Annotated in this window: 374 protein-coding genes, 8 pseudogenes and 5 riboswitches (1 of these 387 running past the window's edge); of the genes and pseudogenes, 173 read left to right on the top strand and 209 right to left on the bottom strand. The window is 75.3% G+C overall.

The window, feature by feature from the left end:
* From ACIP60_RS07580 to ACIP60_RS07565, 4 genes are all read left to right on the top strand, one after another.
* Positions 1–424, top strand: partial view of an ABC transporter ATP-binding protein gene (locus ACIP60_RS07580; protein WP_400681094.1) — the 3' portion only. 284 nt of this gene lie to the left of the window's left edge; only the last 424 of its 708 coding nucleotides appear in the window; the start codon falls outside the window, past its left edge; it ends in the stop codon at positions 422–424.
* A gap of 32 nt (positions 425–456) precedes the next feature.
* Entirely contained in the window at positions 457–1659 is a 1203-nt protein-coding gene (locus tag ACIP60_RS07575) for an ABC transporter permease (protein ID WP_400681577.1), read from the top strand.
* A gap of 179 nt (positions 1660–1838) precedes the next feature.
* A complete protein-coding gene (locus ACIP60_RS07570; RefSeq protein ID WP_400681092.1) occupies positions 1839–6143 on the top strand; it encodes a hypothetical protein in 4305 nt (1434 codons plus the stop codon).
* 240 nt (positions 6144–6383) lie between these two features.
* Positions 6384–6938 (top strand): hypothetical protein, encoded by a 555-nt coding sequence (locus ACIP60_RS07565; protein ID WP_400681090.1) that lies wholly within the window; start codon positions 6384–6386, stop codon positions 6936–6938.
* A gap of 235 nt (positions 6939–7173) precedes the next feature.
* Here ACIP60_RS07565 and ACIP60_RS07560 read toward each other — a convergent pair whose 3' ends face one another.
* The 5 genes from ACIP60_RS07560 to ACIP60_RS07540 all read right to left on the bottom strand — a co-directional run bounded on the left by ACIP60_RS07560 (position 7174) and on the right by ACIP60_RS07540 (position 12390).
* Positions 7174–7521 (bottom strand): PRC-barrel domain containing protein, encoded by a 348-nt coding sequence (locus ACIP60_RS07560; protein WP_400681087.1) that lies wholly within the window; start codon positions 7519–7521, stop codon positions 7174–7176.
* A gap of 216 nt (positions 7522–7737) precedes the next feature.
* Entirely contained in the window at positions 7738–8994 is a 1257-nt protein-coding gene (locus ACIP60_RS07555) for a cytochrome P450 (RefSeq protein WP_400681575.1), read from the bottom strand.
* 591 nt (positions 8995–9585) lie between these two features.
* Positions 9586–10125 carry a GNAT family N-acetyltransferase gene (locus ACIP60_RS07550; protein WP_400681086.1) on the bottom strand — a complete coding sequence of 180 codons (540 nt, stop codon included), beginning with the start codon at positions 10123–10125 and terminating at the stop codon, positions 9586–9588.
* Positions 10126–10328: 203 nt separating this feature from the next.
* Positions 10329–11762 (bottom strand): MFS transporter, encoded by a 1434-nt coding sequence (locus ACIP60_RS07545; RefSeq protein WP_400681083.1) that lies wholly within the window; start codon positions 11760–11762, stop codon positions 10329–10331.
* Between the two features lie 127 nt (positions 11763–11889).
* On the bottom strand, positions 11890–12390 hold the full coding sequence (locus ACIP60_RS07540) for a MarR family transcriptional regulator (protein WP_400681081.1): 501 nt from the start codon (positions 12388–12390) through the stop codon (positions 11890–11892).
* Positions 12391–12659: 269 nt separating this feature from the next.
* Between ACIP60_RS07540 and ACIP60_RS07535 the strand changes: the two genes are divergently transcribed.
* Positions 12660–13415: an alpha/beta hydrolase gene (locus tag ACIP60_RS07535; RefSeq protein WP_400681079.1), complete on the top strand. Its 756-nt coding sequence runs from the start codon at positions 12660–12662 to the stop codon at positions 13413–13415.
* A gap of 48 nt (positions 13416–13463) precedes the next feature.
* Here ACIP60_RS07535 and ACIP60_RS07530 read toward each other — a convergent pair whose 3' ends face one another.
* The 5 genes from ACIP60_RS07530 to ACIP60_RS07510 form a co-directional block, all read right to left on the bottom strand.
* Entirely contained in the window at positions 13464–14078 is a 615-nt protein-coding gene (locus ACIP60_RS07530) for a hypothetical protein (RefSeq protein ID WP_400681076.1), read from the bottom strand.
* Positions 14079–14266: 188 nt separating this feature from the next.
* On the bottom strand, positions 14267–15031 hold the full coding sequence (locus ACIP60_RS07525) for a hypothetical protein (protein WP_400681073.1): 765 nt from the start codon (positions 15029–15031) through the stop codon (positions 14267–14269).
* Between the two features lie 153 nt (positions 15032–15184).
* Positions 15185–16084, bottom strand: a complete 900-nt coding sequence (locus ACIP60_RS07520) for a hypothetical protein (RefSeq protein ID WP_400681071.1) — start codon at positions 16082–16084, stop codon at positions 15185–15187.
* 259 nt (positions 16085–16343) lie between these two features.
* Positions 16344–17750, bottom strand: a complete 1407-nt coding sequence (locus ACIP60_RS07515; RefSeq protein WP_400681069.1) for a family 2B encapsulin nanocompartment shell protein — start codon at positions 17748–17750, stop codon at positions 16344–16346.
* 517 nt (positions 17751–18267) lie between these two features.
* Positions 18268–19212: an esterase/lipase family protein gene (locus ACIP60_RS07510; RefSeq protein ID WP_400681067.1), complete on the bottom strand. Its 945-nt coding sequence runs from the start codon at positions 19210–19212 to the stop codon at positions 18268–18270.
* Between the two features lie 457 nt (positions 19213–19669).
* On the opposite strand from ACIP60_RS07510, the gene ACIP60_RS07505 reads away from it, so the two are divergent.
* Entirely contained in the window at positions 19670–20839 is a 1170-nt protein-coding gene (locus ACIP60_RS07505; RefSeq protein WP_400681064.1) for a helix-turn-helix domain-containing protein, read from the top strand.
* Between the two features lie 132 nt (positions 20840–20971).
* Here ACIP60_RS07505 and ACIP60_RS07500 read toward each other — a convergent pair whose 3' ends face one another.
* Positions 20972–21451: a helix-turn-helix domain-containing protein gene (locus ACIP60_RS07500; protein WP_100834517.1), complete on the bottom strand. Its 480-nt coding sequence runs from the start codon at positions 21449–21451 to the stop codon at positions 20972–20974.
* Positions 21452–21584: 133 nt separating this feature from the next.
* On the opposite strand from ACIP60_RS07500, the gene ACIP60_RS07495 reads away from it, so the two are divergent.
* Positions 21585–23057, top strand: coding sequence for an MFS transporter (locus tag ACIP60_RS07495; protein WP_400681062.1), 1473 nt, complete (start codon positions 21585–21587; stop codon positions 23055–23057).
* Between the two features lie 148 nt (positions 23058–23205).
* The gene (locus ACIP60_RS07490) at positions 23206–24585 is read left to right on the top strand and encodes a serine hydrolase domain-containing protein (RefSeq protein ID WP_400681060.1); all 1380 of its coding nucleotides are present in this window, start codon (positions 23206–23208) and stop codon (positions 24583–24585) included.
* 55 nt (positions 24586–24640) lie between these two features.
* Here the strand turns inward: ACIP60_RS07490 and ACIP60_RS07485 are convergent, their stop codons facing one another.
* Positions 24641–25834, bottom strand: coding sequence for an FAD-dependent oxidoreductase (locus ACIP60_RS07485; RefSeq protein WP_400681057.1), 1194 nt, complete (start codon positions 25832–25834; stop codon positions 24641–24643).
* A gap of 161 nt (positions 25835–25995) precedes the next feature.
* On the opposite strand from ACIP60_RS07485, the gene ACIP60_RS07480 reads away from it, so the two are divergent.
* Positions 25996–26781 carry a TetR/AcrR family transcriptional regulator gene (locus ACIP60_RS07480; RefSeq protein ID WP_400681055.1) on the top strand — a complete coding sequence of 262 codons (786 nt, stop codon included), beginning with the start codon at positions 25996–25998 and terminating at the stop codon, positions 26779–26781.
* Between the two features lie 221 nt (positions 26782–27002).
* Here the strand turns inward: ACIP60_RS07480 and ACIP60_RS07475 are convergent, their stop codons facing one another.
* The 3 genes from ACIP60_RS07475 to ACIP60_RS07465 are packed head-to-tail and all read right to left on the bottom strand — an operon-like array spanning position 27003 to position 30587.
* A complete protein-coding gene (locus ACIP60_RS07475) occupies positions 27003–27482 on the bottom strand; it encodes a MarR family winged helix-turn-helix transcriptional regulator (RefSeq protein ID WP_400681052.1) in 480 nt (159 codons plus the stop codon).
* A 1-nt stretch (position 27483) separates the two neighbouring features.
* Complete coding sequence (locus ACIP60_RS07470) at positions 27484–29244, bottom strand: MFS transporter (RefSeq protein WP_400681050.1); 1761 nt, start codon at positions 29242–29244, stop codon at positions 27484–27486.
* A 53-nt stretch (positions 29245–29297) separates the two neighbouring features.
* Positions 29298–30587: a cytochrome P450 gene (locus ACIP60_RS07465; RefSeq protein WP_400681047.1), complete on the bottom strand. Its 1290-nt coding sequence runs from the start codon at positions 30585–30587 to the stop codon at positions 29298–29300.
* Between the two features lie 407 nt (positions 30588–30994).
* On the opposite strand from ACIP60_RS07465, the gene ACIP60_RS07460 reads away from it, so the two are divergent.
* The 4 genes from ACIP60_RS07460 (at position 30995) to ACIP60_RS07445 (ending at position 39224) form a co-directional block, all read left to right on the top strand.
* Complete coding sequence (locus ACIP60_RS07460; protein ID WP_400681045.1) at positions 30995–34267, top strand: FtsX-like permease family protein; 3273 nt, start codon at positions 30995–30997, stop codon at positions 34265–34267.
* A gap of 178 nt (positions 34268–34445) precedes the next feature.
* On the top strand, positions 34446–37184 hold the full coding sequence (locus ACIP60_RS07455; RefSeq protein WP_400681043.1) for a hypothetical protein: 2739 nt from the start codon (positions 34446–34448) through the stop codon (positions 37182–37184).
* A 43-nt stretch (positions 37185–37227) separates the two neighbouring features.
* Positions 37228–38178 (top strand): ABC transporter ATP-binding protein, encoded by a 951-nt coding sequence (locus ACIP60_RS07450; RefSeq protein ID WP_400681040.1) that lies wholly within the window; start codon positions 37228–37230, stop codon positions 38176–38178.
* A gap of 59 nt (positions 38179–38237) precedes the next feature.
* Entirely contained in the window at positions 38238–39224 is a 987-nt protein-coding gene (locus ACIP60_RS07445) for a sigma-70 family RNA polymerase sigma factor (protein ID WP_400681572.1), read from the top strand.
* Positions 39225–39321: 97 nt separating this feature from the next.
* Here the strand turns inward: ACIP60_RS07445 and ACIP60_RS07440 are convergent, their stop codons facing one another.
* Positions 39322–40302, bottom strand: a complete 981-nt coding sequence (locus tag ACIP60_RS07440) for a helix-turn-helix domain-containing protein (protein WP_400681038.1) — start codon at positions 40300–40302, stop codon at positions 39322–39324.
* A 27-nt stretch (positions 40303–40329) separates the two neighbouring features.
* Between ACIP60_RS07440 and ACIP60_RS07435 the strand changes: the two genes are divergently transcribed.
* The 3 genes from ACIP60_RS07435 (at position 40330) to ACIP60_RS07425 (ending at position 43227) form a co-directional block, all read left to right on the top strand.
* Complete coding sequence (locus ACIP60_RS07435; protein WP_400681036.1) at positions 40330–40755, top strand: cupin domain-containing protein; 426 nt, start codon at positions 40330–40332, stop codon at positions 40753–40755.
* Between the two features lie 273 nt (positions 40756–41028).
* Entirely contained in the window at positions 41029–42633 is a 1605-nt protein-coding gene (locus ACIP60_RS07430) for an aldehyde dehydrogenase family protein (RefSeq protein ID WP_400681035.1), read from the top strand.
* Between the two features lie 30 nt (positions 42634–42663).
* Positions 42664–43227, top strand: a complete 564-nt coding sequence (locus tag ACIP60_RS07425) for an EF-hand domain-containing protein (RefSeq protein ID WP_400681033.1) — start codon at positions 42664–42666, stop codon at positions 43225–43227.
* A 111-nt stretch (positions 43228–43338) separates the two neighbouring features.
* On the opposite strand, the gene efeU is transcribed toward ACIP60_RS07425, so the two are convergent.
* From efeU to ACIP60_RS07405, 4 genes are all read right to left on the bottom strand, one after another.
* The gene (gene efeU, locus ACIP60_RS07420) at positions 43339–44184 is read right to left on the bottom strand and encodes an iron uptake transporter permease EfeU (RefSeq protein WP_400681031.1); all 846 of its coding nucleotides are present in this window, start codon (positions 44182–44184) and stop codon (positions 43339–43341) included.
* 35 nt (positions 44185–44219) lie between these two features.
* Entirely contained in the window at positions 44220–45512 is a 1293-nt protein-coding gene (gene efeB, locus ACIP60_RS07415; RefSeq protein ID WP_400681029.1) for an iron uptake transporter deferrochelatase/peroxidase subunit, read from the bottom strand.
* Between the two features lie 149 nt (positions 45513–45661).
* The gene (efeO, locus tag ACIP60_RS07410; protein WP_400681027.1) at positions 45662–46825 is read right to left on the bottom strand and encodes an iron uptake system protein EfeO; all 1164 of its coding nucleotides are present in this window, start codon (positions 46823–46825) and stop codon (positions 45662–45664) included.
* Positions 46826–47151: 326 nt separating this feature from the next.
* Positions 47152–48306, bottom strand: a complete 1155-nt coding sequence (locus tag ACIP60_RS07405; protein WP_400681024.1) for an acyl-CoA dehydrogenase family protein — start codon at positions 48304–48306, stop codon at positions 47152–47154.
* A 97-nt stretch (positions 48307–48403) separates the two neighbouring features.
* On the opposite strand from ACIP60_RS07405, the gene ACIP60_RS07400 reads away from it, so the two are divergent.
* The 5 genes from ACIP60_RS07400 to ACIP60_RS07380 all read left to right on the top strand — a co-directional run bounded on the left by ACIP60_RS07400 (position 48404) and on the right by ACIP60_RS07380 (position 52584).
* Entirely contained in the window at positions 48404–49132 is a 729-nt protein-coding gene (locus tag ACIP60_RS07400) for a TetR family transcriptional regulator (protein ID WP_400681021.1), read from the top strand.
* Positions 49133–49331: 199 nt separating this feature from the next.
* On the top strand, positions 49332–49757 hold the full coding sequence (locus ACIP60_RS07395) for a Zn-ribbon domain-containing OB-fold protein (RefSeq protein ID WP_400681020.1): 426 nt from the start codon (positions 49332–49334) through the stop codon (positions 49755–49757).
* A 230-nt stretch (positions 49758–49987) separates the two neighbouring features.
* Positions 49988–51403 carry a hypothetical protein gene (locus tag ACIP60_RS07390; protein WP_400681018.1) on the top strand — a complete coding sequence of 472 codons (1416 nt, stop codon included), beginning with the start codon at positions 49988–49990 and terminating at the stop codon, positions 51401–51403.
* A 179-nt stretch (positions 51404–51582) separates the two neighbouring features.
* Positions 51583–51969 (top strand): tetratricopeptide repeat protein, encoded by a 387-nt coding sequence (locus ACIP60_RS07385; RefSeq protein WP_400681015.1) that lies wholly within the window; start codon positions 51583–51585, stop codon positions 51967–51969.
* A gap of 186 nt (positions 51970–52155) precedes the next feature.
* Positions 52156–52584, top strand: a complete 429-nt coding sequence (locus ACIP60_RS07380; protein ID WP_400681014.1) for an SRPBCC family protein — start codon at positions 52156–52158, stop codon at positions 52582–52584.
* A gap of 51 nt (positions 52585–52635) precedes the next feature.
* On the opposite strand, the gene ACIP60_RS07375 is transcribed toward ACIP60_RS07380, so the two are convergent.
* Entirely contained in the window at positions 52636–54648 is a 2013-nt protein-coding gene (locus tag ACIP60_RS07375; protein ID WP_400681012.1) for a SpoIIE family protein phosphatase, read from the bottom strand.
* Between the two features lie 615 nt (positions 54649–55263).
* Here ACIP60_RS07375 and ACIP60_RS07370 point away from each other — a divergent pair.
* Positions 55264–55623, top strand: a complete 360-nt coding sequence (locus ACIP60_RS07370; protein WP_400681011.1) for a 5-carboxymethyl-2-hydroxymuconate Delta-isomerase — start codon at positions 55264–55266, stop codon at positions 55621–55623.
* 35 nt (positions 55624–55658) lie between these two features.
* On the opposite strand, the gene ACIP60_RS07365 is transcribed toward ACIP60_RS07370, so the two are convergent.
* The 5 genes and pseudogenes from ACIP60_RS07365 to ACIP60_RS07345 form a co-directional block, all read right to left on the bottom strand.
* Positions 55659–56015, bottom strand: coding sequence for a VOC family protein (locus ACIP60_RS07365; RefSeq protein ID WP_100838228.1), 357 nt, complete (start codon positions 56013–56015; stop codon positions 55659–55661).
* Positions 56016–56645: pseudogene (locus tag ACIP60_RS07360) on the bottom strand (TetR/AcrR family transcriptional regulator); the annotation flags it as partial.
* 415 nt (positions 56646–57060) lie between these two features.
* Positions 57061–58818 carry a hypothetical protein gene (locus ACIP60_RS07355; protein ID WP_400681010.1) on the bottom strand — a complete coding sequence of 586 codons (1758 nt, stop codon included), beginning with the start codon at positions 58816–58818 and terminating at the stop codon, positions 57061–57063.
* A 44-nt stretch (positions 58819–58862) separates the two neighbouring features.
* Complete coding sequence (locus ACIP60_RS07350; protein ID WP_400681009.1) at positions 58863–59606, bottom strand: ABC transporter ATP-binding protein; 744 nt, start codon at positions 59604–59606, stop codon at positions 58863–58865.
* Between the two features lie 152 nt (positions 59607–59758).
* On the bottom strand, positions 59759–60607 hold the full coding sequence (locus ACIP60_RS07345) for an alpha/beta fold hydrolase (protein WP_400681007.1): 849 nt from the start codon (positions 60605–60607) through the stop codon (positions 59759–59761).
* Positions 60608–60755: 148 nt separating this feature from the next.
* Between ACIP60_RS07345 and ACIP60_RS07340 the strand changes: the two genes are divergently transcribed.
* Positions 60756–61235 carry a MarR family winged helix-turn-helix transcriptional regulator gene (locus ACIP60_RS07340; RefSeq protein ID WP_400681005.1) on the top strand — a complete coding sequence of 160 codons (480 nt, stop codon included), beginning with the start codon at positions 60756–60758 and terminating at the stop codon, positions 61233–61235.
* A 79-nt stretch (positions 61236–61314) separates the two neighbouring features.
* Here ACIP60_RS07340 and ACIP60_RS07335 read toward each other — a convergent pair whose 3' ends face one another.
* Both ACIP60_RS07335 and ACIP60_RS07330 read right to left on the bottom strand, forming a co-directional pair.
* Positions 61315–62544 carry a glycoside hydrolase family 6 protein gene (locus tag ACIP60_RS07335; RefSeq protein WP_400681002.1) on the bottom strand — a complete coding sequence of 410 codons (1230 nt, stop codon included), beginning with the start codon at positions 62542–62544 and terminating at the stop codon, positions 61315–61317.
* A 179-nt stretch (positions 62545–62723) separates the two neighbouring features.
* The gene (locus ACIP60_RS07330; protein WP_400681000.1) at positions 62724–63527 is read right to left on the bottom strand and encodes an AraC family transcriptional regulator; all 804 of its coding nucleotides are present in this window, start codon (positions 63525–63527) and stop codon (positions 62724–62726) included.
* 49 nt (positions 63528–63576) lie between these two features.
* On the opposite strand from ACIP60_RS07330, the gene ACIP60_RS07325 reads away from it, so the two are divergent.
* Complete coding sequence (locus ACIP60_RS07325; RefSeq protein WP_400680998.1) at positions 63577–64047, top strand: DUF2000 family protein; 471 nt, start codon at positions 63577–63579, stop codon at positions 64045–64047.
* Positions 64048–64104: 57 nt separating this feature from the next.
* Here the strand turns inward: ACIP60_RS07325 and ACIP60_RS07320 are convergent, their stop codons facing one another.
* Positions 64105–65385, bottom strand: a complete 1281-nt coding sequence (locus ACIP60_RS07320) for a metallophosphoesterase (RefSeq protein WP_400680995.1) — start codon at positions 65383–65385, stop codon at positions 64105–64107.
* A 539-nt stretch (positions 65386–65924) separates the two neighbouring features.
* On the opposite strand from ACIP60_RS07320, the gene ACIP60_RS07315 reads away from it, so the two are divergent.
* The 3 genes from ACIP60_RS07315 (at position 65925) to ACIP60_RS07305 (ending at position 69184) form a co-directional block, all read left to right on the top strand.
* Positions 65925–66842 (top strand): lytic transglycosylase domain-containing protein, encoded by a 918-nt coding sequence (locus ACIP60_RS07315; RefSeq protein WP_400680992.1) that lies wholly within the window; start codon positions 65925–65927, stop codon positions 66840–66842.
* 236 nt (positions 66843–67078) lie between these two features.
* On the top strand, positions 67079–68074 hold the full coding sequence (locus tag ACIP60_RS07310) for a glycosyltransferase family 2 protein (RefSeq protein WP_400680990.1): 996 nt from the start codon (positions 67079–67081) through the stop codon (positions 68072–68074).
* A gap of 291 nt (positions 68075–68365) precedes the next feature.
* On the top strand, positions 68366–69184 hold the full coding sequence (locus tag ACIP60_RS07305; RefSeq protein ID WP_400680988.1) for a hypothetical protein: 819 nt from the start codon (positions 68366–68368) through the stop codon (positions 69182–69184).
* 103 nt (positions 69185–69287) lie between these two features.
* Here the strand turns inward: ACIP60_RS07305 and ACIP60_RS07300 are convergent, their stop codons facing one another.
* The 3 genes from ACIP60_RS07300 to ACIP60_RS07290 all read right to left on the bottom strand — a co-directional run bounded on the left by ACIP60_RS07300 (position 69288) and on the right by ACIP60_RS07290 (position 72416).
* Positions 69288–70457: an acyl-CoA dehydrogenase family protein gene (locus tag ACIP60_RS07300; RefSeq protein WP_100834550.1), complete on the bottom strand. Its 1170-nt coding sequence runs from the start codon at positions 70455–70457 to the stop codon at positions 69288–69290.
* Positions 70458–70667: 210 nt separating this feature from the next.
* A complete protein-coding gene (locus tag ACIP60_RS07295; protein WP_400680986.1) occupies positions 70668–71837 on the bottom strand; it encodes an AI-2E family transporter in 1170 nt (389 codons plus the stop codon).
* A gap of 405 nt (positions 71838–72242) precedes the next feature.
* Positions 72243–72416: a CsbD family protein gene (locus ACIP60_RS07290; RefSeq protein ID WP_100834551.1), complete on the bottom strand. Its 174-nt coding sequence runs from the start codon at positions 72414–72416 to the stop codon at positions 72243–72245.
* Between the two features lie 130 nt (positions 72417–72546).
* Here ACIP60_RS07290 and ACIP60_RS07285 point away from each other — a divergent pair, with 130 nt between their 5' ends.
* Positions 72547–72717, top strand: a complete 171-nt coding sequence (locus tag ACIP60_RS07285; RefSeq protein WP_100838233.1) for a hydrophobic protein — start codon at positions 72547–72549, stop codon at positions 72715–72717.
* A 146-nt stretch (positions 72718–72863) separates the two neighbouring features.
* Here the strand turns inward: ACIP60_RS07285 and ACIP60_RS07280 are convergent, their stop codons facing one another.
* From ACIP60_RS07280 to ACIP60_RS07270, 3 genes are all read right to left on the bottom strand, one after another.
* Positions 72864–73661, bottom strand: a complete 798-nt coding sequence (locus ACIP60_RS07280) for a maleylpyruvate isomerase family mycothiol-dependent enzyme (protein WP_400680984.1) — start codon at positions 73659–73661, stop codon at positions 72864–72866.
* 129 nt (positions 73662–73790) lie between these two features.
* Positions 73791–74879, bottom strand: a complete 1089-nt coding sequence (gene arsB / locus ACIP60_RS07275) for an ACR3 family arsenite efflux transporter (protein ID WP_400680982.1) — start codon at positions 74877–74879, stop codon at positions 73791–73793.
* A complete protein-coding gene (locus ACIP60_RS07270) occupies positions 74879–75184 on the bottom strand; it encodes an ArsR/SmtB family transcription factor (RefSeq protein ID WP_400680980.1) in 306 nt (101 codons plus the stop codon). Before ACIP60_RS07270 ends, arsB begins: the two co-directional genes overlap by 1 nt.
* Positions 75185–75288: 104 nt before the next feature.
* On the opposite strand from ACIP60_RS07270, the gene ACIP60_RS07265 reads away from it, so the two are divergent.
* Together ACIP60_RS07265 and ACIP60_RS07260 are read left to right on the top strand one after the other, a co-directional pair.
* Positions 75289–75750, top strand: coding sequence for an arsenate reductase ArsC (locus tag ACIP60_RS07265; RefSeq protein ID WP_400680978.1), 462 nt, complete (start codon positions 75289–75291; stop codon positions 75748–75750).
* A gap of 79 nt (positions 75751–75829) precedes the next feature.
* Positions 75830–78709 (top strand): FAD-binding and (Fe-S)-binding domain-containing protein, encoded by a 2880-nt coding sequence (locus tag ACIP60_RS07260; RefSeq protein ID WP_400680975.1) that lies wholly within the window; start codon positions 75830–75832, stop codon positions 78707–78709.
* Between the two features lie 84 nt (positions 78710–78793).
* On the opposite strand, the gene ACIP60_RS07255 is transcribed toward ACIP60_RS07260, so the two are convergent.
* Together ACIP60_RS07255 and ACIP60_RS07250 are read right to left on the bottom strand one after the other, a co-directional pair.
* Entirely contained in the window at positions 78794–79996 is a 1203-nt protein-coding gene (locus ACIP60_RS07255; protein WP_400680973.1) for a C40 family peptidase, read from the bottom strand.
* Positions 79997–80219: 223 nt separating this feature from the next.
* Positions 80220–81218, bottom strand: a complete 999-nt coding sequence (locus ACIP60_RS07250) for a Gfo/Idh/MocA family protein (RefSeq protein ID WP_400680971.1) — start codon at positions 81216–81218, stop codon at positions 80220–80222.
* Positions 81219–81510: 292 nt separating this feature from the next.
* Between ACIP60_RS07250 and ACIP60_RS07245 the strand changes: the two genes are divergently transcribed.
* A complete protein-coding gene (locus tag ACIP60_RS07245; RefSeq protein WP_400680969.1) occupies positions 81511–82371 on the top strand; it encodes a maleylpyruvate isomerase N-terminal domain-containing protein in 861 nt (286 codons plus the stop codon).
* 82 nt (positions 82372–82453) lie between these two features.
* Here ACIP60_RS07245 and ACIP60_RS07240 read toward each other — a convergent pair whose 3' ends face one another.
* The 3 genes from ACIP60_RS07240 to ACIP60_RS07230 form a co-directional block, all read right to left on the bottom strand.
* On the bottom strand, positions 82454–83563 hold the full coding sequence (locus ACIP60_RS07240; protein ID WP_400680967.1) for a PP2C family protein-serine/threonine phosphatase: 1110 nt from the start codon (positions 83561–83563) through the stop codon (positions 82454–82456).
* Positions 83564–83735: 172 nt separating this feature from the next.
* Positions 83736–84158, bottom strand: coding sequence for a CBS domain-containing protein (locus ACIP60_RS07235; protein WP_400680964.1), 423 nt, complete (start codon positions 84156–84158; stop codon positions 83736–83738).
* Between the two features lie 107 nt (positions 84159–84265).
* Positions 84266–85213 (bottom strand): SPFH domain-containing protein, encoded by a 948-nt coding sequence (locus ACIP60_RS07230; RefSeq protein ID WP_400680962.1) that lies wholly within the window; start codon positions 85211–85213, stop codon positions 84266–84268.
* A 109-nt stretch (positions 85214–85322) separates the two neighbouring features.
* Between ACIP60_RS07230 and ACIP60_RS07225 the strand changes: the two genes are divergently transcribed.
* Positions 85323–86102 (top strand): uracil-DNA glycosylase, encoded by a 780-nt coding sequence (locus ACIP60_RS07225; RefSeq protein WP_400680960.1) that lies wholly within the window; start codon positions 85323–85325, stop codon positions 86100–86102.
* Positions 86103–86127: 25 nt separating this feature from the next.
* Here ACIP60_RS07225 and ACIP60_RS07220 read toward each other — a convergent pair whose 3' ends face one another.
* Entirely contained in the window at positions 86128–86985 is an 858-nt protein-coding gene (locus ACIP60_RS07220) for a CHAD domain-containing protein (protein WP_400680958.1), read from the bottom strand.
* Between the two features lie 148 nt (positions 86986–87133).
* Between ACIP60_RS07220 and ACIP60_RS07215 the strand changes: the two genes are divergently transcribed.
* Positions 87134–87820, top strand: coding sequence for an MBL fold metallo-hydrolase (locus tag ACIP60_RS07215; protein ID WP_400680955.1), 687 nt, complete (start codon positions 87134–87136; stop codon positions 87818–87820).
* 485 nt (positions 87821–88305) lie between these two features.
* The gene (locus ACIP60_RS07210) at positions 88306–88527 is read left to right on the top strand and encodes a hypothetical protein (protein ID WP_400680954.1); all 222 of its coding nucleotides are present in this window, start codon (positions 88306–88308) and stop codon (positions 88525–88527) included.
* Between the two features lie 172 nt (positions 88528–88699).
* Here the strand turns inward: ACIP60_RS07210 and ACIP60_RS07205 are convergent, their stop codons facing one another.
* The 7 genes and pseudogenes from ACIP60_RS07205 to ACIP60_RS07175 all read right to left on the bottom strand — a co-directional run bounded on the left by ACIP60_RS07205 (position 88700) and on the right by ACIP60_RS07175 (position 98832).
* Positions 88700–89683, bottom strand: coding sequence for an acetylxylan esterase (locus tag ACIP60_RS07205; RefSeq protein ID WP_400680952.1), 984 nt, complete (start codon positions 89681–89683; stop codon positions 88700–88702).
* A 6-nt stretch (positions 89684–89689) separates the two neighbouring features.
* Positions 89690–91870, bottom strand: a pseudogene (locus ACIP60_RS07200) (glycosyl hydrolase family 95 catalytic domain-containing protein).
* Positions 91867–93867 (bottom strand): beta-galactosidase, encoded by a 2001-nt coding sequence (locus ACIP60_RS07195; RefSeq protein WP_400680950.1) that lies wholly within the window; start codon positions 93865–93867, stop codon positions 91867–91869. Before ACIP60_RS07195 ends, ACIP60_RS07200 begins: the two are co-directional and overlap by 4 nt.
* A gap of 147 nt (positions 93868–94014) precedes the next feature.
* Positions 94015–95073, bottom strand: a complete 1059-nt coding sequence (locus ACIP60_RS07190) for a LacI family DNA-binding transcriptional regulator (protein WP_400680948.1) — start codon at positions 95071–95073, stop codon at positions 94015–94017.
* A 104-nt stretch (positions 95074–95177) separates the two neighbouring features.
* Positions 95178–96173, bottom strand: coding sequence for a carbohydrate ABC transporter permease (locus tag ACIP60_RS07185; RefSeq protein ID WP_400680946.1), 996 nt, complete (start codon positions 96171–96173; stop codon positions 95178–95180).
* Complete coding sequence (locus ACIP60_RS07180) at positions 96170–97153, bottom strand: ABC transporter permease (RefSeq protein ID WP_400680944.1); 984 nt, start codon at positions 97151–97153, stop codon at positions 96170–96172. Before ACIP60_RS07180 ends, ACIP60_RS07185 begins: the two co-directional genes overlap by 4 nt.
* Positions 97150–98832, bottom strand: a complete 1683-nt coding sequence (locus tag ACIP60_RS07175; protein ID WP_400680941.1) for a Tat pathway signal sequence domain protein — start codon at positions 98830–98832, stop codon at positions 97150–97152. Before ACIP60_RS07175 ends, ACIP60_RS07180 begins: the two co-directional genes overlap by 4 nt.
* Before the next feature lie 228 nt (positions 98833–99060).
* Between ACIP60_RS07175 and ACIP60_RS07170 the strand changes: the two genes are divergently transcribed.
* Positions 99061–101886, top strand: coding sequence for a glycoside hydrolase family 3 C-terminal domain-containing protein (locus tag ACIP60_RS07170; protein WP_400681569.1), 2826 nt, complete (start codon positions 99061–99063; stop codon positions 101884–101886).
* A gap of 55 nt (positions 101887–101941) precedes the next feature.
* Positions 101942–104212: an alpha-xylosidase gene (gene yicI, locus ACIP60_RS07165; RefSeq protein WP_400680939.1), complete on the top strand. Its 2271-nt coding sequence runs from the start codon at positions 101942–101944 to the stop codon at positions 104210–104212.
* Between the two features lie 138 nt (positions 104213–104350).
* Here yicI and ACIP60_RS07160 read toward each other — a convergent pair whose 3' ends face one another.
* From ACIP60_RS07160 to ACIP60_RS07150, 3 genes are all read right to left on the bottom strand, one after another.
* Positions 104351–104575 (bottom strand): hypothetical protein, encoded by a 225-nt coding sequence (locus ACIP60_RS07160; protein ID WP_400680938.1) that lies wholly within the window; start codon positions 104573–104575, stop codon positions 104351–104353.
* 28 nt (positions 104576–104603) lie between these two features.
* Positions 104604–105800 carry an anion permease gene (locus tag ACIP60_RS07155; RefSeq protein ID WP_400680935.1) on the bottom strand — a complete coding sequence of 399 codons (1197 nt, stop codon included), beginning with the start codon at positions 105798–105800 and terminating at the stop codon, positions 104604–104606.
* A gap of 576 nt (positions 105801–106376) precedes the next feature.
* Positions 106377–108308 carry a potassium transporter Kup gene (locus ACIP60_RS07150; protein ID WP_400680933.1) on the bottom strand — a complete coding sequence of 644 codons (1932 nt, stop codon included), beginning with the start codon at positions 108306–108308 and terminating at the stop codon, positions 106377–106379.
* Between the two features lie 279 nt (positions 108309–108587).
* Here ACIP60_RS07150 and ACIP60_RS07145 point away from each other — a divergent pair.
* Positions 108588–109001 (top strand): annotated as a pseudogene (locus tag ACIP60_RS07145) (transposase); the annotation flags it as partial.
* A gap of 7 nt (positions 109002–109008) precedes the next feature.
* Here ACIP60_RS07145 and ACIP60_RS07140 read toward each other — a convergent pair.
* From ACIP60_RS07140 to ACIP60_RS07125, 4 genes are all read right to left on the bottom strand, one after another.
* A complete protein-coding gene (locus tag ACIP60_RS07140; protein WP_400680930.1) occupies positions 109009–109356 on the bottom strand; it encodes an anti-sigma factor antagonist in 348 nt (115 codons plus the stop codon).
* Positions 109356–110729 (bottom strand): PP2C family protein-serine/threonine phosphatase, encoded by a 1374-nt coding sequence (locus ACIP60_RS07135; RefSeq protein ID WP_400680927.1) that lies wholly within the window; start codon positions 110727–110729, stop codon positions 109356–109358. The genes ACIP60_RS07140 and ACIP60_RS07135 overlap by 1 nt, the downstream gene beginning before the upstream one ends.
* A 764-nt stretch (positions 110730–111493) precedes the next feature.
* On the bottom strand, positions 111494–112144 hold the full coding sequence (locus ACIP60_RS07130) for a hypothetical protein (RefSeq protein ID WP_400680924.1): 651 nt from the start codon (positions 112142–112144) through the stop codon (positions 111494–111496).
* On the bottom strand, positions 112123–112512 hold the full coding sequence (locus ACIP60_RS07125) for a DUF664 domain-containing protein (protein WP_400680922.1): 390 nt from the start codon (positions 112510–112512) through the stop codon (positions 112123–112125). Before ACIP60_RS07125 ends, ACIP60_RS07130 begins: the two co-directional genes overlap by 22 nt.
* Positions 112513–112719: 207 nt before the next feature.
* Here ACIP60_RS07125 and ACIP60_RS07120 point away from each other — a divergent pair, with 207 nt between their 5' ends.
* The 8 genes from ACIP60_RS07120 to ACIP60_RS07085 all read left to right on the top strand — a co-directional run bounded on the left by ACIP60_RS07120 (position 112720) and on the right by ACIP60_RS07085 (position 124415).
* Positions 112720–113163 (top strand): CU044_2847 family protein, encoded by a 444-nt coding sequence (locus ACIP60_RS07120; protein ID WP_400680920.1) that lies wholly within the window; start codon positions 112720–112722, stop codon positions 113161–113163.
* Positions 113164–113185: 22 nt separating this feature from the next.
* Positions 113186–115294 carry a trypsin-like peptidase domain-containing protein gene (locus tag ACIP60_RS07115; protein ID WP_400680918.1) on the top strand — a complete coding sequence of 703 codons (2109 nt, stop codon included), beginning with the start codon at positions 113186–113188 and terminating at the stop codon, positions 115292–115294.
* Entirely contained in the window at positions 115291–116325 is a 1035-nt protein-coding gene (locus tag ACIP60_RS07110; RefSeq protein ID WP_400680915.1) for an AAA family ATPase, read from the top strand. Before ACIP60_RS07115 ends, ACIP60_RS07110 begins: the two co-directional genes overlap by 4 nt.
* Positions 116322–120047 (top strand): SAV_2336 N-terminal domain-related protein, encoded by a 3726-nt coding sequence (locus ACIP60_RS07105; RefSeq protein WP_400680913.1) that lies wholly within the window; start codon positions 116322–116324, stop codon positions 120045–120047. The genes ACIP60_RS07110 and ACIP60_RS07105 overlap by 4 nt, the downstream gene beginning before the upstream one ends.
* Positions 120048–120090: 43 nt before the next feature.
* A complete protein-coding gene (locus ACIP60_RS07100; protein WP_400680910.1) occupies positions 120091–120648 on the top strand; it encodes a MarR family winged helix-turn-helix transcriptional regulator in 558 nt (185 codons plus the stop codon).
* Positions 120645–121955, top strand: a complete 1311-nt coding sequence (locus tag ACIP60_RS07095) for an MFS transporter (RefSeq protein WP_400681566.1) — start codon at positions 120645–120647, stop codon at positions 121953–121955. Before ACIP60_RS07100 ends, ACIP60_RS07095 begins: the two co-directional genes overlap by 4 nt.
* Positions 121956–122020: 65 nt before the next feature.
* Complete coding sequence (locus ACIP60_RS07090) at positions 122021–123571, top strand: MFS transporter (RefSeq protein WP_400680908.1); 1551 nt, start codon at positions 122021–122023, stop codon at positions 123569–123571.
* A 94-nt stretch (positions 123572–123665) separates the two neighbouring features.
* Positions 123666–124415, top strand: coding sequence for a TetR/AcrR family transcriptional regulator (locus ACIP60_RS07085; RefSeq protein ID WP_400680907.1), 750 nt, complete (start codon positions 123666–123668; stop codon positions 124413–124415).
* Positions 124416–124502: 87 nt separating this feature from the next.
* On the opposite strand, the gene ACIP60_RS07080 is transcribed toward ACIP60_RS07085, so the two are convergent.
* The gene (locus tag ACIP60_RS07080) at positions 124503–127628 is read right to left on the bottom strand and encodes a putative bifunctional diguanylate cyclase/phosphodiesterase (RefSeq protein ID WP_400680905.1); all 3126 of its coding nucleotides are present in this window, start codon (positions 127626–127628) and stop codon (positions 124503–124505) included.
* A 192-nt stretch (positions 127629–127820) separates the two neighbouring features.
* On the opposite strand from ACIP60_RS07080, the gene ACIP60_RS07075 reads away from it, so the two are divergent.
* Both ACIP60_RS07075 and ACIP60_RS07070 read left to right on the top strand, forming a co-directional pair.
* A complete protein-coding gene (locus ACIP60_RS07075; RefSeq protein WP_400680902.1) occupies positions 127821–131048 on the top strand; it encodes an amino acid adenylation domain-containing protein in 3228 nt (1075 codons plus the stop codon).
* 7 nt (positions 131049–131055) lie between these two features.
* Positions 131056–131922 (top strand): leucyl/phenylalanyl-tRNA--protein transferase, encoded by an 867-nt coding sequence (locus tag ACIP60_RS07070; RefSeq protein ID WP_400680900.1) that lies wholly within the window; start codon positions 131056–131058, stop codon positions 131920–131922.
* 40 nt (positions 131923–131962) lie between these two features.
* Here ACIP60_RS07070 and ACIP60_RS07065 read toward each other — a convergent pair whose 3' ends face one another.
* Positions 131963–132610, bottom strand: coding sequence for a TetR/AcrR family transcriptional regulator (locus ACIP60_RS07065; protein ID WP_400681564.1), 648 nt, complete (start codon positions 132608–132610; stop codon positions 131963–131965).
* A 221-nt stretch (positions 132611–132831) separates the two neighbouring features.
* Between ACIP60_RS07065 and ACIP60_RS07060 the strand changes: the two genes are divergently transcribed.
* The 7 genes from ACIP60_RS07060 to ACIP60_RS07030 all read left to right on the top strand — a co-directional run bounded on the left by ACIP60_RS07060 (position 132832) and on the right by ACIP60_RS07030 (position 141864).
* Positions 132832–134394 carry an MFS transporter gene (locus ACIP60_RS07060; RefSeq protein WP_400680897.1) on the top strand — a complete coding sequence of 521 codons (1563 nt, stop codon included), beginning with the start codon at positions 132832–132834 and terminating at the stop codon, positions 134392–134394.
* Between the two features lie 402 nt (positions 134395–134796).
* Positions 134797–135906: an ABC transporter substrate-binding protein gene (locus tag ACIP60_RS07055; RefSeq protein WP_400680894.1), complete on the top strand. Its 1110-nt coding sequence runs from the start codon at positions 134797–134799 to the stop codon at positions 135904–135906.
* A 93-nt stretch (positions 135907–135999) separates the two neighbouring features.
* Positions 136000–137655, top strand: coding sequence for a sugar ABC transporter ATP-binding protein (locus ACIP60_RS07050; RefSeq protein ID WP_400680892.1), 1656 nt, complete (start codon positions 136000–136002; stop codon positions 137653–137655).
* Positions 137652–138617 (top strand): ABC transporter permease, encoded by a 966-nt coding sequence (locus tag ACIP60_RS07045; protein WP_400680889.1) that lies wholly within the window; start codon positions 137652–137654, stop codon positions 138615–138617. Before ACIP60_RS07050 ends, ACIP60_RS07045 begins: the two co-directional genes overlap by 4 nt.
* Positions 138614–139627 (top strand): ABC transporter permease, encoded by a 1014-nt coding sequence (locus ACIP60_RS07040; RefSeq protein ID WP_400680885.1) that lies wholly within the window; start codon positions 138614–138616, stop codon positions 139625–139627. Before ACIP60_RS07045 ends, ACIP60_RS07040 begins: the two co-directional genes overlap by 4 nt.
* Before the next feature lie 69 nt (positions 139628–139696).
* Positions 139697–140728 carry a LacI family DNA-binding transcriptional regulator gene (locus tag ACIP60_RS07035; protein ID WP_400680883.1) on the top strand — a complete coding sequence of 344 codons (1032 nt, stop codon included), beginning with the start codon at positions 139697–139699 and terminating at the stop codon, positions 140726–140728.
* A gap of 38 nt (positions 140729–140766) precedes the next feature.
* Entirely contained in the window at positions 140767–141864 is a 1098-nt protein-coding gene (locus tag ACIP60_RS07030; RefSeq protein WP_400680881.1) for an aldose epimerase family protein, read from the top strand.
* 38 nt (positions 141865–141902) lie between these two features.
* Here ACIP60_RS07030 and ACIP60_RS07025 read toward each other — a convergent pair whose 3' ends face one another.
* Complete coding sequence (locus ACIP60_RS07025) at positions 141903–142946, bottom strand: LacI family DNA-binding transcriptional regulator (protein ID WP_100834584.1); 1044 nt, start codon at positions 142944–142946, stop codon at positions 141903–141905.
* Between the two features lie 195 nt (positions 142947–143141).
* On the opposite strand from ACIP60_RS07025, the gene ACIP60_RS07020 reads away from it, so the two are divergent.
* The gene (locus tag ACIP60_RS07020; RefSeq protein ID WP_400680877.1) at positions 143142–145001 is read left to right on the top strand and encodes an arabinofuranosidase catalytic domain-containing protein; all 1860 of its coding nucleotides are present in this window, start codon (positions 143142–143144) and stop codon (positions 144999–145001) included.
* Between the two features lie 153 nt (positions 145002–145154).
* On the opposite strand, the gene ACIP60_RS07015 is transcribed toward ACIP60_RS07020, so the two are convergent.
* Complete coding sequence (locus tag ACIP60_RS07015; RefSeq protein ID WP_400680875.1) at positions 145155–145658, bottom strand: PadR family transcriptional regulator; 504 nt, start codon at positions 145656–145658, stop codon at positions 145155–145157.
* A gap of 306 nt (positions 145659–145964) precedes the next feature.
* On the opposite strand from ACIP60_RS07015, the gene ACIP60_RS07010 reads away from it, so the two are divergent.
* Both ACIP60_RS07010 and gdhA read left to right on the top strand, forming a co-directional pair.
* Positions 145965–147671, top strand: coding sequence for a glycoside hydrolase family 13 protein (locus ACIP60_RS07010; protein WP_400680872.1), 1707 nt, complete (start codon positions 145965–145967; stop codon positions 147669–147671).
* A 377-nt stretch (positions 147672–148048) separates the two neighbouring features.
* Entirely contained in the window at positions 148049–149434 is a 1386-nt protein-coding gene (gdhA, locus tag ACIP60_RS07005; RefSeq protein WP_400680870.1) for an NADP-specific glutamate dehydrogenase, read from the top strand.
* A gap of 184 nt (positions 149435–149618) precedes the next feature.
* On the opposite strand, the gene ACIP60_RS07000 is transcribed toward gdhA, so the two are convergent.
* Together ACIP60_RS07000 and ACIP60_RS06995 are read right to left on the bottom strand one after the other, a co-directional pair.
* Positions 149619–150731 carry a hypothetical protein gene (locus ACIP60_RS07000; RefSeq protein WP_400680868.1) on the bottom strand — a complete coding sequence of 371 codons (1113 nt, stop codon included), beginning with the start codon at positions 150729–150731 and terminating at the stop codon, positions 149619–149621.
* A gap of 64 nt (positions 150732–150795) precedes the next feature.
* Positions 150796–151710, bottom strand: a pseudogene (locus ACIP60_RS06995) (hypothetical protein); the annotation flags it as partial.
* A gap of 323 nt (positions 151711–152033) precedes the next feature.
* Between ACIP60_RS06995 and ACIP60_RS06990 the strand changes: the two are divergent.
* From ACIP60_RS06990 to ACIP60_RS06975, 4 genes are all read left to right on the top strand, one after another.
* Positions 152034–152252 (top strand): hypothetical protein, encoded by a 219-nt coding sequence (locus ACIP60_RS06990; protein WP_400680866.1) that lies wholly within the window; start codon positions 152034–152036, stop codon positions 152250–152252.
* A gap of 54 nt (positions 152253–152306) precedes the next feature.
* On the top strand, positions 152307–152813 hold the full coding sequence (locus ACIP60_RS06985) for a protein phosphatase (RefSeq protein WP_400680864.1): 507 nt from the start codon (positions 152307–152309) through the stop codon (positions 152811–152813).
* A gap of 477 nt (positions 152814–153290) precedes the next feature.
* Positions 153291–154214, top strand: a complete 924-nt coding sequence (locus tag ACIP60_RS06980) for a lytic polysaccharide monooxygenase (protein ID WP_400680862.1) — start codon at positions 153291–153293, stop codon at positions 154212–154214.
* A gap of 253 nt (positions 154215–154467) precedes the next feature.
* Positions 154468–156087, top strand: a complete 1620-nt coding sequence (locus ACIP60_RS06975) for a cellulose binding domain-containing protein (RefSeq protein ID WP_400680860.1) — start codon at positions 154468–154470, stop codon at positions 156085–156087.
* 104 nt (positions 156088–156191) lie between these two features.
* Here the strand turns inward: ACIP60_RS06975 and ACIP60_RS06970 are convergent, their stop codons facing one another.
* Positions 156192–157700, bottom strand: a complete 1509-nt coding sequence (locus ACIP60_RS06970) for an MFS transporter (RefSeq protein WP_400680858.1) — start codon at positions 157698–157700, stop codon at positions 156192–156194.
* Between the two features lie 307 nt (positions 157701–158007).
* On the opposite strand from ACIP60_RS06970, the gene ACIP60_RS06965 reads away from it, so the two are divergent.
* Together ACIP60_RS06965 and ACIP60_RS06960 are read left to right on the top strand one after the other, a co-directional pair.
* Complete coding sequence (locus tag ACIP60_RS06965; RefSeq protein WP_400680856.1) at positions 158008–158841, top strand: TetR family transcriptional regulator; 834 nt, start codon at positions 158008–158010, stop codon at positions 158839–158841.
* A gap of 278 nt (positions 158842–159119) precedes the next feature.
* Positions 159120–160424, top strand: a complete 1305-nt coding sequence (locus tag ACIP60_RS06960) for a carbohydrate-binding protein (protein ID WP_400680854.1) — start codon at positions 159120–159122, stop codon at positions 160422–160424.
* Positions 160425–160543: 119 nt separating this feature from the next.
* Here ACIP60_RS06960 and ACIP60_RS06955 read toward each other — a convergent pair whose 3' ends face one another.
* Both ACIP60_RS06955 and ACIP60_RS06950 read right to left on the bottom strand, forming a co-directional pair.
* Positions 160544–161035 carry a hypothetical protein gene (locus tag ACIP60_RS06955; protein WP_111555571.1) on the bottom strand — a complete coding sequence of 164 codons (492 nt, stop codon included), beginning with the start codon at positions 161033–161035 and terminating at the stop codon, positions 160544–160546.
* 121 nt (positions 161036–161156) lie between these two features.
* On the bottom strand, positions 161157–161672 hold the full coding sequence (locus tag ACIP60_RS06950; RefSeq protein ID WP_400680851.1) for a DinB family protein: 516 nt from the start codon (positions 161670–161672) through the stop codon (positions 161157–161159).
* A gap of 373 nt (positions 161673–162045) precedes the next feature.
* On the opposite strand from ACIP60_RS06950, the gene ACIP60_RS06945 reads away from it, so the two are divergent.
* The gene (locus ACIP60_RS06945) at positions 162046–163494 is read left to right on the top strand and encodes a glycine hydroxymethyltransferase (protein ID WP_400680848.1); all 1449 of its coding nucleotides are present in this window, start codon (positions 162046–162048) and stop codon (positions 163492–163494) included.
* A 271-nt stretch (positions 163495–163765) separates the two neighbouring features.
* The gene (locus ACIP60_RS06940) at positions 163766–164047 is read left to right on the top strand and encodes a pyrimidine/purine nucleoside phosphorylase (protein ID WP_400680846.1); all 282 of its coding nucleotides are present in this window, start codon (positions 163766–163768) and stop codon (positions 164045–164047) included.
* Between the two features lie 120 nt (positions 164048–164167).
* Here ACIP60_RS06940 and ACIP60_RS06935 read toward each other — a convergent pair whose 3' ends face one another.
* Positions 164168–165553 carry an MFS transporter gene (locus ACIP60_RS06935; RefSeq protein WP_400680844.1) on the bottom strand — a complete coding sequence of 462 codons (1386 nt, stop codon included), beginning with the start codon at positions 165551–165553 and terminating at the stop codon, positions 164168–164170.
* Between the two features lie 486 nt (positions 165554–166039).
* Positions 166040–166207, top strand: a riboswitch (cyclic di-AMP (ydaO/yuaA leader).
* A 3-nt stretch (positions 166208–166210) separates the two neighbouring features.
* On the opposite strand from ACIP60_RS06935, the gene ACIP60_RS06930 reads away from it, so the two are divergent.
* Positions 166211–167434, top strand: coding sequence for a transglycosylase family protein (locus ACIP60_RS06930; protein ID WP_400680842.1), 1224 nt, complete (start codon positions 166211–166213; stop codon positions 167432–167434).
* Between the two features lie 22 nt (positions 167435–167456).
* Here the strand turns inward: ACIP60_RS06930 and ACIP60_RS06925 are convergent, their stop codons facing one another.
* The 3 genes from ACIP60_RS06925 to ACIP60_RS06915 all read right to left on the bottom strand — a co-directional run bounded on the left by ACIP60_RS06925 (position 167457) and on the right by ACIP60_RS06915 (position 170907).
* Positions 167457–168665 (bottom strand): CapA family protein, encoded by a 1209-nt coding sequence (locus ACIP60_RS06925; RefSeq protein WP_400680839.1) that lies wholly within the window; start codon positions 168663–168665, stop codon positions 167457–167459.
* Positions 168666–168833: 168 nt separating this feature from the next.
* On the bottom strand, positions 168834–169748 hold the full coding sequence (locus ACIP60_RS06920; RefSeq protein ID WP_400680836.1) for a diiron oxygenase: 915 nt from the start codon (positions 169746–169748) through the stop codon (positions 168834–168836).
* Between the two features lie 211 nt (positions 169749–169959).
* Entirely contained in the window at positions 169960–170907 is a 948-nt protein-coding gene (locus tag ACIP60_RS06915; RefSeq protein ID WP_400680834.1) for a pseudouridine synthase, read from the bottom strand.
* 136 nt (positions 170908–171043) lie between these two features.
* Here ACIP60_RS06915 and ACIP60_RS06910 point away from each other — a divergent pair, with 136 nt between their 5' ends.
* Together ACIP60_RS06910 and ACIP60_RS06905 are read left to right on the top strand one after the other, a co-directional pair.
* Positions 171044–174160, top strand: coding sequence for a SpoIIE family protein phosphatase (locus ACIP60_RS06910; RefSeq protein ID WP_400680831.1), 3117 nt, complete (start codon positions 171044–171046; stop codon positions 174158–174160).
* A gap of 225 nt (positions 174161–174385) precedes the next feature.
* A complete protein-coding gene (locus ACIP60_RS06905) occupies positions 174386–174802 on the top strand; it encodes a hypothetical protein (RefSeq protein ID WP_400680829.1) in 417 nt (138 codons plus the stop codon).
* A 77-nt stretch (positions 174803–174879) separates the two neighbouring features.
* Here ACIP60_RS06905 and ACIP60_RS06900 read toward each other — a convergent pair whose 3' ends face one another.
* The 3 genes from ACIP60_RS06900 to ACIP60_RS06890 all read right to left on the bottom strand — a co-directional run bounded on the left by ACIP60_RS06900 (position 174880) and on the right by ACIP60_RS06890 (position 178455).
* Positions 174880–175650: a 3-oxoacyl-ACP reductase gene (locus tag ACIP60_RS06900; protein ID WP_400680826.1), complete on the bottom strand. Its 771-nt coding sequence runs from the start codon at positions 175648–175650 to the stop codon at positions 174880–174882.
* The gene (locus ACIP60_RS06895) at positions 175647–177032 is read right to left on the bottom strand and encodes an aldehyde dehydrogenase family protein (RefSeq protein ID WP_400680824.1); all 1386 of its coding nucleotides are present in this window, start codon (positions 177030–177032) and stop codon (positions 175647–175649) included. Before ACIP60_RS06895 ends, ACIP60_RS06900 begins: the two co-directional genes overlap by 4 nt.
* A 64-nt stretch (positions 177033–177096) precedes the next feature.
* A complete protein-coding gene (locus ACIP60_RS06890) occupies positions 177097–178455 on the bottom strand; it encodes a glutamine synthetase family protein (RefSeq protein ID WP_100834603.1) in 1359 nt (452 codons plus the stop codon).
* Positions 178456–178745: 290 nt separating this feature from the next.
* Between ACIP60_RS06890 and ACIP60_RS06885 the strand changes: the two genes are divergently transcribed.
* Positions 178746–179678: a GNAT family N-acetyltransferase gene (locus ACIP60_RS06885; protein WP_400680822.1), complete on the top strand. Its 933-nt coding sequence runs from the start codon at positions 178746–178748 to the stop codon at positions 179676–179678.
* A gap of 370 nt (positions 179679–180048) precedes the next feature.
* Positions 180049–180390, top strand: coding sequence for a DUF2087 domain-containing protein (locus ACIP60_RS06880; RefSeq protein WP_400680820.1), 342 nt, complete (start codon positions 180049–180051; stop codon positions 180388–180390).
* Here ACIP60_RS06880 and ACIP60_RS06875 read toward each other — a convergent pair.
* Positions 180372–181544, bottom strand: coding sequence for a serine hydrolase domain-containing protein (locus tag ACIP60_RS06875; protein ID WP_400680819.1), 1173 nt, complete (start codon positions 181542–181544; stop codon positions 180372–180374). The genes ACIP60_RS06880 and ACIP60_RS06875 overlap by 19 nt on opposite strands.
* Positions 181545–181836: 292 nt before the next feature.
* Between ACIP60_RS06875 and ACIP60_RS06870 the strand changes: the two genes are divergently transcribed.
* Positions 181837–182397: a dihydrofolate reductase family protein gene (locus ACIP60_RS06870; RefSeq protein ID WP_400680817.1), complete on the top strand. Its 561-nt coding sequence runs from the start codon at positions 181837–181839 to the stop codon at positions 182395–182397.
* 89 nt (positions 182398–182486) lie between these two features.
* On the opposite strand, the gene ACIP60_RS06865 is transcribed toward ACIP60_RS06870, so the two are convergent.
* Positions 182487–183536: a DUF6777 domain-containing protein gene (locus ACIP60_RS06865; RefSeq protein ID WP_400680816.1), complete on the bottom strand. Its 1050-nt coding sequence runs from the start codon at positions 183534–183536 to the stop codon at positions 182487–182489.
* Positions 183537–184564: 1028 nt separating this feature from the next.
* On the opposite strand from ACIP60_RS06865, the gene ACIP60_RS06860 reads away from it, so the two are divergent.
* On the top strand, positions 184565–185809 hold the full coding sequence (locus ACIP60_RS06860) for a streptophobe family protein (protein ID WP_400680815.1): 1245 nt from the start codon (positions 184565–184567) through the stop codon (positions 185807–185809).
* Positions 185810–185862: 53 nt separating this feature from the next.
* On the opposite strand, the gene ACIP60_RS06855 is transcribed toward ACIP60_RS06860, so the two are convergent.
* The 4 genes from ACIP60_RS06855 to ACIP60_RS06840 form a co-directional block, all read right to left on the bottom strand.
* Complete coding sequence (locus ACIP60_RS06855) at positions 185863–187716, bottom strand: M1 family aminopeptidase (RefSeq protein ID WP_400680813.1); 1854 nt, start codon at positions 187714–187716, stop codon at positions 185863–185865.
* Positions 187717–187838: 122 nt separating this feature from the next.
* Complete coding sequence (locus ACIP60_RS06850) at positions 187839–188921, bottom strand: serine/threonine-protein kinase (protein WP_400680812.1); 1083 nt, start codon at positions 188919–188921, stop codon at positions 187839–187841.
* Positions 188922–188925: 4 nt separating this feature from the next.
* Positions 188926–189426, bottom strand: a complete 501-nt coding sequence (locus ACIP60_RS06845) for a hypothetical protein (RefSeq protein WP_400680811.1) — start codon at positions 189424–189426, stop codon at positions 188926–188928.
* A gap of 3 nt (positions 189427–189429) precedes the next feature.
* On the bottom strand, positions 189430–191811 hold the full coding sequence (locus tag ACIP60_RS06840; RefSeq protein WP_400680809.1) for an FHA domain-containing protein: 2382 nt from the start codon (positions 191809–191811) through the stop codon (positions 189430–189432).
* A gap of 145 nt (positions 191812–191956) precedes the next feature.
* On the opposite strand from ACIP60_RS06840, the gene ACIP60_RS06835 reads away from it, so the two are divergent.
* Positions 191957–192235: a hypothetical protein gene (locus ACIP60_RS06835; protein WP_100834612.1), complete on the top strand. Its 279-nt coding sequence runs from the start codon at positions 191957–191959 to the stop codon at positions 192233–192235.
* 124 nt (positions 192236–192359) lie between these two features.
* On the opposite strand, the gene ACIP60_RS06830 is transcribed toward ACIP60_RS06835, so the two are convergent.
* From ACIP60_RS06830 to ACIP60_RS06810, 5 genes are all read right to left on the bottom strand, one after another.
* On the bottom strand, positions 192360–193133 hold the full coding sequence (locus tag ACIP60_RS06830) for a hypothetical protein (protein WP_400680807.1): 774 nt from the start codon (positions 193131–193133) through the stop codon (positions 192360–192362).
* 13 nt (positions 193134–193146) lie between these two features.
* Positions 193147–194796, bottom strand: a complete 1650-nt coding sequence (locus ACIP60_RS06825; protein WP_400680805.1) for a protein kinase — start codon at positions 194794–194796, stop codon at positions 193147–193149.
* Positions 194797–194981: 185 nt separating this feature from the next.
* Positions 194982–195290: a dsRBD fold-containing protein gene (locus tag ACIP60_RS06820; RefSeq protein ID WP_400680804.1), complete on the bottom strand. Its 309-nt coding sequence runs from the start codon at positions 195288–195290 to the stop codon at positions 194982–194984.
* Entirely contained in the window at positions 195287–195466 is a 180-nt protein-coding gene (locus ACIP60_RS06815) for a hypothetical protein (RefSeq protein WP_400680802.1), read from the bottom strand. The genes ACIP60_RS06820 and ACIP60_RS06815 overlap by 4 nt, the downstream gene beginning before the upstream one ends.
* A gap of 59 nt (positions 195467–195525) precedes the next feature.
* Positions 195526–196038 (bottom strand): HD domain-containing protein, encoded by a 513-nt coding sequence (locus ACIP60_RS06810; protein ID WP_400680800.1) that lies wholly within the window; start codon positions 196036–196038, stop codon positions 195526–195528.
* Positions 196039–196273: 235 nt separating this feature from the next.
* Between ACIP60_RS06810 and ACIP60_RS06805 the strand changes: the two genes are divergently transcribed.
* Complete coding sequence (locus tag ACIP60_RS06805) at positions 196274–196906, top strand: uridine kinase (protein ID WP_400680798.1); 633 nt, start codon at positions 196274–196276, stop codon at positions 196904–196906.
* A 28-nt stretch (positions 196907–196934) separates the two neighbouring features.
* On the opposite strand, the gene ACIP60_RS06800 is transcribed toward ACIP60_RS06805, so the two are convergent.
* Positions 196935–197726, bottom strand: a complete 792-nt coding sequence (locus tag ACIP60_RS06800) for a DNA-formamidopyrimidine glycosylase family protein (RefSeq protein ID WP_400680796.1) — start codon at positions 197724–197726, stop codon at positions 196935–196937.
* A 115-nt stretch (positions 197727–197841) separates the two neighbouring features.
* Here ACIP60_RS06800 and ACIP60_RS06795 point away from each other — a divergent pair, with 115 nt between their 5' ends.
* The 5 genes from ACIP60_RS06795 (at position 197842) to ACIP60_RS06775 (ending at position 202515) form a co-directional block, all read left to right on the top strand.
* Positions 197842–198603 carry an alpha/beta fold hydrolase gene (locus tag ACIP60_RS06795; protein WP_400680795.1) on the top strand — a complete coding sequence of 254 codons (762 nt, stop codon included), beginning with the start codon at positions 197842–197844 and terminating at the stop codon, positions 198601–198603.
* Positions 198604–198917: 314 nt separating this feature from the next.
* Positions 198918–199820, top strand: a complete 903-nt coding sequence (locus tag ACIP60_RS06790) for a GNAT family N-acetyltransferase (protein ID WP_400680793.1) — start codon at positions 198918–198920, stop codon at positions 199818–199820.
* 480 nt (positions 199821–200300) lie between these two features.
* Positions 200301–200513 carry a hypothetical protein gene (locus ACIP60_RS06785; RefSeq protein ID WP_400680792.1) on the top strand — a complete coding sequence of 71 codons (213 nt, stop codon included), beginning with the start codon at positions 200301–200303 and terminating at the stop codon, positions 200511–200513.
* 511 nt (positions 200514–201024) lie between these two features.
* Positions 201025–201786 carry an alpha/beta fold hydrolase gene (locus ACIP60_RS06780; protein WP_400680791.1) on the top strand — a complete coding sequence of 254 codons (762 nt, stop codon included), beginning with the start codon at positions 201025–201027 and terminating at the stop codon, positions 201784–201786.
* Positions 201787–201972: 186 nt separating this feature from the next.
* Positions 201973–202515, top strand: a complete 543-nt coding sequence (locus ACIP60_RS06775; RefSeq protein ID WP_400680789.1) for a GNAT family N-acetyltransferase — start codon at positions 201973–201975, stop codon at positions 202513–202515.
* A 110-nt stretch (positions 202516–202625) separates the two neighbouring features.
* Here the strand turns inward: ACIP60_RS06775 and ACIP60_RS06770 are convergent, their stop codons facing one another.
* Entirely contained in the window at positions 202626–203855 is a 1230-nt protein-coding gene (locus tag ACIP60_RS06770; RefSeq protein WP_400680787.1) for a serine hydrolase domain-containing protein, read from the bottom strand.
* Positions 203856–204075: 220 nt separating this feature from the next.
* Complete coding sequence (locus ACIP60_RS06765) at positions 204076–204543, bottom strand: carboxymuconolactone decarboxylase family protein (protein ID WP_400681561.1); 468 nt, start codon at positions 204541–204543, stop codon at positions 204076–204078.
* A gap of 129 nt (positions 204544–204672) precedes the next feature.
* Between ACIP60_RS06765 and ACIP60_RS06760 the strand changes: the two genes are divergently transcribed.
* Positions 204673–205599, top strand: a complete 927-nt coding sequence (locus tag ACIP60_RS06760; protein ID WP_400680786.1) for a pirin family protein — start codon at positions 204673–204675, stop codon at positions 205597–205599.
* 411 nt (positions 205600–206010) lie between these two features.
* Here the strand turns inward: ACIP60_RS06760 and ACIP60_RS06755 are convergent, their stop codons facing one another.
* The 3 genes from ACIP60_RS06755 to ACIP60_RS06745 form a co-directional block, all read right to left on the bottom strand.
* Positions 206011–209274, bottom strand: coding sequence for an ATP-binding protein (locus tag ACIP60_RS06755; RefSeq protein ID WP_400680785.1), 3264 nt, complete (start codon positions 209272–209274; stop codon positions 206011–206013).
* A gap of 146 nt (positions 209275–209420) precedes the next feature.
* Positions 209421–212321 (bottom strand): FG-GAP repeat domain-containing protein, encoded by a 2901-nt coding sequence (locus ACIP60_RS06750; RefSeq protein WP_400680784.1) that lies wholly within the window; start codon positions 212319–212321, stop codon positions 209421–209423.
* On the bottom strand, positions 212321–214870 hold the full coding sequence (locus tag ACIP60_RS06745) for a S8 family serine peptidase (RefSeq protein ID WP_400680783.1): 2550 nt from the start codon (positions 214868–214870) through the stop codon (positions 212321–212323). Before ACIP60_RS06745 ends, ACIP60_RS06750 begins: the two co-directional genes overlap by 1 nt.
* A 207-nt stretch (positions 214871–215077) precedes the next feature.
* Between ACIP60_RS06745 and ACIP60_RS06740 the strand changes: the two genes are divergently transcribed.
* Complete coding sequence (locus ACIP60_RS06740; protein ID WP_400680780.1) at positions 215078–215203, top strand: hypothetical protein; 126 nt, start codon at positions 215078–215080, stop codon at positions 215201–215203.
* Positions 215204–215560: 357 nt separating this feature from the next.
* Here ACIP60_RS06740 and ACIP60_RS06735 read toward each other — a convergent pair whose 3' ends face one another.
* The 3 genes and pseudogenes from ACIP60_RS06735 to ACIP60_RS06725 form a co-directional block, all read right to left on the bottom strand.
* Positions 215561–216421 carry a hypothetical protein gene (locus ACIP60_RS06735; protein ID WP_400680779.1) on the bottom strand — a complete coding sequence of 287 codons (861 nt, stop codon included), beginning with the start codon at positions 216419–216421 and terminating at the stop codon, positions 215561–215563.
* Positions 216422–216469: 48 nt separating this feature from the next.
* Positions 216470–216982, bottom strand: a complete 513-nt coding sequence (locus ACIP60_RS06730) for a SigE family RNA polymerase sigma factor (RefSeq protein WP_400680777.1) — start codon at positions 216980–216982, stop codon at positions 216470–216472.
* 179 nt (positions 216983–217161) lie between these two features.
* Positions 217162–218256, bottom strand: a pseudogene (locus ACIP60_RS06725) (IS256 family transposase); the annotation flags it as partial.
* A gap of 352 nt (positions 218257–218608) precedes the next feature.
* Here ACIP60_RS06725 and ACIP60_RS06720 point away from each other — a divergent pair.
* Positions 218609–218857 (top strand): hypothetical protein, encoded by a 249-nt coding sequence (locus ACIP60_RS06720; protein ID WP_400680776.1) that lies wholly within the window; start codon positions 218609–218611, stop codon positions 218855–218857.
* Positions 218858–218869: 12 nt separating this feature from the next.
* On the opposite strand, the gene ACIP60_RS06715 is transcribed toward ACIP60_RS06720, so the two are convergent.
* Complete coding sequence (locus ACIP60_RS06715; RefSeq protein ID WP_400680773.1) at positions 218870–220576, bottom strand: TROVE domain-containing protein; 1707 nt, start codon at positions 220574–220576, stop codon at positions 218870–218872.
* 553 nt (positions 220577–221129) lie between these two features.
* On the opposite strand from ACIP60_RS06715, the gene ACIP60_RS06710 reads away from it, so the two are divergent.
* Both ACIP60_RS06710 and ACIP60_RS06705 read left to right on the top strand, forming a co-directional pair.
* Positions 221130–221378: a DUF397 domain-containing protein gene (locus tag ACIP60_RS06710; protein WP_400680771.1), complete on the top strand. Its 249-nt coding sequence runs from the start codon at positions 221130–221132 to the stop codon at positions 221376–221378.
* A gap of 102 nt (positions 221379–221480) precedes the next feature.
* Positions 221481–222443 carry a Scr1 family TA system antitoxin-like transcriptional regulator gene (locus ACIP60_RS06705; RefSeq protein ID WP_400680769.1) on the top strand — a complete coding sequence of 321 codons (963 nt, stop codon included), beginning with the start codon at positions 221481–221483 and terminating at the stop codon, positions 222441–222443.
* Positions 222444–222561: 118 nt separating this feature from the next.
* On the opposite strand, the gene ACIP60_RS06700 is transcribed toward ACIP60_RS06705, so the two are convergent.
* The 6 genes from ACIP60_RS06700 to ACIP60_RS06675 form a co-directional block, all read right to left on the bottom strand.
* Positions 222562–223374, bottom strand: a complete 813-nt coding sequence (locus ACIP60_RS06700) for an SAM-dependent methyltransferase (protein WP_400680766.1) — start codon at positions 223372–223374, stop codon at positions 222562–222564.
* A gap of 240 nt (positions 223375–223614) precedes the next feature.
* Positions 223615–224046, bottom strand: coding sequence for a hypothetical protein (locus tag ACIP60_RS06695; RefSeq protein ID WP_400680764.1), 432 nt, complete (start codon positions 224044–224046; stop codon positions 223615–223617).
* 144 nt (positions 224047–224190) lie between these two features.
* The gene (locus tag ACIP60_RS06690; RefSeq protein ID WP_400680761.1) at positions 224191–224415 is read right to left on the bottom strand and encodes a hypothetical protein; all 225 of its coding nucleotides are present in this window, start codon (positions 224413–224415) and stop codon (positions 224191–224193) included.
* Between the two features lie 798 nt (positions 224416–225213).
* On the bottom strand, positions 225214–225891 hold the full coding sequence (locus ACIP60_RS06685) for a class F sortase (RefSeq protein ID WP_400680759.1): 678 nt from the start codon (positions 225889–225891) through the stop codon (positions 225214–225216).
* 107 nt (positions 225892–225998) lie between these two features.
* Positions 225999–226565 (bottom strand): excalibur calcium-binding domain-containing protein, encoded by a 567-nt coding sequence (locus ACIP60_RS06680; protein ID WP_400680756.1) that lies wholly within the window; start codon positions 226563–226565, stop codon positions 225999–226001.
* A gap of 740 nt (positions 226566–227305) precedes the next feature.
* A complete protein-coding gene (locus ACIP60_RS06675; RefSeq protein WP_199527980.1) occupies positions 227306–228289 on the bottom strand; it encodes a LysR family transcriptional regulator in 984 nt (327 codons plus the stop codon).
* 222 nt (positions 228290–228511) lie between these two features.
* Here ACIP60_RS06675 and snpA point away from each other — a divergent pair, with 222 nt between their 5' ends.
* Positions 228512–229156 carry a snapalysin gene (snpA, locus tag ACIP60_RS06670; RefSeq protein WP_400680753.1) on the top strand — a complete coding sequence of 215 codons (645 nt, stop codon included), beginning with the start codon at positions 228512–228514 and terminating at the stop codon, positions 229154–229156.
* Positions 229157–229266: 110 nt separating this feature from the next.
* On the opposite strand, the gene ACIP60_RS06665 is transcribed toward snpA, so the two are convergent.
* The 7 genes from ACIP60_RS06665 to mscL form a co-directional block, all read right to left on the bottom strand.
* Positions 229267–229695, bottom strand: a complete 429-nt coding sequence (locus tag ACIP60_RS06665) for a hypothetical protein (RefSeq protein WP_400680751.1) — start codon at positions 229693–229695, stop codon at positions 229267–229269.
* Positions 229692–230552 (bottom strand): class I SAM-dependent methyltransferase, encoded by an 861-nt coding sequence (locus tag ACIP60_RS06660; RefSeq protein WP_400680750.1) that lies wholly within the window; start codon positions 230550–230552, stop codon positions 229692–229694. The genes ACIP60_RS06665 and ACIP60_RS06660 overlap by 4 nt, the downstream gene beginning before the upstream one ends.
* Complete coding sequence (locus ACIP60_RS06655) at positions 230549–231331, bottom strand: DUF2071 domain-containing protein (RefSeq protein ID WP_400680747.1); 783 nt, start codon at positions 231329–231331, stop codon at positions 230549–230551. The genes ACIP60_RS06660 and ACIP60_RS06655 overlap by 4 nt, the downstream gene beginning before the upstream one ends.
* Positions 231328–232470, bottom strand: coding sequence for a DUF3419 family protein (locus ACIP60_RS06650; protein ID WP_400680744.1), 1143 nt, complete (start codon positions 232468–232470; stop codon positions 231328–231330). Before ACIP60_RS06650 ends, ACIP60_RS06655 begins: the two co-directional genes overlap by 4 nt.
* Before the next feature lie 406 nt (positions 232471–232876).
* The gene (locus ACIP60_RS06645; RefSeq protein WP_400680742.1) at positions 232877–233284 is read right to left on the bottom strand and encodes a DoxX-like family protein; all 408 of its coding nucleotides are present in this window, start codon (positions 233282–233284) and stop codon (positions 232877–232879) included.
* Between the two features lie 109 nt (positions 233285–233393).
* Positions 233394–234668 (bottom strand): aromatic acid exporter family protein, encoded by a 1275-nt coding sequence (locus ACIP60_RS06640; protein WP_400680740.1) that lies wholly within the window; start codon positions 234666–234668, stop codon positions 233394–233396.
* A complete protein-coding gene (mscL, locus tag ACIP60_RS06635) occupies positions 234665–235084 on the bottom strand; it encodes a large conductance mechanosensitive channel protein MscL (protein ID WP_400680738.1) in 420 nt (139 codons plus the stop codon). The genes ACIP60_RS06640 and mscL overlap by 4 nt, the downstream gene beginning before the upstream one ends.
* Before the next feature lie 243 nt (positions 235085–235327).
* Here mscL and ACIP60_RS06630 point away from each other — a divergent pair, with 243 nt between their 5' ends.
* The gene (locus ACIP60_RS06630; RefSeq protein WP_400680735.1) at positions 235328–236128 is read left to right on the top strand and encodes an MEDS domain-containing protein; all 801 of its coding nucleotides are present in this window, start codon (positions 235328–235330) and stop codon (positions 236126–236128) included.
* Positions 236125–237090, top strand: a complete 966-nt coding sequence (locus ACIP60_RS06625; protein ID WP_400680732.1) for an anti-sigma factor RsbA family regulatory protein — start codon at positions 236125–236127, stop codon at positions 237088–237090. Before ACIP60_RS06630 ends, ACIP60_RS06625 begins: the two co-directional genes overlap by 4 nt.
* Positions 237091–237124: 34 nt before the next feature.
* On the opposite strand, the gene ACIP60_RS06620 is transcribed toward ACIP60_RS06625, so the two are convergent.
* Complete coding sequence (locus ACIP60_RS06620) at positions 237125–238528, bottom strand: short-chain fatty acyl-CoA regulator family protein (protein ID WP_400680729.1); 1404 nt, start codon at positions 238526–238528, stop codon at positions 237125–237127.
* 406 nt (positions 238529–238934) lie between these two features.
* On the opposite strand from ACIP60_RS06620, the gene aceA reads away from it, so the two are divergent.
* The 3 genes from aceA (at position 238935) to ACIP60_RS06605 (ending at position 242885) form a co-directional block, all read left to right on the top strand.
* Positions 238935–240227 (top strand): isocitrate lyase, encoded by a 1293-nt coding sequence (aceA, locus tag ACIP60_RS06615; protein WP_400680726.1) that lies wholly within the window; start codon positions 238935–238937, stop codon positions 240225–240227.
* Positions 240228–240362: 135 nt separating this feature from the next.
* Entirely contained in the window at positions 240363–242000 is a 1638-nt protein-coding gene (gene aceB, locus ACIP60_RS06610) for a malate synthase A (protein WP_400680724.1), read from the top strand.
* 18 nt (positions 242001–242018) lie between these two features.
* Positions 242019–242885 carry a 3-hydroxybutyryl-CoA dehydrogenase gene (locus ACIP60_RS06605; RefSeq protein ID WP_400680721.1) on the top strand — a complete coding sequence of 289 codons (867 nt, stop codon included), beginning with the start codon at positions 242019–242021 and terminating at the stop codon, positions 242883–242885.
* Positions 242886–242932: 47 nt separating this feature from the next.
* On the opposite strand, the gene ACIP60_RS06600 is transcribed toward ACIP60_RS06605, so the two are convergent.
* Genes ACIP60_RS06600 through ACIP60_RS06580 form a run of 5 tightly spaced genes read right to left on the bottom strand, consistent with a single transcriptional unit; the run spans position 242933 to position 249449 of the window.
* Positions 242933–243763 carry an ECF transporter S component gene (locus ACIP60_RS06600; RefSeq protein ID WP_400681558.1) on the bottom strand — a complete coding sequence of 277 codons (831 nt, stop codon included), beginning with the start codon at positions 243761–243763 and terminating at the stop codon, positions 242933–242935.
* A gap of 23 nt (positions 243764–243786) precedes the next feature.
* Complete coding sequence (locus ACIP60_RS06595) at positions 243787–245427, bottom strand: ABC transporter ATP-binding protein (RefSeq protein ID WP_400680720.1); 1641 nt, start codon at positions 245425–245427, stop codon at positions 243787–243789.
* The gene (locus ACIP60_RS06590) at positions 245424–246590 is read right to left on the bottom strand and encodes an energy-coupling factor transporter transmembrane component T (RefSeq protein ID WP_400681555.1); all 1167 of its coding nucleotides are present in this window, start codon (positions 246588–246590) and stop codon (positions 245424–245426) included. The genes ACIP60_RS06595 and ACIP60_RS06590 overlap by 4 nt, the downstream gene beginning before the upstream one ends.
* A gap of 55 nt (positions 246591–246645) precedes the next feature.
* Positions 246646–247635 (bottom strand): hypothetical protein, encoded by a 990-nt coding sequence (locus ACIP60_RS06585; RefSeq protein ID WP_400680718.1) that lies wholly within the window; start codon positions 247633–247635, stop codon positions 246646–246648.
* A complete protein-coding gene (locus ACIP60_RS06580) occupies positions 247632–249449 on the bottom strand; it encodes a prenyltransferase/squalene oxidase repeat-containing protein (RefSeq protein ID WP_400680717.1) in 1818 nt (605 codons plus the stop codon). Before ACIP60_RS06580 ends, ACIP60_RS06585 begins: the two co-directional genes overlap by 4 nt.
* A gap of 108 nt (positions 249450–249557) precedes the next feature.
* Positions 249558–249696: riboswitch (cobalamin riboswitch) on the bottom strand.
* An 88-nt stretch (positions 249697–249784) separates the two neighbouring features.
* A riboswitch (cobalamin riboswitch) is annotated at positions 249785–249857 on the top strand.
* A 545-nt stretch (positions 249858–250402) separates the two neighbouring features.
* Here ACIP60_RS06580 and ACIP60_RS06575 point away from each other — a divergent pair.
* Entirely contained in the window at positions 250403–250936 is a 534-nt protein-coding gene (locus ACIP60_RS06575) for a hypothetical protein (protein ID WP_400680715.1), read from the top strand.
* A gap of 115 nt (positions 250937–251051) precedes the next feature.
* Positions 251052–251267 carry a hypothetical protein gene (locus tag ACIP60_RS06570; protein WP_400680713.1) on the top strand — a complete coding sequence of 72 codons (216 nt, stop codon included), beginning with the start codon at positions 251052–251054 and terminating at the stop codon, positions 251265–251267.
* Positions 251268–251327: 60 nt separating this feature from the next.
* Here ACIP60_RS06570 and ACIP60_RS06565 read toward each other — a convergent pair whose 3' ends face one another.
* Both ACIP60_RS06565 and ACIP60_RS06560 read right to left on the bottom strand, forming a co-directional pair.
* Positions 251328–251807 carry a hypothetical protein gene (locus ACIP60_RS06565; RefSeq protein WP_111552223.1) on the bottom strand — a complete coding sequence of 160 codons (480 nt, stop codon included), beginning with the start codon at positions 251805–251807 and terminating at the stop codon, positions 251328–251330.
* Between the two features lie 41 nt (positions 251808–251848).
* Entirely contained in the window at positions 251849–252928 is a 1080-nt protein-coding gene (locus ACIP60_RS06560; RefSeq protein ID WP_400680709.1) for a prenyltransferase/squalene oxidase repeat-containing protein, read from the bottom strand.
* 96 nt (positions 252929–253024) lie between these two features.
* Positions 253025–253158, bottom strand: a riboswitch (cobalamin riboswitch).
* A 207-nt stretch (positions 253159–253365) separates the two neighbouring features.
* Between ACIP60_RS06560 and ACIP60_RS06555 the strand changes: the two genes are divergently transcribed.
* From ACIP60_RS06555 to ACIP60_RS06545, 3 genes are read left to right on the top strand one after another with little or no spacing between them, the layout of a single operon-like run.
* On the top strand, positions 253366–254874 hold the full coding sequence (locus tag ACIP60_RS06555) for an MmgE/PrpD family protein (RefSeq protein ID WP_400680708.1): 1509 nt from the start codon (positions 253366–253368) through the stop codon (positions 254872–254874).
* Positions 254874–255779: a methylisocitrate lyase gene (gene prpB / locus ACIP60_RS06550; protein ID WP_400680707.1), complete on the top strand. Its 906-nt coding sequence runs from the start codon at positions 254874–254876 to the stop codon at positions 255777–255779. Before ACIP60_RS06555 ends, prpB begins: the two co-directional genes overlap by 1 nt.
* A gap of 18 nt (positions 255780–255797) precedes the next feature.
* A complete protein-coding gene (locus ACIP60_RS06545; protein WP_400680706.1) occupies positions 255798–256934 on the top strand; it encodes a bifunctional 2-methylcitrate synthase/citrate synthase in 1137 nt (378 codons plus the stop codon).
* On the opposite strand, the gene ACIP60_RS06540 is transcribed toward ACIP60_RS06545, so the two are convergent.
* The 16 genes and pseudogenes from ACIP60_RS06540 to ACIP60_RS06465 form a co-directional block, all read right to left on the bottom strand.
* On the bottom strand, positions 256892–258346 hold the full coding sequence (locus ACIP60_RS06540) for a short-chain fatty acyl-CoA regulator family protein (protein WP_400680703.1): 1455 nt from the start codon (positions 258344–258346) through the stop codon (positions 256892–256894). The two genes, ACIP60_RS06545 and ACIP60_RS06540, sit on opposite strands and share 43 nt — an antisense overlap.
* 502 nt (positions 258347–258848) lie before the next feature.
* Positions 258849–259022: riboswitch (cobalamin riboswitch) on the bottom strand.
* Positions 259023–259081: 59 nt separating this feature from the next.
* The gene (locus ACIP60_RS06535) at positions 259082–259654 is read right to left on the bottom strand and encodes an NUDIX domain-containing protein (protein WP_400680702.1); all 573 of its coding nucleotides are present in this window, start codon (positions 259652–259654) and stop codon (positions 259082–259084) included.
* Positions 259651–260232, bottom strand: a complete 582-nt coding sequence (locus ACIP60_RS06530; RefSeq protein WP_400680699.1) for an AAA family ATPase — start codon at positions 260230–260232, stop codon at positions 259651–259653. Before ACIP60_RS06530 ends, ACIP60_RS06535 begins: the two co-directional genes overlap by 4 nt.
* Positions 260233–260472: 240 nt before the next feature.
* Entirely contained in the window at positions 260473–260607 is a 135-nt protein-coding gene (locus ACIP60_RS06525; protein WP_400681599.1) for a hypothetical protein, read from the bottom strand.
* 56 nt (positions 260608–260663) lie between these two features.
* Positions 260664–260807: pseudogene (locus tag ACIP60_RS06520) on the bottom strand (IS3 family transposase); the annotation flags it as partial.
* An 856-nt stretch (positions 260808–261663) separates the two neighbouring features.
* A complete protein-coding gene (locus ACIP60_RS06515; protein WP_400680697.1) occupies positions 261664–262350 on the bottom strand; it encodes an SMI1/KNR4 family protein in 687 nt (228 codons plus the stop codon).
* A 618-nt stretch (positions 262351–262968) separates the two neighbouring features.
* Positions 262969–264684, bottom strand: a complete 1716-nt coding sequence (locus tag ACIP60_RS06510; protein ID WP_400680694.1) for a penicillin-binding transpeptidase domain-containing protein — start codon at positions 264682–264684, stop codon at positions 262969–262971.
* Positions 264685–264945: 261 nt separating this feature from the next.
* Positions 264946–267246: an aminotransferase class I/II-fold pyridoxal phosphate-dependent enzyme gene (locus ACIP60_RS06505; protein ID WP_400680692.1), complete on the bottom strand. Its 2301-nt coding sequence runs from the start codon at positions 267244–267246 to the stop codon at positions 264946–264948.
* Between the two features lie 171 nt (positions 267247–267417).
* The gene (locus tag ACIP60_RS06500) at positions 267418–269118 is read right to left on the bottom strand and encodes an AMP-binding protein (RefSeq protein WP_400680689.1); all 1701 of its coding nucleotides are present in this window, start codon (positions 269116–269118) and stop codon (positions 267418–267420) included.
* Positions 269115–270230, bottom strand: a complete 1116-nt coding sequence (locus tag ACIP60_RS06495) for a Glu/Leu/Phe/Val dehydrogenase dimerization domain-containing protein (protein ID WP_400680687.1) — start codon at positions 270228–270230, stop codon at positions 269115–269117. Before ACIP60_RS06495 ends, ACIP60_RS06500 begins: the two co-directional genes overlap by 4 nt.
* Positions 270231–270294: 64 nt before the next feature.
* Positions 270295–270858, bottom strand: a complete 564-nt coding sequence (locus ACIP60_RS06490) for a type 1 glutamine amidotransferase (protein ID WP_100834658.1) — start codon at positions 270856–270858, stop codon at positions 270295–270297.
* Between the two features lie 19 nt (positions 270859–270877).
* Entirely contained in the window at positions 270878–271681 is an 804-nt protein-coding gene (locus tag ACIP60_RS06485) for an acetylglutamate kinase (protein ID WP_400680684.1), read from the bottom strand.
* Positions 271678–272733, bottom strand: coding sequence for an N-acetyl-gamma-glutamyl-phosphate reductase (gene argC, locus ACIP60_RS06480; RefSeq protein WP_100834660.1), 1056 nt, complete (start codon positions 272731–272733; stop codon positions 271678–271680). The genes ACIP60_RS06485 and argC overlap by 4 nt, the downstream gene beginning before the upstream one ends.
* Complete coding sequence (locus tag ACIP60_RS06475) at positions 272730–273581, bottom strand: RimK family alpha-L-glutamate ligase (RefSeq protein ID WP_111552234.1); 852 nt, start codon at positions 273579–273581, stop codon at positions 272730–272732. Before ACIP60_RS06475 ends, argC begins: the two co-directional genes overlap by 4 nt.
* Before the next feature lie 4 nt (positions 273582–273585).
* Positions 273586–273771: a lysine biosynthesis protein LysW gene (locus ACIP60_RS06470; protein WP_100834662.1), complete on the bottom strand. Its 186-nt coding sequence runs from the start codon at positions 273769–273771 to the stop codon at positions 273586–273588.
* Between the two features lie 85 nt (positions 273772–273856).
* Positions 273857–275008: an isopropylmalate synthase gene (locus ACIP60_RS06465; protein ID WP_400680681.1), complete on the bottom strand. Its 1152-nt coding sequence runs from the start codon at positions 275006–275008 to the stop codon at positions 273857–273859.
* A gap of 309 nt (positions 275009–275317) precedes the next feature.
* Here ACIP60_RS06465 and ACIP60_RS06460 point away from each other — a divergent pair, with 309 nt between their 5' ends.
* Positions 275318–275884, top strand: a complete 567-nt coding sequence (locus ACIP60_RS06460) for a LuxR C-terminal-related transcriptional regulator (protein ID WP_400680679.1) — start codon at positions 275318–275320, stop codon at positions 275882–275884.
* A gap of 74 nt (positions 275885–275958) precedes the next feature.
* Positions 275959–276720, top strand: coding sequence for an arylmalonate decarboxylase (locus ACIP60_RS06455; RefSeq protein WP_400680678.1), 762 nt, complete (start codon positions 275959–275961; stop codon positions 276718–276720).
* A gap of 48 nt (positions 276721–276768) precedes the next feature.
* On the opposite strand, the gene ACIP60_RS06450 is transcribed toward ACIP60_RS06455, so the two are convergent.
* The 4 genes from ACIP60_RS06450 to ACIP60_RS06435 all read right to left on the bottom strand — a co-directional run bounded on the left by ACIP60_RS06450 (position 276769) and on the right by ACIP60_RS06435 (position 282079).
* Complete coding sequence (locus ACIP60_RS06450) at positions 276769–277443, bottom strand: response regulator transcription factor (RefSeq protein WP_400680677.1); 675 nt, start codon at positions 277441–277443, stop codon at positions 276769–276771.
* Positions 277444–278127: 684 nt separating this feature from the next.
* Positions 278128–279351 (bottom strand): LLM class flavin-dependent oxidoreductase, encoded by a 1224-nt coding sequence (locus tag ACIP60_RS06445; RefSeq protein ID WP_400680675.1) that lies wholly within the window; start codon positions 279349–279351, stop codon positions 278128–278130.
* Complete coding sequence (locus tag ACIP60_RS06440; RefSeq protein WP_400681552.1) at positions 279348–280694, bottom strand: NtaA/DmoA family FMN-dependent monooxygenase; 1347 nt, start codon at positions 280692–280694, stop codon at positions 279348–279350. Before ACIP60_RS06440 ends, ACIP60_RS06445 begins: the two co-directional genes overlap by 4 nt.
* Before the next feature lie 167 nt (positions 280695–280861).
* Positions 280862–282079 carry an MFS transporter gene (locus ACIP60_RS06435; protein ID WP_400680674.1) on the bottom strand — a complete coding sequence of 406 codons (1218 nt, stop codon included), beginning with the start codon at positions 282077–282079 and terminating at the stop codon, positions 280862–280864.
* A 65-nt stretch (positions 282080–282144) separates the two neighbouring features.
* On the opposite strand from ACIP60_RS06435, the gene ACIP60_RS06430 reads away from it, so the two are divergent.
* Both ACIP60_RS06430 and ACIP60_RS06425 read left to right on the top strand, forming a co-directional pair.
* Positions 282145–282552 carry a MerR family transcriptional regulator gene (locus tag ACIP60_RS06430; protein ID WP_400680671.1) on the top strand — a complete coding sequence of 136 codons (408 nt, stop codon included), beginning with the start codon at positions 282145–282147 and terminating at the stop codon, positions 282550–282552.
* A 194-nt stretch (positions 282553–282746) separates the two neighbouring features.
* On the top strand, positions 282747–283118 hold the full coding sequence (locus ACIP60_RS06425) for a hypothetical protein (protein ID WP_400680668.1): 372 nt from the start codon (positions 282747–282749) through the stop codon (positions 283116–283118).
* Positions 283119–283208: 90 nt separating this feature from the next.
* Here the strand turns inward: ACIP60_RS06425 and ACIP60_RS06420 are convergent, their stop codons facing one another.
* The gene (locus ACIP60_RS06420; RefSeq protein WP_400680666.1) at positions 283209–284291 is read right to left on the bottom strand and encodes a hypothetical protein; all 1083 of its coding nucleotides are present in this window, start codon (positions 284289–284291) and stop codon (positions 283209–283211) included.
* A 245-nt stretch (positions 284292–284536) separates the two neighbouring features.
* Between ACIP60_RS06420 and ACIP60_RS06415 the strand changes: the two genes are divergently transcribed.
* A complete protein-coding gene (locus ACIP60_RS06415; protein ID WP_400680664.1) occupies positions 284537–285271 on the top strand; it encodes a DUF6585 family protein in 735 nt (244 codons plus the stop codon).
* A 31-nt stretch (positions 285272–285302) separates the two neighbouring features.
* Here the strand turns inward: ACIP60_RS06415 and ACIP60_RS06410 are convergent, their stop codons facing one another.
* The 3 genes from ACIP60_RS06410 to ACIP60_RS06400 are packed head-to-tail and all read right to left on the bottom strand — an operon-like array spanning position 285303 to position 288963.
* Complete coding sequence (locus ACIP60_RS06410; protein WP_400680663.1) at positions 285303–287408, bottom strand: xanthine dehydrogenase family protein molybdopterin-binding subunit; 2106 nt, start codon at positions 287406–287408, stop codon at positions 285303–285305.
* Positions 287405–288409 carry an FAD binding domain-containing protein gene (locus ACIP60_RS06405; protein ID WP_400680661.1) on the bottom strand — a complete coding sequence of 335 codons (1005 nt, stop codon included), beginning with the start codon at positions 288407–288409 and terminating at the stop codon, positions 287405–287407. The genes ACIP60_RS06410 and ACIP60_RS06405 overlap by 4 nt, the downstream gene beginning before the upstream one ends.
* Positions 288406–288963: a (2Fe-2S)-binding protein gene (locus ACIP60_RS06400; protein WP_400680658.1), complete on the bottom strand. Its 558-nt coding sequence runs from the start codon at positions 288961–288963 to the stop codon at positions 288406–288408. The genes ACIP60_RS06405 and ACIP60_RS06400 overlap by 4 nt, the downstream gene beginning before the upstream one ends.
* A gap of 203 nt (positions 288964–289166) precedes the next feature.
* Between ACIP60_RS06400 and ACIP60_RS06395 the strand changes: the two genes are divergently transcribed.
* Positions 289167–289961 (top strand): metal-dependent hydrolase, encoded by a 795-nt coding sequence (locus tag ACIP60_RS06395; protein WP_400680655.1) that lies wholly within the window; start codon positions 289167–289169, stop codon positions 289959–289961.
* Positions 289962–289991: 30 nt separating this feature from the next.
* Here the strand turns inward: ACIP60_RS06395 and ACIP60_RS06390 are convergent, their stop codons facing one another.
* Complete coding sequence (locus ACIP60_RS06390; protein ID WP_400680654.1) at positions 289992–291887, bottom strand: alkyl/aryl-sulfatase; 1896 nt, start codon at positions 291885–291887, stop codon at positions 289992–289994.
* Positions 291888–292084: 197 nt separating this feature from the next.
* On the opposite strand from ACIP60_RS06390, the gene ACIP60_RS06385 reads away from it, so the two are divergent.
* Positions 292085–293140 (top strand): NAD-dependent epimerase/dehydratase family protein, encoded by a 1056-nt coding sequence (locus tag ACIP60_RS06385; RefSeq protein WP_400680653.1) that lies wholly within the window; start codon positions 292085–292087, stop codon positions 293138–293140.
* 103 nt (positions 293141–293243) lie between these two features.
* Here ACIP60_RS06385 and ACIP60_RS06380 read toward each other — a convergent pair whose 3' ends face one another.
* Positions 293244–294392: a HAMP domain-containing sensor histidine kinase gene (locus tag ACIP60_RS06380; RefSeq protein ID WP_100834680.1), complete on the bottom strand. Its 1149-nt coding sequence runs from the start codon at positions 294390–294392 to the stop codon at positions 293244–293246.
* Positions 294389–295207, bottom strand: a complete 819-nt coding sequence (locus tag ACIP60_RS06375) for a response regulator transcription factor (protein ID WP_400680651.1) — start codon at positions 295205–295207, stop codon at positions 294389–294391. Before ACIP60_RS06375 ends, ACIP60_RS06380 begins: the two co-directional genes overlap by 4 nt.
* 371 nt (positions 295208–295578) lie before the next feature.
* Between ACIP60_RS06375 and ACIP60_RS06370 the strand changes: the two are divergent.
* The 3 genes and pseudogenes from ACIP60_RS06370 to ACIP60_RS06360 form a co-directional block, all read left to right on the top strand.
* Positions 295579–296235: pseudogene (locus ACIP60_RS06370) on the top strand (glycosyltransferase family 2 protein); the annotation flags it as partial.
* Positions 296209–296892 carry a DUF2064 domain-containing protein gene (locus ACIP60_RS06365; RefSeq protein ID WP_400681550.1) on the top strand — a complete coding sequence of 228 codons (684 nt, stop codon included), beginning with the start codon at positions 296209–296211 and terminating at the stop codon, positions 296890–296892. The pseudogene ACIP60_RS06370 and the gene ACIP60_RS06365, both read left to right, overlap by 27 nt.
* Positions 296889–297626: a methyltransferase domain-containing protein gene (locus ACIP60_RS06360; RefSeq protein WP_400680650.1), complete on the top strand. Its 738-nt coding sequence runs from the start codon at positions 296889–296891 to the stop codon at positions 297624–297626. Before ACIP60_RS06365 ends, ACIP60_RS06360 begins: the two co-directional genes overlap by 4 nt.
* A 22-nt stretch (positions 297627–297648) precedes the next feature.
* Here ACIP60_RS06360 and ACIP60_RS06355 read toward each other — a convergent pair whose 3' ends face one another.
* The 3 genes from ACIP60_RS06355 to ACIP60_RS06345 are packed head-to-tail and all read right to left on the bottom strand — an operon-like array spanning position 297649 to position 300674.
* Positions 297649–298269, bottom strand: a complete 621-nt coding sequence (locus ACIP60_RS06355) for a cytochrome b/b6 domain-containing protein (RefSeq protein ID WP_400680647.1) — start codon at positions 298267–298269, stop codon at positions 297649–297651.
* Complete coding sequence (locus ACIP60_RS06350) at positions 298253–299044, bottom strand: molybdopterin-dependent oxidoreductase (RefSeq protein WP_400680646.1); 792 nt, start codon at positions 299042–299044, stop codon at positions 298253–298255. Before ACIP60_RS06350 ends, ACIP60_RS06355 begins: the two co-directional genes overlap by 17 nt.
* A gap of 52 nt (positions 299045–299096) precedes the next feature.
* Positions 299097–300674, bottom strand: a complete 1578-nt coding sequence (locus tag ACIP60_RS06345; RefSeq protein WP_400680643.1) for a glycosyltransferase 87 family protein — start codon at positions 300672–300674, stop codon at positions 299097–299099.
* 244 nt (positions 300675–300918) lie between these two features.
* On the opposite strand from ACIP60_RS06345, the gene ACIP60_RS06340 reads away from it, so the two are divergent.
* On the top strand, positions 300919–302052 hold the full coding sequence (locus ACIP60_RS06340; RefSeq protein ID WP_400681547.1) for a molybdopterin-dependent oxidoreductase: 1134 nt from the start codon (positions 300919–300921) through the stop codon (positions 302050–302052).
* 1 nt (position 302053) lies between these two features.
* Positions 302054–302461 carry a hypothetical protein gene (locus ACIP60_RS06335; protein ID WP_400680641.1) on the top strand — a complete coding sequence of 136 codons (408 nt, stop codon included), beginning with the start codon at positions 302054–302056 and terminating at the stop codon, positions 302459–302461.
* Here the strand turns inward: ACIP60_RS06335 and ACIP60_RS06330 are convergent.
* Complete coding sequence (locus ACIP60_RS06330) at positions 302433–303311, bottom strand: S-methyl-5'-thioadenosine phosphorylase (RefSeq protein ID WP_400680638.1); 879 nt, start codon at positions 303309–303311, stop codon at positions 302433–302435. The two genes, ACIP60_RS06335 and ACIP60_RS06330, sit on opposite strands and share 29 nt — an antisense overlap.
* A 169-nt stretch (positions 303312–303480) precedes the next feature.
* Here ACIP60_RS06330 and ACIP60_RS06325 point away from each other — a divergent pair, with 169 nt between their 5' ends.
* Positions 303481–303843: a MauE/DoxX family redox-associated membrane protein gene (locus tag ACIP60_RS06325; protein WP_400680636.1), complete on the top strand. Its 363-nt coding sequence runs from the start codon at positions 303481–303483 to the stop codon at positions 303841–303843.
* A gap of 7 nt (positions 303844–303850) precedes the next feature.
* Here the strand turns inward: ACIP60_RS06325 and ACIP60_RS06320 are convergent, their stop codons facing one another.
* Both ACIP60_RS06320 and ACIP60_RS06315 read right to left on the bottom strand, forming a co-directional pair.
* Positions 303851–305161 (bottom strand): class I SAM-dependent methyltransferase, encoded by a 1311-nt coding sequence (locus tag ACIP60_RS06320; protein WP_400680635.1) that lies wholly within the window; start codon positions 305159–305161, stop codon positions 303851–303853.
* A 479-nt stretch (positions 305162–305640) separates the two neighbouring features.
* On the bottom strand, positions 305641–306213 hold the full coding sequence (locus ACIP60_RS06315; protein ID WP_400680633.1) for a QsdR family transcriptional regulator: 573 nt from the start codon (positions 306211–306213) through the stop codon (positions 305641–305643).
* 95 nt (positions 306214–306308) lie between these two features.
* Here ACIP60_RS06315 and ACIP60_RS06310 point away from each other — a divergent pair, with 95 nt between their 5' ends.
* On the top strand, positions 306309–307667 hold the full coding sequence (locus ACIP60_RS06310) for a hypothetical protein (protein WP_400680630.1): 1359 nt from the start codon (positions 306309–306311) through the stop codon (positions 307665–307667).
* A gap of 31 nt (positions 307668–307698) precedes the next feature.
* On the opposite strand, the gene ACIP60_RS06305 is transcribed toward ACIP60_RS06310, so the two are convergent.
* The gene (locus ACIP60_RS06305; RefSeq protein ID WP_400680628.1) at positions 307699–308376 is read right to left on the bottom strand and encodes a GAP family protein; all 678 of its coding nucleotides are present in this window, start codon (positions 308374–308376) and stop codon (positions 307699–307701) included.
* A gap of 2 nt (positions 308377–308378) precedes the next feature.
* Positions 308379–309698 (bottom strand): DUF1254 domain-containing protein, encoded by a 1320-nt coding sequence (locus ACIP60_RS06300; protein WP_400680626.1) that lies wholly within the window; start codon positions 309696–309698, stop codon positions 308379–308381.
* Between the two features lie 153 nt (positions 309699–309851).
* On the opposite strand from ACIP60_RS06300, the gene ACIP60_RS06295 reads away from it, so the two are divergent.
* Entirely contained in the window at positions 309852–311246 is a 1395-nt protein-coding gene (locus ACIP60_RS06295) for a DUF1254 domain-containing protein (RefSeq protein ID WP_400680625.1), read from the top strand.
* A 217-nt stretch (positions 311247–311463) separates the two neighbouring features.
* A complete protein-coding gene (locus tag ACIP60_RS06290) occupies positions 311464–313137 on the top strand; it encodes a SulP family inorganic anion transporter (protein ID WP_400680623.1) in 1674 nt (557 codons plus the stop codon).
* 203 nt (positions 313138–313340) lie between these two features.
* Here ACIP60_RS06290 and ACIP60_RS06285 read toward each other — a convergent pair whose 3' ends face one another.
* The 4 genes from ACIP60_RS06285 to ACIP60_RS06270 all read right to left on the bottom strand — a co-directional run bounded on the left by ACIP60_RS06285 (position 313341) and on the right by ACIP60_RS06270 (position 316282).
* Entirely contained in the window at positions 313341–314420 is a 1080-nt protein-coding gene (locus ACIP60_RS06285; RefSeq protein WP_400680620.1) for a MerR family transcriptional regulator, read from the bottom strand.
* Complete coding sequence (locus ACIP60_RS06280) at positions 314414–314896, bottom strand: DUF427 domain-containing protein (protein ID WP_400680619.1); 483 nt, start codon at positions 314894–314896, stop codon at positions 314414–314416. The genes ACIP60_RS06285 and ACIP60_RS06280 overlap by 7 nt, the downstream gene beginning before the upstream one ends.
* A gap of 29 nt (positions 314897–314925) precedes the next feature.
* Positions 314926–315516: a sigma-70 family RNA polymerase sigma factor gene (locus tag ACIP60_RS06275; RefSeq protein WP_400680617.1), complete on the bottom strand. Its 591-nt coding sequence runs from the start codon at positions 315514–315516 to the stop codon at positions 314926–314928.
* 202 nt (positions 315517–315718) lie between these two features.
* Positions 315719–316282, bottom strand: a complete 564-nt coding sequence (locus ACIP60_RS06270; protein WP_400680616.1) for a DUF4383 domain-containing protein — start codon at positions 316280–316282, stop codon at positions 315719–315721.
* Between the two features lie 232 nt (positions 316283–316514).
* Between ACIP60_RS06270 and ACIP60_RS06265 the strand changes: the two genes are divergently transcribed.
* Positions 316515–317063 carry a carboxymuconolactone decarboxylase family protein gene (locus ACIP60_RS06265; protein WP_400680614.1) on the top strand — a complete coding sequence of 183 codons (549 nt, stop codon included), beginning with the start codon at positions 316515–316517 and terminating at the stop codon, positions 317061–317063.
* A gap of 30 nt (positions 317064–317093) precedes the next feature.
* On the opposite strand, the gene ACIP60_RS06260 is transcribed toward ACIP60_RS06265, so the two are convergent.
* From ACIP60_RS06260 to ACIP60_RS06245, 4 genes are all read right to left on the bottom strand, one after another.
* Complete coding sequence (locus ACIP60_RS06260) at positions 317094–317672, bottom strand: copper resistance protein CopC (protein ID WP_400680612.1); 579 nt, start codon at positions 317670–317672, stop codon at positions 317094–317096.
* Entirely contained in the window at positions 317669–318259 is a 591-nt protein-coding gene (locus tag ACIP60_RS06255) for a hypothetical protein (RefSeq protein ID WP_400680611.1), read from the bottom strand. The genes ACIP60_RS06260 and ACIP60_RS06255 overlap by 4 nt, the downstream gene beginning before the upstream one ends.
* Positions 318260–318425: 166 nt before the next feature.
* Positions 318426–319694 (bottom strand): putative PEP-binding protein, encoded by a 1269-nt coding sequence (locus tag ACIP60_RS06250; protein ID WP_400680610.1) that lies wholly within the window; start codon positions 319692–319694, stop codon positions 318426–318428.
* Positions 319695–321557, bottom strand: a complete 1863-nt coding sequence (locus tag ACIP60_RS06245) for an FAD/NAD(P)-binding protein (protein WP_400680607.1) — start codon at positions 321555–321557, stop codon at positions 319695–319697. It abuts the gene before it with no gap.
* Positions 321558–321966: 409 nt separating this feature from the next.
* On the opposite strand from ACIP60_RS06245, the gene ACIP60_RS06240 reads away from it, so the two are divergent.
* A complete protein-coding gene (locus tag ACIP60_RS06240; protein ID WP_400680604.1) occupies positions 321967–323259 on the top strand; it encodes a helix-turn-helix domain-containing protein in 1293 nt (430 codons plus the stop codon).
* 103 nt (positions 323260–323362) lie between these two features.
* On the opposite strand, the gene ACIP60_RS06235 is transcribed toward ACIP60_RS06240, so the two are convergent.
* Positions 323363–324748 (bottom strand): carotenoid oxygenase family protein, encoded by a 1386-nt coding sequence (locus tag ACIP60_RS06235; protein ID WP_400680601.1) that lies wholly within the window; start codon positions 324746–324748, stop codon positions 323363–323365.
* A gap of 79 nt (positions 324749–324827) precedes the next feature.
* On the opposite strand from ACIP60_RS06235, the gene ACIP60_RS06230 reads away from it, so the two are divergent.
* The 3 genes from ACIP60_RS06230 to ACIP60_RS06220 all read left to right on the top strand — a co-directional run bounded on the left by ACIP60_RS06230 (position 324828) and on the right by ACIP60_RS06220 (position 327294).
* On the top strand, positions 324828–325469 hold the full coding sequence (locus ACIP60_RS06230; RefSeq protein ID WP_400680599.1) for a TetR/AcrR family transcriptional regulator: 642 nt from the start codon (positions 324828–324830) through the stop codon (positions 325467–325469).
* Between the two features lie 362 nt (positions 325470–325831).
* Entirely contained in the window at positions 325832–326971 is a 1140-nt protein-coding gene (locus ACIP60_RS06225; RefSeq protein WP_400680597.1) for a glycosyltransferase family 2 protein, read from the top strand.
* Positions 326972–327162: 191 nt separating this feature from the next.
* Positions 327163–327294, top strand: coding sequence for a hypothetical protein (locus ACIP60_RS06220; RefSeq protein ID WP_400680596.1), 132 nt, complete (start codon positions 327163–327165; stop codon positions 327292–327294).
* Positions 327295–327403: 109 nt separating this feature from the next.
* Here ACIP60_RS06220 and ACIP60_RS06215 read toward each other — a convergent pair whose 3' ends face one another.
* Complete coding sequence (locus ACIP60_RS06215; RefSeq protein ID WP_400680594.1) at positions 327404–328333, bottom strand: zinc-binding alcohol dehydrogenase family protein; 930 nt, start codon at positions 328331–328333, stop codon at positions 327404–327406.
* A 109-nt stretch (positions 328334–328442) separates the two neighbouring features.
* On the opposite strand from ACIP60_RS06215, the gene ACIP60_RS06210 reads away from it, so the two are divergent.
* Positions 328443–328886, top strand: coding sequence for a MarR family winged helix-turn-helix transcriptional regulator (locus ACIP60_RS06210; RefSeq protein WP_400680592.1), 444 nt, complete (start codon positions 328443–328445; stop codon positions 328884–328886).
* Positions 328887–329171: 285 nt separating this feature from the next.
* Here ACIP60_RS06210 and ACIP60_RS06205 read toward each other — a convergent pair whose 3' ends face one another.
* The gene (locus tag ACIP60_RS06205; protein ID WP_400680590.1) at positions 329172–330143 is read right to left on the bottom strand and encodes a hypothetical protein; all 972 of its coding nucleotides are present in this window, start codon (positions 330141–330143) and stop codon (positions 329172–329174) included.
* Positions 330144–330359: 216 nt separating this feature from the next.
* On the opposite strand from ACIP60_RS06205, the gene ACIP60_RS06200 reads away from it, so the two are divergent.
* The 6 genes from ACIP60_RS06200 to ACIP60_RS06175 all read left to right on the top strand — a co-directional run bounded on the left by ACIP60_RS06200 (position 330360) and on the right by ACIP60_RS06175 (position 339832).
* Entirely contained in the window at positions 330360–331343 is a 984-nt protein-coding gene (locus ACIP60_RS06200; RefSeq protein ID WP_400680589.1) for a DUF1702 family protein, read from the top strand.
* A 179-nt stretch (positions 331344–331522) separates the two neighbouring features.
* The gene (locus tag ACIP60_RS06195; RefSeq protein ID WP_400680588.1) at positions 331523–332830 is read left to right on the top strand and encodes a cytochrome P450; all 1308 of its coding nucleotides are present in this window, start codon (positions 331523–331525) and stop codon (positions 332828–332830) included.
* An 899-nt stretch (positions 332831–333729) separates the two neighbouring features.
* Positions 333730–335712, top strand: a complete 1983-nt coding sequence (locus ACIP60_RS06190; RefSeq protein WP_400680586.1) for a hypothetical protein — start codon at positions 333730–333732, stop codon at positions 335710–335712.
* Positions 335709–338687 (top strand): ATP-binding protein, encoded by a 2979-nt coding sequence (locus tag ACIP60_RS06185; protein ID WP_400680583.1) that lies wholly within the window; start codon positions 335709–335711, stop codon positions 338685–338687. Before ACIP60_RS06190 ends, ACIP60_RS06185 begins: the two co-directional genes overlap by 4 nt.
* Positions 338684–339349, top strand: coding sequence for a hypothetical protein (locus tag ACIP60_RS06180; protein ID WP_400680581.1), 666 nt, complete (start codon positions 338684–338686; stop codon positions 339347–339349). The genes ACIP60_RS06185 and ACIP60_RS06180 overlap by 4 nt, the downstream gene beginning before the upstream one ends.
* Positions 339350–339832: a hypothetical protein gene (locus ACIP60_RS06175; protein WP_400680580.1), complete on the top strand. Its 483-nt coding sequence runs from the start codon at positions 339350–339352 to the stop codon at positions 339830–339832.
* 588 nt (positions 339833–340420) lie between these two features.
* Here ACIP60_RS06175 and ACIP60_RS06170 read toward each other — a convergent pair.
* The 5 genes from ACIP60_RS06170 to ACIP60_RS06150 form a co-directional block, all read right to left on the bottom strand.
* Entirely contained in the window at positions 340421–340990 is a 570-nt protein-coding gene (locus tag ACIP60_RS06170) for a flavin reductase family protein (RefSeq protein WP_400681544.1), read from the bottom strand.
* Positions 340991–340995: 5 nt separating this feature from the next.
* Complete coding sequence (locus ACIP60_RS06165; RefSeq protein ID WP_111552274.1) at positions 340996–341472, bottom strand: thioesterase family protein; 477 nt, start codon at positions 341470–341472, stop codon at positions 340996–340998.
* A complete protein-coding gene (locus ACIP60_RS06160; RefSeq protein WP_400681543.1) occupies positions 341469–347270 on the bottom strand; it encodes a type I polyketide synthase in 5802 nt (1933 codons plus the stop codon). Before ACIP60_RS06160 ends, ACIP60_RS06165 begins: the two co-directional genes overlap by 4 nt.
* Before the next feature lie 71 nt (positions 347271–347341).
* Positions 347342–348358: an enediyne biosynthesis protein gene (locus ACIP60_RS06155; RefSeq protein ID WP_400680577.1), complete on the bottom strand. Its 1017-nt coding sequence runs from the start codon at positions 348356–348358 to the stop codon at positions 347342–347344.
* A complete protein-coding gene (locus ACIP60_RS06150) occupies positions 348355–350388 on the bottom strand; it encodes an ASPIC/UnbV domain-containing protein (RefSeq protein WP_400680575.1) in 2034 nt (677 codons plus the stop codon). Before ACIP60_RS06150 ends, ACIP60_RS06155 begins: the two co-directional genes overlap by 4 nt.
* Before the next feature lie 292 nt (positions 350389–350680).
* Here ACIP60_RS06150 and ACIP60_RS06145 point away from each other — a divergent pair, with 292 nt between their 5' ends.
* From ACIP60_RS06145 to ACIP60_RS06125, 5 genes are all read left to right on the top strand, one after another.
* Positions 350681–352228 (top strand): GMC family oxidoreductase, encoded by a 1548-nt coding sequence (locus ACIP60_RS06145; protein ID WP_400680572.1) that lies wholly within the window; start codon positions 350681–350683, stop codon positions 352226–352228.
* 222 nt (positions 352229–352450) lie between these two features.
* Complete coding sequence (locus ACIP60_RS06140) at positions 352451–353086, top strand: carboxymuconolactone decarboxylase family protein (RefSeq protein ID WP_400680569.1); 636 nt, start codon at positions 352451–352453, stop codon at positions 353084–353086.
* Positions 353083–353961: an SDR family NAD(P)-dependent oxidoreductase gene (locus ACIP60_RS06135; protein WP_199846898.1), complete on the top strand. Its 879-nt coding sequence runs from the start codon at positions 353083–353085 to the stop codon at positions 353959–353961. The genes ACIP60_RS06140 and ACIP60_RS06135 overlap by 4 nt, the downstream gene beginning before the upstream one ends.
* Before the next feature lie 288 nt (positions 353962–354249).
* Entirely contained in the window at positions 354250–355398 is a 1149-nt protein-coding gene (locus ACIP60_RS06130) for a carboxymuconolactone decarboxylase (RefSeq protein WP_400680567.1), read from the top strand.
* Positions 355399–355739: 341 nt separating this feature from the next.
* Positions 355740–356522: a helix-turn-helix transcriptional regulator gene (locus tag ACIP60_RS06125; protein WP_400680564.1), complete on the top strand. Its 783-nt coding sequence runs from the start codon at positions 355740–355742 to the stop codon at positions 356520–356522.
* Positions 356523–356690: 168 nt separating this feature from the next.
* Here ACIP60_RS06125 and ACIP60_RS06120 read toward each other — a convergent pair whose 3' ends face one another.
* The 4 genes from ACIP60_RS06120 to ACIP60_RS06105 form a co-directional block, all read right to left on the bottom strand.
* Positions 356691–357482: a maleylpyruvate isomerase family mycothiol-dependent enzyme gene (locus ACIP60_RS06120; RefSeq protein ID WP_400680562.1), complete on the bottom strand. Its 792-nt coding sequence runs from the start codon at positions 357480–357482 to the stop codon at positions 356691–356693.
* Between the two features lie 106 nt (positions 357483–357588).
* Positions 357589–358680 carry an NAD-dependent epimerase/dehydratase family protein gene (locus tag ACIP60_RS06115; RefSeq protein WP_400680559.1) on the bottom strand — a complete coding sequence of 364 codons (1092 nt, stop codon included), beginning with the start codon at positions 358678–358680 and terminating at the stop codon, positions 357589–357591.
* The gene (locus tag ACIP60_RS06110; protein WP_400680557.1) at positions 358677–359972 is read right to left on the bottom strand and encodes an ABC1 kinase family protein; all 1296 of its coding nucleotides are present in this window, start codon (positions 359970–359972) and stop codon (positions 358677–358679) included. Before ACIP60_RS06110 ends, ACIP60_RS06115 begins: the two co-directional genes overlap by 4 nt.
* Before the next feature lie 168 nt (positions 359973–360140).
* Positions 360141–360938, bottom strand: coding sequence for a TIGR03084 family metal-binding protein (locus ACIP60_RS06105; RefSeq protein ID WP_233533374.1), 798 nt, complete (start codon positions 360936–360938; stop codon positions 360141–360143).
* 545 nt (positions 360939–361483) lie between these two features.
* Between ACIP60_RS06105 and ACIP60_RS06100 the strand changes: the two genes are divergently transcribed.
* Positions 361484–362164, top strand: a complete 681-nt coding sequence (locus ACIP60_RS06100) for a helix-turn-helix transcriptional regulator (RefSeq protein WP_199527986.1) — start codon at positions 361484–361486, stop codon at positions 362162–362164.
* A 294-nt stretch (positions 362165–362458) separates the two neighbouring features.
* Here the strand turns inward: ACIP60_RS06100 and ACIP60_RS06095 are convergent, their stop codons facing one another.
* On the bottom strand, positions 362459–363124 hold the full coding sequence (locus tag ACIP60_RS06095; RefSeq protein WP_400680554.1) for a peroxiredoxin-like family protein: 666 nt from the start codon (positions 363122–363124) through the stop codon (positions 362459–362461).
* A 120-nt stretch (positions 363125–363244) separates the two neighbouring features.
* Between ACIP60_RS06095 and ACIP60_RS06090 the strand changes: the two genes are divergently transcribed.
* Positions 363245–363838, top strand: a complete 594-nt coding sequence (locus ACIP60_RS06090) for a TetR/AcrR family transcriptional regulator (RefSeq protein ID WP_282204641.1) — start codon at positions 363245–363247, stop codon at positions 363836–363838.
* A gap of 46 nt (positions 363839–363884) precedes the next feature.
* On the opposite strand, the gene ACIP60_RS06085 is transcribed toward ACIP60_RS06090, so the two are convergent.
* A complete protein-coding gene (locus ACIP60_RS06085; RefSeq protein WP_400680552.1) occupies positions 363885–364775 on the bottom strand; it encodes a helix-turn-helix transcriptional regulator in 891 nt (296 codons plus the stop codon).
* Between the two features lie 103 nt (positions 364776–364878).
* On the opposite strand from ACIP60_RS06085, the gene ACIP60_RS06080 reads away from it, so the two are divergent.
* Positions 364879–366294 carry an MFS transporter gene (locus ACIP60_RS06080; RefSeq protein ID WP_100834720.1) on the top strand — a complete coding sequence of 472 codons (1416 nt, stop codon included), beginning with the start codon at positions 364879–364881 and terminating at the stop codon, positions 366292–366294.
* Between the two features lie 247 nt (positions 366295–366541).
* Positions 366542–367423: an alpha/beta fold hydrolase gene (locus ACIP60_RS06075; protein WP_400680549.1), complete on the top strand. Its 882-nt coding sequence runs from the start codon at positions 366542–366544 to the stop codon at positions 367421–367423.
* A 184-nt stretch (positions 367424–367607) separates the two neighbouring features.
* Here the strand turns inward: ACIP60_RS06075 and ACIP60_RS06070 are convergent, their stop codons facing one another.
* A complete protein-coding gene (locus tag ACIP60_RS06070) occupies positions 367608–368309 on the bottom strand; it encodes a DUF899 domain-containing protein (protein WP_100834722.1) in 702 nt (233 codons plus the stop codon).
* A gap of 243 nt (positions 368310–368552) precedes the next feature.
* Between ACIP60_RS06070 and ACIP60_RS06065 the strand changes: the two genes are divergently transcribed.
* Entirely contained in the window at positions 368553–369734 is a 1182-nt protein-coding gene (locus ACIP60_RS06065) for an acyl-CoA dehydrogenase family protein (protein ID WP_400680547.1), read from the top strand.
* Positions 369735–369860: 126 nt separating this feature from the next.
* On the opposite strand, the gene ACIP60_RS06060 is transcribed toward ACIP60_RS06065, so the two are convergent.
* Positions 369861–370661 (bottom strand): SDR family NAD(P)-dependent oxidoreductase, encoded by an 801-nt coding sequence (locus ACIP60_RS06060; protein WP_159072951.1) that lies wholly within the window; start codon positions 370659–370661, stop codon positions 369861–369863.
* Between the two features lie 312 nt (positions 370662–370973).
* On the opposite strand from ACIP60_RS06060, the gene ACIP60_RS06055 reads away from it, so the two are divergent.
* Positions 370974–371522, top strand: a complete 549-nt coding sequence (locus tag ACIP60_RS06055) for an ArsR/SmtB family transcription factor (protein WP_400680545.1) — start codon at positions 370974–370976, stop codon at positions 371520–371522.
* Positions 371519–372844: an MFS transporter gene (locus ACIP60_RS06050; protein WP_400680543.1), complete on the top strand. Its 1326-nt coding sequence runs from the start codon at positions 371519–371521 to the stop codon at positions 372842–372844. The genes ACIP60_RS06055 and ACIP60_RS06050 overlap by 4 nt, the downstream gene beginning before the upstream one ends.
* A gap of 54 nt (positions 372845–372898) precedes the next feature.
* Here the strand turns inward: ACIP60_RS06050 and ACIP60_RS06045 are convergent, their stop codons facing one another.
* The 3 genes from ACIP60_RS06045 to ACIP60_RS06035 form a co-directional block, all read right to left on the bottom strand.
* Positions 372899–373876: a hypothetical protein gene (locus ACIP60_RS06045; protein WP_400680541.1), complete on the bottom strand. Its 978-nt coding sequence runs from the start codon at positions 373874–373876 to the stop codon at positions 372899–372901.
* Positions 373873–374223: a PadR family transcriptional regulator gene (locus ACIP60_RS06040; protein ID WP_400680538.1), complete on the bottom strand. Its 351-nt coding sequence runs from the start codon at positions 374221–374223 to the stop codon at positions 373873–373875. Before ACIP60_RS06040 ends, ACIP60_RS06045 begins: the two co-directional genes overlap by 4 nt.
* Positions 374224–374407: 184 nt before the next feature.
* Complete coding sequence (locus tag ACIP60_RS06035; RefSeq protein ID WP_400680535.1) at positions 374408–375196, bottom strand: phosphatase PAP2 family protein; 789 nt, start codon at positions 375194–375196, stop codon at positions 374408–374410.
* A gap of 187 nt (positions 375197–375383) precedes the next feature.
* Here ACIP60_RS06035 and ACIP60_RS06030 point away from each other — a divergent pair, with 187 nt between their 5' ends.
* Positions 375384–375992: a TetR/AcrR family transcriptional regulator C-terminal ligand-binding domain-containing protein gene (locus ACIP60_RS06030; RefSeq protein ID WP_400680533.1), complete on the top strand. Its 609-nt coding sequence runs from the start codon at positions 375384–375386 to the stop codon at positions 375990–375992.
* 89 nt (positions 375993–376081) lie between these two features.
* Here ACIP60_RS06030 and ACIP60_RS06025 read toward each other — a convergent pair whose 3' ends face one another.
* The 3 genes from ACIP60_RS06025 to ACIP60_RS06015 all read right to left on the bottom strand — a co-directional run bounded on the left by ACIP60_RS06025 (position 376082) and on the right by ACIP60_RS06015 (position 379198).
* Positions 376082–376744, bottom strand: a complete 663-nt coding sequence (locus ACIP60_RS06025) for a fasciclin domain-containing protein (RefSeq protein ID WP_400680531.1) — start codon at positions 376742–376744, stop codon at positions 376082–376084.
* A 74-nt stretch (positions 376745–376818) separates the two neighbouring features.
* Positions 376819–378492 (bottom strand): molybdopterin-dependent oxidoreductase, encoded by a 1674-nt coding sequence (locus tag ACIP60_RS06020; RefSeq protein WP_400680529.1) that lies wholly within the window; start codon positions 378490–378492, stop codon positions 376819–376821.
* 88 nt (positions 378493–378580) lie between these two features.
* Positions 378581–379198, bottom strand: a complete 618-nt coding sequence (locus ACIP60_RS06015; RefSeq protein WP_400680526.1) for a TetR/AcrR family transcriptional regulator — start codon at positions 379196–379198, stop codon at positions 378581–378583.
* A gap of 70 nt (positions 379199–379268) precedes the next feature.
* On the opposite strand from ACIP60_RS06015, the gene ACIP60_RS06010 reads away from it, so the two are divergent.
* Entirely contained in the window at positions 379269–380162 is an 894-nt protein-coding gene (locus ACIP60_RS06010) for an NADP-dependent oxidoreductase (protein ID WP_400680524.1), read from the top strand.
* Positions 380163–380213: 51 nt separating this feature from the next.
* On the opposite strand, the gene ACIP60_RS06005 is transcribed toward ACIP60_RS06010, so the two are convergent.
* Both ACIP60_RS06005 and ACIP60_RS06000 read right to left on the bottom strand, forming a co-directional pair.
* Entirely contained in the window at positions 380214–380624 is a 411-nt protein-coding gene (locus tag ACIP60_RS06005) for an SRPBCC family protein (protein WP_400680522.1), read from the bottom strand.
* A gap of 53 nt (positions 380625–380677) precedes the next feature.
* Entirely contained in the window at positions 380678–380863 is a 186-nt protein-coding gene (locus ACIP60_RS06000; protein ID WP_400680520.1) for a hypothetical protein, read from the bottom strand.
* 270 nt (positions 380864–381133) lie between these two features.
* Here ACIP60_RS06000 and ACIP60_RS05995 point away from each other — a divergent pair, with 270 nt between their 5' ends.
* Positions 381134–382036 (top strand): PfkB family carbohydrate kinase, encoded by a 903-nt coding sequence (locus ACIP60_RS05995; RefSeq protein WP_400680518.1) that lies wholly within the window; start codon positions 381134–381136, stop codon positions 382034–382036.
* 212 nt (positions 382037–382248) lie between these two features.
* On the opposite strand, the gene ACIP60_RS05990 is transcribed toward ACIP60_RS05995, so the two are convergent.
* The 3 genes from ACIP60_RS05990 to ACIP60_RS05980 all read right to left on the bottom strand — a co-directional run bounded on the left by ACIP60_RS05990 (position 382249) and on the right by ACIP60_RS05980 (position 384821).
* Positions 382249–382749: a TspO/MBR family protein gene (locus tag ACIP60_RS05990; RefSeq protein WP_400680515.1), complete on the bottom strand. Its 501-nt coding sequence runs from the start codon at positions 382747–382749 to the stop codon at positions 382249–382251.
* A gap of 42 nt (positions 382750–382791) precedes the next feature.
* Positions 382792–383919: a glutamate--cysteine ligase gene (locus ACIP60_RS05985; protein ID WP_400680513.1), complete on the bottom strand. Its 1128-nt coding sequence runs from the start codon at positions 383917–383919 to the stop codon at positions 382792–382794.
* Between the two features lie 317 nt (positions 383920–384236).
* Complete coding sequence (locus ACIP60_RS05980) at positions 384237–384821, bottom strand: hemerythrin domain-containing protein (RefSeq protein ID WP_400680511.1); 585 nt, start codon at positions 384819–384821, stop codon at positions 384237–384239.
* A gap of 227 nt (positions 384822–385048) precedes the next feature.
* On the opposite strand from ACIP60_RS05980, the gene ACIP60_RS05975 reads away from it, so the two are divergent.
* Positions 385049–386032 carry a hypothetical protein gene (locus tag ACIP60_RS05975; protein ID WP_400680509.1) on the top strand — a complete coding sequence of 328 codons (984 nt, stop codon included), beginning with the start codon at positions 385049–385051 and terminating at the stop codon, positions 386030–386032.
* 84 nt (positions 386033–386116) lie between these two features.
* On the opposite strand, the gene ACIP60_RS05970 is transcribed toward ACIP60_RS05975, so the two are convergent.
* From ACIP60_RS05970 to ACIP60_RS05960, 3 genes are all read right to left on the bottom strand, one after another.
* Positions 386117–386611 (bottom strand): SRPBCC family protein, encoded by a 495-nt coding sequence (locus ACIP60_RS05970; protein WP_400680507.1) that lies wholly within the window; start codon positions 386609–386611, stop codon positions 386117–386119.
* An 86-nt stretch (positions 386612–386697) separates the two neighbouring features.
* On the bottom strand, positions 386698–388317 hold the full coding sequence (locus tag ACIP60_RS05965; RefSeq protein ID WP_400680506.1) for a phytoene desaturase family protein: 1620 nt from the start codon (positions 388315–388317) through the stop codon (positions 386698–386700).
* A 345-nt stretch (positions 388318–388662) separates the two neighbouring features.
* Positions 388663–389679 carry an ROK family protein gene (locus ACIP60_RS05960; protein WP_400680504.1) on the bottom strand — a complete coding sequence of 339 codons (1017 nt, stop codon included), beginning with the start codon at positions 389677–389679 and terminating at the stop codon, positions 388663–388665.
* 441 nt (positions 389680–390120) lie between these two features.
* Here ACIP60_RS05960 and ACIP60_RS05955 point away from each other — a divergent pair, with 441 nt between their 5' ends.
* Positions 390121–393036 (top strand): hypothetical protein, encoded by a 2916-nt coding sequence (locus ACIP60_RS05955; protein WP_400680502.1) that lies wholly within the window; start codon positions 390121–390123, stop codon positions 393034–393036.
* A 28-nt stretch (positions 393037–393064) separates the two neighbouring features.
* On the opposite strand, the gene ACIP60_RS05950 is transcribed toward ACIP60_RS05955, so the two are convergent.
* Positions 393065–393853: a PP2C family protein-serine/threonine phosphatase gene (locus ACIP60_RS05950; RefSeq protein ID WP_400680499.1), complete on the bottom strand. Its 789-nt coding sequence runs from the start codon at positions 393851–393853 to the stop codon at positions 393065–393067.
* Positions 393854–394109: 256 nt separating this feature from the next.
* On the opposite strand from ACIP60_RS05950, the gene ACIP60_RS05945 reads away from it, so the two are divergent.
* The 5 genes from ACIP60_RS05945 (at position 394110) to ACIP60_RS05925 (ending at position 399344) form a co-directional block, all read left to right on the top strand.
* Positions 394110–394337: a hypothetical protein gene (locus tag ACIP60_RS05945; RefSeq protein ID WP_100834742.1), complete on the top strand. Its 228-nt coding sequence runs from the start codon at positions 394110–394112 to the stop codon at positions 394335–394337.
* 138 nt (positions 394338–394475) lie between these two features.
* Entirely contained in the window at positions 394476–395720 is a 1245-nt protein-coding gene (locus ACIP60_RS05940; RefSeq protein ID WP_400680495.1) for an FAD-dependent oxidoreductase, read from the top strand.
* A 536-nt stretch (positions 395721–396256) separates the two neighbouring features.
* A complete protein-coding gene (locus tag ACIP60_RS05935; RefSeq protein ID WP_400680493.1) occupies positions 396257–396937 on the top strand; it encodes an ATP-binding cassette domain-containing protein in 681 nt (226 codons plus the stop codon).
* Positions 396934–398877 (top strand): YhgE/Pip family protein, encoded by a 1944-nt coding sequence (locus ACIP60_RS05930; protein ID WP_400680492.1) that lies wholly within the window; start codon positions 396934–396936, stop codon positions 398875–398877. The genes ACIP60_RS05935 and ACIP60_RS05930 overlap by 4 nt, the downstream gene beginning before the upstream one ends.
* Before the next feature lie 119 nt (positions 398878–398996).
* Positions 398997–399344 carry a PRC-barrel domain containing protein gene (locus ACIP60_RS05925; RefSeq protein WP_400680490.1) on the top strand — a complete coding sequence of 116 codons (348 nt, stop codon included), beginning with the start codon at positions 398997–398999 and terminating at the stop codon, positions 399342–399344.
* A 149-nt stretch (positions 399345–399493) separates the two neighbouring features.
* On the opposite strand, the gene ACIP60_RS05920 is transcribed toward ACIP60_RS05925, so the two are convergent.
* From ACIP60_RS05920 to ACIP60_RS05910, 3 genes are all read right to left on the bottom strand, one after another.
* The gene (locus ACIP60_RS05920; RefSeq protein WP_400680488.1) at positions 399494–399724 is read right to left on the bottom strand and encodes a hypothetical protein; all 231 of its coding nucleotides are present in this window, start codon (positions 399722–399724) and stop codon (positions 399494–399496) included.
* A gap of 50 nt (positions 399725–399774) precedes the next feature.
* Entirely contained in the window at positions 399775–400203 is a 429-nt protein-coding gene (locus ACIP60_RS05915) for an ATP-binding protein (protein WP_400680486.1), read from the bottom strand.
* A 128-nt stretch (positions 400204–400331) separates the two neighbouring features.
* Entirely contained in the window at positions 400332–400709 is a 378-nt protein-coding gene (locus ACIP60_RS05910) for an STAS domain-containing protein (RefSeq protein WP_400680483.1), read from the bottom strand.
* Between the two features lie 202 nt (positions 400710–400911).
* On the opposite strand from ACIP60_RS05910, the gene ACIP60_RS05905 reads away from it, so the two are divergent.
* From ACIP60_RS05905 to ACIP60_RS05895, 3 genes are all read left to right on the top strand, one after another.
* Positions 400912–405045, top strand: coding sequence for a SpoIIE family protein phosphatase (locus ACIP60_RS05905; RefSeq protein WP_400681540.1), 4134 nt, complete (start codon positions 400912–400914; stop codon positions 405043–405045).
* Between the two features lie 232 nt (positions 405046–405277).
* Positions 405278–409558: a HAMP domain-containing protein gene (locus ACIP60_RS05900; protein WP_400680480.1), complete on the top strand. Its 4281-nt coding sequence runs from the start codon at positions 405278–405280 to the stop codon at positions 409556–409558.
* A 58-nt stretch (positions 409559–409616) separates the two neighbouring features.
* The gene (locus ACIP60_RS05895) at positions 409617–412124 is read left to right on the top strand and encodes a SpoIIE family protein phosphatase (protein WP_400680478.1); all 2508 of its coding nucleotides are present in this window, start codon (positions 409617–409619) and stop codon (positions 412122–412124) included.
* Between the two features lie 18 nt (positions 412125–412142).
* Here ACIP60_RS05895 and ACIP60_RS05890 read toward each other — a convergent pair whose 3' ends face one another.
* Positions 412143–413093 (bottom strand): MBL fold metallo-hydrolase, encoded by a 951-nt coding sequence (locus ACIP60_RS05890; protein ID WP_400680476.1) that lies wholly within the window; start codon positions 413091–413093, stop codon positions 412143–412145.
* A 95-nt stretch (positions 413094–413188) separates the two neighbouring features.
* Positions 413189–413929, bottom strand: coding sequence for a hypothetical protein (locus tag ACIP60_RS05885; RefSeq protein WP_400680473.1), 741 nt, complete (start codon positions 413927–413929; stop codon positions 413189–413191).
* A gap of 215 nt (positions 413930–414144) precedes the next feature.
* Here ACIP60_RS05885 and ACIP60_RS05880 point away from each other — a divergent pair, with 215 nt between their 5' ends.
* The 3 genes from ACIP60_RS05880 to ACIP60_RS05870 all read left to right on the top strand — a co-directional run bounded on the left by ACIP60_RS05880 (position 414145) and on the right by ACIP60_RS05870 (position 415365).
* Complete coding sequence (locus tag ACIP60_RS05880) at positions 414145–414666, top strand: DUF6328 family protein (RefSeq protein WP_400680470.1); 522 nt, start codon at positions 414145–414147, stop codon at positions 414664–414666.
* Between the two features lie 123 nt (positions 414667–414789).
* Positions 414790–415065 (top strand): DUF4235 domain-containing protein, encoded by a 276-nt coding sequence (locus ACIP60_RS05875; RefSeq protein ID WP_100834752.1) that lies wholly within the window; start codon positions 414790–414792, stop codon positions 415063–415065.
* Between the two features lie 120 nt (positions 415066–415185).
* Complete coding sequence (locus tag ACIP60_RS05870; protein ID WP_100834753.1) at positions 415186–415365, top strand: hypothetical protein; 180 nt, start codon at positions 415186–415188, stop codon at positions 415363–415365.
* Between the two features lie 168 nt (positions 415366–415533).
* On the opposite strand, the gene ACIP60_RS05865 is transcribed toward ACIP60_RS05870, so the two are convergent.
* Positions 415534–415839, bottom strand: a complete 306-nt coding sequence (locus tag ACIP60_RS05865; protein ID WP_400680467.1) for a helix-turn-helix transcriptional regulator — start codon at positions 415837–415839, stop codon at positions 415534–415536.
* A gap of 143 nt (positions 415840–415982) precedes the next feature.
* On the opposite strand from ACIP60_RS05865, the gene ACIP60_RS05860 reads away from it, so the two are divergent.
* On the top strand, positions 415983–416288 hold the full coding sequence (locus tag ACIP60_RS05860; protein ID WP_400680464.1) for a hypothetical protein: 306 nt from the start codon (positions 415983–415985) through the stop codon (positions 416286–416288).
* Complete coding sequence (locus tag ACIP60_RS05855; RefSeq protein WP_400680463.1) at positions 416285–416761, top strand: STAS domain-containing protein; 477 nt, start codon at positions 416285–416287, stop codon at positions 416759–416761. The genes ACIP60_RS05860 and ACIP60_RS05855 overlap by 4 nt, the downstream gene beginning before the upstream one ends.
* Here the strand turns inward: ACIP60_RS05855 and ACIP60_RS05850 are convergent.
* The 7 genes from ACIP60_RS05850 to ACIP60_RS05820 all read right to left on the bottom strand — a co-directional run bounded on the left by ACIP60_RS05850 (position 416742) and on the right by ACIP60_RS05820 (position 423911).
* Entirely contained in the window at positions 416742–417053 is a 312-nt protein-coding gene (locus ACIP60_RS05850; RefSeq protein WP_400680461.1) for a WhiB family transcriptional regulator, read from the bottom strand. The two genes, ACIP60_RS05855 and ACIP60_RS05850, sit on opposite strands and share 20 nt — an antisense overlap.
* 78 nt (positions 417054–417131) lie before the next feature.
* A complete protein-coding gene (locus tag ACIP60_RS05845; protein ID WP_400680459.1) occupies positions 417132–418220 on the bottom strand; it encodes a TIGR03557 family F420-dependent LLM class oxidoreductase in 1089 nt (362 codons plus the stop codon).
* 119 nt (positions 418221–418339) lie between these two features.
* On the bottom strand, positions 418340–419338 hold the full coding sequence (locus ACIP60_RS05840; protein WP_400680457.1) for a YihY/virulence factor BrkB family protein: 999 nt from the start codon (positions 419336–419338) through the stop codon (positions 418340–418342).
* 47 nt (positions 419339–419385) lie between these two features.
* Entirely contained in the window at positions 419386–420630 is a 1245-nt protein-coding gene (locus tag ACIP60_RS05835) for a cytochrome P450 (protein ID WP_400680455.1), read from the bottom strand.
* 130 nt (positions 420631–420760) lie between these two features.
* Positions 420761–421099 carry an STAS domain-containing protein gene (locus ACIP60_RS05830; RefSeq protein WP_400680453.1) on the bottom strand — a complete coding sequence of 113 codons (339 nt, stop codon included), beginning with the start codon at positions 421097–421099 and terminating at the stop codon, positions 420761–420763.
* The gene (locus ACIP60_RS05825; protein ID WP_400680450.1) at positions 421096–422253 is read right to left on the bottom strand and encodes a B12-binding domain-containing protein; all 1158 of its coding nucleotides are present in this window, start codon (positions 422251–422253) and stop codon (positions 421096–421098) included. Before ACIP60_RS05825 ends, ACIP60_RS05830 begins: the two co-directional genes overlap by 4 nt.
* Entirely contained in the window at positions 422250–423911 is a 1662-nt protein-coding gene (locus tag ACIP60_RS05820; RefSeq protein WP_400680448.1) for a PP2C family protein-serine/threonine phosphatase, read from the bottom strand. The genes ACIP60_RS05825 and ACIP60_RS05820 overlap by 4 nt, the downstream gene beginning before the upstream one ends.
* Positions 423912–424131: 220 nt before the next feature.
* On the opposite strand from ACIP60_RS05820, the gene ACIP60_RS05815 reads away from it, so the two are divergent.
* The gene (locus ACIP60_RS05815) at positions 424132–424524 is read left to right on the top strand and encodes an STAS domain-containing protein (protein WP_400680445.1); all 393 of its coding nucleotides are present in this window, start codon (positions 424132–424134) and stop codon (positions 424522–424524) included.
* 69 nt (positions 424525–424593) lie between these two features.
* Positions 424594–425031 (top strand): ATP-binding protein, encoded by a 438-nt coding sequence (locus ACIP60_RS05810; RefSeq protein WP_400680442.1) that lies wholly within the window; start codon positions 424594–424596, stop codon positions 425029–425031.
* 188 nt (positions 425032–425219) lie between these two features.
* Here ACIP60_RS05810 and ACIP60_RS05805 read toward each other — a convergent pair whose 3' ends face one another.
* Entirely contained in the window at positions 425220–425624 is a 405-nt protein-coding gene (locus ACIP60_RS05805) for an SsgA family sporulation/cell division regulator (protein WP_400680440.1), read from the bottom strand.
* Positions 425625–425863: 239 nt separating this feature from the next.
* Here ACIP60_RS05805 and ACIP60_RS05800 point away from each other — a divergent pair, with 239 nt between their 5' ends.
* The 8 genes from ACIP60_RS05800 to ACIP60_RS05765 all read left to right on the top strand — a co-directional run bounded on the left by ACIP60_RS05800 (position 425864) and on the right by ACIP60_RS05765 (position 433284).
* On the top strand, positions 425864–426343 hold the full coding sequence (locus ACIP60_RS05800) for a Dps family protein (RefSeq protein ID WP_400680437.1): 480 nt from the start codon (positions 425864–425866) through the stop codon (positions 426341–426343).
* A 248-nt stretch (positions 426344–426591) separates the two neighbouring features.
* Entirely contained in the window at positions 426592–427431 is an 840-nt protein-coding gene (locus tag ACIP60_RS05795; protein WP_400680435.1) for an STAS domain-containing protein, read from the top strand.
* On the top strand, positions 427428–427805 hold the full coding sequence (locus ACIP60_RS05790; RefSeq protein ID WP_400680433.1) for an STAS domain-containing protein: 378 nt from the start codon (positions 427428–427430) through the stop codon (positions 427803–427805). The genes ACIP60_RS05795 and ACIP60_RS05790 overlap by 4 nt, the downstream gene beginning before the upstream one ends.
* Positions 427802–428221 (top strand): anti-sigma regulatory factor, encoded by a 420-nt coding sequence (locus tag ACIP60_RS05785; protein ID WP_400680431.1) that lies wholly within the window; start codon positions 427802–427804, stop codon positions 428219–428221. The genes ACIP60_RS05790 and ACIP60_RS05785 overlap by 4 nt, the downstream gene beginning before the upstream one ends.
* Entirely contained in the window at positions 428209–429396 is a 1188-nt protein-coding gene (locus tag ACIP60_RS05780) for an ATP-binding protein (protein WP_400680429.1), read from the top strand. The genes ACIP60_RS05785 and ACIP60_RS05780 overlap by 13 nt, the downstream gene beginning before the upstream one ends.
* A complete protein-coding gene (locus ACIP60_RS05775) occupies positions 429393–431198 on the top strand; it encodes an ATP-binding protein (protein WP_400680427.1) in 1806 nt (601 codons plus the stop codon). Before ACIP60_RS05780 ends, ACIP60_RS05775 begins: the two co-directional genes overlap by 4 nt.
* Positions 431195–432832, top strand: coding sequence for a SpoIIE family protein phosphatase (locus ACIP60_RS05770; RefSeq protein WP_400680425.1), 1638 nt, complete (start codon positions 431195–431197; stop codon positions 432830–432832). Before ACIP60_RS05775 ends, ACIP60_RS05770 begins: the two co-directional genes overlap by 4 nt.
* A gap of 95 nt (positions 432833–432927) precedes the next feature.
* Positions 432928–433284, top strand: a complete 357-nt coding sequence (locus ACIP60_RS05765; protein WP_400680423.1) for an anti-sigma factor antagonist — start codon at positions 432928–432930, stop codon at positions 433282–433284.
* Between the two features lie 35 nt (positions 433285–433319).
* Here the strand turns inward: ACIP60_RS05765 and ACIP60_RS05760 are convergent, their stop codons facing one another.
* The 3 genes and pseudogenes from ACIP60_RS05760 to ACIP60_RS05750 form a co-directional block, all read right to left on the bottom strand.
* Entirely contained in the window at positions 433320–434093 is a 774-nt protein-coding gene (locus ACIP60_RS05760; RefSeq protein ID WP_400680421.1) for a phosphatase PAP2 family protein, read from the bottom strand.
* 176 nt (positions 434094–434269) lie between these two features.
* A pseudogene (locus ACIP60_RS05755) lies at positions 434270–435202 on the bottom strand (YihY/virulence factor BrkB family protein); the annotation flags it as partial.
* Positions 435202–436869 (bottom strand): diacylglycerol kinase family protein, encoded by a 1668-nt coding sequence (locus ACIP60_RS05750; RefSeq protein WP_400680418.1) that lies wholly within the window; start codon positions 436867–436869, stop codon positions 435202–435204. The gene ACIP60_RS05750 and the pseudogene ACIP60_RS05755, both read right to left, overlap by 1 nt.
* A 118-nt stretch (positions 436870–436987) precedes the next feature.
* On the opposite strand from ACIP60_RS05750, the gene ACIP60_RS05745 reads away from it, so the two are divergent.
* From ACIP60_RS05745 to ACIP60_RS05735, 3 genes are all read left to right on the top strand, one after another.
* Complete coding sequence (locus tag ACIP60_RS05745) at positions 436988–438247, top strand: phosphatidylserine/phosphatidylglycerophosphate/cardiolipin synthase family protein (RefSeq protein ID WP_400680415.1); 1260 nt, start codon at positions 436988–436990, stop codon at positions 438245–438247.
* Between the two features lie 87 nt (positions 438248–438334).
* Complete coding sequence (locus ACIP60_RS05740; protein WP_100834777.1) at positions 438335–438604, top strand: hypothetical protein; 270 nt, start codon at positions 438335–438337, stop codon at positions 438602–438604.
* A gap of 61 nt (positions 438605–438665) precedes the next feature.
* A complete protein-coding gene (locus ACIP60_RS05735; protein ID WP_400680414.1) occupies positions 438666–439469 on the top strand; it encodes a DUF1206 domain-containing protein in 804 nt (267 codons plus the stop codon).
* A 91-nt stretch (positions 439470–439560) separates the two neighbouring features.
* On the opposite strand, the gene ACIP60_RS05730 is transcribed toward ACIP60_RS05735, so the two are convergent.
* Positions 439561–441096, bottom strand: a complete 1536-nt coding sequence (locus tag ACIP60_RS05730; protein WP_400681537.1) for a SulP family inorganic anion transporter — start codon at positions 441094–441096, stop codon at positions 439561–439563.
* A gap of 319 nt (positions 441097–441415) precedes the next feature.
* A complete protein-coding gene (locus tag ACIP60_RS05725; protein ID WP_400680411.1) occupies positions 441416–441775 on the bottom strand; it encodes a hypothetical protein in 360 nt (119 codons plus the stop codon).
* A 331-nt stretch (positions 441776–442106) separates the two neighbouring features.
* Between ACIP60_RS05725 and ACIP60_RS05720 the strand changes: the two genes are divergently transcribed.
* Complete coding sequence (locus ACIP60_RS05720; RefSeq protein WP_400680408.1) at positions 442107–443330, top strand: PP2C family protein-serine/threonine phosphatase; 1224 nt, start codon at positions 442107–442109, stop codon at positions 443328–443330.
* A 21-nt stretch (positions 443331–443351) separates the two neighbouring features.
* Here ACIP60_RS05720 and ligD read toward each other — a convergent pair whose 3' ends face one another.
* On the bottom strand, positions 443352–444251 hold the full coding sequence (ligD, locus tag ACIP60_RS05715; protein WP_400680407.1) for a non-homologous end-joining DNA ligase: 900 nt from the start codon (positions 444249–444251) through the stop codon (positions 443352–443354).
* 246 nt (positions 444252–444497) lie between these two features.
* Between ligD and ACIP60_RS05710 the strand changes: the two genes are divergently transcribed.
* From ACIP60_RS05710 to ACIP60_RS05695, 4 genes are all read left to right on the top strand, one after another.
* Entirely contained in the window at positions 444498–445634 is a 1137-nt protein-coding gene (locus ACIP60_RS05710) for a Ku protein (protein WP_400680404.1), read from the top strand.
* A gap of 151 nt (positions 445635–445785) precedes the next feature.
* The gene (locus ACIP60_RS05705) at positions 445786–446061 is read left to right on the top strand and encodes a DUF6479 family protein (protein ID WP_400680402.1); all 276 of its coding nucleotides are present in this window, start codon (positions 445786–445788) and stop codon (positions 446059–446061) included.
* Between the two features lie 129 nt (positions 446062–446190).
* A complete protein-coding gene (locus ACIP60_RS05700; RefSeq protein WP_400680399.1) occupies positions 446191–446703 on the top strand; it encodes a hypothetical protein in 513 nt (170 codons plus the stop codon).
* Between the two features lie 3 nt (positions 446704–446706).
* Positions 446707–447939: a PP2C family protein-serine/threonine phosphatase gene (locus tag ACIP60_RS05695; RefSeq protein ID WP_400680396.1), complete on the top strand. Its 1233-nt coding sequence runs from the start codon at positions 446707–446709 to the stop codon at positions 447937–447939.
* Positions 447940–448039: 100 nt separating this feature from the next.
* Here the strand turns inward: ACIP60_RS05695 and ACIP60_RS05690 are convergent, their stop codons facing one another.
* Together ACIP60_RS05690 and ACIP60_RS05685 are read right to left on the bottom strand one after the other, a co-directional pair.
* Positions 448040–448210, bottom strand: a complete 171-nt coding sequence (locus ACIP60_RS05690; protein ID WP_400680394.1) for a hydrophobic protein — start codon at positions 448208–448210, stop codon at positions 448040–448042.
* Positions 448211–448338: 128 nt separating this feature from the next.
* Positions 448339–450537, bottom strand: a complete 2199-nt coding sequence (locus ACIP60_RS05685; protein ID WP_400680390.1) for a catalase — start codon at positions 450535–450537, stop codon at positions 448339–448341.
* A gap of 250 nt (positions 450538–450787) precedes the next feature.
* Between ACIP60_RS05685 and ACIP60_RS05680 the strand changes: the two genes are divergently transcribed.
* Positions 450788–451741 carry an SDR family NAD(P)-dependent oxidoreductase gene (locus ACIP60_RS05680; protein ID WP_400680388.1) on the top strand — a complete coding sequence of 318 codons (954 nt, stop codon included), beginning with the start codon at positions 450788–450790 and terminating at the stop codon, positions 451739–451741.
* 130 nt (positions 451742–451871) lie between these two features.
* The gene (locus ACIP60_RS05675) at positions 451872–453059 is read left to right on the top strand and encodes an alcohol dehydrogenase catalytic domain-containing protein (protein ID WP_400680386.1); all 1188 of its coding nucleotides are present in this window, start codon (positions 451872–451874) and stop codon (positions 453057–453059) included.
* Positions 453060–453211 lie beyond the last annotated feature (152 nt).

Raw genomic sequence — 453211 nt, 5'->3', positions numbered from 1 at the left:
CTTCCACCTGCTGGAGCACCGCTCCGCCCGGGAGAACGTGGAACTGGCCATGGTGTACCAGCACGTCGGACGCCGTGAGCGGCGCCGGCGCGCGGTCGAGGCGCTGCACCGGGTCGGGCTGGCGCACCGCGTCGAGGCGATCCCCAGCCGGTTGTCGGGCGGTGAGCGCCAGCGGGTGGCCATCGCCCGGGCCCTGGCGGCCGAGCCGTCCCTGCTGTTGTGCGACGAGCCGACCGGCAACCTCGACTCGCGGACCGCTGCGGCCGTCCTCGACCTCTTCGACGACCTCCACCGTGACGGAATGACCATCATCATGATCACCCACGATCCGCAGGTGGCCCTGCGCGCCCAGCGGACCGTCCGCATCAGCGACGGCGTCCTGACCGAAACCCGGGCGACCGCGGAAGGGACGGTGATCGCGTGAAGCGCCGTCGACCACCGCGGGCGCGCTCCCGGATGGGCGTGGCGGACCTGCTCGGCGAGGCCGTGGCCGGGGCCGTTCAGCGACCCGCCCGGTCGGTCCTGACCACGCTCGGTACGGTGCTGGGCGTCGGTTCCCTCATCGCCGTCCTCGGCCTGACCAGCACGACCGCCTCGCAGATCGACTCCCGGTTCAGCCGGCTGACCGCGACCGAGGTGAAGATCGAGGACATCTCGGCCAAGAACGGCGCTCCGGCCGGCACCGCCTTCCCCGAAGACGCGGACTCCCGCATCGAGGCCCTGAACGGAGTGACGGCGGCCGGCGTGTACTGGCGGATCCGCACGGGCCCCCAGGAGCAGGTCTCCTCGGCGCCCGCGGGCGCCGCCTACGCGGTCACCGACCGGCAGGCTCAGGTCGTGGCCGCCTCCCCCGGACTGCTGCGGGCCGTGGGCCCCGAGCTCGCCCAGGGGCGGCTGTTCGACGGCTTCCACGAGGAGCGCCACGAGAAGGTCGCCGTGATCGGCGCCTCCGTCGCAGCCCGGCTGGGCATCACCGGGCTGCAGAACGGGCCCGCCGTCTTCGTCGGGGACACCCCGTTCACCGTCGTCGGCATCCTGCGGGACGTCGAACGGCGGCCCGAACTGCTGACCTCGGTCGTCGTACCGCGCGGGACAGGCCAGGAGATCTGGGGCCCGCCTGCGGACGACCGGGCCGAGATGCTGGTGACGACCCGGCTCGGCGCGGCCGTACAGGTCGCCGACGAGGCTCCGCTCGCGCTCCGCCCCGAACATCCCGAGCGCCTGCGGGCCACCCCTCCCCCGGACCCGCGGACGCTGCGTTCGGGTGTCCAGGGCGACCTCGGGCAGCTGTTCCTGCTGCTGGCGGCGGTGTGCCTGGTGATCGGCGCGGTCGGCATCGCCAACACCACCCTGGTCGCCGTGATGGAACGCACCGGCGAGATCGGGCTGCGCCGCGCGCTGGGTGCCCGCGCCCGGCACATCACCGCCCAGTTCCTGGCCGAATCCACCCTGCTCGGCTTGCTGGGCGGCGTGATCGGCGCGTCCGCCGGCACCGTCACCGTCGTCGCCGTCTCGGCGGTCCGGCAGTGGACGCCCGTCCTGCACCCCGCCGCCGTGGCCGGCGCGCCGCTCCTGGGCCTGGCCACCGGCCTCGTCGCGGGTCTCTACCCGGCGTGGCGCGCCTCCCGGATCCCGCCCGCCGAGGCACTGCGCCGCTGACGGTCCGGCCGGCCCCGGCCCGCGGCACTCGTCCGCGAGGCCGGCCGGACGCACGGGCCGCACCACGCACCACGCACCACGCACCAGACCACTGGATCTCCGGTCCGCCGGCACCGCGCGGGCGGACCGGGGATCCGGCATCCCCCGAAACAAGATCACTCGTAGTCGAAGGAGAGCCGATGAGGCTCCTACCACGTGCCAGACGTCCGCTCGCCGCCTTGGCGGCCACCGTCGTGGCGGCCACCCTGGTCCAGGGCGCCGATGCCTGGGCCGACGCCCGTACCGCCCCGGAGGCTCAGCCCGGCGCGGCGCCGACCCACCCGTCCGCGGTCGAGCCCGCCAAGCGCGGCGAACTCCTCGGCAAGGGATGGGAGAAGTCGACGGACCGGGCCTGGACCACCTCCGGCGACGCCGACGGGTTCCACGTCCTCGCCGCCGACGCCAAGGACGGCTACAGCTGGCACACCGTCACCACCCTGCGCGAGGAGGGCCTGGACGCCGACCAGTGGATCGGCAACGCCTGCGTCACCGGTTCCGGCAAGCGCCTGGTCGCCGTGTACGCGCCGCGCACCTTCGCCAACAAGGCGGACCTGTTCGGCCGCGGCGGGTTCACCGCCGTCGTCGACCTGGAGACCGGCCGGGTCACGAAACTGCCGGTCCACGCGTCGCTGGCGTACTACAGCCCCGGCTGCGGCACCGACGAGCAGGCCGTCCTGACCCAGACCGGCGACGAGAACCTCCCCGGCACCCGGCTGATCCGCGTCGACGCGGCCACCGGCACCGTCTCCGCGCCCCTCGCGGTCGAGGGACAGGTCTCCTCCGCCGTACCGGCCGAGGACGGCACCGTCGTCGCCGCCGACACCGAGCGGCTCATCCGGATCGACACGAACGGCAAGCGCACCGAACTCGCCAAGACCGACGCGGTGCCCTTCCACCTCAAGCCGGACGCGGACGGCGGCGTGGTCTTCATGGACCACAAGGGCAACGACGCCAGCGTCAAGCGACTGCCGTCGGCCGACAGCCGCAAGGCCCCGCAGCCCGGCCGGCCCGACATCCTCGCGGCCGGCGGTCTGGACCGACTCGGTCTGGCCGCCGGCTCCCACGGCAAGGTCTTCATCACCGGCGAGCCCGGCAAGGTCGCCGGGCTGCCCCGCCAGGTCAAGCACGTCAAGGCCCCCAACGACGCCACCGTCTCCACCGAGGGCCGGGCGGTGATCGACCGCACCGCCTGGGCCGATCAGCAGAGCGTCCAGCTGACGCCCGCCACCGGTGCCGAGCCCCGACCGGTGGCGATCGAGATGAGCGTTCCGGACACCGGCAAGGCCACCGCCTTCACCGTCACCCCGGACGCCGCACCCGCCTCCGGCACCGCCTCCGCTCCGGCTTCCACCGCCACTGCGCAGGGCGTCTCCGGCGCCGCGCCGCGCACGCTCTCCGCCCAGGCCGCGCCCGCGGGTTCCCCGTCCGACCCGGTCGAGGAGGAGCGCTTCTGCGCCGTCCCGCGCAACGACCCGCGCAACCAGGCCATGCAGCCCAAACCACGACAGGTCGAGTGGGCCGTCGACCAGGCCGTCGTCGGGAACCTGAACACCCAGCGCCCCGCGAACTGGAAGAACCTCGGCATGCCGGCCTACTCGCCGCAGGGCCTCTTCCCCTCCCTCGCCCTCAACGGCGGCGGACACGTCCCCGCACAGATCATGCTCGGCATCATCGCGCAGGAGTCCAACATGTGGCAGGCCGCGCGCTACGCCGTCCCCGGCGTCACCGGCAATCCGCTGATCGGCAACTACTACGGCCGCCCGGTCTACAACGCCTCCACCGCCGACGACTGGGACATCCACTGGGACAAGGCCGACTGCGGCTACGGCCTCACCCAGCAGACCGACGGCATGCGGCTGCCCGAGCACACCCCCGCCGGGGCCGCCCCGGCCATGGCGTACCAGACCCAGCGGGCCGTCGCCCTCGACTACGCCACCAACATCGCCGCCGGTCTGCGCACCCTGCAGCAGAAGTGGAACGAGACCACCGCGGCCGGGATGAAGCTGAACAACGGCGACTGGTCCAAGCCCGAGAACTGGTTCTACGCCACCTGGGCCTACAACTCCGGCTTCCACGCCGACGCCGGCGACGGCAGCCCCTGGGGCCTCGGCTGGGCCAACAACCCCGCCAACCCCAACTACCCTGCCAACCGCAAGCCGTTCCTGAACGCCAACAACTACGCGGACGCCTCCCACCCGCAGGACTGGCCGTACCCGGAGAAGGTCATCGGCTGGGCCGCGTACCCGATCGAGGGACTCGAATCGCCCGGCAAGACCGTCGCCGGCTTCCGCGCGGCCTGGTGGAACGGCGCCGACGGCGCCGCGGCCAACGCCAACCGCTACACCGCTTCACCGCCCGCCACCCTGTTCTGCGACGCCGGCAACGCCTGCCTGCCCGGCCAGTCCTACACCCCCAACGCCCCCGACGTCGTCGGCGAGCCGGCCGGCCCCTGCGCCCACACCACGGGTGGCAAGTACGACCTGAAGTGCTGGTACAACAAGCCCGCCACCTGGAAGGGCGACTGCTCCTACAGCTGCGGCAACGAACTCATCCGCTTCAACACCACCTACCCGGAGGAGGCGGACGGCACGGCCTACCCGCCGAACTGCACGCTCACCGGCCTGCCCGCCGGCGCGATGGTCGTCGACGACCTTCCCGACACGGTGCCCTCCGTCCGTCCGAACTGCACCCGCCCGCCCAACTACGGAACCTTCTCGCTGGACTTCGCCCGGGACGCCGCCGGCAACTACCCGTCCAAGGTCGACTTCCACCAGCTCGGCGCGGGCTTCGGCGGACACTTCTCCTTCGCGCACACCCGCACCGCCGGGGCCGAAGGCGGCAGACTCGCCGTCACCGGCACCTGGAAGCTCGCCGTCGACGTCAACGGCCCGGCCCAGGTCCTCGTGCACCTGCCCGACCACGGCGCCCAGACCACCGAGGCCAAGTACGAGATCGACACCGCGAAGGGCACCAAGTCCCGCACGGTCTCCCAGCCCGGCACCGGAAACCGCTGGGTTCCCCTCGGTGTGTTCCTCTTCGCCGGCAAACCGACCGTCCGGCTGTCCAACGTCACCGACCACGGCACCGGCGACGCCGACATCGCCTACGACGCCATCGCCGTGGCCCCCGTCCACGGCACGTTCGTCGAGCGCACCTTCGACGCGGTCGCCAACTTCTCCAGCCACCAGAACCTGGACACCGACACCCCCTCGGCCATCACGACCCCGATGCGCACCCGCCAGACCCTGTACGACTGGGGCCACGCCCGCACCGCCGGTGGCCGGAACTACGACGGCCGGACGCTGCACGGGCTCAGCAACTACGCCACCTGCCAGCCCGGTGGCGCTTCGGCCGACTGCGTCGGCGCCGCCACCGCCCGGGCCGCCGCGGACTGGGGCAGGGACGTCGAGGCCGCCGGCACCGACACCATCGCCGATTGGCTGGCGTTCGCCAACCGGCCCGCCCCCACGGTGATCGACCCGCACGACTCCTACACCGACGACCACTCCTACAAGATCAAGACGCACATCGAGGTCAGTTGGGTGGCCGGCGACGACGGGAAGATCGTTCCCGGCAGTGAGGCCGTCGTCTACGCCCCCCGCACCGGCAACACCGAGATCGCCCCGTTCATCACCGCGTTCGTGAAGGCCACCGTCGCCGACTACGGCAGTCTCGGGATCACTCTGCCCGACCTGAGCTTCACCGCCACCGACCCGAACGTCCACGGCACCACTGCCAAGATCGCCAATCCCATCGAAACGGGGATCACCCCGGGCCAGGCCTACGTCCCGGGCACCCGCCCCGCCCGGATCGACTCCAGCGGCACCTGTCTGAACACGAAGATCGTCAGCGGTGGCAGCATCGGCTACCGCCTCCTCGACGCCCAGCCCAGCACCGATGCCGCCATGAACACCTGGGCGAACGAGCTCGCCGCACTCGCCGACCGGGGATCGGTCCCCAGGGAGGTCGCCGACACCGCGGGCGACATCTACAGCACCTTCTTCCGCCAGGCCGTCAAGAACAGCACCGGAGACCTCTCGGGCGGCTCGCTCTACAACATGGCACCGCCGATCTGGCAGAACATCAGCATGGCCTTCTGCACCGACGGCACCGTGAAGTCCACCCAGGCCACCGCCAACCCGGACAACACTCCCGCGCTGGGCCTCGCCTACCAGAGCTACATGCCCGACCTCTTCCTCTACCTGGACGGCCGGATGGTCGACCAGACCGGCCGACCGAGCAGCGGTCCGGTGCAGCACGGGGACTTCGGCAAGTTCTCCGCCATTCCCGGTGTCACGGGCACCACCACCGCGTACGGCACCTGCGGCATCGACATCAAGGGCAACGGCGGCAACCCCTGGTCCATCCAGGCGACGCCCGAGAACTTCCCCGTCGACCGTCCCAAGACCGTGATGTTCTGCGACGACGGAAGCCACGCCGGATAACCTCTCGTGGTGGGGGCCCGGCGCCGGGCCCCCCCCCCCCCCCCCCCCACCCGCCCCCCCCCCCACCCCCCCCGAGGGCCGCGCCGCCCGCACCGCGGCCGCGCCCCGCGTAAACACGACCCCCCCCCGCCCCCCCCCCCACCCGCTTGTGTTCCGGCCCGCCCCCCCCCCCCCCCCTCCCCCCCGGGGGGGGGGGGGCCCGGCCCGGGCCCCCCACCACCCGACCCAGAACCCATGCACATGCACACCCCCCAGCTGGTCCGCGCCGCCCTCACGGCGACCTCGCCCGTCTTCACCACGACCCTCACCGTCACCGCCGTCGCCACCGACGCGGTGGGTTCGGCGGCCGACCTCCCGTACGGGATCGTGGCCGGTCTGCTCCCCGCAGCGGCCCTGTGGGCCGCCCTGCCCCCGCTCCTGGCCGGAGGACGGCCGGTCCTGCGCACGCCCGCGGTCTGGGCGGCCGTCACCGCCGCACTCGTCGGCTGCCTGACGCTCGCCGCCTTCTTCTACGCGTCCTTTCTCGCGTTCGTCCTGGTCCCGCTGCTCGGCGGCTGCACGGCCCTGGCCGCCGGCGGCTGTCTCGCCGAGCACCGCGGACACCGCTGGGGAACCGCACTGGCCACCGTGCCGCCCCTCTTCCTGGCCCTGGTGATCCTTCCGGCCTTCGCCACCAGCTCGCTCTCGACGGTCTCGGCCACCGCTGCCGCCTTTCTCCTGACGTCGGCCGCGTTGACCTGGACGGCCGAGCGCAGGCGCGACGGCGGTAGGGAGAAGAGCCTGCCCGGCTCCTGACACCCCGGGGACCGCACCGGTGTCCGGAGCAACCGCTCTCCCGACGGCTCCGTCCTCGGGGCGGGCATGGGTCTCGTGATCAGTTGGAGGACCGGGACGAAGCGGGCTGCCAGGTCTCTTCAGCGCAGTCGGACTATCCGGTGGCCGGGTTGGTCGGGTTGGTCGGGTTGGTCGGGTTGTTCCGGCACACCCGGGACGCGGCCCCAACCCCGGCCCCAGCCCCGCGAAGGAGGGATCAGGCGGTGCCGAGGTAGTAGGCGCCGACGCTGCGGCGGTGGTCGTGGTCGTCGGCCGGTGCGCCCGGGGCGAAGTCGGGTGAGTTCTTGATCTCGTCCGTCGTCCGGCTCAGCCAGACCGACCTGTCGTCGTGGTCGATCCGGGTGACGGTGCCCGCCGGGACGAGCACCACGCGGCCGAAGATCCACGGGCCGGTGTCGACCAACAGGTAGGCGTCGCCCACGTCCTCGCTGTGCTTGTCGACCTTGCCGATGCGGCCGTCCGCCGCCTCCACCCGGTAGTCCGTCAGGTCGACGCCGGTGGCGTACCCTTCGGCGTTCTCCCAGTCCCAGATCCCCTCGGCCATGACGGCCTTCCTCCCTCGTCGGTGGTTCCGTTTCCTGCTGCCACCGGCTACCCCCGGCCGCTGCCGCGATGCCCGTCCCGTCCTCGTTCCCCCCGATCGGGCGAGTGCGGCACGCGCCCTCCGCGCCCCGGCCGACCTCGGACTCCCCCACCGCGCGGCACCGTCGGCGGACCGGGGCTGCCGCCCGGGCGGCAGCCCCGGTCGCACGGGCATCTCCTAGACCTCGGCCGGGCCCTCCAGGAGGACCGGCAGGGTGCGGTGACCGTTGGAGATCAGCGATTCGACCGGCTCCAGCGCGGTGCCCGGGGCGAGGGCCAGGCGCGGGAAGCGCTCGAACAGGGCGCGCAGGGCGGTGCGGGCCTCCAGGCGGGCCAGGGGGGCGCCGAGGCAGAAGTGCGGGCCGTGGCCGAAGGCGAGGTGGTCCTTGGCCTGCCGGGTGACGTCGAACTCCGCGCCGCTGTCGCCGTGCCGGGCGGGGTGGCGGCCGGCGGCGGCGTAGGAGGCCAGGATCGCCTCGCCGCGGTGGACGGTCAGCCCGCCCGGCAGCGCGATGTCCTCCAGGGCGTAGCGCATCGGGAGGTGCGCCAGGGGTGCCTCCCGGCGCAGCGACTCCTCGACCACGTCGTCCCAGCCCGCCCTGCCCGCGCGCACCAGGCCGAGCTGGTCGGGGTGGGTGAGCAGCAGGGCGACGGAGTTGTCGATCAGGTTGACGGTGGTCTCGTAGCCCGCGGCGATCACCAGCATGAGGGTGTCGAGCAGTTCGTCCTCGGTGAGGGCGCCGCCGTCGCCCTCGGTGTCGCGGGCGGCGATCAGCAGGGAGGTCATGTCCTCGCCGGGCCGTTCGCGCTTGGCGGCGACCAGCGTCGCGATCACCGCGTACAGGGCGGCGTTGTTGGCCTGGGACTGCTCCGGGGTGAGTGTGGTGTCGAAGACCCCCTCGGCGTACCGGCAGAAGCCGTCGCGCAGCTCGTCGGGCAGGCCGAGCAGGTGGGAGATGACCAGGATCGGCAGCGCGCGGGCCAGGTGCTGCCGCAGGTCGACCGGCACCCCGCCGGCGCCTTCGGCGGCGACCGCGTCGAGCAGCCCGGCCGTCATCCGCTCGATCCGGTCGGCCAGGGCGGCGACCTGACGGGGGGTGAGGGCCGCGCTCACCAGGCGGCGCAGCCGGCGGTGGTGCTCGACGTCCGTCGTCGACATGTTGCGGGCCGTCACCCACAGGGCCAGCGGCCAACCGGCCGCCACCTGCGGGTAGTCGGGCCAGTGCTGCGGGCCGTTCTTGGCGACCCTCGGGTCCTTGAGCAGCTCCTCCAGCAGGTCGGGGTCGGACACCGCCCACGCCTGCACCCCGAGGATGTCGGCGGGCGTGGCGGGCCCGCGCGCGATCAGCTCGGCGGTCTCGGCGTCCCGGGCCCGCCCGGTGGGGTCCAGGACGAGCACGGAGTGGTCGACCGGGCACTTCAACGGCCGGTTCAGCGGACGGTTCGACGAGTGGTCCGACGGGTGGTCCGACGGGGTCGGCTGGCTCTCCGAGCGGTTCTCCGACTGGCTTTCCACGAGGGCTCCTTCACGCGGGCCGAAGCGACGGGACACGAACACGTACGCGACAGTGGTCGGCAACGCACCTCGGCCAACGATCCGGCGCTCCGACATACCCCGACTACCTCGTACGTGCCCGACCAGGAGCGCCGCCCCGGCGCCCGCCGGTACTCACGCCCGCCTCCGAACCCCGGCCACGGCCTCGTGAGGGACGAGGGGCAGAGCGAGGCAGAGACAGGGGCAGGAACGGGGGGCGCGGGCGGCGCCGGCGCGGGGCGGCGGCGACCAGCCCGTCGAAGCGGGTCGGCAGGGCGTGGGTGCGGTCGTCCGGGGCGGTGGCGCCATGCTGGGCGAGGAAGCGGCGGCCCGCCCGGCGGCCGGCGTTCTCGCGGGGGAACGAGGATCTCGCGCGGTTCCGGGCCCCCGGGCGCTCTCGACCGCGCGGACGTAGCGGGCCGGCGAGCGGGGCGGGCAGCTCGCCGGCCGCCGACGGACCGCGGGCGCCGGGCGGACCCGGTGTCGGCCCGGCTACGGCCTGACGTAGCGCCACATGTCGCGCGGGCGCCCGTCCACCACCTGGTGGGCGGGTCGTAGGCCGGTGCACCGGAAGCCGGCGCGTTCGGCGGTGCGGATCGATGCGGTGTTCCACGGTTCCACGGACAACTCCAGCCCTGGCACGCCCAGTTCGTCGAGCGCCCAGCCGACGACGGCGTCCAGCGCCACCTTGGCGGTGCCCCGGCCGCGGGCCGGGGCGGCCACCCAGTAGCCGACCGTCGCCCAGCCGCGCAGCGGCAGTTCGCCGACCCAGAGGCCGACGTGGCCGACCGCCCGGCCCGCCGGGTCGACGATCACGAACGGGTAGCCCGTCCCGATCTCGGTGCGCCGCCACTGGCGTTCCACGAACGCCGCCGCGCCCGACTCGGTGTACGGCGCCGGGACGGTGGTGATCAGCGGGATGTACGGGTCGGTGGACGCCTCCCGGATCAGGCCGGTGTCGTCCCGGCTCCAGCGGCGCAGCCGGAACCCGTGCGCGGCCGGGAGGTCGGGCATCGTCCGGGGCAGTTCCATGCCCGCCATCCTGCCGCACCGGAGGTCCACGGTTCCCGTCCACCCGGGCCCGTTCCCGCACCGGGCTCGTCCGCACACCGACCGTCCCATCCGCCCGGGAGTCCGCCGCGACCGTCTCCGCCCCGTCCGACACCAGCGTGCGGGACGGCCAGGCCCGCTCCGCCGCCCGCCCGCCCGAGTGGGACCGCCGCCACGGCGGGGAGTCAGCGGGCGGCGGACGCGGGGGTGCGCAGGGTGCGCAGGGTGCGGTCGAAGGCGGTGAGGAGCAGGAAGAGCACGGCGGCGACCAGCATGATCCAGGCCAGCTGGTGCATGCCCGCGGTGCCCGCGTGCGGGCCGTACGCGGCGGCGGTCCCGGCGGAGGCGACCATCGAGCCGAGGTAGGCGAAGGTGCGCAGCAGCCCGGCGGAGGAGCCGGTGCGGGCGGGGTCGGACTGCAGGAAGACGGAGTTCTGCAGGGCGAGCCCGTTGGCGCCCTGCGGGATGCCGAAGACCACGGCCAGCAGCAGCAGCGCCCACAGCGGGCTGTGCACGCCGAGGGCGAGCATCAGCAGGCAGGCGGCGATCTGGCCGGCGGCGCCGGTCAGCAGCATGGCCCGGATGCCGCCGCGCCGCCCGGCCAGGACCGAGACCCCGATGCCGACCAGGAAGGTCGGCGCCTGCACCAGCCCGGCCTGGATCGGGGAGAGGCCGAAGCCCTCCTCGGTCCACTGCGCGAAGCCGTACAGGAAGGCGTACGCGACGACGTACGCGGCGAGGGCGCGGGCGTAGGTGGTGAGCAGCGGGGTGTTGCCGCCGAGCACCTTGACGTCGATGAACGGGTGTTCGGCGCGGCGTTCGCGGACGGTGAAGGCGACGGCGGCGGCCAGGGTGAGCAGCGGCAGGTACCAGCGGTCGGTGTGCGGGTGCATCAGGAACAGCAGCAGCGAGAGCAGCAGGACCGCGAACAGCGCCATCCCGGGCAGGTCGATCCGCCGCAGCGGGCCCGGGTCGCCGGGTCGCCGCTCCGGCCGCTCCTGCGGTTCCTGCCGGGGCAGCCGGAGCGCGCCGAGGGTGACGGCGAGCAGCGACAGCGGGATGTTCAGCGCGAAGGTGCTGCGCCAGCCGCCGAGGCCGGTGAGCAGTCCGCCGAGCAGCGGGCCGACCACGGCAACGGTCTGGTTGGCGACGGCGAGCAGGGTGAGCACCCCGGCGGGGCTGTCGCGTCCGGTGCGCCGGGCCTCGGCGCGCAGCAGGGCCATCGCGGCGGGGTAGCCGGCGCAGGTGCCGAAGCCGAGGACCACCCGGGCGGCGATCAGCGTCCCGAGGTTGGGGGCGAGGGTGCCGACCACCCCGGCGACGCCGACCAGGCTGGTGCTGGCGAGGAACAGCCGGCGCGGCCCGAACAGGTCGATCAGCCGTCCCACCACGGGCTGCCCGAGCGCGGTGGCCAGGTACAGCGCGGACACCAGCCAGGCCGTCTGGGCGGGCGAGGCCCCGAGGGCGGCCCCGATCGGGACGAGGGCGACGGCGATGATGGTGGAGTTGATCGGGTTGAGGACGGAGCCGAGCACCATCGGGGGGACGAGCCGGCGGTCGATCGCGGGCGCCTCGGCCGGTACGGCGGGGTTGCTCGCGACGGTCTTGTGGTCGGTCATGGTGCTTCTGCCGCTCGCTGGGGGTGGGGTGTGGGGGGGAGGGGGAGGTGAGTAGGGACGCGGGGAGGCGTGCCTTCCGGCCGGGTCGGCGCGGCCGGGTCGGCGCGGTCGGGTCGGCGCGGTCGGGTCAGTCGTGCACCAGCCGTTCGAGGACGGCCATGGCCGCGATCACGGTCTGCCGCTCCTCCTCGGTGCACTTGCGCTGGAGTTCGGCGGCCAGCCACTCGCTGCGGGCCCGGCGGCCCTCCTCGCCGCGGCGCCGGCCCTCGGCGGTGAGGGCGATCAGCAGCCGGCGGCCGTCCTCGGGGTCGCGCCGCCGTTCGACCAGGCCCTCGGCCGCCAGGGCGGCGATGGTGGTGGCCATCGACTGGTGCCGCATCCCCTCGGCGGCGGCGAGGTCACTGGTGGTGAGGCCGACGCCCGCGCTGTCCAGCAGCCGTCCCACGGTGGACGCCTGGGTGAGGGTGAAGTCCCCGGTGCCGGCGGCGGCCCGGAGCCGGCGGCGGAGCTTCCCGATCACCGACCGCACCTGCTGCGAGGCGCGCACGGCGGACGGCTCGGGCCCGGGCGAAGGCGCGGGCGCGGGGTCGGAGTCGGGCGCGGCGTCCGGCTCGGGGGCTTCGCTCATGCTTCCCACCCTAGGTTTCCGCCCGCCGAATGTACAGTTTCCCTGTAGGTTTCCGGCCGGTCCCCGACCCCGGCCCCCGGCCCCCGCGCGGGGCCGTTTGGCAGGCCGCCACGGCCGCTGCTAGGTTGCCGGAGGCCGTGCGAGAGACCGAGGAGGTGGTACCCGTGAACGCAGTATCGACATGGGTGCTCCCCTCCGGGGCCACGGTCGGGCGTCAGTAGGTCGTCCGGGAGCGCCGTTCCTGAGCACTCCCGAAAGGCACCACCGCCATGAGCACCCTCCGCTTCACCTCCGAACGGCGTCTCGAGGACGGCGTCCTGGAGCGCGCCTTCACCCTCGGCGACGTCCCCGGCCTGCTGTGGACCCCCGGGTCCGCGCCGTCCGCCGACGGCACCACCCCGCTGATCCTGATCGGCCACCCGCCGCTCGGGCTGCGCCGGATGCACCCGCGCCTGGCGGGCCGGGCCCGGTACTACGCGGCGCGGCACGGCTTCGCCTCCGCCACCCTCGAACTCCCCGGCAGCGGCGAGCGGCCCCGCTGGGAGGCCGTCGAGCAGGCCCGCGCCGAGCTGCGCCGGGTGCTGGAGGCCGGCGAGCCCGTCAGCGGCGAGATCGTCGACGCGCTGGTCCTCCCGCTGGTCGAGCGGGCCGTCCCGGAGTGGCGGGCCGCGCTGGACGCCCTGCTCGCCCTGCCCGGCATCGACGGGCCGGTCGGGTACGAGGGCGGGGTGATCTCCGTCGGCATCCGGCTCGCCCTGGCCGACCCGCGGATCGCGGCGGCCGTCCTGTTCGCCGGGAGTTTCGTCCCCGCCGCCGTGTTCGAGGAGGCCCGCCGGGTCACCGTCCCGCTCCAGGTGCTGCTCCAGTGGGACGACGAGGGCAACGACCGGCAGGCCGCGCTCGACCTGTTCGACGCCTTCGGCTCCCGGGAGAAGACCCTGCACGCCAACCTGGGCGGCCACACCGGCGTCCCCGCGTTCGAACTCGACGCCGGGGCCCGCTTCTTCGCCCGCCACCTGAGGTAGCCCGCACTGCGGCGCCCCGGCCGCCGGGGCGCCGCCCCTCCCCGGGCCTCAGGGGAGGGCCACGCCGTATCCGGCGAGGCCGTCGCGGAGTTCCTCGCGGTCGGTGCGGACCAGCCGGCCGCCGGTGAAGTGGCGGTCGTCGGTGAGTTCGGCGACGCAGCCGGGCGGCGGGACGAACGTTTCTGCATCCTCGGCGGTGTCGAACTCCGCCTCGGCCAGCACCAGTCCGAGCAGCGGTCCCTCGAAGACGTCGACCCCGAGCGGGGGGACGCTCAGCCGGGTCTTGGTCAGCTCGGGGCCGGGCAGGGCCGCCCGCAGTCGGGCGTACTCCTGCTCGGAGAGGTACAGGTTGGTGATCAGGCCCTGGACCGCGCCGGGTTCGCCCGGGGGGACGGGGACCTTCTGGGTGAGCCTGTACGTGCACTCGCCGGTGTCGAGCCGTTCGACCCGGCGCAGCCGCAGCCGGGTGCCCTCGACGTACCGGTCGGTGATCCGGCGGGCGACGGTGACGGCGCCGGGGGCGGGCACCCGGGCGAGCAGGAAGCGGCGCTCCCGCTCGACCCTGGCGTACTTCCCCGCCGCCGCACCGCCGCACCCGTCCGGAACGGCCCCGCCGCGCCCGTCCGCCGCCGTCGGCGTGCTCGTCGCGCTGTGCTTCCCCATGTCGTGCTTCCCCCTCGGGCTCTCCCCGTCGACCGCCCGCACCAGGCCCCCGTCGGCGTCGCGGGCGGTCGTCTCCAGCGTAGTGCGCGTGCCGCTCCGGTACGGCGCGCGCCACCCGGTGTTCCCGGGCTCCGGTCGGTTCCGTTCACCGGACGGACGGTTGACGCACCGAACCGGACACCGACCGGTCAGTTGCCCAGGAACGGGAACAGGTTGACGAAGGGGTCCGTGGTCACGGACACCCCGCGTCCGAACGGGTCGTCGAAGTCCCAGATCAGGAACAGCAGGAACCCGATCAGCGCGCTGAACGTGCCGGCCAGGACCAACTCGCGCCGCGAGCGGCGGATCTGGAGCGCGAACAGCATCCCGACGGTGACCAGCCCGCCGACGCCGAGGCCGAACCAGACCACCCCCGGCATGGTCGGGCCGACGTTGCCGCCCCGCGAGGTGCGGGCCTCGTCGGCGACCGCGATCTTGTCCATCATCGCCTGGTACGCCTGCGCCTCGATGTCGTTCTGCGGCTCCCGCTCGGCGACGTCGGTGCGCAGCTTGCCCAGCAGCTCGGTGCCCTGGGGGCTGATCTCCCCGTGGGTGCGCATGTAGTGCCACTCGGTGTCCACCACGAACGAGACGTAGGTGTCGACGTCCTTCCGGACCACGGCGCGGTAGTCGGCGGGGAACACCTCGGCCCGGGCGCTGACCTCGTGCAGCGACTGGGCCTCGGTCTGCACGTCGTCCTGCGCGGCGGAACGGGACTCCCAGACGCCGGCGATCGCCAGGCCCAGCACGATCGCGTAGACCACGCCGATCATCATGGTGATGTACTCGATGACGTCCGGCGTCTCCGAGGTGTCCTCGTCCTGGTCGGCCTTGCGGTGTCTCACCAGCACGACCGCGACGACGACCAGGCACGCCCCGGCCATCGCGAGGGCGAGTGCCAGCCATTCGGACATGACGGGTCCTCTCCTGAACAGTTGGACCGTCCGGCCCGGCAGGTCCGGTCCGGAGGGTGAACGGGGTCGGCGCGGGCCGACGGTGGTCGGCGCGGGCCGACGGGGATCGACGGGGATCGACGGGAGCTGTCCGCCCGCCGCCCTGGCGGTGCGTCAGGAACGGCCGCGGCGTCCGGCGCCGCCGGACTTCCCGCGCGGGCGCAGCGCGGCCGCCGCGAGCACGGCGGGGACGGTGACCACCAGCATCCGGGTGGTGGTCGGGGTGCCGCGGCGCTTGGGCGCCTCGGCGGCCAGTGGCGGCGGCAGGTGCACGACCGGCGCGGGCCGGGCGGGTGCCGGGCTCGGGGCGGACGGTGTCGGCGCGGGGCTCGGCGGCGGCGCGGGCGGCGGTGGCACCTCGGAGGTGGGCCGGACCGGGACGGGCGCGGGCTTCACGGGGACCACCGCCCGGGGCGGGGTCGGCGTGGGCGTCGGCACCGGCTTCGGGGTGGGCGCGGGGGTGGGCTTCGGCTTCGGCGTGGGGGTCGGCGTCGGCGTGGGCGTGGGCTTCGGGCTGGGCGTCGGCGTAGGTGTCGGGGTGGGTTTCGGCATCGGGGTGGGCGTGGGCTTGGGGTGGCAGTGGTGCCCGTGCCCGTCCTCCCAGTGGTCGCCTCCCCCGCCGTGGCCCTGTCCGTTCCCGCCCTGCGAGTGGAGCGGGACGTCGACCCCGACACCGGCGTTCACCTCGACGTGCACACCGGCGGCGTCGACCGAGGTGTGCACCTTGATGCAGATGTCGAGCCGACCGTCCCCGTGCCCGCCGGGGCCGCGGGCGGCGGACGCGGCCTGGGTGGCGCCGGTGAGCACCGCGCAGACCACGGCGACGCCCGCCAGGGCCGCGGCGGTGCGCGCGCCGCGCCGCATCTGCGGGCGGGGGTGCCGCTGCCGGTGCGCCCGCGGGTTGCCGGTGCCCGCCCGGGCGTCGGCCCCGGCCCGAGCGCCGGTAGCCGCCCGGGTGCGTAAGGCCGCCGCCTCCGTTCCGCCGTCCGCGGGCGGCCGGTCGTTGCGCTGCATGGGCGTGGTCCAACCTTCCGAGTGGCTGTGCGCGATGGGCGTCTGAACTGCGGGGTTCCGGTGCGTCGCGCCCCGTCGCGGAACGGCCGGTCCGGCCGGAGCGCAGTCGAGGGCGCGTCGGAGGACCGGACCGTTCCGGCTGCGGCGGCAGCGTGCGCTGCTTGTGCAGAAACGGATCGGCATGATCAATCCGACGCACCCTCAACGTGGTGCGCCGCCGTTTGGTTACGGCCGGCGGCAGCCGTGGTCGGGCGGCCGCTCAGCGGTGCGCGATCTCCACGTTCTCCAGCACGCCGAGCGCGTCCGGGACCAGGATGGCCGCCGAGTAGTACGCGGTGACCAGGTAGTTGATCACGGCCTTCTCGTCGATGCCCATGAAGCGGACCGACAGGCTGGGCTGGTACTCGTCCGGGATGCCGGTCTGGTGCAGGCCGATGACGCCCTGGTTGTCCTCGCCGGTGCGCAGCACCAGGATGGAGCTGGTGTTCTCCGGGGTGATCGGGATCTTGTTGCAGGGCAGGATCGGGACGCCGCGCCAGGCCGGGACCTTGTGGCCCTGGAGGTCGACGGTGTCGGGGTACAGGCCGCGGGCGTTGAACTCGCGGCCGAGGGCGGCGATGGCCTTGGGGTGGGCGAGGAAGAACTCGGAGTCGCGGCGGCGGCTGAGCAGCTCGTCGAGGTCGTCGGGGGTGGCCGGGCCGGAGTGGGTCTGGATGCGCTGGTTGAAGGCGCAGTTGGAGAGCAGGCCGAACTCGCGGTTGTTGATCAGCTCGTGCTCCTGGCGCTCGCGCAGCGCCTCCACGGTGAGCTTGAGCTGCTGCTCGATCTGGTTCATCGGCTGGTTGTACAGGTCCGCGACCCGGGAGTGGACGCGGAGCACGGTCTGCGCGATGGAGAGCTCGTACTCGCGCGGCTTGAGCTCGTAGTCGACGAACGCGGTGGGCAGCAGGTGCTCGCCCTCGTGCCCGGCCGACATCGCGATCTCGGCCTCGCCCAGCTCGTTCTGCCGCTGGAGCGGGAGGCTGGCGAAGTCCCGGATGTGGGCCTGGAGGGTGTCGGACTGGGCGAGGACGGCCTCGAAGTCGGCCCGGCTGAGGGTCAGCAGGGTGCCGGCGGTCTTGGCGGTGGCGGTGTAGTCCCAGGTGGCGTCGGCGTCGAGCAGGGCGTTCTCGCCGAACCGGTCGCCGTCGCCGAGGACGCCGACCACGGCGTCGTCGCCGTACTTGCCGGTGGAGACCTGGTTGATCTTGCCGTGCGCGACCAGGTGGATCTTGTCGGACGCGGCGCCGCGCTCGACCAGCACCTCGCCGGCCCGGAAGTCGCGCTGCTGGCAGCGGTCGGCCAGGGCGGTGAGCACCTCGTCGTCCTCGTAGCCGCGCAGCAGGGCGAGTTCGCCGAGCTCCCGGGGGATGACCCGGACGTCGCCGCCGGTCTGGATGAATTCGACCCGGCCGTCGCCGACCGTGTAGGTCAGTCGGCGGTTGACCCGGTAGGTGCCACCGGAGGTCTGCGTCCACGGGAGCATCCGCAGCAGCCAGCGGGAGGTGATCTCCTGCATCTGGGGCGCGGACTTGGTCGTGGTGGCCAGGTTGCGGGCCGCGGCGGTGGTGAGGCTGGTCTGCTGGCGCTGCGCCTGCTGAGTCTCCGGGCTGCTGTCCACGGACATCGGGCCGGGCTCTCCTTCGTCTCGCACGGAAACTGACGGTCCGTCAGATCCGTGAGTGTGCTGGGGCATGGGCGGGGTATGGGCAGAGAAAGCGGAAAGTGTCGGCGGGGTTCGGAACCGCGCTGTCCAGCGCGCTCACCGCCGCCTCCGGAACACTAGATCGTTCCGGCCCGCGGATCGCCCGTGCGGCCCATCGTGCACCCGATTAGGTGAACCTTGGCCCGCGGAGGGTTGGCCGAGCTGACACTGCGTCAGGCGGCGCGCCCGGGTCCGGACCGGCTCCGGCCTGCGCCGCTGCCCGCCCGCGGGGGCCGGACGCGCGAACGCCCCCGGCGGGCGGGGGTTCCGGGGGCTCGGGAGGGCGCGCGACGGCGGCGGCGTTCACCACCGCCCGCCGGGCGCGCGGTGGGGCCCGGCTTCCGAGCCGCCGGGCCCCACCGTCACCGCCACCGCCTACCGCTGTCGCCGCCGTTTACCGCTTACCGCTGCGGCTGCGGCTGCGGGGCAGCGGTCCGGCCTAGAGCAGCGGCCCCGTCACCGGCAGCACCACCTGGCACGGCACCGGCCGCGGGTGCGCCGGGTCCAGCGCGTTCAGCACGTCCGTCAGCGCGACCGGGTCGTAGCCGATCTCCAGGTGCTCGGTGGCGTCCAGCGCGCACTGGTCCTGGACCAGGATGTTGGTGACGTGCGGGCCGGGCGGCAGGAACGAGTTGGTGTACGGGGTGACCACCTCGTCGTACCTGGTGGCGATCACCGTGTACTCGACGCCGGGGACGGTCCCGCCGCCGGCGTTCAGCGCGGTGAGGAACGGCGAGCCGATCTCCTGCTCCACGCAGGCCGGGCAGGGGCCGGACAGGAAGTCGTTGGCGGGCTCCAGGATGCGCAGCTGGCGGCCGAGTTCGGTGAGGCCGTCCAGGGTGGTGCCGTAGTTGCTGGGGGCCAGGGCGACCAGCTTGCCGACCTTCGCCGCGCCGCCGAGGTTCTTCAGGTAGTAGCGCGGGAGCATCCCGCCCTGCGAGTGGCCGACCACGTCGACCTTGGCGACGCCGGTCGCGGCCAGCACCCGGTCCACGAAGGCGGCCATCGTCCGGGCCCCGTCGGCGATCGAGCCGGTGCCCTGGACCGGTGAACCGGCCGACGGGCCACCGTAGTTGAAGGCGTAGACGCAGTACCCCTGGTTGGCCAGCAGCGGGGCCGCGCCGCCCCAGTTGTCGTTCTGGTTCTCCAGCGTGCCGTGCACCAGCACCACCGGGTCCGGGTGGGCCGCGGACGGCCGGCAGGACCAGTCGTTGGCGCCGTCCGGGCTCGCGCCGGGGAAGAGGAAGCCCTTGACGAAGCCGATCGAGAAGTGGGTCTCCACCGGCCGGTTGCCGCTCGCCGCCGCGGGCGGGGCTCCGGCGGCCAGCAGTGCCGTCGCCGCGAGTGCCGCGAGCACGGCCGCCTGTACGCTCTTTCTCCGCATTCCGTACACCCTCCGCCTGGTCGTCCGCTCGGTCGCCCGCCCCGCCGTCCGCACCGCGGTTCGCTCCGGCCGGCTCCGGTGTGCGCCGCCGTCCGTTTCGGTGCCGGAATTCGGTCGGCCGCCCCCGGGCTTTCCCGGGTCGCCATGAAGCTAGGAGCGGCTTGACGCGTCGTCAACACACGGCGCACGCGTTCCCGGAAAGTCCATCCGAAGGTGCCAGGAATTCCGTCCCCCCTCCGGCGGAACTGTCATCCGGGTCAGTGTTTCCGCGCGCGCCGGGTGCCGTACGGGGCCGCAAGCTTGTGCCGAACCTATTGACCGGCCGGTAACCCCGCCGCATACTCCCCCTGTCCCGGCGGAACCGGCCGCGCCTCCGCCGGAACGCCGCCGGAACACCAACGGACGGACTCCGGACGGACGCCGGACGGACGGATTATCGCTACCCCGAGGAGCGGAATTGGGCGGACCGTGGGAGGGGCTGCCACGCGATTTCTCCACCGAACTCAGAGCCGAACAGCAATCCCTCGCGACCGAGATCATCCGGGAGATCAGATCCGCCGTCCCGGAATTCTCCCGGCCGCTCTCCGGGAAATTCGGCACCGGAATCCAGCAGGGCGTGGAGACCGCGCTGGCCGAGTTCACCGACCGGGTCGCCGGGCTGCCCGCGCCCGGTCCGCGCCAGTTGCGGGTGTACCGCTCGCTCGGGCGCGGCGAACTCTCCGAGGGCCGCAGCCTGGACGCCCTGCAGGCCGCGTTCCGGCTCGGGGCCCGGATCGCCTGGCGCCGGTACGCCCGGGTGGCCCGGCGCCGCGGGCTGGCCGCGGAGCAGCTGGTCACCCTCGCCGAGGCGGTGTTCGCGCACATCGACGAGGTCGCCGCGGCCAGCGTCCAGGGCTACGTGGACGCCCGCACCGACCGGGCCGGTGCGCTCGGCCGGGCCCGCCACCGCCTGCACGACCTGCTGCTGGCGGGCGCCGACCCGGCCGAACTCGCCGCCGCCGCCCGGCTCGCGGACTGGCCGCTGCCCGCGCAGGTCGCCGCCGTCTCGCTCGACCCGGGCCCGGCGCACCGGCAGCCGTCCGCGCCGCCGGCCCGGCTGCCCGAGTACGTGCTGGCCGGGCTGGACGTCCCGCAGCCGCACCTGCTGCTGCCCGATCCGGCCGCCCCGCTCGCCGACCCGCAGCTCGCGGCGGCGCTGCACGGGCGCGGCGCGGTGATCGGCCCGGCGGTGCCGCCCGCCCTCGCCGCGCAGTCGCTGCGCTGGGCCCGGCTGGTCCGGGCCTCCCTGCCGGAGCCGCCGCAGCGCCCGGTCGACTGCCGCGAGCGCTACGCGGACCTGCTGCTGCTCACCGACCCCGCGCTGGTCCGCCTGATCGCCGAACGCCGCCTGGCCCCGCTCGCCCCGCTCACCCCCAAGCAGCGCGACCGGCTCGCCGCCACCCTGCTGGCCTGGCTCCAGACCGGCCGGGGCACCGCCCCCGAGGTCGCCGCCCGCCTGGGCATCCACCCGCAGACCGCCCGGCAGCGGCTGCACCGGGTCCACCAGCTCTTCGGGCCCGCCCTCGCCTCCCCCGACACCCGCCTCGAACTGGAGATCGCCCTCCGCGCCACCGCCACCACCCCTTGACGGCCCGCCCCTTGACGGCCCGCTCCTTGACGGCCCGCTCCTTGACGGCCCGTCCCTTGGCCCCGGGCCGCTTGGCCCCGGGCCGCCCCTTGGCCCAGGGCCGCCCCCCGGCTCCGGCCCGGGACGCGGCGGTCAGTCGGCGGCGGGCCCCTGGAGGGTCCAGCCCGCGGCGGCGACCTCGGGGTGGATGTCGTCGGGGTCGACGGTTTCGCCGCAGTGGTCGCAGACCCGGCGCAGGGCGAAGTCGTGCTCGTGGTGGCGCAGCCGCATGGGCGGCTCGGTGGTGAGCCAGCGGTCGCCCCAGCGCAGCAGTTCGCGGATGACGCCGAGCAGGTCGCGGCCGGCTTCGGTGAGGTAGTAGCCGTCGTGCCGGGGGTCGTCGGGCAGCGGGCGGCGTTCGAGGATGCCGTCGGCGACCAGGCTCTTCAGCCGGGCGGAGAGGCGGTCGGTGGGGGCGGCGGTGTTCTTGGCGATCTGGCGGAAGCGGTGGTTGCCGAGGGAGACCTCGCGGACGGCGAGCAGCGACCAGCGGTCGCCGACGACCTGGAGGGAGGCGGCGATCGAGCAGGGGCGGCCGGGTACGTCGTAGGGGTCGACGTGCGGTGTGGTCATGGGACCAGCCTCCCTCGGATCGGTTTGACAATCAAAGTCTAGGCGGCGGCCCGACCATTGCGGTTTGAATATCAAACCGACTCGTGCTTACCTGAGCCCCATGACTCGGTCGGTTTGGTTTTCAAAGCGCCATGTGGCGTCGACGGTGGTCCTGCTGGCGGTCTTCATGACCAACCTGGACCTGTGGATCGTCAACGTGGCCCTGCCCGCCATGGGCACCTCGTTCAGCACGGCCCAGGGCCAGGCCGTCACCCTGGGCTCCCTGTCCTGGGTCCTCAACGCCTACGCCATCGTCCTCGCGGCGCTCCTGGTCGTCGCCGGGCGGCTCGGGGACCGGCTGGGCCAGCGGCCGGTGTTCCTCGCCGGGGTCGCCGTCTTCACCCTCGCCTCGCTGGCCTGCACCCTCGCGCCGAGCCTCGGCTGGCTGGTCGCGGCCCGCGTCCTGCAGGCGGTCGGCGCCGCCGCCCAACTGCCCACCTCGCTGGCCCTGCTGCTGGCCACCGTCCCGGCCGAGCGGCGCACCCGCGCCACCCGCAACTGGGCCGCCATCGGCGGCCTCGCGGCGGCCGCCGGGCCGGTGGCCGGGGGACTGCTGGTCCAGGTCGACTGGCGCTGGATCTTCGTGATCAACGTCCCCATCGGCGTCGCCACCGCCCTGGCCGGCCTGCGCGCCCTGCCGGCCGCCACCCGACGGGAGGAGGGACGCCTGCCCGACCTGCTGGGCGCGCTGCTGGTCACCCTCGCCGTCGCCGCCCTGTCCGGCGCCCTCGTCCAGGGCCCCGACTGGGGCTGGACGAACGCGGGGACCCTGCTGCTCGCCGCCGCCGCGCTGACCGCCGGGGCCGCGTTCGCCCACCGCTCGCTGCGCCACAGCCACCCGCTGTTCGAACTCCACCTGCTCCGGCTGCCCCGCTTCGGGACGGCCGGCGCCGGCACCTTCGTTTTCGGCGTCGCCTTCGCCGTCATGCTGCTGTCCAACGTGCTGTGGTGCCAGGAGGTCTGGCACTGGAGCGCGCTGCGCACCGGCGTGGCCATGGTGCCCGGCCCCGCCCTGGTGCCCGTCGTCACCCTGCTCACCGCCCGCGCCGCGCAGCGCCTGGGCCACGGCCCGCTGGTCGCCGCCGGCGGCGTGCTCTTCGCCGCCGCCATGCTCTGGCGCGCCGCCTTCGCCTCGCTGACCCCCGACTACGGCAGGGACCTGCTGCCGAGCATGGTCCTGAGCGGGATCGGGGTGGGGCTGGCCCTGGGCACGCTGGTGGCCGCCGGTGTCGCCTCGCTGCCCGCCCACCGGGCGGCCACCGGGTCCGCCCTGGTCAACTCGGTGCGGCAGATATCCGCGACCGTCGGCGTCGCCCTGCTGGTCGCCGTCGTCGGAGCCGAGACCGGCCCCGCCCAGCGCCAGGACTTCCGCCTCGCCTGGCTCGTCGCCGCGGCCCTCGCCCTCGTCACGGCCGGCATCGGTCTGCAACTCGCCCGTGCCACCGCCCGCGCGGGCACGGAGGCGGGTGGGGGCACGGGCCAGGACACCAGCGGGGACGCGCGCGCCGCGTCGGACGCGGGCGGCCCGCGGGCAGCGACGGCGTCCGGACCGGCCGACACCCGCTGACCCGGGTCCGACGCCCGGTCGGGCACCCGACCTGCCGTCAGGTCAGGTGCCCGAGCCGCGCGCAGGCGGCCGACCCGCCCCCGCCGCCGACCGTTCGTCGGCGCAGCACTACCATCGGGCCGACCGGCACGGCGGGAGGGGCCACAGGATGCTGAACGGGCTGGAGTCGCTGGATTCGCTGGACGAGGTGTGCGGGCGGGTGCTGGCGGAGACCGGCTGCCCGTCGGTGAGCGTGGCCGTCGCGGCGGGCGAGGAGCTGGTGCTCGCCCGGGCGTACGGGTGGGCGGACGTGGCGGCGGGGCGGGCGGCGACGCCCGGGACGGCGTACGGGTTGGCCTCGACGACCAAGGCGTTCACGGCGCTCGCGGTCTGCCTGGCCGCGGACCGGGGCCTGCTCGACCTGGACGCGCCGCTGCCGGGCCGGTTCGAGCGCACGGCCCCGACCGCCCGTCAACTGCTCCGGCACCGCGGCGGTTTCCCCGCCTACTACGACTTCCGCTACACCCCCGGCTCCCCCGACGCCGCGCCCGCCCCCGGGTACGGGCCGATCGACATCGACCGCTACCGCAGGCAACTGCACGAGCCGGGCGGCGAGTTCGAGTACGCCAACCTCGGCTACCACGAGCTGGGCCGGCTGCTGACGGCCGTCACCGGGCGGGAGGTGGGCGCGCTGCTGCGGGAGTGGATCGCCGAGCCGCTCGGGCTGGACGGCTTCGCCTTCGGCGCCGCCCACCCCGGGCCGGGGCCGGCCGCGGTGCGGTACACCCCGGACGGGCGGGTCTACCCGACCTGCCACACCGGGCATCCGGCGGCGACCGCCGGCTGGGCGACCGCCGCTGACGTCGCGCTGTTCGCCCGTCGCTCGCTCGGGCTGCCGGCGCCCGGGACGGCCGCGGCGGTGCACGACGCGCCCGCGATCCTCGGTGCCGGGAGCCTCGGGTACGGGCTGGGGCGGGTCGTCCAGCGGACGGCGGACGGGGCGGTGATCAGCAGCCACGGCGGCGGGATGGGCGGTGTCGCGTCGATGATGATCGACCTGCCCGGGCGGGGGCTCTCGGTGGCCGTCCTCGCCAACTCGACCGACAAGTCCGCCCGGGACGCCGTGGTCGCGTACCTGATGGGCGCGCTGGCCCCCGAGTTCGATCCCCGCCACTGCGCCCCGGGCGTCGAACCTGACCTGCCCCTCACCCTGGCCCCGGGCACCTGGTCCGGGCAGGTCAGCGCTCCAGGCGCCACCGTCCCGCTGACGGTCGCCGTGCTGCCGGAGGGGCGGGTCGAGGTCCGGCTGGCCGACCACCCGCCGGTGACCGTCCCGGCCGTGGCCTCCGCCCGCTGGGACGTCCGCCTCGTCACCCCGCTCCAACTCCCCACCCCCGACGCCCTGTTCAACAGCCCCGCCACCGGGCTCGAACTACGGCTGCGGGACGGCGACCTGACCGGCCGGGCGACCGCCTTCAAGGGCGGCGACCGGGAGGGCCTCCTCGGCCCCTACCTCCCCCACCCCTGCGAACTGCGCCGCGCGGCCTGACACTTCACTCCCCGAGCTCCCCGAACTGCCCGCACTCCCCCGCGCTCCCCGCACCTCACTCCCCGCGGAAGAACGCGGCGACGGCCTGCGCTCCCCCCGGAGCGGTCATCATCGCCAGGATCCGGGCCGCCCCGTCGGCGGCCCGGGCCGTCCGGGTGAACATCTCCTCCTCGTAGGCGCGCAGCGCGGCGTCGGCGTCCTCGGTGCCACCGGTGTCGCCGGCGTCACCGGTCTCGCCGGTGAGCGCGGTGGCCAGTTCCAGCGCGTCGCGCATCGCGGCGTTGGCGCCGACGCCGACGGGGGGCATCAGGTGGGCGGCGTCGCCGAGCAGGGTGAGGCCGGGGCGGTGCGGCCAGCGCAGGCCGACCGGGAGGGCGGTCAGCGGGCGGGGGGTGAGCGGGCCGGTGCAGGCGGCGATCAGGGCGCGGCACTCGGGCGTCCAGTCCGCGAACAGCGGGAGCAGCGCGGCCCGGGCGGCGTCGGGGCGGTCGAACGGGATGCCGCAGGTGGTGAGCCAGTCGGCGGCACCGTCGGCGGGGCCGTAGAAGGACAGGCCGACCCGGACGGAGCCGTCGCCGCAGCGCTGGGCGGCGAGCGAGCGGCCCTGGCCGATCACCCAGTAGCTGCCGCGGCCGACGACGGCGGCCAGCTCGGGGTGGGTCAGGTCGATGGCGGGGACGGCGCCCTCCACCGTGTTGACGCCGAGGTGGTCCGGCACGGCCGGGGTGAGCAGCGGCCGGACCCGGGAGCGGGCGCCGTCCGCGCCGATCAGCAGGTCGCAGTCGGCCCGGCTGCCGTCGGTGAACTCCAACTGCCAGCCGCCGGAGCCCTCTTGGACCGGGGTGGCGGTGCGCAGGGCGCGGCCCCAGGCGACCGTTCCGGGCGGGAGGGAGTCGAGCAGCAGGTCGCGCAGGTCGGCGCGGTCGATCTCGGGGCGGAGCGCGGGTGCGTCGTCGGGGGTGTCATCGCGGTGCAGCAGGGTGCCGGTGTGGTCGAGCAGCCGCATGTCCTCGCCCTCCGGGCGGGCGTACCGGCGGAACGCCCGCGTCAGGCCGGCCGCGCGCAGGGCGAGTTGGCCGGTGTCGGCGTGCAGGTCGAGCGTGCCGCCCTGGGTGCGGGCCGTCGGTCCGGCGTCGCGTTCGTAGACCGTGGTCCGGATGCCGCGCACGGCGAGCAGCCGGGCCAGCGTCAGCCCGCCCGGCCCGCCTCCGACGATCGCCACGTCCACCCCGCCTGCCGTACCCGCCATGTCCAGCTCTCCCCGTTCACGTGTCCGCTCGTCCATCCGATACACCGTATCGTGTCGATACGGTGTATCACCAGCGTTCGCCGTATCGTGATCACCGCCGTCCCGTCCCCTCCCCTCCCCTCCCTGCCCCGCCCCCGCTCCTTCCGATCGGAGACCGCCCCATGCCCTCCCGTCACGACGACGCCGCCGGAGCCGGACTGGTCTGGGAGCGCCCGGAGCCGCCGGCGCGGCGGACGCCGGGGCCGCTGAGCCGGGCGCTGATCGTCGCGGCGGCGCTCGAACTGGCCGACGCGGACGGGCTGGAGGGGGTGTCGATCCGCCGGGTCGCGGCAGCACTGGAGGTCGGCCCGATGCGGCTGTACGGGTACGTGGAGACCAAGGCCGAGCTGCTGGAGCTGATGGTGGACGCGGTGTACGCGGAGATCGCCCCGGACCCGGCCGACGACCGGCCTGGCCGGACCGGGCGGCCCGCCCGCCCCGCCCGGTCGACCCGTTCCGGGGAGTGGCGGGAGGAGCTGCGGGCGATCGCCGGACGGTACCGGGCGGCCGCGCTGCGGCACGAGTGGTTCATCGACCTGCTGGGCGGACGGCCGCACCTGGGCCCGAACGCGCTGGCCGCGCGGGAGGCGGCGCTGGCCGTGGTGTGGAGCGCGCCGGGCTTCGCCGGGCGGCCGACCGAGGTGCAGCAGGCGTCGGGGGCGTTCCACGCCTACCTGGCGGGCCGACTGCGGGTGGAGGTGGCGCAGCGCCGGGCGGAGCGGGCGCACGGGCAGTCGGACGACGAGTGGCAGCGGGCGATGGGGCCGTACGTGATGCGGGTGCTGGCGGCGGGACGGCACCCGGTGATGGCGGAGGTGATGGCGGCGGCCGACCACCTGGCCCCGGGCGAGGAGTTCGCGGCGGGGCTGGAGCTGGTGCTGGACGGGATCGCCGCCCGGGCGTCCTGATCCGGGACGCGAGACGCGAGACGCGGTCCGGGCGGACCCGCGAATGCCCCCGGCCACCGTGCCCCCGGAACGGTCGCGCTCCGGCCGCTCCCCGCCTCCGCTCCCCGCCGCCGCCCGCCGCCCCGCCCGCTCGGGAGACCACCGGGGGCCTCCGGGCGCGGGCGGCAGCGATCGGCAGCGGGCGGCAGCGATCGGCGGCGGTCGGCAGCGGTCGGCAGCGGTCAGAGGTCGAACGACACCAGGTGTTCCAGCACGGGCAGCGCCGCCATCAGCGTCCGCCGCTCCCCGTCGGTGAGTTCGGCGGTGCGGCGGGCCAGCACCTCGGAGCGCTGGCGGCGGATGCGGGCCAGCAGTTCGGTTCCCTCCGGGGAGAGTTCGACCAGGACGGAGCGGCCGTCGTTGGGGTCGGGGACCCGGCTGACCAGCCGGGACTCGACCAGGGGGGCGACGGTGCGGGTCATCGACGGGGCGGCGACCCCTTCCAGCGCGGCGAGTTCGCCGAGCCGGATCGGGCCGTGCTGTTCGATCCGGGCCAGCGCGGACTGCTGGGCGAAGGTGAACTCCTGCCGGTCGGAGGCCTGCACCAGTTGCCGGTGCAGCCGGGAGATCACCAGCCGCAGCCGCACCACCTCGGCCGGGTCGAGCCCGCCCTCGCCGCCCTGCCCCACGCCCGCACTCCCCTGCCGCGCCGTCTCGTTCACGTCAGGCCGTTCGCCGGGACACCGCGGTGTCCCCGTCCGGCGCGGCGGCAGCGCCGTCCTCGGGCGCGGGGGCGGCCGGGACGGCCTTGCGGCCGCGCAGCAGCGAGGCCGCCGCGGCGACCAGGGACATCGCGATGGCGAGCGAGAAGACCACCATCAGGCCGTCGTGGAACGGGCCAGAGATCAGGTGCGGGAAGAACTCCCGGCCGGTGAGGGTCTGCGCGTTGGCGGCGGGCAGGCCGGAGAGGACCTGCGGGCCGAGCAGTTCGTGGATCGGGTTGTAGCCGAGGAAGGCCGCGAACAGCGTTCCGACGGGCGGCAGTTGGGCCACCGCGTGGGCGTCCGCCGGGGAGACGCCCTGGCCGGTGAGCCCGTCGCTGAGGGTCTGCGGGAGCGAGCCGGCCAGGCCGGCCACCATCAGCGAGAAGAACACGCCGATGGAGAGCACCATGCCGGCGTTCTGGAAGGTCGCCCGCATGCCGGAGGCGGCGCCGCGGTCGGCGGCCGGCACGCTGGACATCACCAGGGCGGTGTTGGGTGCGGCGAACAGTCCGCCGCCGAGGCCGTTGAGGAACACCAGCAGAGCAAACCACACGTACCCGAAGTCGGTGGGGAGGACCAGCAGCCCGGCGAACGAGGCGGCCATCACGACCAGGCCGCAGGCCGCGAACAGGCGGGCCCCGAAGCGGTCCGAGAGGTAGCCGGCGATCGGGCCGGCGGCCAGGAAGCCGATGGTCAGCGGCACCAGGTAGATGCCCGCCCAGAGCGGGGTCTGCTCGTACTCGTAGCCGTGCAGCGGCAGCCAGATGCCCTGCAGCCAGACGATCAGCATGAATTGGAGGCCGCCGCGGGCGATCGAGCCGAGCAGCGTCGCCAGGTTGCCGCCCGCGAACACCGGGTCGCGGAACAGGCGCAGCGGGAACATCGGCTCGGCGACCTTCGCCTCGATCGCGCAGAACGCGACCAGCACGGCCGCGCCGCCGATCAGGCCGGTCAGCACCCAGGGGTTGGTCCAGCCCATGGTGTGGCCGCCGTACGGCTGGATGCCGTAGGTGATCGCGGCGAGCAGCGCGGTGAGGCCGACGGCGAAGCTGACGTTGCCCCACCAGTCGATCTTCCCGGGGCGGCGGACGCCGGTCTCGTGCAGCGAGCGGTAGGCCCAGACGGTGCCGATGATGCCGATCGGGACGTTCACCCAGAAGATCGACCGCCAGTTCCACTCGGCGAGGACGCCGCCGAGGACCAGGCCGATGAACGAGCCGGCGATCGCGGCGACCATGTTGACGCCGAGCGCCATGCCGCGCTGCCGGGCCGGGAAGGCGTCGGTGATGATGGCCGCGGAGTTCGCCATCAGCATCGCGCCGCCGACCGCCTGCACCACCCGCCAGCCGATCAGCCACAGCGCGCCACCGCCGCCGCCCATCGGGTCGAGCGAGAGGATCACCGAGGTGACCGTGAAGATCAGGAAGCCGGCGTTGTAGATCCGCACCCGCCCCCAGATGTCGCCCAGTCGGCCGAGCGTCACCACCAGGACGGCGGTGACCAGCATGTAGCCCATCAGCATCCAGAGCAGGTAGCTGACGTTGCCCGGCTCCAGCGGGTTGAGGTGGATGCCGTTGAAGATCGCCGGCAGCGAGATCAGCACGATCGAGGAGTTGATCGTGGCGATCAGCATGCCGAGGGTGGTGTTCGAGAGCGCCACCCACTTGTAGCGCGGGTGTTCCGCGCCGATCCACCGTTTCTTCGTGTCCACGTCCGCCATCTCCTGCCCGCCCCCTGGGAAGCCGTGATGATAGTTAGCTGATGTGAACTAAATTACTGCGCGACCGCCTCCCCCCGCCACCCGTCCCGGATGGTGGACCCGGGGCCGCCGTGCAGCAGGACCGGGAGTTCGCGGGGGCCGTTGGAGATGAAGGACTCCAGCGGGCGCAGTCCGTCGGCGGGGACGGCCAGGGTGAGGCGGGGGAAGCGGTCGAAGAGGGCGGCGAGCGCGATCCGGGACTCCAGGCGGGCGAGTTCGGCGCCCAGGCAGTAGTGGACGCCGTGGCCGAAGGAGAGGTGGTCGCGGCGGGTGGCCCGGGTGTGGTCGTAGCGGGCGGCGTCCTCGCCGTGCAGGGCGGTGTCGCGGCCGGTGGCGAGGAAGTTGACCACCAGCAGGTCACCGCGGGCGAAGGTCAGGCCGGTGGCCTCGTCGTGGACGTCCTCGACGGCGAAGCGCGGGAGGATGTTGGCCACGGGCGGCTGGAGCCGCAGGGTCTCCTCGACGGCGTCGGGCCAGCGGGCCGGGTCGGTGCGGAGCGCGTCGAGCTGCCCGGGGTGGGTGAGGAGCTGGACGACGGCGCTGCCGAGCAGGTTGACGGTGGTCTCGTGGCCGGCGCCGATGAGCAGCAGCAGGCTGTCGAGGAGTTCGCGCTCGTCCAGACCGGTGCCGGTCTCCTCGTCGCGGGCCTGGATCAGCGCGGTGGTGACGTCCTCCCCGGGTTCCGCGCGCTTGGCCTCGACCAGCAGGGCGAGTTGGGCGTAGACGGCCTCGGCGTTGCGCAGCGCCTCCTCGGGGCCGGTGGCGGTCTCGAAGAGCCGGCCGATCGTGGAGCGGAACGCGTCGTGCATCGAATCGGGCACGCCGAGCAGGGTGTTGACCACCATCAGCGGCAGGACCCAGGTGAACTCGGCGCGCAGGTCGACGACCCGGCCGGGCGGGTGGGCGGCGAGGCGGTCGAGCAGGTCGGCGGCGATGGCCTCGATCCGGGGGGTGAGGGCGCGGATGCGGCGGGCGGTGAAGGCGGGGCCGATCAGGCGGCGCAGTCGGCCGTGCTCGTCGCCGTAGGCGGTGAGCGCGTTGCGGACGTCGGTCCACATCCGCAGCGGCCAGTCGGCGGGGATCTCGCCGGCCAGGTCGGCGCTCCAGTGCCGGCGGGCGTCCTTGGAGATCCGGGGGTCGGTGAGCAGGCGTTTGATCAGGGCGGGGTCGGTGACGGACCAGGCGGGGACGCCGCCGGGGAGTTCGATCGGCGCGGCCGGTCCGGCGGCGCGCAGGGCTGCGGTCTCGGCGTGCAGGTCGGCGCCGGCGGGGTCGAGTCGGTACGGGCAGCGCTGAGTGTCCATCAGGGGGCTTCTCCGGTACGGGTGTCGGTCCTGGGCAGGCCGATCGGGCCGCCCGTCCGGACGGCCCGATCGCGTGATCGTTTCGGACTGTACCTGTCAGTTTCCTTCGCCGGGCCGGGTTTTCCGACCTCCCCCGCCTCCCCCCGGTTCTGCCGCGTCCTCCCGCTCCGCCGTCGAACGGCCCGCGCCGCCCGGCCCCGCTCCGCCACCGAACGATCCGGCCGGACGCCCGCCCGGACGCCCCTCCACCGCCCGCCGCGGTCCGCCGGCGGCGCGGCCGGAGCCCCACCGCGCCCGGACGGCGCGCAGACCGCGCACGATTCGCGCCGACCACTTCCGATTCCTGTTCGACTCTGCCAGAGTCGTCCGATATCCGGTGCACGGGGCCGGAACGGGGGGACCTGATCATGCTGGGCTTTGTGCTGCGCCGGTTGCGCGGACGGCTGCCGCTGGCGGCTGCGGTGCTGTTCACGGTGCTGACCGCCACCACGGTGCTGACCGCGCTGGTGGCCTTCGACCGCACCGTCGCCGAGGCGGGCCTGCGGCGCGACCTGGCCGGTGGCGGCCGGGTGACGGTGCTGCTGAACGCCGACCACGGGCTGGACGGCAGGTCCGCGGACGACGCCGGAACGGCCGCGCTGGGCGCCCGGCTGTTCGACGGACTGCCGGTCGACACCCGGACGCTGGCCCGCAGCCGGGCGTACGGGCTGCCCGGCTCGACGGCCCCGACCACGGCCCCGCCTTCGACCCCGGCCCCGGCCAAGGCCCCGGCCCACGAGGTGGACCTGACCGTGCTGGCCGCGCTGGACCACGACCGGGTCCGCCTGACGGCCGGCCACTGGCCCACCGCCGAGGGCGCCGCCGCGGGCCCGGGGACGGCCGGGACGGTGCAGGTCGCGGTGCCGGGCGGCGCGCTGTCCCGGCTGGGCCTGACCGCGGACGCGCTGCCCGCGCAGCTGGTGCTCTCCGACCGGTACGGCGGCCTGCCGCTGACCGTCCGGGTCACCGGCGTCTACCGGGCCCTGGACCGGGACGCCCCGTACTGGCGGCTGGACCCGCTGGGCGGCCGGGAGATCCAGGTCCAGGGCTTCACCACGTACGGGCCGATGCTGGTGGACGACGGCGCCTTCACCTCCGGCCTGCTGCCGCAGGGCAGCCGGGGCGCGCTGCTGACCGCCGACTTCGCCACCGCCGACCGGGCCCGGGTCGAGCGGGTCGGGGAGCTGGCGGCCCGGCTGCCCGAGCTGCTCAAGCAGGACAGCCCGGGCTTCCAGTCGCAGACCGAACTTCCCGCCCTGCTGGCCGAGTTGCACTCGGCGACGCTGGTCACCGAGTCCAGTCTGCTGATCGGGGCGCTCCAGCTGTCGGTGCTCGCGGGCGCGGCCCTGCTGCTGGTGGTGCACCTGGTCGCGGAGCGGCAGGCCCGGGAGGACGCGCTGCTCACCGCCCGGGGCGCGACCCGGCGCCGACTGGCCGCCTGGGCCTGCCTGGAGGCGCTGCTGCTGGCGCTGCCCGCCGCGCTGCTGGCCCCGCTGCTGGCCGGGCCGCTGCTGCGGCTGCTGACCGGCTACGGCCCGCTGGCCGGGCTGCCGCTGGAGCACACCGACACGGCCGTGCGCTGGCCGGCGGCGGCGCTGTGCGCGCTGGTGTGCGTGCTGCTCTCGGCGCTGCCCGCGGTCCTGCGGCGCGGCGGGCAGCTGGTGGCGCGCCGTCAGGCGGTGGTCGGCACGGTGGTGCGCTCCGGCGCCGACCTGACCCTGCTGGCGCTGGCCGTGGTCGCCTACCGGCAGCTCTCCGCCCGGTCCGGCGGCCTGTCGGTGGCCTCCGACGGCCGGCTGGGCATCGATCCGGTGCTGGTCGCGGCGCCCACCCTGGCGCTGTGCGCGGGGACGCTGCTGGTGCTGCGGGTGCTGCCGCTGGCGGCCCGGCTGGGGGCCCGGCTGGCCGCCCGGGGGCGCGGGCTGGGCGCGGCGCTGGGCGGCTGGCAGCTGGCCCGCCGCCCGGGCCGGGCGAACGGCCCGGTGCTGCTGCTGGTGCTGGCGGTGGCCACCGGCGTGCTGGCGATCGGCCAGCACGCCGCGTGGCGCGACTCGCAGCGCGACCAGGCCGACTTCGCCGCCGCGGGCGGCCTGCGGATCCAGGGTTCGGCGCTGCCCGCGCTGGGCCAGGGCGGCCGGTACGCGGCGCTGCCGGGCGGCGACCGGCTGCTGCCGGTGGCCCGGGCCGACCTGTCGCTGCCGGGCGACCGGCAGGGCCGCGTCCTGCTGACCGCCACCGCCCGGGCGGGCGCCGAACTGCGGGTGCGGCCCGACCTGTTCGACCACCGGCCGCCCGGGGAACTGCTGGCGCCGCTGGCCGAGCCGCAGTCGCCCGGGGTGCCGCTGCCGGGGAGCCCGGCCCGGATCGAGCTGACCGTCGCGGTGCAGGTGGACGACCGTCCCGGGGAGGACGGCAGCCCGCTCCAGGCGCCCGACCTGTGGCTCCAGCTGCGCGACGGCTTCGGGGCGGTGCACCGGGTCCTGGTGCCGCAGCTGCCGGTCCGGGGCGAGCTGACCGTCCCGGTGGACCTGGGCGCGCTGGCCGCCGCCCCGCTGGGCTCGGTGGCCGCGCCGCTGTCCCTGACCGGTCTCGGGCTGACGTACCCGGCGGGCTGGGGCGAGAGCCGCACCGAGCTGACGGTGCGCCGGGTGGCGGTGGCCGACGGCGCGGGCGGGGCGGCGGTGCCCGTCCCGGTGCCCGCGGGCGCCTGGAGCGTGCAGGCCGGGGACGGCGTCCCGGTGCGGGTGGCCGACGGTGCGGGACCGGACCGGCTGCCGACCGTCGAGTACACCCCCGGCGCGGCGGACCACGACGGGGCCCGGGCCCTGGTGCTGGCCCCGGGCGCCGTCCGCTCCGGCGGCGAGGTCGGGGGCCTGGCCACCCGCGCGTACCTGGCGGCCGTCGGTGCCCGGGTCGGCGACCTGGTCAAGGTGCAGCTCGCCGGCACCTCGGTGCCGGTCCGGATCACCGGCGCGGTCGAGGCGCTGCCGGTGTACGGCACCAGCGCGCTGCTGCTCGACCTGGCCGCCGCCGACCGGTGGCTGAGCGACCGGGGCTTCGACGCCCCGGCCGTCTCCGAGTGGTGGCTGCCCGCCGCCGGACCCGGCGACCGCACCCCGGCCGAGGCGGCGGCGGCGCTGCGCGCGGGGCCGACCGCCCAGCAGCTGACGCTGCGCGAGGAGGACGCCGCGGCCCGGCTCGGCGACCCGCTGAGCGCCGCCCCGCAGAGCGCGCTGGCCGCGCTGGCGGTGGCCGCGGCGGTGCTGGCCGCGATCGGCTTCACCGCCGCCTCGGCCGCCTCGGCGAGCGAACGGGCCGGCGAGTCCGCGGTGCTGCTGGCGCTCGGCGCGCCCCGGCGGCTGCTGACCCGCAGCGCCGCCGCCGAACGGCTGGTGCTGGTCGGCATCGGCACCGGTACGGGGCTGCTGCTCGGCACCGTCCTGGTCCACCTGGTGGTGCCGCTGGTGGTGCTCACCCCGGCCGCCCGGCCCCCGGTCCCCGACGTCCTGGTCGGCCTGCCCCCGGCCCAGGTCCTGGCCCTGGCCGCCGGAACCGCCGCCCTGCCCCTGCTGTCCGCCTTCCTGTTCGGCGGCAACCGCCGGAACCTGGCCGCCCGACTCCGGTCCGCGGAGGAGAAATGAGCACCCCGGCCCCCTGGGCCCGCACCCCCGCCCGGCCGCACACCGCCGTCCGACCGCGTACCCCCGCCCGGCCGTGCACCCCCGCCCGGCCCGCCGCAGCCCACCCGACCGTCCGGCCCGCCCCCGCGCCGGCCGCCACCGGACCCCGCGCCGTCGCGCCGCGCCCCGCGGAGGAGAGATGAGCACCCCCGCCCCCTGGGTCCGCACCCGGCTGCGCACCGCGCCGCTCGCCGCCCTGCTCACCGCCGCCCTGACGCTGGTCCTGGTCTTCCTGGCGGCCGCGCTGCCCCGGGCGCTGGACCGGGGGGCGGACGGCGCGCTGCACGCTTTCCTGCGCGGGTCAGGCCCGGTGGCGACCAGTGTGGTGGTGACGTCCGGCCCGCCCGCGGGCGGCGAGCCGGAGCGGAAGCTGGACGCGACCGCGGCCCGGCTGACCGACCTGATCGGGCCGGTGCTGCCGCTGGAGCCGGGCGGCCCGGTGTACGGGCGCCGGGGTCTGGCCGCGCGTTCGCTGCCCGACCCGGGGCTGGACCGGCCGGAGTCCGTCGCGCCCGAGCTGGCCCTGGTGTACCAGCACGGGGCGCGCGAGCACGTCCACCTGACGGCCGGTCGGTGGCCGGACGCCGGGGCGGCCGGGGGGCCGGTGCCGGTCGTGCTGTCGGCGGCGGCGGCCGAGGCGATGAAGGTGCGGCCGGGCGCGGTGCTGGACGGCGGTGCCTCGGTGCTGTCCCCCACCGCGCGGCTGAGCCCGCAGCAGGTCGAGGTGGTGGGCCTGTACGCGGTCGACGACCCGGCCGACCCGTTCTGGGCCGAGCTGGGGTGCGCGATCGGGGCGTGCCGGAACATGACGCCCTCGCACGGTCCGGGGGACCCCCCGGTGGCGTACTGGTACGCCGTCGCGCTGACCGGCCCGGAGTCGGTGTCCCGGCTGGGCGTCTGGGGCGACGGGGCGCTGGACTACTGGCGGCTGCCGGTGCGGGTGGAGGCGCTGCGGGCGGACCGGCTGCGGCAGACCTCCTTCGGCCTGGCGGCGGTCACCTCGGGGCCGCTCGCGGTCGAGGTGGTGTCCGGCAGCGGGCGGCCCGACGTGCGGATCGACTCCGGGCTGCGGTCCGCGATCGACACCGCCCGGCAGCGGCAGAGCGCGATCGACTCGCTGACCGCGGTCGGCCCGGCCGGGGCGGCGGGGGTGTCCGCCGTGGTGCTGTGCCTGGCGGCGGCGCTGGCCGCCGAGCGGCGGACGGCGGAGCTGCTGCTGCTGCGGGCGCGCGGGGCCGGGATCGGCGGGGTCTTCCGGCGGCTGCTGGGCGAGGGCGCGGCGACCGTGCTGCCCGCGGCGGCCCTGGGCGCGCTGCTGGCCTTCGCGCTGCTGCCGACCCCGCGCCGGCTGCCGGCGGCGGGCGCGGCCGGTGCGGTGGCGCTGCTGGCGCTGCTGGCCTTCCCGGTGCGGGCGGCGCTGCTGCTGCGCGGTGCGGCCGCGGGGGCGGGGCGCGGGCGGCGGCGGCTGGTGGGCGAGTTCGCGGTGCTGGCGGTGACCGCGGCGGCGGTGGCGCAGGTGGTCCGGCGCGGGGTGGCACCGCTGGGCGAGGGGGTGGACCCGCTGCTGGTGGCGGCGCCGCTGCTGCTGTCGTTGACGGGCGCGCTGCTGCTGGCCCGATTGCAGCCGCCGCTGATCGGGCTGCTGGCCCGCCGGGCCGGGCGGCGTCCGGGGGTGGTGGGTTTCCTCGGGCTGGCCCGGGCGGCCCGGGGCGGCGGGGGCGGGCGGTCGCGGCCCTCGGTGCTGCCGCTGCTGGCCCTGGTGCTGGCGGTGGCGTGCGGCGCGGTCGGGGCGACGGTACTGGCGTCGGTGGCCGCCGATCGGGCCGAGGTGGCCCGGTACGCCCTGGGCGGGGACGCCGTGGTCAGCGCCGGGTCGAACACCTCGCTGCCGCAGTCGTTCGTCACGGAGGCCGGCCGGCTGCCGGGGGTGACGGCCGCGCTGCCGGTGTGGATCGACGAGGACGTGGTGCTCTCGCTCGGCGGCGGCGCCTCGGTCCGGGTGAACGTGGTGGTGGCCGATCCGGTCCCGTACGCGAGGCTGGCCGAGGCGGCCGGGCGGGGCCGGTTCGATCCGGCGCTGCTGGCCGGCGACCCGGGCGGCGGGCCGCTGCCCGCGCTGGCCGGCGTCGGTGTCCCGGAGGGCGAGTTCAGCCTGCGGCTGGCGGGCGGCGACGCGGCCCGGATCCGCGTGGTGGGGCACGCGGACGGCACGCCGGCGCTGGTCGGCTCGGCCGGTCCGACCGTGGTGCTGCCCTCCGGTCCGGCCGCCGACCTGGTGGCCCGGATCGGGGGCCCGGCCAAGTGGCTGGCGGCCGGGCGGCCCGACGACGCCGCCCTGCGCGCGCTGGCCGGGCGGCTGCTCGGCCCGCCGGCGGCCGGGGCCGGGACGGGCCACCGGGTGCGGACGGTCGCCTCGGAGGTCGCGGCGCTCGGTGCCGACCCGTTGCAGGCGTCGGCCGTCCGGCTGTTCTGGGTCTCGGTCGGCGCGACGGCGCTGTCCGCGCTGCTGTCGGTGCTGCTGACGCTGCTGCGGGCCGGGCCGGAGCGGGCGGCGGTGCTGGCCCGGCTGCGCACCATGGGGTTGCGGCCCCGGCAGGGGCTGGCGCTGATCCTGGCCGAGGTGCTGCCGCAGTCGCTGGTGGCGGCCCTGGGCGGGGCGCTGACGGCGGTGTGCTGCGTGCTGCTGCTGGGCCCGGCCGTCGACCTTTCCCCGCTGGTCGGCTCGGGCGTCGCGGCGGGGCTGCGGCCGCTGGCCGCCCCGATCGCCGAACAGGCCGTCGGGCTGGCCCTGTTGGCGGTGCTCGCGGTGCTGGCCGAGGCCGCGGTGACCGCCCGCCGGCAGATCACCACCGAGCTGCGGGCGGGGGACGCCCGATGAACCGCACGTCCACCACCGAGCCCCCCGCAGGAGGGACCACCCGATGAGCACTCCGGCACCGAGCCTGGACGAGCTGCGGCGCAGGGCGCTGGCCGCCGCCGCGCCGCGCACCGTCGGCGCCGAACTGGCGATCAGCTGCGAGCGGTTGGTGCGGATCTTCAGCGCCGACGGGATCGAGGTGCAGGCGTTGCAGGGCCTGGACCTGACGGTGGACCGGGGCGACCTGGTGGCCCTGGTCGGCGCGTCCGGCAGTGGCAAGTCGACGCTGCTGAACGTGCTGGCGGGCCTGGACACCCCCACCGCCGGCACCGCCACCGTCGACGGCCACGACCTGCTGGCGATGACCGCGAAGGACCGGCTGCGCTACCGCCGCGAGACGGTCGGCTTCATCTGGCAGCAGACCGCGCGCAACCTGCTGCCCTTCCTGACCGCCGCCCAGAACGTGGCCCTGCCGATGCAGCTGCGCTCCGGGCACCGGGCCGCCCGGCGGCAGCGCGCCCGCACCACCGAGCTGCTGGAGGCCCTCGGCGTCCCCGAACTCGCCCACCGCCGCCCGGCCGAACTCTCCGGCGGCCAGCAGCAGCGGGTGGCCATCGCGGTCGCCCTCGCCAACGAGCCCGCCGTCCTGCTCGCCGACGAACCCACCGGCGAGCTGGACACCGACACCGCCGCCGGCATCTTCGAGGCCTTCCGCACCGTCAACCGCGAGCTGGGCAGCACCGTCGTCATCGTCACCCACGACCCGATGGTCGCCGGCGAGGTCCGCCGCACGGTGGCGATCCGCGACGGCCGCACCAGCAGCGAGGTCCTGCGCCGCACCGAGGTCGACGAGCACGGCACCGAGACCGTCTCCGAGCGCGAGTACGTGATGCTCGACCGCACCGGCCGCGTCCAGCTGCCCGCCGCCTTCCTGGCCGCCCTGGGCATGGAGCACCGGGTGGCGGCGGACCTGGCGGCCGACCACATCGAGCTGCGCCCGGACGACACCCGCTGACCGGCGCTCCGGCGCCCCTCCCGGCTGTCGGACCCGCGCACTAGGCTGGCCCCGTGCCAATGATCATGGATCGTGACGGGGTGGCGGAGCGGCTGGAGCCGTTCCGGCGGGAGCTGACGGCGTACTGCTACCGGATGCTGGGCTCGGCCTTCGAGGCGGAGGACGCGGTGCAGGAGACGCTGGTCCGCGCCTGGTCGAAGTTCGACGGCTTCGAGGGCCGCGCCGCGCTGCGGACGTGGCTGTACCGGATCGCCACCAACGTCTGCCTGGACATGGCCCCGGCCCCGCAGCGGCGGGCCCGCCCGATGGACCTCAGCTCGCCCTGCCCGGCCGCCGCGCCGGACTTGGCGCAGCTGGAGGAGAACGTCTGGGTGGGTCCGGTGCCGGACGCGCGGGTGCTGTCGGGGGATCCGGCGGAGGTCGCGGTGGGCCGGGAGTCGATCCGGCTGGCGTTCGTCTCGGCGCTCCAGAAGCTGCCGGCCCGGCAGCGGGCGGTGCTGATCCTGCGGGAGGTGCTGGCCTGGTCGGCGGCGGAGACGGCGGAGCTGCTGGAGACCTCGGTGGCCTCGGTGAACAGCGCGCTGCAGCGGGCCCGGGCCACGATGGCCGCGCAGGGCCCGGCCGGTGACGCCTTCGACCCGCTGGACGAGACCCAGCGCTCCCTGCTGGCCCGGTACGTGCGGGCCTTCGAGTCGTTCGACATCGAGGCCCTGAAGCGGCTGCTGCATGAGGACGCGGTGCTGAACATGCCGCCGTTCCAGATGTGGGTGCGGGGCGTGGCCGAGCTCGGCGAGTGGTGGCAGGGCGCGGGCTGCGGCTGCGCGGGGTCGCGGCTGCTGCCGGTGGAGGCGAACGGCACGCCGGCGTTCGCCCAGTACCGCCCGGCGGAGGACGGCGCGGGGTGGACGCCGTGGGGCATCACCCTGCTGGAGATCGTCGACGGCCGGATCGCCACCATGACCAACCACATGGACGTGGAGCGGCTGTTCCCGCTCTGGGGCCTGCCGATGCGCCTGACCACCGACCCGCACGCCGCCGATGCCTGACGCACCGCCGGGGTCTGACGCACCGCCGGGGTCTGACGCACCGCCGCAGCCTGACGCACCGCCGCAGCCTGACGCCCCGCCGCAGCCTGACGCGCCGTCAGGCCCGGGCGGTCTCGCGGGTGGCGCCCCAGGAGGCGAGCAGCCGCAGGCGCTCCTCGGACGGGGAGCCGGGTTCGGCGGTGTAGACGGTGAGGACGAGGTCGGGGTCGGCGGTCAGCCGCATCCCCTCGTAGGCGAGGGTGAGGTCGCCGACCGCCGGGTGGTGGAAGTGCTTGGTGCCGGTGCCGTGGTGCCGGACGTCGTGCGCGCCCCAGCGGGTGCGGAACTCGTCGCTGCGGGTGGAGAGTTCGCCGACCAGGTCGTGCAGCCGGCGGTCGTGGGGGTTGCGGCCGGCCTCGGTGCGCAGGAGGGCGACGGTGATGTCGGCGTGCCCGTCCCACCCGGGGTGGAAGCGGCGGGCGGCGGGGTCGAGGAACTGGAAGCGGGCGAAGTTCGGCGGGTGCGGCCCGGCGCCCGCGTAGACGTCGGCGTAGAAGGCGCGGGCGAGCGGGTTGGCGGCGACCAGGTCGGTCCGGCCGTTGCGGACGAACGCCGGGCCGCCGGTGATCGCGTCCAGCGTCCACTGGAGGCTGCGGTGCGGGGCCGGGGTCCGGTCCGCGCGGCGGCGCGGGCGGGTCAGCGCGTCGGAGCCGTCGGCGGCCCGGGCCAGGTGCAGCAGGTGGCTGCGTTCGGCGTCGTCGAGCCGCAGGGCCCGGGCGACGGCCTCCAGCACGGCCGGGGAGGCGCCGGCCAGGTGGCCGCGCTCCAGCCGGGCGTAGTACTCGACGCTGAGGTCCGCGAGCGCGGCGACCTCGCTGCGCCGCAGCCCGGGCACCCGGCGGCGCGGCCCGGCGGGCAGTCCGACCAGGTCGGGGGTGATCTTGGCGCGCCGCGAGGTCAGGAACTCGCGGACCTCCTGGCTGTTGTCCACCCCTCCGACAGTACGCGCCCGCGCCGCCCGGAGGGGTGCACCACCGGTGCACCCCTCCGCGGTGCCTGGCCCCGCGCCGGGCGGCGCGCTTGGCTGGAGGGGACGCACTTCCCACCCCTTCCTCAGGAGCACCCGATGGAATTCCTCCCGCAGCAGCCCACCGGCCGGGGCCCGGCCGAGTGGTTCACCGGCGACGTCTGGTGGGACGTCCTCGCGGCCGGCGCGGAGCCGTCCCGGCTGCGCGCCAACCTGGTCCGCTTCGCGCCGGGCGCGCGGACGCACTGGCACACCCACGCGCTCGGCCAGACCCTGCACGTGGTCTCCGGCACCGCCCTGGTCGGCACCCGGGACGGCACCGTGCTGGAGGCCCACCCGGGCGAGAGCGTGGTCTGCCCGCCGGGCGAGACGCACTGGCACGGCGCCGCCCCCGACCGTTTCACGGCCCACCTGGCGCTCTGGGAGGCCACTGCCGACGGCACGCCCGAGACCGTCTGGGCCGAGCCCGTCACCCCCGAGCAGTACGGCGCGCCCCGGCACCGGAGCGATCCGGCCGCGCGGTGACGTCCGGGGCCGTGCCGCGCCCGCTTCGAACCGGCCGCCCGGGACGGCGAGTTCCCACCGGGCACCGCCCCGCCCGCCCCGGCCGCCCTCGCCGCCTGCCCGGAGCAGCCGCACCGGACCGCCGCCCACGCCCCGCAGCGCCGACCCCGCCCCGCCCTCCCCCACCGCGTCCGCACGACAAGACGCTTTCCAGCCGATCGGAGAATCACCCGTTGGAGGGGAAGCCCGTCCTCTCCCCCGGCCCGCGCGCCCCGCGCCCCCATCATCGGGGACGTGGAACTCGCTCCCGCCCCACCGCAGTCCGCCTACCCGGTCCTGGTCGGCGGCGTCCCCGCCCCCGGCGACGGCTGGGTGCACTGGCCCCGCAGCAGCGCGATGCTCCGCGAGCCGTACGAGGTGCTCGCGCTGAAGGCCCGGCTCGACCACGGCCGCGCCGACCCGGCCGACCACGCGGACCCGCGACTGGTCGGCCGGGTGGCCCGCTCGACCCCGGAGCAGGCCGCCACCGCGCTGGCCCGGGCCCGCGCGGCCCAGCCGCTCTGGGCCCGGGTGCCGCTGGAGCGGCGGCTGGAGTTCGTCGCGGCCTTCCACCGCCTGCTGCGGGAGCGCGCCGAGGAGGTGGTCGGGGCGCTGGTGTCCGAGGGGTACCCGGTGCGGGTGGCCCGCTGGTCGCTGGCCGCGGCGCTGGACCTCACCCACCCCGACACGCTGGCCCACACCCGGGCCGCCATGCGCTGGGAGGGCGAGCAGGACGGCCGCCTGGTGCGGCTGGTGCGCAAACCGGACGGGGTGGTCGGCCTCAGCCCGGCCCGCAACGCCCCGATGCTCACCGCGACGGCCGCCGTCCCGGTGCTGGCCGGCGGCAACGCGGTGGTGGTCAACGCCCCGCCCACGGCGCCGCTGAGCACCGCGTTCGTCTTCCACGAGCTGGTCGCCCCGCTGCTGGCCGCGCACGGCGCCCCGCCCGGCGCGCTCAGCGTGCTCTGCGCCCCCGACCGGCCCACCCTGCGCACCTGGCTGGCCTCGCCCGACTGCGACGACGTGTTCTTCTTCGGCGGCCCGAAGCAGGGCGCGGAACTCGCCCGTGTCTGCCTGGAGCAGGGCAAGAAGCCCGTCCTGGAACTGGCCGGCAACGACGCCCTGGTGGTGTGGCGGGACGCCGACCTGCCCCGGGCCGCCGACGCCGCGGCGGAGCGCTACCACGGCTCGGGCCAGCTCTGCTTCGCCCCGAAGTTCGCCCTGGTCCACCCGGCCGTGGCCGACCGCTTCACCGCCCTGCTCCAGGAGCGGGTGGCCGCGCTGCGGATCGGCCCGCCCGAGGACCCGGACGTCGTGCTGACCCCGGTGGTCAAGCGCGCCCAGTGCGCGGACGTGCTGGCCGACGCCGTGGCCAAGGGCGCCGAACTCCTCTGCGGCGGCGAGAGCGTCGACGTGGACGGCGTCCCGACGGCCCGGGGCCCGTTCGTCCGCCCCGTCCTGCTGCGGGCCCACGGGCTGGCCGTGGCCGCGACGATGCGGGCGGTCGCCGAGGAGACCTTCTTCCCGCTGATGTGCCTGGTCGTGCCGACCGGGCCGGAGCCGGACGGCGCCCTGCTCGACGCGCTGATCTCCTTCGTCAACGCCAACCCCTACGGCCTGCGCAACTCGCTGTGGGCCCGCGACCCGGACGTCGTCGACCGGTTCACCGACGAGGTCGTCAACGGCGGCGTGCTGAAGGTCAACGACAGCCACATCGGCACCCTCCCCGTCCTGCCCGTCATCGGCGGCACCGGGCTCTCCGGCGGCGCGCACGGCGAGGCCAACATCCCGATCCTGCGCACCACCCGCCTGCAGGGCATCAGCATCGGCCCCCGCTCCCCCGAACCGTCCGACGCGTGATCCGCACCACCCGCGAGAGAGGCACCCCCCATGACCGCGCTTTCCGGCACGCCGCTGCTCGACCGCAAGATCGCCCTCTGCTTCGGCCACCTCGACGCCGACGGCAACGGCACCGTCGACCGCGAGGACCTGCTCACCCTGGGCGCCCGGCTGCTCTCCGAGTTCGGCGAGCCGCCGACCTCCCCCAAGGGCACCGCCCTGATGGCGGGCATGGCCCGCTACTGGGAGGCCCTCGCCGCGGCCGCCGACGCCGACGGCGACCGGCGGCTGACCCCCGAGGAGTACCGCGCGGGCATGACCGGCGCCTTCCTCACCTCCCCCGACGGCTTCCGCACCGCCCTGCGCCCGCTCACCGAGGCGGTCGTCGCCCTGCTCGACACCGACGGCGACGGCGAGGTCGACGAGCGGGAGTTCCAGTCCTGGCAGCAGGTCTTCCGCACCGCCCCCGAACACCGCGCCGCCGCCTTCCGGCACCTCGACACCGACGCCAGCGGCAGGCTCAGCGTGGACGAACTGCTCACCGCCCTCCAGGAGTTCTACCTCAGCCCCGACCCCGACGCCCCGGGCAACTGGCTCTACGGCCCGCTCACCTGACCGGCCCGGCCTCCGGTCCGGAGAACGGGAACCGCCCGGGTGCCGCGCGTCGCGGCACCCGGGCGGTTCCCGTCCCCGTCGTTCCTCGGGCTCGTCCCCCGGGCCCGTCCCTCAGGCGGCCTTCGCCTCCGCCGAGACCTGCGCGGGCTCGGGCGGGGAGCCCGCGGGCCTGCGGAAGAAGAAGTAGAGCGTCGGCACCAGGTAGAGCGCCCAGACCCAGACCTGGACCTTGGTCGGGTTCGGCTGGAAGTTGAAGACGCCCTTGAGCAGCGTCCCGTACCAGCTGTCGGCCGGGATGGTGGAGGAGATGTCGAAGGCCAGCGCGCTCAGGCCGGGGATCCAGTCGGCCTCCTGGAGGTCGTGCACGCCGTAGGCGAGGACGCCCGCGGCGACGACGACCAGCATGCCGCCGGTCCAGGTGAAGAACTTCGCCAGGTTGATCTTCAGCGCGCCGCGGTAGAACAGCCAGCCGAGCACCACCGAGGTGAGCAGGCCGAGGGTCGCGCCGACCAGCGGGTTCCAGCCGTCGCCGGTGGCCTGGACGGCGGTCCAGATGAACAGCGCGGTCTCCAGTCCCTCCCGGCCGACGGCCAGGAACGCGGTGACGACCAGGGCGACGGTGCCCATGGCGAGCGCGGCGTCCAGCTTGCCCTGGAGTTCGCTCTTCAGGTGGCGCGCGGTGCGGCGCATCCAGAAGACCATCCAGGTCACCAGGCCGACCGCGATGATCGACAGGCTGCCGCCGAGCGCCTCCTGGGCCTCGAAGGACAGCTGGTTGGAGCCGAACTGGAGCAGCGCGCCGAAGGCCATCGCCAGCACGACGGCGCTGCCGACGCCGGTCCACACCGGGCCGAGGCGGTCCCTGCGGTCGGTCTTGACCAGGTAGGCGATCAGGATGCAGACCACCAGGCTGGCTTCGAGGCCCTCGCGCAGGCCGATCAGGTAGTTGGCGAACACGGCGTTCTCTCCAGGGTGAAGTGGGGGGCGGGGGGTCAGCCGAGGAGGGTCTGGCCCCACCACTCGCCGGGCTTGCGGACACCGGGCGGGCAGGCGAAGTGGGCGGAGGCGACGTGGGTGATGTACTCGTTGAGCGCGTCGTTGGCCGCGAGCTTGGTCTGCAGCGGGACGAACGCCTTGCGGGTGTCGCGCTGGTAGGCCAGGAAGAACAGGCCGGCGTCCAGGCGGCCGAGGCCGTCGGTGCCGTCGGTGAAGGAGTAGCCGCGGCGCAGGATCATCAGCCCGTCGTTGCTGTCGGGGTGCGCCAGGCGGACGTGCGAGTCGGCGGGCATCGCGGACAGGTCGGGGGTGTCGCGTTCCTTCTGCTTGCCGTAGGGGGCGCCCTCGATCTTGGTGCGGCCGAAGGTGTCCTCCTGGTCCTTGAGCGAGGCGCGGTCCCAGGTCTCGATGGTCATCCGGATGCGGCGGGCGACCAGGTAGGAGCCGCCGGTCATCCAGTCGGCGCCGTCGCCGGGGGCGGCCCACACGTGCTGGGCGAGCGCGTCGGCGTCGGTCCCGGCGATGTTGTGGGTGCCGTCCTTGAAGCCCATCAGGTTGCGCGGGGTCTGGCTGTCGGGCGTGGTGGAGGAGGTCTTGCCGAAGCCGAGCTGCGACCAGCGGACGTTGACCACGCCCATGCCGATCCGGGCCAGGTTGCGGATCGCGTGCACGGCGACCTGCGGGTCGTCGGCGCAGGCCTGGACGCACAGGTCGCCGCCGCTGCGGGCCGGATCGAGCCGGTCGCCCCTGAACTTCGGCAGGTCGACCAGCGCCTCCGGGCGCCTGGCCCTGAGTCCGAAGCGGTCGGCGCCGTCCTTCTCGAACAGCGTCGGCCCGAAGCCGATGGTCAGGGTGAGGCGGGAGGGGGGCAGGCCCAGCGCCTCGCCGGTGTCGTCCGGCGGGGACTCGGGGACGACGCCGACCGCGCCGCCGCCGACCTCGCGCCCGCCGGTGAGCGAGGCGGCCGCCTTCGTCCACTCCTTGAGCATCTTCACCAGGGCGTCGCGGTCGTCGGTGATGACGTCGAACGCGGCGAAGTGCAGCCGGTCCTGGACCGGGGTGGAGATGCCCGCCTGGTGCTCCCCGTAGAACGGCACGTCGGGGGCCTGCGGGGCGGGGCCGCCGTCCCCGTCCGACATGGTCGCGGCGGCCACCGTGCCCACCGCGGCCGCGCCGAGCGCGACGCCGGCTCCCGCCCAGCCTATGACGGCGCGCCGGCTGAGCCCGGCGCGCGGCGCGGACCCGCCGCTCTCGGCGGGGGGCGCCTGCTGCTCGTTCTCGGCGTCCATCTCTGGCGTTCCCTCTCGGACGTGAAACCGGGTGCGGGTGCTGCCGCTGCTGCGACAGCACCCTGACGGAGGCTTAGCTTACGCTGGCCTTACCTCGCGTCCGGCCCCCGGGCACCCCGTTTGACCTGGACTTGACCGGGCGGACGCGGCTACTTGACCACCACGGCGGCGGCCAGCTTGGACAGCGGCTCGCCGAGCGAGTTGACCGCGTCCGAGAAGGTCTTGCGCTCGTCCTCGGTGACCTTGTCGTACGTGGTGTAGGTGCCGTCGGCGTTGCGGTACTTGCCGAGCAGCGCGGTGATCTTCTCGAACTCGCCGTCCAGGGTCTTGGACAGCTCCGGGTCGTTCTCGGAGGCGACCGGCTTGAGCAGCTCGTACGCCTGGCGGGCGCCCTCGACGTTGGCGGCGAAGTCGGAGAGGTCGGTGTGGCTGTAGCGGTCCTCCTCACCGGTGATCTTGTTCTTGGAGACCTCGTCCAGCAGCTCCTTGGCGCCGTTGGCCATGCCGGTGGGGGTGATCTCGGCGCTGGGGATGCGGGTCTGCCAGTCCTTCAGGTCGGTGACCAGCTGGGTGGCGAGGGTCTTCTCCTCGTCGCCGATCTTTCCGTCCTCCCAGAGCGACTTCTCCAGGCGGTGCCAGCCGGTCCACGCCTGGCCCTCCTCCAGGCCGTCCTCGCGGGTGTCGGTCTTCGGGTCGATGTCACCGAAGCTCTCGGCCACCGGCTCGGTGCGCTCCCAGCCCACCCGGGAGGCGGCGAACAGCGACTTGGCCTTCTCCACGTCGCCGGCGGTGATCGCGGCGGCGAACTGCTCCACCACCGGGATGGTGGCGTCGGCCTGCTCCTGGGCGTAGGTGCGGTAGTCGGTGACCGCCCGGGTCAGCCGGTCGTCGGTCTTCGCGGAGGCCGAGGCGCCGGCCGTGACGGTGATCTTCTGCCGGATGCCGTCGCCGGTCATGCCCGGCTTGCAGGCCACCTCGTAGGTGCCGGCCTTGATCTCGGCGTTGATGGTCGCCTTGGTGCCGGGGCCGATGTTCTCCCGCTCGGTGACGATCTTGTCGCCATCGGCGTAGACGTACACCTCGGTGACCTTGTTGCCCTTGTTCGCCACCGCCAACTCGACGTGCCCGGCCGGGAAGGAGGTCTTCGACAGGTCACACGTGCTGTCCGTCGCGGTCACCTGCACCGGGCCGGCGGCGGCGGAGCCGTCCGCCGCGGTCGGGGCGCCGTCGTCCTTCTTCGAGCACCCCACCAGCGCGGCACCCGCCACGGCGAGGACCAGGAACGCGGCAGCAGACGTACGGCGGGCAGGCATGCTCACTCCAGGAACGAGAGGGTTGGGCCGGTGCGGCGGCCGCTCGGGAACCCCCCGGAGGCCGCCAGGTAAGCTAAGGCATACCTTAGGTCCCCCGCCACACCGGGTCGACACCCCGGGCCGGACGGAGTCGCCCCGCGGCTCCCCACCCATCCCTCATTTCCGGCCAACTCCCCTGGTGCTGGCCGGACTTCACCCCGGCCCCACCCGCTCCGGGAGCCCCGCGTGTGACCGGAACCACTGCCCCGGAGCGGCACCCGCACGCACGGCGGCGCGGCGCGGGGCAGCTGCCCGCTCCGCGCCGCGCCGGTCTTGTCCTGTTCTGTCTACTGGGGGAGGTTGCGGGCCATCACGATGCGCTGGACCTGGTTGGTGCCCTCGTAGATCTGGGTGATCTTCGCGTCCCGCATCATCCGCTCCACCGGGTAGTCCCGGGTGTACCCGTAACCCCCCAGCAACTGCACCGCGTCCACCGTGATCTCCATCGCCGCGTCCGACGCGTAGCACTTGGCCGCCGCCCCGAAGAACGTCAGGTCCCCGTCCGAGCGCTGCGACTTCGCCGCCGCCGCGTAGGTGAGCTGCCGGGCCGCCTCCAGCTTCATCGCCATGTCCGCCAGCATGAACTGCACGCCCTGGAAGTCACCGATCGGCTTGCCGAACTGCCGCCGCTCCTTCACGTAGCCCTTGGCGTAGTCCAGCGCGCCCTGCGCGATGCCCAGCGCCTGCGCCGCGATGGTCACCCGGGTGTGGTCCAGCGTGCGCATCGCGGTGGCGAAGCCCGTGCCCTCCGCGCCGATCATCCGCTCCGCCGGGACGCGCACGTCGTCGAAGTACACCTCGCGGGTCGGCGAGCCCTTGATGCCGAGCTTCCTCTCGGGCGCACCGAACGACACCCCCGCGTCGTCCTTCTCCACCACGAACGCCGAGATGCCCTTGGAGCGCTTCTCGGGGTCGGTCACGGCCATCACCGTGTAGAACTCGGAGACGCCCGCGTTGGTGATCCAGCGCTTGACGCCGTTGAGCACCCAGAAGTCGCCGTCGCGCACCGCCCGGGTCCGCATCCCCGCCGCGTCCGAGCCCGCCTCCGGCTCCGACAGGCAGTAGGAGAACATGCCCTCCCCGCGGGCCAGCGCCCCCAGGTACTTCGCCTTCAACTCCTCCGAACCCGACAACTGCACCGGCAGCGAGCCCAGCTTGTTCACCGCCGGGATCAACGACGACGACGCGCACACCCGCGCCACCTCCTCGATCACCAGCACCGTCGCCAGCGCGTCCGCCCCCGCACCCCCGTACTCCTCCGGCACGTGCACCGCGTGCAGGTCCGCCGCCCGCAACGCGTCCAACGCCTCCTGCGGGAAACGCCCCTCCTCGTCCACCGCCGCCGCGAACGGAGCGATCTTCGCCTCCGCCAGCGCACGCACCGACTCCCGGAGCATCTCGTGCTCCTCGCCGAGCCGGTAGAGGTCGAAGTCCTGGGTCATGGCAGTCTCCTCGGTGTGGCACTCAGTACCCCCGATTATGCACACTCAGTGCCGTCCGGCCCAGCCCGAACCGCCTGGTCGGTGCTACCGTCCCGGTATGAGCGAGGTGCATGAGCAGGACCGGGCGCCCGGCGTCGGCGCGGCCCGGCCGACGATGCGGGACGCGCTGGTCGAGGCGGCGTTCGAGCTGTTCTCGGAGCGGGGTTTCGAGCAGACCACGATCGACGACATCGTCTCGCTCGCCGGGGTCGGCCGCCGGTCGTTCTTCCGGTACTTCCCGTCGAAGGAGGCGGTGGTCTTCCCCGACCACGACGGCTGCCTGGCGGACATGACCGCCTTCCTGGGCGCGGCCGACCCGGCGGGCGACCCGGTGGAGCAGGTGTGCGACGCGGCCCGGCTGGTGCTGCGGATGTACGCGGGCAACCCGGCCTTCTCGGTGGGGCGCTACCGGCTGACCAAGCAGGTGCCCACCCTGCGCACCCACGAGCTGTCGGTGGTCTGGCGCTACGAGCGCACCCTGGCCGGCCACCTGCGCACCCGGTACGCGGCCCGCTCGGACGGCGCGCTGCGGGCCGACGTGATCGCGGCGGCGGTGGTCGCGGCGCACAACTACGCGCTGCGGGCCTGGCTGCGCTCGGGCGGCGAGGGCGACGTGGGCGCGGCGGTGGACGAGGCGCTGCAACTGGTGGTGGCGACCTGGGGGGACGGCGCGGAGGGCGGCGGGGGCGGCAGCTCGCAGGACGACGAGGTGGTGGTGATGGTGGCCCGGCGCGGCACGCCGATGTGGCGGGTGGTGCAGGGGGTGGAGGCGGCCCTGGAGGGCTGACCGGACCGGTCGGCCGGTCCGTCCGCGGAGCCGGCCCGCGGAGCTGACAGTCTGTCGAACATCGTCCGATATGACTGGCACTCGGTACCTTTACACGAGGCACTGAGTGCCATACCGTCCTTCTGGCAGACGCCCCGACCGCACGCCCGCTCCCGGGCGGCGGTACGGCGGCGCACCCAGGTCCAGGGAGGAGACGGCCATGACCCTCACGCTCGCCCCGTCCGCACCGCACGCCCCGCTCGCCCCGTTCGAGCCCTTCGCCGAACACCCCTTCCCCGCGCACTCCGCCGGCCCGGCCGGCGAGGCCGAACTCGACTACCGGCGCTGCCAGTGGTGCCACTCGGCCAGCGCGGCGTCCTGCCTGCTGTGCCCGGTGTGCGGCTCGGCCGACCTGTCGCCCGCCCGGGCCTGCGGGCAGGGCACGGTGCAGCGCCTGCTGCGCCCGACCCGGCGCGGCCCGCACCTGGGGCGGCCGTACCTGATCGTGCTGGACGAGGGCTTCACCGTGCAGGCCACCGTGCTCGGCGGGCTGCCGGGCGCGGTGCCGATCGGCGCCCGGGTGCACCTGGTGACCAGCGAGGAGGGCGGCCGGACGCTGACCTTCCGGCTCGCACCCCGCCCCTGAGCACCCCCGCGAAGGTCCCCGGGCCGCCGCCCCACCGGCGCCCGGCCCGCGCCCCCGGTCGTGGCACTCGGTGCCACGACCGGGGGCGTTCTCCTTCGGACGTGCGTGCCGTGCGCACACTTCCGACATGCCTTCTCCCGGCTGTGCCGGCCTGGCGGGAACCGGTGCACGCACCGCCGCCGCGCGGGTAGGGTCGATGGCGTTTGCCGTTCCGGGGGAGGTACTCGCACGTGCTCGGTCTGAGCGCACATCAACCGGCCGCCGTCTGGCACCCGTTGTCCGGCCCGCCGCCGGTGCGGGCCTGGTGCCGCGGGCTGGCGGCCAATCCCGGGGCGCCGGTCGGGGTGCTGCTGCGGCTGCTGGCGGAGGGCGCCGAGCCGCTCGGGCCGGTGCGCCGCCCGGAGCTGCCGGCGCCGGTGCTGGAGGCCGCGCTGCGGCACCCGCAGTGGCCGGTGCGGGCGGCGCTGGCCGAGCGCCCGGACCTGTCCGCGCGGACGCTGGCGGCGCTGGCCGGCGACCGGGAGCGCCGGGTCCGCCGGGCCGCCGCGTCGGCCGCGCACCGGGTGGCGCTGCCCCCGGCCGCGCTGGCCGCGCTGGCCGCCGACCGCGACCCGGAGACCCGCCGCCGGGTGCCGGGCTGCGCGGGCCTGCCGCCGGAGCTGCTGGTGGCCCTGGTCCAGGACACCTCGCCACCGGTGCGCGCGGCGGCGGTCCGGGCGGAGTCCTGGCCGCAGCTGCCGCCCCGGGTGCGGACCGGGCTGCGGGCCGACCGCGACCCGGCGGTGCGGGCCGCGGTGCAGCGGGCGCTGCGGGTGGAGCGCGAGCTGCCGGTGACGCTGGCCGGGTACATCGCCGAGAGCGACCCGGCCCGCCGGGAACGGACGGCGGCCTCGGCGGCGCTGGAGCGGCCGCTGGGCGAGTGGCTGGTGCTGGACGACGACCCGCGGATCCGGGCCGCCGCGGCGGGCAACCCGCGGCTGCCCACCGACCTGGCGCTGGCCCTGGCGGCCGACCCGAACGAGGCGGTGCGCCTGGCGGTGTCGCTGCGCCCGGACCTGACCGAGGAGCAGCGCGCGGCGGTGGCCTGCCGGCTGCCGGACGCCGCGCCGCCGCTGCCGTGGGTGGCCGGGCGGGCGGACGATCCGACGGAGCTGCTGCGGCTGGCCCGCTCGGCGCACCCGCTGGTGCGGTGCGCGGTCGCCTCGCTGGAGCGGCTGCCCCGGGCGGTGGTGGCGGTGCTGGCGGCCGACGGTGAGCTGCGGGTGCGCCTGGCGCTGGCGGAGCACTGCGCGGACGCGCCGGGCGCGCTGCTGCGCTCGGTGTACGGGCAGTTGCTGGGCCCGGCCGCGCTGCTGGCGGACGCCCGGTTCCCGGCGCCGGGCCTGGCCCGCTGGGCCGAGCGCCCGGAGCCCGCGCTGCGGTTGGCCGCGCTGCGCGATCCGGAGCTGGCGCCGGAGGTGCCGGCCGCGCTGGCGGCGGACCGCGACGCGCTGGTGGCGCGGGCCGCGGCGGCCGATCCGCGGCTGCCGTGGCGGACGCTGCTGCGGGCGCTGGAGCCGGACGCGCAGCCGGAGGCGGCGGCGGCGAACCCGGCGCTGCCGGTGCCGTTCATGCACCGCCTGCTGGAGCTGTCGGCCCCGCGTTGAGCCGCTGGGCCGCGAGCCACTGGGCCGCGATCCACCGAGCCGCGAGCCGCTGAGCTGCGGCGACGCCGGTGGCGGGGCCCCGTTGCGCCGCCCGGAATACCCCCAGGTCGGTGAAGGTTCAACCACCTGTCGGGCCGGTACGGCCCGGCGGGAGACCCGGAAACGGGAAGGAGCAGCCCATGACCACCGACCTCCGCCCCACCGACCCCCGCCCGCTCGGCGCGGCCCTGGTGTCCCCGGACGAGAGCGCGGCCGAACGCTGGGCCCGCGCCCGGCTGTTCTTCGACTCCAAGGCGTACGCGGACGCCGCGCTGATCCTGGCCGGCGTGGTCGCGGAGGTGCCCGAGCAGGTCGGCCCGCGCCTGCTGCTGGCCCGGGCCTACTACCACTCGGCCCAACTGCGCCGCGCCGAGGAGCAACTGCGCGAGGTGATCGCGCGCGACCCGGTGGAGCCCTACGCGCACCTGGTGCTCGGCCGCGTCCTGGAGCGCCAGGGCCGGTCCGCCGAGGCCGCCCCGTACCTGCGGCTGGCGGCCGTGTTCGACGGGGAGTTCCCGCAGGGCTGAGCCACCGCCGCCCGTGACCGCAGCACACCGCACCGCACCGCCCCCGGCCGTCCCCCGGCCGGGGGCGGTGCGCTGTCCGCCCGTGTCCCGGCCCGGACGCCGCCCGCGTGCTGTCGTCGCCCGGCCCGGCCCCTGGCAGGCTGGAGGGAGCGCGCCCTCGGGGCGAACGGAACGGAGGTCCGACCGATGCGGACACTGGAGGAGCAGATCGAGGTGACCGCCCCGGTCGGGACGGCCTGGTCGCAGCTGCACCGGGTCGCCGAGTACCCGCTGTTCGTCGCCGGGGTGGTGCACGCCAGCGCCCACGGCCGGCACCACGCGCACTTGGACGTGGAGTTCGGCGGCGAGCGGCACGCGGTGGACGCGGAGCTGACCGACCACGGGCGGGGCCGGGTGATGAGCTGGGAGACGGTGGACGGTCCGCCGCTGCGCGGCACCTTCGCGCTGCGGGAGCTGGACGCCGCGCACACCCGGGTGCAGCTGCGGCTGGAGTACGACCCGCAGGAGCTGACCGAGTCGCTGGGCGGCCCGCACGGCGGGTACGCGCAGAGCCACGCGGTGGAGGACGCGGTCCGCGCCGACCTGGAGCTGTTCAAGCAGCTCTGCGAGGAGTGAGCGCCCGGCCCGGGGCCCGTCTCCCGGCCCTCCCCCCGGCCCGTCCCCCGGTCACTCCGCCAGCGGCAGTTCGGCCCAGATGACCTTCCCGCTGGCGGGGTAGCGGGTGCCCCAGCGCTCGGCGAGCTGGGCGACCAGGAACAGGCCGCGCCCGCCCTCGTCGGTGTCGGTGGCGTAGCGCAGGTGCGGGGAGGTGGCCGAGCCGTCCCGGACCTCGCAGATCAGCGCCCGGTCGCGCAGCAGCCGGACCCGGATCGGCGGGGCGGCGTACCGGATGGCGTTGGTGATCAGTTCGCTGAGCACGAGTTCGGCGGCGAACGCCTGGTCGGCCAGGCCCCAGTCGGCCAGGCGGCGGGTGACGGCGGCCCGGATGCGGGCGACGGCGGCGGGGTCGGCGGGGACCTCCCAGTCGGCGACGTGGTCGGCGGGCAGCGCGCGGGTGCGGGCCACCAGCAGGGCGGTGTCGTCGGCGGGGTTGACCGGCAGTAGGGCGGCCAGCACGTCCTCGCAGGTCTGCCGGGGGTCGCGGCCGGGGTGGGCGAGGGCGGCGCGCAGCAGTTTCAGGCCGTGGTCGAGGTCGTGGCTGCGGGACTCGACCAGCCCGTCGGTGTACAGCACCAGCCGGCTGCCCTCGGGGAGTTCGAGTTCGACGCTCTCGTAGGGCATGCCGGTGAGGCCGAGCGGCGGCCCGGCGGGCAGGTCGACGATCTCGACCCGGCCGTCGGGGTAGGCCACGGCGGGCGGCGGGTGGCCGGCCCGGGCGAGGGTGCAGCGGCGGGTGACCGGGTCGTAGACGGCGTACAGGCAGGTCGCGCCGGTGATCGGGCGTTCGCTGCCGTCGGGCGCGGGGTGTTCCTGGTCGAGGCGGTTGACCAGGGCGTCGAGGTGGCCGAGCAGTTCGTCGGGGGCGAGGTCGAGCGAGGAGAAGGTGTGCACGGCGGTGCGCAGCCGTCCCATGGTGGCGGCGGCGTGCACGCCGTGGCCGACCACGTCGCCGACCACCAGGGCGACCCGGGCGCCGGAGAGCGGGATGACGTCGAACCAGTCGCCGCCGACGCCGGCCTGCGCGGGCAGGTAGCGGGAGGCGACCTCCAGGGCGTGCTGCTCGGGGAGCCCGGCGGGCAGCAGGCTGTGCTGGAGGGCGACGGCCATGGTGTGCTCGCGGGTGTAGCGGCGGGCGTTCTCGACCAGGACGGCGGCGCGGGCGGTGAGTTCCTCGGCGAGGGTGCGGTCCTCCTCGTCGAAGGCCGGGCGCGGGCGGGCCCGCCAGAAGGTGGCCACGCCCAGCAGCGTCCCGCCGACCGTCAGCGGCACCGTGACCAGGGTGTGCACGCCCTGGTCGCGCATCGCCTCGACGGTGCTCGGGTGGATCTCGTCCCAGGCGGCCAGCGCGGCCGACAGGTCGGGTTCGACCACCGAGCGCAGCCCGGCGACGGCCCGGGCCCGGGGGGTGCCGGGGACGAGCGGGACGGGCGAGCCGGGGGCCAGCAGCGGCGGCAGTTCGCCGATGCCGGCCAGCGCGGCGCGGTGCAGCGGGCGGCTCTGCCCGGGGCGCGGTTCGCCGCCGGCCAGCACGCCCTCGTACAGGTCGACGCAGGCGAAGTCGGCGAACGCCGGGACCAGGGCGGCGGCGAGTTCCTCGCAGGTGCGGGTGATGTCGAGGGTGGTGCCGATCGAGGCACCGGCCCGGTAGAGCAGTTCCAGGCGCAGCCGGGCGGTGTCGGACCCGTGGAGCGGGGCGGTGTCGCGCAGGGTGGCGATCAGGTAGGACGGGCCGCCGGAGCGGTCGGTGGGGTGCAGGTCGACGCCGAGGACGCGGTCGTGGACGACGGCGCGGGCGTCGGTGAACTCTTCGGAGCCGTGCAGCAGCGCGGTCAGGGCGGGCGGCAGGTCGAACGCGTCGAGCGGGCGGCCCTCGCAGTCGGCGGGCAGGTCGAGCAGGCGGCGGGCCTCGTCGTTGGCGTGGCGCAGCACCCGGTCGGGGTCGAGCAGCAGCACCGCCTCGCGGACGACGGCCGGTACGGGCGCGCGGTGCCGGCCCCGCCCGTCCGCGGCGGGCCTCATCCGGGCCGTCCGGCGGGGGCGGGCGCCACGCGGGCCGCCGGGGCGGGACGTGCGGCGATGGACAGCCGTCGCGGAGGGGTACCGCCCGCCACGCTGCGTGCACCGGGTGCTGCCCGAAACCGGGTCATACGCCCATTCCTACACTCCCGGCTCGGAGCGGGCCAATGGCCGCGCCCGGATTTCCCGGGTCGGCGAGCCGGTTCCCACCGGGGCCCGTTCGCGTGACAGGGCGTCAGGCGGCCGACGGGACGGGGTCGTGGACGAGGACGAGGCGGAGCGGGTCCGCGTGCTGGACCACCCGGATCTGCCGAAGCGGGCGAAGCGGCCGAGGGCGGGCGGGCGGCTGCGCGCTTGACCGCGCGGCCACGGCATCGGCCGGTTCCCGCTGGAGGCCGCGGAGGTCCGGGTCGACCCGCGTGCGGTGCGATGTCGGGCCGGACGGGCAGTCCGGACGGGCAGTGGCGGGGGCGCCGGTGACCGCTGTCCGCCCGGTGGTGTCCGCTCCGCGGTGTCTGCTCCGCGGGCGCGCGGGGCACCCCGGGCGCGGGGGCGGGGTGGGCCGGGGAGAGGATGGGTGGATGTAGAAGCCAAGCGTCTGTGCGGAGAGGTCCCGCCATGCCCCACATCACCGTCGACTACTCGCCGCAGCTCGCCGACGCCTTCGACCGCCCCGGCTTCGTGCGCGAGCTGCACCCGCTGGTGCGCGAGTGGGTGGCGTCCCGGGGCGTGTGCAAGACCTTCTTCCGCCCGGCGGCGGAGACCTGGGTCGACGCCGCGGACGGGCAGGTGGTGGCCTTCGTGCACATCGCGATCGGCCTGCTGCCCGGACGGCCGGAGGGGCTCAAGGCCCGCCTCTCGGAGGAGGTGCTGCGGCTGCTCGACAAGCACCTGCGCCCCGTGCTGGGCCGCGAGGTGGTGCGCTCGGCGGAGGTCCGCGACCTGACGGCCTCCTACCGCCTGCGCACCGGCTGGTAGTCGCCCGGTGGCCGCCCGGTGGCCACCCCGCCCGCTCAGCGGTGGCCCAGGACGTTCACCACCCGGCCGTTCGGGTCCCGGACGAAGAAGCGGCGCACGCCCCACTCCTCGTCGCTCAGCGGGTGGACGATCTCGGCCCCCGCGGCCAGCATCGCGGCGTGCGCGGCGTCCACGTCGGCCACCTCCACGCTCAGGTCCGGCACCACGGGCGCGGTGGCGTCCCGGGCCATCAGGCTCACCTGGGCGGTCGGGCTGCCGGGCCCGGCCAGCGTCATGATCCAGCCGTGGTTCATGGCCTCCTCGAACCCGAGCCGCCCGTAGAACTCCCGGTTCTCCGACCGCGTCCGCTCCCCCTCCCCCGCCACCCGCAGGTTCGGCACCACCCGCCGCACCGGCCGGGCGGGCCGCTCGGCGGCGTCGAACGCGGGCCCGAGCGGGGCCAGCGCCGCGCGCAGCCGCTCGGGCAGCGAGCCGTCGGGGCCGGCCCGGCCCCCGGCCGGGCCGGTCGCGGGCGGACGGAGCCAGTCCTCCAGCGCGATCCGGACCGCGGCGGCGGTGGCCGCCGCGAGGACCCGGGCCCCTTGCGCCCCCGCGCCGTCCAGGCGTCCGGCGATCGCCGCCGCGAGCGGGGCCTCGATCCCGGCGGTGGTGCCGAGGAACGCCTCGCGCAGCGCGGGCCGGGCGGCGATCAGCCGCAGCGCCTCGGGGGCCCGCTCGCCGGTGCCGGTGTACTGCTCGACCACCGCGTCGGTGACCGCCTCGGCCAGCCGCACCCGCGCGGGCCGGGCCGCGACCGCCGCGGCGACTCGCTCCTCCCGGTCGGCGGTGACGGCGGAGACGATCGCCTGCTCCCGCCCGGCGAAGTAGTTGTGGTACGTGCGCGGCGAGACCCCGGCCGCCTCGGCGACGTCCTCCACCCGCACCTCGTCCGGCCCCCGCTCCAGGGCCAGCCGCAGGGCCGCTTCGCGCAGCGCCTCCCGGGTGGCCCGCTTCTTCCGCTCCCGCAGCCCAGGTGTCGTCACGGGCACCAGCGTTCCACACCGCCCTGCACGCCCGCAATCATGCGCCGACGCAAATGTCTGCGCGCGCACACTTGCCTTCGCGCACACTTACCGTCACGTATGTTTACCTTCACGCACACTTGCGGCAACGCAGACTTGCCGACGGCTCCGGCCCGCCCCAGGACGGCAGGAACGGCGGAGGGCAAGCACCGGGCACGCCGGGGAAACACGACCACGACGCCGGACGCGTCGCACGCGGCCGGGCCTCCCGCCCGGACGGCGACCCGCGCGATGGCCCCGGCCGGGCGTCGTCGGGCTGCTCGACGGGCGGTGCGGCGCCGATCGCCCCCCACCTGCCCCGGGAGCCCGAGGCCGCCTTCGGCGCGGTCGCCCGGCGCTACCGGTGGCGGCCCCGCTCCGCTGCCCCGCCGTCGCCCTACTGCGGCCCCGCGGGGCCGGGGCGGGCCTGCGCGGGCAGGCGGCCCGCCCGGGCGTGGGCCCAGGAGAGCAGGAGCGCGGCCAGCACCAGGGCGATCACCAGGGCCTGGACCAGCGAGGACGCCGACCCGCCGCGCAGCGCCGCCGAGAACGGCAGGGCCAGCACCGGCAGGGCCACCGCCGGGCCGGCCGCGTACCAGGCGGCGAACACCGCGACACCGGTGCTCCCGCCGGACGGCTGCGCCGAGCGGTACAGCAGGTCGCGGCGGGCCGCGCCGCGGCAGGCGTTCACCAGCCCGGCCGCGACCAGCGGCGGGACGGCCAGCGGCGCCAGCCAGGCCGCCGCCCCGCCGCCGGACGCCAGCACCGCGCCCGCCCCGGCCGCCGCCAGGACCAGCCCGAGCCCGGCGGGCACCACCGCGTGGCGCAGCATGAGCTCGGCGAACGGGTACGGGGACCAGGACGCCCGGCGGACGTCGTCGGTCTCGATCCGGGCGGGCTCCAGCAGCTGGGCCGTGGCCAGGTAGCCGAACAGCAGGGCGAGCACCGTGACCGCCCAGGACAGCCCACCCCGGGCGCCGTGCGCCAGCACCGCGCAGAGCAGCGCCGGCACGGTCAGCAGCACCGCGCGCCCGAGCCGGGCCGGGGCCCGCAGCAGCGAGAGGGTGTCGCGCCAGTACAGCACCAGCCGGGGCCGCCGGGGCGCGGGCAGCCGGACCCGCAGCGGCCGTCCGCCGCCGGAGGCTCCGGCCACCGCCAGCCGGGCGGCCCGCAGCTCGACGGTGCGCAGTGCGGCCAGCACCCCGGCGGCCGTCCGGGCCCGCTCGCGCAGCAGGGGCAGCGGGACGGTGGCGACGGCCCGGTCGGCGAGCACCAGGCCGAGCGCGGTCGGCACCAGCAGCAGCGCGGCGGCGAACCAGCCGCCCGGGACGGCGGCGGGCGTCGGGGCCAGCGCGGCGATCCCGGCCCAGCCCCACGGGCCCGACCACAGCTCGACCCGCTCCAGCCAGGGCACGGGGTGGCCCGCGACGGCCAGCCCGCTCTGCACCGCGAGCGCCAGGACCAGCACGGTCGCGTACGGGGTCAGGGTGCGCGCCCAGCGGGCGGCCCGCGGGCTGTGCTGCACCAGCAGGCCCGCGCAGACGCCCAGCAGCGGCAGGCACACCCCGCCCACCAGGCACCAGCCGAGCGCGGCGGGCAGGCCGACCCGCACGGTCAGGCCGAGCGCGACCATGCCGCCGACGGCCAGCACCAGCCCGGGCAGGGCGGCCAGCCCGCAGGAGAGCCAGAACCACGGGCGCAGCACCGGCCGGGGCCGGACCGGGTGGGCCAGCAGCCAGTCGGTGGTGGCCCGGGGCGGGACGACCGGCCCGCGCCACAGTCCGTCGCGGACGGCCAGCAGCAGCGTCGCCAGCCCCACCGCGGCGATGCCGCTGGGCAGGGCGGCCAGCAGGCCGGGGCCGTGGGTGGTGTAGTCCGCGCCCATCGACGCCTGGAGGAACAGGCCGAAGCTGGGGACGCCGCCCCAGATCACCAGGATCAGCAGGGTGCAGTAGAGCCCGAAGGCGACCTGCTTGAACCGGTTGCGCCGGTGCGGGGCGCGCAGGGCGCGCAGCAGGGCCAGCGCCTCGTCGGTCCAGTCGTCGTCCGCCGTCCACTCGGCGGCGGTGGCGGGGGCGGGGGCCGCGTCCTCGGGCCCGTCCTCCGCGACCACGACCACGGCCGCCGCCTCGGCTTCGGCCCCGACCCCGGTCACGGCATCGGCCCTGGCTTCGGCTTCGGCCCGGGCCTCGGGGCGGTTCACCGGGCCCCGGCCGGTGCGGGGTAGCCGGGGGCGTCCGCGGCGAGGATCTCGGCGGGCGGGCCCTGGCGGACGATCCGGCCCTCCTCCAGCACCACCACCCGGTCGGCGACCTCCCGGGCGAGGTCGCCGTGGTGGGTGACCAGCAGCACCGCGACCCCGTCGGCGAGTTCCGCGGTGAGGAGTTCGGCGAGGCGGCGGCGGGCCTGCGGGTCGAGGCGCTGCTCGGGTTCGTCGAGCAGCAGCAGGTCGCGCGGCCGGACCAGCGCGCAGGCCAGCAGCAGGGCCTGCATCTGCCCCGAGGAGAGGGCGGAGGGCAGTGCGTCGGCCCGTTCGGTGAGCGAGCGGTCCGCCAGCACCTGGTCGACCCAGTCGGCGGCGTCGGCGACGCCGTGCGCGACGGCGACCAGCAGCAGGTGCTCGCGCACCGTGAGGTCGGGGTAGCAGGCGACGGTGTCACCGACGACCGCGACCCGGGCCCGGATCCGGGGGTCGTTCTCGTTCATCGCCAGGCCGTCGAAGCGCACCGTGCCCTTGGTCGGCAGGTCGCGCCCGGCGGCGATCCGCAGCAGGGTCGACTTGCCGGAGCCGTTGTGCCCGAGCAGGGCGACGCACTCGCCGGCCGCCAGGTCGAGGTCGACGGGGTGCAGCACCTCCCGTCCGCCGTACGAGCGGCTCACCCCGGTGAGTTGCAGCAGCGCCCGGCGTGCGCGGGCACGCGGTGCGGCGGAGTTCTTGGCCATGCGGAGGATGCCTCTCGACGGACGGACCGCCCAAGTATGGACCCGGTACCCGGCTCCCCCGCCCACCGCCCCGCGGCTCCCCCGGCACGCCCCCTCACCGCACCGGCCGCCGCGCGGCCGCCCTGCGGGCGACGGGGGTGCGAGGACAGCCCCTACCGGGCCAGGAAGTCGGCGAGTTCGGCGTTCAGCGCGGCGGGGTGGCGGTGGGGCAGGTCGTGGTGGGAGACCCCGGCCAGGGTGCGGACCCGGGCCCGGGGCAGCAGGGCCGTGGCGCGGGCGGCGAGGGTGCGCGGGTCGTGGCTGCGGCTGTCGGCGGCGGGGAGGACCAGGCACGGGGCGTCGAGGGCGGCCAGCGCCGCGGGGCCGGGGCGGGGGCCGGTGACGGGGCGGGCGGCGGGGAAGGTCGCGGCGAGGCCGTACAGGCGGACCCAGTCCGGGTCGAGCGGGGCGCCGCCGGTCTCCCAGGCCAGGAAGGCGCGGGCCCGGCGCTCGCTGGGGCGGGCCAGCAGCGGGGCGGCGTGCAGCAGGTAGGGGAGGCGGAAGCCGGTGAAGCAGCCGGTCGGGTCGAGCAGCGCCAGCCGGGAGACCCGGGCGGGACGGCGCAGCGCGTAGGACAGGGCGATCCAGCCGCCGTACGAGTGCCCGCACAGGTCGGCGCGGTCGGCGCCGAGCGCGTCGAGGACGGCGTCCAGCCAGCCGTGCAGGTCCTCGACGGTGCGCGGTCGCGGTCGGCCCGCCGGGTCGGAGCGGCCGGCCTCGCCGATCCGGTCGACGGCGAACACCCGGGCGGTGCGGGCGAGTTCGCCGACATTGGCCCACCAGCTGGCGGCGGTCGCGCCGCCGCCGTGGAGCAGCAGCAGGGGCGGGGCGCCGGGCGGCCCGGCGGCGTTGACCCGGGTGGTGCCGTACGGGGTGGCGAGGTCGAGGGTGTCGACCGGGACGGGCCAGCGGTCGAGCAGGGCGTCGTAGGCGGACAGGAAGGCGGACCGGTCGAATCCCATCGGGGCTCCTCGGGCAGTTGCCTCGCTCGGCAGTCGTCTCGCTCGGCAATCATCTCGTGCAGCAAGTTTCTCGCTCAGCGAGATACTATGCGGGACGGAGCCGCCCCCGAACAACCACCCCGTCCCCGTCCCCAGAGAGGCCGACCGGATGACCGACCGGATGACCGACCCCGGCCCGGGCCTGCGCACCGTCCACCAGCTGCGCGCGCTGACCGTCGAACTCGACCTGCTGGCCGCCGCGTTCGCGCAGCGCCACGGCCTGCACCCGACCGACCTGCGGGCGCTGATCGCGCTGCTGGACGCCGCCCGGGCCGGGACGCCCGCCACGCCCGGGCGGCTGGGCCGCGAGCTGGGCGTCAACTCGGCGGGCACCACCGCCGTGCTGGACCGGCTGGAGCGGCTGGGCCACGTCCGCCGCGCCCGCGACCCGCACGACCGGCGGCGGGTGCTGCTGGAGGTCACCGAGCGGGCGGTGGCCCTCGGCCAGGGCTTCTTCGGCCCGCTGATCGGCGAGACGGTCGCCCTGGTCGACGGGTTGTCCCCGGCCGAACGGGCCACCGTCGAGGGCTTCCTGGCGTCCATGCGGGAGATCGTCGCCCGGCACGCGGACGGCGGCGGGGCGGGGTAGCCGGTGGAGGCGCGGACCTGCGGACGCGCGGACGCCCGGGCGGGTGGGGCCCGCCCGGGCGTCCGTCGGCCGGGTGCCGTCAGTGCGACGGGAACAGGTGGGTGTTGAAGGTCAGCTTCGGGGTCGCGTCGTCCGCCAGGGAGCGGGCCTGCGCGGGCCACCAGCCGCCCGCGACCGGGTCGACCGAGCCGTACTCGGGGTCGGCCGGGCCGGCCGTGCCGCGGGTGCAGCTGCCGTCGGACTCGCCGGGGACCTTGACCCAGAGGAAGGCGTCCAGCAGGGCCCGGCCGGTGTCGGCGGTGGGGCGGGTGCCCAGGCCGCGGCCGGGCGGGTTGCACCAGGTCTGCGGGTCGCCGGTGTACTTGCCGGGCTCCGGCGTCCACGGGCCCCGGCCGTTGCGGCTGCTGTCGATCACGAAGTGGGTCAGCTCGGCCGTGGCGGGGACGTGCTCGGCGTACCAGGCGTCGGCGTCGGCGTTCGGCCAGTACTGGTTGGCGCAGGAGTCGGCGGTGGCGCCCGGGGTGTTGCGCAGGTACCAGACGCACTGCGAGACCTGGGTGCCGTAGCGGATCAGCGAGGCGTCGGTCTGGTAGTTCGACACGTTCAGGAAGAAGCCCTGCGCGCGCGCCACGCCGCCGTCGATCAGCAGCTGCGCCTGGGTGCCGACGTTCTGCCAGGTGCTGTGTCCGGCGTCCAGGTAGACGATCGCGCCGCGCTGGCGCTCCAGCCGGTCCACGGCGCCGGAGATCTCGGCGAGGCGGTCCTGCTGCTGGGCGGCGGTGCCGCCGCAGAACGCGGGCGACAGGGCGAGGCCGTCCGGCTCCAGGATGACCACCGTCCTACGGTCGCCGATGCCGCGGGCCAGGGCGTCGATCCAGGCCGCGTACTCGGTGCTGTTGGACGCGCCGCCCGCCGAGTACTGCGAGCAGTCCCGGCCCGGCACGTTGTACGCCACGGTGACCGGCACCTGCCGGGCCAGGGCGGCCTTCGCCTGGAGCGCGGCCATCGCGTCGGTGGTCTCCCGCGGGGTCGCCGTGCCGTTGAACCACTGCGCGATCGGCCAGGACGCCAGCTGCGCCATCGCGGCGGCCCCCGCCAGGTCGTGCGCCTTGAGGTCGGTCAGCGCCTGCTGCGCGGCCTTGCCCGCCGGGTCGACGTAGAACCGGGTGTCCGGCGCGAGGGTCCGCGCCCCGGGCGCGGCGGGCGCGGCGGGCGTGGCGGCTTGGGCGGGCGCGGTGGCGAGTCCGAGGCCGGACGCGAGCAGCACGGCCAGCGAGAGCGCGGCTCGGAGGGGGTGGGTCGGGCGCATGGCAGGTCTCCCCGGCAGGGATCGGTGTGGTGGCGGAGCGGCCCATGCAGCCACCCCGCCACCGCCCCGTCAAGACCGCCCCGGCCCCGGCCCCCGAACCCGCAGCGGAACCCCCGCCGACGGGCCTTCCGCGCTGAAACTTTCACCCGCCCGTGCCGCCCGTGCCGCTCGCCCCGCGGTCACCGGCGCCGCCCCGCGAAGCGGCCCGGGGTGGTGCCGACGATGCGGCGGAAGTGGCGGGCGAGGTGGGACTGGTCGTGGAAGCCGAGGGCGGTGGCGACGGCGGCCGGGGGGTGGCCGTCCAGCAGGAGGCGGCGGGCGCGGTCGATCCGGCGGGTGGTGAGGTACTGGTGCGGGGGGAGGCCGAACGCGGCGGTGAAGGTGCGGACCAGGTGGGCGGGGTGGGCGTGCAGCCGGTCGGCGGCGTCGGCGAGGGTGGTGCGTTCGGTGAGGCGGGCGTCGAGCAGGTCGCGCAGGCCGTGGGCGAGCCCGGGGGCGGGGGCCGTCGCGGCGGCGGTGGCGCGCGGGCGCAGGTGGTGGCGGAGCCGTTCGCCGATCAGGGCCAGTCGGCTCTCGGCCTCCAGCTCTTCGCCGGGCCGGCCGAGCAGGGTGTGCAGCTGTCCGACCCGGCGGCGCAGCAGCGGGTCGGCGAGGTCCGGCCCGTCGACCGCCGGGCCGATCAACTCCCGCCCCAGTTGGCCTGGTTCGAGGTAGAGCACGCGTTTGCGGAAGCCGTCCTCGGTGGCCGGTGAGCCGTTGTGCGGGACGTCCGGGGGCAGCAGGCTGACGGTGTCGTGCGGGGTGCCCCGGCGGTGGCGGTCGAGGTCGTAGCGGACGGCGCCGTCGTCGACGATCAGCAGCGTCCAGGAGTCGTGGACGTGCATGGGGTAGCGGTGCGCGGTGAAGTGCGCGTGGAACACCTCGACCACGCCGGGGACGGACGGGCGCCAGGCGGCGGTCTCCTCCGGCGGCGCTGCGGGCATGCGAAGAACGTACAAGACCGGACGGCGCGGCGGGCGGCACGCTCACTCCATGGACAACACCCTGACCTCCCCCGCCCCCGGCACCGACCTCTCCCCCTCCCCCGCGCCCGTCCGCTTCGACAGCAAGATCGCCGTGCTGCTCCGCGCGGACCTCGCGCCGTGGCAGCGGCTGAACGTGACGGCCTTCCTGGTGAGCGGGCTGGGCACCGCCGTCCCGGAGCTGATCGGCGAGCCGTACCTGGACGCGGACGGCGCGGGCTACCTGCCGATGTTCCGCCAGCCGGTGCTGGTCCTGGAGGGCGGGTCCGAGCTGCTGGCCGCCGCGCACGGGCGGGCGCTGTCCCGCGGGCTGCCGACGGCGGTGTTCACCGCGGAACTGTTCGCCACCGGCAACGACCGCGACAACCGGGCGGCGGTCCGGGCCGTGCCGACCACGGCGCTGGACCTGGTCGGCCTGGCCCTGCACGGCCCGCGCAACGCGGTGGACAAGGTGCTCAAGGGAGCCCGGATGCACCCCTGACGACCCTGCCCCGCCTCCGGCCCGGCCCGGGCGTCCCGGGCCGCCCGGCCCCGGGCGTCAGGCGTGCAGCGAGGCGAGGGTGACGACCGTGATGTCGGAGGGCGCGCCGACCCGGACCGGTGGGCCCCAGGCACCCGCGCCGCGGGTGACGTAGAGCTGGGTGTCGCCGTAGCGCTCCAGGCCCGCGACGGTGGGGTTGGCCAGTTCGGCCAGGTAGTTGCCGGGCCAGAGCTGACCGCCGTGGGTGTGGCCGGAGAGCTGGAGGTCGACGCCGTGGCGCACGCTGTCGCGGATGGTGACCGGCTGGTGCGCCATCAGGACGGCGGCGCGGGTGCGGTCGCGGTCGCCGAGCGCCCGGTCGTAGTCGGGGCCCTGGCCGTGCGCGGTGCCGGCGAGGTCGTTGACGCCCGCCAGGTCGAACCGGGGCAGCTCGACCCGGTCGTTCTCCAGCGGGTGCACGCCCAGCTCGCGGACGAACTCCACCCAGGGCGCGGCGCCGGAGAAGTACTCGTGGTTGCCGGTGACGAAGTACGCCCCGTCCCTGGCCCGCAGGTCGGCCAGCGGGCGGGCGGCCGGGCCGAGTTCGGGGACGGTGCCGTCGACCAGGTCGCCGACCACGGTGATCAGGTCGGGCTGGACGGCGTTGATGGTGTCGACGATCCGCCGGGTGTGCGCCCGGCCGAGGATCGGCCCGAGGTGGATGTCGCTGACCACCGCGATCCGGTAGCCGTGCGCCGCGCGCGGGAGCTTCGCCAGCGGCACCGTGACCTGCTTGATCCGCGGCCCGCGCAGCACCCCGTACGTGCCGGCGCCGACCACCCCGACGGCCACCGCCGCAGCGCCGCCGGCCACCACCCGGGAGACGAACAGCCGCCGTGAGGCGACGCTCTCGACCGCGCTCTCCGCAGTGCTCTCGGCAGTGCTCTGCACGACCGGCTCGGCGGGCGCGGCGGACTCCGGTTCGGCGGACTCCGGTTCGGCAGGCTCCGGACGGACGGTCTCCGGCCGGGCGGCGGCAGCGCGCGGACGGGGGCGGCGGAGGCGGAGCAGCAGCGGGCGCAGTGCCTCGCCGGCCAGCAGGGCGAGCAGCAGGTAGAGGCCGAGGGCCGTCCAGAGGTAGCCGGGCCAGGCGAACCAGCGTTCCACCGCGAGCGGGAAGGCCCGGCCGCCGATCAGCGCGAGCAGCATCAGCGCGGGGAGCAGGAGGGCCAGCGCGGTGCCGGTGCGCCGGTAGGGGCCGCCGGGGCGGGAGACGTCCCGGACCAGGCGTCGCCACAGGTACCAGTGCATCAGCCCGAGCAGCCCGAGGGCCGCCACCGCCACGACCGCGATCATCATCGGGCCAGTATCGGCGGTGGGCCCGGCGCGGTGGACGGCGGGTGGTGGTCCGGGTGCGCTGCGTGCCGGTCCGGGTCCGGTTCCCGGTCACCCCCTGTGAGCCCGCGCACATCGGGGCGGCGGTCGACGATCCCGGATAGTTGGTGTGCGGCGGATCGCGGGCGCGGACCCTCGGGGCGGTCCGCGGACGGGCGACCGGGCGGTGAACTGGCAGGTCGGGGGTGGTCTTCGGGGGCACCGGAGGCGGCGGCCACCACCGGCCGCGCGAGGCGGCCGGGCCCGGGCGGTGCCGCTCGGGGTGTCGGGTCCGCTACTACGGGGCGTAGTTTCGAGGGCCGTTGTTCGGCTGTTCGGCATCTGTCAAGAATGTCCCGTCCCCAGGCAGTCCGGCCGGTTCGGCCGCCGGACTCCTGCCACCGCGTGCACCGGGTGCGCCCCGGCCGGTCCTCCGGCCGCCGGGCCCGTGGCGCGCTCCGCGTCCCGGTCGGCGGCCAGCGTGTCCGTCCCGGCCGTCCGGCCCCGTGCGAGGAGAGGTCGCCATGCGCCACCGCAGGACCCTGACCCTTTCGGAGAAGCTCCACCGCCACCGGCACAGCCTGGTGACCGGCATCGCCACGCTCGCGGTCGCGGGCACCGCCACCCTGGCGCTCGCGCTGCCGCAGAACGGCGGCGCGGCCGACGCCACCGCCGACCCGGTGCTGGCCGGCAGCCCGCACCTGTCCGCGGACGCCTTCGGATCGCCGTCCCCCGCTCCGGCCTCCGCGTCCGCCGCCGCCTCCACCGAGGCTCAGACCCAGGCGCAGGCCCAGGCCCAGGCGGAGGCCCAGGCCCAGGCGGAGGCCCAGACCCAGGCGGAGGCCCAGGCGTCCGCATCGGCCTCCGCGTCCGCCGCGGCGGAGGCTTCCGCGTCGGCGTCCGCCCAGGCGGAGGCCGACGCCAGTGCCAGTGCCAGTGCCAGCGCGAGCGCGGAGGCGTCCGCCTCGGCCGAGAGCGCCGCGAAGGCGGAGGCCGCTGCGAAGGCGAAGGCCGCCGCGGAGGCGAAGGCCCGGGCGTCCGCCTCGGCCTCGGCGGCCGCCCGCGCGCAGCAGCGCCCGTCGCTGTCCGCCACCGCCTCGCCGTCGGCCCGGGCCGGGTCCCCGTCCTCGTCGCCGCCCTCGGCCTCCCCGTACAGCGGGACGCCGCAGCAGATCGCGGCGCAGATCGTCCCGGCGGGCCAGTTGCAGTGCTTCTCGAACATCGTGGAGCGCGAGAGCAGTTGGGACGTGCACGCGACCAACGCGTCCTCGGGCGCGTACGGGCTGATGCAGGCGCTGCCGGGTTCGAAGATGGCGTCGGCGGGCGCCGACTGGCGGGACAACCCGGCCACCCAGATCACCTGGGGGCTGGCGTACATGAACGAGACGTACGGGAGCCCGTGCGCGGCGTGGTCGTTCTGGCAGGCGCACAACTGGTACTGATCGGGCGGCTCCGGGGGCGTGCTCGCACGGCGTCTCCGCAGCTCGGCCACCGCGCGTACACCTGACGATACGTCAGCAAGTCACGGCGTTCCGTCCTCTATCCGGACATTTCATCGCACAGTCATGTTCGTTCGGTGAAGATTCCGCGAACTTCCCGTGGTCCGTGTCCGGTATCGCCGCTTTGGTGCGGCTTCCGACCTTTGCCTGAGGCTGTCCCCGCCCCTAGCCTCCCGGCCATGGCCCCACCACTGATCACCGTCGTGCTGCCCGCTTACGACGAGCAAGGACAACTGAAGGAATGCCTCGACTCCCTGCTCGGGCAGTCCTTCCGCGAATTCGAGATCATCGTGGTGCAGACCCCGTCCGAGCACTGTCCCGAGCGGCTGGTCGAGGCGTACGAACTGCGTGACGCCCGGGTGCGGGTACTGCGGCTGGACGCCGAGACCGGCATCGGACGGGCCCGGATGGCCGGGGCCGCGCACGCCCGCGGGCAGTACCTGCTGTTCCTGGACGCCGACCACCTGCTGCCCGAGGACGCGTTCGAGGCGATGGACGCGCGGCTCACCGAGACCGGCGAGGTCGACGTGCTGCTGTTCGGCCACAACCGGGAGTACCGGGGCAAGGTCTGGCCGGGCAACGCGGCCGAACTGCTGGCCGCCGCCGGGCCCGCGGTGTTCTCCCCCGCCGAGCGCCCGGAGCTGTTCGGCGCCCCGCCGCTCGTCTGGGACCGGCTGATGCGCAGCGGGACCATCCCGGCCTTCCCGGACGGCTTCTACGAGGAGATCTCGGCGGTGCACCGCTCGTTGCTGGCCGCCACCCGGGTCGCGGTGCTGGACCGCGAGTGCGTCACCATCCGCCGCCGGCACACCCTGCACCCGGCGGGCAGCGAGGGCGCCAGCCACTTCGACGTGTTCGACCGCTACGAGAGCACCTTCGAGCTGTTGGACGCCCAGCCCGCCGAGACCGGGCCGGTCGCCGCCGCGGTGCGCCCGCACCTGTTCACCAGGATGGTCCGGCACTACCTGTTCGTCTTCGACCTGCCCGGGTGCCTGACCCGCGCCGAGCGCCCGCAGTTCTTCCAGCGCGCCGCCGAGCACTACAAGCGCTTCCTGCCGACCGGGTACCGGCGCCCCGAAGGCCGCGAGGGCATCAAGTTCTCGCTGCTGGCCTCGAATTCGTACGCCACCTTCGAGGTCGCCAAGTTCTCCCGACTCGCGGGCGGGCGGCGCTGAACCGCCGCGCGGCGGAGCGGGACGGGACCGGATCGGGGCGCACGGGGGCGCGGAGACCCGACGCCCTGACGCTCCGTCCGCTCCACCGCGCACCCCGTCGCGCCCCGTCGCCCGCCGTTTCCCGACGGGGCCCGGCACGTCCCGGCGCGTCCCACGCCGCGTCCTGACGCACCGTCGGACGGGTGCGGAGGGTAGAGTCCGTCCCCGCGGACAGTTGGCGTCCGCCCCTGCGCCCAGCTCACCGCGCCCAGTTCCGTGCAGGCACCACCGGACCGGAAGGCGAACTCCCCGATGTCCTCCTCCGCTTCCCCGTCAGCGGCTCCGATGCCGGACCCGGCCGCGGACCCGTCGGCCGCCGACGCGTCCAAGACCGCCGGCGGGCCGACCCCGGAACCGTCCGGCCAACTGCCGCCCCAGCGGCAGCTGTCCGGCTGGACGCTCCTGCCGCTGGGAGCGCTGCTGCTGGTCGAGGCGTTCGCCTGCATGGCGGTGCTGGTCAGCGTCTGGACGCCGCTCACCACGCTGACCGCCGAACACGCCCCGACCGGCGACCCGATGCCGTGGACGGTGCTCGGCCTCGGCCCCTGGCACCTGACCTCCAACACCGCGATGCTGCTGGCCGTGCTCGCCGCCAGCGGCCTGGGCAGCTTCGTGCACGCCGCCACCTCCTTCGCCACCTACGCCGGCAACCGGCAGCTGCTGCCCAGTTGGCTGCCCTGGTACCTGCTGCGCACCGCGATCGGCGGCGCGCTCGCCCTGCTGGTGTACTTCCTGCTGCGCGGCGGCCTGTTCGCCAACGGCACCGACGGCACCGCCACCAACCCCTACGGCTTCGCCGGGATCGCCGGGCTGTGCGGGTTGTTCTCCAAGCAGGCCACCGACAAGCTCCGCGAGGTGTTCGACACCGTCCTGACCACCAAGGACGGCGCGGGCGACGACGAGCGCGACGACAAGATCCAGCCGGTGCCCCCGGCCGCCCCCGCCCCCGTTCCCGTCACCGCTCCCGCCGCCACCGCCGCCGCGCCGGTGGCGGCCCCGCTCCCCCAACTGGCCGACCCGGCGCTGCCGGTGATCCCGCAGCAGCACACCACCTCGCCGGAAAGCTCCTGACGGCGAGTCGGGTCGGTGGTCCGTCAGGGAGCGGTGACCGCCCGTCAATCCCGTTCCGCCGTCCGGGGCTTCGGGGCCGCCGGGGCCTTCGGGGCCGCCGGGATCAGACGAAGGCGCCGATGCCGGTGGCGGCCCGGCCGACGATCAGGGTGTTGATCTCCCGGGTGCCCTCGTAGGAGTAGAGCGCCTCGGCGTCGGCGACGAAGCGGGCGATGCTGTAGTCCAGCACGATGCCGTTGCCCGCCAGGAGTTCGCGGCCCCAGCCGACGGTCTCCCGCATCCGGGTGGTGCAGTACGCCTTGGCCAGGGCGGAGTGCTCGTCCCGGAAGGTGCCGGCGTCCTCCAGCTGGGCCAGCCGCACCACCATCCCCAGGCAGGAGGTGGCGTTGCCGAGCATCCGCACCAGCAGGTCCTGGACCAGCTGGAAGCGGGCGATCGGGCCGCCGAACTGCTCGCGCCGACGGGTGTAGTCCAGCGCGATCCGGTAGGCGCCGAGCATCACCCCGACCGCCTCCCAGGCCACCCCGCTCCGGGTGCGCCGCAGCACGTCGGCGGTGTCGCGGAAGCCCTCCGCCCGCTGTAGGCGGTCGGCCTCGGGGACCCGGCAGTCGGTGAGCACCACGTCGGCGTTCTCCACGGTGCGCAGCGCCATCTTGTTCTCGATCCGGGTGGCGCTGAACCCCGGGTTGTCGCCCTGCACCACGAAGCCCAGGACGTGGTCGGTCTCCTCGTCCCTGGCCCAGACCACCACCAGGTCGGCGAAGGTGGCGTTGCCGATCCAGCGCTTGGCCCCGTTCAGCACCCAGGTGTCGCCCTCGCGCCGGGCGGTGGTGCGGAGCCCGGCGGCGACGTCGGAGCCGCCCTGCGGCTCGGTCAGCGCGAAGGCGCCGATCTGCTCCATCCGGGCCATCGCCGGGAGCCAGCGCTCGCGCTGCTCCGGGGAGCCGCAGCGGGCGATGCTGCCCATGGCCAGTCCGGAGTGGACGCCGTAGAAGGTGGCCATCGAGGCGTCCACCCGGGCCATCTCCAGCGCGATGAAGCCGTTCAGCAGGCTGCTGGCGGGCTTCTCCCGGTACGCGAGGCCGCAGATGTCGAGTTCGGCGTAGCGGGGGATCAGCTGGTGCGGGAACTCGGCCCGGCCCCACCACTCGTCGGCGTGCGGGGCGACCTCCCGTTCCAGGAAGTCGCGGACCCGCCGCACCACCTCGGCCTCCTCGGGGGCCAGCAGGTCCTCGAACCGGTACAGGTCCTCCGCCAGTACGGTGTCGGTCATGGTGCGCTCCTCGGTTCGGCGACGGGGCGGCGACGGTGCCGCCCGGGGTGCGCCTACCCCTTGATCGCCCTTCGACGCCGCCCTTCGACGCCGCCCGTCCCCCCGGTGCCCGTCCGGTTCCGGCCGTCCGGGCCGGTGGCGGTCGGCGCGCCGGTCGGCGCACCGGTCGCCGTCCCGGCCGGTCAGCGGTGGTCGGTCAGCGGTGGTCGGTCAGCGGTGGTCGAGGTGCGGGAAGACGAACTCGTCCAGTATCAGGCCGAGGGCGACCGCGGCCGGGACGGCGACCAGCGCGCCGACGATGCCCAGCAGCGCGCCGCCGACCAGGACCGCCACGATGGTGACGAAGGGGTGGACGTCGACGGCGAACTTCATCGTCCGCGGCATGATCAGGTAGTCCTCCAGCAGCCGGAAGCCGATGTAGAAACCGGCCGTGGCGAGGGCGACCGGCCAGGAGACCGCGAGCGCGACCAGGCTGACGACGATGCCGCCGATGGTGGAGCCGACGATCGGCACCAGGTCCATCAGGGCCACGAACACGCCGAGGGCGGCGGCGTACGGCACGCCGACCGCGGCGCACCACACGGCGGTGGCGAGGCCCGCGATCACCGAGGTGACCAGGTTGCCGAGCATGTAGCGCCCGGTGCGGGTGAGGATCTCCTCGGTGAGTTCGCGGGCCCGGGCGCGGCGGCTGCCCTGCACGAAGCGGTAGCAGAACTCCTTGATGTCGGGCATGCCCGCCATCAGGTACAGGGTCACGGTGGCGACCACGGTCACCGAGGTGACGGTGTCGAGCAGCAGGCGCCCGGCGCCCAGGACGCCGCCCATCAGGCCGGGTCCGCCGCTGCCGCCGAGGGCGTTCTTGGCCTGCTCGGCGAGGTGGAAGCGGTCCTCGATCCGGCCGAGGACCGAGTGGTGGTCGTGCACCTGGTCCAGCCAGAGCGGGATGCGGCGGGCCAGCACGCCCGCCTCTTGGCCCACCGGGGGGACCACCAGCAGCAGGAAGCCCGTGGTCAGGAGCAGGAAGACACCGAGCACGGCGGCCACCGCCCAGCCGCGCCGCAGCCGGCGCCGGCACAGCGCGGCGACGATCGGCTCCAGGCTGACCGCGAGGAAGGCGGACAGCAGCAGCAGCGTCAGGAACTCTTCCAGGCGCAGCAGTTGGCGGAAGAGGAACCAGCCGGTCAGTGCGCCGAGCGCCAGGCGCAGTCCGGTGGAGAACCCGGGCAGGCGGGCGAGCGAGGAGCGTCGTGCGGGCGCCTCGGACGGCGGGGGGTCGGCCACGGGGGCGGCCGGGGCCGCGTCGGGGGGCACGAGCAGTCGGCGGCGGATTCCGTCCGCCGCGCCGGTGGTGACGACGCGCAGTCCCGGTGGCATCTTCATCGTCGTGGGTCCGTTCCGCTCGCGGGCCTGTGCTGTGGGCACCGTCCGGTTGCCCCGTCGCAGCGAGTCGAAGCCCCCCGGAGGCGGCCGGTGCGCGGGCGGGACCGGCCGGGGCGGTGCCGAGGATGGGGTGGGGTGGGGACGCGGCGCGGCCCCGGGCACGCACCGGTGAGGGTGCCCGGTGCCCGGGGCCGTTCGGCCGGGTCGTGCTTCACCGGCCGCACCGCCGCGGCGGAGATGTGGGATCACGCCGGGGCGGAGTCGGTGTCCGCTGCGCGTGCGGCGCAGCGGTGGCTGGTGGGTCGTGCCCAACTGGTGGGCCGCGCACGACCGGTGGGTCGTGCGGCGGGGTGGCCCGGGTCCGACCGTTTCGGGTCGGGCCCGGACCGGATCGCCGGGGGCCGCTCAGTCGCGGAAGGCGTCCTTGACGTTCTCCTTGGCCTGCTTGAGGTCGCCCTTGGCCTGGTCGGCCCGGCCCTCCGCCTCCAGGCGCTCGTTGCCGACGGCCTTGCCGACGTTCTTCTTGACGGCGCCCTTGAGCTTGTCGCCGGTGTTCTCGACCTTGTCACCCGTGCTCATGTCTGCCTCCTGGCTGCCGGTTTCACGCTGTCGAACAACCGGGTGCCCCGTGCCGACCGGAAGATTCCCACGAATATTCGCGGTGGCCGGGGGCAGCAGAGGCCGCGACATCGAGATCCTGGAGGCTGTCGTGGTTCCCCTTCTGTTGGTCCTGCTCCTCGCTCTGCTGCTGTTCGGCGCCGGTTTCGCAGTGAAGATCCTGTGGCTGGTGGCCGTGATCGTCCTGGTGGTCTGGCTGGTCGGTTTCGTGGCCCGCGGCGCCCACCCCTCCGGCGGTCGCCACCGCTGGTACCGCTGGTAGGACGCGCCCGTACCGCCCCGGCCGCTTGGGCCGCCCCGGACTTCCGGGGCGGCCCAAGCGGCCGGTTGGCGTGAACCGGCGCCGCCGGCTCGTCCTGCTGCCCCGTCCTGCTGTCCCGACCCATTCCCCCGGCCTACTCCCCCGGCTTACTCCTCCGGTTCCCAGGCCCGGAGCAGGTCGAGCAGCCCGGCGTCCCCGTCGACCCGCAGGGAACCGGCCGGGACGCGGTCGTACAGGTAGAGGACCAGCTCACCGGCCGTGCCGTGGACGGAGACGCCGGCCGGGTCCGAGCCCGCACCGTCCGCGGCAGCGGGCGCGGGGAGGCGGGCGGAGCGGGCGCCGTCGCCGTCGACCGTGAGGCGCCAGGAGCGGCCCTCGGTGGCGTGGAAGTCGAAGGTGGCGGGCTCGTGCGGCCAGGCGCTGGGCGACGCGACGCAGGTGAACAGGAACTCCTCGATGCCGTCGAGGGCGAGCTCGGCCGGCAGCGGCTGCGGGGCGCCCCCGGCGAGCTGGGCGTCGTAGGCGTGCACCGCGCTCTCCTGGACCCGGTGCCGGGCGACTCCGCCGGAGGTCCGCGGCGTCTGCAGCGCGCTCCACCACGCCCAGCAGCCCGCGTCCGGGCCCGCCTCGCGCAAGGCGCCCAGCAGGAGCTGCGTCGACGCGGCCAGCCAGGCCAGCAGTGCCTCGCGCTCCCGCGGCGCTTCCAGTGCGGCGCGCGCGGCGACGGCTTCGGCCGGGGGGCCGTCGGCGGGCCCTGCGCCGACGATGGCGGCCCAGAAGCGGTCTCCCCCGCCCAGGTGCTTCGCCAGGTCGAACAGCGTCCACTCCGGGCAGGTCGGCACCTGCGCGTCGAGGCTGGGCGCGGCGGCGACCGCGGCGCGGAAGGCGGTCGACCGTTCGTCGATCAGTCCCAGCAGGTCCGGGAATTCAAGATTCTTTTCCACGCCGGATGTCTACCACCGTGCTGCGCGGCCGGACAGCGATTTTCCCGCCCGCCGCCGGTGGGTGCTCCGGCCTGCCTCGCCGCGCGGCCGGGGCGCCGGGGTGGCCGGCTGGTCCCCCGGGGTATCGGGTCAGTCCGCCGGGGCGAACGCCGGACGCCGGGCGAGGGCGACCCGGACCAGGGCGATCAGGACCGGGACTTCGATCAGCGGGCCGACCACGCCGGCCAGGGCCTGGCCGGAGGTGACGCCGAAGGTGCCGATGGCGACGGCGATGGCGAGTTCGAAGTTGTTGCCGGCGGCGGTGAAAGCCAGGGTGGCGGTGCGGTCGTAGCCGAGGCCGAGGCCCTTGCCGAGGGCGAAGGCGCCGAACCACATGAGCGCGAAGTAGGCCAGCAGCGGCAGCGCGATCCGGGCGACGTCCAGCGGCTGCGAGGTGACGGCCCGCCCCTGGAGGGCGAACAGGACCACGATCGTGAACAGCAGGCCGTACAGGGCCCAGGGACCGGTCTTCGGGAGCAGGTCGCTCTCGTACCGCTCGCGGCCGAGCTTCTTCTCGCCCAGGCGCCGGGTGAGGAAGCCCGCGACCAGCGGGATGCCGAGGAAGACCACGACGTTGAGCGCGATCCTCCCCATCGAGACGTCGAGGCGCTCACCCTCGCCCAGGCCGAGCCAGCCGGGCAGCAGATCGAGGTAGAACCAGCCCAGCACGCCGAACATGACGACCTGGAAGACGCTGTTGAGCGCGACCAGGACGGCGGCGGCCTCGCGGTCGCCCCGGGCGAGGTCGTTCCAGATGATCACCATCGCGATGCAGCGGGCCAGCCCGACCACGATCAGCCCGGTGCGGTACTCGGGCAGGTCGGGCAGCAGGACCCAGGCGAGGGCGAACATCACGGCGGGCCCGACGACCCAGTTGACGACCAGCGAGGAGGCCATCAGGCGGCGGTCGCCGGTGACGGTGTCGAGCCGGTCGTAGCGGACCTTCGCCAGCACCGGGTACATCATCACCAGCAGCCCGAGCCCGATGGGCAGCGAGATCCCGCCGACCGCCACCTCCGCCAGGACGTCGTTCAGCCCGGGGACCAGCCGCCCCAGCCCGAGGCCGACGGCCATCGCGCCGAGGATCCACACCGCGAGCCAGCGGTCGACGAACGACAGCCTCCCGGCGACGGACGCCGCTTCGCCTCTGATGTCCGGGGCGGGCGCGGTGCGGGCCATCAGCAGGACCTCTTCACGTCGCCGTGGGCGCGCGCGGTGGCGGCCAGGTCGGCGAACCGCGCGGACAGCGACTCCAGCACCTCCGGCCGCAGCCGGTAGTACGTGAACCGCCCGCACGGCTCGGTGTCCACCACGCCCGCCTCCCGCAGCACCTTGAGGTGGTTGGAGAGGTTGGTCTGGCGGGCGCCGGTCTCCGCCACCAGGTGCGTGGTGCACAGGGTCTCGCGGGCCAGCAGGGTCACGATCTGCAGCCTGAGCGGGTCGGACAGCACCCGCAACAGGTCAGTGTCGACTGACATCACCATGCGCTGATACTTTCACATCAGCGGCTGCTGATGCGACCGCCCCGCCCCGCCCATGTCCATCCCTCTCCGCTGCGCCCTCCCCCGTCCGCGAAGGAACGCCCCCGATGTCCGAAGCCGCCGCCCGACCCGTCGCCGCCCCGCTCGCCTCCGTGCTGTTCGTCTGCGTCCACAACGCCGGACGCTCCCAGATGGCCGCCGGGTTCCTCACCCACCTCGCCGGGGACCGCGTCGAGGTCCGCTCCGCGGGCTCCGCCCCCGGCCACGAGGTCAACCCGGCCGCCGTCGCCGCGATGGCCGAGGTCGGCATCGACCTCTCCGACCGGCGGCCGAAGCTCCTCACCACCGTGGCCGTCCGGTCCTCCGACTACGTCATCACCATGGGCTGCGGCGACGCCTGCCCGTTCTTCCCCGGCAAGCACTACCGCGACTGGCCCCTCGCCGACCCGGCCGGCCAGGGCGTCGAGGCCGTCCGCCCGATCCGCGACGCGATCCGCGCCCGCGTCGAGGAGCTGGTCGCCGAGATCGACGCCCGCCCGGCCGGGAGCCCGCGCACCGAAACCCGCTGATCCCCCGTCAGTCCCGGTCCGCCGCCGCCGGGCCTGCCGCAGCCGCCCGGGCGCGGCCCCGCCTGGGATGATCGGGGGCATGGCTTCCGATCTCGCCCGCGCCCTCGCCGCCGCCGTCCGCGGCGAGGTCCGTTTCGACACCGCCGAGCGCGCCGTGTACGGGCAGGACGCGTCGAACTACCGGCAGGTGCCGCGCGGGGTGGTGAAGCCCGTCGACCGGGCGGACGTGCGGGCGGCGCTGCGGGTGTGCCGGGAGCACGGGGTGCCGGTGGTGGCGCGCGGGTCGGGGACGAGCATCGGCGGGCAGGCGATCGGGCCGGGCGCGGTGGTACTGGACTTCCGGCGGCACTTCGGGCGGGTGCTGGAGGTCGATCCGGAGCGGCGCACGGCCCGGGTCGAGCCGGGCACGGTGCTGGACGAACTCCAGCGCGCCGCCCGGCCGTTCGGGTTGCGCTTCGGGCCGGACCCGTCCACCCACAGCCGGTGCACGCTCGGCGGGATGATCGGCAACGACGCCTGCGGCTCGCACTCCCTCGCCTGGGGCCGCACCTCCGACAACCTGCACGGCCTGGACCTGCTGCTGGCCGACGGCACCGAGCTGTCCGTCACCGGCCCGCTGCCGCCGGCCGAGCGGGCCGCGCTCGCCGCCGTCCCGGGCCGGGTCGGCCGGCTGCACCGGGAGTTGCAGGCACTGGCGGCGGACAACCTGGGGCTGCTGCGCCGGGCGATGCCGGTGCTGCCGCGGCGCGGTTCGGGCTACCCGCTGGACGCGCTGCTGCCCGAGCGCGGCTACGACCTGGTCCGGGCGGTCACCGGCACCGAGGGAACGTGCGCGCTGCTGCTGGGCGCGACGGTGCGGCTGGTGCCCGAACCGGCCGCCCGGGCGCTGGTGGTGGCGGGCTACCCGGACGAGACGGCGGCGGCCGACGCGGTCCCCGGGCTGCTCCCGCTGGCACCGCTGACCTGCGAGGGGATGGCGGCCGACCTGGTGGCCGCGCTGCTGGCGTCCGGTCCGCGCCCGCCGGTGCTGGACCGGCTGCCGGACGGCGCGTGCTGGCTGTTCCTGGAGACCGGGGGCGCGACACCCGCCGAAGCCGCCGACCGGGCCCGGCAGTTGGCGGACGCGGTGCGGCGGGAGCGGTCCGCGACGGCCGTGCTGGTGACCGACCCGGGCGAGCAGCGGGCGCTGTGGGCGATCCGCGAGGCCGGGGCGGGCATCGTCACCCGGCTGCCGCCGGGGCCGGACGGGCGGCCGGGCGGCGCGGCCTGGCCGGGCTGGGAGGACTCCGCCGTCCCGGTCGAGCAACTGGGCTCGTACCTGCGGAAGTTGCGCACGTTGCTGAAGCGGCACGGGCTGCGCGGGGTGCCGTACGGGCACTTCGGCGAGGGCTGCGTGCACCTGCGGCTGGACTTCCCGCTGCGCGAACGGCCGCAGGAGTTCCGGGAGTTCATGGCGGAGGCGGCGGATCTGGTGGTGGCGCACGGCGGTTCGCTGTCGGGGGAGCACGGCGACGGGCAGGCCCGGGCCGAGCTGCTGCCGCGGATGTTCCCGCCGCAGGTGATCGAGCTGTTCGCCCGGTTCAAGCGGATCTGGGACCCGGAGGGCCTGCTGAACCCGGGGCTGCTGGTCGATCCGCGCCCGCTCGACGCCGATCTGCGCTTCCCCGGACGGGAGTTGCCGCTCACCCTGGCCTACCCGGAGGACGGCGGCAGCCTGCCGGCGGCGGTGCACCGCTGCGTGGGCGTCGGCAAGTGCGTGGACACCTCGTCCGGAGTGATGTGCCCGAGCTACATGGTGACCGGGGAGGAGCGGCACTCGACCCGGGGCCGGGCCCGGCTGCTCGGCGAGATGCTGCGCGGCGAGCTGGTCACCGACGGCTGGCGCTCGCCCGAGGTGCGCGAGGCGCTGGACCTGTGCCTGGGCTGCAAGGGCTGCGCGAGCGACTGCCCGGTGCACGTGGACATGGCCACCTACCGGTCCGAATTCCTGTACCACCACTACCGGTTCCGACCGCGTCCGGCCGCGCACCTGTCGTTCGGCTGGCTGCCGCTCTGGCTGCGGCTGGCCCACCTTGCGCCGCGCGCCGCCAACGCCGCGCTGCGCGGCCGGTTCGGCGCGCCGGTGCTCAAGCGGCTCGGCGGCGTCGATCCGCGCCGCGAGCTGCCCGCGCTGCCGGAGCGCCGGTTCAGCGCCTGGTTCCGCGCCCACCGGGCCGCGCACCCGGCGGCGGCGGACGCCCCGGCGGTGCTGCTGTGGCCCGACTCGATGTCCGAGCTGCTCGATCCGGCTCCGGCCCGGGCGGCCGTGCTGGTGCTGGAGCGGCTGGGCTTCCGGGTGGTGCTGCCGTCCGGGCCGGTGTGCTGCGGGCTGACGCTGGTCGCCAGCGGGCAACTCGTCCTGGCCCGGCGGGTGGTGGCCCGCTCGGTGCGCAATCTGGGCGAACTGCCGCCCGGGCTCCCGGTGGTGGGCCTGGAGCCGTCCTGCACGGCCACCGTGCGGGCGGACTGGGCGCGGCTGCTGCCCGGCCAGGCGTCCGAACTCCCGTCCCGGATCCGCACCCTGGCCGAGTTCCTGGACGAGCGGGCGGTGGAGCTGCCGAAGCTGTCCGGCGCGGCGATGACCCAGGTGCACTGCCACCAGCACGCCGTCCTCGGCACCGGCGCCGACCGGCGGATCACCGCCCGGCTGGGCCTGGACAACCGCGAACTCGACTCCGGTTGCTGCGGGTTGGCGGGCGCGTTCGGGTTCGAGCGGGGCCACTGGGAGGTGTCGGTGGCCGCCGCCGAACGGGCCCTGCTGCCCGCCGTCCGGGCCGCCGACCCGGGGACACTGCTGCTCGCCGACGGCCTGAGCTGCCGCACCCAGATCACCCAACTGGAGCCGGGCGCACGGCCGTTGCACCTGGCGGAGGTACTGCTGCGGGCCTTCGAGCAGGCCGACGGGAACGACGGGCGCTGAGGGCCCACCGGGCCCGGATCGGTGAGGCCGCAGCCCGCTCCGCCACCGCGTGGAGCGGGCCGCGGCCTCACCGGCGGCGCGCCGTCAGCAGTCGGGGATCACCGTGCCGTTGTTGTCCTTGGCCACGTCGTTGCCCCACCGCGACAGGTAGAACGCCGACACCCACTGACCACCCGGCCCCACGTCCGGGTCCGTCTTCAACCACCAGTGGTTGTACGACGACCCGCTCGCGATTTCGCGCCCCCACGCCTTGCAGAACACGTAGTTGGTGCCCTGGTACAGCGTGCCCGTCTGCGCCATGCCGGTGGGAGACGCGTACACCGCGGCGTTCGCGAAGGTGTCCACCCAGTACTTACCGGTGCTGGGCGGGGCGCCGCCGCCCGCGCAGTCGGGGATCACCGTGCCGTTGTTGTCCTTGGCCACGTCGTTGCCCCACCGCGACAGGTAGAACGCCGACACCCACTGACCACCCGGCCCCACGTCCGGGTCCGTCTTCAACCACCAGTGGTTGTACGACGACCCGCTCGCGATTTCGCGCCCCCACGCCTTGCAGAACACGTAGTTGGTGCCCTGGTACAGCGTGCCCGTCTGCGCCGTACCGGTGGGAGACGCGTACACCGCGGCGTTCGCGAAGGTGTCCACCCAGTACTGGCCGCCGTTCGACGGCGGCGGGGTCGGGCTGCCGCCGCCCGGGCCGTAGAGGCGGATCGCGCCGTAGTAGTCGCCGTGCGAGGACAGGGCGGCGACCCGGACGTAGCCGCCGGAGTACGGGGCCTCGACGATGTAGCCGTTGCCGAGGTACATGGCGACATGGTGGATGGTGGAGGCGGTGTCGCCGAAGAAGACCAGGTCGCCGGGGAGCAGCGGGGCCGTCCCGTCCGAGCGGTAGTAGCGGGCGACGGCGCGGGAGCTCGGCCACTGGGTGTACGTGGTGCCGTTGATCACGTCGGCGCCGACCGCGAGGTAGTAGGCGTAGCGGACCAGTCCGGAACAGTCGAGGCCGCGCACGTGGCAGTCGTTGGGGGCGCCGTTGGAGGCGTCGCAGCTGCCGTAGCTGGGGCCGGGCGCCGAACCGTGGCCGCCGCCCCAGGAGTAGGGGGTGCCGATCTGGTCGCAGGCCGCGCCGACCGCGGCGACGGCCTGCGGGGCGGCACCGGAGGAGAGGACCCCGCAGGCGGGGGCGGCTTGGGCGGGCCGGGCGGCGGCGCCGACGAAGAAGACCGCGAAGGAGGCCACCAGGGAGAGGAGCACCGCGCAGCGCAGTGGTACGGATGTCCACCGCGGCATGGGGTTGACGCGCGTAGTCACAGGGGTGTCCCGAACTGTCGTGGGGGCGTGGATTGTTGGCGGACATTCAAGCACCGCACCCCCGCCGCCCGGTAGACCCCGGACGCACTCCCCCGGACCCGCCGCGCGGCGTTCACCACCGCTTCGCCCCCGCGCGCCCGCGCGCCCCGCTCCCCTTCGCCCCCGCTTCCCTTCGCTCCCTCACCCCCGCGCCGGTGGCGGGTCACTCGCCGGGGTAGCGGACCCCGATCCGCTCCCGGACCGCGTCCAGGGTGCGCATCACGGACAGCGTGGAGTCCAGCGGCACCAGCGGCGACTCGGTCTCGCCGGCCCGCAGGCAGCGCATCACCTCGGCGGCCTCCAGCCCGTAGCCGTGCCCGGCCTTCGCCGGTCCGGTGAAGGTCTCGGGCTCGGCGCCGTCGCGGTACAGGGTGAACCCGGCCGGGTGGAAGAAGTCCCGCTCGATCTCGATCCGGCCCGCGCTGCCCTGCACGGCGGCCCGCTGGCCGCACTGCACGTCGAGCGAGCAGGACAGCAGGGCGGTCGCGCCGTTCGGGTGGCCGAGCAGGATGCCGGTGTTGGCGTCCACCCCGAGGTCGGTCAGCCGGGCCCACGCCTGCACCGACTCCGGTGCGCCGAGCAGCAGCTGGGCGAACGCGACGGGGTACACCCCGAGGTCGAGCAGGGCACCGCCGCCCGCCGCCGGGTCCCACAGCCGGTGCCCCGGGTCCTCCTGCACGGTGAACCCGAACTCGGCCTGTACGGAGCGCACTTCACCGATCGCACCGTCCGCGACCAGCTCGGTGATCCGCCGCACGGTCGGGTCGAGGTAGGTCCACATCGCCTCCATCAGGAAGACCTCGCGCTTGCGGGCCAGCGCGACCAGCTCGGCGGCCTGGGCCGAGTTGAGGGTGAACGGCTTCTCGCAGAGCACCGCCTTGCCCGCCTCCAGCAGCAGCGCGGTCGCGCCGTGGTGCGCGGAGTGCGGGGTGGCCACGTAGACCACGTCGACCTCGGGGTCGGCCGCCAGCTCCTGCCAACTGCCGTACGCGTGCGGGATGCCGTGCCGCCCGGCGAAGGCCCGGGCGGACTCCTCCCGCCGGGAGGCGACGGCGAACGCCTCCGCGCCGGGGACGGCGGCCAGGTCCTCGACGAAGGAGGTGGCGATGCCGCCGGTGGCGAGCACGCCCCAACGGATCGGTCGGTCGGCGATCGGTCGCACTGCACGCTCCTCGGGTCCGGCAACGCCACGGCCGCCCCAGCCTATCCACCGCCCCACCTGCGCCGACAGCCCCCTCCGGGCGGCGGGGCCCGGTGCCGGGAGGCGCGGAGGTCCGGTGCCGGAGGGCGCACGGGCCGGGAGGCGGGCGCGCGGAGGCCGGGCAGTGGGCGTGCGCGGGCCGCCGGTTTTCGTCCGCTCTTCGTCCGCGGTGGGTTCCGCCGCCCATTACCGGGCGGTAGCCTGCCGGTCCGGCGCGTGGCGCCGCACTCGTAGCCGTCTGGGGGCCGCCGCCATGACCGACCACCGCACCGATCCCGCCGCCGTCGCCCACCGGGCGACCCGGACCGCGCTCGCCGGGACGGTCGACCGCCTGTGCGTGCTGCTGGAGCGGACCCACGGGCTGCGGCACCGCTCGGCGCTGCCGCGGTGGTCGGCGGGGCAGGTCGGCGCGCACCTGGCGGCGGTGTTCTGGGCGTACTGCTCGGCGGTGTCGGACGAGGAGCCGGTCGACTGGGCGGAGGTGCTGCCGGGCGGGGAGCCGGCATTCGGGCCGCGGATGGCGGCGGTGAACGCCCGGGCCGTGGCGCTGGTGGGCGAGCGGACCGGCGAGCGGCGGGCGGGGTTCGTCGCGGAGCGGGCCGAGCTCTTCCTGCGCGCCACCGCGCCGCTCGCCCCGGAGACCCCGGTCGCCACCCCGTGGTACGGCCCGGAGCCGGCGCTCACGGTGGCCGCGTCGACCGGTCTGCTGCTCAGCGAGTGCCTGGTGCACGGGCTGGACATCGCCCGCGCCACCGGCCTGCCGTGGCGGATCGAGCCGGAGCACGCCCGGCTGGTGCTCGGCCAGGCGATGCCGGTGATGATGCCGCTGGCCCTGGACCGGGAGCGGGCGCGCGGCGTGGACGTGGTGTTCGACCTGGCGGTGCGGGGCGGCCCGCGGCTGTTCCTGGCGGTGCGGGACGGCGCGATGACGGTGACCACCGGCGCCGCGCCCCGCACGCCGGACTGCCGGATCTCCGCGGACCCGGTCGCCTTCCTGCTGGTGGCGTTCCGGCGCAGCCCGCAGTGGAAGGCGGTCGCGCGCGGTCTGCTGCGGGCGGGCGGCCGCAAGCCGTGGTTGGCGCCGCGCCTGACCTGGCTGGTGCCGTCCCCCTGAACCCGCCGGTGGGCCTTCCCGTGCGCCCGCTCCCGCCGTCGGGCCGTGCGCGGGCCGTGCGCGGGCCGTGCGCGGGCGGCGATCAGCGCGGCCGGGTGACGGCGATCAGTGCGGCGTCGTCCATCAGGCGTCCGCCGACGTGGTCGAGCAGGTCGCGGCGCAGCGCGTCGAGCAGGGCGCGGGGGGCACCGGCGGGCTGGAGCGGGCCGGTCCGGTCCGGGAGGGGGTAGAAGGCGCCGGCGGCGTCGCGGGCCTCGGTGACGCCGTCGGTGTAGAGCAGCAGGGTGCTGCCGGGCGGGAAGTCGAACTCCTCGGTGCGGCGCTCGACCGGGCCCAGGGCGCTCATGCCCAGCGGGGGCGCGGTGCGGCGCAGCGGCAGCGGGTGGGCGCCGCGGGGGGTGAGCAGCAGGGGCGGGGGGTGTCCGCAGTCGGCGATCCGGGCGGTGGGGCGGTCGTCGGGCAGGTCGAGGACGAGGGCGGTGGTGAAGTTCTCCTGCACGTCCTGGCCGCTGTCGGCGAGTTCGGCCAGGTGGCGGCGGTAGGAGGCTTCGAGGGCGTCGGCCAGCCGCGCGGGGTCCTCGTGGTGGTGGGCGAGTTCGCGGAACGCGCCGAGCAGGGCGGCGGCGTCGCCGACGGCGGCCAGGCCCTTGCCGCGGACGTCGCCGATCAGCAGCCGGGTGGCGTGCGGGGTGCGGACGGCGGCGTACAGGTCGCCGCCGACGTTGGCCTCGTCGTCGGCGGCGAGGTAGCGGGTGGCGATCAGCAGCGGGCCGGCGTGGTCGGGCAGCGGGCGCATCAGGACCCGCTGGACGGCGTCGGAGACGGTGCGGACCCGGTCGAGTTCGCGGCCGTGACGCTCGTGGATGCGGGTGTAGGCGACCACGACGCCGGTGACCGCGGCGAGCGCGACCAACTGGGCCTGGTGGTTGGGGGTGAACAGGCCGCCGTGCAGGACGGCGATGACGGCCTGCGCGACCAGGGCGAGCAGGCCGATCAGGACGGTCAGCCGGGTGCCCGCGAAGGACGGGGTGATGGCGGGGGCGACCACCAGCAGCGGGCCGAGGTGGATGTTCGGGGAGATCGAGATGTCGATGGCCGAGATCAGCACGATCAGGCCGATCGGCAGCAGCACCATCAGTCGTCCGGTGCGCCACTCGCTCAGCAGGCCGGCCAGTCTCCGCCGCACTCCCACCCCACCACCATGCACCGCGGACGCCGCCCCCACGACCCGGTGCACCGCGCGTGCCCGGGGTGCGGCGCTGCGTCACCGCCGGCCCCGGCCCGCGGCTCCACGGCCACCGCCCGTACGCCCGCGCCCGCGTTCGCGCCCGCGCCCGCCACAGCGGGCAGGGGCGGGGCGGGGTTCAGCGCGCGGTGATGGCGGTGACGAACTCGGCGAGGCGGTCCTGCGAGAGGTGCCGGGCGATGTCGGCCTCGGTGATCATGCCGACCAGCTGGTGGTCGGGGTGGTTGATCACCGGCAGGCGGCGCACCAGGTGCTCCTCCATGACCTCCAGGACGAGGTCCGCCTCCTCGTCCTCCTCGATCACCAGCGGCCGTCCGGCGGCGAGTTCGGCGCAGCGGACGGCGGCGGGGTCGCGGCCCTCGGCGACGCACTTGAGCACGATGTCGCGGTCGGTGAGGATGCCCAGCAGCTTCTGCTCCGCGCCGCAGATCGGCAGCGCGCCGACCCCGCGGTCGCGCATGATCCGGGCGGCTTCGGCGAGGGTCTGCTCGCCGGTGACGCACTCCGCGCCGGAGTGCATGATCTCTTTCGCGGTGGTCATGGCCGGACCTCCCGAGCTGGTTGGTGCGCGGCGTCCCCGCGCACGGTACGTCCGTCCCCCATGCTCGCCCCGGGCCGGGGCGGGCCGCCACCGCTGGCGGCGGCCGGTCAGGCCGCGTGCGGCGGCGCCACCCGCAACGGGCCGGAGCCGGCGGCGAGTTCGGCGGCGGTGGCGACCTGCGGGAGTTCCAGCTGCTCGACGCCCGGGTCCGGCGCCCCGACCTCTCCCGCCGGGGCGCCGGGCCCGGACGGCCCGTCGGCCTGCGCGGCCCGGACGGCCTGCGCGGTCTGTGCGGTGGCCCGGTCGGTGGAGCTCTCCAGGAAGCGCAGCAGCTCCACCGGGAAGGGCAGCACCAGGGTGGAGTTCTTCTCCGCGGCGACCTCCACCACCGTCTGCAGCAGCCGCAGTTGGAGCGCGGCGGGCGTCGCGGACATCACCTTCGCGGCCTCCGAGAGCCGTGCGGACGCCTGGAACTCGCCGTCGGCGGTGATGATCCGGGCCCGCCGCTCCCGGTCGGCCTCGGCCTGCCGGGCCATCGAGCGCTTCATCGACTCGGGCAGCGCCACGTCCTTGATCTCCACCCGGTCGATCTGGATGCCCCAGCCGAGCGCCGGGCTGTCCAGCATCAGTTCGAGCCCCTGGTTGATCGGCTCGCGGTTGGCCAGCAGCTCGTCCAGCTCGCTCTTGCCGATGATCGACCGGAGCGAGGTCTGCGCGACCTGCGACATCGCGAAGTTGTAGTCCTGGACGCTGACGAGCGCCTTCACCGGGTCGACCACCTTGAAGTACACCACCGCGTCGACCCGGACGGTCACGTTGTCGCGGGTGATGCCCTCCTGCGCGGGGACGGGCATGGTGATGATCTGCACGTTCACCCGCCGCATCCGGTCCGCCACCGGCATGATCCGGGCCAGCCCGGGCCCGCGCACCCCGTCCAGCACCCGGCCGAACCGGAACACCACCCCGAGCTGGGTCTGCTGCACCATCCGCACGCTCAGCCCGGCGTACAGGCCCAGCACCACCAGCAGCGCAATCACCGCGCCGACCACGATCATCGCCGTCACCTCGACCCGACGTTCCGGCCCGACCGGTGCCCGGACCCGTACCTCCACGCTACTCCGCGCCCTGCCGTCCCGGAGCGGACGCCGCCCGTAGGATCGGTCCATGGAACCGTCCCCCGCTTCCTTCCCGGAACCGCCCTCCGACTCCTCCCCCGCCGTCCTGGCCCCGCGCGTCCGCGACCTGGCCGAGCTGGACGACCTGGTGGTCGACTGCCGGGCCTGCCCGCGGCTGGTGGCCTGGCGGGAGGAGGCCGCGCTGGTCAAGCGGCGGGCGTTCCGGGAGCAGGAGTACTGGGCGCGGCCGATCCCCGGCTTCGGGCCCCGCGACGCCCGGCTGGTGCTGGTCGGCCTCGCCCCCGCCGCGCACGGCGGCAACCGCACCGGCCGGATCTTCACCGGCGACCCGTCCGGCGACGTGCTGTACGCCTCGCTGCACCGGCTCGGCCTGGCCAACCGCCCGGAGTCCACCTGGCGCGGCGACGGCCTGCGGCTGCACGGCGTGCGGATCACCGATCCGGTGCGCTGCGCCCCGCCGGAGAACAAGCCGACCAACGCCGAACGCGACACCTGCCGGCCGTGGATCGTCCGCGAGTTCGACGAGCTGCGCCCAACCGTGCGGGCCGTGGTCGCCCTCGGCGGCTTCGCCTGGCAGGCCGTGCTGCCGGTGCTGGCCGCCGCGGGCTGGCGGGTCCCGCGCCCCAAGCCGGTCTTCGGCCACGGCGCGCACGCGGTCCTGCCCGCCACCGGCGACGGCCCCGAGCTGCACCTCTTCGGCTGCTTCCACGTCAGCCCGCGCAACACCTACACCGGGCGCCTGACCCTCCCGATGGTCGACGACCTGCTGCGCACTGCGGCCGTCGCCGCCGGGCTGGACCCGGCCTGAGCTGTCCGGGGGCGCGGGAGGGCGCTCAGCGCAGCTTCCGGGGCCGCCGGGCGGCCTGTTCCCAGACCTGCGGCAGCAGTTCGCGGGCGAAGCCGAGTTCGGCGCTCTGCCGGCCGTAGAGGACGCCGTAGCCGAAGCCGCCGTCGGAGAGGGCCCGGAGCGTGTCGCGGGCCACGACGGCGTCCTGGTGGCGGCCGAGGACGTCCTGGAGCGCCTTCATCCGGCGGGTGAACGCGCGGGCCGGGCGCCCGGCGCTCTCCCCGGCGTAGCGGGCGCGCTTGGCGGCCTTGCGGGCGTCGTGCAGGGCGCGTTCGAGGGCGGGGCCCTCGGGGGCGCGGCGGGCGGCGGCGAGGCGTTCGGCGGTGCGGCGGTGCTCGCGGCGCAGGGCCCGGGTGAATTCGGGCCCGGCGCGCTTGGCGGCCCGGGAGGTGAGCGGCGGGTCGGCGGCGAGGGCGGTGAGGGTGGCGAGCAGGCGGCGGAAGCGTTCGCCGTCGAGGGCGGTGCGGACCCGGACGCGGGCCTCGCGGGCCTCGCGGGCGCTCCAGGCGGTGAGTTCGGCCAGGACGCGCTCGCGGTCGCCGCCGGGCGGCAGTTCGCGGGCCTGGGCGAGCAGGCGGGCGCCGAGCACCTCGGTGTCGCGGGCCGGTCCGAGGGCCCGGCCGAGCCAGCGCAGTTCGTCCTCGGTGGCGGTGTGGTCGCCGCGCAGGTGGCGGCGGTGGGTGCGCAGGGCGCTGCGCAGGCGGCGGGCGGCGGTCCGCATCCGGTGGACGGCGTCGGGGCGGTCGGCGCGGACGTCGGGCGCGAGTGCGGCGAGCTGGGCGGTCAGGGTGCGCAGGCGCGCGGCGATGACGTCCCCCGCGCTGCCGTCGATCCGGTGGGCCACGTCGTCACGTCCTTCCGTCCGTGCTGTCCCAGGGTAGGCGGTCCGCGGACCGCCCGTCCGGTGCGCCGCGCCGCCGCCGGTCCGGGCCGCCCGTCTGCCACGGGCAGATCCGGGGGGCGGGGGCGGGGTGGGCGGGCAGACTGCCGGCATGGATGTCATCGAGGTGCTGCCGGGGTTGCGGATGCTGGTCCTGCCGGTCGGCGCGGCCTACCTGTGGTCGGACGGACGGGAGTTGACGCTGGTGGACAGCGGGGCGGTGGGGACGGAGGAGCAGGTCGCGGCGCTGGTGGAGTCGGTGCCGGGCGGGGAGCCGGCGCGGATCGTGCTGACGCACTGGCACGAGGACCACGCGGGTGGTGCCGCCCGGCTGGCGGCGCGCTACGGGGGCGTGCCGGTGGTGGCGCACCGGGTGGAGGCGCCGGTGATCCGGGGCGAGGCGGTGGGCGCGCCGCCGGTGCTGGAGGAGTTCGAGCGTCCGATCCGGGCGTCGGTGCCGGCGCTGCCGCCCGCGCCGCCGTGCCCGGTGGACGTCGAGGTGGTGGACGGCGACGTGCTGCCGTTCGGGGGCGGGGCCCGGGTGATCGGCGTGCCGGGGCACACCGACGGCTCGCTGGCCCTGTACCTGCCGGGCCCGGACCTGCTGTTCACGGGCGACGCGGTGGCCAACGTGGGCCGTACGACGCTGGGCGTGTTCAACACCGACCGGGCCCGGGCCGTCGCCTCGCTGCACCGCCTGGCCGGGCTCGGGGCCGCCCACGCGGTGTTCGGCCACGGCGCGCCGCTGGTGGGGGACGCGGCGGCGGCGCTGCGCGCGGCGGCGGCGGAGGCCGGGTGAGGTGCGGCGGACGTCCGGTGGGCTCCGCCGGGGCCCGCCGGGGATCCGCGCCCTCCTGCGCGGGTTCCCGGTCCGCGGGTTCCCGGTCCGCGGGTCCCCGGTCCTCGGGTACCGGGTCTGCGGACACCGGGTCGTCGGCTGCCCGGCCGCACCCGCCGGACATGCGGTCTGGACCAATGGCCGAAAACCGGGAAGTCCGCGCGGTCGTCCCGCCGGGCCGCCGGTCCGGGGCGGTCGGCCCTCCCGGACCGGCGGGCCGCGCGCGGGAGCCGGTTCTTCGTCGGCGGACTCTCCGGTGGGCGCCCCGCACCCGGAGCGGGCCCGCACCGCGCCCCACCCGGGGTGCCGCGCCGCTCCCGGCGACTTCCGGCCGAATTGGTCTCGACCATTGCCGCGCGGTCCGCCACTGAAGGAAGCTGCTCACCGGCACCGGATCATCACGACCGGAACGCCCTCCCCCAGAAGAGGAAGGCAACAACCCACCCATGCGCAAAGCGATTTCGGCTCTCGGCCTGACCGCCCTGCTGGCCTCGGCCGCCCTGCTGGTCGCCCCGTCCGCCCAGGCCGCCGGGTTCGTCTACGTCGGCATGTACCCGAGCGGCGCCGCGTGCGAGGCGGCCGGCAAGGGCTACGTGGCCCGCGGCGAGGCGGTCACCTACTTCTGCGACGTCGTCCCGAACGCCGCCCGCCTGTCGATCTGGGCCTGAGCCCCCTCGCCGCCTGCGGCCTCCCGGCCGCAGGCGGCCCCTGCGGTGCGCTCCCTCCGCGCGGCCCGGACGCCGACGTGCCCGAGCACCGGTCCCCCGCGACCGCGACCGGCCGAGCGGTGAGCGCCCGGGCGGCGCTGCGGCGGTCGGCCGGTCCGGTCGGCCGGTCCGGTCAGCCGGCGCTCTTCGGGGCGAGGCCGTGCCCGGCGAGCCAGTCGAGCTGCTTGACCGGGGTGGAGCCGTAGCCGCCGCCGTGGTCGGCGAAGCGCCAGACCTCGATGGCGGCGGGGCCGCCGTAGCGGTGGTAGGCGGCGAAGACGGTGGAGGGCGGGCAGACCGGGTCCATCAGGCCGACGCTGAACAGGGCGGGGGCGCTGGCCCGGGGCGCGAAGTGGACGCCGTCGAAGTAGGCGAGCGTGGCGAAGGTCCGCTCCTCCTGCTCCCGGCTGTGCCAGCGCAGGTACTTGGCGATCTCGGGGTAGGGGCCCTCGCCGGCGATCTGCACGGCGCGCCGGAAGTGGCACAGGAACGGGACGTCGCTGAGCAGCGCGGCGACCCGCCCGGGGGCGAGCGCGGCGACGGCGAGGGCGAGGCCGCCGCCCTGGCTGGCGCCGGAGACGACGACGCGGGCGGAGTCGGTGCCGGGCAGCTGCGGGAGGGCGTCGAGGGCGCGGACGCAGTCGGTGATCAGGCGGCGGTAGTAGTGGTGGCGGGGGCTGTCGATGCCGCGGGTCATGAAGCCCTCGACCCACTGGGTGCCGCCGCCCTCGCCCCGGTCGGGGGTGTCGTGGCCCTGGCCGCGGCTGTCGACGACCAGGTGGGCGTAGCCGGCGGCGGGCGGTAGCAGGTGCTCGGCGGGCAGGGCCCGGCCGCAGGTGTAGCCGAGGTACTTGACGATGACGGGCAGCGGTTCGGTGCTGCCGCGCGGGAGCAGCAGCCAGGCGGCGACGGGTTCGCCGTTCCAGCCGGGGAAGCGGACGTCGTGCACGTCGAAGGCGGTCAGCCGGGTGTCGGTGCGGAGTTCGGCGGTGACGGTGCCGTCGGCGGCGCGGGCGGTGGCGAGGGTGTCGGCCCAGAACGCGTCGAAGTCGGCGGGGGCGGCGAGGTCGGGGCGGTAGGTGCGCAGGTCGTCGAGGTCGAGGTCGGTGAGCGGCACGGGGGTTCAGCTCCGGTGGTGGTCGAGGTGCAGGGGGGTGGGGTGGCCGGCCCGCAGGTCGAGGCGGGTCGGGGGCCGGTCGGGGTCGGTGCCGAGGTGGACGGTGACGGTGCGGTCGGTGTCGGCGAGCAGCACGGCGTCCAGGCGGCCCTGGGCGGTGTCCCAGGACAGCGTGGTGAGGGTGGTCCGGCAGCGGGTGCGCAGGCCGCGGACGGTGCCGCGCGGCAGGTGGGCGGGCGGGGCGGGGAGCAGGACGATCCGTTCGGGGGTGGAGTGCAGGAGTGCTTCGATCAGCACGCCGGGGAGGGTGTGGGCGGCGTCGGCGTTGTACACGTCGAGGTCCGGGTAGTGCGAGCTCATCAGCGAGGGGTGGAAGAAGCGTCCGTGCAGGACGGCGTCGAGGGCCGCGCCGAGCAGGTCGGCGTCGCCGAGGCGGGCGGCGACCAGGGCGCGGTGCAGGTGGCCGTGGGCGGAGTGGTTCTCGCTGCCGCGCAGGTGGAGGGCGCGGTGGGCGGCGGCGGCCAGGTCGGGGGTGTCGAGCGGGTTGATCTCGCCGAGCGGCCAGACCGGGTGCAGGTGGCTGAGGTGCCGGTGCTGCTGGTGGTCGGGGGCGGCGGGCCAGGCCCATTCGGCGAGCGCCCCCCGGGAGTTGATCCGGTAGGGGGGCAGCCGGTCGGCGAGCCGGTGGTGGCCGGTGGCGGTGAGGGTGTGGCGGGCGGCGGCGAGGTCCATGGCGGCGTTGACGCTGATCGGGCTGTCGGCGCCGTGCGGGGTGTTCTCGGGCGAGTAGGAGGGGACGACCAGCAGGCGGCCGTCGGGTCCGGTGCGGGTGAGGAAGGCCCGGTAGAAGTCGGCGGTCTCGGCGAGGGCGGGGCGGACGAGTTCCCGGTCCATCGCGGTGTCGCCGGTGGTGTCGACGTGGTCGAGCAGGGGGTGCAGCAGCCAGTGCGCTCCGGCGGTCCACAGGTGCAGCGGGTAGTCCTCGCTGTAGTGTTAGGCGTGGCCGGAGCGGCCGTCGGTGTGGGCGGGGGCGACGAGTCCGGGCAGGCCGAACAGGCGGCGGGCGTTGCTCCGCCAGTGCGCCAACTGGCCCGCGACGAAGGCGGCGTGGGCGCGGCTGACTTCGGGGAGGGCGGCCGCGGCGGCGGAGGCGACCTGGAGGTTGAGGTTGGCGTCGCAGGTGAGCGCGCCGCTCCAGGCGGTGTCCCAGGAGCCGGTCCACAGGCCGGTGAGCCGGGGCGGCAGGGTGCCGGCGGAGCTCAGCAGGTGGTGGCGTCCGGCGTCGAACAGCCGCTCCAGCAGGGCGGCCCGGTGCTTCTCCGGGTCGGCGAGCAGCGCGGAGCCGGGCAGGGCGCGGTGCTCCTCGGGCGCGCCGAGGTCGAGTTCGACCCGGTCGTAGGCGGGGGTGTGCCGGGCGAGGTGGCGGCGCAGCAGTTCGGCGTGGGGCAGGTCGGGCAGCGGCGGCGGCTGCGGGTCCTCCCAGGGGCGGACCCGGGTGAGCAGCAGCACTTCGGCGCAGCCCTCGGCGTGCACGGCGGCGCCGTCGGTGCGCAGGGTGCCGCCGGTGGCGCGGACGTGCGTCCAACAGGTGTAGCCGTAGGGGGTGTCGGGGTGGCGGACGTCGGTGCGCAGCACCGGGCCGCCCGGTCCGGTCTCGGCGCGGGTGCGGACGTCGAGGTCGGCGGGGGCGCCGTCGAGCCGCCAGTGGTGGGTCAACTCCAGCTCTCCGGTGCCCACTTCGCGGTGGACGAGGAGGTCGTCGGCGCGCGAGGCGAAGGTCTCGGCGCGGCGGCCGTCCCAGTGGGTGGCCACCACGCCGGTGCGGTAGTCGACTTCGCGCCGGTAGCCGTCGGCGGGGGTGGCGGGGCGGCGCAGTCGCAGGGCGAGGGCGGGGTGGAAGGGGCGGACCCACTGGAGCGGCGCGGTGACCTGGCGGGCGACGGCGGCGCGGGCGCGGCCGGTCAGGACGGCGTCCCGGAGGTCCTCCAACTGCCCGGCGACGTCGGGCGCGAGGGCCCGTTCGCCGCCGTTGGGGCGCAGCAGCAGGTGGTGGTTGACGACGACGAGTTCCTCGCGGGTGCGGCCGTGCACCATCGCGCCGTGGGTGCCGTTGCCGGTGAGCAGCGCTTCCTCCCAGCGGGCGGCCGGGGCCGGTTCCCAACTGCCGCGCCGGCGGGGCGGGTTCACCGGGCGGCCGGGCGCAGGACGGCGGCGCCGTGGCGCTCCAGGGTGACGGCGGCGGTGGCGGTCCGGCCGGTCAGCAGGTCGTCCCAGTGTCCGGGCAGTTCGCAACGCACCTGCTGCGCACCGTGGTTGAGCAGGAACAGCAGGTCGCCGCGGCGGACCGCCTCGACGCCCGGGGGCAGGTGGGCGGCGGCGGGGCGGAGTCCGGCTTCGCGGGCGGCGCGGGTCAGCAGGGCGCGCAGGGCGTCGGGGTCGGGGCGGGTGGAGAGGTACCAGGCGGTGCCCCGGCCGTGGGTGTGGCGGGTGACGGCGGGGTGTCCGGCGAGTTCGCCGTCGCCGTAGCGGGCCACCGTCTCGGCGCCGGCGGTCTCCAGTTCCTCGGCCCACAGGGTGCCGTGGAAGTCCGCGCCGTCGGCGGTGGTGCAGCGGACGCTCTCGTCGGCGCGCAGCGGCCACCACTGGTGGACGGCGGCGAGGCCGAGCACCTCGCGCAGCCGGGCGTCGACGCCGCCGGGGCGGATGCGGTCCTGGTGGTCGGCGACGCCGGTGAAGTAGCCGGTCACCAGGGTGCCGCCGGTGCGGACGTAGGCGGCGAGGTTGTCGAGGGCGGCGTCGGTGAGCAGGTAGAGCGAGGGGATGACGACCAGGCGGTAGGGCGTCAGGTCGGCGGCGGGGTGGGCGAGGTCGGTGGTGTGGTTGGCCTCCCACAGGGCGCGGTGCCAGGCGGTGACGTTCTCCTGGTAGTCGAGCAGTTCGGAGGGGCGGCCGGGCTGTTCGCCCGCCCACCAGGCGTCCCAGTCGTGCAGCAGGGCGGCCCCGGCGGTGACGCGGGTGCCGGAGACGGCGGGGCCGAGCCGGTCGAGGTCGGCGCCGAGCGCGGCGGCCTCGCGGAAGACCCGGTTGCCGGTGCCGGAGTGCGGGAGCATCGCGGAGTGGAACTTCTCGGCGCCCTGCCGGGACTGGCGCCACTGGAAGAAGCAGACCGCGTCGGCGCCGCGGGCGACGGCCTGGAGCGACCACAGCCGCATCAGGCCGGCCGGCTTGGGCCGGTTGACGGGGCGCCAGTTGACGGCTCCGGTGGCCTGTTCCATCAGCATCCAGGGGCCGCCGGCCAGCGAGCGGGCGAGGTCCTGGACCAGGGCGCCGTGCTGGGCGCCGAGGGCGGCGTCGGGGTCGGGGTAGATGTCGAGCGCGACGACGTCCTGCCGCTCGGCCCAGGCCCAGCCGTCCTGGCCGCGCCAGAACGGCATGTGGTTGGTGGTGACGGGGATGCCGGGGCTGTGCCGGGCGACGATGGCGTGCTCGGCGGTGTAGCACTCCAGCAGGGCGTCGGAGGTGAAGCGGGCGAAGTCGAGCAGCTGGGCGGGGTTGCGGATGTACTGGGCCTGGCGGGGCGGCAGGATCTCGTCCCACTCGGCGTAGTGCTGGCTCCAGAAGGCGGTGCCCCAGGCGGAGTTGAGCTCCTCCAGGGTGCCGTGCCGGTCCCGCAGCCAGCGCCGGAAGTGGGCGGCGGTGGCGTCGCACCAGCAGTGCGTGCCGTACTCGTTGTTGACGTGCCAGAGGACGAGCGCGGGGTGCGCGCCGTAGCGGGCGGCGAGCTGTTCGGTGACGGCGGCGGCGCGGCGGCGGTACTCCGGGGAGGAGGCGCAGAACTGGTTGCGGGAGCCGTACCAGACGGTGGTGCCGTTCTCGGCCCGCGGCAGTGTCTCGGGGTGGCGGTGGCCGAGCCAGGGCGGCGGGGAGGCGGTGGGGGTGGCCAGGACGACGCCGATGCCGTGCTGGTGCAGCAGGTCGAGCAACCGGTCGAGCCAGCCGAAGTCGTAGGCACCGGGGGCGGGTTCGAGCCGGGCCCAGGAGAACACGCCGACGGTGACGCTGGTGACGCCGGCCTGCCGCATCAGGCGGACGTCCTCCTGCCAGGTCTCCTCGGGCCACTGCTCGGGGTTGTAGTCGCCGCCGTAGAGGATGCGGCCGCGGGTGGCGTCGTTCAGGTCGGGCATGCGGGTGTTCCTGTCCGGTCGGTCGCCCTGGCGGAGGGGCTGGAGGTCGAACCAGTCGCAGGGGGCGGCGCCTTCGGCGGCGTACCGGCCGTGACCCAGCCGGCGTCCTCGGCCCGCGCCCTCGGCCGGTGCCCCGGCCGGGGGCCGTCACGGGCGGCGCTCCCCCCTTCGGACGGGCGGGACGGGGGCGAGCAGCGGGCCGCTGCTCTGCCGGGGCGTCAGGACGGGGGTGAGCAGGACGAGTTCGTCCTCGGGTTCGGTGCCGTGTTCGGCGGCGGCGATCCGGCGCATCACCTGGTCGACGGCGACCCGGCCGAGTTCCTGGGCGGGGCCGGTGACGGCGGTCAGGCCGGGGGCGTACTGCTCGGCGAGCTGTTCGGGGCAGAGCGCGACCACCGAGGCGTCCTCGGGGACGGTGCGTCCGCTGGTGGGCAGCAGTTGCAGCAGCGGGCCGATGGCGTTCTCGTTCTGCACCACGAAGCCGGTGGTGTCGGGCCGGTCGGCGAGGATGCGCGCCAGGGTGCCGGCCGTGGATTCGTAGGTTCCTTCGCAGGGGCGGTGCAGGAATCTCAGGCCGCGTTCGAGGGCGCGCTCTCGAAACCCCGTCAGGGTGCGTTCGGCGTACCCGGCGTGGCGGTGGTAGACGGCGGGCGCGTAGCCGATGAAGGCGACGTCGCGGTGGCCGAGGTCGGCCAGGTGGTCGGCGCACTGGGCGCCGGCGGCGGCGAAGTCGTGGTCGACGCAGGACAGGCCGGTGCTGTCGGCGGGCAGGCCGATCGTCGCGGCCTGGATGCCCTGGTCGCGCAGGACCGGGATGCGCTCGTCGTCGAGTTCGACGTCCATCAGGATGACCCCGTCCGCCAGGCCGCTGGCGGCGACCCGGCGGACCCCGTCGGGGCCCTCGTCGTTGGTGATCAGCAGCACGTCGTAGCCGTGCTGGCGGGCCGCCATGGTGACCGATACGGCGATCTCCATCATGATCGGCACGTACACGTCGGTGCGCAGCGGCACGACGAGGGCGATGATGTGGGAGCGCCGGCCGGCGAGCGCCCGGGCGCCGGCGTTGGGGTGGTAGCCGAGTTCCTCGACGGCGTGCTGGACGCGGCGGCGGGTGGCCTCCGAGATCGAGCGCTTGCCGCTGAGCACGTAGCTGACGGTGCTGGGCGAGACGCCCGCGTGCCGGGCCACGTCGGCGAGAGTCACCATGGGTGCGGTTCCTGCTTTCCTGGTCGGTGGGGTGTGCGGCCCCCTGCGGCGCCAGGTTACTGACGCCGGGCCGTGCGCGGCTCCCGCCGTGGCTCGATGGTGGTTCAGCCCTTGACGGCGCCGGTGAGGACGCCGGTGCGGAAGTGCTTCTGCATGAACGGGTACACCAGCAGCAGCGGCACCAGGGTGAGGACCACGACGGCCATCTGCAGGGTGAGCGGCGCGGTCTGCGCGTTGGCGGCCCCGAAGCCGGAGTTGACGGAGCCGGGCAGTCCGTTGCCGCGGTTGACGTAGGTCAGCAGCACGTACTGCAGCGGCCACTTCTCGGCCGAGGTCGGCAGGTAGAGCATGACGTTGAAGAACGAGTTCCAGTAGCCGACCGCGTAGAACAGCGCGATGACGGCGGTGACGGCCCGGGAGGTGGGCAGCACCACCGACCACAGGATGCGCCAGTCGCCGGCGCCGTCGATGCGGGCGGCGTCGATCAGGTCGGCGGAGGTGGTGGAGTAGAACGAGCGCAGCACCAGGATGTTGAACACCGACACGGCACTGGGCAGGACCAGCGACCACCACCGGTCGTAGCCGCCGAGGCCGGTGACCACCAGGAAGCTCGGGATCAGTCCGCCGCTGACGAACATGGTGACGACCAGCAGGGTGAGGATCGGCCGGTGCGCGAAGGACCCGGAGCGGGACAGCCCGTAGGCGGCCGTCACCGAGACGGCCATCGAGACGGCGGTGCCGACCAGGGTGACGGCGAGGCTGACCGTCAGGGCGGTGCGGACGGTGCCGTCGCCGAGCATCTGCCGGTAGGCGTCGAGGGTGAGGCCGTCGGGCCGGATCACCAGCCCGCCGGCCCGGTTGACGGCGCCGGGGGTGGAGACGCTGGTCAGCACGATGATCCAGAGCGGGACGGCCACGGCGGCAACCACGCCGACCAGGGTGATGCCCTTGGCGCCCCGGCCGAGCGCGGTGGGCGGCTCCTCCCAGGGGGCCCGCCCGGCCCGGGCGCGGGGGCGGCCGGTCCCGGCCGGGCGGGGTGCGGGGGCGGCGGGCGCCGCGGACGCGGTGCCCTCGCGGACGGTGGTGGGTGTCTGGCTCATCTGCGGTACAACCCGTCCTCGCCGAAGGCGTGTGCCAGCTTGTTGGCCCCCCAGATCAGCAGCAGCGAGATGACGCTCTTGAAGAGGCCGGCCGCGGCGCCGAAGCTGTAGTTGCCGGTGGCGATGCCGTAGTAGAAGGAGAAGGTGTCGAGCACGTCGGCGGATTCGTGGCCGACCGCCTCGCGCTGGATCAGGAACTGTTCGAAGCCGACGGTCAGCGCGTTGCCCAGGCGCAGCACCAGCATCAGCACGATCACGCCGCGCAGGCCGGGCAGGGTGATGTGCCAGGTGCGGCGCCGGCGTCCGGCGCCGTCGACGGCGGCGGCCTCGTACAGGTCGGTGTTGATGGCGGCCAGTGCGGCGAGGAAGACGATGATGCCCCAGCCGGCCTCCTTCCAGATCGCCTGCGAGGTGACCAGGAGGACGAAGGTGTGCGGGTTGGTGGTGATGTCCCAGGGGGCGATGTCGTTCTGCCGCAGGAAGTGGTTGAGGATTCCCGCGCCGCCGAGCATCTGCTGGAAGATCGTGACGGCCAGCACCCAGGAGAAGAAGTGCGGCAGGTAGACCACGGACTGGACGAAGTTGCGCAGCCGTTCGCTGAGCACCGTGTTGAGCAGCAGGGCCAGCGCGATCGGGACGGGGAAGAACAGCACCAGCTGGACCAGGCTGAGCCAGAGGGTGTTCTTCAGCGCCCCCCAGAACAGCGGATCGTGGAAGAGCTGCTGGAACTGCGCGAGGCCGGCCCACTCGCTGTCGCGCACGCCGACCAGCGGGTCGTAGTACTGGAAGGCGGTGACCAGGCCGAACAGCGGCGCGTAGTTGAAGATCAGCAGCAGGACCACGGCCGGGAGGGTCATCAGCAGCAGCGTCCGGTCGCGCCGCAGCCTGACCCGCCAGTCCAGCCGGACGGCGCCACTGCGGCCGGTGCTCCTCCGGCCGGTGGTGGTGTCCTCGCCCCGTTCCGGTCGCGCCGTGCTCACTGACCCGTTCCGTACGTGCTCAGGACGTTGTCGGTCATCCACTGCTTGAGGCGGTCGCCGCCGCCGGACTTCCAGGTGGAGATGGCGGCCTGGACGTCGGAGACCTTCTTCTTGCCGTGGTAGCAGTCCTTGATGGTGTCCTCGACGGCCTGCGCGGTGTCGACGGTGGCGATGTTCTGCGGCATCGAGATGTTCATGTTCCAGAACAGCGGCTTATAGAGGTGCTTGACGTTGGCGGCCTGGAAGGCGGCGATGTCCTTGGTGACCTGGTCGGCGCCGGGGTTGGAGACGACCGAGGAGGCGGTGGCCAGGAAGGGGTAGGTCTGCGCCTGGACGTCCTTCTTGCCCTCGTCGGTGAAGGTCGGCACGCCGTCGACCCGGGTGTGGTGGATGCCCTCGACGCCGAAGTTGACCATGGTGTACTCGGCGGAGCCGTACGGCGCGGCCAGGTAGTCGGCGACCGCGAGCAGTTCCTCGATCTGCTCGGGCTTGAGCTTGGCGTTGAGGTAGCTCATCAGGCTGGTGGAGGAGCCCATGAACAGCCTGGGCGTGCCGCCGCTCTTCGCGGTGAGGAAGTCGAACGAGCCGCGGCGGTAGCCGGGGGCGGCGGCGGCGCCGGAGAGCTGGTCGGCGAGGTTCCAGGCGCCGGTGCCGCCGCCCTGGATGAGGGTCTTGCCCGCGTAGAAGCGGGTGTTGGCGTCGGCGTTGTTGCCGGCGATCGCGTCGGGGTGCAGGCAGCCGGAGGCGGCGAGCCTGTGGTGCCAGTCCAGGGCCTCCAGCAGCTCCGGGGTCTCGTACTTGTGGACGAGCTTGCCGTCGGTGAGCTTCCACTTGTTGGGGACGTCGAAGAACGGGAAGAGGTAGGTCCACACGTCGTCGAAGGCCCAGGTGCCGGCCTTCTCGTCGGTGAGCTCCTTGCCCAGGCCCATCAGGTCGTCGAGCGTCTTGACCTGGTCCGCGGTGATGCCCCTGGCCTCGAGGACGTCCCGCCGGTAGAAGGTGGTGCCCGCGATGGAGAAGCCGGTGGAGAAGGAGGGGATGCCGTAGAGCTTGTCGCCCCAGATGCCGGCCTGCCACGCGCCGGTGGGGATGGCCGCCAGGTTCGGGTACCTGCCGATCCTGTCGCCGGCCAGGAAGGGGGTGAGGTCGGCGAACTGGGAGGCGGCGAGCTCGCCGACGTTGAAGTTCGGGTTCCACCAGGTCGGGAGCTGGATCCAGTCCGGCAGCTTCTTGGCCGCGGTCATGGTGGGGATGATGGTGGCGTAGTTGTTGCCGTCGGCCGGCTTCATCTCGAGCGTGACGCCGAGCGCCTTGTTCATCGCGGTGTAGAACGAGTTGCCCGCGGGCGGGACGGTGCCCCACAGCGGGGTGACGGCCGAGTAGCTGCCGCCCTTGCCGGGCACGCCGGTGACCGTGGCGACCGGGTCGGCCGGGTAGGTCAGGAAGGCCGGGTCGGTCATCGCGCCGTCCGCGCCGGTCACCGAGGGGATGTCCGGGGTCACGGAGGTGCTGGCGGTGAAGGCCGGCAGGGCCGACTTGACGCCGTCGGCCGAGTTCGCGCCCGTCCTGTGCTTCGCGCCGCCGCCCCCGCAGGCGGCCAGCAGGGGGGTCATCGCCGCGGCTCCGGCGACGGAGACGGCGGCGGTGACGAAGGATCTGCGGTTCAGCTCGGTTCTCATGGTGGGGAGGCCCTTCCGCGACGCCCGGCACCGGGCGCTGTCGAAGCGCTTGACTGTCGAAGCGCTTGATGTTGCGGTGACAGTAACGACACGTTTCCGATTGGACAAGTGCCTGGACAAATTCATTTTCCCTGTAGCCAACGGGAGTTGACAGGGTTCATGCTTCGTGTCAGCGTCGATCCGCTTCGACGACCGACCGCACCGCACGATCATCCTGGGGTGAGCCCGTTGAGTTCCCCGTCCCCTTCCGCCGCCGAGCGGTTCCCGTTCCGCGATTCCGCGCTTCCGCTGGACAAGCGCGTCGACGATCTGCTGTCCAGGCTCTCCCCCGCCGAGCGCCTCTCGATGCTCCACCAGTACGCCCCCGCCGTGCCCCGCCTGGGCGTCGGCGCGTTCCGCACCGGCGCGGAGGCCCTGCACGGCGTCTCCTGGCTGGGTGCGGCCACCGTGTTCCCGCAGGCCGTCGGCCTCGGCGCGAGCTGGGACGAGGAACTGGTCCGCGAGGTCGCCGAGGCGGTCTCGGTCGAACTGCGGGCCTTCCACCACCACCGCCCGGCCGCCGTCGCCCCCGACCGCGGTCCCAACAGCCTGCAGGTCTGGGCCCCGGTGCTGAACCTGCTGCGCGACCCGCGCTGGGGCCGCAACGAGGAGGGCTACTCCGAGGACCCGGTGCACACCGCCCGCCTCGGCGAGGCGTTCTGCCGCGGCCTGGCCGGCGACGACCCGACCCGCCTGCGGGCCGCCCCGGTGCTCAAGCACTTCCTCGGGTACAACAACGAGGACGACCGCTGCACCACCTCCTCCGGCCTGCGCCCGCGCGTGCTGCACGAGTACGACCTGGCCGCGTTCAGACCGGCGGTCGCCTCCGGCGCGGCCACCGGGGTGATGGCCGCGTACAACCTGGTCAACGGCCGCCCCTGCCACGTCTCCCCGCTGCTGGAGACCGAGCTGCGCCGCTGGGCCGAGCCGACCGGCCACCGGCTGTTCGTGGTCTCCGACGCCGAGGCGCCCTCCAACCTGGTCGACCCGGAGCACTACTTCGACGACCACGCCGAGGGCCACGCCGCCGCGCTGAAGGCCGGCATCGACTCCTTCACCGACCACGGCGAGGACAGCGGGACCGTCCTCGGCCGGCTCCGCGAGGCCCTGGAGCGCGGCCTGATCGACCAGGAGGACATCGACCGCGCGGTCCGCCGCCAGTTCGAACTCCGCTTCCGGCTGGGCGAGTTCGACCCCGAGCTGGACCCGTACGCGCAGATCGGCGCCGAGGTGGTCGACAGCGCCCCGCACCGTGCGCTGGCCCGCCGGGCCGCCGCCGCCTGCACCGTGCTGCTGAAGAACACCGGCCTGCTGCCGCTCACCGACCCGACGCGGAGGATCGCCGTGATCGGCCCGCACGGCGACGCCCTGTTCGAGGACTGGTACTCCGGCACGCTGCCCTACGCGGTCACCGTCGCCGACGGCCTGCGCGCCCGACTCGCCCCCGCCGGAGGCGAGTTGACGGTGCACGAGGGCGCCGACCGGATCCTGCTGCGCTCCACCGCCACCGGCGAGCCGCTGAACGGCACCGCCTTCGACCTGGGCGACTGGGGCCTGGGCGTGCTCACCCTGCGCGCCGCCGACAGCGGGCGTTTCCTCTCCGTCGGGGCGGACGGCTCGCTGGTCGCCGACCGGGCCGTGATCAAGAGCTGGGACGTGCACGAGACCTTCCGCCTGGACGAGGTGGAAGGCGGCGTGCTGCTGCGCTCCGTGCTGAGCGGCCGGTACGCGGCGCTGAACGCCGACGGCACCGTCCGGGTCACCGCCGCGGACCCGGCGGACGCCGAGCGCTTCACCCGCGAACTGCTGCGCGACGGACGGGCGGAGGCCGTCGCGGCGGCGGCCGGCGCCGACCTCGCCCTGGTCGTGCTCGGCAACCACCCGCTGATCCACGGCCGCGAGACCGAGGACCGCCGGGACCTGGCCCTGCCGCCCGCCCAGCAGGAGCTGCTGGAGGCGGTCGCCGCCGTCCGCCCGGAGACCGCGCTGATCGTGACGAGCAGCTACCCGTACGCCGTCGACTGGGCCGACGCGCACCTGCCCGCCGTCCTGTGGACCTCGCACGCCGGCCAGGAGACCGGCCACGCCCTCGCCGACGTGCTGTTCGGCGACGCCGACCCGGCCGGCCGGCTCCCGCAGACCTGGTACCGCGGCGACGACGAGCTGCCGCACCCGCTGGACTACGACATCATCCAGGCCGGCTGGACGTACCAGTACCACGAGGCCGCGCCGCGCTACCCGTTCGGCCACGGCCTGTCCTACGGCACCTTCCGGTACGGGGAGTTGGAGCTCGACGCGGCCACCGTGGGCCGGGACGGCAGCGTGCGGGCGGCGCTGACGGTGACCAACACCGGCCCCCGCGGCGGCACCGAGGTGGTGCAGCTGTACGCGTGCGCGCCGGCGGCCCGCTACCAGGCGCCGCGCCGCCGGCTCGCCGACTTCCGCAAGCTCACCCTGGCGCCCGGCGAGAGCCGCCGCCTGGTCTTCGACCTCCCGGTCGCCGCCCACCTGGCGCACTGGGACGTCGCCACCGGCGCGTTCACCGTCGACCCGGGCCGCTACCGGCTGCTCGCCGCGGCCTCCGCCGAGGACGTCCGCGCCACCGCCGAGGTCACCGTCGAGGGCCCGGCTCCGGCGCCGCGCGCCGTCCTGGGCCGCCGCACCGGCGCCGCGGACTTCGACGCGCACCGGGGGGCCGCCCTGGTCGACGCCGCCCGGGAGTCCGGCGACGCGGTCACCCCCGCCGGTCAGGACGCCGAACTGCTCTTCTCCGCGACGGAGTTGACCGGTGCCCGGGAGGTCTCGGTGGAGGTCGCGCTGGCCGACGCGGACCGCGCGGTGGTGGAGTTCGCGGTGGACGGCGCGGTGCTGGCCACCGTCGCCGTGCCGCACACCGGCCACCGCCACGCCCGGCGGACCGTCACCGCCGCGCTGTCCGGGGTCCCGGAGGGCGTGCACGACCTGCGGGTCGCCCTGCGCGGGCCGGTCCGGCTCACCGCGTTCACCGTCGCCTGAGCGACCGCCCCGCCGCCCGCACCCCCGCCCCGCCCTTCCGCTTGGAGATCCCCCGATGAAGTTCACCGACGGCTACTGGCTGATGCGCCCGGGCGTGACCAACCGCTACGCCGCCGAGGTCGCCGACGTCCGCACCGAGCCGGACCGGTTCACCCTGTGGGCGCCGCTGCGGCGGGTCGCCGACCGGGCCGACACCCTCAACTCCCCGCTGCTGACCGTCGACTGCCACTCCCCCGCCGAGGGCGTGATCGCCGTCCGGTTCACCCACCACGCCGGGTCCGTGCGCCCCGGCGGCGGGTTCGAGCTGGTCGGCCGCACGGACGGCGCCGGGACGGTGGTCCGGGACGGCACGGGGGTCGAGCTCCGCTCCGGCGGGCTGACCCTGCGGGTGGACACCGCCGGCCCGTGGAAGGCCGAGTTCCGCTCCGACGGCGAGCCGATCACCTCGCTGGGCGGGCGCGGCCTGGGCTTCGCCGTCGACGCCGACGGCCGGCACCACATGGTGGCCCAACTCGCGCTCGGCGTCGGCGAGTCGGTGTACGGGCTGGGCGAGCGGTTCACCCCGTTCGTCAAGAACGGCCAGACGGTGGACATCTGGCAGGCCGACGGCGGCACCAGCAGCGAACAGGCGTACAAGAACGTCCCGTTCCACCTGAGCAGCCGCGGCTACGGCGTGCTGGTCAACCACCCCGGGCGGGTCTCGTACGAGGTGGCCTCGGAGGCCGTCGGGCAGGTGCAGTTCAGCGTCGAGGACCAGTCGATGGAGTTCCTGGTCTTCCGGGGGCCCACGCCCAAGCAGGTGCTGGCCCGCTACACCGGGCTGCTCGGCCGCCCCGCCCTGCCGCCCGCGTGGGCGCTGGGCCTGTGGCTGTCCACCTCCTTCACCACCGACTACGACGAGGCGACCGTCACCCGCTTCACCCGGGGGATGGCCGAGCGCGGCATCCCGCTGAGCGTCTTCCACTTCGACTGCTTCTGGATGCGCGGCTACCACTGGAGCGACTTCGTCTGGGACCCGGACACCTTCCCCGACCCGGTGGGCATGCTGGCCCGGTTGAAGGAGCAGGGCCTGAGGCTGTGCGTGTGGATCAACCCGTACCTGGCGCAGCGCTCCGAGCTGTTCGAGGAGGGCCGGCGCGAGGGCTACCTGGTGCGCCGCGCCGACGGCACGGTCTGGCAGTGGGACCTGTGGCAGCCGGGCATGGCGCTGGTGGACTTCACCAACCCGGCGGCGACGGCCTGGTTCACCGAGCGGCTGCGCCGGCTGCTCGGCCAGGGCGTGGACTGCTTCAAGACCGACTTCGGCGAGCGCATCCCCACCGACGTGGTCTGGCACGACGGCAGCGACCCGGAGCGGATGCACAACCTGTACGCCCAGCGCTACAACGAGGCGGTGTTCGAGCTGCTGCGCGCGGAGCGCGGCGAGGGCGAGGCGGTGCTGTTCGCCCGCTCGGCGACGGCGGGCGGCCAGCGGTTCCCGGTGCACTGGGGCGGCGACTGCGAGTCGACGTTCACCGCGATGGCGGAGTCGCTGCGCGGCGGCCTATCGCTGGGCCTGTCCGGCTTCGGGTTCTGGAGCCACGACATCGGCGGCTTCGAGGGCACCCCGACCGAGGCGGTGTTCAAGCGCTGGGTGCAGTTCGGCCTGCTGTCCTCGCACAGCCGCCTGCACGGCTCCAAGTCGTACCGGGTGCCGTGGGACTACGGCGAGGAGGCGGTGGACGTCACCCGCGCCTTCACCCGGCTCAAGCACCGGCTCGCCCCCTACCTCCAGTACGCCGCCCAGCAGGCGCACCTGCACGGCACGCCGGTGATGCGGGCGATGCTGCTGGAGTTCCCGTCCGATCCGGCGGTCGCCGCGCTCGACCGGCAGTACCTGCTGGGCGGCGACCTGCTGGTGGCGCCGGTGTTCACCGAGGACGGCACGGTGGAGTACTACGTGCCCGCGGGCGTCTGGACGAACGTGCTGACCGGCGACGCGGTCACCGGCCCGCGCTGGGTCCGCGAACGCCACGGCTTCGCCACCCTCCCGCTGCTGGCCCGCCCCGACTCGGTCCTCCCGCTCGCCGCCGACGACTCCCGCCCGGTCTCCGACTGGGCCGACGGCCTCACCCTGCTGGTGCACTCCTTCGCGGACGGCGCCGTCCGCGAGGTGGTCGTCCCGGAGACCTCCGGCACCGGGGCGGCGGCGGTCTTCACCGTCCGCCGCGCGGGTGACCGGCTGCTGGTGACCACCGACAGCCCCAAGCCCTGGAACCTCCGGCACGCGGGCCGCCGCCACCCCTTCCCGGCGGGCACCCGGGAGGCCGAGATCCCGCTCGCCTGAGGCCCGCTCGCCTGAGGCCCGTTCGCACCTCCCCCGGGAGCGGGGCCGCGCCCCCGGGGGACCTCCCGCGCCGGGCAGCGCGTCGCCGGACCCGCCGGGCCTGCCGGGTTCGCCGGGTTCGCCGGGCTCGCCGGACGCTCAGTGGAAGGCGGGCACGATCAGGTAGAGGCCGTAGGCGGTGGCGGTCAGGCAGGCCAGGAAGCACAGGCCGGCGGCCAGCCGCAGCGGCGGCCGCCGGGGCGCGGGGGCCGCCGCCGCGCGGTCCGCGGCCCGCAGGCCCGTCGCGAACAGGCCGACCAGGGCGGTGGTGGCGCCGATGCCGACCAGGGCGACCTGGCCGAGCGCGGTCCAGTCGATGTGCACGGGCCCTCCCGGGGCGCGGTGGGACGGATCAGGCGGACGCGGGGGCCGGACGCACGGCCACCGTGTGGTCGTCGTTGACGTTCGAGGCGTCGACCGGCGTCCGCCGGGCCGCGAGGACGATCACGGTGCTGAGCGCGAGCGCCGCCAGCGCGGTGACGGCGATCCCGGCGGTGCCGCCGTGCACCACCAGCAGCGCGGCCAGCGCGCCGACCGCCGCGGCGGCGGGCAGGGTCAGCGCCCAGCCGACGGCGACCCGCCCGGCGGTGCCCCAGCGCACCTCGGCGAGCCGGCGGCCCAGCCCGGCGCCGAGGATGCCGCCCGAGCACACCTGCGTGGTGGACAGCGGGAAGCCGAGGTGTGCGGAGGAGAGGATGACGGCGGTGGCGGCGGTCTCGGCGGCGAAGCCCTGCGGCGGGTGGATGTCCGTGATGCCCCGGCCCATCGTCCGGATGATCCGCCAGCCCCCCAGGTAGGTGCCCAGCGAGATGGCCAGGCCCGCCGTCGCCACGACCCACAGCGGCGGCCCGGCCGAACTGTCCAGCGCCCCGGCCGAGATGAGGGTCAGTGTGATGATGCCCATGGTCTTCTGGGCGTCGTTGGTGCCGTGGGCGAGCGAGACCAGGGACGCCGAGAAGACCTGCCCGACCCGGAAGCCGCGCTCGGGGACGGCCGCGTCGGCGGGCCCGGTTCGCGCGGTCCCTGCGGACCCTGCGACCTCCGGGCGGTCGCGCCGACCGCCGGAGGTCAGCCGGTAGGCGAGGTAGGTGGCGGGCAGGGCCGCCGCGCCGGCGATCAGCGGGGAGAGCAGCGCGGGCAGCAGGACCTTCTGCACCACCGTGACGAAGTGGACGCCGCCGGTCCCGACGCCCACGCAGACCGCCCCGATGAGGCCGCCGAACAGGGCGTGCGAGGAACTGGAGGGCAGGCCCAGCAGCCAGGTCGTCAGGTTCCACAGGATCGCGCCGACCAGCCCCGCGAAGATCACCCCCGGGGTGACCAGCGCGTCGTCCACGATGCCGCCCGAGACCGTCCGGGCCACCTCGGTCGACAGGAACGCGCCCGCCAGGTTGAGGACGCCGCTGATCAGCACGGCGGTCCGCGGGCTGAGCGCGCCGGTGGCGATCGAGGTGGCCATGGCGTTGGCGGTGTCGTGGAAACCGTTGGTGAAGTCGAAGGCGAGGGCCGTCACGACGACCAGGACGACGAGGAACGACACGTGTGCCATGTCTCCATGGCAGCACGGCGGCCCGGTCCTCCCGGCGACCGCGGTGTGAACCCCGTGCGCAGATTCCGCGCGCACCGGGCCGGGACTGCCGGGCGGGGCGGCCCCCCGGCTCCGGCGGGAGGCGTGCTGTCAGTCCTCGTAGGACGCGGCGAAGCGGCAGTGCCCGGCGCCTGCCGCGCGGTGGGCCCGGCCGGGTGCCCGCCGGTCCTCGTCGGTGCCGTCGGGCAGCGCCCCGGGCGCCGGGCCGCGCGGTGGTCGACGGAGGTCCGCTCCGCCGGACCCGTTCCGGTCCGCCGTGGGCGCGGGTGCGGGCGCGGGCGACGCGGGTGCGGGCGACGCGGGCGCGGGCGACGCGGGGACGAGCCGCAGGTCGGTCATGGCGTGGTCGCTTTCGTCCGGGAGCGGCGGGAGCCTCCGGCAGGCCCCGTCCGTGCCTCCAGTGGACACCCGCCGTCCGCGGACCGGCCGGTTCTTGACGCGGCGACTGCACCGGTCCGGTCCGCCCTGACGGAACGTTGACGGGGTGCGCCCTCGCCGGTGAACGGGCCGCCTGCCCGCACCACTCCCCCGAACCGGCTACACCTCGATCTGCGCGCCCATGATCACCGTCCGGTCCCGGGGCAGGCCGAAGTACTCGGCGGCGTCGGAGGTGATGTAGGAGGTGGCGATGAACAGCCGCTTGCGCCAGGGCGCCATGGTCGGCTGCTCCCCCCGGCGGAGCTCGATCTTCGACAGGAAGTACGACGCCTGGTCGAGGTCGAGCGGCCCCTCGGTGTCGGCCGGGTCGAGCAGGGCGAGCGTGGCGGGCACGTCCGGCGTCTCCATGTAGCCGTACCTGGCGGTGACGTGGACGATCCCGTCCTCGCCGTAGCCGAGGCTGTCGACCACGCACCGCTCCTCCTCCGGGACGCGCGGCACCGGTTCGGTGCTGATCGACAGGATGACCAGCTGGCCGTGCCGGACGTGGTTGTGCTCGACGTTGGCGCGCAGCGCCAGCGGGGTGGTCTCCTTGCCCCGGTTGAGGAAGACCGCGGTGCCGGGGACCAGGGCGGCCGGTACCCGCCCGTCGTGCAGCTGGTCGACGAACTCCCGCAGCGGGCCCTCGCGCCGCTCCCGCTCGGCGGTGACGGTCCGCCGGCCGTGCTGCCAGGTCGTCATCACGGTGAACACGGCCAGGCCGATCAGCAGCGGCAGCCACGCGCCGTGGAAGAACTTGGTGGCGTTCGCCGCGACGAACAGCAGGTCGACGGTGAGCAGCGCGGTCGCGCCGACGGCGAGCAGCCAGAGCGGCGTGTGCCAGCGGGTGCGGGCCAGGTAGAAGAACAGCAGGGTGGTGATGGTGATCGTGCCGGTGACGGCCATGCCGAAGGCGAAGGCCAGGGCGGCGGAACTGCGGAAGGCGAAGACCAGGGTGAGCACGGAGACCATCAGCAGCCAGTTGACCCACGGGACGTAGATCTGGCCGATCGTCGACTCCGAGGTGTGGGCGATCCGCAGGCGCGGCAGGTAGCCGAGCTGCGCGGCCTGGGAGGTGACCGAGTACGCGCCGGTGATCACGGCCTGGGAGGCGATCACGGTGGCGGCGGTGGCCAGGAGCACGATCGGCCAGCGGGCCCAGCCCGGTGCCAGCAGGAAGAAGGGGCTGCTGATGTTCGCCGGGTCGTCCAGGATCAGCGCGCCCTGTCCCAGGTAGCTGAGGATGCACGCGGGGAACACCAGGAACAGCCAGCCCCGGGTGATCGCGGGACGGCCGAAGTGCCCCATGTCGGCGTAGAGCGCCTCCGCCCCGGTGACCGCGAGGACGACCGCGGCGAGCGCGAAGAACGCCGTGCCGAAGTGGCCGACGAAGAAGCCCAGCGCGTACGTCGGCGACAGCGCGCGCAGGATCTGCGGGTGCTCGGTGATCCCGCGCACGCCGCACGCCCCGACCACGGTGAACCAGAGGATCATCACCGGCCCGAACACCCGCCCCACCGCCGCCGTGCCCCGGCGCTGCGCCAGGAACAGCAGGACCAGGATGCCCGCCGTCAGCGGCACCACCGCGTCCTTCAGGGAGGGCTGGACGACCTCCAGGCCCTCCACGGCGGACAGCACCGAGATCGCCGGGGTGATCATGCTGTCGCCGAAGAACAGCGCCGCGCCGAAGATCCCCAGCACGGTCAGCACGGCCGCCGCCTTCCGCCCGGCCTTCGCGCCCGAGCGCCGGATCAGGGTGATCAGCGCCATGATGCCGCCCTCGCCGTCGTTGTCGGCGCGCATCGCCAGCAGCACGTAGGTGACCAGCACGACGACCACCACCGACCAGAACACCAGCGACACCACGCCGTACACGTTGTCCGTGCTGACCGGCACCGGGTGCGGGTCGTCCGGGTCGAACACCGTCTGCAGGGTGTAGATCGGGCTGGTCCCGATGTCCCCGAACACCACCCCCAGTGCTCCGACGATCAGGGCCAGGCGGGCGGGGCCCTTCACCGCGGGATGCAGCGCGGGGGAACCGCGATCGGTCATAGCGACGGCCTTCTCTCGGTCATGCTTCGCCATACTTGATCAAGTCCTGAACGGATTCGAAGCTACGGCAGTGCGGTGCCGCCGCACCGCCTACCCCGCCGACGGGACCGATCACCTCCGGACGTCGGACGGCCGCGGAGAGCGCCCCGCCGGGCGTCGCGACGGGGCGAGGGCTGCCTGACGTGGCACTAGTGCTCTGACCGGGAACGTTCACCGGGTTGGCGCTGGCGGCCCCTCAGCCGGTTGGATGTCGCGAGACGTTGAACCCGGAGGGGCGCGATGGCAGAGCCGATCAGGGTGCGCAGGCTCACGGGCGACGAAGGACAGCAGTTACAGGGGATTGTGCGGCGTGGCAGCACCAGCTCGGTGCGTTACCGGCGGGCGATGATGCTGTCGGCCTCGGCCGACGGGAACCGGGCGCCGGTGATCGCGCGGCTGGTGCGGGCGGACGAGGATGCGGTGCGGGGTGTGGTTCACCGGTTCAACGAGATCGGGCCGGCCTGCTTGGACCTTCGCTGGGCGGGGGGCCGTCCCCGCCTGCTCAGTCCTGATGATGAGGACTTCGTTGTCCAGACGGCCACCACTCGCCCGGCCAGGCTCGGACAGCCCTTCACCCGCTGGTCGATCCGCAAACTCCTCGCCTACCTGCGCCGCGTCCACGGCCGGGTGATCCGCGTCGGCCGTGAATCCCTTGGCGGGGTCAGTGGCCGAGGGCGGCGCTGAGAGTGGGGTGGATGGTGAACCAGGCGGTGACGCCCGCGGTGTCGAGGCGGCGCTGGAAGGAGGGGCTGAGCGGTCCGACGAGTTCGACGCCGCCGGCTTGGCGGGCCTTGATGAGCAGGCCCAGGAGGTTCTCGTCGCCGAATGCGAGGGCGGCGAGGTCCACGACCAGGGGGAGGCCGGTCGCGGTGGCGCGGGCGAGGTCGTCTTCGAGGTCCTCGCACGCCCGCCCGGCGGCACTCCCGCGCAACATCAACACGTAGGCGTTGGGGAAGGGCGCGTGGATGACGAGCAGATCGTGGTCGGTACTACTGCCCGGCTCGTTCATCAGCCCAGCATGTCAGGTGTCGCGCTCGTTCGGGCAGCGGCGGGAGCGCCGGGCTCGACGCGCAGGGCGAGCAGGGCGGTGTCGTCGCTGGCCCAGCCGTGGTGGTGGGCGTGAAGGACCGCGGTGAGGTGGTCGACGGTCGCGGTGGCGTCCATGCCGTGGGTGGCGGCCAGCGCCTGGGCGAGGTCGGCTTCGCCGAAGACCGCCCCGGCGTCCTCGGGGTCGGTTCCGGGCCGGGCGCGGGCCTCGGTGGCGCCGTCGGTGTAGAGCAGGAGGAGATCGCCGGGGCCCAGGTGGAAGGACGTGTCTGTCAGGTCCAGCCGCGGCAGGATGCCCAGCAGGGTGCCCGGCACACCGACCTCCTCCACGTGTCCGGCGGCCCGGCGGATCAGCGCGGGGGGATGGCCGGCCAGGGTGACGGTGCCGGCCGCGCCGGCGGGGGTGAGGTGGAAGGCGGCGTAGAGGGCGGTCAAAAAGCGCGGGGCGCTCTGGGCGATCATGGCGGTGTTGAGCCGGGTCAGCAGTTCGCCGGGCGTGCCGGGGTCGGCGGCGTCGGCCCGGATGGTGTAGCGGGCCATGGAGCTGATCTGGGCGGCCTGGACGCCCTTGCCGCACACGTCGCCCATGATCGCGGCCCAGTTGTCGCCGTGGGTGCGGAAGAGGTCGTAGAAGTCGCCGCCCACCTCGATGTCGGTGCGGGCGCTCCTGGATGCCGACAGGTACGAGGCGGCTGCCTCCACGCCCGGGATGGTACGCAGGGCCGCGGGCAGCAGTCCGGCCTGCAGGCTGTGGGCGAGGTCCGCGGACCGCCGGTGGGCTTCCTGGGAGGCGGTGAGCAGCTGCCGCATCCGCATCTCCGCCGACACCGAGCGGGCCAGTGTCGCCAGTGTCGCCAGGTCCGCCGGGGACCAGGAGCGGGGGGAGTCGTCGATCACGCAGAAGCTGCCCAGCACCCGCCCCTCGGGGTCGAGCAGCGGGTAGCCGGCCCACGCGCCGATGTTCATCGGTCCGACCGAGGGATGGGCGGCGGTACGGGGGTCGGCGGCCGCGTCGTCGACGACGAACGGGGCCCCGCCCGCCCCGACCAGGAAGTAGCAGAAGCTCTGCGCGACCGGCGACTGCCGGTCGGCCGGCTCGTCGAGGTCCACGCCCACGCAGGACTTCCAGAACGAGCGGTCCTCATCGACCAGCGTGACGAACGCGCGAGCGGTGCCGGTGATCCGGGCCGCCAGTGAGGCGAGGTCGTCGAAGACCTCCTCCGCTCCGGTGTCCAGCAGCCCGGTCGCCTTCACCGCGGCCACCCGGGCGGGGTCCGACAGCACCGCCGGCAGACCGTCCCGACGCACGGCGCTCGCGAAGTCCGTACCCGCCATCAATCAGCCCGTCCTCGAAATCGTTGTCGACTGACAAGCGAACCACACCGCCCACACCGCTGTCAGTGAGCCGCCCCTCACCGATGAGGACCCTCGGCCGCCGTCCCGGCCCGATCACCGGCTCGCCACCGACCGCCTCGCGCCCGGGCCACCACGAGTCCAGCCGCCCCGAGCGAGACCAGCACCGAGGACCCGCTCGTCTTCGAGGAGCCTCCGGGCACCTCCAGCCGCCACACCCTCCAGCAGCCGAAGTTCGGCGAGCTGCTCATCCACGCGGGGCCGAGCGGCACCGGGCGCATCTCCGAGATGCACTGCCCCGCGCCCGGCACCGGGTACATCCTCGACTCGCTCCGCCAAGGCCGGCCCCCGATGGTGATCGCTGAGCCACTCTGGAAGGTTCGCCGGGTTGGCAGGCCACTTCTGTTCGATGCGGCGGTAAGGCGCAGGCATCGGAGGGCGGCGGCCTTGAGGTGGGGCTTGTGCAGCGGCTGTATAGCCGCATGTCACGAGTCGCCCGGTCCGGGTGCTGCCAGGAGACATGCGGTACGTCGGGATCGTCACCCAGGCCGACACCGTTGAAAGGTCGGTGCGAGGCAGTCCTGTCAGGTGTTCCTGGGCAGCATCAACGGTGCACGGAAACTTTCCCGGGGTTGGGGCCGCCAGACTCGGCGGGGTTGCCGCCGCGGACGTCGCGGCCGGGGGTCCCGGCGGCCCGGGGCGTCGAAGCCTGGAGTGCAGGAGGGAGCACCGCGGGCAGCCCGGGGTTAGCCGCCGGCCGAGTTGGCCGAGGCCGAACCGCCGGAGGCCCAGCCGGATTTGGGCTGCGGCCGATCGCGCGTGCTGCGCTCGGTGCGCAGCTTCACCACGACCCCGGCCGGGCCGAGCAGGGCCTCCAAGGCGTCGGCGAGCCGCTGCGGGTCGCCGCCGAACGGGAGCACGAGCTGCTCCTGGGCGCCTCGTAGGTCGAGTTCCAGCGCGAGCGTGGAGACGGCCGGCTTGTGGTCCCCCTGGTACGGTTCCACCACCTTGTGTGTCAGCCGCACCTCGCGCAGGGTCTTGACGGGTAGCCAGTCGTCCGGCCCGGCGGCTCGGACCAAGCGCAGGGACGCGGGCACCCTGGCCGGCGCGAACTCCACCCGCAGGATGTTCCGGGCCCGGGAAAAGGCCAGTGCCGGCCAGCCGACCAGGTACTCCAGCCCGGCGATCACCCCCACCACTACGAAGACGGTCGACGCCTGCGTCCCGGCCAGCGCCATCCAGAAGGCGATGACCAAGGTCGGCGCGCCCAGGGCGAACGGGGTGACCAGCGCCAGTCCTGCCGAGGTCAGCGCGTTCCACACTGGCCCGGTCGGGCCGGTGCGCAGGACCAGATCCGTCGAGTCGGGGCCTTGTCTCAGCAAGGGATCGGTGGCCATGCCTCCAGCGTAGGACGGGTCCGCAAGAGCGCCTCGACCCCATCCGGCCGACGGAGGCAAGGCTTCTGACGGCCCGTAGCCCTCGGCCGGCGGACGCGGCGGGCTCCCAGGACTCGAACCACGGGTCGGGCCACTGCTCGGCGGCGGCCATCAGCAGGGTAGAAGGCGGCTCCGTCCAGGCTCTCGCGGACGATGCCGGCAGGGCCGCCGCGACGTGCGGTCTCCTCGATCAGGTGCAGCAACACCCGCCGCATCGACCCCTCCTCGACGTCCGTGGGGAACCACGGCGCGCCTCCAGGAGACGGGAACGCCCTGGCCGAGGTCTCACCGGGTGCGGACCGGAACTCATCGTCCGACTCGTCGGCCACCCGCGGCAGGGCGCCGGAGCGCCGCAGGACGAAGGCCGTCCAGCCGCGCTGGCAGCGCGCGGCGTGCTCGATCAGTTCGACGATGCTCAGCTCACTGGCGGAGGAACCGGTGGAGGACCCACCCGCGCCGAACCCGGCGAACCTTCTCGGTCACGGCACTAGCATGGGGCCGCCGCGGGGAGCGGCGCCGTGGCGAGGGGCGGGGAGATGCAGCAGCTGGTCGAGTTGGCGATGCCGGACGGGCAGACGGTCTGGGCGCTGGTGGACGGCCCGTCGGGTCCGCGCGACACCGGGCTGGGCGACCAACTGGCCACCCGGCTGGAGGGGTTGCAGGAGTCGCTGCACGCCGTCGCCGCCAATGTGCGCGACGCGGTCGCGGCGGTCCGGCCCGACGAGGTGTCGGTCGAGTTCGGGCTGGAGCTGGCCGCCGGGCGCGGCGGTGTGGTGGCCGCGCTGACCGGTGTCGGCGGGAAGGCCACCTTCAAGGTCGCCCTCAAGTGGACCTCCGGCGGCCCGTCCGCCGAGCGGCCCCCGACCGAGGAGCCCGACGAGCCGGGCGGGTCCGACGAGCCGGGCGGGTCCGATGAGCCGGACGCATCCGGCGGGTCCGGCGGGCCCGGTGCGCCCGGCGATCCCGCCGCCGGGGCCTGAGCGCGGCGGGGGCCCGCGCCCGATGCGGAACTTCGATCCGCTGACCGCCCTGCAGGCGCTGCTGGAACGCTGCCGGGTCCGGGTGGACGGCCGGACCGAGGGCAGCGGGTTCTTCGTCGCGCCCGGCTTCGTGCTGTCCTGCGCCCACGTGGCCGGCGGCGCGGCGGGCGGGCGGGTCCGGGTGGAGTACGAGGGCGCGGCGCACCCGGCCACGGTGCTCGCCGCGGCGCCGGACGCCGCCGCGGCTGCCGGTCGACCGCTGTACCCGTTCCCGGACCTGGCGCTGCTGGAGCTGGCCGACCCGCCGCCCGGCCACCCGTGCGTCTGGCTGGACCCGGAGGCGCCGCCGTCCGGGACCCGGGTGACGGCGACCGGTTTCACCCGCGACCTCGGCCCGCGGACGGCCGTCCTGGCGGCGGGCGGCCGGACCGGGCAGCCGGGGCGGGCGATGCTGGAGCTGGTGGCGGGCGAGGTCAATCCGGGGCTGTCGGGCGGGCCGGTGCTCAGCCACCGTTCGGGCGGGGTGACGGCGGTGGTGAAGGCCACCCGGCAGGAGGACAGCGCGATGGGCGGCTACGGGGTGCCGGTGTCGGCGCTGCGGCTGCTCGACCCGGCGGCGTACCGGCGGGTGCTGTCCGCGCACGACCGCTTCCACGCCGTGGACGCCCGCTGGCGCTCGCTCGCCGACGCCCCGCCGCCCACCGGGTACGCGGACGGACCCGCCGCCGCCCGGACCGCCGAACGCGCCGCCGACCGGGCGTTCCTGGCACTGCTCGCCGAACTGCCCCCCGACTCCGCCGCCGACCTGCGCGCCGCGTTCCTGCGCGCCGCCCCGCCGGGCACCTTCGAGCCGGACCTGCCGCTGCTCGACCGCCGCGACGTCTACCAGGAGCTGGCCGCCCGGGTCACCCTCGGCGGCGACCACCTGACGCCCGAACTCGCCTACTGCGCCGACCTGGTGCGCGCCCTGCCCGGGGACGCGCCGCTCACCCGGGCGCTGCGCGACCGGGTGCTGATCCGGGCCGGGGAGACCGGCCGGGGCGAGGCCGCCCGGCAGCGGATCGACGGCAGCCCGGCGTACGCCCCGCCATCCGCCCCGCCGCACCACCCGCCCCGTCCGGCCGCGCCGGTGCGCCCCTCGGTGATCGGCCGGGTCCGGCACTCACTGCGCGACCGCAGCCGCTACCACGTGCGGGTGTGGCAGTTCCGCGGCGCGGAGGAGATCGTCCCGGCCGGTCCCGAGTCCGCCGAGCTGACGCTCCCCCAGGCGCTGCGCCTGCTGGCCGAGTCGCTGCCGCCGCAGATCGAGACGGTGGAGGCGCTGGAGGCCCTGGACGGGGCGGCCGGGCGGCCGGCGCTGGTGGAGCTGATCCTGCCGCACGAGGCCCTGGACGAGGACTACGCGGGCTGGCGGCTCTGGCCGGAGCTGGAGTGGTGGACGCTGGGCCGCAAGCACCGGCTGGTGGTCCGCCCGCTGGAGCGCCACCAGGAGCCGAGGCTGCACCACCCCTGGCTGATGCGCTGGGAGCACCTGGCGGAGCAGTCGCTCGACCGGGCGCTGGTCTGCGTGTGCGGGCGCGGCCGGCAGCAGCGTCCGCAGGCGCTGGACGCCGCGTTCAACACCGCTCCGGAACTGGCCGCGCTGGTCCTGGCCGGGGCGCCGCGCGGCGGTGCGCTGGCGCAGGCGTTCCGGGTGGCGGTGGCCTCCGGCGTGCCGGTGATGCTGTGGGAGCGCGGCACCGACCCGCGCCCGCTCGACCAGGGCGCCTGCGCCACCGGCTGCACCGCCCCCGGCCGGGGCGACTGTCCGGACGGCCGCTTCCTGCGCGCGGCCCGCACGGCGCTGGCCGACACCCACCGGGACGCCGCCCCCGACCGGATCCGCGACCTGCGCAACGAGGCCGAGCTGCACGAGGCGGAACGGCACCCGGGCCCGGACGCCCCCGACGCCCCGCTCGGCGACCGGGTGGTGCTGCTCTGGGACGACCCGGCCCGCCAACTGCCCCGCACCCGGCTCGCCCCGGCCGCCACCTCCCCGGTGACCGCGCCCACCGCCCCCGCCGCCTCCACCGCACCCGACCCCGCCCCCAGCACTTCCACCGCCCCCGCCACGGAAGGACTCCCGCGATGACCCTCTGGCGCATCTACCAGGGCGTGGACCGACCCCACGACCGGATCGCCGACCTGCCGCCCCCGCCGCCCTGGCGGGAGTTCGACGGCGGCCGGGACGGCACCCTGGCCGCCGTGGACCGCGACGCGGTCGGCGGTGGCCGCCGCCGCCTGCCGCACCGGGCCGCGTACCGGGCCGACGAGCGCACCGTCGACGCCGTCAACACCGCGCTCTACCTGCGCCGTCCGCTGCTGGTCAGCGGCGACCCGGGGGTCGGCAAGTCGACCCTGGCCGACGCGGTGGCCCGCGAACTGCGACTGGGCCCGGTGCTGCGCTGGTCCGTCAACAGCCGCACCACGCTCCGCGACGGCCTGTACCGGTACGACTCGCTGGGTCGCCTGGAGGACGCCGGCCTGGCCCGCCACCAGTCCGACGCCCCGGCCGGGGCGTCCGCCGCCACCGACCTCGGGCGGTACGTCAGCCTCGGTCCGCTCGGCACCGCGCTCGCCCCGTACGCGCTGCCCCGGGTGCTGCTGGTCGACGAGATCGACAAGGGCGACCTGGACCTGCCCAACGACCTGCTGGACGTGTTCGAGGAGGGCGGCTTCGAGATCCCGGAGCTGACCCGGGCCGCCGACCAGCAGCCGACCGTCGCGGTGCGCCCGCACGACGGCGGGCCGGCGGTGCGGGTGACCCGCGGGGCGGTGCAGTGCCGGGCGTTCCCGTTCGTGATCCTGACCAGCAACGGCGAACGGGAGTTCCCGCCCGCGTTCCTGCGCCGCTGCATCCGGCTGCACCTGCCGTCGGCGCACCAGGACGGCGCGCGGCTGCGCGCGATCGTCGAGGCCCACCTGCCGGGCGCGGGCGCGGCGGCCGAGGCCGCCGTCGGGGCGTTCCTGGCCCGGGCCGCGACCGGGGAGCTGGCCACCGACCAACTCCTGAACGCGGTCTACCTGTTGGCGCCGTCCGCCGGTGCGGCCGGGCCGGACCGGGACCGCCTGCTCGACCTGGTCATGCAGCACCTCAACGACGCCCCGCCCGGCCGGCCGTGAGCGGCGCCCCCGGCCCGGGGCGGGACGCCGTCCGCCGCCTGGCCGCCCTGCTCGCCGACCTCACCGGCCCGGACGGTCCCGCCCCGACCGGGCGCGAACTCGCCGACCTGCTGTGGCTGCACGCCCGCCTCGGCGGCGGCCCGTCCCCCGCGCCGGGGGAGGTCGACGCCGTCTCGGTCAAGCTCCAGCAGCCCGGCGTCCACCGCCCCGCCCCCACCGACCGGACCGACCCCCGCCCCGCGCGGCGCGATCCGCCCCCTGCCCCGCGCCGCCCGCTCCACCTGCCCGGCCCGGTGCCCGCCGTGGGCACCCCGCCGCTGCCCGCCTCGCCGGTCCGGGTCGGCACCGGCCGCGCCCTCCCCCGCCGCCGCGAACTCGCCCGCGCACTGCGCCCGTTGAAGCGCGGCGTGCCGTCCGCCGACCGCACCGCGCTGGACGAGGACGCCACCGCCGAGCGCCTCGCCCGCGACCCGCGCTGGTGGCCGGTGCTGGTGCCCGGCGTCGAGCGCTGGCTCGGCGTCCGGCTGATCGTCGACGCGCACGGCGACAGCGCGGTGCTGTGGGAGCCGCTGGCCCGCGAACTCGCCACCCTGCTGGCCGGTTCCGGCATCTTCCGGGACGTCCGGCTGCACCACCTGACCGGCCCCGACGCCCCCGGGGACGACACCGCCGCCCGGCCGCCCGGCTGCACCGCCACCTTCGTCCTCACCGACGGCGTCCACCCCGACTGGGCCGGGCCGCGCCTGCGTGCCGCCCTGCGCCGCTGGGCCCAGGCCGGGCCGACCGCCGTCCTGCACACCCTGCCCGAACACCTGTGGGCGCAGACGGCGTTGGCCCCCGAGCCCGGCCGCTTCCGCACCGCAGCCCCCGCCGACCCGCACCCCCGGTTCACCCCGTACGCCCTCGTCCCGCCCCCGCAGCCGCCCGGCACCCTCGCCGTGCCGGTCCTCGGCCTCTCCCCCGAGTGGCTCGCCCCGTGGGCCCGCGCCACCGCCGGGCCGCACGCCTACGACGCGCCCGCCGTCCTGCTCGCCCCCGGTCCCCCGTCCCGGCCGCCGGCCGAACCCCCGGCCGACGACCGCCCCGCCCTGCCCGCCGGCGGCTTCGACTCCTTCCTGGCCCAGGCCCAGCCCCGGGTGTTCCGGCTCGCCGCCCTGCTGTCCGCCGTACCGCTCAACTTCGGCGTGATGCGGCTGGTGCAGTCCGCGCTGCTGCCCGACAGCCCGCCCGCCGACCTCGCCGAGATCGTCTTCAGCGGCCTGCTGCGCGCCGTCCCCGACGACCCGTCCACCGAATCCCTGGGCCGCGCCTACGAGTTCGCCCCCGGCGTCCGGGAGCGCCTGCTCGCCACCCTGCGCCGCGACGAGGCCCAGCAGGTGGTGGACACCGTCTCCGAGCACCTGGCCGCCCACGCCGCCGTGCTGGGCGCCCGCTTCACCGCGCTCTTCCCGGACCCGGACGGCCCGCTCACCCTCCCCGCCGGCGCCCGCCCCTGGGCCCACACCGGCGCCCCCGTGCCCGCCCCCGCCCCGGGCCGCCGCTTCTTCCTCCCCGTCATCGGGGTCGCCGTCCCCGGCGAGGGCGAACCCGAGGCGGCCGGCCTGTTCAGGGCGACCGCCCGGGTCGCCACCGGATTCGGCCGGCTCGGCTACCAGCAGGCCGGGCCGACCGGCGACGGCAGCGCCGTGGACCTGCTGCGCGCCTGGGCGCGGCAGGTCCGCCTCGGCCCCGGGGACCTGGTGGCGGTCTACCTGGCCGGCCACTCGATGGCCGCCTTCGGCCAGCAGGTCGAACTCCTGCTCCCGGACGGCCTGTCCGCCGCCCGCCCCCGCCGGATCCGCCGCGTCGGGCTGGAGGAGTTCCGCCGCGCCTTCGGCCGCCTCGGCCGCCTGCTCCTGATCGTCGACCAGCACCCGCTGCGCGCCGAGCCCGCCACCCCGCCGCCGGGGAGCCCGGCCCTCACCCTGCTGGTCCGCAACTCCCCCGCCCCGGCCTTCTCCGAGAGCATGTCGGGCCTGCTCACCGCCTTCGCCGTCGGCGTCTTCCAGTCGCCCGAGGTCGGGGTCCACCTGCGGGAACGCCTGCACATCGGCACCCTCGCCACGGCGGACACCACGGACGACCTGCTGCCGTTCTTCACCCCCGAGGCCAGGCCCGCCGAAGCGCGGGAGCCCGGACCCGCCCACCTGCTCGACTCGTTGGTGTCCTGGCTCACCGGTGGCATCCACGACACCGCCCCGCGGGAGTTCTCCAGCACCACGCGGCTGCCGCTGGCCACGGTCCTGCGCTGCCTCGGCCCGCTGACCGACCGCGTCCGGCAGGTCCGCGTGCCCGGCGAGAGCCTGGACCCCGCCCGGCGGTGGGAGGAGCTCGGCGAGCGGCTGGGGCTCGAACGACCCGACCGGGAGGCCGTCCTGGAGCACCTGGCCCGGCACCGCGCGGACCTGCTGCTGGTCCTCACCGCCCGCCGACCGGACGGCGAGACCCCGCTCCGGCCCGACGAGTTCCTGTCCGCCCTGACCGGCGTCGAGGCCCGCGTCCTGCTGGTCGACCCCTTCGCCACGCCGACACCGGGCGCGGTGCGACTCCGCCCCGGCCGGAACGAGTCGCTGATCTGCGACGCCGTCGACGGCGGTCACCGCCTCGAATCCGTCGACCGGGCCCGGGCCGCCGACGCCTACCGGCTCGCCCTGGACCTCGCCCTGACCGCCGGGAGCCACTGGTGGGCGGCCGTGGCCACCGCCGCACTGGACCGGCTCGGCGCCCCGCACTCCACCCCGCACCCGACCCAACTCGACCGCATCCAGAGCGCGTTCACCACCGTCCCGGGTGCCGCCGACGCGCTGCTCGACCTCACGGACCTGATCCGCTCGACCCCGGCCGACCTGGTGGAGCAGGTCTACGCGCTCCTGCGGGCCCTGATCGGCCACCGCCGGGACCCGGCCACCGGCATCCACCCGATCGTCGACCCGGCCGTCCTGGACGGCCTCGACCGCCGGGACCGCGCGGTCGTCCGCGACTGGATCGACAACGAGCTGGTCGAGGCCGCCGCCCCGCACCGGGCCCGGCTGCTCGAACTCGCCGCGATCCTCGACACCCCGGTGATCTCCTCCGACCCGACCCTCCCGGACGGCCCGCTGGGCCCGTGGGTGACCCGTCTCGTCCCGCACGCCGAACCCGACGGAACCCTCCGGCTGCTGCCGCGCCCCGCCCCCGCCCCCCGGCCGTCCTCCGCCGACTTCGGCCACCTCGTGCGCCGCACCTGGCGCTGCCCGACCGAGGGGTGCGCCCGCTACGCCCCCGGCCCGACCCCGCCGCCGCTGCCCAGCGTCGAAGGACTGGACGCCGTCTGCACCGAACACCGCACCCCCCTGCTCCCGGCCGCCCCCCGCCCGGCCGTCGCCCACCTCAAAGCCGTCACCGACCAGTTCTGCTCCGGCCAGTTCACCGTCGAGGAGGGGTCTTCGTTCCCGCTCTCCCTCTCGGTCGACAGCACCCCCCTGCTGGTCTCCTTCCAGGACGGCACCGTCACCGTCCGGGCCACCGACATCGGCGCCCGCTACCGCCTCCCCGGCCCCGGCGCCCCGGACTGGCAGGACCTGATCCCGGACGAACCGCTCCCCTTCCCGCCCGGCACCCGCATCGCCCCGGCCCCGGACGTCACCCTGGTCCGCACCGGCACCCCCCTCCCCGGCGAACCGGCCCCGCCCACCGGGCCCTGACCGGATACAACAGCGCTTGTACAAGCGCTGTTACAGTGGCCGCGTGACCGGAACCCCCACCCCCGCCGGCCCCGCCGACCCAGCCGACCCAGCCGACCCAGCCGGCCCCGCCGGCCCCGCCGACCCCACCGAGCTGAGCCTCTGGCGCCCGCTCCGCCTGCTCCAGGCGTCGATGGACGAGGAGATCGGCCGGGTCTACGCCGAGACGCCCGTCGAGGGGCTCCGGCCGAGTTTCGTGCTGGAGCTGCTCCGGCTGCACGCGCGCGGGCCGATGACCATCACCGAGCTGGCCGAGTCGGTGCGGCACACGCACTCGGCGCTCAGCCAGAAGGTGGCCGCGATGCGGCGGGCGGGCTGGGTGGAGACCGTGCCCGGGGCGGACGCCCGGAGCAAGAAGGTCACGCTGACCGCGAAGGCGCGGGAGGTGGTCGGCCGGCTGGCCGCCGAGTGGGAGGCCACCGAGGCCGCGCTCGCCGAGCTGGAGGCCGAACTCCCGTACCCGCTCAGCCGGGTGGTTGAGGACATCGAGCGGGCGCTGGCCCGCCGCAGCTTCCACGAGCGGATCCTCGGACGGCTGGCCGGTGACCCGCGGTGGCGGTGACCGGCCGCCGGCTGCTGCTCGACGTCGCCCCGCTGCGCGAGTCGCCCGCGTTCCGGCGGCTGTGGCTCGGCGGGACGGTCTCCGGCCTCGGCGGCCAGATGGCGCTGGTGGCCGTCGCGTTCCAGGTCTGGGAGCACACCCGCAGCACGGTGTGGACCGGCGCCGTGGGCCTGGCCCAGGCGGTGCCGCTGCTGGCGCTCGGGCTGTTCGCCGGCGCGCTGGTCGACCGTTCGGACCGGCGGACGCTGTACCTGCTGGCCACCGCCGGGCAGGCCGGGTGCGCGCTGCTGCTCGCGGCCCAGGCGCCGCTGGGGTACCTCCCGCCCGCCGGGGTGGTCGCGCTGGTGGCCGGGCAGTCCGTCTTCGTCGCGGTCGCGGGCCCGGCCGCCCGGACCTTCCCGCCCCGGCTGCTCCCGCCCGGGCAGCTGGCGGCGGGCCTGGCCCTGAACCGGGTCGCGTTCCAGGGCGCGATGCTGCTCGGCCCGGCACTGGGCGGGCTGCTGGTGGCGTGGGCGGGCGTCGGCGGCTGCTACCTGGCCGACGCGCTCAGCTTCGCGGCCGCCCTGTACGCGGCTCTCCGCCTGCCCCGGATGCGCCCGGACGCCGCTCCCGGCGCCGACCCCGCCGCTGCCGCCACCGCCCGCCCCGCCGACACCGCCGACACCGCCCGGACGGGCCGCGCGGGGCTGCGCGACGTGCGGGACGGCCTGGCGTTCCTGGCCCGGACGCCGGTCGTCCGCGCCGCGCTGCTCACCGACCTGGCCGCCACCGTGCTGTCCATGCCGATCAGCCTGTTCCCGCTGGTCAACGCGGAGCGGTTCGACGGCGGTCCGCGCACCCTGGGGCTGTTCCTGACCGCGATCGCGGCGGGCGGCGTCGCCGCCTCCGTCCTGTCGGGGGCGTTCACCCGGCGGCCGCACCAGGCGCCGGTGATGCTGGCCGCCGCCGCGGCCTGGGGCGTCGCACTGGCCCTGTTCGGCCTGGTGTCGAGCCCGTGGCCGGGGCTGGGGCTGCTCGTGCTGGCCGGGGCGGCGGACACCGTGTCCGTGGTCGCCCGCGGGACCGTCGTCCAACTGCACACCCCGGACGCGCTGCTGGGACGGGTCGGCGCGGCCGAGCAGATCGTCGGACAGGCCGGACCGGACCTGGGCAACCTGCGCGGCGGCCTGGTCGCCTCCGCCACCTCGGGCACCACCGCCCTGATCAGCGGCGGCCTGCTCTGCCTCGCCGCCGTCGCCCTGATCGGAACCGCCACCCCCGGACTGCGCCGCCCGCCCGCCCCCGGGGAAATCCGTTGTACACCGTAGAAGGACTCCTCTACGGTGTACAACGCGCGGTCGACCGGCCGTGCCCGCCGTCCCCGGGAGCCCCCTTGTCACAGCCGTCCGTCCCCCCGCCCGCCGCTCCGCACCCGCGGCGGTGGGTCATCCTGGCGGTGGTCTGCCTGGCCACGCTGGTGGTGCTGCTCGACAACACCGTGCTCAACGTGGCCATCCCCTCCCTGACGGAGGACCTGGGCGCGGGCACGGCCGACATCCAGTGGATGATCAACGCCTACGCACTGGTCCAGTCCGGCCTGCTGCTGACGGCCGGCAGCCTGTCCGACCGGTACGGGCGCAAGCGGGCGCTGCTGGTGGGTCTCGCGCTGTTCGGCCTGGGGTCGACGGCGGCGGCCCTGGCCCAGTCCTCCGGGCAGTTGATCGCCGCCCGGGCCGGCATGGGCATCGGCGGCGCGCTGCTGATGACCACCACGCTGGCGGTGGTGATGCAGGTGTTCCACGGCCCCGAGGTGCCGAAGGCGATCGGCATCTGGGGGGCGGTCAGCTCGCTGGGCTTCGCCGGCGGCCCGCTGCTCGGCGGCGTGCTGCTGGCGCACTTCTGGTGGGGCTCGATCTTCCTGGTCAACATCCCGGTGGCGCTGCTCGGCCTGGTCGCGGTGGCCCGCCTGCTCCCGGAGAGCCGGGACCCGTCGGGCCGCCGGCCGGACGTGCCGGGTGCGGTGCTCTCCACCGTCGGCATGGTCGGCCTGGTGTACGCGATCATCTCCGGGCCGGTGCACGGCTGGGGCTCCGGCCCGGTGCTGTTCGCGGCGGCGGTCGGCCTGGCCGCGCTGGCGGGCTTCGTGGCCTGGGAGGTCCGCACCCCCACCCCGATGCTGGACATGGCCTTCTTCCGGGACAGGCGCTTCAACGGCGCGGTGGCGGGCGGCATCCTGGTCGCCTTCGGGATGGCCGGCTCACTGTTCCTGCTCACCCAGTACCTGCAACTGGTGCTCGGCTACCGGCCGTTGGAGGCGGGCCTGCGGATGTCGCCGCTGGCCCTGGTGATCGTGCTGCTCAACCTGTCGGGCGTGGGCGCCCGGCTGCTGCCGAAGGTCGGTTTCGCGGGGGCCGTCGCCCTCGGCATGGGGCTGCTGGCCGGCGGCCTGGCCCTGCTCGCCGCGATGGGCTCGGGCCACGGGTACCCGGGGCTGCTGGCCGGGCTGCTGCTGATGGGCTGCGGCATCGCGGTCGCCGGCCCGGCGATGGCGGCGGCCGTGATGGGCGCCATCCCGCCGGAGCGGGCCGGGGCCGGTGCGGGCGTGCAGGGCACGGTGACCGAGTTCGGCGGCGGTCTGGGCGTGGCGGTGCTCGGCGCGGTGCTCGGCTCGCGCTTCGCGGCGGGCCTGCCGGAGAGCGTCCCGGCCGCGGCGGCGAAGTCGCTGCCGGAGGCCCTGGCCGCCGCCCCGGGCGAGGCCGCGCGCGGCGCGGTGCGGAGTTCCTTCGCCCACGGGCTGACGTCCAGCCAGCTGATCGGCGCGGCGGCCGTGCTGCTCGGCGGCCTGCTCTCCGCCGCCCTGCTGTACCGCGCCGACCGCCCGGCCCCGGCCGCCCCCGCGGCCCGGCCGGAGCCGGAGCCGGAGCCCGTCCCCGCCCCGCGCTGACGCCCCACCTCGGACCGGCCCCCGCCGGGCCCGTGCTCGCCGCACGGGCCCGGAGCCGTACCGTGGTGGCACCCCGTCGAAGCGAAGGAGCAGCGTGGCCACCAAGCGAGCCTCGCAGGTCAAGAAGAGCGTGTGGCTCACCCCGGGGCCGGTGCGCGGCCGTCGTTCCCCACGCGCGGGCGAGGGCGGTCCGGGCAGCCTGGACCGCGAGGTGATCGTCGCCGCGGCGGTCCGGCTGCTGGACGCGCAGGGCGAGGCGAGGTTCTCGATGCGCGCCCTGGCCGCCCGGCTCGACGTCACGCCGATGTCCCTGTACTGGTACGTCGCCGACAAGGACGACCTGCTGGAGCTCGCCCTGGACGTGGTGGCCGGCGAGATGGTGCTGCCCGGGGCGGGGGACGGCACCGACTGGCAGTCCGGCCTGCGCGCCCTCGCCGTGACGTGGCGCGCCGCGATGCTGGCGCACCCCTGGGCGGTCCGGATCTACGCCGACTACCTGAACATCGGGCCGAACTCGGTCCGCTTCTCCGCCCGCGCCCTGGAGATCGCCCGCGCCTCCCCGCTCTCCGGGACCGACGCGATGGCCGCCCTCTCCGCGATCTTCCAGTACACCTACGGCTTCACCTCGACCGAGGTGAACTGGGCCGAGAAGGCCGCCGAGGCCGGCAGCACCACCGAGGAGCTGGTCGAGGAGATCACCGAGGCCGTCCGCGACCTCCCGGGCCTCGCCGACTCCGGCGTCCTCCCCGACCGCCCCCGCGAGCCCGAACACCTGCTCCGCGAGCGCGAGTTCCACCGCGCCCTGGACTGGCTGCTCGCCGGCATGCAGGCCGACCTCGGCTGACCGGTCCCCGGCCCCACGCACCCGGCCCCGCCGTCCCCCCGCCCCGTCCCCCGGACCCCGGCCCCCGACCCCACCGGACGGGCGCGGCTACTCCTCGAAGGTCCGTTGGCTGCGCACCAGTTCCCGGGCCTGGACGGCGGTCATCGGGCGGCCGAAGAGGTAGCCCTGGCCGAGCGGGCAGCCCATCGCGGCGAGCAGGTCGCGCTGGGCGGTGGTCTCGATCCCCTCGGCGATGACCGTCACGCCCAGGGTGTCGGCGATCCGGGCGATGCCCTCGACCAGGGCGTGCTGCTGCGGGGAGGCGCCGAGCCCGTCGATGAAGGTCTTGTCGATCTTCAGCATGGAGATCGGGAACTCCCGCAGGTAGGAGAGCGAGGAGTAGCCGGTGCCGAAGTCGTCGATCGCGATGCCGACGCCCAGGGCGGTCAGCTCCTCCATGTCGGCGAGGACCCGGTTGTCGCGCCGCATCAGCACGGACTCGGTGAGTTCCAGGACCAGCGCCGTCGGTTCGATCCGCGAGGTGTCGAGCGCCTCGCGGACGGTGTCGAGGAAGCCCGCGTCGCGGAACTGGCGGGCGGAGACGTTGACGTTCACCCGCAGCCGGGGCCGTCCGGGGGCGCCGCCCTCGTCCGCCCACTTGCCGACCTCGTGGGCGGCCTGTTCGAGGACCCAGGCGCCGAGCTGGACGATCTGGCCGCTCTCCTCCGCGACCGAGATGAAGTCGTCGGGCAGGATCATGCCGTGCCGGTCGTGCGGCCAGCGGATCAGCGCCTCGAAGCCGGTCAGCACGCCCTCCTGGAGGGCGACGATCGGCTGGTAGTGCAGCCGGAACGCGGACTCGGTGAGCGCGTCGTCGAGGTTCTCGTAGAGCTCGTGCCGCCGCAGCAGCCGGGTCTGGAGCGCGGAGCGGTAGTGCCGGCGCTGCCGACGTCCGGCGTCCTTGGCGGCGTACAGCGCGAGGTCGGCGTGGGCGAGCAGTTCGGTGGTGTCGGAGCTGTCCTCGGTGGTGGCCACCCCGATGCTGGCCGAGACCCGGGCGGCGCCGGCGCCGAGCACGAACGGTTCGGCGAAGAGCGCGAGCAGGCCGTCGGCGACGGCGTCGACGTCGGCGGGGGTGCGGGCGTCCTCGACCAGGACGGCGAACTCGTCGCCGCCGAGCCGGGCCGCGGTGTCGGAGCTGCGCAGGGCGCCGGAGACCCGGCGGGCCACCGAGAGCAGCAGTTCGTCGCCGACGGCGTGGCCCTGGGTGTCGTTGACGGCCTTGAAGTCGTCGAGGTCGATGAAGAGCACGCCGGTGACCAGGCCGCTGCGGGCGGTCCGCTCCAGGGCGTGCGCGGCGCGGTCCTGGAACAGGACGCGGTTGGCCAGGCCGGTCAGCGGGTCGTGGAAGGCCAGGTGGGTGAGTTCGCGCTCCATCGCGCGCTGCTCGGTGACGTCGCGCAGGGTGAGCACCAGTCCTTCGACGGTCGGGTCGGCGCGCAGGTCGTTGAACCGGACCTCGACCTCGATCGGGGTGCGGTCGGGCCGCACCAGCCGCCAGTGCTCGCGGGGCTGGTCCTGGCCGTCGCCGGGGACGGGGAAGCCGCGGGTGCGGATCCGCTCCAGGGTCCGGACGACGCCCCGGACGTCGCCGGGCGGGACCAGGTCGGTCAGCGGGGTGCCGTCCAGCCGGGCGTGGCCCAGCACCCGGGCCGCGGAGGTGGAGGCGTAGCGGACGGTGTCGTCGTCGTCGAGGATCAGGATGACGTCGCTGGCGCTCTGCACCAGGGTGCGGAAGTACAGCTCGCTGTTGCGGTGGTTGATCTCCTGGCTGAGCAGCACCCGTTCGACGGCGAGCGCGGCCTGGGCCGCGAGGATCTCCAGCGGGCCGCGCAGGTCGGCCAGTTCCTGTTCGGTGCCGGCCGCGACCAGCACGCCGAGCAGCGGGTCGCCGGAGGGCCGTTCGGCGAGGGTGAGCGGGCAGAGCAGCACGTGGGGCAGGCCGTGCGGGAAGGCCGCCGAGGTGCCGCGCAGGTCGTCGGCGGGCAGCAGCAGCGTGGTGTCCGGCGAGGCGAGGGCGAGCAGCGCGCCGACCTGTTCGGTGGGCGGGGCGGTCGGGGCGCCGGCCGGCCGGGAGTGCGGGGTCCGGGCGACGGCGAGCCGGACGGGGTGGCCGGGGCGGGCGGGCATCAGGGCCGAGGCGGCGCTCTCGACGCCGGTGGCGATCTCGTCGACGGTGACCGCGGCGGTCAGCCGCGAGCCGGCCTCGCGCAGGGTGCGCTCGCGCACCGCGGCCTGCCGGTAGGCGGCGACCACGACGGCGAGCCGGGCCAGCACCAGCAGGTACAGGACGGCCGAGAAGGCGCCGATCACGCCGGTGTTGGCGGTGTTCCCGGCCACCCACTCGGCCAGCAGGATGGCGGGGGCGATGAGCGCCGCGGCGGTGAGCAGCAGCAGCCGTCCGGTGCCCAGGCCGGGTTGCTGGGTGGGCAGCGGGTGGGTGAGTTCGACCATCGAGGGGTGGAGGGCGGCCGCGCCCCAGGCGGCGTAGAGGACGGCCCAGCCGAGGTCGACGGGGGTGCCGATGTGCCAGTTCCCGTGCAGCTGGATCAGTCCGTAGGCGGTGTCGGAGAGCAGGATGCCGACGGTGCCGACGGTGAGCAGTTGCAGCGAGCGGCTGGCGCCGCCGGTAGGGGTGAGCAGCCGCAGCAGCAGGGCGAGGACGACGATGTCGCCGAGCGGGTAGGCGATCGAGACGGCCTTGGAGAACCAGTCGAGGTCGGGGTTGCGGGTGTAGGGCAGGATCAGGTAGATCCAGCCGAGCAGCGCCAGGCTCATGGTGAGGATCAGGGCGTCGAGCAGCCCGGCCCAGTCCTGTCTGGACTTGCGGCGGCGGATGAAGAGCAGGGCGCCGGCCGCGTACAGCACGAACTCGGCGAGGTAGAAGACGTCCGCGACGGACGGGAACGGGTTGTCGAGGTGCAGGAACTGGGTCTGGACGACCTGGGTGACCTCGCCGGCGGTGAAGCTGACGTTGGCGAGGGCCAGCAGGTACCAGGGCGTGGCGTGCGCGGGCCGGTTCAGCCGGACGCCGGTGACGACGGCGGCGGCGCCGCTCATGCCGATCCCGGTCCACCAGATGATCCGCTGGTCGGGGTTGGCGTAGTAGATGCCGGTCAGCAGTGCCATCCACGCCAGGAAGCAGGCCATCAGGAGCCGGCGACGGGCTGTCATGGCGCTACCTCCTGCCGGTAGGGTCCCGGATCGACGGCTTGCGAACACCTTCGTCCACCATGGGCGCATATAGTCGAATAGCACAATTTCGTATCTGTTTCTGTTGCCCGCGCGAGCGAGGTCAGTCCTGTGGTGGAACGAGCAGGCGGTACGGCGGACGGTCCTCCCCCGCCGGATGGGACCAGCTGGTCGGTGATCCGCGACGCCTCCGGGCGGCACGCTATCCGACCGGCCGCGGCGGCCCGGACGGACGGGTGGGAGCCGGTCTTCGGGCCGGCCGGGCGCCCGGACTGCCGGGCGTTCGTCGACCGGAACTGGCGGCCGTCGGAGCTGGGCCTGGCGGCCCGGTCCGGGGACGGCCCGCGGCCCGGTCCGGGCGGGCCGGTCCCGGCGTACGAGGCGTTCCGGGCCCGCGCGGCGCGGGACCCGGAGGCGCTCGCCGTGCTGGGCGAGGGCGGCACGCTGTCCTACCGGGAGCTGGCGCTGCGCGCCGCCCGGCTGGCCGGGGCGCTGCGGGCGGCCGGGGTCCGGCCGGGCGACCCCGTGCCGGTCCGGCTGCCCCGGGACGTGGACCTGGTGGTCGCCTGGCTGGCCGTGCTCGGCGCGGGCGGCGGCCTGCTGCCGGTGGACCCGTCCTGGCCCGCCGAGCGGCAGGACCGGGTGGTGGCGCGGTGCGGGGCGGCCGTGGCCGTGGCGGCGGGCGCCCCGGGCTGGCCGGGGGTGCGGGTGCTCGGGCCGGACGCGGCGGGTCCCGTCGAGGAGCCGCCCCCGCTCGGTCCGGGCGACCTGGCGTACCTGATCCACACCTCCGGCTCCAGCGGCGTCCCCAAGTGCGTGGCCGTGGCGCACGGGCCGCTGGCGTTCACCCTGGACCGGGTCGGCCGGGCGTACGGGCTGGCGCCGGGCGACCGGGTGCTGCAGCTGGGCGCGCTGGGTTTCGACACCGCGCTGGAGCAGGTCCTCGCGCCGCTGACCCGGGGCGCCGCGGTGGTGCTCGGCGGGGTCGACGCGTGGGCGCCGACCGAGCTGCTGGAGCGGATCGGGGAGCTGCGCCTGACGGTGGCCGACCTCACCCCCGCGTACTGGCACCACCTGGTGGCGCAGCTGGAGCCGGGCGAGCTGGGCCGGACGGGGCTGCGGCTGGTCCTGGTCGGCGGGGACGTGGTGCACGTGGACGACTGCCGGGCCTTCCTGGCCCGGCTGCCGGGGGTGCGGCTGCTCAACGCCTACGGGGTGAGCGAGGCGGCGATCACCTCCACCCTCTGCGAGGTGACGGCCGAGGTGCTCGGGGACGCCGCCGCGACGGCGCCGGCGCCGATCGGCCGGCCGCTGCCCGGGGTGCGGGTGCACCTGCTGGACGGGCGGCTCGCACCCGTGGCGCCGGGCGGGAAGGGCGAGATCCACCTGGCCGGTCCGGGCCTGGCGCTGGGCTACTGGCGGGACGCCGCCGCGACCGCCGAGGCGTTCGTGCCGGACCCGTCCGCCGGGGAGCCGGGGGCGCTGGTGTACCGGACGGGCGACACCGGGCGGCTGCGGCCGGACGGTGTCCTGGAGATCCTCGGGCGGGTCGACGAGCAGGTGAAGGTCGGCGGCTTCCGGGTCGACCCGGGCGAGGTGGAGGCGGTGCTGGCCGCCCACCCGGAGGTCCGGCTGGCGAAGGTGCTGGCCGACCGGACCGCCCCCGACGGCAGCGCCGCCCTCACCGCGTACTACACGACGGCGGACCCGGAGACGGCCCGCGCGCCGGAGCGGGTCGCGCCGATCCGCGCCCACCTGGCGCGCTACCTGCCCGCGTTCATGGTCCCGGCCGCGTTCGTGCCGCTGGCGGCGATGCCGCTCACCGCGGCCGGGAAGATCGACCGCCGGGCGCTGCCGGCCCCGCCCGCGTCGGCGGTGCACGCCGCCGCGCCGCCGCCGGGGCCGGGCGACGGCGTTCCCGCGGACGCGACCGAGCTGACCATCGGCCGGCTCTGGGCCGAACTGCTCGGCGTGGACCACGTCGAGCCGCTGGACGACTTCTTCGCCCTGGGCGGGACGTCGCTGCTGGCCATGGAGATGCTGGCCCGGGTCCGGCTGCTGGCCGACCTCGACGTCACCCTGGTGCGCGGCCTGACCCGGTCCCTGCTCGGCGAGCCGACGCTGCGGGCGTTCGCCGCCGCGGTCCGGGCCGCCCGCGCGGGGGGCCCGGCCGGCGCCGGGCCGGGGGCGGGCGGCATCGACTGGAACGCGGAGGCCGAGGTGCGCTGCCCGGTGCGCGGCGGCGGCGGGCCCGCGCCGGACCGGGTACGGCCCGCCGAGATCCTGCTCACCGGCGCGACCGGCTTCTGCGGCGCCCACCTGCTGGAGACGCTGCTCGCCACCACCGGGGCGCGGATCCACTGCCTGGTCCGGGCGCCGGACCGGGCGGCGGCGGCCGAGCGCCTGCACGACGCCCAGCGGCGCTTCCTGGGGCGGCAGTTGACGGACCCGCGGATCGTCCCGCTGACCGGGGACCTCACCGAGCCCCTGCTGGGCCTGCCGCAGCACCGCTTCGACTGGCTGGCCGAGCACCTCGACGCGATCCACCACCTGGGCGCCCGGGTCAACTTCCTCTACCCGTACCACCAGCTGCGGCGCGCCAACGTGGACGGCACCCGGGAGGTCGTCCGGCTGGCCGGGCACCGCCGGGGCGTGCCCGTCCACTACGTCTCGACGCTGGCCGTGCTGGCCGGTTTCGGGGCGGTCGGCGTCGACGGGGTGGACGAGCGCACCCCGCTCGCCCACCCCGAGCACCTGGGGGTGGGCTACGTGGAGTCCAAGTGGGTCGCCGAGCAGCTGCTGCACCGGGCGGCGGCGCAGGGGCTGCCGGTCACCGTGATCCGCACCAACGACGTCACCGGGGACCTGGCCGGCGGGGCGATGAACCCGGCGACCGAGCTGTGGGCGCTGGTGCTGTACTTCGCCGAGAGCGGGCGCTACCCGCAGGTGCGGCTGCCGCTGGACTTCGTGCCCGCCGACCGGTTCGCCCGGGCCGCCGCCCACATCGCCGCGCACGCCCCGGCCCGCGGCGACGTCTACCACCTCGCCTCGCCGCGGCCGGCCTCGCTGCCCGAGCTGGCGGCCCGGATGGCGGCCGCCGGCCGTCCGCTCACCGCCGTCCCCTACCGGGAGTGGGTGCGCGAACTGGTGGCCTTCGCGTCCGCGCACCCGTCCCACCCGATCGCGCCGTACGCGCCGCTGTTCGTCGACCGGGCGCCCGGCACCGGGCTGTCGATCAGCGAGCTGTACTTCCGGCCGGTCTTCCCGCGCTTCGACCGCTCCCGGGCGGAGGCCGCCCTGGCGGGCAGCGGCATCGTGCTGCCGGACGTCGACGCCGGGCTGCTGGACCGCTGCCTGGCGCAGCTGGACGGCACCGGGCTGCTGCCGGGCCGGGCGGGCTGAGGCCGCGGTGAGCAGCGCCGACGGACCGGACGCCTTCGACGGGCCGGACCCCGCCGCCGAAGCGGACCCCTTCGACGGACCGGACCCCTTCGACGGGCCGGACGCCCTCGACGGACCGGACCCCTTCGACGGGCTCGACCTCGCCCGCGCGCCCGCCGACGCCCCGGTGGCGTTCGGCGCGGAGCTGACCGGCCCGGTGCTGCTGGCCGCCTACCGGCGCGGCCTGTTCCCGATGCCGGCCGACGACATGGCGGCCGCGTTCCACGAGGTCCGCCACGGCTCGGAGGTGGCGGCCGGGCGGATCGCACTGCTGCCCGGGCCGGTCGGGCAGGACCCGTACGCGCTGGCCTGGTGGTCCCCCGATCCGCGCCCGGTCCTGGCGCCGGGGGAGGTGCACCTGGCGACCCGGCTGCGCCGGAGCCTGCGGGCCGGGGCGGACGGGTACAGCACGGCGGACCGCGCCTTCGCCGAGGTGGTGGCGGGCTGCGCGGAGGGGCGGCGGCCGGTCTGGCTGACGCCGGCGCTGCGCGCGGCGCTGGCCCGGCTGCACCGGGCGGGCGTCGCGCACAGCGCCGAGGTCTGGGACGGGCCGGAGCTGGTGGGCGGCGCGTTCGGGGTCGTGGTCGGCGGGGTGCTGAGCCTGGACTCGATGTTCGGGCGCCGGCCGGGCGCGGACCGCACCGCCGTCGCCGACCTGGCCGCCCGGTTCGCCGCCGCCGGGGGGCGGCTGCTGGACGTGCAGTGGGACAGCCCGCACGTCCGGGCCCTGGGGGCCCGGCCGGTGGCGCGCGGGGACTACCTGCGGGCGCTGACCGGGCCGGCCGCCCCCGCCGCGCCGGAGACCGGGCGGCTGCCGCTGTCCCGGCTGGGCTGAGACCGGGCCGGGGACGCCCCGGGGTGTCCCCGGCCCGGTCTCAGCCCGCCTGGAGGCGGAGCCCGGCCAGGGTGAGGTCGAGTTCGGCGAGGAACTGCTCGCGGTCGTCGTGCCCGTCGAACTCGTCCACGATGTGGTGCAGGAACGGGTAGCGCTCCGGGTCCAGGGCGCGCCAGTTGTCGGCGAAGCGGCCGAGGAACTCCTCGCGGCCCACGGCGCCCTCGACGACCTCCTCGGGCGGTTCCTCCTGGCCCAGGTCGGCGGCGTTGCTGACCACGACGCCGATGACCGCCGACAGGGCGTGGAAGCGCTGCTTCGGGGTGAGGTCGAGGCGCAGCAGCTGCCGGCCGAGCAGTTCGTACAGGCGCAGCGAGTTGCCCTCGGTGCCGATGTTGCGCAGGAAGCGGTCGCCGAGCCAGGGCCGGTCCGCCACCGCGTCGAACAGCGTGACGGCCATGGCGCGCAGGTCGGCGATCGGGTTGGCCGTGTCGGGCCGCTGCTCGACGGCGGTCAGGACGCCGCCGAGGACGTGGTCGATGGCGCGGTCGAGCAGGTCGTCCTTGCCGGAGACGTACCAGTAGATGCTGCCGACGCCGGTGCCCAGCCGGCTCGCGAGGGCGCGCAGGGTCAGGGCCTGTTCGCCGTCCTCGTCCAGCAGGGCGACGGCGGCGGCGAGGACGGCCTCCATGGAGTGCGAGGCACGTCGACGCCCTCGGGTCGGGCGTTCGGCGGGGTGCGGTCGCGTCGGTGCCATGGTTCCCATCCAATCACATTTGCGGGATTATCGAACTCGGTTCTATAGTAGAACCACGTTCGATAGTGCGTCGCGGACCGGTACGGCCGCACCCCGCGCCCGCCCGGCGCGACGCCCGGACCGCCCCCGCCCGAAACCACGAAAGGAGGCCCGTCATGACTGCCACCGCTGCCGCACCCGCGGCTTCCCGCACCTATCCGTCGCTGCGCGCGGCCTGGATCCCGATGGCCGCGCTCTGCCTGGCCTTCTTCGTCGAGATGGTCGACAACACCCTGCTCTCGATCGCACTGCCCACCATCGGCCGGGACCTGGGCGGCGGCACCACCGCCCTCCAGTGGGTCACCGGCGCGTACTCGCTGACCTTCGGCGGCCTGCTGCTGACGGCCGGGTCGATGGCCGACCGGCTCGGGCGGCGGCGGGTGCTGCTGGTCGGCCTCGCCGTGTTCGGCCTGCTCAGCCTGGGCGTCGCCGCCGTGACCGGCACGGGGCAGCTGATCGCCCTGCGCGCCGGGCTGGGCGTCGCCGCCGCGGCGATGGCGCCGATCACCAACTCGCTGGTGTTCCGGCTCTTCGACGACGCGGCGCTGCGGATGCGCGCGATGACCGTGATGATCGTCGTCGGCATGTCCGGCTTCGTCCTCGGCCCGCTGCTCGGCGGCACCGCCCTGGCCCACGTCAAGTGGCAGTGGCTGCTGCTGGTGAACGCCCCGATCGCGCTGCTCGCGGCGCTCGGCGTGCGGTTCGGCGTCCCCGCCGACCGGCCGGAGGACCTGACCAAGGACCGGCTCGACCTGCCGGGCGCGGTGCTCAGCGTGCTCACCATCGGCCTCGCCTGCTACGCGCTGACCAGCGGCGTCGAGCACGGCTGGGCCTCCGCCGCCACCCTCGGGACGGTGCTCGGCGCCCTGGTGGCGGGCGCGGTGTTCGTCTGGCACGAGCGCCGCACCGCCTCGCCGATGCTGGACCTGCGGCTGTTCTCGAACGGCACCGTCCGGGGCGCGGCCGTGGCTCAGATCGGCACCGCCATCGCGATGGCCGCCGTGATGTTCGGGCTGATCCTGCACTTCCAGTACGCCTACGGCTGGAGCCCGGTGCGGGCCGGTCTGGCGAACCTGCCGATCATCTTCACCATGCTCGCCGCCACCCCGCTGTCGGAGTGGTTCGCCAAGCGGTTCGGCCACCGGATCGCCTGCCTGGTCGGCGCGCTCTGCCTGTCGGGTTCGCTGGCGGGCCTGGCCTGGGGCGTGGACCACGGCTACGCCGCCATCGCGGTCTGCATGGTGGTGATGACGATCGGCCTGCGCACCGTCATGACGATCTGCGCGATCGCCCTGGTCGAGAAGATGCCCGAGAACCGCACCTCGATGGGCACCGCCCTCAACGACACCGCGCAGGAGGTCGGCAGCAGTGTCGGCACCGCCGTGGTCGGCACCCTGATCGCCGCCCTGGTCACCACCCAGCTGCCGGCCGGCACCTGGGACCAGCCCCTGATCCACTCGTTCTTCCACGGCGAGCGGATCACCTACGCGGTGCTCGCGGTGGTGGTCGGCCTGGTCACCGCCGTCGGCGCCCTGACCCTGACCGACTCGCACAGCACCGACGAGCACGGGGCCGAGCCCGCCGACGAGTCCGACGGGTCCGCCGGGTCCGCCGCCGAGGCCGCTGACGGCGGCGTCGGCGGGCAGGCGGACGCACCGGCCGGCGAGCCCGTGCGCTAGCCCGCCCGCCGGCCGGTCCCCCGGCCTGTCCCGACGCCGTCCCGGCCCCCGTCGCACTCCCGCGGCGGGGGCCGTTCCGTCTCCGGGGGACGTTTCCGGAGGCCGGGACAACCGGTGTTCATGTCAGGTTCCTCGTTTCACAACGTTGGAAATACCTGGGCAGCGGTATCAGAGCAGCCCGGCGCGGCGCTGTCCAGCCTCCGCGCAGCACCGCTTCCGGCCGTCCCGGTCCACCCGCAGGTCAGCCGCCGAAAGGCCGAGTTGACGGGAGATCAGGCGTCGGCGAATTGGCGCGCGACTTCTTGACACCGTCCGACAGGATGGCCCATCGTCCCTCTACATCGTTGGAAACCGGCGGGTAGCCGGTGACTCCCCCACGCAGTCAAGGATGTGATCGGGCGTATGAACCCCACCCTGCGCGCCAAGTCCGCCGTCGCCGCACTGCTCGTCGCGGGGCTGTGCGCGTCGGCGTCCGCCTGCACCAACCAGGGCTCCGGCCAGGGCTCCGGGACGAGTGCCGCGGCGGGCGCGAACAGCGCCGCCGCCCAGCAGGTGGTCTCGCCGTCGGCGAGCGCGAGCGGCCCCGGCTGCACGGCCGACACCTACGGCGCGCCGAAGCTGGACCTGGCCGACGGGAAGACCGTGGTCGGGTTCTCGCAGTCGGAGTCGACCAGCAACCCGTTCCGGGCCGCGGAGACCGCCAGCATCGAGGCGGAGGCGAAGAAGCTCGGCGTGAAGCTGATCGAGCGCAACGCGAACGCCGACGTCAACGCCCAGAACGCGCAGATCCAGGACATGATCGCGCAGGGCGCGCAGGTGCTGATCGTGGCGCCGGAGAACTCCGACGGCCTCGGCCCGGCGCTGGCGGCGGCCAAGGCGAAGAAGATCCCGGTGCTGACCATCGACCGCACGGTGACCGGCGGCGCGTGCAGCGACTTCGTCGCCTTCATCGGCTCGGACTTCTACGGGCAGGCGCAGATCGCCGCGGACGACCTGGCGGGCGCGACCGGCGGGCAGGCGCACGTGGCGGTCCTGCAGGGCACGCCCGGCAACAACGTGTCGGCGGACCGGACCAGGGGCTTCACCGACCAGCTCGCGGCCAAGTACCCGAACATGCAGGTGGTGGCCTCGCAGACGGCGAACTTCGACCAGACCGAGGGCCAGAAGGTGATGGAGCAGCTGCTCCAGGCGCACCCGGACATCAACGCCGTGTACGCGGAGAACGACGGCATGGCGCTGGGCGCGATCCAGGCGATGCGCTCGGCCGGGAAGACCCCCGGCAAGGACATCCGGATCGTGTCGATCGACGGCATCCGGCAGGCCGTGCAGGGCGTGGTGGACGGGCAGTTGGTCGCGGACATCGAGACCAACCCGCGGTTCGGCCCGCTGGCCTTCCAGTCCCTGAAGGACTTCTACGGGACGGCCGGCGTCCAGCCCAAGGTGATCATCAAGGACGGCCACTTCACCAAGGACAGCGCCCAGCAGGCGCTCGCCCAGGGCCTCGTGTACTGACCCCGCCCCGCGTCGCCGCCGGAGCCGCGCCCCGCCCGGGGCGGCCCCGGCGGCGGCCCGCGACCACCCACCGCGCCCCGAGGAGGAGGACCCATGACCGAGGCGGACCCCGCGGCGCCGACCGCGGCCGAGCCCGTACCCGCTGGCACCGGCACCGCGGCCGGCCCCGTGCTGACCGCGGCCGGCGTCGACAAGAGCTTCGCGGGCGTGCACGCCCTGCGGGGCGTGGACCTGGTGCTGCGGGCCGGCCGGGTGCACGCCCTGGTCGGCGAGAACGGCGCCGGCAAGTCGACCCTGATCAAGGTGCTGACCGGCGTCCACCGCCCGGACGCCGGCCGGATCGAACTGGCGGGGCGCCCGGCCGCGTTCCGCACCCCGCTGGAGGCGCAGCGGGCCGGGATCTCGACGGTGTACCAGGAGGTCAACCTGGTGCCGATGATGTCGGTGGCCCGCAACCTGTTCCTCGGCCGGGAGCCGCGCCGCCGGGGCCTGCTGGACGTCCGGCGGATGAACCGGGAGGCCGCCGGGCTGCTGGCCCGCTACGGGGTGCGCGCCGAGGTGTCCCGGCCGCTGCGCGAACTGGGCCTGGGCGCCCAGCAGATGGTGGCGCTGGCGCGGGCGGTGCAGGTGGAGGCGCGGGTGGTGGTGATGGACGAGCCGACCTCCTCGCTGGAGCCGCGCGAGGTGGACACCCTGTTCGGGGTGGTCCGGGAGCTGACGGCGCAGGGCATCGCGGTGGTGTACGTCAGCCACCGGATGGACGAGCTGTACGCGCTCTGCGACGAGGTGACGGTGCTGCGGGACGGCCGGGTGGTGCACGCGGGCGACCTGGCCGGGCTGGGCCGGCGGGAGCTGGTGGCGCTGATGCTGGGCCGGGAGCTGGTCGCGGCCCGGGACCGCACCGCCCGCACCCACGACGCCCGGCGGGCCCACGGGGCGGACGGCGGGCCGGAGCAGCCGGTGCTGCGGGCCGAGGGCCTGACGGTGCGCCACAAGGTCCGCGGGGTGGGTTTCGCGCTGCACCGGGGCGAGGTGCTGGGGCTCGGCGGCCTGCTGGGTTCGGGGCGCAGCGAGACCGCGAAGGCGGTGGTGGGCGCGCTGGGCGCGGACGCCGGGCGGGTGGAGGTGGCGGGCCGGGTGCTGGCGCGGCGCAGTCCGGCGGCGGCGATCCGGGCGGGGGTGGTGCTGCTGCCCGAGGACCGGAAGGCGGAGGGCATCGTGCCGGGCCTGTCGGTGCGGGAGAACATCGTGCTGGCGGCGCTGCCCCGGCTGTCCCGGGCGGGCCTGGTGTCACGGGCCCGGCAGGACCGGATCGTGGAGACCTTCATGACCCGGCTGCGGATCAAGGCCGCGAGCCCGGAGCAGAAGGTGTCGGACCTGTCGGGCGGCAACCAGCAGAAGGTGCTGCTGGCGCGCTGGCTCTGCCTGGGCCCGAAGGTGCTGCTGCTGGACGAGCCGACCCGGGGCATCGACGTCGGCGCCCGGGCCGAGGTGCAGGCGCTGATCGATGAGCTGGCGGCGGAGGGCCTGGGGGTGCTGCTGATCTCCTCGGACGCCGAGGAGCTGATCGCGGGCGCGGACCGGGTGCTGGTGCTGAAGGACGGCGCGGTGGTGGAGGAGCTGACCGGCGCCTCGATCAGCGCGGACGGGCTGCTGGCCGCGCTGGCCCACGACCCGGACGCGCCTGGCGGACCGTCGGGAACGGCTCCCGCGAAGGAAATCGACGACACGGACGGAGGTCTCCGATGAGCGCCCTGGCCCTGGCCGGTGCGGCGCGCGGGCGCGGTCCCGCGCTGAGGCTGCTGCGGCGTTACGGCGTGTACGCGGCGCTGGCGGTGCTGTTCCTGGCGGCGGTGGTGCTGGACGGCGGGTTCCTGTCGGCCGGGAACGTGCGCATCCAGCTGTTCCAGGTCGCCCCGACGCTGCTGGTGGCGCTGGGGATGGCGCTGGTGATCGGCACCGAGGGCATCGACCTGTCGGTGGGCGCGGTGATCGCGCTGGCCGCGGCGGTGGTGCCGCTGTACATCGGCTGGGGGCTGCCGGTGGCGATGGTGACGGCGGTGGCGCTGGGCGCGGTGAGCGGGCTGGCGGGCGGCGCGATGGTGGCGTTCACCCGGGTGCAGCCGATCGTCGCGACGCTGGCCCTGATGATCGGGGTGCGGGGCGTGGCCTCGCTGGTCAACGGGGCGTCGGCGAAGCCGGTGACGGACCCGGCGCTGCTGCGGCTGGGCTCGGAGGCGTTCGCGGGCGTGCCGTGGACGGCCTGGCTGGCGGCGGGGTGCGTGGCGCTGACCGCCGTGCTGGTGCACCGGACCACGTTCGGGCGGCAGTTGGTCGCGGTCGGCGACAACCGGCGGGCGGCCCGGCTGGCCGGGCTGCCGGTGCGGCGGGTGCTGCTGACGGTGTACCTGCTGTCGGGGGTGCTGGCGGCGGTGGCCGGGGTGCTGATCATCGGCCACGGCGCGGAGGCCGACCCGGCCAACCAGGGCCGCAACATCGAACTGGACGCGATCACCGCGGTGGTGGTCGGCGGGACGCCGCTGGCCGGCGGCAGCGTGCGGGTGCTCGGCACCGTCGCGGGGGCGCTGTTCATGCAGCTGATCACCGCGGTGCTGACCCAGCACGACGTGCACAGCTCGATCACCAAGATCGTCGAAGCGGCCGTCATCTGCCTGGCCGTGTACGCCTCCCAGGAGCGTGGTACCCGATGAGCCCCACGACCGCTTCCGCCCGGACGGAGCCGCCGGCCCGCCGCCGGCCGACCGCGGAGACCCCCGCCGAACGGCTGGCCGGCCGCATCCGCCGACAGGGCGCGCTGACCGTGCTGGTCCTGGTGGTGCTGGGTGCGGCGGTGTTCTCGCCCGGCTTCGCGAGCACCGACAACCTGGGCGCGATCCTCGGCAACAACGCCTTCGGCTGGCTGCTGGCGCTCGGCCTGACCTTCGTGATCCTCACCGGCGGCATCGACCTGTCGGTGGGGTCGATGTACGCGCTCGGCGGGGTGCTGGCCGCCTGGGCGGCCCAGCACCACGGCACCTGGGCGGCGGTGCTGCTGCCGCTGGCGGTGGGCGCGGCCTGGGGCTGCGTGCACGGCCTGCTGGTCGCCCGGGCGGGCATGGCCCCGTTCATCGTGACGCTGGCGGGCCTGCTCGGGGCGCGCGGCCTGCTGCAACTGATCACCTCCGAGGGCACCAGCACGTACCTGGTGCCGCGCGGTTCGGCGTTCCGGGCGCTGGGCGAGGGCACCTGGACGCCGGTGCTGATCTCCGCCGTCCTGTTCGGCCTGGGCGCGCTGCTGCTGACCAGGACGAAGTTCGGGGCGGCGACCACCGCGATCGGCGGCAACGAGCACGCGGCCCGGCTGATGGGCCTGCCGGTCGCCCGCACCAAGGCGCTGGTGTACGTGCTGTCGGCGACCCTGGCCAGCGCGGCCGGGGCGCTGGGCAGCGCCCGGCTCGGCTCGGGCGTCACCACCGTGGGCGTGGGCTACGAGCTGACCGCGATCGCCTCGGTGGCGATCGGCGGGACGCTGCTGACCGGCGGCAGCGGCTCGGTCGGCGGCACCGTCGCGGGCGTGCTGCTGCTGTCGGTGATCCACAACCTGATCGACCGCTCGGCCTCGCAGTACGGCTCGGCCGTCACCGACACCGTCAACGGCGCCTTCCTGGCCGTGGTGGTGCTGGCCCAGGCGCTGCTCGACCGCGGGCGCCGCGACGAATGAGCGCCGCCCCGGGAGCGGGGACGCAGCGGGCCGATCGGGGCAGTGCCGGAAGAGCGAGGGGGCAGGGCCGTGGGCGTGAGCCTCAAGGACGTCGCGATGCGGGCCGGGGTGTCCGTCAAGACCGTCTCCAACGTGGTCAACGACTACCCGCACGTCAGACCGGGCACCCGGGACCGGGTGCGGCAGGCGATCGAGGAGCTGGGCTACCGGCCCAACGCGACGGCCCGCCACCTGCGCACCGGTCGCAGCGGGATCATCGCGCTGGCCGTGCCCGAGCTGGGCAACCCGTACTTCGCGGACCTCGCCGCGGCGGTGATCGACGCCGCCGCGCACCACGGCCACACCGTCCTGCTGGACCACACCGCCGGGCTGCGCGCCAAGGAAACCCTGGTGTCGCAGGGCTTCCGCAGCCACCTGATCGACGGGCTGATCCTCAGCCCGATCCGGCTGGAGGCGGAGGACCTGCTGCGCCGCCCGGCCCGGCCGCCGCTGGTGCTGCTCGGCGAGCGCGAGTACGACGCCCCGTTCGACCACATCGCGATCGACAACGTGGCCGCGGCCCGGCTCGCGGTGCGCCACCTGCTCAGCCTGGGGCGGCGCCGGATCGCCTTCGTCGGGGCCCGCCGCGACAGCCGCCGGCAGCCCGCCCACCTGCGGCTGCGCGGCTGGCGGGAGGAGATCCTGGCGGCCGGCGGCAGCCCCCGGGACGACCTGGTGGTGGCCACCGACGGCTACGACCGCCTCGACGGCGCGGTCGCGATGACCCGCCTGCTCGACCTGCCGGAGCCGCCCGACGCCGTCTTCGCCTACAACGACCTGGTCGCCCTGGGGGCGCTGCGGGTGCTCGCCGAGCGGGGCGTGCGGGTGCCCGAGGAGGTCGCCGTGGTGGGCTTCGACGACATCGAGGAGGGCGGCTACGGCGCCGTCACCCTGACCACGATCGCCCCCGACAAGGCCGCGATCGCCCGGCTCGCCGTGGACTGCCTGATCGCCCGGATCGAGGCCGGCCCCGACCGGCCCCCGGCCCGGCCCCGCCGCATCCTGCCCGGCCACTCGCTGGTGGTGCGCGAGTCCACCGTCGGCCGCACCGCCCGTCCCTGACGCTCCGTCCCCTTCCCCCGAGGCCCCGAGGACTCCCGTTGCCGATCCCGTCCGCCACCCGCGCCCCGTCCGTCACCCGCAGCCCGTTCGGCGCCCTGCCCGACGGGACCCCCGTCGACCGCTGGACCCTCGACGCCGGGACCGGCGTCCGCGCCGAGGTGCTCGACCTGGGCGGCATCCTGCACCGGCTGGAGGTCCCCGACCCGGAGGGCCGGAGCGCCTCGGTGGTGCTCGGCCGCGCCGACCCGGCCGGGTACGCCGCCGACACCGCCTACCTGGGCGCGCTGATCGGCCGCTACGCCAACCGGATCGCGCACGGCGGCTTCCGGCTCGACGGCCGGGCGCACCGGGTGCCCGCCACCGACCGCGGCCACGCCCTGCACGGCGGGCCGGACGGCTTCCACCGCCGCCGCTGGCAGGCCGCCGCGCTGCCCGGCCCGGACGCCGCCGCGCTCCGCCTCGACCTGCACAGCCCGGACGGCGACATGGGCTTCCCCGGCCGGCTGCACGTCACCGCCGTCTACATCCTGGAGCGCTCGGGCACCCTGCGCCTGGAGTGGACCGCCCGCGCCGACCGCCCCACCCCCGTCAACCTCACCCACCACGCCTACTTCCGGCTCTCCGGCCGGGACGGCGGCAGCGTGCTCGACCACCGGCTCGCCGTCGACGCCGACGCCTACCTGCCGGTCGACCCGACCGCCGTGCCGCTGCCCGGGCCGCCCGCCCCGACCGCCGGCACGCCCTTCGACCTGCGCGAGCCGCACCCGATCGGCGCCCGGCTCGCCCTCCCGCACCCGCAGCTGGACGCCGCCGGCGGCTACGACCACTGCTGGGTGCTCGACCCGCCGCCCGCCCCCGGCGCGCTGCGCCGGGCCGCCCGGCTGGAGGACCCGGCCACCGGGCGCCGGATGGAGGTCTGGACGACCGAACCCGGACTGCAGGTCTACACCGGCAACGGGCTGGCGGACGACCCGCACCCGCGGCACGCCGGGGTCTGCCTGGAGACCCAGCACTTCCCCGACTCCCCCAACCGGCCCGACTACCCGGACACCGTGCTGCGCCCCGGCGCGGTGCGGCGCAGCACCACCGAGTTCCGCTTCCCGCACCTGGCCGCCCCGCCGGGAGGCCCGGCGTGAGCGGGCGGCGGCGCGGCCCGGCGGTCGCGGGCGGCCGGTCAGCGGGCCAGGGTGCTGCTCTCCCGGACCACCACCCGGAAGCCAGGCGTGATCCGCCGGCCCGGGCCGGTGTAGCGCTGCTCGATGCGCTCCTCCAGGCAGCGGACGGCGAGTTCGGCGATCAGCCGCTTGTCGGGGGCGACGGTGGTCAGCGAGGGGATCGCGTACGCGGCCTCCTCGACGTCGTCGAAGCCGACGATCGCGAGGTCCTGCGGCACCCGCAGCCCGGCCTCGTGGGCGGCCCGCAGCGCGCCGAGCGCGAGCAGGTCGTTGAAGCAGAACACCGCGTCGGGCCGCCGCGGCAGGCGCAGCAGGCGGCGCATCGCCGAGGCGCCGTCGGGGCGGAAGTAGGCCCGGACCGGGGGCCGCAGCTCCTGGTCGGCGGTCAGGCCGGCGCCGGCCAGCGCCTCCTGGTAGCCGGCCAGGCGCTGTTCGGCGGTGGCCCGGGGCGCGGGGTCCTGCCAGCCGATCGCGGCGATCCGCCGGTAGCCCTCGTCGATCAGGTGCCGGGTCGCCTCCCGGGCGCCGGCCACGTTGTCGATGTGCACCCGGTCGGCGACCGGGCCGAAGTCGGCCTCGCCGAGCAGGACCAGCGGGATCTCCCGGGAGCGGGCCAGCAGCGCGGCCCGGTCCAGGCCGAGCGGGCTGAGGATGACGCCGTCGATCATCGGCCCGCCCAGGCCCGAGGCGATCCGCAGCTCGGCCGCCGGGTCGCCGCCGGTGTCGTCCATCAGCACGGTGATGCCGACCCGGCGGGCGGCCGCGATCACCTCGACGGCGAGTTCGGCGAAGTACGGCGAGGGCAGTTCGGGGAAGGCCAGCGCGATCACCCCGCTGCGGCCGGTGCGCAGCCGGCGGGCCGTCAGGTTGGGCTGGTAGCCGAGCCGGTCGATGGCCCGCTGCACCCGTTCCCGGGTGGCCTCCGCGACGGGGGTGGTCCCGTTCACCACGTTCGAGACGGTCTTGACGGAGACGCCGGCCAGTTCGGCCACGTCCTTCAACCGCGGCGCCGCGGCGCCGGTTCCGTTGTTCGGTACGGACAAGACCGCACCCCCTCCTCCCGCCGACCGTGCGCGAGGGAGCGAGGCCGGCACCACCAGGACGCCGCTGTTTCAACGTGAGAATACAAGGTCGCCGATGAACCGCCAGCCTCCGCGCGCCCGCGGCCGGTCGCCGCCCCCGGGCCCGTTCCGCGCACCGGTACCGCCCCTTGCACCCCCACCCCGAAGGAGCGCACCTTGTCCCGTCGATTCCCGCTGCCCGCCGGGCAGTTGTGGCGCAGCGCGCGAGCGGCCGCGGCCGCCCTGGCGCTGCTGGTCGCCGCGCTGATCGGCCTGCCCGGCGTCGGCCACGCGGCCGGCTCGCTGCCGTGCGACCTGTACGCGTCCGGCGGCACGCCCTGCGTCGCCGCGCACAGCACCACCCGTGCCCTGTTCTCCTCCTACAACGGCCCGCTGTACCGGGTGACCCGGGCCTCCGACGGCGCGGCGGCCGACATCGGCCTGCTCGCGGCCGGCGGCTACGCCGACGCCCAGGCGCAGGACCGGTTCTGCAACGGCAGCAGCTGCCGGATCACCCGGATCTACGACCAGACCTCCCGGCACAACGACCTCACCCCGGGCCCGGCCGGGACCGCCGGCATGGGCGACGACCGCGGGGCGGACGCCTCGGAGATCGCGGTCAGCGCGGGCGGCCACAAGGTCTACGGCGTGTGGATCTCGCCGGGCGTCGGCTACCGCTACACCGGCGTCGCCTCGGGCGTGGCCGTCAACGGGCAGCCCGAGGGCGTCTACATGGTCGCCAGCGGCACCCACGTGGGCGCGGCCTGCTGCTTCGACTACGGCAACGCCGAGTCCACGCCCGCCGACACCGGCAACGGCCACATGGACGCCGTCTCCATCGCCACCACCTGCTACTTCCCGCCGTGCAGCGGCAGCGGGCCGTGGATCGAGGCCGACCTGGAGAACGGCATGTTCCAGGGCGACAACGGCTCCAACACCGCCAACCTCGGCAACAGCAGCCCGTTCGTCACGGCGGTGCTGAAGAACAACGGCCAGACCACGTACGCGCTCAAGGGCGGCAACGCGCAGTCCGGCGCGCTGACCACCTGGTGGAACGGGGCGCTGCCGAGCCGGGCCGGCTACCGGCCGATGAAGCAGGAGGGCGGCATCATCCTGGGCATCGGCGGCGACAACTCGAACTGGAACCGCGGCACCTTCTTCGAGGGCGTCATGGTCTCCGGCTACCCGGGCGACGCCACCGAGAACGCCGTCCAGGCCAACGTCGTCTCGGTCGGCTACAACGGCCGCACCGACCTGCCCAACGGCCCGCAGGGCACCGTCACCGGCCCGGGCGGGCAGTGCGTGGACGTCGCGGCCGACGACACCGGCGCCAACGGCAGCGGCGTGCAGCTGTGGAACTGCCAGACGTACGCCGAGGACCAGCACTGGGTGCACGGCGTGGACGGCTCGCTCGGCACCCTCGGGCGCTGCCTGGACGCCACCGGCAACGGCACCGCCAACGGCACGCTCCTGCAACTGTGGGACTGCAACGGCGGCGGCGCGCAGAAGTGGTTCCAGCAGGCCGACGGTTCGCTGCTGAACCCGCAGTCCGGCCGCTGCGTGGACGCGCCCAACGGGAACAGCGCCAACGGCACCCGGTTGCAGCTGTGGGACTGCAACGGCGCCGCGGCGCAGAAGTTCGCGGTCGACGGGGGCGGTCCGGTCGCCGCCCCGGGCGGGCAGTGCGTGGACGTCGCCAACGACGACAACGGCGTCAACGGCACCGCCGTGCAGCTGTGGAACTGCCAGTCCTACGCGGTCGACCAGCACTGGTTCCACGCCGCGGACACCTCACTGCGCACCCTGGGCCGCTGCCTGGACGTCAACGGCAACGGCACGGCGGCGGGCAGCCAGGTCGAGCTGTGGGACTGCAACGGGGTGGGCGGCCAGAAGTGGGTCCAGCAGGCCGACGGCTCGCTGCTGAACCCGCAGTCCGGCCGCTGCCTGGACGTCCCGAGCGGCAACACGGCCAACGGCACCCGCCTCCAGCTGTGGGACTGCAACGGGAGCGCGGCTCAGAAGTTCGCGCTGCGCTGACCGCTGATTGCTGACTGCTGGCTGCTGACCGCCGCACCGGCGGGTTCCCCGGGGGCGCCGCACCCCGTGGGGCCCGCCCGGCCGTCCGCGCCCGTTCGGGTCGGGCGGAGCGGGCGGGGCGGGCGGGGCGGGCGGGGCGGGCGGGGCGGGCGGTCAGGTGAACTCCTGCTGGCAGCGCTCCAGCCAGTCGAGTTCGGCCTGGAGGTGGAGGACCTCGCCCTCGATCAGCAGCCGGGAGACCTCGTGGTCGGGCGACCGGTCGGCGGTGGCGTGCAGGCCGCGGATGGCGGCCAGGCAGTGGGAGCGCTGGAGGTCGATCAGGGCGCGCGGGTCGGCGAGGCGGGTGCGGGGGGCGAGGACCAGCTTGAGGAAGAACTCCTCGCGGACCTTGCCGCCGTCCGACGGGCGGGCGAACCAGTCGGCGAGCGCCCGGCGGCCGTCCTCGGTGAGCGCGAAGACCCGCTTGGCCGGGCGGCCGTCCTGGGCGACGTCCTGCCCCTCGATCAGGCCGGCCTTCTCCAGCCGGCCGAGCGTGACGTAGACCTGCCCGTCGTTGGTGCGCGGGTAGGCCGGGCCGAACGTGGACTCCAGGGCACGCCGGAGCTGGTAGCCGTGCGCCGGGCCGGTGGCAAGCAGCGCGAGGAGCGGAAGCCGCACTCGGGTGCCTCCCTTCGAGGTGAGTGGGGGGAGTGCGCCGTGCGGCCGAACTTCGTCGGTCGTACGCCGGGCGGCTCTCCTGGGCTCTGGCCTACCCCGTTGTGCGCCCCCTTATTCGCCCTGATTCGCCCCGACTGGTGGCACTCGCCGTCCCAAGAGGTGACATCTTCCTCTCCAGGCTCCTGGACATGCTCTTTAACCTCTACCTAACATCTAGGTATCCCCGACGAACTGACGCGTTGTCAGCCGCCGCGGGCCCGTGCCTGTCAGCGCGACCCCCCTCGCGCGCTCCCGTGAAGGTGACGCATGATCACGTCCGTCGTCCCCGCCGACCCGCCGCGCCCCGCGCAGGCCGTCGAGGCCCCCGCCGTCCGCACCGCGGACGGAGTGCTCCCGGAGGAACGGGCGGCGGCCGCCGCCCCCGACGCGCTGTGGTGGCGCGACGCGGTGATCTACCAGGTGTACGTGCGCAGCTTCCAGGACTCCGACGGCGACGGCATCGGCGACCTGCAGGGCGTGCGGGCCCGGCTGCCGTACCTGAAGCGGCTGGGCGTGGACGGGGTGTGGCTGAACCCGTTCTACCCGTCGCCGCAGCACGACCACGGCTACGACGTGGCCGACTACAAGGGCGTCGACCCGGTGTTCGGCACCCTGGAGGACTTCGACCTGCTGGTCGAGGACTGCCGGAAGCTGGGCCTGCGCCTGGTGCTGGACACCGTGCCCAACCACTGCTCGGCCGAGCACCCGTGGTTCCTGGAGGCGCTGGCCGCCGCCCCGGGCTCCGCGTCCCGGGCCCGGTTCCACTTCGCGGACGGCCGCGGCCCGGACGGCGGGCTGCCGCCGAACAACTGGCGGGCGATGTTCGGCGGCCCCGCCTGGTCCCGGATCACCGAGCCGGACGGCACCCCCGGCCAGTGGTACCTGCACATGTTCACCCCGGAGCAGCCGGACCTGAACTGGCGCAACCCGGAGGTGCCCGTCGAGTTCGAGAAGGTGCTGCGGTTCTGGCTGGACCGGGGCGTGGACGGCTTCCGGATCGACGTGGCGGCGGGCCTGTTCAAGCACCCGGAGCTGCCGGACTCCCCGGACCCGGAGGCGGACGAGCGCACCCGCGACTCGGTCAACCCGCTGGCCTGGAACCAGCCGGAGGTGCACGAGGTGTGGCGCTCCTGGCGGGCGATCTGCGAGGAGTACACGGCGCTGGACGGGCGGCAGCGGCTGCTGGTCGGCGAGGCGTCCGTGCCGACCCCGGCCGAGCAGGCCATGTACGTGCGCGGGGACGAGCTGCACCAGGCGTTCTTCTTCCACCTGCTGCACGCGCCGTGGGACTCCGAGCACTTCCACCAGGTGATCGACGCGGCGGTGCGGGACATCACCGCGACCGGTTCGACCGTCACCTGGGTGCTCAACAACCACGACCAGGTCCGCACCACGACCCGCTTCGGCAGCCCCGAACGGGCCCGGGCCGCCGCGCTGCTGATGCTGTCGCTGCCCGGCGCGGCCTACCTGTACCAGGGCGAGGAGCTGGGCCTGCCGGAGGTCGACGACCTGCCGGACGAGGTGATCACCGACCCGATCTTCCACCGCACCGGCAACCGCAAGGGCGTCCGGGACGGCTGCCGCGTCCCGCTGCCGTGGGCCGGGGCGAAGGCGCCGTACGGGTTCAGCCCGGAGGGTTCGGCACCGAGCTGGCTGCCGCAGCCCGCCTCGTTCGCCCGGCACACCGCCGAGCGGGCGGTGGCCGACCACACCTCGCCCTACCACCTGTACCGGGAGGCGCTGCACCTGCGCCGGCTGCTGCCGCAGCTGGGCGAGGGGACGCTGCGCTGGATCGAGACGCCGCCGAACGTGCTGGCCTTCACCCGGGGCGACGGCCTGCTGGTGGCGACCAACTTCGGCACCGTCCCGGCCCCGGCGCCGGTCACCGGGCAGCCGCTGCTGTCCTCCGGCCCGTGCCCGGCCGGGGTGCTGCCGCCGGCCACCACCGCCTGGTGGATCCTGCCGCGCCGCTGACGCCCGGCCCTCCCCCTTCCTCCGGAAGCCGACCGGTCGGCTTCCGGAGGAAGGGCTCCCCGGACACGCCCGAAATCCACAGCGAATTCACACCGGGCGTCGAGGTTGGGACGCTTGGGCCGGAAATGGGCCGCCGATGGCCGGGGCTTTACCTTTCGGGCGACCGAAATGACCCGTTCGGGCGTTCACATCGTGGACGCGCCGTCGATGGACGCAGGTCAGCCCTGGGACACTGGTGCGGACCACCGGTCCCCACCCCGTCGGCCGACGCGTGTCAGGCGCGCCGCCGACGGTCCTCAACGGCGAGGAGGACCAGGGGCGCCCCCGGGACGGGAGCGCCCTCGTGCGCCATCCGCTCCACGGAAGGTTGTGCCCGAATGCCGGCCACCCCCACCCCCACCCCCGCCGCGTCCACCGACACCGGCGCCCGTCTGATCGAGCCGCTGTACCAGGAAGTCCTGCGCCGCAACCAGGGCGAGAACGAGTTCCACCAGGCGGTCCGCGAGGTCCTCGACACCCTCGGTCCGGTGCTGCTCCGGCGCCCCGAGCTGGTCGACGCCCGGATCGTCGAGCGGGTCTGCGAGCCCGAGCGCCAGCTGATCTTCCGGGTGCCGTGGTCCGACGACCGGGGCGGCGTCCACGTCAACCGCGGCTTCCGGGTGGAGTTCTCCAGCGCCCTCGGCCCGTACAAGGGCGGGCTGCGCTTCCACCCCTCGGTCAACCTCGGGATCGTCAAGTTCCTCGGCTTCGAGCAGATCTTCAAGAACGCCCTGACCGGCATGCCGATCGGCGGCGGCAAGGGCGGCTCCGACTTCGACCCCAAGGGCCGCTCGGACGCCGAGATCATGCGCTTCTGCCAGTCCTTCATGACCGAGCTGCACCGCCACCTCGGCGAGTACACCGACGTCCCGGCCGGTGACATCGGCGTCGGCGGGCGCGAGATCGGCTACCTGTTCGGCCAGTACAAGCGGATCACCAACCGCTACGAGTCGGGCGTGCTCACCGGCAAGGGCCTAGGCTGGGGCGGCGCCCAGGCCCGCACCGAGGCCACCGGCTACGGCTGCGTGATGTTCACCGAGGAGATGCTGCGCACCCGCGGCGAGAGCCTGGACGGGCAGCGCGTGGTGGTCTCCGGCTCCGGGAACGTGGCGATCTACGCGATCGAGAAGGCCCGGCAGCTCGGCGCGACCGTGCTCACCTGCTCCGACTCGACCGGCTACGTGGTCGACGAGAAGGGCATCGACCTGGACCTGCTCAAGGAGGTCAAGGAGACCCGCCGCGGCCGCGTCTCCGACTACGCCGAGGCCCGCGGCGCGCACGTGAAGTACGTGGCCGGCACCGGCGTGTGGAACGTCCCCTGCGACGTGGCGCTGCCCTGCGCCACCCAGAACGAGCTGCACGAGGCGGACGCCCTCGCCCTGGTCCGGGGCGGCGTCAAGGCCGTCGCCGAGGGCGCCAACATGCCCACCACCCCCGAGGCCGTCCGGGTCCTCCAGGAGGCCGGCGTGGCCTTCGCCCCCGGCAAGGCCGCCAACGCCGGCGGCGTCGCCACCTCCGCGCTGGAGATGCAGCAGAACGCCTCCCGCGACTCGTGGACCTTCGAGCACACCGAGGCCCGCCTCGGCGAGATCATGAAGCACATCCACGACTCCTGCCACACCACCGCGGAGAAGTACGGCAGCCCCGGCAACTACGTGGTGGGCGCGAACATCGCCGGTTTCGAGCTGGTCGCCGACGCGATGCTCGCCCAGGGCCTGATCTGACGCCCCGGCGATCCCCCGGGCCCGGACCGCCGTCGCGGTCCGGGCCCTTCGCGGTCGGGGGCTTCGCCGTTCGGGGGGCTTCGCGGTCGGGGCGCTCTGCCGTCCGGGCGCTTCGCGGTCGGGGCGCTCTGCCGTCCGGGCGCTTCGCGGTCGGGGCGCTCTGCCGTCCGGGCCCGGCGGCAGGTCAGGCGCGGAACCCGGCGTGCACGTGGTCGTGGTGGGTGGTGTCGCTGAAGAACTGGTTCGCCGTCGCCCCGCCGGACAGCTGCCGCGGGCCGCCCACGTTGTAGGAGCCCGCCGCCGCGGCCGCCCGCATGAAGGAGTCCACCAGTTCGGCCGGGGTGGCCGGGTCCACCACCGCCCGCCCGTCGATCCGCCAGGTGTCGAACGCCCGCCCCTGCGGGTGGTCGCTCCGGCGGTCGGTGCCGAACACCAGCAGCGGGTGGCCCGAACGCACCACGCTCACCTCGAAGTCGTACGTGCCCGCCAGCGCCAGCATCGCGGTGAGCGGCGCGTCGTGCACCTGCCCGCTGCGCACGTCCGCCACCGCCGCCGGGGGCAGCGCGATCCGCGGCTGCGCCAGCACCCTGGTCGCCGGATCGCCCAGCGTCGCCGCCACCGCCCCGGGGTCGGCCGGGTGCAGCGCGGTGACGCTCCACCGGGGCGAGCCGCTGCTCAGCCGGACGTCGACCGTGCTGCCGGTGGACACCGGCGCGCCGTCCGGCCCGGCCAGCCACTGCCGGCACACCACCAGCACGCTCGCCGAGTCCGCCAGCAGCCCGCCGTACTGGGCGTACACCACCTCCAGCGCCGCTCGCGGGGCGTCCGCGAGCAGCGGGCCGCCCTGGTCGGCCAGCCCCGGGTCCACCCCGAGCGCCGCCACCCGCTGCCGGGCCGCCGCCACCCCCTGCCCGCCCGGCGGCCACCCGCCGATCGCCTCCACCACCTGCACGGCGCGCAGCTTCACGTCCGGCTGGAGCTCGCCCGGGCCCGGCTGCCAGGCGGCGGGCGCGGGGAAGGCGGCGCTCGCACCGGCGGTCGGGCTGCCGGTCGGGCTGCCGGAGCTGCTCTGGCCGCCCGGACTGCTCTGGCTGTCGGGGCTGCTCGGACTGTCGGGGCTGCTCGGGTTGTCCGGGCTGCTCGGACTGTCGGGGCTGCTCGGGTTGTCCGGGTTGCTCCGGCCGGTGGACGAACAGGCCGTCAGGGCACCGCCCAGCCCGGCCAGCAGCACGGTGCGGCGGCCGGGCAGGTGCAGGGGGGACGGCGGCGGGAACGGGCGGGACGGGTGGGTGCTCACCCGGCCAGTGTCGGCCGGGGGCGGCGGTTCCGGTCGGCGCGACCCGCCGACCGCAACCGGCCGGTCAGCAGGTGATGGCGCCCTTGCGCAGGGCGTGCTTGCCGGTGTTGCTGTCGTCCGACCAGTAGACGGGCTTGCTGCCGCCCACGCACTCGTCGGCGCCGGCCAGCGTGAAGCCCTCGTTGTTGAGGTTCGACATGCCGGAAGGGCGCTTGTAGACCGCGGTGGGGGCGAACGCGCCGCTGCCGTCGACCCGGAAGGTGCGCAGCTGGCCGGAGCAGGTGTCGTCGCAGACCACCCACATCCGGTTGGCCTGCGGCTCCCAGGACAGCTCCATCACGCCGGCCATGCCGCTGCCGACGGTGGCGACCCTGGTGAAGCCGCCGGCCTCCAGCAGGACGTAGCCGTAGACCGTCCCGGTGCCCTCGACGCCGACGAAGAACACGCCGCCGGTGTGCGCCGCGTAGCGGCCCGGGTCGTAGGCGGCGCCGGTGGAGGCGTCCTTGAAGCCCGCGCCGGTCAGGTAGCCGTCGGGCACCCAGGTGACGCCCTCCAGCCCGGCGTTGGAGCCGGTGGAGGGCAGGTCGGGGGTGAGGTTCCACTCGCGGGTGGCGGTCAGCGTGCCGCCGGTGCCGGAGACGTCGTAGCGCAGCACGGAGAGCCGGCTGGTGGAGGAGGAGTCGGCGTTGCGCTCGCTGGAGACGTACACGCCGCCGGCCGAGCCCGCGCCGGTCACGGTGACGCCCTCGTCGTCGGGGGTGCCGGTGCCGCCGGGGAAGCGCAGCGACTTGCCGGAGCCCCAGCCGTTGGCGGTGTCGGGCTTCCAGCCGCCGGAGCCGTTGGGGATCAGCCGCCACAGCTTGCCGGAGTTCTGCGCGCCCCACATCACGCCGCCCTCCTGCTGGAGGCCGGACAGGTCGGAGCCGAACACGCCCGAGGCGTCGGCGGTGGTGACGCTGGAACTGCCGGGCCAGGCCACCGCGCCGGGGGCGGCGGAGGCCGGGGCGGCGGTCAGTGCCCCGGCGACGAGGGCCGCCAGGGCGAGGGCGGCCGACGGCCGGGCGAGTCGGCGGCGGCGCTCGGGGGTGCGCGATGGGGTCACGGGTTCCGTCCCTCGGTTCGGTGGGTGGACACGGCTGCGGGAGCGTCCGCGGAAACAGCGTCGCCCAACCTCCCGACCCCGCCCCAACGGGACACCACCGCGATCCGGCCCCCTCATGAACGCCCGACGAACCCCCGCTCCCGCCGCCCCCCGCACAGAACCCGTCGCACCGTCACCACCCCTCCCGCCGCGCTGTCCCCGTGCGACTGCTCTTCGACAGGGTCACCCCCGCACCCCGCCTGCTGCTGCTCGGCGCCTTCCTGGTCCGCCCGGACTACGAGGCCGTCCTGGACCCACCGTTCTTCCTCGCCCCCGGCAACCGGGTCTCCCACCACCCCACCCACCTCACGGTCACCTCCCCGACCGGCGCCCGCCGCACCCTCCCGATCGCCGACGGCTCCTGGCTCTGCCACCGCTGACCACACCGGGAACCCCCTCCGCGCCCACCGGCGTTGACGAGCCGGAGGTGGCGGATGAAGACCCGTCGGAGGGGCGGCGCACCGGATCCGGGGACGCCGTGGGACGCGATCGCGCCCGGGCTGTGGATGGGCGGCCACCACTGGGTGGACCCGGCCGGGCAGTGGCGGCCGGTGGTGGTCGGCGCGGAGTTCGACCTGGTGGTCAGCCTGTTCACCGCCCCGGACCACGGCCCGGCCCCGGGAGTGCCGCACCGGCTCGTCCCGGTACCGGACGGGCCGCTGGACGCCGGGCAGTTGGCCGCCGTGCAGGCCGCCGCGCGGGAGGTGGCGGCGGCGGTGGAGGGCGGCCGGACGGTGCTGGTGCGCTGCCGTTCCGGGTACAACCGTTCCGGCCTGGTGGTGGCGCAGGCGCTGGTGGAGCTCGGCCTGGACAGCGCGGAGGCGGTGCGGCGGGTGCGGGCGCGGCGCTCGTCGTGGGCACTGCACAACGCGCTGTTCGTCGAGTACCTGTCGGTGGGGTTGGACACCGCCCGGCTGCTCGTCTCGCTGGGCCCGTCGTAAGACCGACGGACCGTCAGCGTGGCGGGCGGGCCGTCTTCCGGGGTCGGATCGGCTTAGCGGAGCATTATCCGCGGCTTGGATTCCCCCTAACCTTCCCGCCCGCCACCCGGGCCGCAGCGGCCCCGCCCGCCCCTCGTCCACCCCGGGGCGCCCTCCGGCGGGCCTTCGGACGGTCGGGTGCGGGGGCGGTCCGGGGGTGTTTTCCCTGCTGTTCGCCGAAGTTCGCCCGCTGACCGGAATCTGACGTCACGCCAGGTCGGGTGTGCGGGACGGACGGTGACGGTGGCCGAATGCCGCCACCGGCCAACTGCGTTCCGATGGCCGACTCTTGTCAATTGGTATAGGCCAATCGTAGCCTTCGGACGGCTCGCGGTGTGCAGGGTCCACACCGCGCCGGCCCGGGGTCGCTCCCCGCGGTCCGCAGGCAGACGTGCCCGCTCCTCCCCCACGACCGACCCGACCTTCCCGAGGAGAACCATGTCCTGGTCCCGCCGTCTGCTCGCCGCTTCCGCGGTGGGCGCGGGCGCCCTGGTCGCCACCACCGCCGCCGCGGGCAGTGCCGCCGCGCACGGCGCCATGTTCGGTCCGCCCAGCCGCATCGCGGCCTGCTACGCGGAAGGCCCCGAGACCCCGAAGTCCCAGGTCTGCAAGGACCTCGTCGCGGACAGCGGCACCCAGCCGCTGTACGATTGGAACGAGGTCAACATCGCCAGCGCCAACGGCCAGAGCCAGCAGATCATCCCGGACGGCCACCTCTGCTCGGCCAACCGCGACAAGTACCGCGCCCTGGACTGGGCCCGCACCGACTGGCCGGCCACCGCCACGACGGCCGGTGCGAAGACCTTCGACTTCCGGGTCACCGCACCGCACCAGGGCAGCATGAAGCTGTACATCACCAAGGCCGGCTACGACCCGACCAAGCCGCTGAAGTGGTCCGACCTGGACCTGGCCGCGCCGGTCGCGGTCTACGACACCGCGCGCACCTCGGACAACGGGTACTACCACGTCAACGTGAACCTGCCGCAGCGCACCGGCCGCCAGCTGGTCTACATGGTGTGGCAGCGCTCGGACAGCCCGGAGGCGTTCTACGGCTGCTCGGACCTCGACTTCGGCGCCGCCACCGCCGCGGCCGCGGTCGGCCCGCAGGCCGCGAACGCCCCGCTCGCGCCGACCCAGGCCCAGATCGACGCGGGCGCCGCCCGCTCGACCGTCTCGCACCACGGCCACGGCGGCGACCTCACCGCCGCCGAGGCGGTCGCGGCCGCCTCCGGCACCGCCGCGGTGAACCGGCCCGGCCAGGGCGACCTGCTGCTCGGGCTGGCCGGCGCGGCCCTGCTGTCGGCCACCGCCTCGGGCGCGTACCTGGCCCGCCGGATCCGCGGCGCCGCCGTCTCCGCCTGACGGCCCATGGACGCCTGACCTGTGTCAGGCGGGTGGCGCGGCCCCTTCCCCCACGTTTCGGGGGCCGCGCCCTCCGTCGCCCAAGGCCCGCCCCAGGGGCCTTGACCGCACCTGATCGAACCGTCAACTCCTTGCAAAACAGCAGGACTTCGCCTTGACGACCCGGATTGGTCTGGACCATCTTGAGTGCGCCCCGCGCACTCCGCGCCACGGCCCCCACCCGTCCCCCCACACCGTCAAGGAGGACTCGCCCATGAGGCGCGTCACCCTCTCCCTCGCCGCGGCCGCGGCCCTGGTCGCCGCCCCGCTGGGCGCCACCGCCGCCGGTGCGGCCGGCGTCTCCGGCCTGACCGCCGACTACGCCGTCAGCCAGAGCTGGTCGAACGGCTTCCAGGCCACGTACACCGTGACCAACCACACCAACGCCACCGTCAACAGCTGGTCGCTCTCCTTCGACCTGCCGACCGGCGAGAGCGTCTCCAGCCTGTGGAACGGCACCCTCAGCTCGGCCGCCACCCCCACCGGCACCCACTACACGGTGACCTCGCCGGCCTGGGCCGCCCCGCTGGCCCCCGGCGCCGCCGCCCCCGCGGTCGGCTTCGGCGTCACCACCGGCGCCGCGCAGAGCGCCCCCGCCAACTGCACGATCAACAACCAGCCGTGCGCGGGCGCGCCCGCCGACACCGTCGCGCCGTCCGTCCCCGGCGGGCCGCACTCGACCGGCACCGGGCCGGGCAGCATCACCCTCGGCTGGACGGCCGCCACCGACAACACGGCGGTGGCCGGCTACCGCGTGCGCGAGGGCTCCGCCGTGGTCGCCACCGTGACCGGCACCTCCGCCACCGTCCGCGGCCTGCTCCAGGGCAGCAGCCACACCTTCACCGTCACCGCCTTCGACGCGGCGGGCAACGAGTCGGCGGCCTCCGCGGCCGTCACCGCCACCGCGGGCACCGGCACCGCCGCCGGCACCGCCGCCCCCTACGTGGACCTCGGCGCCTACCCGACGCCGAGCCTGCCCGCGCTCTCCGCCGCCAGCGGCGTCAAGGAGTTCTCGCTGGCGTTCCTCATCAACGGCGGCCAGCCGTGCACCGCCAGCTGGTTCGGCGCCTACGACCCGGCCACCGGCTGGAACAAGGCCGACATGGACGCGATCCGCGACGCGGGCGGCGACGTCCGCCCGTCCTTCGGCGGCGCCAACGGCACCGAACTCGCCCAGTCCTGCACCACGGTGGCGGCGCTGGCCGCGCAGTACCAGAAGGTCGTCGACGTCTACGCGCTCGACCGGGTGGACTTCGACATCGAGGGCACCGCCGTCACCGACCGCGCCTCGGTCGACCGCCGCTCCGCCGCCCTCGCCCAGGTCCAGGCCGCGCAGCGGGCCAAGGGCCGCGACCTGAAGGTCAGCCTGACCCTGCCGGTGCTGCCCAGCGGCCTGACCGCGGACGGCGTCTACATCCTGCAGTCCGCCAAGAACGCGGGCCTGTCCGTCGACCTGGTCAACGTGATGGCGATGGACTTCGGCGACTGGGCCGCCCCGAGCCCGGCCGGGAAGATGGGCGCCTACGCGATCCAGTCCGCGCAGTCCACCCAGGCGCAGATCCGCTCGGTGTGGACCGGCCTGACGGACGCCCAGGCGTACGCCATGGTCGGCGTCACCCCGATGCTCGGCCAGAACGACACCGCCTCCGAGGTGTTCGGCGTCTCCGACGCCCAGCAGCTGATCGCCTTCGCCCAGCAGCACCACCTCGGCGAGCTGGCTTTCTGGGAGATGACCCGGGACGCCAACGCGTGCACCGGTTCGCTGCCCAAGTGCACCAACGTCCCGCAGGCGCCGTACCAGTTCTCGAAGCTCTTCGCGGCCTACCAGGGCTGATCCTCCGTTCCTCCTGCGACGCGGGGCCGGTGGCCCCGGAGCGATGTGCTCCGGGGCCACCGGCCCCGCCCCTCCCCCTCGCGGGGGTGTCGTGCGACGGGGCGTCAGGCGGGCTGGTGCTCGCCCTCCTTGCGGAGCGCGCCCTCCTCCTCGGCCCCGCCGTCCTCCGCGCCCTCGTGCTCGGGGCGGCCGTGCATCGGGAGCAGGAAGATCGCCGCGAAGACCGCCACCAGCAGACCGACCTCGGTCCACAGCGTGGTCTGCTCGGCGCCGGCGAAGTCCGAGGTCTTCAGGCACTCGAAGAAGACCGTGCCCAGGATGGCGCTGCCCAGGGCACCGCCGAGCTGCTGCACGGACGTCAGCGTGCCGGAGGCCGATCCGGTCTCGTGCACGTCCACCGAGGCGAGCACCATGCCGAAGAACGGGGCCATCACCAGGCCCATGCCCAGGCCGCTGACCGCCAGCGAGGGCACCATCTGCCAGGGCGTGACGCCCATGCCCTGGCTGTGCAGGGTGTACATCAGGGCCAGCACGCCGGCCAGCATCACCACCAGGCCCACGTGCATCACCCTGCGGCCGTACTTCTGCAGCGCCTGGGAGGCGACGAACGCGATCACCATGCCGACCGAGGACGGGATGCCCGTCAGGCCGGACTTGAAGGCGCTGTAGTGCAGGCCGAGCTGGGTGTACAGGCTGAACGTCAGCCAGAAGCCGGTCATCGCGGTGAAGAAGACCAGGCCGAGCACCATGCCGCCGCTGAAGCCGCGCTTGGCGAACAGGCTGGGCTCGACCAGCGGGTCGGCCCCGGCAGCCTTGCGCCGGGCCTCGTACCAGCCGAACAGGCCGAACACCGCGACGCCGACCGCCAGCAGCGCGAACGCCCACAGCGGCCAGTCGTGCTCGCGGCCCTGGACCAGCGGGTAGATGACCGTGGCCGCGCCGAGGGCGGCCAGCAGCGCGCCGACCAGGTCGAGCCGGACGGTCGGGCCCTGGCCCTGGGCGGGCAGGAAGACCCGGCCGCCGACGAAGGCGAACAGGCCGAGCGGGATGTTGATCAGGAAGATCATCCGCCAGCCGGTGCCCGCGAAGTCCGCGTCGATCAGCCAGCCGGCCAGGATCGGGCCGCCGACCGTCGACAGGCCCATCACCGGGCCGAACATGCCGAAGGCCGCGCCCTGCTCCTTGGGCGAGAAGACCTCCTTCATGATGCCCAGGCCCTGCGGCAGCATCACCGCGCCGAGCAGGCCCTGGAGCACCCGGGCGGCGACCAGCTGCCAGGGCTCCTGGGCCAGGCCGCAGGCGAGCGACCCGACGGTGAACCCGGCCGCGCCGATCATGAACATCCGGCGGCGCCCGAAGATGTCGCCGAGCCGCCCGCCGGTGATCAGGCCGATGGCCATCGCCAGCGTGTACGCCGCGCCGAGCCACTGGATGGTGGACTCGCCGCCGCCGATGTCCGCCCGGATCGCGGGGGCGGCGATGTTGGTGACCAGGGAGTCGAGCAGGTCCATCACCTCGGCGGCGAGGATGACGAACAGCGCGACCCAGCGCCACCGGTAGGGCTCGGCGGCGCCGGAGGGCGGTGCCGAGGTCGTGCCGACCGCGTCGGTCATGACAGCTCCTGTCTACTACCAGGCGCGGTGGACGGGGCCGCGCGATTGAACGGTGTTTGTGGGACGAACACTGTTCTACGAGTCGAGCGGCGTTCCCGTCAAACGGATTAACCCTGACTTCTCCCCCACCCGCACCCCTGACCCGACCCCGAGATCCGCCGCCCGCCGACCCTTCGCACCCCCCACCACCGGCTCCGAGCTGCACCGGAGGCCGGACTGGCGGCGGTCGCTCCGCCCACCCGTCGAACGGCGTTCGTCCGGAGTACGATGATCGCCGGCGGAACGTTCAGCGAAAGCAGGTGGCCCGATGCCCGCGCAGATGCCCGAGAACCCGTGGCACAAGCCCCGCAAGGCCGAGCCCCGGCAGCCGCTCAGCCGCGCGCTGATCGTGGAGACCGCGGTGCGGGTGCTGGACACCGAGGGCCTGGCCGGGGTGACGATGCGCCGGGTCGCGCAGGAGCTGGGCACCGGCCCGGCCTCACTCTACGCGCACGTCTCCAACAAGGAGGAGCTGCTCGAACTGGTGCTGGAGCGGGTGGTCTCCGAGATCCGGCTGCCGCGCCGCCCCGAGCCCGCCCGCTGGAAGGAGCAGATCACCGAGATCTGCTTCGAGGCGCAGCGGGTGCTGACCTCCCACCGGGACGTGTCGCTGGTGTCGCTGGGCAGCATCCCGCTGGGCGAGAGCCAGTTGGGCATCACCGAGTTCCTGCTCGACCTGCTGCTCCAGGTCGGCATGCCGCCCCAGGTGGCGGCCTGGGCGCTGGACGGCCTCGGCCAGCTGATCGACACCGACGCGTACGAGGCGTCGGTGTACGCGGAGCGGATCGCCCGGGGGACGGACATCGACGAGTACTTCGGGCAGTTGCACGCCTTCCTGCAGGCGCTGCCGCCCGACCGCTTCCCCAACCTCCAGGGGATGGCGGACACCATGGTGTCGGGCGACGGGGACGAGCGCTACGCCTTCAAGGTCGAGGTGTTCCTGCGCGGCCTGGAGTCCTACCTGCCGCCGGAGCCGCCCGCCGCCGGGCGCCGACCGGGTCGCGAGCGCGGCCGGGAGCGAGGGCGCGAACCGGGGCGGGCGCGGGGCCGGGAACCGGGGCGGGCGCGGGGGCGCGAGCGCGGTCGCCCGGCATCGGACTGAGGCCGCGCGGCCCGGGCCGACGGTTCGTCAACCGGCCGACCACATCTGCTTTGACCTGCGCTTTACCGCTGTTTGACCGAGACCTGACCGCGATCCGACCGCGACTCGACCGCGCCGCACCCGGCGCGGCGCCGGGGGGTTGACGGCGACCCGGCACAGGTCTATACCAGTGGCAGTCACGTCAACCTCGGCTAGGCAACCGACCGCCGACCCGGCCGCGCACCCCCACTTCCGCGCGCCCGGGCCGCTGTCCTCGCCGCCTCCTGGAGAGGTCCTCGATGGAACGCGCACTTCCCCCACACCCCCTCGCCGCCACCGCCCCGCCGCGCCGCCGCCCGCGCCGCGCCGTCGCGGTCGCCCTGTCCGTGTTCGGCCTGCTGGCCGGCGGCGTCTCCGCCGTCGCCGCCTCCGGTTCGGCGAACGCCGCGACCACGGCCGCGCTCGGCTCCAACTGGTACGCCTCCGCGCCGTACCTGATGCCGGAGGACAACAGCCCGCCGGACGCCGCCGCCGTGATGGACGCCACCGGCCAGAAGGCGTTCCAGCTCGCGTTCATCCTGGCCCAGGGCGGCAACACCTGTAGCCCGTCCTGGGGCGGGACGTCCTCGATCGACACCGACACCACGATGCCGGCCGTCATCCAGACCATCCGCAACAAGGGCGGCGACGTCTCGGTCTCGGTGGGCGGCTACGGCGGCACCAAGCTCGGCCAGACCTGCGGCACCCCGGAGGCGACCGCCGCCGCGTACCAGAAGGTCGTCACCAAGTACAACCTCAAGGCGATCGACTTCGACCTCGAGGAGCCCGAGTACGAGAACACCGCCGCCATCCACAACGAGATCGGCGCGGCCCGCATCCTGCAGCAGAACAACCCGGGGATCTACATCTCCATCACCACCGCGGGCACCAACGCGGGCACCGGCTGGTTCGGCACCCAGATGCTGCTGGAGGCGAAGTCCCAGGGCTTCACCCCGAACAACTACTCGATCATGCCGTTCGACGGCGGCTTCAACGGGGCGGCGGCGCAGACCGACGCGCTGGTGAAGTTCAACCAGATCCTGCAGAGCACCTTCGGCTGGAACGAGGCCACCGCCTACGCCCACGAGGGCGCGTCGCTGATGAACGGCCGCACCGACGCCGCCGAGTACTTCAAGCAGGCGGACTTCCAGACCGTGCTGGACTTCGCCACCACGCACAAGCTGGCCCGGTACACCTTCTGGTCGGTCAACCGCGACCGCCAGTGCTCCGGCACGGTCGACCCCGGACTGTCCGGCGCCTGCTCCAGCGTGGCGCAGAACGCCTGGGACTTCACCAAGTACACGGTGAAGTTCGCCGGCGCGACCCCGCCCACCAGCACGCCGTCCCCCTCACCGAGCACCAGCGTCAGTGCCTCGCCGAGCACCGGCACCTCGCCCGGCACCGGCACCTGCAGCCCCGCCTGGTCGGCGACCACCACCTACGTGGCCAACGACAAGGCCAGCTACAACCACCACAACTACCACGCCAAGTGGTGGACCCTGAACGAGAATCCGAGCAGCAGCGGCCAGTGGGGCGCGTGGGCCGACGACGGCCCGTGCTCCTGAGCCGCCCCGCTCCCGCCCCCTGAACGACGGACGGGCCGCCCGGTCCACGAGCCCCAGGCTCGGGACCGGGCGGCCCGTCCGCTTCACCGCGTCCGCACCCGCGGTGCGGTGGCGGTGGGTCAGACCTCGGCGCGACCGCGGAACTCGTCCGCGACGGCCCGGGTCGAGGGCAGGTCGGCGAGCGGCTCGCCGACCACCCGGGAGGCCAGCTCGGACGCCAACGTGATGACGTCCTCGCGCAGTTCGGCCTCGGCCAGCACCTTGTCGGCGGCCAGCTGCACCTGCGCCTCGGCCACCAGTTGCTCGCGCTGCTGCTGGGCCTCCGCCCGCAGGGCCGCGACCAGCGCCGCGCCCTCCTCGGCGGCGGCCTGCCGGATCGCGGCGGCCTCGTGGCGGGCGGCGGCGAGTTCGGCCTGGAACTCCCGGCGGATGCGTTCCGCCTCGGCCCTGGCCTCCTCCGCACGGGCGATGCCGCCGTCGGTCCTGTCGTGACGCTCGGCGAGGGTGCGTTCGATCCGGGGCAGCAGCACCTTGCCGAGCGCCCAGAAGAGGGCGGAGAAAACGATCAGTCCGAGGATCAGCTCGGGCACATTCGGTTCGAGAGGTCCCATACTCAGTATGCTATCCGCTCATCCGACGAACCAACCGGCCGGGTCCCCCTCAGCGCCCTTGCCGCGCAAGGAACTTCGTCCTTGCACCGGTCGCCCGGCCGAATGCCGAGCCGACTCCCCGTCAGCCGCCGGTGACGCCGTCGGTGTGCTCGCGCAGCAGGTCGGCGTGCCCGTTGTGGCGGGCGTACTCGGTGATGACGTGCAGGTACGTCGTCCGCAGGGACTGCTCCTCCCCGTACGCGGCCAGCACCGCGTCCAGCGGGGCACCGGCCACCGCGAGGTCGGAGAGGCGCTGTTCCTCCAGCAGCGCCAGGTACTCCTGCTCGGCCCGCTCCGGCTCCAGCAGGTCGAAGTCGGCGTCCTTGTGGCCCTCCACGGCGTGCAGCGGCGGGACGTCCTGCCCGGCGAAGCGGATCCGGAACCACGTCCGCTCCACCTTGGCCAGGTGGCGCATCAGCCCGAGCAACGAGAGCGAGCTCTCGGGCAGCGGGCGCAGCGCGAGCTGCTCGCCGGCCAGGCCGGCGCACTTGTGCAGGAAGGTGGCCCGGTGCCAGGCGAGGTAGCCGGGCAGCAGCTCGGTCTCGGGGGCGGTGAGCGAGCCGCCGGTGCGGGCGGTGGTGGGGACGGTCCATGTCATGCGCCCGATCATGCCCAGGTCCGACCGGGCCGCACCAGGGAATTTCGCCCAGGGCAGGGAGCGGGACCTGAGCCGGCTCCCGGGCCGGAGCGTGAACCGGGGCCGGAACGTGAGCCGGGACCGGGGCGTGAGCCGGGACCGGGGCGTGAGCCGGGACCGGAGCCGGGGCCGGGGCGGGTGTTCGAACCGTGTCTGCGGGATTCGGCCCGGGCCCGGCGCGGTGGTTGGTACGATCGCGGTGAGCCGTGACTGGCGCGCTGGGATGGAACTCACCATCGGGGAGCGGCTCCGTGCGGTGCCCTCGGGCGCCGTGTGCTGTAGCCGTGCGCCTGGGCCGTCCGAATCGTCGCCGTTCCGTACGAGGAGACCGCCCGTGGTCGAGCCCCTGCCCGCGCACACCTTCGGCAGCCCCGCCGCCGACACCGCCTTCCGCAGCGCCCTGGACGTGGTGCGCGCCGTCGAGCCCCGGATCGCCGCGGCGATCTCCGGGGAGCTGGTGGACCAGCGCGCTTCGCTGAAGCTGATCGCCAGTGAGAACTACGCCTCGCCCGCGGTGCTGCTGGCGATGGGCAACTGGCTGAGCGACAAGTACGCGGAGGGCACGCCGGGCCGCCGCTTCTACGCGGGCTGCCGCAACGTGGACACCGTGGAGGAGCTGGCCGCCGAGCACGCCCGCGAGCTGTTCGGCGCGGAGCACGCGTACGTGCAGCCGCACTCCGGGATCGACGCCAACCTGGTGGCGTTCTGGGCGGTGCTGTCGCAGCGGGTGGAGAGCCCGGCGCTGCGGCGCGCCCAGGTCCGCAACGTCAACGACCTGAGCGAGCAGGACTGGGCCGAGCTCCGCCGCGAGCTGGGCAACCAGCGGATGCTGGGCATGTCGCTGGACGCGGGCGGGCACCTCACGCACGGCTTCCGACCGAACATCTCGGGCAAGATGTTCGAGCAGCGCAGCTACGGGACGGACCCGACGACCGGACTGGTCGACTACGACGAAGTCCGGCGGATCGCCCTGGAGTTCAGGCCGCTGATCCTGGTGGCCGGGTACTCGGCGTACCCGCGGCTGGTGGACTTCCGCCGGATGCGGGAGATCGCGGACGAGGTGGGCGCGACCCTGATGGTCGACATGGCGCACTTCGCCGGCCTGGTCGCGGGCAAGGTGCTGACGGGGGACTTCGATCCGGTCGCGCACGCGCAGATCGTCACCACCACCACGCACAAGTCGCTGCGCGGCCCGCGCGGCGGCATGGTGCTGTGCACCTCGGAGCTGGCGGAGCACGTCGACCGGGGCTGCCCGCTGGTGCTCGGCGGCCCGCTGTCGCACGTGATGGCGGCGAAGGCGGTGGCGTTCGCGGAGGCGCGCCGCCCCGAGTTCCAGGTGTACGCCCGGCAGGTGGTGGACAACGCCCGGGCGCTCGCCGAGGGACTGCTCAAGCGCGGCGCCCGGCTGGTGACCGGCGGCACCGACAACCACCTGGTGCTGGCGGACGTCTCCTCCTACGGTCTGACGGGACGCCAGGCGGAGGCGGCGCTGCTGGACTCCGGCATCGTCACCAACCGCAACGCCGTCCCGCAGGACCCGAACGGCGCCTGGTACACCTCCGGCATCCGGCTCGGCACGCCCGCGCTGACCACCCGCGGGCTGGACGCGGCGGAGCTGGACGAGGTCGCCGAGCTGATCCACACCGTGCTGACGGCCGCCGCGCCGGTCGGCTCCTCGAAGGCGCAGTACGCGCTGGACGAGGCCGTCCGCGACTCCGTCGCCAAGCGCGCGGTCGACCTGCTCGCCGACCACCCGCTCTACCCGGGCATCACGCTCGGCTGATCCTCCCCTCCCGGCGTCCCCGTCCGGACGCCTCCCGGCCCGGCCCGCCGCCACCCCGGCGGGCCGGGCCGCCGAACTCGCCGCGCCGCGCGCCGCGTTCCGACCTGCGGCGGAGACGGGCCCGACGGCGGCGGGGGCCACCGTCGGCCGGTGACCAACCAGCGGACGCTCCCGGCAACCGAGCTGCTCGCGCCGATAGGCTCGCCCCCGCCGCGGCCGGGCGCGCGACGCGCCGGCCGCCGTTCCGCACCCCTTCCGCAGGAGAACGCGCATGCTCAAGGTCAACGAATACTTCGACGGCACGGTCAAGTCGGTCGCCTTCACCTCGGCCGACGGCCCGGCGACCGTCGGCGTGATGGCCCCCGGCGAGTACGAGTTCGGCACCGCCGCCCCGGAGGTCATGCACGTGGTCAGCGGCGCCCTGACCGTGAAGCTCCCCGGCTCCGACGACTGGCGGACCTTCTCCGCCGGTGAGCACTTCTCCGTTCCGGGTGACAGCAAGTTCCACCTCCAGGTCTCGATCGACACGGCCTACCTCTGCGAATACCGCTGATCCCCTCCCGCTGACCACCGCCACACAGCCACCGCCGCAGCCGCCGGTCCGGTCGCCCCGGCCGCGACCGGGCTGGGCGCGGCGCGCTGTGGTGGGCCGGTGGTCAGCCGTGGGTCACGCTCACAGCGCCGCCTCCGCTTCCGGAACGGGCTCCCGGCGCCCGGCGGCTCCCGCCACCGTCCCCGCCGCCGTCCGGACCCCGGGCGCGGGCTCCGGCTCAGGTCCAAGTCCGGCCGCCGGCTCGGGCTCCGGCTCGGGAGGCCGGCTCGCCGGCAGGTGACGGACCGCGGGGAGCGCGAGCAGGACGAACGCGACCGGGACGGCGAGGGCGGTCATCCCGAACAGCGTGGGACGCACGCCGAGGCTCTCGGAGAGCGGACCGGCCAGCACCAGCCCGAGCGGCATCAGGGCGACGGCGATCAGGTGGTCGTAGGAGCTGACCCGGGAGAGCACCCGCTCCGGTATGTGCACCTGGAGCGAGGTCTCCCAGAGCACGAAGAACAGGGACACGCCCACGCCCGTGACCGCCTTCAGGGCGGCGATCACCCAGACCGGCGCACCGGAGCCGATGATCGCGGCCTGGCAGGAGGCGACCGCCATCGCCACCGCCGCGACGGCCATCGGGCGGGCCGGTTTCCACCGGTAGGAGCACACGTCCCCCACGATCGAGCCGAGGCCGAAGGCGATCACCACCACCGTCCAGGCGTTGGCGCCGCCCCACTCGCGCTTCGCCAGCACCGGCCCGAGCACGAACACCGAGGGCAGCACCACGACGTGGTAGACCGCCATGGCGAGCATGCTCGACCACACCCACGTCCGGCTGCGCACCTGCTGCCAGCCGATCCGCAGCTCGGCCAGGAACCCGGGCCGCTCGCCCCGCTCGGCCCCGCCGTCGACGCCGCCCGCCGCGACCGCACCGTCGACCGCGCCCAGCCGGGCCAGCACCGCGGCACTGACCGCGAAACTCGCGGCGTCCATCGCCAGCGCACCCCCCGGGCCGACCGCCGCGATCAGCAGACCGGCCAGCGCCGGGCCGACCACCAGGCCCGTCGACTGGACGAACCCGCTCAGCGCGTTCGCCTCGCGCAGCCGATCGGCGGGGACCAGCAGGGGCAGCAACCCGGTGGAGGCGGGGAGGAAGAAGGCGTCCGCGACCCCGAACAGCGCCATCAGCAGCGCCAGCAGCCCGACCCGGGCGGTGCCGGTGAGCAGCAGCACCGCGACGGCCGCCTGGACGGCGCACCGCAGCAGGTCGGAGGCCAGCATGATCCGCCGTCTCGGTATCCGATCCGCCCAGACGCCCCCGACCAGGGCGAACACCAGCAGCGGGAGCAGCCCGGCGGCCGTCACCAGCCCCACGTCGACGGCCGAGCCGCCGATCGACAGCACGGCGAAGGGCAGCGCCACGAACGACACCCGGTCTCCCAGGGTCGACAGCGACTGGCCGACGAACAGCCTGGCGAACTGGCGCTCGGTGCGGAGCACTTCAGGAATCAGGGCGCCCACGGAACCTCCCCAACGGACTCGACGGACCTGACGGACCTGTCGGACCCGACGAACTCGACGGACCCGGCGACGCGCCCACCGGAACAGCGAGCAGGGCGATCGTAGGAAGCCCGCCGACCCCCTGTCGCATCATTTATCCGCAACGCGCCGAATGCCCCGTTTACACCCAACTCGGCTACCCTCAAAGGCAGTTGGCGGGCGAGAGCCGCCGACACCACCCCGGCGGAGCACCGGCCTTCCCCGCTCCCTCCCACCCCAATCCCACCGATCGGCCAGACTTCTCCCACCGATCCGCCGACCCTCCCCTCGTCCTCCCGCCCGATCTCCCGTCAACAGGTCGTCCACACACCACGCAGGACCCGACGTGACGAGGGCGTGATCCGAGCGCGACGCGCTTGTGATTGCCACGTTCGAGTGAATAGGCTCGCCCCGGCTCGCACCGCCGGGCCCCCGCACGCGACAACGCCGAGCCCTGTCCACCGCGCTGCGGGTCGACCACCAAGACCCTTGGGCAGGGACGGGGGAACCACGATTGTTGCCGTCCCCCACGGCTAGGGGTGAAGCCGTCCGCACCGGGTGACCGGGGCGCGACGGCCGGGCCTCCCTCCCGGCCCGAACCCGACAGCTCACCCCGTAGGCGTGCGGAGAGGATCTCGCATGCTCTTCACGGGTTCGGGACGCCACCGTCGGCAGGGTCCGGCGGAGAAGGCGGCCGAGCGGGCGATCGCGGCGGCCGGCGTGGCCGGTGTCGGCATCGCCCTGCCGCTGCTCGCCGTCACCGGCGCACACGCCGCCCCCAGCGCGGTCTGGGACCGGGTCGCCGACTGCGAGAGCGGAGGGAACTGGAGTTCCGACGCGGGCAACGGCATCTACGGCGGCCTGGGGATCACCGCCCAGCGCTGGAACGACTACGGCGGCACCCAGTACTCGGCGCTGCCGAACGGGGCCACCCGCAGCCAGCAGATCGCCGTCGCCGAACGCATCCTGGCCACCGAGGGCCCCTCGCCCTGGTCGGCGTGTGCGGACGACGCGGGCCTGAACACCGCCAGCGCGCCGGGCGTGGTCGACGACAACGACTCGGCGGACGAGACGGGTTCGCTGCGCGGCGCACGCGGCGTCGCGGCGGTCAACTCCGCCCCGGACGGCAGCACCGTCCCGGACGGGAAGAGCACGCCGGTGTTCTCCGGCCTGCCCGGCTACGACCCGGTCTCGCACGTGTACTGGTACGAGAAGAACGGCGCCTGGTTCTGGACCAGCCACCAGAGCCTGTACGAGCGCTACATGCAGCTGACGCACCCCCAGCCGCACCCGAGCGCGCCGACCACGACCACCCCGGACCCGACCGTCCCCACCCCGAACGCCCCGGACGCCTCGGCCACCCCGACCGTCCCGCCGGTCCCCCCCACCGACCCGGCCGCTCCCGGCGACCCCACCGACCCGACCGCCTCGCCCAGCCCGAACACGCCCACCGACGGCAGCACCGGCACCAACAACGGGAACGGGGGCGGCCTGCTGCCCACCCTCCCGGTCACCCCGTCGCCCGGCCCGTCCACCGGCACCGGCACCGGCACCGGCAGCACCCCGGACGCGTCGCCCGGCGGCGGCACCACCACCGCCCCGGGCGCGGGCAGCGGCACGGCCGCACCCACGGACGCGTCCACCACCCCGGCGGCCCCGACCACCCCGGCGGCCCCGGCTCCGGCAGCGTCCCCGGCCCCGTCCGCGCAGCCGTACACCGTAGGCCCCGGCGACACGCTGGCCTCGATCGCCCGCAGCAACGCCGTGGGCGGCGGCTGGTCCGAGCTCTACAAGTCGAACCAGCAGCTGATCGGCGAGAACCCGGACCTGATCCGGCCCGGCCAGGTGCTGGACCTGGGCTGACGGATGCCCGGACCGGCCGCCGTCACTTCGGGACGGCGGCCAGTCCGGTGCAGCCGCGCAGGCCGTCGCGGCGCTGCTGGGCGGCCTTCGCGGCGCTGCCGTTCTGCGGGACGGGCACGCCGCGGCCGTCGATGCGGGCGGGGGTGAAGGTCTCGCCGGTGACGCGGCCGTCGGCGGTGACGGTGATCGTGGTGACGCCGGTCTCGTCGGAGGCGGTGTAGTTCGAGGTGCCGTACCAGAGGAAGTTGCCGAAGCCGTACGCCACGTAGGTGTTCCCGAGCATGCCCGCGCCGAGCATGGTGTGGGCGTGGGTGCCGACCACGGCGGTCGCTCCGGCGTCGGCGAGTTTCTTGGCCAGCGAGGTCTGCGCACGGGTCGGGCAGGCCACGCCCTCGTCGCCCCAGTGCAGGTAGACCAGGACCACGGGCGCCTGCGCCTTCGCCCCGGCCACGGCCCGCAGCAGCGCGGTCTCGTCGAGGGCGGACGCGATGCCGGGCTTGTGCGCGCCGGCCCGCCACTTCTGGTTGGTGATCTCGTCGACCTGACTGGCCGCCAGGACGGCGACCCGCACGCCGCGCACGGTGGTCAGGTACGGGGCGTACGCCTCCTCGGCGTCCTTGCCGATGCCGATCACGGGCACCGGGGAGGCGGCCTTGGCGGCGAGGGTGTCGGCGAGGCCGTCGGGGCCGAAGTCGACGGCGTGGTTGTTGGCCTGGGAGACCACGTCGACGCCCGCGTCCTTGAGCGCGCCGAGCGCCTTGGGCGTGGTGCGGAAGGTGTAGGTCTTGGGTTCGGCCTTGCCGCGGCCGGTGATCGCGGTCTCCAGGTTGAGCACCGCCAGGTCGGCGGCGGAGAGCGTGCCGGAGATCGGGCCGAGCGCGGTGTCGGCCTTGGCGGCGCCGAGCCGGGCGGCGGTCCGCCCTTCGAAGTGGACGTCCCCGGCGAACGCCACCGTGATGCCGCTCCCCGCCCCGGCCCCCTGGCCGGGGCCCGGGCTCGCGCCGGAGGCCGTCGCGGCGGGGTCCTGCGGAGCCCCGCTCCCCGCCCCGGCGGGCGCCGAACCGGTCGGCGCGGCCGGTCCGGTGGCGGCGGCGGACGCCGAACCGCCCCCGGCGGTGGGGGCGGCCCGGTCCCCGGCGGGCGACGGCCCGCCGCATCCGGCGAGGGCGCCCAGCAGCAGGACGGCGGTGGCGGTGGTGGCGGCGGCTGTGCCACCCGTGGTGCGACGCATGAACGGACCCCCCGGCAGTTCGGTGACGACGCACTGTATCCGCGCCACTCGAACACCGGAAGACCGCAACGGCACCGCACGGTCACCGCTTCCGTCGGCCGCCCCCCGCTCCGGTCGAGTCGGATGGTCGGACGAGCGGATCGGCGGGCGGTCGGTCCGGCCGTCGGCTCAGGCCAGCACGCCGGCGGCGCGCAGCAGCCAGCGGTTGGTCCGGCCGACCAGTCCGGCCCGGTCCAGCACGGAGACCACCTTCTGCGCCATCTCGACCTTGGTGGCCCGCCAGTGCGGATTGGCGCGGGCGACGGCCCGGCCGGTCTTCGGGTCGACGCCGACCGCGGCGTACAGCCGGGGGTGGATCAGCGCGGTGGTGGCGTAGTAGACGATCAGTCCGATGAACAGCTGCTCGTACCGGCGGCGGACCGGGCCGAGGCGCTTGCGGACCAGTTCCTCGCGGGCGTAGCTGATGTGCCGGGCCTCCTCGATGACGTGGATCCGGGAGACCTGGCGGGTGAGCGGCTGGAGGGTGTCGTCGTTCATCACCTCGCGCTGGAAGGCGTCCAGGATCTCCTCGACGTACATGGTGCCGCCGAAGGTCTGGCTGTGGGTGGAGATCGCCTTGAACAGCCGGCCCAGGTTGTGCGCGACGAATCCGGCGCCGTACGCGGGGACGCCCATCTTGGCGATCATGCGGGCGAACATGATCGAGTGCCGGCACTCGTCGGCGATCTCGGTGAGCGCGTACTGGACGTGGTTGCTGGTGGGGTCCCGGTCGAAGGCGTGGCGCAGCAGCATCTGCATGAGGATCTCCTCGAACCAGATGCCGACGCTGGCGATGGAGGCGACCTCGTGCTTGGAGAGCTCGATCCGCTCCTCGTCGGTCATCCGCTCCCACAGGTCGGTGCCGTAGAGGGAGAGGTGGCGGGGCGGGCAGTAGTAGGCACCGGGGACGGGGTCGGCGTCCCAGTCGACGTCCTTGAGCGGGTTGAACGAGAGCTTCGCGGAGGAGGCGAGCAGGCGTTCGGCGGTGCGCTCCCGGTCGGGCGCGGTGCGGGTGGGCTGGGTGGAGGCGGGCTGGGGCGGCATGCCGGCTCCTTCTCGGTGAGGGCGTGGAGGGTGGAGTGGTGGCACTGCCGCGAAGGTAGAAGTTATTAGACTTCCCGTCAATACACTGCGCGCGAAGAGCCCCGAAGAGCCATCGACCTGACGACCCCACCACCCGATGACCCCACGACCTGACGACCTGACGACCCGGAGAGCCGTGCGCCGACCCGACCGCCCCGACCCGCGCCGGGTCCTACCAGCCCGTCGGGTCCTGCCAGGCCGCCAGCACCCGCCCGCTGACGAAGCGCCGCCGCTCCCCGCCGACCGGGTCGGTGAACTCCAGCGAGCGCGCGAGCAGCTGGAGCGGGCGCCGGTAGTCCTCCGGCGCGCCCCCGTCCAGCACCTCCGGGTAGAGCGGGTCGCCCAGGATCGGCAGCCCGAGCCCGTTCATGTGCACCCGCAGCTGGTGGGTGCGCCCGGTGCGCGGGGCGAGCCGGTAGCGGCCCAGGCCGCCGCGCGCCTCGGCCAGCTCGATCCGGCTCTCCGCGTTGGGCTCGCCGGGCTCCTCGTAGGCGTCGAGCCGCCCGCGGTCCTTGCGGAGCCGGTTGCGCACCACGGTCGGCGGCAGGGCCGCCGCGCCCTCCTCGTGGCGGGCGACGGCCTCGTACTCCTTGACCGCCTCGCGCCGTTCGAACAGGCTCTGGTAGGCGCCGCGCAGCGCGGGGTCGGCGACGAACAGCACCACGCCGGCGGTGAGCCGGTCCAGGCGGTGGGCGGGGCTGAGCCGGGGCAGGTCGAGGTCGCGGCGCAGCCGGGCGAGGGCGGTCTCGGTGGCGTGGCTGCCGCGCGGGGTGGTGGCGAGGAAGTGCGGCTTGTCGGCGACCACGATCCGTTCGTCGCGGTACAGGACCTCGACCGGGAAGGGCAGCACGGGTTCGGGCGGTCCGGGTTCGCGGTGGAACCAGACGTGGCCGCCGGGCCGGTAGGGCGTGTCGGCGGTGACCGGCCCGTCCTGGCCGGCGAACTCGCCGGCCGCGAGCATGGCGGCGATCCGCCCGTCCCCGGCGGCGCCGCCGTAGCGCTCCTCCAGGTAGGCCCGGACGGTCGGCCAGGCGCCCTCGACCGGCAGTCTGACGTGGACCGGGTCGATGCCGTCGCGCTGCGGCAGCGGGCTGAGGGGGGCGGGCTTCCTACGCACCACCGTGCGCCGCCCCGGGGTCCGTCCGGCGGGTCTCCATCCGGCCCACCCTAGCGGCAGGTCACCCGTCTGGGCGCGGGCGGCCCGCCGTGCGACGATGGCAGGGCGGTACCCCCGACCCCGAACGGTAGGTGGCCGGATGGACGCCGAGAACCACATGGACACCGGGCAGCAGGGCACGATTTCCCGGACCCGCCCCGCCTCCCCGCTCACGGCGGGCGGTGCGCCGGTACCGGACGGCCTGCTGGCGATCCCGGTGGCCACGGCGCTGATCGCGGCGAACGGCCGGATCCTGCACTGGAGCCCGGACGCGGAGGCGCTGCTCGGGTACCCGGCGGACCAGGCGGTGGGGCGGTTCGCGGCGGACATCCTGGTGGCCCCGGAGCGGCGTACGGAGGTGCTGGGGCTGTTCGCCCGGATCCTGGAGGGCCGCCCCTGGTCGGGGGTGTTCCCGGTGCGGCACCGGGACGGGCACCTGGTGGGGCTGGACTTCCGGACCTACCCGGTGCTCGACCGGGAGGGCTCGCCGATGGTGCTGGCGGTGGCCTCGGACGTCAGCGAGGTGCGCCGGCTGGCGGCGGACCTGGCGGTGCTGGACGGGTTCTTCACCCAGTCGCCGGTCGGCATGGCGGTGTACGACACCGAGCTGCGCTTCGTCCGCCTGAACGAGGCGCTGGCCCGGATCAACGGGCTGCCGGTGGACCGGCACCTGGGGCGGCGGCTGAGCGAGCTGCTGCCGGGGATCGACGGCCGGGCGGCGGAGGCGACGATGCGCCGGGTGCTGGCCGACGGCCGGCCGGTGGTGGACGCCCGCACGCACGGCTGGACGGCGGCCGATCCGGGCCGCGAGCACGCCTGGTCGGTGTCGAGCTTCCGGCTGGAGCAGCCGGACGGCACGGTGCTGGGAGTGAGCACCACGGTCGTGGACATCACCGACCGCTTCCAGGCGGAGAGCGCCGCCGAGGCCGCCCAGCAGCGGCTGGCGCTGCTGAACGAGGCGTCCACCCGGATCGGCACCACGCTGGACCTGGCCACCACGGCCCGGGAGCTGGCCGAGACGGCCGCGCCGAGCCTGGCGGACACCGTGGTGGTGGAGGTGCTGGACGGCCTGGTGCGGGGCGAGCCGGCCGCGCTGCCGGACCGGGTGGACCGGTCCGCGGTGCTGCGCCGGCTGGCGTTCCACACCGTCGCGGGCAGCGGGATGTCGCCGATCGCCCCGGTCGGCACCGTGCAGCGGCTGCACCCGAGCACGCCGTACGCGTGGGCGCTGGCGCACGGCCGACCGGTGCTGGTGCCGCGGACGGACGGGGCCGCGATGAGTTGGTTCACGGACGACCCGGTGCGCGGCGGGGCGATCCGGGCGCAGGGGGTGCGCTCGCTGATGGTGGTGCCGCTGATCGCCCGGGGGGCGGCGATCGGCACCGCGACGTTCTTCCGGTCCCGGACGGCGACCCCGTACGGGCAGGCGGACCTGGCGCTGGCCAGCGAGCTGGCGGCCCGGGCGGCGGTGTCGATCGACAACGCGCTGCTGTACACCCGGGAGCGGAACGCGGCCGAGCAGCGGCAGCGGGCGCTGGAGGTCGCGGAGAGCGCCCAGCAGCGGCTGGCGCTGCTGAACGAGGCGTCCACCCGGATCGGCACCACGCTGGACCTGACGATCACCGCGCAGGAGCTGGTGGACGTGGTGATCCCGCGGTTCGCGGACTTCGTGACGGTGGACATCCGCGAGGCGGTGCTGACCGGCGAGGACCCGGAGCCGGTGCCGGAGTCCGGTTCGGTGCCGCTGCGGGCGGTCGCGGTGGGTGAGCGGGAGGACGGCTCGCCGCTGACGGGGGCGGCCGACCAGATCGGGGAGACCACGCACTCGGCCAAGCTGTACGCGCAGGCGATGCGCACCGGCCGGTCGGTGCTGGTGCCGCGTGTGGACGAGCCGGAGCTGCGCCGGATCGTCACGCACCCGGACCGGGTCCAGCCGGGTCTGGACGCCGGGATCCACTCGTACCTGATGGTGCCGCTGCTGGCCCGCGGCCAGGTGCTGGGCGGGGTGGAGTTCGTCCGGCTGGCCAATCCGGAGCCGTTCACCCCGGCGGACCGGGCGCTGGGCGAGGAACTGGCGGCGCGGGCGGCGGTGTGCATCGACAACGCCCGGCTGTACCGGCGCGAGCGGGACACCGCGCTGACCCTGCAGCGCAGCCTGCTGCCGCAGGACGTGCACCGCACGCCGGGGCTGGAGATAGCGCACCGCTACCTGCCCTCGACGGTGGGCGACGAGATCGGCGGCGACTGGTTCGACGTGGTGCCACTGACCGGCGGCCGGGTGGCGCTGATCGTCGGCGACGTGATGGGGCACGGCATCCGGGCGGCCGCCACGATGGGGCAGCTGCGGACGGTGGCGCGGACGCTGGTGACGCTGGACCTCGATCCGGCGCGGGTGCTGCGGCGGCTGGACGAGGCGACCGCGCAGCTCGGCGAGGGCCAGTTCGCCACCTGCGTGTGCGCGGTGTTCGACCCGGTGGACGAGGAGTGCGTCCTGGCCTCGGCGGGTCACCTGCCGCCGGTGGTCTCGGAGCACGACGGCGAGGCCCGGCTGGTGACGCCGCCGCCGGGCGCGCCGCTGGGCGTGGGCGGGGTGCCGTTCGAGTCGGTGCGCTTCCCGCTGCGCGAGGACGGGCTGCTGGTGCTGTACACGGACGGGCTGGTGGAGCGGCGCGGGCAGGACCTGGACGAGGGCCTGGAGCTGCTGCGCGAGACGGTGACGCACCGGCAGCCGACCCTGGAGCGCGGCTGCGACGCGGTGCTGGGGGCGCTCGGGGCGACGATGGGGCAGGACGACGTGGCGGTGATCATGGCGCACGCCGGGCCGGTCGGCGCGGACCGGCTGGCGACCCTGCCGCTGTCCGGCGATCCGGCGCTGCTGCGGCACGCCCGGGAGTTCACCCGGCGGACGCTGACCGGCTGGGGGCTGGCCTCGCTGGTGGAACCGGTGGTGCTGCTGACCGGGGAGCTGCTGGCCAACGCGCTGCTGCACGCGGGTTCGCCGCTGCAGCTGCGGGTGTTCCGGGGCGCGCTGCTGACGGTGGAGGTCGCGGACGCGGACAGCCGGGAGCCGCGGCTGCGGCCGGTGGGCGAGCACGACGAGGGCGGGCGGGGCATGCTGCTGATCAACGAGTTGGCGCACCGCTGGGGCAGCCGGGCCACCCGGGACGGCAAGGTGGTCTGGTTCGAGATGGAGCTGCCGGTCCGATCGTCATACTGATTCGGCCTCAACTTCCCTGGTGCGCATGCGTGTCAACCCCGCGCACCGGCCGGTACGGCATCCGGCGGTACGGGTCTCACCCGTCACGGCGGTGCGCTTGCCCCGGCCGGGTGACCGCTCGGCCCGCGGTGTACGGCGCGGGCCCGCGGATGCCGATGATCGTCGCGTCCGGCCCCCGAAACCGCGCGACGCCCCGGCGTTCAGCGCCGAACCTGGAGAAACCCGATGCGTTCCAGCCTCGCCAAGGTCACCACCGCCGCCTTCCTCACCGGGCTCGCCCTGCTCGGCGGAGCGGGCACCGCCTCCGCGCACGCGCACCACCATCACCACCAGGACGCCCACCCGCACGGGGCGCTGGCCGTCGGCGGCGACGCCGCGGCCCGGGGCGGCGACGCGGGCGCGGTCGGCGGCGACGCCTGGGCCGAGGACGGTGACGCGCTGGCCGTCGGCGGCGACGCGGGCGCGCTGGGCGGCAGCGCCGGTGCCGTCGGCGGGGACGCCTGGGCCGAGGGCGGCGACGCGGGCGCGGTCGGCGGGGACGCCGAGGCGCTGTGCGGCTCCGCGCTGGCCGTCGGCGGCGACGCGCTGGCGCAGGGCGGCGACGCCCTCGCGGTGGGCGGGGACGCGTTCTCCTCGAACTGACGCCCCGGCAGTGCCCCTCGCGGCCGGGCGGTGTCCTCGCGGACCCGCCCGGCCGCCGTGCTGCCGCCGCCGGGCCGCTACGGGAGCGGGGTGACGTACGCGCCGGAGATGCCGCCGTCCACCAGGAAGGTGCTGGCGGTCATGAAGGAGGAGTCGTCGCTGGCCAGGAAGGCCACCGCGGCGGCGATCTCCTCGGGTTCGGCGAACCGGCCGAGCGGGATGTGCACCAGCCGGCGGGCGGCGCGCTCCGGGTCCTTGGCGAACAGCTCCCGCAGCAGCGGGGTGTTGACCGGGCCGGGGCACAGCGCGTTGACCCGGATGCCCTCGCGGGCGAACTCCACGCCCAGCTCGCGGCTCATCGCCAGCACGCCGCCCTTGGAGGCGCTGTAGGAGATCTGCGAGGTGGCGGCGCCCATCACCGCCACGAAGGACGCGGTGTTGATGATCGAGCCCCTGCCCTGCCGCCGCATGTGGCCGATCGCGTACTTGCAGCACAGGTACACCGAGGTCAGGTTGACGTCCTGGACGCGCTTCCACGCGTCGAGGCCGGTGACCAGGATGGAGTCGTCGTCCGGCGGGGAGATGCCCGCGTTGTTGAACGCCACGTCCAGGCTGCCGTAGTGCTCGACGGCGGTGTCGAACAGGACGCGCACCTGCTCCTCGTCGGTCACGTCGGTGCGCACGAACAGGCCGCCGGCCTCGTTGGCGGCCTTGGCGCCGCTCTCCTCGTCGATGTCGGCGCACACCACCTTCGCCCCCTCGGCGGCGAAGCGGCGCACCGTGGCCAGGCCGATGCCGCTGCCCGCGCCGGTGACGACCGCCACCCGGCCGTCAAGTCGCTTGCTCATGTCGCTCGTTCCTCCGTGGCGATGAAGACGTTCTTGGTCTCGGTGAAGGCGTGCAGGGCGTCCGGTCCGAGCTCGCGGCCCAGGCCGGACTGCTTGTAGCCGCCGAACGGCGTCCAGTAGCGCACCGAGGAGTGCGAGTTGACGGACAGGTTGCCCGCCTCCACGGCCCGGGCGACGCGCAGTGCCCGGCCCACGTCGCGCGTCCAGATCGACCCGGACAGGCCGTACTCGGTGGCGTTGGCGATCCGCACCGCGTCGCTCTCGCCGCGGAACGGGACCACGGCGGCGACCGGGCCGAACACCTCCTCGGTGAACGCCCGGTGGTCGGGCGCGATCGGCGCCAGCACCGTCGGCGGGTACCAGAAGCCGGGCCCCTCGGGCGCGCTGCCGCGGAACGCCACCTCGGTGTCGCCGTCCACGTAGGAGGCGACCCGCCGCCGGTGCGCGGCCGAGATCAGCGGCCCCATCTCGGTCTTCTCGTCCGCCGGGTCGCCGACCCGGACGCCCCGGACGGCGCGCTCCAGGCGCTCCATGAACTCCTCGTACACGCTCGCCTCGACCAGGATCCGGGAGCGCGCGCAGCAGTCCTGCCCGGCGTTGTCGAAGACGGCGTAGGGGGCGGTGGCGGCGGCCCTGTCCAGGTCGGCGTCGGCGAAGACGATGTTGGCGCTCTTGCCGCCGAGTTCGAGCGTGACGGGCTTGACCTGGGCGGCGCAGCCCGCCAGCACGGACCTTCCGACGGCGGTGGAGCCGGTGAACACCACCTTGCGGACGTCCGGGTGGGTGACGAAGCGCTGCCCGACCACCGGGCCGCGGCCGGGCAGCACCTGGAGCACGCCCTCGGGCAGGCCCGCGCGCAGGGCGAGTTCGGCCAGGCGCAGCGCGGTGAGCGGGGTGGGTTCGGCGGGTTTGACGATGACGGTGTTGCCTGCGGCCAGCGCGGGGGCCAGCGCCCAGGCGGCGATCGGCAGCGGGAAGTTCCACGGGACGATCACGCCGACCACGCCGAGCGGCTCGTGGAAGGTGACGTCGAGGCCGCCGGCGACCGGGATCTGCCGGCCGAACAGCCGCTCGGGGGCGCCCGCGTAGTACTCGATGACGTCGCGCGCGTTGCCCGCCTCCCAGCGGGCGTTGCCGATGGTGTGGCCGGCGTTGGCGACCTCCAGGGCGGCCAGTTGCTCGCGGTCGGCGTCCACCTCGGCGGCGAAGCGGCGCAGCAGCCGGGCCCGGTCGCCCGGCGCCACGTTCCGCCAGCTCTCGAACGCCGCCCGGGCGCGGGCGACCGCGGCGTCGACGGCGGCCGGGCCGGCCAGTTCGACGGTGGCGATCACCTCCTCGGTGGCGGGGTTGACCACCTGGTACGGCTCGGACTCCTCGGTCACCTGCTCCTCCTCCTCGCTCCGCTCTCGCTCTCGTGCTCGCGCCCGTACTCGTGCCGCCGCCGCTTCACAACCGCTCGAAGCCGCGGCGGCGCTCCCAGTCGGTCACCGCGGCGTCGTACGCGGCGAGCTCGACCCGCCCGGCGTGGGCGTAGTGCCGGACCACGTCCTTGCCGAACGCCTCGGTGGCGGCCTCGCTGCGCTCGAACCGGTCGATCGCCTCGCGCAGCGTCCCGGGCACCCTGGGCGCGTCGGAGGCGTACGCGTTGCCGGTGAACTCGGCCTCCAGCGGCAGCTGGTGCTCCACCCCGTGCAGCCCGGCGGCGATCAGCGCGGCCACCGCCAGGTAGGGGTTGACGTCGCCGCCGGGCACCCGGTTCTCGAACCGCAGCGAGGACCCGTGCCCGACCACCCGAAGCGCGCAGGTCCGGTTGTCGCGGCCCCAGGCGATCGCGGTGGGGGCGAAGCTGCCCGGCACGTAGCGCTTGTAGGAGTTGACGGTCGGGGCGAGCAGCAGCGCGAAGCCGTCGAGGCAGGCGAGCTGCCCGGCCAGGAAGTGCTCCATCGTCCGGGAGAAGCCGTGCGCGCCCTCGCCGGGGAACACCGGGTGACCACGCTCGTCGCGCAGGCTCAGGTGCACGTGGCAGGAGTTGCCCTCGCGCTGGTCGTACTTGGCCATGAAGGTGAGGCTGACGCCCTCCTGGGCGGCGATCTCCTTCGCGCCGGTCTTGTAGACGGCGTGGTCGTCGCAGGTGGTCAGCGCGTCGGCGTAGTGGAAGGCGATCTCGTGCTGCCCGAGGTTGCACTCGCCCTTCGCGGACTCCACCGTCAGCCCGGCCCCGGTCATGCCGGTGCGCAGGCGGCGCAGCAGCGGTTCGATCCGGGCGGTGCCGAGGATCGAGTAGTCGACGTTGTACTGGTTGACGGGCGTGAGGTCCTGGTAGTGCTTCTCCCAGGCCCGCTCGTAGCTGTCCCGGAACACCAGGAACTCCAGCTCGGTGCCCACGTACGCGCCCCAGCCGTAGCCGGCCAGCCGCTCCAGTTGGCGGCGTAGCACCTGGCGGGGCGAGACCGCGACCGGGGTGCCGTCGTGGTGGGCGAGGTCGCACTGGACCATCGCGGTGGCCGGGTGCCAGGGCACCATCCGCAGGGTGGCCGGGTCGGGGGCGAAGACCAGGTCTCCGTAGCCGCTCTCCCAGGAGGAGACGGTGTAGCCGTCGACGGTGTTCATCTCCACGTCCACCGCCAGCAGGTAGCCGCAGCCCTCGGCGCCACCGGCCAACACCTCGGCGAGGAAGTACCCGGCATCCAGGCGTTTTCCCTGTAGCCGGCCCTGCATGTCGGTGACGGCCAGCACGACCGTCTCCACCTCGCCCGCGGCCACCAGCTCCCGCAGCCGCTCCACCGTGAGCCGTCCCTCGACCATCCGCCCACCACCTCCGCCACCCGGCCCGCCGCACGCGAACCGGTCCGCCACGACGACGATGATCCCGCTCCGGACCCGAGCGCACCAGGGGCCGCGCGGGTGCCACCGAAGCCTGATGAACCGTCAGAAAATCATCTGCACACATGAACTGATTGATCATCAGCCTTTCCCTCCCCTGTCTCCGCTCCACCGCCCGGCGCGCTCGGACCGAAATGCGATTGCCCCCGACGGCCGGACCTGCTTCGGTGACGCCTGCCCGCCCGTCCCGCCCTCCTTGGAGCCCACGACCCGTGACCTTCCGCCTGACCGCCCTCGCCGATCCCGCCACCGGCCCGTCCTCGCGCCGCCTCGCCTGGCTGGCCTCCGCCCCGGACGGCACCCCGCTCGGCAGCGCCTTCCTACGGCTGTTCGACTCCCCCGGACAGGCCCACCTCTGCGAACTCGCCCTGGACGTCCACCCCGCCGAGCGGCGGCGCGGTGCCGGCTCGGCACTGCTCGAAGCCGCGGCGACCACGGCCCGGGAGGAGGGCTGCCGCACCCTGCTCGCCCAGGCCGTCGAGGGCTCCCCGGGCGACGCGTTCCTCTCCGCCCGGGGCTTCGAACGGGCGCTCGTCCTCGAGTACGCCCGGCTGGACCTGACCCCGGCCGACACCGGCACCGGCACCGGCACCGCAGCCGACACCGGCACCGCAACCGACGCCACCGAGGCCGGTGGAGTGGCGGGACCCGAACTCCCGCCCGGGTACCGGCTGGTGTCCTGGCTCGGCAGCTGCCCCGCGGAGTGGCTGCCCGCTTTCACCCGGGCCCGCACCGCCATGGACGACATGCCGATGGGCGACACCGACTTCGGCGTGGTCGCGTGGGACGAGGCCCGGGTGCTGGCCGCGGCGCGGGCCGTCGCCGACCGGGGCGAACTGCTGCACACCGCCGCCGTGCTGGAGACCACCACCGGCGACCTGGTCGGGTTCAGCGAGCTGGTGCTGCCCGCCGACCGGTCCGGCGACGGCCAGCACTACGGCACCGCCGTCCAGCCCGCCCACCGCAGGCGCGGCCTGGCCCGGGCGATGAAGGCGGAGGCGATCCGCTGGACGCGGGCCGAACACCCCGGGATCACCGGCCTGCGCACCGACACCGCCGACCACAACACCGGCATGCTGGCGGTCAACCGCGCCCTGGGCTACCGCAGCACCCACCGCTCCATCGAGTTCCGCCTCCCGCTGTGATCCGGCACCGGCCGGCGCCTGGACGCCTCCGCTCAAGACCCGTGCTCCACCGCCCGGCCGCGCCGCGTCATCCGACGGCCGATCGGTGTCCGGGTGCTCCACGGGCTGGTCGGCCCGACCGTGCCGGCGCACCTGCCGGCGCGGACCGCCCTCGACCGGTCTCGCCCGATCCGGCCGCGTGCCCCAGCGGAGGCAGCGGAGCAGCAGTGCCCGCACCAGCACCGCCCACCGGGCCCGGCCCGTCGCCGTGTTCCGCACACCCATGCGCTCCCTCCCTCTCCCTCTTCCGGGGGTGCCGTACCGGTCCTCGGGCCGGTGCCCCCTGGTAATCCGTTTGTCTCCCGGCAACCGCGCTGCGAGGCTGCCTGTCATGTCCGTTCATGAACCACCGGCCGACCTCGCCGCGTTCTTCACCGACGGCCGGCTGGTCTCGGTCCCGCGCCGACCGGCCCGCCGCGCCGCCCTGCTCGAACACGTGGTGCGCACCCTCTTCGACCCCGAGCGCCCGTACCGCGAGCAGGAGGTCAACGAGGCGCTGCTCACCGTCCACCCCGACACCGCCATGCTGCGGCGCTACCTGATCGAGGCCCGGCTGCTGACCCGCACCCGGGACGGGTCGAGCTACCGGCGGGCCGTCACCGCCGACCACGACGCCCCGACCGGACCGGCCGCCCCGAGCGGGCCGGTGGACGCTCAGCCGCCCGCCGCGTAGCTCCAGAACTCGCGCATCAGCGGCGGCGCGGTGGGCCCCGTCATCTCCCGCTGGGTGAGCAGCACCGTCACCAGGCCCGTCCGCCGCACCAGGTGGGCGGCGGTGCCGGTGCCGCCGACCCAGCCGTAGCGGCCCGGGGTGTTCCACGGCTCGCGGCGGACCACGTCCACCGAGCCGCCGTAGCCCCAGCCCTGCCCTTCCAGGAACAGCTCGCTGTCGACCCGTTGGCGCTCCGTCAGGTGGTTGGTGGTCATCAGCCGGACCGCGCCCAGCGAGAGCACCCGCCGCCCGTCCTCGGCGCGGCCGCCGGCGCGCAGCATCCGCAGGAACGTGAACAGGTCGTCGAGCGTGGACACCAGGCCGCCGGCCCCGGACGGGAACGGGGGCGGGGTGCTCCACTGGCCGTCCGGTGGGTCCGCCACCTCCAGGGTGCCGTCCGGACCCGGGCGGTACAGCGGGGTCAGCCGGCCGGGTGGCGCGTGGAAGGCCGTGTCGGGCATGCCCAGCGGCTCGAACAGCCGCTCCGTCAGCACCTGGTCGAGCGGTTGTCGGGCCGCCCGGGCGATCAGGACGCCCTGGATGTCGGAGCAGGTGTTGTACAACCATGCCTCGCCCGGCTGGTGGAGCATCGGGATGCCCGCCAGGGCGGCCGTCCACTCCTCGGGTGGGGCCACCTGCTGCGGCTGTGGCGGACCCTGCGCCAGCTCCGCGAACAGCGGGGCCAGCGCGGGGAGGGTGAAGTCCGCCGCGAAGCCGTAGCCGGCCCGCGACTCCATGACGTCCCGCACCGTGACGGGCCGGTGCGCCGGGACGGTGTCCGTCACCGGGGCGTGTGGCGTCCGCACCACGCGCGGGTCTGCCAGCTCCGGCAGCCAGCGCTCGACCGGATCGTCCAGGGCGAGCACTCCGTCGTCGACCAGCTGGAGCAGCGCCACGGCCGTGACGGGCTTGCCGACCGAGGCGATCCGCACCGGTGTCTCCCTGGTCAACTCGCCCGCGGCGGCCGTCTCGACCCGCCCCTCGCGGGCGACCAGGGCGACCGCTCCCGGCACCGTCCCGTCCGCGACCCGGCGATCCAGCAGCGCCTGCAGGCCGCCCGCACCGCGCGGCTCGTCCGTCGTGCGCGTCCCGTTCGTCCCGTTCGTCTCACGCATCGTGTTCCCCTTTCGACGCCGGTGCCCGATCCGCACCGTCCGTACCGTTCGCACCTTCTGTCTCCTGCTGTAGGAAGTGTGCCCCGGCCCCCGAGCCGATCCACCGAACGATCGGCTGGCCTTGGCGCGCCGATCGGTTGACACCCCATCAGCCGATCGGTTGACCCGGCCGTCGACCGCCGGTTGGTTTTCCGCCGCACGGGCGCGTCGGGCCGCCGGAACCCGCCGTCCGGGTGCCGGACGCGGGTAACGTGGCCCGCACCCCTGACCGCCGCAGGTGCCGGAGGTGCCGGTGTCCGACCTCGTGCTGATGATGTCCGTGTCCGTCGACGGCTACTTCTCCGGCCCCGACGGCGATCTCGGCTGGCAGCTCGTCGACGACGAGCTGCACGAGCACTTCAACCGCCGGCTGGCGGCGATGAGCGGCTTCCTCGACGGCCGCGTCACGTACCAGCTGATGGCGGAGTACTGGCCCACCGCCGACCAGGACCCGACCAGCACCCCGCCGGTGGCCGAGTTCGCCCGGATCTGGCGGGAGATGCCGAAGACGGTCTTCTCCCGCACCCTCGACCACGCCGGCTGGAACACCACGATCGCCCGCAGCGTCGATCCGGAGGCCGTCACCGCCCTGAAGTCCTCCGCCGCCTCCGACCTGGCCGTCGGCGGCGCCGTCCTCGCCGCCGAACTCCGTCGGTTGGACCTGATCGACGAGTACAGCCTCTACGTCCACCCGGTGGTGCTGGGCCGGGGCCGCCCGCTGTTCCCGCCCTCCGACACCCGCACCGACCTGGTGCTCGCCGAGACGCACACCTTCGGCAGCGGGGTCACGCTGCTCCGCTACCTGCGCCGCTGACCGCAGACCACCCACCACCCACCGCCACGGCCCACCGCCCACCTGCCGGGAGCCGGAAGGAGGAGCCCCGACCCACCAGCAGGCCACCGTTACGGCGTGCCCGAGCCGGCCGGCTTCGACGCCCCTTCGGACGCCCCGCCGGAAGCCGGTCCGGAGGACGCGCCACCGCCCGGCGAACCCGGCGAGCCCGGTGACCCCGGTGCACCGGACGGCCCGGAGGAGCCGGGCTGCCCGGGCGCGCCCGAATCGCCGGAGGACGGCGCGGACGGTGCGGACGACGCGCCGGACGAGGGTGCCGAGGAGCCGCCGGACGGCGTCCCCGTCCCGGAGCTCCCGCCGGAGGACCCGGAACCGGAGGCGCCGGGCGAGGCCGACCCGTCGGTCCCGCCCGTCCCGCCCACGGGACGGTCGAACTGACGGCCCGTCGCCTGGTCCACCAGCACGATCCGGTTCACCGGCGCCGCGGCGGGCCGCACCGTCACCACCCCGTCCGGGTGGAACGAGGACCAGGCCGTCCCGGTGTACGCGCCGCCGCTGCCGCTCGGCGGCGTCAGCGGGTTGCCGCAGGCGCAACGCACCCGCGGCACGCCCTGGTTGTCGACCAGCACGGCCGTCCCGGACTGCAGGACGGCCTGGTACGGGGTGGCCTGCCCGCTCTGGTAACCGTGGTTGGTGACCCGGGTGTCCTGGCGCAGCACCACGGGGGTCAGGCCGTTCAGGTAGCCGTCGATCTGCGAGGTGTCGATGCCCTCGACCCCGGCCCAGGCCCGGGCCTTGTCGGTGTTGGCGGCCAGGTACCCGGAGAGTTTCGGCACGTCGCAGCTGGCCACTTCCCTGCTCCCGCCGTACAGGCCGGGCTGCCCGCCGTCCACGGCACCGCCGGACGCGGCCGGGCTGCCGGACGCGCTCGACCCGCCGGACGCGGTCGGGCTGCCGGCCGTGGACGGGGCGGAGCCGCTGGGCGAGGCCGAGTCGGGCGCGCCGCCGTTGGCGACCGAGTCGGTGAACGGTTCCTGCCCGGCCGCGGCCACCGGTTGCATCTCGACGGCCTGGGCCGTGCCGCCCCCGCCCGAGCCGCCGGTGGCGACCACGCCGAGCGCGACGCCCAGCCCGACGACGAGGACCGCGCCCGCGAGCACCGGCCCCTTCCGCCACCACGGCTTCCCGCCGCCACCCGCACCGCCCCCGGCCGTCGGCCGACCCCCGCTCGGCGGCCCGCTCCCGCCCCCCGACGCCCCGCTCCCCTCGCTCGGCGGCACCCCGCCCGCTGAAGCACCCGACGCAGCGCCCGAGGGCCGCGCCCCGCCCGCCGACAGCGGCCCGGACGGCGGCCCCACCGGACCACCCCCGCTCCCGCTCCCGCTCCCAGAGGGGAAGGACGACGCAGCCCCCACCGCGTCCCCGGCAGCGCTCCCGCCGTCACCCCCGGCCGACGGCCGCACGACCTCCGTGGGCTGCGGTTCCGCAACTGCCGGGCCGTCGCCGCCCGCCCGCTCCACCAGTTCGGTCGGCACCCCCTCCGCACCCCCGGCGCCCCCGGCGTCCGTCCCCGGCCGGACCACCTCCGTGGGAGGCCCCGCCGGCCCGGAGGCTCCGGAGACACCTGGCGGCGCGACAGGCACGACCGGCTCGGCCGTCCCGCCCGCCACCTCGCCGCCCGCCACCTCGCCACCCGCCACCTCGGTGGGGCGGTGCGGCGGCGGAGCCTGGGCACCTTCGTTCTCGTGGTCCGGCCCTGCGGGTTCCCCGGATTCCCCGGGCTGCCGGGGTGTCGGCTGCTCACTCACGGGACTTCCTCCCGGTCGGACTCCCCCGAGTCCAGCTGCGCACCCACCATTGTCCGCCCGCTCCCCCGCCCCCGCTCCCCCGGCTCCGGCCGCGCCCCGCCACGCCCCGCCCCGCCCACCGCACGCCACCGCGCCCCGCCACGCCCCGCCCCGCCCCGCCCCGCCCCGCACGCGGCAACTCGCCACCCGCCGCGCCCTGTCGGAAGCTGGAGGGACCGGCCGCTCCGGGCCGGTGCCCGGGGGGCTCGCTCGAAGGGCCGGTGAGACGTGTGACTGGTGCCGCCACTCCCGCGGACCCCCGCACCCCCTCGTCCCCTCCTCCGCCCCCACCCCCACCGCCTTCCTCGCCGTCCGACCGGTTCGCCGCGCCCTGGTGGTCCGTGCCGCTCTCCGCGCTGGTCACGGTGGTCGGCGCGCTCGCGGCGATGGCGGCGGTAGCCGCGCTCGGCCTCTGGCTGGCGGGCGCGGAGGACCTGCCGGGCGGCGGTTTCGGTCCGGTGCTGGCCGCGACGCTGCTGACGGCGCTGGGCGCACCGGCGCAGTTGGACGGCGGCGCGGCCTTCGTGGCGACCGCGCAGGGCGGGATCACCGCGATGCCGCTGTCGGTGACGCTGGTGGGCGCGCTGGTGGCGGCGTACCTGTTCCTGCGGCCGATGCGCCGCCACGCGGTGGTGGGCGGGCGGCTGCTGCTGGCCCGGGTGCTGGCGCTGGCGGCCGGCTGGACGGTGGCGGTGCTGCTGCTGTCCGCGGCGGCGCGGCACTCCTTCACGGTGTCGACCGGCGATCCGCTGATCGACGAGCTGGGCGGGGCGTTCGGTGCGGCGCCGACGGTGGGGTTCCGGGTGGACCCGGGCCCGGCGGTGGGCTTCGGCCTGCTGTGGCTGGCGGTGGTGGTGCTGCTGGCGCTGGCCGCCTCGCGGCGCGCGCCGTTGCCGACCGGCTGGGTGCGCTGGCACGGCACGCTGCGGCCGACGGTGCACGCGGTGCTGGTGCTGCTGCTGGTGTACGTGCTGCTGGGGCTGGTGGGCGGCCTGGTGGCGGTGGTGACGGGCAGTGAGCCGCGGCAGACGCTGGCGGTGGTCTGCCTGGGGCTGCCGAACCTGGCGTGGCTGGGGTTCGGGGTGGGCCTCGGCGCGTCCTGGCACGGCCACGTCACGAACAGCCTGGGCCTGCCGTTCCCGCATCCGCTGGCGGCGGTGCTGCGCTCCGGGCGGGACGTGACGCTGGACCTGGGCGCGCTGGCCGAGCAGAACGGCTGGGCCTGGCTGCTGCTGCCGCTGGCGGCGCTGCTGGTGCTGGCGGCGGGCGTGGTGGCGGCGGCCCGGGCGCGTCCGCCGCTGCCGGTGTGGCGGTCGGTGGTGCAGTCGGCCGTGGTGCTGGCGCTGGCGGTGTTGGCGGTGGGCCTGGTGACCCGGGTGTCGGCGGTGTACGGGCTGTCGCTGCTGGGCCTGGGCGGCGAGGGGCGGACGGTGCTGGAGCCGGACCTGCTGACCGCCGTCCCGATCGCCGCCGGCTGGGGCGCCCTGTCCGGCCTGCTGGGCGCGCTGGTCGTCCGTCGGCGCTTTCGCGGCGGGGCCCCGCCCGGCACCGCCGCGAAAGCTCCGGCGGGCCGGACGGAACCCTGACGCCCTGGACGCCCCTGTGCCCGCGCCCGGAACCCGGGGCCCGGTCGGGCGCGTCAGCCGTCGATGCGGTGCTGCGTCCAGAAGGACGTCAGGTCGACCGTGGTCGCGGCCTGCGCGGCGGCCTTGAACTCGGCGGTGGTGGAGATCCCGTACCAGTGCGCCGCCGCGTAGTCGTGCAGCAGTTTGGTCATCGCGGTGTCGCCGATGGTGCGGCGCAGGTCGTGCAGGGTGCACTTGCCGTAGCCGTAGACGACCGCCGAGTAGCGGGAGGAGTGGGCGTCCCAGTAGGCCATCGAGTTGCTGATCTTCTCGGCGGAGGAGGCCCAGGAGGTGCTGTTCCAGCAGTTGGTGCCGGTCTTGCCCTGGGCGAGGTCGGTGGCGTAGTCGGTGAACGCCTCGTCCAGCCAGGGGTTGTTGTACTCGTCGTCGCCGACGATGCCGTACCACCACTGGTGGCCGATCTCGTGGGTGAGCGCGGTGGTGGAGACCAGGTCGAGGACGAAGCCGGGGTACTCCATGCCGCCGAACCAGAAGTTGTTGTCGATCACCGCGTCGAGTTCGCCGTAGGGGTAGGCGCCGAACCGTCCGGCGTGCGCGTCGACGGCGGACTTGGCGGTGCTCAGCATGGACTGCGCGTCGCTGGAGCTGATGCCGCTGACCGAGTAGACGTTGACCGCGGTGCCGGCCGCCGAGCTGCCGGATGTCTTGCTGAACGGTCCGGCGGCCCAGGCGAACTCGCGGACGTTCTTCGCGGTGGCCGTGGTGACGGTCCGTCCGCTGCTGCCGGGGGTGTCGACGGAGCTGCCGGTGGCGGGGACGAGCAGGCTGCCGGGGTGGTCGAGGGTGACGGTGTAGTCGGAGGCCAGGGTGTAGAAGGACTCACCGTTGTTGGTGTAGGGGTCCAGGTGCCAGCCGCCCGCGTCGCGCACCGCGAGGACGGGCAGCGCGTTGCCGATGAAGGCGAAGGCCCCGTCGCGGCCGAACCGGTCGGCGCCGGAGGGGACGGCGATGGACAGGTCGAAGCCGAGGCTGCCGCTCTGGCCCTGGGCGAGCGGCGCGGGCAGGGTGACCTTGAGCGCGGTGCAGCTGACGCTGAGCGCGCCGGCGGTGCCGCCGGTCAGGTTGCTGACGGTGACGGGCGTGCTGGGGCAGCTGCCGTGGGCGTTGTCCCAGAGCCGCAGGTACACCTCGGTCAGCGGGGTCGCCGAGGGATTGGTGAAGCCGATGCCCTGGTGCCCGGTCCAGGTGGCGCCGCTCGCGTCGCTGCTCAGGCTGACGGTGTACCCGGTGGGGGCCGGGGTGCGGGTGGCGTCGGTGGTGGGCGGCGTGGTGGTGCCGCCGGAGACGTCGAGCGCGAAGTCGTCGAGCACGAAGCTGGTCTGCAGACTGGCGTCCTCGACGCCGCTGAAGGCGAGGCTGACGGTCTGTCCGGCGTACGCGGAGACGTCGAGCGTCTTCTTCACGTAGCCGGCGGCCGCGTCCAGGTTGGAGTAGGTGGCGAGGGTGGTGCTGCCGAGCTTCGCGGTCAGTTTGTCGTACGCCGTGGTCTTGGTGGTCTCGGCGGTGTCGACGTGCAGCCAGAAGCTCAGGGTGGCGCTGGTGCAGCCCGCGGGGAGGGTCACGGTCTGCGCGAGCGTCTCGGTGTGCGCCGAGCCGTAGCCGTTCAGCCAGGCGAAGGACGTCCCGCCGTGGGCGCTCTGCCCGCTGTCGCTGGTGATCACGCCGCTGGACGAGGTCCAGGGCGAACTTCCGGACTCGAACCCGCCGTTCACGACCACCTGGGCCGGCGTGCAGGCGGCGGCCTGCGCGACGGTGGCGGTGGCGGTCACGGTGCCGGCGGCGACGAGCACGGTGGTGCCCAGGACGGCGACGGCGCGGGTGGCGAGGGCGCGGAGTCTGTTGCTCATGGTGCTCCTCTCGGTCGCCAGGGTCTGTGGGGGCCCTGGCCGAGGGGCAGACTGCCAGCAAACACCCGACTTTGAAAGGTGCATGCCACTGATCGTTACGCCCCGGAAACGAGCGGAAACCTTCAGGGTTCGAACACCGGCCGCGCCCAGGCCGGCGGCCGCGGCGGCGGGTCCGCACCCGGGACGACCGGTGGAACGGCCGGCGGAACAGCCTCCGGGACGACCCGCGGAGCAGCCGGGCGCGCACCCCGGGGGGCCTCGCGGGACGCGGGGCGCGGGGCGCTGCGCGGGTCCGTCGCCGCCCGCAGCGCCGCGACGAACTCCAGGCAGCTCCCGTACCGCGCGCCGGGCCGCTTCGCCATCGCCCGCTCCAGCACCGCGCCCACCCCGGCGGGCAGGTCCGCGCGCCGCTCCCGGACGTCCGGCGGCGGGTCGTTGAGGTGCGCCCAGAGCAGTGCCAGGTCGTCGTCGCGCCGGTAGGGCGGGCCGCCGGTGAGCATCTCGAACACCACGCAGCCCAGGCTGTACACGTCGCACCGCCCGTCCACGGGCTTGCCGGAGATCTGCTCGGGGGCCACGTAGTCGAGGGTGCCGACGAACTGGCCGACGCTGGTCAGGCCGGTCAGCGAGAGCGACTTCTTGGTCAGGCCGAAGTCGGTCAGGTAGGCGTGCTCGGGGCGGTCGGGATCGGTGCCCTCGGCGATCAGCACGTTGCCCGGTTTGACGTCCCGGTGGACCAGGTCGTGGGCGTGCGCGGCGTCCAGCGCGCTGGCCACCTGGACGGCGATCCGCACGGTCTGGGCGGCCGTCAGCGGCCCCTGCCGGTCGAGCAGCGCGCGCAGGTCGCGGCCGCGCACGTACCGCATGGCCAGGTACAGCACCCCCTCGGCCTCGCCCGCGTCGTACACCGGGACGATGTTCGGATGGTCGAGCGAGGCGGCGACGTGCGACTCCCGGACGAAGCGCTGCCGGAAGTTCTCGTTGCGGGCCAGCTCGGGGGCCAGCAGCTTGACCGCGACGGTGCGGCCCAGCCGCAGGTCCTCGGCGCGGTAGACCACCGCCATGCCGCCCCGCCCCAGCACGTGCTCCAGCCGGTAGCCGGCCAGCGTGCGCCCGTCCAACTCGCCGGGCTCCGCGGCGGCGGTCGGCGGATCGGCCTGCGCGGCGGGCCGCCCGGAGGGTTCGGAGGACCGTTCCCCTGACATCGGGTCAGCCCCGGTCGGGCGCGCGGTCGGCCGCCGCGTAGCCCTGGAGCTGGGCGGCGTCGCAGTAGTACCAGCGGCCCCGGTCGAGGTCGAGCAGCCAGGCGTCGGAGCCGTCCAGCACCGCGCCGAGCCGCAGCTCGCGGGTGCCGTCGCGGAAGGTCTCCAGGTCGATCCGGCCGGCCGCCCAGTCGTCGACCAGCCGCCGGTAGGTGGCCAGCGAGCGTTCCAGCGCGGCGAGCAGCGGACGCGGGTCCTCGGTGGTGGCGAGCGGGCCGCCGGTCGACGGGGGGCGTTGCGGGAGGGCGACCAGCAGCCGTCCGTCGACCCACGCGGACCAGCCGTTGGAGCAGACGATCCGGGCCCAGTTGCCGTGGGCCTCGGCGAGCGCGACCGGGAGCAGCGGGTCGAGCGGCACTCCGGCGGCGGCCGGGTCGGGCGCGGTCCAGGTCGGCAGGCCGTCGGCCGGGACGACGTGGGTGGGCCGGAATCCGTCGGGCGGGCCCATGCGCTACCGCCGCATCACGGCGGGTTCGTGCCGGCGCAGCAGTCGGGCGACGACCAGTCCGTACGCGACGGCCAGCACGATCAGCATCCCCAGGTCGAGCAGCCAGATGCCCGGCCGGTGCGCGAACAGCGGGTCGTCGGTGAGCTCGCCGGGCACGGTGGCGTGCAGGTCGATGGTGGCGGCCATCGCGCCGAGCGCCCAGCGGGACGGGACGAGCCAGGACAGCTGGTTGAGCACCGGGATGTGGTCGAGTTGCAGCAGCGCCCCGCAGAACACCACCTGGACGATGGCGACCAGCACCAGCAGCGGCATGGTCACCTCCTCCTTCTTGACCAGCGCGGAGATCAGCAGGCCGAGCATCATCGCGGTGAGCGAGAGCAGCGCCACGGCGAGGGTGATCTCCAGCAGCGGCGGGAGGAGCACCCCGCTGCCGCCCTGCGGTCTGAGCTTCACGCCGATCAGCGCGACCATGGTCAGCACCACCGACTGGACGACCGTGACGGTGCCCAGCACGACGGTCTTCGAGCACAGGTACGCGGATCTGGACAGGCCGACGGCGCGTTCGCGCTGGTAGATCGTCCGCTCCTTGACCAGTTCGCGCACCGCGTTGGCGGCGCCGGTGAGCACCCCGCCGACGCACAGGATCAGCAGCGCGTTCAGCGCGGTGTCCTGGTCGAGCCGGCTGCCGGCCAGGGCGCGCGCCATCGCGCCCATGACGAACGGCAGCGCGATCATCACGGCGAGGAAGGTCCGGTCGGCGGAGAGCGCGCTGGCGTAGCGGCGGCAGAGCGTGCCGACCTGTTTGCGCCAGCGCCGCGGCCGGGGCGCGGGCGCGGGGACGATCCCGGCCTCCGGCCGCTCCCGCTCGGCGGGGGCGAGCGCGCCGGGCCAGTCGCCGGGGCCGCCGGCCGGGCCGCTGACGTAGCTGCGGTAGGGGGTAGAGGCGCGGAACTCGCCGGCCCAGTCGCGGTCGGTCTGGTTCTCGAACGCCTCGAAGGCGTCCGGCCAGTGCGCGAACCCGAAGTGTTCCAGCGTCTCGCCGGGCGGCCCGTACCAGGCGGTGCGCCCGCCGGGGGCGAGCAGCAGCAGCCGGTCGCACAGGTCGAGGCTGAGCACGCTGTGGGTGACCACGATGACGGTCCGCCCGTCGTCGGCGAGGCCGCGCAGCATCTGCATCACGGACCGGTCCATGCCGGGGTCGAGCCCGCTGGTGGGCTCGTCGAGGAAGAGCAGGGACGGTTTGGTGAGCAGTTCGAGGGCCACGCTGACCCGCTTGCGCTGGCCGCCGGAGAGGCTGGAGATGACCTGGTCGGCGCGTCTGCCGAGGCCGAGTTCGTCGATCACCTCCTCGACCCGGGCGGCCCGCTCCTCGGGCGCGGTGTCGTCGGGGAAGCGCAGTTCGGCGGCGTACGCCAGGGCCTTCCGGACCGGGAGCTGGGTGTGCAGGATGTCGTCCTGCGGGACGAGGCCGATCCGGCGGCGCAGTTCGGCGTAGTCGCGGTAGAGGTCGCGGCCGTCGTAGCGGACGGTGCCGCGGTCGGCGGGGCGCAGGCCGGTGAGCGCGTTGAGCAGGGTGGACTTGCCGGCGCCGCTGGGCCCGGCCACCGCGAGCAGGCACTTCTGGCCGACCGGGAAGGTGACCCCGTCGAGCAGGGTGCGGCCGTCGGCGACCTGGACGGTGAGGTCCTCCACGTCGAGGTCGATGTCGCCGGTGTCGACGAACTCCTGCAGTTCGTCCCCGACCAGGCAGAACACCGAATGGCCGATTCCGACCAGGTCTCCGGGGCCGACGGGGGCCTCTCGCACGGGCCGGCCGTTCAGGTAGGTCCCGTTGTGGCTGTCCAGGTCGGCGATCCGGTAGCCGCCGGGCGCGGCGCGCAGTTCGGCGTGGTGCCGGGAGACCGACAGGTCGCCGACCACCAGGTCGTTGTCGGGGGCGCGGCCGATCCGCACCACCCTGGTCGGCAGCGGCATGACGCTGGACGGCGGCCGGCGGGAGCCGGTGATCGCGGTCAGCGCGGACGGGCGGCTGCCGGGCAGCGGGTGCACGGCGGTCGGTTCGGGCAGCGCGCTGAACGTGCAGCGCGGCCCGTCACCCGGGCTGCCCAGGCACAACACGGTGCCCGGCCCGATCTCCAGGTGGACGACCCGGTGGCCGTCGGCGGCGTAGGTGCCGTTGGTGGAGCCGGTGTCGTCGACGAACCAGTGGCCGTCACCGGCGTGCAGTTGCGCGTGGTGCCAGGAGACCCGCGGGTCGGTCAGCACGATGTCGCCGGTGGGGTCGCGTCCGAGTGCGTACCTGCGGCTCGGCGTGATGACCGTGGAGTCGCCGTCGGTTTCAAGGATCAGTCTCGGCGCGGTGAGCGCACCCTCTCGCTCTCCCATAGCTCGATGCTAGACCGCGCGGTGAGCACCCGCCCGGGGGGCGGTTTTCAGCCCTTCGGGTGACAGTGGGAAGCGGCCGCCTCTGATCGGGTACCTGTGGGGTCGGGACCGAGCGTCCCGTTGGGCGGCGGATGGGAGCTGGCTTGTGAACACCTGGGCAACCTGGACCACTCAGGGCATTCTGTCCGGCCACGGCGGCGTGCGGACCGTCGAGATCGGCGTCATCACCGGGGACCTGACGGTGCACACCATGTGGATCGAGGGCGAGGCGCGGCTGACCGTGCAGTACAGCGGCGCGCTCGACTGGTTCACCGTGGAGGGCAGCCCCGTGGCCGCCGCGGACGAGGCGACGGCGCGCGAGGTGCACCAGCACATGGTCGAGGCCGTGAAGACGGGCGGAGGTGCCACCGCCCCACGGTCCTGACCGGAGGCCCGGCCCGGGCCGCCGCCGACCCGCCGTCGGCCGCGGCCCGGGTTTCGTGCGTCCCGGCCCGGCGTCGGCGTCCGGGGCACGGTCCGTCGGGCTGCCGTGCCGCCCGGCCGTCGGGTCACGGGCAGGCGTAGGCGAACGCGGCCTCGGCGTAGTGCCCGCTGCCGTCGGCCCCCTCCAGGACCTCCAGCCGCGCGTTGGCGGCGAACTCGCCGTGTCCCCGGAAGTTCCACTCCAGCGTGACGTCGGTGCGCCGGTGCCCGGCCGCCACGTGCTGGACGAACGGTCCGGAGACGGTGCCGTCGTTGCGCAGCCATCGGTAGGTCACCCGGCCCGCGCCGCCGTCGGTCTCCAGCGTCCCGGTGACCACGGCGGTGCCGTCGCACCCGGGCCCGGCGGACGCGGTCCCCGCCGTCACGCCCACCACCTCGACGGGGCGCCCGTACCGCTCCCAGAGCAGGTACCCGAGCAGCGCGAGCAGGAGCACCAGCGGCACCAGCAGCCACCTGTCCCACCGCCGCGGCGACGGCGCCGCCGCCACGGCCTCCCCGCGCCACACCGCGACGGCCCCGGGCGGCACCCCGGGGCCGTACCGCCGCAACTCGCCCTCCGGCGCGGGCCCACCGGGCTCGGGAAGGGTCGCGGCGAGGTCCACGGGAGGCGGCGCCACCGGACCCAGCCGAACGGTCTGGGCCGCGTCGTCCAGCCGGACGGTCCGCTCGGCGTCGGACGGCGGTGGCGGTGGCGGCGGCGGGACGGACGGGCGGAGCTGGACGGTGCGCAGGTCGTCCTGCGGGGCGGCGGCGGATCGCAACCGGACCGTCCGGTCCGGGTCGTTGCGCCTGCGGACCGGCCCGAGCCGGAAGCCGGGGTCGGGGGCGTTGTCGGTCATCGTCGTGCTCCTCCTACCTCGGCGGGCAGATCATGAGGTACGAGGGCGAGGCGGTGGTGTCCCCCGCCGGGGTGGTGACGCTCACGCCCACGTTCTTGGCCCGCTGGTTGCAGGCGAAGGTGTGCGGCCGGGTCACCGTCCCCTTCGCCGGGACGTCGACGGACTCGGCTGCGGAAGGAACTCCGTCGTCGTACCAGGTCAGCGTCACTCTCCCCGCAGTGCTCCCGGCCGGTTCCACCGACACCAGGAACCCGGCCGTCAGCGTCGTCCCCTCCACACGGCCGGAGAGCCTCCGCACCGTCACAGTGACCGGCGGCGCACTGCTCGCCGTCGCGCTGGGCGTCGAACCGGGCGCGGTCGGGCTCGGGCTCGTGCTCAGGCTCGGCTTCGGGGAGGTGCTGGGCTTCGTCGTCGGGCTCGGCGACGTGCTCGGGCCGGTCTCCTCGGTCGGCGTGGAGGTGGGCGAGGCGCCGGGGCTCGGGCTGTCGCCGGGGGTCGGCGGGGGCTCGGCCGTCGGTGGCTCGGGGGGTCGGACGCTGGTGGTGGCGAGCGGGGCGGCGACCGGCCGCGGGTCGGCGGTGGTGCCGTTCCCGTCCGCGGCGGCGACCGCCGCGAGCGCGCCCGTGACCAGGACGATCGCGCCGACGGTGGCGATCAGCCGTCCCCGGAACGGAACGCGCGGGCGCGGGACCGGTGGCGGCGGGGCGAGCACCGTCGTCGCGTACGAGGTCGCGCCGGGCAGCGCGCCCTCGCCCGGGGCGGAGGGCAGCAGCAGCGGCAGCAGGGCGACCAGCGCGGCGAGCCGTTTGCGTCCGCGGTCCTCCCAGTCCGCGCCGTAGGCGGCCCCGGCGGCGGCCTCCAGCTCGCCGACCAGGGCCTCCGCGCCGGCGGGGCGCTGTTCGGGGGTCTTGGCGAGTCCGGCCCGGATGAGCGGGCGGAGGGCTTCGGGGGCCTGGACGTCGGGGATCTCGGCCTCGGTGTGCTGGACGGCGAGTTCCATCAGCGTGGTGCCCGCGTAGGGCTTGGCGCCGGTGAGGCACTCGAAGAAGGTCGCGGTGGCGGCGTACACGTCGGTGGCCGGGGAGGCGGGGCGGCCGGCCCACTGCTCGGGGGCCATGTAGGCGGGCGTCCCGGCGACGGTGCCGCCGGAGCCCGTGCGGACGGCGATGCCGAAGTCGACGAGTTTCGACTCGCCGTCCGCGGTGACCAGGACGTTGCCCGGCTTGTAGTCGCGGTGCACGACACCGGCCCGGTGCGCGGCGGCCAGGCCGAGCAGGGAGCCCTTGAGCACGACGAGGGCGGCCTCCGGTCCGGTGCCGCCCTCGGCGCGCAGCAGGTCGCGCAGCGAGACGCCCTCGACGAGTTCCATCACGATGGCCGCGCCGCGCGGGCCCTCGACGTACTCGTACAGGCGGGTGACGTGCGGGCTGTCGAGGGCGGCGAGCAGTTCGGCCTCGACCCGGAACGCGGCCTGGTCGGGGTGGTCGCCGAGCAGGTACTTGACGGCGACGGGGGTGCCGGTGGCCCGGTGCCGGGCGAGGACGACGCGGCCGGACGCGCCGGCGCCCAGTTCACGTCCGTGCGCGTAGTCGGGGAGTTCCCAGCGGGCGTCCCGCGGGGGCCGGTCCGCCGGTCCGTCCTCCGGGTGCTGATCGTCGCTCACCTTGTCCACCCCCGGCGCCCCCGTGCTGTGCGGGGGCGTCCCGTCCGTCGCCTGCGGGCCGGCGCGGGTGCGCGGCCACCGGGAGTGACGCGCCCCCGGCCGGAGGAGTTCCGGTCCGGGGGCGGAGGAAGGTCACGATTCGACTGTTTCGCACACCGACGTTCCGCACGCCGGTGTTCGGCCCGTCACCAGGCGCTGTCCGGGGGTGACGGGTCGCGGCGGCGGGCGGAATCGGCGGCCTCGGCGGCGGTGGAGCCGTGGTGGATCAGCTGCTGGCCGAGGGCGGTCAGCGCCCGTCCGACGGCGAGTTCGTCGCCGATCTCCGGGTCGGCGGGGTCGGTCCGGCTGCGGTGCGCCTCGGCCTCGACCTCGATCAGGTTGACGCCGGTGTCGAGGACGGCGTGCGCCTGGGTGAGGTCGCCGGCCTCGACCACCCGCAGCCGGACCGACCACTCGGTGCTGTGCGGCCCGGACGCCGCCACGTGTCCGCTCACCGCCGCTCCTCCTGCTGCTGCTGGGACGGGTCCGCGGTCGGGTCGCCCTCGGCCCGGGACTCCTCCCCCGCGTGCATGGTCTGGTAGGAGGTGATGCCCTCCTCCGGGTCGGCGGCCCGGACGTCCTCCTCGTCCCGCCGGTCCTTCTGGTCGAGCCTGTCGTTCATCTCTGACATCCCGGGCTCCTCGCTCTGGCACCCCCGCTGCTCCTTCCAGCGTGCCTCCGCGGGCGGCCTCAGTCGAGTTCGGCCAGCAGGTCCGGGTTGACCGCCCCGACGATCGTCCGGACGTCGGCCTCCGCGACGGCGGGCCACAGCACCGCGCGGGCGTCCCGGTAGCGCTCGGCCAGCCGGGCCCGGTCCGCCGCCGGGAGCAGCGCGGCGCGGTCGGCGCGGGAGTTGTGCGCGTTGTCGGCGATCTTGACCAGGGTGGCGGCGTGGTCGGTGACGACGTCCAGCAGCATCGTCCGGTAGTCCGTGCCGGCCGTCCGGGTCACCCGCAGGACGGTCGCCACCACCGCGGCGGGGACACCTGCGGCGAGCAACTCCACGGCGGTGAGCGGGGTGTCCTCCAGGACGTCGTGCAGCAGCGCCGCCATCCGCACCCCCGTCCCGAACGGGGCGACGCCCGCGGCCACCGCCCGCACGTGCTCCACGTACGGGACCCCGGTCCGGTCGTACTGGCCGGCGTGCGCGCGGGCGGCCAGGGCGTCGACCTCGTCGAGGGTCAGCGGCGGTGCGGCGGTCATGGTGTCTCCCCTTCTGTTCTGCCTCCTGCACTCCGTCCGGAGTGCCCTGCCTGTCGTGGCTCCGGCCGTCGTGCTCCGGCTGGTGTGCTCTGCCTGTCGTGCTCCGGCCGTCGTGCTCCGCGCGGAGCACCACGCCCGGAGTGTTCCACGCGCCGCCCGTCGGCGGAGCGGCGGGTGGACGGCCCCTCGGCCGCCGCGACGTATAGTCCGGTTGACCGAAGGGAGTGATCGTCCGGTGCGGGTGACCCCGATCTCCCCGGAGCGGCTGGCCGGGCTGCTCGCGGGGCGGATCCACGAACTGGCCGACGACGACCGGCGGCTGCGGGTCGCGGTCGACGGCGCGGCGGCGACCCGGCCGGGCGAGTTGGCGGACGCGCTGGCGGAGCCGCTGCGCCTGCTCGGGCGACCGGTGCGGCGGGTGTCGGCGGGCGACTTCCTGCGCCCGGCGTCGGTGCGCTTCGAGTACGGCAAGGAGGACCCGGACGCCTTCCACGACCTCTGGCTGGACCAGGGCGCGCTGCTCCGCGAAGTCCTCGACCCGCTCGAACCGGACGGTGACGGCCGCGTCCTGCCCACGTACTGGAACCCGGTCAGCGACCGCGCCACCCGGGCGGGGTACGTGGAACTCCCGCCGCGCGGCGTGCTGCTGCTGGACGGACCGTTCCTGCTCGGCCGCTGGCTGCCGTTCGAGCTGACCGTGCACCTGACCCAGTCCGCCGCCGCGCTGGCCCGCCGCACGCCGGAGGCCGAGCGCTGGACGCTGCCCGCGTTCGAGCGCTACCGCACCGAGACCGTCCCGGAGGAGCTGGCCGACCTGACGGTGCGGGTCGAGGACCCGCGGCACCCGGCGCTGGTGGAGCAGGACTGACCGGGGACTTCGGGGGGCCGCCGGGGCGTCAGGAGGTCGGCACCGGGCCGCGCTGGCAGCGCGGGCACCAGTAGGCGACGCGGTCCCGGTCGTGCTTGGCGGTGCGGATCGGGGTGCCGCAGCGCACGCAGTTCCGGCGGCCCCGGCCGTACACCCAGTGCTGGTGACCGGGCCGGGTGTCGCCGGTGGTGACGTGGTCGGGCCGCAGCTTGTTGGCTTCCAGCACCTGGTGGGCGCGGTGCAGCAGCCGCTCCGGGTCGGGCAGTTCGCCGACCGGCAGCCAGGGCGTGACACCGGCCAGGAAAGCCAGCTCGTTGGCGTACACGTTGCCGATGCCGGCCAGGTTGCGCTGGTCGAGCAGGGCCGCGCCGACCGGACGCCGCGGGTCGGCGAGCAGGCGGCGGCGGGCTTCGGCGGCGTCCCAGTCCGGGCCGAGCAGGTCGGGGCCGAGGTGGCCGACCACCCGGTGCTCCTCCTCGGTGCGCAGCAGTTGGACCACCGGCAGCCGGTAGCCGACGGCGGTGCCGTGCTCGGTGCCGAGCACCGCCCGGACCTGGAACGCCGGGCCGCCGCGCCAGCGCTCGCCGGGCCGGAAGGTCTGCCAGCGGCCGTCCATCCGCAGGTGGCTGTGGAGCGTCACGCCGCCCTCGAACCTGGTCAGCAGGTGCTTGCCGCGCGGCACCGTCCCCAGCACCCGGCGTCCCGTCAGGTCGGCGGTGGCGTGGGCGGGGACGCGGAAGTCCGTCACCGTCAGCAGGTGACCGGCGAGCGCCTGGTCGAGCTGGGCGGCGACGTGGTAGATGGTGTCTCCTTCGGGCACTCCCCCATCATGCCGCCCGTCACCGACACCGCCGCCGGCGCCGTCCGCGGTCCCGCGCTCTGCCCGTAGCGGAAATCGCTGGTCAGCGGCCCGGCCCTGCCCTACGGTCGGCGGAATGACGATCACTCACGAGGTGGCCGGAAACGGCCCCGCGGTGGTTCTGCTGCACTCCTCCGTCTGCGACCGGCGGATGTGGGACGGGCAGTGGGACGCCTTGCGCGCGGCCGGGTACCGCGTTCTGCGGTGCGACTTCCGCGGTTTCGGGGAGACCCCCTGCGCGGACCGACCGTACGACAACCTGACCGACCTGGCGGAGCTGCTGGACGGACTCGACATCGAACGGGCGGCCCTGGTCGGCTCCTCCTTCGGCGGTCGGCTCGCCCTCCAGTTCGCGGCCCGCCACCCCGACCGGGTCGGCTCGCTGACCCTGCTCTGTCCGGGCAGCCCGGACCACGAGCCGAGCGCCGAACTGCTCGCGCTGGACGACCTCGAGGTCGGCCTGGTCGAGTCCGGCCGCCTGGACGAGGCGGTCGAGCTGATGGCGGACACCTGGCTCGGGCCGGACGCGGACGAGGCGGCCCGGGCGAAGCTCCGGGTGATGCAGCGCAACGCGTACGAGGTGCAGTTGGAGCCCGAGCAGGAGATCTCCCCGACGCCGGTCGAGGTCGACCTGCGGGCGGTCGTCGCGCCCACCCTGGTGTACTCCGGCGCGCACGACCTGGACGACTTCCGCCGGATCGCCGCCGACCTGGCGGCCCTGCTGCCGGACGCCGAGCACCGCGAACTCCCCTGGGCCGGACACCTGCCCGCGCTGGAGCGCCCCGCGGAGGTCGCCGAGCTGCTGCTCGCCCGGCTCGCCGAGGTCGGCCGGCGCTGAGGGTGCAGGCCGGGTCCGGGCCCGGGCGATCCGTCCTGCGGACCGTCTTCCGGGCCGTTCCGCGCATTCACTCCCCCGGGTGAATCCGGCCGGTCGACCGGGACGCCGCGCGCACGGGGCTCCCGGCCGACCGGCCCCGTTTTCGGCCCGTGCGGGCCTTCGGGCGGTGCGGAGAAACGGTTCGTCCCTGAGGGGTCGTCACCGGCCTTTTTTCGAACAGGCAGTGCGCGTGGTTCGAAAAAACCCGTGCACCCGATCGACCGCTCTGATGTGATGCCGCCTGATCAACCTCCACGAGAGGAAGCACCGCACCCTTGGACGGCAGCACGATGCGCGACGCGAACGACACCCCCACCCCCGGGTCGAAGGACGTCCTGGCCCGGCTCGAAACCTATTACGACGCGGTCCCCCGGTTCTCCGCGACGACCGAGGAGCACGGCCCCTTCACCCTGTTCGTCCGCACCGGGCAGGGCTGGCACTACTACGGGCGGCCCACGCCGGGCGGCCCGGGCGTCTTCACCGCCGCGGACGTCGAGCGGGTCCGGGCCAGGCAGCGGGAGATCGGGGCGCCCGAGAGCTTCGAGTGGGTGCACGAGACCACACCGGGTCTGCGCGCCGCCGTCGAGGCCACCGGGCTGGAGGTGCACGAGCACCCGCTGCTGGTGCTCGACCTCGACGAGCCGTCCCCCGCCGACGCCACCACCGCCGACGCCGCTGCCGGGGCGGCGGTGGACGACGAGCCGGAGGTCCGGGTGCTCGCCCCGGACGACCCGCTGCTGCCCGCCGCCGTCATGCTGCCGCACCTGGCCTTCGCCGAGGCCGGCACCCGGGTCGGCACCGCCGGGCCCGAGCAGCTCGCCGAGGCGGTGCGGGGCCCCGACACGGAGGCCGCGGCCGCCCGCATGGCCGGTCGGATAACGGCCGGGCGGACGGTCCTCGCCGCGACCGTCGGGCCGGACGGCGCCCCCACCGCCTCCGGCTGCCACCAGCCGGTCGGCGAGGTCAGCGAGATCGTCGCGGTGGCCACCCTACCGGCCCTGCGCCGCCGGGGCCTGGCCCGCCGGCTCACCTCGCACCTGGTCGAGCACGCCCGCGCCACCGGGGTCCGGACGGTGTTCCTCTCCGCGAGCGACGACGCCGTGGCGCGGGTCTACGAGAGCGTCGGCTTCCGCCGAATAGCCACCGCCCTGATCGCCGAGCCGCCCACCGAGGGCTGACCGGCCGCCACCCCGCCACCACCGGCCCGGCCCCACCCGGTACGGCGGCGGGCCAGGTGGGGCCGGGTGCGGCAGCGGATCGTTCCCGTCCACCCGCCTTCCGCGTCCCGCGCTTCCCACCACCCGCCACGGCCGGTTCCGGCGACCGGTCGCGGCGACAGCGCCGGGCCGCCCCACCCGTTCCCGGTGACGAGCGGGAGCCGACAAGACGTCAACTGGGAGGAGCACCAACGGACACCGGGACGTCGAGCGCGCGTTCGGGTGTTAGAACCGGCGTCCAGCGGGCACATGTGTTGCTACCTGGGAGCAGGGTCGCGTCGGCGGGGAAGGCCGGGGCGTGCCTGCCTTGCGGCGCGGAGGTGGTTGATGGACGGACCCGCACTCTCCCCCCGTGAGCTACTGATCCTCCAACAGATCGAGGCAGAGCTGGGGAGCGATCAGGAGCTGGAGCGCGAGCTGCGCACGATGCGGACAGCGAGGATGGCCAGGCTACGACGGACGGTGGTGGCCCGGCCGTGGATCGTGGTCACGGTGATCTCGTGCTGTCTGGCCGTCTCGTTCGCACTGCTGGCGCTGGCAGTGGTGTGGGACCAACCGGTCCTGCTCCTGGCCGTGGTGGTCGGTTGGGCCGCCGCGTTGGCGATGCTGATGGTGGTGGCGACGCACCTGCGCCGCCGAGGGCGAATCCGGTAGCCCCTCCCGCCACAGCCGGCCTGGCTGACCGGGTCGGCGGGCCGGCAGCTCCGTGGATCAGCAGACCGTCAGGAGGAACAGGGCTCGCGGAACGGGCAACGGGCAACGGGCAACGGGCAACGGGCAACGGAGGGTGGGGCGGTACGGTCCGCCACCGCACGCGCCCCCACCACCCACCGCGTCCCCCACGCGGACAACGCCCACGGGTCCACCCGGCAGTTGGCCCGATGCGGCGGAAAGCGACGCCCCCGGCCGTACCGCGGCAGGAAGTCTCCGTCCACCGCCGACCCTCCCGTCCTTCTCCGGGGCCGTCCTTCTCCTGGGCCGGGCCGTCCGGAGGCGTTGCCCGCGTACAGTGGCAGACCCGGGGCCTGGCGGACGCGTGCGAACGTCGGTGGACGGTTCCGGGCGGCTGCGGGCCCCTCCGGGTGGCTGCGGACGGCGGCGAACGACGGTGCACGGCGGTGAACGACGGTGCACGACAGCGGACGGCTACGGCAGGGACGGTGCGATGGACGGGCGGGTGGCGGTGCGCTCCGACGGCGCGGCGGTGGAGGCGCACCGGCTGCTCTCCTGGCGGGCGCTGCCGCCCTCGCCGGACGCGGCGGTGCTGGTGCTGCACGGCGGCCGGGAGCACGGGGCGGAGCCGCCCACGGCGCTGAACCTGCCCGGGTTGCGGATGCGGCCGTTCGCCGGGGCGGTGCAGCGCGCGGCGGGAAGGACGACGGCGGGCCGGTCGCTGGCGGTGGGCATGGTGCGCTACCGGTACCGGGGCTGGAACGGCGACCGGGCGGACGCGGCCCGGGACGCGGAGGCGGCGCTGGCCGACCTGGTGGAGCGGCTGGGGCCGGTGCCGACGGTGCTGATCGGGCACTCGATGGGCGGCCGGGCGGCGCTGCGGGCGGCGGCCCACCCGTGCGTGCGGGGCGTGGTCGCGCTGGCGCCGTGGTGCCCGCGGGGCGAGCCGACCGCGCACCTGCGGGACCGTTCGGTGCTGCTGCTGCACGGCGACCGGGACAGGATCACCCCACCCGGCGACACCGATCTGTTCGCGCTGCGGGCCCGGGCCGACGGCGCGCGGGTGGCCGGTTACCGGGTGCTGGGCAGTGGCCACACCCTGCTGCGGCGGGCCGGCGACTGGCACCGTGCCGCCGCCGGGCTCGCGCTGGGCCTGCTCGGCCTGGAGGCGCTGCCCGAGGAGGTCGACTCCGCCCTCGCGCTGCGTGGCCAGGACCCGGGGGGCCTGCACCTCGCCCTCCCCGGCCGCCGCTGATCCCGGGCCCCGGGGCCTGCGGTCTCCAGGGCTGCGGTCCCGGGGGCTGCGGTGCTGGGGCGACGGGCGGGTGACCGTCCGGTGACAGGTGGTGCGGATCAGGCTTCCGGCTCGACTCGGGCGGGTAGGGAGCGCACACTCCGGTGGAGGGAGACGTCCGCCAATCGACTGAGGGAGGACCCGCCCATGGGGATCAGCCTGACCACTGATCGGCTCGTCGTCCGGGAGTGGACACCGGACGACGCCGAGGACGCGCTGGCCGTGTACGGCTCCACGGATGTCGCCCGCTGGCTGACGCCCGTGATGGACCAGGTCGTCGATGCCGAGGCGATGCGTTCGGTGCTGCGCGGCTGGGAGCAGGAACAGGCCGGGCTGCTGCCGCCGCGCGGGCGGTGGGCGGTGGAGCGGCGCGAGGACGGGAAGGTGGTCGGCGGCCTGGGCATCCGTCCGCTGCCGCCGTACGACGAGGACCTGGAGATCACCTGGCAGCTCTCCCCGCAGGACTGGGGGCAGGGCTACGCGACGGAGGCGGGCCTGGCGCTGTTGCGCTGGGTGTTCACCCAGGACATCGAGGAGGTCTTCGCGGTGGCCCGGCCCAAGAACGACCGGGCGCACGCGGTGGCGAAGCGGCTGGGCATGCGCTGGGTCGGCGAGACCACCAAGTACTACGGCCTGAACCTCCAGGTCTACCGGATCCGCCCAGCCGACCTGCCCGGCGACCAGTTCTGACCCGTCGGCACCCCGCCTCCTGCGCCCTCTCGCCACCCGCCCCCGCCTCCCGCGCCTGACCGACCGGTACAGGCCGGTCCGGGGCGGGGCCGAGGCGGGACGGGCCGGGGCTACTTCTCGGTGGGCAGCTCGTAGACGTGGCCGGGGGTGGCGATCGAGGTGACGGCCTTCGCGAAGAGGGTGGAGGGCTCGCTGCCCTCGTGGATGATGTCGGTGTTGAGCAGGATCACCAGGGTGGCGTCCTGCTCGGGCAGGTAGAGGGTGACGCTCTCGTAGCCGGGCAGCGAGCCGTTGTGGCCGACCCAGCCGCCGATCCGGAACAGGCCGAGCCCGTACCCGGCACCGTCGCCGAAGCCCGGGACGGGGATGAACTTCTCGCGTTCGGCCTGGGTGGCGGGGCTGAGCAGGGTGCCGGTGGCCAGGGTCTTCGCCCAGTCGTGCAGGTCGTGCAGGTCGGAGATCATCGCCCCGGCCGCCCAGCCCCAGGACGGGTTCCAGTGGGTGGCGTCGGCGACCTGGCCGTCCAGGGTCTGGTCGGTGTAGCCGTGCGCGTAGGGGCGGGGCAGTTCGGCGCCGCGCGGGAACAGGGTGCGCTGGAGGTGCGCGGGCTCGGTGACGTTGTGGTGGATGAAGTCGCGCAGCGGCATCCCGCCGAGCTTCTCGACCAGCAGGCCGAGCAGCACGGTGTTGGTGTTCGAGTACTGGTAGTCGCTGCCGGGCGGGAACACGTTGTCGTGCTTGAACGCGTACCCGAGCAGTTCCTGCGGGGTGAACGGCCGCTCGGGGTCGCTGAGCAGCGCGTGCACGAAGTCGTCGTCGAAGGTGTAGGAGTACAGTCCGCTGCGCATCTCGGCGAGTTGGCGGATCGTGATGTGCTCCCCGTCGGGGACGCCGTCGAGGTACTCGGCGATCGGGTCGTCGAGGCCCACCAGGCCGCGGTCGACGAGTTCGAGCACGGCGGTGACGGTGAAGGTCTTGGTCTCGCTGCCGATCCGCATGTTGAGGTCGGGCGTCATCGGCTGTCCGGTGGCCCGGTCGGCGACGCCGTCGGCGCGGACGTACGTGCCGCGCCCGGGCAGCCACAGTCCGACGATCACACCGGGCGTGCCGGTCTCCTGGCGCACACCGGCGATCGCCTCGTCCAGCCGGGCCGCGAGAGCCGGGTCGAACGGGCAGTCCTCGTCGTCGAATTGGTGCACGGGTCGGTGCGCGGGCTGCACGGTCGGGCGGGTGAACGTGTCACCGGAGTCGGCCGCGGCCGGGGCGGCGGGGACGAGGGTGCTCAGGGCGAGCAGGGCGACGGCGAGTCGCCGGGCGCGGGGACGGCGCATGGGGGGCATCTCTTCCGGGAGGGTGCGGACCTGTTCCGCACAGGTCACCACCCGGACGCGCCCGACGGCCCCGCCCGGCCGCCGGGACGCGAGGATTCCACCCGTGCGGCGGTCGTCCGCTCCGCCTACCGGCAGGGCGTCACCGGACACGGCCGGCCGGGCCCTCCACCGCCGGACCGCCGACCGGGACCGGCTCGGCCGACGGGCCGTCAGCAGGCCGGGCGATGCGTCAGCAGGCCGGACGGACCGGGTGCTTGCTGAGGATCGACACCCGGTTGAACGCGTTGATGGCTATCGCCACCCAGATCACCGCGGATATCTCCTGGTCGCCGAAGACCTGCCGGGCCCGCGCGTACGCCGTCTCCTGCGCGTCCGCGTCGGACGGGCGGGTGGTCGCCTCGGCCAGCGCGAGGGCGGCGCGCTCGCGCTCGTCGAACACGGCGGCGTCCCGCCAGGCGGCCAGCACGCCGAGCCGCTGCGCGCTCTCGCCCTCCTTGAGCGCGGCCTTGGTGTGCACGTCCAGGCAGTAGGCGCAGCCGTTGAGTTGGGAGACCCGCAGGTTGACGAGTTCGACCAGGCGGCGGTCGAGTCCGGCGTCGGCGGCCGCCTGCCGGACGGCCTCGGCGGTGCCCAGCAGGGCGCGGAACGCCTGCGGGGTCTGCTTGTCGACATAGACCCGACCCGTCGGGGTGGTCACCTCGGTCACCTGGACTCTCCTCCATCGCGCACTGGCGTTCGTCGACTGGTGCGGTCCATGATAGTTGAAGATGTAACGATTTGCTGGACGTGTTCGCCGACCGACGGCGGCACGGGAGGGAGCACCCCGATGAGCACCACCGACCACGGCACCGCCGAAGTCCTGCCCCCGCGGGACGTCCCGCTCGGCGGACCGCGCGCGATGACCGTCCGCCGCACCCTCCCCCAGCGCGACCGCACCCTGATCGGCGCCTGGTGCTTCATCGACCACTACGGCCCCGACGACGTCGCCACCACCGGCGGCATGGACGTCGCCCCGCACCCCCACATCGGCCTGCAGACCGTCAGCTGGCTGTTCAGCGGCGAGATCGAGCACCGCGACAGCCTCGGCGTGCACGCCTTCGTCCGGCCCGGCGAGCTCAACCTGATGACGGCCGGCCGGGGCATCGCGCACTCCGAGACCTCCACCGCCGCCACCACCGTCCTGCACGGCGTCCAACTCTGGGTCGCCCTCCCCGACGCCCACCGGCACACCGACCGCGACTTCCACCACCACGCCCCCGCCCCCGTCCCGCTCCCCGGCGGCGGCGAGGCCCGCGTCTTCCTCGGCACCCTGGCCGGCGACACCTCCCCCGTCCCCACCTTCACCCCGCTCCTCGGCGCCGAACTCACCCTCCCCGCCGGCGCCACCACCACCCTCGACGTCGACCCCGCCTTCGAGCACGGCCTCCTCGTCGACCAGGGCGACGTCCTCTTCGCCGACACCCCCCTCCACCCCGCCGACCTCGGCCACCTCCCGCCCGGCCGCACCACCCTCACCCTCACCAACACCTCCCCCACCCCCGCCCGCCTGATCCTGCTCGGCGGCCCGCCCTTCGGCGAGGACATCGTCATGTGGTGGAACTTCATCGGCCGGTCCGGCGAGGAGATCGCACAGGCACGGCTCGACTGGCAGAAGGGGGTTCGCTTCGGCGAGGTCCACGGCTACCCGGGCGACCGCCTGCCCGCCCCGGAGCTGCCGAACGTGGCCCTCAAGGCGCGCGGAAACCGCCACTGACCTGCCGAAACGCCATATCGCGGCGGCCGTGGGCACCGGAGCCGGAAGGGCGCTCCGCGGCCGACCGCGACACAGTCGGCGGGATCGGCGGAGGCCGCCGACGAGAGCCCGGGCAGCATTCGATGCCCGAGGACCGCAGGGTTCACCATGATCGACACGACGAAGATCATGCCCCCGGGGCAACCATGTCCGACTCGCCGCAATCACGCACCGGCTCGTAAGAGCGTCGGCCTGCGACACGCCGACGACAGCTCCGTCATCCCGCGCACCGGAGCCCGGCCGGCCACCGTTGAGGCCGACCGCCCGACTGGCGGCTCACCCTCGACGGGTGCTTCGCCCTTCCACCCAGCACTTACCGGTCCCGCCCCGAAGCCCTCGACGGCACCGGGGCGCAGGCTTCGGCGGCCGCCGTCAGTCCTCCAACTCGGCGCGCAGGCCGAGGACCCGGGTGTGGCCGGACGGGTACGGGAGGGTGCGGGTGAGGTGGTCGGCGCGGGCGAGGGCGGTGCGGGCGGTGGCGGCGTCGCCGAGGCGGGTGGCGGCGGTGGCGTGGGCGATGAGGGCCTCGGCTTCGGCGAGGCGTTCGCCGGTGGCGTGGGCGCGGGTGGCTTCGGCGGCGGCGATCCGGGCGGCTTCGGCGGGGCGGCCGGCGGCGAGGTGGGCGTAGGCGGCGAGTTCGGGGGCCTGGACGGCGGCGCCGTCGCCGAGGGCGGCCAGGGCGGCGGCGGGGTCGTCGGCGCGCAGCGCGAACAGGGCGCGGGCGCGCCGCACTTCGTGGCGGGCCTGTTCGTCGTGGGGGGTGCCGGCCCGTTCGAGGAGGGCGGCGGCGCGCGGGCGGTCGCCGGTGCGCAGCAGGACGCGGGCGAGGACGGCGAGGGCGTAGGGCAGTGACCAGGCGTCGTCCCAGTCGGCAGCGGTGACGGCGGCTTCGGCGTACTGGGCGGCGGTGTCGTTCTCCTCCAGCAGGAGGTGGAGTTCGGCGAGGTTGAGCTGTTCGAAGGCGGTGGCGACGGGGTCGCCGGACTGCCGGGCGTGGTCGAGGGCCCGGCGGCCGAAGCGGACGGCGTCGTGCAGGCGGCCGTGGCGGCGGGCGTTCTCGCGGAGGGTGGACAGGACGGAGCCGAGCAGGACGGGGTCGCCGTAGGCCTGGGCGGGGGCGAGGGCGCGGTCCCCGGCCTCCCGGGCCTCGCCGAAGCGGCCGGCCAGGCCGAGGTTGATGGCCTGCATGGCGTGCGAACGGGCTTGCAGGAGCTGGCCGGTGGGGCCGGGGACGAGTTCGGCGGGGTGCTGGGCGCGGCGGGCGGCTTCGTACGCCTGCTGGTAGCGGCCCTGGGTCTTGTCGAGGTTGGAGCGGGCGAGGTGGTGCAGGGCGCGGGCTTCGGGGCCGGTGCCGTCGACGGGCGGGTGGGCGGCCAGGACGGTGAGCGCCTCGTCGAGTTCTCCGGCTCGGAAGAGCGCTTCGGCGAGGTGGGCGGCGGTGGCGACGGTGTCGTCGTGGTCGCCGCGGGAGCGGAATTCGGCGAGCGCGGTGCGCAGCACCTCGGCGGCGCGGCCGGGTTCGCCCATCCGGCGCAGGACCTGGCTGTGGGCGAGGCGGGCGCGGGCGGCGTCTGCGTCGAGCCGGGCGACCAGGTCGCGGTAGTAGCGGTCGGCGGTGTCGTTGGCGTGGAGCGCGGCGGCGCGTTCGGCGGCGCGGCGCAGGTACTCGGCGGCGCGCGGGTCGTCGGCGCGGGTGAAGTGGGAGGCGAGGGCGTCGACGGCGTCGGGGCGGCGGCGCTGGACGGCCTGGGCGTAGGAGGCGTGCAGTTGGCGGCGGCGGACGGCGGAGAGCTGTTCGTAGCAGGTGAGCCGGACGAGGGGGTGGCGGAAGGCGAGTCCGGGTTCGGCGCGTCCGGCGATGACGACCTGGCGTTCCTCGACGAGGGCGGCGGCGATGGCGTGTTCGACGGCGTCGGCGGCGGCGGCGCCGGTGACGGGCGGGTGCAGGCCGTGTTCGGCGACGTCGAGGAGTTCGGCGAGGGCGGCCTCGCCGCCGGCGACGGAGAGCGCTTCGACGAAGCGGCGGGCGTGCGGGTCGAGCCGGACGAGGCGTTCGCCGACCAGGTCGCGCACTCCGGCCGGAGGTCGGTCCTGGTCGCTGCCGGGGTCCGTTCCGCGGGCGAGTTCGAGGGCGAACAGCGGATTGCCGAGCGAGAGTTCCCACACCTCGGGGCGGGGGGCGCGGCCGGTGGCGTCGCGGACGGCGGCCAGCACGGCGGCCTCCCCCAGCCGTCCCAGTTCCTCCTTCACGGCTAGTTGCTGGCGCAGCAGGGCGGCGACGGCGCGGCGGCGGGCGTCGCCGTCGGTGAGCTCCTCCTCCCGGTAGGTGGCGAGGAAGCGCAGCGGGGTGCGGCGGTCGTGGGCGCGCCGGGCGAGGTGGCCGAGGAGCTGGTGGGAGCCGGTGTCGGCGGCGTGCAGGTCGTCGAGGACGACCAGGACGGGACGGGTGGCCGCGAGGTCGCCGAGCAGGGCGGCGCCGGCCCGGAACAGGCGGTCGCGCTCCTCCTCGGGGCTGCGGTCGGCACCGGTCGGCACCTGGCCGAGCGAGGGCAGGAAGGCGGCGAGTTCGGGGTACTCGGCGCCGACCCTGGCCCGTTCGGCGGGGTCGTGCTCGGCGAGCCAGCCGTCGAGGGCGGCGGCGAAGACGCCGTAGGGGGTGTGGTCCTCGGCGTCCTGGCCGCTGCCCCACAGGACGGCGGTGCCGTCGGCGGCGGCCCGGCGGGCGGCTTCGGCGGCGAGGCGGGTCTTGCCGATGCCGGCTTCGCCGGTGAGCAGCCGCACGGGCGGCCCGGCGGGGGCCAGCAGTCGGCTCAACTCGCTTTCGCGGCCGTGCAACTGGGCGGGGGCGGCGCTGCGCAGCCGGGCCGGGAGGGTGGTGGCGGCGGGCACGAAAGCAGGAGCGGGAGCGAGGGCGGCGCGGTGCAGGCGCTCGGTCTCGGGGCCGGGGCGGATGCCGAGTTCGGTGTCGAGCGCCTCGCGGCACCGGTGGTACTGGCGCAGGGCGCGGCGGCGCTGTCCCTGGCGCAGGCAGGCGTCGATGAGCAGGCGGTGGGCGAGTTCCTCGGCGGGGCTGGTGGCGAGGACCTGTTCGGCGCAGGCGGCGGCGTCCGTGTGCTTCCCTTGGTCGAGGTGGGCGGCGGCGAGCCGCAGCAGGAGCTGTTCGCGCAGTTGCGCGAGCCGGGTACGCCGGGCTTCCATCCAGTGCGCGTAGCGGTCCTCGGGGAGCAGTTCGCCGGTGAACTGGCTTATCGCGTCGGCGAGTTGCTCGACGCGCCCGTCGGCGAGGGCGTCCTGGGCGGCCTGTTCGGCGTGGTCGGCGTCGATCCACACGGCGGGGTCGAGCAGCAGCAGTGCGCCGTCGGTCTTGAGGTAGGAGGAGGCGGCGCGCGGGGCGAGCTCGGGTTCGAGGGCGTGCCGGGCGGCGTGCAGGGCGACCCGGAGGCTGCCCGCGGCGGACTGCGGTTCCGCGTCGGGCCAGCACAGCTCCATCACCTCCTCGCGGTGCAGGCAGTGACCGGGCGCGAGGGCGAGGACCTTGACCAGGGTGCGGGCACTGGGACGCGGCCAGCGTTCGGCCAGCGGTGGCCCGGAGTCGCGTTCGGCCCGGAATCCCCCGAAGAGGTGGAGGCGCAGCATGGGTGGTGCGGTATCCGTCCTGTCTGCCTCCGTTGCGCCCATAAGGCCGACAACGGTACACGAACAAGGCGAGTACCCCGCGGGCCGGCGCCCGCGGGGTACTCGCCCCCACTTCATCCGGGTGGCGCTGGGGTCTTCCGAGTGGTTCAGGAGAGCTTGTACGTCGTCATCTGGTGGATGCTGTTGTCGATCGACAGCACCCCGCCGCCGAGCAGTTCGGCGGCCCGGTTGACGCCGAGGGCGTCGGAGTTGAGCGAGACCATCTCCTCCTTGCCGTCGCCGTCCAGGTCGACCGCGAGGTAGTTGCGGCCGCCGCGCAGGGTGGCGGAGCCGATGGCCGAGTGGAAGGAGTTCCCGTCGCCGACGATCGCCGGGTCGTAGGCGGCCAGGCCGCCCTCGACGCCGCCGACCAGGAGCTTCCTCCCGTCGGGGCCGGTGATGTACTGCGCGGTGCGCAGCGGCGCGCTGGTGGAGGTCCAGCGGTCGTCGCCGTTCGCCAGGTACTGGCGCAGCACGCCGAAGCCCATCTCCTGGAGGCCGTCGCCGTCCTCGCCGGTGAAGAAGTTGCCGTGCGACCAGGGGCCGCCGGCCACCTTCTGGTGCAGCACCTCGCCGGTGCGGCCGTCGCGGATCTCGGTGACCGACATCGGGCTGACCAGGTTGGTGCCGCCGCCGCTGATGCCGCCGGGGACGGCCGAGATCAGCCAGGTGTAGACCACGGCGTGGCCGTCGGCGTACGGGATCTTCGGCGAGGCGTAGACCGCGTGGTCGAGCAGCGCGCCGTGGATCTTGCCGTCGACGGCCTCGGCGGGCGCCTTGGGGTCGGCCTGCCAGAGCAGGGTGCCCTTGGCGGCGCCCAGGGCGACGCCGTTCTGCACCGAGTCGACCTGGTTCATGGCGGCGATGCCCGAGTACTGGGCGTACACCTGGCCCCCGGCGACCACCGCATCGGAGAAGACCACGTCGCCGGAGCCCTTCGGGGCGGCGTACGTCCACAGCGGCTTGCCGTCGCCCTTGTAGGCGCGCAGCGCGTCGGTCGGGACGAGGATCTCCTGCCTGCCGTCGCCGTCCAGGTCGGCCAGTGTGACCGAGCGGACGAACGTGCCGCCGCCGTCGATGGTGGCGAGCACCTTGCCGGTGCGGCCGTTCAGGACGACGGTGGCGGTGTCGGCGGCGACCACCACCTCGGGTTTGCCGTCGCCGTTGACGTCGCCGGTGGCGACGGCGTGCACCTCGCCGGGGACGGTGGCCCGCCACAGCTGCTCGGGGGTGCCGGTGAGCAGCGAGGGGCCGGAGAAGGCCCAGACGCCGTCGGAGCTGCCGCCCGCGACGACGTCCTGGCTGCCGTCGCCGTCCAGGTCGGTGGCGGCGGCGTAGTCGAGGTCGCCCTGCAGCGGGACGAGGCTCTGCTGCTTGCCGTTGCCGAGCCTGTAGGTGTGGATGTTCTGCTGCTGGTCGACGGTGCGCACGACGCCGCCGTCGACCTGGTGCAGGCGCGGCGAGGCGGCGGTGCCGTTGACCCGCCAGCGGACCTTGCCGTTGTCGCCCTTGTACGAGGTGAGCACGCCGTAGCGCAGGCCGGAGACGTTCTCGGCGGTGTCGGTGGCCCGGCCGTCCTGGGAGCTGGCGATCAGCGAGCCGTCGACGGTGTCGAGGGCCCAGGTGCTGGGGCCGTCGCCGGTGGTGACGCTGGGCTTGGTGGTGTCGGTCCAGCGGACGGTGGAGCCGTCGTTGCCGTCGAGCACCCGGACGGTGCTGGAGTCGACGTACAGGCTGGGGTCGAAGGTGTCCTCGGCGACGGCGTACTCGTCGCCCGCGTTCTTGCCGAGGTCGCCGGTGGTGAAGGCGGTGGGCAGCACGTTGAGCCGGGTGTCGAGCACGGTGCGGGCGCCGGTGGCCAGGTCGTAGCCGACCACCGAGTACGCCACCCGCTCGGTGTGGTCAGGCTGTTCGAGGGCGACGAGGCGCTTGCGTCCGGCGTCCAGGCGCAGGCGGCGGCCGTACAGGTCGCCGTCGCTCCGCCAGCCGAGCGAGCCGTCGGCGGTGTTCAGCACCAAGGTCGTCCCGTGGGCGGGGGCGGTGGTGGTCATCCGCCGGTCGAAGGAGACCGCGACCTTGCCGCCGCCGAGACCGACCAGGTCGCCCCAGGCGGCGATCCCGGTTTCGCCGGTGTCGTACGTCCAGGTCCTGGCGGGGGTGAGCTTGCCGTCGGCGTAGCCGAAGCGGATGCCGGTCAGGGTGGCGGTGGCGGTCTTGGCGGCGCTGGTGTTCTGTCGGGGGGCGTCGGAGACCAGCAGGGTGCCGTCGACGATCCGGACGATGGTGGTGGAGGCGTACAGCTCGGTCCACAGGGTCTTGCCGGTGGCGCCGTCGAGCACGGTGACGAAGGTGCCGTAGGTGAGGGTCGAGTCGGCCGCCGGGTAGAACGGCCGGTACGGGTTCTCACCGACCCCGGCGGCGATCACCAGGTCGGGCACGCCGTCGCCGGTGAGGTCGGCGCTGTCGTAGCCCTGCGGGGCGCTGGAGCTGAACGGGGTGAACATGTTGTACGCGACCGGGATCCGCACCGGGTAGGGCTCGGTGTCCCAGGGGCGCAGCGGCTTGAGCTGCCAGTCGGCGTACAGCGAGGTGTTGGTGCGGGCCCAGGAGGTGGAGCCGTCGGCCTTGTGCAGCTGGACGTTGCCGAGGCTGTGCAGGGTGAAGTAGCTGCCATCGGAGCCCGCGGGGACGGTGACGGCGATGCCGCGCACGCCCTCCAGCGCGGAGGTGGCGGTGAAGGTGACGGGCGCGTGGGCGTCCAGGTGGCTGCCGGTGGTGTCGGTCCCGCCTTGGCCGGTGGTGTCGGCGCTCTCGGTGGCGGTGGCCTGCGGGTAGGCGTCGGCGTTGAGCCGGGCGTCGAGGTCCTGGGCCTGGCGGTCGGTCAGCTTGATGACGCCGTCGGTGCCGGTGGTGGCGTCGGCGGCCAGCGCGTACGGGGCGGCGGTGAGGGCCAGGCCCGTGGCGATCAGGCCGGAGGCGAGCCGGAGGGCTCTGCGGTGGGTGGTCATCACTTGGCTCCCTGGGTGAAGCGGATCGCCGAGCCGTCGGTCAGGACGGCCTGGTCGAAGGAGTACTGGAGGGCGTCGGTGCCGGCCTGGTTCTCGATGCCGACGGTGGCGCCGGAGCCCGCCCCGGGCACGTTCTGGTACTGGAAGGTGATGGCGCCGGTGGCCTCGTCGAACAGCACCTCGAAGCTGACCCGCTTCGACTTGTCGGAGACCAGCGGGACGTCGTCCCAGACCACGGCGAAGGTGCGCTTGCCGGCCTTGCCGGTGGTGGCGGTCCGGACGCCGGCCTTCTTGTCGAGCGTCAGGTCGTCCCAGAACGGGGCGACGACGCCGTTCGGCCTGGTGGCGGCGGGAAGCGCGGTGTTCGCGTAGTCGCCGATCCGCGGCTCCAGGAAGTCGACCAGGCCGTTGGTGGTGACGGCGGCGCTGGTGTACGTCACGCCGTAGTACGTCACCGGGAACGGCAGGGCGACCGTCTTGGCGTCCTCGTCGCCGCTGAGCGCGACCTTGTCGGCGCCCTTGACCCAGGAGTACGCGGTCGGGGCGCAGCTGGTGCCGGAGCCGTCGGTGCGGGCCGGGGTCCGCACGGTCTCCTTCAGGTCGGCGGCGACGGCCAGCGGGCCGGTGAAGACGCCGTTGCACAGCACGGGTTGGGCGGGCTTGACGGTCAGCGTGTAGCTGCCCTCGGCGACCTTGCCCAGGGTGTACGAGCCGTCCTGGCCGGAGACCGCGGACTTGACGGGGGTGCCGGTGAGTTCGACGGTCGCGCCCGCCAGCGGCTTGCCGGTGACGTCGAGGACGGTGCCGGTGACGGCGTGCGTCGGGACGGCGGTCATCCCCAGCGGGACGGTCTGCGGCTGCCCGGCAGCGACGGTCAGGGCGTTCAGCGCGAAGTTGGCGTAGCCGTAGCCGGAGGCGGCGATGCTGTAGGTGCCGGGGGCCAGCGCGAGGCGGTAGGAGCCGTCGGGGGCGGTGATGACGGTGCGGGTGTCGCCCGCGGCGTCGGTGATCCGCACCACGATGCCGGGCAGCGCGGCGCCGGTCGCCTTGTCGGTGGCCTTGCCGGTGATGCTGACGGCGGTGTGCGGGGCCAGGTCGACGGACTTGAGGATGTCGAGCTTGCCCTCGCCCCAGACGTCGTTCACGCCCGCGGTGCCGCCGCAGTGGGTGTCGTCGACGTCCCGGGCGCCCTGGTCGAGCAGCGCGCGGGTGGCGTCGATGTCGCCGATCAGGCTGGGCGCGGCCGACCACAGCAGTGCGACCGCGCCGGCCACGTGCGGGGTGGCCATCGAGGTGCCGGACTCCGCCGTGTAGGCCGAACCCGGCCAGGTGGAGCGGACGTTGACGCCCGGGGCGGAGATGTTCGGCTTGGCCGAGCCGTCGACCAGGGACGGGCCGAAGCCGGAGAAGGAGGCGATCTTGCCGTTCGCGTCGTACGCGCCCACCCCGTAGGAGGGCGCCTGCGAGCCGGGGGCGTGCGAGGTGGAGCAGGTGGTGCCGTCGCCGTCGTTGCCGGCCGCGAACGCCTCGAAGATGCCCGCGGAGTTCCACGCCTCCACGATGTCCTGGTAGAAGGTGGTGTCGCCGCCGCCCCAGGAGTTGTTGACGATGTTCGGCGCCAGGTCGGGCCGCGGGTTGTTGCCGTTGTGGTCGGTCGGCGCCAGCAGCCACTGGCCGGCCTTCAACAGGTACTCGTCCGAGCACTGCGAGGACTCGCAGCCCTTCGCGGCGATCCACTTCGCGTTCGGGGCGACGCCGATGCCGTTCTTGGCGACCATGGTGCCCATGGTGTGGGTGCCGTGGCCGTTGTTGTCGCACGGGGTGCTGGCCGTGGCGCACAGCCCGGTCGGGTCGTAGAAGTTGTAGTCGTTGGTGAAGGTGCCGTCGCCGTTGTTGCCGCGGTAGTCGGCGACCAGGTCCGGGTGGTCGTACTGCACGCCGGAGTCGACGTTGGCGATCACGATGCCCTCGCCGCGCGCGTCGTACTGCGACCACACCTGGTCGGCCTCGATGTCCTTCACGCCCCACTCGGGCGCGCCGTCGCTGCTCGTCTCGGCGGTGGTCGCGGCCGAGACCTGGGTGTCGTCTATGTGGTACCTCTGCGCCTTGACGATCTTCTGCACGTCGTCGCGCCCGGCCAGCTCGGCGACCAGCTTCGCGTCGCCGGTGACCTGGACGGCGTTGGCGATCCAGTAGTCCTGGTGGCCGACCTTCTGCTCGTCCAGGAACTTCTTCAGCGCGCCCTGGCTGCGCCGCACGGTGTCCTGCAGCTCCCGGTAGGCGGCCTTCGCCTGCTCGGCGTGCGAGCCCTTGCCCTTGGCCTTGCCCAGGTCGGCGCGGTCCTTCAACACCACGAAGAAGGTCGCGTCCTGACCCTGCGCCACCGCGCCGGTCAGGGCCGGGTCCACCTGGACGGTGGCGGAGCCGGACGGGGCGGGGGCGGCGGCCACCGCCGCGGGCAGCGACGAAGCGGTCAGGCCGACCGTCACGGTCAGTGCGGCAGTGGCCCAGAGAGCCGTTCTGCGCCGGTTCTGTCGGGGCAGGTGCATGAGGGGCAGTCCTTCAGGGAGCGAGCAGGATGCCCCGAAGCTAGACAACGACCGTTACTGCGGAATTACTACAGCGCCCGTCACGGCCTCCTGCTCGACCCCGTCGCCGTCCGCCTGACCCCGCTCAACCCCAAGCGCCCCGCCCGGGGCCGCCTCGACGCCGACGACACCCTCGACGTCCACGAGCGGCAGGCGCCCCTCCAGCGCGTGCGCGGCTACGAACAGGCCGCCATCGAACAGGTGGAGAAGCCGCGCGTCCGGCTCGCTCCTGCCGAGGACTTCGCCCACACCCTGCGCACCCGGCTGGCACACGACGCCACCGTCCACCCCTGACGCGAAGTCGGCCCCTCGCACCTGCCGAACCGGCCGGCAGGTTGCATGACGCCTCTGCGAGGACCGTCCGGCAGGCCGGCCTCCTCTCGATGATCTCCGTCGTGGTCGGGCGACCCGCAGACCTCGCTCACCGCCGGATCTCGACCAGGCGCGACGCTCGTGGCCCCGGCCCGGTTGTCGATCGCGAACCGCAGCCGCCGCGACCGGGCGCCGCACCCGCTCGGGGCCAGGCGAGCACGACCGCGATGGGCGCGCTGAGGTCGGAACGCGCAGCGCGCCGACAGCATCCGGTAATGCCCCCGTGAGCTGCAGGGTCTCCTGGCCGAGCACCTTCCGAATCGGTGGATCGACGCCCGGTCAGCGCAGGGTGGCGGCCAGGGCAGCGCCGGCTTCGGCGGTGGTGGCGGGGACTTCGGTCCGCCAGGCGGGGTCGCGGACGATGGCCTGCCAGGCAGCCATGGTGAGCGGAGGGGCGGGGCGGTCGGCCAGGCCGAACGGGTGCTCCGGCGACGGGGCCGGGCCGTTGCCCACGATGAGGTCGACGGACGACCCGTCGGCCCGCTCCAGGCGGACCTTCCGGAAGTAGTAGCCCCCCTCGGGGCCCACACCGGTGACGGCGCTGAACACGGTTCCCGCGGCATCGGTGGTGCTGGTGCAGCCGGTCGGTTCGGCCCCCCCGGGGCGGGTGGCGTGGTCGGTCAGGTCCACCTGGTCGCAGTTCCAGGACATGCCCTTCGGATCGGGGGGGCTCACCACGACGTAGATGTGGGCGGCGCCCCGGCCGTCGTCGTACTCCACCGTGAAGTCGGTCGCGACAGCTCGGGTCCACTCGAACGGGCCCAGCTGGAACTTGCTGAGCTTTCCGCCGGAGGGCAGCAGGTCGGCCAGGATCTTGAGCATCGCTTCGGCGGTGACCGGGACCATCACCGGACCGGGCGGCGTGCCGGTCGTGGTGGCGGCAGGCGGCGTGCCGGTCGTGGTGGCGGCAGGCGGCGTGCCGGTGACCGTCGGGCCGGCGACCGGACGGGGCATCACCACCGCGCCCGCGGTGGCCAGGGCGACCACCACCGCGGCGGCACCGGCGATCCGCAGGCGCCGACGACGGCGGCGAATCCCGTGGCCCTGTGCTCTCGCCTCGGCGACGATGGCGCCGACTGGCGAGGCGAGGCCGTCGACGCTCTCGCCGAGCAGGCGGCTCAGATCGTGCTCAAGGTCCATGGCCTGGTTCCTCGTTGTCGGCTCGGGGGGAAATGGTCGGTCAGGTGGTCAGGGCCGGAAGAGGGCCTCGCGGTCCTCGCCCAGGATCTCCCGCAGCTTGGCCAGCGAACGGAAGTTGAGGCTCTTCACAGCCCCGGGGGACATGCCGAGCATGTCGGCCACGGCCTCGATGCTGTGATCTTCCAGGTAGCGCAACACCACCACCGCCCGGTTGCGGGGCGGAAGTTGGTTCAGGGCAGCCACCATGACCAGTCGCAGCTCGCCGCCGTCACCCGGCGCAGACGCCCGCTCCGGCAGATCGGCGGTGACGATCTCGGACGACTTCCGCAGCCGCTTCTGCGAGAGGTAGTTGCGCAGCAGCACCTTCCGGGCGTAGGCGTCGATCGTGGAACCGTCGTCACCACCACGCCGCAGCCGACCCCAGACCGAGAACATCTTCGCCAGCGTGGTCTGCACCAGGTCCTGGGCCTGGTGCCAGTCTCCGCACATCAGATAGGCGACCTGGAAGAGTCGGTGGGCCCGGTTGCTCGCGAACTGCTCGAACTCGAGCCCCTGCTCCATGCCGTCGCCCCCGTGCCCGTGCCGTACCGATGTCGCCAGTACTACGCACTGGCAGCCCGCCGGGTTACGCAGGGGAAGCAACTTTTGGATCACAGCGCGCCGGCGCCCGCGGACATGACCACCGTGGCCACCGAGTGCTCCAGGACCCGCTCCAGCCACCGCAGCCGTTCGAGCACCTGCGCCTGGGCGGCCGTGTAGACGCACTTGAGCGCGGCGGCCTCGTTCGGGAAGTGCCCCCGGGCGCGGACGGCCTTGCGTAGGCGGGCGTTCACGCTCTCGATCGCGTTGGTCGTGCAGACGACCCGGCGGACCTCCGCGTCGAACTGCAGGAACGGCACGCACTCGGCCCGGGCGTTCGACCAAAGTCGAACGATCGCCGGATACTTGGCGCCCCGTTCCTCCTGGAACTCCAGGAGGCCTTCCTCGGCGGCGTCGGCGGCCGGCGCGGTGTAGACCGGCTTGAGCGTGCGGGAGATCCTGTCCCGGTCCTGGCGGGCCGCGTAGCGAAACGACGCCCGCACGGGGTGGACCACGCAGGTCTGGATGACGGCCTGCGGCCAGACCGTCGAGATGGCGTCCGGCAGGCCCTTGAGGCCGTCGCAGACGACCGTGCACCCGTCCTCGACACCGCGGTTCTTGATCTCGGTCAGGACCTGGAACCAGTACTTGGCGCCCTCGCCGCCCTCACCGGCCCGCAGTCCGAGGATGTCGCGGGTGCCGTCCACGGTCACCACGAGGGCGACGTGGATCGGCCGGTTGGCGACCCGCCCGTCGCGGACCTTCACGTGCATGCAGTCGATGAAGACCACCGGGTAGATCGCGTCGAGCGGACGGTTCTGCCATTCGGCCAGCCCGTCCATGACCTTGTCGGTGATGGTGGAGACGGTCGACTTGGACACGCTCGCGCCGTAGACCTCGGCCAGGTGCGCGGAGATGTCACCGTGCGTCAGACCCCGCGCGGACAACGACGACACCATCTCGTCCACGCCCGTCAGACGCCGTTGCCGCTTCTCGGCGATCTGCGGCTCGAAGCTGTCCTCGCGCTCTCGGGGTACCTCGATCTCGACCGGCCCGACGTCGGCCAGCACGGTCTTGGACCGGATTCCGTTGCGGGAGTTCCCGCTGCCCGCGCTGGCCCGGTCGTGCTTCTCGTGGCCGAGGTGGTCGGTGATCTCGCCCTCCAGGGCGGACTCCGGCACGCGCTTGGTCGGCTGCAGCAGCAGCCCGCCCTCGCCGGCCAGCTGGAGCCCGCTCGCGCGGGCCCGGTCGACCAGCTACCCGATCAACTGGTCGTCCGGCAGGTCCGCCGCCAGCTCGACGGGTCGGACCTCTTCAACCGCCTCAACCGAGGCGATCACGTCGCCCATCAGGTGCCCTTCCTTCATCGGGAGATACACCGGTCCCCGTACAGACCCACGCCCGCGTTGCGGTACCGGATGGTGTAGTCGTGCGGGCACTGCGGCCACCGGCTCTCGGGGTTCCCGCCCGTCTTGAAGAAGCTGCCCGTGCCGCGGATGAGCTTGATCGCTGCCACTGCCGCTGACACCCGAGTCGGTTTGCTGACCGTTTGCCGACCCGGATGGTCGGCCAGGCCCCTGAGCCGGGAAGAGACGCCAACCACGTGATATGTGGTGGAACTTCATCGGCCGGCCCGCGGAAACCGCCACTGACCCGCTGGAGCACCTTGCCTTGGCGGTCGGCGGCCACCGGAGCGCGAAGACCTCCACGAACCTCCCCACCGCCTCGCAGGGCGCCGACGTGGGGAAGGAGATCGTGGACAGGAAGCGGGACACCGTCACCGACACGATCGGCCTGCCGCTGATGCTCCTGGCCACCGCCGCGGGCCTGCGGGACGGCACCTCCGGCAGACGGTGATCTGAGCGGGGGTCAGCCGGAAGCGGCGGGCGGGCGCTCCCAGGGCCACTGCTCGGCTCCGCCCGCCTCGAGCAGTGGCACCAGCCGGAACGCGGCGTCGGACAGGCCGCCGAAGACGTGCCGGTTCGGGGCGGGCGGGGCGTGGCCGGTGCGGTAGCCGCAGAGGTTCCAGGTGTAGACCGGGATGCCGGGCGGGACGGGTGCGAACGGGTCGAGCGGCCCGAAGAGGCCGGGCTGTTCGTCGGTGATCACCACGACGCGGTGGTGGCCGTCGAAGTGCCGGGCGACGGCACCGGCCGTGTCGGTGCCGCCCAGGTCGTGGAAGCGCTCCACGACGGCGAGCAGCGAATCGTCCGGCGCCAGCCGGATCGGTCGGCTGCCGGTGCCGAACTCGACCAGGTCGGCCTGCTCGGCGCGCAGTGCCAGCGCGCCGCCGAACACCGCGGCGGCGTCGGCCCGGGTCAGTTCGGTGCGGCTCTCCGGCACGCCGAACATCGAGCCCGAGCGGTCCACCAGGACCAGCGTCCGGCCGGGCAGGTGGGGGACGTTGGCGAGCGAGTGGCTGAGCGCCGTCTCCAGCGCGGCCGCCCAGCGCAGGCCGGGGGCGGCGCGGTGGGCGGCGAGGAAGCGGAACGGGAACTGGCGGGAGCGGGCGACCTGGGCCGGATCGGCGATCCGGGCCGCGACCAGCGTCGCCGCCGCGTCACCGATCCCGGCCTGGTCGAAGTTGCGCAGGTTGCGCACCAGGGCCATCGCCCCCATGGACGGGATCACCGCCTCCCAGGCCGCCGCGTCCATCGGACCTTTCAGCCAGCCCGCGAGCGCCTCCCAGGTCATTCCGGCGGCGGCCAGTCTGTGGGCCGCGTCGGGGGCGGCGAGGACGGCCCGGCGTTCGGTGACCGGGAGCTCGGCCAGTCGCTGTCGCTCCGTCAGCAGGGTTTCGGTGCGGGGCGGTACGGCCTGGTGCGGGCGGTGCCGACGGTCCAGGACGTACCGGAACAGCTCGCCCTGCCACGGGTGGTCGGCGGCGGGGGCGGGGTGGGTGAGCTCCAGCACGTCGGCGAACCGGAAGGCGTGTGACGGGGTGTCGTACTTCAGCACGGCCCGCGAGGTGTAGAGCCGGCGGACGGCGTCGCCCAGGCCGCGGCGGACCGGCTGGGGCAGCCGACGACCGTACCGGGCCGTCCAGAGTGCGAGGAACTCACCCGGCTCGTCGGGGCGTTGGAGCACCGCGTCGACGGCCTGCCGCGAGTAGCCGGGGGCCTTCGCCTCCGCCCGGGCCCGCGCGAACTCGACGGCGCCGACCACGGCCGCGGAGCGGATCTGCGCCTGGCCGCGCAGCCAGCGCAGTAGACCGAGCGTCCAGCGCGGGTCTTCCAGGGCGAGGCGGCGGACCAGCGAGGTGAAGCGCTCCTCCCGATCGGCGGCGTTCTCGTAGAAGCTGTGCTGGCCGGAGAAGTGCGTCACGGCGAGCACGAACAGGTCGGTGCGCGGGTCGCGCTGCCAGCCGGCTCCGCCCTGGTGGTTGGTGAGCAGCGCCACGGACAGGGCCGAGGACCTGAGGACGGCCGGGGGCGTGTGCGCCGACCGCGGAGTGACCGGCCACCTGCCGTGGAGCGCCAACTGCCCACTGGCGCCGGCCGCGAAGAGTTCCGGTGTCTCGGTGCGGATCTCCACCCTGGTGGCGGCTTTGACGCGCTGGCGATTGAACCGGGTCATGCAGGAAGTCTCCCTGGCGGGCACGTGGAGGAGGCCGGGTGACGGCGCGTCGAGAGACGCCCCCCGTGATCGGAAGCGGGTGCCGGTGTGAGGTCGTCAGAGAAGTAACCGGAAGACCCAGCGCATCGGGGGGCGTCGGTGCACAACGTAGACCGCCCTCGACCCGCTGTCACCCGATTATCCTCCGGCCGGAGGAGCACCGGCCGGCCCGGTCGGGAGGTCGCACGGGCACGGCTCGACCGGGGGAAGGAGGTCCGGTTCGGGGCGGTGCGGGGCCACCCCGGTGACCGCCTGCCCGCCACGCCCGCCCCGGAGCTCCCGGGTGCCGCGAGGCGGGCGTGGCGGGCAGATCAAAGTCTGATCGGAATTTATCGTTTTCGCTCTCGAATCACCCGATCAGGGAGTGGCGCTGTTCGATTTTTGGGCGCAATGATTCTCTCTGCCCCCTCCGGGCAATTGCACGTGGGATTGCACGGTTCGTTGACCTGCGAAATCCCGGAAAAGTATGACCGGAGGGTGTGGTCGGCGCTTTTCGTACAAGAGGAGATGAGTCATGGACCGTAGTGGCGAGCACTACAATGGGATGCCGGCGGATGCCATCGAGTCGCCGTACCCGGCGCAGAAGGCCGTGAAGAGCCAGGGGCTCGGGGAGTGCGTGACCATGCGGCGCCTGCCCGACGGCCGGGTGGCGGTGTTCAACAGCAAGGACCCGGGCGGCCCGGCCCTGGTCTTCACCCGGCCCGAGATCGACGCCTGGCTGGACGGCGCGAAGAAGGAAGAGTTCGACAACCTTCTGACCTGATCACACGGGGTTTCCCGTTTTCGCGGGAAATCCGGCGTGACGCCGAAGCCCTCCCTGTGTCAAGCTGGCCGCGATCATTCGGTTTTTCGCAAGGGGGGCCTCGTGTCCGCTGACCCGTTCGACAGCGCTGATTCGAACGAAAACCCGGGGCCGATTTCCCGTGCCGCCGACCAGGGGGCGCCGGAGTGGTCCATTCCCGCCGCGCACCTCGGCCGCAAACTGCGGGCCCTGCGCGGTGGTCGGACGCTGCAGTGGCTGAAGACCCGGACCCACTTCTCGGCGTCGAAGCTGAGCCGGATCGAGAACGGGCAGCGCCGCCTGAACAACCCGCAGGACGTCGCCACGATCCTGAACGCCGTCGGGCTGCTGCACGGCCCCGACCGGGCGGCGCTGATGGAGCTCGCGGTCGCCGCGTCGCAGAAGAACCCGCCGGGCTTCCACCGGGACTCCGGCGCCGGGGCGCAGCAGCGGCTCTCCGGGATGGTGTGGCGGGCGACGCTGCTGATCGCCGTGGACGTGAACGTCGTCTCGGGCGCGCTGCAGACCGACCGGTACATGGCGGCGGTCACCGAGGAGACCGTGCTGCGCAGTCGTCTGCACGAGGCGCCGGCGGCGATCGAGGCGCGCAAGGTGCGTCGGCGGGTGGTGCGCGAGTCCGGGGTCCGGGCGGTGTTCTGCATGCACCAGTCGGCGCTGTACCGGGTGATGGGCAGCCACGAGCTCATGGTCGAGCAGTTGGAGAAGCTGCTGGAGTACACCGAGACCCCGAACATCGGGGTGCGGATCATCCCGGTGGAGCTGCCGCTGGCGCTGCAGGTCATGAACCTGACCCTGCTGCACTTCGACACGCCCGACGCCATGCCGGAGCTGATCTACGTGGAGACCGGCGAGCGGGAGGGGCACTACTACTACCCCGGCGAGGGGGACGCAGCGGCCTTCGAGGACTACAAGGAGGTCCTGAACACGGTCGTGGCCAGGGCCCTGCACCGCGAGCCGAGCCGGAAGCTGATCCGGAAGGCCGTCGCGTGGCACCGGGCCCGGATGCGGGGCGGGTCGACCGGGTGACGGGCGCGGGACCGCCGCCGCGGGACCGCGCCCACCGGACGACGGCCCCACGTCCGCCAGGTCACCGGAAGACGCCCCCGTCCACCAGGTCACCGCACGGCGGCCCGCGCCCGCCCGGTCACCGCACGACGGCGAGGCCGCCGAACTCGATCCACTCGTCGCTGCGCTGCCGGGGGAAGACCTCCCGGTCGGGGCGCCAGTAGGTCACGTCGCGCAGGCCCGGCTCCTCGATCCGCAGCCGGTCGATGTCGAAGAAGGCCCGCACCTCGGCCTCGGTGCGCACCCGGCCCCAGCGTCCGCCGGTGCCCTCCTGCATGAGGCGGGTGACCCCGTCGCGGACCTTCTCGTCCTCGCTGACGAGCTGGCACACCACCACGACGCTCCCGGCGGGCAGGGCGTCGACGGTGCGTCGGATCATGCCGAAAGGATCCTGCTCGTCGGTGAGGCAGTGGGCCACCGACACGAACAGGGCCGCGACCGGCTCCCGGAGGTCGATCCTGGAGCGGAAGTCCTCGTGCGCGAAGATCTGCCCGGTCAGCGTCATGTCGGACGCTATCAGCGCGACCCGCGGGTTCTCGTCGAGCAGGAGGCCGCTGTAGGCCCGGACGTGGGGGTCGTTGTCGATGTAGACGACGCGGCAGTCCGGGTCGATCCGCTGGGCGACCTGGTGGACGTTGTCCTGGGTGGGCAGTCCGGAGCCGTGGTCGACGAACTGCCGGATGCCGTAGTCGCGGACGATGATCTCGACGACCCGGCGCAGGAAGGCGCGGTTGTTCAGCGCCAGTTCCTTGGTGCTGGGCGCGATCTCCAGCAGCTGCGCGACGGCGGCCCGGTCGGAGGCGTGGTTGAACCGGCCGTCGAGCAGGTAGTCGTACATTCTCGCGGCGGTCGGCTTGCTGACGTCGATCTCGTCCGGCAGTGAATCGCTCACGCGTTCCCCCTCGCGTCGCCAAGTAACTTCTGCACCAGTCAATGTGACGGCCCGTCATGCTATAGCGCGGGCATGGCGAAGCGGCATCACCCGTGCGGGTGGTGCATGGCGCAAGCATGGCGAGCCCTGGCGCGACCCCTGGTGCGGGCCCGCTCCGGCGCGTTTCGAGGGGGAGGAAGTGCGCCGGAGCGACCGCCGGGCGGCGGGCTTCGGTGTCCGGTCCTTGGGCGGTGTCCGGTTCTAGGCGGGGGCGTTCCTCCTTCGTTCGGCCAGCAGGCGGCGGGCCACCAGCAGTTCGACGTGCAGTTCGGGTTCGGCGAGCCCCATCAGCTCCGCCGCCGCGTAGGCCGGCATGCCGAGGTGCTCGTACAGGAGCGCCGCGTCGGCGGCCCGGGTGGGCAGGTCGCGGTGGAGCGCGTCGGCGCCGGGCCGCGGGACGGCCGCCAGGGCCTCCGCCACCACCTCGCCCAGCACCCGCCAGGCGAACGCCGCCGGATCGGCCGCCAGCACGGCGTCCCAGCTCAACTCGGTGCGCCGCAACGCGTGCCGGACCACCTGGCGGCTCACCTCCGCGTCGCCCAACCGGGCGCAGGCGTACTGCTCGTAGGGGCCGTGGCGCAGCTGGACGAAGGCCGCGTACCCGAGTGCTATCGCGGGCCGGTGACCGGACACCGTGACTCCTTCGACGTCAACTCGACGGAACGGTGACACCCGTTCCGGGCAGGAGGCCCGGGCGGGGGAGGCAACCCGGCGCGTGCGGGGCGCGCCGGGGCGCGCGACCGGCCGGACACCACATCCGGTCGGCCGCCGGGAACGTCAGAGCCGGCCGGCCGCGACCGCGCCGACCTGGACGTCCTTCGCCATCCACAGCAGCGCCAACACCAGCGCCGCACGCTCCCGGCAGTTCGGCCCGTCGGCCACCACGGCCCACCGCAGCGCCGACACCACCAGCGCTCTGCCGAGCTCCACCGAGAACCCGACCGCACCCGGCCGGGGCGTTCCGTCACCCAACCTCCACATCCTGCTAGCGTGGAAGCTCATCGAGGGCATGATCGCTCGATCCCGAGCGGGTCGTTCAAGCATGTCGTTGTCCTTGCTTGGATCGGCCCTTCGTCGTGGTCGGTGTTGGCCCACCGGCCACGACAACATCACCGGTACAGTGAGTTGCGGCCTTGACACGCAACGCTACCCCCGCGCCTCGAGCGAACCACGCGGAAAAGCCCCCCGTGCAAACGCGGGCAAAAGCCGGGCGGGAATGTCGCTTTTGTCCACGCCCCTTTCGGCAGCGGTCGAGGCCGCACAGCCGGACCCGAACCCCACCCACCCCGCGTCGGCGGGGTGTTGGGCCGAGGGCCGGAAACACCGCCGACCAACCCGGGGGCATCCCCCGCCCGCGAGGCGCGGATCGTGTGGACGCCGGGGTTCCGCAGGGATCTGCGGCCCGCCGGCCGGGCGGTGGTCGTCGCGATCGCATCCGTAGCGGCCTCGGGCCGCACCCGGTGCCGACTCCCGTCGATCTCGGGGGCCTGCCGGCGGACGATCCACCGGCGCTTCGCGCGGCGGAGCCGGGAGCGGGTCCGGGCCCGGCCGCACCGGGTCGACCTCGCCTGTCGCGGCGTCGAATCGTCCCAACGCCCGGGCCGACACCGGCGGTTCGCCGGGCGCACGGTGCCCTGACTCGTCGACTGCCGCAGGCGGCACCGCCGCCGCCCTCGCAGGTCGGGGCCCGACAGTCGGTGGAAGTGGTCGAGCGCCTGGCCGTCGTCCCCTGGAGGAGATGGATGAGGGAGGTCGGGGGTCGGCGGTCCACCGGAAGGGGCGGCCGGTCGTTGGCGGTGGTCAGCCGACGAGGTGGGCGTAGGCGACGGTGTTGTCCTGGTAGCCGCCGTGGGCGCGGTCGAAGGTGCCGCCGCAGGTGATCAGGCGGAGTTCGGGGTGGGTGGCGGGCGCGTACACCTCGTCGGGGACGTTGGTCTTGGGGTAGTTGGTGACGCGGTCGACGGTGAAGGTCGCGGTGGTGCGGTCGGCGCGGTCGACGGTGAGGGTGGCGCCGGGGGTGAGGAGGGAGAGGGGGTGGAAGACGGCGGGGCCGGTGGGGGTGTCGACGTGGCCGGTGACGATGGCGGTGCCCGTCTCGCCGGGGCTGGTGCCGGCCGCGTACCAGCCTGCGGTGGCGCCCTGGTCGAGGGGCGGGGGTTGCAGGGCGCCGTCCGGGCCGAGCGTGAGCGGGATCAGGGGGGTGTCGATGCCCAGTGAGGGGATGCGCAGGCGGATCGGGTCGGCCCTCGGCATCCCCGGCGCGCCGGTGGTGGCGGGGTCGTCCGGGGCCGGGGTGGTGGCGGCCGGCGCGGGCGGGGGTGGCGCGGGGGTGCCGGTGGTGGCGAGCACGGTGGCGGTGCCGGCGAGTCCGATCGCGGCGGCCACCAGGGCGGCGGCAAGGCCGTTGCCCCGGGCGCCTCCGGGTCCGCGCCGGTCGCCGTCGGGTGTGCCGGCTGCTGTGCCGCCCACTTCGTTCACCGCTCTCCTCGTCGCCATCGCTCCGGACCGTCCGGGAGGCCGTCCAGGGCTGCGGGATACGGCCCTGGACGGCGGGACCGGCGAAACCGGGCCGTGGGGAGCCGGGGTCAGTGCCGGCCGGTACGGGTGCGGCGGCGGACCACCACGGCACCGCCGCCGGCGGCGAGGGCCAGCGCACCGAGGACCGCGGCGGCCCGGGTGTGGTCGGACGGCCCGTAGCCGGCCGCGACCGCGCCGCGCGGCACCGCGGCGGAGGCGGAGACAGAGGCAGCGGCACTCGGCGAGGCGGAGGAGACGGCGCTCGGCGAGGCGGAGGCCGAGGCGGCGCTCGAAGCGAAAGTCGAGGCGGAGGCGGAGGCCGAGGCGGTGGTGCCGGTCGCCGTGGACGCGCTCGCCGAAGCGGAGGGCGCGGCGCTCGCGGAGGCCGTGCCGCCGGAGGTGGTGCCGGCCGGCAGGTCCTCGCACGCGATGCCGTCGTTGTCGGTGTCGAGGTGGTTCGGGTCGGAGGGGTCCGCGTCCAGCACCGCCTGCGCCTGCGGCTGCGTCGTGAAGTCCGAGCAGTTCAGATCCGCCGCGGGGGTCAGCGCTTGGGCGGAGGTCGCCGAGGCGACCGGCACGAGGACGGCCGTACCCAGGGCAGCAGCGGCGAGAACGGCGTGAACACGCATGGCCATCACGTTCCTTCACAACGAGTACCGGGACTGCCACCCATCGTGTCCACGGCCGGTCGGCGCGCCACCGGAACGGGCCACCCCCACCCGCCGAGCGGCGGTCGGCACCCCCCGTGGCCGCTGTACCGGCGGGGCGTCGCGCCGCAGCAGGGGTCCTGACGCCGTTAGCCCGATCGGGGGCCGTCGCGCACTGCGGACGGGCCCGGCACCGGTGGGTTCGCGGACCGGGGGGTCGGACCCGGGGTGCGCGGATCAGTCCGTGCGCGCCGGTGGCGGGTGGGTGCCTGGGCGTTCAGGGGGCCGGGAGAAGTGCTGGGGATGTCCGGCCGGGGGCACGGCGCGGTTGTGGTCACGAACGACGGTGAGGCCCCGCTGGAGTTGACCGTGGAGCCCTGGGCGGACACCTTCCGGGTGGTGCACGGGCGGGATTCGGTCGCGGTGCGGTCCAACGGCCACTGCTTCCACCTCGCCGACACGGCGGGCCGTCCGATCGGTGCGGCCGACCGGGAGTGCCCGGCTCGGGAGGCGGATTCCCGGGGGCGTCCCCGAGCGGCGGCGACCGCGTGCCACTGCCGGCAGCCGCCGCGCGATCCGTCGCCGTACCGGCGGTGGCGTCCGGCGCCCCGGGCTCCCTCCGGTAGGGCGGCGACCCGCGCTCCGGAGGGTGGGCCCGGGGCGTTCCGGTTTCCCGTGCGGAGGCTGAGGTCCCCCGTGGGGGTCTTCAGTGGCTCGGCCGGGCGGGGTCAGGGCGGTGGGCCGGCCGGGGCGAGGAGGGTGTGCAGGGGGCGGTTGTGGCGGTGCAGCCAGGCGCGGTAGGCGGGGTTGGCGCCGGCCAGGGCGAGGTAGGCGTGGCAGAGGTCGACCCAGAGGCCGTCGAGGGCGGGGCCGCCGACGGTGTCGGGGCGCCAGGTGAGCAGGAGGCGGACGGCGAGCGGGTCGCCGTGGACGGGGCGCAGGACGGTGCCGGGGCCGGGTGGCGAGGTGGGTTGGCAGGGGCGGACGGCTTCGCCGGAGGCGACGAGTTCGGCGGCGGTGGCGTTGTCGCGGACCTGGACGACGCGCGGGTCGAGTCCGGCTTCGGCGAAGACCCGGCGCAGGGCGGCGTACTCGTGGTCGGCGGTGGGGTCGACCATCCAGGTGTCGTGGGCGAGGTCGGCGAGGCTGACGACCGGTCGGCCGGCGGCGGGGTGGGTCTCGGCGAGGGCGACGAACTGGGGTTCGCGGGCGACCAGCACCCGCTGTTCGGTGCCGGCCGGCACGTGCAGCGGGAAGCCCTCGCTCTCGTGGACGAAGGCGGTGTCGAGCTGTTCGGCGGCGACCAGGTGGAGCAGGGCGATCGCCGAGATGTCGATGTGGATGGTGGTGTCGGTCTCCGGGAGCCGGTCGTGGATGCGGCGCAGCCAGGCGGCGACCGCACGGCTGCCGACGCTGCCGATCCGCAGTCGGCGGCGGCCCGGTCCGGCGGCCTCGGCGCGGGCGGCGGCGAGGAGGGCGTCCATCTCGGTGATCACGGGGCGGGCGCGGGAGAGCACCGAGTGGCCGAGGGCGGTGGGGCGGCTGCCGGTCTGTCCGCGGGTGAACAGCCGTCCGCCGATGGTGCGTTCGATGCGGTGCAGTTGGGTGGTCAGCGACGGCTGGGTCATGCCGAGTCGACGGGCGGCCTTCCGGACGCTGCCGGTGTCCGCGATCGCGCACAGCACCCGCAGGTGTCGGACGTCGAGCTCCATCACGGGAGCATAGCCAGACGCCCCTCATCTGCCAAGAGCATGTCAAAAGCCGACCACGACCCGTCAAACCGCTTTCCGGGCACGGGTATTGACCGGTGCTATCGCCGGTTGCCATCTCCGCGCCCCGCCCGCCCTGCCCCAAGCTCGGTGCAACAACCCGTCACCGCGTCCCGGACGGCCTCCCCACGGCCCCGGGGCCCGCGAAAAAAATGGAGTCCCCACATGAACCGCTCCATGACCGTGCTCGCCGCCGCCCTCGGGCTGGTCCTCGCGGTCGGCACCGCCGCCGTGCCCGCCGCCGCGGTCACCGCCCCCGGCGCCCCCACCGCCCAGGGCTACACCCCGTCCGCGGGCATCGCCGTCAACTCCGCCGAGGAGGCGGGCAACAAGGCGTTCTACGAGGCCGTGATGAAGTCGGCCCGCGCCAAGCAGGCCGCCAACCCCTACCTGCTGACCGTGGCCGTCACCTACGACGCCAGCCAGGCCCCGACCTTCCGCAGCGTCATCTCGCAGAGCGCGCAGATCTGGAACTCCTCGGTCGCCAACGTCCAGCTCCGCTCCGGCACCAACGCCGACTTCCGCTACTACGAGGGCAACGACTCCCGCGGCTCCTACGCCTCCACCGACGGCCACGGCAGCGGCTACATCTTCCTCGACTACGCGCAGAACCGGCAGTACAGCTCGCTGCGCGTCATCGCCCACGAGACCGGCCACGTGCTCGGCCTGCCCGACCACTACTCCGGCCCGTGCAGCGAGCTGATGTCCGGCGGCGGCCCCGGCACCTCGTGCACCAACCCGTACCCGAACACCACCGAGCGGAACCGGGTCAACAGCCTCTGGGTGAACGGCCTCGCGACCGTCGGCTGATCCCGCCCGCCCGCCTGCCCGCCTGTCCGTCCGCCCGTACCGGACCCCCGTCGGCCGCCCCGGTCGGCGGGGGTCCCGCGGCGCTGTACCGCCACCGCCACCGCCACCGCTCAACTGCCGAGCGCCGTCACGAGCGCGCAGGTGAACACGGCCGTCACCCACGTCCACAGCACCGACAGCGCCGCGTGGGCGGCGGTCCGCAGCCGGTCGCCGCGCCACAGCTCCGGGGAGAACACCGCGAACTCGAAGATCCAGCGGATGCCCCAGAAGAGCGTCTGCGCGGCCAGCAGCGCGGTGCCGAGCCGGCCGCCGGCGAGCAGGTCCCGGGTGAGCAGCAGCGGCAGCAGGCCGAGCAGGACGCAGGTCAGGGCGATGAAGAAGAGGTGCACGTAGGAGACCTGGCGGGTCAGCAGGGTGGTTCCGACCAGGTCGGCGGGCCAGCCGATGAGCCGCGGCAGGACGAGGTGGAGCGCGCCCATTGCGATCAGGGCCGCGCCCACCAGGCGCAGTTGGCCGTCCAGGGTGAGCAGGTGGGTCACGGTGTGCGGCGCTTTCCGGTCGGGGTGACGGTGGGGGTGGTGGTCGGGGTGGTGGTGGAGGCAGTGGTCGGGGTGGTGGTCAGGGTGACGGCGGGGGTGAGGGAGAGGGCGGTGACGAGTCCGCCGATCCGCCGTTGCGCGACGGGGCGCAGGCCCGCTGCGGCCGCGGCCCGGAGCCAGGTCCGGCGGGGGAAGAAGTGCCGGGCGCCGGGGCCGTAGACCGCGGTGTTGGCGGCGTCCCGCAGGTGCTCGACCAGGACGAGGCGGCCGTCGGGGCGCAGGACCCGGGCGAACTCGGCGAAGAGCGCGTGCCGGTCGTCGGGTCGGCGCAGTTCGTGGGCGGCGAAGACGGCGAGGACGGTGTCCGCCGAACCGGTCGCCGCGGGCAGCCGGTCCGGCCGTCCGGGGAGGGTGCCCGGGGCGGGCGGCACCAGGCGGCGGGCCCGGCGGATCGAGCCCTCGGTCATCAGGGCCGGGTCGTAGAGGTCGACCACGGTCTGCGGGTGCCGGGGCCAGCGGGCCGCCACCGGTCGGCTGGTCTCGTCGAGGCCGGAGGAGACCACCAGGTGTTCGCCCGGGCCGGTCGGCAGCAGTTCCTCCAGCCAGTCGAAGGTGCGCAGCTCCGAGCGGTCGTAGACCCACCAGGTGGCGGCCGTGCCGGTCGCCAGCAGGGCCACGGCGGCGACCGCGCCCGCCCGCGCGAGGGGGGCGGCGGGCCCGGGCAGGCGGTGCGCGAGGGCGAGACCGGCTGCCGCGGTGAGGCAACCCGCCGCGTACATCGGCCAGTTGTAGCGGACGACCTCCCGGACGCCGGAGAAAGCGGCCGGCTCTCCCGGGGCCGCCGCGGGCGGCTTCACCGTTCGGCCCCGTTCTCGGCGCGGCGCCGGCCGGCGTGCCAGCCGTAGTCGAGGTCGGCGACGTGGAAGGCGTTGGCGAGCACGGGAGTCGTCCCGGCGAACGGGCCGTGGTCGAAGAAGGTGGGTGGGGTCGGCAGTTCGACGGCGACCGGGGTCGGCTCCCAGCGGGTCCGGGTGGCCTTGACCACGATCATCGATCCGGTCTCCGGCTCGTGTTCGAAGGTGTAGGGCAGCGGGCCGGCGAACCGTCGGGCGTCCTTGGCGCGGGCGAACGGGCTGCCGGCCGGCAGGTCGGCGGGGACGGACCCGAGGTCGGCCCGCACGTGCAGGTCGGCCCGGCCGTCGCGGCTGACGACCCGGAACTCCAGGGTGTCGCCGACGACCCGGCTGCCGAGCCGGGCCGGCCGGTAGTGGTAGCGCGTGAGCAGGTTGCCGCCGAGGGCCATGGCCCGGCTGTCGGTGTCGCTGCGGAGGATCTTCAGCCCGCGCATGGCCCGCCCGTGGGGGGTGGGGAAGCGGGTGAAGATCCGGTACCCGGTGAGCACCCGGTCGGCGCCGAGCCGGGCGGGCAGGAAGGCGGGCCGCAGGCTCCGGGTGTCCACCAGGGCGACGGCGACGAACCCGTGCTCGGTGCCGGTCGGGTCGGTGTGGGTGTCGAGCGCGAGTCCCGGTGGCAGCAGCGGTTCCAGGACGTGCGGGGGCAGGGCGTAGGTGAGGACCAGCGAGTGCGCGAAGTGGGTCCGCATCGGGACGGGGTGGCGGCGCAGCAGGTGTTTCATCGGGTCTCGGCTCCGTCCGTCCTGGTCCTGTCCGTCCTGGTTCTGTCCGCCCGGGTCCCGGCCGTCTCGGGCTCGTTCGTCCTGGTGGCGTCCGTCTGGGTTCCGTCCGTCCCGGTTACGTCCGTCTCGATTCCGTCCGTCCGGGTGCGGACGACTCGCACCACGCCCCAGATCATCGACCGGTCCTCGGCGGCGAGTCCCGGTCCGCCGGGGCCCGGTTCGCGCAGGCTGCGGACCACCGCGGTGCCGCCCGGTCGCACCGCGTGTTCGACGGCGGCGCGCAGCCGTCGGGCGAACCGCGGCCCCGGCCCGTCGACCACGTTGGAGAGCGTCACCGCGTCGTAGCTCCCGGCGGCGGACCGCTCCAGGTGCTCGACGACCTCGCCCCGCACCAGCCGCACCCGCCCGCCACCGGCCGTGGCAGCGGCGGGGGCGAGGGCGGGGGCGGGCGTGGTTGCGCCGGGGCGTTCGCGGCCGAGCAGCAGCCGCCAGGCCCAGTCGTTGGCCGCGTTGGGGTGCCGGGCGACGGTCCGGGCGATCCGCCGGAGCAGCACGGTGTCGAAGCCGCGCGGGAGCCCGCACCGGAAGCCCGGGCGCAGCGCGGCGGCGAGCGCCCCGGCGGGCCGCAGGGCGGCGGCGGCGAGCAGCCGCAGCCCGGGGCCGTCGAACTCGGCCGCCCACCGGCGCCGTTGCTCGCCGGGGTCGTCGAGGCGCAGGAAATCGGCGACGGACGCGGGCCGCCAGGCCGGCAGCAGGGCGGCGGCCGTGGCGCGGCCGAAGCCGGTCAGCCGTTCGGCCGTGCCGGTGACCGCGGGTGCCCCGGCTTCCAGCCGGGCCCGGGCGTAGGCGAGTTGGGCGGGGTTCAGGTCGATGGCGGTGACCTCGTACCCGGCCGCGGCGAGGGCGGCGGCGGTGTCCCCGGCGGAGGCGATGCAGAGCACCCGGGCACCGGGCGGCGGGAAGACCGCGAGTTCGACGGCCGGGTCCTCGTACATCCGGCCGAAGAGCACCCGGGGACGGCCGGCGGGCCCGGCGAACAGCCGACCCGCCTGCCACGGCGTACCGGCAGCAGCGGGGACCGGCGGACGCGGCACGGCTCCGGACCACCCGACGGCGGAGGAGACGGAGACGGTCACCACGCCCAGACCCCCTGCCGCACCTCGCCCGCGCGGCACCGGGTAACGACCAGCCGGATCAGCGCAAGGAGACCGAGGTCCCGAACGACCAGCCGCCCGCCCTCCGGAACGTGCCGGACACCGAGGAGCCACCCACCCACCTGCCACGGCGCACCGGCAGCAGCGGGAACCGGCAGACGCGGCACGGCTCCGAGCCGCCCGACGGCGGAGGAGACAGAGACGGTCACCACGCCCAGACCCCCTGCCGCACCTCGCCCGCGCGGCACCGGGTAACGACCAGCCGGATCAGCGCAAGGAGACCGAGGTCCCGAACGACCAGCCGCCCGCCCTCCGGAACGTGCCGGACACCGAGGAGCCACCCACCCACCTGCCACGGCGCACCGGCAGCAGCGGGAACCGGCAGACGCGGTCACCACGCCCAGACCCCCTGCCGCACCTCGCCCGCAGGGCGCCGGGCCGCGACGAGCCAGATCAGCGCGAGGAAGCAGAGGTCCTGGACCACCAGCCGCCCGGGCTCCGGGATGTGTCGGGCGCCGAAGAGCAGTCCGCCGGTGTTGAAGCCGATCACCAGGAGCGTCTGCACGACTGCGGCGGCGTACGGGCGGCGGCCCAGCAGCACCCACGTTCCGAGTGCGACCTCGGCGAGGCCGAGGACGACCAGGAGCGGGGTGACCGCGCCGGTCGGCAGCAGGGGCAGTCCTTCGACGATGGCCCGCTGGTCGGCCCGCCCGGGGAGGATCTTGCACCAGAAGCCCTCGTACCACCACATCGATGCGACCGCGACGGCCGGCCACCGGGTCCTTCCGAGGTCTGCCACGATCCCCCCTCCCACTCCCCCGGCCGTCCGCGCGCAGGGCACGGCGGCGCCGGCCCGGACTGGTGTCCGGACCTCGTGGCGCCGATCATGCCGAACTTTTTGAACGCGTTCAACTTGCCGGGGACCGCGGCTCCTCGGAGTGCCCCGGGCTCTCCCGGCGCGGGGCCGCGAGGCGGAGCGGCTGGGGGTGCAGGGCGGCCGGGTGGGGGCCGTGGCGGGGGTCGAGTTCGTGGAGGATCTGCTGGGTCTCGTCCATGATCGAGCCGTGCAGGGACCAGACGGCGGGGCCCTGGTCGGTGCGGCAGAGCGTCTTGGCGGCGGCGGCGTGGTGTTCGCGGCCCCGTTCCAGGGCGGCCGTCAGGTCGTCGGTGTGCCCGGCCTCGCGGACGCGGTCGCGCTGGATGCGGGCGAGGACGTCGAGCGCATCGCCGACGGCCTCCAGGACGTCGCCGATCGGCCGGACCCGTTCGCGCGCGTCGCTGAGCGCTTCGGCCTCGCGCGGGAACTGGCGCTCGCCGCGGGCCAGGTCGTCCAGGCCGCGGAGCACCGATCCGAGCTGGTCGCAGACGTGGCCGAGGCAGGTCAGGCCCTCGCCCAGCGGGCCGAGCGCGACCGCCGGGTCGGTGCCCTGCCGCAGCCGCCGGGGGTTGAGGCGGATGCCCTCCTCGGCCTGGACGGCCGCCTCCCGGGCCCGGTCGAGTTCGCGGGCGGCCGTCTCCACCCGGCGCAGCCAGCCGTCGGAGGTCCGTTCGTCCCAGCCCTCGCGCAGTCCGCGGGCGGTGTCGTGGGCGATGTCGGCGAGGCGGTGGGCGACCCGGGCGGAGCGGTCCGCGGCGTGGCCGACGTAGGTGGGGGGCGCCGCGACCAGGTTGACCAGGACGCCGGAGGCGACGCCGACCAGGGTGTCCCAGATCCGGACGGGGGCGTACGGCGCGCCGGTGCTGAGCACGAGCAGGACGGTGACCGGCACCTCGGTGGCCTGCTCGCCCAGGCGCAGCAGCTTCCCCAGGCCCAGGCAGACGCCGACGGCGAGGCCGATGGTGGCGAAGTTCGCCCCGGCCAGGCGCAGCAGGCCGAGCGCGGCCAGGGCCCCGAGCATGACGCCGCCGAACTGCCGCAGGCCCTGCGCCAGCGTCCGGAACACCGTGAGCTGGACGGTCAGCAGCGCCGCCAGGGGCGCCAGGACGGGTTGCTCGTCCTCGCCCAGCAGCACGACCGCGACCTCCCAGGCCAGCGCGCAGGCCACCGCCACCCGGGCGGTCCGCACCACCCCTTCGCGGTGCGCCCGGACGGCGCGCCCGGGGTGGCGCAGTGCGTCCCGGACGGCCCGCCAGCCGTCCGCCGCCTTCCCGCGCCACGCCGCCACCGGGCCGGGGGCGGTCACGGAAGGTCGGGCGTCCGGACGAGTTCGGCCGTGCAGAAGGCGCACCGGTTCGCCTGGGCGGGGATCGCGGACAGGCACTCGGGGCAGTCCCGCTTGGGCGCCTGGACGTCCTGGTGCGGGGCGAAGCGCTCGTGCAGCTTGTTGAACGGGAGCACGACCACGAAGTAGAGCACCAGCGCGGTGAGCAGGAGGGTGATCACGGCGTCGATGAACGCGCCGTACGGGAACTCCACCCCGTGGACGTGGAGGGTCCGGCGGCTGAAGTCGCCGACCGCGCCGGTGGCGAGGCCGACCAGCGGGGTGAGGAAGGCGCGGACCAGGGCGGTGACGACGCCCGAGAAGGCCGCTCCGATCACCACGCCCACGGCCAGGTCGACGACGTTGCCCCGTAGGACGAAACCCCGGAAACCCTTCACTGACGTCCGTCCTTCCCCTCGGTCTCCGCGCGGCGGTCGTGTGCGGTCCGCGCCCGGCGGCCTTCTGCCCGGTCCGGCCGTCCGCATGCCCGGCCCGTCCGCATGCGCGTTCGACGGCTCCGGCCGCTCCGGGGCACCGGTCGCGCGGTGCCCGGGGTGCCGGGCCGGTGACGATAGGATGCCGCCGGAGCCGGTCGGGGTGGAGTCGGGGTGGAGGGAGGGCGTGTGAGGAGCGCACGTGCGGTGTCCACCCTCGACTCCGTCGAAGCGGGTGATCACGTCTGCTGGCTGGTCGGCCCGGACGACGACTTCGCCGTGACGGCGCGGGCCTTCGCCGCCGACGGCGCGCTCTTCGGCGACAAGGTGCTGGTCATCGGCACCCCCGACACCCGCTGGTCGCTGGGCGGCGCGGCCCAGGGCGTGGTCCTCGACCCGGTCGCCGAGCGGGCGGGCGGGTCGGCGTGGGACGCGGCGGCGTTGCTGGAGACGGTGCGCCGGGAGGCGGACGCCGCGTGCCGGCAGGGCTTCCGCGCGCTGCGGGTGCTGGCCCGGATGGACCGGGTGTGGCCGGGCGGGGCGAGCCCGCGGGAGATCGCCCGGCACGAGCTGGGCCTGGACGACCTGGTGCTCGCCGGGGCGGCCGTCGTCGTCTGCGCCTACCACCAGGTCGGTTTCCGCCCGGCGGCCCTCGACCAGGCCGTCGGAGTACATCCGCAGCAGTTGGGCACACGTGCGGAGGTGCCGGGATTTCGGATGTACAGCGCGGGAACGGACTGCTGGAGCGTGAGCGGCGTGGTGGACTTCGAGGGCGCCGAGGCGTTCCGTACCGCCTTGGACGCCCTGGTCGCCCGTTCCGCCACCGTGCGCCTGCGCTGCCAGGACCTCGAACTGGTGGACGTCGCGGGCATGCGCGCGCTGGCGGACGCGGCGCGCGGGGTCCCCGGCCGCCGGATCGTGGTCGAGAACACGGACGAGACGTTCCGGCGCTGCTGGTCGCTGCTCGGCTACGACGTCCCGCAGATCCCCGTGGAGCTGGCACCGTGAGCGAGAACAGCACGACGCGCCCGGCCGCCTCCCCCCAGGACTCGGCCTTCCGGCACGAGCTGTACCCGTACGACGGGGACGCGCAGTTCCTCGACGGCGCCATGTCCTTCATCCGGGACGCCCGCGCGGGCAGCGAGCCGGTGCTGGTCGCGGTCGCGGAGCCGAAGGAGCGCATGCTGCGCACCGAGCTGGCGGGCACGGACGCCGCCGACGGCGTCACCTTCCTCGACGCCGCCGCGCTGGGCCGCAACCCCGGGCGGCTGATCCCGGCCTGGCGCGACTGGGTCTCCAAGGCCGCCGAGGGCAGCCCGGTCCGCGGCATCAGCGAATCCGCGTGGAGCGACCCCTCCCCGGCGGAGAGCGGCGAGTTCGGGTACCACGAGTGGCTGCTGAACCTGGCGTTCGCCCAGTCGCCCGCCTGGTGGCTGCTCTGCCCGTACGACACCGCTGCGCTGGAGCCCGCCGTGGTGGAGTCGGCCCGGCGCTGCCACCCGATGCTCCTCAGCGAAGGGGCCCACGGGCCCAACGGCTCCTACGTCGAGGAGCCCTACGCCTTCCCCGAACTCACCCCCGCAACCTCCCCCCACCAGGAACTCCCCTACCAGCGGGGCCGGCTCGCCGCGGTCCGCGCCCACATCACGGCCTGCGCGACCCCGCACGGCCTGGGCGGCACCCGGCTGCGCGAGCTGCTGATCGCCGCCTCCGAGATCGCCGCCAACAGCATCAAGCACGGCGGCGGCCGGGGCGTCCTGCGCACCTGGGTGGAGGACACCGACCTGATCTGCGAGTTCCACGACTCCGGCCACCTCCAGGACCCGCTGGTCGGCCGGCTCCGGCCGACCGCCGACCAGATCGGCGGCCGCGGGCTCTGGATGGTCCAGCAGCTCTGCGACCTCGTCCAGATCCGCTCCACCGCGGAGACCGGCACCACCGTCCGCCTGCACACCCGGCTGCCCGAGTAGCCCGCCGGGGCCCCGGGGGTCGGCGTCCAGCGGTCTAGGGCTCCGGGTCGGCGCGCACGGCGTACGGGACGAAGGTGCTGGTGTGCTCGTCGGCGGCGAGGGTGCGGCCGATGGCGGGGGCGGAGCGCTGCGGGCAGGCGGGGCGGTCGCAGACCTTGCAGCCGAGGCCGATGGGGGTGGCGCCGGACTCGTCCGCGAGGTCGAGCCCGGCGGAGTAGACCAGGCGGTGGGCGTGCCGGACCTCGCAGCCCAGGCCGACGGCGAAGGTCTTGCCGGGGCGTCCCCAGCCGCCCGGTGAACGGGTGACGGCGCGGGCGGTCCACAGGTAGCGGCGGCCGTCGGGCATCGCGGCGACCTGGACGTGCACCCGGCCGGGGGCGGCGAAGGCGTCGTAGACGTTCCACAGCGGGCAGGTGCCGCCGGTGCGGGAGAAGTGGAACGGCGTGGCGGACTGCCGTTTGGAGACGTTCCCGGCCCGGTCGACGCGGACGAAGGAGAACGGCACCCCGCGCAGGCCGGGGCGCTGGAGGGTGGACAGGCGGTGGCAGACCGTCTCGTAGCCGACACCGAAGTGGTCGGCGAGGTGCTCGATGTCGTAGCGGGAGCGTTCGGCCTCGGTGTGGAACGCCCGGTAGGGCAGCACGAGGGCGGCGGCGAAGTGGTTGGCGAGGCCGATCCGGGTGAGCGCGAAGGCGGTGGAGCCCTCGGGGCTGTCCTGGGCGGCGAGTTCGGACAGCAGCGCGTCGTGTTCCAGGTAGGCGAGCTGGGTGGCCATCCGGAACGCCTGCTGGCCGGGGCGCAGCCGGTCGGCCAGGTGCAGGGTGCGGGTCCGCCCGTCGTAGTGGTGCAGCTGCTCGCCGCCGGTGGCGATCCGGACCAGGTGCCCGTCGGCGAGCCGGGCGGCCAGGGCCTCCCGGACCCGGCCGGGCCGCACGCCGATCCGCTCGGCCGACCGCTCGGCCGCGGTGTCGAGGGCGTGCAGGTAGTTCTGCCGGCGGTAGAAGAACTCGCGGACCTGTTCGTGCGGGGTGCGGGCGTCGGCCGGGGCGCCCCGGTCGCCGGCCAGGACGGCGAGCTGCTCGGCGGTGTCCCGGCGGCCCCGGGCCAGGTCGGTGAGCAGCCGGGCCACGGCGGGCAGGCGGGTGGCGACCTCGTCGAGTTCGCCGGGGGTGATCCGGCGGGCCGCGATCTCCTCGCCGAGGGCGTCGCGCAGTTCGGCGGTGAGCCGGGCCCGGTCGGGCGGGGCGAAGTAGCCGGCCTCGACGCCGAACGCCTCGGTGAGGCGCAGCAGGACGGGGACGGTGAGCGGGCGGGCGTCGTGCTCCAGCTGGTTGAGGTAGCTGGGGGAGAGTTCGAGGAGTCGGGCGAGGGCGGCCTGGCTGAGGCCGCGCTCCTCGCGCAGCCGGCGCAACCGGGCGCCGGCGAACGCCTTTCCCATGGGTCACTCCCCCGTCCCGGCCGGGCCGCCCGTCGGCCGCTCGTCGGCTTCTCGTCGGTTTCTCCTCGGCCGCCGTCGGCCGCTCGTCGGCTCCTCGGTGCGGGAGCCTAGCCGGGAGGGCCGTCCGGCGGTCTTCGCAGGCTTCGCCGATCCGCCCGGAAGGCTTCGCAGAACGTGGCACCGGTCCACCGGTGACGGCGGCGGAGCGCGGTGGAAGAGTCGGTGCCGCGGCCGGAAGGCGCAGTGAGCAGTCGCGAACCACCAGGTCAGTCACCGTGGTTCGGGCTGTCCGGGCCACCACGTCCCGCGGTGCCACGCCGCTGCCCGGCGTCGGCCGGCCGCCCGCCCGCCTCGCGGTGAGAGGTGTCTCACATCCTTCGCAACCCATCTCTGGAGCCGGATCACCATGACCCAGTCGGTTCGACAGCAGCAGGAGCACCAGGCGGCCGCGCTCGAAGCCCGGTGGGCGTCCGATCCCCGCTGGGCGGGCATCGAGCGCACGTACACCGCCGAGGACGTGGTGCGCCTGTCCGGTTCGGTGCGCGAGGAGCACACCCTGGCGCGGCGCGGAGCGGAGCGGCTGTGGCGGCAGCTGCGCGAGCGCGACTACGTGCACGCGCTGGGCGCGCTGACGGGCGGTCAGGCCGTGCAGATGGTCAAGGGCGGGCTGGAGGCGGTCTACCTGTCGGGCTGGCAGGTCGCGGCGGACGCCAACCAGGCCGGGCAGACCTACCCCGACCAGAGCCTGTACCCGGCGAACTCGGTGCCGCAGGTGGTGCGCCGGATCAACAACGCGCTGCTGCGCGCCGACCAGATCGACACCGCCGAGGGCAACGGGGGCCCGGACTGGCTGGTGCCGATCGTCGCGGACGCCGAGGCGGGCTTCGGCGGCCCGCTGAACGCCTTCGAGCTGACCAAGGGCATGATCGCGGCCGGCGCCGCGGGCGTCCACTTCGAGGACCAGCTGGCGTCCGAGAAGAAGTGCGGCCACCTGGGCGGCAAGGTCCTCGTGCCGACCGCCCAGCACGTGCGCACCCTGAACGCGGCCCGGCTGGCCGCCGACGTCGCCGACGTGCCGACCCTGGTCGTGGCCCGCACCGACGCGCTGGCCGCGAACCTGCTGACCAGTGACGTGGACGAGCGCGACGCCCGGTTCTGCACCGGGGAGCGCACGGCGGAGGGCTTCTACCGGGTCGAGCCCGGCATGGCGCCGGTCATCTCGCGCGGCCTGGCGTTCGCGCCGTACGCGGACCTGCTCTGGGTGGAGACCGGTACCCCGGACCTCGCCCAGGCGCGGGAGTTCGCGGAGGCGGTCAAGGCGCAGTACCCGGACAAGATGCTGGCGTACAACTGCTCGCCGTCGTTCAACTGGAAGGCCGCGCTGGACGACGACCAGATCGCTACGTTCCAGCGGGAACTGGGGGCGATGGGCTACCGCTTCCAGTTCATCACGCTGGCGGGCTTCCACGCGCTGAACCACTCGATGTTCCAGCTCGCCAAGGGTTACGCCGAGCACGGCATGACCGCCTACGTCGAGCTCCAGGAGGCCGAGTTCGCCGCCGCCCCGGACGGCTACACGGCCGTGCGGCACCAGCGCGAGGTCGGCACCGGCTACTTCGACCTGGTCTCCACCGCGCTCAACCCGCACGCCGAGACGCTGGCGCTGACCGGCTCCACCGAGGCCGAGCAGTTCCACTGAGCCGCCCCGCGACGGTCGCCCCGGCCCGGCCCGGGGGCTCCACGGCCGCCGCCCGCCCCGCCCGGGGCCTCGTTGAGGGACGAGGCCCCGGGCCCTCACTCCCCCGCTTCCCGCCGACTGCCCCTGGAGTACCGGATGAGCCCGACCAGCCGCACCGAGACCGCCGCCGAGACCGGGATCGAGGTGCTCGGCGCGCACGAGGACCGCTTCGAGGAGGTCCTCACCCCCGCCGCCCTGGCCTTCGTGGCCCGCCTGCACGAGCTCTTCGCCGACCGCCGCACCGCCCTGCTCGCCGAACGCGCCCGCCGGGCGGCCGAGTTGGCGAACGGCGGCACGCTGGACTTCCGCCCGGAGACGGCCGCCGTCCGGGCCGACGACAGCTGGCGGGTGGCCGGCGCCGGGCCCGGCCTGACCGACCGCCGGGTGGAGATCACCGGCCCGCCGGAGCGCCGGATGGCCGTCAACGCGCTCAATTCCGGCGCGAAGGTGTGGCTGGCGGACTTCGAGGACGCCACCTCCCCCACCTGGCACAACCTGGTCACCGGCCAGCTCAACCTGATCGACGCCCTCGACCGGCGGATCGACGACACCACCCCGGAGGGCAAGCGCTACCGGATCGGCGACGCCCCCGCCACCATCGTGGTCCGCCCGCGCGGCTGGCACCTGGACGAGCACCACCTGCTGATCGGCGGGCGCCCCGCCGTCGGCGCGCTGGTCGACTTCGGCCTCAACCTGTTCCACTGCGGGCGGCGGCAGATCGACCGCGGCCACGGCCCGTACTTCTACCTCCCCAAACTGGAGAACCACCTGGAGGCCCGGCTCTGGAACGAGGTCTTCACCCACGCCCAGGCCGCCCTCGGCATCCCGCACGGCACGATCCGCGCCACCGTGCTGATCGAGACCGTCACCGCCGCCTTCGAGATGGACGAGATCCTCTACGAACTGCGCGACCACGCCGCCGGATTGAACGCCGGGCGATGGGACTACCTGTTCTCACTGATCAAGAACTTCGCCCAGGCCGGGCCCCGGTTCGTCCTGCCGGACCGGGCCACCCTCACCATGACCCAGCCCTTCCTGCGCGCCTACACCGACCTGCTGGTGCGCACCTGCCACCGGCGCGGCGCCCATGCGATCGGCGGGATGGCCGCGGCGATCCCGCAGCGCGACCCCGCCGCCAACGAGGCCGCGCTGACCCGGGTGCGGATCGACAAGGAGCGCGAGGCCGGCGACGGCTTCGACGGCTCCTGGGTCGCCCACCCCGCGCTGGTCGACACCTGCCGCACCGCCTTCGACGCCGTCCTCGGCGCCCGCCCGCACCAGCTCGACCGCACCCGCGAGGACGTCCACGTCACCGCCGCCGACCTGCTCGCCGTCCACCGCCTGACCGCCGGCCTGCCGACCGAGCAGGGCCTGCGCGCCAACGTCGCCGTCGCGCTGCGCTACCTGACGGCCTGGCTGGGCGGCACCGGCGCGGTCGCGGTGTTCGGGCTGATGGAGGACGTCGCCACCGCCGAGATCGCCCGCTGCCAGCTCTGGCAGTGGCAGCACCACCGCACCCGGCTCACCGGCGGCTCGCTCGCCACCCCGGACACCGTCCGGCGCCTGATCGACCTCGAACGGGCCGCGCTGCTCGCCGAGGGCGCCGACCCGGCCCGGCTCGACGACGCGGTGCGGGTCCTGGAGGAGACCGCGCTCGGCCCCGAACTGCCCGCCTTCCTCACCACCGCCGCCTACGCCCGCCACCTGGTGCGCACTGCCGCCCCGGCGGCCTGAACCCGAAGGGGCCTCCGCATGAACGACATCCGCCGGGTCGCCGTCGTCGGCGCCGGACAGATGGGCTCCGGCATCGCCGAGGTCTTCGCCCGCGCCGGACTCGACACCGTCGTCTGCGAGCACGGGCCGCAGGCGCTGCGGGCCGCCCGCCGCCGCATCGACCGCTCGCTGCACCGGGCCGTCGAACGCGGCCGGATCGGCGAGGAGCAGCGCACCGACGCCTGGGCGCACCTGCTGTTCGCCGACGACCTCGACGCCCTGGCCGACCGGCAGCTCGTCGTCGAGGCGGTCGTCGAGGACGAGCGGGCCAAGGCCGGGGTGCTGGGCGTCCTGGACAAGGTGCTGGCCGCCGAGGACGCCGTGCTGGCCACCAACACCTCGGCCATCCCGGTCACCCGGCTCGGCATCGCCACCGGACGTGCCCCGTACGTCCTGGGCCTGCACTTCTTCAACCCCGCGCCGGTGATGCCGCTGGTCGAGCTGGTCGCCTCGCTGCACACCGCGCCGGCCGTCCTGGACCGGGTGGAGACCTTCGCCCGGGACGTGCTGGGCAAGCACGTCGTCCGCTCCCGCGACCGGGCCGGATTCGTCGTCAACGCCCTGCTGGTCCCCTACCTGCTCTCGGCGATCCGGATGGCCGAGGCCGGCCACGCGGACGCCGCGGACATCGACACCGCCATGGTGCACGGCTGCGCCCACCCGATGGGCCCGCTCGCCCTGGCCGACCTGATCGGCCTGGACACCGTCGAGGCCATCGCCCGCTCCCTGTACGACGAGTACAAGGAGCCGCTGTACGCCCCGCCCCCGCTGCTGTCCCGGATGGTCGAGGCCGGGCTGCTCGGCCGCAAGAGCGGCCGGGGCTTCCACCCGCACCCGGCGGGGTGACCCGGCGGGCCCCGCCGGTGCCGGGACCGCGGTCGCGGGGAGGTCGGTCACCGGCGGGGCCGCTCCGCCGGGGCGGACGCGGCCGGGGCGGACGGGGCAGTGGACGGGACCGGGGCTTCGAACGAGACCGGGGCTTCGAAGGCGGCGCGGCGGGCGGCCCGGCGGAGGACGGCGAGGACGGCCGGGCCGGCGACCAGGACGGCCAGGCCGGTGGTGACGGCGCGTCCGGTGTCCCAGCCGAGCGAGGTGGCCAGGTCGAAGAGCAGGTAGCGGTGCCACTGCTCGGTGAACGGCAGGCCGGGCAGGTAGGCGATCGAGCTGTGCGGGTCGAGGGAGAAGGGCCAGAACGAGAGGTTCAGCAGCAGGCCGAACAGGTAGCCGGACAGCGCCCCGTACCCGGCGAGCAGCAGCACCTCGGCCCGGCCGCGCAGCCGGGGCAGCAGACCGGCGAGCAGGCCGACGAACGCGCAGCCGAACATCTGGTAGGGCATCCACGGGCCGACGCCGCCGGTGAGCAGCGCGGACGCGAACAGCGAGGTGCAGCCCAGGGTGAAGCCGAAGCCGGGGCCGAAGACCCGCCCGGCCAGGACGAGCAGGAAGAAGACGGTCTCCACGCCCGCCGTGCCCGCCCCAAGCGGGCGCAGGCCCGCGTTGACGGCGGACAGCACGCCGAGCATGGCCAGCGCCTTGGCGTCGATGCCGCCGGAGGCGATCTCGGAGACCACGACGGCGAGGACCAGGACCAGGAGCGCGCCGAAGATCAGCGGCGGCGCGTACGCGGACCCGAACCGGCCCGGTGCGACGACGAACGGCCAGGTGAAGGCCACCAGGCCGACGAAGGCGGCCAGCGCGACCACGAGGCGGGCCCGGCCGGGCATCCGGACGGCGACCCGGGCGGCGCTCACCGGGCGGCCCGCGCGGCGTCGAGGGCCAGGCCGACCTGGCGGACGGTCAGGTAGGGCAGCGGGGCGAGGATCTTGGCGGTCTGCGGGGCGAAGGTGGGCGAGGCGGTGATCACCTCGGCGGTGGGGCCGTCGGCGACGGTCTCGCCCTCGGCCATGACCACCACCCGGTCGGCCGCCGCGGCGACGAACTCCACGTCGTGGGTGGACACCACGACGGCGTGCCCCTCGGCCGCGAGCCGGTCGACCACGCCGATCAGGGCCTCCTTCGCCCGGTAGTCCAGGCCCCGGGTGGGCTCGTCGAGCAGGACGACCCGGGGGGCGGCGGCGAGTTGGACCGCCAGCACGAGGGCGAGCTTCTGGCCCTCGGAGAGGTCGCGGGGGTGGATGCCGTCGGGGACGCCGGGGGCGAGGCGGTCCAGGATCGCGCGGGTGCCCGGCCCGGGGGCGGCGGCGTCCCGGTCGCTCTGGGCGAGTTCGGCCCCCACGGTGTCCAGGTAGAGCAGGTCGGTCGGGGTCTGCGGGACGAGCCCGACCAGCCGTCGCGCCTCGGCGGCGGAGACCCGCCGGGGGTCGACGGGCTTCCCGCCGGACGCGCCGGTCGTGCCGACGGTGCCGGCCTGGCGCGGCCCCGAACCCTGCAACGCCCACAGCAGCGAGGACTTGCCGGAGCCGTTGCGTCCCATCAGCGCGGTGACCTCGCCCGCCCGCAGGTCGAGGCTCACCTCGCGGACGGCGACCACCGGGCCGTGGCGCACGACGATCCGCTCGGCGGTGAGCACCGTCCCGCCCACGGCTCCGGTGCGACGCGGCGGCGGGACGGGGTGCGCGGCCAGTTCCCCGCGCAGCGGGGCGGCGGCCCGGCGGGCGTCGCGCACCGAGAGCGGCAGCGGGCGCCAACCGGCCAGCCGCCCGAGGTCGACGACCGGCGGGGCGATCGCGGTGTCCCGGAAGACCTCGGCCGGGAGGCCGTCGCGGACGGTGCCGTCGCCGGGCAGGTACACCACCCGGTCCGCGTACTGGACGACCCGCTCCAGCCGGTGCTCGGCCAGCAGCACGGTGACGCCGAGGTCGTGCACCAGCCGGGTGACGGCGGCCAGCACCTCCTCGGCGGCGGTCGGGTCGAGCGCCGAGGTCGGCTCGTCCAGCACCAGGACGCGCGGGTGCGCGGTGAGCACCGCGCCGATCGCGACCCGCTGCTGCTGGCCGCCGGAGAGTTCGTGCAGCGCCCGGTGCCGCAGCTCGGCCAGGCCGAGCAGGTCGAGCGTCTCCTCGACGCGCTTGCGCATCACCTCCGGCGGGACGGCCAACTGCTCCATCGCGTAGGCGAGTTCCTCCTCCACCGTGTCGGTGGTGAACCCGGCCGGCGGGTCCTGGCCCACCACGCCGACCACGTCGGCGAGTTCGCGCGGCGGGTGGTGCGCGGTGTCCCGGCCGCCGACCGTCACCCGGCCGTGCAGGGTGCCGCCGGTGAAGTGCGGCACCAGGCCGTTCACCGCGCCCAGCAGCGTCGACTTTCCGGCGCCCGTCCGGCCCACCACCAGGCACAACTCGCCTTCGGGGATGGTCAGTTCGACGTCCCGCAGGACCGGCTCGGACGCGCCGTGGTACACCACGGAGACCCGGTCGAAGCTGATCACTTGGCCACCTCGGGGTGCGTGCGGTCGATGTCGGTGGAGGGATCGGCGCTGCGCGGCCCGGACGGGGCGGCGGGGGCCGGACGCCGACCGGGCGGCGGGGAGAGCACCCCGGCCGCGGCGGCGATCAGCAGGGCCAGCACGGGAACGGCCGGCAGGGTGGGCCAACTCAGCGGGTAGAGCGAGGGGTTGAGGTCGGTGGCGTCGTAGCCGACCGTGACGCACAGCAGGACGGCAGCTGCCACCCCGCAACCGGCCACGCCCCACTCGGCACCCCGCCACGGGTCCGGCCGGTAGGTGGTGCGCCGCACCCGGCGACCGCCCAGCGCCAGGCCCGCCACGCAGAGCGCCGACCCGGCCGCCAGCGCGGGCAGGCCCAGCCAGGCCGGGGCCGTCCCGTCCAGCAGCCCGTACATGCCGGTGCACAGGCCGCCCATGCCGAGCAGCATCAGCGCCCCGGTGAGGCGGCGGGACGCCCTGGTGGCGGTGCCGGAACGGCCGTAGCCGCGCGAGTCCATCGCGGCGGCCAGCCGCAGCGAGCGCTCCAGCGCGTCCTCCAGCACCGGGACGACGATGCCGCGCAGGGCGCGAACTCCCTTGCTGCGCCCGGCCCGCAGCCGCCGGGCCCGCACCACGCGCTGCACGCTCTGCACCAGCTGGGGCGCGACGCTGAGCGCGACGGTGACGGCGACGCCCAGTTCGTACAGCGCGCCCGGCAGGACGCGCAGGGCGCGCTTGGGGTTGGCCAGGGTGTTGGCCGCGCCGATGCAGCACAGCAGGCAGGCCAGCCGCAGCCCGTCGGTGGCGGCGGACAGCACGGCTTCCAGCGAGACCGGGCCGCCGATCCGGATGCCCGCGTACCAGGCGGGGGTGGGGAGGTGCGGCAGGGTGAGGATCAGGTGGTCGTCCGGGGTGACGCCGGTGGCGAAGACGCAGCGGAAGGCCACCCGGATCGCCACCACGGTCAGCGCCAGCCACAGGTAGTACGTGAAGCCGCGCGCCCAGGGCGCCTCGGTCCGGCGGGCGGTGACGACGTGGCCGAGCACGGCGAGCACCAGGAACAGCAGCAGCGGGTTGGTGGTGCGGCTGGCGGCGGTGGCCATGGCGAGCGCCCAGATCCACCACGCGAACGGGTGCAGGTCGCGCGGGATACGGCCGCGCGGGATACGGCGGTCGCCCGGTACGCCGCCGGGACCGGCCGGGTCGAGCTTCGGCACCGGATCACTCCGCCCGTCGGCGTCGGCGCAGCGCGGTGACCGCCGTGGCGGCGCCGAGGGCGACCACGAGGGCGGCGCCGGTGACCGCGGGGGCGATCGAACCGGAGGAGGGGTGCGGGGCGTCGGCCGCGGGTGCGGCGTCCACCGCGACGGGTCGGCCGCTCTCCGCCGAGGGGGCCCCGGAGGGCGGCGGAGGCGAGTCTGCGGGCGGCCGGGGCGCGGCGGCGCTGTCCGGGGCGGTGGCTGACGGCGCGGCAGGACTCGCCTGCGTCTCCGGCTGCTCGGCGCCGGGCCCGTCGGCGGACGGCCGGGAGGCGGCCGTCCCGCCGCCCGACGACCCACCGGTCCCGGTCCCGTTTCCGGTCCCGCCGCCCGTACTGCCGCCCCCGCTGCTGCCGCCGGCCACGGGCGGGGTCGGCTCGGGGGCGGCGGTCCGGGTGGTGCCGCCGGGGGCGGTGTTGTGGGCGCGGACGGTGTCGGGCGAGAAGGCCGGGCGGCCCTCGGTGCCGTCGAGGTCGGTGCCGCCGAAGATCCACAGGTCGACGCTGCCCGGCGCCGGGTGGTGGCTCATCGCCCCCAACTGGCTGTAGGACCAGGTGTTCTGCCCCGGGTCGGCGTGCCAGTACGACCAGTACGCGGTGGCGGGCGGGGTGAGGACGCACTTCTCCTGGGCCGGGGTCGGGTACTGCGTGCCGCCCTGGTGGCCGCTGTAGCCGATCCGGCAGATGAAGGCCGGGCCGTCGTGCTGGGTGCCGGTGGTCTTCCAGCCGCCCTGGTTGAGCAGCTGGTAGCCGGTGGTCGGCGTGGTGCCGCAGGAACGCAGCAGCGGACCGCCCCAGTGGCTGAAGTCGACCGCCAGCACCACGCCCGAGGTGGTGGTGCACTGCTCGATCGGCAGCGCCGTGGCGGCGGCCGGGGTCGCCCCCGGCCCCGGGCCGACCAGGACGAGGGCGGCGCAGACGGACGCGGCGCGCGCGGCGAGGCGGCGGATCACCGGTGCCTGCCCGCGGCCGGGGCGTTGCGCCGGCGGGTGGCGACCAGGACGGCACCGCCCGCGGCGGCGAACAGCAGGCCGGGAACGGCCAGTTCCAGGACGTCGGTACCGGTGAAGGCCAGCCCGTCCGGGCCGGTGCCGCCCGCCGGGACGCCGGTGCCCACCGGGAGGCCGCCCGCGCCGGTGCCGGTGCCGGACGAGGGGACCTCGGAGACCGGAACCGACCCGGACGGGCGCTCAGGCATCGAGGACGACGGCGACGGCGACAGCGACGATGGGGACGCGGACGCGGACGCCGATTCCGACGGCGATGCCGATCCCGAGCGGGACGGCGACGGCGACGGCGACGGCGACGGCGAGCCGGTCGGCGCGGTGCCGTCGAGGTCGCGGTGGAGCGTCCCGAAGGAGAGGCCGGTCGCGCCGCCGAGCGCCTGGGTGGAGGCCCGGACGTCGGAGCCCTGCTGTCCGGTGGAGGCGACGTTGAAGCCGCCGTCGGCGTTCTGCTCGGCCGCGAGGAACTCGATGGCCCTGGCGATCCGTTCGGCGTAGGCGGACTGGCGGAGCGTCAGCCCCTGGACGGCAAGGGCGGCGGAGTTGGTCGAGTCGCCGGCCGCACCGGGGAAGCCGCCGTCCGGGAGCTGCTGGGCGGCCAGCCAGGCCAGGCCCCGGTCGACGGCCCGGGCCGCCTCTTCGCCGGGGACGAGCGCGAGCGCCATGACGGCCATCGCGGTGCTGTCCACGTCGGAGTCGCCGGAGGCGGGGATCAGGCTGGGCCAGGAGCCGTCGGCGGCCTGGAGGCCCTTCAGGTAGGCGACGGGCGCGGCGGCGTGCTCGGTGTCGTCGGCTCTCAACTGGGCCAGGATGCCGAGCGACTGGGAGAAGACCGAGGTGGCCCAGAGGTAATTGCCTTGCGCGGCGCAGCCGTTGTCGGTGTCGGCGTGGTCGCAGACGGCCTGGTCGAGGGCGGCGATCAGGTCGTGGCCGCCGAAGGCGCGCGGGTCGCGGCCGACGATCTCGGCGAGCAGCGCCTCCTTGCCGACGGAGCCGCCGCCGACGTACTCGGTGCCGACGGCCGTCCAGTCGTTGACGGTGCGTTCGCTGCCGTCCTTGCCCTGCCGGTCGAGGAAGTCGACGATGCGGCGCAGCGCCGCGTCGTCGGTGCCGGTGGCGGCGAGCGCGTAGGCGGCGTCGACGGTGAGGCCGAAGTCGGCGAACCCGGAGTCGGGGAAGGCCTCGTAGTAGTGCCCGTCCAGCAGGCGGACGGGGTCGGTGAGGTAGGCGCCGCCCTTGGCGAGGTCGGGCGTCCGGCCGGGCCGGGGGCTCGGCGTGGCCGGTCCGGGGATCGCCTGTTCGGTGGCGACCGGGTCGGAGTCGTGGGTCCACTCGTCGGGGGCGAAGCCGGCGTCCGCGTTCTGCCGGGCGACGGCCTGCGGAGCGTCGACGCAGGGCTCCTCGGCCGGGGTCGGGTACTGGGCGCCGTTGCCGAAGGTGCTGCTGCCGAGGCGGCAGACGGAGGCGGGGCCGTCGTGCCGGGTGCCGGTGGTGGTGGACCCGGCGTTGTGCAGCGGGTTCGTGCCGGTGGCGGGGTGGGCGTCGCAGCCGCGCACGGCGCCGCCGTCCCAGTGGCCGGAGTCGACGGCGACGATCGCGCCGGTGGTGGCCGTGCAGTCCTCGATCGGGTCGGCCGCGGCCCGACCGGGTTGGCCGAGGACGAGCGTGGCGCCGGCGGTGACCGCGAGGGCGGAGGTGAGGGCCAGGGCCGTCCGCCGCCGGCCTCCGCGGCCGTGGCTCGTAAGCGTGTTGCTGACCCTCACCGGCGACTCTCCCCGTGGTAGGCCGAGGCGGGAGTACGGCGGCGTGGCAGCCGGGCCCGGAGGGGGAAGCCGCTCTGCACCGCGTCGTAGTCCGCGACGACGCATCTGTTGCTGACGAACCCCTCGGCGCAGGCATTCCGGCTCATCCGTCCCGGTGGGGGCGGATCTACGGTTGCGGGTCAGCGCCGGATTCGGACCGGCTTCCCCTGACTGCCGAGGGTGAAAAACCCGTTCATCAGACCATGGTGCGCGACGGGGAGTCAACGGGGCGTCATGTCGCCCGCGCCAGCTCGCGGACCGGGGTGCGGCGCGGTAGCGTCCCGGCTGGCCGCGCGGGGGAACCCGGCGCGAATCCGGGGCTGACGCGCAGCGGTGCGGGGCTCTCCGGCACCCCGAGTCCGCATGCCCGCCGACCGCGCACCCCGAGCGAAAGCCGACCCGCGCGACCCGGGCGGCGGCCGCCCACCAGCACGCCGCAGGCGGCGAAAAGGGGCCCGCGACGAGGACGGAACGGCAGATCAGCCCCTCGTCCGCAACCGGCTCGAGCACCCGCGGTACCGACCCGACGCCCTCGACGGTTCCACGGCCGGCACCGGCCCGAACCCCCCATGCCCCGAGCTCCCCTGACGAACCGAAGTCAGCCCTGTTGGATCGGCGGGTCCGAGCCGTAGCCTGTCCCCCTAGGTTGATCAACTCGGCGGGGTGTCATGACCGGGGGCGGGGCTGTGGACGAGAGCGGTCGAGCAACGAGGGACCCGGTCCCCGAGCCACCGGTGTCCGAGGGCAAGGCGGCACAGAGGGCAGTGGGTCCGCCTCCCCCTCCCCCGCAGACCACGGCGCCGCCCCACCCTCCACGGCCCGCACCGCCTCCGCAGGTGCGCGTGCCCCCGGGTCGGCCATGCTGGTGGCGGCGCAGGCGACGGCCGATCGCGCTCGGACTGATCACGCTGGCGATGCTGCTCGTCGCACTGGCCTACGCCGCAGCTCAAGCCGCCCGGGACGGCGGACTGGTGGTGCTCGTCGAGGTCTTCCACCACCCGCCGGCGTACGGTGCCGCAGTGCTGGTGCTGATCGTCCTCGCCGTCCTGATCGGGTTCCGTTCCCGAGAGACCAGGAGACTGCTGCTGGTCCCGATCCTCGGCTGCACCCTGTTGGCCTCGCCCTTCGCACTGCTCGGCTTCGGCAGCACGCCGCACAAGACCGCGGACCGGCCGGCTCCCGGCCGCTCCGACCGCAGCCTGGTGATCCACGAGGGCACCGCGGTGATCGATCCGCTCTGGTGGGTCTCGGTGGACGCCGGCTCCGGCCTGACCGCACGGCGGTGGCGGGTCGGCTACTTCAACGGCGACGCCCCCGACAACGCGCTGGCCTCGGCGCAGTGGGACGGACCCGACCGGATCAAGCTGACCACCGAGGGCGGCGAGGTGTTCGTGGTGGCCCTCGACCCGGAGACCGGCCGCCCCGAGCGTCAGGTACGAGTGGGCTGAAGGCTCGGTCCTGCACGAGCGTGACCGACTTCGGTCCGTCAGGGGAGCTCGGGGTGTCGGGGTTCGGGCCGGTGCCGGCCGTGGAACCGTCGAGGATGCCGGGTCGGTACCGCGGGTGCTGGAGCCGGTTGCGGACGGGGGCTTCGAGTCGGTCGAGGGCCACGGCGGCGAGGTCGGCCAGGCGGTGCTCGACGTGTGCCCGGCCCCGGCCGGGGGCCGACGCGTTCCGCAGTGCCTGCTCGACGCCTCGGTCGCGGTCGTGCGCGCCGACCGGCTGCTCGCCGACCGGCTGGTCGGACGGCGGCGGCGGCGGCGGACCAGCGCGCCCTGATCGGTCCGGCGCCCCGTCCCCGGCCCCGTGTCCGGGGACCGGGCGCCGGCGTTCCGCCGCTCAGGGCGCGGTGATGCCCGGCTGCGCACCGGCGCCGAAGGACCAGCCCTCGACCTCGCCGGGCGCCGGGTTGTAGCTCCCGGCGCCGAGGCTGCTGTAGGTCCAGGCGGTGCCGTGCTGGGCGTGCCAGTACGACCAGTACGCGCTGCCGCTGGGGTTGGTGCAGGTCGTCGGCAGGCTGTTGATCGTGCAGACGAAGCCGGGGTAGCGCGGGTGGAACGCGTACGAGAACCCGGCGCCGGTGAGCGCCGCCAGGCCGCTGGCCGGGTCGCCCGGGGCGCAGCCGGTCTGGATGCCGCCGCCGAGGGCGGTGAAGTCGACCACGACAGTGACGCCGGTGGTGCCGGAGCAGGCCGCCGCCTGCGCCTGGGGGGCCTGGACGGCGGAGACGCCGAGCAGGCCGGCGGTCAGCGCCGTCGCGGCGGCGATCGAGCCGAGGACGCGGCGGGCCGGACGGGCGGGGGCGAGGGTGTCGCTCATGCGGGTGCTCCTTGGTTTCGGGGGCCAGTCGGTCAGGGCGTTCAGCGGGCCGGGCAGGCGAGGACGGGCGCGGCGGGGCGGGCGCCGTGGGCGGAGAGGGCGACCAGCGGGGTGCCGCTCAGTCCGAGGACCGCCTGGGCGGTGGCGCGGGCGGCGCTGCCCGGGTCGAAGCCGGTGGCGTCGTAGGCGACCGCGCCCCGGACGGCCGGGTCGGCGGCGCAGCCCTGCCGGAGCTCGACCAGGGCGCTCCAGCCCTTGAGCCCGGCCACGGGGCGTCCGGTGGACAGCAGGGTCTGGGTGGCCAGTCCGGTGCTGTTGGCGTTGGAGGCGGTGGCCCCGGCCGCGGCGAACCCGCCGTCGGCGTTCTGGTGCGCGCTCAGCCAGTTCAGTCCGGCGGCGGCCTTCGCGGCGCGTCCGGTGGCGGCGAGGGCCTGGACGGCGAGTGCGGTGGCGTCCGGGTCGGCGGTGCAGGTGGCCTGGCCGAAGGAGGCCGGGAACCCGCCGTCCGCGCACTGGCTGCCGGCCAGGAAGTCGACGGCGGCGGCCGGGGCCCCGGCGGGGGTGCGGGTGAGGGCGATGACGGCCAGGGACTGGCCGAAGGAGTTGCTGTAGTCGCCCCACTGGGAGCGGTCGGAGAAGCGGCCGGCGGCCGTCCGGAGGGAGCGCAGGCGGGCCGGGAGGTCGACGCCGCCGAAGGCGGCCGGGTTCTCGCCGCGGACCTCGGCGGTGAGCAGCAGTTTGGCGGTGGCTCCGGCGTATGCCTCGGTGGTGCCGTCGCCCAGGTAGCCGGCGGTGTTCTCCGGCCTGGCGAGCCAGGCGGTGGCGCGGGCGGCGGCCGTGTCGGAGCCGTGGGCGGCGGCGAAGGCCAGGACGGCGTCGGCGGTCAGCCCCTGGTCGGGGTAGGCGGTGCCGTCGAAGACGGTCTCGAAGTGGTCGCCGTCGACGAGTTGGCGGGCCAGCCAGCCCGCGGCGGCGGCGTCCGGCCGGAGGGTGGCGGTGCTGGCGGGGAGCGGGACGGCCCGGGCGGGGGCGGCCCGGGCGGGGACGGCCGCGGGGAGCGTGGCCGCGAGGGCGAGCGCCGGTATCGCGAGCAGGCGCAGGGGGCGGCGGAGCACGGTCATGGAGAGCCTTTCCGAACCTGCGCGCGGGGCCCGGAGGAGGTGGCGCGCGGCGGCTCAGCCCTCGGAGCTCCGGCCCGCAGACCACGACGGGAGGAGTGGACGTACACCTCCGCCACCGGGTGATCGGGCTCGCCGTCGACAGCCGTCGACGGCCTACCGTTGCGGGTCAGCGCCGGATTCGGACCGGACTTCCCCCGACGGCGGAGTCGGGAAACATGACGGCCCATCATGGCGAGGCGCCGGAGGCCGGGTCAAGGGCGCGCGCGTCCCGCCGACGGACGCCCCGGTCGGCGGTGCGCCTCCGGTTCTTCGCAGGATTCGCCGATTCACCGGTCCGCCGGGTGCGGATTCCGCAGCTCGGCCTGCTGGACCGCCCGCGGCCCGACCGGCAGTCTCGATCATGCGCACCCCAGCCGCCGACGCCTCCGAGGAGTCCCGTGATCGAGCACCGCGTCCGTGTCCACCCCAGCGCCGACCGCCTCCCGCGCGAGGACCAACTCGCCTGGAAGCTCGCCGAGGTGGCCGCCGGCACCGAGCAACCGGAGGCGGCCTGCGCGGACACGGCCGTCAACCGGGTGATCGACAACGCCGCGGTGGCCGTCGCCTCGCTGCTGCGCCGCCCGGTCGCCGTCGCCCGCGCCCAGGCCACCGCGCACCGGGCCGCGCTCCCGGGCGCCTCGGTGTTCGGCAGCGGCACCCGGGTCTCCCCGGAGTGGGCGGCCTGGGCCAACGGCACCGCCGTGCGCGAACTCGACTTCCACGACACCTACCTGGCCGCCGACTACTCCCACCCCGGCGACAACGTCCCGCCGCTGCTGGCCGTCGCCCAGCACACCGGCCGCACCGGCGCGGACCTGCTGCGGGGCGTCGTCGCGGCGTACGAGGTGCACGTCGCCCTGGTCAAGGGCATCTGCCTGCACGCGCACCGGATCGACCACGTCGCGCACCTGAGCGCGGCCACCGCCTGCGGCCTCGGGGCGCTGCTGCGGCTGCCGACCGAGGTCACCTACCAGGCCGTCCAGCAGGCGGTGCACACCACCACCGCCACCCGGCAGTCCCGCAAGGGCGAGATCTCCAGCTGGAAGGCGTACGCCCCCGCGTTCGCCGGGAAGGCGGCGGTCGAGGCGGTGGACCGGGCGATGCGCGGCGAGACCTCGCCGTCGCCGGTCTACGAGGGCGAGGACGGCTTCCTGGCCTGGATGCTGGACGGCCCGTCCGCCGACTACGGGGTGCTGCTGCCGGGGCCGGACGAGCCGCGCCGCGCGATCCTGGACACCTACACCAAGGAGTACTCGGCCGAGTACCAGGCCCAGGCGGTCATCGACCTGGCCCGGCGGCTGCGCGGGAAGGCCGGCCCGCTGGAGCGGGTCCGCTCGGTCGTCCTGCACACCAGCCACCACACCCACCACGTGATCGGCTCCGGCGCGAACGACCCGCAGAAGTACGACCCCGCCGCGAGCCGCGAGACGCTCGACCACTCGATCCCGTACATCCTGGCCGTCGCCCTGGAGGACGGCGGCTGGCACCACGAGCGCTCCTACGCCCCCGAGCGGGCCGGACGTCCGGAGACCGTCGCGCTGTGGCGGAAGGTCACCACCGTCGAGGACCCGGAGTGGACCCGCCGCTACCACGACCCCGACCCGGAACGCCGGGCCTTCGGCGGACGCGTGGTGATCACGCTGGACGACGGCTCGGTCGTCGAGGACGAGCTGGGCGTGGCCGACGCCCACCCGGCCGGCGCCCGGCCCTTCGACCGGCCCGCCTACGAGGGCAAGTTCCGCACCCTCGCCGAGGGGATCGTCGTCCCGGCCGACCAGGAGCGCTTCCTCGCCGCCGCGGCCGGCCTCGCCGAACTCGGGGCCGCCGACCTCGGCGAGCTGTTCCCGGCCGTGGACGCCGAAGCGGTGCGCGCCTTCGACGCGACCCTGCCGAAGGGCCTGTTCTGATGCTGCACACCCGCACCACCCCCGCCCAGCGCCGCCGGGCCTTCCGCGAACAGCTCGCCTCCGGCCGGCTGCTGCGCCTGCCCGGCGCGATCAACCCGCTCTCCGCCCGCCTGATCCAGGACCTGGGCTTCGAGGCCGCGTACCTGTCCGGCGCGGTGCTCGCCGCCGACCTCGGCCTGCCCGACATCGGCCTCACCACCGTCACCGAGGTCGCCCAGCGCGCCCAGCAGACCACCCGCGCCACCGACCTGCCGGTGCTGATCGACGCCGACACCGGCTTCGGCGAGCCCGTGAACGCCGCCCGCACCGTCCAACTGCTGGAGGACGCCGGGCTGGCCGGGCTCCACCTGGAGGACCAGGTCAACCCGAAGCGCTGCGGCCACCTCGACGGCAAGGCCGTCACCTCCCGGGAGGAGATGGTCCGCCGGGTCCGGGCCGCCGTCGACGCCCGCCGCGACCCCGACTTCCTGCTGATGGCCCGCACCGACGCCCGCGCGGTCGAGGGGCTCGGCGCGGCGATCGACCGGGCGAAGGCGTACGTCGACGCGGGCGCCGACGCGGTCTTCCCCGAGGCGCTGGCCGACCTCTCCGAGTACGAGGCGTTCCGCGCGGCGGTGGACGTGCCGCTGCTGGCCAACCTCACCGAGTTCGGCAGGACCCCGCTGCTGGACACCCGCACCCTGACGGACCTCGGCTACAACATCGCCCTCTACCCCGTCACCCTGCTGCGCCTGGCGATGGGCGCGATCGAGGACGGCCTGCGGACCATCGCCGCCGAGGGCACCCAGGAGTCCCTGCTGCCCCGGATGCAGACCCGCTCCCGGCTGTACGAGCTGCTCGGCTACCGGGAGTACGCGGCCTTCGACTCGGCCGTCTTCGACTTCACCCTGCCGCCCGGCACCTGACGCACCGGAGGTTCACCCATGCCCGCCACCACGCCCGGGGTCCACCGCGGCCTCGCCGGTGTCGTCGTCGACACCACCGGGATCTCCACCGTCCTCCCGGAGACCAACTCCCTCACCTACCGCGGCTACCCCGTCCAGGAGCTGGCCGCGCACCGCTCCTTCGAGGAGACCGCCCACCTGCTCTGGCGCGGCGAACTCCCCGACCCGGCCCAGCTGCGCGAGTTCCGGGCCCGCGAGCGCGCGCTGCGCCCGCTCGACCGCACCACCGCCGAACTGCTGGCCAAGCTGCCCGAGACCTGCCACCCGATGGACGTGCTGCGCACCGCGGTCAGCTTCTTCGGCGCGGAGGACCCCACCGAGGACGACGGCCGTCCGGCCCCCGCCCTCGCCAAGTCGCTGAACCTGCTGGCGAAGCTGCCGACCGTGGTCGCCGCCGACCAGCGCCGCCGCCGCGGCCTGGCCCCCATCGCGCCGGACCCGGACCTGGGGTACGCCGAGAACTTCTTCCACATGTGCTTCGGCACCGTCCCCTCCCCCGAGGTGGTGCGCTGCTTCGAGGTCTCCCTGGTGCTGTACGCCGAACACAGCTTCAACGCCTCCACCTTCACCGCCCGGGTGGTCACCTCCACCCTCTCCGACCTCTACAGCGCCGTCACCGCCGCGATCGGCGCCCTCAAGGGCCCGCTGCACGGCGGCGCCAACGAGGCGGTGATGCACATGCTGGAGGAGATCGGCGACCCGGCCCGGGCCGCGGACTGGCTCGACCGGGCACTCGCCTCCGAACGGAAGATCATGGGCTTCGGCCACCGGGTCTACAAGGACGGCGACTCCCGCGTCGCGATCATGCAGGCGGCCCTCGACCGGCTGGTCGAGGGCTCGGCGGACCCCCGGGCCGTCCGGCTGGCCGCCCTGCACACCGCCCTGCGCGAGGCGGTGCTGGAGCGCAAGGGCATCCACCCCAACCTGGACTACCCGGCGGGCCTCGCCTACCACCTGATGGGCTTCGACACCCCCGCCTTCACGCCGATCTTCGTGATGAGCCGGATCACCGGCTGGACCGCCCACATCACCGAGCAGCTCGCCCACAACGCGCTGATCCGCCCGCTCGCCCGCTACGACGGTCCGGGCCGCCGGACGGTGCCGGTCACCGGGTAGGGCACCCGGGTGCGCCGGTCCGGGTCCACCGCGAGCCGGCCGGCGGCCGGGGGGCGGGCCCGCTGGGCGCAGTCGGTCCGTTCGCAGATCCGGCAGCCCAGGCCGATCGGGGTGGCGGCCCGCCCCCGGTCGAGGGCGATCCCCTCGGAGTAGACCAGGCGGTGGGCGTGGCGCAGTTCGCAGCCGAGGGCGACGGCGAACTCGCTGCGGGGCGCGCGGTGGCCGTGGCCGCCGTGGGTCACCGTCCGGGCGATCCAGAGGTAGCGCTTGCCGTCGGGCATCTCGGCGACCTGGGTGAGGATGCGCCCGGGTGCGGAGAACGCCTCGTAGACGGTCCAGAGCGGGCAGGTGCCGCCGAGCCGGGAGAAGTGGAAGTCGGTCGCCGACTGCCGCTTGGAGATGTTGCCCGCCCGGTCGGCGCGCAGGAACGAGAACGGCACGCCGCGCCGGCCGGTGCGCTGGAGGGTGGACAGCCGGTGGCAGACCGTCTCGAAGCCGACGCCGAAGCGCGCCTGGAGCAGTTCGACGTCGTAGCGCAGTTCCTCCGCGGCGGCGTGGAAGGCGGAGTACGGCATCAGCAGGGCGCCCGCGAAGTAGTTGGCGAGGCCGATCCTGGTCAGGTCGGCGGCCTGCGCGGAGGTGAAGGCCGGTTCGGCCGCCGCGACCAGGGCGTCGAGCAGCGGGCGGTGTTCCAGCAGCGCGAGCTGGGTGGCGAGTTGGAAGGCCCGCTGGCCGTCCGCCAGCCAGGGCGACAGGCGCAGGGTGCCGCCGGCCGGGTCGAACCGGCGCATCTCGGCCCGGTCGCCCGGGTCGGCGTCCAGCACCCGCACCCCGTGGCGGGCGCCGAACCTGGCCACCAGCGCGGCCGTGCGGCCGGTCAGGTCCGCGGCGAGGGCGGCGGCGGTGCGTTCGGCCTCCGCGTCGAGGACCGCGATGTGGTTGTGGTGCGCGTAGAAGAAGTCCCGTACCTGGTCGTGGGGTTCGGCGGGCACCAGCGCCGCGGCGGCACCCCCCGGGTGGTCGAGTGCGGCGACCCGGGTGACGGCCTCCCGGTAGCGGCGGTGCAGCGCGACCAGCGCCCGGGCGACGTCCGGATGGTTCCGGCTCGCCTCCACCACCTCCTCCGCCGCGACCGCGGGGCCGCACGCCTCGTCGGCGAGGGCGGCCCGCAGGTCGGTGGCGAGCCGTTCCTCCTCCGCCTCGGAGAAGAACTCCGGCTCCACGCCGAAGACTTCGGAGATCCGCAGCAGCACCGCGGCGGTGAGGGGCCGCCGGCTGTGCTCGATCTGGTTGAGGTAGCTGGTCGAGAGGCCCAGCTCGTGCGCCAGCTCGACCTGGTTCATGCCGTGCTCGCGGCGCAGCCGCCGCAGTTTCGCGTGGGCGAAGACCTTGCGCCCGACGGGTGGTGCCATGGTGCGACGTGTCCCTCTTCCTGCTCTGCCTGCTCTGCTCCGTACGCTGCCCCGCGCGTCAGGCGGGCCGCCCCTCCGGAGGGCGTGGATGATCGCGGAGAAGTCCGGTCCGGCGGCCTCGCCCCGGGCGAAGTCGGCGGCCGAACTCGGCGGCCGAACTCGGCGGCCCGGCGGCCGAGTTCGGCCGGGACGGCGACGGCGAACCCCACCGCCTCCAGGCCGCGCCGGAGGTCCCCGGGGGTGCCGGCGACCGGCTTGCCGGCCACGCGGGGGGCGAGTTCTCGTACCATCGGCTCCTTCTCCCGTCCCGGGTGGTGCGGAGGGGAGGAGTGGAGGCCGCCGGCGGGGGCGGTCGCGCGGCGGTGCGGCCACCGCGCGGACGCGGCGACCTGACACTCCGTCAGGGGATCTGGGCCCCGACGGACTTCGGCACGTGGCCGGGTGGCGCACCGGTGGTGCGGGAGCAGCCCGGGGTCATGGCGTGTCGTCTCCATCCTCGTGGAAAACACGGATCACCCGCGGCCGGTATCCTGACTCCCGGATCGACGCCCGCCCCCCGGCCTTCCCGGCTGGCTGCCAGTGGCCCTCGCCCACGAGGACGGACTCCCCGGTCACAGTGGCGGGACCGTGCCGGACTCGCACCGGCTTCCCTGACACCGCGGACCTGCCCTCGACCCTATAGTCGGGCGTCCTGGTAAGTCCAGGGCATCCGCGCCCCCTCGCCCCGCGCCGCCGTCACCCCCGAGCCGCGCCACCGGCGGGCGAGCCGGGGGCGGCCGTGCGCCGCGACGTCAGCAGGACGGCGGCGAGCGTGCCCGCCTCGGTGATCCGGCCGTCCGCGCACATGGCCACCGCCTCCGGCAGGGGCACCCAGCGCAACTCCATGTCGGCCTCGCTCGCCTCCCGGCGGTGCTCCCCGACGGTCAGACCAGTGGCGAGGTACAGGTGCTCCCGGGTGCGCGCACCGGCGGGCATCCGCCACATCGCCGTCAACGGCTCGACCCGGTCGGCCCGGACGCCGGCCTCCTCCGCCAGCTCCCGCCGCGCCGCCGCCGCAGGCTCCTCCCCCGGCTCGCACCCTCCCCCGGGACACATCAGCAACCGCTGCCCGCACGCGTAGACGTCCTCCTCCACCAGTGCGACCCGCCCCCACCCGTCGAGCGCCACGACCCGCACCCCGTCGACGGACTCCGTGAACTCGTAGGTCCCCGTGCTCCGATCGGCCCGCCGGACCGCGTCACGGCGCACCACCAGCCGCACTCCCCGGTACTGGACGGTCGACGAGAGCGTGGTCCAACCGTCGATCATGCCGACTCCTCCCGGGGCTGTGGCGCACGGCCGGGCAACGCCCCGAGGATCTCCAGGGCCCGGTCGGCGACCTGACGGGGCGTGCGGCGGGTGGTGTCGATGACGTCGGCGGCGGCGGCCAGCCACCCCCGGTACGCCTCGGCGTAGCGGGGCAGCCTGCCGCGCCGGAAGGCGCGGACCCTCTCGCTGCGCTCCTCGTCCCCGGGGAACTCGGCACCGGCGTCGATGCGGGCCCGGACCGTGTCCGGGTCGGCGTGCAGCAGCAGGTGGTGCAGCGGGACGCCGGCGGCGCGGACGGCGTGGTGGATCTCGGCGGCGTAGTCCCGGCGCAGCAGCGTCATCGGGACGATCACCGGCCCGGCGTCGTTCTCCCGGTGGCAGCGGACGGCGAGTTCGGCGACGAGGGGGCGCCAGGCCGGGTTGTCCTGGAAGTCGGCGTACTTGCCGGGGAAGACCTGGCGCAGCAGGAAGCCGACCTCCTCCGGGTCGACCAGGACGGCCCCGGGCAGCTCGCTCCGTAGGGTGGCGGCGAGGGTGGTCTTCCCGCCGCCGAAGGGGCCGTTGAGCCAGACGATCACCGGGGGTTCCTTCCGTGGGGGGGGCCGGTTCGCCGGTGCGGGTGAGCTGCACCGAGTTCCGTGGAGTCCGTGATCGCGTGTTCAGGCGGACTGCGGAATGGCTTCCTGGCTTCACCAGTAGTCGCGTTCGTATTCGGCCGGCGGCAGGTAGCCGGGGGCGGAGTGGAGCCGCTCCTCGTTGTCCCACGTGACCCGCTGGAAGATCGCCCGCCCGACCCGGCCGAACCCGGTCCAAGGGCTCTACATCTCGATCAGTCCGTCCTTGAAGGTGCCGTTCAGGGCCTCGGCCATCGCATTGCCGTACGAGTCGGCGATGGATCCGACCGATGCGGCGGAACCGGTCTCGGCGAGCCGCTCGGTGTAGCGAACGGACACGTATGGCGCCCCCTGTCTCTGTGGTGGATCAGCCCGGAGCCCTTCTTGGCCCTCCGCCGCCACAGCGCCATCTCCAACGCGTCCAAAGGAAGTTCGGTGCGCATGTGGCCGGCGACCTGCCAGCCGATGATCGTCCGCGAGAACACGTCCGGGACGGACGCGACGCAGACCCACCCGAACCAGATCCGCACATACGTCATGTCCGCCCCCCATAGCTGGTCGGGCCGCTCGACGGTGAAGTCCCGCCTGACCAGGTCCGGCGGCCTGGGCGCGGCCGGCTCCGGGACCGCCGTGCGGCGCCGGCGGCCGCGGATGACGCCCTCGGTGCCGGGCTCGGCCGTCAGGCGCCCGGCCGTGCACCGGGCGGCCCCGGCACCCTTGCGCCTGAGCGCGCGGGTGACCCGCCGGGCACCGCAGGCGGCCCGGACCCGTCGTGGACCTGGACGATCAGCGGCATGAGCTGTCCGTCGCGCAGCCGGCGGGCGGACACCGGCCGCTGCCCACGGGCGAAACAGGCCGACGGCGACAGGCCCGGCACCCGGCAGACGGGACCGGCCCCGAAACCGTCACGCAAATAGTCGATCACCTGCCCGGCCCCGTCCGGAGACGGCCGGTCTCCCGGGCGAAAAACACGCCGGCGGACTTGAGGATCTCACCCGCCCGCCGCAACTCCCCGTTCTCCCGCCGAGTTGCCGGAGTTCCCCGAGCCCGTCACCGGCCAGCCGGTCGTCGCGTTCTCCGGCGTCCGCCTCGGCCCGGCAGACCCGGTGGCACAGGGCCTCCTGGTGGACACCCAGGTCCCGCACGACGCGCACGACCGGGCGGCCCGCCGTACGGACCTCACGGATCGCACGCTCACAGAACTCCCCGGGTATCTGCCCGGCGCTGGCACAGCACGTGGTTCCCCTCACGCCAGGACCGCAACCCCGACTTCCGGGACTCCACCGAACTCAGCGCAGCCCAACTTGACGTGCAGGTCTCTGCTCAGATCAGCACGACAACTGGCGCTGAATCAGCGAGGTATCTGGCGGCTGGTGATCGTTTGGCAAGCAAGCGCTATGAAGGGCTGGCCTGCTGCTGCCGACGTTCGCTCTCATCGAGCCACGTCAGATACCAGCGAGCGAACGTCATCGGCTCGCCGCGCTCGTCCAGCAACGGAGTGAGGTCCTCGTCGTCCACCCGGTCGTCGGACCAGATCCGCCCCTGCTCGGGACCGCTGATGATCAGCCACTGGCGGGCGGCGCAGCCCAGGTGCGAGATCACGACGGCGCCTACCGTGCGGTCCGGTGAGAACATCACGGGCTCCCATCGCTCGTCCCAGGACTCGATGGCGTCGTCGAAGTCCTCGATCTCCTCGAAATCGTCCTCCTCCGGCCGTTCTTCCAGAAGCGCCCTCACGTGCTCCGGGTCCGGGCCCTGCCGGGGGAAGGGTTCGCCCAGCCTGGACAGATCCGTGAGGTCGGCGCCATCTCCTTCCCAACGCCAGCGGCTCTGGATCCGCCGGACAGGAAAGACGCCATACGCTGGGCCAGCGCCGCCAGCTCCTACCTGGAGAAGGAACCCGCGGTACTCCTCGGGCAGGACAACACCTATCTGGGCCTCGAGGTCAGCCACCTCTGCCGAGGTCAGCTGCTCGTCCAAGGCGAACCGGTGCCCCCGCGAACCGAACACCCCGGCACCCGCCGGACTCACCCCGAGCGCACGCACGCGCTCCCGAACGCCAACCCAGGTCTGATCAGTCATGGGCCGAGCTTACGAGGCGTGCCCGACGGCCCGGGTGACCGCCTCGGAGGCAAGGACAGTCATTGCTGAGCCTCTCGATGCCCCCGTGCCTCGCTGGTCAAGTAGCCAGGAAAACGTGACCACCGACGGTGAAGAGTGGCCGACTGTCGGGGCCAGTCACACCTTGGACGACAGATGCCGTGCTGACACGACAGTTAGCTTGCCGAGGCACAGACAACTCACCGTAGCTGGATGCAGACGAGGCCAACTATTGACCCCCAAGGGCCAGGTACCGATTCCGGTCTCAGCTCCCGGCTCCCGGCTCCCGACTCGCGGGCGGCGCGGGCCTGTTCGAGGGCCGTTGCCCGGCCGTTGCCCGATCGGTGGCCGGGCCGGTGCGGACGCCGGGGTGGGCGGCGGACCGGACGGGAGGGTCGTACGGGGCGCAGCCGTCGGCGGATTCATCCGTTCGGCTGACGGCGGTCCGGGCGGGGTTTCGGGCGGGCCGCGCCGCCCGCGTCCGGCGGGGGCCCTCGGGCGAAACCGCCGGCAGCCGAGCGGACCGCGCCGAACCGTCCGGACCGTCCGGACCGGACACCGCCCGCCCGGGATGGCAGGCCGTCGCCGGACTGCCGTGGTTCAGCCGTTGCCGATCCGCAGCAGCTCGGCGACGGCCGGGCCGGCCGACTGGGCGCCGTGCAGGCCGCCCTCGACCTCGGCGGCCACGGCCAGGTCGCCCCGGTAGGCGGTGAACCAGCTGTTGGCGGGCTTGCCGCCGCCGACCTCGGCGGTGCCGGTCTTGGCGGCGGCGCCGGGGATGCCGGCCATCGGTCCGGCGGCGGTGCCGCTCTGCGCGGTCCGGGTCATCAGGGCGCGCAGGTCGTTCAGCACGCCCTTGGAGAGCCGCCGGGCGGCGGGCTGCTGCGGCAGGCCGGGCAGCAGGATCGGCATCCGGAAGGTGCCGCTCTGGACGGTCGCCGCGACCGAGGCCATGGCGAGCGGGTTGGTCTGCACCCGGCCCTGGCCGATGAACTCGGGGGCGGCGGCGGCCATGTTCGACTCGGTCGGGATCCTGGTGTCGAAGTCGGTCAGGCCGGTCCGCCACTCCAGGCCGAGGCCGAACACCTCCTTGGCGGTGTTCGGCAGGCTGTCGGGTTTCAGCACCTCCCGGCCCTTCTCGAGGAAGGCGGTGTTGCAGGACTGGGCGAAGTCGTCGGCGAAGGTGTTGCCGGGCCGGGCGTCCGCGAAGTCGTTGGCCACCGGGAGGCCGGTGACCAGGGTGGTGGCCGGGCAGGGCACCGGGGTGGACGGGGTGACCCCGGCCTCCAGCAGGGCGGCGGCGGTGACCACCTTCATCGTCGAGCCGGGCGGGGTGATGCCGGTGAAGGCCCGGTTCGGGCCGGTGGACGGGGAGAAGGCGTAGGCCAGGACGTGGCCGGTGCTGGGCTCGATCGCGACCAGCGAGGCGGCCCGGGTGCCGCCCGCGGACTGCTTCGCGACGGCGGCTTCGGCGGCCTCCTGGAGGCGGGCGTCCAGGGTGAGCTTCAGGGCGGGGATCGGCCGGGGTTCCGTGACGGTGAACAGCTTCTCCGCCGTGCCGTCGGAGTCCTTGGTGATCAGCACGGCGGAGCCGTCGTCCGCGGTGCCGCCCTGCGGGACCAGCGCCGTGAACTGCTCCAGGGACCCGGCCAGCGAGGGGAAGCCGGTCAGCGGCTTGCCGTTGCGGTCGGTGATGCCGGCGGGTGTCCCGGCGACCGGGCGCACCGCGATGCTCTCCCCGGCGTCCAGGTGCGGGTGGATCACGTGCGGCGTCCAGTGCACGACGGTCCGGCCGTCGCGGGTCCGCACCAGGCCGAGCACGCCGTCGTAGGTCCACGGCGTGCCGGTCCCGGCGAACTCCACGCTCGCGCTGAACGGCAGCGAGAGCGCGGTGTCCGTCGCCGGGGCGGCGGACGGGGCGGACGGGGCGGACGGGGCGGCGGACGGGATGGAGCCCGGCGCCGAGGGGTCGGGGCCGGCCGCGGGCCCGCCCGCGGTCAGGTGGATCGCGCTCGGCCCCACCTGGCGCTGGAACGCGGTCAGCGCGGTGGTCGCCGCGGCGGGGTCGTCGGTGGCCGCGGCGGCGCCCGACAGGTCGCCCCCGGCCCAGGCCGCGAGGAACGCCCGGGCGGCACCGGCCGCCTGCTCGGCGGTCGGCGGCCCGGTCACCGCGGGCCGCGCCCCGGCCGCGGCCGCCCCGCCGGACCGGCCGGACCTGCCGGTCAGGGCGGTGGCGAGGTTGTAGACGCCGTAGCCGGCCACGGTCACCACGGCCGTGAGGACGGTGGCGATGGCGGTCTTCACGCTCTTGCGCACGGTGCTCTTCCCCCCTGGGTCGGGCTGTCGGAGAGGCCCCGGCCGCGCACCACGCACCACGCACCACGCACCACGCACCGGCACATCACGCCCCGGCCCGCCGCGCCCCGCCCGAGTCCTCCGCCCGCCACGCTAGGGCCGTACGCGGACGGTCCGCCTGAGCATCCGTACTCAGAAGGGGCCGCACGGGAGCGCCCCGGCCCGGTGGTCCGGGTCGGGGCGCTCCCAAGAGGACGCTCGGGGCGAGCAGTTGACGGGCCGTCAGGACGCGGAGTCCGGCAGGCCGAACACCACCTGGTTGGAGAGCACCACCCCGTGGCTGCTGACGTCGATGGTGATCCGGTCCCCGTCCGCGATCCGGAACCCGTCGTGGTAGCTGGCCTGGTCCGCGCCGAGCAGCAGGTAGTGGACCAGCCCGGGGCGGCGCAGCGCCGGGTACTCGAAGAGGTTGTCCACCATCGCCTGGACCTTGAAGTACAGCGCGTCCTCGCCGCAGTCGAACGGGCCCTCCCAGGCGGTGGCGCCGTCCCGCTCGATGGTGACCCGGCCGGTGACCGAGGAGGGCGGCTCGCCGAGGAAGAGCCAGGGCGCGATGGAGGTGTCGACCAGCTTGCAGTACGGGTTCCAGCCGGGGTTGCGGATGTGCAGGCCGATGTCGCACAGGTCGTTGCCGAAGGTGTACCCGGCGTACCGCGGGTTGCCCGCGTCGTCGTTGACGTAGACCAGGGCCACCTCGGGCTCCTCGATCAGCGCGACGGAGCGCTTGGGCGCGACCAGCGGGTCGCCGGGCAGCCGCAGCCAGGAGCCGAAGCCCTTGAAGAACCAGTTCGGCGCCACGAACTCCTCGCCCTCGACCGGCTCCTTCTCGAACTTCGAGCGGTGGGTGCGCATGAAGCCGCTGAGCAGGGCGTTGCCGGTGGCCTCGGGCAGCAGCGGCGGCAGGTAGCGGATCTCCTGCTCGCCGCCCTCGACGACGACCGGATCGGCCTCGGCCTTGATCGCGGCGATGACGTCCTCGGGGTTCTCGGCGGCGATGAACTCGGCCTGCAGCCGGCCGTCGTTGACCCGGTAGAGGGTCAGCGGGGCGCCGGGGACGGGCTTCTCGAAGCCCGCGTACCGCTGGCCCTGGTATTCGCATTCGAAGAGTACGGCCATCTCCGGTTCCTCCTGAGCTCGTTGGTGCGTGCGGTCCGGCGCGGGCCGGACGGTGCGTGCGGTGACGGGTGGGGTGGTGCGTGCGGTGACGGGCGGGGTGGTGCGCGCGGTGGCGGGTGCGGGGGCGGATGCGGTGACGGGCGGGGTGGCGAGGTCGGCCAGGACCTCCTCGATCCGGTCGACGGACGCCCTGATCCAGGGCAGGTCGAGCGGGTCGGCGGCGGCCAGCGCGGCCTCCTGCCGTTCGGCGGTGTCGCCGTAGAGCCGGCTGGTGGCGGCGCGCAGCCGCAGCGGCCCGGGGTCCTCGCCGAACTCCTCGGCGGCCAGCACGCCGAGGCCGTGGCGGTCGGTGAGCAGCCGGGCCAGCGCCGTGCCGGTGTGCACGCCGTGGGCGGCGAGCGGCTCGCGCAGCGGCTCGAAGTCCGGGTAGAGGTAGCAGGTGGCGCGGACGGGGTCGAGCAGGGCGCCGGCGGCGGTGAACCGCTCGGCGACGGCGCGGACGACCCGCCCGTGCAGCCGGCGGGCGGCGGCCACCCGGGCGGTGACCTCCGGCGGTTCGTCGAAGGCGTAGGCGGCGGCGGCCTGGACGGGGGCCGGCGGGCTGGACCAGATCTGGCTGGCGACGGCGACCAGCCGATCGCGCAGCTGTCGGCCGGCCGGGCCGGAGGGCAGCAGGGCGACGCCGGTGCGCCAGCCGCCGACCGCCAGGTTCTTGGTCAGTCCGCCGGTGACGACGGTGCGTTCGGGGGCGAACAGGGCCGGTGAGGCGGCCGGGGTGTCCGGGTCGAAGACCAGGTCGGTGTAGATCTCGTCGGAGATGACGGTCAGGTCCAGTTCCCGGGCGGCCTCGGCCAGTTGCCGCACGGTGTCGGGCGAGGCGACGTTGCCGGTGGGGTTGTCCGGCAGGGTGACCACGACCGAGCGCGGGTCGCGTCCGGCGGCGCGGGCGGCCCGGACGGCCTCGCGCAGCGCGTCCGGGTCCGGCACGCCGCCCTCGCCGGGCCGGACGGGGACCCGCAGGGCGGTGGCCCCGGCCAGCGCGGCCTGGGCCGCGTAGCTGACCCAGCTGGGCCGGGGCACCACCACGTCACCGCCGATCGCCTTGACCGCGGCGAACAGCAGGGACTTGCTGCCGGGCCCGGCGACCACCGCGTCCGGCTCGGCGGCCAGGCCGCGCCGCCGCCAGTACCCGGCGGCGGCGGCGCGCAGCGCGGGGCTGCCCGCCACCGGGCCGTAGGTCGCCTCGCCGACGGCGGCGGCCAGCCGCTCCCGCAGTTCGGGGAGGACGGGCAGGCCGATCTCCCCGCTGGCCATCATCAGGACCTGCTCGCCGGCGGCGCGTCGGCGGGCGAGTGCCTCGTCGGCGGCCAGCGTCGCCGACAGGGTCACCGGGGCGGGCTCGGTCATGGGCGGACTCCACGGGTCGGTTCGGGTCGGACGGGAGGGCGGCCGGCGGGCCGGACGGGGGCGCCGCCCGCCGTGGCACCGCCGCGCCCCGGCCCCGCAGGCCCCGCGGCGCCCGCGAGCCCGGCAGGTCCCGGGGGCCCCGCCGGGGCGGGGCCCCCGGCGGGAGCGGGGTCACTGCCCGCCATGGCTGCGGCGCAGTTCGGCCTTGCGGACCTTGCCGGTGAGCGTCTTGGGCAGGGCGTCGACCAGCACCAGGCGGTCGGGGAGGAAGCGCTCCTCCTGGCCGGCCGCGCGCAGGTGGGCCAGGATGCCGTCCAGGTCGGGGCGGGCGGGCCCGCTGGGCACGACCACGGCGAGGATCGGGTCGTCGGGGCGGCCGGTGGTGCCGACCAGGGCGGTCTCGGCGACGTCGGGGTGGCGGGAGACGATCGCCTCCAGTTCGGTGGTCGGGACGACCGCGCCGTCCCGGAGCAGGGCGTCCCGGGCCCGGCCGAGGATCCGGATGCCGCCCCGGCCGTCGGTGCGGGCGAGGTCGCCGGTGTCGAACCAGCCGTCGGCGTCGAGTTCGGCGGCGAAGGCGTCCGCGCGCCGGTGGTAGCCGAGCGCGCGGGCCGCGCCGCGCACCCGCAGCCGGCCGACGTCGGCCCGGGTGCCGGGGCGGTCGGGGTCGTCCACGCGCAGTTCCATCGCGTCGATCGGTCCGCCGTTGCTGTGGGCGGCCCGGTCCGCGTCGTAGTCGAGCCGGGTGATGGTGACCGGCCCGAACTCGGACATCCCCCACACCGAGTAGGTGCGGGCGCCGAGCGTCTCGCGGACGTCGTCGACCAGGTCCTGGAGGACGGGCGCGGAGCCGGTGATGGCGTGCCGCAGGGTGGAGACGTCGCGCGGTTCGGCCCGCTGGGCGCGGATGACGTCGGCGAAGGTGCTCGGCGGGCCGTAGATCAGCGTGGCGCCGTACCGTTCGACCAGGTCGAGCAGGACGTCGTTGCGCCGGAGGTCCTGGAAGGCGACGGTGCCGCCGACCATGACGCCGGTCAGCACGCCCTGGCCGAAGCCGGAGTAGTGCACCAGCGGGGTGGTGACGGCCGCCACCAGGCTGTCGTCGAGCAGGAAGGTGTCGGCGTAGCCGCGGACCGCCGCGTGGACGGTGTTCTGGCTGTGCAGGACGCCCTTGGGCAGGCCGGTGGTGCCGGAGGTGAACAGCACCACGAACGGTTCGTCGGGGGTGAGTGCGAGGCCGTCCAGGTCGCCGGTGCGGCCCTCCTCCCAGGGGGTGGCCACGAAGTGGTCCTCGAAGGAGAGGGTGCCGGGGCTGCGCCCGCCGACCACCACCACGTGCTCCAGCGGCAGGTCGGCCTTGAGGGCGGCGAGGTGCGCGGCCAGCGGGTAGCCGTTCCACTCCGGGACGGTGACGCAGACCCGGGCGCCGGTCAGTTCGAGCCGGTGGCGCAGCTCGTCCTCCTGGCAGACCGGGTCGATCGGGCAGGTCACCGCGCCGATCCGGATCGCGGCGAACAGCAGCGGCACCGACTCCCAGCGGTTGGGGAGCTGGACGGCGACGAAGTCGCCGCGCCGGACCCCGAGTTCGAGCAGGGCGACGGCGAACCGGTCGGTCAGCCGGGCGAGTTCGGCGTAGTCGAGGGTGTCGGTGCGCGACTCCCCGACCCGGCGGGCGGCGATGGCGAGCTTGCGCGGGCGCAGCCGGGCCTGCCGGTGCAGGTCGTCCAGGAAGGTCTCCCGGCGCCACCAGCCGCGCCGCAGGTACGCGGCGGCGAGTTCGGGGCTCGGCGCGAAGTCCGTTGCCTCCGACGGGGTCCGGTCGGTCGCCGCGGTCCCGGCGGGGGCGGTCGTGACGGTCTCGGCGGCGGTCATCCGCGCTCCTTGCGGCGCACGTCGAGCAGCTCGGGCAGCGGGTTGCCGGCCCGGCCGGCGGCGATCTCCAGCAGGTCGCGGGTGTTCTGCCGGACCCGGCCGCCGACCCAGTCGAAGACCCACTGCTTGCGGGCCTGCGCGGGCAGGTGGAAGGGGACGGCCCGGGTGACGGCGAGGGCGGCCGATCCGGCGCCGCCGATGTTGGCGATGACGCCGGGGACGAGGACGGCTCCGGCGGCGGCGATCTTCTCCTTGGCCTCGGCGGTGGAGGCGAGGTTGGCGCCCTCGACCACCAGGCGGGCCCGCAGCCGGTGGGCGTTCTCGGCGTTGAGCGCGTACTTCTGGGCGGCGAGGACCAGCAGGTCGGCGTCGACGTCGAGCCAGGCGTCGGGCTCGCCGGAGAGGGTGACGCCCTGCGGGAGGCGGGCGCGGTCGATCCGGCCGAACTCGTCGGTGATGTCGATCAGGTCGGCGACCGGCAGCCGGTCGGCGCTGATGGTGCCGCCGATGTCGGCGACGCCGACGATCAGGTGGCCGCGGTCCTCCAGGAACTGGGCGACCGCGCGGCCTACCGCGCCGAAGCCCTGGACCACCACCCGGGCCGGGCCGGTGCGGCCGTCGGCCTCCAGGGCGGTGACGGCGGCGACGCCGACGCCGTGGCCGGTGCAGTCGATCAGCGGCTCGTAGTAGGTGCGCCAGTCGATCGGCATGTCGGGGGCGCCGAGCCGGTAGCGCGGGTCGTACCCGGCCTCCTCGAAGAACACCGCCCGGTCGGCGGGGGTGACGCCCATGTCGATGCCGAGGTGGATGCCGCCGTGCAGCAGCGGCTTGACGGTGCGTCCGAAGGTGCGGAAGGTCTGCTCGCGGTCGCTGCCGTCGGAGACGATGCCGGCCTTGGCGCCGCCGATCCGCAGCCCGGCCAGGGTGAACTTCTCGGTCATGTCGCGGGCCAGTCCGGCGACCTCCTCCTCGGTGACGCCGGGGGTCATCCGGGTGCCGCCCATGGCGAGGCCGTCGACCAGGGAGTCGACCACCACCCAGCCCTTGAGGGTGCCGCCGCTGCCGTTGAGGTGGGTGGTGAAGGCGGGCGGCTGCGGGTCTGTCGAAGTCATTGCGGGGTCCTCCAGTACACGGACGGTTCGGGGTCGTGTGCCGCCTCGGCGGGCCGGACGGGGGTCACTGGTAGAGCTGGGCGAAGCCGCGCAGGATCTCCCGGCCGTCGCTGCGGAACTCCAGGTGGGCCTGGGAGCCGAGGATGCGGCCGTCGTCGGAGCGGATGAACTCCACCGGCGCGTGCTCGGAGCGGCCGATCGAGCGGAAGCCCGCGGGCGCCTCCTGGAGGTAGAGGGTGTGCCGGTGGAAGACCGTCACCTCCGGGCCGACGTGCGCGAAGAGCGGTTCCTCCTTGTCGACCTGCGCCCGGTGGCCGCCGACCCGCTGCGGGCCCTCGGCGAGCCGGCCGCCGGCCGCGACGGCGATGACCTGCATGCCGCCGCAGATCCCGAAGACCGGGACGTCCGCCTCGTTGACCAGGTCGATCAGCGGCTTGTAGAACTCGCCGTCGTAGGCGCGGACCTTGGTGCCGCTGAGCACGATCGCCTGGTAGCGGCCGTCCAGCCGGGCGGGCAGCTCGGCGGCGGCGGCCACCTCGGTCTCCGAGCCGAGCTCCTCGAAGCGGCTGCGGAGCTGTTTCAGGGACAGCGTCCCGTTGTTGACGACCAGCACTCGGGATTTCGCCACGTGCGGTGCTCCTCGCTGCTCAGGTTCGGGTGATGACGGTGCCGGTGCGTTCGGCGACCAGGTCGGTGACGGGGGCGCTGCCGATGACGACGCGCTCCACGCCGCCGTCCAGGGCCTCGCCGGCGGCCCGCAGCTTCTTGCGCATGCCGCCGGTGGCGCCCTTGTCGCGGAACTTCGCGGCGGCCTCGGCGGTGATCCGGCGCACCGGCCGGTCGTCGATCAGCAGGTGGGCGACGTCGGTGACGAGCACCAGCTGCCCGGCCCCGATGCCCCCGGCGACGGCGGCGGCGGCCCGGTCGGCGTCGGTGTTGACCTCCTGGCCGGCGGTGTTGCGGGCCAGCGGGGTGACCAGGTGGACGTGGCCGGGGCGCACCGCCTTGAGCGGGGCCGGGTCGACGCCGGTGATCGGGCCGACCAGGTTCTCCAGCTCGACGAGCTGCTTGTCCTTCCACCACCAGCGCTCGCCCTCGCCGGCGGTGACCAGGCCGTCGCTGCCGAGCAGCCGCTCGCCGGTGACGCCGCGCCGCTCCAGCCGGGCCAGGACGTCCGCGGCGAGTTCGGCGCTGACCTGCTTGATGTCCCCGATCACCTCGGGCGTGGTCCAGCGGCTCTGGTTGCCGTACCGGTCGCGCAGGATCGCGGACGGGTCGCGGTAGCGGGCGCCGAGGTTCTTCAGCGGCTTGGACCAGCCGTGCACCAGGACCAGCGGCCGCTGCCGGGCGTACGCGGCGAGGTCGTCCCACCAGGCGTCGGCCAGGTCGTCGACGGTGCTGCCGCCGAGCTTGACCACGGTGGGGGTGGACTCGGGTGTCGTCGCGCTCATGCGGGCATCACCGGCTGCATGGTCAGGCCGGTCTGGACCGGCAGGCCGAATCGGATGTTGGTCACCTGGATCGCCTGGCCGGCCGCGCCCTTGACCATGTTGTCCAAGGCGGCCAGCACGACGATCCGCCCGCCCTCCTCGTCGTGCAGGGCGGTCACGTCGCAGTAGTTGGAGCCGAGCACGGCCTGCGGGTCGGGCACCGGGATCAGCGTCTCGTTGGAGCGGCGCACCCGGACGAACGGGTGGTCCTTGTAGAACCGCAGGTAGGCGCGTTGCAGGGTGCGCGCGTCCACCGGGTCGTCGGTGAACACGTAGCTGCTGGCCATCAGTCCGCGCACGTGCGAGACGCCGTACGCCGACATGCTGAGCGATTCGACGCCGCCCGGCTTGCCGCGGTCCAGGAAGTCCTTGACCTCCGCGGCGTGCCGGTGCCCGGACGGGGCGTACGGGGCGATGGCGCCGTTGCGCAGCGGGTGCAGGTTGGCGGTGCGCAGTTCGAGGCCGCCGCCGCTGGAGCCGGTCTTGCCGTCCACCACCACGGTCTTCAGGTTGAGGCCGAGGGAGAGCACCAGCGGGGCGAGCCCGAGGGTGATCGCGGTGGCGAAGCAGCCGGGCAGCGAGATCAGCGCGGCCCCGACGAGCTGGTCGCCGACCAGCTCGGGGACGCCGTAGACGAAGCGGTCGGCCAGGTCGTCCGTCCGCGGCACCTTGGGGTACCAGCGCCGGTGCAGCTCGGGGTCGCGGATCCGGAAGGCGCCGCTGAGGTCGACCACGCAGGGCACCTGGTCGGCCAGTCGGGCGGCGAGCGCCGCCGAGGCGGGCGCGGGGGTGGCCAGGAAGACCACGTCGCAGCGGTCGGCCAGGCTGTCCGGGAGCGCCTCGATGGTCAGGCCGAGGTCGAGGCGCAGCCCGGGGTGCAGCTCGGACGGGCGCCGGCCGGCGCTGGAGGAGCCGCCGAGGAAGGTCAGTTCCAGTTCGGGGTGCTGGAGCACCAGTCTGATCAGTTCGCCGCCGGCCAGCCCGGAGGCCCCGACGATGCCGACCCGGATCATCCGGTCTCCTCCTGGACGTAGCGGGCGACGGCGGCGGCGATGTCCACCCCGGTGGCCGAGGCGACCGCCCGGAAGGCCGGGGCGTGGTTGACCTCGTTGACGACGTAGCCGTTCGGGGTGGCGAACAGGTCGATCCCGTAGATGCCGGGGCCGAGCACGTCCAGCACCCCCTCGACGGTCTTGCGGACCTCGGGGTCCGGGTCGACGGCCCGGTTGCGGTTGCCGAGCGCCGCGTTGCTGCGCCAGTCGGTGCCGGCGCTGCGGAACTCGGCGATGGCCACGGTCTCGCGGCCGACGGTGAAGCAGCGCAGCGAGGTGCCGGAAGCCAGGTAGGGCTCGACCAGGCCGGCCTGTTCGAAGCCGTGCCCGAGGTCCTCGACGTAGTCGTAGACGGACTGCGCGCTGTCGGCGTCGCGCAGCAGGGTGACCCGCTTGCCCATGCCGCCGAAGACCGGCTTGAGCACCACGGGCGGCGGGAGTTCGGTCAGCGCCTTCTCGAAGTCGCGCCGGGAGAGGACCAGGCGGAAGTCGGGCACCGGCACGCCCGCGGCCCGCAGTTGGGCGCGCAGGGTGAGCTTGTTCTCGCAGGCGTGGATGGCCGGGGCGGTGTTCAGGGTGCGGATGCGGGCCGCCTCGGTGAGGGTGGCGATCAGGCCGCCCCGGGTGTAGCTGCGGCTGCGGACCAGGACGGCGGCGTGCTCGCGCAGCGAGGCCGCGTCGCGGTCCCCCAGGGCCAGCGACTCGTCGTTGACCCATTCGATCCGCAGGCCGAGGCCCGCGGCGGTGTCGATCAGTCGGCGTTCTTCCCAGCCGACCCGGTCGGCGATGAGGGCGACGGTGCGTGTCATCGGCTCACTGGCCCCAGTCGCGCAGCTGGACCTCGACGGCCTGCAGGCTCAGCCGGCCGTCCTCGATGTCCTCCACCCGCAGGGTCAGCAGGCACTCGGGGCAGGCGATGGTCTCGCCCTGCACCAGCGGCGGGGTGGTGAGGTCGGTCTCGCACTCGGGGCACAGGCCGGTGAGCGTGGCTACAGACATGGTGTTCTCCGTGATCGGTTCGGGTCGGTGGACCGGAAGCGGGGGTGGGAAGGGGACGGGGGACGGGGAGGGCGGCGGGGGCGGCTCAGGCGGCCTGGTACCGGTCGGCCGCGGCGCGGATCGCGTCCCGGTCGAGCAGTTCCTCGCCGTGCGCCTGGCGTTCGGTGAGCCAGGTGGTGAAGGCCGCCAGGTCGAGGGAGTCGGCGGTGTCGCCGAGCGCCCACCGGACGAGCGGGGCGGTGAGCCGGGTGCGCACCCGCAGTCCGCGGGCGTTGCCCACCACCTCGGGCGGGAGCGTCTCGTACGCCTCGGGGTGGGTCAGCTGGCCGGGCAGCTCGTACGCGAACGCGTGCGGGGCGGTCGGGCCGGACTGGAAGGCGTGGCCGAGCCGGGAGCCGCGCAGGGCGGCGTTGGTCAGCTCGGTGAGGTGGCTGAGGTCGAAGCGGGTGTCGCCGTACACCACCCGCAGCGAGGTGAGCAGCTCGGCGAGCGGGGCGTTGCCGCCGCGTTCGCCGATGCCACCGGCCGTGGCGGAGATCCAGCGCGCGCCGGCCCGGTAGGCGGCGAGCGAGTTGGCGACCGCCATGCCCAGCATGTTGTGCGAGTGGATCTCGATCTCGGAGCCGTCGATCGCGGTGATCTCCCCGATCACCGACTCCATCTGCCAGGGCGACAGGCAGGCGACCGTCTCGGCGAGCCGGAACCGGTCGGCGCCCGCCTCGAAGCCGGCCGTGACGTAGGGGACCAGGCGCTCCTTGGGGGTGCGCGCGCCGTCCTCGCCGCTGAAGGTGACGTGGAAGCCGCGGTCCTTGGCCTCCTCGATGGCGGTGCGGGCCAGCGAGATCAGGTACTTGGTGCTCGGCGAGGCCAGCTTGAGCCGGGCGTGCTCCTCGGAGGTCGGGATCGAGAACATCACCGACCGCACGCCGAGCCGCAGCGCCTCGTCCAGCGCCTTCACCACCTGCTGGCGGTCGCGGACCATGACCAGGGTCAGGCTGCGCTCGGGCCCGACCGCCTCGTGGGCGGCCAGGACGAGGTCCGCGTCACCGGAGTTCGGGCCGGACACCATGCCGACCTCGACCAGCTCCACGCCGGTCCTCACCAGCAGGTCGGCGATGGTGGCGGCGTCCTTGGCGTCGAACTCGACGCCGGCCATGTGGGCCGAGTCGCGCAGGGTGGCGTCGGATATCCGGGGGAGTTCTCCCGGGGGTATTTCGACGTTCTCCGGAGGTGCCATTGCATTCACTCCTCATTGACCGTCATGAATCGTACGGAATCAGTGCGACGCGGTGCGGTGAAGCCGGGGTCAAGCCTCGCCGCTCGCCCGATCCGGGGTCAAGATCCTCCGTGTCAGAGCTGTGTCAATATTCCTCAGGCGAATGTCAGGCCGATGTCAGGGCCGCGGAATCCGCCGGGCCGGGCGGCGTGTTCCCGCTCACGCCGGGAACCGGTGCGTCCGCCGGGATTCCGGGATAGAGTTCCCGGAGCCCGGCGGCCGGCCCGCCGGAATGCGGGAACGCCGGGGCACGGGGACGGGGGGAATCGGGTGATCTTCGCGGTCGAGCTGGTCCTGCCCGCGGGCGCGGGCGGCGCTCCGCGCGGGCTGCGGGAGCACCGGGCGTACTGGGACGGCCTGGCCGGGGAGGGCGTGCTGATCGCCGGCGGCCCCTGGCAGGACGGCTCCGGGGAGCTGCTGCTGTGCCGCGCCCCGGACCGGGCCGCCGTGCTGCGCCTGCTCGAACAGGACCCCTACCTGCGCTTTCGCACCGTGACCAGGTACACGGTGCGGGCCTGGCAGCCGGCCGGAGACCTGTCGGCGCCGCCCGCGCCCGCCGTCCCGTCCACATCGGCCGCCCCGCCGGTCGCGCGGCGGGCCGGGCGGCCGGCCGCCGCGGCCGGGGCGCTGACCCCGCACGAGGAGCGGGTCGCGGCGATGGCGGTGGCGGGCATGACGAACCGGGCGATCGCCGCGGCGCTGTCGGTCTCCACCCGCGCGGTGGAACTCCAGATGACCCGTATCTACCGGAAGCTCGCCATTCGGCGCCGGGCCCAACTCGCCCTCGCGTTGAACGGCCGGGTAAATACGGGCGGACTGCCGGAACAAATCGCCTGAACACCCGCCGCTACGGTTTCCCGTAGTGTCCGCACGGTCGGTCGACAATAGCCTGGGAGGAATACCTCCGACCGATGGGTGAGATCGCCATGGGCATTCCTTCCGCACCCCGGATAGGGCTGGTCGTTCCTCCGGAGAACCCCAATGCGGAGCCGGAGTACACCCAGCTCCTGGGCCGCGGCCCGACATTCCACACGACCCGTTTCCCGACCACCCCGGACAGCACCCTGCGGGAAATGCTGGACACCTACAACGAGGTGCTGCCGGACGTGCTGGCCGGGTTCGGCCGGCTGCCGCTGGACGCCGCGGTGGTGGCCTGCAGCGCCTCGCACTACCTGCACGCGCCGGACGGGGACCGGGAGTTCTGCGCGGAGCTGTCCGAGCGGACCGGTTTCCCGGTGCGCTCCTCCGCGCTGGCCACCCTGGACGCCCTCCAGGCCCTCGGCCTGACCCGGCTGACCCTGGTCTCCCCCTACGAGCCGTGGCTGACCGAGCTCTCCCGCTCCTACTGGGAGCGGGCCGGGCTGACCGTCGAGCGGGTCGTGCAGGTGTCCACCGACGGCCGGTTCGACCCGTACACCGTGACCACCGGCGGGCTGCTCGCCCAGCTGCGGCGGCAGGACGGGCCCGAGGACGCGACGCTGCTCTTCACCGGCACCGGGATGTTCACCCTGGACGCCCTGGCGGAACTCGACGGCGACCCGGACCGGGTGCTGCTCAGCTCCAACCTGGCCAGTGTCTGGTGGGCGCTGCGCGCGGCGGGCGGGCGGCCCGGCGAGGCGGCGGGCGATCACCCGCTGCTGCGCCGGCTGGCGCGCCGGGCCGTCGCGGCCTGAGTCGGCCGCCCCCGGGCCCGGCCGCTCCGCGCGGGCCGGGCCCGGGCTTCAACCGCTGCCGATCCGGTAGCCGACGCCCCGCACCGTGATGATCCACTTGTTGCCGCCGAGCTTGCTGCGCAGGCTGCTGACGTGGGTGTCGATGGTCCGGCTGGACTCGGTCCAGTCGCACTCCCAGACCTTCGCCATGAGCTCCTTGCGGGACAGCACCGATCCGGGGTTGGAGGCCAGCACGTAGAGCAGCTCGAACTCCTTCGCGGTGACGTTGACCACCCGGCCGTCCACCTGCACCTCGCGGGTGCGGCCGTTGATGTGCAGCGGGCGCAGCGAGATGTCCTTCACCGCGGACTCGGGGTCGGGGGCGGGGGCCCGGGTGCGGCGCATGACCGCCTCGATGCGGGCCACGATTTCCTGCGGGGGGCAGGATTTGGTCACGCAGTCGTCCGCCCCGGCCTGCAGGGCGAGCACCCGGTCGGACTCCCGGTCCCTGGCCGCGAAGGCAATGACCGGCGTGCTGCCGGAGGATCGCAGGAGTCTGCACGCTTCGAGCCCTTCGATATCGGGGAGATCGAGGTCGAGCAGCACCAGATCGACGTCGGGGATCATTTCCAGGGCCTCCCGGCCGGTGCCGGCGATCTTGGCCTCGTACCCCTTTCGCAAAAGGCTGTAGAGAACAGATTCGGCCACGGTAGAATGCTCCCCGACCAACAGCACGCGTACCATGTTTCCTCGTCCTCTCCATAAACGGTCGCATCACGACGTCCCGTCCCGGTCGCCCGGTCCCGGGGCGAAAACGGCACGGAGGGGCCCCGGCGCGTCCCGGAGGGACGGGTCGGGGCGGCCGGCAGGGGCCGGGAGTCAGGTCACCGACCGGCGCGACATCGTACGGTGGGCGCGGCGGCCGGTTCGCGACGGCTCTGCATCCGACCTGCTCCCCTGAGGATTCGAACGGCTTCCGGCACCGGTGCGGACGGGGCTGGAGTGGTGGAAGACGCCCGTGCGAATTCCGTCCGTTCCGAGTGCGATTCGCCCATATCCTGACACCCCGTGCCGCCGAGGGCAAGCATATGCCGAAGCCCGCCGCGCGCGGACGGGCCGGCTCTCCAGGGAATCTGTCCAAATTGGTACCGATTCGAGCCGAAGGACCCGCTCCGGATTTCACACAGCGGCAATGGAAGCGGGCGCGGCCCCCCGAAGGCCGGGGGTTTCCACCCTCGGACCCCGGGGGGCCGCGCCCCGATCCCGGCGATAGCGTCCCCGCCGCGAATCCTCACTGCGCGTGTGCTCCGCGGCGGTCTGCGTCGCGGACAGTAATTGTCCGGCGGGTCGCTTCCGGAATCGTTCATCCGGCTGTCTCACCGGAAATGTTTGAAACAGCTCCTCCTTATTCCGCCGCTCCTCCGGGCCTCAGCCGGCGGCGCCGGCCGGGGCACCGGCCCGGGCGTAGCGGCTGACCGGACGGGGCAGGCCGAGCAGCCCGCGCAGGGTGTCCGCCGCGTAGGCGGTGCGGAACGCGCCGCGGCGCTGGAGCTCCGGCACCAGGGCGCGGGTGATCGCGGTCAGGTCGTGCGGCAGGGCGCCGGGCCGCAGCCGGAAGCCGTCCAGGCCGGTCTCCCGCCAGTCCAGCAGCAGGTCGGCGAGTTCGGCGGGGGTGCCGGTAAAGACCAGGGCGTCCGAGCCGAAGACGCTGCCGTCGGTCTCGTCCAGCCGCCGCTTGCGCTCGGCGGCCCGGCCCGGCTCCTCGTCGAGGAAGACCACCAGGTCGGCGAAGGTCCGGATCGGCTCCTCGGCGGGCCGCTCGAAGCGCTGCCGGGCCCGGTCGAACTCGCCGAGCCTGGTGACGGCGTCCGCGCGGGACTGCGGGGTGACGAAGACGACGTCCGCCCCGGCGGCGGCCAGCTCGTACGGGGTGCTGGCGTGGGCGAGGACGGCCACCACCGGCTGGCCCTGCGGCGGGCGCGGGGTGATCGAGGGGCCGCGGACGGAGAAGTGCTCGCCGGTGAAGTCGACGTGGTGCACCTTGTCGCCGTCGAGGTAGCGGCCGGTGGCGGTGTCGCGGATCTCCGCGTCGTCCTCCCAGCTGTCCCAGAGCCGGCGGACGGCCTCGACCACCTCGTGGGCCTCGCCGAAGAGTTCGCGCAGCCGGGCGGCGATCAGCTCGGAGTCCCGGACGTCCTCGTCGGTCAGCTGCGGGGTGGTGCGGCGGCCGAAGTGCGCGGCGTCGGCGGCCCGGGAGGTGATCTGCGGGCGCCAGCCGGCCCGGCCCAGGCTGGCGTGGTCGAGCGAGGCGATGCCGATGGCGAGGTGGAACGGCTCGGTGTGGGTGACGTTGGTGGTCGGGACCAGCCCGATGTGCGAGGTCAGCGGGGCGAGCGCGGCGGCCAGCAGGACGGCGTCCAGCCGGCCCCGGACGTGGTCGGTGCGGTCGTCGGGCAGGTGGAAGGCCGAGGTCTGCAGGCCGAGGGTGTCCTCGATGGTGACGAAGTCGAGCAGGCCCTGTTCGGCCTCGGTGACCAGGTCGGCCCAGTAGCGGGCGGTGAGGATCTCGGCGGGCCGGGCGTCGGGCTCGCGCCAGGCGGCGGGGTGCCAGCCGGTGCCGTCCAGGGCGACCGCGAGGTGCAGGTGGGTCACGGGGTCTCCTCGAAGTGGCGGCGGGCGGGCTTCAGGCCGAGGTGGTCGCGGAGCGTGGGGCCGGTGTAGTCGGCGCGGTGCACGCCCATCTCCTGGAGCAGCGGCACCACCCGGTCGACCAGTTCGTCCAGCCCGCCGGGCACCACGTTCGGGGAGAAGACGAAGCCGTCGGCGGCGTCGCTCTGCACGAACTCGTTCATCGCGTCGGCGACCTGGCGCGGCGTGCCGACGAAGGTGGGCCGCGCGGTGACCTCGACGATCAGCTCCCGGATGCTCAGCCCGCGCTCCTCGGCGGTCTTGCGCCAGTGCCGGACGGTCTCCTCACGTCCCCGGCTGCGGTACAGGTTGTGGCCCTTGGTGACGACGTTCTCCGGGACGGGGTCGACGTCCGGCAGCGGGCCGTCCGGGTCGTAGCCGGACAGGTCGCGGCCCCAGGCCGCCTCCATCAGCATCAGCGCGGTCTGCGGGCTCACCTGGGCGCGGGCGACCTCCTCGGCCCGCTCGGCGGCCTCCTCCGGGGTGTCGCCCAGGACGTAGCTGACCGACGGGATGATCTTCAGGTCCTCCGGGGAGCGGCCGTACTTGGCCAGCCGCGCCTTGACGTCCCGGTAGGCGGCCTGCCCGGCCGCCAGGTCGCTGTGCCGGCTGAAGATGACGTCGGCGTCGGCGGCGGCGAACTCGCGGCCCTCGGGCGAGTCGCCCGCCTGGATGATCACCGGGTGGCCCTGCGGGCCGGACGGGGTGCTGAACCGGCCGGATATGTCGAAGTGCTGCCCCCGGTGGGCGAACCGGCCGGCCCCGGGCCGGATGAACTCGCCGGTGGCGGCGTCGGGCCGGAAGTCGCCCGGCCGCCAGCTGTCCCACAGCTCCCGGGCGGTGTGCAGGAACTCGGCGGCCCGGGTGTAGCGGTCGGCCTCGTCCAGGAAGCCGCCGCGCCGGAAGTTCTCGCCGGTGAACGCGTCGTAGCTGGTCACCACGTTCCAGGCGGCCCGGCCCCCGCTCAGGTGGTCCAGGGTGGCCACCCGCCGGGCCACGTCGTAGGGCTCGTTGAAGGTGGAGTTGACGGTCGCGGCCAGCCCGAGGTGGGTGGTGACGGCGGAGAGCGCGCTCAGCACGGTCAGCGCCTCGGGGCGGCCCGCCACGTCGAGGTCGAGGACCCGGCCCTTGTGCTCGCGCAGCCGCAGGCCCTCGGAGAGGAAGAAGAAGTCGAACTTGCCACGTTCGGCGGTCCGGGCGAGCCGGGCGAAGGAGTCGAAGGCGATCTGGCTCCCGGCGGCCGGGTCCGACCAGATCACGGTGTGCTGGACGCTGGGGAGTTGGGCGGCGAGGTGGATCTGTTTCACTGGCACGGCGAACGTTCTCCTGGTGCGGTGTGCGCTGGTTCAGCGGGGTATTCGGTCCGGGTCGGCGGCGGCGGGCCGCCCGCAACAGCCCAGCCCCGCCACGGCGCGGCGCGGCCCGCAGGCGCGGGACGGCAACCGTCCCGCGCCCCGGACCACCTGACGGCGGGTCACCCGCGCCGGACCGGGAAGCCGTGCGCCCGGGCGGAGACCACCACGCCCAGCACCGGGACCAGCAGGATCAGCACCGTCCACGGGAAGGACTCGGCGCCGATCCCGTCCAGCAGCAGGCCGCCGATGATGCCGCCCGCGGCCATCGCCACGTTCCACAGGGTGACCAGCATCGCCTGCGCGCCGTCCGCCTGCTCGCCGCCCGCGTCGCCCACCGCGGTCTGCAGCAGGGTCGGCACGCCGCCCCAGCCCAGGCCCCAGAGCGCCGCCGCGACGTACACCAGCGCGTGGGTGCCGGACAGCAGGCCGAGCACCGCCGCCGCGACCGCGACCAGCAGGGTGCTGGCGATGGTCAGGACCCGCAGCTGGCGGTGGATCCGGGCGCCGACGATCCAGATGCTCAGCATCGAGGTGATGCCGAAGACCAGCAGCACCCGGTCGGTGGAGTCGCCCATGCCGAGGTGGTCGAGGTAGGTCGCGACGTACGCGTACAGGATGGTGTGGGCCAGCACGAAGACCAGGGTCACGAACAGCACCGGCGTCACGCCGGGCACGGAGAGCGCGCCCAGGATGCGGGTGCGGCCCTCGGGGCGCTGCCCCGGGTAGTCCGGCACGGTCGCCGCGATCCACCCGATGACGATCACGGCCAGCACCGACATCGCCAGGAACGCCACCCACCAGTCGAACACCCGGCCGACGAAGGTGCCGGCCGGCACGCCCAGCGACAGCGCGACCGGGATGCCGGTCATCACGATCGCGATCGCCTTGCCCTGCAGCGGCACCGGCGCCATCCGGCGGGCGTACCCGGCCAGCAGCGCCCACGCCAGACCGGCCGCCACGCCCGCGACGAACCGGCCCGCCATGGTCAGCACGTAGTCGGTCGACAGCGCGGTGACGGTGTTGGCCACCACGAACGCCACCATCGCGGTCAGCAGCAGCCGCTTGCGCCGCCAGGCGGCAGTGGCCACGGTCAGCGGGATCGCGGTGAGCGCGGTGGCGATCGCGTAGATCGTCACCGACTGCCCCATCGCCGACTCGCTGACCTTGAGGTCGGCGCTCATCGCGGGCAGCACGCCCGCCGGGAGGGTCTCGGTCAGGGAGGTGATGAAGACCGCGGTGGTCAGGGCCAACAGCGCCAGGAGGGGCAGTTTGCGGCTCTCCGGCTGCGCGCCGTCGTCGGTCGGGTTCTGGATGTCCGGTGGCGACTGTGTGCTCATGGCGGCTATGTTTGAACCCTCACATATATGTGAGGGTCAATCAATCCTGATGTGAGGTGGGTCACATGCGCATCGGAGAGCTGTCGGAACGCACCAACACCTCCCGCCGCCTGCTCCGCTACTACGAGGAACAGCAGCTGATCGTCTCCGCCCGGATGCCGAACGGCTACCGGGAGTACGACGAGCGCTTCGTCGACCGGGTCCTGCAGATCCGCGGGCTGCTCGACGCCGGGCTGCCCGTCAGGATCATCAAACAGATTCTGCCCTGCCTGGACAAGCCCCGAACCATCCACTTCCCGGACGCCACCCCCGAGATGCTGGCCACCCTGCGCCGCGAACGGGACCGGATGACCGAGCGCATCAACTGCCTGATCCGCAACCGCGACTCGGTCGCCGAGTACCTCGACGCGGTCAGCCAGGGCCAGCGCCCCGCCCCCGCCCCCGTCCGAGAGCCGGTCCCCTCCGGCGCCTGACGCCCGCCCCGCCCGCCGGAGGCCGGGCCGTTCGGGGCGCGGCCCCGGGGAGTCGCTCGCCCGTCCGGGTGCCCCTTGCGCCGAACTCGGTCACCTTGCGCATCTCGACATGCACTTTCGGTCATCACGTGTCTTGATGGACGAGACGTCGGCGGCCTTCGCCCGGCGGACCGTTTTCCGAGAGAGGCATTTCCATGCGCAAGATCGCCCGTGTCATCGCTGTCGGCACCATGGCCGTTCCGTTCCTCGCCGGTCTGACCGGTGCCGCCTTCGCCGACACCGCCGGCTACCACCAGGACCAGCAGTTCGCCGGTCCGACCGGTGCGGCCGCCTCGTCGATCATCAGCGAGGTCGGCAACGGCGTCGGCGGCGCGGGCAACGGTGCCTGTTTCGAGGCCGTCAACCTGGCGGCGGGCCCCAACGGCGCCGCCCTGTCCGAGGTCAAGTCGCACGTCTTCAACGGCGACAACGGCACCGCGGGCGCCGGCTACGAGCAGACCATGATCGCCGCCGGTCCGGCCGGCGCCGGCGTGCAGAGCGTCGGCAGCCACGTCTTCACCGGCTGACCCACCCCGCGCCCCGGTGGTCGGCCGCGGGGAGACGCGCACGAGGACTCGTGCACGTCTCCCCCGCGGCCGACCGCTTTCGCGTCCGGGTCAGGGGCCGACGGTCTCGGCCAGCGTCGCGTCCGCGTGGCCGAGGACGGCCTGGCGGGCTTCGGCGCCGGTGACGGTGACGCGGACCGCATCGATGCTCGCACCGGCGCTCCCCGCTCCACCACCGATCGAACTGCTCGGACCGGTCGGAGTAGTCGGGTCGCTCGGACCGGTCGAGGCAGTCGGACTGGTCGGGCCGCTCAGGCCGGTCACCGTCGGGCTCATCGGGCTCGTCGGGCTCGTCGGGCTCGTCGGCGACGCGAGTGCGGCCTCCGCCGCTGGTGTGCTCCGAGGGCCCGGGAGCGGCGGAGCCGTGACGGGTGCGGTCCGGTCGTTGAGGACGACCTCCGCGACCATCGGCCGCGCGAGGTCCGCGGGAATCCTGATGCGCGTCCCCGGCGCCGGGTTCTGCGGGATGCTCGCCACCTCGATGCCGCCGTAACGGACCGTTCCGCCGCTGAGCGCCATCGTGAACTCGGGTGCGCGGCCCGCCCCCGCCACCACCGAGACGCGCAGCCCCGACAGCCGCACCTCCACGGCCGCCGAACCGGCCGTCGCGAACGGGTCCGCGCCGGGCACCGCGGCCGGAACCGACAGCCCCAGCGTCCGCGCCTGCACCGACGCCTCCAGCCGGCAGCCCTCCGGACCGGACCGCGCGCCCAACGTTCCGCTCGCGGCGGTGCGCACCGCCATGTCCTGCCCGTCGGCCGCCGCGGTCGGCACCGCGGCCGCGCTCACGCCGGGCAGCGACACGACGCCGGGGAAACCGACCGGACCGGCGAACGGGGACATCCCGACCAGGTCGGCCAGGCCGGACCGGGTCGACCGGCCCACCGAGACGCTTCCGTCGAACGGGCCCCGCTCCTGCGGCACCCCGCCCGCCTGCGGCCACTGGGCCTGCCACAGCCGCGCGCCGGAGTCGTCCCCGTTCAGCGCGGCGGCCCACGCACGCGCCAGGCCGCATCCCGCCGCGGCGGCGCTCCCCGTCGCGTCGACCGCCGTGGCGGCACCCGCCCCGCACAGCACCGAGACGCCCACCGCCACGCTCGTCAGCGCACAGCCGACCGGCATCAACCGTTTCATCGTCCGACCCTTTCATCGCAGTATTTGCAGTACTTTCAGCCCTCTCTAGCTCCTCCCGCGCCCGGGACCGCACCGGCAGGCCCGGGGTCCACGGCATCCCACCCGAACGGCCGAGCGCCCGCGTGCTGACCCGGCGTCAGTTCCCGGTTTTCCCTGGGGCGGTGTGGGTGGGGTGGGGAAGACTACGGGCAGCGCCGGTGCACGGGCCGGCGGCGATCCCCTCCCCACGGACGAAGTTGAGGCCCATGCCAGCGACAGCTCCCCCCGCGACCCTCTCCCCCGCCCACGCCGAACTGGCGGCGCGGCACGGGCTGGGCGCCCCGACCGCCACCTTCGAGCCCCAGCGGTACGGGGTGCTGCTGAAGGTCTCGTTCTACCTGACCCTGGCCGTCCTGCTCTTCCTCTTCGTGGTGCCGGCCGTGGTCTTCTACTACCTGTCGCTGCGCCGCCAGCCGGACTTCAACCCCCGGCAGGCGGCGAAGCGGCTGCACCTGTTCGAACACGGCCTGATCGTCGACCAGGAGACCGGCCCGAGCGCGGTGGCCCTGCGGTGGGACGAGGTCCGGCTGCACGAGGAGCAGACCCAGAAGATCATCAACGGGATACCGGGCCCGGTCCGCTACACCTGCCTGCTGCGGACCCCGGGCGCCAGCGTGACGGTCACCGACTTCTACCGGACCCCGGCGGTCTGGGCCCGGGCCATGCAGCACGCGGTCCTGCGGGCCCAGGGCCCCGGGGCGCAGGAGGCGCTGCGCTCGGGCGAGGTGCTGGACTTCGGCCCGTTCGACCTCTCCGGCGCGGGCATCACCCACCAGCGCCAGCTGCTCCCCTGGGACCGGCTGGGGCGGGTCGAGCTCGGCGGCGGCGCCGTCCGGGTGGTGCGGGACGACGAGCCCTCGCCCTGGGCCCGCGCGATGGCGAAGAGCGTCCCGAACCTGTCGGTCTTCCTGGCCCTGGTGGAGGCGCACGGCGCCGGCTGAGGGCCGGGTCCCGGCCGGGCGGCCCCGGGCCTCACCGCCCGGGCCGCTCCTCCAGCGCGGGCAGCAACTTGTCCAGCGTGACGGGCAGGTCCCGCACCCGCGCCCCGCAGGCGTGCCACACCGCGTTCGACACCGCGGCGGCGGTGCCGACGATGCCGATCTCGCCGATGCCCTTGGTCCCCAGCACGTTGACGTGCGGGTCGTGCTCGTCGAGCCAGTGGGCCTCGACCTCGGCGACGTCCGCGTGGGCCGCGATGTGGTAGCCGGCGAGGTCGTGGTTGACGACGTGGCCGGTGCGGGGGTCGAGCACGCTGTTCTCGTGCAGCGCCATGGACAGCCCCATGGTCATGCCGCCGACGAACTGCGAGCGGGCGGTGCGCGGGTTGACGATCCGGCCCGCGGCGAACACGCCGAGCAGGCGCGGCACCCGGACCTCCCCGGTGTCCAGGTGGACCCGCGCCTCGGCGAACTGGGCGCCGAAGGCGTGCATCGCCCAGCGGTCGGACCCCGGCCGGACGGAGCCGGACGCCTCGGCCCGCTCCGGCGGCTCGGCCCCGTACCGGGCCCGGAAGGCGCGGGCGGCCTCGACCACGGCCGAGCCCCAGGTCGCCGTGCCCGAGGAGCCGCCGGCCACCGTCGCCATCGGGTAGGCGGTGTCGCCGATCCGCACCTCCACCCGCTCGACCGGGACGTCGAGCGCGTCCGCGGCGATCTGCGCCAGCGTGGTCCAGGTGCCGGTGCCGAGGTCGGCCGCACCGATCTCGGCGACGTACCGGTCGCCCTCCCGCCGGATCGTCGCCGTCGACTCCGGCATCAGGTGCACGGGGTAGGTGGAGGCGGCGACGCCGGTGCCGACCAGCCAGTCGCCGCTGCGGCGCACCCCGGGCCGCGGGTCGCGCCCGGCCCAGCCGAAGCGGGCCGCGCCCTCGCGCAGGCAGCCGACCAGGTTGCGGCTGGAGAAGGGCTTGCCGGTGTCGGGGTCGGTGCCGGGCTCGTTGCGGATGCGCAGCTCGATCGGGTCGAGGCCGAGGCGCTCGGCCAGTTCGTCCAGCGCCACCTCGGGCCCGAACATGCCGGGGCACACCCCGGGGGCGCGCATCCAGGACGGCACCGGGACGTCCAGGGCGGCCAGCCGGTGGGTGGTGCGCCGGTTGGCGGCGGCGTACATCATCCGGGCGGGCACGCCGGTCTGCTCGGCGAACTCCTTGATCCGGGAGGTCTGTTCGACCACGTCGACGGCGAGGGCGGTCAGCCTGCCGTCGCGGTCGGCGGCCAGCACGCAGCGCTGGATGGTGGGGGTGCGGTAGCCGGCCAGCGCGAACATCTGCTGCCGGGTCAGCACCAGCCGCACCGGCCGGCCGGGGACGGCGCGCGCGGCCATCGCGGCCAGCACCGTGTTGACGTGCGGCTCGCCCTTCGAGCCGAAGCCGCCCCCGACGTACGGGCAGATCACCCGGACCTTCGCCTCGTCCAGGCCGAACACGGCCGCCAGCGCGGTCCGGGCGGGGTGGACGCCCTGGGTGGAGTCCCACAGGGTGAGGAAGCCCTCCGCCTGGTCCCAGCGGGCCGTGGTGGCGTGCGGCTCCATCGGGTTGTTGTGGTACATCGCGGTGGTGTACGTCCGCTCGACCGTCACCTCCGCCGCCGCCACGGCCGCCGCGACGTCGCCCTCGACGGTGTCGGTGGGGAAGTCCGGGTTGACCTTCTCGGGCGCGTACAGGTCGTCGCGGTCGGCCCGCAGCTCGCTGTCGTGCTCCTGCCGCTCGTACTCCACCCGGACCAGGGCGGCGGCGTGCCGGGCCGTCTCGGAGCTGTCGGCGACCACCAGGGCGACGACCTGGCCCCGGAAGGCGACCTCCCGGTCCTGGAGGGCCGCCAGCTCGCGGTTCCCGGTGTCGGCCAGCCGTTCGGCACGGTCGGGGGTGAGCACCGCGAGCACGCCGTCGAGCGCCTCGGCGGCGGCGGTGTCCAGCCCGGTGATCCGGCCCCGGGCGACGTCGGCCTGGACGGGGTGCGCGTGGGCGGCGTCCGCCACCGGGGCCTCGGCGGCGTAGGCGGCGGTGCCGCGCACCTTGGCGGCGCCGTCCCGGCGGGGCAGGTCCCGGCCGATGGCGGCGGATTCGTCGACGGAGGTCATCGGGCGTCCTCTCCGACCAGCTCGCGCAGGGTGGCGGCGAGGGTGCGGCGCAGCAGGGGGATCTTGAACGCGTTGCCGCCGTCCAGGCCCTCCAGCGGGCGGGCGTCGGCGAGTTCGGCGTCCGCGGCGGCCCGGTAGGACTCCTCGGTCGCCGGGGCGCCGCGCAGCACCCGCTCGGCCCGGCGGGCCCGCCAGGGCACGTGGGCGGCGCCGCCGAACGCGACGCGCGCGTCCGTGATCACGCCGCCCCGCACCTCCACCGCCGCGGCCACGCTGACCAGGGCGAAGGCGTACGAGGCGCGGTCGCGGACCTTGCGGTAGGCCGAGCGGCGGGCCGGCGGTAGGGCGGGCAGGTCGATCGCGGTGACGAGGTCGCCGTGTTCGAGCACCGTGTCCCGTTCGGGGGTGTCGGCGGGCAGCCGGTGCAGGTCGGTGAAGGGGACGGTGCGCTCGCCGTCCGGGCCCAGCACCCGCACCCGGGCGTCGAGCGCGGCCAGTGCCACCGCCAGGTCGGAGGGGTGGACCGCGACGCAGTGCTCGGAGGCGCCGAGGATCGCGTGGTGGCGGGTCCAGCCGCCGAGGGCGGAGCAGCCGGAGCCGGGCTCGCGCTTGTTGCAGGGGGTGGTGACGTCCTGGAAGTAGGCGCAGCGGGTCCGTTGCAGCGGGTTGCCGCCGGTGGTGGCCATGTTGCGCAGCTGCCCCGAGGCGCCCGACAGCAGGGCCTGGGACAGCACGGGGAAGCGCTCGCGCACCCGCGGGTCGGCGGCGAGCGCACTGTTGCTGACGCCCGCGCCGATCCGCAGGCCGCCCCCGTCGAGGTCCTCGACCGTGGCGGGCAGCAGGTCGGCGACGTGCACGACCAGGTCGGGGGCGACGATCCCCAGCTTGAGGTGGTCGACCAGGTTGGTCCCGCCGCCGAGGAACACCGCGGCCGGGTTCCGGGCCACGCTGCGGACGGCCTCCGCCGGGTCGCCGGGGCTCAGGTAGTCGAACGGCTTCATCCGGCGGCCTCCGCGGTCGGTCGCCCGCCGGTGCGCAGGGCGACCGCGGCCCGCTGGACGGCGGGCACGATGTTGACGTAGGCGGCGCAGCGGCACAGGTTGCCGCTCATCCGCTCGGCCACCTCGGCGCGGTCCAGCTCCGGCGGTCGGGCACCGTCCGTGACGGCGCTCGGCCAGCCCCGGGCGAACTCGTCGAGCGCGCCGACCGCGGAGACCACCTGCCCCGGGGTGCAGTAGCCGCACTGGAAGGCGTCGCAGTCGATGAACGCCCGCTGCACGGGGTGCAGCCCGTCCTCGGCCTCCGGCGCGCGGGCGGCGAGCCCCTCGGCGGTGACCACCTCGGCGCCGTCCTGGGTGACCGCGAGGGTGAGGCAGCTCAGCACCCGGCGCCCGCCGGACAGCACCGTGCACGCGCCGCACTGCCCGTGGTCGCAGCCCTTCTTCGGACTGGTCACGCCCAGCCGCTCGCGCAGGGCGTCGAGCAGCGTAGTGCGGGTGTCGACGGTCAGCCGGCGCGTGGTCCCGTCGACGTGGACGGTGATCTCTCTCAGCACCGCCCGAGGGTTCCCGGCGCGGGCCCCGGCCACACGGCGTCCGGCCGGGCCCCACCCGGACGGCGGGGATGCCCACCCGGACGGCGGCGGCACCGGTCCCAACGGCTCCGGGAACGGTGTGACCAGCCGGTGATCATGAATGGTTATGCTCACGCTCCGTCAGGTGCCGGACGGCCCTGGCGGAACGAGAGGGTGGTGTCACGATGATGGGACCGGCGCACGCGCTGTCGGGCGCGGCGGCCTGGGTGGCGGTGGGCGCGGTGGCGGCCGTGCTGGACGAGCCGATGCCCTGGCCGGTACTGCTGGTCGGTGCGCTGATCACCGCGGGCGCGGCGCTCGCGCCGGACCTGGACCACAAGGCGGCGACGATATCGCGGGCGTTCGGGCCGGTGTCGCGCTGGCTGTGCGAGGTGATCGACCAGCTCTCGGCCGCGGTCTACAAGTCCACCCGGGGCAAGGGCGACGCCCGGCGCTCGGGCGGCCACCGGACGCTGACGCACACCTGGCCGTGGGCGGTGATGTGCGGGGCGGTGGCCGCCGCGGTCGCGGTGTACGGCGGCCGGTGGGGCGTGCTCGCCGTGCTGTTCGTGCACATGGTGCTGGCCATCGAGGGCCTGCTGTGGCGGCACGCCCGGGTCTCCAGCGACGTACTGGTGTGGCTGCTCGGGGTGACCAGCGCGTGGATGCTGGCGGACATCCTGGACGAGCCGGGCAACGGCGCGCGGTGGCTGTTCGACGGGCCGGGGCAGCAGTACCTGTGGATCGGCCTGCCGATCATGCTGGGCGCGCTGGTGCACTGCGTCGGCGACGCGCTGACGGTCTCGGGCTGCCCGGTCCTGTGGCCGATCCCGATCGGCCGCAAGCGCTGGTACCCGGTCGGCCCGCCGAAGGGGATGCGGTTCCGGGCCGGCAGCAAGGTCGAGGTGAAGGTGCTGTCGCCGATCTTCATGGGGCTGAGCGCGGTCGGCGCGCTGGTCGCCCTCCAGGTCATCGGCTGACGGACGGGAACGGGGCCGGAGCGCGGCGGGTCAGGGGGTGACGATGGCGAAGCCCGGGTCGGGGGCGGTCAGGTGGCCGAGGAGTTCGGTGACCGTGTGCGGGTCGCCGGTCACCCGGGCCCGGCCGTCGGCGGCGAGCTCCTCCAGGTGGGCGGTGCCGAGCAGGACGGCGCGCAGGTCGGCCTCGTCGAGGGTGACGGTGAGGTCGGGGGCGGCCACCGCCGGGCCCTCGCCCGCGGTGTGGGTGAGGACGCCGTTGTGCAGGCGCAGCGTGATCGGCTCCTCGTGGCCGGTGAGGTTCCAGCGGATCGCGAGCGAGGCGTCCCAGCTGCCGGGGCCGTCGATCCGGATGGCGAGGGAGTCGAAGAGCTGGTCGAGGGTGAGGGCGGCCAGGAGGTCCGGGGAGACGCTCTCGGTGGGGGTGCCGACGTTGCCGTCGCGCAGTTCGAGGGCGCCCATCAGGTAGAAGTTGCGCCAGGTGCCGTTCTCGCTGCCGTAGCCGAGCTGTTCGAGGGCGGCGGCCTGGAGGGCGCGGGCGGCGGCGTTGTCCGGGTCGGCGAAGACCACGTGGTTGACCACCTCGGCCACCCAGCGGTGGTCGCCCGCCGCGAAGGACTCCCGGGCCCGGCGCAGGACTTCGTCCGCCCCGCCCATGAACGCGACGTACCGGGTGGCGGCCTCGACCGGCGGGTGCTGCCACAGATGCGCCGGGTTGCCGTCGAACCAGCCCAGGTACCGCTGGTAGACCGCCTTCGTGTTGTGGCTGACCGAGCCGTAGTAGCCGTGGGTGTGCCACGCCTTCTCCAGCGCGGGCGGCAGCTGCATCCGCTCGGCGATCTCCGGGCCGGTCAGGCCGGTGTTGAGCATCCGCAGCGTCTGGTCGTGCAGGTAGCCGTACAGGTCGCGCTGCTCGGACAGGAACGCGACCACCCGCTCGCGTCCCCACACCGGCCAGTGGTGCGAGGCGAACGCGACCTCGGCGTCCGCGCCGAACAGGGTGACCGCCTCGGTCAGGTAGCGCGACCACGCGTGCGGGTCGCGCACCTGCGCGCCGCGCAGGGTCAGCAGGTTGTGCAGGTTGTGGGTGGCGTTCTCCGCCATGCACAGCGCCGAGTGGTCCGGGAAGAAGATGTTCAGCTCGGCCGGGGCCTCGGTGCCCGGGGTCAGCTGGAAGACCATCCGGATGCCGTCGACCACCTCCTCCTGCCCGGTGCGGGTGATGTCCAGGGTCGGCGGGATCAGCCCCGCCGCTCCCGTCGAGGTGGTCTGCCCCAGGCCCGCGCCGACCTGCCCGCGCGGCCCCTTCGGCAGCGCCGCACCGTACATGTACGCCGCCCGTCGGCCCATCGCCGTGCCCGCGTACACGTTCTCGCTGACCGCGTGCTCCAGGAAGCCCTCCGGCGCGAGGACCGGGACCTCCGCGCCGTCCGGGACCACGCCGCGCACCCCGCCGAAGTGGTCGATGTGGCTGTGCGTGTACAGCACGGCCGTCACCGGACGGTCGCCCCGGTGCGCCCGGTACAGGGCCAGGCCGGCCGCCGCGGTCTGCGCCGAGATCAGCGGGTCGACCACCAGGACGCCGCGCTCCCCTTCCACGACCGTCATGTTCGACAGGTCGAAGCCGCGCACCTGGTAGATCCCGTCCACCACCTCGAACAGGCCGTGGTCGGACACCAGCCGACTCTGCCGCCACAGGCTCGGGTTCACGCTGTCCGGACACTCACCGGACAGGAACCCGTACGCCTGAAGGTCCCACACCGTGCGTCCGTCCGCGTCCTTGACCAGCGGATCGGCCGCCGTCCCCAGGAACCCCCGCCTCGCGTCCTCGAAGTCCCGGCTGTCCTCGAACGGGAACCGGCCGAGCACCGCCCGGTTGGCCTCCGCGATGCTCGCCTCGGCGGGCTCGGGCTGGGTGTGCTGCGCCATCGATGACTCCCGGGGAGAGGGCTCCGTGTCGCTGCCACCCTTCCCAACGGGGTGGCCGGGCGCCTCGCACGGTGGGCCGTTCGGGTGAGCGGCGCTGCGGCGGCGCGGGCGGGCGGGGGTCGCCGGTCCTTACCGGTCGGTGACGTCGCCGTCCGCCTGCGCCGTTCCCGGGCCGGGCGTGGGTAGCGTCGCGGGGCATGAGGATCCTGGTGACGGGCGGGGCCGGTTTCGTCGGCTCCGCGGTGGTGGGTGCGCTGCTCGCGGGCGGCCACGAGGTGCGGGTGCTGGACGCGCTGCTGCCGGCGGTGCACCCGTCGGGGCTGCCGTCGGCGGTGCCCGCGGGCGCGGAGTTCCGGCACGGCGACGTGCGGGACGCGGCGGCGGTGGAGGCGGCGCTGGACGGGGTGGCGGCGGTCTGCCACCAGGCCGCGATGGTCGGGCTGGGGGTGGACCTGGACGACGCCCCCGCCTACGCCGGGTGCAACGACCTGGGCACGGCGGTGCTGCTGTCGGCGATGGCCCGGCGCGGGGTGCGGGACCTGGTGCTGGCCGGGTCGATGGTGGTGTACGGCGAGGGCGCGTACCGGTGCGGGGCGCACGGGCCGGTGGCCCCCGGGCCGCGCCGGGCGGCGGACCTGGACGCGGGACGCTTCGAGCCGCCGTGCCCGGTGTGCGGCGAACCGCTGCTGCCCGGCCTGGTCGGCGAGGACGCCCCGGCCGACCCGCGCAACGTGTACGCGGCCACGAAACTGGCCCAGGAACACCTGGCCTCCGCCTGGGCCCGCGCCTGCGGGGGCCGGGTCCTGACGCTCCGCTACCACAACGTGTACGGGCCGGGGATGCCGCGCGACACCCCGTACGCGGGGGTCGCCTCGCTGTTCCGCTCGGCGCTGGCGCGCGGCGAGGCACCGCGGGTCTTCGAGGACGGCGGCCAACGCCGCGACTTCGTCCACGTCGCGGACGTGGCGGCGGCCAACGCGGCGGCCCTGGCCGCCCTCCCCGACCGGCCGACGGGCAGCGCGCGGGCGTACAACGTGGGCAGCGGGGACGTCCGGACGGTGGGCGACCTGGCCCGGGCGCTGGCGTCGGCCTACGGCGGCCCGGCCCCGGTGGTGACGGGCGAGTACCGGCTGGGCGACGTCCGGCACGTGACGGCGGACTCCGGACGGCTCCGCACCGAACTCGGCTGGCGGCCCCGGGTGGCGTTCGAGGCGGGGGTGGCCGAGTTCGCGGCCGCCCCACAACGGGCCTGACGGCCGGTCGGCGCGCGGCGGGGGGCTGGGCGGGCACCGGCGGGGCCGGACCGGACCGGGCCCGGTGTTTCCGGGGCCCGGGGGGTGGGGCGCGGTGCGGTCGTCAGGGGCGGCGGGTGGTCGGGAGGCTGATCTCGAAGCAGCAGCCGCCGTCGACGTTGCGTACCCGGGCTCGGCCGTCGTGGGCCTCGACGATGCCGCGGACGATGGCGAGGCCGAGGCCGGCGCCGCTGTCGGCCGTGTCGGGGGTGCCGGGGGCGGCGGGACGGGGGGTGCGGGCGGGGGTGCCGCGCCAGCCGGTCTCGAAGACCCGGGGGAGGTCGGGTTCGGGGATGCCGCCGCAGCCGTCGGTGACGGCGAGGACGACGGCGTCGGCCTCCCGGTGGGTGGAGACGGCGACCAGGCCGTCCGGCGGGGTGGCGCGGATCGCGTTGACCAGCAGGTTGCCGATCACCCGGGTGATCTCGCGGGGGTCGGCCTCGACGGGCGCGGGTTCGACCCGGCGGCCTTCGAGGCGCACGCCGCGCTGCCGGGCGAGGGGGTGGGCGCCGGCCAGCGCGTCGTCGACCAGGTCGTGCAGCGAGACCCGGGAGAGGGTGAGGGAGAGCGCGCCGGCCTGGATCCGGGAGAGTTCGAACAGGTCGTCGACCATGCCGGTGAGCCGCTCGACCTCGGTGCGGATCCGGGCGAGGTAGCGCTCGGGCTGTTCGGCGACGCCGTCCTCCAGGGCTTCGGCCATCGCGCGCAGGCCGGCCAGCGGGGTGCGCAGGTCGTGCGAGATCCAGGCGATGAGTTCCCGCCGGGACGCGTCCAGGGCCCGTTCGCGGTCCCGGGATTCGGCCAACCGGGCGCTGGTGGCGGCGAGTTCGGCGCTGACGGCGGCCAGTTCCCGGCCCAGCGGCCGGTCCGGCGGGGTGAACCCGGCGTCGCCGCCGACGGTGCGGGCGGCCACCGCCAGGGCCCGGCCGCCTGCGGTGACCTGGCGGCCCAGCAGCGCGGCGGTGAGCAGCGCGACCACCGAGGCCATCGCCAGGACGGTGCCGACCACGCCGAGGTCGTGGTGGGAGAGGAACATCGCCTGGGCGACCGCGAACGTCCCGGAGGTGACGGCGAGGACGCTGACCACGGCGACGGCGAACAGGGTGAGCGCCAGCGAGCGGCGGCGCAGCAGTCGCAGCGCGGCCAGGCCGAGCAGTCCGGCGGCGGCGGCGCCGAGCGCGGCGAACAGGGCGATCAGCAGCAGGTCCTTCACGCCGCACCGCCCCGCACGGAACCGGCCGGGCCGGTCGCGCCGGTCGGCTCGGTCGAGCCCGTCGGGCCGGTCGGCTCGGCCGGGTCGTAGCGGTAGCCGACGCCCCAGACGGTGCTGATCAGCGCGGGCGCGCCGGGGTCGTCCTCGATCTTCTCGCGCAGGCGGCGGACGTGGACGGTGACGGTCGACAGGTCGCCGAAGTCCCAGCCCCAGACCCGCTGCATCAGTTCCTGCCGGGAGAAGACCGTCGCGGGGTGCCGGAGCAGGAACGCGAGGAGATCGAACTCGCGGCTGGTGAGCGGGAGTTCGCGTCCGGCCCGGTGGGCGCGGCGGGCCCGGTGGTCGAGCGCCAGGTCGCCGGAGCGCAGCGGCCCGGACGCGGCGGGGGCGGGGGCGGTGCGGGCGCGGCGCAGGATCGACTGGACGCGCAGGACGAGTTCGCGCGGGCTGAAGGGCTTGGTGACGTAGTCGTCCGCGCCGAGTTCGAGCCCGAGGACGCGGTCGGCCTCGTCGCCCTTGGCGGTGAGCAGCACCACCGGCAGGTCGGGCCGGTCCGGGCGGGCGCGCAGGCGGCGCAGCACCTCGAGGCCGTCCAGGCCGGGCAGCATCAGGTCGAGGACGAGCAGGTCGGGCCGGTGGCGTTCGGCCAGGTCGAGCCCGCTCGGCCCGTCCTCGGCCCGGTCGACCAGGTGCCCGGCCCGGGTGAGGTAGCCCGCCACCACTTCGCCGACGGTCGGGTCGTCGTCGACGACCAGGATGCGGGCGGGCTCCGGCGGATCGGCGGGAGCGGGGACGGGAGCGGGGCCGTGGTTCACCCGCCCGAGGATACGAGCCCTCCCCCGCCGACGGCCCCGGTCCGGGCCCTCGTTCGGGTTCCGTAAGATCCGCCGCCCGAACGGATCGCCGGAACGGACCGTCGGAACGGTCCGTCGGAACGGACCGGTCGGCCGACTCCACGCCGACCGGGTCACGGCACCACCGGCCGTCTGCCGCCCCGGACGGCTCCGCGCCGACCGGCTCCCCCACACCGCCCACTGGTTGCCGCCCCGAGCGGCTCCGTCCCGCGCGGCTCCCCTGCGCTGTACGACTTCCGTAAGGGCGTGGTTCGGCCGCGGCGGGGGCGGGCGTGGTTAGCGTGGCGGGCGTGACTCCTCCTCTCCTTCCGTCTCCTCTGCTCCCGTCCTCGGTGGACGTGGTGCTGCCCTGCCTGGACGAGGCGCGGGCGCTGCCCTGGGTGCTGGGCCGGATGCCGGCCGGCTGGCGGGCGATCGTGGTCGACAACGGTTCGCGGGACGGCTCGGCGGAGCTGGCCGCCTCGCTGGGGGCGACGGTGGTGGTGGAGCCGCGCCGGGGTTTCGGCGCGGCCTGTCACGCCGGGCTGCTGGCGGCCGACGCCGAGTTGGTGTGCTTCCTGGACTGCGACGGCTCGCTGGACCCGGCGCAACTGCCGCGGGTGGTCGGGCCGGTGGCGACGGGCGCGGCCGATCTGGTGCTGGGGCGGCGGCGGCCGGTCTCGTTCGGGGCGTGGCCGCCGCACGCCCGGTTGGCGAACCTGGTGCTGGCCCGGCGGCTGCGCGCGGTGACGGGGGCCGGGCTGCACGACCTCGGGCCGATGCGGGCGGCGCGCCGGGAGCGGCTGCTGGCACTGGGGCTGGGCGACCGGCGCTCGGGCTACCCGCTGGAGATGGTGCTGTCGGCGTCGGCGGCGGGGATGCGGATCGCCGAGGTGCCGGTCGACTACCGGCCGCGGGCGGGCCGTTCGAAGGTGACCGGGACGGTGCGCGGGACCCGGCAGGCGGTGCGCGACATGCGGAAGGTGCTCGCGGCCGTGCCGCCGACCCTGCTGGTGATCGCCAAGGCGCCGGTGCCGGGCCGGGTGAAGACCCGGCTGATCCCGGCGTTCGGCGCCGAGCGGGCCGCCGGTCTGGCCGAGGCGGCCCTCGCCGACACCCTGGCCGCGCTGTCGCTGGCCCCGGCCGGACGGCGGCTGCTGGTCCTGGACGGGGCACCGGGCCGGTGGCTGCCGCCGGGCTGGGAGGTGGTGCCGCAGTGCGCGGGCGGCCTGGACCGCCGGCTCGCCGCCGCCTTCGCCCACGCCGCCCGCCTGGCGCCGCACGCCCCGGCGCTGCTGGTCGGCATGGACACCCCGCAGTTGGACCCGGCCGTCCTCGCCGCGCCGCTGTCGGCCGCGCGGCGTCCGGGCGTCGACGCCTGGTTCGGCCCCGCCGAGGACGGCGGTTTCTGGGCCCTCGGTCTGGCCCGCCCGGACGCCCGCCTCGCGGCGCGGCTGCTGCACGGCGTGCCGATGTCGACCGCCGGCACCGGCCGGGACGTCCTGGACCGGCTGCGGGCCGCCGGTCTGACGGTCGGCGAGCTGCCGCCGCTGCTGGACGTGGACGGCCCGGACGACGCCGTCCGGGTCGCCGCGCTGGCACCCGGCACCCGGTTCGCCGCCCGGCTGCGGGAGTGCGGGACCGCCCCCGGACCGGCCGCCCGGTGAACACCCACCCGGCGGGTGCGGGCGCGGGCCTCTCCCCCGCACGCGGCGTCGACACCGCCGCGCCCCGGATCGCCGCCGCGCCCCGGGTCGACGCCGAGCCCTGGGTCGACGACCCGTTCGGGCGGGCGGTGCGGGCCGGACGGGGGCCGTTGTGGCTGCGGCGGGCGGACGGTTCGCGGCTGGTGCTGGAGGTGGAGCGCTGGTGCGCGCCGGTGGCCGGGGCGGACCACGGGCTGGTGCTGCGCTGCCTGGGCCTGTCCGCGCCGGTGCTGGACCTGGGCTGCGGGCCGGGTCGGCTGGTGGCGGCGCTGTCCGAGGCGGGCGTGCCCGCGCTCGGGGTGGACATCTGCGCGGCCTCGGTGGAGCGCACCGCGGGGCTGGGCGGTCTCGCGCTGCGCCGTTCGGTGTTCGACCGGCTGCCCGCCGAGGGCCGTTGGGGCGGCGTGCTGCTGGCCGACGGCAACCTCGGCATCGGCGGCGACCCGGCGGCCCTGCTGGCCCGGGCGGGCGCGCTGCTCGCCCCGGGCGGGCTGCTGCTGGTGGAGACCGCGACGCAGGAGGTGGACGAGGTCGCGGACGTCCGGGTGGAGGGCCCGGACGGCGCCGGTCCGCCGTTCGCCTGGGCCCGCTGCGGGCCCGCCGCGACGCTGCGGCACGCCCGGGCGGTCGGCCTGGAGCAGGCCGAGCGCTGGCTGTCGCACGGCCGCTCGTTCCTGGCGCTGACCCGCCCCTGACGGCGGAAGACCTGACGGAGGGTCACCCGGCGGCGGGTCGGTCGCGCTCGGCCCACTGCGGGTGCTCGCGCTCGGCCCACTCCCGGTCGACGGTGCCGGTGCGCATGCCGCGCCGGGCCTCCGGGTCCTGGTGGGCCATCCGCAGGTGGCCGAGCACCACCACGGCGACGGCGAGCGCGAACCAGTCGTGGACGAAGGTCGCGCCGGTGCGCCACACGGCGGGGGCGAGGCCGGTGAACCACATCAGCAGGCCGGTGCCGAGCATGACCAGGGTGGTGCCGAGCGTCCACTGCGCGTACAGCTTCTGCCCGGCGTTGAACTTCCCGGCGGGCCGGGGCCCGAGTCGGCGGCGGCGCACGGTGCGCAGCCAGGTGCGGTCGGCGGCGGTGAAGCGGCCGAGGCGGACGGCGTCGCGGCGCATCGCCCGGGAGGCGAGGGAGAGCAGCAGCGGGACGGGCAGCAGCAGGCCGCACCACTCGTGCAGCCCGGCCACCAGGCGCCGGCGGCCGACGAGTTGGGCCAGCGGCGGCAGGTAGAGGCAGGCGGCGGTGGCCAGGCAGGTGAGCATCAGCGCGGCGGTGGCGCGGTGCGTCCAGCGCTGGGCGCGGGTGAACCGGGGGCGGCGGTCAGCCGGTGGGTGCATCGTCGCGTCCGTTCGATCGGCCGACCCAGGCGTCCACGTCGTAGCCGAGCCGTTCCCAGTAGCCCGGGCGGACGGCGTCGGTGACGGTGATCGAGGACAGCCACTTGGCGGACTTGTAGAAGTACATCGGGGCGACGTACAGCCGGACCGGGCCGCCGTGCGCGTGGCCGATCGGCTGGTCCTGCATCCGCAGCGCCACCAGGACGTCGTCGCGGCGGGCCTGGTCCAGCGTCAGGCTCTCGGTGTAGGCGCCGTCGAAGCAGCCGAAACTCACCGCGCGCCCCTCCGGCCGCACCCCGGCGGCCGCCAGCAGCGCGGACAGCGAGACGCCCTCGAACGGGGTGGCGGGCACCCGCCAGCCGGTGACGCACTGCACGTCGTGGACGATCCGGCGCTGCGGCAGGGCCCGCAGGTCGGCCAGTCGCAGGGTGGTGGGCCGCTCCACCAGGCCGTCGACGGTGAGGGTGTAGTCGGCCTCGCCGCGTTCGGGCACCGAGGCGGTCACCGAGTAGTAGCGGAACCCGCCCCCGCCGGGCAGCAACCCGCTCAGCCCGGTCGGGTCGTTGCGGGCCAGGGTGTCCTGGGCGCGTTGCAGCCACGGGCCGACCGCGACCCCGGCGGCACCGAGGCCGAGCAGGCCGAGCACCACCCGGCGGCCGACGGGGGTGCCGCGGGTCCCGTCGTCGTTCTCGCCGTTGCCGTCGTTGCCGTTGCCGCCGTTGTCGTCGTTGTCGTTGCCGTCGTTGTCGTCGTTGTCGTCGTTGTCGTCGTCCACGGGGTGATTCGACCAGGCGGGGCCGCCGTTGCCCAGGGGCGCGGGCGGACCGTCAGACTTCCGTCATCTGTGCGCGCACCGGCCGCGGCCACCGTCCGGCCCGCCGCGCGGACACCATCACGATCACCAGCAGGGCGGCGCCGTAGGCGAGTTGCTGCGTCCGGCCGCCGCCGGCCAGGTACAGCAGCTGCCCGGCGGCGGGCACCGCCAGCCACTCCCAGCGGCCGTCGAGAGCGACCAGCGCCACCACCAGCAGCCCGTACCAGGGGTAGCCGGGGGCGGCCAGCAGCAGCGCCCCGCCGGTCACCAGCAACGCGCCCCGCCAGGGCCGCCCCGGGTCACCGTGCCGCAGCACCCGCCACACCAGGACGGCCAGCAGCGCCGCCCCGACCCATGGCGCGAACCGGTCGGGCAGCACCAGGCGCAGCAGCCCGAACCGGTCGAGGTGGCCCTGCTGGTAGCCCTCCTCCCGCAGGTAGCCGGGCAGGTAGCCGAACACCCCGGCCCCGGACGCCGCCACGTACGGCAGGTAGCAGAGCACGAACACCCCGACGGCGGCCACGAGCAGCGCCAGGGCCGCGGCAGGCCGGAACGCACCCCCGACGGATCGGCCGGAGGCCACCGGGTCGGGTACGCCCGAGTCCGCGACCGGTACGGCGGACGGACCGGCGACGGCCTGCCACGGCCCGGACCGGAACAGCAGCCGCAACCCACCCCCGGCAGGCCGGCCGGAAACTCCCGGACCAGGCGCGCCCGAGTCCGCGACCGCCACGGCGGGCGGGCCGGCCGGGGGCCGTACCGGCGCGGTGCCGGACGGGCGGCGGGAGAGGACGCCGGAGAGGGCGCCCGGGAGGGCCAGTGCGGGGAGGAGCTTCACCGCCGTTGCCGCGCCCAGGGCCGCGCCGGCCGACACCGGCCGGGTGCGGGCCGCCCAGGTCAGGCCGGCCACTGTCAGCAGGGCGCCCAGCGTGTCGACGTGGGCGTCGTTGACGGCCCAGACCGCGACGCCCGGGCACCAGGCCCAGAGCGCGGCCCGTCGTCGTCCGCCCGTCGCCGTGAGCAGCAGGGCGGTGGTCGCCACCGCCAGGGTCGCCCCGGCCGCCTGGGCGACCCGGACGCCGTCGCCGAAGGGGCGTTGGAGGAGGAACCACGCCTCGGCCAGCGGCGGGTAGACGGTGTGCACGGCGGGGCGGTTGATCCGGGTGCAGGCGCCGTCGGCGGTGCGCCGTTCGTCCCACTCCGCGCAGCCGTCGCCGACCGGGAACCGCCCGGGGTCGCGCAGCCGGGTCAGGGCCGGGTCCTCGGGGGTGTGCGCGTACGGGGAGACGCCCGCGGCCTGCACCTTGCCGTCCCAGCCGTAGCGGTAGGCGTCGTCGCTGGTCCGGGGCGGGGCGAGCAGGCCGGTCGCGGCGACCAGGACGCCGCCGGCCAGCACGAGCCGGGTCACCTGTCGGGCCGGTACCCGGCGCAGCAGGAGCAGTGCCGTCGCGAACAGGGCGGCGTCGGCGGCGTACCAGCCGTACAGCGGGGTCCGGTCGCCGAGGGTGCCGCCGGTGGTGAAGGTCAGCGCGAGGCAGCCGGCCAGGGCGGTGACGGCGAGGGCGCAGGGCAGGGCGGGGCGTGCGGTCACCGCTCCACCCTCGCAGTTCGGGGCGTCCGGGGGGCGGCGGCGCGGGGTGCCGTCCGGATTCCGTAAGCATCCGCCGAGCACCCGTCCCGAACACCCGCCCCGAACACCCGTCCGGTCGCGGGCCGTCGGGCCGGGCCGTTCGGATTCCGTAAGCACGTCGCAGCGCCGTCGGGGCGGCCGGGCGCGCTTCGATGGGCCCGTGGACTCCGACCCCTCCCCCGCCCGGCGGCGCTTCGACCCGCCGCTGCCCGTCCCGCCCGCCGTGCTGCGGCGCGGCCCGTTCCGTCCGGGCGCGTTCCGCTCCGCCGCGCACGAGCCGCGTACCGCGGTGGTGCTCGGCCGGTGGCTGGGCGCGGCGCTGCTGCTGTGCTTCGCGACCGGTCTGGTCAGCCACCTGCTCCAGGACCCGCCGGGCTGGCTGGCACCGCGGCTGCCGTCCCGCCCGGTGAACGGCTACCGGGTCACCCAGGGGCTGCACGTGGTCTCCGGGCTGGCGGCGGTCCCGCTGACCGGCGCGAAGCTGTGGACGGTGTACCCGCGGCTGTTCGCCTGGCCGCCCGCCCGGAGCGTGCTGCACCTGCTGGAGCGGCTGTCGATCGCGCTGCTGGTCGCGGCGGTGCTGCTGGAGCTGTTCACCGGGCTGCTGAACACCCTCCAGTGGTACCCGTGGCCGTTCCCGTTCCGGCAGACCCACTACTGGACGGCGTGGACGGCGGTCGGCGCGCTGCTGGTCCACCTGGCGGTCAAGGCGCCGGTGATCGCCGCGCACTGGCGCCGGGCCGCCGCCGTCCCGCTGCCCGGGCGGCGGGCGGTGCTCGCGGCGACGGCCGCCGCCGTCGGCGCGGTCACCCTCACCACCGCGGGCCAGTCCGTGCCGTGGCTGCGCGCCCTGGACCTGTTCGCCCCGCGCCGCCCGGGCGCCGGGGGCCGGGGGCTGCCGGTGAACCGCACCGCCGCGCAGGCCGGGACGGGCGCCGTCCCGGCCGACTGGCGGCTGGCCGTCGACGGCCCGGCCGGCTACCGGATCGGCCTGGCCGAACTGCGCGCCCTGCCGCAGACCACCGCCGAGCTGCCGATCTCCTGCGTGGAGGGCTGGAGCGCGAACGCCCGCTGGACGGGCGTGCGGCTGACCGACCTGCTGCGCCGGGCCGGTGTCCCGGCCGGGTCGGCGGTGCGGATCACCTCCCTGGAGGAAGAGGGGCCGTACCGGGTCACCGAGATGCCCGCCGGGTACGCCGACGACCCGCTCACCCTGCTGGCCCTGGCCCTGGACGGCCGCCCGCTGACGCCCGACCACGGCTTCCCGGCACGGATCGTCGCGCCGAACCGGCCCGGGGTGCTGCAGACCAAGTGGGTCGCCCGGATCGAGGTGGTCTGAGGTGCGGATCTTCCGCGGTGCCCTGCTGCTCGGCGGCCTCGCCCTGCTCGCCTGCGGGCTGACCGGCCTGCTGACCGACCCGTACGTGACCGGCCCGCTCGGCGTGCTGCTGTGGGCGGCCGGGCTGCTGGTGCTGCACGACGGGCTGTGGCTGCCGCTGGTGTGCGCGGTCGGCGTGGCCGCGGCGGGCCGGCCGGTGCTGCGCGGCTGGCTGGTGGTGGCGGCGGCGGTGGGCGCGGTGGCCGTCCCGGCGGTGCTGCGGGCCGGGGACGACCACGGCAACCCGACCCTGCTGCCGCTGCCCTACCTGCGGAACTGGCTGCTGTTCCTGGCGGTGGGCGCGGCCGTGGCCGCGCTCACCGCCGTGGTCCGACGGGGGGTCAGGCGGGCACGCCGGGCAGGCCGGTGACCAGCCCGTCCAGGGCGTGCGAGCACGGGCAGTGCCGGACGGCGGGCAGCGCCTCCAGGGCCCCGAACAGGACGGTGCGCAGGCGCTCGACGTTGTGGGCGAAGACCTCCAGCACTTCGGCGTGGGTGACGCCCTCGCCGCTCTCGACGCCCGCGTCCAGGTCGGTCACCAGGGCCAACGAGGTGTAGCAGAGGCCGAGTTCGCGGGCCAGGACGGCTTCCGGGTGGCCGGTCATGCCGACCACGGACCAGCCGTTGGCGGTGAACCAGCGCGACTCCGCCCGGGTGGAGAAGCGCGGGCCCTCGATCACCACCAGGGTGCCGCCGTCGACGGGCTCCCAGGCGAGGTCGCGGGCGGCGGCCAGGGCGGCGGCGCGGCCGGCCGGGCAGTAGGGGTCGGCCATCGAGACGTGGACCACCTCGGGCACCGAACCGTCCGGCAGTATCCGGCCGTCGTAGTAGGTCTGCGCCCGCCCGGAGGTGCGGTCGACGAACTGGTCCGGCACCAGCAGCGTGCCCGGCCCGTACTCGGGGCGCAGGCCGCCCACCGCGCACGGCGCCACCACCTGCCGCACCCCCAGCGCGTGCAGCGCCCACAGGTTGGCCCGGTAGTTGATCCGGTGCGGCGGCAGCCGGTGGCCCCGGCCGTGCCGGGGCAGGAAGGCGACCCGCCGGCCGGCCGCCTCGCCGACGAACAGGGCGTCGGACGGCGGCCCGTACGGCGTCTCCACCCGCACCTCGACGGCGTCCCCGAGCAAGGCGTACAGCCCCGAACCCCCGATCACCCCGAGCTCGGCGCTCGGGACGCCGTCGGCGCGGGGCGGGTTTCCCTGTGCAGAAGCAGTGGTCATGCCCCCACCCTAAGGAGGGCGGGCGGCCGACCCGCCCAGGACGGCCTTACGGCTCGCTGACGGCTCCGGCCCCGGGGGCCGGAGCCGGGACCCGGGGTGTTCCCGAAGGGCGCCCACCGGGTCTACTGTTCGGTAACATCCCGCACCGCCCGGACGACCAGGAGAACCGATGACCGCCGACCGTTCCGCCCGCCTGCTGGGCGGCCTCCTGCTGGCCGCCGGAGTCGCGCACTTCGCCGCGCCGAAGCCCTTCGACTCGATCGTGCCGCGCAGCCTGCCCGGCGACCCCCGCACCTGGACCAGGGCGAGCGGCCTGGCCGAGCTGGCCGTCGGCGCGGCGGTGCTGCACCCGCGCAGCCGCCGCGGCGGCGGGCTGGCGGCGGCCGGGTTGTTCGCCGCCGTCTTCCCGGCCAACGTGAAGATGGCCTACGACTGGCGCCACCGCCCGGCCCCGCTGCGCGCCGTCGCGTTCGCCCGGCTGCCGTTGCAGGCCCCGCTGATCGCCTGGGCGCTGCGGGTCTCGCGCGGCTGACGGCCCCTCAGCCGCCGTACCATCCGGCGGGCCTGACGGTCGTGTCCGGTCCGCCGGGGCGGCGGGCGAGGATCTGGTCGACCCCCATCCGCCCCTCGGAGAAGGCCAGCGAGCTGCCCGCCGTGTAGAGCTGCCACAGCCGCACCGCGGGCCGGCCGACCAGGGCGGTGAAGCGGTCCTGGTGGCGGGTCAGGGTGTCCCGCCAGGCGTCGATGGTGCGGGCGTAGTGCGGGCGCATCGCCTCGGTGTGCAGCACCTCCAGGCCCGCCGCCTCGATCAGGTCGACGGTCTGCCCGAGCGGGCGCATGTGCATGTCGGGGGCGATGTACGCCTCGATGAACGCGCCGCCGCCGGGCGCGGCGGCCCCGCGCGACATCTGCTGGACCAGCAGCCGGCCGCCGGGGCGGAGCAGTCCGTGCAGCCGGGCGGCGAAGTCGGGGTACTGGTCCCGGCCGACGTGCTCGCCCATCTCCACGCAGCTGACGGCGTCGTAGGCGTCCGCGGCGATCTCCCGGTAGTCGCACAGCCGGACGTCGACCAGGTCGGCGACGCCCGCCTCGGCCACCAGCGACCGGGCGTGGGCGTGCTGGCGGGCGGAGAGGGTGACGGCGGTGACCCGGGCGCCGTGGTGGACGGCGGCGTGCCGGGCCAGCGCGCCCCAGCCGCAGCCGACGTCGAGCAGGCGGGTGCCGGGGCGCAGGTCGAGCTTGCGGCAGATCAGGTCGAACTTGGCCTGCTGGGCGGCCTCCAGGGACTGGTCGTCGGAGGTGTAGTAGGCGCACGAGTAGGCCATCGCCGGTCCGAGCAGCAGGGCGTAGAACTCGTTCGACAGGTCGTAGTGGTGGCTGATCACCGCCCGGTCCCGGCCCCGGCTGTGCAGGGCGCCGCGGACCCGGGCCCGGCCGCCGGGTCGGGGCGGCGGCGGTCCGACGGCGCCGAGCCGGGCGGCGGCGGACAGCAGGGCGGGCCAGCTGCCCGGGGACGGTCGGCCGAGCCGCCGTCCGGCGAGTTCCCGGCGGACGGCGGACAGGGCCTCGGCGAGGTCGCCCTCGACGTCGAGCTCACCGCTGATCCACGCGTCGGCCAGCCCCAGCTCGCCCGGCTGCCACAGCAGCCGACGCAACGCCCGGCGGTGGCGCACCACTACCTGCGGCCCGGTCGCCGGGCCGGTGGTCGAACCGTCCCAGAGCCGCAAGCCGAAAGGTGGCGGCCCTCCGAGCAGCTCCTGGAGCACCGGGGCCAGCACCTCGGCGGCCCCGGTGCGCGCGCCCGCGCGCCGTTCGGGTGCCGGGCTGTTTCGGGTGGCAGGTACGGTCATGGGTCCCCTCCGCCGGACGGGCCGCCGGGCGGCCTCGCGCTGGTGTCTGCTCCCCGGGTTCGGAGCCGACCGCCCCGCGGATCGGTCACCCGCGCCACGAATCGGCCGCCCCGGCCTCCGGCCGCGGCCCCGGCGGCGGCTCGGGCCGACCGGACGGGCGGTCCGGCGGAGCGGCTCGGCGGGCGTCGTCGTCCCGGTCCCGGGAGGTGCCGGTCGAACGGGAGTCCGGTCGGGCGAGGGGTCCGTGCGCGCCGGGGGCCCGGAGCCGGAGCGACGGCGGTCTCCGCTCCTGCAGCGTCACCCCCGGTGCCGACGGCGTGCCCGACCCGCCCCGCCCGCCGGGCGGTCGGCGCTGCTCAGCGCTGCTCAGCGCTGCCCGGCGAGCCCACTGCGGGGCTCCGAGCTGCGAAAACGCCTCCGCTCCCGCTCGGCCGTCCGCGCGCCCCAGGGGCGCCGCCGCGGTCCCACCCGCGGCGGTGTCAGGCCGTTGCGTCGAGCAGGTGGCGCATCAGGGCGACGGCGCGGTCGATCGCGGGCTCCTCGCCGATCACGATGGGCGCCCACTCCAGGGCGGTGGCCAGCTGCACCATGATCTCGATCTGCTCGGGCGCCGGGGTGGCGCCGTCGGCGGCGAGGGCCCGGGTGAAGCCGGTGCGCAGCGCCCGGCTGACGGCCTTGCCGTCGGCCATCAGCACCCGCAGGGCGGCGGCGGGTTCGGCCACGGCGAAGGTCCGCAGGGGCGGGAAGTCGGCGGTGACCTGCATGAAGCGGCGGATCGCCTCGAGTCCGCGCCGGTCGCCGGTGCCGCGGCCGTCGGCGACCAGCTGGTCCCAGGTCTGCTCGGCGAGGCCGGCGAGCACCTCGCCGACCAGGCCGTCGCGGTCGCCGAACCACCGGTACAGCGTGGTGCGGCCGACGCGCAGCGCGGCGGCGAGTTCGCGCATGTCGATGCGTTCGGCGCGCAGGAACCACGCGCGGGCCAGGCGCAGCGCGGCGTCCCGGGTCGCCCTGCCCGGGCCGTCCTGAGCGCGGGGGTGTTCCGACTCTGCCATGTGGAACATTATTGACGAGTGTTCCACCGGGGGGCTAGCGTCCCGTCGCAACTCGCCGGTAACGAAGCCGTGCGCATCCAGAGGAGCCCCCCACCATGCCTTCTCTCCGTGGAAAGATCACCGCGACGGGCGCGGCCGCAGCCCTCGCCCTCGGCGTGACCGTGCTGGCCCCGCCCGCCCTCGCCGCCGCCCACGGCGGCCGGACCGACCAGGGCCGGGCCGCGGCCGACTGCTTCTGGTTCGGCCCCACCCCCAGCCTCGCGAGCCGCGAGCAGAACTACGCCTACCCCGACAGCGGTGCGACGTACTGGGCGGCGATGTTCACCCTGCCGGTCGGCGCGACGCTGACCTTCGACGGCGAGTACGCGCACGCCCGCTACCAGTCGCTGAACAGCTACGACGTCACCACCCACGTCCCCACCGACGCCCTCAACGACGTCTCCACCGCCCCCGACCCGGGCTCCCGCAACCCGTACCTGCCCGGCGCCCTCCGCGCGGGCGGGACGCACCGCTCGTACACCGCGACCGTGCTGGGCGAGCAGCGCCCCGCCGACCCGGCCGCCCGGGCCGCCAACACGCTCTACGCCGGGGTGCCGGGCCAGCGCGACATCGCCCTGCTGTACCGCGTCTACCTGCCCGACCGGGGCCGCGACGCCACCGGCGGCACCGGGCTGCCCCGGCCCTCGCTGCACCTGGCCGACGGCACCACGGTGACCGGCCGGGCCGCCTGCGACGCCGTGCGGGCCCAGCACCGCGCGACCCTGCCGCTGACCTCGCTGGCGCCGGACACCTACCGGGCGCTGCGCGACCAGCCCGGCAAGCCCGCCGGCTTCCCCGCGGACCCGTCGCCCGTCTGGCACACCTTCTACAACTCGGCCACCACCATCGCCTGCGCCTTCCAGGGGCAGTGCGGCGGTACGCCCGCCAAGAGCGGCGGCCAGTACTCCAACCGGGACAACGAGTACGTCAGCGTCGAGGTCAGCCGGGCCTACGGCAGCGTCCTCGTCCTGCACGGCAAGCTGCCCAGGACCCCCGCCACCGTCGGCCGCCAGCCCTTCGTGGCGACCCGCACCGACCTGCGGTACTGGTCGCTGTGCAGCAACGAGTCGGTCGCCACCACCGCCGCCGTCGGCTGTCTGGACGACGAGGACCTGGTCACCGACCGGGACGGCGACTACACCGTCGTCCTGAGCCTGCCGCAGGACCGCCCCCGCAACGCGACCAGCGCGAACGGCGTCAACTGGCTGAGCCTGTCCCCGCGCGGCGACGGCGCCGGCCACCTCGACAACTCCATGCTCATCCTGCGCAACATGCTGCCCTCCGCCGCCTTCGGGCACGCCGTGCAGGACACCCGCGTGCCGGGCGACGAACGCGCCGTCATGGGCCCCTACCTGCCGACCGCCGCCTACACCACCACCGCGGCCTTCGAAGCCCTGGGCCGCCACCCGAGGTGACCCGTCGGGGGCGGCGATCCGCGCGGTCGCGTCAGGCCAGGGTGGTGAGGGCGTCGCCGACGTACTTGGCGCCGAGGATGCCGAGGACGGTGGTCATGACGGCGGCGTTGTGGACGGACATCCAGGCCTTCCAGCCGTCGAGGGTCCCGGCGGAGCGCTCGCCGCCCAGCAGGTAGACGGCCAGCGGCAGGGTGGTGCAGAGCGAGGCGACGACCACCATGAGGACCGCCGCGACGGTCCTGCCGCCGGTGCCCGCGCCGCTGCCCGCGATCGCGAGGGCCCCGCCGACGACCAGCACGAGGTTCTTGGGGTTGGCGACGGCGAGGGCGGCGGCCAGGCCGACGGACTTGACGGGGGTGAACCGGTCGATCGCCGCCATCCACCCCGGCGGGGCGGCGACGCGGCCCTCCCGGGGGCGGCCGGTGAACTGCTTGACGGCCAGCAGGACGAACAGCACGCCCAGCGCGAGCTTCACCCAGCCGGTCCAGGCGGCCGGGGTGCCGTCGTCGCCGGCGGCGTCGGCGCCGGAGCCGAGCAGGACCAGGAGGGCGGTGGCGGCGGCCAGCGCGAAGGTCCAGCCGGCGGCGAAGGCGATGCCGTTGGTGCGGCCCTCGGGCGTGGCGAGCATCAGGATGACGGCGATCAGCGGCAGCGGGCTGATCGCGATGCCGACGGCGGAGGGCAGCATCTGCCCGATCGCGTCCCCCACGGTCAGCTCCCCGCGGTCAGGGCGGGCAGCGTCCAGGTGCCGTCCAGGACCGCGGTCCCGGGGCCGTAGATCCGGACGATGACGGTGAACGGCCCCCGGGGGGCGGGCAGCCAGTTCGCGGCCCGGTCCGGGTCGGCGGGACGCGCGTGCTGGACGTACAGGGTCAGGCCGCCGTCCTCGTCGTGGACCAGGCCCGGGGTGCGGTCGCCGATGGAGTACCGGTCGATCGGGTTGTCCACCAGCAGGCGCTCGGGCAGCCGGTACAGGGTGGCCGACCAGAAGAACCGGGCCCCGGGCAGCCGGTCGGCGGGGAAGTGGACGGTGTAGTCGCGGTCCGCGGCGTTCGGCGGCCGGTTGCCCGCGCTGTCGGCGACCCAGCCGCCGTACCAGGCTTCGGCGGCGGGCAGGCCGTACAGGCCCTTGTCCGCGGCGACCGAGCGGGTCAGGTAGTCCTCGCCCACCTGCTCGCGGGTGCCGAAGAAGGAGCTGGAGTCGGTCGCGGAGTCCAGCACGGCGGCCAACTGCCCGCGGCCGTCGGCGATGCCCGCCTCCATCGCGGCCCGCACCTCCGGGGAGAGGGCGGCGGGCTCGAAGGTGCCGGAGCCGTCGACGCCGAGGGCGGCCAGGCGCCCGCGCAGGTCCCGCTGGGAGGGCAGGACGGGGAAGAAGCCGAGCAGGAAGTCCAGCACGGTGAAGAACTCGATGCTCGTGCCCGCCTCCTCCCGCCAGACGGGCCAGTCGGGCTCGGGCGCGGGCGCCGGGGCGTCCTGGCCGGTGTACGCGCTCAACGGCCGCAGCCGGTACCGCTCCTGAACGGCCCGCAGGTCCTCGACGTCCGCGTCGGTGGTCCCGGCCAGGTAGGTCCGGCCCAGACAGCCCACCAGCTGGGTGTCCGCGCGCAGCACCCCCGTGATCCCGTCGGGGACCGCGCCGTCCCACCCGGGCCCGGCCAGTAGGTGGTCGCCCGCCTCCTGGCCGGTGGTGCGCGCGCCGACGAACCCGACGTAGGTGGTGTCCAGGTCGTGGAAGGGCAGCACGTAGTAGCGGTCCATCGCCGGCACCGACACCACCCACGGCTCCGCCCGCAGGTCCAGCCAGCACCACGAGTACGGGGTGTCGTTGTTCGGGGTGACCACGTCGGTGTTCTCCGGCCGCGACGGCTGCGGGTAGTGCCGGAACGTCCCGAACCCCCCGACGTAGCGGTGGTCGTCCGCGTCGACGGCCTGCCGGTACAGCGTGCGGTAGTTCTCCAGCACCGGATGCCCGTACACCCAGCCCTGCGCCGCCGTCGCCCGTACCGCGTCCAGATCCATGCCGCTCATCAGCCGTCCTCATGTCGGGTCGATACGTCTCGTGCTCCTCGCGGTGATCGTAGGGACGCGGCCACCGGCCCGCAGGGCGACACGGTGCCGGGGCATCCGGCCGCGCCCGGGGCCCGGAATGCGAGGGGCGCGGTTCGCCCGTAGCGTCTGGGCATGGGCGATGACGTGCGACTTCCCGGCAGGCTCGGTTCGGTCCGGATGACGGGAGAGCTCCCGGAACGGGCGGATCTGGGCCTGGTGTTCGACGAGCTCGACCACCAGATGGCCTGTCAGGCGTACCTGTGGGCACTGCCGTTGGTGTCCTACGCGCAGTGGCAGAAGGTGCACCGGGAGGTGTTCGGGGCGGGCCCGTTCGACCTGGTCCACTACGTCACCTACCGGGACCGGCTCGGGCTGATCACCGCGAACGCCACCACCCCCTACATCCTGAACTTCATCGACCTCGCCGCCACCGGCCCGCTGGTGATCGAGCTCCCGGCCGGGCCGACCGCCGGCGGGGTGTCCGACTTCTGGCAGCGCGAGATCGCGGTGATGGGCGAGATGGGCCCCGACCGGGGCCGAGGCGGCCGCTACCTCGTCCTCGCCCCCGGCCAGGACGCCCCGGCGGACGCCGAGGACCTGCGGTTGCTGACCTCCACCGGCACCAACATCATGTTCGGGTTCCGCACCCTGGACCCCGACCCGGTCCGCGCCAAGGAACTCGTGGACGCGGTCCGCCTCTACCCCCACGGGCAGCGCGAGAGCACACCCGCCACCCGCGTCGTCTCTCCCGACGGCCGCCCGTGGTCGGGCGACCAACCCGGAGGGCTGGAGTACTGGGAGCGCCTGCACGCCATCTACCAGGACGAGGTCGTCGACGAACGCGACCGCTTCTACCTCGCCATGCTCAAGCAGCTCGGCATCGAGAAGGGCAGGCCCTTCACCCCCGACGAGCGCCTGGTGCGCCTCCTCACCGAGGCGAGCGCGGCGGGCGAGCTGATGGCCCGGGTGAACACCTTCGCCAAACGCTTCGACGGCTCACGCTACTGGGACGACCGGCAGTGGGACCTGGCGCTGATGCTGGACCGCTCCGACCAGCGCGCCGAGCACCACGACCAACTCCTGGAACGCGCGGCCTGGTTCTACGAAGCCGTCAGCTTCTCCGCCGCCATGAAGAGCCGGACCCCCGGCCAGGGCCAGGGCTACCTCGCCGCCTACACCGACGACCGCGGCGAGTGGCTGGACGGCGGCCGCGCCTACACCCTGCACGTGCCCGCCGACGTCCCCGCCAGGCTGTTCTGGTCCGCCACCGTGTACGACACCGCCACCCGCTGCCTGATCGACAACCCGCAGCAGCGCGGCGACCGCGGCTCCCGCGATCCCGAACTCGCCCGCAACGCCGACGGCTCGGTCGACCTCCACTTCGGCCCCGAACCCCCGCCCAGCGGTGAGTCCAACTGGGTGCAGACCCTGCCCGGCAAGCACTGGTTCTCCTACTTCCGCTTCTACGGACCCCTCGAGTCGTACTTCGACCGCAGCTGGAAACTCGGCGACATCACCCCCGCCTGACGCACCGGCCCCTCCCGGTCCCCCCGACTGCGGCCCGCGCACCCACCGTGCGGCCGACCGCCAAGGGCACCGGGACGCGGTGCGACGAGCAGACCGTGCGCCACACAGACGGGAGAGCAGTGTGGGTGACCAGCCCGGCCCCGACCCCGACCCCGGCCCGGGGGACGTGCCCCGCAGGGCCCACCGGTCGAGGTCGGGGAGGCCGACGCCGTCAGACGTGTCGTCAGGTCTGGTCACCGGCCTGTTCTCCATCCCCGAGGGCATGGCGTACGCGGCGATCGCCGGGTTCGACCCGGTCGCCGGGCTGTTCTCCGGCGTCGTCCCCGCCGTCGTCGGCTCGCTCGCCGCCCGCACCGTGCTGATGGTCACCACCCTGACCAGCGCCATCGCGCTCACCGCGCAGAGCGTCCTGACCGACGCCGGCCTCGACGCCGCCGACGCCGGGAACGTCGCGATGCTCGCCCTGACGACCGGGGCGGTGATGCTGGTGCTGGGCGTGCTGCGGCTCGGGGTGGTGCTGACCTTCGTCTCCAACGCGGTGATGACCGGGTTCTCCGTCGGCATCGCCCTGCAGATCGTCACCGGCGTCCTCAAGGACGCCACCGGCTACCGGCCGCACGGGCACAACAAGCTCGCACAACTCGCCGACTGGCTCGCCCACATCGGATCCTGGCAGCTCGCCGCGACCCTGACCGCCACCGCCACCGTCGCCGTCTGGGCACTCGCCCACGCGGCGCGGCGGCTGCGCACCGTCGCGCTGCTGATCGCCATGGTGGTGGTCAGCGTCGCCGTCGCGGTGCTCGGCACCGACGTGGAGCTGGTCGGCGGCATCGCCGACATCCCCTCCGCGCTGCCGCACTTCACCGCTCCCGCCTGGTCGGCCCTCCCCCACCTGATCGGCGGCGCGGTCTCCATCGCGTTGGTCGCCCTGGCCCAGGCGGCGGGCATCTCGCCGAGCGTTCCCAACCCCGACGGCTCCAAGCCGGACACCGACCGGGACTTCACCGCCCAGGGCCTGGCCAACGTGGCGGGCGGGCTGTTCCAGTCCCTGCCGGTCGGCGGGTCGCTCTCCCGCACCGGCGTCGCCGTCTCGGCGGGCGCCCGCACCCGTTGGGCCGGGATCTTCTCCGGCCTCTGGCTCGCCGCGATCGTCCTCGCCCTCGCACCGCTCGCCGAGCACATCCCGATGCCGGTCATCGGCGGCCTGATCCTCGTCGTCGGCGCCGAACTCGTGGCCGGCAAGGTTTCCGACGTCCGGCTCGTCCTGAGGACCTCGCCGCTGTCCGCCGCCGCGATGATCCTCACCTTCCTGGCCACCACCCAACTGCCCCTGCAACAGGCGATCGTGCTGGGCGCGGTGCTGTCCCTGCTGATGTACTGCGCGCAGGCCGCCCGCCGGTCCCGTCTCCTCGCCCTGGAGCCCGCGGGCGACGGCCGCTGGCGAACCGCCGCCCCACCCGCCCGGCTCGCCCCCGGCCGGGTCACCGTCCTGGACTACGACGGGGTCAGCCTGTTCGCCGAACTGCCCCGGATCGAGCGGCACTGGCCCGCCCCCGCACCGGACGCCGTCCTGATCCTCGTGCTCCGCGCCCTCCCCGACGTACCGTCGTCCGCCATGATCAAGCTGCTGCGCCGCAAGGCCGACGAACTGCACCGGGCCGGCGGCCGGCTGGTCCTCGCCGGAGTCCAGCCCCCGCTGGCGAAGATCGCCGCCGACACCGGACTCGCCGAACACCTCGGCCCCGGCGGCATCGTGCCCGCCACCGGCGTCCTCTTCGGCCCGCTCGAATCCGCCCTCCGCGACGCAGACTCCTGGCTCGCCACCCGCCCGGGCACCCCGCCCCGGCCCCGCCCCGACACCGACGGGCCGGGTCCGGCACCCCCGCCGTAGCGATACCCGGGCCGGCCCGGAACGCCACACCGGCGGCACCGACGTGCGCCTCGCCGCCCCGGGGATGCAGGCAGAGCCCGCAGTGCACCGCGTTCCGACGGCCGCTCGGCGGCATCCGGACCGGTACCGTCGCCTCCGCTCGCGGGTCGTCCGCACGGCGGCGAGCGCTCGGCCCGCGCTGTGAAGCGGCTCAGCGGGGTGGCTCAGCGGGGCGGCTCAGCCGGGCGGGTGGTGGGCGGCCGGTCGGTGAAGGACTGTTCGATCAGGTCCAGCGCCGCTTCGAGCGTGCGGGGGCGGCCGGTGGGGGCGGGCGGGTCGTGGCGGTGCCAGCCGGGGCCGGCGGCGACGACCAAAGAGCGGGTCCGGGAGCCGGGCGGGCCCCAGACGGCTCGGTCGACCTGGCGGGCGAGGAGCGGGTCCGCGGTGCGCTCGCTCTGCGACCAGAGCAGGACCGCGGAGGGGCCCAGGCGCTGGACGGCGTCGAGCAGGGCCCGGGCCGGGACGGTCGCGCCGAGCATGCGGTAGGGCAGTCCCCGGACGGCCATGCCGGCCGCCACCGCCTCCAGCGGCAGGGTGTGCTGCTCGGCGGGCATCGCCGCGAGCAGGACGGGCGGCCCGGACCGGAAGCGGGCCGGGGTGACGGCCACCGCGCGCAGCGCCGCGGAGACGTGCCAGGACAGCAGGTGCTCGACCTCGACGTACTGCTCGCCGTCGGCGGCCCACTTCCGGCCGGCCGCGCGCAGCGCGGGCATCATCACCTCGGTCCACGCCCGTTCGGGACCGAGCTCGGCGAGGGCCAGCCGCAGGATGTCGGCGACCTCGGGGCCGTCCAACCGCACGGCCGCCCGGGCCAGGCCCCGGCACTCGGGCCGGACGGTGCCCACCGGCATCGCGCGGCTGCCGCCGGGCGGACGGGGGCCGGGCCCGGCCGGGGCCGCCGCGGACGCGGGGTCGGGCCGCGCGGGGCCGGGCTCCGGCGGCCGGGCGGCGCGGGCGGCCTCCCCCGGGGGGACGCCCCGGGAGGTGAGGCGGCACATCTCCTCCAGCAGGGCGATGTCCGCGGGGCTCCAGCGGCGGTGCCGGCCCGGCTCCCGGTGGGAGGGGCCGATCCCGTACCGGCGCTCCCAGGAGCGGACCGTGGTGGGCGACACGCCCAGCCGCCGGGCGACCGCCCCGGTCGACACCCCGGCCAGGGCGTCGTCCGCCGGATCGTGGTCAGGGCGCGGGCCGCCGGTGTCCGTCGTGACGAGGGCCCGGCCTCCTGCCGCCGTCTCGTTCACCATCGGGACGTCCCGGGCGCGCCCTTGAACGGGCCGGTGATCTCGTCGGTGATCCAGCCGCCGTAGAACCCGCCCTGCTGCGGCCGGACGGTCTCGCCGTCCACCGTGCAGCGGTCCACCCGGTCCGGGTGGAACGCCAGGTGGTCGCGGAGCGCGCGGTAGCCGGGCAGCGGCTCGGGGTAGCTCCAGGCGGCCCGGGGCGACAGCCGCCCGTCGGCCAGCGCGTTCCAGTACCGGGCGCGGCCCTTCCACTCGCACAGGGTGCCGCCGTCGGCCGGCCGGAGCAGGGCCGTCGCCACGTCGGGGCGCGGCAGGTAGAACACCGGCGGGTGGCTGGTCTCCAGCACGCGCAGGGCCCGGCGGGTGGAGGCGAGCAGCCGCCCGGCGAAGAAGACCTCGACGAGCCGGCCGTCGGGCACCAGGGCGGGCGGTCTGGGGTAGTCCCAGACCGATTCGGTCGGACGGTCCTCGTGGTGCACGGTTCTCCTCCTCACCCGTCCCCGCGGCCTCACGCCTCGTCGAAGGCCGCGCGCAGCCGCAGCAGGCCGTCCCGCATCCGGCTCTTGACGGTGCCCAGCGGGACGTCGAGGAGGGCCGCGATCCGGCTCTGCGAGTAGCCGCCGTAGTAGGCGAGCACCAGGGCCTCGCACTGGGCCCGGCCGAGGGCGGCCAGGGCCTGCCGCACCCGGGCCGCCTCCATGGACCGCTCGACCTCGTCCGCCACCGGCTCGGCGGCCGGCGCGGTCGCCGTCCGGTCGGCGCGGACCACGCGTTCCTCGCGCTCGGTGCGGGCCCGCACCGACCTGACCCGGTCGACGGCGCGCCGGTGGGCGATCGTGCCCACCCAGGCCGCGGCCGAGCCGCGCTCCGGCCGGTAGGACGGCGCCGAGCGCCAGACCTCCAGCAGCGCCTCCTGCGCGACCTCCTCGGCCTGCCAGGCGTCGCGCAGCACCCGCAGGGCGATGCCGTGGACGGTGGGCGCGATCTCCTCGTACAGGTCCGCGTACGCCGCGCGGTCGCCGCGGGCGGTGCGCTCCAGCAGGTGCCGGAGCGACTCGGCGCGGCCGGGGCGGGACGTCGTGGTCGAGGTGGCTGACATGCTCCGCACGCTCCTCGCCCGCAGCGTTTCCCGCCACTTGCAGCGTTGTCGCATCGATCCGTGCAGCGTTCGCCGGTACGTTCGCCGTCGCGTTCGCCGGTGCGGCGGTCCCGGCCCGGCGCGGCGGCGGGCCCGCACGGCGGCGGGCCCGCACGGCGGCGGGCCCGCGTGGTGGCCGGGCCGGTGTCCGGGCCCGGCCCGGTCAGAGCGCCGGGGGGCGGTGGCCGGTCCCGGCCGCGAGGGTTCCGGGGCGGGCGTCGGCCGGGTCGATCGCGCGGGGCCGCGCGGCGGCGTCCGGTGCGGTCGATTCGGGGTGGCGGTGGCGCCAGTACGGGTTGTCGTACGGCAGTCGGCCGCTGACCCGCCCGTACATGCCGAAGGTCGCGATGAGCAGGCCCATCGCGAAGCTGAAGACCACGTTGGGGATGCGGAACGCCAGCACGTTGGCGCCGGAGTCGAGCAGGGCGAGGTTGACGAAGCCGCTGAGCACGAACAGGGTGCCGACCACGATGTTGACCGTCGAGGCCGTGGTGCCGCCGATCGCCGCGCCGACGATCAGCACCACGGCCGTCACGATCGACACCAGGCTGAGCAGGCCGTTGCTCGACAGCCCGGCGACGCTCTCGCCCCGGGTGCTGAAGAACGCCAGGCCGTCGGCCAGGCCCAGGCAGCCGAACACCAGCAGCACGACACCGCACAGGCCCGCGCCGAACCGGTACACCCGGGCGAGGGGGTGGTCCACGGGAAGCTCATCACGGAAGTCCATGACGACTCTCTCCTTCGACAGGGGAGGCGGGTGCCTCCGCCCTCCACCGTCGGGGCCCGGCCCGGCCGGGGGAAGTCGCAGCGTTCCCGCATCGAAGTGGCCGGGGGCGGCCGGGGACGGGCGGGACCGGGCGGGGACGGTCGAGAGGGCAACCTGGGAGTGGGCGGCGGGGCGGCCCGGGCCCCAGCATGGACCGTCCGTTCCGTCCGGCCGACCCCGCGGGAGAACACCCATGCCTCACATCAGCATCACCAACGGCCTTCCGGGCATCAGCGGCCTGATGGCCCAACGCCCGGACACCGCAGCCCCGTTGAACCAGCTCGCCGAGACGCTGCTGCGCAGCCCGGCGTCCTCCGCACTGAGCCGGGGCGAGCGCGAGCTGATCGCGGCCTACACCTCGGAGCTCAACGAGACGGAGTTCTGCGCGCAATCGCACAGCGCCTTCGCCGCGGCGCAGCTGGACGGCGGTGCGGAGCTGGTGAAGGCGGTGCTGCACGGGCTGGACGAGGCGCCCGTCACCCCGAAGCTGCGGGCGCTGCTGCGGATCGCCGGCGCCGTCCGGGGGCCGGTCCGGGCGCTGCCGGCGGAGCTGGTGGCGGAGGCCCGGGCGGCCGGGGCCGACGACGGGCAGATCCACGACACGGTGCTGATCGCGGCGGCGTTCTGCCTGTTCAACCGGTACGTCACCTGCCTGGACACCGAGCTTCCGGCCGACCCCGGTTACTACGAGGAGGGCGCGGAGCGGATCGTCGCCCGCGGCTACGCCCCGGCGGCCGGCTGACCCCGCGGGGCTCCCCGCCCCCCGGCCCGGTCAGCGGACCGGACGGGGGGTGCGGGGTCGGCGGAGCCGGGGGCGGCGGAGCATCAGGAGGAGGGCGCCGGGCAGCAGGACGGCGTCGACGGCGAGCAGCAGCAGGTTCCAGGCGCCGTCGACGGCGTGGCTGTGGGCCGGTGCGGTGTCCTCCGCGAGGGGGGTGCCGGGGCGGGGGGCGGTGGTGGTGCCGAGGTCGAAGGCGGTGGTGCCGGAGACCTCGCGGTCGGTGTCCAGGACGAGCCGGTAGACGACGCGGTAGGTGCCCGCGGCGTCGGTGCGGACCTGGGCGACCAGGCGGCGGCCGTCCAGGCGGGGCGGGCCGTCGGTGACGGGGGTGCCGTCGGGGCCGTTGACCTGGAGGTAGACCGCCGAGGGGTGGAAGTCGTCGCCGGAGAAGGTCAGGGCGACCTCGCCGGGGGCCCGGGTGAGGGCGCTGCCGTCGGCCGGGGTGATGCCCGCCAGCCGGACCGGCTGGCGGGCGCTGATCCAGAGGAGTCCGACGAGCAGCAGGACGGCGAACGCGGTGCCGAGGAGCAGGACGCGCTGGAAGGGGCGCCGCGGTGCGGGGGTGCTCACGCGAGGGCCGCGGCCTCGTGCTGGTGGGCGGCGGGCCGGCAGCTGCACGTCATCGCAGCCAGTTCGGTCCGGCTGGGCCGCAGGTGGTAGTACATGCCGATCACCATCGGGATGAAGACGATGGTGTTGTAGAAGAGGTGCAACTCGACCCGGGGGAAGGCCAGTTGGAGCACCGAGGTGGCAACCGGCTTGCCGAACAGGAAGTGCCCGGTCTGGGCCTGGAGCAGCAGGAGCAGGTGCTCGATGTGGTGCCAGAACTGGATCGCCAGCGCCACCGTCCACCAGGTGCGGCCCCGTCCGACGAAGCCGGGGCGCAGCAGGAACAGGCCGATCAGCATGACCAGGGCGTAGCCGTAGTGCATCCACTCCGAGGTCACCAGCCACGGGAACGCGTACCCGAGCAGCCCCTTGGACTTCGGGACCGGCCAGCCGAGGCCCCAGATCTGGTACGCCTGCGCGAGGTGCTCGGCCCAGTGGCCGAGCACCACCACCAGGAAGACGTTCAGTGCGGCGCGGTGCGATCCGTGGTTCAGGTGGCCGACCGGCCCCTGGGAGCCGGTTCTCGACGGTGCGGTGTGCGTCGTCATCGGTCTGGATCTCCTAGCGGAGGGAGGGATGCGGGAGCTCGGCCGGCACGCTCGGTGGCGGCGCGTGCCCCAGATTGGTGGCCGCGCGCCGGGGCGGGCTTCTTCCAACGTGCTCAGTTGCCCGCCCCGGTGGCTTGACGGTGCGTCAGCAAGTGTGCGCGGTCGGCTACTTGACTCCGATCAGGCGGGCTGCGGGGGCCGCGGAGGCGGGTTCGGGCCGGGGGTGCAGGACCTGGACGAGCTCGGCGGTGCACATCATGTAGCCGTCGGGGGTGGGCAGGTGGGCGAGGTAGTGGGTGAGGTCGGTGCCGAGGGAGAAGACCCGGACCGGGGTGCCGGCGGCCCGGGCGGCTTCGACCACCCGGCGGACGCCGTCCAGGACGGAGGGGTGCCGGGTCTGGTAGGAGTCGGCGACGAGGTGGTTGCCCCGGTCGGCGGCCAGGTAGAACTGGACCAGGTCCTTGACGCCGACGAACAGTTCGCTGGCCCCGGCGGCGCAGATCCCCCCGGTGGCGTGGACCGCGGCCGGGGTCTCGATGAACGCGGAGAGCGGGACGCTGTCCGGGAGTTCGAGGTGGGCGCGGAGCTGGGCGTACTCGTCGGCGTCGTTGAGGAACGGGACGGAGAGGTGGATCCGGTCCGCCTGGTCGCCGAGCCGGGTGCGCAGCGTGTCGAGCACCGTGCGCAGGGCGTCCCGGTAGGGGGCCGAGCCGAGCAGCCAGCGGGCGCCGTGCAGGCCCAGTTCGGGGTTGGGCTCGACGGCGACGGCGGACTGCTCGGTGACGCTGGCGGCGTGGTCGGAGCGCAGGTCGAGCAGGCGCAGGACCAGCCGCTGGCCGGGCAGGAGTTCCTCGACGAAGGCGCCGAGGCGTTCGGCGACGGCCCGCCCGTAGCCGGCGATCTCGGCGGGGCCGCCGTCGAGGGCGTCGAACGGGCTGAGCCCGGCGGCGAGGCAGAGGAACTCCTCGCGGATGAAGAACGAGTCGACCCGGGCCGCCTCGGGCCCGGAGGAGTTGACGGTCCGGATGTCCTGGAAGTCGGCGATGACCGCGCAGGCCGCGCCGAGGTCCGCCGCGGTGGGGGCGGCGGCGCCCCGCCCGGGGGCGGGGTGCGCGGCCGGGTCGGGGTCGAGCAGGATCGCTCCGCTCTCCAAGTCGAGGGTGACCTCGCCGACCAGGGCGGCGAGGTCGGCCTCGTCGACCCGGAGCACCGGGATGCCGCGGCCCCGGCACAGGGACTGCATGTGGCCGGTCTGGCCGCCGCCGCCGCAGACCACGGCCCCGGCGGTGACGATGGCCTCGTACAGGCCCGCCTCCAGGTGGGGGGCGATCAGGATGGAGCCCTCCTGCGGGCGGCCGGTGCGGTTGCAGGTGCCGCGCAGCGTCGCGCGGGTGCCGCCGGTGAGCATGAAGCCCTGGATCCGTCGTCCGTTCACTCAGTCCTCCGTGTCCTCGTCGGTGTCACCCCCGTCCGCGATCCCCAGGTGACGGCGCAGTTGGCGCGGCGTCACGGAGACGTCCGTGAGCCTCCGGACGGCGGACCGGGTGACGGCCGCCCGCAGTCGGCGGCCGCCCGGGTCGTCCGGGGTGGTGAGGAGGCCGATCAGGGCGTCCAGGCGGGTGTCGAGCCGTTCCCGACGGGCCCGGGCCCGGGTCGCCATCCTCCGCACCTCCAGGTTCACAGCCTGATCGAACGCGGGGTCGGTCGCTTCCTCGAACGTGCCGTCGGAGGTGCGGGATCCGGCCAAGTCGCGGGCGGACGGCGGGTCCGGTTCGGGGGCGGCGCCGGGCAGTTCGAGTTGCTCGACGACGTGGGCGGCGACCGCGATGGAGTGGTTCTTGATCGCGGCGAGGTTGAAGGCGAAGGCGCCGGTGCGGCCGTTGCGGACGATCTCGTCGCCCTCGCGCAGCGGCCCGACGGCGGTGAGCGGAGCGCCGGGCGCCCCGGCGGGGGTGAGCAGGACGCCGCGGTGGTCGACCTCCAGGCCGCGGCCGGTGCGCTCGTGGGGGGTGGCCAGGCCGCGGCGCAGCAGGTTGCGCCAGAGCGGCTCCTCGACCCGCCGGTAGTCGCTCTCCCGGCCGAAGTTGGAGACCACCAGGTCGGCCCGGACGGTCAGCTTCTCGTCGGCGGTGGCGACGGTGACCTCCAGCAGGCCGGATCCGGCGGGGACGATCGCCTGGACGCCGCCGACCAGCAGCCGCACCGGGCCGGGGTGCATCGCCCGCTCGATCACCTCCAGGGTGTAGGGCACCGCGCCCACCCGCAGGGCGGCGATCGCGGTCCCGAACTCGTCCAGCAGCGACCGCAGTTCGGGGGACGGGATGCGGGCGAGGGCCTCCGGCAGGTGGGGCTCCCAGGCTTTGGCGACCCGTTCGGCGACCACCTCGGGGGCGATCTCGGGATGGTCGCGGGCGACGCTCGCGCAGGCCGCCGTCCACTCGGCCCGGACCCGGCCGAGGAACTCCTCGCGGTCGCGGTAGGGCTCCAGCAGCGTGCGGGGGCAGGCCAGCCGCAGGACGCCGTGCTCGTGGGCGCCCGGGTAGGAGCGGAACATCGTCCCGGTCCGGGAGACCAACGCTATCCGCCCGGTGTGGCCGCGACGCAGCAGCAGGCCCGCCGAGTCGTAGGCGCTGAGCACCGAGCCGACGATCACCACCTCGGCGTCCGGCGGCAGCGCCTCCAGCCGGCGCACGCCGTCGGCCGAATAGGGGTGGCGGACGAAGCGCGGGTGTTCCAGCACCTCGGCGGCGAAAGGGAGTTCCTTCAGCTCCAGGCCGGTGGCGAGGACCACGTGCGCGGCGGGCAGCACGTGCGCGGTGCCGTCGCTCCCGCCGACCGCCACGTCGACCCCGGCGGCGGTGGGCACCAGGTCGAGCGCCTCGCCGTCGGCCTCGGTGAGCAGGACGCCGGGGGCGGCCTCCCGGGCGGCCTCGGCGAGCCGCTGCTCCAGGTAGTCCTGGAAGATCCGCCGGGGCGCCGGGCCCGGCTCGGTGAACTCGTGGTCGGCCCACTGCGCGGGCCAACCGCCGCGGTCGGCCTCCCGGTTGGCCCAGTGGACGAAGTCGAGCACGTCCTCCCGGAACACCGACATCCGTCCGGCCTGGATGTTGAAGACGTGGTCCCAGGGGTTGCCGTGCCGGTGGTAGGCGACCCCGGCACAGCGGTAGTCGGAACGCCGCTCCAGCAGGACCACCTCGACCGGGCGGCGGGCGAAGCGGAGCATCCTGATGGCGGTGGCCGTGCCGGCCAGACCTGCTCCCACCACGACGATCCTGGGGCGGGTTCCGGTGGGGGTCATGCGGGAGCCTCTCGGTCACGGGGCGGGAGCGACCCAAAGATGACTGATGGAACGTCAGGAATTTTGTACACCAGCGGGATTGGCCCCGTCTCCCGGTTCGCGGCACGGCACGGCACGGCAGGGGCACGGCAGCGGGCCTGGGCGAGAACGGGGACGGGGCGCGAGCGGGGACTGGGACGGGTGGTTGGATGCCCCGCACGGTACCTGCGGGCGCCCGGCCGGGACTTCTCCCTGATTGCCCGGGGGACGGCACGGGCGGGAAGGCGGCACGGGCGGGGAACGGCGGAGCCCGGGGGACGGCACGGGCCGGGGAAACGGCAGGACCCGGCGCCCGGCCCCGGCACGCTCGGAGAAGTCGGGGCGGCGACCGGGGGGTGAGACTCGGCGCTGGAGGTGGGTGCCGGTGCGGATGACGGCGGATCAGCGGCGCGAGGTGGTGGTGCGGGTGGCGGTGGAGGTGTTCGCCCGCGAGGGGTTCCACGCCGCGACCACCGCGGCGATCGCGGAGCGGGCCGGGGTGTCCCAGCCCTACCTGTTCCGGCTGTTCGCCACCAAGCGCGCGGTGTTCCTGGCCGCCGCCGAGCTCGCCACCGACGAAGCCGCCCGGGCGTTCACGGCTGCGGCCCGAGACGCGGGCGTGGCCGGGGCCGGGGAGGCAGGTGCGGCCGAGGCCGGGACCAGGGAGGCGGTCGGCCTCGCCGCGCTGCGGGCCAGGGACGCGACCGGGAAAGCGAGCGGGGCCGGGAACCCGGTCGGGGACATGGACGGGGCTGGGGACGCTGGCGGCCTCGCCACGCTGTGGGTCGGAGACACGGACGGGGCCACGGCCGGGGAGGAAGCCGGGAACGTGACCGGCCCCACCGCACCGCGGCCCGGAGACGCGGCCGGGGAGGCGAGCACGGCAGAGAAGGCGGGCGTGGTCGGGGAGATGGGCGGGGACGTGCGCAAGGCCGGGGCTGCGGGCGGCCTCGCCGCGCTGCCGGGCGGGGAGAACGCCGGGCAGGCGGGCGGGGCCAGAGCCGCAGCCGGGGAGGAAGCCGGGAACGTGATCGGCCCCACCGCACTGCGGCCCGGAGACACGGCCGGGGAGGCGAGCACGGCAGAGGAGGCGGGCGTGGTCGGTGAGATGGGCGGGGACGTGGGCAAGGCCGGGGCTGCGGGCGGCCTCGCCGCGCTGCCGGGCGGGGAAGACGCCGGGCAGTCGGGCGGGGCCAGAGCCGCAACCCGGGACACAGACGGTGCCCCGGACCCGGGCCGCCTCGCCGCGCTACGGGCTGCGGCGGCTGGGGGCGCGGACGGCCTCGCCGCCTTGCGGGCCGGGGAGCGGGCCTGGCGGCGGATGCTCGGGCCGGGCGGTCCCTTCGCCCTCCAGTGGCAGTTGCACGCGGCGGCGGCCGGCGACCCGGTGGTCCGGGCGGCGGCGGCCCGGCACTGGGGGGTGCTGTGGCGGACGGTGGCCTCGGCGACCGGCCTGCCCGATCCGGTGCTGGCGGCGTTCTTCGGCCGGGTCCTGCTGCGGGGCGCGGCGACCGCGCTGCGCCCGGGGCCACCCACCGCCGCCACGGCCGCAACCGCGTCACGCCTGGAGCCACCTCCCGGCACCACCGCCGCAACCGCGCCGCGCGCGGAGCCGCCCATCGACACCACGGTGACTCCGCTCCCGGAACCGCCCCACGGCACCACGGCAGCGCCACACCTGTAGCCACCTCCCGGCACCACAGCCGCAACCGCCCCGCACCCGGAGCCGCCCGCCGACACCACCGCCATCACCACCCCGCTCCCCCGCCCGGGCCCGGTGCCCTCGGTCACCATCCCGACGGCACCCACTGCGCGTGGAACCCGTGCGGCACCCGTACCGGCAGCGGTACGGCCGCGATCGGCGGGCCGGTGAAGTCGGCGGTGTCCAGGACGAGCAGTTCGCTGCGGTCGGCGGCGGGGTCGTACACCAGGGTGAGCAGCCAGCCGTCGCCTTCGGGGGCGCGGGCGTCGCGCGGGACGAAGACGGCTTCGCCGCCCTGGCGGCCGTCGGCGAAGGGGTGTCGGTCGGTGCGGCCGGTGGTGAGGTCGTGGCGGAGCAGGGCGGGGCCGCACAGGGCGGCGCCCTGACCGGGGGCGAGTTCGAGGGTGAAGGCGTAGCGGTAGGGCAGTCCGGTGCGGCGTTCGTCGATCCGCGGGAACTCCTGGGTCCGGCCGTCGAGCCGGTGTTCGAGGACGGCGCCCTCGCGGGGGTCGAGGGTCCAGCGCCACAGGGCGGGGGCGGATTCGCTGGGGTGCAGCCGGTCGCGGTCGAAGGCGCGTTCGTGGCGGATGACGTCGACGGTGATCCGGCCGTCGGCGTCCTCGAAGGCGTTGACGGGGTGGAAGACGAAGCAGGGCGGGACGTCCAGCCAGAGCGGGGCGGCGTCCGGCCGGTCGCGGGGGACGATGCCGATCCGGGCGTCGCGGTCGTGCTGCCAGGTGTGGGGGAAGGCCGAGCCGGCGGCGGCCTCGGCGGGGTCGTGGGCGACCGGCAGGTCGAACAGGACGGTGTGGCGGGCGGTGAGCGCGAAGGCGTGCATCCAGGGGCGGCCCTTGACCGGTACGGGCCGCGCCTCGCGGACCCGGCCCCCGGTGTCGACGGTGAGCAGCACGGCCCGGTCGCCGTCCGGGTCGACGGCGACGGCGTGCAGTTCGCCGGTCACCGGGTCGGTGAGCGGGTGGGCGCAGAGGCCGCCGGGGAGGGTGCCGTCGAGGTCGGTGCGGGCGAGGGTGCGCAGTTCGGGGTCGAGCAGGAGCGGCCGGGTGCCGCCGTCGGTGACGGCCAGGGTGCGGCCGGCGTGGCGGACCAGGTTGGCGTTGACGTTGCCGTCCGGGCCGTGGCGCGGGCCGGGGACGGGCAGTTCGCCGAGTTCGCGGCTGAGGGCGCCGTCGCGCAGCCAGCGGTTGCGGTACCAGTGGGCGCGTCCGCCGCCGAGGCGCAGTCCGTGCACCATGCCGGCGCCGGCGAAGGCGTGCTGGACGGCGGGGTCGTGCTCGCCGCGGGTGTTGGGGCCGATCCGCAGGAAGGTGCCGTCCAGTTCGGGCGGCAGGGTGCCGCGGACGGTGAGGTCGGTGCGCGCGGTCTCGGCGGGCACCGGCCGGTAGCCGGGTCCGAGCAGGTGGGTGGTGCTGTGCGGGTGGCTCCTGGTGGGGTGTGCGGTGGTGCCGGGCATGGTTGCCCCCTCCGTCGATAGCACCGTTACATAACGCCGTCATTGATGAGGGTCACAGGCGACTGACATACTGTCAAGGGTGAGTCCACGGCGGGTCGACCCGAACCTCAGTGCGCAGCTGATCGAGGCCGCGGCGAAGCTGCTCAGCGAAGAAGGACCGGCCGCGCTGTCCACCCGCAAGCTGGCGGCCACCGTGGGCACCTCGACCATGGCGGTCTACACCCACTTCGGCGGCATGGACGACCTGGTGCGGACGATGGTCCGCGAGGGCTTCACGCTGCTCAACCGGCGGCTGGAGGCGGTCGAGGAGACCGACGACCCGGTCGCCGACGTGGTCGCGCTCGGCTGGGCGTACCGGGCCAACGCCCGCGAGCACCGGCACCTCTACAACGTGATGTTCGGCGGCGCCGGCCTCAGCAGCTTCTCGCTCACCGACGCCGACCGGCAGCACGGCCGCTACACCCTGGACGCCCTGGTCCGGGCGGTCAAGCGCTGCGTGGCCGCCGAGCGCTTCCGGCCCGCCGACCCGGAACTGGTCGCCCATCAGCTCTGGATCGCCCTGCACGGCCTGGTCACCCTCGACCTCGGCGGCTACCTGGTGGAACCGCTCACCGCGGACGTCTGCTTCGAGGCGCAGGTCTGCGGCATGGTCCTCGGCGCCGGCGACGACCCGGCCCGCGCCCGGGAGTCGGTCGCCCGGGCGGCCCGTCGGCCGGTCTGAGCCCGGAGCGGCACGGCCCGGCCACCCCCGCCGCGACGAGACCGCCACCCCCCACCCCGCCGCCGTCCCCGTCCGGCCGCCTGACCGTTCGGCCGGCCGGCAAGACGATCCGGACGATCCGGACGGAACCGCCCCAGGGACCGTTCAAGGTTCGGATCGTGCGGCCGGGGTCAGGGACTTCAACTCCACGATCGATCCGCGAAGGCGCAGGCCAACCACCCGCCGGCCGCGTCCCCAACCTCACAGGACAGAACACCTAGCCCGGCCCGCCGGCCCTGTGGGACCCTGGCGTGAGCGGGATGCGGCTGCGGTGGAACACCGGGACGGGGAGTCGAAGTGAGCGCACGCCTGGTCGGGTCACGATGAACATCAGCGTGGTCGTCCCGTCCTACAACACGGGTCCGGAGGTGCAGCGGCTGCTGTCGTGCCTGGCCCTCTGCGAGCTCGACGCCGGCGACTCGTTCGAAGTCGTCGTGGTGGACGACGGCTCCGACGACGGCACCGGGGAACTCCTCGCCGCACTGGCGCCGCCGTACCCCCTGGAGTACCTGTTCCTGCCGCGGACTTCGGCCTCCGGCCGGGCGGCGGCGCGCAACGCGGGGATCCGCGCGGCCTCCGGCGACGTGGTCGTCCTGGTCGACGCCGACCAGGTCGTCGAGCCCGGCTTCCTCGCCGCGCACGCCCGGTACCACCGGCTCCGCACCGATCTGGTGGTGGCCGGCCCCCGGGGCGACATGGACGAGGGTCAGATCGACGACGAGCGCCTGGCACGGGAGTTCTCGCTCGACGCGATGCCGGAGATCGTCGGATGGGACGGCCGGGAGTTCCTGCTGGCCGAGTTCTCGGAGAACTTCGACAACCTGGAGACCTGCTGGCACTACGCGTTCACCTGCAACCTGTCGGTGCGCCGCGAGCACCTGCTCGCGGTCGGGGGCTTCGACGAGGGCTTCCTGGGCTGGGGCCTGGAGGACTCCGAGCTCGGCTACCGGCTGCGGCGCCGGGGGCTGGCGTTCGCGTTCCAGCCGGAGGCGCTGTCCTACCAGACGCGGCGCGAGGTCACGGCGGAGATGCTCGCCCAGTGGCGCACCAACCTCGACCATTTCGTCGCCAGGCACGCGGGGGCGGCCGATGTGGCGATCCAGCAGGTCATCTGCCGGGCGTTCGACCCGGCGGAGGCGGAACGCGCCCTCGGCTGGCTGGACTGCGCGGTCCGGATGGAGTACGCCGCGCGGGCGCTGGCCGGCCGCCTGCCCGAACCGACCTCGTACGCGTTGCTGGAGGTGGACGACGACAACGCCCGGGACGTCCTCGCCCGGCTGCCCGCGCTGGCCGCCGAACGCGATCTGCTGATCCTGGACGACACGGAGCGGGCGGTGCTGGCCGGACCGGCCCAGTGCGCCGGGACGACGCGTGAGCTGGTGTACTTCCACCGGCCGTCCGCCGACGCCAGGAAGAAGATCCTCGCCCGCTACCCCGTCGGGCCCGACGGGCTGACGCCCTGACTGGTCGTTTCGGAGTGGGTTCGGTCCAGGGGCCCGGCAGTCGAGGGTCGCGGACCGGATGCGGCGGCCTGACGGCCCGACGGCGGCTGCGGGACCGGACCGGGGCGGGCGGGTGGCCGCACCCGCACGAGGCGCTGCCCGTCGAACTGCGGGCGGCGGGACTGCTGGAGACGGGTCTGCTGGAGACGGGAATGCCGGAGACGGCCGACGCGGCGATCGACGGCTCGCGCGTCAGGGCGCTCAAGGGGCCGCACACCGGACCTTCGCCGGTCGACCGGGCCGACCGGGCCGACCGGGCCGACCGGGCAGCGAGCACCACCTGATCACCGGCACGGCACCCCGCTCGCCGTCACCCCGGCCGGCACCTTCGCGGATCGATCAGGCGGCCGGAGCCCCTGACTCCGGCCGCCTGATCCGCACCTTGAACAGTTCCTAGCCCCGGGGGATCAGGACGACCTTGCCGAGATTGCGCCGGGACTCGATGATCTCGTGGGCGCGGGCCGCTTCCGCGAGCGGGATCTCGGCGAACACGCGCGGGCGCAGGGTGCCGTTGCGGTGGAGTTCCCACAGCTCGTCGCGCCAGCGCGCGTACGTGTCGGGCTCGCCCCGGGCGACAGCGGCCATCTGGAAGCCGGTGGCCGAGGCGCTCCGGACCAGCAGTTCGTACGCGTCGATCGTGCCGCCGCCCGAACTGAAGGCGACCAGTCGGCCGCCTTCGGCCAGCGCGCGTACCGCGGGGCGGAGGAGTTCTCCGCCGACCCCGTCGAGGACGACGTCGACCGGATCGCCCCAGGACTCGTCCCCGTAGAGCACGACCTCGTCGGCGCCGAGGGCGCGGACGAACTCCGCCTTGTCCGCGCTGCTGACGGCGGCGACGACGCGGGAGGCCCCGCCCGCCCTGGCGTACTGCAGGGCGAGGGTGCCGACCGCGCCGGCCGCCGCGGTGACCAGGACGGCGTCGCCGGGGCGGGGGCGGCCGGCATCGTGGGCGCCGCGTGCGACCAGGCCGCTGCGGACCAGGGCCACGGCGTCCACGGCAGTCGCCCGGTCCGGAATGTGCGAGGCCATCGCCCGGTGGAGGAGCGCCAGTTCGGCGTAACTGTGGGAGAAGCAGAGACCGGTGACGCGGTCGCCCACGGCAAAACCGGTGGCGCCTTCACCGACGGCGACGACGGTGCCCGCCACCTCGCCGCCGAGCGGGCCCGGTCCGGCGCCCTCGCGCACCCGCCGTACGGCGGGCAGCGTGACTCCGACCGCTTCGCTGCGGACGAGCAGTTCGCCCGGACCGGGCTCCGGAACGGGGGCCTCCTCGGTGAAGAGGACCTCGGGACCGCCGTTGACCTCGTAGCGGACACGGCGCATGGACACCTCCGGGCTTGACGCACGACTCACGATCGTTGGGATTCCCAATGGACGGCAGCCTAGGGGCAGGTCATGGGGAAGTCCAACGATTTCGGGATAGCCTGCTCCCATGACTTGCACCGAGGGCCAGGGCGCCCTGGCTCGGATCCAGTCCCTGCCGAGCTGGCTGGCCGGCCGGGTCGCGGCGCGCGGCCGGAGCCTGGTCGCCGAGGCGATCGCCGCGGAAGGGCTGAAACCGCCCCATCACGCCGTGCTCGCGGCAGTGTCCGAGTACGGGCCCGTCGCCCAGGCGGACCTGGTGCGCCGACTGGGCTTCGACGCGAAGGACGTGGTCCTCCTGCTCAACCACCTGGAGGAGGCCGGGCTGGCCCGGCGCGCACCCGATCCGCGGGACCGCCGCAAGAACGCGGTGACGGTGACGCCGGCGGGCACCCGGACCCTGGAGCGGTGCGCACGCCTGGCGGAGCAGGCCAACGCCGAACTGCTGGCACCGCTCAGCGCGGCGGAACGCCGACAGCTGATGGAGCTCCTGACCCGGGTGCACGAGGCATAGGCCCTCTCTCCACCCGGCCCTTCGCCCGGCCGGAACCGCCGCCTGCGGGCGTCGCGGTAGAAGCAAGCCGGGCGATGGGGATACGCGCGCGCCCGGTGCCGTCGGGCGCCCGCCTCCGCAGCCGGTGGCGGGCACCCTTCCACGGCCCGGACCACCGAGGCGTCCGGTCCGACGAGGCGTCCGGTCCGACGACGACGGCTCGGTCCGCGTCCACCGGGCACCGGGCACCGGGCACCGGTCGACGGCACCCCGGACCGGGCGGTCAGCCGATCCGAACGGAACGGCCTACGCGTTCCAGGGCGCCTTGGGCCACCACAGGTAGCCGAGGTTGCCGAGCAGCCGGACGTCCCAGTACACGACCGTGAACGCGCCCGCCACCAGGAACGCGGTCGCGGTCAGCGTCGCCGCCCGGCCCGGCTTGGTGGCCAGCCAGCGCTGCACGGGCGTGCCCAGCGCGAAGGAGAGCAGCAGGAACAGCAGCGCCATCACCAGGACGTTGCCGATCGACTGGAGCGCGAACGCCACCGCCCCGTACAGCGGGTCGTGCTCCTGCGCCGCGTGCCGGAACAGGTTGCGGAACAGCGGGTAGGGGCGGCCGATCAGGAAGCCGCCGACCAGCGCGCCGACCAGCACCAGCGGGGCGTTCGGGAACCGGCGGGCCACCCCCGCCAGCGGGTCGGGCAGCACCCCGGCCGCGGCCAGCCCGATCACCAGCATGGCCAGGCCGATCACGCCGAACACGATCATCGCCTGGAGGATGCGCGGCGAGAGCGTCCCGGGCGCGGACGCGGTGGAGAACTGCGGCAGGTGGGTGCCGTACAGGCCGACCAGCACCCCGTACCCGGCGGAGACCGGCAGCATCCCGGCCGCCAGCCAGCCCAGCGGGCGCAGCGCGTGCCCCAGCCGCTGACGGCGGGTCAGGCTCATCTGGCCGACCAGCGGGCCGACCGCGCCGAACACCGCCACGTTGCAGGCCGTGAACGAGCCGGCCAGGCCGGAGACGAAGGCGAACAGGACCCCGGCGGCGACGCCGCTCAGCGGGGTGGACCGGGCGTCGTGGCCCAGCAGGTGGTTGGCGGTGGTGAAGCCGATCTCGTCGTCGGCCAGTTTCGAGGACCAGGCGTAGGCGAGCAGCAGCCCGCCCAGTAGGCCCAGCAGGACGACCAGGGCGCGGCGGCGCGGGAACAGGCCGTTGACGAACAGCGAGGTGGCGCGCGGCGGCGCCTTCACCGTCCGGCCCGTGATGGTCTCGGTCACGTGGGGTCTCCTCGGCTCACGGAGGGCCGCTCCCGAAGGGTGTCGGGAACGGGTGGCGCGCGGGGCGTCACAGAGTGTCGTGGATCGGACCGGTCGGGTGACTACTTCCGGGTTGCCCGGCATCGGCACGGTGGGAGAAGCCCCGCGCCGCCGGGGTCCCGAGCATGTAACCGGAGAGCTGCGGCCATCCGGGCGCGCGGCGGGCGGGAGGCAGTGATGAGCGGAGGCTGGCGGGCGGTCCGACGACGCCTGTTGACACCGAGTCACAACGAGACGAAGTTGTCCACCAGGGGTTTCCACCTCAAGGACGACGCGGCGCGGACCAACCTGGAGACCGTCGGCGGGACCTTCCTCGACGGCTACGCGATCGCCGTCGAGGCGCGCGACCAGGACGAGGCGCACGAGCGGCTGGAACGGATACCGGTGCGCTACCGGGGCTTCGCCTACGAGGGCGCGGCGATGGGCCTGGCCATGCTGGACGGCCTGCCGCTGCCCGGCAACGACCGGGTCGCCCGGTTCCTGGCCGGCCACGGCGCGCCGCACGACTACATGGTGCACGTCGGGGTCGGCTGGGCGATGGCCCGGCTGCCCCGCTTCCGCTGGGCCTCGATCGCGCCCCCCGACCCGCTGCTGCGCTGGCTCGCCCTGGACGGGTACGGCTTCCACCAGGCGTACTTCCGCACCGCGCGGTACGTGCACCAGCACCACCGGGAGAGCGACTTCCCGTGGCCCGGCGACGGGACCCGGCGCTACGCGGGGCACGCCATCGACCAGGGCGTCGGCCGGGCCCTGTGGTTCATCGGCGGCACCGACCCGGCCGTGGTCGCCGACCTGGTCGACGGCTACCAGGCCGACCGGCACGCCGACCTGTGGGCCGGGGTCGGGCTGGCCGCCTGCTACGCGGCCGGGGCCACCGACGCCGAACTGCGCCTGCTGCTCGACCGGGCCGGCCCGCACCGGCCCCAACTCGCCCAGGGCGCGGCCTTCGCCGCCACCGCCCGGATCGAGTCCGGCCTGCTCACCGAGCACGCCGAAGCCGCCACCGCGGTGCTCTGCGGGCTCACCCCGCAGCAGGCCGCCGGGGTGTGCACCCGGGCCCGGCCGCGGCCGGCGGTCGACGGCCCGGTCCCCGCGTACGAGGTGTGGCGGCAGGAGATCGCCGACCGGATCGCCGACCTCGCCGCCGGAGCCCACCGGTGAGCGCCCCCGAGCCCGTCCCGGCCACCCCTGTCCCCCCTGTCCCCCCCGACTCGCCCGCCGCCACGCCCGCCACGCCCGCCACACCCTCCCCGCCCGCCCCGCTCGCCGGTCCCGCCGTCGTCCGGCCGCGGCGGGGCGGGTCCCGGCGGCCACCGGGACCGTCGCGGGTCGCCACGCCGTTGCTGCTGGCCCGGATGGCGGCCGACCGGCTGGCGGTGATGACCGGGGCGGCGGCGGCCTACGGCGACGCGGTGCGCCTGCCGCTCGGCCCGAAGACGCTCTACTTCTTCAACCACCCGGACCACGTCCGCCGGGTGCTCACCGACAACAGCGCCAACTACCACAAGGGCATCGGCCTGGTGCACGCCCGGCGCGCCCTCGGCGACGGGCTGCTGACCAGCGAGGGCGAGCGCTGGCGGGCCCAGCGCAAGGTGATCCAGCCGGTGTTCCAGGCCCGCCGGATCAACCGGCAGGTCGACGTGATCGCCGAGGAGGCGGCGCTGCTCGCCGAGCGCCTGCGCCGGACGGCGGGCCCGGGCCCGGTGGACGTCCGGCAGGAGATGACCTCGCTCACCCTCGGGGTGCTCGGCCGCGCCCTGCTGGACGCCGACCTGGGGGCGCACGCGTCGATCGGCGAGGCGTTCGAGGTGGTCCAGGACCAGGCCATCTTCGAGATGATGAGCCTGAGTTCGGTGCCCTCCTGGGTGCCGCTGCCGCTCCAGCTCAGGTTCCGCCGGGCCCGCGCCGAGCTGGACCGGATCGTCGCCGCGCTCGCCGACGAGCGCCGCCGCCGGCCCGCCTCCGACGGCACCCGGGACGACGTGCTGTCCCGGCTGATCGACGCCACCGCGGACGAGGGCGACCCGGCGGCCCGGCGGGCCCGGATGCGCGACGAGCTGGTCACCCTGCTGCTGGCCGGGCACGACACCACCGCCAGCACCCTCAGCTGGAGCCTGTACCTGCTCGACCGGCACCCGGAGGTCGGCGACCGGGTCCGCGCCGAGCTGGACGAGGTGCTCGGCGACCGGCTGCCGACCCTGGACGACCTGCACCGGCTGACCTACACCTCGATGGTCCTCCAGGAGGTGATGCGGCTGTACCCGGCGGTCTGGCTGCTGCCCCGCAAGGCGCTCGCCGAGGACGAGGTCGGCGGCTTCCGGGTGCCGGCCGGCGCCGACGTCGTGCTCTGCCCCTACACCCTGCACCGGCACCCGGAGTTCTGGGACGAGCCGGAGCGCTTCGACCCCGAGCGCTTCGCCCGGGGCCGCTCGGCGGGCCGCCACCGCTACGCCTACGTGCCGTTCGGCGCCGGGCCGCGGGTCTGCGTGGGCAGCAGCCTGGGCATGCTGGAGGCCACCGTGGTGCTGGCCGTCCTGCTGCGCCGCCTGCACCTGGCCGTCCCGCCCGGCCACCGGGTGCGGGCCGAACCGATGCTGACCCTGCGCGTCAAGGGCGGCCTCCCGATGACCGTCCGCCCGCGCGACTGACCCCCGCACCCCGTACGCCCGTACGCCCGTACCGCGAAGGGCCCGGACCGCTCCCGGGGTCCGGCGGTCCTCGCCACACCCACGATTCGGGGGAGTGGCGAGGACCTGGGCGGCAGGAAGATCGATCCGGACGTGAACCACGGGCACCCGGGACGCCCCGACGCGGCGCACCGGGCCGCAGCCGCGCGCAGGTTCCGTCCCGGGGAGCGCGGGCTGCCGCGCGAAGGTCCGCTGCGCGGCTCTGCCCGGGGCGGCCTGCTGCGGCAGTACTTCCCCGGGGGCACCGACCTGCCGGCCCACGGCCCCGAACGTCCGGCTGCGCTGCCGGCGGTGCGGGCCCCGGTCTTTCGGGCCGTGTCGGCGGGGGAGGAAAGGCCATCGCCGTTCGGCGGGGTGGGCAAGGGCAAGGGATGCCTTCGGGGCGCGCGGCGCCGACCTCCACGCACCTCCGCTGACCAGCGCGTACAGCACGGTGCCGACGACCGGCCGGCGCGGGAACCTCAACGGACGCCCGGCGCGGCGGCCCGGAACGGGGCGGTGGCAGCGGGGCCGGCGGCAGCGAGGACGGTGCCACGGATCCTGGCCGTCCCCCCGTCACCGTCCCGCCCGGTCCCCGGGGGCGCTCGGATCCGCCCCCGGCGCATCCGTACGTCCGTACGTGCGCCCTGGCGCGTGCGGGCACGGTCGTGCGATAACTCAGGGGGGGATGAAATCCTTCCGGGTGACTCGCTTCCGGCGACGGCAGAATGCGCCCGGCAAGGCCGCACGGAAGTCGATCACCGGTCTACCGTTTTGCCGTTCGCCGATTCCGGCGGTTTTCGCCGGAGTGGCTGTGGGTACCGCTTGCCGAGGTCCTTCCGGCACGTGTGCCCGGCGGTACCGGGGGGAGGGGACTGCGGGTGACGGATCTTCAGGGCGCGCCCTGGCGGGAGCTGTTCACGCCCGGCGAGCGGCTGGGCTGGACGTTCACCGACCTGAGCCGGCTGCGCCGCCCCTTCCCGGACCCCGAGCCCGCCCCGCCGGACCGGTCCGGCACCGCGCCGGACATCCCGGAAGGCGTCCAACTCCCGCCGTGGAAACGGACGTTCGACATCCTGTTACAGACCGCCGGAGCCACCGTCCTGGGCACCGCCGCCGGGCTCCCGCTCAGTGCCTGGCACACCCTCCGGACCGGCGGCCCGCTGGAGCCCGCCGCCCTGTTCGGCGGCGCCGCGGTGGTCGGCCTGGCCGCCGGGGCGCTCTGGTGCCTGCTGCTGGCCGCCCACCGGGCCCTGCTCCGCGCCTTCCGGGCCTGGCGCCGCCGGGTGCACCGGCAGCGGCTGCGGACCGCCCGGGACGCCTGGCAACACCGCCGTGACGCACACGAACTCGCAGAACGGGAAAGGCTTTCCACCGTCGAGGAATGGCGGCCCGCAAAAGTACCGGAGAGCTGGCGCCGGATCGACGTGGTCGGCGGGAACCTCTGGGGGTGGGAGGCGTTCCTGACCGTTTTCGGCTGCTCCACCCTGGCCGGCCGGGGACCGGCCACCGTCCTGGACCTGTCCGGTGAACTGGTGGTGCGCGAACTCGCCCGGGGCGCGGCCGAATCGGGGCTCACCGTGGACGTCCAGCTGCTCCCGGCCGAGCTGGCCGGGAGCGACCTGCTGACCGGGCTGGCGGTGCCCGCTCTGGTGGAGGTGTTCGTCGAGTCGCTGCACGGCGGCGGCGCCGAGGCCGGCCGGGCCGAACGGGCCACCGACACCCGGCTGTTGACCGCCGTCTGCGAGGTGCTGGCCGTCGGCGGACTGTCGATGGCCCGGATCGCGGCCGGTCTGCGGGTGCTGCTGGGCGAGCCCGCCGGACCGGCCGACCCGGCCGGATCCGACGCCCTGAGCGCCGCCGAACGCGCCTTCCTGGCCGACGAGTTGTTCTCCGCCGACTACCGGGCCGGGGCGGCCGACGGCCTGCGCCGGATCGAGGCGCTGGCGCACGCGCTGGGTCCGCTGGGCACCCGGCGCACACCGCGCGCCCCGGCGGCGCTGCGCTGCGTGGCGCTCTCCACCGAGTGGCACAGCGGCTCGGCCGACTTCCTGGCCGACCTGGTGGTCGCCTGGGCGGCCCGGCGGGTGGCGGGCGGCCCGGCGGAGTCGGCCACCCTGATCGTGGCCGGGGCGGACGGCCTGGCCGCCCGGCACCTGGAGCGGCTGACCGACCTGTGCGAACGGCGCGGGGTCCGGCTGGTGGTGATGTTCCGCCACCTGCGCGAGGTGTCGGCCGGGCTGCTCGGCGCCGGTCCGGTCGCCTTCATGCGGCTGGGCAACCACGAGGAGGCCGCCCGGGCCGCCGACTTCATCGGCCGCGAGCACCGGATCGAACTCTCCCAGCTGACCGAGACCCTGGGCGGCAGCGAGACCCACAGCACGACGGTCACCGACGGCGGCTCGGACGGCGGCGGACTGACCACCTCCCGGTCCCGCTCCGGCGGCCCGCCCGGCAGCGCCTCCTGGAGCCGCTCGGACACCCACGCCTGGAACGTCTCCCGCACCTGGGGCAGCACGCTGGGCCAGGCGGACGGCACCAGTTGGAGCACCACGCGGACCGGACAGCGGGTGCACGAGCACACCGTCGAGCCGGGCGTGCTGCAACGCTTGCCGGACTACGCCATGGTGCTGGCCGGCCACGGCGCGGGGCGCCGCTGGGTCGGCGCGGTGGAGGTCAACCCGGGCATCGCCCTACTCCGGGCCGCCCGCACCGCCGCACTCGCCCGCACCGGCCCGGCCGCCGCTCTGGACCCGGCCGACGACACCGTCTACCTGGACGCACCACCGTCCGTACCGCACCCCCTCGCGGCCGCCGCACGGTGCCGGCCTGACGGGCAGGCCGGACGGGACGGTACCGGATGACCACCGCCGTGCCCGCGCCGCCGCTCGCCCCGCCCACCGCCGACTGGCCCGAACGGCCGTACTGGATCGAGGAGGTGCTGCGGCCCTCCGGTCCGGCCGGACCGCCCCTCCCCTCGGCCCGGGCCGCGCTGGTCGCCGCGTACCACCGGGCACTGGCCTCCGGCGGGCGGCCGCTGCTCACCGGGTGGTACCGGCTCCGGCCGGACGGGCCGGTGCGGGTGGTGGCCGGGGCTCCGGGCGGGTTCCCGTTCCTGCCCGGAACCCGCGGCGGGACCACCGAACGGGACCGGCTCGCCGCCGAGTTGGCCGCCTTCCCGTGGTGGGTTCCGCTCACCGCCGCCGTCGACCTCCCGGCTCCGCCGCCGCCCGGCCTGCCGCAGACCACTGCCGGGCCGACCGGCGGACCGGAGCTCTCGCTGCCCGGTTGCTGGCCCGGCCCGTTCGCCCGGCTGCTGCTGGCCCACCCGCTCGGACCGGACGAACTCGACGCCGAGGCGGCCCGGTTGGCCGCCGCCGAACGGGACGCCCGGAGCCGGGGCGGCTCACCGGAGTACCAGTTGCGGGCCGACCGGTACGCCTGGCTGCACCGCGAGGTCCGGGCGGCCCGCTCCACCGGGCTCTGGCGGGTCCGGCTGCTGGCGGGCGGCACCGACGCCGCCTCGGCGGCCACCGTGGCCAGCCTGCTGGTGGCCGGGCACGACCTCGACGCCACCCCGCACGCCCTGGCCCCGCTGCCACCGGTGCCCGGCCTGGCCACCGCCCTCGCCCTCGACCGCCCCGCACCTGCCGGAGCACCGGCCCCGCCACCGGCTCCGTCGGCCGCCGCGCCACCACCCACCCTGCCACCAAGGGCTGTTGACGGCCCCTCGGACCTCTGGGGTGACGGCGGGCACCGGGTGCCGTTCCCGGCCGGGGCCGAGCTGCTGGCCGAGCTGGTCCGGGTGCCGGAGACCGAGGTGCCCGGCGTCCGGCTGGTCGAGGCGCCCGGTTTCGACGTCACCCCGGAGCCCGCCGCCGACGGCCCCGCCCTCCCGCTCGGCCGGGTGCTGGACCGGTACGGCTCCCCCACCGCCGCGCTGCCCGTCCCGCTGGCCTCGCTCAACCGGCACGCCTTCGTCTGCGGGGCGACCGGCGCGGGCAAGTCACAGACCGTCAGGACCCTGCTGGAGGGCCTCTCCCGGCTCCCCGAACCGGTGCCCTGGCTGGTGGTCGAACCCGCCAAGTCGGAATACGCCGGGATGGCCGGCCGGCTGGCCGGACACGGCGGGGTGCTGGTGATCCGCCCCGGCGATCCGGACGCCGTGCCCGGCTGCCTCAATCCGCTGGAGCCCGCGCCCGGCTTCCCGTTGCAGACCCACGTCGACCTGGTGCGGGCCCTCTTCCTGGCCTCGTTCGACGCGGTCGAGCCGTTCCCCCAGGTCCTGGCCCAAGCCCTGACCAGGTGTTACCGGGAGGCCGGCTGGGACGTCGCGCTCGGCGAGCCGCTCGCCCCGGGCCCGGCGCCACGCCACCCGGGCCTGGGCGACCTGCGCCGGGCGGCGCTCCAGGTGGTCGAGGAGATCGGCTACGGCCGGGAGACCACCGACAACGTGCGCGGCTTCATCGACGTCCGGCTCAACTCGCTCCGGCTCGGCACCCCCGGCCGGTTCTTCGAGGGCGGCCACCCGCTCGACCTGCCCGCCCTGCTACGGCGCAACGTGGTGCTGGAGCTGGAGGACATCGGCAGCGACCAGGACAAGGCCTTCCTGATCGGCGCCGTCCTGCTCCGGATCACCGAGCACCTGCGCCGCCGCGCCACCACCGGCCCGGTCGCCCTCCGGCACGTCACCGTGATCGAGGAGGCCCACCGGCTGCTGCGCAACGCGGCGCCCGGCACCCCGGCCGCCCACGCGGTCGAACTGTTCGCCGGTCTGCTCGCCGAGGTCCGCGCCTACGGCGAGGGCATCGTGGTGGCCGAGCAGATCCCCTCGAAGATCATCCCCGATGTGCTGAAGAACTCGGCCGTGAAGATCGTCCACAGGCTGCCCGCCCAGGACGACCGGGCCGCCGTCGGCAGCACGATGAACCTGACGGAGGACCAGTCCCGCCAACTGGTCGCCCTCCCGCCCGGCCGGGCGGCGGTCTTCACCGACGGCATGGACCGGCCGGTGCTGCTCTCGCTGCCGCTGCGCGAGGCCGCCGAGAGTCCGGTCGGTGCCGACCGCCTCCCGCCGGTGCAGCCGCGCGAACCGGTCTGCGGCAGCAGGTGCCGGGCCCGGCCGTGCACCCTGCGGGAGATCGGCGCCGCCGCCCGGCTGGCCGAACAGCCCCGGCTGGTCCTGTGGGTCGAGGTGCTGGTGCTCGCCCACCTCACCGGCGAGCCGGCGCCCGCCCCCGAACCGGGCTGGCTCGCCGCGCTGGCCGCCCCTGCCGACCCCCGCACCCTGGAGTGCGCGGTCGGCCACCGGATCACCGAGGCGCTGGCCGACCGCCCCGGCCTGGCCGTCCACTACCAGCCCGGCGAGCTGGCCGCCCACCTCGCCGAAGTGGCGCTGCGCCAACTCGCCGCCCCCGGGGCTCCCCCGCCCTGCGACGGCCGCGAGACCCACTGGCAGGCCGGCCGGTTCCGCTGGGTCGACGTGCACCGCGCGCTCACCGCACACCCGCCGGACGGCCGGCCGCACCCCGACACCGCCGCCTGGCGGGCCCGCGGCCTCGACCTGCCGGGCGCGGACACCGTCGAGCAGCTCGACGCCTTCCGCCGCCACCCCGACAACCACCTGCCCCCGCCCACCCTCGTCACCGGCCGGTCCGACCCACCCGCCGCCGACCGGGCCGCCGCCCTGCTCGACGTCTCCCCCGACCCGGTCACCCGGCTGCGCCGCGCGATCGCCTTCCTCGGCCTGCCCCGCCCCTGGCCGATCGCCCGGCTCCACCCCGAGGCCGCCGCCCGCACCACCACCGCACCCCACTCCACCAGGAGGGCCGGAGCATGAGCGTGGACACCGCACGGCCGCACACCGACGACCCGGACACCCCCGACCCCGCCCCGGCCGTCCCCGAACAGCCGGCCGCCCGCTACGAGGCCGAGCTGGACCACTCCCCCGAACCGGAACCGGAGGACGAACCACCCGCCCTCGACCTGGAGTTGACGGCCCCCGACGAGGCCCCGGAGGAGGACTTCGACCCGGCCTTCGACCTGCGCCCGTTGGGCAGCGGATTCCGGCCGGAAGTCCGGGACCCGGACGGGGCCTTCCTCCCCAAGGAACTGGCGATCGCCGAACTGCTGGCCGAGCGGGGCGCTCGGGTCGACGCCCGCCCGGCCGACCACGGCGCCGAGGGCAAGAACCCCGACACGGTGGTCCGCAAGGGACCCGACGAGCCCGGTGTCGTCACGGAGTTCAAGACCGTCACCGGCAATCAGAACGCCCTGAAGCAGGAGATCCGGCTCGGCAGCAAGCAGGTGGCCGAAGCGGACGGCGAGGTGGTGGTGGACGTCCGCGAGAGCTCCATCACCAGGGAGGAGGCCGACCGGGCGTACCGCCGGGCCGCCGGGCAGCGATCGGACGATCCGGAGAAGCCCGCGACCCGGATAGCGAAGGCAGTGCACATCATTCTCGGAGACGACGAGATCGTCTCGTACGAAAGGCGTTCCTGAATGTCCCAGCAGGACTTGGTGTTCGTCGCCGACGACCGTCCGCTCGCCGAAGCCGCCCTGGAGATCGCCCGCGCCGTCGGCGCCTCGGTGGACCCGGAGCACTCCTCCCCGGAGCGGATCTCGCTCGTGCTCAGCAGCTCCTCCGCCGGGGCCGAGGTCGAGGTCAGGTGCCACGTCGAGCACAACGTGTTCGCCGAGAAGGACCCGTCACCGGAGGAGGTCAACGCCTACGACGGGTACCCCGTCCTGCTCGACGTCTGGCTCCGGCACCGCGACGACCGGCGCCAACAGGCCGAAGCGAAGGTCCTGTTCGAACGTCTGGTACAGGCCAGCCCCCAGGCGCCGACCCTCCTGGTACAGGAGTTGGGCCTGCTCCTCGCCGCCCACCTCCCCGCCCGGGGGGTCCACGAGTTCCCCCCCGACACCACGGTGGATGCCGAGGACCGGGACGCCTGGGGAGACTGGGTGGTGCCCGGGAAGTGAGCCCGGGGCCCCGTCCGCCGTCCGGCGGGCGGGGCCGGTCCGCGCCGGTCAGCCGAACCGGACCACCAGCCGGACGTTCGCACCGCCGTGCACCTCGGCGAGCGACCGCATCGCCACCCCCACCGGCCCCCGCTCCCCGCCCGGCCCACCGGCCCACCGGCCTCCCGGCGCCGCAGCCCGGGTCCGGGCGCTCGGGCAGTCCCCGGCCTGCGGCCGACGGTGCGAAGTTGGCGGGGTCGCGGACGCCGAACAGGCTGCCGGAGGCGTCGTGGTCCCGCGATCGTGCCGACCGCCGGACCGCACGCACCAGCGGTTCTCCACCCTCGGAAAGTGCCGGGTCACGGATCCACTGCCCGGTGCGATCGACGGGTGGTGGTCTCTGCGGCCGGTGGGTCCGCCCGGTGTGTCCGCGGAGATCACCGTCGTGCGTCCGCGTCCGCGGGTCTTCGCACGCCTCGTCGTTGGTGGGCACCTGCGGGCTCGTGCTTCGGGCGGTGGTGCACTCCGCCTCCGGGCAGGAGAGGGCGGGCACGCCGGACGCCCGGCCGGGAGGGTCCGGCCGGGCGTCGGTGGGGAGGTGGCGCGGTGTCAGCCGGCGAGGCGGGCGAAGGCGCCGCCGTGGTAGAGCAGCGGGTCGCCGCCGGTGGAGCGGCCCGCGCCCAGGACGGTGCCGACGAAGATGGTGTGGTCACCCCCCTCGTGGGCGTCGGCGAGGCGGCACTCCAGCCACGCCTGGGCGTGGTCCAGCACGGGCGCCCCGGTGTGGCGGCCGCGGGTGTGGCCGATCCCGTCGAACTCCCGGGCGCCGCGCGGGCGTCGGCGGTCGGCGAAGTGCCGGGCCAGCCACTCCTGGTCGCGGGCGAGCACCGAGACCGCGAACGCCCCCTCGGCCAGCACGGCCGCGTGGACCGCGGCCGACTTCACCACGCACACCAGCACCTGCGCCGGTTCCAGCGAGACGGAGGTGAAGGAGTTGGCCGTCATGCCGCACGGCGTCTCGCGCCCGGCGGTCAGCACGGTCACCCCGGTGGCGAAGCGTCCCAGCACCCCGCGCAGCGCCCGGGGGTCGTGGACGTCGGCCTCGGGCGCCTCCGCGGGCAGCGGGGGCAGGTCGAGCGAGCCGGGCAGCGGTGCGGAGGCGGGCGGGTAGGAGGACATCGCGATCACCCCACGGTGGTGGTGCCGGTCAGGGAGGGTGCCGTCGCGGGGACGGCGTAGGGCTCCAGGGCGAGCCGCAGCGGCTCGGGCACCCGGGTCGGGCGGGTGTCGGTGTTGGGGCCGCGCATGCAGGCGACCCGCTGCTGCCCGCGGGCGACCAGGTACTCGGTGCCGTCGGGGCCGAGCTTGACGTAGTCGAAGGTGAAGGCGACCTGGGTCTGGGTGAGGTCGGCGAGGCGCATCCGGATGGACAGCTCGTCGAAGGCGGTGATCTCGGCGAAGAACTCGCAGTCCACCTTGAGGGTGAACAGCTTGAGGTCGGCGCGGATGTCGGCGAGCACCTCGGGGGCCTTCTCCAGCAGGAACATCTCCCGGCAACGTCCCTGCCAGCGCAGGTAGTTGACGTAGTAGACGTTGCCGACCAGGTTGGTCTCCTCGAAGCCCACCAGGTGGCGGTACTCGTAGTGGTCCGGCCCGGTCACCGGGCGCCTCCCGTCAGGACGGTGAAGGCCACCGGGTCGGCGGCGCCGTCCAGGGCCGTCACGAAGCTCACGATCCGGTGCGCGCCGCCCCGGAGGGCCACCCAGCCGGGCGGCAGGCCGGAGCCGTCCGCGAGGCTGAGCGCGGCCACCGCGTGGCCGGCCTTGCGCAGGGTCTCCACCGCGCCCCAGACCCGGGTCGCGGCGGTGCTCAGCGGCTCGCCGCGCTCGGTGGCCAGCAGGTGGGCCAGCCGTTCGGCGTCGGGGCCGAGCAGGCCCGCCCACTGTTCGGCGGTCCGTTCGGCGACCTGTTCGACGTCGCAGGCCAGCGGCCGGCCGGCGTCGGCGACGACGGTGAAGGTGACGCCCGCCGCGTGCGAGGAGGAGATCCGCCGCCCGTCGGCGAGTTCGGGCCGGCCGTCGGGGCGGTGGTGCACTTCGGTGGCCCGGCCCAGGGCCCAGCTGGCGGCCTCGGCGGTGCGCCGGCGCCGGTCGGTGACGGAGCCGTCGGCGTCCTCGCCGCCGGGCAGGACCACGCAGCGCACGGGGTGGCCGAGCGCCGCCTCGACCCGCCGTTCCAGGAAGGGGCCGAGCAGCGCGGGCAGCCACGGGCCGGAGCCGTCCTGCTTGCGGACGGCCCGCAGCAGCAGGCCCTCCCACTGCTCGACCGGGGAGCCCGCCGCGTCGCGGACGTCCAGGTCGTACAGGTAGCTGTCGCCGTCGCGGGAGCGCTCGCGGGCGTCGAGGAAGAGCAGCCGTCCGGTGCGGGCGGCGGCGGCCTCGGCCAGGTGCAGGCGTTCGACGCTGACCGGCAGCAGGGTGGCGTCGGGGACGCACGCCTGGATGGAGTGCATCAGCGCGTCGCGGGTGCCGGGGTCGGCGAGCAGCAGTTCGCCGGGGTGGTAGCCGGCGAACCAGTCGGTGCGCGGGGTGTCGTCGATCTCGGCCAGGCAGTGCGTGGCGGCGAGGTCGCGGTAGGCGAGCAGCCGCTGGAAGCGGTCGCCCTGGAACAGCACCGGCCCGTACAGCTGGGCGGGCGTCAGCGGCACCCGGGGCACCTCGTCGGTGACGGGGGCGGGCTCGTCCTCGGGCCGGGCGGCGCCGAAGCGCAGGGTGGCCCGGAAGTGGTCGGCCTGGAAGCCGGTCTCGCCGCTGCGCAGCACCGCCTGGACGGTGTCGGGGCCGGTGGCGAGGACGGCGGTGCGCAGGGTGGTGGCGCCGGTGACGGGGACGACGATGGGGCGCAGGAACTCCATGTCCTCCAGCACCGGGGTGTCCCGGCGGCCGGTCAGCGCGGTGGCGGCCTGGGTCATGGCCTCCATGCCGAGGACGGCGGGGAAGAGCAGGTCGCCGTCGAGCAGGTGGTCGGGCAGGTAGCGGTCGCCGCCGCCGGTGAGTTCGGCGTCCGCCACCAGTTCGATGCCGGGGTAGTGGACCTGCGGGCGCTCCAGGAAGCGCAGCAGCGGCAGTTCGCGCTGTTCGAGGGTGAGGGTGGGCAGGCCGCCGGCGCGGCCCATCACCACCAGGGCGGTGTCGGTGCCGGGGGTGGCGAGCAGGCGGCCGAGCAGGGCGACGCCGTCCTCGGTGGGGATCGGTTCGATGCCCTCGCGGACCAGCGCCTCCAGGACGCCGAGCCGCTCGCCCATGCCGGAGCCGGACCAGACCGACCACTCCAGGGCCAGGCAGCGGCAGTGCGGGTGGTCCTGCTGGAAGCGGAGGGTGAGGTCGGTGAGCCAGTCGTTGGCGGTGGCGTAGTCGGCCTCGCCGCGCAGGCCGGCCCGGCCGATGATGCTGCCGAAGGTGACGAACAGGCGCAGCGCGGCGGTGTCGACGGCGGCCAGGACGGCCTCCACGCCGTCGATCTTGGTGGCGAGGGTGCGCCGGAAGGAGTCCTCGTCGAGGGTGGCCAGCGACTGCGGTTCGTTGCGTCCGGCGCCGTGCAGCAGGCCGGTGACGGGGCCGAGTTCGCGGGTGATCTCGGTGACGGCGGCCTTGACCTGGTCGGCGGAGGTGACGTCGGCGCGGGCGTAGTGCACCCGCATGCCGGCGGCCGCCATCCGGGCCAGGTTGTCGGCGAGTTCGGTGTCCCGGGCGGGGTCGGAGCGGCCGATCAGGCCGATCGCGGCGCCGTTGCCGCCGGCCAGGGCGAGGGCGCACTCGGCGGTGATGCCCTTGCCGCCGCCGGTGACCAGCAGGACGTCCCGCGGGCCGAGGGCCTGCCGTCCGGGGTCGGGTTCGAGCGGGACGGGGCGCAGCACGGGGACCCGGCGGGTGCCGTCGGCGTCGTAGTGGACCTCGCTGAAGCCGGTGGTGGCGGCGGTGTCGGCGGCGATCCGGGCGGCGGCCCGCTCGGCGGCCGGGGCGGGCAGGTCCTCGTCCAGGGGCAGGGTGACGACGGTGACCGGGATGTCGGGGGCCTCCAGGTGGAGCGTCTTGGCGAGGCCGGCGGCGCCGCGGCGGTCGCCGACGGCGACGAACCGGGTGCCGGCCGCGCGGCGGGCCGGGTCGAGGGCGGCGCGGGCGGCGGCGAGCATCAGGCCGAGGTGGCGCTGGTCGCAGTCGCGGGGCAGGGCGAGCAGGACGCCGCCGCCGGGGGCGGTGGCGGTGAGCCGCTCGGCGAGCGGTCCGGCCAGCGGGTGCCGGTCGGTGGCGAAGACCTCCCAGTGGCCGCCGGGTCCGGCGGCGGGGGCGGGCGGCGGGGTCTCGGTGAGGTCGATCCGGAAGGGCCGCACCCAGGGGGCGACGCCGGCGGCGGCGCCGGGGCGGGTGTCCTGCGGCGACTGCTGGGCCAACTCGTCCAGCAGGTCGGCGAGTTGGCTGAGCGTGGAGGTGGCGAACGCGGTGGTGACCATGGGGGCGGAGATGCCCAGTTCCTGGGCGGCCTGGTTCATGATCTGGCCGACGGTGATGGAGCTGAGGTGCAGTTCGTCGAGCGGGTTGGCGGCCGGGTCGACCGTCTCGGCGGGCAGTTCGGCGCGCTCGGCGGCGAGCCGGATCAGCACCTCCAGGCTGGTGGCCTCCCCGGCGGCGGGCACCGCGGCGGCGGCCGGCCGGGGCGCGGCGGCGGTGGCGGGGGTCACTCCGGCGTGCTCCAGGACGAAGTCCTCGCCGCCCGTCTCGCAGGGGCTGGCGAAGAACCGGAACTCCTTGTCGAGCGGCAGCGGCCGGGTGAACCGGTCGGCGAACAGCCGCTCGTGGCGGACCGGCGCGCCCATCGTCCAGGCGGTGGCGACGGTGGCGAGCAGCCCGGTCAGCGAGAGCGCGTCGGCCTCGGTGGCGACCGCGGGCACGGCGGGCAGCACCTCGGCGGCCAGCGTCCGCAGGATCTGGCCGGGGCCGACCTCGATCAGCAGGTCGACCTGCCCGTCCATGGCGCGCAGCGCGTCGGTGAAGCGCACCGGCTGGACGACCTGGCGGGTGAGCAGGTCCACCACGTCGGTGTCGGCGGGCAGCGGCGCGCCGGTGACGGTGGAGACCAGGCCGGGGCCGACCGGGCCGAAGCGCTCCCCGGCGAGGTGTTCGGCGAGTCCGGCGGCGGCCGGGGCGACGGCCGGGGAGTGGAAGGCGTGCGAGACGTTGACCCGGCCGACGCCGATGCCCTGCCGGGCGGCCAGCGCGCAGACCCGGTCCACGGCGTCGACGGGTCCGGAGACCACGGTCTGGGTGGGGCTGTTGAGGCCCGCGACGACGACCGGTTCGCCGACGATCAGCGCCTCGGCGAGGGCGGGGGTGGTGGCCAGGGCGGCCATGGTGCCGCCGCCGTCGCCGGCGGCGGCCATGATCCGGCCGCGGGCGGCGGCGGCGCGCAGCACGGTGTCCTCGTCCATGGCGCCCGCCCAGTGCAGGGCGGTGAGTTCGCCGAGGCTGTGGCCGGTGGCGAGGGCGGCCTCGACGCCCAGCAGGTCCAGCACCCGCAGGCCGGCCACCGAGGCGGCGACGATCCGGGGCTGGGCGACGTCGGTGGCGACCTGGTCGCCGTCGGCGGGCAGGTCGAGGCGCGCGTACAGGTCGCGGACGGCGGTGAAGCGGCGGCGCAGCGCTCCGCCGTCGCCGCGCCGGCCGGCGCCCTGGCCGGGGAAGAGGAAGCCGATCCGGGGGGCCCGGCCGGCGCTGCCGAGGAAGACGCCCTGGGCGGGGCCGAGCAGCGAGCGGGCCCCGGAGTCGAGCAGTTGGGCCAGCGCGGTGAACCGCTGGGCGGCCTGTTCGGGCGAGTCGGCCAGCACGGCGGCGCGCAGCGGCCGGTCGGCCAGGTCGCGCTGCAGGGCGGCGGCCAGGTCGCCGAGTTCGGCGTACGACAGCTGGGCGGCGAACGCGGCCAGCCGGGTCGCCTTGGCGTGCAGTTCGGCCGGGTCGGCGCCGTCCAGCAGGAGAAGTTCGGCGTCCTGCCGGGAGGCGACCAGCCGGTGGGCGACGGCGGGCACGGCGGTGCGCCGGACGCCGTCGGCGTGTTCGACGACGACGTGCGCGTTGATGCCGCCGAAGCCCATCGAGGAGATCCCGGCCCGGATCGGCGCGTCCGCGGGCCACAGTTCGGCCCGGTCGGGGACGCGCAGCGCCGGGGCGGGGCCGGTGAGTTCGGGGTGCGGGTCGACGTGGCTGGTGGCGGGCGGGATGACCTGGTGGCGGACCGCCAGGATCGCCTTGAGCAGTCCGGCGACGCCGGCGGCGGCCTTGGTGTGCCCGAAGTTGCCCTTGACGGTGCTGAGCGCGGCGGGCGCGGCGGCGCCGGCGGCCCGGCGGGCCTCGGAGAAGGCGCGCAGCTCGGTGGCGTCGCCGACGGCGGTGCCGGTGCCGTGGCCCTCGAAGTAGCCGACCGTCTCGATGCCGAAGCCGGCCGCCCGGTAGGCGCGGGCCAGGGCGAGCCGGTGGCCGCTGGCCTCGGGCCGGGTGATGCCGCCCCGGCCGTCGGAGGAGTAGCCCCAGCCGGGGATGGTGGCGTAGCGGAACCGGCCCTGGGCGCGGGCGTCCTCGTCGCGCATCAGGACGACCATGCCGCAGCCCTCGCCGGGCCAGAAGCCGTTGGAGCCCTTGTCGTAGACCCGCATCTCGGCGGTGGCGAGCGCGCCGGTCTTGGCGAAGCCGATCACCTCGAACGGGTCGATGCTGAGGTCGACGCCGCCGGCCACGGCGACGTCCATCCGGCCGTCGAGCAGGGCGTCGCAGGCGGTGGAGACGGACAGCAGCGAGGAGGAGCAGGCGCCGTCGACGGTGAAGCCGCCGCCCTTGAAGTCGAAGTGGTTGCAGATCCGGCCGGCGATGGTGTTGGCCAGGCCGCCGGCCAGGGTGTCCTCGCCGATCGGCGGGAAGGCGCTCTTGTAGCGGCCCTCCAGGCCGTCCAGGAAGGCGCCCAGCTCGGTGTCGCCCCAGCCCTGTTCGCGCAGCGCGGCGCCGACGGTGCGGCGCACGTAGGGCCAGCGCAGGCGCATCAGGTTGGCGCGGCTGAACTCTCCGGTGAGGGTGTTGCCGATGACGACGCCGGTGTTGGCGTCGGCCAGGCCCTCGCCGAACGGGAAGCCGGCGTCCTCCAGGGCGCGGGCGGCGGTGTCCAGGGCGAGCCAGTGGGTCATGTCGGTGGCGCGGAAGGTGCTGCCCGCGACGCGGTGGCGGACCCGGTCGAACTCGAAGCCCTCGATGACGGCGGCCTTGGCGCTGTAGAAGCGGTCGGGCGCGGCGGGGTCGGGCGAGTAGTAGTCCTCGGCGCGCATCCGCACGTCGGGCAGTCGGCGGAAGGCCCGGCGGCCGGCGAGCACGTTCTGCCAGAGCTGTTCGGGGCTGTCCGCGTCGGGGTAGCGGCAGGCCATGCCGACCACCGCGATCCGTCCCCGGCCGGTCGGCTGTCCGCCGTCCCGGGCCGGTCGTCCTGCGCTGTCGCTCACGCCGCCACCGCCTCGTTGCCCATGGGCCGCTCGGGCGCGCCCGACTGGCCGGAGGGGACCTCGACCGGCCCGCCCCCCTGCTTGCGCCTGTTCCGGAAGTGCGCCACCCACCAGCCGGCGCCGCGCAGGCCGCAGACGATGGTGGTGGCGAAGAACAGCGTGTAGACGACGTTGAAGAGCATCAGCACGCCGTAGACCATGGCCACCGAGGCGCCGAACATGAACTGGTTGCGGCCCTTGGACGGGGTGGTGCCCGGGTCGGTGATCATGTAGTTGGTGTAGAGGACGAAGGCGACGCCGCTCATCGGGCCGAGCGCGGAGAAGATCGCCACGTCCCAGATCCAGTGCCGCAGCAGGGCCTGGATGACGAAGCCGCCGAGCCAGCCGACGATCAGCGGGACGCGCTTGGTGAGCATGGCGTTGATGACGGTGCCGGCGGTGGTGATGATCAGCGGGATGCCGATCCGGAAGAAGGTGTTGGCGTTCTCGGTGAACTCGTACGGCGGGGCGATGCTGATCCAGGAGCCGAACAGCACCAGCGCCATGGTGATGCCGAAGTTCGACGGGTTCATGAAGTGCCGCATCCGGCCGTACACGGGGGCCTGGAGGACGTGCTTGGCGGCGACGCCGATGAACACGGCGAGCAGGATCGGCAGCAGCCGGTCGTTGGCGTAGAGCAGCATGTTCGCGGCGAGCGCGGTGATGTGCGAGGGCAGCAGGAACTCGTACAGGCCGCGCAGTCCGTTGCCGCGGAAGCGCGGGGTGCGCTGCTGCGCCCAGGCGCTGATCAGCTCCAGCACGATCTCGACCACGTAGCCGAACGGGGCGCAGATCAGCGGCCAGAGCCAGGGCTGTTCGAAGCCCAGCAGGGTGTAGCCGAAGATGTTGAAGACGCTCATCGAGAGGGCGAAGTTGCGCAGGGCGAGGTAGCGCGGGTCGCGGTTGGGCTGCTTCTTGGCGGCGGGGGGGCGCACGGCGCGGGTGGCCACGCCGGAGATGTCGGTCGCGGTCATCGGGCCGCCACCTCCTGGATGTCGTCGGTCAGCATGAGGGTGTGGCTCCCGGGGGTGAGCTGCCGGGTCTCGGTGTGCAGGCCGCCGCCGTTGTCGCGCCAGGCGAGGTCGACGGTGACCGGGCCGCTCTGGGTGCCGAGGCCGAAGCGGACGTCGAAGCTGCGGAAGCCGCCGTGGCCGCCGCCGCCGTCCAGCTGGCCGATCTGCTTCCTGCCGTCGGGGGTGGTGACGCAGACGGTGGCGCCGTAGGCGGGGGTGCCGGTGGTGGCCAGACCCCGGTCGGCGGTGGCGTCGGTCGCGGTGGTCGCGGCGGTGCCGGTCGCGGTCGCGGCGGTCGCGGCGTCGGTGGCCGGGCGGTACAGGCGCAGGGTCAGGTCGTGGCCGAGGGCCGCGGACTGGTTGGCGTAGAAGGCCGGCGGGCCCCACTGGCGGGCGATGGCGAAGTCCAGGGCGCCGGTGCCGGTGGTGTCGGCGGTGGCGATGCCGCGGGTCGGGATCGGCACGTCGAGGCCGAGCTGCTTGCTGATGTTGGCGAACTTGCCGCTGTCGGTGCGGGCGTAGAAGGCCATCGCCTCGTCGCCGGCCAGGTCGTCGCCGGGGCCGACGTTCGGCCAGAGCTTCGGGTTGGAGAGCAGGTCGTCGTTGGTCATGGCCATCTCCTGCAGCCAGGGCCAGCGGTCGATGTTCCCCTTGACGAAGCCGTCGGCCTGGAGGATGTCCTGCTGCCCGCTGTTGCGGAAGTCGCCCATCTTGGCGTCCCAGCCCCAGCCGGTCCAGGCGACGCCGTGGTCGGCGGCCTCCTGGGTGAACGGGGCGACCCGGTCGGTGAGCTTGCGCTTCATCTCGGCCGGGTCCTTGGCCTGGTTGATCCAGAGGAAGTTGCTCTCCTCCAGGCCCCAGGCGACGGTGATGTTGCTGACCATCATGTCGAAGCTGCCGTTGCCGTCGACGTCGCCGAAGTCGACGCCCATGCCCTTGAAGGAGCCCTTGCCGAGCACGAAGGACTTCGGGGTGGTCGGGGTGCGCTCGCCGGTGGCCTCCTCGAACCGGATGCGGCCCGGGGTGGAGACGTTGTGCAGCAGGTGGGCGTGGCCGAAGTCGTTGGCGATGTAGACCTCGGGCAGGGCGTCGCCGGTCAGGTCGGCGCCGGCGATGGCCAGCGTCCAGCCGGTGGAGGCGTCGAAGGCGATGGCGTCCTTCTCCTCGACGAACCGGGCGTCCGGCTCGGCGCCGGCGGTCGAGGAGTGGAAGCGCAGCACGTGGTCGCCGCCGGCGTTCTTCGCGCTGGACAGCGAGTCGTTCATCTGGACGTTGCGGATGCCCTGCGGGTCGAGCACGTCGGAGTCGGGGAAGTAGTTGCCGATGATGATCGACGGGTGCCCGCTGCCGTCCAGGTCGCCGACGTACGCGGCGTCGGTGTTCCAGCGCGGGCCGTGGTAGCGGCCGTCCAGGCTCTCCGAGGCGACCAGTTCGCGCGGCGCGTACGACTCGGCGGCGGGTGCGGCGGCGTCGGCCCGGGCCATGAACAGGACGGGCGTGCGGCCCCAGTAGGTGACCAGGAAGTCGTTGCGGCCGTCGCCGTTGAAGTCGCCGGGGGTGCAGCCGGTGGGCGCCATGGTGTCGTCCATCGGCAGCGGCCTGCCGTCGAGCACGAACGGGGTGAACCGGTCGGCCTCGGGGGCGGTCGGGGTCCAGGTGACCACCACGGAGTCGGTGCGGGTGTCGACGATGCACATGCCGTCGGCCAGGCCGTGGCCGGTGACGTCGTTGATGGCGATGCTGGCGCCGACCGAGGAGATCCAGGCCCGGATCTTCTCGTACGCCGGATTGACCTTGCGGATGGTGTTCATCGGCCGCGACTCGTAGCCCGGCGGCATCGCGATCGGGAGTTCCTTGAACCTGTAGGCCGCTGCCGCGTCATCACCACCGGCGACCGCCACCGAGGACCGGATGACGAAGAACATCGAGGCGGCCACCAATACGGTGACCAACCCGGGTACGAGTCTGCGGAATCGTCGTCGTGGCGACATTTCAATTCCCTCCCGTGGGTGACGGAGAATCGGCTGTCCGGGGCGGCTGCAAAAGAATTCTCTACCTATCCGCCGCTATCCCGCCGCCGAACCTGACACTTGAGGATGTCCCGGGCCGTCAAAGCGTGCTTCTCTGACGTTGCCGGGGTTCGGCCCGGCCGTCCGGCGCGACGGGGGCGGGGATTTCCCGGAGTACCGGAATGAGCATTCTCGGAGAAGACCCGGCAGCGGCCCGCTGCGAAACTCGGCTGAGATCGGCCTCTTCGAATCCCCGTCTGGCGAGGTTTAATCCATGGTGCACACGTATGACGTGATAGTCGTCGGGTCCGGTTCGGCCGGCGCCGCCCTCGCGGCCCGGTTGAGCGAGGACCCCGGCCGTTCGGTGCTCCTGCTGGAGGCCGGTCCGGACTTTCCCGACCGGGCCGACATCCCGCACGAGATCACCGACGGCAACGCGATGTCGATGCACGCCCACGACTGGCGCTTCCGCGCCGAGATCCTGGACGGCCGGCGGATCATCTTCCCGCGCGGGAAGATCGCCGGCGGCTCCTCCGCGGTCGGCGCGACGATCGCCCTGCGCGGCGTCCCGGAGAACTTCGAGCGGTGGGCGGCGGCCGGGAACCCGGCCTGGACGTACGAGCAGGTGCTGCCGTACTACCGGCGGCTGGAGGACGACCTGGACTTCTCCGACCGCTACCACGGCAGCGGCGGCCCGGTGCCGATCCGCCGCTTCAAGCCCGCGGAGACCACGCCGCTGCAGACCGCCTTCACCGAGGCGAGCCTGGCGGCCGGGTTCCCCGAGGTCGCCGACCACAACCACCCCGAGGCGACCGGCATCGGCCCGATCCCGTCCAACCGCCGCGACCCGCGCTTCCGGGTCTCCAGCGCGATGGCCTACCTGACGCCCGAGGTGCGGGCGCGCCCCAACCTGGCGATCCGCGGCGGCGTCCTGGTGCACGAGGTGCTGTTCGACGGCGACCGCGCGACCGGCGTGCTGGCCGCGGCCGGCGGCGGAGTGCCGGAGGAGCTGCGGGCGCGCAAGGTGGTGCTGTCCGCCGGTGCGGTCAACTCCCCGACGCTGCTGATGCGTTCGGGCATCGGACCGGCCGAGGACCTGACCCGGCTGGGCATCCGGGTGCGGCTCGACCGGCCCGGCGTCGGCGCCCACCTCCAGGACCACCCGCGCACCGGCGTCTTCCTGCGGCCCAAGGACGGCGAGGTCTCCACCGACGTGCCGTTCCTGCAGACCATGGTGCGGACCACCTCCAAGGGCTCCGCGGACTTCAACGACCTGCAGTACTACATGGTCAACCACTTCGACCTGACGCTCTTCCCCGAGCTCCAGATGCTCGCCCAGGCGCCGATGATCTTCGGCGTGATGGTGGTGGACCAGCAGCCGGAGTCGGTGGGCCGGCTGCGGCTGGCCTCCACCGACCCGGCCGCCGGACCCGACATCCGGCTCGACTTCCTCTCCACCGACCGCGACCTGGAGAAGCTGGTCGAGGGCGTGCGCACCTGCTGGGAGCTGGCCAACCACCCCGGCATCGCCTCGCGCGGCGACGGCTACATCGTGCTGAGCGACCGGCTGGTCGAGAAGGACGCGATGGTCGAGCAGTACGTCCGCACCAGCCTGGACAGCGGCTACCACCCGGTCGGCACCGCCCGGATGGGCACCGCCGAGGACGAGGGCGCGGTGGTGGACCAGCGGCTGCGGGTGCACGGCGTCGAGGGGCTGTACGTGGCCGACGCCTCGGTCATGCCGCAGATCGTCAACTGCAACACCAACCTCACCTCGACCATGATCGGCGAGCGGCTGGCGGACTGGCTGCGCGCCGAGTGACCGACCCCGCACCGCGACGGCCGCCCCGCTCCCCCGGGGCGGCCGTCGCAGTTCCCGGGCCCGGCCCACCCAGGGCAATCTGGGAGACGAGAGCCCGGGCCCATTCCTGCCACCATGGGAAAACCGCGCCGCCGCCCGCCGGGAATGCATTTCGCGCATTCCCCCGGCATTTCGGGGAATTCCGCCGGGCGGCCGCACCGTCGAAAGGGAGGGCGATCACCCATGACCGATCCGAACGTGCTGAGCACGGTCCGCGTCCCACTGGTCGAGGAGGCGGCGGCCGAGGGCCGCACGAAGGAGCTGTACGACGCGATCAAGTCGCGGATGGGCATCCCCTTCGTCCCGGACATGTTCCGGCTGGTCTCCAGCCGCCCGGACCTGCTGGAGGTGGTGATCGCCGGCTACGGCGGGGTCTTCAACGACGGGGTGCTGCCGCGCGCGACCCGCGAGATGATCTCCGCCTGGAGCTCCCGGGTCAACGGCTGCCCCTACTGCGTGGGCACCCACAACTGGTTCCTGGCCCAGTTCGGCGGCCCGCAGGAGCTGACCGACGCGATCGAGGGCGCCGCCTCGGTCGAGGAGCTGCCGATCGACGAGCGCACCAAGGTGCTGATGCGCCTGGTCACCAAGGTCGGCACCGGCGCCTTCCGGATCACCGACGAGGACTGGGCCGCCACCGAGGCGGCCGGCTGGAGCAACGGGGAGATGCTGGAGGCGGTCTTCACCGCCGCCCTGTTCGCCTTCATCAACCGCCTGGTGGACGGCCTGGGTCTGGGCAACTCGGTGACCCGCAGCCGGATCGCCTCGCAGCCGGAGGACGCCACCGTCTCCGCCGAGCGCCTGGCGGAGGGCAGGTGAGCGGCCGCTCGCGGGCGATCCTGCTGACCGGCGCCTCCTCCAGCACCGGCATGTCCTCCGGCACCGGCCGGGCCGCCGCCCTGCGGCTGCACCGGGCCGGCCTGCCGGTCTACGCCACCGCCCGCCGTCCCGAGGCGCTGGCCGACCTGGCCGCCGAGGGCATCCGGGTGCTGCACCTGGACGTCAACGACGAGGAGTCGATGGCCGCCGCGGTGGAGAAGATCAGCGCCGAGCACGGCGCGGTCGGCACCCTGATCAACAACGCCGCGTACAGCCTCAACGGGACCATCGGGGAGACCCCGATCGACGAGGTGCGCAGCCAGTTCGAGACCAACCTGTTCGGGCTGTGCCGGCTGACCCAGCTGGTGCTGCCCGGGATGCGGGCGCAGGGCGGCGGCCGGGTGGTCATGATGTCGTCCATCTTCGGCCAGTTCGCCACCCCCGGCCGCGGCTACTACCAGGCCACCAAGCACGCCCTGGAGGCGGTCAGCGACTCGCTGCGCCTGGAGGTGGCCCGGGACGGCATCAAGGTGGTGCTGATCGAGCCGTCCCCGGTGCTCGGCGGGTTCGTGCCGACCTCGGTCGCCGACCTCGGCATGACCGGGCAGGAGCGGACCGGCCTGTACGACGAGTTCTGGCAGTACTTCGTCGACTGGCACGGCGCCTACCGGGAGACCGAGAACCCCACCGGCCGCGGCCGGATGGCGGTGCGCGCGGAGACCGTGGCGAAGGTGATCGAGAAGGCCGTCACCAGCGACCGCCCCCGCATCCGCTACCGGATCGGGATGCCGTCCCGGCTGCTGCCGCGGATGCGCTGGACCATCGGCGACGCGTTCTTCGAGCGCTTCGTCCGGGCGTTCTTCCCGATCCCCTAGGCCGCGCCCGCGCCCGCGCCCGCCCCGGGTCGGCGCTGGCCGGTCCTCGCCGCTCCGGCCCGCTCGGGCCCGGCCCGGGGCGGGCCGCGGGGTTCGACCGGCCCGGGCCGGGGCACAGCGCAAGGACGGAGAAGGAAGGACCCGCTCCGAATGCCACGATCGGGTGGAGCACCGACGGAAGAGACCCACGCAAGAGGTCGACGAGCCGAAGGAGGACTCGCGGATGCCTGCGGGTGACGAGGCAGCGGCACACCCCGGCGGCCCGCGGGCCGGATCGGGGACGAACCCGTGAGCGGCGGACGGCGCCTCGTCCAGGCGCCGCTCCGGGGGCTCTCCCTGCTCCAGGTCCGGCACCTGTCGACCGTCGGGTTCGGCGAGGCCGCCGGCGACACCGCCCGGGTCTACCGGGAGCTGGAACGGGACTTCGGGGTGCTGGCCCCGCCGGTGGCGCTGCACGCCCCGGTGCCGGAACTGCTCGCCGCGTCCTGGACGACGCTGCGCGAGACGATGCTGGTCGCGGGGCGCGCCCCGCGGACGGCCAAGGAGGCGGTGGCGGCGGCCGTCTCGGCGGGCAACCGCTGCCCGTTCTGCACCACCGTGCACGGCACCATGCTCGACTCGCTCTCGCTGCGCCCGCTGCCGGGCCGCCGGGACGGTGCCGGACGGCCGGAGCGGGACGGCGGGCCACCCGGGCCGGACGGCTCGCGGCCGGACCAGGGCGGTGGGCGGCCCGGGTCGGGCACCGAGCGGCCCGGGGCGGACGCCGAGCGGCCCGGGTCGGACGCCGAGCGGCTGACCGCGTGGATCAGCACCGGGGGCGCGCCGCCGTTCCCGCCCGAACTGCTCCCGGAACTGGCCGGGACGGCGCTCTGCCTGCAGTACCTCAACCGCGTGGTCAACGTCTTCCTGGGCCCGCACCCGCTGCCGCCGAACGCCCCCGTGCGGGCGCTCGGGCCGGTGATGCGGGTGCTGGTCGGCCTGATGCGCGGGTCCGCCCGGGCGGACGCCGCACCGGGCGCCTCGCTCTCGCTGCTGCCGCCGGCCCCGCTGCCGCCGGACCTGGCCTGGGCCGCGGCCGACCCGCGGATCGCCGACGCGCTGGCCCGCAGCGCGGCGGCCGTCGACCGGGTCGGCACCGCCCTGCTGCCCGCCCGGGTCCGGGCGGTGGTGGCCGAGGCGCTGGCCCGCTGGGACGGCGCCGACCCCGGCCTCGGCCGGGCCTGGCTGGACGCGCCGCTGGCGGAACTCCCGCCGGGCGAACGCCCGGTGGGCGAACTCGCGCTGCTCACCGCGCTGGCCTCCTACCGGGTCGACGACCGGGTGGTCGCCGCCGCCCGGCAGGCCGGCGCGGGCGACCGGGAGATCCTCGCCGCCTGCGCCTGGGCGAGCGAACGGGCGGCCCGGCGCCGGGTCGGACAGCTGCTGTCCGACGGCTGAACCGGCCGCCCGACCACCGATCCGCACCGACCGTCCGTCCGTCCGTCGAACCGAGCGCAGCACCGAGCACCGAACCGACCGCCGAACGGATTTCCCGGCACCCGGGAATTCCGGCGGTCGGGCCGCGGAACCCGCCCGACCCGGCGGTTTCTCCACGCGCCGGGAGGCGCGGTTCCACCGATGTCCGCACCCCCAGGTCCGCCTCCGGAGAACGGCACCGAACCGGCCGGAGGAGAGCTTTCGGATTCCTTCGGATTCTTTCGGATTCCCCCGGAACTCCCCGGATTCCCCGGAGTTTCCCGGGCCGCCCTCGAACCCGTCGACGAACTTGGAGAGACGCTGTGCAGATCGCTGTTGAACGCGCGATAGCGACCATGTGGGACAGATACGAGGAGCCGCTCTCGCTGGACGAGATCGCGAACACCGCGATCCTCAGCAAGTTCTACTTCTCCCGGGTGTTCCGCAACCTCACCGGCACCTCGCCGGGACGGTTCCTCTCCGCCGTCCGCCTGCACCAGGCGAAGACCATGCTGCTGGAGACCGATTTCAGCGTCACCGAGATCTCCTACCGCGTCGGGTACAACAGCCTGGGCACCTTCACCAGCCGCTTCACCCGCAGCGTCAGCCTCTCCCCCGCCCGCTACCGGGCGCTGGCCCGGGCCGGGCTGACCGAGGGCGCCGGCACCGCGCACCCGGGCGGCGAGCGCCGCAGCTGTACGGTGCAGGGCAGCATCCGCTCGCCGGAGACCGGCTGCGCGGTGCGGATCTACATCGGCGCGTTCCGCGAGCCCATCGTGCAGGGCCGACCGGTGGCCTGCGAGATCCTGGACGGGCCCGGCCCGTTCACGCTGCGGGTGCCGGAGGGCGTCTGGTTCCTCCGGGCGGCGGTGGTCGCCGCGAGCGACTTCCCGGCGCCGCCGTGGGAGCGGCGTCCGCTGCTGGTCGCCTCGGGCCCCGAGCTGACGGTGCGGCACGGTCACGAGAACGCCCCGGTCCGGCTGGCCGCCCGTCCGCTCACCGCGCTGGACCTGCCGATCCTGCTGGCCCTGCCGGGGCTGGACTCCCCGCAGCGCCCCGGGCCGGACGGCGTCGCGCTGCGGGTGCCCTCCTTGACCGGGAGGTGAGGGCCGACCGGGAGGTGAGGGCCGACCGGGACGCGAGGGGCCGCCGCGCGGCGAGAGGGGCGGGACCGCCGGACAGCGGTCCCGCCCCTCCGTCGTGCGCGTCCCCCTCCGACGCGCACCCTCCCCCGCGCCGCGCCCTCCGCCGCGCCGCGGGTGGTCCCGTCCCGCTCAGCGTCCGACGAGCGGCTCCACCTCGGCCGCGGGCGGCGCGAACGGGCCCCAGGCGAACGCCTGCGCCCACTTCCCGGCCGGCTCGCCGGACCACTCCAGGTCCTCGATCTGCGGCCGGGTGCGGCGGCCGGTCAGCGAGCGGAACACGTCCACCGCCGACCCGCGCACGGTCGCGGCGGGGTCGCCCTCGCCCACCACCCAGGCCCGCCCGGGGGTCTCGATCCGCAGCGCCGGCAGCCCGCCGCCGTGCACCGCCAGGCCGAAGCCCATGGTGGACAGGTCCAGCGCGCCGTCGAAGGCGGGGTGGGCGGTCGGCTCGGCGGGCACGTCCAGGCCCAGCCGCAGGTCCAGCTCGTGCGAGAACACGTCGAGCAGCAGGATGCGTCGGCGCAGCTCAGGGGTGCGTTCCAGGGCCGCGGGCAGTGCGCCGTCCAACTCCTCCCAGCGGTCCAGCAGTTCGGCCGCCGGAGCGCCGGTCAGCGGGGCCAGGTCGATCTGGCTGTCCTCCAGCGCGACGAAGGACTCGCAGATGTGCACCAGGTGCCCGATCAGGTCCCGCACGCTCCAGTCCGGACAGGCGGGCACCCCGACGGCGGCCGGGTCAGGCAGCCCGGACGCCAGGGCGGCGATCGCCGCCCGGCTGCGCCGGTAGGCCGCGAGCTGCTCGGCGGGGTCGTGCGGGGTCGGAGCGGGCGGGGTCGAGGCGTGCAGGGTCGGGGCGGGCGGGGTCTGGGCGGGCGGGGTCTGGGCGGGCACGGACGCGTCCTGCTGGGTCGGTTCCGCTGTCACGGTCGTCTCCTCGGGGTGGGGGTGGGGCGGCAGGGGCGGACACAGGAGTGGGCACGGGGGCGGACGGCGGGACGGACGGCGGGGCGGGCGCGGTGCGGCGCCGCCGTCACGGTCCGGTCCGTTCGGCCGCCGAGCCCGCCTGACGGTACGTCAGAAGACCGGTCCGGTACAGCCAGTGGGCGGTTTCGGCCATCGTCTCCTCGACCGGGCGGGCCGCCGGGCCGCCGAGGGGGGCGGCCGGGGCGACGGGTGCGGCGTGGACGCAGGTGTAGGCGGCGCCGTACTCGGCCGGGATGTGCCAGGGCCACCAGCGCTGGAGGAGGTCGGCGAGCCGGGCGGCCGGGAGCATCGCCCGGCCGGGCAGCCGGACGGCGGGCAGGGCGCGGCCGGTGGCCGTGCGCAGGGCCGCCAGGTAGTCGGCGGTGGTGAGGTAGCGGTGGGGGGTGAAGACCCGGTCGGGGGTGTCGGGGGCCGTCGCGGTGGCGAGGGCGGCCAGCGCGGCGGCGGTGTCGCGCACGTCGCCGAGCGGGAAGCCGCCGGTGGGCCAGAGCGGCATCAGGCCGCGCAGGGTGTCGCGCAGCCGTCCGGTCTGGTCGCCGAGTCCGGGGTCGTGCGGGCCGAGCAGGGCGGGCGGGTAGGCGATCCGGACCGGTGCGCCCCCGTCGCGCAGCCGCCGGGCGATCCGTTCGCACTCCGCCTTGCTGGCCAGGTAGGGCTCGGCCGGGTGTCCGACGGGGCTGTCGGCGTGCAGTTCGGGGTCGGCGCTGGGGATCAGCGCGCCGACGGTCGACACGTGCACCACCGCTCCGGCGCCGGAGCGGACCGCGACCCGCAGCACGGTCTCGGTGCCGAGCACGTTGGTGCGGGCGATGTCGGCGCGGCGGCGGCGGTCGAAGGAGTAGACCGAGGCGAGGTGGAGCACCGCGTCCGCGCCCGCGCACAGCCGGGCCGCCGCGGCCGGGTCGGTGGCGTCGCCGGTGACGGTCCGGACGGTGTCCGGGGGGACGCCGAGCGGGCCGAGCGCGGGGGCCGTCCGGGCCGGGTCGCGGACCAGCAGCCGGACCCGGGCCCCGGCGGCGGTGAGGGCGGCGACGGTGTGCGCGCCGAGGAAGCCGGTGCCCCCGGTGACGGCGACCAGCGGGCCGGCCGCTCCCCCGGCCCGTCCGGCGGGGCCCGTGCCCGGCGCCGCGGCGTTCACGCCCGGTCCTGCGGGGTGCGGGCGGCGTCCAGCTCGACGTCCTTGGCGAAGGAGGCCATCAGCACCGGGACGGCCTCGGCCTGGAAGTCGACCTCGGAGTCGAACTCCTTGATCATCCCCTCCAGCACCAGCAGCGACAGCAGCGGGAAGGCGAACTCCGCGGCGGCGAACACCCCGAAGTCGCGCTGGAGCTTGAACAGCCGGGGGGCGAACGCGGCCAGCTCGAAGTCCTTGGAGAGCGCCCCGAAGGCTTCGTCCACCAGCGCGGTCACCGCGGTCCGGAAGCTCTCGCGGTCGAGGTCGGCGGGCAGCCGGGCGGCGCTCGCCAGCACGATGTCGGCGCACCTGGGGCCGTTGCCCTGGGCCATGTTGAGGAAGAAGCCCGCGAAGGAGCGCCGGACGGGGTCGGGCAGCTGCACCACGAACCCGGCGTCCAGGACGACCACCCGGCCCTCGGCGTCCAGGCAGAGGTTGCCGGGGTGCAGGTCGCAGTGGACCAGGCCGTCGACGAAGAGCATCCGGTAGACGGCCCGGAGCACGTCGCGGACCACCTCCCGGCGGCGTTCGGGGGTCATGCCCAGCGGCCGGAAGCGGCCGAGGCCGGGGACGAACTCCATGGTGAGCACGCCGGGCGCGCACAGGCCCTCGACGGGGGCCGGGATGCGCAGGTCGGTGTGGCCGCCGAGGTTGGCGCGCAGCAGGAGCAGGGCGTCGCGTTCGGCGGTGAAGTCGAGCTGGTGCAGGACGGCGCCGCCGAGCTGGCCGATCATCTCCTCGGCGGGCAGGTCGCGCATGCCGGGCAGGACGCGTCCGGCGCGGGCGCCGAGCAGGGCCAGCCGCAGGTCGGCCTCCAGGACCGGGCGGATGCCGTGCCGCTGCACCTTGACGGCGACCTCGGTGCCGTCGGCGAGCCGGGCGCGGTGGACGCTGGCGATGCTGCCGCAGGCCACCGGCTCCCAGTCGAACTCGGCGAAGGCGTCGGTGAGTCCGGCCCCGGCGAGGGTGCGGGCGACCGCGGCGCGGCGCGGCGGGCGCACCTCGTCGGCCAGTTCGGCCAGCGCGTCGCACCAGCGTTCGGGGAGCAGGTCGCGGCGGGTGCTGACCAGTTGTCCGGCCTTGACGAAGAACGGGCCGAGCGCGGTCAGCAGCCGCGGCGTCCGGTCGGCCATCCGGGCCCGGCCGCGGCGGGTGGCCAGCAGCGGCAGGGCGGCGATCAGGTGTCCGGCGATGATGGCGGTGGTGGCGCAGGCCCGGCCGATCAGCAGCCACCCACGCGTGCGTCGTTCCGGCACGGTGCCTCCAGGTCCCTCGTGGCGGGTGGGCCGTACCGGGGTCCGTCTCCGCACCCCCGGCGCGGCCCCGCGGTGTCCGGTGCGTGCCGGGTGCCGTGGGGCGGGCGGGGGTGCGAAGACGGACCCTGGGGCCCGACAGCGAGGAAACCAGGCCGCCGACCGGGCCTGCTATCCGCGATATTGCCCAATGCGCGCGCGGCCCCCGCCGGGCGGGCCGGGGTGGGTCTGGGCGATGCCCAGCCAGTGGTCGGCGGCGGCGCCGACGGCGCTCAGCGCGAGGTCGTCGCGGTGCCGGCGCCGGGTGACGAGCAGGCAGAAGTCGGCGGCGGGGCCGCTGATCCGCTGGTCGGCCTGCTCGGGGCCGAAGGTCCAGGAGGTGCCGGAGGGGGCGGTCAGCTCGAACCGGAAAGGCTCGGCGGGCGGCTCCAGGCCGCGGACCCGGTAGGCGAGGTCCCTGGTCCTGGTGCCGAGGAAGGCGACGTGCCCGATCCGGTCGGTGAAGCGGTACGGGACGCCCAGGGCGTCGTGGACGTCCTGGCCGTGGGCGAACAGCTCGGTCAGCGCGACCGCGGCGAGGACGCCGACCGGCAGCGGGTCGGCCAGCCAGGGCACCGTCCGGCGCCGGTCCGCGGCGGCGAGCCCCCGCTCGGCGGCGGCCCGCCACTCGGCCCAGTGCCGCAGCAGCTCGGGGGCGGGCTCGGCGAGGTGCCGGGCGAGCAGGGCCGCCATGCCGGCTTCGAAGTCCGCCCGGACAGGGGCGCTCTCGTCCGCGAAGGCGGCCGGGTCGCGCACCGCGAGGTCGACCAGCCGGGCGACGAGCGCCAGGTGCGCGACCTGGTGCCGGACCGTCCAGCCCGCGGCCGGGGTCGGCGCGGACCACCGGTCGGGCGGCAGGCCGGAGACCAGCCGGGCGAGTGCGGACCCCTCCGCCGCCAGGTCGGCGCGGACGTCCTGCATTGCGGTCATGTCAGCATTCCCTTCCCCGGTGAAGCGCGTTCAATCCGGTCCCGCGTTCATTTTCCGGGGACGCTCCGGGGCGGGCTTCTCCGTGCGTGCCGCCGGTAGCCGGCGGCGGGCGTTCGGGGGCGTATAGGGCACCGCTGCCGGTGGCTGAATTCCGCCGCTTGACCCAGACCGCAATCCAGGAGGTGCAATAGTCACGCATTGGCAAAACGATGTGTCTGGACCAAAGCCGGCCGAGTGCTTCGCGGCCGGTTCCGACGAGTGGTTCCGACGAGCCGGGGAGGAACGTGCCGAATAAGGGAGCCCCCGGGCCGTCCGGCCTCCGAGGCGCCAGTTCAGCGCGGACCGGGCCACCCCGTCCGCCCCGCACCCGGGGCGGTTCTGCCGTGTCCCCGTCAAGGTCCGAGCCGGACCACCGATCCAAGGCAAGGCGAGCGAGCGGACAACGAGCCCAGGTGAGGGATATCCGAATGTCGATTGCGGCGGCAATAGAGCGGAGCATAGGGACGATGTGGCAGAATCACGCGGATCCGATTTCCCTTGAGGAATTGGCCGAAATCGCTTCCTACAGCAAATTCCACTACTCCCGGATCTTCAACCAGCTGACCGGAACCTCGCCCGGCCGATTCCTCACCGCGATCCGCATCTTCATGGCCAAGCAGCATTTACTGGAGACGCAGGACAGTGTCACCGACATCACCTACCGGGTGGGCTACAACAGCCTGGGCACCTTCACCAGCCGCTTCACCCGCAGCGTCGGCGTCTCGCCGACCCGCTACCGCGCGCTGGCCCAGGACGACGACCTGCCGCCGCTCGTCCCGCCGACCGCCCGCGCCGGGCACGGCCTGTCCTCCGTCACCGGGCAGCTGCACTTCCCCTTCGAGGTCGGCCCGGTCCGGGTCTACGTGGGCGCGTTCAACACCCCGATCGTGGAGGGCTACCCGCAGGCCTGCGACATCCTGGACGAGGCCCGGCCGTTCCACCTGCACGTCCCCGACGGGCTGTGGTTCATCCGGGCGGCGGCCGTGGCCACGGACGACGCCTTCCCCCGGCACCAGATCCGTCCGCCCAGACTCGTCGGCTCGGGCTGGGCGGTCAGAGCCAGGGGCGGGCGCGCCTACAGCACCGACGTCCAGCTGCGCGAGGTGACCCGGCTCGACCTGCCGATCCTGCTGGCCCTTCCGGAGCTGGACGGGGCCAGGCGCCTGAGCCGGGCCGGCACCCGCTAGAAACCACCGGATCGATCGAACAATCACCCGATGCCCGCCGGTTCTCCCCGCCCCGCCTCCCCGGTACCGTCCGGACACGACCGGAATCCCCGCCCCCGGTTCCCGGCCCTCCGGAATGGCCTCGACGCACATGCCGTCGATCGGGCCGCCGGGCGTCCGCGCGGGCACTCGGCCGGGGCTTCCCGGCCGGGTGCCCGATCACCCCGAGTTCGTCTCCGGATACGTCCGGTGGCCACCGGTAGGACGTGGTCGATGCGACGGCGGCCGATCGGTAGCGCCGACCGGTCCCGCCGGTCAGCCCCGCCCGTCCGGCCCGTCGAGCCCGTCGAGCACCGCCAGGACGTCGGCCGGCTCAGCCCGGGCGGTGTAGTCGGCGTCCACGAAGGCCCAGCGGATCGTGCCCGCGCGGTCGATGACGTAGGTCGCCGGGATCGGCAGGGTGCGTGGGTGGCCCGCCTGGGAGCGGTCCAGGTCGATGCCGACCCGGGCGTAGACGGCCGCGAGGTCCTCCGGCAGGTCGAAGGCGAGGCCGTACCGCCGGGCGGTGTCGCAGCCGAGGTCGCTCAGCACCTCGAAGTCCAGCCCGTTCTTCTCGGCCTGCGACAGCGACTCGTCCGGGATCTGGGGCGAGACGGCCACCAGCCGGGCGCCGCGGGCCGCGATGGCCGCGTGGTGCTGCTGGAGCGAGCGCAGGGCGATGTTGCAGTAGGGGCACCAGGCGCCCCGGTAGAAGGTCAGCACGACCGGGCCGTCGGCGAGCAGGGCGGCCAGGTCGACGCTCCGGCCGGTGGCCGAGGGCAGGGTGAAGGACGGCGCCCGCGCCCCGGCGGCCAGCGCCCGGTCGGCCTGCCCGGAGGCGGCCAGCTCCCGGGTCGCCCGCTGCATCACCTCGCTCACCTCGGTGGGCAGTTGCTCCTGCCGGCGCTCGTAGAAGGCGCGCAGTTCGGCGTTGACGCTCATCGGTCCCCTCCCGCGGTCATCCTGGAACAGCCGTTCCAAGATAGCGGCAGGGGCGCTCCCCCGGTCAAGGGCGGATCCGGATATCTTGGAACCGACGGTTCGAGACGGGGTGGTGGGGACATGGCGGACGTCAAGCACTTCGATCCGGACGCGGCGCTCGACACCGTGATGCGCCTGTTCTGGCGGCAGGGCGTGACCGCCACCGGCATCCAGGACATCGTCAACGCCACCGGGCTCAACCGCTCCAGCCTGTACGCCACGTTCGGCGGCAAGCAGGAGCTCTACCGCGCCGCGCTGCAGCGCTACGCCCGGGAGCGCTCCCGGCTGCTGCTCCGGCCGCTGGAGGAGGGGGACCGCGGCCTGCCGGCCGTCCGCGAGTTCTTCGCCGGGCTGGTCGAGACCCGCTGCACCGGCGAGTTCGCCCGGTGGGGCTGCATGTTCTCCAACGCCCACGCGGGCAGCGAGAACGCCGACCCCGCGGTGCGGGCCGTCCTCGACCGGCAGCACCAGCGGCTGCGCACCGCCCTGCACACCGCCCTGGTGTCGGCGCAGCGGCAGCACCAGCTCGCCGCGCACACCGACCCGGGCCCGGCCGCCGACGTCCTGGCCCTGCTGGCCCACGGGGTGAACCTGCGCTCCCGCGCCGGGGCGGACGCCCGGCAGTTGCAGGCCACCGTCACCGCGGCCATCACCGCGGTGGCCCGCCCCGCCTGACGGTCCGTCACCTGCGCTCCTCCATCGGGCAGTTCGGCCGGGGAGTTCAGGAGACGGCGACCCGGTGGTCCGCGCGGTCGGCGGTCAGCGCGCCCAGCAGGCGCAGCGCCGTCTCGGACGGGGAGCCCGGCTCGACGGTGAAGGCCACCACCATGAGCTCCGGCTGCTCGGTCCGCAGGACCTCCTGGAAGAGGGTGAGTTCCCCCACCTGCGGGTGGCGCAGCACGTTGGTGAACGAGTCGCAGTTGGCCACCGAGTGGTCCTCCCACAGGGCGGCGAACTCCGTTCCGGAGGACAGCAGTTCACCGACCAGCGCGCGGACCCGGCCGTCGGCCGGGAACCTGGCCGCCACCATCCGCAGGTGTGCGACCACCGAGCGGGCCTTGCCCTCCCAGTCGGCGAACAGCGCCCGGGTCGGCGGGTCGAGGAAGATCATCCGGGTCATGTTGGGCAGCCCCTCGTGCCCGGCCCGGACCTCGCGCCCCTCATCCCCTTCGCGGTCCTCGTGGTGCGCGCCGAACACCGCGCGCGCCAGCGGGTTCCAGGCCAGCACGTCGGAGGTCGGGGAGAGCACCATGACCGGCACGTCGCCCATCATCGCCATCAACCGCTGTAACCCGTCCGGGAGTTGGCGGGCCACCCGGGCGGCGCAGCTGGCCGCCGCGCGGTTGGGGCGGGCCAGCGCCAGCAGGTGGGCCCGTTCGGCGTCGTCCAGGCGCAGCGCCCGGGCCAGCGAGTCGAGGACGGCGTCGGAGACGTTCTGCCCCAACCCCTGCTCCAGCCGGGCGTAGTAGGAGGCGCTGACCCCGGCCAGCTGGGCGAGCTCCTCCCGGCGCAGCCCCGGGACGCGGCGGCGCCCGCCGTAGCTCCCGAGCGCGGTGTCCGCCGGATGCAGCCTGGCACGACGGGACTTGAGGAATTTCCCGAGCTCATCCATGCGTCTCATTATGCTGAAAGTCGCACTGCCAAGCCTAGCCTTCGCAGTGGGACGAACAGCAGGTGTCTGGCTAGCCGGCGGGTGATCTCCCACGCTTGCTGGCATGACCACGATTCCCGACCCGCGGAACCGCATGAGCACCCGGCTCAGATTGACCCTGTTCGTGCTGCTGGGCGCGCAGTTCATGCTCTCCGTCGACTTCTCGATCCTCAACGTCGCGCTCCCCCAGATCGGTTCCGGGGTCGGGATATCCTCCGACGACCTGCCGTGGGTGGCGTCGGCCTACGCGCTGCCGGCCGCCGGCTTCACCCTGCTGTTCGGCCGGATCGCCGACCTGTTCGGCCGCCGCCGGCTCTTCCTCGCGGGCATCACGCTGCTCACCGTGGCCTCGGTGCTCGGCGGCGTCTCGGACAGCGGCGGCCCGCTGCTGACCGCGCGCGTCCTGCAGGGCCTGTCGACCGCGATGGCCGCCCCGGCCGCGCTGTCCCTGCTGACCACCTCGTTCTCCGAGGGCGCGATGCGGGAGCGGGTGCTGGGCCTGAACGGCGCGCTGCTGTCCGGCGGGTTCACGGTGGGCGCCCTGGTCGGCGGCACCCTGGTCGGGCTGCTCAGCTGGCGCTGGGCCTTCCTGATCAACGTCCCGGTGGCCGTCGCCATCCTGATCGCGACGCCGCGGCTGATCGCCGACAGCCGGGCCCCGGAGAAGGTCCGGCTCGACGTGCCCGGCGCCGTCTCGGTGACGGCCGGCCTGCTCGCGTTCACCTACGGCATCATCGGCAAGAACCTGCTGGTCGCCGCCGTCGGCGTGGTGCTGCTCGGCGTGTTCTGGGCGATCGAGCTGCGCGCGCCCGCGCCGCTCGCCTCGGTGCGCATCCTCAAGCGCCCCACCGTGAAGTGGGGCAACTTCGCCGGGCTCGTCGTCTTCGCGATGGAGAGCGCGCTGATCTTCCTGATGACGCTGTACCTCCAGGACGTGCTGCACTTCGCCCCGCTGACCACCGGCCTGATCTTCGGCGTCCCCGGGCTCGCGGCGGTGGCCGCCGGCGTCATCGCGGGCCGGGTGATCGGCCGCTTCGGCACCCGGGCCGTGCTGACCGTCGGCCTGTCGGTGCAGGGGCTGGCCACCGCGCCGCTGGTCCTGCTCGGCACCGACCGGGTCATGCTGGCGGTGCTGCTGCCCGCCCTGTTCATCAGCTTCTTCGGGCACGTCACCTCGATCGTCGCCTACACCGTGACCGCGACCTCCGGCCTGCCGGACTCCGAGCAGGGGCTGGCGACCGGCCTCGCCGCGCTCAGCCAGCAGGTGGCGGCCACCATCGGCATCCCGATCCTCAGCGCCGTCGCGGCCTCCCGCGCCGTGCAGCTGGACGGCATCCGGCTGGCGCTCGGCGTCGACGTGATCGTCACGCTCCTCGCGGTGGGCCTGGTGTGGGTGGGCCTGCGCCCCCGCGCCGAGGCGCCGCCCGCGACCGCGGCCGACCCGCGGGTCGAGGTCGAGGAGCAGCCCGCGGGCCGCTGAGCGGCACCACCGGCCGGGCCCGACCGGTCCGCCCGAACGGTCCGGCGGGCCGGTGCGCGGCGGGGAAAGACGGCATTCACGGAGAAGAGGTCCGGGGGAATTGCCGGGACCATCGGAGGGCGATCGGCGGAACGGACCGGCGGATGTTTCCGCGGGGGCCGTTCCGCCGCCCGTCGGCGCCGGGCGGCCGAATGCGATTCGGCCGCCGCGCGCATTCCCTTTCCCCCGCGAGGAACGGACCCCGACCGTGACAGTGAAGAGAACCACCGTCAACGCCATCGAATTCGCCTACCTGGAACAGGGCGACGGACCACTGGCCCTGCTCATGCACGGCTTCCCGATGTCCCCGGCCACCTACCGCCACCTGATGCCCGCGCTGGCCGCCGCGGGCTACCGCGCCGTCGCCCCGTACCTGCGCGGCTTCGCGCCCTCGACGCTGCCGCCGGACGGCTCCTTCGCGATCGCCGACCTGGTGTCCGACATCAACGGCCTGCACGAGGCGCTGGGCGGCGACGGCGACGCCGTCCTGGTGGGGCACGACTTCAGCGCCCCCGCGGTGTGGGGCGCGACGCAGGACGGGGAGCGCTGGTCGCGGGCGGTGGTCTGCGACGTGCCGCCGCTGCCGGTGTTCGGGCCGATGGTCCTGACGCCCCGGGGCACCGACGCGCTCAGCCACTTCTGGTTCTTCCAGACGGCGGTGGCCGAGCAGGTGGTCGCGGCGGACGACCTCGGCTACCTCGACTGGATCTACCGGAAGTTCACCGCGGACGGCTTCGACGCCACCGAGGACCTCAAGCACGCCAAGGACGCCCTGCGCGCGCCGGAGAACCTGGCCGCGGCGCTCGCCCTGTACCGGACGGCCTTCCCGCCCGACCGCTTCGGCACGCCGGAGTGGATCCAGGAGCACGCCGCCGTCTGGGGCGCCCCGCCGAGCCGGCCGGTGCTCAACCTCTTCGGCTCGGAGGACCCCAGCTTCGTGATCACCGAGGCGGTGCTGGCGGACATCGTCGCGGGCCTGCCCGCGGGCTCGCACGCCGAGGTGGTCCCGGGCGCGGGCCACCTCGGACTGGTCGAGCGGCCCGCCGAGGTCAACCGCCTGGTGCTGCGCTTCCTGGCCGGGGACCTCTGAGCGGCGGCGCACCGCGACGGCCCGGGTGGCCGGCCCGCTGCGGGCCGGCCACCCGGGCCGTCCGGTCCCGGCGGGTCCGCTTCCGCGTCCGCGTACCGGTGGGCGGGCGGACGGGCGCGCGGGCACGCGAGTGCGCGCGAACGCCCGGGGGCGCTCGCGCGTGCTCAGGGCCGGGCGGGGCCGGTCAGGAGCTGAACTTGTCCTGGCCGTTCCACCAGTTCTCGCCGGGCCCCTTGGCGCTCTCGTCGTCGTAGCGGTCGTGGTGCCGCCACCAGTCCCAGGGGCGGGCCAGGCCCTCCTCCTGCCGGCCCAGCAGGGTCATCTCCAGGTAGTTGTAGGTGTTCAGGGTGACCTCGCTGCCGCGGTCGTACACCGAGTTGGTGTGGAAGACCTCGTCGCCCTCGCGCAGGAAGGAGCTCACGCCGGGCAGTTCGCCCTTGTCGGTGGTCACGTGGAAGTCGTGGTTGAAGTCGTTGCCGTGGGAGGAGACGAAGGGGAGGTCCCAGCCCATCCGCTGCCGGAACGCCTCGATCTTGGCGATCGGCGCCCGGGCCACCATGACGAACGAGGTGTCGCGGTTGTGCAGGTGGGCCAGGTGCCCCACCGAGTCGGCCTGCATCGAGCAGCCGGGGCAGCCCTCCTCCCAGGCCGGGTCGAACATGAAGTGACGGACGATCAGCTGCCGGCGGCCCTGGAACAGGTCGAGCAGCGTGGGCGAGGCCCCGGGCGCCTCGAAGACGTACTCCTTCTCGATCCGCACCCGGGGCAGCGCGCGCCGGGACGCCGAGACCGCGTCGCGCAGGCGGGTGAGCTCCTTCTCCTGCTCCAGCAGGTCCTTCCGGGCGGCGAGCCACTCGTCCTTGGTCACGATGGGCGACAGATCCACACTGGCCTCCAGGTACGGCACCGCCGCCGGGAATCGGCGGGCGGGAACGATGCTGGGACCAAGGTGGCACGCGCGGCACCCCTTTCCTTCTCCGCGGTTGCTCAACCGGGAAAGACCTCCGCCGGGACCAGGCAATTCAGAAGAGGACGCGTCGGCGGGCCCGGTGGAATCGTTCTCCGGTGACCACGTGAATGGGAATTCCGGTCCGGTCACCCACTCAATCGAACCGTCCAGGAGGAAATGATGTCGTCCACTGGAATACCGACCCGGGAAGAAATCGTCGAACGGGTCTCCGCGCTGGTGCCGGCCCTCCGGGAGCAGGCGGCCTGGTCGGAGGAGAACCGCCGGCTGAGCGAGGAGACGATCGCGGCGCTCACCGAGGCCGGCGTCTTCCGGCTCCGGACGCCGGTGCGCTACGGCGGCTACGAGTGCGACACCAGCACGCTGGTGGAGGTCGCCATGGAGCTGGGCCGGGCCGACGGCGCCATCGCCTGGACCTCCTCGGTGTTCTGGATCCCGACCTGGATCGCCGGCCTGTTCCCGGACGCCGCCCAGGACGAGGTCTTCACCTCCGCGGCCCCCCGGGTCTGCGGCACCAACAGCCCCACCGGCACGGCCGTGCCGACCGAGGGCGGCATCGTGCTCAACGGCTCCTGGAAGTTCGTCAGCGGGGCCTGGCACGCGGGCTGGCAGGAGATCGCCGCGATCCTGCTCCGCCCGGACGCCGAGCCCGAGCCCGTCATGGCGCTGGTCCCGATGACCGACCTGAAGATCGTCGACGACTGGCACACCAGCGCGCTGCGCGGCACCGGCAGCGTCACCACGGTGGCGGAGGAGCTGTTCGTCCCGGAGCACCGGATCATCCCGATGGGGGCCGCGATGCGCCCGCAGGGGCTGTCGCGGGCCAACGCCGACTCCCCGGTCTGGCGGACCCCGGCCTCCCTGGTCGCGGCGGCCTCCGGCGTCGGCGTGGCGGTCGGCCTGGCCAAGGCGGCCCGGGAGGTGTTCTTCGAGCGGCTGCCCGGCCGGAAGATCACCTACACCGACTACACCGTGCAGGCCGAGGCCCCGATCACCCACCTGCGGGTGGCCGAGGCGGTCAACAGCATCGACCAGGCGGAGTTCCACGCCCGGCGCGGCGCGGCCACCGTGGACGCCAAGGCCGCCGGCGGCGAGGAGTGGAAGCTGGAGGAGCGGGCCCAGGTCCGCAACGACCAGGGCGAGGCGACCCGGCTGGCCAAGCACGCCGTCGACCTGCTGGTGAGCATCAGCGGCGGCAGCTCGATCCACCTCGACGTCCCGCTCCAGCGGATCGCCCGGGACATCCAGGGCGTCGCCCTGCACGCCCTGATCAACCCGGACACCAACACCGAGCTCTACGGCCGGGCCCTGTGCGGCCTGGAGCCCAACACGCTGTACATCTGAGGACGTCCGGGCGACCGGATCACGGACGGCGGGCCCGCCACCTCCCCCACCGGGAGGGCGGCGGGCCCGCCGTGCGCGGTCCGGTCGCCGTGCGCGGTCCGGCCGCCGTGCGCGGTCCGGTCGCCGTCAGCGGCCGACCATGCCGCCGGTCAGGTCGACCGTGGTGCCCGTGGAGACGGGGGCCAGGTCCGAGGCCAGGAACGCCGCCATGTTCCCGACGTCGGCCAGCGCGGGCCAGCGGCCCAGCAGGTTGCGGGCGGCGGAGCGCTCCTGCCAGCCCGCCTGCCGGGCCGGCAGCTCGGGCAGGCCGGTCGCCATCGTGCTCTCCATGCTGCGGGCCGCCTCCGGCGATCCGGCGGAGTGCAGGCAGAGCACCCGCACGCCCTGCGGCCCGAGTTCGGCCGCGAGGGTGCGGGCGAAGCCCTCGACCGCCGCCCAGGCCGGGCCGAACCCGGCGGTGTAGGGGTAGGGGACGCGCGCGGGCGCGGCGGTCATCATCATGATCGCGCCCCGTCCGCGCGGCACCATCCGGGCCGCCGCCGCGTTGGCGGTGACGAACTGCGCCTTGGTGAAGTCGATGATCGGCAGCGCGAAGTCCTCGAAGGACAGCTCGCCGAGGGCCGCGCCCTGGGCGCCGCCGGGCCGCCGGGTGGAGGTCGCGCAGAACGAGACGTCGAGGCCGCCGGTCCGCTCGACCACGGAGTCCAGGAAGCCCTCGACCGCGTCCCGGTCGAGCGCGTCGACCTGCGCGGTGACCAGCGAGCCGCCCTCGGACTCCACGTCGTGGGCCAGTTGCTTGAGCCCGGCCTCGCCCCGGCCCGCGACGAACACCCGGGCCCCTTCCCGGGCGAAGGCCCGGGCCACCGCGCCGCCGACCGCCCCGGCGCCGTAGACGACCGCCGTCCGGTCCGTCAGCAGACTCTCCATCAGGTCTCCCCTTCCCCTGCGGCGGGACCGGACAGCACCGACCCGCGAAACTCCGGCACCGCCCGGCGGACGGGCGCACCCGGCCCACGCTAGGCACCCTCCGGGCCACCCGCGCCCCGAGCCGCCCCGCTCCCGGACATCACCGCAGGTCGGAACGGGTGCCACCCCACCCGCCCGGAGGGGTGGGCACCGGCCCGCCGGGCTGACGCACGCCCGTTCGCCCCGGTCCGCGCCCGCGGGCCGGGCGACGGATCGCGGGAGTTCGGGCGAAACCCCTTGCGCAATGGTCAAGAAACGTTGACCATTGCTTCCGTGCCCACCGACGACGATCTTCCCGAGACGTTCCACGTCACGACGGACGAGCAACTGCGCGCCGTCTCCAACCTCACCCGCCACCGGATCATGGCCGTGCTCCGCTTCGAACCCGCCACCATCACCCAGATCGCCGAGCGGGTCGGCCTCGCCAAGGGAAGCTCCAGCTACCACGTGCGGCTGCTCGAACGGGCCGGCCTGGTGAAGGTGGTGCGGACCAGGAAGGTCCGGGGGGTCACCGAGCGGTACTACGCCATGGCCGCCCGGGCGATCGTGCTGCCCGACCCGGGCGAGGGCGGGCCGGACGTGCTGATGCGCCACGCGGTGGCCGACCTGGAGTCCTCGCCCGCGGACGGCGAGCGGTACGTGCGGATGGCGCACCTGCGGCTCACCGAGCGGCAGTTCGCCGAACTCGGCGCCCGGCTGGAGGCGTTGGCGGACGAGTACCGCGCACTCTCCGACCCCGCGCTGCCGGACGCCTCGCTGGTCCTCGCCCTGTTCCACCCGGCGCCGCGCGCCCGGGCCGAGGCCGAGGAGGGCTCCGAATGACCACCGGCGCAAGGAGGTTGCCGCCCGGCTTCGGCCGGCTGTGGACCGCGCAGACCGTCTCCTCGCTCGGCGACGGGGTGATGCACGCCGCGCTGCCGCTGCTCGCCCTGACCCTGACCCGGGACCCGCTGGCGCTCGCCGTCGTCACGGCCGCCGGGACGCTGCCCTGGCTGCTGCTCGGCGTGCTCGGCGGCGCGCTGGTGGACCGCTGGGACCGCCGGCGCACCATGTGGATCGCGGACGCCGCCCGCGCGGCGCTGCTCGCGGCGGCCGCGGTGGCGGCCGCGCTCGGCCTGCTGAGCGTTCCGCTGCTCGCCGCCGTCGCCTTCCTGCTCGGCGTCGGCGGGCTGTTCTTCGACACCGCCGCCACCGCCTACCTGCCGGAGCTGCTCCGGCGCGACCCCGCGCTCCTGGAGCGGGCCAACTCCCGGCTGCGCGGCGCCCAGACCGCCATGTCCGGCTTCGCCGGGCCGCCCGCGGGCAGCGCGCTGCTCGCCCTCGGGCGGGCGGTGCCGCTGCTGGCCGACGCGGTGTCGTTCCTGCTCTCCGCCCTGCTCGTGCGCACCCTGCCCGCCGGGCCCCGGCCGGTGCCGGCGGCCCGCGAGTCACTGCTCCGGCAGGCCCGGGCCGGCGCCTCGTACGTCTTCCGGGACCGGGTGCTGCTCGGGCTCGCGCTCCGCCCGGCGGTCGGGAACGTCGCCTTCCTCGCGGTGGAGACCGTGCTGGCCCTCTTCGCGCACGACCGCCTCGGCGTCGGCACCTCCGGCTTCGGCCTGCTGCTCACCGCGGAGGCCACCGGCGGCCTGCTCGGCGCGGCCGTCGCCTCCTTCCTCGGGCGGCGGCTCGGCACCGGCACCGCGCTGACCTGCACCGCCGGGCTGGAAGGTCTCGCCGTCCTGGGCCTGGCCGCCGCGCCGAACCCGTACGCGGCCGGGCTGGCCCTCGCCCTCTGCGGCGCCGGGATGGGCGCCACGATGGTGCTCGCGCCCTCCCTCCGGCAGGCGATCGTGCCGCCCCACCTGATGGGCCGGGTCGCCTCCACCTCCCGGATGCTGGCCATGTGCGCCGCGCCGCTGGGCGCCTTCCTCGGCGGCTGGCTGGCCGCCTCCCACGACGTCCGCACCCCGCTGTACGCCGCCGCGTTCCTGCTGCTCACCATGACGGCCGTCACCGCCTCGATGACCGGCAACCGCCGGGTCGAAGCGGCCCTGCGCGCCGCCGCACCGGCCGCCGGGGGCCACGGGCCGGAGCAGCTCGAACCCGCCCCGGCCGAGGGCGGGTTCGAGCCGGAGCCGACGCTCACCGCGGGTGGCGGCCGCTGAGGCGCCGGGACCGCCGGGCGCCCCGGCGGTCCCGGCTCCCCGGGTCAGGCGGGGTCAGGCGGGGTCGGTGGGCTTGTCCCACCAGGTCCGGCGGACCAGGTGGACCGCCGCCGCCAGCGCGGCGGCGAGACCCAGCAGGACGAGGCAGGCTCCGCCGTAGCGGACGATCCTCCGCAGTTCCCGCGCCGGGTCGTCGACGGCGGCGAACACCAGGTGGACCAGCCAGGGCAGGACGGCGAGCGCCACTCCGGCGGCCCGGAGCCCGTCCGGACGGCGGCCGGACAGGCGCAGCAGCAGGACCACGGCCGTCGCCGCGCACAGCCAGAGCGGGAACAGCCCGACGGTCGCCATGTTCAGGGAGAGGTGGCGGGTGAGCTGGTACCGGTCCGCCGCGATCAGCGGCAGTCCGACGCCCAGCGCCAGCCCGGCGGCCTCCCACCGCCCCCGCTTGGTGACGTCCACCAGGTCGGGCGGCGCGAGCAGCAGCAGTGCGCCGACCAGCAGCAGGCCCAACAGGTAGCCCACCAGCCACAGTTGGTAGATCCCCTCCAGCTCCTGGATGCCGACCTCGACGAGGGCGGCGAGCAGGCCGGTGATCCGGGCCGCCCTCCACCGGCCCACCGCGGCGAGCGCGAGGGCGAGCAGCCACGGCAGGGTGCCGGCCACCAGCAGGACGGCGTCCAGGACCGCGTGGCCGAGGCCGCTGCCGGGGAACGGGTACCGGATGCGGTGGACCCTCTCGTGCAGCCGCGACAGCAGGAAGAACAGGCAGCGGCCCGCGGCGATGGCGAGTGTGACGGGCGCCGCGCCCGCCAGCACCCGGCCGGCCGGGTCGGTGGGGCCGATCCGCAGCCGCAGCCGCAGGGCGTGCGCGGCGAGGTCGAAGCGCTCCCGGAGCACCGCCCGCCGGGGCAGGCCCTCGGCGGTCCGGGCGAAGACCGCGGCGATGTCCTCCCCGTGCAGGGCCCGGTAGCGGACGGGGTAGAGGCTCATCAGCAGGCGCCCGGCCTGCGGCGCGGGGCGGGCGGTCATGCGCCGGCTCCGTTCGGGCGCAGGCGGGCGGCGGCGCCGAGTCGGCGTTCGGCCTCGGCGGCGGCCAGCCGGAGGCGGCGGGCCTCCTCGGCCAGCAGGTCCTGGCCCTGCCCGGTGAGGGCGAAGGTGCGGCGCAGCCTGCCGTCGACCACTTCCTCGCTCTCGATCCGGATCAGGCCGTCCTGGAGCAGCCGGTCGAGCGCGGTGTAGAGGGTGCCGGTGCTGAGCCGGGTGCGGCCGCCGGAGATGGCCAGCACCTCCTGGATGATCGCGTAGCCGTGCCGGGGGGCGTCGGCCAGCGCGGTGAGCACGAGTCTTGTCGGCTCCCGGAGTTGACGTTCGGTCATGCGGCGATCATAGGGCTGCTGTCGCCATATGTCGATTGCTTACCTATCGGTGCGCGCGGGGGCGGGAACGGCACGACCCCGCCGCCGCTCACGCGGTGACGGGGTCGTGCGGGCCGGCGGGCGGCCGGGGCTGCCGGGGCTGCCGGGGCTGCCGGGGCCGCCGGGGCTGCCGGGGCTGCCGGGGTCAGTGGGCGACCGGGACCAGGGCGCGGTCCTCCGGGGGCCGGGGGCGGCGGGCCCGGCAGCCGGTGGTGGTGGCGGGGGCCCGGATGAAGGTGAAGGCGAGCAGGAACATCAGGGTGGCGGCGATGGAGTCCAGCCAGTAGTGGTTGGCCGTTCCGACGATCACGGTGAGGGTGACCAGGGGGTGCAGCAGCCAGAGCCAGCGCCAGCGCGAGCGGGTGGCCGCGATCAGGCCGACGGCCACCATCAGGGCCCAGCCGAAGTGCAGGGAGGGCATCGCGGCGAACTGGTTGGAGAGGTGGTCGGCGGTGGGCGGGCCGTAGACCGCGGGCCCGTAGAGCCGGCCGGTGTCCTCCAGCCCGGTGGAGGCGAGCATCCGGGGCGGGGCCAGCGGGAAGGCGAAGGGCAGGATCAGGGCGGCCGAGGTGACGGCGGCCAGCACCCGGCGGGCCCAGACGTAGTGGGCGGGTCGGCGGAGGTAGAGCCAGACCAGGAACAGCCCGGTCGCGGGGAAGTGGACGGTCGCGTAGTAGACGTTCGCCAGGTGCACCACCGTCTCGTTGCGCAGCAGCAGGTCCTGCACGGCGCCCTCGCCGGGGAGGTGGACGGTGCGCTCCAGGCCCCAGACCCGGTCCGCGTTGTGGAAGGCGGTGGCGGTGTGGCCGATGGCCAGTCGGCGGCCGAGTTTGTAGACCGTGAAGAGCCCGAGGACGAGCAGGAGTTCCCGGAGCACCGGGGGCCGGGGTATGTCTCCTGCCGGGGCTCCGGCGGAGTCCGTCGCGGTGCGCAACCGCTCCCCCTTACTGGCGGGCGGCCCGGTTCCCGGGTCCCGCGTGCGAGTGCCGATACGCTGACGTATCGATACAGTCGCGTATCGATACGTTGGTGGAGTGTACATACGGCCGTCGCCGCCCCGACACCCCGGGGACGGCGGGACGACACCACGCCCCGGGCGGGGCGTGCGGGAGGTGCGGGAGGTGGAGGGCGTGCGGGACGAGGAGCCGGTCTGCGGCTCGACCCGGTCGAAGATCACGTCCGAGCGGGAGCGGGAGTTCTTCGAGGCGGTGCTCGACGAGATCCGCACCGGCGGCTACGAGGCCGTCACCATGGAGGGCGTGGCCGCCCGCACCCGGTGCGGCAAGTCGACGCTCTACCGGCGCTGGCGGACCAAGGCGCGGTTCGTCGCGGCGGCCCTGCGCGCCCGGCGGGAACCGCGGTGCGCGGGCATCGACACCGGTTCGCTGGCCGGCGACCTGCGCCGGGTGGCCGCGGCCACCGGGACCTGGTCCGACCGGGACACCGCCCTGCTCCAGGCGCTCGGCTACGCGGTGATGACCGACAGCGACCTCCGGGACGCGGTGCGGGAGACGGTGATCGCCCCCGAGGTCGCGGCGCTGGAGGAGATCCTGCGGCGCGGCGTGGCCCGCGGCGAGGTGCCGGCCGACCACCCGGCCCTCGAGTTCGTACCGGACATGGTCTTCGGCGCGACCCGGATCAGGCCGCTCCTCTCCGGCCGCCCCGCCGACGCGGACTACCTCCGGCGGTACGTGGAGTCCGCCGTCCTGCCCGCGCTCGGCCTGGCCTGACCCGGAGCGGCGCGGAGCGGGCACGGAGCACCCCGGCCCGTCCCGGCGCGTGGTCGCCGGGACGGACCGGGGTGCGGTCCGGTGACGGGTCAGGAGGTCGGCATCAGGACGGTGTCGACGATGTAGACGGTGGCGTTGGCGGTCTGGACGTTGCCGCACAGGACCTTGGAGTTGCCGTTGACGGTGAAGTCCGGCTGGGCGCCGGCGGCGGTGAGGTCGCCGCCCTCCAGGGACTTGTGGGTGCCGGTCAGCGCGTTGGGGGCCAGCCGCTCGGGGGCGACGTGGTAGGTGAGCACCTTGGTGAGCTTGGCCTTGTCGGCGAGCAGCGCGTCCAGGTCGGCCTTCGGGATCTTGGCGAAGGCGTCGTTGGTGGGCGCGAAGACGGTGATGTTCTGCGCGGAGTTGAGGGTGTCGACCAGCCCGGCCTGCTTGACCGCCGCCACCAGCGTGGACAGCAGCGGGTTGTTGGAGGCCGCGGTGGCCACCGGGTCCATGGCCATGCCGGAGAACGACCCGGCACCGTCCTTCGGCACGGCGGTACAGGCCGCACCGAACGGCTGGCCGGCCATCGCGGCGGCCGAGGCGGTGCTGCTGTCGGAACCGGACATCGGGGCGGACGAGGAACTCCCGGCGGAGGCCGAGGCGGACGTGGAACTCGTCTCGCCGCTGCTGCTGCACGCCCCCAGGGTGAGGGTGAGGGCACCGGTGGCGAGCAGGGCGGTCAGGGTACGGCGACGGGTGGTGACGGACATGGCGGAACGCTCCTCGATACGGGTGAAGTGGTGTTGGTGAAAAGGCGGGTGACGGTTCGTCAGGTACGTGGTGGTCAGGTGACGGTGACGACGGTGCTGTGCCAGCCCGTCGCCCCGGCGGGGAACGGCGCGGCCCGCTGCTCGGGCTGCACGGCACCGGCGGCGTCGGTGGCGCGCACCTCGATCCGGTGGGTGCCCGGCGGCGCGCCGCGCCAGCGGTACGACCACTGCCGCCACAGGTCGGGCCCGGCGTCGGCGGCCAGGTCGGCCTGCTGCCAGGGGCCGCCGTCGACGCGGACCTCCACGGCCGCGACGCCCCGGTGGGTGGCCCAGGCGGTGCCCGCGACGTCCACGTCCCCGGCGGGGACCTTCGCGAACGGGGCCGGGACCTCGATCCGGGAGGCGGTGCGGACGGTGCCGGTGCGGTCCCAGCCGCGCCGCACCCAGTACGGGTCGAACGCGGCGAAGGTGGTGACCTCCAGCTCCACCAGCCACTTGGTGGCGGAGGTGTAGCCGTAGAAGCCGGGCACCACGCTGCGGCAGGGGAAGCCGTGCGCGACCGGCAGCGCCTCGCCGTTCATGGCGACGGCGAGCAGCGCGCGCCGCCCGTCCAGGACGGACTCCAGCGGGGTGCCGATGGTCATGCCGTCCTGCGAGCGCCCCACCAGCTGGTCGGCCCCGGCGCGGACCCCGGCCCGGCGCAGCAGCGCGGGCAGGGCGGCGCCGAGCCAGCGGGTGGTGCCCACGTAGGGGCCGCCGACCTCGTTGGAGACGCAGGACAGCGTGTGGTCGAGCTCTTCGAGCGGTTCGCGCAGCAGCTGGTCGAAGGTGATCGACTGCGGGTGGTCGACCAGGCCGTGGATGCGCAGCGCCCAGTCGCGCGGGTCGATCCGGGGCAGGGTGAGCGCGGTGTCGACCCGGTAGAAGTCCGCGTTCGGGGTGGTGAACGGGGACAGGCCCGGGACCTTCGGGTGCAGGGCGGCGGGCGGGGGCGGCAGCGGGCGGGCGGGCACCGGGAGGCGGACGGCGTCGCGGGCGGCGGTGACGTCGAACCGGCGGTCCGTCAGGACCCGTCCGCCGACCCCGGCCAGTGCGCCCGCCGCGAAGGTCGCGGCGGTGGCGGTCAGCACGGTGCGACGGCCGGTCAGCGCGGTCGCGGACACCTGGTCCGAGGCCGCAGTCTCCCGTTCCGGCGTCTCCCGTTCCGGCGTCTCCCGTTCCGCCGTCTCCCGCTCCGCCGTCGCCGGGAGCGGTGCGGGGGTGGTGCGCCGCCGGAGCCGGGCCAGGGCCAGGGCGGTGGCCGCGCCGACCAGTCCGGCGGCCAGCGACGGGGCGCAGTCCGCCGCCGCCGCGCCGGGGCGGGAGAGCGCGGCCCAGGCGCCGAGCCCGCCGAACGCCCCGAACACCGCGGCCCCGGCGAGCGGGCGGCGCACCGCCAGCAGGCCGGCCAGCGCGGCGAGCAGGGCCATCGTCAGGTAGATGCCGCCCAGCAGCACCGCCTTGTCGTGGGTGCCGAAGGTGCGGACCGCGTACTCCTTCAGCGGAGTGGGCGTCAGGTCGATCGCCGCCGACCCGACCGCGATCACCGGCGCGCTCCGCGCCCCCACCGCGTACGCGGCCAACTCGCCCGCGCCCAGCGCCGCCACCGCGGCGGCCAGGCCGATCGCCGCCGCGCCCAGGGTGCGGGCGACGCGTCGGCGGCGCGGGTGGCCGGACGGTGCGGCGGCGGGGGTCGGGTGGTTGGTCACATCCCCCGTTCGGGGCCCCGGTGGCCCCGGATTGGTCGGACTGGCCCACTCGCCCGATCGGGTGAACCGGGCGCGCTGCCGGAACGGTTCAGCGCGAGGCCGGTTCAGCCGTTCCGACCTGCGGGTTCCCGGTCGCGGGCGCGGCCTGCCAGGCGGCCTCGATCATCCGGAAAATCTCGTCCAGGGCGGCGTCCGGGTCGGCGGCCGTCCGGGCCAGGGCGTGGGCGTCGACCGCGAACCGGGCGAGGGTGCGGACGGCCGTGGTGCTGCGCGGGGGGCCGGGGTCGGCGGCGATGGCGGCGGCCAGCACTTCGGCGTGGCGCAGCCGCATCGTCTCCTCGTACTGCCGCAGCGCCGGCGAGGAGTTGATCATCCGCCAGATCGGCGCGGTGCCGTCGGCGGTGCAGTGCCGGACGAGGGCGCGGACCTCGCGGTGCAGGGCGGGGACGAGCGGTTCGCCGGGGTCGCGGTCGGCGACCGCCCGGACGAGGCGCTGCTCGAAGTCCCCGTCCTGTTCGAAGACCAGGGCCTCCTTGGCCGCGAAGTGGGAGAAGACGGTGGTCACGGCGACGTCGGCCTCGGCGGCCACGTCGCGCAGGCCGACGGCGTCGTAGCCCTTCTCCAGGAAGAGCCGCAGGGCGGTGTCGGCGATCTTCTGGCGGGTGGCGGCCTTCTTGCGTTCGCGGCGGCCGGTCGGCTCGGTCATGCCCTTACCCTAGCAGCTAGCAAATGACAACAGTTCCAAAAAGCTAACCGTTAGGGCTAGTCTCGTCCGCATGAAAAAGATGGTCTTCGCCGAGTTCGGCGGCCCCGAAGTCCTGCACCTGGTCGACGCCGAGGAGCCCCACCCCGGGCCCGGCCGGCTCCGGATCGCCGTGCGCGCCGCGGGCGTGAACCCCGTCGACTGGCGGATCCGCGAGGGGCAGGCGCTCAAGGCCCACCCGCTCCGCCTGCCCTCCGGGCTCGGGCTGGACGCCGCGGGGGTGGTGGACGGGATCGGCGAGGGCGTCACCGGGGTCGCGGTCGGCGACCGGGTCTTCGGCGAGGGCAGCAGCACCTACGCCGAGTTCGCCGTGCTCTCCGCCTGGGCCCCGATGCCCGACGGGCTGACGTACGAGGAGGCGGCCGGCTACCCGTCCGTGGTGGAGACCGCGCTGCGGGTCCTGCGCGAGGTCGGCGTCCGGCCCGGGCAGCGGCTGCTGGTCAGCGGCGCGGCCGGCGGGGTCGGCTCGGCCGTGCTGCAGATCGCCCGCGACCGGGGCATCGAGGTGGTCGGCACGGCCGGCGCCGACAACCAGGACTACCTGCGCTCCCTGGGGGCCGCCGCCACGACCTACGGCGACGGCTGGGTCGAACGGGTGCGCCGGCTCGGTCCGGTCGACGCGGCCCTCGACCTGGCCGGGGCGGGCGTGATCCGCGAACTCGTCGACCTGACCGGGGACCCGCGGAAGGTCGTCTCCATCGCCGACCTCGGCGCGCCCGAGCACGGCGTCCGGTTCTCCGACACGGCCGGCAGCGTGCCGGAGGCGCTCGCGGTGGCCGCCGACCTGATCTCCCGGGGCCGCCTGCGCATCCCCGTCGCGAAGACGTACCCGCTCGCCGACGCGGCGGCGGCCCACGCCGACAGCCGGGCCGGCCACACCCGCGGGCGGCGGGTCCTGGTGGTCTGAAACGCTCCGGGCCCCGGGGCCGGGTCCGTACCCGGCCCCGGGGCGGGACGGTCAGCCGCCGCCGTCGACCCGGAGGCGGACCTGTTCCTCCAGCCGGGCCAGGCTCTCGTCCAGCTCCCGCTCGACGGTCTCCGGCGCGGGCCCGGCGCCGTCCTCGAAGAAGGAGAGGTGGATGGTGACCTGGCTCGTCCCGGTGTCCAGCCCGGCCACCTGGAGCCACCCGGCGTACCGGCCGTCGTCGCGGGTGCCCCACTCCATCCGCAACTGGTCCTGGCGGGTGCGCAGCAGCCCGCGCTCCTCGGTGCCGCTGCGGTCCTCGTGGACGGTCACGGCGGGCGGGTCGTCGACCCGCACGTGCAGGTCGCGGGGCATCCAGGCGTCCAGCCGCGCGGGGTCGGTCGCCTCGTCGAAGACCGGCTCCGGGAGGGCCGGCATGGTGCGGGAACGTTCGTACTCGGTCATCGGCAACTCCTCGGGTGGTGTCCGGGCCGGGGCCCGGGGATCGGTCGTCGGGATCAGTCCGGCGGTTCGTCCCCGCCGTCGGCCTTGGTGGTCTCCGCGGCCTCGCGGTCCGGGTCGGAGGTCGGCTCCTCGGTCGGGTCGCGGCGCTCCTCGCCGTCGGCCGGGACGATGTCGGGCACCTCGATGCCGTCCGGGGGCGGCAGGTCGGGCGTCTTGGGCGCTCGATCGGGGTCGGTCACGGCGGGTTCCTTCCGGTCCGTCACGTCCGCCGGTCCTTCCGGCTCCCCGCGCGGATGCCCCGACGCGGACGGTCCACTCATGATCCGCGCCCGCGGACCCGGCCGCAGCCCCGGCGGCGGGGGCCGCGGTACCGCACGCCCGGCTCCCGGCGGGCCGGGCGTTTCGCCGCCCGGCCCGCCGGGCACGCGCGACCGGCCGGGCACCGGCGGCAGCGGACCGGCGCATCGACGGACCGGCGCATCGACGGATCGGCTGATCGAGGAGGCGCGGTGGACGGGCGGGAGCGCGGGGCGGGCGTCGTGGTGGTCGGGCAGGTCGGCCGGGACCTGGTGCTGCGGACGGACGGGCTGCCGGAGGCCGGCGGGTCGGCCGACGTCGCGGAGCGGTGGGAGGGCCTGGGCGGCAAGGGCGCCAACCAGGCCGTCGGCCTGGCGCAGTTGGGCGTGCCGGTGCGGCTGGTCGGCGTGGTGGGCGAGGACCGCGCGGGCGCCCTGGTGCTGGCCCGGGCCGACCGGGACGGCATCGACACCGCCGCGGTCGTCCGGCGCGGACGGACCGCCCTGCTGGTCGACCTGGTCGACGCGCCGGGCAGCCGCCGCCTGCTGGAGGACGTCCCGCCGGAGAGCCTGGTCACCGTCGCGGACCTGGAACGGGCCCGGCCGGCCCTCGCCTCCGCCGACACCGTCTCCCTGCAACTCCAGCAGCCCTCGGCCACCCTCCTGGCCGCCGCCCGCCTCGCCCGGCGGCACGGCGCCCGGGTGGTGGCGGACGGCGCGCCCGAGCCGGACGTCCGTGACGAACTGCTGTCCCTGCTCGACGTGTTGCGCGCCGACGCCGCCGAAGCGGAACTCCTCGCCGACCGCCCCGTCCACTCCGCCCGGGACGCCCGCGCCCTGGCCCGCCACCTGCTCACCACCGGCCCCGCCCTGGTCGCCCTCGCCCTGCCCGACGAGGGCGACCTGCTGGTGTGGCCGGACGGCGAACACCTCTTCCCGCTGGCCGACGTCCCCGTCACCGACCCGACCGGCGCGGGTGACGCCTTCGTCGCGGGCCTGGTCGCCGCCCTGCGGCGCGGCGCCGACCCGGTCACCGCGGGCCGGCTGGCCACGGCCACCGCCGCCGCGACCGTCCAACGCCTGGGCGGACGACCGGACTTGTCCGGATTGGCCTAGGGCCCGTCTTCAAACCCCCGTCTGCCCCACGACGCCTGGCACGCCCTCTCGCCACACCGGGCGAAAGGCCAAGTACATCCAGTACGCGACCTTCCACCCGGCACGCCGAGAGCACGCACCGGACGCCGCGGGGCTGCGACGGGGGTTTGAAGACGGACCCTCGCGCCCGCCACCTGCCCGGCGCGCACCGAGGTGGTCGGCCGGACCGGCGGTCAGGGGTTGCGGCGGGCGAGGGAGGTGCTGAGGGCGGTGGCGAACAGGCACCAGGCGGCGTAGGGGGCGAGTGCGGCGGCGGCTGCGGGGTCGTGGCGTGCCGTCCGCCGGATCAGGTGCAGGTTGTCGGCGTCGAGCAGCAGGCTGCCCGCGACGCCCGCGGCCGGGCTGCGGAGGCCGAAGAAGAGCCAGGTCCAGCCGGCGTTCAGGGCCAGGTTGGTGCCGTAGGCGGCGGCCAGGGCGGTGCGGTCGCGGCCGGTCGTGCGATTGAGGGCGTGGCCGGCGCTCCAGGCGAGGGAGGCGTACAGCGGTGTCCAGACCACCGGGAAGGCCCAGGACGGCGGCTGCCAGGCGGGTCTGTCCAGCGAGCGGTACCACCGGCTCGCCGGGCCGGTGGCCCGCGCGCCCGTCCAGGCCGCCGCCGCGGTCGCCGCCGTGGCCGCCGCGTACGGGAGCGCGTGCCGGGCCTTCGCCATCCGGATCGTCCAGGTCTGTCGCATGGTCCCCGTATGTCCGGCCGGGCCCGGTCCACACGCCGGGTGCTACGGGGCCGGGTCGCCGTCCTGCTCCGGGTCCGCTCCCTCGGGGCCGCCGCTCACCAGGGCGACCAGTCCGGCCCGGCCGTTGCGGCGCAGTTCGCGGCGCTGGCGGACCGCGCCGTTGCCCTCGGTGAGGAGCCGTTCGAGCAGCGGGACGACCCGGGAGGTGTCGTCCGCCTGCCGGAGGGCGGGGGTGAGTGTCTCCAGGACCTGGTCGATGACTGTCGGCGGGGAGTCGAGGGTGCCGGTGAGGGGGTTGTGGAGCCGTTCGGTGCAGCCGTGGCGGGCGGCGTGCCAGACGGCGGCGGCCAGCACCTCGGGGTGCGGGGCGGGGCCGGCCGGGAGCCTGTCCGGGTCGGTGAGGAGGGTGGTGGCGACCGCCCGGAGCAGGCCGGTCAGCATCACGGCCTCGTCGGTGCGGAGTTGGACGTCCATCGCCCTGACCTCCACGGTCGGGTAGCGCTCGGAGAGCCGGGCCTGCCAGTAGAGCTGGCCCACGTCGCCGATCAGTCCGGTGTCGACGAGCGCGTGGATGCGCGCGTCGTAGTCGGCGGCGCCGTCGAACAGCGGGGGCACGCCGCTGACCGGCCAGCGGCTGAAGACCACGGTCCGCCAGGAGGAGAACCCGGTGTCCACGCTGTTCCACATCGGCGAGTTGGCCGCCAGCGCGACGACCAGCGGCAGCCAGCGGCGCAGGCCGTTGAGCAGGGCGACGCCCGCGGCGCGGTCGGGCACGCCCAGGTGGACGTGCATGCCGGTGATCAGCTGCTCGTCGGTCAGCTGGGCGGCGTGCGCGCGCAGGGCGCGGTAGCGGGGGGTGTCGCTGACCGGCACCGACAGCCGGTCGGCGAAGGGCGCGGCGCCGGAGGCCGCCAGCAGGCAGCCGTGCTCGTCGGCGGCTGCCGAGAGCGCGCGGCGCAACCGTTCCAGGTGCGCGGCGACCTCGTCGAGCGTCCGGCAGACCGGGGTGGCGACCTCCAGTTGGGCCTGGAGCAGTTCGCGCTGCACCTCCGACCCGTCCAGCTCCGGTTGCAGGTCGGCCAGCTGCCGCACCTGCTCCGCCCGCGCCACCGGCACGCCGGTGGCGGCGTCCAGCAGCAGGTACTCCTCTTCCACACCCACGGTCACCATGGACAGCGGCTACCCCCCTGGGGGGCGTCCACGCACCGCTCCCCGGGCGGGAATCCGCCGCGCGAGCACGGTCCGGGCGGAGGGACGGAGCGGCCCCGGGCGGCACGGCTGCGCGAGGGACGACGGCGCGAGGGACGACGGCGCGGTCGCGGGCGAGGCACCGCCCTGGCGACGGCACGGCCCTGGCGCGGCACCGCACCGCACCGCACCGCACCTCCCGAGTGAACGCCCGCGGCCTGGGTGGCGGCGCACGGCCGCGAGCGGCGGCCCCCGTCGGTCCGGGGGCCGCCGCTCGCGGCGGTGGGGGTGCGGGTCGGTCAGTCGCGGTGCTGGGTGAAGGCGTCCTTGGCCCGGTCCAGCAGGGAGGCGAAGGGGCCCACCGTCCACTGGAGGGCGGGCTTGCCGGCCGTGCCGGGGTGGGGGTGGGTCGGCGCGAGGCGTTCGGCCGCGAGCAGGCGGCGGCCCATCGTCCGGCGCTGCTCGACGTCGTACGCGGCCCGCAGCGCCGGGAACTCCTCCGTCTCCTCGTGCTGCGCGTGCGCCTCGACCGCCTGCTGGAAGTCGACCAGCCGGGCGTCGAACTCGGCGCTCGTCACGTCCAGCTTCTCCAGCTCCAGCAGGGCGCGGTTGGCCTCGGCCTCCTCCGCGTTGCGGGCCGCCGCCTCCGGCTCCCCCGCCGCGCGCTTGGCCGCGGGCCGCACCACCATCTCCTCGCCGGTCTCGTGGACGGCCAGCAGCGCCCGCAGCTCGTCGAACGCCTGCTGCCGGTGCTCGCCCCGGGCGTCCCGCACGTCCGCGAACAGCCGCCGGATCCGCTCGTGCTGCGCCAGCAGGACCTCGACGACGTCCTCCCGCGGCTGCGTCGTTCCCGCCCCGGTGCCGGTGATCGTGTCGGTGGTCATGGTCTGACTCCTCTCGTGGCCGGACTCTGTCGGCGGTCGTCTCACCCGTGGGCCTCCGATCAAACGGCCGTCGATCGGGTGACGGCCGCCGCGCCGCGCCGACGGGCGCTCAGAACCGGTGCGGCGAACGGGAGTCGGGATCGGCGGCATTCTCCGCGCGGCAGGGGGGAGACGGTGGGCGCGCGTGCCGAACGTGCGCCCGTCGATCCCGTCCCCGGGGAGCCCACGTGTCCGTCCACTCCCGTCTCGCCGTCCTCGGCGCCGGCACCGTCCTGGGCGGTGTCCTCACCCTCGGCGCCGGGGCCGCCCCCGCCCTGGCCTGCGAAGCGGCCCCGGCCCCGGCCGCCGCCGCCGACGCCCCCTCCCCGGCGGCCCCCTCCGCGCCCGCCTCCGACTCGCCGACCGCGTCGGCACCGGCGTCGGCGTCGGCCTCCGCGTCCGGCGGGGAGCCGGCCGCCACGGTGGCGCTCCTGCCGCCGGCGGACCGGACGCTCGTCGCGGGCGGCGCCCCGGCCGAGTTCACCGCGGAGATCGGCAACACCGGCACCGCCGCGCTCACCGCCGCCGCCCCGCTGCCCGCGCTGCGCAACGACGCCGCCCAGGAGGCGCGCCAGGCCCTGCGCGCCGACGACCTGCTGCTCCAGGTGGCGACCCCGGCGGGCTGGGAGCCCCTCCCGCTGTCGACCGGCTGCGACGGGGTGCTGCGCGGCGACGGCGATTCCCTGGCCACCGACATAGCGCCGGGCCGGGCCGTCCGCTACACCTTCCGGCTCTCGGTGACCGCCCGGGACGCCGCCGTGCAGCAGGTGGACGTCCGGCTCGGCCTGCGGTCCGGTGCGGCGGGCCCCGCCGGGTCCGTCCCGCACGCCAGGTTCCTGGTCACCCGCCCGGCCCCGGCCGCCGCCGAGTCCGCGCCGCCCGCGTCGGCCGCCCCGGCCGCCCCGGCCGCGACCGCCGCCGGGTCGGTCCCCCGCACCGGGACGCTCGGCCTCGACTCCCGCCCCGAACCCACCCGGAGCGGCACCGCCACGCCGACGGCCACCGGGGCCCCCTCCGCCGTGGCCGCCGCGGGCGTGGCCGAGCACCTGCTGGCCCCCACCGGCGGCGGCCGTCCCCCGGTCTCGCTGCTGATCAGCGGGGTCGCCCTGATCACCCTGGGGGCCGTCGGCCTGGCGCTGGTGCTGGCCCACCGGCCCGCCCGCCACCGCTGAACCGCCGGCCGCTCCCGGGCCGCTCCCGGGCCGTCGAGCCCCGTCCTGCTCCGTCCTGCTCCGTGCGCCGGTGGGACGCCGTTCTCAGCGACGCCCGGCCAGGCCGCTCGCGGCGGAGTCCCGTCGTCCGGCGGAGTCCCGTCCGGCGTGGTCGCGGGTGGCGGCGCGGTCGAGGTTGCCGAGCAGGCGGCGGTTGCGCAGGTGGAGGGCCAGTTCGGTCAGTGGGTTCTCCAGCCGGGCGCCGAGGCCGCGCAGCGGGTGCTCGTCCAGGAGCAGCAGGGTGTGGCGGCCCCAGGGGATGAGGGTGAACGCGATCCGGGCGGTGCCGAAGGGGGCGGCCTTGGCCTCCAGTTCGAGTCGGCGGCCGGATTCGCAGATCCGGACCACGCAGGTGTCCTCCAGGGTGACCGGGCCGATCCCGACCCGGAACCGGAGTTCGGCCCCGACCTCGGGCCAGCGGTCGTCCGCGCCCAGGATGTCCTGGGTGCCCACCACCCACTGCGCGTAGCTGTGGGCGTCGGCCAGCAGGTCCCAGACCTGTGCGGGCGGGGAGTCGATCAGTCGTTGGCGCTGTGCCATGGGACGGCCCTCCTTCGGGCTTCCTCGGGCTTCTTCGGCCTCTTCGAACTTCCTGGGGCTTCCTGGGGCTTCCTCGGGACGGGCGGTCAGCCGCGCGGGTCCGGGCCGGACGGCAGGAAGCGGGCGGGCGAGCGGCGGTACGCGTTCAGGGCGGCGCGGGCCGCGTTGGCGCCGCACGCCCCGTGGACGCCGCCGCCGGGGTGGGCGGCGGCGGAGGCCAGGTAGAGCCGCTCGATCGGGGTGCGGGGGCCGGCCGTGCCGGGGGTGGGGCGCAGGAAGAGCTGCTGGTGGGGGGCGGCGGTGCCGCCGTTGAGGGCTCCGCCGACCAGGTTCCCGTCCAGCCCCTGGAGGACCGGCGGGGTGAGGATGCGGCGGGCGGTGACGCGGCTGCGGAAGCCGGGGGCGAACCGTTCGACCTGCTCCTCCAGCCGGTCGGCCATCGCCTCGCCCTCCCGGGTGTCCCAGCGGCCGGTGATGCCGTCGGGGCCGAGGTCGGCCTTGATGTGCTGCGGGACGTGGGTGTAGGCCCAGGCGGCCTCGGTGCCCGCCGGGGAGCGGGTGGGATCGGCGACGGTCATCTGGCCGAGCAGCGCGAACGGGCGGGCGGGCAGCCGGTCGGTGCGGACCTGGTGCGCCCAGTCGCCGAGTTCGTCGAGGTCCGCCCCGAGGTGGACGGTGCCGGCCCGGCCGGCGGCGGGCGCCTCCCACGGGATCGGCCCGGACAGCGCCCAGTCGACCTTGACGGTGGCGAAGTCCCACTCGAAGTGGCGGATGTCCCGGCGCAGCCGGGCGGGGAGGTGCTCGGGGGCGACCAGCCCGCCGTACAGCGCGGTGGCGGCGGTGTCCGCGAGGACGGCCCGGCGGGCCCGGTGGCCGCAGCCGTCGGCGGTGCGCACCCCGAGCGCCCGCCCGTCCCGCACCACCACCTCGCGGACGGGCCGACCGCAGTGCACCTCGCCGCCCCGGGACTCCAGCCGACGCACCAGCGCGTCGGTCAGCGCGGACGCCCCGCCCACCGGCACGGGCCAGCCGTAGCGCCGTCCGAGCATCGCCATCAGCCAGCCGAACGCGCCGCTGCCGGCGGCCTCCGGCAGCAGGTCGGCGTGCAGGGCGCAGCCGGCCAGCAGCATCCCGGGGGCGTCCCCCTCGAACTCCTCCTCCGCCAGCCGCCGCACCGGCAGGGCCAGGAAGCGGGCCAGCTCCAGCAGGCCGGCCACCCGCAGCCGGGCCGCGATCGCCGCGCCCGACCGCAGCGGCGGGAACGGGGAGAGCAGCCCGTCGACCAGGTGCGGCTCCAGCCGGTCCCACCGGTCGGTCAGCCGCTGCCAGGCCCGGGCGTCGTGCGCGCCGAACATCCGCTCCAGCCGGGCCGCCTCCGGTTCGCCGTCGTTCCCGTCGCCGTCGCGGTGCAGCAGGCCGCAGCGCCCGTCGGACAGCGGGTGGGCGAGCACCACCGGGGCGTGGCTCCAGCGCAGCCCGAACTCCTCCAGGCCCAGCGAGCGGATCGCCGGGGAGGCGGCGGCCAGCGGGTGGAAGGAGCTGAACAGGTCCGAGACGTAGCGTGGGTCCACCCCCCGGTCACTGCGGACCGCGCCGCCGGGCCACGGCTGTTCCTCCAGCACGACCACGTGCCAGCCCGCGTCCGCGAGCAGATTGGCCGCGACCAGCCCGTTGGGGCCGGCCCCGACCACGATCGCATCCGCCATGTCGGCCTCCTCGGGTCGTCGTCCCGCCCGCGCCTGCCCGGATGCCGCAGACGTACACGGAGCCGGACGGGCACCCGCCCACCCGCAGGAACGTACGGCGCGGCCCGGGCGCTCGCCCGGAGCCGTCGCCCCCGACGCCCGGCGCCACCGACCCGCGTGCCCCACCCCCCAGCCGACACCGCCCCTCAGGAAGCCGCAGCCAGCCCCCGCGCAGCGAGCAGCCGACCCGCCCCGATCAGACCGGAGTCGTCATCCTCAGCCCCCAGCACCACCATCTCGCGAACCTCCCCACCGGTGAACCCGAAACCCCCTGCGCCACGGACTCCCCCAGTCGACACCGCCCCCTCAGGAAGCCGCAGCCAGCCCCCGCGCAGCGAGCAACCGACCCGCCCCGATCAGACCGGAGTCGTCATCCTCAGCCCCCAGCACCACCATCTCGCGGATCTCCTCTCCGGTGAGCCCGAAGCAGCCCAGCCGTTCGAGTTCGGCGGTGAGGAGTTCGGCGTAGCGGGGGCCGATGGCGAGGGCAAAGCCGCCGATCAGGAGGTGGCGGCGGATGCCGATGGCGGTGAAGAGGGCGGTGATCGCGGAGGCGAGTGCGGTGATGCCGCCGTGGATGGCGGCGGTGGCGAAGGGGTCCTCGGCGCGGACGGCGGCCACCAGGGCGTGGTTGTCGAGGAGTTCGGGGTCGGGGGCGGTGGCCGCCAGCGCGGAGCGGGCGTAGCCGGCGGGGTCGGTGCGGGCGGCGCGGCGGGCGGCGGCGAGGGCGCCGCGGCCGGAGGCGATCGCGCCGAGGTGGCCGCGCCCGCCGCAGTCGCAGGGCGGGGCCTGGGGGGAGGTGTCGACGGTCCAGTGGCCGAGTTCGCCGCCGTGACCCTCGGTGTCGAGCAGGACCTCGCCCGCGCGGTAGACCTTGTTGCCGATGCCGGAGCTCACCGTGATCAGGCAGAACGGCCGGTCGTCGGCGGGGTCGACGTAGCGCCAGACGGCCGCCGTGAGGTCGTTGACGACGACGACGGGCAGGCCGAGGCGTTCTTCCAGCAGTTGCCGGACGGGCAGGTGTGCGCCGGGGCCGCCCCAGACGGTGGGGGCGGCGAGGGCGCGGCCGTCGGCGGTGACGGGTCCGGCGAAGGCGACGGCGACGGCGGTGCTGCCGTGGCGTTCGACGGCTTCGGCGGCGAGGGCGGCGACCTGGTCGAGCACCCGGGCTTGCAGGGCGGCCACCGGCAGGTCGGGGTGGGCGGCTATGCCGTCGGTGGGGACGCGGCGGACGTCGGTGACGGTGTCGTCGTCCGGTGCGTAGCGGGCGGTCCGCAGGGTGGTGCCGCCGAGGTCGATGACGGTGAACGCAGGGTCGGACAAGGGTTGCTCCCCGGGTTTCGGTTGGTGCTTCGGCATCGCTTCGGCGCTGGTGCGGGGCGCGGTCACTGGTCCGCGGCCACCCGCCGCGGCGCGATCGTACACGGCCCGGCCCGAATATGGGAGCGCTCCCACAGCACCGTCCTGCCCCCGCCCCGCCCGGGAGCGCCGACCGCCGGCCCCCGCGGAGGAAGCCGCCGCCGCGCCGCGAGGCCAGAGCGCCGCAAGGCCGTTGTCCCGGCGCGGAGCCCCCCCCCGGGAGCGGGGAACTCCGTTCCCGCCGTCGGAGGGAAGGTCTACATTTGTTTGCCTGACGTCGGATCAGGGGCAGGGTCAGGGCCGGGGACTGGGCGAGCACGGCCCGGGCCCGGCCGCGGGCGGTGGCGGCTACGGGGGTGGCGGATGACATCGGGTGCGGTGCGGGGCGGTCCGGGGATCGGCGGGGTGCGCACGACGGCCAAGTACGAGGTGGACGCGCTGGTCCAGGACCTCGTGGCGCAGTTCAGCGCGGCCCGGCTGCCGATGCCGGTGGTGGTGCTGTACGCCCAGGAGGACGATCCGGAGCTGGACGCCGAGGTGCGCGCGGTGGTCCGGGCGGTGCAGGAGGCGCAGGAGGGCGGCGACCTGCCGCACCGCTCGGTGCCGCACGTCTCCGACGGCGATCCGCACCAGAACGCGATCGCCGTGCTGGACGGGCTGGCGAGGGGCCCGTGGGCGCGCCGCGGCCCGTCCTGGTACCGCGGGTACCCGGCGCCGCGCTCCCGGCTGGTCGCCGCGATCGAGGCCGCCACCCGGCACGTGCTGGACGGCTCCCCGGCCCCCGGCGGGGCCGACGCGCCCGCCGCACCCGTCGGCCCCGCCGCCGCGCGGCCGTTCGAGGAGCTGGTGGAGGCGGTGCTCGTCCGGCTGCGCGACCTGCACTGGCGGCCCGAGCCGCGCACCGCCGGGGGCGAGTGGCAGCGACTGCTGTCGCCGGTGCTGAACTCCACGACGCTGATCGGGGCGTTCGTCCTGGCGGCGCTCACCAGCCTGCTGACGCAGGCGAGTTGGCAGTTGGTCACGGGGGTGCTGCTGGCCGCGGTGGTCGTGCTCGGAACGACCGGCTGGGTGCGGCGCAACACCGCGCCGCTGTCCTGGCTGGGCCCGGCCAGCCGCTGGTTCGCCACCACCACCTTCCTGGCGGCCTCGGGGCGGCAGGCGGCGGCCTGGTCGCTGTGGCGGCCCCGGATGTCGTGGGACGTCACGCAGGCCCGGGCCCGCGAGGTGACCGGGGAGATCCTGAAGGCCCAACTGCCGGACACCCCGCCCGCCGAGCGGGACCGCGCCCAGCAGTTCCACCTCCAGCTGCGCACCCTGGCGCTGCTGGAGGACCTGCGCCGGGCGCACCGCTCCTGGACGCCGGACGCCCGGGCCCGCAAGCGCCGCGTCCCGCCGGTGGTCTTCGTGCCCCGGGCGGACGCCGCGAGCGGCGCGCTGCGGGTGCTCGGCGCGGTCTCGGACGTGCGCAGCCGCCGCAGCGAGCAGGACCCGTTGCTGGTGCTGGCGGCCGTCGCGCACGCCGACGTGGCGGCCTGGCTGGAGGACGACCACCCGGCGCCGGTCGGGGTGCACACCCTGGGGGCGCGCCGCGGCCCGTACGAGAACTGGGTGAGCGACCTGCGGGTGCGGCAGGCGCCGAGCCGGGGGCGGGCGCTGGCCTGGACGCTGCCGGTGCGGCTGACCAGGCTCCAGTTGCAGGCGGGCGAGACCACCCGGCTGGCGCCGGTGCCGGTGCGCCGTTCCTGGTGGTTCCTGTGGTCGCGCTGGTCGGTGCTGCTGGCGCTGGTGCTGGTGGCGGCCGGGGCGGGGCTGCGGGTGCAGCAGCTGTCCGGGCGGTACTGCGAGGCCCGGCTGGTGGGGTCGAACCCGGACGCGGTGTGGCGCACCGACCCGGGCGGGACGCGGGAGTGCGTCGGCGTGGACACCGGCTCGGTGACCTTCGCGGGCGACGGCGGCGGCATCCGGCTCAACGGCGAGCTGCCGGGCGCGGGGGCCGACCGCACCGGGGCGGACATCGGCCTGCGGACGCTGGAGGACGCGATCCGCCGCGAGAACGACCGGGTGGCCGCGCTGCCGGACGTCAGATACGTGACCGTGGTGTACGCGGGTTCGCTGACCACCGCGGCCGGGCAGGACGGCCGGGCGCTGAACAGCCTGAAGGAGCTGACCGGCGTCCACCTGGCGCAGGTCCGCAACAACGCGGGCGACCCGTTGAAGATCAAGGTGCTGGTCGCCAACGGCGGGCAGGACATGTACTTCCAGACCGAGATGGTGCACCGGATCGTCGACCTGGCCGCCCGCGACCGGTCGATCGCGGGCGTGGTCGGCCTGGGGCGGGACACCTCGGACAGCGACACCGCGCTCACCCTGCTCCAGCAGGCCGGACTGGCCGTGGTCAGCACCACCAACTCGGCCAGTTACCTGGCCCGCGGCCACGTCAACTACTTCGGCCTGGCCGCCACCGACCAGGAGGAGGCGGCGGCGCTGCGCCTGATCGTGGACGGCCTGGCCACCCCGCCGCAGGACCGCTGGGCGGCCGTCCTGACCCGCACGCCCACGCCGGACGACCGCTACAGCCCCGAGCACGCCCGGTACGGCAGCGCGATGCTCACCGACGCCGGGTACCGCCTGATCGGCGGCCGTCCCCTGGAGTACGGCCTGACCAGCAACGGGGACCCGGACTACGAGGCGGCGCTGGCCACCACCTGCCACGGCGACCACCCGCCCGCCGTGCTGTACCTGGCCGGCCGGGCCGACGACGTCAACCAGCTGATGCGCCGGCTGGCCGACGACAAGGGCTGCGCCCGGCCGCTGACCGTGCTGACCGGCGACGACCTGACCAAGGCCCAGTTCCGCACCGGCGGGACGGCGATGGCCCCGCAGGCCACCCTGTACTACACGGCGCTGAGCGACCCGGCCGCGACGGCCCGGGGCTCGGACCTCGCGGAGACCGCCGCGAGCGTCCTGCACCTGGTGCCCGCGGGAGCCAACCCGTACGAGGACGACGTGTTCTCGGACGGTTCGCTGGCCCTGGCCTACGACGCGACCGCCGCGCTGCAGGCGGGGGCCGCCAAGGCCGGGGCCTCGCAGCTGACCGGGACGGGCTCGGTGATGGCGGCGCTGCGCGCGGTGCAGCTGAACAACCGCCCGACCGGGACGGTGGACTTCCGCGAGGTCGGCCCGCTGGCCACCGAGCCCCAGCCGGGGCACGGGCTGCACATCATCCGGGTGCGGCGCGACGCGCAGGGCGCGCCGGTCACCGACCACCTGTGCGGCCGCCCGGCCGGGGAGACCGCGCCGCTCACCGGGTGCGCGCCCTGACCGGCCGGCCGGGGCGCGCCGGGCGCGGTCACTCCTCGATCCGGACCAGCGCGAGTGTGATGTTGTCCGGGCCGCCGGCCCGGATCGCGGCCCGCCACAGGTCGACCAGGGCGCGCTGGTCGTCGCCCTGCGGGTCGCCGTCGGCCTCGGCGGCGGCCTCGGTGAGCAGGGCGGCCAGTTCCTCGGGGGCCACCGGGTCGGTAAGGCCGTCGGTGGACAGCAGGTAGCGGGCGCCGGGCCCGGCCGGCAGCCGGACCAGGTGGGGCCGGAGGTCCTCGGGGGCAGTGGCGCCGCCGAGGGTGCGGGTGACCAGGTGGCTGGTGCGGCGGCCGGGGGCGGGCGGCGGGCTGTCGTCGGTGCTGAGCAGGCGCAGGCCGAGGCCGTCGCCCCCGTCCGGGGTGATCTCGTGGACCTGGCTGTCGCCGACGTTGAACACCAGCACGTGCTCCCCGTCGAACACCGCCCCGGCGACGGTGGTGGCCATGCCGGTCAGCGCCGGGTCGGCCTCGCCCGCCTCCCGCAGGGACGCGTGGCAGGAGCGGAGCGCCTCGGTGACGTCCTGCTCGGTCCGCAGCCGCGCCCCGGCCTCGGCGAGGTGGCGGGCGGTCAGCGCGGAGGCGACGTCCCCGGCGGGGTGGCCGCCGAGCCCGTCGGCGACGGCGACCAGCACCGGGGGGCCGCCGAGCGGGAAGACCATGCTCTGCGGGCTGTCGGTGGAGGTGGCGCACAGGGTCCACGGGCCCAGCACCAGGCTGTCCTCGTTGTGGTCCCTGACCACTCCGTCATGGCTGAGCGCGCTGACGACGACGTACGGCACTCCACGGCCCTTTCCTCGAACCCCCCGACCCAACGTGTCGCCCCATTCTCCCCACCGCCCGCCCGGCCCCGTCGGCAGGGCGGCCACTCGCGCCCGCCGCCGCCCGCTCCTGCCCGCTCCTGCCCGCTCCCGCTCGGGGGGACGTACCGACGGGACGTCAGGAGACGGGCCGGGAAGGGGAATCCTCCGGGCGGTCGGGGGTAGACGCCGTTCCGGCCCGGTCAGAGGAGCGGGCCGAAACGACGACGGAGGCATCATGGGTCTCGGTGGCTGCATCATCCTGCTGGCGGTCGGAGCGATCCTCGCGTTCGGCGTGCACTGGCACCTGGCGGGCGTCAATCTCACGGTGGTCGGTGTCGTCCTGATGGCGGCGGGCCTGATCGGTGTCGTGGTGTACGCCCGCGTGCTGGGCCGCCGCCGCTACCTGGGCGGGCGCGGTGTCGACGAGGTGGTGGTCGAGGAGCGCCGCCGCGACGTGCTCTGACGGCCGGGCGGCCTCTCCGCCCGGCCTCCGCGACCCGGCGGCCCGTCCGTCCGGCGACCCATCCGTCCGGCGGGCCGGTTCCGAATGGGAACGTGGCCCGGTGCGGGGCCGCCGGTGCGGTCGTCGAGGAGGAGCGCGGTGGACACGAACGGTGCGGTGGACGTGGCGGTGGTGGGCGCCGGGGTGGCCGGGCTGGCCTGCGCGCTGGACCTCGCCGCGGCGGGGTGGCGGGTGCGGCTGCTGGAGGCGTCGGACGGGGTGGGTGGGCGGATGCGCACCGACCTGCGCGACGGCTTCCGGCTGGACCGCGGCTTCCAGGTGTTCAACACCTCCTACCCGCAGGTGCGCCGCCGCCTGAACCTGCGCCCGCTGCGGCTGCGCCCGTTCACGCCCGGCTTCCTGCTGGCCGGTCCGGCGGGCCGCCGCCGGGTCATCGACCCGCTGCGCCGACCGGACCTGGCCGGCGACCTGCTGACCGGCCGGACGGTGCCGCCCCGGGACGCGGCGGCGCTGGCCGCGCTCACCGTGCGCGACGCCCTGCTGCCCGCCGCGCTGCTGCGCCACGGACGCGACGTGCCCGCGGCGGTGGCGCTGCGCGCCGCGGGCGTCTCCCGGACGACCGTCGACGGGGTGCTGCGCCCGTTCCTGTCCGGCGTCTTCCTGGAGGACGGACTGGCCACCTCCAGCCGGGTCCTGCACCTGTACTGGCGCAGCCTGGTCCGGGGCACCCTCGCCCTCCCGGCGGCCGGGATCGGGGCGGTGCCGCGGGCGCTGGCCACCCTGCTGCCCCCGGGAACGCTGGAACTGGGCGCCCGGGCGGCGGAGGTGCACCGGGACGGGGTGCTGCTGGCCGACGGCCGGGAGGTCGCGGCGCGCTGCGTGGTGGTGGCCGCCGAGGCGGCGACGGCCGCGACGCTGCTGCCCGGCCTGCCGGTGCCGGAGACCCGCTCGGTGACGACCTTCTACCACGTGACCGAACGCAGCCCGCTGGCCGAACCGACCCTGCTGGTGGACGCCGCCGGCCGACTGCTGAACTCGGTGGTGCTGTCGGAGGTGGTCCCCGGCTGCGCGCCGCGCGGCCTGTCGCTGGTCTCCACCTCGGTGCTCGGCACGACGGCCGAGGAGGGCCCGGTACGCGCCCGGCTGGCCGAGCTGTACGGCTGCGACACCTCCGCCTGGCACCCCCTGGCCGCGTACCGCATCCCGGGCGCCCTCCCCGCGATGCCCGCCCCGCACCCGCTGACCCGCACCACCCGGTGGGCCCCGGGCCGCTACGTGTGCGGCGACCACCGGGCGACCGGCTCGGTCCAGGGCGCCCTGGCCTCCGGCGCCCGAGCGGCCCGCGAGGTCCAGGCCGACCTGGCAACCGGCCCGGGCCGCTGAAACACTGACCGCCGAGGCCAGGGCGACGGCCACCCGCAGGAACCGCACCGGAACCCGCCGCCCCACAGACCGCCCCCGGGCCACGGAGCCGAGACCCGCCCGCCCCCGCCCGGAACAATCCGCCGACCCCCAGCGGCGCACCGCCGGTACGTTCCGGCCCATGTGCACCTATGCCTCGGGGCCCGACGAGCTGCACCACGCCTGTGTGCGGTGCCGGATCAGCTTCAAGCGGCACCGCGCCGCCGCGACCGGAGGGCGTGGCGGTGGTCGCGGCGGTCCTCGCCGCCGGGCCGCGGTACGAGGGCTTCGAGCCGTGCAAGTGCGGGCGGGAGCCAGAACTCCGCCCCCGCCCCCGCGCCCGCCGCGTCACCATCGCCCGCACGGGCACCCCGCGCGCAGACCTGCCCAGCCGAGCCGGCCCCCGGAAAACCCGTGACTCCCCTGCCCCGGACCGCCGCGGGCATGGTCCGGCCGATTGCGGTTACCCGCCGGTAGTGATGGTGCATGGGGAAGCCGTGACGGCTCGGGGAATCAGTGTGCGGGGCCCGCGCGGGCCGGTGTTCGAGAACGTGGACGTGGCGGTGCCCGCCGGCGGGCTGCTGGTGGTGCACGGGCCGGCCGGGTCGGGGCGGACCAGCGTGCTGCTGGCGCTGGCCGGCCGGATGCGGTTGGGCACGGGCGCGCTGCGGGTGGGCCGACACCGGGCGCCGGGGGCGGGGGCCGGGCGGGTGCGGCGGGCGGTCGCGGTGGCCCGGGCGGACGGCGCGGTCGCCGCCGAGGGCCGGTTGCGGGTGCGTGAGCTGGTCGCCGAACGCTGCTGGCTGGAAAAGGGCGTGACCCGGCGGCAGGCGGTCGAGGCCGCCCGGCTGCTGGGCCTGCACCTGCGCGGCGCGACCCTGGTGGAGGACCTCCCGCCGCTGGAGGCACTGCTGCTGGACGTGGCGCTCGCGCTCGCGGCCCGCCCGCCCGTGCTGGTCGTGGACGCCGTGGACCGCGACTGCCCGGACGGCGACCGCGCGCTCGCCTGGCGGGCGCTGGCGACGGTGGCGGCCACCGGCTGCACCGTGCTGGCCGCCGCCGCCCAACCGCCCTCGCCGCCGCCCCCGGGCACCGTCCTGCTGGCCCTGCCGCACCGGGCCGACCCGGACGCCCCCGCCGCCCCCGCCGCCCCCGCCGCCACCCCCGTCCCCGCGTCCGGTCAGGGGGTGGCCGCGTGACCGCCGTCCGGCTCGCCTGGCTCGAACTGCGCCGCTTCCGCGGCCCGCTGCGCCGGCTGGTGCCGCTGCTGCTGTGCCTGATCCCGTTGCTGTACGGGGCGATGTACCTGTGGGCGAACTGGGACCCGTACGGGAAGACCGACCGGATTCCGGTGGCCGTGGTGGACCTGGACCGGCCCGCCGTCGCCGAGGGGGGCCGGCCGGTGGACGCCGGGGCGCAGCTGGTGGAGCAGTTGAAGGCGTCCGGCACCTTCGGCTGGCAGTTCGTCGACGCGGGGACGGCCGACGCCGGGCTGCGCGGGGGCCGGTACGCGTTCACGGTCGAGATCCCGGCGGACTTCAGCGCCCGGCTGGCGACCGCCACCGACGCGCAGCCGCAGCAGGGCGGCATCCTGTTGCGGCTGAACGACGCGAACAACTACATCGCGGGCGTGATGACCGAGGTGGTGCAGTCCAAGCTCCAGGCCCAGGTCGACTCGGCGGTGCACGAGGCGTACGTCCGCGCGGTCTACGGCGAACTGACCGACTTCCGCAAGGAGTTGGCGGTGGCCTCGGAGGGCGCCCAGCAGCTGGTCGGAGCGACCGGGACGGCGCAGCAGGGCAGTGCGGCGCTCGCCTCGGCGGCCGTCGGGCTGCACGCGGGCACCGAGCGGATCGGCGCCGGGGCGCAGCAGATCAGCCAGGCCGTGGGGCAGGTCGACCACGCCGCCGAGGCGCTGACCAAGGCGGCGACCGACCGGCTGCCGCAGGCCGCCGCCCAGTTGGTGACGGCCGCCTCGGTGGCCGCCGAGGGGCTGCACACCCTGCACACCGGCACCTCGCAGGTCCGCGCGGGCGCCGACACCGCCCTCGCCGATCTGCGCCAACTCGCGACCAACCATCCGGAGTTGGCCCAGGACGCGGTGTTCGCCCGGGCGCTGCGCGACGCCGAGCAGGCGGACGCCACCGCCGCCGGGATCGACGACCGGGCGGCGGCGGCCGACACCGGCGCGCAGCAGAACCTGGCCGCCGCCCGCGACCTGCAGCGCACCGCGACCGCCGTGCAGCAGAACGCCGCCGCGCTGAACAGCCCGCTGCGGCTGCTGGACAGCGGCACCGCCGAGGTCGCCGCGGGGACGTCGACGGTGGCCGGCGGCCTGGACGCGCTGCGGGCGGGCGCGGACGCCGCGAAGTCCGCCGCCGACCAGGCGCACGACGGCGCGACCCGGCTGGCGGGCACCGTGGACGACGGGCTGCACCGCATCCCGGAGCTGACCGACCAGCAGATCGCGGGCGCCGCCCAGGTGCTGGGCACACCGGCCCGGATCGACCGGACCAACCTGCACCCGGCGGGCGTGTACGGGCGCGGGATGGCCCCGTTCTTCTTCGGCATCGCGCTCTGGGTGTTCGGCCTGTTCGCGTACCTGCTGCTGCGGCCGGTCAACCGCCGGGCGCTGGCCGGGCGGGCCCGGTCGGCGACCGTGGCCGCCGCCGGGTGGCTGCCCGCCGCGCTGCTGGGCGCGGTGGCGGCGCTGGTGCTGTACGCGGTGGTGGACCTGGGGCTGGGGCTGGACCCGGCGCACCCGTGGGCCACCGTCGCGCTGCTGGTGCTGGGCGCGGCCTCGTTCGTGGCGGTCGACCACTTCCTGCGGACCTGGCTGGGGGTCGCGGGCGACGTGCTGTCGCTGGTGCTGCTGGTCCTCCAGCTGACCGCGGCCGGCGGCCTGTACCCGATGCCCACCACCCCGGCGTTCTTCCAGGCCGTGCACCCGCTGCTGCCGATGACGTACCTGATCGACGGGCTGCGGGTCACCGTCTCCGGCGGCCAGGCCGCCCACCTGCTGCGCGACGGGATCGTGCTGGCGGGCTTCGGCGCCGTGTTCCTCGCCCTCACCGCGCTGGCGGTGCGCCGGCAGCGGGTGTGGACGGTGGCCCGCCTGCACCCGGACATCGAGCTGTGAGCGCCCGGCCGGTCCGGAGCGGACGGGCCGTCATCTTCCGTGCGAGTGGCCCCGGTTGGCGGGGGTAGCCGACGAACGGTCCACCGGAACGGCCGGGGGCCGGCACCGAGGAGGCGGACGTGACCGGCGGAATATGGGGCTACGAGCAGGCCGAGGGCTACACCCCCGGTTCCGACCTGACGGGGTACCGGGTCGAGGCGACGGACGGCCACATCGGCAAGGTCGACAAGCACACCGCGGACGTCGACGCGGGCTACCTCGTGGTCGACACCGGCCCGTGGATCTTCGGCCGCGAGGTGCTGCTCCCGGCCGGGACGGTCGAGCGGGTCGACGAGGCGGAGAAGACGGTCTGGGTGAACCGCACCAAGGCGGAGGTCAAGGACTCCCCCGAGTTCGACCGGGACCGCCACCTCGGCGACCCCGACTACCAGCGCCGGATCGGCGGTTACTACGGCGGCCTCCGCTGAGCCCACCGCACCCGCACCCGCACCCGCACCCGCACCGCACCCGCACCACGGGCCGCCCCCGGAGACCGGGGGCGGCCCGTTTCGGTTGCCCGCCCCGCCCCGCCTCGGCGGCAGGCCGGGACCGGTCGGTGTGTCGGCGTGGACGGGTGTCAGCGGGCCCGGCCGGAGAGCTGCCCGGCGGCGGGACGGCGTGGCTCGGGCGGGACGGACGGAGCGAGCGGGCCCGGCTGCGGGCCCGGTTCGAGGAACGGGGAGGCGGTGACCGGCGCCGGCCGTTCTCCGTCCCGGAGGCGGAGCGGCGGGTGGGCGGCGGTCTCGGAGAAGGGCTGCCACAGCGGGTGGCGGTCGGTGTCCATGCCCTGGGTCTGACCGGCCGTCACCGATCGAATCCTCCGATTTTCCCGCGGCCCGCGGGATTCCCCCGGACGGGCTACAGGGCGAAGGTGACCCGGATCCGCTTGCCGCCGGCCGGCAGCGGGTCGACCCGGCAGGTCGCGGCGAGCGCCTGGACGATGGCCCAGCCGCGGCCCCCCGCGGTGGCGGGGTCGCGGTCGTGCAGCGGTTGGGCGACGGGCGGGCGGTCGTCGCCGTCCTCGACGTCGACGACCAGTTCGGTCCCGCCGGGCCCGAGGCGGGCGTCGAAGCAGGTCAGGCCGCCGCCGTGGCGCAGGGCGTTGGCGACGAGTTCGGTCACCGCGAGCTGGGCGTCGGCCAGGACACGGCCGCCTGGGTGTCCGGCGGACTCCAGCAGTCGGGCGAGGACCGCGCGGGCCTGGCCCGCGGTCCGCACGGGCGCCGGCGGCCGTTCTCCCGGGACGGCGGCCTCCGGGGACGGCGGCCGGGCGTCGTCGTGGGGCATGAACGACCTCGAATCGTCTACGGCACCGTACGTGCCGGCCGGCGAGGCCGGACGGAGAGGAGGGATCCAGTGGGATCGGAGTGCTTGTGCCCCGGAGGGGACGGATGATGCGGGACGGTGCACCCGCGTCACCCGGCTCCGGTCCCGTGCGGGTGGCGCCGCAGCAGTGCGGCGGCGGCCTCCCTGGCCTGCGGCAGGCTCTCGGCCACGGTGAAGTAGCCGTCGGTCGAGGTGATCTCCAGCAGGCGCCGGACCACGGGCGCGAGCGGGCCGAGCAGGACGAGCGCGCCGCCCGCGGCCTCCGTCCGCTGCTGGGTCAGCACCAGGGTCCGCAGCGCGGAGGAGTCGGCGAAGGTGACCGCCGAGACGTCCAGGACGAGTGCGCCGGTGCTGCGGGTGACGGCGGCGTCCACCGCCTCGGCGAGTTCGCGTTCGCTGTCGTGGTCGAGATCGCCGCTCAGGTGCAGCACCGTGGGTTCGGGCGGCCCTGGGGTGTGGTCGGTCATGTCGGCCATGCTAGGCCCTGCCGTTCGGGGCCCGGGGCCCACCCGTCGGACCGGCCCCCGGGGGGTCGGGGTTGCCCGGCCCGGGAGGGGGCAACCGGAGGAGCACCGGGCGCGGACCCGGCACAATGCAGGCTGGCGGCGCCGCGTCCGGCGCCGCCGGGCCGGAAGGAGGTACCCGGTGACGCGGGAGCGGGCTCTGGGGGTGTTCGGCGCCGACCCGGCGGTGGGTGCCGACCTGGCGCGGGTCGACTGGTCGGCCACGCCGCTGGGCGACCCGGCGGGCTGGCCGCAGAGCCTGCGCTCGGCGGTGGACATGATGCTGTCCTCGCGCTTCTCCATGTGGATGGGGTGGGGCCCGGACCTGACGTTCTTCTGCAACGGCGCGTACCGGCGCGACACGCTGGCCGACAAGTACCCGTGGGCGCTGGGCCGCCCGTTCCGCGAGGTGTGGGCGGAGGTCTGGGAGGACGCCGGGCCCCGGATCGAGCACGTGCTGACCGAGGGCGAGGCGACCTGGGACGAGGCGCTGCCGCTGCGGCTGCAGCGCTCCGGCTACCCCGAGGAGAGCTACCACACCTTCTCCTACAGCCCGCTGCGCGACGAGGCCGGCGCGGTGGTCGGCGTGCTGTGCGTGGTCAGCGAGGACACCCAGCGGGTGGTCGCGGAGCGGCGGATGGCGACCCTGCGCGACCTGGGCTCCGACCCGGGGGCGGTGCGCGCCGAGGACGAGTTCCTGGCGTTCAGCGCCGAGCAGCTCGCCCGCAACCCGTACGACCTGCCCTTCACCCTGACCTACCTGTTCGACGACCGGGGCGGCGCCGAGCTGGCCGCCTCCTCCGGCGTGCCCGCGGGCCACCCGGCCGCGCCGGCCCGGATCGGGCCCGGGGAGCCGGGCCCGTGGCCGGCCGCGGCGGTCCGCCGGGGCGCGGCGGTGTCGGTGCCGCTGACCGGCGAACGGTTCGCCGAGCTGCCGCGCGGGGCGTGGGAGGAGCCGCCCCGGGAGGCCCGGCTGGTGCCGTTGAGCGGCCCGGGCGGCGGCGGGCCGAGCGGTTTCCTGGTCGTCGGCCTCAACCGGTACCGCCCGGCGGACGACGCCTACCTGGACTTCGTCGACCTGGTCGCGGGCCGGCTGGCGGTGGGGATCACCAGCGCCCGCAACCACGAGGCGCAGCAGCGGCGCGCGGAGCAGCTGGCCGAGCTGGACCGGGCGAAGACCGCGTTCTTCTCCAACATCAGCCACGAGTTCCGCACCCCGCTGACGCTGATCTCCGGACCGGTCGAGGACCTGCGGCAGCGCTTCGCGGACGCCGACCCGGACGTCCGGGAGGACCTGGAGACGGTCCACCGCAACACGCTGCGGCTGGGCCGCCTGGTCAACACGCTGCTGGACTTCTCCCGGATCGAGGCGGGCCGGATGCGGGCCCGCCCGGAGCCGGTCGACCTGGCCCGGTTCACCGCCGAGCTGGCCGCCGTGTTCCGCTCGGCCGCGCAGCGCGCCGGGCTGGTCCTGGAGGTCGACTGCGCGCCGCTGAGCGCGCCGGTGCCGGTGGACCCGGAGCTGTGGGAGAAGGTCGTCTTCAACCTGCTGAGCAACGCCCTGAAGTTCACCTTCGAGGGAACGGTCCGGGTCCGGGTGCGCGAGCGGGACGGCCGGGCCCTGGTCACCGTCGAGGACACCGGGGTGGGCGTCCCGGCCGCGGAGCTGCCGCGCCTGTTCGACCGCTTCCACCGGGTCGAGAACAGCCGGGCCCGCTCGCACGAGGGCAGCGGCATCGGCCTGGCCCTGGTCAAGGAGCTGGTCGACCTGCACGGCGGGACGATCACCGTCGACTCCGTGCCGGACCGCGGCACCTCCTTCACCGTCAGCCTGCCGCTGGCGGACTCCGGCGCCCCGGCTGCCCAGGACGGCCCGGACGACGCGGGCGACCCGGACGGCACCGGCCGCCCGGGTGCCGAGGCGTTCGTCCAGGAGGCCCTGCGCTGGGAGCACCGCCCCTCCCCCGGGCCCGCCGGGCCGCAGCCGGACGACGACCCGGAGCCGAACGCCGGTGCGGAGCCGGACGCCGGTGCGGGGACGGACGCCGGTGCGGGGACGGACGCCGGCACGCCCGCGCACGTCCTGGTCGTCGACGACAACGCCGACATGCGCGACTACCTCAGCCGCATCCTGCGCGGCGCGGGCCACCGGGTCACCGCGGTCGCCGACGGCGACCGGGCGCTGGCCGCCGTCCGCACCGCCGCCCCCGAGCTGGTGATCAGCGACGTGATGATGCCCGGCACGGACGGCCTGCGGCTGGTCGCGGCGCTGCGCGCCGACCCGCGCACCGCCGCCCTGCCGGTGCTGCTGCTGTCGGCCCGGGCCGGGCGGGAGGACGCCATCGACGGCTTCGAGTCGGGGGCCGACGACTACCTGGTCAAGCCCTTCGCCGCGACCGACCTGCTGGCCCGGGTGCGCGCCGCGCTGCGGCTGGCGCGGCTGCGCGACCAGCACACCCGCTGGCAGGACGCCCTGGTCGACTCGCTCCAGGACGCGTTCTTCGTCTGCGACGAGGACGGCGCCGTCGTCCAGGTCAACCAGGCGTTCACCGACATCCTCGGCTACGGCCCCGAGGGGCTGCCCTACCCGGCGCCGCACCCGTGGTGGGCGGACCCCGCCACCGACCCGGACGCCCACCGGCAGGCCGCCGACGCCCTGGCCCGGGCGACCGCCGACGGCCGCGGCAGCTCCACCGCCCCCGTCACCCACCGGGACGGCCACCGGATCTGGACGCACTCCACCTTCAGCCGCGTCCCGGACCCGGCGACCGGCCGCACCGTCACCGTCGGCACCTTCCGGGACGTCACCGCCGAGTACTACGCCATCCAGCGCGAGAGCGCCCTGGCCCTGCTCGCCGACTGCCTGAGCCGGGCCACCGGCGCCGAGGAGTCGCTCGCCTGCGCCCTGGCGGAGATGCGCGGACTGTGGCGCGCCCGCCGGGTGGTGGCGGTCCACTTCGACCGCGCCGGGGCCGCGCCCCGGCTCACCGCCGCCGGGCCCTGCCCGGACTGGCCGGACCTGCCGGAGGAGCGCCGGGCGGCGCTGACCGCGCTGGCCGCCGCGCCCGCCCTCACCCCGGTGGAGGGGCCCGCCGGGACCGGCATCCGGCTGGAGCGGCCGGGCGGACCGCTGGTCCTGGTGGTCGAGCTGGGCGAACGCCGCCCCTTCACCCGGGAGGACGAGCTGCTGCTCGTGCTGCTGGGCGGGCGCCTGGCCCAGGGGCTGGCCCGGGCGCAGCGGATCGACCAGCAGCGCGAGACGGCCATCGCCCTCCAGCGGGCCATCCTGGGCCCGGACCGGCTGCCGCCCGGCTTCGCCGCCCGCTACGAGCCAGCCACCCCGCCGCTGGAGGTCGGCGGCGACTGGTACGACACCGTGCCGCTGCCCGACGGCCGGATCGGCATCATCGTCGGCGACTGCGTCGGGCGCGGCCTGGCCGCGGCCAGCGTGATGGGGCAGCTGCGCAGCGCCTGCCGGGCGCTGCTGCTCCAGGACCACAGCCCGGCCCGGACGCTCGCCGCGCTGGACGCGTTCGCCGCCGCCATCCCCGGCGCGGTCTGCACCACCGTGTTCTGCGGCGTCCTCGACCCGGCCACGGGCGTGCTGCGCCACTCCAGCGCCGGGCACCCGTCCGCGGTGCTGGCCCGGGCCGACGGCTCCACGACCCTGCTCGAAGGGGGCCGCGCCCTGCCGCTGGCCGTCCGCCCCGGCCTGCCCCGGCCGGAGGCCACCGCGGTGCTGCCCGGCCGCTCCACGCTGCTGCTGTACACGGACGGACTGGTGGAGCGGCGGCGCGAGGGTCTGGCGGAGGGCATCGCGCGGGCCGGCCGGGCGGTCGTGGCGGGCGCGGCCCTGCCCACCGCCGACCTGCCCGAGCACGTGACGGACCTGCTGCGCCCCGCCGAGGGCTTCGAGGACGACGTCGCCGTCCTGCTGTACCGGCAGCCCGCCGTCCTGACCCTGTCCTTCCCGGCCCGACCGCAGGAGCTGCCGGCCGCCCGCGCGGCCCTGCGCGCCTGGCTGGCGGAGTGCGGCGTCCCGGCCGGGGCGGCCCGGGAGGTGTCGGCCGCCGGGGCGGCGGCCCTCGCCGAGTCCTTCGCGGACGGCACCGACGCCCCGCACGACCCCGACGACCCGGACGGCTTCGACGGTCTCGACGGTCTCGACGGCGGCGGCCCGCGCTCCCCCGACGGCACCGTGCGGCTGACCGCCCGGGCCACCGCCGACCGGCTGCGCGTGACGGTCACCCGCGCCGGGGGCCCCGAGGCGCTGGTGGTCCAGGCCGCCCTGCCGGGCTGAGGCCGCGGCCGGGGCCCGGCCCCGGACCCCGCCGGACGGCCCGCCCTGGCCCCGCCGAACGCCCTGTCGGGACCCCGACAGGTCTCCCACCTGGGGGTTTTCCGGCGTTACGGCCACTGGGGTAGCCTCGCCGGGGGTCCGGGATCACGGCAGTTCCGCCGTTCCAGGTAGCCCGTGCGCTTGATCGGTTGCCCCGCCGGACGGCGGGGCGTGGCAGGAGGCGGAGCTTTCGATGGCTGGCTCGACGACGTCGCGGAACCCGCAACCGGACGCGGCGGCCGTCCGATCCCAGATCGGCGAGGCCGAACTCCGGCTGCTGCTGGCGGGTCTGACCGCGGTGCGCGACGGTGACTTCAGCACCAAGCTGGCCGGTGACTCGGACGGGCTGCTGGGCGAGATCGCCACCGTGTTCAACGGCATGGTGGACCAGCTGTCCCGGTTCACCTCCGAGGTGACCCGGGTGGCCCGCGAGGTCGGCACCGAGGGGCAGCTGGGCGGCCAGGCCGTGGTGCCCGGGGTGTCCGGCACCTGGGAGGACCTGACCGACTCGGTCAACGCGATGGCGGGTAACCTCACCACCCAGGTCCGCAACATCGCGCAGGTCACCACCGCGGTCGCCAACGGCGACCTGACCCGGAAGATCGACGTCGCCGCGCGCGGCGAGATCCTGGAGCTCAAGACCACCATCAACACGATGGTCGACCAGCTCAGTTCGTTCGCCGGGGAGGTCACCCGCGTCGCCCGCGAGGTCGGCACCGAGGGCATCCTCGGCGGCCAGGCCGACGTGAAGGGCGTCTCCGGGACGTGGCGCGACCTGACCGACAGCGTCAACTCGATGGCGGGCAACCTGACCGGCCAGGTCCGCGCGATCGCCCAGGTGGCGACCGCGGTGGCCGAGGGCGACCTGTCGCAGAAGATCACCGTGACCGCGCGCGGCGAGATCCTGGAGCTGAAGGACACCATCAACACGATGGTGGACCAGCTCAGTTCGTTCGCCGGGGAGGTCACCCGCGTGGCCCGCGAGGTCGGCACCGAGGGCCGGCTCGGCGGCCAGGCCGACGTCCGCGACGTGTCCGGCACCTGGCGCGACCTGACCGAGTCGGTCAATGTGATGGCCGACAACCTGACCGCCCAGGTCCGCGCGATCGCCCAGGTCACCACGGCCGTCGCCAAGGGCGACCTGACGCAGAAGATCCGGGTGGACGCCCGGGGCGAGATCCTAGAGCTGAAGGAGACCATCAACACGATGGTCGACCAGCTCTCCGCGTTCGCCGACGAGGTCACCCGCGTGGCCCGCGAGGTCGGCACGGCCGGCAACCTGGGCGGCCAGGCCACCGTCCGGGGCGTCTCCGGCACCTGGAAGGACCTGACCGACAACGTCAACGTGATGGCGTCCAACCTGACCGGCCAGGTCCGTTCGATCGCGCAGGTCGCCACCGCGGTGGCCCGCGGCGACCTGAGCCAGAAGATCACCGTCGAGGCGGAGGGCGAGGTCGCCGCGCTGGCCGGGGTGATCAACACCATGGTGGACACCCTCTCGGCGTTCGCCGACGAGGTCACCCGCGTGGCCCGCGAGGTCGGCACCGAGGGCATCCTCGGCGGCCAGGCCCGGGTGCCGAACGTCGCGGGCACCTGGAAGGACCTCACCGACAACGTCAACTTCATGGCGCACAACCTGACGTCGCAGGTCCGCAACATCGCGCAGGTCACCACCGCGGTCGCCAACGGCGACCTGACCCGGAAGATCGACGTCGACGCGCGCGGCGAGATCCTGGAGCTCAAGACCACCATCAACACCATGGTCGACCAGCTCGGCTCGTTCGCCGCCGAGGTCACCCGCGTCGCCCGCGAGGTCGGCAGCGAGGGCCGCTTGGGCGGTCAGGCCGAGGTGGAGGGCGTCTCGGGCACCTGGAAGCGGCTCACCGAGAACGTCAACGAGCTGGCCGGGAACCTCACCCGGCAGGTCCGCGCGATCGCCGAGGTGACCAGCGCCGTCGCGGCGGGCGACCTGACCCGCTCGGTCACCGTGGACGCCTCCGGCGAGGTCGCCGACCTCAAGGACAACGTCAACGCGATGGTCGGCTCGCTGCGCGAGACCACCCGCGCCAACGAGGAGCAGGACTGGCTCAAGACCAACCTGGCCCGCTTCTCCGGCCTGCTCCAGGGCCAGCGGGACCTCGCGGTGGTCGCCGAGGCGGTGATGGACGAGCTCACCCCGCTGGTGGGCGCCCAGGTCGGCGCGTTCTACCTGGCCGAGGAGGGCGACCGGGGCACGGTGCTGCGGCTGTTCGGCTCGTACGCCTACCCGGACGGCGAGCGGCCGACCAGCTTCCGGCTCGGCGAGTCGTTCGTCGGCCAGGCCGCCCGCAGCCGGCGCACCATCGCCGTCGAGACGCTCCCCTCCGGCTACCTGGCGGCCTCCTCCGGCCTGGGCCGGACCGAGGAGCTGTCGCTGCTGGTCGTCCCGATCGTGGTCGAGGAGCTGGTGCTCGGCGTCATCGAGCTGGCCTCGGTCCGGCCGTACACCGCCGTCCACCGGGCCTTCCTGGACCAGCTGATGGAGACCATCGGCGTCAACGTCAACACGATCGTCGCCAACGCCCGCACCGACGAACTGCTCGGCGAGTCGCAGCGGCTGACCGCCGAACTCCAGGTCCGCTCGCAGGAGTTGCAGGCCCGGCAGGAGGAGCTCCAGGCGTCCAACGCGGAACTCGAGGACAAGGCCGCCCTGCTGGCCGCCCAGAACCGGGACATCGAGACCAAGAACCTGGAGATCGAGCAGGCCCGGCAGGAGCTGGAGGAGCGCGCGCACCAGCTCTCGCTGGCCTCGACGTACAAGTCGGAGTTCCTGGCCAACATGAGCCACGAGCTGCGCACCCCGCTCAACAGCCTGCTGATCCTGGCCCAGCTGCTCGCCCAGAACCCCACCCGGAACCTGACCGCCAAGCAGGTCGAGTACGCGGGCATCATCCACTCGGCCGGCTCGGACCTGCTCCAGCTGATCAACGACATCCTCGACCTGTCCAAGGTCGAGGCCGGGAAGATGGACCTCAACCCCGAGCCGGTCGCGCTGCGCAGCCTGCTGGAGTACGCCGAGGCCACCTTCAAGCCGCTGACCGGGCAGAAGAGCCTGGCCTTCACCGTGCGCACCGCCCCGGACGTGCCCGAGGACATCGTCACCGACGACTACCGGCTGCGCCAGGTGCTGCGGAACCTGCTCTCCAACGCGGTGAAGTTCACCGAGCGCGGCCGGGTCGAGCTGCGGATCGGGATGGCCCCCGAGGACCAGATCCCCGAGGGCGTGCGCCGCGGCGGCCCGGTGCTGGCCTTCCGGGTCTCCGACACCGGCATCGGCATCGCGCCGCAGCACCTGGAGACCGTCTTCGGCGCCTTCCAGCAGGCCGACGGCACCACCAGCCGCAAGTACGGCGGCACCGGCCTGGGCCTGTCGATCAGCCGGGAGATCGCCTACCTGCTCGGCGGCGCGATCACCGCCGAGAGCGTGCTGGGCAGCGGCAGCACCTTCACGCTGTTCCTGCCGGTGACCCGGCCGGAGTTCCTGGCCCTGGAGGCCGGTCCGCGCGCCGACGCGGCGGTCGGCGGCCCGGTGGCGGCCGACCTGCCGCACCAGGTCTCCGAGGAGGGCGCGGCGGCGCTCCAGCCGCGCCGCCTGCTGGTGGTGGAGGACCGCCAGGGCGGCCTGCTGTCGCTGGTCGCCGAGAACGCCACCGCCGAGCCGGCCGGTCTGACCGGGGCCAAGGAGGGCCGCCGCCGGGTCGAGGTGGTCACCGCGGTCGGCGCGGCGGAGGCCGCGGCCGTCCTGGCCTCGGCGCCCTCGCACTGCGTGGTGCTGGACCTCGACCTGCCCGACGGCGCCGCCCCGGCGCTGCTGCGCGACATGGACCGCGACCCGGCGCTCCAGGGCGTGCCGGTGCTGGTGCACAGCAACCGCGGCACGCCGGGCGACGCCGACGCGCTCTCCCGGGCCGGCGCCCGGCCGCTGGAGGTCATCTCCAGCCTGGACGAGCTGCGCGAGCGGATCGCCCTGCACATGAGCGCCGACCACCCGGGCGACGTGCCGCTGGTGCGCGGCACCCCGCAGGACGCCACCTGGGAGGCGGCCGGGGTGGACTCCGCGCTGAGCGGCCGCCTGGTGCTGGTCGTCGACGACGACGACCGCAACCTGTACGCCATCACCGGCATCCTGGAGCTGCACGGGATGCGGGTGCTCCAGGCCGAGAACGGCCGGGCGGCGCTGGAGACGCTGGCCGCCAACCCCGGCATCGACGTGATCCTGATGGACGTGATGATGCCCGAGATGGACGGCTACACCGCCACCGCGGCGATCCGCGCGATGCCGCGGTACGCGGCGCTGCCGATCATCGCCGTGACCGCCAAGGCCATGGTGGGCGACCGGGAGAAGAGCCTCGCCTCCGGGGCCAGCGACTACATCACCAAGCCGGTCGACGCCGGTGAGCTGATCGGCCGGATCGAGGCCCAGCTCACCGAGTAGCCGCCCCGCTCCCCCGCCCGTCCCCCGTCCGTCCAGCAGAGCCGCAGGAGTCCACGCCGTGCACCAGTCCCGGGAGCCGCACCCCGACCAGGGCCTGCCGACCACGCCGACCGGGTCCGGGCTGATCGGCGCCCAGCGCCCCGCCCCGTCCGCGCCCCTCCTGCCGACCGTGCCGTTCGCGGCGCCGGACGGCCCGGTCGCGGGCCGCCACCCCGCGGGCCACGACCCGGCGGGCGACGACCCGGCGGTCGACGGGGCGCTCGGGCGGCTGGCCGGCACCGTGGAGGAGCTGCGCCGGCAGCTGGACGACGCGCAGGCGCACGCCGCGGGGCGGTCGGTGGTGGAGATGGCGGTCGGCATCCTGGTGGAGCGGCTGCGCTGCGGTCCCACCGAGGCCGCCCGGCAGCTGGACCTGCTGGCGGGGCAGGCCGGTTCCACCCCGCTGGAGCTGGCGGCGGGCCTGGTCAACCAGGCCGCCGCGGACAAGATCTCCGAGGCCGCCCAGGACTTCGTGGCGCGGGCGGCGAACCCGGCGTCCCAGCGGGTCGGCGTGCGGCTGCGCAACACCGAGGCGGACGCGCTGAGCGCGACCGACGCGGCGGCGGCGGCCCGCGCGATGCTGGAGCACGCGCTGCGGCCGCTGGGCGCGGTCGCGGTGGCGATCTGGGCGGCCCGGCCGGACCTGTCGCTGGCGCTGGCGGGCAGCGCGGGCTTCGCCGACGCGGAGGCCCGGCGGTGGCGCCACGTGCCGCCGGGGGTGGTCACCGCGGCCCGCCGGGCGCTGGACGAGCGGGGGCCGGTGACGTACCGCACCCTGGCGGACGCGTCGGTGCCCTCGATCGGCCAGCACGAGGCCGGCGGCGGCCGGGTCGCCGTGCCGGCGGGGGTCGGCGGTCGGCTGATCGGCGTGCTGGAGGTGTGCTGGCGCGACGAGCTGCCGCGGTGGTCGCAGTCGCTGCACCGGCAGTTCGAGGCGCTGGCCGAGCTGTGCGCGGCCACCCTGGAGACCTGGACCGGGGACGCGCCGGACGACGCCCCGGGGGCCGGGCGGCTGGAGGAGCTGGGCCGGCTGGTCGACGGCATCCTCGACCCGTGCATGATCCTGGAGCCCGCCGACGACGCCTTCCCGCCGCGGTTCGTGATCCGCTACGCCAACCCGGCGTTCGTGGACTTCGCGGGCCGCCCGACCGGGGCGATCGTGGGCTCCCCGCTGCTGGAGGCGTACCCGCTGGCCGCGCAGGAGGGCAACCTGCTGGAGGCGGTGGAGGACGTGCACGCCACCGGGGCGCCGTTCAAGGACCCCCGGATGCGGCTGGCCGCCCTGGTCGACGGGGTGCCGCTGACCACCGACGCGTACGTGTCGATCAGCCGGCACGGCAACCACGTCACCGTGCTGTGGCGGCTGGCCGACAGCACCCCGAAGATCGCGCGGCTGCTGCACCACGCGCAGCGGCTGGGCCGGATCGGCGGCTTCGAGGAGGACCTGACCACCCGCGAGGTGGCCTGGAACGAGACGCTGTTCGAGCTGTACGGCCTGCCGGCCACCGACCGGCCGATCGCGCTGGAGCGGTTGGCCGACCACGCCCACCCGGACGACCGGCACGCGGTGGGCCGCTTCCTGCGCACCCTGCTGCACCACCGGCGCCCGGCGTCCACGGCCTTCCGCCTGCTGCGGGCGGACGGGGTGACCCGGCACATCCGGGTGGTGGCCGAGCCGGTCCACGACCGGTTGGAGCAGATCAGCGCGATCCGCGGCGCCTACCAGGACGTCTCCGCGCAGCACTGGACCGAGGTCGCGCTGGCCGCCACCCGCGACCAGCTGGCGCAGAGCGAGCAGCAGGTCGCCGAGCGGCACCGGCTGGTGCTCCAGCTCCAGCACGCGATCATGCCGCCCAGCGTCAGGTCGCGGACGCTGAACAACCTCGACGTGGCGGTGCGCTACCGCCCGGCCGAGAAGGACCACCTGGTCGGCGGCGACTGGTACGACGCGCTGCCGCTGCCCTCCGGGCAGGTGCTGGTGTGCGTCGGCGACGTCGCCGGGCACGGCATCGAGGCGGCCACCGGGATGGTCGCGCTGCGCAACGCGCTGCGCGGCCTGGCCGCGACCGGGGCCGGTCCGGCCCAGCTGCTGGCCTGGCTGAACAGCGTGACGCACCACCTGACCGACAACGTCACGGCCACCGCGGTCTGCGGCCTGTACGACCCGGAGCGCCGCCTGCTGCGCTGGGCCCGGGCCGGCCACCTGCCGCCGGTCCTGCTGCGCGGCGGGGCGGCGGAGTGCCTGCCGCAGGTGGACGGCATCCTGCTGGGCGTGATCGACCAGGCCGACTACCAGGAGAGCGAGATCGCGCTGGCGCCGGGCGACCGGATCGTGATGTACACCGACGGTCTGATCGAGCGCCGCGACCAGGGGCTGCACGCCTCGCTCGCCAACCTGGTCAGCCTCTCCGAGGCCGCCCCCCGCGAGGGCGCGACCGCCCTGGACGCCCACCTGGACCACCTGCTGCGCTTCAGCGGCGCCGACACCGACGACGACACCTGTCTGGTGGGCATCGAGGTCCGGTAGCCGGCGCCGCCGGGCGGGTCAGGCGCGCAGCCGCAGGGTGCCCAGGTGCTCGGGGCGGATCAGCCGGGTGCGCGGGGCGAGGGTGCGGACCTGGGTGAGCAGGCCGTCCAGGTCCATCGACGGGTCCTGGACGGCCGGGTCGGTCAGCGGCGTCTCGAAGACGTCCCAGTGCACGGGGACGACGGTGCGCGGGAAGTCGAGCGCCTGGAGCAGCCGGGGCACGTACCGGTGGGTGGTGCGGGCGGTGCTCTCGACGGCGATCATCGCGACGTCGGGGCGCAGGCCGGCGTAGGCGTGCTCGACGAAGTCGCTGGCCCCGGTCAGCAGGGTCTGCGGGCCGTCGCCCAGTTGGACCTGGAAGGCCAGGGTGTCGCCCTCGACGAGTTCGCCGATCGTCGTGGGGGCCTGCGCGGGCGGCGCGGTCAGGGTGCCCGGCGCCCAGTAGCGGTGCTTGGCGTTGCGGCTGTGCAGGCTGGCCACCACCCGGACGGTGAACCCGCCGAAGTCGAGCACCTCGCCGCCCTTGACCACGATCAGCTGGGCCGGGTCCACGCCCATCGCCTGGAGCAGGTGGCAGGTGGTGGCGGTGCCGACCACCCGCACGCCCCGGCTGGTGGCGATGTGCGGGACGTCGTTGACGTGGTCCCAGTGGCTGTGGCTGACCAGTACCAGGTCCGGTGTCCCGAGGTGCGGGTCGACCGCGGCGGGGTCGACGGTCAGCGGGGTCTTCGGGTCGAATCCGTGGGTGGGGTAGCGGGTGAGGTACGGGTCGAACAGCACGGTCTTCCCGTTGCCCTCGATCCGCCAGCCGCTGTTGCCCAGCCAGGTGAACGCCGTCTCGCCGCCGCCCGGTTGCTGCGGCTCGCCCGCGGCGGCGGCCGCGGGAACGGCTCCGGCCACCGGCAGCAGGGCGGCTCCCGCGACCGCCGTCCGGAGGAGTCCGCGTCGTCCTAAGGTGTTGTCGCTCATGCCCGTGAGGGACGGTCGGTCGTGGGCTGCCGGTTCCGCCGGGCGGGCGGTCCTCCCGGGTCCGGCGGCCCGGCGTCCCCCGTCCGGCGGCGCGGCTACTGGTCGAGGACGCCCACCGCGTGGGCGATGACGAGCAGCGAGGTGATCAGCGCGGCGATGCTCTCGATCGCCATCAGGGCCTTGGCCCGGGTGGAGAGCGGCATGGTGTCGGTGGGGCTGAAGGCGGTGGAGTTGGTCACCGAGACGTACAGGTAGTCCATCAGGGTGGGCACCCAGTCGCTGGTGCGGGAGGAGCTGTCGGCGACCTCCTCGACGGCGTCGTCGTTCTCGTCCTGGGAGAACCGGAAGTCGGCGAGCGGCAGTTCGGAGCGGTCGGCCTGGGTGCGCACCACCGGGCCGCCGCGGTCCAGCTCCCAGAAGGCCAGGCCGAAGACGATGATGCTGGTGGCCCAGACCTGGAGCGCGGCGAGCAGCAGCGGGCCGCCCTCCTGGGCCTGGCTGGTCACCATCGCCTTGACCAGCAGGCCGAGGGAGACCAGGTTGCTGATGCCGATCAGGGCGACCAGGACCAGCGACAGGATGCGGGAGAAGCGGTTCTGCCGGGTCATCCGGCGCGGGTTGACCGCGATCAGCGGGATCAGCAGCAGCACCTCCAGCGCGGGCAGCACGAACCGGGGGACGACCAGCAGCTCTTCGGGCAGCGCCAGGTACAGCAGGACGGCCGTCAGGGTGGCCAGTACGGCGGGCAGCCGGGCCTCGCCCCGGCGTTCGTGGCGTGGGAAGCGCTGGAGGGCCTTCGCGCGGTGGTCGTTGACGTGCCGTTCCGCACTGTCCATGGACGGGCCTTCCGGTCGGGTCGGATATCCCCTCGCATGCCCGGTCGGCCGCCGCCCACGCCGGGTCGGCATGGGCGCGGGCCCGCCGGGCAGCCGCTCCCCGGGGCGCGACACGACCCCGCGGGCGCCCGGGTGCGGAACCCGGAGCCCGGCGCGGGGCGAGAATCGGCCCGGGCCCGCGCCCCGGTTCGGGCGTGACGATCGAAAGGACCCCAGTGAGTGACTCCTCGGCCCCCGGCGGTGGGCCCGGCCGTGACGAGAGCCCGCAGGAGCGGGCCGACCGGCAGTGGGACGAGATGCTCCAGGAGGTGCGGGTCGCCCAGACCGGTGCCCAGATCCTGTTCGGCTTCCTGCTGAGCGTCGCCTTCACGCCGCGGTTCGGCTCGCTGGACGATTTCGACCGGAACCTCTACACGGCCACCGTCATCCTGGGCGCCTGCGCGACCGCCTCGCTGATCGCCCCCGTCGCCTTCCACCGGCTGCTGGCCGGGCACGACCTGAAGCCGGTGCTGATCCGCACCGGCTCCCGGCTGCTCGGGCTGGGGCTGACCCTGCTCGCGCTGACCATCGGCTGCGCCCTGTTGCTGCTGCTGCGCACCGCGACCGGCAACGCCGTGCTCGCCGCGGTGGTCTCCGCCGCCGGGCTCGCCTACTTCGCGCTGACCTGGCTGGTGCTGCCCTCCCTGCTGCTGCGCCACGAGGAGCGCCGGTCCGGGGGGCACCGCGCCGGGCGGTGAGCGCCCCGCTTCCCGGAGGCGGTCCGTTTGCGGGTGGGGCGGTCGTTTGCGGGTGGGGCGGTCGGGCAGCCGCGCGGGAGGCCCGGCGGTCCGGCGGCGGGCCGGGAGGAGAGGAGGCCGGGTGTGAACGCGGCAGTGGTGGTGTACAAGCCGGTCGGCATGCTGGTGGGGGCGCTGGGCGGGGTGCTGGCCGGGGCGGTGTTCAAACGGCTGTGGCGGCGGATCGCCCACGAGGAGGACACCCCGAACGCGACCGACGAGGACCGGGGCTGGCGGCAGGTGCTGACCGCCGCCGCCCTCCAGGGCGCGCTGTTCGCGCTGGTGAAGGCGGTCCTGGACCGGTCGGGGGCGGTCGCCTGGCGGCGGGTGACGGGCACCTGGCCCGCGGGCCGGAACTGAGGGCGGCGCCGGGCCCGGGCCGCCGGGCCCGGCGCGCGGGTTCACCCGATCGGACCGGTGTGACGGCCCCGGTCGGGGGTAGCCGCCGGGTGTCCCAGTCGGAGACGGAGAGGAACAGCCATGACCACGCAGGACGGCAAGGACCGGGCCGCGCAGGACGCACCCGAGGAGAGCGTGCGCGAGCGGTCGGCCGAGGAGCGCGAGATCACCGCGCCGACTCCCGCCGACGTGCGGGCGAAGGCCGAGGACGGCCGGAAGGACGAGCCCGAGCCGCCGGCCGCGGACAGCCAGGCGCCCTGAGCGCCCGCACCCATCCCGGTCTCCGTCCCTCCGGGGGCGGGGGCCGGGACGGTCGTTTTCCGGTCGGACCCGCGCGGGCGGCGGACCGGGGGACGGCCGGGCACGGCACGGCGGGTCGACACAGCGGGTCGACGGCAGGTCACGCCCTGACCGGTCAGGTGTGACCGGTCAGGGCGTGACCGGCGGGGTGAGCAGGGCGGAGAGCAGTTCGGCGATGGTGGGCCCGGCGTCGGCGGGGTGGCGCAGCTGGCCGTCGATGACGCGGTAGTGGTTGGTGCGTCCGCGGCGCTCGTGGGTGAGGTACCCGGCCTCTTCCAGGTCGGCGATGATGCGCTGCACCGCGCGCTCGGTGAGCAGGCAGCGGGCGGCTATGTCGCGCACCCGGATGCCGGGGTCGCGGTAGATCTGGATCAGCACCCTGGCGTGGTTGGTCAGGAAGGTCCACTGGCGGCTGGATTCGGCGGTTCGCTCCACCGCCCCAGGATAGGTAGTGGATTTCACGACTCGCCATGCATGACATAATTTTCGTGCATTCATTGACGCATGTTGGGTGTGCGGGGACAGTGGGACCTGCCGGTCTCCCGCACCGGTGCCTGGAGGCGATGATGGTGGAGGCTTTGACCCGAGCGCGACTTGAGCACTTCGCCGCGGTCCTGACCGCCGGCGCCGGCGCCGACCGGGACCTGCCACCGCAGCTGCGGTACGCGATCGCCGGGGTGCGGGCCTACCTCGCGGCCGCCGAGGACGGCGCGCCGGTGGCCGACCAGCTGCGCGGCAACGCCGTCGCGCTGTGGGAGATCCTGGGGGCCGCGGTGGCGAAGGCGCCGACCGGGTCCGAGTCGCTGCCCGCCCCCCGCTCCGGGCTTGACGCCCGGTCCGCCGCCGCGATTCCGGCCGGTGCCGCGGTCGGCGCCGTGAGGTGACCCGGCGCACCGACCGGACGGCCGTGGTGCACGCCCCCGATCTGCGGATCGAGACCCGGCGCACCGGCGGCACCGTCCGGTGCGCCCTGGTCGGCGCCCTGCACCAGGACAACCAGCACGCCTTCGCGCTGGCCCTGCACCACGGACTGCGGGCCCGTCCGGCCCGGCTCTGCGTCGACCTGCGGGCGGTCGAGCTGTTCACCTCGTCCGCCCTGGACACCCTGCTGCGGGCCCGGCAGGCGGCGGGCGTGCTCGGGGTGGCGCTGGCGCTGGGCTCCCCGGCGCCCTGCGTGCGCCGGGTGCTGGAGATCACCCGCTGCGCGCCCTACCTGCCGGTCGAGGAGGCGGGGGTGCGGACGGTCGTCCGGCCCCGGCCGCAGGCGGCCCGGACCGGGCCGCCGGGAACGCCGAGGGCCGACCGGGGTCCGGTCGGCCCTCGTGGCGTCGTCGCGGTCAGGCGGCGACGGGGATGACCCGGGCGGCGGCGGGCTCGCGGCGCACCAGCAGGGCGCGCCGCTCGTCCTCGGTCAGGCCGCCCCAGACTCCGTAGGGCTCCCGGGTGGCGAGGGCGTACCGGCGGCACTCCAGGCGGACCGGGCAGCCGCCGCACACCCGCTTCGCGGCCTGCTCGCGCTCCCGGGCCTCGGCGCGGCCCTCGTTCGCGGGTCGGAAGAAGACCTCGCTGCCGACGGTGCGGCAGGAGCCTTCGAGCTGCCAGTCCCAGTGGTGCGTCTGCGCGCCGGGGAGGCGAGAGGCCTTGGTCACGACGTTGCCTTCCGAACGTTGGAATCGAACAACCACCGTCTAACCGGCCGGCCGCCGGTCATGCACGTTGCGTCCGGTTCACTGTCCGGAATCGGTGCGGGCGAACTCGGGGCCGTCCCCGGCGTCCTTGGTGCGCTCGTCCGGGGCGGGGGCGCCCTCCCCGGTCATCCGGGCCTCCGGGGTCTCCAGCGGCCGGTGCGCGTCCGCCGCGGCGCCCCGCAGGGCGGGCAGCACCCGGTCCCGGTAGGCGTCGAAGAAGGCGTCCTGGTCGGGGCCGATCTGTCCGACGTACACCTCGTCGAAGCCGGCCCGCTCGTAGGCGCGGACCGCCTCGACGTGCGCCTCGACGTCGTCGCCGCAGGTCACGGCGTCGGCGACCATCTCCCGGGTGACGAGTTCGCTGGCCTGCTCGAAGTGCGCCGGGGTGGGCAGCAGTTGGGCGAGTTCGCCGGGGAGCAGCTCGGTCGGCCAGCGGCGGTGCACCTCGTCGATCGCCTTCTCCCGGTCGGTGCTCCAGCAGACCTTGAGTCCGCCGACCACGGGCTTGCCCGCGCCGCCCGCGTCCCGGAAGACGGCGATCAGGTCGGCGTCGGGCGTCATGGTGACGAAGCCGTCGCCGATCCGGGCGGCCGTCGCGGCGGCCCGGGGGCCGAACCCGGAGACCAGGATCGGCAGCCGGCCGGGGGGCGCGGTGTAGAGCCGGGCGTTGTCGACGGTGTAGTGCGGGCCGCGGTGGCTGACCTGGCGGCCGGTGAACAGCTCGCGCATCACCTCGACCGCCTCCTCCAGCATCTCGGCGCGCTCCTCGTAGGAGGGCCAGCGGTCGCCCAGGACGTGCTCGTTGAGCGCCTCGCCGGTGCCCACGCCGAGGGTGAACCGGCCCTCCAGCAGGACGCTGGAGGTGGCCGCCGCCTGGGCGGTGACCGCCGGGTGCAGGCGGACGGTGGGACAGGTCACCAGGGTGGTGACGGGCAGGTCGACGGCCTGCGAGAGCGCGCCGATCATCGACCAGACGAAGGCGCTGTTGCCCTGCGCCTCGTTCCACGGGTGGAAGTGGTCGGAGATCGCGAGCCGGGTGAACCCGGCGGCCTGCGCCCGCTCGGCCTGGTGGATCAGTTCCTGCGGGGTGAACTCCTCGCAGGACAGGAAGAACCCGTACTCGGTCATCACGACTCCTCGCTCTCGGTGTCCGTGTCGTCGGGGGGTCACCCCCGCCGGGCCGTCTGCCCGTTTTCGCCGGTCCGACCGCCCCGGCCGGCATCGTTCCCGGGGGTCGTTCCGGGAGGTCAGCTCCGGGCGCCGTCGTCGCCGTCGGGCCACTTGCGGGTGTCGCGCGGCGGTACGTACGGCTCCGCGTCGGGCGGCAGGCCCCCCTCGACGGCCCGTTCGCGGGAGAGTTCGGCGTCGAACTCGAGGCCGAGCAGGATCGCCAGGTTGGACAGCCACAGCCACACCAGGAAGACGATCACCCCGGCCAGGGTGCCGTAGGTCCGGTTGTAGGAGGCGAAGTTGGCGACGTACGCGGCGAACCCGCCGGAGAGCAGCAGCCAGAGCAGCACGGCCAGCAGGCTGCCCGGGGAGACCCAGCGCCAGCCCCGGCCGCGCACGTTGGGGGCCGCCCAGTACAGCAGCGCGATCATGACGGAGACCAGCAGGACCAGGACCGGCCACTTGGCGATCGACCAGACCGTCACGGCGGTGGGGCCGACCCCGAGGAGGTCCCCGGCACGCCGGGCCACCGGGCCGGTGAAGACCACGATCACGGCGCTGGCCAGCAGCAGCACCATCATCAGCAGGGTCAGGCCGACCCGCAGCGGGGTGAGCTTCCACACCGGCCGGCCCTCGCGGATGTCGTAGACCGCGTTGGAGGCCCGGATGAACGCGGCGACGTAGCCGGAGGCCGACCAGAGCGCGCCCAGCAGGCCGACCGCGGCCAGCACCCCGCTGGTGCCGCGCCCGTCCTGCAACTGCTCGACGGTGGAGCGCAGCACGTCCCGGGCCTGCCCGGGGGCGAGCTGCTGGAGGTTGTCGAGCACCCGGTCGGTCGCCGAGTGGCCGAGCAGGCCGAGGACCGAGACCAGCACCAGCAGCGCCGGGAAGACCGCCAGCACCCCGTAGTAGGTCAGCGCGGCGGCCCGGTCCGGCAGTTCGTCGTCCAGGAACTCCTTCGTGGTGCGGCGCAGCACCGCGGCCCAGCCGCGGGCCGGCACCTGCGTCGGCCCCTCCGGCGCGCGGTGGGCACCGCGGCCGTCCTCGTCGTGCTCTCCGTGCTCGCCGTTCGGCATGGTCGTCCTCTCCGTGCGGTGCGTGTCTGCGGTCGGTCGCGGGTGCGTCATCCGGCGCGGACCGCCTCGATGACGAAGCCGCTGCGCGGGCGGGCGATCATCCGGCCGAGCCGGATGGAGAGGTCCTGGGCGGGCAGCACGTACTCCAGCCGGGCCAGCCGCACCGAGAGGTCCTCCAGCAGTTCGACCACCACCGCCTCGCCGGGGCAGCGGTGGCCGCGCGCCGGGTCGCCGCCGCCCTGCGGGACGGACTGGCCGACGTCCGCGGGGTGGTCCAGGAACCGCTCGGGGCGGAAGGCGTACGGGTCGCCCCACAGGGCCGGGTCGTGGTTCTGCCCGTACAGGTCGAGCAGCACCAGGGTGCCCTCGGCGATCGGTTCGCCCCGGTGGGTCAGGTCGGCGGCGGCCAGGCCGCCGACGAACGGGGCGAACGGGTAGAACCGGCGGACCTCCTGGGCGAACGCCCAGGCCCGGGCCGGGTCCCCGCCGGCGAGTGCCGCGCGGTTCTCCGGCCGCAGGTGCATGGCGTGGGCGGCGAACGCGACGAACCAGCAGACCGCGACGGTCGGGCGGACCAGGTTGAGCACCTCGACGGCCGCCACCCGCGGCGCCAGCGGTTCGCCATCCGCGTCCCGGTGCAGCGCCACCCGCTCCAGCGGGCAGCCGGCCGGGACGCGGGCGGTGCCGTCGCGCACGTCCGTGACGATCCCGGCGATCCAGGCCTCCCGGCGGCGGCGGGCCAGCCGGGCGCGCCAGTGCCGCGGGCCGGGGGTGGCGAAGCCGTCGACCATCGCGACCAGGTCGGCGGCGAACGCGTCGGCGCCGTCCTCGGGCAGCGGCAGGCCGGCCCACCGGCGGACGCCCTCGGTGAGGACCCGGGCGACCTCGTCCAGCAGCACCACCCGGGGCCGCTCGGCCCACTCCCCCACCGCGGTGTCCCAGGCCGCGCCGACCTCGTCGACCAGCGCGCGGACCTGCGCGGGGTCGGCCAGCAGCGAGAGGAACAGCGCCTTGCGCAGCCGGTGCACCTGGCCGTCCAGCGAGTGCACGGCGCCGTGCCCGAAGAGCGTGCTCCTGACCGGCTCGGGCAGCGCGCCCGCGCGCCGGACGTGCCGTTCGTCGTAGAAGAAGCGGACGGCCTCCGGTCCGTGCAGGACGACCGCGGGCCGCCCGGCCAGCCGGGCCCGGACCACCGGCCCGGGGTGGCGGCGGCGCAGGTCGGGGAGCCACGCGTAGCCGCGGGTCAGCAGTGAGAGGGAACTGTCCCACCAGGGGGCGCGTCGTCGGTCCATGGCCGTCGGCTGCCCCTGCCGGGGGATCGGAAACCGGCCGGGCCCCGAACGGCCGACCTGCCGGACCGGGCGGTCCGGCAGGTCGGTCCGGGCGGTCGGCCGGGACGGTCGGGACGGTCGGTCCGGGTGTTCAGTCCGGGCGGTCGGCGAGCAGGTAGTCCGCGGTGCCGGTGAGGCGCAGCAGGCGCTCCAGGTGGGCGGGCCGGTGGTCGAGCAGCAGGCGGCGGCCGGCGGCGTCGACGTCCCGGCGGATCTGGAGCAGCGCGGACAGCCCCATGGAGTCGCACAGCGACATGCCGCCGCAGTCCAGCCGGACCACGTCGACCCGGGGGCGGGCGGCCAGGTGACCGGCGACCGCCCGGACGAGTTCCCCGCAGCTCTCGTGGTCGAGTTCGCCGTCCACCGGGACGGTGGCCGTGCGGGTCGCGCCCGCGGCGGGCCGGGGCGGGGGGACGGGGTGGGCGTTCACGCGGGGGTCCCCGGGGTCGGCAGCGGGCTCGGGTCGGTGGGCGCGGACGGCCGGGCGGCCGTCAGCGCGGCCGTCAGGACGGCGACGCTGCGCGGCAGGTCGCGCAGCTGCTCGCGCAGGACGCCGAGCGCGAAGGCCAGCAGGGTGTCCGGGACGGCGCGGGCCAGCAGGATCTCCCTGGTCCAGCCGGTGAACGCGGTGAAGAGTCCCGGGTCGCCGGTGTAGAGGGCGACGGCCAGGTGCTCGACGATGTGGGACAGGTCCTCCAGGGTGTGGTCGCGCTGGAGCGGGGTGTAGGAGCGGACGGCGGGGTGCTCCCGCTCCAGGGCGGCCATCACGGCGCCCACCAGTTCGCGCGCGCTGCGGCCGACCAGGGTGTACTCCTGGTCGGCGAGGTGCGGGAGGGCGTCGACGGGCTGGTGCGGGGAGGCCGGCAGCGGCAGTCCGCGGGCCAGCCGCTCGGCGGCGGTCCGGGCGTCCGGGGCCCAGGCGTCGGCGCCCAGCAGCCGGGCGTGCCGGCCGTCGGGGCCGAACGCCGCGCCGCCCGCGATGACCGGCACCCCGGCGGCCTGGGCGGCCGTGATCGCGGTGTGCGCGGCGGGCAGCCGGGTGGACAGCGAGGCGGACAGCGCCAGCGCGTCGGGGGCGGTGCGGTGCAGGTGCGCGATCAGGTGCGGGGTGGGGCACTGGGCGCCCAGGTGGTCGACCCGCCAGCCGCGCAGCATCAGCACCTCGGCCAGCAGCCGGGCGGGGAAGGCGTGCCACTCGCCGTCGACGCAGGCCACCGCGATCCGGCCGGGCCGCCGCGGGCCGGCGGCGGCGGCGAACGCCGGGTGGCCGGAGACCAGGGCCACCACCCGGTCGTTGACGGCGGTCGCGGCGTGCTCCTGGATCACCGTGATCCGGTCGGCCGCCCACTCCCGCCCGATCCGGGCCTGGAGCGCGCCGATCACGTCGAGCAGCAGCGACTCCGGGTGCAGCCCCCGCTCCAGGGCGCCGGTCGCGAGCGCGGCGGCCCCGGCCTGGTCGCCGCCGAGGACGACCTCCCACAGCTCCTCGACCAGCTCCTCGGGCCGGGGGGCCGCGGCGCGGGGACGGGCGGGGGCCGGGGGCCGGCCGTGGGTGAGCGTGCCGGTCGGCGTGTCGGTGCTCATGCGTCGTCCCCCCGGCGTGCGCCGACCACGGGCAGGTGGCCGGGCGGGGGCGCGGCGATGACCATCACCGCCATGTCGTCGTGCCGGCCCTCCCGGAGCCACTGGGCGGTGAGCATCTGGACCCGTTCCACGATCGCCTCCGCGGGCATGCCCGCGCACTGTCCGAGCGCCTGGCGCAGCCGGTGGTCGCCGAACTGCTCCTGGCCGGTGGGCCCGCCCTTGGCCTCGGTGATCCCGTCGCTGTACAGGACGCACGCCTCGCCGGGGTCGAGCAGCACGGTGTCGGTGTGGGTGGTGGTCTCCGGCAGGACGCCGACGATGCTACCCAGGGTGGTGGACTCGGTGACCCGGCCGTCGGCCCGGACCACCATCGGCGCGGGGTGCCCGGCGGCCGACAGCCGGACCCGGACCCGGTCCTGCTCGCGGCGCACCGAGGCCAGCACCAGGCTGGCGAAGCGGGTGTGGTGGGAGGTGAGCAGCGCCCGGTTGAGCAGGTGCAGGACCCGCTGGTGGTCGTCGGCCAGCGGCAGCAGCGCGTGCAGCGTGTTGCGCACCTTGCCGGTCATGACGGCGGCCTCCAGGCCCTTGCCGCTGACGTCGCCGAGCAGGGCGAGCGTCTCGCCGTCGGGGTCGGCCGCGGGGTGGACGTCGTAGAAGTCGCCGCCGATCCGGTCCCGGTCGACCGAGGCCCGGTAGCCGCCGGCGAAGTCCACCCCGTTGAGGTGTTCGAGCCGCGGCGGGAGCAGTTCGCGCATCAGCAGGTCGGTGACGGCGGCCTGCTCGGAGTACATGACGGCGGCAGAGACGGCGGCCCCGGCCCGGGCGGCGAACATCCGGGCGAAGACCTCCTCGTCGACGGGGAACGGGCCGCCGCCCGCCGCCCGCAGCAGCACCAGCGCCCCCGCCGGGACGCCGTGCCCGGGCAGCGGGGTGACCAGCACCGAGCCCACCCGGCCGAAACCGGCGGGCACCAGCCAGCGCGGCGTGGCGTCCGGGTCGATCCACCGCGAGGGCACCGGCGGGAACCCCTGGAGCGCCTCGGCCAGCCCGGGGATCTCGGCCGGGTCGGCCCGCACCTGGACGTGCGCCGGGTCGCCGCCGCGCAGGCAGGTCACGAAGCGCAGCGTCCGGCCGGAGCTGGGGGCGACCACCACGGCGGCGTCGGCGAGGTGCAGCGCGGCCTGGCGGACCGCCGTCTCCAGGATCCGGTCGACGTTCAGCGAGGACAGCAGCAGTCCGGACAGCCGGGTCAGCAGTTCCCAGTCGTGGGAGCCGCCGGCGGCGGTCCGCGGGAGCAGGGCCGGTCCGCCCTCCGGGACGACGAACCACCACACCGCGCTGCCGTCCGGGCGGGGCGAGGGGTGCGCCTCGACCGGTCCGGCGACCGGGTCGGTGTGCCGGACGGCCGCCGGGCGGGTGCCGTCGGCGGGCAGGTCCAGGTGGGCCCGGCGCAGCCAGGGCGGCACCGCGTCGGCCGGGGCGCCGTCGGCCGGGTCGCTGTCCGCCGGAGCGCCGTCCGCCGGGGCGGCCAGCAGGCGGCGGGCGCTGTCGCTGGCGTGCAGCAGTGCGCCGTCCGGTCCGAGCACCGCCACCGGGTAGGGGGAGCCGGCGAGGAACTCCCAGCCGGTGGTCGCCGCGGGAGAAGTCGGAAATGCCATCGTCCGGGCCCTGACGGACCCTCACCTCGCATTCGGTTTCCGTCGGCCCCCGGAGCCGGGTGGGGCCCGCTGCGGCCGACGGGTTTGGCGCGTCCTGCCGGGGTCCTGCGAGCGGATCCGGCGGGCCGCACCCGAACCGCCATGCTACTGCGGCCCGGTGGGGGCCCGGTCGGACGGAGCGGCCGTCACCCACCGGACCGGGGGCCACTACCATGCCGACATGACCGATCACACCCACGGTGCCACCGGGGCGGACCCGGCGGACGTCGAGACGGTGCGGGCGCGGGGCGAACTGGACTGGGAGGACGCCCAGGAGTTCGTCCGGCGGTTGACGACCGCGCTCGAACGCTCGCCCCGGCTGCTGGTGGTCGACCTCGCCGAGGTCACCTTCGCCGACTCCTCGGTGCTGCACGGCCTGCTGATCGCCCACGGTCGGATGGCGGACGCCGGCGGGCGGCTGGTGCTGGCCGGGCCGCTGCGGGAACCGGTCCGCCGGCTGCTCGACCTGGCCGCCGCCACCGGGTACCTGCACCTCGCGGCGGACGCCGAGACGGCGGTGCGAAGTGCGTCCGGGACGAGCGTCACCCGTTCGCCGCGCACTCCACCGGTGTGATCAACGCATCGTCCGGGCAGCCGGATCACTGAAGCACCGTTCCCGTCCCGTTCGATTCGAGGTCACCCGATGTCCCGTGCCGAGACCGACCCGACACGGCGGCACCCCCCGACCATCCACCGCCCCCGCCCCGGCCCCCGCCTCCCGGTGCGCACCGCGGCCGAGGCCCGGGCCGCCGTCACCGAAGCGCTCGCCCGGTACTGCGCGACCGGGGACCGCCTGCACGGCGACGCCTGTCTCGCCGTCACCGAGCTGGTCACCAACGCGATCCGGCACGCGGGCGGGGTGACCGGGTTCGCCGTCCGGACCGGCGGCGGCGGCCGCACCCTGACGATCGACGTCGAGGACGCCGCCGACGCCCGCCCGCACGGCGACGCCGCCAACCTCCAGGACCCCACCCGCCTGGGCGGCCGGGGCTGGCCCCTGGTCCAACTGATCTCCACCGACTGGGAGATCCACCCGCTGCCCGGCGGCGGCAAGCTCATCCGCGTCACCCTGAGCGCCTGACGGGCTGCGGCCGGGGCCGGGCGGATTTCCCCCGAACGAGTGACCGGCCGAGCCGCCGACCCGGCACTTGGCACCCCGCGCCCCGCGTCCCACGTCCCACGTCCCGCGTCCGGACAGGCCGAAGCCGCCCGGCGCGGCGCGGCCGACAGGGCGGTGGCGGTGACCGGGGGCGGTGACCGGTGGTGGCGTCAGGCCAGCAGCCGGGCCAGCCCGAGGTCGAGGTCGAGGTGGTCGGACTCGGTGCCGGGGGGCACCTCGGCGAAGGTGTCGACGAGGAAGGCCGCGACCGTGTCGGCGGGGATGCTGATCACCGCCCGTTCGCCCCGGGCGCCCAGCGTGATCAGCACCCGGCCGTCCATGCCGGGGGCGATCCGGACGTCGCCCTCGCCGCTCGGGGCGCGGCGGCCCTCGGCGAGCAGTTCGCGGCCGAACCACCAGACGACGTCCTCGTCGCCGGGGCGGTGCGGCGGGAAGGCCAGCCCGACGCCGTAGGGCAGCGCGGGGTCGAAGCGCAGTTGGCCGGTGACCGGGACGTGGGGGTAGGGGCTCTCCGGGAGGGTGACGGAGATCGGCCTGGACACGGCGGCGGACATGCGGGTCCCCATTCCTGTTCGTGCTGGTGTGCCGGTGGCGTGCCTGCGGGAGCGACCCGGTCCCGGGTAGGGGCCGAGCGGCCGGGGCGACGCCAGCGCGGGTACCCCGGGCGGGGCGGTCCACGCGAACGATGCGAAACCGTTACCGCGGCGCGGGCGGGTTTCCGTTCCGCCGGGCCGGGCAGCCGAAGGGGCGGTCGGCGTCCGCCGACCGCCCCTGACGTGGAGAGGACCCGACGATGGACATCGCCACCGGCAGCCCGCTGGACGGGCACGACCGCGACACGGTCGGGGAGGCACTGCAGGGCGCCCTGGTCGACCTCGTGGACCTGTCCCTGGTCGGCAAGCAGGCGCACTGGAACCTGTACGGCCCCCGTTTCCGCTCCGTCCACCTGCACCTCGACGAGGTGGTGACGACCGCCCGCGACTTCGCCGACCAGGTGGCGGAGCGGGCGGCGGCGATCGGCGTCAGCCCGGACGGGCGGGCCGCGACCGTCGCGGCCGGCGGCCTGCCCGGGGTGCCCCCCGGCTGGCAGGTCGACACCGAGGTGGTGGAGCAGTTGCTGGGGGCGCTCTCGGCGGTGGTCGCCCGGATGCGCGAGCGGATCGCGAAGACCGGCGAGGCCGACCCCGTCACGCAGGACCTGCTGATCACGGTGACCGCTGCGCTGGAGAAGCACGCCTGGATGTTCCGGGCCGAGCACGTGCACCGGCCCTGAAAAAGCCCGAACCGGCCCGACCGGCCCCGTACCGGCTCCGACCTGCGGCGCGGCCCGTTCCGGTACCCTCCGGGGGCCGGGCGCGGCGGTCGCGGAAAAAAATTTCTCGGCCTCCCCTGCATACCTCGCGGTGGCCGGGGCATACGGCGCGCGGTGACCCGGCCGACCGGCCGGGCTTGCCGCGTGCCGTCGTACGGCGGCCGGGGTCCCCGATCAACGGGGGCCTTGATGAGCGAGGAGAACGCCTGATGGCGGTGGAGCATGCGTCCGAACGGCTCGTCGAGCTGCTGACCCGGGACGATGCGGTGCAGGAGCAGTGGGTGTCGGCCGTGGCCGCGTCCCTGGGCGGCCGGATCAGCCGGGCCGAGCTGGAGCGCGAACTGACCGACCTCTACCAGGCCCTGGTCCAGGCCCTGGGCAAGAGCGGCCTGGACTGGCAGGACGAGGCGTACTCGGAGGTGCGCGCCCTGCTGGTGGAGCTCTCCCGCAGCCGGGCCCGGTACGGTTTCACGCCTACCGAGACGGCCGTCACCGTCTTCGCCGGCAAGGACGTGCTGGAGCCCAGCACGGCCAGCACCGCCGAGGACATCACGGCCTACCTGCAGCTGACCCGGCTGCTCGACGCGCTCGGCCTGTTCACCATCGAGGCGTACGCCCGCACCCGGGAGGAGATCATCAGCGCGCAGGCCGAGCAGCTGCTCGAACTGTCCACGCCGGTGGTCAAGCTGTGGGAGAACGTGGTCGCGGTGCCGCTGGTCGGCACCCTGGACTCGGCCCGCACCCAGGTGGTGATGGAGAAGCTGCTGCAGAGCCTGGTGGACTCCGGGTCCGAGCACGCGATCATCGACATCACCGGCGTGCCCGCGGTGGACACCGAGGTCGCCCAGCACCTGCTGAAGACCGTGGTCGCCGCCCGGCTGATGGGCGCCGAGTGCACCATCTCCGGCATCCGCCCGCAGATCGCCCAGACCCTGGTCGCGCTCGGCGTGCAGTTCGGCGACATCGTCACCAAGGCCACCCTGCAGGACGCGCTGCGCCACGTCCTGCAGCTCAGCGGCGCTCAGGCCCCCTCGGGCGGCGCCCGGTGAGCGAGCGCGTCCCCGTCCTGAAGATCGGCCAGGTCCTGCTGGTCTCCATCCAGGTCGACCTGGAGGACCAGATCGTCCTGGACCTGCAGGACGACCTGGCCGAGCGGATCGTCGCCACCGGCGCGAACGGTGTCGTCATCGACATCACCGCGCTGGAGATCGTCGACTCCTTCGTCGGCCGGATGCTCGCCAACACCGCCGCCATCTCGCGCATGCTGGACGCCGAGACGGTGGTGGTCGGCATGCGCCCGGCGGTGGCGATCACCCTGGTCGAGCTGGGGCTCTCGCTGGGCGGGGTGCGCACCGCGCTCACCCTGGAGAAGGGTCTGGCCCTGCTGGAACGCGACCGTACCGCGCGTACGGGCCGCCCATGACCGGCCCCAGGGTGGTGGAGGACGAGCAGGCCGTACCGATCGGGTCCAACGACGACGTGGTCCGGGCCCGGCAGACCGTCCGGACGTACGCCCAGCAGTGCGGGCTGTCGCTGGTCGACCAGACCAAGCTGGTCACCGCCGCCAGCGAGCTGGCCCGCAACACCCTGGTCTACGGCGGCGGGGGCTCGATGCGCTGCGCCGCCGTGCGCAGCGGTGCCCGGGTGGGCGTGCACGCCGTGTTCGAGGACAGCGGCCCCGGCATCCCCGACCTGGACCTCGCGCTGACCGACGGCTGGACGTCCGGCGGCGGCCTGGGCCTGGGCCTGAGCGGGGCGCGCCGGCTGGTCGACGAGTTCGAGCTGCACAGCGAGCCCGGTTCCGGGACGAGGGTCTCGGTGACCAAGTGGGCCCGGTGACGCCCGCCCTGGCCGTGTGCGAGGACACCGTGTGGTTCCGGCACTCGGACTCGCTGCCCGCCGCCGCCCGCGGCGCGGCCCGGCAGCTCGCCCACCGGATCGGGCTGCTGCCCGAGCGGGTCGGCGAGGTGGCGCTCGCCGTCAGCGAGGCCGCCACCAACCTCCGCCGGCACGCCGTGGACGGGGCGATGGTGCTGCGCGTGGTGCGCACCGACACCGAGGCGGCGCTGGAGTTCCTCACCATGGACAGCGGGCCCGGGATGGCGGACGTGCCCGCGGCGCTGGCCGACGGCTACTCCTCCGGTCCGACCCTGGGCATCGGCCTGGGCGCGATCTCCCGGCTCGCCGACGCCTTCGACCTGCACTCGCTGCCCGGCCGCGGGACGGTGATGACCGCCCGGTTCTGGAACCGCACCCCGGCGGGCCGGGCCGCCGCGGCGGGCGAGCCGGTCGCCGCCGGGCTGACCCGGCCGATGAGCGGGCAGGAGCTGTGCGGGGACGCCTGGGCGGTGCGCGCGGTCGGCGCGGGCCCGTCGGCGGTCCCGGCCGCGCCGGCGGCGGCCGAGCCGCCGGGAGCCGCCGCGGCGGCCCGGCTGGACTGGTCGGTGCTGACCAACCGGGCGCCGCGCACCCACCTCGCCGCCACCCCGGAACGGGCCGGCGACACCGGCGCGTTCCTGCTGATGTTCTGCGACGGCCTGGGCCACGGCCCGCTGGCCGCCCGGGCCGCCTCGGACGCCGTCGCGGCCTTCCACCGCGGTTCCGCGCACCGGCCCGAGCAGGTGCTGGCCGACCTGCACCGGGTGCTGCGCAGCGGGCGCGGCGGGGCGGTCGCGGTCGCCCTGGTCGAGCCCGCCGAGGCCCGGGTGACGCTCTGCGGGGCGGGCAACGTCAGCGCCTTCGTCGTGGACCCCGCCACCGGGAACCGCCGTTCGCTGCCCTCCGCCCCCGGCATCGTCGGGCACCAGCTGCCCGCGCCGCACACCGTCCGGCAGGACCTGCCGCCCGGCAGCGCGGTGGTGCTGCACTCGGACGGCCTGACCGACCGCTGGAAGGCCGCCGACGTCCCCGGGATCTTCTCCCACCTGCCCGTCACCGCCGCGGCCCTGCTGCTGCGCGAGGCGGGGGTGCGCCGGGACGACGCGGGCGTGGTGGTCGCGAAGGGCGCCTGGTGAGCGCGCGCCCCGGCCCCTCCACCGAGCACGCGGTGGAGGTTCCGTCCGTACACCTGGAGAGCACGCCCGTGGGTACCGTGCAGGACACCTTCGCGCTGCGCCGCAGCGCCCGCGCCGTCGCCGACCTGCTCGGCGCGGACGGCCAGGACGCCGTCCGGCTGGCCACCGCGCTGAGCGAACTCGGCCGCGGCCTGCTCGGCGCCGACCGGCTGGCCGCTGCGTTCGACCTCCAGCCGGGGCCACCGGCCGTCCTGCGGGTCACCCTGACCTGGCAGGGCGGGCACCGGCTGCCCGAGGAGGCGCTGGAGGCGTCCGGCCGGCTGCTGCCCACCCACCAGGAGCACACCGGGGACGGCGGCCTGGTCCGGGTCGAGCAGCGGCTCGGTCCCGTCCCCGGGCCCGTCCCGGAGCTGGCCGGCCGGATCCGCGACCTGCTCGCCGCGCACACCGGCCCCAGCGCCCTGGAGGATTCCCGGGCGCAGACCCGCGACCTGATCGCCGCGCTGGAGCACACCCGGGCCCAGCGCGAGGAACTGCGCCGCCTGAACAGCGAGTTGGAGGAGACCAACCGGGGCGTCCTGGCGCTGTACTCGGAGCTGTCCGAGGAACTGGAGGAGACCAACCGTGGCGTGGTCGCGCTGTACGCCGAACTCGACGAGAAGTCCCGGCAGCTGCGCGAGGCGAGCGAGGCCAAGAGCCGGTTCTGGGCGAACGTCAGCCACGAGCTGCGCACGCCCGTCAACGCGGTGGTGGGCCTGGCCGAGCTGCTGCGCGCGGACGCCGACGCCCCGGCCGAGGAGCGGGCCCACCAGCTGTCGCTGATCGCCGACTCCGGCCGCACCCTGCTCGCCCTGGTGGACGAGCTGCTGGACGTCGCGAAGGCGGAGTCCGGCACCCTCGACCCGCAGTGGGCGCCGCTGGACCTGCGCGCCGTCCTGGCCCACCTGGACGGCACCCTGCGCGGCCTGGCCCGCCCCGGCGTCGCGCTGCGGATCGGCCCGGCGCCCGCCGGGCCGGGGGCGCTGCTCGGCGACGAGACGATGCTGGTGCGGATCCTGCGCAACCTGCTGTCCAACGCGCTGAAGTTCACCGAGCGCGGGTCGGTGGAGCTGGCCACCCGGGTCGAGGACGGCCCGGACGGCGGCCCGGTCCTGGTGCTGACCGTCACCGACACCGGCATCGGCATCCCGGCCGACCAGCAGGAGCGGGTCTTCGAGGAGTTCTACCAGGTCCGGGGCCCGCACCAGCGCGGCCGCCGGGGCACCGGCCTGGGCCTGCCGTACGCCCGGCGGCTGACCGAGATCCTCGGCGGCACGCTGCGCCTGGACAGCGAGCCGGGCCGGGGCACCGCGATCACCGTCCGGCTGCCCGCGCACCCCGCGCCGCCGGCCGACACCCGGTGGGCCGTGCTGGTCGCGGTCGACGACGACCCGGTGTTCCGGGGCGTGCTGCGCCCGCTGCTGGACGAGATCGCCGACCGGGTGGTGGAGGCGCACGACGGCGCCGCCGCGCTCGCCGCCGTCCGCGACGCCCGGCCGGACGGGATCGTCCTCGACCTGCACCTGGGCGAGGTCGACGGCTACCAGGTGCTCGCCGACCTGCGGGCCGACCCGGGGCTGCGGCAGATCCCGGTGGTCATCCTCACCTCCGCCTCGCTCACCGCCGCCGACCGGGCCCGGCTGGCGCACGCCCGCGCCGTGCTGCCCAAGTCCGGCCTGAGCGCCGCGCGGATCGCCGCCGCCCTGTCCGCCCCCCGCGCCGCCGCGCCGCGGCGACCGCTGCCGCCCGAGGACGGATCGTGACCAGCACCAGCCCCGACGCCGGACCCGCCACCGTCCTGGTGCTCGACGACAACGACACCACCCGGTACATCGTCGGGAGCTGGCTGCGCCGCTCCGGGCACACCGTCGTCGAGGCGGTCGACGGCACCCAGGCCCTCGCCCTGCTGGAGCGCACCCCCACCGCCGAGCTGCCCGAGATCGCCGTGGTGGACATCAGCCTGCCCGACATGACCGGCTTCGAGGTGTGCGAGCGGATCAAGCGGGTGCCGCGCACCTCGGCGCTGCCCGTCGTGCACATCTCCGCCACCGCGATCGAGGCCAGCGACCGCACCCAGGGCCTGCACCGCGGCGCCGACGCCTACCTGACCGAGCCGATCGACTCGGCCGAGCTCCAGGCCACCGTCACCGCCGTGCTGCGCTACACCCGGGCCCGCCGGCGCGCCGAGCGGCTGGCCGCCCGGGTCGCCGCCCTGCACCGCAGCACCCTCGCCCTGTACGGGGCCGCCGACCCGGACGCCCTGGTCACCTCGGCCGTGCTCGGCGCGGTCCGGCTGGGCGCCGCCCGGGCCACCGCGATCGCCCTCGGGCCGGACCGCGACACCCTGCACCTGGCCCACCACGACCCGGCGCTGCCCGAGGACGGCCCGGTGCGGCTGCTGGCGGCCCCGCCCGTCCTGCTCGACGTGCTCGCCCACCACACCCTGGGCGACGCCACCGGCACCGACACGGCCCTGCTGGACGCCGCGGAGTGGGGCGCCGTGCTGGCCGACCACGGCCTGGACGGCGCGGGCCTCCCGGCCGGGCCGGTCGCCCTGGTGGTGGCCCGCACCAAACCCGGCCGGCCGCTGCTCGCCGTGGTCGCCGACCGGGACGCGGTCGCCGACCGGGACGAACGCGGCCTGCTCCCCCAGCTCACCCAGGCCGCCGCGCTCGCCCTGGAGGCCCAGCGCAGCCAGGCCGAGGAGCACGCCCTGGCGCTGACCCTGCAGCGCAGCTTCCTGCCCAGCAGGCTGCCCGCCGTCCCGGGCGTCGAACTCGCCGTCCGGTACGAGCCCGCCTCGGCCCGCAGCGAGATCGGCGGCGACTTCTACGAGGCCATCGACACCCCCGACGGCCTGCTGCTGGCGATCGGCGACGTGGCCGGCCACTCGCTGGAGGCCGCCATGGCGATGGGCGAGCTGCGGCACGCGCTGCGCGCCTACGCCATCGAGGGCCACGACCCGCGGACCCTGCTGCACCGGCTGGACGCGCTGATGACCCGGCTGCGCCCCGGCCTGACCGCGACGGTGTGCCTGGTGCTGATCGCACCCGACCGCCGGCGCATCGAGGTCGCCAACGCCGGCCACCTGCCGCCGCTGCTGCGGCTGCCGGACGGCTCGACCCGCTACCTGACCGAGCACGGCATCCTGCTCGGCCTGAACGTCCCGCAGCCGCCGACCGTCGAGTACGCCGTCGAGCCCGGCAGCACCCTGCTGCTGGTCACCGACGGCCTGATCGAAGTGCCCGGCGAGCACCTCCAGGCCGGTCTGGACGCCCTGCGGGACGCCTTCGCCGACGCGCCGCCGGAGCTGGACCGGGCGGGCGACCTGCTGCTGTCCTCGTTCGCCCGGGCCCAGACCGACGACGTGGCCCTGCTCGTCGCCCGGCTCGACTGACCGCGTCCCCGGCCACCGCCGGGCCGCACCGGCTCCCGCCGGCTCCCACCTGCTCCCCGTCCACCCGGAAGCCCCCTGCACCGTACGGAGCCCCCGTGCCCGAGTACGACCTGACCATCGAGGTCCGCACCCATCCCGTGGGGGCGACCGTCGTCGCGCTCGCGGGCGAGCTCGACTACCACACCGCGCCGCGCCTGCACCGGGCGGTGGAGCGGACCTCCGAGGCACTGCCGCTGGTCCTGGACCTCGCGCTGCTGAGGTTCTGCGACTCGCTCGGCGTGGCCGAGCTGCTGTTCGCGTTCCGCCGCACCCGGGCGGCGGGCACCTCGCTCGCCCTGGTCGGCACCAGCGCCGACGTCGGGCGGCTGCTCACCATGACCGGCGTGGACCGGCTGCTGCCGCACCACGACACGGTCGACGCCGCCGTCGGCGCGCTCCGCCCGGACGGCTGAGCCCCCGCCCCCGGTCACTCCTCGGGCCGCGCCGGTCAGCCCTCGGGGCGGGCCGGGCCGCCCGCGGCCAGCTCCGGCTCCAGCCCCTCGCTGAGCGGCGGCGGGACCGGACGGCCGGTGTCGCGCCGCCAGCCCTCGAACGCCCAGGCGGTGGCGGCCACCAGGGCCACCCCGAGCAGCCAGCCGCCGAGCACGTCACTGACCCAGTGCACCCCGAGCGCGACCCGGGTGAACCCCACCCCCAGCACGCTCAGCCCGGCCGCCGCCCGGGCCGCCCACCGCCACCCCGGGCGCAGCGCCGGGGAGAACACCAGCAGCAGCACCGTGCAGCAGGTCGCCGCGGTCATCGCGTGCCCGGACGGGAACGAGAAGCCGGGCGCGTGCGCGACCGGATCGGGCAGCGACGGGCGGGCCCGGGCCACCGCCGCCTTGACCGCCCAGCCGATCAGTCCGGCGGCGGTCGTGGTGGCGGCGGCCCACACCGCCAGCCGCCAGGCCCGCCGCCACAGCAGCCAGCCGACGGCCGCCGCGACCAGCAGCCGCATCGTCAGCGGGTCCCACACCCCGTTGCTGAGGGCGCGCAGCACCGAGAGCACGGCCGGATGGTCGCGCACGACGGCGTGCAGCCGCTGCGCCGCGCCCGCGTCGAGCCGGTGCAGCGGCCCCCAGTGCGCCTCGATCAGCACCAGCAGCAGCGCGGTCGGCACCGCGGCCACCGCGGACGCGCCGACGGCGGCGAGCAGCCGCTCGCCCAGGCGCAGGTCGGCGTCCCGCAGCTTGCGGTGGAGGAGGGTGGGGCGGCGGATCACTACTGCGTCCTCTCGGGGCCGGGGGGCGGGGCGGGCGACGGGTCGGGGTCGGACACGGGGGCCGACGCGTCGGGGTCGGGTGACGGGTCGGGGTCGGGGGCGGGCGTCGGTTCGGCGGTCCGCGCCTCGGCGGCCAGCGCCTCGGCGGCCAGCGGGTCGGCGGCCAGCGGGTCGGCGGCCAGCGGGTCGGGCAGGACCGGGCCGGGCCGGCCGGTGCGGTCGGCCTCCAGCTGGGCGGCGAAGGAGAGGCCGAGGAACAGCGCGATCGCCGTCAGGTACGCCCACACCAGCAGCGAGAACACCGCGCTGAGCGGGCCGTAGACGGCGTCGAAGGAACCGCTCAGGCGCAGGTAGAGGCTGAGCAGCCAGGTCGCCGCCAGCCAGAGCACCAGGTGGACGCCCGCGCCGAACGCCAGCCAGCTGTAGCCGGGCTGGCGGCGGCGGGGGGCCCGGCGGAAGATCACGGCCGCCGCGGCGAGGGTGAGCACCACCCCGACCGGCCAGCGCAGCAGGGTCCAGGCGGCGGCGGTGCCCGGCCCCAGTCCGAACACCTCGTCCGCGGCGGCGGCGACCTGCGGCCCGGCCACCAGGACCAGGAAGCCGACGCCCAGCGGCAGGCCCGCGCCCGCCGCCATCAGCAGGCTGCGCCCGTACTTGCGGTCGAACGGCCGGTCCCGTTCGATGCCGTAGATCCGGTTCGCCCCGCGTTCGATCTGGGACATCGCGGTCACCAGGTTGGCCACCGCGAACAGCGCGCCGAACCAGAGCGCGACGGTGCCGCCGTCGCGGTGCCGGCTGCGGTCGAGCACCTCGCTGACCAGGCCCGCGCTGGACGCCGGGACCATCCGCTGGATGCTCGCCGCGACCAGCTGTCCCACCGGACCGCCGTGCAGCGAGGAGGCCAGCCCGACCACCGCGATCGCGAACGGCACCAGGGCCAGCACCACCTGGAAGGCCAGCGCCCGGGCGTGGCTGAACCCGTCCGCGTACCGGAACCGCACGAAGGCGTCCCGGGCCAGCGGCCACCAGGACTGCCGGCGCAGGGCCACCACGGCCTCGTCCGCGGAGAGGTGCTCCCGGCCGGGCCTGACCCGGCTCGCCGTGCCCATCAGGCCACTTCCCGCCGGGCGGCGAGGGCGCCCGCCGCGGGGTGGACGGGGGCCGCGAGGGCGGCCGTCCCGGGGGCGGTCTCCGGCGCGGCGGCGGGGACGCGGACCAGCAGGGCGTCCGGCCGGACGGTCAGGGTGAGGGTGCGGCCGTCGCCCACCGGGTCGCCGTCGCACTCGCGGGGCTGGGCGCGCTCGGCGGTGAGGGCGATGCGGCGGCCCCGGAAGTGTTCGAGCGGGGCGGCCGGGCCGGGGCGGTGGGTGCCGGTGAGCAGGGCGTGCACGGCCCGCCCCCAGCCGCTCGGCCCGTGCGGCTGGACCAGGACCAGGTCGAGCAGCCCGTCGTCGGGCTCGGCGTCGGGCAGCAGCCGGACGCCGCCCTGGAGGGAGCCGACGTTGCCGACGACGGCGGCCCGCACCTGGCGGCGCACCGGCTCGGCGTCGTCCACGGCGACGGTCAGGGTGAAGCGCCGGTCGCCCAGGTGCCGGGCGGCGGCGAGCACGTACGCGGGCCAGCCGAGGCGGCGTTTGAGGGTGCGGCCGGTGTCGGCCATCACGGCGGCGTCCAGTCCCATCCCGGCCATGGTCGCGGCGGCCCGGGCGGGCAGGTCGTCGCCCTCGGCCCGCATCAGGTCGATCCGGCGGGTGCGGCCGGCCAGGGCGGCGTCCAGCGCGGCCTCGGGGTCGGTCGGCAGGCCGAGGTTGCGGGCCAGCAGGTTGCCGGTGCCGCAGGGGACGATCGCCAGGGTCGCGCCGGTGCCGGCCAGGACTTCGGCGCAGGCCGTCACGGTGCCGTCGCCGCCGCAGGCCGCCACCAGCCGGGCGCCGTCGGCGAGGGCCCGCCGGGCGGCGGCCCGGCCGCAGTCCTCGGCCTCGCCGGGCAGCAGCAGGGGCGGCCGGTGGCCGTGCGCGGTCAGCACGGCGGAGAGCCGGTGCAGCAGGGCGTCGTCCACCGAGAGCGGGTTGTAGACCAGCGCGACCCGCAGCGGGACGGCGGGGGCCGGGGTGGCGGGAGCGGCCGGGGTCCGGCGGGCGCGGGCGGGCAGCGCGCGGTGCACCACCCACAGGGCGGCCGCGCCGTTGAGCGCGCCGGCCAGCACGTCGGTGGGGTGGTGCATGCCCCGGTAGAGCCGGCTGGCCGCGACCAGGACCGGTACCGCCCAGGCCAGCGCGCACAGCAGGACCCGCCACCGGCCGCGCAGCAGGTGCAGCGCGAGCAGGCCGAGGCCGCCGTACAGCGCGGTGGCCGCCCCGACGTGCCCGGACGGGAAGCTGGAGGTGGGCAGCGCCCCGTCCAGCCGGGCGACGTCCGGCCGGGCCCGGTCCACCACGTGGGCGGCGGTCACGAACAGCGTCGCCTGGAGCGCCACCGCGCCCGCGAGCAGCGCCGCCGGGCGCCACCGGCGCCCGAGCAGCAGCAGGAGCGCGACGACCGCCGTCACCGTCACGATCGCGGGGGTGAAGGCGAGCGCGGACAGCCAGGAGCTGGCCGTGGTCAGCGCGTCGGTGCGGTGCCCGGCCAGCCAGGAGACCAGCCCGTTCTCGCCCGGGTCCCACCAGCCGCCCGGCGGGTGGGTGATCAGCAGCCCGACGGCGACCAGCGCCGTCCCCTGCCCGACCACCGCCGCCAGTACCCCGAGCGGTGCGGCCCGCCCCTGTGTCCTCGTCATGGGACCCGTGTCCCCCGGTCCGCGGTTTTCATCCCCGACCGGTCCGACCAGGCGTCGATCGCCGCGCAGCGGGTAACCGAGCGCCCGCCACAGCCACCGCCCCGGACGGAGGGACCCCATGACCACCGAGACCGCGCCCGAGCCCACCCCGGCACCCGCCGGGCCCGCGCTCGCGGCCGTCCCCGGCCCCTCGCTCACGGCCGTCCCCGCGTCACTACCCTCCGACCGCGGCCAGGTGCTGCGCCGCCGACTGGAAGGGCTGCTGGGCATCGCCGCGACCGAGGGCAACCTGCTGACCCCGCTGCGCAACGGCGACGAGATCTTCCCCGCCATGCTGGAGGCCGTCGACGGCGCGCGGCGCACGGTCGATCTGATGACCTTCGTCTACTGGCGCGGCGACATCGCCCGGACCTTCGCCCGGGCGCTGGCCCGCAAGGCCGCGGAGGGCGTCCGGGTGCGGCTGCTGCTGGACGGGTTCGGCAGCCGGCTGATCGAACCGGACCTGATCGAGCTGATGGAGGGGTGTGGCGTCCGGATCTCCTGGTTCCGGCGTCCGGTGCGGCTGTCGCCCTTCAAGCAGAACCACCGCTGCCACCGCAAGGTCCTGGTGGTGGACGGCCGGACGGCGTTCACCGGCGGCGTCGGGATCGCCGAGGAGTGGTGCGGCGACGCCCGGCACCCGGGCGAGTGGCGCGACACCCACGTCCGGGTGGTCGGGCCCGCCGTGGACGGCATCGCCGCCGCCTTCGCGCAGAACTGGGCCGAGTGCGCCCCCGGCACGCTGTACGACGCGGCGGACCGGTTCGAGGAGCACGAGCAGCCGGGCGACTCGGTGGTCCAGGTGGTGCGGGGTTCGGCCGCGGTCGGCTGGCAGGACCTGCAGACCCTGATGCGGGTGGTGATCTCCTCCGCCGAGCGGCGGCTGCGCCTGGCGACCGCGTACTTCGCGCCCGACGACTACTTCGTCGGCCTGCTCTGCGACGCGGCCCGCCGGGGCGTCGCGGTCGACCTGCTGGTGCCGGGGCGGCACACCGACAAGCGGGTGTGCCAGCTGGCGGGCGAGCGGCACTTCGGCCGGCTGACCGCCGCCGGGGTCACGGTCTGGCGGTACGGGCCGACGATGATGCACGCCAAGGTGCTGACCGTGGACGGGACGGCGGCCGTGGTCGGCTCGGCGAACTTCAACCGGCGCTCGCTCGACCACGACGAGGAGGTGGTGCTGGCCGTGGTGGACCCGGAGTTCACCGCCGGCCTGGACCGGCACTTCGACGAGGACCTGACCCGCAGCGAGGCCGTCGTCCCGGAGCGCTGGCACCGCCGCGGCCCGGCCCGGCGGGCCCTGGAGGCGGCCACCGCCCCGATCCGGCACTTCCTCTGACGCCGAGCCCGCCGACGACGTCCGGAATCACGAACTCCCTTGCGGCGCAACCGGTTTGGAAAAATCCTACCGGGCAAAGCGACGCCCATGAGACGCATCACTTCGGTCATATCCGTCCTGGCCCACGCCGTTGCGGCCGTCCTGGTCATCTGGATCCTGCTGGACCTCTTCAAGGCCAACCAGGGGAACTCCGTCGTCAGTTGGTTCCACGACGCCGCCGACTGGCTGTCGGGCTGGTCCCGCGGCCTGTTCAGCGTGTCGAACCACACCGGTCAGGTCCTGCTCGACTACGGCCTGCCCGCCCTGGTCTACGTCGTCCTCGGCAACCTCGTCACCCGCGCCCGCGCCCTCGACTGAACCGGCCCGCGGCGATCGTCAGAGCAGTAGAGCGCAGGAAGAGCGACGGAGGAGAACGGCAATGGAAGCGAACAAGCCCGAGGGCGGTTCGGTGGACCGGGTGACGACGGTCGCCGGCCGGGTGGGTTTCGTGGCCCGGGGCGTGGTGTACGCCCTGGTCGGGGTGCTGGCCCTGCGGATCGCGTTCGGGTCCGGCGGTGAGGACGCCGACCGGCAGGGGGCCCTGCACCAGGTGGCGATGCAGCCGTTCGGCGAGGTGCTGCTGTGGGCACTGGCCGTCGGCTTCGTCGGGATGGCGCTGTGGCGGGCCTCGACGGCGGTGTTCGGCGAGGCCGGGCAGAAGAAGACCGGCTCCCGGCTGCTGTCGGCGGGCCGGGCCGTCTTCTACGCCTCGGTGGCCTGGGGAACGGCCGCGTACGCGGCGGGCTCCGGCGGCGGGTCCGACAGCGACTCCGCCTCCAAGGACTGGACGGCCACCGCGCTGGCCCAGCCCGGCGGGCGCTGGCTGGTGGGCGCCGTCGGCCTGGGGCTGGCCGCCGTGGGCGCCGCCATCGCCGTGCGCGCCCTGCAGCGGCGCTTCCTGCGCAAGCTCGACACCTCGTCGATGCACCCGCGCACCCGCAGCGCCGTGACCGGCACGGGCCTGTCCGGCAACGTGGCCCGCGGCAGCGTCTACGCCGCCGCCGGGGCCTTCGTGGTGGTGGCGGCCGTCCGCTTCGACGCGGACCGGGCCAAGGGCATGGACGACACCCTGCGCTCCTTCGCCTCCAGTGCGGCGGGCCCGTGGCTGCTCGCCGCGGTGGCCTGCGGCCTGGTCCTGTACGGCGTGTTCTCCTTCGCCTCCGCCCGCTGGCGCCGCTTCTGACCGTCGACCGTCCCGGGCAGGCCACGGGGCCCGGCGGTACGCGTCCTGCGTACCGCCGGGCCCCGTCGTGTGTCGTGCCGGTCGCGGCCGCTCAGGTCGCGACGGTGAGCGGGGGCTCCCAGCTGACGGTGGCGGGGTCGTCGGCGGCGTGGCGGGCGGCCCAGGTGAGCAGGGCGGTGCGGCAGGCGTGGTCGAGGTGGCGCAGGCCGGTCCAGTCGAGTTCGACGGCGCGGCCGACCGGGAGCGATTCCAGGGCGTCCAGCAGGCGCGGCAGGCGCAGGAAGGTGGCGTTTCCGCTGAGCCGCACCTTCAACGGCCCGCCGGCACCGGCGCCGGTGCCGGTGCCGGTCCCGGCGTCGGTCCCGGTCCCGGTCCCGGCGTCGGTTTCGGCTTCGGTGAGGTCGATGTGCAGGTGGGAGGTCTGCCAGGCGCTCCGGGCCACCGCGAGGGCCACGCCGATCAGGACGCCCTCGAAGAGGGTGGTCAGCACGACGGCCCCGGTGGTGACGGCCAGCACCAGCAGCTCGCCGCGCTGGCCGCGCCACAGGGCGGCGGCCGGGCGCAGCGGGATCAGCTTGGCCCCGGCGTGGATCAGCACGCCGCCGAGCACCGCGAGCGGGATCAGCCCCAGGACGGCGGGCAGCAGCGCGGCGAACAGCAGCAGCCACAGCCCGTGCAGGACGCGGGACGCCTTGGTGCGGGCGCCCGCCTGGACGTTGGCGGCGCTGCGGACGATGACCGCGGTCATCGGGAGGGCGCCGAGCAGTCCGCACAGGGTGTTGCCGATGCCCTGGGCGGTGAGTTCGCGGTCGTAGTCGGTGCGCGGCCCGTGGTGCATCCGGTCGACGGCGGCGGCGCTGAACAGGCTCTCGGCGGAGGCGATCAGGGCGAACGCGAGGACGGTGCCGAGCCCGGCCGCGCCCGCGACCGCGGCGAAGCCGTCCGCGGTGGGGAGGGCGACCGCGCCGAGCAGGCCGTCCACCCGGACCCGGGGCACGTCCAGGCCGAACAGCGCGGTGGCCCCGGCGGCCAGGGCCACCGCGGCCAGCGGCGCGGGCACCGCCCGGACGGCGGCGGGCAGCTTCGGCCACACCACCAGCAGGGCGACCGTCGCGGCGCCCATCAGCAGGGCGGTGGTCGCGGCCCGGCCGGTGAACCAGTCGGCGGCCAGCGCGGGCAGGTGGAGGATCTTCCCGCCGCCGCTGCCGGGGGCGGTGCGCCCGGAGACGGCGTAGAGCTGGCCGAGGATCAGGATCAGTCCGATGCCGGCCAGCATGCCGTGCACGACGGACAGCGAGATCGCCCGGAACCAGCGGCCGGTGCGCAGCAGCCCCATGGCGATCTGGAGCAGGCCGGCGGCCAGCACCAGCACGCCGAGCGAGCCGAGGCCGAAGCGCTGGACGGCGTCGAACACGAGGACGGTCAGGCCGGCCGCCGGGCCGCTGACCTGGAGGCTGCTGCCGGGCAGCAGGCCCACCACGAGGCCGCCGACGATGCCGGTGACCAGCCCGCGTTCGGCGGGCGCGCCGGAGGCGACGGCGATGCCGACGCAGAGCGGGACGGCGACCAGGAAGACCACCAGCGAGGCGGGCAGGTCCTGGCGCCAGTGCGCGAGCGCCCCGCGCAGGGCGGCGGCGCGGCCGGGGCCGGACCGGGCGGCGGCGGCGCGGCCGGGCGGCGGGGTGCGGTCGGGGTCGGGGCCGGGCGGCGGGGTGCGGTGCGGAGTGGTGTTCACAGCGCTCGGGCCTCTCCGGTCGGAAGGACGCGGGCGTGGTGGTGCACGGACGGTCGCATCGGGGTTCTCCTTCCGCCCGCCCGGCGTCGGCCGGACGGGGGTGCTGTCGGTGGGCAGCGGAGCGTGCCGACGGGTCGTCACAGCGACCGGGCGGCCCCGGGTTCGGGGGCGCGCCGGTGTCCGGACCGTCGCCGTCGGCTCGCGGGCCCGCTCAGCAGCGGAACACCTGGAGGCGCGCGAGCGCGGCCGGTCTGGACCCTCCGGCGGTCGTCGGGGCGGGGTGCGCGGGGGCGGTGGTGGTGTCGGGGGCGGTCTCCTCCCCCGGCCGGGCCGGGGGACGGGCGGGCGGGCCGCCGTTCATCCGGTGCCGGCCGGCGGACCGGCCCGCCGGGGCCGGGGCCTCCTGGTGGGGCGCGCCCTCCAGGTGCTCCTCCGCGACGGTCGCGGTGGCCGCGCGGGGCGCCCGGGCCTGGGCCGGGGGCCCGGCGGTGAGGACGGTGAGCACGGCCGCGAGGACGGCGGCCAGCAGCACGGCGAGGCAGCCGCCCCGCGCCCTCCCCCGTCCGGTCATCCCCGCCTCCCCCGGCGTCCGCCCGGCCCGGTCGCCGCGCCGTTCCAGCTTACGTACGGAACGTCACCGCGTAAGGGGTTTCGGAGATTCAAAGGCGAGTAAAACCCGCTGGTAGAACGGAATATGACGATCCGTCGAACAGTTCGGACACGGACCCGGGCCCGCGCGGGCGCTCACCCTGCGTGGCACGCGGCGGCGCACACCGGCGCACGCGCGCCGACGCGCCCCGGCGGCACGCCCCGGCGGTGCGTGGCGGCCCGCCCGGGAGGCGGGCAGGCTGGACGGGTGCGGGGGCGGACGGGCGCGGAGCCGGGAGCGGAGGTGACGGGCGATGGGCCGTGACGAGCGGGACGCGGCCGGGGCCGTGGTGCTCGGCCTGCTGGAGGACTCCCACCGGGCCGGGCCGAGGGACCTGCCGGGGCTGTTGCAGGGCGCGGCCCGGCGGCTCGGCCTCACCTGCGCCTGGCTCTACCTGGCCGACGTGCAGGAGAAGTACCTGACCGCGCTGCCCGTCCCGCCGGAGGACCCGCGGGTCACCGGGCCGACCGGCCCCGGGCTGCTCGACGTCGACGGCTCGCTGGCCGGCCGCGCCTACCGGACCGGTGACGTCTGCACCGGCGGCGACCCCGGCCGGTGCGCGGTGGGCTGGCTCCCGGTCGTGGACGGCATCGGGCGCCTCGGCGTCCTCCAGGTGACCGCGCCCGTGCTGGACGGGGCCCGGCTCGCCGCCGGCCGGGCGCTGGCCACCGCGGCGGGCCTGCTGGTCGCCGTGCAGACGCCGTTCAGCGACCAGCTGGTGCGCACCGGCCGGCGCCGGCCGATGACCCTCCAGGCCGAACTCGTCCGGGCGTTCCTGCCGCCCCTGACGATCGGCAGCCGGCTGGTCACCTCCAGCGCCGTGCTGGAGCCCGCCTACGACATCGGCGGCGACGCCTTCGACCACAACCTGGCCGGGAACCGCCTGCACCTGACCCTGGTCGACGCGATGGGCCACGACCTCGCCTCCGGCGGGTGCAGCGCCGTCGCCGTCGCCGCCTGCCGCTCCACCCGCCGGGCCGGCGGCACTCTCACCGACATCGCCCGGGCGATCGACGACGCGCTCACCCGGTGGATTCCCGACCGGCTGCTGACCTGCGTGATCGCCGACCTCGACCTGGTCACCGGGGCGCTGTCCTGGATCAACTGCGGCCACCCGACGCCCCTGCTGATCCGCCGGGGCCGGATCGTCGCCCGGGCCCTGGAACGCCCTCCGCACCTGCCGCTCGGCCTCCCCGCCGGCCTGCCCCGCACCGCACCCGACGTCCACACCGCGCGCCTCGAACCGGGCGACCGCCTGCTGGTGCACTCCGACGGCGTGACGGAGGGCCGGGACGCGAGCGGAGCGCCGTTCGGCGAGGAGCTGCTGGTCGACGTGGTCTCCCGGGCGATGGCCGACGGCCTGCCCGCCCCCGAGGCGCTGCGCCGACTGGTGCGGCGGCTCACCGCGCACCAGGGCGACCGGCTGCGGGACGACGCCACCGTCCTACTCGTCGCCTGGCACCCCGGCGGCGCCTGAGCCGCCCGGGTGCCCCCGGTGTCAGAGCCCCTCCAGCCGTCGGCGCGCCGGTCCCAGCGAGCGGCTGCGGGCGGCGGGCCGCCACGGGTCCGGGGCCAGGAGGCGTTCGGCGAGGGTGGCGGCGGTCCAGCGGCGCGGGGTGAGGGCGGGGTCGTCCAGTTCGTCCCAGCCCAGCGGGGTGGCGACCGGCGCGCCGGGCAGGGCGCGGACCGCGTAGGGGGTGACGGCGGTCTGGCCGTAGCCGTTGCGCTGGACGTCGAGGTAGAGCCGTCCCCGGCGGGCCGCCTTGCGGGCCTCGGTGGTGAGCAGGTCGGGGTGCCGCCGGGCGAGCAGGTCGGCCGCGTCCCGGGCGAAGGCCCGGACCTCGTCGAACGGGGCGCGGCGGTCGAGCCGGACCAGGACGTGCAGGCCGCGCGAGCCGGTGGTCATCAGGTCGGCGGGGAGGGCGAGTTCGTCCAGCAGGCCGCGCAGCGCTCGGGCGGCGGCCCGGACCGGTTCGAAGTCCTCGCCCGACGGGTCGAGGTCGAAGACCAGCAGGTCGGGGTGGTCGGGCCGGTCGGCCCGGGAGAGCCAGCGGTGCGGGGTGACGCAGGCTTGGCCGACCAGGTAGAGCAGGGTGGCCAGGTCGTCGCAGACCGGGTAGTCGATGGTGCCGCCCGCCTTGGGCAGCTCGCTGCGGTGGATCCACTCCGGGAAGTGCCCGGGGGTGTCCTTCTGCACGATCCGGGGGCCGTCGATGCCGTCGGGGTAGCGCTCCAGCATCAGCGGCCGGCCGCGCAGCTGCGGCAGGATGCGGCGGGCGACGCGGCGGTAGTGCGCGGCCAGGTCGGCCTTGGTGAGGCCGTCGGCCGGGAACAGCTCCTTGTCGGCCCGCCTGAGCTGGATGATCCGCCCGCTCGCCCGGATCTCGGCGGTGGTCATGGCGCACCCCGTTCCCGGCCCGCCGGGGCGGGCCGTCCGTGCTCGCGCGGGCCCGGGCGCGGCGGTCAGCGACCGCCCCGGGCCGGCGCCGGTGCGCCCGCGTCTACCCCGCCGGGACGGGCCCGACACCCGCGGGGTCGGCGGCCCGGGTGTGGGGCGGGCCGGATCGGGCAGCCGCGCGGCGGAGGACGGACGGCCCCGGGCCGCGCGACAGCGGCGCCGGGACGGCGGAGGAAGGTGAGCACGATGGCCAGACCGCTCTGGAAGGGAACGCTGACGTTCGGGCTGGTGAGCCTGCCGGTGGCGCTCTACCCGGCGACCGAGTCGCACGCGGTGCGCTTCCACCAGTTGCAGCGCGGCACCACCGACCGGATCCGCCAGCGGCGGGTGAACGAGCGCACCGGCGAGGAGGTGCCGTTCGAGGACGTCGTCAAGGGCTACGAGATCGCCGAGGGGCAGTACGTCGTGGTGGAGCCCGCCGAGCTGGAGGAGATCTCCCCGGGCCGCTCGCGCACCATCGAGATCAGCGGTTTCGCCGACCTGGCGGAGATCGACCCGGTCTTCTTCGACAGGACGTACTACCTCGGCCCCGGCGACCCGGGGACCGCGAAGGTCTACCAGCTCCTGGTCGAGGCGCTCGGCCACTCCGGCCGGGCCGGGATCGCCGTGTTCTCGATGCGCGGCAAGGAGTACCTGACCGCGGTCGACTCCGTCGACGGGCTGCTCGAACTGCGCACCATGCACTGGGCCGACGAGCTGCGCGACCCGCACCAGGAGGTCGCCGACCTGCCCGCCCGGCGCCGGGACTTCCACCGCACCGAGCTGGCCACCGCCGAGCAGCTCATCGACATGCTCGCCGTCGACTGGGACCCGGAGGACTACCACGACAGCTACGAGGAACAGGTCAGGGCGCTGGTCGAGGCCAAGGCGGAGGGCCGGGAGATCGCCCTGTCCAAGGGCGCGCAGCCCGCGCCCACCGACCTCTCCGAGCTGATGGACGTCCTGCACCGCAGCCTGGACGAGGCCCGGTCGAAGGCGGGCGGCACCCCCCGGAAGGGCGCCGGGGGCCGCGCCCCGGCCCGCGGGGCCCGCGGGGGCGGCGGCCGGGCGAAGGCGGCGCGGCCGGTGCGGGCGGTGCGGACGGCGGAACCGGCGAGGGCCGGGAGACCGGCGAAGGCGGCGAAGGCGGCGGCACCGGAGAAGGACGGCGCGCCGGGGAAGGCCGCGGCGGTGGAGGACCTCGCCTCGCTCAGCAAGGCCGAGCTCTACCGGCGGGCCGCCGCGCTCGGGGTCCCGCACCGGTCCACCATGACGCGCGAGCAGCTCCAGTACGCGCTCAGGGCCGCCGCCCGTCCCCGCCGGAACCTGAAGCGGGCCTCCTGAGCGGTGGCGGAGCCGGGGCCTCCCCGCTGGGCCGTTCGGGGTGACCTGCCGGTATCCGGGCCCGCCGGGCGTTCATCCCGGTTCGTCCGGGTAGACGCCCGGCGGCGCGGGTCCGCACGGGCGGGCCCGCCGGAGCGAGAAGGAGCAGACCATGCAGGTCACGGCGGTCGATGCGGTACTGGCGGCGGAGTCGAGCGGCCCGTCCCTCCTGGTGGTGATCATTCCGGCGGTGATCATCGTGGGCCTGCTGATCGGCGCCTTCGTCTGGGGCAGCCGCCGACGCAACCGCCAGCGTCCCCCGGCGTCCCCCGGCCCGGCCGCCGGGCGGGCCGACTCCTGGAGCACCCCGCAGGACGGCGGCCCGGACCCGGAGCACCCCGAGCCCACCGCTCCCCCGCGCGGCACCGACGACCCGTACGGGCGCTGACCCCTGCGGGCCCGGCCGGGACCTCCCGGCCGGGGGCGACGATCCCGCCGGGGGCCCGTTGAGGTCCGGAATGTCGGGCATACGTGCGACGTGTTCGGAGGATTTCGGCGATCCGGGAGGAGATCAGCGGTGGTGGTGCTCTGTCTGGGGATGGTGGCGGGCTACGTGCTCGGCGGGCTGCTGACGGCCCGGGCGGTCTTCCGGCGGGAGCGGAACCGCTTCCTGCGGGCCGGCGGCACCCGGGCGGTGGCCGACGAGCGGCGGATCGGCACGTTCGAGCGGCAGGAGCGCCAGCAGGCCGAGGCGTTCGCGCTCTGCTCGGGCGCGCTGTGGCCGGTGGCGCTGCCGGTCCTGCTGCTGCACCGCCTGGTCGGCACGGTGGCGCTGGACCGCGGGCGCGCCGGGCACGCCGGTGACGTCCTGCGGCCGGACCCGCTGGAGGTGGCCGCCCGGATCGACGAGCTCGAACGCGAGCTGCTGCTGGGCCCGTACCCCGGGCCCGGCCCCGTCCCCGCCGGGGCGCAGGACCGGCCGGGCGACGTCCTTCCGTCCGGCACCCTCCCCCTGTCCGACGGCCTCCCCCTCTCCGGCCCGCGCGGGCACGCCGGGGCGGCGCGGGCCCGGTCCGCCCGATCGGTGTGAGAGATGGCTGAACGGACCCCGCCGCTGAACCTCGGCGAGCAGCTGCTGGAACAGTTCCTGACCGCCGGCCGCACCCTCGACCCGCGGGACGCGCCCCGTTTCGCCGAGCAGTACACCCGGGCGCTCGGCCTCGGCTCGGTCGCCGTGTACCTGGCCGACATCCAGCAGCACCGCCTGGTCCCCCTGGCCGGGGGCCCGGACCTGCCGATCGACGGCACGCTGGCGGGGTGGGCGTTCCGGACGGGTTCGCTGCGGGTGGCCGAGGACACCGGGTCGGGCCTGGTGGCCTGGTTCCCGCTCACCGACGGGGCCGAGCGGCTGGGCGTGCTGGGGCTGCGCACCACCTCCCTGGACCGGGAGGCGATCCGGCGCTGCCGGCTGCTGACCTCGGTGCTCGCCATGGTGATCACCTCCAAGCGCGACACCAGCGACAGTTACGCGCACGGCACCCGGGCGGACACCATGAGCCTGCCGTCCGAGATGCTCCGGGCCTTCCTGCCGCCGCGCACCGTCTGCACCGACCGGGCGGTGTCCACCGCGGTCCTCGAACCGGCCTACCGGCTGGGCGGGGACGCGTTCGAGCACTCGCTGGCCGACGGGGTGCTGCACGCCGCCGTGCTGGACGCGATGGGCCACGACCTCGCCTCCGGCCTGACCGCCGCGCTGGCGCTGGCCGCCTGCCGCAACGCGCGCCGCAATGGCGCCGACCTGCCCGACCTGGTCGACACCATCGACGTGGCCCTGCACGACTGGTTCCCGGACCGCTTCGCGACCGGCGTGTTCCTGCGCCTGGACATCGCCACCGGCACCCTGCACTGGGCCAACTGCGGGCACCCGCACCCCCTGCTGATCCGCTCCGGCGAGGTGGTCGCGGGGGCGCTGGAGGGCCCGGGCGAACTGCCCCTGGGGCTGGGCCACCACACCGGCGGGCCCCGGACGGTGCGGACCGTCTCGCTCCGGCCGGGCGACCGGCTGCTGATCTACACCGACGGGGTGGTGGACGCCAAGGGGGGCCACCACGAGTTCTTCGGCCTGGAGCGGTTCACCGACTTCGTGATCCGGGCCGCCGCCGCCGGGGAGACCGCCCCGGAGACCCTGCGCCGGCTGATGCACGCCATCCTGGAGCACCAGGACGAGGAGGGCCTCACCGACGACGCCACCATCATGATGATCGAGTGGCAGCCGCCCACCCCGCCGCTGCTGGACGACACCCGCCCCCGCGCCTCCGCCTGGTGACCCACCCCCCGCCGAGTCCGTCCCGACCCCCGGGCACGCCGAAGGGGACGGAGGCCGTCCGCCTCCGTCCCCTTCGCTGCGCGCCGGTACCGCGGTTCCGCTACCAGCGGTACCAGCGTCCGCGACCGCCGGTCGAGTTGGCACCGCGGACGATGAAGCCCACCAGCCAGAGCACGAACACGACGATCGCCACCCACCACAGCACCTTCACCGCGAAGCCCGCACCGAACAGCACCAGGGCGAGGAGCAGGACCAAGAGGAGCGGGACCATGTTGTGCCCTCTTTCGCATCGTTCCGTCTGGGTTCGCCCCTCGTCTGCCCGCTGTCCGGCCGCCCATGCCGCCCCGGGTCGGAAATCCGTTCGACCCGGGGCGGCACGGGCGGGCGGCCGCGCGTCCGTCAGGCGGCGGCGGGCGGCGGGAAGCGGTCCCAGACCCGGTGGTCGGCGAGCAGGTCCGCCAGCTCGCGCAGCACCTGGACCGGGTCGGTGCCCAGGACGACGCCGGGCCCGTCCGCGGGCAGGCCGGCCGCGGTGAGCGCGTCGCGGGCACCGCCCCAGCCGCCGATCGCCTTGGCGTGCCGCCAGGCTTCGCCGAGCAGCAGGGCCAGCCGCGGGTCGAGGGTGGCGTGCGGTCCGGCGGCGCGGGCGTCGCGGGCGGGGGCGGCGTCGTCGGCGGGGGCGGGGGCCCCGGCCAGCAGGACGGCGTCGAACTCGACCGAGCGGGCGGTGGCGAAGCTGCGCTGGACCTGCGCCGGGTCGCCTCCGGTGGGGGCGACCACCAGCGGCACCAGGTCGGCGGCGAGGGCGGCGCGGCGGACGGCGTCGAGTTCGGCGGGGTCGGTGTCCGGCCCGACGAGGATGCCGACGGTCCGTCCGGCGACCGGCCAGCTGCGGCCGAGCTGGGAGAGCGCCGGGCTGGGCGCGACGTCCGCGAGGTGCGCGGAGCGCTGCGGCGCGGGCAGGCCGAGGGCGGCGGCGACCTCGGCGCAGAGCCGTCCGTCGATGTTGGCGAGGACCTGGAGGGCGCGCTCGCGGACGGCGGGCTCGGTGCACTTGCCGAGCTCGAAGCCGTAGGCGGCGATGATGTGCTCCTGCTCGACCGGCGTCATGCTGGTCCAGAAGAGCCGGGCCTGGCTGAAGTGGTCGTCGAAGCTGGCGGGGGCCTGGCGGACCTTGGTGGCCGCCGGGACGGGCTGCGGGTGCTCGATGAAGGCGTGCTGCTCGGCGCCGGCGAAGAACGGGCAGCCGCCGTCCAGCGAGTTGGGCTTGTAGGGGGCGACGCCGGTGTGCACGGCGTCCTGGTGGAAGCCGTCGCGCAGCATGTCGTTGACCGGGGCGTGGGTGCGGTTGATCGGGATCTGCGCGAAGTTGGGGCCGCCGAGCCGGGTGATCTGGGTGTCCAGGTAGGAGAAGAGCCGGCCGGACAGCAGCGGGTCGTCGGTGATGTCGATGCCGGGCACCAGGTGGCCGGGGTGGAAGGCGACCTGCTCGGTCTCGGCGAAGTAGTTGGTCGGGTTGGCGTTGAGCGTCATCAGGCCCAGCGGCTGCACCGGGACGAGCTCCTCGGGGACGATCTTCGTCGGGTCGAGCAGGTCGATGCCCTGGAAGGTCTGCTCGGGGCTGTCCGGCATGACCTGGACGCCGAGCTCCCACTGCGGGAACGCGCCGGCCTCGATGGCGTCGGCCAGGTCGCGCCGGTGGAAGTCGGGGTCGGTGCCGCAGATCAGCTGGGCCTCGTCCCAGGTGAGCGAGTGGACGCCGAGCTTGGGCTTCCAGTGCCACTTGACCAGGCTGGTGGAGCCGTCGGCGGCCACCAGGCGGAAGGTGTGGATGCCGAAGCCCTCCATCATCCGGTAGGAGCGCGGGATGCCCCGGTCGGACATGTTCCACAGGGTGTGGTGGGTGGCCTCGGTGTGCAGCGAGACGAAGTCCCAGAAGGTGTCGTGGGCGGACTGCGCCTGCGGGATCTCCCGGTCGGGGTGCGGCTTGCCGGCGTGGATGACGTCCGGGAACTTGATCGCGTCCTGGATGAAGAACACCGGGATGTTGTTGCCGACCAGGTCGAAGACGCCCTCGTCGGTGTAGAACTTGGTCGCGAAGCCGCGGGTGTCGCGCACCGTGTCGGCGGAGCCGCGCGAGCCGAGCACGGTGGAGAACCGGACGAAGACGGGGGTGCGGGCCCCGGCGGCGAGGAAGCCGGCCTTGCTGAGCCCGGCGCCCGCGCCGTAGCTCTCGAACACGCCGTGCGCGGCGGCGCCGCGGGCGTGCACCACCCGCTCGGGGATTCGCTCGTGGTCGAAGTGGGTGATCTTCTCCCGCAGGTGGTGGTCCTGGAGCAGGACCGGGCCGCGCGGGCCGGCCTTCAGCGAGTGGTCGGAGTCCGGCAACCGGGTGCCCTGCGCGGTGGTCAGGTACGCGCCGTCCTGGGCCCGCACGTCCGCCCCCTCGACCGGCCGGCCGGTGGCCGACAGCGGCGCGGGCGCGCCCTGGTCGGGCTTGGGCGGCAGCGGCTCGCGCGGCTCGGTGGGCTCGGCCACCGTCGGCTCGCCCGCGCTCGGCGCGCCGGGCAGGTCGGGGCGGGTGTCATCGGCAGTCATGGGTGTCCTTCCGGAACGTGGACGTGGACGGAGCGTGGACGTGGACGTGGACGGTTCGTGGACACGCGCCCGGGCCCGGGCCGGTGGGGCTCTGCCCCGGCCCGGGCCGCGCGGGCGTCATCGGCCCGACTAACCGGTCGGGGCCGAACGAAACGGATGAACGTCCCCAAACATCTCTTATCCCGCCGTTTCCGCTCCCGCACCTCGGGCAGGCGCGGCGCAGTCGGCTATCGAGGGAGAGGTGACGGCCGTGCAGCGGGTGGATTTCGCGGGCAAGGCGGCATTGGTGACCGGCGGGTCGCGCGGGTTGGGCCTGCTGATCGCGGAGGAGTTGGCCCGGCGCGGCTGCCGGGTCGCGGTGTGCGCCCGGGACAGCACCGAACTGGCCTTCGCGGAGCGGAGGCTGGGGCGGCTGACGGACCGGCGGGCGGCGCTGGAGTGCGACCTGACCCAGCCGGGTGCGGGCCGGGCGGTGGCCGCGGAGGCGGCCGAACGGCTGGGGCGGCCCCTGGACCTGCTGGTGAACAACGCGGGGGTGATCCAGGTCGGCCCGCTGGCGGCGCTGGAGCAGGACGACTTCCGCCGCTCGTGGGACACCATGGTGGCCGCGCCGGTGGAGCTGGTGCTGGCCGTGCTGCCCGGGATGCGCGAGCGCGGCGGCGGCTCGGTGGTGAACATCGCCTCGATCGGCGGGCCGGTCCCGGCCCCGCACCTGCTGCCGTACGTGACGGCGAAGGCCGGGCTGGCGGCGTTCTCCCGCGGCCTGCGGGTGGAGCTGGCGGGCAGCGGGGTGCGGGTGACCACGGTGGTGCCGGGCCTGATGCGGACGGGCTCGCACCGGGCGGCCCGGTTCTCCGGGCAGGCGCCGCGGGAGTACGCGTGGTTCGGCGCGGCGGCCAGCATGCCGCTGCTGTCGACGGACGCGGGCCGGGCGGCGCGCCGGATCGTGCGGGCCGCCGAGGCGGGCCGGGCGGAGCTGGTGCTGACCCCGGCCGCGAAGCTCGCCGTCCGCCTCCAGGGGGTGGCCCCGGCGACCTTCGGGGCGCTGCTGGGCGCGGCGGGCCGGCTGCTGCCGGGCCCCGGGCGGGTCGCGGAGCACGACCTGTCGGGCCAGGCGGCGGCCGGGCGCACCGGGCGCCTGGTGCCGGTCCTCACCGCGCTCGGCGACCGGGCCGGGCGCAACGCCAACGAGCCGGGCAGCTGAGGGCATCGGCCGTCGGACGGAACTCGGGCGGTGTCCCGAACCGGACCCGGGCAGGACCCGGACGGGACTCCCGCAGGACTCGAACGGAAATCAGCGCGAACAGGCGGAAACCGAACGGAAGGAGCACGCGATGCGTGCGGTGACGTGGCAGGGCCGGCGGGACGTCCAGGTGAAGGAGGTGCCCGACGCGCGGATCGAGGACCCCTCGGACGTGCTGGTGGAGGTGAGTTCGACCGGCCTGTGCGGCTCCGACCTGCACCTGTACGAGGTGCTCGGGCCGTTCCTCGACCCGGGCGACATCCTCGGGCACGAGGCGATGGGCACCGTCCGGGAGGTGGGCGGCGCGGTGAGCACGCTGAGCCCGGGCGACCGGGTGGTGGTGCCGTTCAACGTCAGCTGCGGCACCTGCCGGATGTGCGCGAACGGGCTGCACTCGCAGTGCGAGACCACCCAGGTGCGCGAGTACGGCAGCGGCGCGGCGCTGTTCGGCTACACCAAGCTGTACGGCCAGGTGCCGGGCGGCCAGGCCGAGTTGCTGCGCGTCCCGTTCGGCGACACGCTGCCGGTGAAGGTGCCGCACGGGCCGCCGGACGACCGGTTCGTCTTCCTGTCGGACGTGCTGCCGACCGCCTGGCAGGCCGTCGAGTACGCGGCCGTCCCCGAGGGCGGCACGCTGCTGGTGCTCGGCCTCGGCCCGATCGGCGAGATGTGCGCGCGGATCGCGCTGCTGCGTCCGGGCATCCGGCAGGTGATCGGCATCGACCTGGTGCCGGAGCGGCTGCAGCGGACCAGGGAGCGCGGCGCGGTCGTGCTGGACCTGAACGACCGGCCGCAGCTGCTGCCGCAGGCGGTGCGCGACCTGACCGACGGGCTCGGCCCGGACAGCGTGATCGACGCGGTCGGCATGGAGGCGCACGGCTCCCCGGTCGCCACCGTGGCGCAGCGGGTCACCGGCCTGCTGCCGGACGCGCTGGCCCGGCCGCTGATGCAGAAGGCGGGCCTGGACCGGTTGCAGGCCCTGCACCTGGCGGTGGAGCTGGTGCGGCGCGGCGGCACGGTCTCGGTGGCGGGCGTCTACGGCGGCGCGGCCGACCCGATGCCGCTGCTGACCATGTTCGACAAGCAGCTCCAGCTCCGGATGGGCCAGGCCAACGTGCGGCGCTGGACGGACGACCTGCTGCCGCTGCTGACCGACGACGACCCGCTGGGCGTGGACTCCTTCGCCACCCACCACCTCCCGCTGAGCGAGGCGGCGGACGCGTACGCGATGTTCCAGCAGAAGCGGGACGGCGCGATCAAGGTGCTGTTCCGCCCCTGACCGCGCCGTCCCGCCGTCGCGCCCCCCCGGGGGGGCCCCCCGGGGCCCCCGCGCCCGGGGCCGCGGCGCGCCCCCCCGGCCGCCCCACCGGCGAGGCCCCCGCCAGGCACCCCGGCGGGCGGTCCCCCCCCCCCCCGCTCAACCCCCGCCCG

This window comes from Kitasatospora sp. NPDC088783, from assembly GCF_044750705.1.
In the GTDB taxonomy this organism is placed as follows: domain Bacteria; phylum Actinomycetota; class Actinomycetes; order Streptomycetales; family Streptomycetaceae; genus Kitasatospora; species Kitasatospora fiedleri.
The sequence above is the reverse complement of the archived record's forward strand: the minus strand, read 5'-3'. Positions and strand labels throughout refer to the sequence as shown.

Excerpts from the sequence above, each read along its gene's own strand:
- ACIP60_RS07535 (WP_400681079.1), top strand. The coding sequence starts at position 12,660 with ATGAGCACCCTCCGCTTCACCTCCGAACGGCGTCTCGAGGACGGCGTC.
- ACIP60_RS06855 (WP_400680813.1), bottom strand. The coding sequence starts at position 187,716 with ATGAGCAACAGACTCCGCGCCCTCGCCACCCGCGCCGTCGCCGTCCTG.
- ACIP60_RS05720 (WP_400680408.1), top strand. The coding sequence starts at position 442,107 with ATGGGCCGTGACGAGCGGGACGCGGCCGGGGCCGTGGTGCTCGGCCTG.
- ACIP60_RS07110 (WP_400680915.1), top strand. The coding sequence starts at position 115,291 with ATGACCCTCTGGCGCATCTACCAGGGCGTGGACCGACCCCACGACCGG.
- ACIP60_RS07445 (WP_400681572.1), top strand. The coding sequence starts at position 38,238 with ATGATCATGGATCGTGACGGGGTGGCGGAGCGGCTGGAGCCGTTCCGG.
- gdhA (WP_400680870.1), top strand. The coding sequence starts at position 148,049 with ATGCCGGCCACCCCCACCCCCACCCCCGCCGCGTCCACCGACACCGGC.
- ACIP60_RS07295 (WP_400680986.1), bottom strand. The coding sequence starts at position 71,837 with ATGAAGATGCCACCGGGACTGCGCGTCGTCACCACCGGCGCGGCGGAC.
- ACIP60_RS07575 (WP_400681577.1), top strand. The coding sequence starts at position 457 with ATGGGCGTGGCGGACCTGCTCGGCGAGGCCGTGGCCGGGGCCGTTCAG.
- ACIP60_RS07540 (WP_400681081.1), bottom strand. The coding sequence starts at position 12,390 with ATGAGCGAAGCCCCCGAGCCGGACGCCGCGCCCGACTCCGACCCCGCG.
- ACIP60_RS06005 (WP_400680522.1), bottom strand. The coding sequence starts at position 380,624 with ATGACCGAGTACGAACGTTCCCGCACCATGCCGGCCCTCCCGGAGCCG.
- ACIP60_RS06680 (WP_400680756.1), bottom strand. The coding sequence starts at position 226,565 with ATGGCCATGCGTGTTCACGCCGTTCTCGCCGCTGCTGCCCTGGGTACG.
- efeO (WP_400681027.1), bottom strand. The coding sequence starts at position 46,825 with ATGCCTGCCCGCCGTACGTCTGCTGCCGCGTTCCTGGTCCTCGCCGTG.
- ACIP60_RS06505 (WP_400680692.1), bottom strand. The coding sequence starts at position 267,246 with ATGACCGAGCCCGCCCCGGTGACCCTGTCGGCGACGCTGGCCGCCGAC.
- ACIP60_RS07345 (WP_400681007.1), bottom strand. The coding sequence starts at position 60,607 with ATGGGATTCGACCGGTCCGCCTTCCTGTCCGCCTACGACGCCCTGCTC.
- ACIP60_RS07330 (WP_400681000.1), bottom strand. The coding sequence starts at position 63,527 with ATGCCCGCAGCGCCGCCGGAGGAGACCGCCGCCTGGCGCCCGTCCGTC.
- ACIP60_RS06085 (WP_400680552.1), bottom strand. The coding sequence starts at position 364,775 with ATGGATGAGCTCGGGAAATTCCTCAAGTCCCGTCGTGCCAGGCTGCAT.
- ACIP60_RS07385 (WP_400681015.1), top strand. The coding sequence starts at position 51,583 with ATGACCACCGACCTCCGCCCCACCGACCCCCGCCCGCTCGGCGCGGCC.
- ACIP60_RS05800 (WP_400680437.1), top strand. The coding sequence starts at position 425,864 with ATGGACATCGCCACCGGCAGCCCGCTGGACGGGCACGACCGCGACACG.
- ACIP60_RS06160 (WP_400681543.1), bottom strand. The coding sequence starts at position 347,270 with ATGGCCTGCCGCTACCCCGACGCGGACAGCCCCGAACAGCTCTGGCAG.
- ACIP60_RS06755 (WP_400680785.1), bottom strand. The coding sequence starts at position 209,274 with ATGCTGCGCCTCCACCTCTTCGGGGGATTCCGGGCCGAACGCGACTCC.
- ACIP60_RS05810 (WP_400680442.1), top strand. The coding sequence starts at position 424,594 with ATGTCCCGTGCCGAGACCGACCCGACACGGCGGCACCCCCCGACCATC.
- ACIP60_RS06880 (WP_400680820.1), top strand. The coding sequence starts at position 180,049 with ATGTCCGTTCATGAACCACCGGCCGACCTCGCCGCGTTCTTCACCGAC.
- ACIP60_RS07450 (WP_400681040.1), top strand. The coding sequence starts at position 37,228 with ATGAGCACTCCGGCACCGAGCCTGGACGAGCTGCGGCGCAGGGCGCTG.
- ACIP60_RS06215 (WP_400680594.1), bottom strand. The coding sequence starts at position 328,333 with ATGCGCCGTGTCCGCTACGAGGTCAACGGCGGTCCCGAGGTCCTCTTC.
- ACIP60_RS06200 (WP_400680589.1), top strand. The coding sequence starts at position 330,360 with ATGAGCGGAGGCTGGCGGGCGGTCCGACGACGCCTGTTGACACCGAGT.
- ACIP60_RS07230 (WP_400680962.1), bottom strand. The coding sequence starts at position 85,213 with ATGATCGTGGTCGGCGCGGTGATTGCGCTGCTGGTGGTGCTGGGCCTG.
- ACIP60_RS06920 (WP_400680836.1), bottom strand. The coding sequence starts at position 169,748 with ATGCCGCCCCAGCCCGCCTCCACCCAGCCCACCCGCACCGCGCCCGAC.
- ACIP60_RS07225 (WP_400680960.1), top strand. The coding sequence starts at position 85,323 with ATGGAACCGTCCCCCGCTTCCTTCCCGGAACCGCCCTCCGACTCCTCC.
- ACIP60_RS07040 (WP_400680885.1), top strand. The coding sequence starts at position 138,614 with ATGAGCCCCACGACCGCTTCCGCCCGGACGGAGCCGCCGGCCCGCCGC.
- ACIP60_RS06910 (WP_400680831.1), top strand. The coding sequence starts at position 171,044 with ATGGACGCCGAGAACCACATGGACACCGGGCAGCAGGGCACGATTTCC.
- ACIP60_RS05750 (WP_400680418.1), bottom strand. The coding sequence starts at position 436,869 with ATGACGAGGACACAGGGGCGGGCCGCACCGCTCGGGGTACTGGCGGCG.
- arsB (WP_400680982.1), bottom strand. The coding sequence starts at position 74,879 with ATGGCCCGCACCGCGCCCGCCCCGGACATCAGAGGCGAAGCGGCGTCC.
- ACIP60_RS06890 (WP_100834603.1), bottom strand. The coding sequence starts at position 178,455 with ATGGTCGAGGGACGGCTCACGGTGGAGCGGCTGCGGGAGCTGGTGGCC.
- ACIP60_RS07255 (WP_400680973.1), bottom strand. The coding sequence starts at position 79,996 with ATGCCGCGGTGGACATCCGTACCACTGCGCTGCGCGGTGCTCCTCTCC.
- ACIP60_RS05735 (WP_400680414.1), top strand. The coding sequence starts at position 438,666 with ATGGAAGCGAACAAGCCCGAGGGCGGTTCGGTGGACCGGGTGACGACG.
- ACIP60_RS06845 (WP_400680811.1), bottom strand. The coding sequence starts at position 189,426 with ATGGGCCCGCCCGACGGATTCCGGCCCACCCACGTCGTCCCGGCCGAC.
- ACIP60_RS07235 (WP_400680964.1), bottom strand. The coding sequence starts at position 84,158 with ATGACCACCGCGAAAGAGATCATGCACTCCGGCGCGGAGTGCGTCACC.
- ACIP60_RS06815 (WP_400680802.1), bottom strand. The coding sequence starts at position 195,466 with ATGTCAGAGATGAACGACAGGCTCGACCAGAAGGACCGGCGGGACGAG.
- ACIP60_RS06475 (WP_111552234.1), bottom strand. The coding sequence starts at position 273,581 with ATGACACGCACCGTCGCCCTCATCGCCGACCGGGTCGGCTGGGAAGAA.
- ACIP60_RS06175 (WP_400680580.1), top strand. The coding sequence starts at position 339,350 with ATGTCCCAGCAGGACTTGGTGTTCGTCGCCGACGACCGTCCGCTCGCC.
- argC (WP_100834660.1), bottom strand. The coding sequence starts at position 272,733 with ATGATCCGGGTCGGCATCGTCGGGGCCTCCGGGCTGGCCGGCGGCGAA.
- ACIP60_RS06310 (WP_400680630.1), top strand. The coding sequence starts at position 306,309 with ATGCCTTCTCTCCGTGGAAAGATCACCGCGACGGGCGCGGCCGCAGCC.
- ACIP60_RS06390 (WP_400680654.1), bottom strand. The coding sequence starts at position 291,887 with ATGGCGCAGCACACCCAGCCCGAGCCCGCCGAGGCGAGCATCGCGGAG.
- ACIP60_RS06025 (WP_400680531.1), bottom strand. The coding sequence starts at position 376,744 with ATGTCCGTCACCACCCGTCGCCGTACCCTGACCGCCCTGCTCGCCACC.
- ACIP60_RS06060 (WP_159072951.1), bottom strand. The coding sequence starts at position 370,661 with ATGGAGAGTCTGCTGACGGACCGGACGGCGGTCGTCTACGGCGCCGGG.
- ACIP60_RS06065 (WP_400680547.1), top strand. The coding sequence starts at position 368,553 with ATGTCGTCCACTGGAATACCGACCCGGGAAGAAATCGTCGAACGGGTC.
- ACIP60_RS07565 (WP_400681090.1), top strand. The coding sequence starts at position 6,384 with ATGCACACCCCCCAGCTGGTCCGCGCCGCCCTCACGGCGACCTCGCCC.
- ACIP60_RS06575 (WP_400680715.1), top strand. The coding sequence starts at position 250,403 with ATGCTGCTCGTCGCACTGGCCTACGCCGCAGCTCAAGCCGCCCGGGAC.
- ACIP60_RS06675 (WP_199527980.1), bottom strand. The coding sequence starts at position 228,289 with ATGGAGCTCGACGTCCGACACCTGCGGGTGCTGTGCGCGATCGCGGAC.
- ACIP60_RS05815 (WP_400680445.1), top strand. The coding sequence starts at position 424,132 with ATGACCGATCACACCCACGGTGCCACCGGGGCGGACCCGGCGGACGTC.
- ACIP60_RS06745 (WP_400680783.1), bottom strand. The coding sequence starts at position 214,870 with ATGCACCTGCCCCGACAGAACCGGCGCAGAACGGCTCTCTGGGCCACT.
- ACIP60_RS07320 (WP_400680995.1), bottom strand. The coding sequence starts at position 65,385 with ATGATGATCGCGGTCGTGGCGGTGGCGGCCCTCGGGCTGCTCGGGCTG.
- ACIP60_RS07515 (WP_400681069.1), bottom strand. The coding sequence starts at position 17,750 with ATGTCCGTGGACAGCAGCCCGGAGACTCAGCAGGCGCAGCGCCAGCAG.
- ACIP60_RS06780 (WP_400680791.1), top strand. The coding sequence starts at position 201,025 with ATGGACGGGCGGGTGGCGGTGCGCTCCGACGGCGCGGCGGTGGAGGCG.
- ACIP60_RS05965 (WP_400680506.1), bottom strand. The coding sequence starts at position 388,317 with ATGGCGGATGCGATCGTGGTCGGGGCCGGCCCCAACGGGCTGGTCGCG.
- ACIP60_RS07520 (WP_400681071.1), bottom strand. The coding sequence starts at position 16,084 with ATGCAGCGCAACGACCGGCCGCCCGCGGACGGCGGAACGGAGGCGGCG.
- ACIP60_RS06150 (WP_400680575.1), bottom strand. The coding sequence starts at position 350,388 with ATGTCGCCACGACGACGATTCCGCAGACTCGTACCCGGGTTGGTCACC.
- ACIP60_RS07400 (WP_400681021.1), top strand. The coding sequence starts at position 48,404 with ATGAGCGAGGTGCATGAGCAGGACCGGGCGCCCGGCGTCGGCGCGGCC.
- ACIP60_RS06385 (WP_400680653.1), top strand. The coding sequence starts at position 292,085 with ATGAGGATCCTGGTGACGGGCGGGGCCGGTTTCGTCGGCTCCGCGGTG.
- ACIP60_RS06830 (WP_400680807.1), bottom strand. The coding sequence starts at position 193,133 with ATGACCGACAACGCCCCCGACCCCGGCTTCCGGCTCGGGCCGGTCCGC.
- ACIP60_RS06690 (WP_400680761.1), bottom strand. The coding sequence starts at position 224,415 with ATGAGCTTCCACGCTAGCAGGATGTGGAGGTTGGGTGACGGAACGCCC.
- prpB (WP_400680707.1), top strand. The coding sequence starts at position 254,874 with ATGCTGCACACCCGCACCACCCCCGCCCAGCGCCGCCGGGCCTTCCGC.
- ACIP60_RS07500 (WP_100834517.1), bottom strand. The coding sequence starts at position 21,451 with ATGACCACACCGCACGTCGACCCCTACGACGTACCCGGCCGCCCCTGC.
- ACIP60_RS06655 (WP_400680747.1), bottom strand. The coding sequence starts at position 231,331 with ATGAAACACCTGCTGCGCCGCCACCCCGTCCCGATGCGGACCCACTTC.
- ACIP60_RS06315 (WP_400680633.1), bottom strand. The coding sequence starts at position 306,213 with ATGGCAGAGTCGGAACACCCCCGCGCTCAGGACGGCCCGGGCAGGGCG.
- ACIP60_RS06465 (WP_400680681.1), bottom strand. The coding sequence starts at position 275,008 with ATGGCACCTCCGGAGAACGTCGAAATACCCCCGGGAGAACTCCCCCGG.
- ACIP60_RS07045 (WP_400680889.1), top strand. The coding sequence starts at position 137,652 with ATGAGCGCCCTGGCCCTGGCCGGTGCGGCGCGCGGGCGCGGTCCCGCG.
- ACIP60_RS05690 (WP_400680394.1), bottom strand. The coding sequence starts at position 448,210 with ATGGTCCCGCTCCTCTTGGTCCTGCTCCTCGCCCTGGTGCTGTTCGGT.
- ACIP60_RS07465 (WP_400681047.1), bottom strand. The coding sequence starts at position 30,587 with ATGGACACTCAGCGCTGCCCGTACCGACTCGACCCCGCCGGCGCCGAC.
- ACIP60_RS06240 (WP_400680604.1), top strand. The coding sequence starts at position 321,967 with ATGACGGCGGATCAGCGGCGCGAGGTGGTGGTGCGGGTGGCGGTGGAG.
- ACIP60_RS06140 (WP_400680569.1), top strand. The coding sequence starts at position 352,451 with ATGACCGATCCGAACGTGCTGAGCACGGTCCGCGTCCCACTGGTCGAG.
- ACIP60_RS07060 (WP_400680897.1), top strand. The coding sequence starts at position 132,832 with ATGACTGCCACCGCTGCCGCACCCGCGGCTTCCCGCACCTATCCGTCG.
- ACIP60_RS06965 (WP_400680856.1), top strand. The coding sequence starts at position 158,008 with ATGCCCGCGCAGATGCCCGAGAACCCGTGGCACAAGCCCCGCAAGGCC.
- ACIP60_RS06940 (WP_400680846.1), top strand. The coding sequence starts at position 163,766 with ATGCTCAAGGTCAACGAATACTTCGACGGCACGGTCAAGTCGGTCGCC.
- ACIP60_RS06750 (WP_400680784.1), bottom strand. The coding sequence starts at position 212,321 with ATGACCACCCACCGCAGAGCCCTCCGGCTCGCCTCCGGCCTGATCGCC.
- ACIP60_RS07300 (WP_100834550.1), bottom strand. The coding sequence starts at position 70,457 with ATGACCGACACCGTACTGGCGGAGGACCTGTACCGGTTCGAGGACCTG.
- ACIP60_RS06255 (WP_400680611.1), bottom strand. The coding sequence starts at position 318,259 with ATGACGACGCACACCGCACCGTCGAGAACCGGCTCCCAGGGGCCGGTC.
- ACIP60_RS06300 (WP_400680626.1), bottom strand. The coding sequence starts at position 309,698 with ATGAGCGGCATGGATCTGGACGCGGTACGGGCGACGGCGGCGCAGGGC.
- ACIP60_RS07080 (WP_400680905.1), bottom strand. The coding sequence starts at position 127,628 with ATGACAGCCCGTCGCCGGCTCCTGATGGCCTGCTTCCTGGCGTGGATG.
- ACIP60_RS07455 (WP_400681043.1), top strand. The coding sequence starts at position 34,446 with ATGAGCACCCCCGCCCCCTGGGTCCGCACCCGGCTGCGCACCGCGCCG.
- ACIP60_RS07265 (WP_400680978.1), top strand. The coding sequence starts at position 75,289 with ATGTCCGAAGCCGCCGCCCGACCCGTCGCCGCCCCGCTCGCCTCCGTG.
- ACIP60_RS05725 (WP_400680411.1), bottom strand. The coding sequence starts at position 441,775 with ATGACCGGACGGGGGAGGGCGCGGGGCGGCTGCCTCGCCGTGCTGCTG.
- ACIP60_RS06270 (WP_400680616.1), bottom strand. The coding sequence starts at position 316,282 with ATGGACTTCCGTGATGAGCTTCCCGTGGACCACCCCCTCGCCCGGGTG.
- ACIP60_RS06050 (WP_400680543.1), top strand. The coding sequence starts at position 371,519 with ATGACCACCGGCGCAAGGAGGTTGCCGCCCGGCTTCGGCCGGCTGTGG.
- ACIP60_RS05970 (WP_400680507.1), bottom strand. The coding sequence starts at position 386,611 with ATGGCACAGCGCCAACGACTGATCGACTCCCCGCCCGCACAGGTCTGG.
- ACIP60_RS06275 (WP_400680617.1), bottom strand. The coding sequence starts at position 315,516 with ATGTCAGCCACCTCGACCACGACGTCCCGCCCCGGCCGCGCCGAGTCG.
- ACIP60_RS06430 (WP_400680671.1), top strand. The coding sequence starts at position 282,145 with ATGCGCATCGGAGAGCTGTCGGAACGCACCAACACCTCCCGCCGCCTG.
- ACIP60_RS07190 (WP_400680948.1), bottom strand. The coding sequence starts at position 95,073 with ATGGTGACTCTCGCCGACGTGGCCCGGCACGCGGGCGTCTCGCCCAGC.
- ACIP60_RS05845 (WP_400680459.1), bottom strand. The coding sequence starts at position 418,220 with ATGACCGAGTACGGGTTCTTCCTGTCCTGCGAGGAGTTCACCCCGCAG.
- ACIP60_RS07065 (WP_400681564.1), bottom strand. The coding sequence starts at position 132,610 with ATGGAGGCCGTCCTCGCCGCCGCCGTCGCCCTGCTGGACGAGGACGGC.
- ACIP60_RS05990 (WP_400680515.1), bottom strand. The coding sequence starts at position 382,749 with ATGCGACAGACCTGGACGATCCGGATGGCGAAGGCCCGGCACGCGCTC.
- ACIP60_RS05835 (WP_400680455.1), bottom strand. The coding sequence starts at position 420,630 with ATGGACCGACGACGCGCCCCCTGGTGGGACAGTTCCCTCTCACTGCTG.
- ACIP60_RS07150 (WP_400680933.1), bottom strand. The coding sequence starts at position 108,308 with ATGACCGATCGCGGTTCCCCCGCGCTGCATCCCGCGGTGAAGGGCCCC.
- ACIP60_RS06785 (WP_400680792.1), top strand. The coding sequence starts at position 200,301 with ATGGCCAGGCTACGACGGACGGTGGTGGCCCGGCCGTGGATCGTGGTC.
- ACIP60_RS07130 (WP_400680924.1), bottom strand. The coding sequence starts at position 112,144 with ATGGCCACCGATCCCTTGCTGAGACAAGGCCCCGACTCGACGGATCTG.
- ACIP60_RS05890 (WP_400680476.1), bottom strand. The coding sequence starts at position 413,093 with ATGAGCGACAACACCTTAGGACGACGCGGACTCCTCCGGACGGCGGTC.
- ACIP60_RS05870 (WP_100834753.1), top strand. The coding sequence starts at position 415,186 with ATGACCACGCAGGACGGCAAGGACCGGGCCGCGCAGGACGCACCCGAG.
- ACIP60_RS06455 (WP_400680678.1), top strand. The coding sequence starts at position 275,959 with ATGGGTGAGATCGCCATGGGCATTCCTTCCGCACCCCGGATAGGGCTG.
- ACIP60_RS05980 (WP_400680511.1), bottom strand. The coding sequence starts at position 384,821 with ATGACCACCGACACGATCACCGGCACCGGGGCGGGAACGACGCAGCCG.
- ACIP60_RS06095 (WP_400680554.1), bottom strand. The coding sequence starts at position 363,124 with ATGAGCGTCAACGCCGAACTGCGCGCCTTCTACGAGCGCCGGCAGGAG.
- ACIP60_RS05710 (WP_400680404.1), top strand. The coding sequence starts at position 444,498 with ATGGCCAGACCGCTCTGGAAGGGAACGCTGACGTTCGGGCTGGTGAGC.
- ACIP60_RS06405 (WP_400680661.1), bottom strand. The coding sequence starts at position 288,409 with ATGAAGCCGTTCGACTACCTGAGCCCCGGCGACCCGGCGGAGGCCGTC.
- ACIP60_RS06105 (WP_233533374.1), bottom strand. The coding sequence starts at position 360,938 with ATGACCGCAATGCAGGACGTCCGCGCCGACCTGGCGGCGGAGGGGTCC.
- ACIP60_RS07260 (WP_400680975.1), top strand. The coding sequence starts at position 75,830 with ATGGCTTCCGATCTCGCCCGCGCCCTCGCCGCCGCCGTCCGCGGCGAG.
- ACIP60_RS06925 (WP_400680839.1), bottom strand. The coding sequence starts at position 168,665 with ATGCGTCGCACCACGGGTGGCACAGCCGCCGCCACCACCGCCACCGCC.
- ACIP60_RS07370 (WP_400681011.1), top strand. The coding sequence starts at position 55,264 with ATGCCCCACATCACCGTCGACTACTCGCCGCAGCTCGCCGACGCCTTC.
- ACIP60_RS06220 (WP_400680596.1), top strand. The coding sequence starts at position 327,163 with ATGCCGGAGACGGCCGACGCGGCGATCGACGGCTCGCGCGTCAGGGCG.
- ACIP60_RS07405 (WP_400681024.1), bottom strand. The coding sequence starts at position 48,306 with ATGACCCAGGACTTCGACCTCTACCGGCTCGGCGAGGAGCACGAGATG.
- ACIP60_RS06970 (WP_400680858.1), bottom strand. The coding sequence starts at position 157,700 with ATGACCGACGCGGTCGGCACGACCTCGGCACCGCCCTCCGGCGCCGCC.
- ACIP60_RS06560 (WP_400680709.1), bottom strand. The coding sequence starts at position 252,928 with ATGACCGTGCTCCGCCGCCCCCTGCGCCTGCTCGCGATACCGGCGCTC.
- ACIP60_RS05795 (WP_400680435.1), top strand. The coding sequence starts at position 426,592 with ATGGCGGTGGAGCATGCGTCCGAACGGCTCGTCGAGCTGCTGACCCGG.
- ACIP60_RS06840 (WP_400680809.1), bottom strand. The coding sequence starts at position 191,811 with ATGGGAGAGCGAGAGGGTGCGCTCACCGCGCCGAGACTGATCCTTGAA.
- ACIP60_RS06285 (WP_400680620.1), bottom strand. The coding sequence starts at position 314,420 with ATGGTGAACGAGACGGCGGCAGGAGGCCGGGCCCTCGTCACGACGGAC.
- ACIP60_RS06955 (WP_111555571.1), bottom strand. The coding sequence starts at position 161,035 with ATGGGACCTCTCGAACCGAATGTGCCCGAGCTGATCCTCGGACTGATC.
- ACIP60_RS05740 (WP_100834777.1), top strand. The coding sequence starts at position 438,335 with ATGAGACGCATCACTTCGGTCATATCCGTCCTGGCCCACGCCGTTGCG.
- ACIP60_RS05910 (WP_400680483.1), bottom strand. The coding sequence starts at position 400,709 with ATGACCGACCACACCCCAGGGCCGCCCGAACCCACGGTGCTGCACCTG.
- ACIP60_RS07135 (WP_400680927.1), bottom strand. The coding sequence starts at position 110,729 with ATGGCGGGTACGGACTTCGCGAGCGCCGTGCGTCGGGACGGTCTGCCG.
- ACIP60_RS06960 (WP_400680854.1), top strand. The coding sequence starts at position 159,120 with ATGGAACGCGCACTTCCCCCACACCCCCTCGCCGCCACCGCCCCGCCG.
- ACIP60_RS07120 (WP_400680920.1), top strand. The coding sequence starts at position 112,720 with ATGCAGCAGCTGGTCGAGTTGGCGATGCCGGACGGGCAGACGGTCTGG.
- ACIP60_RS07510 (WP_400681067.1), bottom strand. The coding sequence starts at position 19,212 with ATGCGGAGAAAGAGCGTACAGGCGGCCGTGCTCGCGGCACTCGCGGCG.
- ACIP60_RS07425 (WP_400681033.1), top strand. The coding sequence starts at position 42,664 with ATGACCGCGCTTTCCGGCACGCCGCTGCTCGACCGCAAGATCGCCCTC.
- ACIP60_RS07460 (WP_400681045.1), top strand. The coding sequence starts at position 30,995 with ATGCTGGGCTTTGTGCTGCGCCGGTTGCGCGGACGGCTGCCGCTGGCG.
- ACIP60_RS06720 (WP_400680776.1), top strand. The coding sequence starts at position 218,609 with ATGTGGTGGAACTTCATCGGCCGGCCCGCGGAAACCGCCACTGACCCG.
- ACIP60_RS06245 (WP_400680607.1), bottom strand. The coding sequence starts at position 321,557 with ATGACCCCCACCGGAACCCGCCCCAGGATCGTCGTGGTGGGAGCAGGT.
- ACIP60_RS06415 (WP_400680664.1), top strand. The coding sequence starts at position 284,537 with ATGCCAGCGACAGCTCCCCCCGCGACCCTCTCCCCCGCCCACGCCGAA.
- ACIP60_RS06080 (WP_100834720.1), top strand. The coding sequence starts at position 364,879 with ATGACCACGATTCCCGACCCGCGGAACCGCATGAGCACCCGGCTCAGA.
- ACIP60_RS06210 (WP_400680592.1), top strand. The coding sequence starts at position 328,443 with ATGACTTGCACCGAGGGCCAGGGCGCCCTGGCTCGGATCCAGTCCCTG.
- ACIP60_RS05685 (WP_400680390.1), bottom strand. The coding sequence starts at position 450,537 with ATGACTGCCGATGACACCCGCCCCGACCTGCCCGGCGCGCCGAGCGCG.
- ACIP60_RS06850 (WP_400680812.1), bottom strand. The coding sequence starts at position 188,921 with ATGTCAGGGGAACGGTCCTCCGAACCCTCCGGGCGGCCCGCCGCGCAG.
- ACIP60_RS06535 (WP_400680702.1), bottom strand. The coding sequence starts at position 259,654 with ATGATCGACGGTTGGACCACGCTCTCGTCGACCGTCCAGTACCGGGGA.
- ACIP60_RS07215 (WP_400680955.1), top strand. The coding sequence starts at position 87,134 with ATGGATGTCATCGAGGTGCTGCCGGGGTTGCGGATGCTGGTCCTGCCG.
- ACIP60_RS06495 (WP_400680687.1), bottom strand. The coding sequence starts at position 270,230 with ATGACTTCGACAGACCCGCAGCCGCCCGCCTTCACCACCCACCTCAAC.
- ACIP60_RS06980 (WP_400680862.1), top strand. The coding sequence starts at position 153,291 with ATGTCCTGGTCCCGCCGTCTGCTCGCCGCTTCCGCGGTGGGCGCGGGC.
- ACIP60_RS07490 (WP_400681060.1), top strand. The coding sequence starts at position 23,206 with ATGCTGAACGGGCTGGAGTCGCTGGATTCGCTGGACGAGGTGTGCGGG.
- ACIP60_RS07115 (WP_400680918.1), top strand. The coding sequence starts at position 113,186 with ATGCGGAACTTCGATCCGCTGACCGCCCTGCAGGCGCTGCTGGAACGC.
- ACIP60_RS07140 (WP_400680930.1), bottom strand. The coding sequence starts at position 109,356 with ATGAACGAGCCGGGCAGTAGTACCGACCACGATCTGCTCGTCATCCAC.
- ACIP60_RS06760 (WP_400680786.1), top strand. The coding sequence starts at position 204,673 with ATGAGCACCACCGACCACGGCACCGCCGAAGTCCTGCCCCCGCGGGAC.
- ACIP60_RS06295 (WP_400680625.1), top strand. The coding sequence starts at position 309,852 with ATGGGCGATGACGTGCGACTTCCCGGCAGGCTCGGTTCGGTCCGGATG.
- ACIP60_RS07195 (WP_400680950.1), bottom strand. The coding sequence starts at position 93,867 with ATGCCCGACCTGAACGACGCCACCCGCGGCCGCATCCTCTACGGCGGC.
- ACIP60_RS07395 (WP_400681020.1), top strand. The coding sequence starts at position 49,332 with ATGACCCTCACGCTCGCCCCGTCCGCACCGCACGCCCCGCTCGCCCCG.
- ACIP60_RS06410 (WP_400680663.1), bottom strand. The coding sequence starts at position 287,408 with ATGACCTCCGTCGACGAATCCGCCGCCATCGGCCGGGACCTGCCCCGC.
- ACIP60_RS07380 (WP_400681014.1), top strand. The coding sequence starts at position 52,156 with ATGCGGACACTGGAGGAGCAGATCGAGGTGACCGCCCCGGTCGGGACG.
- ACIP60_RS07010 (WP_400680872.1), top strand. The coding sequence starts at position 145,965 with ATGATCACGTCCGTCGTCCCCGCCGACCCGCCGCGCCCCGCGCAGGCC.
- ACIP60_RS06900 (WP_400680826.1), bottom strand. The coding sequence starts at position 175,650 with ATGAGCAAGCGACTTGACGGCCGGGTGGCGGTCGTCACCGGCGCGGGC.
- ACIP60_RS06770 (WP_400680787.1), bottom strand. The coding sequence starts at position 203,855 with ATGCCCCCCATGCGCCGTCCCCGCGCCCGGCGACTCGCCGTCGCCCTG.
- ACIP60_RS06875 (WP_400680819.1), bottom strand. The coding sequence starts at position 181,544 with ATGCGTGAGACGAACGGGACGAACGGGACGCGCACGACGGACGAGCCG.
- ACIP60_RS06185 (WP_400680583.1), top strand. The coding sequence starts at position 335,709 with ATGACCACCGCCGTGCCCGCGCCGCCGCTCGCCCCGCCCACCGCCGAC.
- ACIP60_RS07550 (WP_400681086.1), bottom strand. The coding sequence starts at position 10,125 with ATGGAACTGCCCCGGACGATGCCCGACCTCCCGGCCGCGCACGGGTTC.
- ACIP60_RS07310 (WP_400680990.1), top strand. The coding sequence starts at position 67,079 with ATGGCCCCACCACTGATCACCGTCGTGCTGCCCGCTTACGACGAGCAA.
- ACIP60_RS05705 (WP_400680402.1), top strand. The coding sequence starts at position 445,786 with ATGCAGGTCACGGCGGTCGATGCGGTACTGGCGGCGGAGTCGAGCGGC.
- ACIP60_RS06090 (WP_282204641.1), top strand. The coding sequence starts at position 363,245 with ATGGCGGACGTCAAGCACTTCGATCCGGACGCGGCGCTCGACACCGTG.
- ACIP60_RS05820 (WP_400680448.1), bottom strand. The coding sequence starts at position 423,911 with ATGGCATTTCCGACTTCTCCCGCGGCGACCACCGGCTGGGAGTTCCTC.
- ACIP60_RS06565 (WP_111552223.1), bottom strand. The coding sequence starts at position 251,807 with ATGAGCGACACCCTCGCCCCCGCCCGTCCGGCCCGCCGCGTCCTCGGC.
- ACIP60_RS06330 (WP_400680638.1), bottom strand. The coding sequence starts at position 303,311 with ATGACCACTGCTTCTGCACAGGGAAACCCGCCCCGCGCCGACGGCGTC.
- ACIP60_RS06040 (WP_400680538.1), bottom strand. The coding sequence starts at position 374,223 with ATGACCGAACGTCAACTCCGGGAGCCGACAAGACTCGTGCTCACCGCG.
- ACIP60_RS07155 (WP_400680935.1), bottom strand. The coding sequence starts at position 105,800 with ATGGCACACGTGTCGTTCCTCGTCGTCCTGGTCGTCGTGACGGCCCTC.
- ACIP60_RS06470 (WP_100834662.1), bottom strand. The coding sequence starts at position 273,771 with ATGTCTGTAGCCACGCTCACCGGCCTGTGCCCCGAGTGCGAGACCGAC.
- ACIP60_RS07270 (WP_400680980.1), bottom strand. The coding sequence starts at position 75,184 with ATGGTGATGTCAGTCGACACTGACCTGTTGCGGGTGCTGTCCGACCCG.
- ACIP60_RS06715 (WP_400680773.1), bottom strand. The coding sequence starts at position 220,576 with ATGACCCGGTTCAATCGCCAGCGCGTCAAAGCCGCCACCAGGGTGGAG.
- ACIP60_RS07350 (WP_400681009.1), bottom strand. The coding sequence starts at position 59,606 with ATGGCCAAGAACTCCGCCGCACCGCGTGCCCGCGCACGCCGGGCGCTG.
- ACIP60_RS06540 (WP_400680703.1), bottom strand. The coding sequence starts at position 258,346 with ATGGCACCACCCGTCGGGCGCAAGGTCTTCGCCCACGCGAAACTGCGG.
- ACIP60_RS07185 (WP_400680946.1), bottom strand. The coding sequence starts at position 96,173 with ATGAGCCAGACACCCACCACCGTCCGCGAGGGCACCGCGTCCGCGGCG.
- ACIP60_RS06435 (WP_400680674.1), bottom strand. The coding sequence starts at position 282,079 with ATGAGCACACAGTCGCCACCGGACATCCAGAACCCGACCGACGACGGC.
- ACIP60_RS07055 (WP_400680894.1), top strand. The coding sequence starts at position 134,797 with ATGAACCCCACCCTGCGCGCCAAGTCCGCCGTCGCCGCACTGCTCGTC.
- ACIP60_RS05745 (WP_400680415.1), top strand. The coding sequence starts at position 436,988 with ATGACCACCGAGACCGCGCCCGAGCCCACCCCGGCACCCGCCGGGCCC.
- ACIP60_RS06010 (WP_400680524.1), top strand. The coding sequence starts at position 379,269 with ATGAAAAAGATGGTCTTCGCCGAGTTCGGCGGCCCCGAAGTCCTGCAC.
- ACIP60_RS06500 (WP_400680689.1), bottom strand. The coding sequence starts at position 269,118 with ATGACCGCCGCCGAGACCGTCACGACCGCCCCCGCCGGGACCGCGGCG.
- ACIP60_RS06265 (WP_400680614.1), top strand. The coding sequence starts at position 316,515 with ATGCCTCACATCAGCATCACCAACGGCCTTCCGGGCATCAGCGGCCTG.
- ACIP60_RS05900 (WP_400680480.1), top strand. The coding sequence starts at position 405,278 with ATGGCTGGCTCGACGACGTCGCGGAACCCGCAACCGGACGCGGCGGCC.
- ACIP60_RS07245 (WP_400680969.1), top strand. The coding sequence starts at position 81,511 with ATGACCGACCACCGCACCGATCCCGCCGCCGTCGCCCACCGGGCGACC.
- ACIP60_RS07175 (WP_400680941.1), bottom strand. The coding sequence starts at position 98,832 with ATGAGAACCGAGCTGAACCGCAGATCCTTCGTCACCGCCGCCGTCTCC.
- ACIP60_RS06045 (WP_400680541.1), bottom strand. The coding sequence starts at position 373,876 with ATGACCGCCCGCCCCGCGCCGCAGGCCGGGCGCCTGCTGATGAGCCTC.
- ACIP60_RS07470 (WP_400681050.1), bottom strand. The coding sequence starts at position 29,244 with ATGGCGGACGTGGACACGAAGAAACGGTGGATCGGCGCGGAACACCCG.
- ACIP60_RS05885 (WP_400680473.1), bottom strand. The coding sequence starts at position 413,929 with ATGGACAGTGCGGAACGGCACGTCAACGACCACCGCGCGAAGGCCCTC.
- ACIP60_RS07305 (WP_400680988.1), top strand. The coding sequence starts at position 68,366 with ATGTCCTCCTCCGCTTCCCCGTCAGCGGCTCCGATGCCGGACCCGGCC.
- ACIP60_RS06015 (WP_400680526.1), bottom strand. The coding sequence starts at position 379,198 with ATGACCGAGCCGACCGGCCGCCGCGAACGCAAGAAGGCCGCCACCCGC.
- yicI (WP_400680939.1), top strand. The coding sequence starts at position 101,942 with ATGAAGTTCACCGACGGCTACTGGCTGATGCGCCCGGGCGTGACCAAC.
- ACIP60_RS07530 (WP_400681076.1), bottom strand. The coding sequence starts at position 14,078 with ATGGGGAAGCACAGCGCGACGAGCACGCCGACGGCGGCGGACGGGCGC.
- ACIP60_RS05785 (WP_400680431.1), top strand. The coding sequence starts at position 427,802 with ATGACCGGCCCCAGGGTGGTGGAGGACGAGCAGGCCGTACCGATCGGG.
- ACIP60_RS06355 (WP_400680647.1), bottom strand. The coding sequence starts at position 298,269 with ATGCACCCACCGGCTGACCGCCGCCCCCGGTTCACCCGCGCCCAGCGC.
- ACIP60_RS06775 (WP_400680789.1), top strand. The coding sequence starts at position 201,973 with ATGGGGATCAGCCTGACCACTGATCGGCTCGTCGTCCGGGAGTGGACA.
- snpA (WP_400680753.1), top strand. The coding sequence starts at position 228,512 with ATGAACCGCTCCATGACCGTGCTCGCCGCCGCCCTCGGGCTGGTCCTC.
- ACIP60_RS07315 (WP_400680992.1), top strand. The coding sequence starts at position 65,925 with ATGCGCCACCGCAGGACCCTGACCCTTTCGGAGAAGCTCCACCGCCAC.
- ACIP60_RS07485 (WP_400681057.1), bottom strand. The coding sequence starts at position 25,834 with ATGGCGGGTACGGCAGGCGGGGTGGACGTGGCGATCGTCGGAGGCGGG.
- ACIP60_RS06320 (WP_400680635.1), bottom strand. The coding sequence starts at position 305,161 with ATGACCGTACCTGCCACCCGAAACAGCCCGGCACCCGAACGGCGCGCG.
- efeB (WP_400681029.1), bottom strand. The coding sequence starts at position 45,512 with ATGGACGCCGAGAACGAGCAGCAGGCGCCCCCCGCCGAGAGCGGCGGG.
- ACIP60_RS06395 (WP_400680655.1), top strand. The coding sequence starts at position 289,167 with ATGATGGGACCGGCGCACGCGCTGTCGGGCGCGGCGGCCTGGGTGGCG.
- ACIP60_RS06145 (WP_400680572.1), top strand. The coding sequence starts at position 350,681 with ATGGTGCACACGTATGACGTGATAGTCGTCGGGTCCGGTTCGGCCGGC.
- ACIP60_RS06485 (WP_400680684.1), bottom strand. The coding sequence starts at position 271,681 with ATGAGCGCGACGACACCCGAGTCCACCCCCACCGTGGTCAAGCTCGGC.
- ACIP60_RS06515 (WP_400680697.1), bottom strand. The coding sequence starts at position 262,350 with ATGACTGATCAGACCTGGGTTGGCGTTCGGGAGCGCGTGCGTGCGCTC.
- ACIP60_RS07325 (WP_400680998.1), top strand. The coding sequence starts at position 63,577 with ATGGACAACACCCTGACCTCCCCCGCCCCCGGCACCGACCTCTCCCCC.
- ACIP60_RS07210 (WP_400680954.1), top strand. The coding sequence starts at position 88,306 with ATGCGCAAAGCGATTTCGGCTCTCGGCCTGACCGCCCTGCTGGCCTCG.
- ACIP60_RS05915 (WP_400680486.1), bottom strand. The coding sequence starts at position 400,203 with ATGCCCCACGACGACGCCCGGCCGCCGTCCCCGGAGGCCGCCGTCCCG.
- ACIP60_RS05840 (WP_400680457.1), bottom strand. The coding sequence starts at position 419,338 with ATGCCGAACGGCGAGCACGGAGAGCACGACGAGGACGGCCGCGGTGCC.
- aceB (WP_400680724.1), top strand. The coding sequence starts at position 240,363 with ATGAGCCCGACCAGCCGCACCGAGACCGCCGCCGAGACCGGGATCGAG.
- ACIP60_RS06930 (WP_400680842.1), top strand. The coding sequence starts at position 166,211 with ATGCTCTTCACGGGTTCGGGACGCCACCGTCGGCAGGGTCCGGCGGAG.
- ACIP60_RS06620 (WP_400680729.1), bottom strand. The coding sequence starts at position 238,528 with ATGGGAAAGGCGTTCGCCGGCGCCCGGTTGCGCCGGCTGCGCGAGGAG.
- ACIP60_RS05945 (WP_100834742.1), top strand. The coding sequence starts at position 394,110 with ATGGGTCTCGGTGGCTGCATCATCCTGCTGGCGGTCGGAGCGATCCTC.
- ACIP60_RS07560 (WP_400681087.1), bottom strand. The coding sequence starts at position 7,521 with ATGGCCGAGGGGATCTGGGACTGGGAGAACGCCGAAGGGTACGCCACC.
- ACIP60_RS07435 (WP_400681036.1), top strand. The coding sequence starts at position 40,330 with ATGGAATTCCTCCCGCAGCAGCCCACCGGCCGGGGCCCGGCCGAGTGG.
- ACIP60_RS05805 (WP_400680440.1), bottom strand. The coding sequence starts at position 425,624 with ATGTCCGCCGCCGTGTCCAGGCCGATCTCCGTCACCCTCCCGGAGAGC.
- ACIP60_RS07525 (WP_400681073.1), bottom strand. The coding sequence starts at position 15,031 with ATGTCCGAATGGCTGGCACTCGCCCTCGCGATGGCCGGGGCGTGCCTG.
- ACIP60_RS06810 (WP_400680800.1), bottom strand. The coding sequence starts at position 196,038 with ATGACCGCCGCACCGCCGCTGACCCTCGACGAGGTCGACGCCCTGGCC.
- ACIP60_RS06950 (WP_400680851.1), bottom strand. The coding sequence starts at position 161,672 with ATGACATGGACCGTCCCCACCACCGCCCGCACCGGCGGCTCGCTCACC.
- ACIP60_RS06425 (WP_400680668.1), top strand. The coding sequence starts at position 282,747 with ATGCGCAAGATCGCCCGTGTCATCGCTGTCGGCACCATGGCCGTTCCG.
- ACIP60_RS06735 (WP_400680779.1), bottom strand. The coding sequence starts at position 216,421 with ATGGACCTTGAGCACGATCTGAGCCGCCTGCTCGGCGAGAGCGTCGAC.
- aceA (WP_400680726.1), top strand. The coding sequence starts at position 238,935 with ATGACCCAGTCGGTTCGACAGCAGCAGGAGCACCAGGCGGCCGCGCTC.
- ACIP60_RS06985 (WP_400680864.1), top strand. The coding sequence starts at position 152,307 with ATGAAGACCCGTCGGAGGGGCGGCGCACCGGATCCGGGGACGCCGTGG.
- ACIP60_RS06795 (WP_400680795.1), top strand. The coding sequence starts at position 197,842 with ATGACGATCACTCACGAGGTGGCCGGAAACGGCCCCGCGGTGGTTCTG.
- ACIP60_RS06450 (WP_400680677.1), bottom strand. The coding sequence starts at position 277,443 with ATGGTACGCGTGCTGTTGGTCGGGGAGCATTCTACCGTGGCCGAATCT.
- ACIP60_RS06975 (WP_400680860.1), top strand. The coding sequence starts at position 154,468 with ATGAGGCGCGTCACCCTCTCCCTCGCCGCGGCCGCGGCCCTGGTCGCC.
- ACIP60_RS07545 (WP_400681083.1), bottom strand. The coding sequence starts at position 11,762 with ATGACCGACCACAAGACCGTCGCGAGCAACCCCGCCGTACCGGCCGAG.
- ACIP60_RS06180 (WP_400680581.1), top strand. The coding sequence starts at position 338,684 with ATGAGCGTGGACACCGCACGGCCGCACACCGACGACCCGGACACCCCC.
- ACIP60_RS06155 (WP_400680577.1), bottom strand. The coding sequence starts at position 348,358 with ATGACCGCGACCGACATCTCCGGCGTGGCCACCCGCGCCGTGCGCCCC.
- ACIP60_RS06545 (WP_400680706.1), top strand. The coding sequence starts at position 255,798 with ATGCCCGCCACCACGCCCGGGGTCCACCGCGGCCTCGCCGGTGTCGTC.
- ACIP60_RS05675 (WP_400680386.1), top strand. The coding sequence starts at position 451,872 with ATGCGTGCGGTGACGTGGCAGGGCCGGCGGGACGTCCAGGTGAAGGAG.
- ACIP60_RS06710 (WP_400680771.1), top strand. The coding sequence starts at position 221,130 with ATGGACCGTAGTGGCGAGCACTACAATGGGATGCCGGCGGATGCCATC.
- ACIP60_RS07050 (WP_400680892.1), top strand. The coding sequence starts at position 136,000 with ATGACCGAGGCGGACCCCGCGGCGCCGACCGCGGCCGAGCCCGTACCC.
- ACIP60_RS06225 (WP_400680597.1), top strand. The coding sequence starts at position 325,832 with ATGAACATCAGCGTGGTCGTCCCGTCCTACAACACGGGTCCGGAGGTG.
- ACIP60_RS05985 (WP_400680513.1), bottom strand. The coding sequence starts at position 383,919 with ATGGTGACCGTGGGTGTGGAAGAGGAGTACCTGCTGCTGGACGCCGCC.
- ACIP60_RS07480 (WP_400681055.1), top strand. The coding sequence starts at position 25,996 with ATGCCCTCCCGTCACGACGACGCCGCCGGAGCCGGACTGGTCTGGGAG.
- ACIP60_RS07335 (WP_400681002.1), bottom strand. The coding sequence starts at position 62,544 with ATGCGCCCGACCCACCCCCTCCGAGCCGCGCTCTCGCTGGCCGTGCTG.
- ACIP60_RS07570 (WP_400681092.1), top strand. The coding sequence starts at position 1,839 with ATGAGGCTCCTACCACGTGCCAGACGTCCGCTCGCCGCCTTGGCGGCC.
- ACIP60_RS07375 (WP_400681012.1), bottom strand. The coding sequence starts at position 54,648 with ATGAGGCCCGCCGCGGACGGGCGGGGCCGGCACCGCGCGCCCGTACCG.
- ACIP60_RS06235 (WP_400680601.1), bottom strand. The coding sequence starts at position 324,748 with ATGCCCGGCACCACCGCACACCCCACCAGGAGCCACCCGCACAGCACC.
- ligD (WP_400680407.1), bottom strand. The coding sequence starts at position 444,251 with ATGACCACCGCCGAGATCCGGGCGAGCGGGCGGATCATCCAGCTCAGG.
- ACIP60_RS07290 (WP_100834551.1), bottom strand. The coding sequence starts at position 72,416 with ATGAGCACGGGTGACAAGGTCGAGAACACCGGCGACAAGCTCAAGGGC.
- ACIP60_RS06605 (WP_400680721.1), top strand. The coding sequence starts at position 242,019 with ATGAACGACATCCGCCGGGTCGCCGTCGTCGGCGCCGGACAGATGGGC.
- ACIP60_RS06420 (WP_400680666.1), bottom strand. The coding sequence starts at position 284,291 with ATGAAACGGTTGATGCCGGTCGGCTGTGCGCTGACGAGCGTGGCGGTG.
- ACIP60_RS05695 (WP_400680396.1), top strand. The coding sequence starts at position 446,707 with ATGGCTGAACGGACCCCGCCGCTGAACCTCGGCGAGCAGCTGCTGGAA.
- ACIP60_RS06905 (WP_400680829.1), top strand. The coding sequence starts at position 174,386 with ATGCGTTCCAGCCTCGCCAAGGTCACCACCGCCGCCTTCCTCACCGGG.
- ACIP60_RS06600 (WP_400681558.1), bottom strand. The coding sequence starts at position 243,763 with ATGCCCGGCCGGGCCCGCCTCGTGGTCGCGCTGGCCGCCTTCGTCGGC.
- ACIP60_RS06325 (WP_400680636.1), top strand. The coding sequence starts at position 303,481 with ATGACCGCCGACCGTTCCGCCCGCCTGCTGGGCGGCCTCCTGCTGGCC.
- ACIP60_RS06730 (WP_400680777.1), bottom strand. The coding sequence starts at position 216,982 with ATGGAGCAGGGGCTCGAGTTCGAGCAGTTCGCGAGCAACCGGGCCCAC.
- ACIP60_RS05825 (WP_400680450.1), bottom strand. The coding sequence starts at position 422,253 with ATGAGCACCGACACGCCGACCGGCACGCTCACCCACGGCCGGCCCCCG.
- ACIP60_RS06170 (WP_400681544.1), bottom strand. The coding sequence starts at position 340,990 with ATGTCCTCCTACCCGCCCGCCTCCGCACCGCTGCCCGGCTCGCTCGAC.
- ACIP60_RS07340 (WP_400681005.1), top strand. The coding sequence starts at position 60,756 with ATGACCGACCGGATGACCGACCCCGGCCCGGGCCTGCGCACCGTCCAC.